The organism is Nocardiopsis sp. LDBS1602, assembly GCF_035818715.1.
Taxonomy (GTDB): Bacteria; Actinomycetota; Actinomycetes; order Streptosporangiales; family Streptosporangiaceae; genus Nocardiopsis; species Nocardiopsis alba.
Genome location: NZ_JAYLVW010000001.1, coordinates 677,518 through 1,138,890, shown reverse-complemented (window position 1 = coordinate 1,138,890; position 461,373 = coordinate 677,518). Strand labels below are relative to the sequence as shown.

At 69.4% G+C, this 461,373-nt stretch carries 411 protein-coding genes, 3 pseudogenes, 4 CRISPR repeat arrays and 1 other annotated feature (2 of these 419 cut by a window edge); of the genes and pseudogenes, 221 read left to right on the top strand and 193 right to left on the bottom strand.

Going from position 1 to position 461,373, the window contains the following annotated elements; translation table 11 throughout:
* The 3 genes from lnt to U9J66_RS05235 form a co-directional block, all read left to right on the top strand.
* On the top strand, nt 1-1,522 hold the 3' portion of the coding sequence (lnt, locus tag U9J66_RS05245) for an apolipoprotein N-acyltransferase (protein ID WP_326337199.1). It extends 134 nt beyond the left edge of the window; only the last 1,522 of its 1,656 coding nucleotides appear in the window; its start codon lies off the left edge, out of view; the stop codon is at nt 1,520-1,522.
* A 96-nt stretch (nt 1,523-1,618) separates the two neighbouring features.
* Nucleotides 1,619-2,206 (top strand): FxsA family protein, encoded by a 588-nt coding sequence (locus U9J66_RS05240; protein WP_014912352.1) that lies wholly within the window; start codon nt 1,619-1,621, stop codon nt 2,204-2,206.
* Between the two features lie 201 nt (nt 2,207-2,407).
* Nucleotides 2,408-2,734, top strand: coding sequence for a nuclear transport factor 2 family protein (locus U9J66_RS05235; RefSeq protein ID WP_014912763.1), 327 nt, complete (start codon nt 2,408-2,410; stop codon nt 2,732-2,734).
* Nucleotides 2,735-2,899: 165 nt separating this feature from the next.
* Here the strand turns inward: U9J66_RS05235 and U9J66_RS05230 are convergent, their stop codons facing one another.
* Both U9J66_RS05230 and U9J66_RS05225 read right to left on the bottom strand, forming a co-directional pair.
* Nucleotides 2,900-3,487, bottom strand: a complete 588-nt coding sequence (locus U9J66_RS05230) for an NUDIX domain-containing protein (RefSeq protein ID WP_326337198.1) — start codon at nt 3,485-3,487, stop codon at nt 2,900-2,902.
* A gap of 185 nt (nt 3,488-3,672) precedes the next feature.
* On the bottom strand, nt 3,673-6,192 hold the full coding sequence (locus U9J66_RS05225) for an HAD-IC family P-type ATPase (protein WP_051067456.1): 2,520 nt from the start codon (nt 6,190-6,192) through the stop codon (nt 3,673-3,675).
* A 277-nt stretch (nt 6,193-6,469) separates the two neighbouring features.
* Here U9J66_RS05225 and U9J66_RS05220 point away from each other — a divergent pair, with 277 nt between their 5' ends.
* The 4 genes from U9J66_RS05220 to mshC all read left to right on the top strand — a co-directional run bounded on the left by U9J66_RS05220 (nt 6,470) and on the right by mshC (nt 9,749).
* Nucleotides 6,470-7,264 carry an NRDE family protein gene (locus tag U9J66_RS05220; RefSeq protein ID WP_161111682.1) on the top strand — a complete coding sequence of 265 codons (795 nt, stop codon included), beginning with the start codon at nt 6,470-6,472 and terminating at the stop codon, nt 7,262-7,264.
* A gap of 471 nt (nt 7,265-7,735) precedes the next feature.
* On the top strand, nt 7,736-8,050 hold the full coding sequence (locus U9J66_RS05215) for a hypothetical protein (protein WP_014911932.1): 315 nt from the start codon (nt 7,736-7,738) through the stop codon (nt 8,048-8,050).
* A gap of 206 nt (nt 8,051-8,256) precedes the next feature.
* Nucleotides 8,257-8,418 carry a hypothetical protein gene (locus tag U9J66_RS05210; protein WP_014911312.1) on the top strand — a complete coding sequence of 54 codons (162 nt, stop codon included), beginning with the start codon at nt 8,257-8,259 and terminating at the stop codon, nt 8,416-8,418.
* Nucleotides 8,419-8,522: 104 nt separating this feature from the next.
* Nucleotides 8,523-9,749: a cysteine--1-D-myo-inosityl 2-amino-2-deoxy-alpha-D-glucopyranoside ligase gene (gene mshC / locus U9J66_RS05205; protein WP_326337197.1), complete on the top strand. Its 1,227-nt coding sequence runs from the start codon at nt 8,523-8,525 to the stop codon at nt 9,747-9,749.
* 64 nt (nt 9,750-9,813) lie between these two features.
* Here mshC and U9J66_RS05200 read toward each other — a convergent pair whose 3' ends face one another.
* The gene (locus U9J66_RS05200) at nt 9,814-10,353 is read right to left on the bottom strand and encodes a nitroreductase family deazaflavin-dependent oxidoreductase (protein WP_326337196.1); all 540 of its coding nucleotides are present in this window, start codon (nt 10,351-10,353) and stop codon (nt 9,814-9,816) included.
* Between the two features lie 228 nt (nt 10,354-10,581).
* On the opposite strand from U9J66_RS05200, the gene U9J66_RS05195 reads away from it, so the two are divergent.
* From U9J66_RS05195 to U9J66_RS05180, 4 genes are all read left to right on the top strand, one after another.
* A complete protein-coding gene (locus tag U9J66_RS05195) occupies nt 10,582-11,406 on the top strand; it encodes a helix-turn-helix domain-containing protein (protein ID WP_326337195.1) in 825 nt (274 codons plus the stop codon).
* Nucleotides 11,403-13,514 carry a HelD family protein gene (locus U9J66_RS05190; protein WP_326337194.1) on the top strand — a complete coding sequence of 704 codons (2,112 nt, stop codon included), beginning with the start codon at nt 11,403-11,405 and terminating at the stop codon, nt 13,512-13,514. The genes U9J66_RS05195 and U9J66_RS05190 overlap by 4 nt, the downstream gene beginning before the upstream one ends.
* Nucleotides 13,515-13,606: 92 nt before the next feature.
* Nucleotides 13,607-14,563 (top strand): hypothetical protein, encoded by a 957-nt coding sequence (locus U9J66_RS05185; RefSeq protein WP_326337193.1) that lies wholly within the window; start codon nt 13,607-13,609, stop codon nt 14,561-14,563.
* Between the two features lie 103 nt (nt 14,564-14,666).
* Nucleotides 14,667-15,092: an ABATE domain-containing protein gene (locus U9J66_RS05180; RefSeq protein ID WP_014909143.1), complete on the top strand. Its 426-nt coding sequence runs from the start codon at nt 14,667-14,669 to the stop codon at nt 15,090-15,092.
* A gap of 79 nt (nt 15,093-15,171) precedes the next feature.
* On the opposite strand, the gene U9J66_RS05175 is transcribed toward U9J66_RS05180, so the two are convergent.
* Both U9J66_RS05175 and U9J66_RS05170 read right to left on the bottom strand, forming a co-directional pair.
* Entirely contained in the window at nt 15,172-16,323 is a 1,152-nt protein-coding gene (locus tag U9J66_RS05175; RefSeq protein WP_014909754.1) for a glycosyltransferase family 4 protein, read from the bottom strand.
* 236 nt (nt 16,324-16,559) lie between these two features.
* Nucleotides 16,560-17,399 (bottom strand): PAC2 family protein, encoded by an 840-nt coding sequence (locus U9J66_RS05170; protein WP_014912367.1) that lies wholly within the window; start codon nt 17,397-17,399, stop codon nt 16,560-16,562.
* Nucleotides 17,400-17,683: 284 nt separating this feature from the next.
* Between U9J66_RS05170 and metH the strand changes: the two genes are divergently transcribed.
* From metH to U9J66_RS05135, 7 genes are all read left to right on the top strand, one after another.
* Nucleotides 17,684-21,157, top strand: coding sequence for a methionine synthase (gene metH, locus U9J66_RS05165; RefSeq protein WP_161111687.1), 3,474 nt, complete (start codon nt 17,684-17,686; stop codon nt 21,155-21,157).
* Nucleotides 21,158-21,260: 103 nt separating this feature from the next.
* Entirely contained in the window at nt 21,261-21,953 is a 693-nt protein-coding gene (locus U9J66_RS05160) for an HAD family hydrolase (RefSeq protein WP_014908352.1), read from the top strand.
* 103 nt (nt 21,954-22,056) lie between these two features.
* On the top strand, nt 22,057-22,554 hold the full coding sequence (locus U9J66_RS05155) for a cellulose synthase (RefSeq protein WP_237450002.1): 498 nt from the start codon (nt 22,057-22,059) through the stop codon (nt 22,552-22,554).
* Nucleotides 22,555-23,143: 589 nt separating this feature from the next.
* Entirely contained in the window at nt 23,144-24,181 is a 1,038-nt protein-coding gene (locus tag U9J66_RS05150; RefSeq protein ID WP_014912987.1) for an ABC transporter permease, read from the top strand.
* Nucleotides 24,182-24,279: 98 nt separating this feature from the next.
* Nucleotides 24,280-26,028, top strand: coding sequence for an ABC transporter substrate-binding protein (locus tag U9J66_RS05145; protein ID WP_161111688.1), 1,749 nt, complete (start codon nt 24,280-24,282; stop codon nt 26,026-26,028).
* A gap of 92 nt (nt 26,029-26,120) precedes the next feature.
* A complete protein-coding gene (locus U9J66_RS05140) occupies nt 26,121-27,134 on the top strand; it encodes an ABC transporter permease (protein WP_014911083.1) in 1,014 nt (337 codons plus the stop codon).
* 48 nt (nt 27,135-27,182) lie between these two features.
* Nucleotides 27,183-28,970, top strand: coding sequence for an ABC transporter ATP-binding protein (locus U9J66_RS05135; RefSeq protein ID WP_161111689.1), 1,788 nt, complete (start codon nt 27,183-27,185; stop codon nt 28,968-28,970).
* A gap of 137 nt (nt 28,971-29,107) precedes the next feature.
* On the opposite strand, the gene U9J66_RS05130 is transcribed toward U9J66_RS05135, so the two are convergent.
* Entirely contained in the window at nt 29,108-29,761 is a 654-nt protein-coding gene (locus tag U9J66_RS05130) for a TetR/AcrR family transcriptional regulator (RefSeq protein ID WP_326337192.1), read from the bottom strand.
* A gap of 71 nt (nt 29,762-29,832) precedes the next feature.
* Here U9J66_RS05130 and U9J66_RS05125 point away from each other — a divergent pair, with 71 nt between their 5' ends.
* The 11 genes from U9J66_RS05125 to U9J66_RS05075 all read left to right on the top strand — a co-directional run bounded on the left by U9J66_RS05125 (nt 29,833) and on the right by U9J66_RS05075 (nt 46,261).
* Entirely contained in the window at nt 29,833-30,636 is an 804-nt protein-coding gene (locus tag U9J66_RS05125; protein ID WP_326337191.1) for a YqeB family protein, read from the top strand.
* Nucleotides 30,623-30,787 (top strand): 50S ribosomal protein L33, encoded by a 165-nt coding sequence (gene rpmG, locus U9J66_RS05120; protein ID WP_014908936.1) that lies wholly within the window; start codon nt 30,623-30,625, stop codon nt 30,785-30,787. The genes U9J66_RS05125 and rpmG (U9J66_RS05120) overlap by 14 nt, the downstream gene beginning before the upstream one ends.
* Before the next feature lie 33 nt (nt 30,788-30,820).
* On the top strand, nt 30,821-31,066 hold the full coding sequence (locus U9J66_RS05115) for a type B 50S ribosomal protein L31 (RefSeq protein WP_014911327.1): 246 nt from the start codon (nt 30,821-30,823) through the stop codon (nt 31,064-31,066).
* 212 nt (nt 31,067-31,278) lie between these two features.
* Nucleotides 31,279-33,627 (top strand): lysylphosphatidylglycerol synthase transmembrane domain-containing protein, encoded by a 2,349-nt coding sequence (locus tag U9J66_RS05110; RefSeq protein ID WP_326337407.1) that lies wholly within the window; start codon nt 31,279-31,281, stop codon nt 33,625-33,627.
* Nucleotides 33,628-33,726: 99 nt separating this feature from the next.
* Nucleotides 33,727-34,488: a MerR family transcriptional regulator gene (locus U9J66_RS05105; RefSeq protein ID WP_326337190.1), complete on the top strand. Its 762-nt coding sequence runs from the start codon at nt 33,727-33,729 to the stop codon at nt 34,486-34,488.
* A 141-nt stretch (nt 34,489-34,629) separates the two neighbouring features.
* On the top strand, nt 34,630-35,085 hold the full coding sequence (gene aroQ / locus U9J66_RS05100; protein ID WP_014908156.1) for a type II 3-dehydroquinate dehydratase: 456 nt from the start codon (nt 34,630-34,632) through the stop codon (nt 35,083-35,085).
* 611 nt (nt 35,086-35,696) lie between these two features.
* Complete coding sequence (locus U9J66_RS05095; protein ID WP_326337189.1) at nt 35,697-37,361, top strand: PD-(D/E)XK nuclease family protein; 1,665 nt, start codon at nt 35,697-35,699, stop codon at nt 37,359-37,361.
* Entirely contained in the window at nt 37,358-38,455 is a 1,098-nt protein-coding gene (locus U9J66_RS05090; protein ID WP_326337188.1) for a restriction endonuclease-related protein, read from the top strand. The genes U9J66_RS05095 and U9J66_RS05090 overlap by 4 nt, the downstream gene beginning before the upstream one ends.
* Nucleotides 38,448-41,885, top strand: a complete 3,438-nt coding sequence (locus U9J66_RS05085; protein WP_326337187.1) for a signal recognition particle — start codon at nt 38,448-38,450, stop codon at nt 41,883-41,885. Before U9J66_RS05090 ends, U9J66_RS05085 begins: the two co-directional genes overlap by 8 nt.
* Nucleotides 41,886-41,921: 36 nt before the next feature.
* Nucleotides 41,922-44,741 (top strand): pPIWI_RE module domain-containing protein, encoded by a 2,820-nt coding sequence (locus tag U9J66_RS05080; protein ID WP_326337186.1) that lies wholly within the window; start codon nt 41,922-41,924, stop codon nt 44,739-44,741.
* 311 nt (nt 44,742-45,052) lie between these two features.
* Complete coding sequence (locus tag U9J66_RS05075; RefSeq protein ID WP_014911595.1) at nt 45,053-46,261, top strand: FUSC family protein; 1,209 nt, start codon at nt 45,053-45,055, stop codon at nt 46,259-46,261.
* 37 nt (nt 46,262-46,298) lie between these two features.
* Here U9J66_RS05075 and U9J66_RS05070 read toward each other — a convergent pair whose 3' ends face one another.
* Together U9J66_RS05070 and U9J66_RS05065 are read right to left on the bottom strand one after the other, a co-directional pair.
* Nucleotides 46,299-48,611, bottom strand: coding sequence for an FdhF/YdeP family oxidoreductase (locus U9J66_RS05070; protein WP_326337185.1), 2,313 nt, complete (start codon nt 48,609-48,611; stop codon nt 46,299-46,301).
* Nucleotides 48,612-48,653: 42 nt separating this feature from the next.
* Entirely contained in the window at nt 48,654-49,250 is a 597-nt protein-coding gene (locus tag U9J66_RS05065; RefSeq protein WP_014911811.1) for a hypothetical protein, read from the bottom strand.
* 167 nt (nt 49,251-49,417) lie between these two features.
* Between U9J66_RS05065 and U9J66_RS05060 the strand changes: the two genes are divergently transcribed.
* Nucleotides 49,418-49,876 carry a hypothetical protein gene (locus U9J66_RS05060; protein ID WP_161111693.1) on the top strand — a complete coding sequence of 153 codons (459 nt, stop codon included), beginning with the start codon at nt 49,418-49,420 and terminating at the stop codon, nt 49,874-49,876.
* A gap of 15 nt (nt 49,877-49,891) precedes the next feature.
* Here U9J66_RS05060 and U9J66_RS05055 read toward each other — a convergent pair whose 3' ends face one another.
* The 6 genes from U9J66_RS05055 to U9J66_RS05030 form a co-directional block, all read right to left on the bottom strand.
* A complete protein-coding gene (locus U9J66_RS05055; RefSeq protein ID WP_017536482.1) occupies nt 49,892-50,374 on the bottom strand; it encodes a YbaK/EbsC family protein in 483 nt (160 codons plus the stop codon).
* A gap of 66 nt (nt 50,375-50,440) precedes the next feature.
* A complete protein-coding gene (locus tag U9J66_RS05050) occupies nt 50,441-51,754 on the bottom strand; it encodes a YeeE/YedE family protein (RefSeq protein WP_326337184.1) in 1,314 nt (437 codons plus the stop codon).
* Between the two features lie 349 nt (nt 51,755-52,103).
* Nucleotides 52,104-53,201 (bottom strand): acyltransferase family protein, encoded by a 1,098-nt coding sequence (locus tag U9J66_RS05045; protein ID WP_326337183.1) that lies wholly within the window; start codon nt 53,199-53,201, stop codon nt 52,104-52,106.
* Nucleotides 53,202-53,273: 72 nt separating this feature from the next.
* The gene (locus U9J66_RS05040) at nt 53,274-53,999 is read right to left on the bottom strand and encodes a DUF4097 family beta strand repeat-containing protein (protein ID WP_161111695.1); all 726 of its coding nucleotides are present in this window, start codon (nt 53,997-53,999) and stop codon (nt 53,274-53,276) included.
* A 199-nt stretch (nt 54,000-54,198) separates the two neighbouring features.
* Nucleotides 54,199-54,588: a hypothetical protein gene (locus U9J66_RS05035; protein WP_326337182.1), complete on the bottom strand. Its 390-nt coding sequence runs from the start codon at nt 54,586-54,588 to the stop codon at nt 54,199-54,201.
* A gap of 98 nt (nt 54,589-54,686) precedes the next feature.
* Nucleotides 54,687-55,652, bottom strand: a complete 966-nt coding sequence (locus U9J66_RS05030) for an AraC family transcriptional regulator (protein WP_326337181.1) — start codon at nt 55,650-55,652, stop codon at nt 54,687-54,689.
* Between the two features lie 86 nt (nt 55,653-55,738).
* On the opposite strand from U9J66_RS05030, the gene U9J66_RS05025 reads away from it, so the two are divergent.
* Entirely contained in the window at nt 55,739-57,877 is a 2,139-nt protein-coding gene (locus U9J66_RS05025) for an MGH1-like glycoside hydrolase domain-containing protein (RefSeq protein WP_326337180.1), read from the top strand.
* Between the two features lie 45 nt (nt 57,878-57,922).
* On the opposite strand, the gene U9J66_RS05020 is transcribed toward U9J66_RS05025, so the two are convergent.
* Nucleotides 57,923-59,167 (bottom strand): MFS transporter, encoded by a 1,245-nt coding sequence (locus U9J66_RS05020; RefSeq protein WP_442789845.1) that lies wholly within the window; start codon nt 59,165-59,167, stop codon nt 57,923-57,925.
* Between the two features lie 296 nt (nt 59,168-59,463).
* Here U9J66_RS05020 and U9J66_RS05015 point away from each other — a divergent pair, with 296 nt between their 5' ends.
* The 5 genes from U9J66_RS05015 to U9J66_RS04995 all read left to right on the top strand — a co-directional run bounded on the left by U9J66_RS05015 (nt 59,464) and on the right by U9J66_RS04995 (nt 63,758).
* Complete coding sequence (locus tag U9J66_RS05015; RefSeq protein ID WP_326337178.1) at nt 59,464-60,186, top strand: methyltransferase; 723 nt, start codon at nt 59,464-59,466, stop codon at nt 60,184-60,186.
* On the top strand, nt 60,183-60,959 hold the full coding sequence (locus U9J66_RS05010; protein ID WP_014908359.1) for a Rossmann-like domain-containing protein: 777 nt from the start codon (nt 60,183-60,185) through the stop codon (nt 60,957-60,959). The genes U9J66_RS05015 and U9J66_RS05010 overlap by 4 nt, the downstream gene beginning before the upstream one ends.
* Nucleotides 60,960-60,970: 11 nt before the next feature.
* The gene (locus U9J66_RS05005) at nt 60,971-61,942 is read left to right on the top strand and encodes a GHMP family kinase ATP-binding protein (protein ID WP_326337177.1); all 972 of its coding nucleotides are present in this window, start codon (nt 60,971-60,973) and stop codon (nt 61,940-61,942) included.
* Complete coding sequence (locus U9J66_RS05000; RefSeq protein ID WP_326337176.1) at nt 61,900-62,916, top strand: pyridoxal-phosphate dependent enzyme; 1,017 nt, start codon at nt 61,900-61,902, stop codon at nt 62,914-62,916. The genes U9J66_RS05005 and U9J66_RS05000 overlap by 43 nt, the downstream gene beginning before the upstream one ends.
* Before the next feature lie 491 nt (nt 62,917-63,407).
* Nucleotides 63,408-63,758, top strand: coding sequence for a hypothetical protein (locus U9J66_RS04995; RefSeq protein WP_326337175.1), 351 nt, complete (start codon nt 63,408-63,410; stop codon nt 63,756-63,758).
* A gap of 229 nt (nt 63,759-63,987) precedes the next feature.
* Here U9J66_RS04995 and U9J66_RS04990 read toward each other — a convergent pair whose 3' ends face one another.
* Genes U9J66_RS04990 through U9J66_RS04980 form a run of 3 tightly spaced genes read right to left on the bottom strand, consistent with a single transcriptional unit; the run spans nt 63,988 to nt 65,564 of the window.
* On the bottom strand, nt 63,988-64,860 hold the full coding sequence (locus tag U9J66_RS04990; protein WP_326337174.1) for a helix-turn-helix domain-containing protein: 873 nt from the start codon (nt 64,858-64,860) through the stop codon (nt 63,988-63,990).
* Complete coding sequence (locus U9J66_RS04985; RefSeq protein ID WP_326337173.1) at nt 64,850-65,386, bottom strand: DUF6879 family protein; 537 nt, start codon at nt 65,384-65,386, stop codon at nt 64,850-64,852. The genes U9J66_RS04990 and U9J66_RS04985 overlap by 11 nt, the downstream gene beginning before the upstream one ends.
* Nucleotides 65,370-65,564 carry a hypothetical protein gene (locus tag U9J66_RS04980; protein WP_326337172.1) on the bottom strand — a complete coding sequence of 65 codons (195 nt, stop codon included), beginning with the start codon at nt 65,562-65,564 and terminating at the stop codon, nt 65,370-65,372. Before U9J66_RS04980 ends, U9J66_RS04985 begins: the two co-directional genes overlap by 17 nt.
* A gap of 752 nt (nt 65,565-66,316) precedes the next feature.
* Between U9J66_RS04980 and U9J66_RS04975 the strand changes: the two genes are divergently transcribed.
* Nucleotides 66,317-66,871 carry an NUDIX hydrolase gene (locus tag U9J66_RS04975; protein ID WP_326337171.1) on the top strand — a complete coding sequence of 185 codons (555 nt, stop codon included), beginning with the start codon at nt 66,317-66,319 and terminating at the stop codon, nt 66,869-66,871.
* A 105-nt stretch (nt 66,872-66,976) separates the two neighbouring features.
* Here U9J66_RS04975 and U9J66_RS04970 read toward each other — a convergent pair whose 3' ends face one another.
* The gene (locus U9J66_RS04970; RefSeq protein ID WP_326337170.1) at nt 66,977-67,738 is read right to left on the bottom strand and encodes a 5-formyltetrahydrofolate cyclo-ligase; all 762 of its coding nucleotides are present in this window, start codon (nt 67,736-67,738) and stop codon (nt 66,977-66,979) included.
* Between the two features lie 221 nt (nt 67,739-67,959).
* Between U9J66_RS04970 and U9J66_RS04965 the strand changes: the two genes are divergently transcribed.
* Nucleotides 67,960-68,439 (top strand): GNAT family N-acetyltransferase, encoded by a 480-nt coding sequence (locus U9J66_RS04965; RefSeq protein ID WP_326337169.1) that lies wholly within the window; start codon nt 67,960-67,962, stop codon nt 68,437-68,439.
* Between the two features lie 78 nt (nt 68,440-68,517).
* Nucleotides 68,518-68,790: a CRISPR direct-repeat array (repeat unit 29 nt; unit sequence CTGAGCCCCACGCACGTGGGGATGGACCG).
* A 71-nt stretch (nt 68,791-68,861) separates the two neighbouring features.
* Here U9J66_RS04965 and U9J66_RS04960 read toward each other — a convergent pair.
* Nucleotides 68,862-69,545: a maleylpyruvate isomerase N-terminal domain-containing protein gene (locus U9J66_RS04960; protein ID WP_326337168.1), complete on the bottom strand. Its 684-nt coding sequence runs from the start codon at nt 69,543-69,545 to the stop codon at nt 68,862-68,864.
* A gap of 505 nt (nt 69,546-70,050) precedes the next feature.
* Between U9J66_RS04960 and U9J66_RS04955 the strand changes: the two genes are divergently transcribed.
* The 3 genes from U9J66_RS04955 (at nt 70,051) to U9J66_RS04945 (ending at nt 73,701) form a co-directional block, all read left to right on the top strand.
* A protein-coding gene (locus tag U9J66_RS04955) for an IS3 family transposase (RefSeq protein ID WP_326337167.1) occupies nt 70,051-71,285 on the top strand; the annotation gives its coding sequence in 2 pieces (ribosomal slippage) (nt 70,051-70,330 and nt 70,330-71,285; 1,236 coding nt in all).
* Nucleotides 70,329-70,442: a sequence feature (AL1L pseudoknot), on the top strand. Its footprint overlaps the gene before it by 114 nt.
* A gap of 440 nt (nt 71,286-71,725) precedes the next feature.
* Nucleotides 71,726-71,905 (top strand): hypothetical protein, encoded by a 180-nt coding sequence (locus U9J66_RS04950; protein ID WP_326337166.1) that lies wholly within the window; start codon nt 71,726-71,728, stop codon nt 71,903-71,905.
* Between the two features lie 206 nt (nt 71,906-72,111).
* Nucleotides 72,112-73,701: an ORC-CDC6 family AAA ATPase gene (locus tag U9J66_RS04945; RefSeq protein WP_326337165.1), complete on the top strand. Its 1,590-nt coding sequence runs from the start codon at nt 72,112-72,114 to the stop codon at nt 73,699-73,701.
* A 782-nt stretch (nt 73,702-74,483) separates the two neighbouring features.
* Here U9J66_RS04945 and U9J66_RS04940 read toward each other — a convergent pair.
* The 3 genes and pseudogenes from U9J66_RS04940 to U9J66_RS04930 all read right to left on the bottom strand — a co-directional run bounded on the left by U9J66_RS04940 (nt 74,484) and on the right by U9J66_RS04930 (nt 76,024).
* Nucleotides 74,484-74,836, bottom strand: a pseudogene (locus U9J66_RS04940) (DUF397 domain-containing protein).
* A 122-nt stretch (nt 74,837-74,958) separates the two neighbouring features.
* Entirely contained in the window at nt 74,959-75,159 is a 201-nt protein-coding gene (locus U9J66_RS04935; protein WP_326337164.1) for a DUF397 domain-containing protein, read from the bottom strand.
* A 22-nt stretch (nt 75,160-75,181) separates the two neighbouring features.
* Nucleotides 75,182-76,024, bottom strand: coding sequence for a helix-turn-helix domain-containing protein (locus tag U9J66_RS04930; RefSeq protein WP_326337163.1), 843 nt, complete (start codon nt 76,022-76,024; stop codon nt 75,182-75,184).
* A gap of 253 nt (nt 76,025-76,277) precedes the next feature.
* Here U9J66_RS04930 and U9J66_RS04925 point away from each other — a divergent pair, with 253 nt between their 5' ends.
* The 7 genes from U9J66_RS04925 (at nt 76,278) to U9J66_RS04895 (ending at nt 82,427) form a co-directional block, all read left to right on the top strand.
* Nucleotides 76,278-76,685 (top strand): ATP-binding protein, encoded by a 408-nt coding sequence (locus U9J66_RS04925; RefSeq protein ID WP_326337162.1) that lies wholly within the window; start codon nt 76,278-76,280, stop codon nt 76,683-76,685.
* A gap of 70 nt (nt 76,686-76,755) precedes the next feature.
* Complete coding sequence (locus U9J66_RS04920; protein WP_326337161.1) at nt 76,756-78,024, top strand: hypothetical protein; 1,269 nt, start codon at nt 76,756-76,758, stop codon at nt 78,022-78,024.
* Nucleotides 78,021-79,235, top strand: a complete 1,215-nt coding sequence (locus tag U9J66_RS04915) for a metallophosphoesterase (protein ID WP_326337160.1) — start codon at nt 78,021-78,023, stop codon at nt 79,233-79,235. The genes U9J66_RS04920 and U9J66_RS04915 overlap by 4 nt, the downstream gene beginning before the upstream one ends.
* Nucleotides 79,232-79,771 carry a dCTP deaminase gene (gene dcd / locus U9J66_RS04910; RefSeq protein ID WP_326337158.1) on the top strand — a complete coding sequence of 180 codons (540 nt, stop codon included), beginning with the start codon at nt 79,232-79,234 and terminating at the stop codon, nt 79,769-79,771. Before U9J66_RS04915 ends, dcd begins: the two co-directional genes overlap by 4 nt.
* Complete coding sequence (locus tag U9J66_RS04905; protein WP_326337157.1) at nt 79,768-80,304, top strand: dCTP deaminase; 537 nt, start codon at nt 79,768-79,770, stop codon at nt 80,302-80,304. The genes dcd and U9J66_RS04905 overlap by 4 nt, the downstream gene beginning before the upstream one ends.
* Complete coding sequence (locus U9J66_RS04900) at nt 80,292-81,344, top strand: glycosyltransferase family 4 protein (RefSeq protein WP_326337156.1); 1,053 nt, start codon at nt 80,292-80,294, stop codon at nt 81,342-81,344. Before U9J66_RS04905 ends, U9J66_RS04900 begins: the two co-directional genes overlap by 13 nt.
* A 39-nt stretch (nt 81,345-81,383) precedes the next feature.
* A complete protein-coding gene (locus U9J66_RS04895) occupies nt 81,384-82,427 on the top strand; it encodes a serine hydrolase domain-containing protein (RefSeq protein WP_326337155.1) in 1,044 nt (347 codons plus the stop codon).
* 620 nt (nt 82,428-83,047) lie between these two features.
* On the opposite strand, the gene U9J66_RS04890 is transcribed toward U9J66_RS04895, so the two are convergent.
* The 6 genes from U9J66_RS04890 to U9J66_RS04865 form a co-directional block, all read right to left on the bottom strand.
* The gene (locus U9J66_RS04890) at nt 83,048-83,233 is read right to left on the bottom strand and encodes a DUF397 domain-containing protein (RefSeq protein WP_326337154.1); all 186 of its coding nucleotides are present in this window, start codon (nt 83,231-83,233) and stop codon (nt 83,048-83,050) included.
* A 41-nt stretch (nt 83,234-83,274) separates the two neighbouring features.
* Nucleotides 83,275-83,451, bottom strand: a complete 177-nt coding sequence (locus tag U9J66_RS04885) for a DUF397 domain-containing protein (protein ID WP_326337153.1) — start codon at nt 83,449-83,451, stop codon at nt 83,275-83,277.
* 100 nt (nt 83,452-83,551) lie between these two features.
* Complete coding sequence (locus U9J66_RS04880) at nt 83,552-83,731, bottom strand: DUF397 domain-containing protein (protein ID WP_326337152.1); 180 nt, start codon at nt 83,729-83,731, stop codon at nt 83,552-83,554.
* A gap of 44 nt (nt 83,732-83,775) precedes the next feature.
* Entirely contained in the window at nt 83,776-83,955 is a 180-nt protein-coding gene (locus U9J66_RS04875) for a DUF397 domain-containing protein (RefSeq protein WP_326337151.1), read from the bottom strand.
* A 298-nt stretch (nt 83,956-84,253) separates the two neighbouring features.
* Nucleotides 84,254-84,427, bottom strand: coding sequence for a DUF397 domain-containing protein (locus U9J66_RS04870; RefSeq protein ID WP_161110262.1), 174 nt, complete (start codon nt 84,425-84,427; stop codon nt 84,254-84,256).
* A 2-nt stretch (nt 84,428-84,429) separates the two neighbouring features.
* On the bottom strand, nt 84,430-85,239 hold the full coding sequence (locus U9J66_RS04865) for a helix-turn-helix domain-containing protein (RefSeq protein WP_326337150.1): 810 nt from the start codon (nt 85,237-85,239) through the stop codon (nt 84,430-84,432).
* A gap of 236 nt (nt 85,240-85,475) precedes the next feature.
* On the opposite strand from U9J66_RS04865, the gene U9J66_RS04860 reads away from it, so the two are divergent.
* From U9J66_RS04860 to U9J66_RS04835, 6 genes are all read left to right on the top strand, one after another.
* Complete coding sequence (locus U9J66_RS04860; protein WP_326337149.1) at nt 85,476-85,919, top strand: ATP-binding protein; 444 nt, start codon at nt 85,476-85,478, stop codon at nt 85,917-85,919.
* 362 nt (nt 85,920-86,281) lie between these two features.
* Complete coding sequence (locus U9J66_RS04855; RefSeq protein WP_326337148.1) at nt 86,282-86,542, top strand: hypothetical protein; 261 nt, start codon at nt 86,282-86,284, stop codon at nt 86,540-86,542.
* On the top strand, nt 86,527-87,564 hold the full coding sequence (locus U9J66_RS04850; RefSeq protein ID WP_326337147.1) for a helix-turn-helix domain-containing protein: 1,038 nt from the start codon (nt 86,527-86,529) through the stop codon (nt 87,562-87,564). The genes U9J66_RS04855 and U9J66_RS04850 overlap by 16 nt, the downstream gene beginning before the upstream one ends.
* Nucleotides 87,565-87,699: 135 nt before the next feature.
* On the top strand, nt 87,700-87,906 hold the full coding sequence (locus U9J66_RS04845) for a DUF397 domain-containing protein (protein WP_042283595.1): 207 nt from the start codon (nt 87,700-87,702) through the stop codon (nt 87,904-87,906).
* A gap of 183 nt (nt 87,907-88,089) precedes the next feature.
* Nucleotides 88,090-88,611, top strand: coding sequence for a helix-turn-helix domain-containing protein (locus U9J66_RS04840; RefSeq protein ID WP_326337146.1), 522 nt, complete (start codon nt 88,090-88,092; stop codon nt 88,609-88,611).
* A gap of 80 nt (nt 88,612-88,691) precedes the next feature.
* The gene (locus tag U9J66_RS04835) at nt 88,692-88,859 is read left to right on the top strand and encodes a BldC family transcriptional regulator (RefSeq protein ID WP_014910824.1); all 168 of its coding nucleotides are present in this window, start codon (nt 88,692-88,694) and stop codon (nt 88,857-88,859) included.
* Between the two features lie 546 nt (nt 88,860-89,405).
* Here U9J66_RS04835 and U9J66_RS04830 read toward each other — a convergent pair.
* From U9J66_RS04830 to U9J66_RS04815, 4 genes are all read right to left on the bottom strand, one after another.
* Complete coding sequence (locus tag U9J66_RS04830; protein WP_326337145.1) at nt 89,406-90,725, bottom strand: YjiH family protein; 1,320 nt, start codon at nt 90,723-90,725, stop codon at nt 89,406-89,408.
* A 172-nt stretch (nt 90,726-90,897) separates the two neighbouring features.
* Nucleotides 90,898-91,923, bottom strand: coding sequence for an ABC transporter substrate-binding protein (locus U9J66_RS04825; protein ID WP_326337144.1), 1,026 nt, complete (start codon nt 91,921-91,923; stop codon nt 90,898-90,900).
* Nucleotides 91,923-92,705: an ABC transporter ATP-binding protein gene (locus U9J66_RS04820; protein ID WP_161111744.1), complete on the bottom strand. Its 783-nt coding sequence runs from the start codon at nt 92,703-92,705 to the stop codon at nt 91,923-91,925. The genes U9J66_RS04825 and U9J66_RS04820 overlap by 1 nt, the downstream gene beginning before the upstream one ends.
* On the bottom strand, nt 92,705-93,835 hold the full coding sequence (locus tag U9J66_RS04815) for a FecCD family ABC transporter permease (RefSeq protein WP_161111745.1): 1,131 nt from the start codon (nt 93,833-93,835) through the stop codon (nt 92,705-92,707). The genes U9J66_RS04820 and U9J66_RS04815 overlap by 1 nt, the downstream gene beginning before the upstream one ends.
* A gap of 47 nt (nt 93,836-93,882) precedes the next feature.
* Between U9J66_RS04815 and U9J66_RS04810 the strand changes: the two genes are divergently transcribed.
* The 5 genes from U9J66_RS04810 to U9J66_RS04790 all read left to right on the top strand — a co-directional run bounded on the left by U9J66_RS04810 (nt 93,883) and on the right by U9J66_RS04790 (nt 98,981).
* Nucleotides 93,883-94,737 carry a helix-turn-helix domain-containing protein gene (locus U9J66_RS04810; protein WP_326337143.1) on the top strand — a complete coding sequence of 285 codons (855 nt, stop codon included), beginning with the start codon at nt 93,883-93,885 and terminating at the stop codon, nt 94,735-94,737.
* 317 nt (nt 94,738-95,054) lie between these two features.
* A complete protein-coding gene (locus tag U9J66_RS04805; protein ID WP_161112537.1) occupies nt 95,055-96,071 on the top strand; it encodes an iron-siderophore ABC transporter substrate-binding protein in 1,017 nt (338 codons plus the stop codon).
* Nucleotides 96,068-97,117 (top strand): FecCD family ABC transporter permease, encoded by a 1,050-nt coding sequence (locus tag U9J66_RS04800; RefSeq protein WP_326337142.1) that lies wholly within the window; start codon nt 96,068-96,070, stop codon nt 97,115-97,117. Before U9J66_RS04805 ends, U9J66_RS04800 begins: the two co-directional genes overlap by 4 nt.
* The gene (locus tag U9J66_RS04795) at nt 97,114-98,172 is read left to right on the top strand and encodes a FecCD family ABC transporter permease (protein WP_017535960.1); all 1,059 of its coding nucleotides are present in this window, start codon (nt 97,114-97,116) and stop codon (nt 98,170-98,172) included. The genes U9J66_RS04800 and U9J66_RS04795 overlap by 4 nt, the downstream gene beginning before the upstream one ends.
* The gene (locus U9J66_RS04790) at nt 98,169-98,981 is read left to right on the top strand and encodes an ABC transporter ATP-binding protein (protein ID WP_014911707.1); all 813 of its coding nucleotides are present in this window, start codon (nt 98,169-98,171) and stop codon (nt 98,979-98,981) included. Before U9J66_RS04795 ends, U9J66_RS04790 begins: the two co-directional genes overlap by 4 nt.
* 70 nt (nt 98,982-99,051) lie before the next feature.
* Here U9J66_RS04790 and U9J66_RS04785 read toward each other — a convergent pair whose 3' ends face one another.
* Nucleotides 99,052-100,047, bottom strand: a complete 996-nt coding sequence (locus U9J66_RS04785; protein WP_161111754.1) for an ABC transporter substrate-binding protein — start codon at nt 100,045-100,047, stop codon at nt 99,052-99,054.
* A gap of 107 nt (nt 100,048-100,154) precedes the next feature.
* Nucleotides 100,155-100,922, bottom strand: a complete 768-nt coding sequence (locus tag U9J66_RS04780; protein ID WP_026125264.1) for a siderophore-interacting protein — start codon at nt 100,920-100,922, stop codon at nt 100,155-100,157.
* A gap of 232 nt (nt 100,923-101,154) precedes the next feature.
* Between U9J66_RS04780 and U9J66_RS04775 the strand changes: the two genes are divergently transcribed.
* The 5 genes from U9J66_RS04775 (at nt 101,155) to U9J66_RS04755 (ending at nt 108,039) form a co-directional block, all read left to right on the top strand.
* The gene (locus tag U9J66_RS04775; RefSeq protein ID WP_014912981.1) at nt 101,155-102,909 is read left to right on the top strand and encodes an ABC transporter ATP-binding protein; all 1,755 of its coding nucleotides are present in this window, start codon (nt 101,155-101,157) and stop codon (nt 102,907-102,909) included.
* Nucleotides 102,906-104,702, top strand: coding sequence for an ABC transporter ATP-binding protein (locus U9J66_RS04770; protein ID WP_326337141.1), 1,797 nt, complete (start codon nt 102,906-102,908; stop codon nt 104,700-104,702). The genes U9J66_RS04775 and U9J66_RS04770 overlap by 4 nt, the downstream gene beginning before the upstream one ends.
* Before the next feature lie 144 nt (nt 104,703-104,846).
* A complete protein-coding gene (locus U9J66_RS04765) occupies nt 104,847-105,530 on the top strand; it encodes a GntR family transcriptional regulator (protein WP_014908931.1) in 684 nt (227 codons plus the stop codon).
* 89 nt (nt 105,531-105,619) lie between these two features.
* Nucleotides 105,620-106,891 carry an MFS transporter gene (locus U9J66_RS04760; protein WP_042285406.1) on the top strand — a complete coding sequence of 424 codons (1,272 nt, stop codon included), beginning with the start codon at nt 105,620-105,622 and terminating at the stop codon, nt 106,889-106,891.
* Nucleotides 106,892-106,959: 68 nt separating this feature from the next.
* A complete protein-coding gene (locus U9J66_RS04755; RefSeq protein ID WP_042285404.1) occupies nt 106,960-108,039 on the top strand; it encodes a TIGR04222 domain-containing membrane protein in 1,080 nt (359 codons plus the stop codon).
* An 86-nt stretch (nt 108,040-108,125) separates the two neighbouring features.
* On the opposite strand, the gene U9J66_RS04750 is transcribed toward U9J66_RS04755, so the two are convergent.
* A complete protein-coding gene (locus tag U9J66_RS04750) occupies nt 108,126-108,677 on the bottom strand; it encodes a hypothetical protein (protein ID WP_042285402.1) in 552 nt (183 codons plus the stop codon).
* Between the two features lie 332 nt (nt 108,678-109,009).
* On the opposite strand from U9J66_RS04750, the gene U9J66_RS04745 reads away from it, so the two are divergent.
* Genes U9J66_RS04745 through U9J66_RS04735 form a run of 3 tightly spaced genes read left to right on the top strand, consistent with a single transcriptional unit; the run spans nt 109,010 to nt 112,091 of the window.
* On the top strand, nt 109,010-110,263 hold the full coding sequence (locus U9J66_RS04745) for an ABC transporter substrate-binding protein (RefSeq protein WP_326337140.1): 1,254 nt from the start codon (nt 109,010-109,012) through the stop codon (nt 110,261-110,263).
* A complete protein-coding gene (locus tag U9J66_RS04740) occupies nt 110,260-111,240 on the top strand; it encodes a carbohydrate ABC transporter permease (protein ID WP_014911754.1) in 981 nt (326 codons plus the stop codon). Before U9J66_RS04745 ends, U9J66_RS04740 begins: the two co-directional genes overlap by 4 nt.
* The gene (locus tag U9J66_RS04735) at nt 111,237-112,091 is read left to right on the top strand and encodes a carbohydrate ABC transporter permease (RefSeq protein ID WP_017535971.1); all 855 of its coding nucleotides are present in this window, start codon (nt 111,237-111,239) and stop codon (nt 112,089-112,091) included. The genes U9J66_RS04740 and U9J66_RS04735 overlap by 4 nt, the downstream gene beginning before the upstream one ends.
* Here the strand turns inward: U9J66_RS04735 and U9J66_RS04730 are convergent.
* Nucleotides 112,081-113,031 carry a ketopantoate reductase family protein gene (locus U9J66_RS04730; protein ID WP_202421724.1) on the bottom strand — a complete coding sequence of 317 codons (951 nt, stop codon included), beginning with the start codon at nt 113,029-113,031 and terminating at the stop codon, nt 112,081-112,083. The genes U9J66_RS04735 and U9J66_RS04730 overlap by 11 nt on opposite strands.
* A 371-nt stretch (nt 113,032-113,402) precedes the next feature.
* On the opposite strand from U9J66_RS04730, the gene U9J66_RS04725 reads away from it, so the two are divergent.
* The 16 genes from U9J66_RS04725 to U9J66_RS04650 all read left to right on the top strand — a co-directional run bounded on the left by U9J66_RS04725 (nt 113,403) and on the right by U9J66_RS04650 (nt 130,743).
* Nucleotides 113,403-113,711 carry a hypothetical protein gene (locus tag U9J66_RS04725; protein WP_161111759.1) on the top strand — a complete coding sequence of 103 codons (309 nt, stop codon included), beginning with the start codon at nt 113,403-113,405 and terminating at the stop codon, nt 113,709-113,711.
* A gap of 235 nt (nt 113,712-113,946) precedes the next feature.
* Nucleotides 113,947-114,960 (top strand): oxidoreductase, encoded by a 1,014-nt coding sequence (locus U9J66_RS04720; RefSeq protein ID WP_326337139.1) that lies wholly within the window; start codon nt 113,947-113,949, stop codon nt 114,958-114,960.
* Complete coding sequence (locus tag U9J66_RS04715) at nt 114,953-115,822, top strand: sugar phosphate isomerase/epimerase family protein (protein WP_378758658.1); 870 nt, start codon at nt 114,953-114,955, stop codon at nt 115,820-115,822. The genes U9J66_RS04720 and U9J66_RS04715 overlap by 8 nt, the downstream gene beginning before the upstream one ends.
* Complete coding sequence (locus U9J66_RS04710) at nt 115,819-117,105, top strand: M20/M25/M40 family metallo-hydrolase (protein ID WP_326337136.1); 1,287 nt, start codon at nt 115,819-115,821, stop codon at nt 117,103-117,105. Before U9J66_RS04715 ends, U9J66_RS04710 begins: the two co-directional genes overlap by 4 nt.
* Nucleotides 117,102-118,241, top strand: coding sequence for an Ldh family oxidoreductase (locus U9J66_RS04705; protein WP_042285387.1), 1,140 nt, complete (start codon nt 117,102-117,104; stop codon nt 118,239-118,241). Before U9J66_RS04710 ends, U9J66_RS04705 begins: the two co-directional genes overlap by 4 nt.
* A complete protein-coding gene (locus U9J66_RS04700; RefSeq protein ID WP_042285384.1) occupies nt 118,238-119,167 on the top strand; it encodes a Gfo/Idh/MocA family protein in 930 nt (309 codons plus the stop codon). Before U9J66_RS04705 ends, U9J66_RS04700 begins: the two co-directional genes overlap by 4 nt.
* Complete coding sequence (locus U9J66_RS04695; protein ID WP_014911186.1) at nt 119,164-119,634, top strand: DUF6917 domain-containing protein; 471 nt, start codon at nt 119,164-119,166, stop codon at nt 119,632-119,634. The genes U9J66_RS04700 and U9J66_RS04695 overlap by 4 nt, the downstream gene beginning before the upstream one ends.
* A gap of 159 nt (nt 119,635-119,793) precedes the next feature.
* Nucleotides 119,794-120,321 (top strand): EF-hand domain-containing protein, encoded by a 528-nt coding sequence (locus U9J66_RS04690; protein WP_014908184.1) that lies wholly within the window; start codon nt 119,794-119,796, stop codon nt 120,319-120,321.
* A gap of 85 nt (nt 120,322-120,406) precedes the next feature.
* The gene (locus U9J66_RS04685) at nt 120,407-121,612 is read left to right on the top strand and encodes a DegT/DnrJ/EryC1/StrS family aminotransferase (RefSeq protein WP_042285379.1); all 1,206 of its coding nucleotides are present in this window, start codon (nt 120,407-120,409) and stop codon (nt 121,610-121,612) included.
* The gene (locus U9J66_RS04680) at nt 121,609-122,754 is read left to right on the top strand and encodes a DegT/DnrJ/EryC1/StrS family aminotransferase (RefSeq protein WP_161111763.1); all 1,146 of its coding nucleotides are present in this window, start codon (nt 121,609-121,611) and stop codon (nt 122,752-122,754) included. The genes U9J66_RS04685 and U9J66_RS04680 overlap by 4 nt, the downstream gene beginning before the upstream one ends.
* On the top strand, nt 122,751-123,737 hold the full coding sequence (locus U9J66_RS04675) for a UbiA family prenyltransferase (protein WP_017535980.1): 987 nt from the start codon (nt 122,751-122,753) through the stop codon (nt 123,735-123,737). The genes U9J66_RS04680 and U9J66_RS04675 overlap by 4 nt, the downstream gene beginning before the upstream one ends.
* Entirely contained in the window at nt 123,734-125,083 is a 1,350-nt protein-coding gene (locus U9J66_RS04670; RefSeq protein ID WP_326337135.1) for a protoporphyrinogen/coproporphyrinogen oxidase, read from the top strand. The genes U9J66_RS04675 and U9J66_RS04670 overlap by 4 nt, the downstream gene beginning before the upstream one ends.
* Nucleotides 125,080-126,687: a class I adenylate-forming enzyme family protein gene (locus U9J66_RS04665; RefSeq protein ID WP_014913453.1), complete on the top strand. Its 1,608-nt coding sequence runs from the start codon at nt 125,080-125,082 to the stop codon at nt 126,685-126,687. Before U9J66_RS04670 ends, U9J66_RS04665 begins: the two co-directional genes overlap by 4 nt.
* 2 nt (nt 126,688-126,689) lie before the next feature.
* A complete protein-coding gene (locus U9J66_RS04660; RefSeq protein WP_326337134.1) occupies nt 126,690-128,330 on the top strand; it encodes a CoA transferase in 1,641 nt (546 codons plus the stop codon).
* Nucleotides 128,327-129,946, top strand: coding sequence for a class I adenylate-forming enzyme family protein (locus U9J66_RS04655; protein ID WP_326337133.1), 1,620 nt, complete (start codon nt 128,327-128,329; stop codon nt 129,944-129,946). Before U9J66_RS04660 ends, U9J66_RS04655 begins: the two co-directional genes overlap by 4 nt.
* On the top strand, nt 129,943-130,743 hold the full coding sequence (locus U9J66_RS04650) for a class I SAM-dependent methyltransferase (protein WP_014909436.1): 801 nt from the start codon (nt 129,943-129,945) through the stop codon (nt 130,741-130,743). The genes U9J66_RS04655 and U9J66_RS04650 overlap by 4 nt, the downstream gene beginning before the upstream one ends.
* 58 nt (nt 130,744-130,801) lie before the next feature.
* Here the strand turns inward: U9J66_RS04650 and U9J66_RS04645 are convergent, their stop codons facing one another.
* Nucleotides 130,802-131,248, bottom strand: coding sequence for a carboxymuconolactone decarboxylase family protein (locus U9J66_RS04645; RefSeq protein ID WP_017535984.1), 447 nt, complete (start codon nt 131,246-131,248; stop codon nt 130,802-130,804).
* 236 nt (nt 131,249-131,484) lie between these two features.
* Here U9J66_RS04645 and U9J66_RS04640 point away from each other — a divergent pair, with 236 nt between their 5' ends.
* From U9J66_RS04640 to U9J66_RS04620, 5 genes are all read left to right on the top strand, one after another.
* Entirely contained in the window at nt 131,485-133,011 is a 1,527-nt protein-coding gene (locus tag U9J66_RS04640; RefSeq protein ID WP_161111765.1) for an acyl-CoA synthetase, read from the top strand.
* A 112-nt stretch (nt 133,012-133,123) separates the two neighbouring features.
* Nucleotides 133,124-134,050, top strand: coding sequence for a cation diffusion facilitator family transporter (locus tag U9J66_RS04635; protein WP_041561942.1), 927 nt, complete (start codon nt 133,124-133,126; stop codon nt 134,048-134,050).
* A 102-nt stretch (nt 134,051-134,152) separates the two neighbouring features.
* Nucleotides 134,153-134,830 (top strand): sulfotransferase family protein, encoded by a 678-nt coding sequence (locus tag U9J66_RS04630; RefSeq protein ID WP_202421726.1) that lies wholly within the window; start codon nt 134,153-134,155, stop codon nt 134,828-134,830.
* Nucleotides 134,831-135,050: 220 nt separating this feature from the next.
* Nucleotides 135,051-135,794 (top strand): DUF2071 domain-containing protein, encoded by a 744-nt coding sequence (locus U9J66_RS04625; RefSeq protein ID WP_326337132.1) that lies wholly within the window; start codon nt 135,051-135,053, stop codon nt 135,792-135,794.
* Between the two features lie 101 nt (nt 135,795-135,895).
* Nucleotides 135,896-136,753: a Rieske 2Fe-2S domain-containing protein gene (locus U9J66_RS04620; protein WP_041561944.1), complete on the top strand. Its 858-nt coding sequence runs from the start codon at nt 135,896-135,898 to the stop codon at nt 136,751-136,753.
* Nucleotides 136,754-136,806: 53 nt separating this feature from the next.
* On the opposite strand, the gene U9J66_RS04615 is transcribed toward U9J66_RS04620, so the two are convergent.
* The 3 genes from U9J66_RS04615 to U9J66_RS04605 form a co-directional block, all read right to left on the bottom strand.
* Nucleotides 136,807-137,814 carry a MerR family transcriptional regulator gene (locus U9J66_RS04615; RefSeq protein WP_161111766.1) on the bottom strand — a complete coding sequence of 336 codons (1,008 nt, stop codon included), beginning with the start codon at nt 137,812-137,814 and terminating at the stop codon, nt 136,807-136,809.
* 79 nt (nt 137,815-137,893) lie between these two features.
* Complete coding sequence (locus U9J66_RS04610) at nt 137,894-140,281, bottom strand: glycoside hydrolase family 65 protein (protein WP_326337131.1); 2,388 nt, start codon at nt 140,279-140,281, stop codon at nt 137,894-137,896.
* A gap of 220 nt (nt 140,282-140,501) precedes the next feature.
* Complete coding sequence (locus tag U9J66_RS04605) at nt 140,502-141,356, bottom strand: universal stress protein (RefSeq protein WP_202421728.1); 855 nt, start codon at nt 141,354-141,356, stop codon at nt 140,502-140,504.
* Between the two features lie 159 nt (nt 141,357-141,515).
* On the opposite strand from U9J66_RS04605, the gene U9J66_RS04600 reads away from it, so the two are divergent.
* Entirely contained in the window at nt 141,516-142,526 is a 1,011-nt protein-coding gene (locus tag U9J66_RS04600; protein WP_326337130.1) for a zinc-binding alcohol dehydrogenase family protein, read from the top strand.
* Between the two features lie 3 nt (nt 142,527-142,529).
* The gene (locus U9J66_RS04595; RefSeq protein ID WP_161111770.1) at nt 142,530-143,312 is read left to right on the top strand and encodes an HAD family hydrolase; all 783 of its coding nucleotides are present in this window, start codon (nt 142,530-142,532) and stop codon (nt 143,310-143,312) included.
* 15 nt (nt 143,313-143,327) lie between these two features.
* Here the strand turns inward: U9J66_RS04595 and U9J66_RS04590 are convergent, their stop codons facing one another.
* From U9J66_RS04590 to U9J66_RS04570, 5 genes are all read right to left on the bottom strand, one after another.
* Complete coding sequence (locus tag U9J66_RS04590) at nt 143,328-144,218, bottom strand: universal stress protein (RefSeq protein WP_161111771.1); 891 nt, start codon at nt 144,216-144,218, stop codon at nt 143,328-143,330.
* 52 nt (nt 144,219-144,270) lie between these two features.
* Nucleotides 144,271-144,942, bottom strand: a complete 672-nt coding sequence (locus U9J66_RS04585; RefSeq protein ID WP_017535995.1) for a response regulator transcription factor — start codon at nt 144,940-144,942, stop codon at nt 144,271-144,273.
* A 99-nt stretch (nt 144,943-145,041) separates the two neighbouring features.
* Complete coding sequence (locus U9J66_RS04580) at nt 145,042-145,746, bottom strand: helix-turn-helix domain-containing protein (protein ID WP_017535996.1); 705 nt, start codon at nt 145,744-145,746, stop codon at nt 145,042-145,044.
* Nucleotides 145,747-145,864: 118 nt separating this feature from the next.
* On the bottom strand, nt 145,865-146,533 hold the full coding sequence (locus U9J66_RS04575) for a DNA alkylation repair protein (RefSeq protein ID WP_161111772.1): 669 nt from the start codon (nt 146,531-146,533) through the stop codon (nt 145,865-145,867).
* A gap of 98 nt (nt 146,534-146,631) precedes the next feature.
* Entirely contained in the window at nt 146,632-146,997 is a 366-nt protein-coding gene (locus tag U9J66_RS04570; RefSeq protein ID WP_326337129.1) for a hypothetical protein, read from the bottom strand.
* Nucleotides 146,998-147,102: 105 nt separating this feature from the next.
* Between U9J66_RS04570 and U9J66_RS04565 the strand changes: the two genes are divergently transcribed.
* Nucleotides 147,103-147,672 (top strand): TetR/AcrR family transcriptional regulator, encoded by a 570-nt coding sequence (locus U9J66_RS04565; protein ID WP_326337128.1) that lies wholly within the window; start codon nt 147,103-147,105, stop codon nt 147,670-147,672.
* Between the two features lie 88 nt (nt 147,673-147,760).
* Nucleotides 147,761-148,795: a medium chain dehydrogenase/reductase family protein gene (locus U9J66_RS04560; RefSeq protein WP_326337127.1), complete on the top strand. Its 1,035-nt coding sequence runs from the start codon at nt 147,761-147,763 to the stop codon at nt 148,793-148,795.
* Between the two features lie 58 nt (nt 148,796-148,853).
* Here U9J66_RS04560 and U9J66_RS04555 read toward each other — a convergent pair whose 3' ends face one another.
* Nucleotides 148,854-149,249 carry a VOC family protein gene (locus U9J66_RS04555; RefSeq protein ID WP_026125270.1) on the bottom strand — a complete coding sequence of 132 codons (396 nt, stop codon included), beginning with the start codon at nt 149,247-149,249 and terminating at the stop codon, nt 148,854-148,856.
* Nucleotides 149,250-149,354: 105 nt separating this feature from the next.
* Between U9J66_RS04555 and U9J66_RS04550 the strand changes: the two genes are divergently transcribed.
* The 4 genes from U9J66_RS04550 to U9J66_RS04535 all read left to right on the top strand — a co-directional run bounded on the left by U9J66_RS04550 (nt 149,355) and on the right by U9J66_RS04535 (nt 155,902).
* Nucleotides 149,355-150,047, top strand: a complete 693-nt coding sequence (locus U9J66_RS04550) for a haloacid dehalogenase-like hydrolase (RefSeq protein WP_326337126.1) — start codon at nt 149,355-149,357, stop codon at nt 150,045-150,047.
* Between the two features lie 101 nt (nt 150,048-150,148).
* Nucleotides 150,149-152,719 carry a M14 family zinc carboxypeptidase gene (locus tag U9J66_RS04545; RefSeq protein WP_326337125.1) on the top strand — a complete coding sequence of 857 codons (2,571 nt, stop codon included), beginning with the start codon at nt 150,149-150,151 and terminating at the stop codon, nt 152,717-152,719.
* Nucleotides 152,720-152,825: 106 nt separating this feature from the next.
* Entirely contained in the window at nt 152,826-153,305 is a 480-nt protein-coding gene (locus tag U9J66_RS04540) for a GNAT family N-acetyltransferase (RefSeq protein WP_042285339.1), read from the top strand.
* A 113-nt stretch (nt 153,306-153,418) separates the two neighbouring features.
* Nucleotides 153,419-155,902, top strand: coding sequence for a sel1 repeat family protein (locus U9J66_RS04535; RefSeq protein ID WP_326337124.1), 2,484 nt, complete (start codon nt 153,419-153,421; stop codon nt 155,900-155,902).
* A 51-nt stretch (nt 155,903-155,953) separates the two neighbouring features.
* Here the strand turns inward: U9J66_RS04535 and U9J66_RS04530 are convergent, their stop codons facing one another.
* Together U9J66_RS04530 and U9J66_RS04525 are read right to left on the bottom strand one after the other, a co-directional pair.
* Nucleotides 155,954-156,586: an MBL fold metallo-hydrolase gene (locus tag U9J66_RS04530; RefSeq protein WP_017536006.1), complete on the bottom strand. Its 633-nt coding sequence runs from the start codon at nt 156,584-156,586 to the stop codon at nt 155,954-155,956.
* Nucleotides 156,583-157,668, bottom strand: a complete 1,086-nt coding sequence (locus U9J66_RS04525; protein WP_017536007.1) for an S-(hydroxymethyl)mycothiol dehydrogenase — start codon at nt 157,666-157,668, stop codon at nt 156,583-156,585. The genes U9J66_RS04530 and U9J66_RS04525 overlap by 4 nt, the downstream gene beginning before the upstream one ends.
* Before the next feature lie 205 nt (nt 157,669-157,873).
* Here U9J66_RS04525 and U9J66_RS04520 point away from each other — a divergent pair, with 205 nt between their 5' ends.
* The 3 genes from U9J66_RS04520 (at nt 157,874) to U9J66_RS04510 (ending at nt 160,031) form a co-directional block, all read left to right on the top strand.
* On the top strand, nt 157,874-158,176 hold the full coding sequence (locus U9J66_RS04520; protein WP_326337122.1) for a CYTH domain-containing protein: 303 nt from the start codon (nt 157,874-157,876) through the stop codon (nt 158,174-158,176).
* A 19-nt stretch (nt 158,177-158,195) separates the two neighbouring features.
* Nucleotides 158,196-158,465, top strand: a complete 270-nt coding sequence (locus U9J66_RS04515) for a hypothetical protein (protein WP_326337121.1) — start codon at nt 158,196-158,198, stop codon at nt 158,463-158,465.
* Between the two features lie 276 nt (nt 158,466-158,741).
* Nucleotides 158,742-160,031: an MFS transporter gene (locus U9J66_RS04510; protein ID WP_326337120.1), complete on the top strand. Its 1,290-nt coding sequence runs from the start codon at nt 158,742-158,744 to the stop codon at nt 160,029-160,031.
* An 88-nt stretch (nt 160,032-160,119) separates the two neighbouring features.
* Here U9J66_RS04510 and U9J66_RS04505 read toward each other — a convergent pair whose 3' ends face one another.
* Nucleotides 160,120-160,923: a peptidoglycan recognition protein family protein gene (locus tag U9J66_RS04505; RefSeq protein ID WP_014912403.1), complete on the bottom strand. Its 804-nt coding sequence runs from the start codon at nt 160,921-160,923 to the stop codon at nt 160,120-160,122.
* Nucleotides 160,924-161,195: 272 nt separating this feature from the next.
* A complete protein-coding gene (locus tag U9J66_RS04500; RefSeq protein ID WP_161111779.1) occupies nt 161,196-161,552 on the bottom strand; it encodes a DUF3817 domain-containing protein in 357 nt (118 codons plus the stop codon).
* Between the two features lie 450 nt (nt 161,553-162,002).
* Here U9J66_RS04500 and U9J66_RS04495 point away from each other — a divergent pair, with 450 nt between their 5' ends.
* The 14 genes from U9J66_RS04495 to U9J66_RS04425 all read left to right on the top strand — a co-directional run bounded on the left by U9J66_RS04495 (nt 162,003) and on the right by U9J66_RS04425 (nt 191,526).
* Nucleotides 162,003-162,770 carry an SDR family oxidoreductase gene (locus U9J66_RS04495; RefSeq protein ID WP_326337119.1) on the top strand — a complete coding sequence of 256 codons (768 nt, stop codon included), beginning with the start codon at nt 162,003-162,005 and terminating at the stop codon, nt 162,768-162,770.
* Nucleotides 162,771-162,840: 70 nt separating this feature from the next.
* A complete protein-coding gene (locus U9J66_RS04490; protein WP_326337118.1) occupies nt 162,841-164,004 on the top strand; it encodes an isochorismate synthase in 1,164 nt (387 codons plus the stop codon).
* A 3-nt stretch (nt 164,005-164,007) separates the two neighbouring features.
* On the top strand, nt 164,008-165,672 hold the full coding sequence (locus tag U9J66_RS04485) for a (2,3-dihydroxybenzoyl)adenylate synthase (protein ID WP_326337117.1): 1,665 nt from the start codon (nt 164,008-164,010) through the stop codon (nt 165,670-165,672).
* Nucleotides 165,673-165,675: 3 nt separating this feature from the next.
* Complete coding sequence (locus U9J66_RS04480; protein WP_017536014.1) at nt 165,676-166,341, top strand: isochorismatase family protein; 666 nt, start codon at nt 165,676-165,678, stop codon at nt 166,339-166,341.
* A 23-nt stretch (nt 166,342-166,364) separates the two neighbouring features.
* Nucleotides 166,365-167,924 (top strand): SidA/IucD/PvdA family monooxygenase, encoded by a 1,560-nt coding sequence (locus tag U9J66_RS04475; RefSeq protein WP_442789844.1) that lies wholly within the window; start codon nt 166,365-166,367, stop codon nt 167,922-167,924.
* 67 nt (nt 167,925-167,991) lie between these two features.
* A complete protein-coding gene (locus U9J66_RS04465) occupies nt 167,992-178,905 on the top strand; it encodes a non-ribosomal peptide synthetase (protein ID WP_326337116.1) in 10,914 nt (3,637 codons plus the stop codon).
* A complete protein-coding gene (locus U9J66_RS04460; protein WP_326337115.1) occupies nt 178,902-182,228 on the top strand; it encodes a non-ribosomal peptide synthetase in 3,327 nt (1,108 codons plus the stop codon). Before U9J66_RS04465 ends, U9J66_RS04460 begins: the two co-directional genes overlap by 4 nt.
* Nucleotides 182,229-182,287: 59 nt before the next feature.
* The gene (locus U9J66_RS04455) at nt 182,288-186,301 is read left to right on the top strand and encodes an amino acid adenylation domain-containing protein (RefSeq protein WP_237450013.1); all 4,014 of its coding nucleotides are present in this window, start codon (nt 182,288-182,290) and stop codon (nt 186,299-186,301) included.
* 177 nt (nt 186,302-186,478) lie between these two features.
* Entirely contained in the window at nt 186,479-187,456 is a 978-nt protein-coding gene (locus tag U9J66_RS04450) for an ABC transporter substrate-binding protein (RefSeq protein WP_326337114.1), read from the top strand.
* Nucleotides 187,457-187,483: 27 nt separating this feature from the next.
* On the top strand, nt 187,484-187,690 hold the full coding sequence (locus tag U9J66_RS04445) for an MbtH family protein (protein WP_014911161.1): 207 nt from the start codon (nt 187,484-187,486) through the stop codon (nt 187,688-187,690).
* Nucleotides 187,691-187,790: 100 nt separating this feature from the next.
* Nucleotides 187,791-189,104, top strand: coding sequence for an enterobactin transporter EntS (entS, locus tag U9J66_RS04440; protein ID WP_326337113.1), 1,314 nt, complete (start codon nt 187,791-187,793; stop codon nt 189,102-189,104).
* A complete protein-coding gene (locus U9J66_RS04435; RefSeq protein WP_161111786.1) occupies nt 189,101-189,907 on the top strand; it encodes a siderophore-interacting protein in 807 nt (268 codons plus the stop codon). Before entS ends, U9J66_RS04435 begins: the two co-directional genes overlap by 4 nt.
* A gap of 144 nt (nt 189,908-190,051) precedes the next feature.
* Entirely contained in the window at nt 190,052-190,798 is a 747-nt protein-coding gene (locus tag U9J66_RS04430; protein WP_326337112.1) for an ABC transporter ATP-binding protein, read from the top strand.
* On the top strand, nt 190,795-191,526 hold the full coding sequence (locus U9J66_RS04425) for an ABC transporter permease (RefSeq protein ID WP_017536022.1): 732 nt from the start codon (nt 190,795-190,797) through the stop codon (nt 191,524-191,526). The genes U9J66_RS04430 and U9J66_RS04425 overlap by 4 nt, the downstream gene beginning before the upstream one ends.
* A gap of 1 nt (nt 191,527) precedes the next feature.
* On the opposite strand, the gene U9J66_RS04420 is transcribed toward U9J66_RS04425, so the two are convergent.
* From U9J66_RS04420 to rpmG (U9J66_RS04405), 4 genes are all read right to left on the bottom strand, one after another.
* Nucleotides 191,528-192,109, bottom strand: a complete 582-nt coding sequence (locus U9J66_RS04420; RefSeq protein ID WP_326337111.1) for a hypothetical protein — start codon at nt 192,107-192,109, stop codon at nt 191,528-191,530.
* 413 nt (nt 192,110-192,522) lie between these two features.
* Nucleotides 192,523-192,693, bottom strand: coding sequence for a 50S ribosomal protein L32 (rpmF, locus tag U9J66_RS04415; RefSeq protein ID WP_161111789.1), 171 nt, complete (start codon nt 192,691-192,693; stop codon nt 192,523-192,525).
* Nucleotides 192,694-192,766: 73 nt separating this feature from the next.
* Nucleotides 192,767-193,012, bottom strand: a complete 246-nt coding sequence (locus U9J66_RS04410; protein WP_014908653.1) for a type B 50S ribosomal protein L31 — start codon at nt 193,010-193,012, stop codon at nt 192,767-192,769.
* A 31-nt stretch (nt 193,013-193,043) separates the two neighbouring features.
* Nucleotides 193,044-193,208, bottom strand: a complete 165-nt coding sequence (gene rpmG / locus U9J66_RS04405; RefSeq protein WP_014908751.1) for a 50S ribosomal protein L33 — start codon at nt 193,206-193,208, stop codon at nt 193,044-193,046.
* 757 nt (nt 193,209-193,965) lie between these two features.
* Between rpmG (U9J66_RS04405) and U9J66_RS04400 the strand changes: the two genes are divergently transcribed.
* Nucleotides 193,966-195,285 (top strand): outer membrane protein assembly factor BamB family protein, encoded by a 1,320-nt coding sequence (locus U9J66_RS04400; RefSeq protein WP_326337110.1) that lies wholly within the window; start codon nt 193,966-193,968, stop codon nt 195,283-195,285.
* A gap of 274 nt (nt 195,286-195,559) precedes the next feature.
* The gene (locus tag U9J66_RS04395; protein WP_326337109.1) at nt 195,560-196,480 is read left to right on the top strand and encodes a S1 family peptidase; all 921 of its coding nucleotides are present in this window, start codon (nt 195,560-195,562) and stop codon (nt 196,478-196,480) included.
* A 148-nt stretch (nt 196,481-196,628) separates the two neighbouring features.
* Here the strand turns inward: U9J66_RS04395 and U9J66_RS04390 are convergent, their stop codons facing one another.
* Genes U9J66_RS04390 through U9J66_RS04350 form a run of 9 tightly spaced genes read right to left on the bottom strand, consistent with a single transcriptional unit; the run spans nt 196,629 to nt 204,230 of the window.
* Nucleotides 196,629-197,372, bottom strand: a complete 744-nt coding sequence (locus tag U9J66_RS04390) for a hypothetical protein (RefSeq protein WP_326337108.1) — start codon at nt 197,370-197,372, stop codon at nt 196,629-196,631.
* Nucleotides 197,369-198,766, bottom strand: a complete 1,398-nt coding sequence (locus U9J66_RS04385) for an MFS transporter (protein WP_014909513.1) — start codon at nt 198,764-198,766, stop codon at nt 197,369-197,371. The genes U9J66_RS04390 and U9J66_RS04385 overlap by 4 nt, the downstream gene beginning before the upstream one ends.
* A complete protein-coding gene (locus tag U9J66_RS04380; protein ID WP_326337107.1) occupies nt 198,763-199,452 on the bottom strand; it encodes an HAD family hydrolase in 690 nt (229 codons plus the stop codon). Before U9J66_RS04380 ends, U9J66_RS04385 begins: the two co-directional genes overlap by 4 nt.
* Nucleotides 199,449-200,405, bottom strand: a complete 957-nt coding sequence (locus tag U9J66_RS04375; protein ID WP_326337106.1) for a pseudouridine-5'-phosphate glycosidase — start codon at nt 200,403-200,405, stop codon at nt 199,449-199,451. The genes U9J66_RS04380 and U9J66_RS04375 overlap by 4 nt, the downstream gene beginning before the upstream one ends.
* A gap of 11 nt (nt 200,406-200,416) precedes the next feature.
* The gene (locus U9J66_RS04370) at nt 200,417-201,097 is read right to left on the bottom strand and encodes a transglutaminase-like domain-containing protein (RefSeq protein ID WP_014908965.1); all 681 of its coding nucleotides are present in this window, start codon (nt 201,095-201,097) and stop codon (nt 200,417-200,419) included.
* 13 nt (nt 201,098-201,110) lie between these two features.
* Nucleotides 201,111-202,274: an acyl-CoA dehydrogenase family protein gene (locus U9J66_RS04365; RefSeq protein WP_326337105.1), complete on the bottom strand. Its 1,164-nt coding sequence runs from the start codon at nt 202,272-202,274 to the stop codon at nt 201,111-201,113.
* 15 nt (nt 202,275-202,289) lie between these two features.
* On the bottom strand, nt 202,290-202,667 hold the full coding sequence (locus U9J66_RS04360) for an ectoine synthase (RefSeq protein WP_014911885.1): 378 nt from the start codon (nt 202,665-202,667) through the stop codon (nt 202,290-202,292).
* A 46-nt stretch (nt 202,668-202,713) separates the two neighbouring features.
* The gene (locus U9J66_RS04355; protein ID WP_017536028.1) at nt 202,714-202,974 is read right to left on the bottom strand and encodes an acyl carrier protein; all 261 of its coding nucleotides are present in this window, start codon (nt 202,972-202,974) and stop codon (nt 202,714-202,716) included.
* Nucleotides 202,971-204,230, bottom strand: coding sequence for an AMP-binding protein (locus U9J66_RS04350; protein WP_326337104.1), 1,260 nt, complete (start codon nt 204,228-204,230; stop codon nt 202,971-202,973). The genes U9J66_RS04355 and U9J66_RS04350 overlap by 4 nt, the downstream gene beginning before the upstream one ends.
* 877 nt (nt 204,231-205,107) lie before the next feature.
* Between U9J66_RS04350 and U9J66_RS04345 the strand changes: the two genes are divergently transcribed.
* Both U9J66_RS04345 and U9J66_RS04340 read left to right on the top strand, forming a co-directional pair.
* Nucleotides 205,108-205,257, top strand: coding sequence for a hypothetical protein (locus tag U9J66_RS04345; protein WP_014911133.1), 150 nt, complete (start codon nt 205,108-205,110; stop codon nt 205,255-205,257).
* Between the two features lie 91 nt (nt 205,258-205,348).
* On the top strand, nt 205,349-206,170 hold the full coding sequence (locus U9J66_RS04340) for an AfsR/SARP family transcriptional regulator (RefSeq protein ID WP_326337103.1): 822 nt from the start codon (nt 205,349-205,351) through the stop codon (nt 206,168-206,170).
* Nucleotides 206,171-206,195: 25 nt separating this feature from the next.
* On the opposite strand, the gene U9J66_RS04335 is transcribed toward U9J66_RS04340, so the two are convergent.
* The gene (locus U9J66_RS04335) at nt 206,196-207,194 is read right to left on the bottom strand and encodes a helix-turn-helix transcriptional regulator (protein WP_326337102.1); all 999 of its coding nucleotides are present in this window, start codon (nt 207,192-207,194) and stop codon (nt 206,196-206,198) included.
* Nucleotides 207,195-207,454: 260 nt separating this feature from the next.
* Between U9J66_RS04335 and U9J66_RS04330 the strand changes: the two genes are divergently transcribed.
* Nucleotides 207,455-207,745, top strand: coding sequence for a hypothetical protein (locus U9J66_RS04330; protein WP_017536032.1), 291 nt, complete (start codon nt 207,455-207,457; stop codon nt 207,743-207,745).
* Nucleotides 207,746-207,915: 170 nt separating this feature from the next.
* Here the strand turns inward: U9J66_RS04330 and U9J66_RS04325 are convergent, their stop codons facing one another.
* Genes U9J66_RS04325 through U9J66_RS04315 form a run of 3 tightly spaced genes read right to left on the bottom strand, consistent with a single transcriptional unit; the run spans nt 207,916 to nt 210,322 of the window.
* On the bottom strand, nt 207,916-209,145 hold the full coding sequence (locus U9J66_RS04325; protein WP_326337101.1) for a Dyp-type peroxidase: 1,230 nt from the start codon (nt 209,143-209,145) through the stop codon (nt 207,916-207,918).
* Complete coding sequence (locus U9J66_RS04320; RefSeq protein WP_161111796.1) at nt 209,145-209,726, bottom strand: copper chaperone PCu(A)C; 582 nt, start codon at nt 209,724-209,726, stop codon at nt 209,145-209,147. The genes U9J66_RS04325 and U9J66_RS04320 overlap by 1 nt, the downstream gene beginning before the upstream one ends.
* The gene (locus U9J66_RS04315; protein WP_326337100.1) at nt 209,723-210,322 is read right to left on the bottom strand and encodes a copper resistance CopC family protein; all 600 of its coding nucleotides are present in this window, start codon (nt 210,320-210,322) and stop codon (nt 209,723-209,725) included. Before U9J66_RS04315 ends, U9J66_RS04320 begins: the two co-directional genes overlap by 4 nt.
* A gap of 257 nt (nt 210,323-210,579) precedes the next feature.
* On the opposite strand from U9J66_RS04315, the gene U9J66_RS04310 reads away from it, so the two are divergent.
* The gene (locus tag U9J66_RS04310; RefSeq protein ID WP_017536036.1) at nt 210,580-210,726 is read left to right on the top strand and encodes a hypothetical protein; all 147 of its coding nucleotides are present in this window, start codon (nt 210,580-210,582) and stop codon (nt 210,724-210,726) included.
* A gap of 203 nt (nt 210,727-210,929) precedes the next feature.
* On the opposite strand, the gene U9J66_RS04305 is transcribed toward U9J66_RS04310, so the two are convergent.
* Nucleotides 210,930-211,265 carry a hypothetical protein gene (locus U9J66_RS04305; RefSeq protein WP_326337099.1) on the bottom strand — a complete coding sequence of 112 codons (336 nt, stop codon included), beginning with the start codon at nt 211,263-211,265 and terminating at the stop codon, nt 210,930-210,932.
* A gap of 443 nt (nt 211,266-211,708) precedes the next feature.
* Nucleotides 211,709-212,626, bottom strand: coding sequence for an EamA family transporter (locus tag U9J66_RS04300; protein ID WP_326337098.1), 918 nt, complete (start codon nt 212,624-212,626; stop codon nt 211,709-211,711).
* A 68-nt stretch (nt 212,627-212,694) separates the two neighbouring features.
* On the opposite strand from U9J66_RS04300, the gene U9J66_RS04295 reads away from it, so the two are divergent.
* A complete protein-coding gene (locus U9J66_RS04295) occupies nt 212,695-213,606 on the top strand; it encodes a LysR family transcriptional regulator (RefSeq protein WP_326337097.1) in 912 nt (303 codons plus the stop codon).
* 48 nt (nt 213,607-213,654) lie between these two features.
* Here the strand turns inward: U9J66_RS04295 and U9J66_RS04290 are convergent, their stop codons facing one another.
* Nucleotides 213,655-214,086: a VOC family protein gene (locus U9J66_RS04290; protein WP_326337096.1), complete on the bottom strand. Its 432-nt coding sequence runs from the start codon at nt 214,084-214,086 to the stop codon at nt 213,655-213,657.
* Nucleotides 214,087-214,247: 161 nt separating this feature from the next.
* Between U9J66_RS04290 and U9J66_RS04285 the strand changes: the two genes are divergently transcribed.
* Entirely contained in the window at nt 214,248-214,763 is a 516-nt protein-coding gene (locus tag U9J66_RS04285) for a hypothetical protein (RefSeq protein ID WP_326337095.1), read from the top strand.
* A 35-nt stretch (nt 214,764-214,798) separates the two neighbouring features.
* Here U9J66_RS04285 and U9J66_RS04280 read toward each other — a convergent pair whose 3' ends face one another.
* Nucleotides 214,799-215,764, bottom strand: coding sequence for a LysR family transcriptional regulator (locus U9J66_RS04280; RefSeq protein WP_442789850.1), 966 nt, complete (start codon nt 215,762-215,764; stop codon nt 214,799-214,801).
* Between the two features lie 117 nt (nt 215,765-215,881).
* On the opposite strand from U9J66_RS04280, the gene U9J66_RS04275 reads away from it, so the two are divergent.
* Nucleotides 215,882-216,409 carry a DapH/DapD/GlmU-related protein gene (locus tag U9J66_RS04275; protein WP_161112549.1) on the top strand — a complete coding sequence of 176 codons (528 nt, stop codon included), beginning with the start codon at nt 215,882-215,884 and terminating at the stop codon, nt 216,407-216,409.
* A gap of 128 nt (nt 216,410-216,537) precedes the next feature.
* Nucleotides 216,538-216,789 carry a hypothetical protein gene (locus U9J66_RS04270; RefSeq protein ID WP_326337093.1) on the top strand — a complete coding sequence of 84 codons (252 nt, stop codon included), beginning with the start codon at nt 216,538-216,540 and terminating at the stop codon, nt 216,787-216,789.
* A gap of 119 nt (nt 216,790-216,908) precedes the next feature.
* Here the strand turns inward: U9J66_RS04270 and U9J66_RS04265 are convergent, their stop codons facing one another.
* The 6 genes from U9J66_RS04265 to U9J66_RS04240 form a co-directional block, all read right to left on the bottom strand.
* Nucleotides 216,909-217,511 carry a dihydrofolate reductase family protein gene (locus U9J66_RS04265; RefSeq protein ID WP_326337092.1) on the bottom strand — a complete coding sequence of 201 codons (603 nt, stop codon included), beginning with the start codon at nt 217,509-217,511 and terminating at the stop codon, nt 216,909-216,911.
* Nucleotides 217,512-217,695: 184 nt separating this feature from the next.
* Nucleotides 217,696-218,991: an MFS transporter gene (locus tag U9J66_RS04260; RefSeq protein ID WP_326337091.1), complete on the bottom strand. Its 1,296-nt coding sequence runs from the start codon at nt 218,989-218,991 to the stop codon at nt 217,696-217,698.
* Between the two features lie 238 nt (nt 218,992-219,229).
* Nucleotides 219,230-219,514: a putative quinol monooxygenase gene (locus tag U9J66_RS04255; RefSeq protein WP_326337090.1), complete on the bottom strand. Its 285-nt coding sequence runs from the start codon at nt 219,512-219,514 to the stop codon at nt 219,230-219,232.
* A 113-nt stretch (nt 219,515-219,627) separates the two neighbouring features.
* Nucleotides 219,628-220,053, bottom strand: a complete 426-nt coding sequence (locus U9J66_RS04250) for a (R)-mandelonitrile lyase (protein WP_017536048.1) — start codon at nt 220,051-220,053, stop codon at nt 219,628-219,630.
* Between the two features lie 338 nt (nt 220,054-220,391).
* Entirely contained in the window at nt 220,392-221,690 is a 1,299-nt protein-coding gene (locus U9J66_RS04245) for a flavin-containing monooxygenase (RefSeq protein ID WP_326337089.1), read from the bottom strand.
* A 15-nt stretch (nt 221,691-221,705) separates the two neighbouring features.
* Nucleotides 221,706-222,770, bottom strand: a complete 1,065-nt coding sequence (locus U9J66_RS04240; RefSeq protein WP_161111804.1) for an S-adenosylmethionine:tRNA ribosyltransferase-isomerase — start codon at nt 222,768-222,770, stop codon at nt 221,706-221,708.
* 784 nt (nt 222,771-223,554) lie between these two features.
* On the opposite strand from U9J66_RS04240, the gene U9J66_RS04235 reads away from it, so the two are divergent.
* Together U9J66_RS04235 and U9J66_RS04230 are read left to right on the top strand one after the other, a co-directional pair.
* Nucleotides 223,555-224,772 carry a hypothetical protein gene (locus tag U9J66_RS04235; protein ID WP_326337088.1) on the top strand — a complete coding sequence of 406 codons (1,218 nt, stop codon included), beginning with the start codon at nt 223,555-223,557 and terminating at the stop codon, nt 224,770-224,772.
* A complete protein-coding gene (locus U9J66_RS04230) occupies nt 224,769-225,704 on the top strand; it encodes a carbohydrate kinase family protein (protein WP_161111806.1) in 936 nt (311 codons plus the stop codon). Before U9J66_RS04235 ends, U9J66_RS04230 begins: the two co-directional genes overlap by 4 nt.
* Before the next feature lies 1 nt (nt 225,705).
* Here U9J66_RS04230 and U9J66_RS04225 read toward each other — a convergent pair whose 3' ends face one another.
* From U9J66_RS04225 to U9J66_RS04210, 4 genes are all read right to left on the bottom strand, one after another.
* Nucleotides 225,706-227,718, bottom strand: a complete 2,013-nt coding sequence (locus U9J66_RS04225; RefSeq protein ID WP_161111807.1) for a tetratricopeptide repeat protein — start codon at nt 227,716-227,718, stop codon at nt 225,706-225,708.
* Between the two features lie 720 nt (nt 227,719-228,438).
* Complete coding sequence (locus U9J66_RS04220; protein WP_326337087.1) at nt 228,439-231,582, bottom strand: AfsR/SARP family transcriptional regulator; 3,144 nt, start codon at nt 231,580-231,582, stop codon at nt 228,439-228,441.
* A 548-nt stretch (nt 231,583-232,130) separates the two neighbouring features.
* Nucleotides 232,131-232,733, bottom strand: a complete 603-nt coding sequence (locus U9J66_RS04215) for a histidine phosphatase family protein (protein WP_326337086.1) — start codon at nt 232,731-232,733, stop codon at nt 232,131-232,133.
* A gap of 70 nt (nt 232,734-232,803) precedes the next feature.
* Nucleotides 232,804-233,994, bottom strand: coding sequence for a PEP/pyruvate-binding domain-containing protein (locus U9J66_RS04210; RefSeq protein WP_326337085.1), 1,191 nt, complete (start codon nt 233,992-233,994; stop codon nt 232,804-232,806).
* Nucleotides 233,995-234,040: 46 nt separating this feature from the next.
* Between U9J66_RS04210 and U9J66_RS04205 the strand changes: the two genes are divergently transcribed.
* The 3 genes from U9J66_RS04205 (at nt 234,041) to U9J66_RS04195 (ending at nt 235,725) form a co-directional block, all read left to right on the top strand.
* A complete protein-coding gene (locus tag U9J66_RS04205) occupies nt 234,041-234,436 on the top strand; it encodes a hypothetical protein (protein ID WP_017536562.1) in 396 nt (131 codons plus the stop codon).
* Nucleotides 234,433-235,083 carry a transcriptional regulator gene (locus U9J66_RS04200; RefSeq protein WP_326337084.1) on the top strand — a complete coding sequence of 217 codons (651 nt, stop codon included), beginning with the start codon at nt 234,433-234,435 and terminating at the stop codon, nt 235,081-235,083. The genes U9J66_RS04205 and U9J66_RS04200 overlap by 4 nt, the downstream gene beginning before the upstream one ends.
* Nucleotides 235,084-235,158: 75 nt before the next feature.
* Nucleotides 235,159-235,725: a GNAT family N-acetyltransferase gene (locus U9J66_RS04195; protein WP_326337083.1), complete on the top strand. Its 567-nt coding sequence runs from the start codon at nt 235,159-235,161 to the stop codon at nt 235,723-235,725.
* A 227-nt stretch (nt 235,726-235,952) separates the two neighbouring features.
* Here the strand turns inward: U9J66_RS04195 and U9J66_RS04190 are convergent, their stop codons facing one another.
* Entirely contained in the window at nt 235,953-236,462 is a 510-nt protein-coding gene (locus U9J66_RS04190; RefSeq protein WP_326337082.1) for an NUDIX hydrolase, read from the bottom strand.
* A gap of 128 nt (nt 236,463-236,590) precedes the next feature.
* On the opposite strand from U9J66_RS04190, the gene U9J66_RS04185 reads away from it, so the two are divergent.
* Together U9J66_RS04185 and U9J66_RS04180 are read left to right on the top strand one after the other, a co-directional pair.
* Entirely contained in the window at nt 236,591-237,388 is a 798-nt protein-coding gene (locus U9J66_RS04185) for a MerR family transcriptional regulator (protein WP_161111812.1), read from the top strand.
* A 391-nt stretch (nt 237,389-237,779) separates the two neighbouring features.
* The gene (locus tag U9J66_RS04180; RefSeq protein WP_017536567.1) at nt 237,780-237,983 is read left to right on the top strand and encodes a hypothetical protein; all 204 of its coding nucleotides are present in this window, start codon (nt 237,780-237,782) and stop codon (nt 237,981-237,983) included.
* Between the two features lie 87 nt (nt 237,984-238,070).
* On the opposite strand, the gene U9J66_RS04175 is transcribed toward U9J66_RS04180, so the two are convergent.
* Together U9J66_RS04175 and U9J66_RS04170 are read right to left on the bottom strand one after the other, a co-directional pair.
* Complete coding sequence (locus U9J66_RS04175; RefSeq protein ID WP_161111813.1) at nt 238,071-239,642, bottom strand: TROVE domain-containing protein; 1,572 nt, start codon at nt 239,640-239,642, stop codon at nt 238,071-238,073.
* A gap of 492 nt (nt 239,643-240,134) precedes the next feature.
* Nucleotides 240,135-241,307 (bottom strand): epoxide hydrolase family protein, encoded by a 1,173-nt coding sequence (locus U9J66_RS04170; RefSeq protein ID WP_326337081.1) that lies wholly within the window; start codon nt 241,305-241,307, stop codon nt 240,135-240,137.
* Between the two features lie 138 nt (nt 241,308-241,445).
* Here U9J66_RS04170 and U9J66_RS04165 point away from each other — a divergent pair, with 138 nt between their 5' ends.
* Both U9J66_RS04165 and U9J66_RS04160 read left to right on the top strand, forming a co-directional pair.
* Nucleotides 241,446-241,985 carry a CGNR zinc finger domain-containing protein gene (locus tag U9J66_RS04165; protein ID WP_017536570.1) on the top strand — a complete coding sequence of 180 codons (540 nt, stop codon included), beginning with the start codon at nt 241,446-241,448 and terminating at the stop codon, nt 241,983-241,985.
* Nucleotides 241,986-242,841: 856 nt separating this feature from the next.
* Complete coding sequence (locus tag U9J66_RS04160; RefSeq protein ID WP_326337080.1) at nt 242,842-244,617, top strand: sel1 repeat family protein; 1,776 nt, start codon at nt 242,842-242,844, stop codon at nt 244,615-244,617.
* Between the two features lie 131 nt (nt 244,618-244,748).
* Here U9J66_RS04160 and U9J66_RS04155 read toward each other — a convergent pair whose 3' ends face one another.
* The 12 genes and pseudogenes from U9J66_RS04155 to tcuA form a co-directional block, all read right to left on the bottom strand.
* On the bottom strand, nt 244,749-245,495 hold the full coding sequence (locus U9J66_RS04155; RefSeq protein ID WP_326337079.1) for a phosphotransferase family protein: 747 nt from the start codon (nt 245,493-245,495) through the stop codon (nt 244,749-244,751).
* Between the two features lie 159 nt (nt 245,496-245,654).
* Nucleotides 245,655-245,834: pseudogene (locus tag U9J66_RS04150) on the bottom strand (Imm49 family immunity protein); the annotation flags it as partial.
* Nucleotides 245,835-245,861: 27 nt separating this feature from the next.
* A complete protein-coding gene (locus U9J66_RS04145; protein WP_326337078.1) occupies nt 245,862-246,515 on the bottom strand; it encodes an HAD family hydrolase in 654 nt (217 codons plus the stop codon).
* Nucleotides 246,516-246,723: 208 nt separating this feature from the next.
* Nucleotides 246,724-247,446: a class I SAM-dependent methyltransferase gene (locus U9J66_RS04140; RefSeq protein ID WP_161111817.1), complete on the bottom strand. Its 723-nt coding sequence runs from the start codon at nt 247,444-247,446 to the stop codon at nt 246,724-246,726.
* A gap of 54 nt (nt 247,447-247,500) precedes the next feature.
* Entirely contained in the window at nt 247,501-248,691 is a 1,191-nt protein-coding gene (locus U9J66_RS04135) for a styrene monooxygenase/indole monooxygenase family protein (protein ID WP_014913183.1), read from the bottom strand.
* On the bottom strand, nt 248,688-249,617 hold the full coding sequence (locus tag U9J66_RS04130) for a hypothetical protein (protein ID WP_326337077.1): 930 nt from the start codon (nt 249,615-249,617) through the stop codon (nt 248,688-248,690). Before U9J66_RS04130 ends, U9J66_RS04135 begins: the two co-directional genes overlap by 4 nt.
* A 1,581-nt stretch (nt 249,618-251,198) precedes the next feature.
* Nucleotides 251,199-251,420: a hypothetical protein gene (locus U9J66_RS04125; protein ID WP_014913341.1), complete on the bottom strand. Its 222-nt coding sequence runs from the start codon at nt 251,418-251,420 to the stop codon at nt 251,199-251,201.
* 364 nt (nt 251,421-251,784) lie between these two features.
* On the bottom strand, nt 251,785-253,299 hold the full coding sequence (locus U9J66_RS04120; protein ID WP_326337076.1) for a tripartite tricarboxylate transporter permease: 1,515 nt from the start codon (nt 253,297-253,299) through the stop codon (nt 251,785-251,787).
* Between the two features lie 12 nt (nt 253,300-253,311).
* Nucleotides 253,312-253,830, bottom strand: coding sequence for a tripartite tricarboxylate transporter TctB family protein (locus U9J66_RS04115; RefSeq protein ID WP_326337075.1), 519 nt, complete (start codon nt 253,828-253,830; stop codon nt 253,312-253,314).
* Nucleotides 253,830-254,852, bottom strand: a complete 1,023-nt coding sequence (locus U9J66_RS04110; RefSeq protein WP_326337074.1) for a Bug family tripartite tricarboxylate transporter substrate binding protein — start codon at nt 254,850-254,852, stop codon at nt 253,830-253,832. The genes U9J66_RS04115 and U9J66_RS04110 overlap by 1 nt, the downstream gene beginning before the upstream one ends.
* Nucleotides 254,853-255,351: 499 nt before the next feature.
* Nucleotides 255,352-255,969: a GntR family transcriptional regulator gene (locus U9J66_RS04105; protein ID WP_017536393.1), complete on the bottom strand. Its 618-nt coding sequence runs from the start codon at nt 255,967-255,969 to the stop codon at nt 255,352-255,354.
* Nucleotides 255,966-257,438 (bottom strand): FAD-dependent tricarballylate dehydrogenase TcuA, encoded by a 1,473-nt coding sequence (gene tcuA, locus U9J66_RS04100; RefSeq protein ID WP_326337073.1) that lies wholly within the window; start codon nt 257,436-257,438, stop codon nt 255,966-255,968. The genes U9J66_RS04105 and tcuA overlap by 4 nt, the downstream gene beginning before the upstream one ends.
* 114 nt (nt 257,439-257,552) lie before the next feature.
* Between tcuA and U9J66_RS04095 the strand changes: the two genes are divergently transcribed.
* The 3 genes from U9J66_RS04095 (at nt 257,553) to U9J66_RS04085 (ending at nt 259,391) form a co-directional block, all read left to right on the top strand.
* Nucleotides 257,553-258,089, top strand: a complete 537-nt coding sequence (locus U9J66_RS04095; protein WP_051067494.1) for an AbrB family transcriptional regulator — start codon at nt 257,553-257,555, stop codon at nt 258,087-258,089.
* Nucleotides 258,086-258,625, top strand: coding sequence for an AbrB family transcriptional regulator (locus tag U9J66_RS04090; RefSeq protein ID WP_161111824.1), 540 nt, complete (start codon nt 258,086-258,088; stop codon nt 258,623-258,625). The genes U9J66_RS04095 and U9J66_RS04090 overlap by 4 nt, the downstream gene beginning before the upstream one ends.
* Before the next feature lie 235 nt (nt 258,626-258,860).
* Complete coding sequence (locus U9J66_RS04085) at nt 258,861-259,391, top strand: PH domain-containing protein (RefSeq protein ID WP_017536397.1); 531 nt, start codon at nt 258,861-258,863, stop codon at nt 259,389-259,391.
* Nucleotides 259,392-259,595: 204 nt separating this feature from the next.
* Here U9J66_RS04085 and U9J66_RS04080 read toward each other — a convergent pair whose 3' ends face one another.
* Nucleotides 259,596-260,465 carry an alpha/beta hydrolase gene (locus U9J66_RS04080; RefSeq protein ID WP_326337072.1) on the bottom strand — a complete coding sequence of 290 codons (870 nt, stop codon included), beginning with the start codon at nt 260,463-260,465 and terminating at the stop codon, nt 259,596-259,598.
* Between the two features lie 210 nt (nt 260,466-260,675).
* Between U9J66_RS04080 and U9J66_RS04075 the strand changes: the two genes are divergently transcribed.
* Together U9J66_RS04075 and U9J66_RS04070 are read left to right on the top strand one after the other, a co-directional pair.
* The gene (locus U9J66_RS04075; RefSeq protein ID WP_161111826.1) at nt 260,676-261,254 is read left to right on the top strand and encodes a TetR/AcrR family transcriptional regulator; all 579 of its coding nucleotides are present in this window, start codon (nt 260,676-260,678) and stop codon (nt 261,252-261,254) included.
* Between the two features lie 79 nt (nt 261,255-261,333).
* Nucleotides 261,334-261,918 (top strand): GNAT family N-acetyltransferase, encoded by a 585-nt coding sequence (locus U9J66_RS04070; protein ID WP_326337071.1) that lies wholly within the window; start codon nt 261,334-261,336, stop codon nt 261,916-261,918.
* Nucleotides 261,919-262,071: 153 nt separating this feature from the next.
* Here the strand turns inward: U9J66_RS04070 and U9J66_RS04065 are convergent, their stop codons facing one another.
* Nucleotides 262,072-262,554, bottom strand: coding sequence for a hypothetical protein (locus U9J66_RS04065; protein WP_326337070.1), 483 nt, complete (start codon nt 262,552-262,554; stop codon nt 262,072-262,074).
* Between the two features lie 197 nt (nt 262,555-262,751).
* Between U9J66_RS04065 and U9J66_RS04060 the strand changes: the two genes are divergently transcribed.
* The 4 genes from U9J66_RS04060 to U9J66_RS04045 all read left to right on the top strand — a co-directional run bounded on the left by U9J66_RS04060 (nt 262,752) and on the right by U9J66_RS04045 (nt 265,606).
* The gene (locus U9J66_RS04060) at nt 262,752-263,198 is read left to right on the top strand and encodes an NUDIX hydrolase (RefSeq protein WP_326337069.1); all 447 of its coding nucleotides are present in this window, start codon (nt 262,752-262,754) and stop codon (nt 263,196-263,198) included.
* Nucleotides 263,199-263,368: 170 nt separating this feature from the next.
* Complete coding sequence (locus U9J66_RS04055; RefSeq protein ID WP_161111829.1) at nt 263,369-263,593, top strand: hypothetical protein; 225 nt, start codon at nt 263,369-263,371, stop codon at nt 263,591-263,593.
* A 286-nt stretch (nt 263,594-263,879) separates the two neighbouring features.
* Nucleotides 263,880-264,335, top strand: coding sequence for a GNAT family N-acetyltransferase (locus U9J66_RS04050; RefSeq protein ID WP_326337068.1), 456 nt, complete (start codon nt 263,880-263,882; stop codon nt 264,333-264,335).
* Between the two features lie 596 nt (nt 264,336-264,931).
* The gene (locus U9J66_RS04045) at nt 264,932-265,606 is read left to right on the top strand and encodes an AAA family ATPase (protein WP_326337405.1); all 675 of its coding nucleotides are present in this window, start codon (nt 264,932-264,934) and stop codon (nt 265,604-265,606) included.
* A 46-nt stretch (nt 265,607-265,652) separates the two neighbouring features.
* Here U9J66_RS04045 and U9J66_RS04040 read toward each other — a convergent pair whose 3' ends face one another.
* The gene (locus U9J66_RS04040) at nt 265,653-266,147 is read right to left on the bottom strand and encodes a PACE efflux transporter (protein WP_326337066.1); all 495 of its coding nucleotides are present in this window, start codon (nt 266,145-266,147) and stop codon (nt 265,653-265,655) included.
* 101 nt (nt 266,148-266,248) lie between these two features.
* Here U9J66_RS04040 and U9J66_RS04035 point away from each other — a divergent pair, with 101 nt between their 5' ends.
* Nucleotides 266,249-267,142, top strand: a complete 894-nt coding sequence (locus U9J66_RS04035; protein ID WP_326337065.1) for a LysR family transcriptional regulator — start codon at nt 266,249-266,251, stop codon at nt 267,140-267,142.
* A gap of 477 nt (nt 267,143-267,619) precedes the next feature.
* Here the strand turns inward: U9J66_RS04035 and U9J66_RS04030 are convergent, their stop codons facing one another.
* Together U9J66_RS04030 and U9J66_RS04025 are read right to left on the bottom strand one after the other, a co-directional pair.
* Complete coding sequence (locus U9J66_RS04030) at nt 267,620-269,686, bottom strand: tetratricopeptide repeat protein (RefSeq protein WP_326337064.1); 2,067 nt, start codon at nt 269,684-269,686, stop codon at nt 267,620-267,622.
* Nucleotides 269,683-270,051, bottom strand: coding sequence for a hypothetical protein (locus U9J66_RS04025; protein ID WP_326337063.1), 369 nt, complete (start codon nt 270,049-270,051; stop codon nt 269,683-269,685). The genes U9J66_RS04030 and U9J66_RS04025 overlap by 4 nt, the downstream gene beginning before the upstream one ends.
* Before the next feature lie 922 nt (nt 270,052-270,973).
* Between U9J66_RS04025 and U9J66_RS04020 the strand changes: the two genes are divergently transcribed.
* Nucleotides 270,974-271,975 (top strand): ArsR/SmtB family transcription factor, encoded by a 1,002-nt coding sequence (locus tag U9J66_RS04020; protein WP_326337404.1) that lies wholly within the window; start codon nt 270,974-270,976, stop codon nt 271,973-271,975.
* Between the two features lie 86 nt (nt 271,976-272,061).
* Here U9J66_RS04020 and U9J66_RS04015 read toward each other — a convergent pair whose 3' ends face one another.
* On the bottom strand, nt 272,062-272,187 hold the full coding sequence (locus U9J66_RS04015; protein ID WP_326337062.1) for a hypothetical protein: 126 nt from the start codon (nt 272,185-272,187) through the stop codon (nt 272,062-272,064).
* A 1,517-nt stretch (nt 272,188-273,704) separates the two neighbouring features.
* Between U9J66_RS04015 and U9J66_RS04010 the strand changes: the two genes are divergently transcribed.
* A complete protein-coding gene (locus U9J66_RS04010; protein WP_326337061.1) occupies nt 273,705-274,223 on the top strand; it encodes a hypothetical protein in 519 nt (172 codons plus the stop codon).
* 195 nt (nt 274,224-274,418) lie between these two features.
* Nucleotides 274,419-275,369: a CPBP family intramembrane glutamic endopeptidase gene (locus tag U9J66_RS04005; protein WP_326337060.1), complete on the top strand. Its 951-nt coding sequence runs from the start codon at nt 274,419-274,421 to the stop codon at nt 275,367-275,369.
* 93 nt (nt 275,370-275,462) lie between these two features.
* Nucleotides 275,463-275,857: direct repeats of the CRISPR family, unit length 29 nt; unit sequence CTGAGCCCCACGCACGTGGGGATGGACCG.
* Nucleotides 275,858-276,053: 196 nt separating this feature from the next.
* Here U9J66_RS04005 and U9J66_RS04000 read toward each other — a convergent pair.
* A complete protein-coding gene (locus tag U9J66_RS04000; RefSeq protein ID WP_326337059.1) occupies nt 276,054-276,611 on the bottom strand; it encodes a dihydrofolate reductase family protein in 558 nt (185 codons plus the stop codon).
* Between the two features lie 1,050 nt (nt 276,612-277,661).
* Nucleotides 277,662-278,111 (bottom strand): ArsI/CadI family heavy metal resistance metalloenzyme, encoded by a 450-nt coding sequence (locus U9J66_RS03995; protein WP_326337058.1) that lies wholly within the window; start codon nt 278,109-278,111, stop codon nt 277,662-277,664.
* A 90-nt stretch (nt 278,112-278,201) separates the two neighbouring features.
* Between U9J66_RS03995 and U9J66_RS03990 the strand changes: the two genes are divergently transcribed.
* From U9J66_RS03990 to U9J66_RS03980, 3 genes are read left to right on the top strand one after another with little or no spacing between them, the layout of a single operon-like run.
* Nucleotides 278,202-278,585 (top strand): ArsR/SmtB family transcription factor, encoded by a 384-nt coding sequence (locus U9J66_RS03990; protein WP_042286036.1) that lies wholly within the window; start codon nt 278,202-278,204, stop codon nt 278,583-278,585.
* Complete coding sequence (gene arsB, locus U9J66_RS03985; RefSeq protein WP_326337057.1) at nt 278,582-279,700, top strand: ACR3 family arsenite efflux transporter; 1,119 nt, start codon at nt 278,582-278,584, stop codon at nt 279,698-279,700. Before U9J66_RS03990 ends, arsB begins: the two co-directional genes overlap by 4 nt.
* Nucleotides 279,693-280,109, top strand: a complete 417-nt coding sequence (locus U9J66_RS03980; RefSeq protein WP_326337056.1) for an arsenate reductase ArsC — start codon at nt 279,693-279,695, stop codon at nt 280,107-280,109. The genes arsB and U9J66_RS03980 overlap by 8 nt, the downstream gene beginning before the upstream one ends.
* A 1,112-nt stretch (nt 280,110-281,221) precedes the next feature.
* Here the strand turns inward: U9J66_RS03980 and U9J66_RS03975 are convergent.
* The 5 genes from U9J66_RS03975 to U9J66_RS03955 form a co-directional block, all read right to left on the bottom strand.
* Nucleotides 281,222-281,398: a DUF397 domain-containing protein gene (locus tag U9J66_RS03975; protein ID WP_161111844.1), complete on the bottom strand. Its 177-nt coding sequence runs from the start codon at nt 281,396-281,398 to the stop codon at nt 281,222-281,224.
* A gap of 43 nt (nt 281,399-281,441) precedes the next feature.
* Entirely contained in the window at nt 281,442-281,621 is a 180-nt protein-coding gene (locus U9J66_RS03970) for a DUF397 domain-containing protein (RefSeq protein WP_042286042.1), read from the bottom strand.
* A 100-nt stretch (nt 281,622-281,721) separates the two neighbouring features.
* Entirely contained in the window at nt 281,722-281,898 is a 177-nt protein-coding gene (locus tag U9J66_RS03965; RefSeq protein WP_084570341.1) for a DUF397 domain-containing protein, read from the bottom strand.
* Nucleotides 281,899-282,198: 300 nt separating this feature from the next.
* The gene (locus U9J66_RS03960; RefSeq protein WP_084570342.1) at nt 282,199-282,378 is read right to left on the bottom strand and encodes a DUF397 domain-containing protein; all 180 of its coding nucleotides are present in this window, start codon (nt 282,376-282,378) and stop codon (nt 282,199-282,201) included.
* Complete coding sequence (locus tag U9J66_RS03955; protein WP_081616114.1) at nt 282,375-283,181, bottom strand: helix-turn-helix domain-containing protein; 807 nt, start codon at nt 283,179-283,181, stop codon at nt 282,375-282,377. Before U9J66_RS03955 ends, U9J66_RS03960 begins: the two co-directional genes overlap by 4 nt.
* Nucleotides 283,182-283,616: 435 nt before the next feature.
* Between U9J66_RS03955 and U9J66_RS03950 the strand changes: the two genes are divergently transcribed.
* The 6 genes from U9J66_RS03950 (at nt 283,617) to U9J66_RS03925 (ending at nt 287,085) form a co-directional block, all read left to right on the top strand.
* Nucleotides 283,617-284,060 carry an ATP-binding protein gene (locus tag U9J66_RS03950; protein ID WP_326337055.1) on the top strand — a complete coding sequence of 148 codons (444 nt, stop codon included), beginning with the start codon at nt 283,617-283,619 and terminating at the stop codon, nt 284,058-284,060.
* 371 nt (nt 284,061-284,431) lie between these two features.
* The gene (locus U9J66_RS03945; RefSeq protein ID WP_326337054.1) at nt 284,432-284,692 is read left to right on the top strand and encodes a hypothetical protein; all 261 of its coding nucleotides are present in this window, start codon (nt 284,432-284,434) and stop codon (nt 284,690-284,692) included.
* Nucleotides 284,689-285,609: an SAM-dependent methyltransferase gene (locus U9J66_RS03940; RefSeq protein WP_326337053.1), complete on the top strand. Its 921-nt coding sequence runs from the start codon at nt 284,689-284,691 to the stop codon at nt 285,607-285,609. Before U9J66_RS03945 ends, U9J66_RS03940 begins: the two co-directional genes overlap by 4 nt.
* Before the next feature lie 136 nt (nt 285,610-285,745).
* Nucleotides 285,746-285,952 (top strand): DUF397 domain-containing protein, encoded by a 207-nt coding sequence (locus U9J66_RS03935; protein WP_326337052.1) that lies wholly within the window; start codon nt 285,746-285,748, stop codon nt 285,950-285,952.
* 289 nt (nt 285,953-286,241) lie between these two features.
* Entirely contained in the window at nt 286,242-286,787 is a 546-nt protein-coding gene (locus U9J66_RS03930; RefSeq protein ID WP_326337051.1) for a helix-turn-helix domain-containing protein, read from the top strand.
* Between the two features lie 130 nt (nt 286,788-286,917).
* Nucleotides 286,918-287,085, top strand: coding sequence for a BldC family transcriptional regulator (locus tag U9J66_RS03925; RefSeq protein ID WP_014910824.1), 168 nt, complete (start codon nt 286,918-286,920; stop codon nt 287,083-287,085).
* Between the two features lie 768 nt (nt 287,086-287,853).
* On the opposite strand, the gene U9J66_RS03920 is transcribed toward U9J66_RS03925, so the two are convergent.
* From U9J66_RS03920 to U9J66_RS03865, 12 genes are all read right to left on the bottom strand, one after another.
* Entirely contained in the window at nt 287,854-288,867 is a 1,014-nt protein-coding gene (locus U9J66_RS03920) for an alpha/beta hydrolase (protein ID WP_326337050.1), read from the bottom strand.
* A gap of 324 nt (nt 288,868-289,191) precedes the next feature.
* Nucleotides 289,192-289,725 (bottom strand): hypothetical protein, encoded by a 534-nt coding sequence (locus tag U9J66_RS03915; protein WP_326337049.1) that lies wholly within the window; start codon nt 289,723-289,725, stop codon nt 289,192-289,194.
* Nucleotides 289,726-289,902: 177 nt separating this feature from the next.
* Nucleotides 289,903-290,487: a hypothetical protein gene (locus tag U9J66_RS03910; protein ID WP_161111848.1), complete on the bottom strand. Its 585-nt coding sequence runs from the start codon at nt 290,485-290,487 to the stop codon at nt 289,903-289,905.
* 321 nt (nt 290,488-290,808) lie between these two features.
* Nucleotides 290,809-291,318 (bottom strand): SUKH-3 domain-containing protein, encoded by a 510-nt coding sequence (locus U9J66_RS03905; RefSeq protein WP_161111849.1) that lies wholly within the window; start codon nt 291,316-291,318, stop codon nt 290,809-290,811.
* Between the two features lie 134 nt (nt 291,319-291,452).
* On the bottom strand, nt 291,453-291,896 hold the full coding sequence (locus tag U9J66_RS03900) for a hypothetical protein (protein ID WP_161111850.1): 444 nt from the start codon (nt 291,894-291,896) through the stop codon (nt 291,453-291,455).
* 369 nt (nt 291,897-292,265) lie between these two features.
* Nucleotides 292,266-292,733 carry a hypothetical protein gene (locus U9J66_RS03895; protein WP_161111851.1) on the bottom strand — a complete coding sequence of 156 codons (468 nt, stop codon included), beginning with the start codon at nt 292,731-292,733 and terminating at the stop codon, nt 292,266-292,268.
* A gap of 78 nt (nt 292,734-292,811) precedes the next feature.
* Nucleotides 292,812-293,261 (bottom strand): SMI1/KNR4 family protein, encoded by a 450-nt coding sequence (locus U9J66_RS03890; protein ID WP_161111852.1) that lies wholly within the window; start codon nt 293,259-293,261, stop codon nt 292,812-292,814.
* Between the two features lie 4 nt (nt 293,262-293,265).
* Nucleotides 293,266-293,622: a hypothetical protein gene (locus U9J66_RS03885; RefSeq protein ID WP_161111853.1), complete on the bottom strand. Its 357-nt coding sequence runs from the start codon at nt 293,620-293,622 to the stop codon at nt 293,266-293,268.
* Nucleotides 293,623-293,659: 37 nt separating this feature from the next.
* The gene (locus U9J66_RS03880; protein ID WP_161111854.1) at nt 293,660-294,379 is read right to left on the bottom strand and encodes a hypothetical protein; all 720 of its coding nucleotides are present in this window, start codon (nt 294,377-294,379) and stop codon (nt 293,660-293,662) included.
* A gap of 1,101 nt (nt 294,380-295,480) precedes the next feature.
* Nucleotides 295,481-296,365: a hypothetical protein gene (locus tag U9J66_RS03875; protein ID WP_161111855.1), complete on the bottom strand. Its 885-nt coding sequence runs from the start codon at nt 296,363-296,365 to the stop codon at nt 295,481-295,483.
* An 834-nt stretch (nt 296,366-297,199) separates the two neighbouring features.
* Entirely contained in the window at nt 297,200-304,345 is a 7,146-nt protein-coding gene (locus U9J66_RS03870) for an RHS repeat-associated core domain-containing protein (RefSeq protein ID WP_442789849.1), read from the bottom strand.
* A gap of 179 nt (nt 304,346-304,524) precedes the next feature.
* Nucleotides 304,525-308,040 carry a LamG-like jellyroll fold domain-containing protein gene (locus U9J66_RS03865; RefSeq protein WP_326337047.1) on the bottom strand — a complete coding sequence of 1,172 codons (3,516 nt, stop codon included), beginning with the start codon at nt 308,038-308,040 and terminating at the stop codon, nt 304,525-304,527.
* Nucleotides 308,041-308,410: 370 nt separating this feature from the next.
* Between U9J66_RS03865 and U9J66_RS03860 the strand changes: the two genes are divergently transcribed.
* Both U9J66_RS03860 and U9J66_RS03855 read left to right on the top strand, forming a co-directional pair.
* Nucleotides 308,411-308,779 carry an SMI1/KNR4 family protein gene (locus tag U9J66_RS03860; RefSeq protein WP_326337046.1) on the top strand — a complete coding sequence of 123 codons (369 nt, stop codon included), beginning with the start codon at nt 308,411-308,413 and terminating at the stop codon, nt 308,777-308,779.
* Complete coding sequence (locus U9J66_RS03855; RefSeq protein WP_326337424.1) at nt 308,724-309,080, top strand: hypothetical protein; 357 nt, start codon at nt 308,724-308,726, stop codon at nt 309,078-309,080. Before U9J66_RS03860 ends, U9J66_RS03855 begins: the two co-directional genes overlap by 56 nt.
* A 102-nt stretch (nt 309,081-309,182) precedes the next feature.
* On the opposite strand, the gene U9J66_RS03850 is transcribed toward U9J66_RS03855, so the two are convergent.
* A complete protein-coding gene (locus U9J66_RS03850) occupies nt 309,183-309,905 on the bottom strand; it encodes a helix-turn-helix domain-containing protein (RefSeq protein WP_202423383.1) in 723 nt (240 codons plus the stop codon).
* A 258-nt stretch (nt 309,906-310,163) separates the two neighbouring features.
* On the opposite strand from U9J66_RS03850, the gene U9J66_RS03845 reads away from it, so the two are divergent.
* Nucleotides 310,164-312,068 carry a S9 family peptidase gene (locus tag U9J66_RS03845; protein ID WP_326337045.1) on the top strand — a complete coding sequence of 635 codons (1,905 nt, stop codon included), beginning with the start codon at nt 310,164-310,166 and terminating at the stop codon, nt 312,066-312,068.
* 235 nt (nt 312,069-312,303) lie between these two features.
* Nucleotides 312,304-312,819: a CRISPR direct-repeat array (repeat unit 28 nt; unit sequence GTGAGCCCCACGCACGTGGGGATGGACC).
* 64 nt (nt 312,820-312,883) lie between these two features.
* On the opposite strand, the gene U9J66_RS03840 is transcribed toward U9J66_RS03845, so the two are convergent.
* The 4 genes from U9J66_RS03840 to U9J66_RS03825 all read right to left on the bottom strand — a co-directional run bounded on the left by U9J66_RS03840 (nt 312,884) and on the right by U9J66_RS03825 (nt 316,303).
* Nucleotides 312,884-313,396 (bottom strand): flavoprotein, encoded by a 513-nt coding sequence (locus U9J66_RS03840; protein WP_326337044.1) that lies wholly within the window; start codon nt 313,394-313,396, stop codon nt 312,884-312,886.
* Between the two features lie 620 nt (nt 313,397-314,016).
* Nucleotides 314,017-314,592, bottom strand: coding sequence for a TetR/AcrR family transcriptional regulator (locus U9J66_RS03835; protein ID WP_326337043.1), 576 nt, complete (start codon nt 314,590-314,592; stop codon nt 314,017-314,019).
* Nucleotides 314,593-314,715: 123 nt separating this feature from the next.
* Complete coding sequence (locus tag U9J66_RS03830; protein WP_326337042.1) at nt 314,716-316,107, bottom strand: amidase; 1,392 nt, start codon at nt 316,105-316,107, stop codon at nt 314,716-314,718.
* Nucleotides 316,094-316,303, bottom strand: coding sequence for a hypothetical protein (locus U9J66_RS03825; protein ID WP_326337041.1), 210 nt, complete (start codon nt 316,301-316,303; stop codon nt 316,094-316,096). The genes U9J66_RS03830 and U9J66_RS03825 overlap by 14 nt, the downstream gene beginning before the upstream one ends.
* 299 nt (nt 316,304-316,602) lie before the next feature.
* Here U9J66_RS03825 and U9J66_RS03820 point away from each other — a divergent pair, with 299 nt between their 5' ends.
* A complete protein-coding gene (locus U9J66_RS03820; RefSeq protein ID WP_326337040.1) occupies nt 316,603-317,496 on the top strand; it encodes an MBL fold metallo-hydrolase in 894 nt (297 codons plus the stop codon).
* Nucleotides 317,497-317,841: 345 nt separating this feature from the next.
* Here the strand turns inward: U9J66_RS03820 and U9J66_RS03815 are convergent, their stop codons facing one another.
* A complete protein-coding gene (locus U9J66_RS03815; RefSeq protein ID WP_326337039.1) occupies nt 317,842-318,519 on the bottom strand; it encodes a GntR family transcriptional regulator in 678 nt (225 codons plus the stop codon).
* Between the two features lie 119 nt (nt 318,520-318,638).
* Between U9J66_RS03815 and U9J66_RS03810 the strand changes: the two genes are divergently transcribed.
* From U9J66_RS03810 to U9J66_RS03775, 8 genes are all read left to right on the top strand, one after another.
* Nucleotides 318,639-319,991, top strand: a complete 1,353-nt coding sequence (locus U9J66_RS03810) for a malonyl-CoA decarboxylase domain-containing protein (protein ID WP_326337038.1) — start codon at nt 318,639-318,641, stop codon at nt 319,989-319,991.
* A 41-nt stretch (nt 319,992-320,032) separates the two neighbouring features.
* Entirely contained in the window at nt 320,033-321,553 is a 1,521-nt protein-coding gene (locus tag U9J66_RS03805; protein ID WP_326337037.1) for a malonate--CoA ligase, read from the top strand.
* A 97-nt stretch (nt 321,554-321,650) separates the two neighbouring features.
* A complete protein-coding gene (gene madL / locus U9J66_RS03800) occupies nt 321,651-322,049 on the top strand; it encodes a malonate transporter subunit MadL (RefSeq protein WP_084570208.1) in 399 nt (132 codons plus the stop codon).
* Between the two features lies 1 nt (nt 322,050).
* On the top strand, nt 322,051-322,815 hold the full coding sequence (gene madM / locus U9J66_RS03795) for a malonate transporter subunit MadM (protein ID WP_326337036.1): 765 nt from the start codon (nt 322,051-322,053) through the stop codon (nt 322,813-322,815).
* Nucleotides 322,816-323,299: 484 nt separating this feature from the next.
* Nucleotides 323,300-324,265, top strand: a complete 966-nt coding sequence (locus U9J66_RS03790) for a phosphotransferase family protein (RefSeq protein ID WP_326337035.1) — start codon at nt 323,300-323,302, stop codon at nt 324,263-324,265.
* 255 nt (nt 324,266-324,520) lie between these two features.
* Nucleotides 324,521-325,474, top strand: a complete 954-nt coding sequence (locus tag U9J66_RS03785) for a GNAT family N-acetyltransferase (RefSeq protein ID WP_326337034.1) — start codon at nt 324,521-324,523, stop codon at nt 325,472-325,474.
* A 277-nt stretch (nt 325,475-325,751) separates the two neighbouring features.
* The gene (locus tag U9J66_RS03780) at nt 325,752-327,068 is read left to right on the top strand and encodes a phytase (protein WP_326337033.1); all 1,317 of its coding nucleotides are present in this window, start codon (nt 325,752-325,754) and stop codon (nt 327,066-327,068) included.
* Between the two features lie 56 nt (nt 327,069-327,124).
* Nucleotides 327,125-327,256 carry a hypothetical protein gene (locus U9J66_RS03775; protein ID WP_326337032.1) on the top strand — a complete coding sequence of 44 codons (132 nt, stop codon included), beginning with the start codon at nt 327,125-327,127 and terminating at the stop codon, nt 327,254-327,256.
* Nucleotides 327,257-327,674: 418 nt separating this feature from the next.
* Here the strand turns inward: U9J66_RS03775 and U9J66_RS03770 are convergent, their stop codons facing one another.
* Nucleotides 327,675-328,631, bottom strand: coding sequence for an aminoglycoside phosphotransferase family protein (locus U9J66_RS03770; protein WP_326337031.1), 957 nt, complete (start codon nt 328,629-328,631; stop codon nt 327,675-327,677).
* A 195-nt stretch (nt 328,632-328,826) separates the two neighbouring features.
* Between U9J66_RS03770 and U9J66_RS03765 the strand changes: the two genes are divergently transcribed.
* The gene (locus U9J66_RS03765) at nt 328,827-329,159 is read left to right on the top strand and encodes a hypothetical protein (protein WP_326337030.1); all 333 of its coding nucleotides are present in this window, start codon (nt 328,827-328,829) and stop codon (nt 329,157-329,159) included.
* A 118-nt stretch (nt 329,160-329,277) separates the two neighbouring features.
* On the opposite strand, the gene U9J66_RS03760 is transcribed toward U9J66_RS03765, so the two are convergent.
* The gene (locus tag U9J66_RS03760) at nt 329,278-330,174 is read right to left on the bottom strand and encodes a helix-turn-helix transcriptional regulator (RefSeq protein WP_326337029.1); all 897 of its coding nucleotides are present in this window, start codon (nt 330,172-330,174) and stop codon (nt 329,278-329,280) included.
* A 137-nt stretch (nt 330,175-330,311) separates the two neighbouring features.
* Between U9J66_RS03760 and U9J66_RS03755 the strand changes: the two genes are divergently transcribed.
* Nucleotides 330,312-331,547: an MFS transporter gene (locus U9J66_RS03755; protein WP_326337028.1), complete on the top strand. Its 1,236-nt coding sequence runs from the start codon at nt 330,312-330,314 to the stop codon at nt 331,545-331,547.
* A 65-nt stretch (nt 331,548-331,612) separates the two neighbouring features.
* The gene (locus U9J66_RS03750; protein ID WP_326337027.1) at nt 331,613-332,656 is read left to right on the top strand and encodes a zinc-dependent alcohol dehydrogenase family protein; all 1,044 of its coding nucleotides are present in this window, start codon (nt 331,613-331,615) and stop codon (nt 332,654-332,656) included.
* 239 nt (nt 332,657-332,895) lie between these two features.
* Nucleotides 332,896-333,529: direct repeats of the CRISPR family, unit length 23 nt; unit sequence CCCACGCACGTGGGGATGGACCG.
* A 131-nt stretch (nt 333,530-333,660) separates the two neighbouring features.
* Here U9J66_RS03750 and U9J66_RS03745 read toward each other — a convergent pair.
* A complete protein-coding gene (locus U9J66_RS03745) occupies nt 333,661-334,467 on the bottom strand; it encodes an NAD(P)H-dependent oxidoreductase (RefSeq protein ID WP_326337025.1) in 807 nt (268 codons plus the stop codon).
* 66 nt (nt 334,468-334,533) lie between these two features.
* Here U9J66_RS03745 and U9J66_RS03740 point away from each other — a divergent pair, with 66 nt between their 5' ends.
* Complete coding sequence (locus tag U9J66_RS03740) at nt 334,534-334,869, top strand: winged helix-turn-helix transcriptional regulator (RefSeq protein ID WP_272918491.1); 336 nt, start codon at nt 334,534-334,536, stop codon at nt 334,867-334,869.
* A 580-nt stretch (nt 334,870-335,449) separates the two neighbouring features.
* A complete protein-coding gene (locus U9J66_RS03735) occupies nt 335,450-335,725 on the top strand; it encodes a hypothetical protein (protein ID WP_017534671.1) in 276 nt (91 codons plus the stop codon).
* Between the two features lie 65 nt (nt 335,726-335,790).
* On the opposite strand, the gene U9J66_RS03730 is transcribed toward U9J66_RS03735, so the two are convergent.
* From U9J66_RS03730 to U9J66_RS03705, 6 genes are all read right to left on the bottom strand, one after another.
* Complete coding sequence (locus tag U9J66_RS03730) at nt 335,791-336,753, bottom strand: phosphotransferase family protein (RefSeq protein ID WP_326337024.1); 963 nt, start codon at nt 336,751-336,753, stop codon at nt 335,791-335,793.
* An 86-nt stretch (nt 336,754-336,839) separates the two neighbouring features.
* Complete coding sequence (locus U9J66_RS03725) at nt 336,840-337,628, bottom strand: sulfite exporter TauE/SafE family protein (RefSeq protein ID WP_326337023.1); 789 nt, start codon at nt 337,626-337,628, stop codon at nt 336,840-336,842.
* Nucleotides 337,629-337,732: 104 nt separating this feature from the next.
* Nucleotides 337,733-338,281, bottom strand: a complete 549-nt coding sequence (locus U9J66_RS03720) for a TetR/AcrR family transcriptional regulator (protein ID WP_326337022.1) — start codon at nt 338,279-338,281, stop codon at nt 337,733-337,735.
* Nucleotides 338,278-339,087, bottom strand: a complete 810-nt coding sequence (locus U9J66_RS03715) for an ABC transporter permease (RefSeq protein ID WP_202421756.1) — start codon at nt 339,085-339,087, stop codon at nt 338,278-338,280. The genes U9J66_RS03720 and U9J66_RS03715 overlap by 4 nt, the downstream gene beginning before the upstream one ends.
* 32 nt (nt 339,088-339,119) lie before the next feature.
* The gene (locus U9J66_RS03710; RefSeq protein WP_326337021.1) at nt 339,120-340,055 is read right to left on the bottom strand and encodes an ABC transporter ATP-binding protein; all 936 of its coding nucleotides are present in this window, start codon (nt 340,053-340,055) and stop codon (nt 339,120-339,122) included.
* Nucleotides 340,056-340,491: 436 nt separating this feature from the next.
* Nucleotides 340,492-340,992: a MarR family winged helix-turn-helix transcriptional regulator gene (locus U9J66_RS03705; protein ID WP_026125020.1), complete on the bottom strand. Its 501-nt coding sequence runs from the start codon at nt 340,990-340,992 to the stop codon at nt 340,492-340,494.
* A 30-nt stretch (nt 340,993-341,022) separates the two neighbouring features.
* Between U9J66_RS03705 and U9J66_RS03700 the strand changes: the two genes are divergently transcribed.
* The gene (locus U9J66_RS03700; protein ID WP_161111881.1) at nt 341,023-342,120 is read left to right on the top strand and encodes a bifunctional NAD(P)H-dependent oxidoreductase/GNAT family N-acetyltransferase; all 1,098 of its coding nucleotides are present in this window, start codon (nt 341,023-341,025) and stop codon (nt 342,118-342,120) included.
* A 21-nt stretch (nt 342,121-342,141) separates the two neighbouring features.
* On the opposite strand, the gene U9J66_RS03695 is transcribed toward U9J66_RS03700, so the two are convergent.
* Nucleotides 342,142-342,876, bottom strand: coding sequence for a DUF899 domain-containing protein (locus U9J66_RS03695; RefSeq protein ID WP_326337020.1), 735 nt, complete (start codon nt 342,874-342,876; stop codon nt 342,142-342,144).
* Nucleotides 342,877-343,017: 141 nt separating this feature from the next.
* On the opposite strand from U9J66_RS03695, the gene U9J66_RS03690 reads away from it, so the two are divergent.
* The gene (locus U9J66_RS03690; RefSeq protein WP_326337019.1) at nt 343,018-343,392 is read left to right on the top strand and encodes a signal peptidase I; all 375 of its coding nucleotides are present in this window, start codon (nt 343,018-343,020) and stop codon (nt 343,390-343,392) included.
* Between the two features lie 30 nt (nt 343,393-343,422).
* Here the strand turns inward: U9J66_RS03690 and U9J66_RS03685 are convergent, their stop codons facing one another.
* Entirely contained in the window at nt 343,423-343,896 is a 474-nt protein-coding gene (locus U9J66_RS03685; RefSeq protein WP_161111884.1) for a hypothetical protein, read from the bottom strand.
* A 196-nt stretch (nt 343,897-344,092) separates the two neighbouring features.
* Here U9J66_RS03685 and U9J66_RS03680 point away from each other — a divergent pair, with 196 nt between their 5' ends.
* Both U9J66_RS03680 and U9J66_RS03675 read left to right on the top strand, forming a co-directional pair.
* A complete protein-coding gene (locus tag U9J66_RS03680) occupies nt 344,093-344,335 on the top strand; it encodes a hypothetical protein (RefSeq protein ID WP_014909727.1) in 243 nt (80 codons plus the stop codon).
* Complete coding sequence (locus U9J66_RS03675; RefSeq protein WP_326337018.1) at nt 344,335-345,291, top strand: Clp protease N-terminal domain-containing protein; 957 nt, start codon at nt 344,335-344,337, stop codon at nt 345,289-345,291. Before U9J66_RS03680 ends, U9J66_RS03675 begins: the two co-directional genes overlap by 1 nt.
* Nucleotides 345,292-345,335: 44 nt before the next feature.
* Here the strand turns inward: U9J66_RS03675 and U9J66_RS03670 are convergent, their stop codons facing one another.
* Nucleotides 345,336-345,809 carry a GNAT family N-acetyltransferase gene (locus tag U9J66_RS03670; protein WP_014909018.1) on the bottom strand — a complete coding sequence of 158 codons (474 nt, stop codon included), beginning with the start codon at nt 345,807-345,809 and terminating at the stop codon, nt 345,336-345,338.
* A gap of 178 nt (nt 345,810-345,987) precedes the next feature.
* Here U9J66_RS03670 and U9J66_RS03665 point away from each other — a divergent pair, with 178 nt between their 5' ends.
* Together U9J66_RS03665 and U9J66_RS03660 are read left to right on the top strand one after the other, a co-directional pair.
* Complete coding sequence (locus U9J66_RS03665; RefSeq protein ID WP_326337017.1) at nt 345,988-346,635, top strand: HNH endonuclease family protein; 648 nt, start codon at nt 345,988-345,990, stop codon at nt 346,633-346,635.
* A gap of 412 nt (nt 346,636-347,047) precedes the next feature.
* Complete coding sequence (locus tag U9J66_RS03660; protein WP_161111887.1) at nt 347,048-347,596, top strand: M23 family metallopeptidase; 549 nt, start codon at nt 347,048-347,050, stop codon at nt 347,594-347,596.
* 64 nt (nt 347,597-347,660) lie between these two features.
* On the opposite strand, the gene U9J66_RS03655 is transcribed toward U9J66_RS03660, so the two are convergent.
* Nucleotides 347,661-348,725 (bottom strand): methyltransferase, encoded by a 1,065-nt coding sequence (locus U9J66_RS03655; RefSeq protein WP_161111888.1) that lies wholly within the window; start codon nt 348,723-348,725, stop codon nt 347,661-347,663.
* Nucleotides 348,726-348,871: 146 nt separating this feature from the next.
* Here U9J66_RS03655 and U9J66_RS03650 point away from each other — a divergent pair, with 146 nt between their 5' ends.
* The 3 genes from U9J66_RS03650 to U9J66_RS03640 are packed head-to-tail and all read left to right on the top strand — an operon-like array spanning nt 348,872 to nt 350,391.
* A complete protein-coding gene (locus U9J66_RS03650; protein ID WP_042281961.1) occupies nt 348,872-349,378 on the top strand; it encodes a nitroreductase family protein in 507 nt (168 codons plus the stop codon).
* 10 nt (nt 349,379-349,388) lie between these two features.
* Nucleotides 349,389-349,679 carry a DUF6092 family protein gene (locus U9J66_RS03645; protein WP_017534687.1) on the top strand — a complete coding sequence of 97 codons (291 nt, stop codon included), beginning with the start codon at nt 349,389-349,391 and terminating at the stop codon, nt 349,677-349,679.
* On the top strand, nt 349,663-350,391 hold the full coding sequence (locus tag U9J66_RS03640; protein ID WP_161111889.1) for a tRNA-dependent cyclodipeptide synthase: 729 nt from the start codon (nt 349,663-349,665) through the stop codon (nt 350,389-350,391). The genes U9J66_RS03645 and U9J66_RS03640 overlap by 17 nt, the downstream gene beginning before the upstream one ends.
* Nucleotides 350,392-350,442: 51 nt before the next feature.
* Here U9J66_RS03640 and U9J66_RS03635 read toward each other — a convergent pair whose 3' ends face one another.
* A complete protein-coding gene (locus U9J66_RS03635; RefSeq protein WP_326337016.1) occupies nt 350,443-351,579 on the bottom strand; it encodes a methyltransferase in 1,137 nt (378 codons plus the stop codon).
* Nucleotides 351,580-351,902: 323 nt separating this feature from the next.
* A complete protein-coding gene (locus U9J66_RS03630) occupies nt 351,903-357,362 on the bottom strand; it encodes an ATP-binding protein (RefSeq protein WP_326337015.1) in 5,460 nt (1,819 codons plus the stop codon).
* 465 nt (nt 357,363-357,827) lie between these two features.
* On the opposite strand from U9J66_RS03630, the gene U9J66_RS03625 reads away from it, so the two are divergent.
* Together U9J66_RS03625 and U9J66_RS03620 are read left to right on the top strand one after the other, a co-directional pair.
* Nucleotides 357,828-358,502, top strand: a complete 675-nt coding sequence (locus U9J66_RS03625) for a TetR/AcrR family transcriptional regulator (protein WP_326337014.1) — start codon at nt 357,828-357,830, stop codon at nt 358,500-358,502.
* Nucleotides 358,503-358,551: 49 nt separating this feature from the next.
* On the top strand, nt 358,552-360,993 hold the full coding sequence (locus U9J66_RS03620) for an MMPL family transporter (protein ID WP_326337013.1): 2,442 nt from the start codon (nt 358,552-358,554) through the stop codon (nt 360,991-360,993).
* A gap of 82 nt (nt 360,994-361,075) precedes the next feature.
* Here U9J66_RS03620 and U9J66_RS03615 read toward each other — a convergent pair whose 3' ends face one another.
* Nucleotides 361,076-361,513: a MarR family winged helix-turn-helix transcriptional regulator gene (locus tag U9J66_RS03615; RefSeq protein WP_017534693.1), complete on the bottom strand. Its 438-nt coding sequence runs from the start codon at nt 361,511-361,513 to the stop codon at nt 361,076-361,078.
* A gap of 223 nt (nt 361,514-361,736) precedes the next feature.
* Here U9J66_RS03615 and U9J66_RS03610 point away from each other — a divergent pair, with 223 nt between their 5' ends.
* The 3 genes from U9J66_RS03610 to fmdA all read left to right on the top strand — a co-directional run bounded on the left by U9J66_RS03610 (nt 361,737) and on the right by fmdA (nt 364,436).
* Nucleotides 361,737-362,768 carry a substrate-binding domain-containing protein gene (locus tag U9J66_RS03610; protein WP_326337012.1) on the top strand — a complete coding sequence of 344 codons (1,032 nt, stop codon included), beginning with the start codon at nt 361,737-361,739 and terminating at the stop codon, nt 362,766-362,768.
* 91 nt (nt 362,769-362,859) lie between these two features.
* Nucleotides 362,860-363,135: a regulatory protein, FmdB family gene (locus tag U9J66_RS03605; protein ID WP_026125023.1), complete on the top strand. Its 276-nt coding sequence runs from the start codon at nt 362,860-362,862 to the stop codon at nt 363,133-363,135.
* 53 nt (nt 363,136-363,188) lie between these two features.
* Complete coding sequence (gene fmdA, locus U9J66_RS03600) at nt 363,189-364,436, top strand: formamidase (protein WP_017534696.1); 1,248 nt, start codon at nt 363,189-363,191, stop codon at nt 364,434-364,436.
* Between the two features lie 15 nt (nt 364,437-364,451).
* Here the strand turns inward: fmdA and U9J66_RS03595 are convergent, their stop codons facing one another.
* A complete protein-coding gene (locus U9J66_RS03595) occupies nt 364,452-365,057 on the bottom strand; it encodes a GNAT family N-acetyltransferase (RefSeq protein WP_326337011.1) in 606 nt (201 codons plus the stop codon).
* Complete coding sequence (locus U9J66_RS03590) at nt 365,054-365,680, bottom strand: TetR/AcrR family transcriptional regulator (protein ID WP_326337010.1); 627 nt, start codon at nt 365,678-365,680, stop codon at nt 365,054-365,056. Before U9J66_RS03590 ends, U9J66_RS03595 begins: the two co-directional genes overlap by 4 nt.
* A 149-nt stretch (nt 365,681-365,829) precedes the next feature.
* On the opposite strand from U9J66_RS03590, the gene U9J66_RS03585 reads away from it, so the two are divergent.
* Nucleotides 365,830-368,007, top strand: a complete 2,178-nt coding sequence (locus tag U9J66_RS03585; protein ID WP_326337009.1) for an NB-ARC domain-containing protein — start codon at nt 365,830-365,832, stop codon at nt 368,005-368,007.
* On the opposite strand, the gene U9J66_RS03580 is transcribed toward U9J66_RS03585, so the two are convergent.
* Together U9J66_RS03580 and U9J66_RS03575 are read right to left on the bottom strand one after the other, a co-directional pair.
* Nucleotides 368,004-369,686 (bottom strand): translation initiation factor IF-2, encoded by a 1,683-nt coding sequence (locus U9J66_RS03580; RefSeq protein WP_326337008.1) that lies wholly within the window; start codon nt 369,684-369,686, stop codon nt 368,004-368,006. The two genes, U9J66_RS03585 and U9J66_RS03580, sit on opposite strands and share 4 nt — an antisense overlap.
* Nucleotides 369,687-369,834: 148 nt before the next feature.
* Nucleotides 369,835-371,082 carry a metal-dependent hydrolase family protein gene (locus U9J66_RS03575; RefSeq protein WP_014909409.1) on the bottom strand — a complete coding sequence of 416 codons (1,248 nt, stop codon included), beginning with the start codon at nt 371,080-371,082 and terminating at the stop codon, nt 369,835-369,837.
* Between the two features lie 162 nt (nt 371,083-371,244).
* Here U9J66_RS03575 and U9J66_RS03570 point away from each other — a divergent pair, with 162 nt between their 5' ends.
* The 3 genes from U9J66_RS03570 (at nt 371,245) to U9J66_RS03560 (ending at nt 374,013) form a co-directional block, all read left to right on the top strand.
* Nucleotides 371,245-372,078 carry a MurR/RpiR family transcriptional regulator gene (locus U9J66_RS03570; protein WP_014911232.1) on the top strand — a complete coding sequence of 278 codons (834 nt, stop codon included), beginning with the start codon at nt 371,245-371,247 and terminating at the stop codon, nt 372,076-372,078.
* Nucleotides 372,079-372,191: 113 nt separating this feature from the next.
* Nucleotides 372,192-373,601: a sodium:solute symporter family protein gene (locus tag U9J66_RS03565; RefSeq protein WP_326337007.1), complete on the top strand. Its 1,410-nt coding sequence runs from the start codon at nt 372,192-372,194 to the stop codon at nt 373,599-373,601.
* A 211-nt stretch (nt 373,602-373,812) separates the two neighbouring features.
* A complete protein-coding gene (locus U9J66_RS03560) occupies nt 373,813-374,013 on the top strand; it encodes a hypothetical protein (protein ID WP_017534703.1) in 201 nt (66 codons plus the stop codon).
* A 19-nt stretch (nt 374,014-374,032) separates the two neighbouring features.
* On the opposite strand, the gene U9J66_RS03555 is transcribed toward U9J66_RS03560, so the two are convergent.
* Both U9J66_RS03555 and U9J66_RS03550 read right to left on the bottom strand, forming a co-directional pair.
* Entirely contained in the window at nt 374,033-374,779 is a 747-nt protein-coding gene (locus U9J66_RS03555) for a metal-dependent hydrolase (protein ID WP_014910092.1), read from the bottom strand.
* Nucleotides 374,780-374,896: 117 nt separating this feature from the next.
* Nucleotides 374,897-376,024: a hypothetical protein gene (locus tag U9J66_RS03550; protein WP_326337006.1), complete on the bottom strand. Its 1,128-nt coding sequence runs from the start codon at nt 376,022-376,024 to the stop codon at nt 374,897-374,899.
* Between the two features lie 53 nt (nt 376,025-376,077).
* Here U9J66_RS03550 and U9J66_RS03545 point away from each other — a divergent pair, with 53 nt between their 5' ends.
* The 3 genes from U9J66_RS03545 (at nt 376,078) to U9J66_RS03535 (ending at nt 380,432) form a co-directional block, all read left to right on the top strand.
* Nucleotides 376,078-376,575, top strand: coding sequence for a MarR family winged helix-turn-helix transcriptional regulator (locus U9J66_RS03545; RefSeq protein WP_326337005.1), 498 nt, complete (start codon nt 376,078-376,080; stop codon nt 376,573-376,575).
* Nucleotides 376,576-376,843: 268 nt separating this feature from the next.
* Nucleotides 376,844-378,484: an ABC-F family ATP-binding cassette domain-containing protein gene (locus U9J66_RS03540; RefSeq protein WP_326337004.1), complete on the top strand. Its 1,641-nt coding sequence runs from the start codon at nt 376,844-376,846 to the stop codon at nt 378,482-378,484.
* A 133-nt stretch (nt 378,485-378,617) separates the two neighbouring features.
* Nucleotides 378,618-380,432, top strand: a complete 1,815-nt coding sequence (locus U9J66_RS03535) for an immunity 49 family protein (RefSeq protein ID WP_326337003.1) — start codon at nt 378,618-378,620, stop codon at nt 380,430-380,432.
* Nucleotides 380,433-380,436: 4 nt separating this feature from the next.
* Here U9J66_RS03535 and U9J66_RS03530 read toward each other — a convergent pair whose 3' ends face one another.
* The 3 genes from U9J66_RS03530 to U9J66_RS03520 all read right to left on the bottom strand — a co-directional run bounded on the left by U9J66_RS03530 (nt 380,437) and on the right by U9J66_RS03520 (nt 383,699).
* Nucleotides 380,437-380,982, bottom strand: a complete 546-nt coding sequence (locus U9J66_RS03530; RefSeq protein WP_326337002.1) for a putative immunity protein — start codon at nt 380,980-380,982, stop codon at nt 380,437-380,439.
* Nucleotides 380,983-381,222: 240 nt separating this feature from the next.
* Nucleotides 381,223-382,698 carry an MDR family MFS transporter gene (locus U9J66_RS03525; RefSeq protein ID WP_042281779.1) on the bottom strand — a complete coding sequence of 492 codons (1,476 nt, stop codon included), beginning with the start codon at nt 382,696-382,698 and terminating at the stop codon, nt 381,223-381,225.
* 350 nt (nt 382,699-383,048) lie between these two features.
* The gene (locus U9J66_RS03520; protein ID WP_017534710.1) at nt 383,049-383,699 is read right to left on the bottom strand and encodes a maleylpyruvate isomerase family mycothiol-dependent enzyme; all 651 of its coding nucleotides are present in this window, start codon (nt 383,697-383,699) and stop codon (nt 383,049-383,051) included.
* 163 nt (nt 383,700-383,862) lie between these two features.
* On the opposite strand from U9J66_RS03520, the gene U9J66_RS03515 reads away from it, so the two are divergent.
* Nucleotides 383,863-385,293: a gamma-aminobutyraldehyde dehydrogenase gene (locus tag U9J66_RS03515; RefSeq protein ID WP_017534711.1), complete on the top strand. Its 1,431-nt coding sequence runs from the start codon at nt 383,863-383,865 to the stop codon at nt 385,291-385,293.
* A gap of 15 nt (nt 385,294-385,308) precedes the next feature.
* Here the strand turns inward: U9J66_RS03515 and U9J66_RS03510 are convergent, their stop codons facing one another.
* Complete coding sequence (locus U9J66_RS03510) at nt 385,309-385,965, bottom strand: TetR/AcrR family transcriptional regulator (protein ID WP_017534712.1); 657 nt, start codon at nt 385,963-385,965, stop codon at nt 385,309-385,311.
* 177 nt (nt 385,966-386,142) lie between these two features.
* Between U9J66_RS03510 and U9J66_RS03505 the strand changes: the two genes are divergently transcribed.
* Entirely contained in the window at nt 386,143-387,549 is a 1,407-nt protein-coding gene (locus tag U9J66_RS03505) for a flavin monoamine oxidase family protein (protein ID WP_326337001.1), read from the top strand.
* Between the two features lie 52 nt (nt 387,550-387,601).
* Here U9J66_RS03505 and U9J66_RS03500 read toward each other — a convergent pair whose 3' ends face one another.
* From U9J66_RS03500 to U9J66_RS03475, 6 genes are read right to left on the bottom strand one after another with little or no spacing between them, the layout of a single operon-like run.
* A complete protein-coding gene (locus U9J66_RS03500; RefSeq protein WP_326337000.1) occupies nt 387,602-388,444 on the bottom strand; it encodes an ABC transporter ATP-binding protein in 843 nt (280 codons plus the stop codon).
* Nucleotides 388,441-389,466: an ABC transporter ATP-binding protein gene (locus tag U9J66_RS03495; protein WP_084570201.1), complete on the bottom strand. Its 1,026-nt coding sequence runs from the start codon at nt 389,464-389,466 to the stop codon at nt 388,441-388,443. Before U9J66_RS03495 ends, U9J66_RS03500 begins: the two co-directional genes overlap by 4 nt.
* A 4-nt stretch (nt 389,467-389,470) precedes the next feature.
* Nucleotides 389,471-390,340, bottom strand: a complete 870-nt coding sequence (locus U9J66_RS03490) for an ABC transporter permease (protein WP_042281772.1) — start codon at nt 390,338-390,340, stop codon at nt 389,471-389,473.
* Nucleotides 390,337-391,290 carry an ABC transporter permease gene (locus U9J66_RS03485; protein ID WP_017534715.1) on the bottom strand — a complete coding sequence of 318 codons (954 nt, stop codon included), beginning with the start codon at nt 391,288-391,290 and terminating at the stop codon, nt 390,337-390,339. Before U9J66_RS03485 ends, U9J66_RS03490 begins: the two co-directional genes overlap by 4 nt.
* Entirely contained in the window at nt 391,287-392,921 is a 1,635-nt protein-coding gene (locus tag U9J66_RS03480) for an ABC transporter substrate-binding protein (RefSeq protein WP_026125027.1), read from the bottom strand. Before U9J66_RS03480 ends, U9J66_RS03485 begins: the two co-directional genes overlap by 4 nt.
* A gap of 40 nt (nt 392,922-392,961) precedes the next feature.
* A complete protein-coding gene (locus tag U9J66_RS03475; protein ID WP_014912560.1) occupies nt 392,962-394,140 on the bottom strand; it encodes a C45 family autoproteolytic acyltransferase/hydolase in 1,179 nt (392 codons plus the stop codon).
* Nucleotides 394,141-394,251: 111 nt separating this feature from the next.
* Between U9J66_RS03475 and U9J66_RS03470 the strand changes: the two genes are divergently transcribed.
* Nucleotides 394,252-395,124, top strand: coding sequence for a MurR/RpiR family transcriptional regulator (locus U9J66_RS03470; protein WP_014910646.1), 873 nt, complete (start codon nt 394,252-394,254; stop codon nt 395,122-395,124).
* Nucleotides 395,125-395,181: 57 nt separating this feature from the next.
* Here the strand turns inward: U9J66_RS03470 and U9J66_RS03465 are convergent, their stop codons facing one another.
* Nucleotides 395,182-395,526 (bottom strand): cupin domain-containing protein, encoded by a 345-nt coding sequence (locus U9J66_RS03465; RefSeq protein ID WP_326336999.1) that lies wholly within the window; start codon nt 395,524-395,526, stop codon nt 395,182-395,184.
* A gap of 128 nt (nt 395,527-395,654) precedes the next feature.
* On the opposite strand from U9J66_RS03465, the gene U9J66_RS03460 reads away from it, so the two are divergent.
* Entirely contained in the window at nt 395,655-396,368 is a 714-nt protein-coding gene (locus U9J66_RS03460) for a creatininase family protein (RefSeq protein ID WP_014910762.1), read from the top strand.
* Here the strand turns inward: U9J66_RS03460 and U9J66_RS03455 are convergent.
* The 11 genes from U9J66_RS03455 to U9J66_RS03405 form a co-directional block, all read right to left on the bottom strand.
* Entirely contained in the window at nt 396,279-397,283 is a 1,005-nt protein-coding gene (locus U9J66_RS03455; RefSeq protein WP_326336998.1) for a lysylphosphatidylglycerol synthase transmembrane domain-containing protein, read from the bottom strand. The two genes, U9J66_RS03460 and U9J66_RS03455, sit on opposite strands and share 90 nt — an antisense overlap.
* Entirely contained in the window at nt 397,280-398,134 is an 855-nt protein-coding gene (locus U9J66_RS03450) for a class I SAM-dependent methyltransferase (RefSeq protein WP_326336997.1), read from the bottom strand. Before U9J66_RS03450 ends, U9J66_RS03455 begins: the two co-directional genes overlap by 4 nt.
* 184 nt (nt 398,135-398,318) lie before the next feature.
* Complete coding sequence (locus U9J66_RS03445) at nt 398,319-399,416, bottom strand: methyltransferase domain-containing protein (RefSeq protein WP_326336995.1); 1,098 nt, start codon at nt 399,414-399,416, stop codon at nt 398,319-398,321.
* A 134-nt stretch (nt 399,417-399,550) separates the two neighbouring features.
* Complete coding sequence (locus U9J66_RS03440; RefSeq protein ID WP_014910886.1) at nt 399,551-400,354, bottom strand: SAM-dependent methyltransferase; 804 nt, start codon at nt 400,352-400,354, stop codon at nt 399,551-399,553.
* Nucleotides 400,355-400,511: 157 nt separating this feature from the next.
* A complete protein-coding gene (locus tag U9J66_RS03435) occupies nt 400,512-402,173 on the bottom strand; it encodes an MDR family MFS transporter (RefSeq protein ID WP_326336994.1) in 1,662 nt (553 codons plus the stop codon).
* 201 nt (nt 402,174-402,374) lie between these two features.
* Nucleotides 402,375-403,397: a glycosyltransferase family 4 protein gene (locus U9J66_RS03430; RefSeq protein ID WP_017534721.1), complete on the bottom strand. Its 1,023-nt coding sequence runs from the start codon at nt 403,395-403,397 to the stop codon at nt 402,375-402,377.
* Nucleotides 403,394-403,792, bottom strand: a complete 399-nt coding sequence (locus U9J66_RS03425; protein WP_326336993.1) for a 6-pyruvoyl trahydropterin synthase family protein — start codon at nt 403,790-403,792, stop codon at nt 403,394-403,396. The genes U9J66_RS03430 and U9J66_RS03425 overlap by 4 nt, the downstream gene beginning before the upstream one ends.
* A gap of 10 nt (nt 403,793-403,802) precedes the next feature.
* On the bottom strand, nt 403,803-404,801 hold the full coding sequence (locus tag U9J66_RS03420) for a zinc-dependent alcohol dehydrogenase (RefSeq protein WP_326336992.1): 999 nt from the start codon (nt 404,799-404,801) through the stop codon (nt 403,803-403,805).
* A gap of 2 nt (nt 404,802-404,803) precedes the next feature.
* Nucleotides 404,804-405,511 carry a CDP-alcohol phosphatidyltransferase family protein gene (locus U9J66_RS03415; protein ID WP_326336991.1) on the bottom strand — a complete coding sequence of 236 codons (708 nt, stop codon included), beginning with the start codon at nt 405,509-405,511 and terminating at the stop codon, nt 404,804-404,806.
* Nucleotides 405,504-406,157 carry a GTP cyclohydrolase II gene (locus U9J66_RS03410; protein WP_014911020.1) on the bottom strand — a complete coding sequence of 218 codons (654 nt, stop codon included), beginning with the start codon at nt 406,155-406,157 and terminating at the stop codon, nt 405,504-405,506. Before U9J66_RS03410 ends, U9J66_RS03415 begins: the two co-directional genes overlap by 8 nt.
* Before the next feature lie 113 nt (nt 406,158-406,270).
* Nucleotides 406,271-406,903 (bottom strand): hypothetical protein, encoded by a 633-nt coding sequence (locus tag U9J66_RS03405; RefSeq protein WP_161111916.1) that lies wholly within the window; start codon nt 406,901-406,903, stop codon nt 406,271-406,273.
* A gap of 64 nt (nt 406,904-406,967) precedes the next feature.
* Here U9J66_RS03405 and U9J66_RS03400 point away from each other — a divergent pair, with 64 nt between their 5' ends.
* On the top strand, nt 406,968-407,285 hold the full coding sequence (locus U9J66_RS03400; protein WP_161111917.1) for a hypothetical protein: 318 nt from the start codon (nt 406,968-406,970) through the stop codon (nt 407,283-407,285).
* Between the two features lie 18 nt (nt 407,286-407,303).
* Here the strand turns inward: U9J66_RS03400 and U9J66_RS03395 are convergent, their stop codons facing one another.
* A complete protein-coding gene (locus U9J66_RS03395) occupies nt 407,304-408,683 on the bottom strand; it encodes a hypothetical protein (protein ID WP_326336990.1) in 1,380 nt (459 codons plus the stop codon).
* Between the two features lie 137 nt (nt 408,684-408,820).
* Here U9J66_RS03395 and U9J66_RS03390 point away from each other — a divergent pair, with 137 nt between their 5' ends.
* The 5 genes from U9J66_RS03390 to U9J66_RS03370 all read left to right on the top strand — a co-directional run bounded on the left by U9J66_RS03390 (nt 408,821) and on the right by U9J66_RS03370 (nt 412,774).
* Nucleotides 408,821-409,393 (top strand): hypothetical protein, encoded by a 573-nt coding sequence (locus U9J66_RS03390; protein WP_326336989.1) that lies wholly within the window; start codon nt 408,821-408,823, stop codon nt 409,391-409,393.
* Nucleotides 409,394-409,618: 225 nt separating this feature from the next.
* A complete protein-coding gene (locus tag U9J66_RS03385; RefSeq protein ID WP_017534728.1) occupies nt 409,619-410,191 on the top strand; it encodes a sigma-70 family RNA polymerase sigma factor in 573 nt (190 codons plus the stop codon).
* Between the two features lie 53 nt (nt 410,192-410,244).
* Complete coding sequence (locus U9J66_RS03380) at nt 410,245-410,856, top strand: SCO family protein (RefSeq protein ID WP_017534729.1); 612 nt, start codon at nt 410,245-410,247, stop codon at nt 410,854-410,856.
* Entirely contained in the window at nt 410,853-412,091 is a 1,239-nt protein-coding gene (locus tag U9J66_RS03375) for a Dyp-type peroxidase (RefSeq protein WP_326336988.1), read from the top strand. Before U9J66_RS03380 ends, U9J66_RS03375 begins: the two co-directional genes overlap by 4 nt.
* A 122-nt stretch (nt 412,092-412,213) precedes the next feature.
* A complete protein-coding gene (locus U9J66_RS03370) occupies nt 412,214-412,774 on the top strand; it encodes a copper chaperone PCu(A)C (protein ID WP_017534731.1) in 561 nt (186 codons plus the stop codon).
* Here the strand turns inward: U9J66_RS03370 and U9J66_RS03365 are convergent.
* Complete coding sequence (locus U9J66_RS03365; protein ID WP_326336987.1) at nt 412,662-414,179, bottom strand: PepSY-associated TM helix domain-containing protein; 1,518 nt, start codon at nt 414,177-414,179, stop codon at nt 412,662-412,664. The genes U9J66_RS03370 and U9J66_RS03365 overlap by 113 nt on opposite strands.
* A 132-nt stretch (nt 414,180-414,311) precedes the next feature.
* On the opposite strand from U9J66_RS03365, the gene U9J66_RS03360 reads away from it, so the two are divergent.
* A complete protein-coding gene (locus tag U9J66_RS03360; RefSeq protein ID WP_326336986.1) occupies nt 414,312-415,157 on the top strand; it encodes an NmrA family NAD(P)-binding protein in 846 nt (281 codons plus the stop codon).
* A 19-nt stretch (nt 415,158-415,176) separates the two neighbouring features.
* On the opposite strand, the gene U9J66_RS03355 is transcribed toward U9J66_RS03360, so the two are convergent.
* Entirely contained in the window at nt 415,177-417,471 is a 2,295-nt protein-coding gene (locus tag U9J66_RS03355; RefSeq protein WP_161111923.1) for an ATP-binding cassette domain-containing protein, read from the bottom strand.
* Nucleotides 417,472-417,532: 61 nt separating this feature from the next.
* Here U9J66_RS03355 and U9J66_RS03350 point away from each other — a divergent pair, with 61 nt between their 5' ends.
* The gene (locus tag U9J66_RS03350; RefSeq protein ID WP_326336985.1) at nt 417,533-418,639 is read left to right on the top strand and encodes a helix-turn-helix transcriptional regulator; all 1,107 of its coding nucleotides are present in this window, start codon (nt 417,533-417,535) and stop codon (nt 418,637-418,639) included.
* Here U9J66_RS03350 and U9J66_RS03345 read toward each other — a convergent pair.
* A pseudogene (locus tag U9J66_RS03345) lies at nt 418,587-420,794 on the bottom strand (penicillin acylase family protein); the annotation flags it as partial. The gene U9J66_RS03350 and the pseudogene U9J66_RS03345 sit on opposite strands and share 53 nt — an antisense overlap.
* A gap of 167 nt (nt 420,795-420,961) precedes the next feature.
* Between U9J66_RS03345 and U9J66_RS03340 the strand changes: the two are divergent.
* Complete coding sequence (locus tag U9J66_RS03340; protein WP_326336984.1) at nt 420,962-421,720, top strand: thioesterase II family protein; 759 nt, start codon at nt 420,962-420,964, stop codon at nt 421,718-421,720.
* 25 nt (nt 421,721-421,745) lie between these two features.
* Here U9J66_RS03340 and U9J66_RS03335 read toward each other — a convergent pair whose 3' ends face one another.
* Nucleotides 421,746-423,575 (bottom strand): glycoside hydrolase family 13 protein, encoded by a 1,830-nt coding sequence (locus tag U9J66_RS03335; RefSeq protein ID WP_326336983.1) that lies wholly within the window; start codon nt 423,573-423,575, stop codon nt 421,746-421,748.
* A 190-nt stretch (nt 423,576-423,765) separates the two neighbouring features.
* Between U9J66_RS03335 and U9J66_RS03330 the strand changes: the two genes are divergently transcribed.
* Together U9J66_RS03330 and U9J66_RS03325 are read left to right on the top strand one after the other, a co-directional pair.
* On the top strand, nt 423,766-425,841 hold the full coding sequence (locus U9J66_RS03330; RefSeq protein ID WP_326336982.1) for a serine hydrolase domain-containing protein: 2,076 nt from the start codon (nt 423,766-423,768) through the stop codon (nt 425,839-425,841).
* Nucleotides 425,842-425,923: 82 nt separating this feature from the next.
* Entirely contained in the window at nt 425,924-426,445 is a 522-nt protein-coding gene (locus U9J66_RS03325) for a GNAT family N-acetyltransferase (protein ID WP_017534741.1), read from the top strand.
* Nucleotides 426,446-426,519: 74 nt separating this feature from the next.
* On the opposite strand, the gene U9J66_RS03320 is transcribed toward U9J66_RS03325, so the two are convergent.
* On the bottom strand, nt 426,520-427,761 hold the full coding sequence (locus U9J66_RS03320; protein ID WP_326336981.1) for a DNA cytosine methyltransferase: 1,242 nt from the start codon (nt 427,759-427,761) through the stop codon (nt 426,520-426,522).
* Between the two features lie 70 nt (nt 427,762-427,831).
* On the opposite strand from U9J66_RS03320, the gene U9J66_RS03315 reads away from it, so the two are divergent.
* The gene (locus tag U9J66_RS03315) at nt 427,832-428,278 is read left to right on the top strand and encodes a very short patch repair endonuclease (protein ID WP_085994769.1); all 447 of its coding nucleotides are present in this window, start codon (nt 427,832-427,834) and stop codon (nt 428,276-428,278) included.
* Nucleotides 428,279-428,324: 46 nt separating this feature from the next.
* Here the strand turns inward: U9J66_RS03315 and U9J66_RS03310 are convergent, their stop codons facing one another.
* Both U9J66_RS03310 and U9J66_RS03305 read right to left on the bottom strand, forming a co-directional pair.
* Nucleotides 428,325-429,203: an aldo/keto reductase gene (locus U9J66_RS03310; protein ID WP_017534743.1), complete on the bottom strand. Its 879-nt coding sequence runs from the start codon at nt 429,201-429,203 to the stop codon at nt 428,325-428,327.
* Between the two features lie 156 nt (nt 429,204-429,359).
* The gene (locus U9J66_RS03305; protein ID WP_326336980.1) at nt 429,360-430,271 is read right to left on the bottom strand and encodes an NAD(P)H-binding protein; all 912 of its coding nucleotides are present in this window, start codon (nt 430,269-430,271) and stop codon (nt 429,360-429,362) included.
* 104 nt (nt 430,272-430,375) lie between these two features.
* On the opposite strand from U9J66_RS03305, the gene U9J66_RS03300 reads away from it, so the two are divergent.
* The 4 genes from U9J66_RS03300 to U9J66_RS03285 all read left to right on the top strand — a co-directional run bounded on the left by U9J66_RS03300 (nt 430,376) and on the right by U9J66_RS03285 (nt 433,264).
* Nucleotides 430,376-430,948 (top strand): TetR/AcrR family transcriptional regulator, encoded by a 573-nt coding sequence (locus tag U9J66_RS03300; RefSeq protein ID WP_326336979.1) that lies wholly within the window; start codon nt 430,376-430,378, stop codon nt 430,946-430,948.
* 25 nt (nt 430,949-430,973) lie between these two features.
* Nucleotides 430,974-431,513 carry a CGNR zinc finger domain-containing protein gene (locus tag U9J66_RS03295; RefSeq protein ID WP_017534744.1) on the top strand — a complete coding sequence of 180 codons (540 nt, stop codon included), beginning with the start codon at nt 430,974-430,976 and terminating at the stop codon, nt 431,511-431,513.
* A gap of 112 nt (nt 431,514-431,625) precedes the next feature.
* On the top strand, nt 431,626-432,402 hold the full coding sequence (gene pcaD / locus U9J66_RS03290) for a 3-oxoadipate enol-lactonase (RefSeq protein WP_161111929.1): 777 nt from the start codon (nt 431,626-431,628) through the stop codon (nt 432,400-432,402).
* A gap of 16 nt (nt 432,403-432,418) precedes the next feature.
* On the top strand, nt 432,419-433,264 hold the full coding sequence (locus U9J66_RS03285) for an isocitrate lyase/PEP mutase family protein (RefSeq protein WP_014909840.1): 846 nt from the start codon (nt 432,419-432,421) through the stop codon (nt 433,262-433,264).
* A gap of 42 nt (nt 433,265-433,306) precedes the next feature.
* Here U9J66_RS03285 and U9J66_RS03280 read toward each other — a convergent pair whose 3' ends face one another.
* The 5 genes from U9J66_RS03280 to U9J66_RS03260 all read right to left on the bottom strand — a co-directional run bounded on the left by U9J66_RS03280 (nt 433,307) and on the right by U9J66_RS03260 (nt 440,298).
* The gene (locus U9J66_RS03280; RefSeq protein ID WP_326336978.1) at nt 433,307-434,143 is read right to left on the bottom strand and encodes an SAM-dependent methyltransferase; all 837 of its coding nucleotides are present in this window, start codon (nt 434,141-434,143) and stop codon (nt 433,307-433,309) included.
* 115 nt (nt 434,144-434,258) lie between these two features.
* Nucleotides 434,259-434,987 carry an SWIM zinc finger family protein gene (locus U9J66_RS03275; protein WP_326336977.1) on the bottom strand — a complete coding sequence of 243 codons (729 nt, stop codon included), beginning with the start codon at nt 434,985-434,987 and terminating at the stop codon, nt 434,259-434,261.
* Nucleotides 434,984-437,983, bottom strand: coding sequence for a DEAD/DEAH box helicase (locus tag U9J66_RS03270; protein WP_326336976.1), 3,000 nt, complete (start codon nt 437,981-437,983; stop codon nt 434,984-434,986). The genes U9J66_RS03275 and U9J66_RS03270 overlap by 4 nt, the downstream gene beginning before the upstream one ends.
* 93 nt (nt 437,984-438,076) lie before the next feature.
* The gene (locus U9J66_RS03265; RefSeq protein WP_042281746.1) at nt 438,077-439,474 is read right to left on the bottom strand and encodes an MFS transporter; all 1,398 of its coding nucleotides are present in this window, start codon (nt 439,472-439,474) and stop codon (nt 438,077-438,079) included.
* 8 nt (nt 439,475-439,482) lie between these two features.
* Entirely contained in the window at nt 439,483-440,298 is an 816-nt protein-coding gene (locus U9J66_RS03260; RefSeq protein ID WP_199806103.1) for a glycerophosphodiester phosphodiesterase, read from the bottom strand.
* Between the two features lie 156 nt (nt 440,299-440,454).
* Here U9J66_RS03260 and U9J66_RS03255 point away from each other — a divergent pair, with 156 nt between their 5' ends.
* The 5 genes from U9J66_RS03255 (at nt 440,455) to U9J66_RS03235 (ending at nt 446,687) form a co-directional block, all read left to right on the top strand.
* A complete protein-coding gene (locus U9J66_RS03255; protein ID WP_017534749.1) occupies nt 440,455-440,925 on the top strand; it encodes an Rv3235 family protein in 471 nt (156 codons plus the stop codon).
* 203 nt (nt 440,926-441,128) lie between these two features.
* Nucleotides 441,129-443,027: a S9 family peptidase gene (locus tag U9J66_RS03250; protein ID WP_161111932.1), complete on the top strand. Its 1,899-nt coding sequence runs from the start codon at nt 441,129-441,131 to the stop codon at nt 443,025-443,027.
* 525 nt (nt 443,028-443,552) lie between these two features.
* The gene (locus U9J66_RS03245) at nt 443,553-444,566 is read left to right on the top strand and encodes a C40 family peptidase (RefSeq protein WP_014912620.1); all 1,014 of its coding nucleotides are present in this window, start codon (nt 443,553-443,555) and stop codon (nt 444,564-444,566) included.
* Between the two features lie 81 nt (nt 444,567-444,647).
* Nucleotides 444,648-444,815: a hypothetical protein gene (locus U9J66_RS03240; RefSeq protein ID WP_014909191.1), complete on the top strand. Its 168-nt coding sequence runs from the start codon at nt 444,648-444,650 to the stop codon at nt 444,813-444,815.
* Between the two features lie 126 nt (nt 444,816-444,941).
* A complete protein-coding gene (locus tag U9J66_RS03235) occupies nt 444,942-446,687 on the top strand; it encodes a glycosyltransferase (protein ID WP_014908238.1) in 1,746 nt (581 codons plus the stop codon).
* A gap of 120 nt (nt 446,688-446,807) precedes the next feature.
* On the opposite strand, the gene pstS is transcribed toward U9J66_RS03235, so the two are convergent.
* The gene (pstS, locus tag U9J66_RS03230; RefSeq protein ID WP_017534752.1) at nt 446,808-447,998 is read right to left on the bottom strand and encodes a phosphate ABC transporter substrate-binding protein PstS; all 1,191 of its coding nucleotides are present in this window, start codon (nt 447,996-447,998) and stop codon (nt 446,808-446,810) included.
* Nucleotides 447,999-448,281: 283 nt separating this feature from the next.
* On the opposite strand from pstS, the gene treY reads away from it, so the two are divergent.
* Nucleotides 448,282-450,660, top strand: coding sequence for a malto-oligosyltrehalose synthase (gene treY / locus U9J66_RS03225; protein WP_161111933.1), 2,379 nt, complete (start codon nt 448,282-448,284; stop codon nt 450,658-450,660).
* A gap of 23 nt (nt 450,661-450,683) precedes the next feature.
* On the top strand, nt 450,684-451,610 hold the full coding sequence (locus U9J66_RS03220; RefSeq protein WP_017534754.1) for a putative RNA methyltransferase: 927 nt from the start codon (nt 450,684-450,686) through the stop codon (nt 451,608-451,610).
* Nucleotides 451,611-451,614: 4 nt separating this feature from the next.
* On the opposite strand, the gene U9J66_RS03215 is transcribed toward U9J66_RS03220, so the two are convergent.
* Complete coding sequence (locus U9J66_RS03215) at nt 451,615-452,196, bottom strand: NADPH-dependent FMN reductase (protein ID WP_326336975.1); 582 nt, start codon at nt 452,194-452,196, stop codon at nt 451,615-451,617.
* Between the two features lie 188 nt (nt 452,197-452,384).
* Between U9J66_RS03215 and treZ the strand changes: the two genes are divergently transcribed.
* Nucleotides 452,385-454,169 (top strand): malto-oligosyltrehalose trehalohydrolase, encoded by a 1,785-nt coding sequence (gene treZ / locus U9J66_RS03210; protein ID WP_326336974.1) that lies wholly within the window; start codon nt 452,385-452,387, stop codon nt 454,167-454,169.
* Nucleotides 454,170-454,198: 29 nt separating this feature from the next.
* Here the strand turns inward: treZ and U9J66_RS03205 are convergent, their stop codons facing one another.
* Together U9J66_RS03205 and erm are read right to left on the bottom strand one after the other, a co-directional pair.
* Nucleotides 454,199-454,531, bottom strand: coding sequence for a hypothetical protein (locus U9J66_RS03205; protein ID WP_326336973.1), 333 nt, complete (start codon nt 454,529-454,531; stop codon nt 454,199-454,201).
* Nucleotides 454,476-455,405: an ErmE/ErmH/ErmO/ErmR family 23S rRNA (adenine(2058)-N(6))-methyltransferase gene (erm, locus tag U9J66_RS03200; protein ID WP_326336972.1), complete on the bottom strand. Its 930-nt coding sequence runs from the start codon at nt 455,403-455,405 to the stop codon at nt 454,476-454,478. Before erm ends, U9J66_RS03205 begins: the two co-directional genes overlap by 56 nt.
* A gap of 446 nt (nt 455,406-455,851) precedes the next feature.
* Between erm and U9J66_RS03195 the strand changes: the two genes are divergently transcribed.
* On the top strand, nt 455,852-456,553 hold the full coding sequence (locus U9J66_RS03195) for a class I SAM-dependent DNA methyltransferase (protein WP_326336971.1): 702 nt from the start codon (nt 455,852-455,854) through the stop codon (nt 456,551-456,553).
* 93 nt (nt 456,554-456,646) lie between these two features.
* Here U9J66_RS03195 and U9J66_RS03190 read toward each other — a convergent pair whose 3' ends face one another.
* The 4 genes from U9J66_RS03190 to U9J66_RS03175 all read right to left on the bottom strand — a co-directional run.
* Complete coding sequence (locus U9J66_RS03190; RefSeq protein ID WP_014912326.1) at nt 456,647-457,741, bottom strand: hypothetical protein; 1,095 nt, start codon at nt 457,739-457,741, stop codon at nt 456,647-456,649.
* 36 nt (nt 457,742-457,777) lie between these two features.
* Nucleotides 457,778-458,920, bottom strand: coding sequence for an SPFH domain-containing protein (locus U9J66_RS03185; RefSeq protein ID WP_326336970.1), 1,143 nt, complete (start codon nt 458,918-458,920; stop codon nt 457,778-457,780).
* Nucleotides 458,921-459,051: 131 nt separating this feature from the next.
* Nucleotides 459,052-459,864 (bottom strand): phosphotransferase enzyme family protein, encoded by an 813-nt coding sequence (locus tag U9J66_RS03180; RefSeq protein ID WP_326336969.1) that lies wholly within the window; start codon nt 459,862-459,864, stop codon nt 459,052-459,054.
* Nucleotides 459,865-459,925: 61 nt separating this feature from the next.
* Nucleotides 459,926-461,373, bottom strand: the 3' portion of a protein-coding gene (locus tag U9J66_RS03175; RefSeq protein ID WP_326336968.1) for a DUF6351 family protein. The gene runs 799 nt beyond the window's last position; the window shows 1,448 of its 2,247 coding nt (coding positions 800-2,247); the start codon falls outside the window, past its right edge; its stop codon occupies nt 459,926-459,928.

Below are 461,373 nucleotides of genomic sequence, written 5' to 3'. Positions count from 1 at the left end.
CGACCCCCTCTGGCGCGCACTGGTCGCCATCGCCTCGGGACTGGCCCAACTCCTGGCCCTGCCGCCCTACGGGCTGTGGTGGCTGGGGCCGCTCAGCGCGGCCCTGCTCCTGCTCGCGGTCGGAGGGACACGACCCCGCCGCGCCCTCTGGCTGGGTGCCCTGTCCGGGGCCGCCCTCATGGTCCCGCTCATCCATTGGCAGAGCGTCTTCGGTGTCGACGTGTGGCTCGCCATCGCGGGCGCCGAGACCGTCTACTTCCTCCCCCTGGCCGCCGGCCTGGCCGTCGTCGCCCGCCTGCCCTACTGGCCGCTGTGGACCGCGGCCCTGTGGGTGGCCCAGGAGGCCGTACGCGCGCGCTGGCCGCTCGGAGGCTTCCCCTGGGGCAAGCTCGCCTTCGCCCAGCCGGACACGCCCTTCTCCGGCTACGCCGCCCTCGGCTCCTCTCCACTGGTGACCTTCGCCGTCGCCCTCACCGGAGCCATGCTCCTGTGGACCCTCATCCGGGCCGTGGCGACCCGGGGGCGCCCCCGGGTCCTGCTGCCCGCCATGGGCCTGGCGACCACCGCGGCGATCGTCCTGGGCGGTCTGGTCGCCCCCGCGATCGGTCGACCCGCCCCGGACGGGACCGTCACCCTCGGCATGGTCCAGGGCAACGTGCCCAACACCGGTGAGATGTCCGTCCTCGGAGAGCGCATGCAGGTCCTGCGCAACCACGCCGACGGCGTCCACGAACTCGCCGAGGCCGTCCGTGAGGGCGAGTACCCCGAGCCGGACATGGTCCTGTTGCCGGAGAACGCCAGTGACATCGACCCCTTCCACGACGAGGAGGCCGCCGCGATCATCGAGGCGGCCGCGGACGACGCGGGTGTGCCCCTGCTCTGGGGGATGAGCCGCTTCAACGACGACGGCACCCGTTACGTCCAGAGTGTGGTCTGGGACCCCGAGACCGGCCCCGGTGACACCTACGACAAGCGTTACCTCGTCCCCTTCGGCGAGTACATCCCCTACCGCGACTTCTTCACCCGGTTCGTCTCCCGGCTGGAGCAGGTGAGCTCCGACGCGATCCCCGGCACCGAACCCGGCGCGTTGGAGATCGCCGACACCACGCTGGCCGTGGGCATCTGCTTCGACGTCGCCTTCGACCCGCCGATCCGCGAGTCCGTGGCCGCCGGCGGACAGATCATCGTCGTGCCCACCAACAACGCCAACTACAACTTCACCGGCCAGTCCGACCAGCAGTTGGCCATCACCCGACTGCGTGCCGTCGAACACGGGCGGCCCGCCATCGTCGTCTCCACCAGTGGCATCAGCGCCGTGGTCGAACCGAACGGGGTGGTGACCTACCGATCGCCCGAGGCCGAGCCCGATATCCACGTCGCCGAGCTGACCGCGATGGAGGGGCCCACCGTCGCGACGCGGCTCGGGGCGGTCCCGGAGGCCCTGCTCGCGGTGGTCGGTCTGGCCGCCGCCGTCGCCTCCACCGTGATCACCCGACGTTCACGCGCGCGAATCGAACGGTGAGAGGGTTCCGAACCCGGGAACCATTGACCATGAGGGCGCGTTCTCTCCTAGAGGGAGACGAACGAGCCGGCCCACGACTCTGAGGATGGTTGAGCGATGCCGCTGCTGACGGTACTGGCGCTGATGGCACTGCCGTTCCTGGAAGTCTGGCTGATGATCGTCGTCGCCGGTCGGATCGGCGTCCCCTGGACCCTGGCGGCCCTGGTCTCGCTGATGATCCTGGGCTTCGCGGTGCTCCGCCACACGGGACACGCCTTCCGCGAGGTGGTCAAGGAGGCCGACGAGGCCATGCGCACCGGCGAACAGCCGCGCAAGGGCCTGCTGGACCCCCTGATGCTCATGGCCGGCGGCATCCTGTTGGTCGTTCCCGGGTTCATCACGGCGGCCCTGGGCCTGCTGATGGCCACCCCCTTCACCCGGCCCGTGCTGCGCTGGGTCTTCGCGGGTTGGGCCGCCCGCCGGATGCGCAGGATGCAGGAACGCGTGAACGAGGAGTTCGCGGCCCGCGGCGCCACCATCCCGGGCCAGGGCCCCTTCGGTCCCGGTGGTCCGGCCGGCGGTCCCTTCGGCCCGGAGCCCGGCGCGGGAGCCCCCGGGCGGGGCGGTCCCGGTGCCTCCACCGACCGTGGACGTGTCATCCAGGGCCACTTCGAGCCCGTCGACGACGACAACGACAAGAACTGATCGGACCGGCTTCGCGGGGCGGCGCGCCCCCGCCGAGCCGGGGCCCGTCGCGGAGACGCTCCGCGGCGGGCCCTTCTTCGTCCGCGCCTCGCGCCGGCCCCGACCCTTCCGGCCCCGTCCTGACGGGATTCGGCTCCTTCGGATGTGAGGATGGCGAAGGGGCCGGTCAGGGCCCCGAACGGTGGGACGGAGACGCGAATCGTGAGTGAGAACATCCCCGAGCCGGTGGCCTCGTTCGTCGCCGGGGTCAACGAGCACGACGAACGGGCGTTCTTGGACGCCTTCACCGAGGACGGCGTCGTCGACGACTGGGGGCGGGAGTTCCAGGGGCGTGAGGCGATCAAGCGCTGGAGCGACAAGGAGTTCATCGGAGCGCGAGGCGTGTTGACCCCGCGCTCCGTCGAGATCACCGACGACGGGGTGACCGTGATCGGCGACTGGCGTTCCGAATACGCCAACGGGCTCAGCTCGTTCGCCTTCACCGTCGACGGGGATCGGATCGCCCGCATGACCATCCGGGAGGGGTGAGTCGACCGGAACCCGGAATCGAGGGGCCGAGGACCCGGCACCGACGTGTCCGATCGATTCGATCAGGTTCGATCAGGGGCACGGTGCGCGGGTCTTCCGTCTCGACCGAGGGTGTGTCGAGGAACCCGACCGCGTCGGCTCCGGGAGGGTGCCGGAGCGACGACATCAGGCTCTGACGGCCTCGCGTGCCGTCGCCAGGACCTGCGCGATCTTCGCCGCCAGCCGGGCCGAGGGGAGGTCGGTGTGCGGGCGCCAGGCCGGGGCACCGAGGGCCCCGGAACCGGCGGGCACCGTGGCGGCGGTCGCCCGGTACAGGTACAGGAACGTGAAGTGCCGTCCTTCGGGCTCCTCCGTGTCCGACGTTCCGGGGACCGGACGTACGTCCAGGTCCAGGGGAAGGGGATCGGACGCGGATCCGTCCTGTTCGGGGGTCAGACCGGTGGCCTCCTCCAGGCGGGCCCGGGCCGCCTCGTGCAGGGCGGTGTCGGCGTCGGTGGGAGGACCGCCCGGAAGGGACCACGCCTCCCGCTCCGCGTCGCGGACCATCAGCACCCGCCAACACGGATCCAGCACCACCGCCCCGACGGTCACGTGCCCGACCCGGGGCGTCTCGGGGGAGGACGTCGCGGGCTCACCGCCCAGAGCGCGGATCAGGGGGGCGGCCGCGTCCCCCTCTTTGGGGAAACGCTCCAGATAACCGTCCAGGACGGCGCGGATATGCGTGTTCGGGATGCTCAATGTCGCTCCAGTCATTCCAGCCACGTAGCGCACCCAGAATCGCGGGGGACGAGCGCTATGCACAGTTCCCACGCTGGCCGGGGAACAGGTGATCCCCGAACTCGTTCGGAGACCGGCCCGGAACGGGGCATCGTGACGGACCGGAAAGCCGCGACGGGGTGGGCGGGGACCGACCACCCTCGGTCGGTCCCCACCCGCCGTCAGGCTCTCTCGGTCGCGTGGACCCGGTCCTCCTCGGCCGAGGAGCGCGCCGTCATCCGGTCGTCCACCACGCGGATCACCGTGATCGCGACGATCGCCACCCCCGCGACGGCGAGACCGGTCAGCAGCTTCGTCGGATCGCTCACGTCGAGGTCGAAGAACCATCGGCCCCACGGGGTCACCATCGCCAGGGTCAACAGCCCCACCATGGAGCCCACCAGGACGACCTTCCACCACACGTACGGCTTGGCCACCAGCAACAGCACCCACAGAGTGGTCGCGCACAGCGTGATCACCACGGCCGTACGGTCCGAGGGGTCGGGGACCGTACGGCCGCCCAACACCATCAGGTAGGTGGTCACCGCCGCCACACCCGCCACCAGGCCGGAGGGGATCGCCAGACGCAGGGTGCGCATGACGAACCCCGGCCGGGCGATGTCGGTGTTGGGCGCCAACGCCAGGAAGAACGACGGGATGCCGAAGGTCACCGCGTTGATCAGTGTCGCGTGGCGGGGGAAGAAGGGGTAGGAGACCGCCAACAGACCCACGACGATCGCCAGGGTCATCGTGTACACGGTCTTGGTGAGGAACAGGCTCGCCACCCGCTCGATGTTGCCGATGACCCGACGACCCTCGGCCACCACCCGGGGCAGCACCGCGAACCGGTCGTCCAACAGCACCAACTGCGCCACCGAGCGCGAGGCCGGGCTGCCCGAGCCCATCGCCACACCGATGTCGGCCTCCTTCAAGGCCAGGACGTCGTTGACACCGTCACCGGTCATCGCCACCGTGTGGCCGCGGTCGCGCAGGCCGCGCACCATGTCGCGTTTGCGCTCCGGGGTCACCCGGCCGAAGGCCGTCCCCTCCTCCACCTCGCGCGCCAGGGTGGCGGGGTCCTCGGAGAGGGTCCGCGCGTCCACGGGCCGGTCCGCCCCGCGCATCCCCAGCCCGCGGCCGACCGCGCCCACCGAGGCGGCGTGGTCGCCCGACACGATCTTGACGTCGACCCCCTGGTCGGAGAAGTAGTCCAGGGTCGGACCGGAGTCCTCGCGCACCCGTTGGTCCAGGACCACCAACGACACCGGTCGCAGAGCGCCCGGGGCCGAGGCCTCGTCCACGCGTACGTCCCCGCGGGCCAGCAGCAGGACCCGCAGGCCCTGTTCGCCCAGGCGGGCCGCCTCCAGGGCGGCGGGGGAGTCCGCGGGGACCAGGACGTCGGCGGCGCCCAGCACCCAGTGCTCCTCGCCGCCGGGCGCGAGCAGGCTCGCCCCGCTCCATTTGCGGGCGGAGGAGAACGGCGCCAGCGCGGTCGCCTTCCAACCCGGATCCTCCTGCCCCTGGGCCGCGCAGCCCTCGGCGATCGCGGCCATGCTCGGGTTGGGGTTCGGGTCGGTGGCGGCCAGCGCGGCCAGTACACGGGTCGGGGAGACCGGGACGCCGTTGGAGCCGGAGGCCCCGCCCAGGTCGCGGATCTCGGTCAGCCTCATACCGACCTCGGTCAGCGTGCCCGTCTTGTCGGTGCACACCACGTCCACACGGGCCAGGCCCTCGATCGCGGGCAGCTCCTGGACCAGGCACCGGTGCCGTCCCAGCCGGATCACCCCGACCGCGAACGCGATGCTGGTCAACAGGATCAGCCCTTCGGGGATCATCGACACCAGCGCCGCCACCATGCTGCGCAGAGCGTCGGCGAAGGGTCCGGAGATCCCACCGGAGGCCGTCTCGGGCTCCAAGGCGACGTGACCGCCCAGGAAGAGCTGGCTGTAGATCAGGAGGGCGCCGATCGGGAACAGGGCGAAGGTGATCCATCGCAGGATCCGGTCGATCCCCGAACGCAGCTCCGAACGGACCAGGGAGAACCGGCTCGCCTCCTCGGCCAGACGGGCCGCGTAGGCGTGACGCCCCACCTTGGTGGCCCGGAAACGCCCCGAGCCCGCCACCACGAAACTGCCCGACATGACGGTGTCGCCCGGCGCCTTGACCACGGGGTCGGCCTCGCCCGTCAACAGGGACTCGTCGACCTCCAGCCCGCCGGCCCAGGTCACCACGCCGTCCACGACCACCTGGTCGCCGACGCCGACGTCCAGGACCTCGTCCAGGACGATCTCCTGGGCGGACACCCGGACCACGGCCCCGTCGCGGACCACCCGGGGGCGGGCCGCGTTGACGATCGCGAGCCGGTCCAGGGTGCGCTTGGCCCGTAGTTCCTGGACGATCCCGATCAGGGTGTTGATCACGATGACCATCGCGAAGAGGCCGTCCTGCACCGGGCCGATCACCGCGATGATCGCGAACAGTACGGCGATCATCGCGTTGATCCGGGTGAAGATGTTCCCTCGGATGATCTGGGCGACGCTGCGGCTCGCACGGACCGGAACGTCGTTGGTCCTGCCCGCGGCGACCCGCTCGGCGACCTCGGGCCCGGAGAGTCCGGGCTCCGGCGGGGCCCCGGTGATCGGCCTCCGATCCGTCGTCGAGGAGGCCCGACCACGGTCGGTCCGGTCTGCTTCTTCGGGCACGCGTGACTCCTGATCGAACGGAGAGGGCGAGAGCGGGGCCGGAACGGTTCTCACGAGGTGTGTGCCGTCACACGGGCCCCTGTGTCGACGAGAACAAGAGTAGAGAGCCTTCAGCCTAGAAGAGCACCGACCGGGGCGGACTGGAGACGACACCCGAAGTTCCGTAGGGTCGTCCCCCCAGATGGCACGGGGGTGTGCACCACCCCCGGCCCGAGGGAACCACCACCACAGGGCCCCGAACGTCCGAGAGGGGACCCACGACCCCCGGAGGGGCATCATGTGCACCGTCATCGTCGGTTTCGATCCCGAGGCCGCCACACCCCTGGTCGTGGCCGCGTTACGCGACGAGATGCGTTCGCGACCCTGGGACGGTCCGGCCCGCCACTGGCCGGAGCGACCCACACTGGTGGGAGGCCGTGATCGTCTGGCCGGGGGCACCTGGCTGGCCGTGGACCCGGAGCGGCCTCGGGTGGCGGCACTGCTCAACGGCTGGCCCTGGGACGGTCGGATGCCTTGGGAGGGCGCCTATCCGGCGAGTCGGGGAGATCTGCCGTTGCACGCGCTGGGACGGGGGAACCGAGACCCGTTGGCCGGAGAGGACCCGACCCGGTACGCGCCCTTCCACCTGCTGGACGCCGACGCCCACCGGGCCACCCTGTACAGCTGGGACGGGCGGTGCCTGGACGTCCGTTCCCTGCCTCGAGGGGTGACCACCATCGTCAACACCGGTCTGGATCCGGCCGATCCTCGAGCGGTCCGGCACACCCCGGAGTTCGCACGGACCCGGCCCGACCCGGAGCCGGACGCCGGAGACGGGCCCCGAACGGTCGAGGAGATCTGGGGGGAGTGGCCGGGGCTGATCACCCGGGCCGCGCACGAGACACCGCGCTCGCCCGGTGTGGGGCTCACCGAGGGGGACCCCTCCGCCCTCATCGCCCACGCCGACCTGGGGGACGGTCAGGTGTGGTCGACGGGATCGGTCACGTTGCTGGCGCTGGGGCGGGACTTCCTGAGCTACGCCTTCACCGCCGACCCCGCGGATCCGAAGGCCTGGCGGACGATCGAGGTCTGAACCCGCCCCATGGGAGGGGAGGGCCGTCGCGGCCCTCCCCGGGGGCGATCAGAACAGGAGGAGGAAGGCCAGGGCTCCCAAGAGGGTCACGCCGACGAAGGCGACGATCGAGATGAGGGCGTTGGATCGGAAACGCGTGTCGTCTCCGGGGGCGAAGGTGTCGTTCATCCCCCCATCATGGCCTCCGAAGCGCACGCGAGGGGTCGGCGGGCCGATGTCGGACGGCCAACGGGGGACCGGATCCCGGGTTACGGAGAAGCCGTACGGGTACGGTCACCGGTCACGACCCATCGACGGCCGAACGTCCGGAACGCCCTGAGGAGCGCGGATGTCGCGAGGTTCGGCCGGGTTCACGGCGACTCGGAGATTTTTCGACGGAAGTTTTTCGAAAGCGCGTCATAGGCGCCGTGCGGGAGCGTCTCATCTGAGACAACAGTCCGAAGACCACGAGACCCTTCCGAGGAACACGCCATGATGAGCGCCCGCTCCGCCGCCACCCCCGCCCTGCGTCCGATGGGCGACCCCGCCCACCTGGTGGGGCAGTGGGTCCGGGTGTACGACGACGGCACCGTCGGCCTGCTTCTGGAGGCCGACGACACCTCTTGGAGCATGCGCACCCCCACCGGGATCCGCTCCGGCCGAGGGCGTCTGGCCGCCGAGCCCGTCACCCGCAGGGAGCAGAGCGGCCCCACGCGTCGGCGTCTGCGCGCGGTGATGGACGACCCCGGTCTCCCCGGTGCGGAGGACCTCGACCTCCTCGACCTCCAGCTCGCCGCCCACCCCTAGGGGGTGTCCCGGTTCCGGGGTGTCGTCCCTGTTCATCCAGGGTGCGACGGCCCCGGGACTGTTGATCGGGTCACGCCGGCCGTGACGCGTAAACCCTCTGAGTGAACGCGACGTCTCCCAGAGAGACGACTCTTCCGTCGTCGAAGACGCGTGAGACCCGCGCGTACACGGCAGGGGGCACCATGACGGGCCGAGGGACCGATCGTATGGAGACCGGAGCGTACTGGCTGCTCTACGTCGTCTCCTTCAGCGGGGCACTCCTGCACTGGCGTCTGGGGAACGAGCTCCTCGCGGCGCTCTGCGGGATCACGGCGTTGCTGAGCGCCCTCCTCATCGGAGGGATCAGGATCACGCCGGTGCCCAGGTGACCGGGAGGATCCTGGTATTCCCACTCCACCTGCGTTGATCATCACCCGGGACCACACCCGATATCGGTGCGTTCCGCACGGGCACGTGCGGATAGTCTTCCCTCATGCGTTCATGGTCTGCGCCTGACATCGTCCCCCTGCCGGGTACCGGCGGCCCCCTGCGTATCCACGACACCGCCACGGGTCGGATAAGGACGACGACGCCGGGTCCCACCGCCGGAATGTACGCCTGCGGGATCACCCCCTACGACGCCGCGCATCTGGGCCACGCCTTCACCTATCTCACCTTCGACCTGGTCAACCGGGTGTGGCGCGACGCCGGTCACGACGTCGACTACGTCCAGAACACCACCGACATCGACGACCCCCTCCTGGAGCGGGCCGAGGCGACCGGGGTCGACTGGCGGGACCTGGCCCACCGGGAGATCGACGTCTTCCGTGAGGACATGGCGGCCCTGTCGATCATCCCGCCGACCTCCTTCGTCGGTGTGGTGGAGTCGGTCGACCTCATCAGCGAGCTGGCCCTGCGGATCAAGGAGAGCGGTGCCGCCTACGACGTCGACGGCGACCTGTACTTCTCCGTGGCCGAGGCGTCCCGCTTCGGCGAGATCGGGCACCTCGACCGCGAGGAGATGCTGACGCTGTTCGGTCAGCGCGGCGGCGACCCCGACCGTCCCGGCAAGAAGGACCCCCTCGACTGGCTGCTCTGGCGCGCCGAACGCCCCGGCGAGCCCGCCTGGGACAGCCCCCTCGGCCGAGGCCGGCCCGGCTGGCACATCGAGTGCAGCGCCATCGCCCTGGACCGTCTCGGCCCGGAGTTCGACCTCAACGGCGGCGGCAACGACCTGATCTTCCCGCACCACGAGATGGGCGCCGCCGAGGCCCGCTGCGTCACCGGTCGACCCAACGCCCACAACCACCTGCACGTGGGCATGGTCGGTCTGAACGGCGAGAAGATGTCCAAGTCCCTGGGCAACCTCGTGTTCGTCTCCAAGCTGCGGGCCGAGGGGGTGGAGCCGGGCGTGATCCGCCTGGCCATGCTCACCCACCACTACCGCGCCGCCTGGGAGTGGACCGACGCCGAGCTGTCCACCGCCGTCGAGCGGGCCGGACGCTGGCGTGCCGCCTTCGCCCTGGGGTCCGCGCCCGACGCGGCGCCCCTGCTGGCCGAGGTGCGCGCCTCCCTCGCCGAGGACCTGGACTCTCCGGCCGCCCTGGCCGCCGTGGACCGCTGGGTCGACCTCGCCCTGACCGAGGGCGGTGGCGACACCGGGGCCCCGGCCCTGGCGCGCACGACCGTCGCCACTCTGCTCGGCGTCGAACTCCCCTGATCGTCGGACACGCTTCCGCGCCCGCCCCGACCGGTTCTTCTGGGGCGGGCGCGGATCCTCTCCGTCACCGCGGTACGACGTCGGCCGGGGCCTCGCCCAGAAGATCGTTCGGCCGGGGCGGTACGGACGGTGACAGACGTACGATCGGGATCCCGTTCTCAGGGTCGGCCCCCAGTTCTTCGAGGACTCGCGAGGACGGATCGTCCCCGTGCCCCAGCGCCCGAAGCAGCCCCCGCGCGGATCCGGGGTGGCGCCGCGCGTAGTGCGCCAACGCCGCGCTCGACTCCTCAGGCGGTAGCAACTCGGCCGTCCCCCTATGCCGGTGGCGGCCCGTCTGGAAGAGCACCTTCGGCTCTCGACGGATGTTACGGAACCACTGGGAGCGTCCTCCGTACCCGGAGGCGACCAGGATCGCCCCGGTCGCGTCGTTGCGCCCCACCACCTCCAGCACCGCCTGGCGGGCCTCGCCGCTGTTGCGTCCCCTATGGGTGAGCAGCACGAACCGGCGTCCCAACAGCGAGCCCAGCCCCAGCCGGTAGATCCAGATCGGCGCGCGGTACAGGGCGCGTTCGAGGGGGGTGTCCGGTGGCCTGGAGAACGTCATGGGATGGTCCCTTCGCTGGTGGGAGCGGTCCGGGCGGCATGAGTGTAAGCACGGACCGTCCCGAAGGGGCGCACGCCACGCCATCCCGGAACGTCCTTCCGAGCGGGCCGTCGACCGCAAGGGACGGGGAAGGGCGCAAGATCGCGCAAACGGGTCGGATCGGCCCGCGAGTAGCCTCGGACGCGCCGAGAACACCGAGGTCGGTCGGCCTATCACCAGGGGGAGAGCATGCAGTCGATCGATTTCGCCGCGACGGTCGACTTCGTCGAACGCCTCCTCCATACCGATCTGCGGCTGGAGCGTATCGCAGAGCACACCGGGTACTCGCCCTACCACCTGCACCGCTCCTTTCGCGTCGCCTTCGGCCTGACCCCGCACGCCTACGTCCATCGGAGACGGCTGACCGAGGCGGCACGGGAGCTGTCCCTGACCTCGGAACCGGTCATCGACATCGCGACGAGCCATGGGTTCCGCAACCAGCAGTCCTTCACCAACGCCTTCACGGCGGGTTACGGACTGTCCCCGGCCGTCTGGCGGCGCACACGACCGTTCTTCCCGCTTCTGTCGCCCTACCACTTCGCCGAGTCCGAATGGGAGATCGGTCGGGCCGCGGACGGTTTCGAGATCACCGATCGGGCCGACGTCGGCCGACTCCTTCCGCTGTCCCACGCCTCGGTGGACATGCTTCCGGTGCTCGTGCCCGAGCAGCACACGGAGGCCTTGAACCGGCTTCTCGACTCGTGTCGGGTCCTTCTCGCCCACGTCGACGGACATCCGGCGGCGGCGATGATCGTCGATCCCGGGAACGGTCACATCGAGTACCTCGCCGTCCACCCGCTGGCCCGAGGTTCCTCGGTGGTGCGAGCGCTGGTGGACAGGGCAGGACGGCATCACCGGCGCCTGTCCGTCACCACCTTCCGGGAGGGGGACAAGGCCGATCTCGGCCACCGTCGGGCCCTGCTCTCCCTCGGGTTCGGCCCCGCTTCGCTGCGAACGGAGTTCGGCCACCCCACGCAACTACTCGAACTCGATCCCTCTGGAGGGCCGCTGTGACTTCCGTCTTCCCCGACGTCCACGAAGAGGAGGCCGCGCACCTCGCCCGGACCCTGGAGCTCCTGGAGAGCAGGATCGAGGCGCTGACCGGGGCGCTCGACGGCCACGACACCGACTACAACGACGTGAAGTCCTACATGTCGGACAACAGGGGTGAGATCGACCCCGCCGAGATGTACCAGAACGAGCTCATCCTGCGTGATATCGATGCCAGGGGCGCGCACGCCATGCGTCTGCGCGAGCGCCTCGAGACGATGCGCGGCTCCCCCTACTTCGCCCGCCTCGACTTCGCCCCGGACGGTGCGTCCGCCGCCGAGGCCCACTACATCGGACGCCAAGGGCTCCAGAGCGCCGAGGGGACGGCGGTGGTGGACTGGCGCACCTCGCTCGGCGGAATGTTCTACGAACGCGAACCCGGACGGGCCTCCTACGAAGCGCCCTCGGGGACGATCGGCGGGACGATCGAGCGAAAGCGTCAGTTCAAGGTCGAGAACGGGAGACTGCGGTTCGTCTTGGACACCGCCGAGGCCATCCGTGACGAGATCCTTCTGGAGGAGATCGGGCGCACGAGCAGCGCCCACATGCGTTCGATCATCGCCACCATCCAGCGCGAGCAGAACGCCATCATCCGTAACGAGTCGGACGGCACGCTCATCATCCAAGGGGTCGCCGGTTCCGGGAAGACCTCCATCGCCCTGCACCGTATCGCCTACCTGCTGTTCCGTCGGCGCGGGCGGCTCAAGGCGGAGAACATCGCCATCATCTCGCCCAACGGGCTCTTCGCCGAGTACGTCTCCGACGTGCTGCCCGAACTGGGCGAGGAGGCGGTGGTCGCGCTCGACCTGGCCGCCGTGGCCCGGGGCAGGCTGGAACGGCACCGTCTGGGGTTCACCGATCCGATCGATCCGGTGGAGCCGCTCGGTCCCGGCGGAGCGGCGGCGCGTGAGCGCGCACGGGCCAAATCGACCCTGGCCTTCCACCACTGGCTGGAACGGGCCTTGGACGAAGCGATCCAGGACTGTTTCGTCCCCCGGGAACTACGGCTCGGGAACCTGCGTATCGACGCCGAGGAACTGCGCGCCCACTTCGACCGGCTGTCCGCCCTGGGGGTCGCGGAACGTCTGCGGGTGATGGCCGAGCACCTCTGCCAGAGGGCCCGGTCGGAGAGCCCGCTCTTCTCCTCCACTCCGAAGGTCGGCGAGGTCGGGAAGCGGCTCACCGCCATGCTGACGGTGAAGAGCGCGCGTGCGCTGTACCGAGGACTGTTCCGAAGAGAGGACGCCCCGACGGTGTTCCGGGCGCCGGGGCCGGGCCTCCTGGAATGGGAGGACGTCTACCCGTTCCTCTTCGTGGCCGGAAGGTTCGGTGGGTGGGAGGCGGACCAGGACGTCCTGCACCTCGTGATCGACGAGATGCAGGACCACTCACCGACCCAGTACGCGGTGCTGAGACGGATCTTCCGCCATGACATGACGATCCTCGGCGACGTGGCGCAGGCGCTGGGCAACACCGAGGACTACACCCTGGAACGGCTCGGCGGGCTGTTCGAGGGCGCGCGGGTGATGGAGCTGACCCGCGGCTACCGGTCCACGGTCGAGATAGCACGGTTCGCCTCGGCGATCCGCGGCACCGCCGTCACGACCATCGATCGCCACGGCGACCGGCCGAGGGTCCTCGGCTTCGACACCCCCGTCGAGGAGATCGACCGGATCGCCGCCGAGATCGACCGCTTCCGCTCCACCGGAGCCCCCGACGGTTCCGGTGACGAGGGCGACCCCGGTCGGCTCGCGATCGTGACCAGGTCGCGGGCGGGCGCGAGGGAACTGCACGGGGAACTCTCGGAGAGGCTGGAGGGGGTCGTCCTGGCGACGGCGGACTCGCGGGGGGTCCTCGGAAACGACGTCACGGTCCTGCCGGTCGGTCTCGCCAAGGGGCTGGAGTTCGACGAGGTGATCGTGGCCCGGGCGTCGGCGCGGGAGTACGGAGCCGAGGCCGACCGCTCGTTGCTGTACATCGCCTGCACCCGTGCGTTGCATCGACTCACCCTGACCCACAGCGGACGGCCGAGCCCGCACCTGCCCGGGGACGAGACGACCGTGGAGCCCTGAGGGGCCGAACGGCGTGGGCGCGGGCATGGGCGGCTCCGAGGGGTGGACACCGCATCCGTGGACCGTCGGTGGAGGGTGCCATGATCCGGCGTATGGACACAGGACCGGACACACTCCGGAACAGCGACTGGGACCGTACCTTCCACGCATACGGGTGCGCGGCCGACCTGCCGGGGGCGCTGGCCGCCGTGCTCTCGGGCCACGCGGGAGCCTTCGGCGGGGCCTTGGACCACCTCTACGGCGCCGTCCTCCATCAGGGGACCGTGTATCCGGCGACGGCCCCGGCGGCGCTGTTCCTCGCCGGAGGGCTGGGCCTCTCCGCCCTGGACACGGTGGTGGAGGAGCGGGTGTCGGGGCCGATCACCGGAAGGGTGGTGCTCCTGGAGTTCCTCGCCGGAGTCGCGCTCGCCTCCCTGATCGACCACGACACGGGCACCCCCGCGCCCGCCCCGGTCCCCGAGACGGAACGCGACCGTGTGATCGCCATGATGCGCTCGGAGGACGAGGAGGAGGCGATCGCCGCCTGGGACGAGCCCGTGGTGGAGCGGCTCATGCTCGACGGGCTCGCCGACATGCGCGCCGCCGCGCCGGCCCTCGCCGACGCGGTCCGTCCGTTCCTGACCCACCCCGACCGGTCGACGCGGATCCGCGCGGTGGAGGCGGCGGCCGCGCTCTGCCGTCTGGGCGCCGGGACGCCGGACCTGTCCGGCGCCGCCGACCTGGCCGAGTGCCGTGACGAGGGAGCGGTGATCGTCCTGGCGCTGGGGGACATCGGCGAGGACACCACCGAGTTCCTCGCCCACGCCGATCCGGTCGTCCGGGTCTGTGCCGCCCTGGCACCGGCCCTGCGGAACGACCCGGCGGCCCTCGCCGAACTGCGCTCCGCCCTGACCGATCCCGACGCCGTGGAGGCCTGGTTCACGACACCGCCGAGCCTCTTCGCGCTCGGGGGACGCGACGTCCTGGTCGAGGCCCTGGCCGCGTCCTCGAACGCGACACGGGCCCTTCCGGACCCGTCGGTCGGGGCCGGAACGGGGGTCCCGGGGTGAAGATCCACGGATGTCCGATTCCCCGATGCCTTTGTGACCACCTTTGGCCACGGTCTCGTGGAAACGCCACCGATGGTCGGTTCTTCGTGATGGGATGGCGCGCATGACCACGACCACGACCAGTACCCCCACCCGGCCCAGCGCCGCGGCAGAGCTCATCGCGGACTTCGTCTCCACCGGCGGACGCCTCACCGACCGGGCCGACCTGGCCCGGTTCCTGCGCGACCACCGCCTGGTCACCGAAGGGGCCATCCCGATCACCCTCGCCGACCTGGACGAGGCCATCACCCTGCGTGACGGCATCCGGGCGTTCCTCGACGCCTCCGACACCCCCGACCCCGAGGTCCTGGGGCGTGCCCAGAAGGTGCTGGACGGCCTGCGCGTCACCGTCCGCCTGGAACCGACCGAGCAGGCCGAATCGCCGCTGGCCCCCGCCGTCGTCGACGAGGTCCGTCGCGGCCTGGCGCGTATCGCCGGAGCCTGGGCCGCCGTCCTGGCCACCGGCGAGTGGTGCCGTATGCGTCGGTGACCTCCTCGCCCCACGGTGGGTCCCGGTTCCCGGGGGCCCGGGACCACGCCGTGGGACGACGAGGGCCCGGGCGGCCGGTTCAGCGGCGGCGGTCCTCCAGGAAACGCTCCCAACGGGCGACGCTGTCCTCCAGGCCGTAACGCTCCGCGGACTTCAGGGCGTGCGCTCCCATCCGGTGCCGCTCCTCGTCGTTCTCGACCAGACGCAGCAGGGCCCGGCCCAGCCCCTCGACGTCCTGGGGCGGTACGAGCAGCCCGTCGTGGCCGTCCTCGATGATCTCCCCGGGGCCGTGCGGGCAGTCGAAGCTCACCACGGGCAGCCCCACGGAGAAGGCCTCCACGATGGTCATCCCGAACCCCTCCACCTTGGAGCTCACCGCGAGGATCGACGCCTTGGACAGTTCCGAGGTGAGGTCCTTGGTCTTGCCCATGAGGTGGACGTTGTCCTGGACGCCCAGCCGTTCGGCGGTCTCCCGGATCTTGGCGGCCTTGTCACCGTCGCCGTAGATGCGCAGGGTCCAGTCGGGGTGTTCGGCGACCACGTGCGCGAACGCCTTGACCAGGGTCGGGTACTGCTTGACCGGCGACAGGCGGCCCGCGGCGGCGATCACCGGCTCGTCCAGGGTCGCCTGTGGCGGGGTGCCCGGCTCCAGCGCGTTGGGCATGACCGTGAGGAAGTCGTCCCCACGCCCCAGTAGTTCGCGGTAGGCGTTCCGGTCGGCCTCGGTGAGGACGCTCAACCCGTCCATCCTCCGGTAGCGGCGGTCGATCGCCTTGACCAGGTCGGGCTTGTGCTCGGCCAGGTTGAGGTGCTCCTGCCCGATCACGCGCAGGCGTTTGGGCGACCACGCGGCCAACATCAGGTTGATGCCGGGGCGGGTTCCGATGACCACGTCCGCGTCGGTGGTCTTCAGGTAGCGGTGCAGGGCGGAGACGGCCTCGGGCGTGAAGTTCTGGTTGCGGGCCAGCTCCGACGGGGGGATCACGGCGGCGGCGCGCCGCTCCCACCACGTACGGGAGAACCGGCTCATGACGCGTTTCTCCCCGGTCCGGTCCTCCATCGGCACGAGGGGGACCCGGTCGGTCAGTGGGAAGAAGGGCTTGACGCGCCTACGGACCAGACTGACGATCTCGACCTCGTGCCGCTCGGACAACCCGCGGGCGAGATTGTGCACGGTCCGTACCGTGCCGCCCATGGTGTAGCCGTTGGCGATGACGAAGGCGATTTTCACAGCGCTGTCCCCCGATCCCTCCTCTCGCGGGCCGAAGGGACGATCGGTCCGGGTCCACCGGAGGGCGTGCCCTCGGAACGTGGGCGGGAACGGGCGCTCAACGCGCCTCCACGCCGGGGCAAGTGCTCCCGTACCCCTCCGGTCCGCGAGCCGTGTCCTCGGAACGTACCGCCCCGGAGCTAAAGACCGTGTAATAAAGGGGATATCCGCAGTCGGCGACGGCGCGTCGGATCGGGTCAGCCGTCCTCGCGGCCGCGCAGGTAGCGCTCGAACTCTTGGGCGATCGCGTCCCCGGAGGCCTCGGGCAGGTCGACCGTGTCCTTGGCCTCCTCCAGACCGCGGACGTAGGCGGCGATGTCCTCGTCCTCGGCGGTCAGGTCGTCGACCCCGGCCTGCCAGGACACCGACTCCTCGGGCAGATCGCCCAACGGGACCTCGGTCTCGATGAGGTCCTGTACCCAGCCCAGCAACGCCAGGGTCGCCTTCGGGCAGGGAGGTTGCGCGACGTAGTGCGGGATGGCCGCCCACAGCGACACCGTCTCGATCCCGGCGGAACCGAAGCGCTCGTGCACGACCCCGATGATGCCGGTCGGCCCCGTGTAGGTGGCGGTGTCCAGCCCGTGCCGGTCGCCCAGCCCCGGGGGAACGGCCATACCGGTCACCGGGATGGGACGGGTGTGCGGGGAGTCGGCCAACAGGGAACCCAGCAGTACCGCGCGGCGCACACCGAGCTCACGGGCGATCGCCAGCAGGTCGGAGGCGTAGGAACGCCAACGCATGTTGGGCTCGGGGCCGCTGACCAGGACCACGTCGCGGCGTGAGCCCGGAGGCCGGACCACGCGCACACGGGTGGTGGGCCACTGGGTCTCGGTCAGGCGTCCGTCGACCACGGACATGCGCGGCCGGGCCACCTGGAAGTCGTAGTAGTCATCGGGCTCGAGGGAGCACAGCTCCTCGGCCTCCCACTTGCGGGCCAGGTGGTCCACGGCCAGGCTCGCGGCCTCACCGGCGTCGTTCCACCCTTCGAACGCCGCGACCATGACAGGCTCGACGAGCTCGCGGTCGAGCTGGATCATGGCGGCCCCTTTCCGGACGTGGACGCCCACCACCCTACGGGGTGGCGCCGCGACCGGGAAACCGTCCGAGGCGGGCCCGCTTCCGGGACGATGGCGTCCACCACTTCGGGACGCCCGTCTCACGTGCCGAAACAGCCGATGGGGTAGCCTCGCGATCAGCGACCGAACCGGACGACGACGTCCCAGGCGCTTTCACACAGCCGTGTGTCGTGGTCCGCTCGACGAGTTCCTCACGGGACGCTCGGTGTGGGGCCGCGGCGCACCAGAGAACTAGAGTTGCCGATATGAGAGATCGACGGACATTCCGTGAAGCACTGTCCCAGCGCGTGGTCGTTGCGGACGGGGCGATGGGCACCATGTTGCAGGCGCACGATCTCGACCTCGACCAGTTCGAGGGGCACGAGGGTTGTAACGACATCCTGAACCTCACCCGGCCGGATATCGTCCGGGACACCCACGCAGCCTTCTTCGAGGTCGGGTCCGACTGCGTCGAGACCAACACCTTCTCCGCCAACTACGGCGGCCTGATCGAATACGGGATCCAGGACCGTACCTACGAGATCGCGGAGGCGGGCGCCCGTATCGCCCGCGAGGCGGCGGACGAGTACTCCACGCCGGACCATCCCCGCTACGTGCTGGGGTCGGTCGGTCCCGGTACCCGACTGCCGAGCCTGGGGCATTCCCCCTTCGCCCTGCTGCGCGACTACTACGAGCAGGCCGGACGAGGGCTCATCGACGGCGGCGCCGACGCCATCCTGATCGAGACCTGTCAGGACCTGCTCCAGGTCAAGGCCGCCGTGATCGGCGCCAAGCGGGCGCGTCACGCCCTGGGCCGGGACATCCCGATCATCGCCCAGGTCGCCGTGGAGACCAGCGGCACCATGCTCATGGGATCGGAGATCGGCGCGGCGCTGACCTCTCTGGAGCCGCTGGGCATCGACGTGATCGGGATCAACTGCTCGACCGGCCCGGCCGAGATGAGCGAGCACCTGCGTTACCTGTCGCACCACTCGCCGATCCCCATCTCCTGCATGCCCAACGCGGGCCTGCCGGAGCTGGGACCCGACGGGGCGGTCTACAACCTCTCCCCGGAGGACCTGACCGACGCCCACGACACCTTCACCTCCGAGTTCGGGCTCAGCCTGGTGGGCGGCTGCTGCGGCACCACCCCGGAACACCTGCGCCAGGTCGTCGAGCGGGTACAGGGCCGCGGCATCAAGAACCGTCGGCCGCTGGTCGAACCGTCGACCTCCTCGCTCTACCAGAGCGTTCCCTTCCGGCAGGACGCCAGCTATCTGGCGGTGGGCGAGCGGACCAACGCCAACGGCTCCAAGAAGTTCCGCAAGGCCATGCTGGCCGAGGACTGGGACGCCTGCGTGGAGATGGCCCGCGACCAGATCCGCGACGGCGCCCACGTGCTGGACCTGAACATCGACTACGTGGGTCGCGACGGTGTGGCCGACATGCGCGAGCTCGCCTTCCGGTTCGCCACGGCGTCCACTCTGCCGCTCATGCTCGACTCCACCGAGCCCCCCGTCCTGGAGGCGGGACTGGAGGCGCTCGGCGGGCGCGCGGTGATCAACTCCGTCAACTACGAGGACGGCGACGGTCCGGACTCGCGCTTCACCCGCATCATGCGCCTGGTCTCCGAGCACGGCGCCGCCGTGGTCGGTCTGTGCATCGACGAGGAGGGGCAGGCCCGTACCGCCGAGTGGAAGGTCCGGGTGGCCACCCGCCTGATCGAGCAGCTCACCGGCGAGTGGGGGATGCGTACCGGCGACATCGTCATCGACTGCCTCACCTTCCCCATCACCACCGGGCAGGAGGAGACCCGCCGGGACGGCATCGAGACCCTCGAGGCCATCCGCGAGCTCAAGCGCCGTTACCCGGAGGTGCAGACCACCCTGGGTCTGTCCAACCTGTCCTTCGGCGTCAACCCCGCCGCCCGCATCGTGCTGAACTCGGTCTTCCTGCACGAGGCGACCCAGGCGGGGCTGGACTCGGCGATCGTGCACGCCTCCAAGATCGTGCCGATCAACCAGATCCCCGAGGACCAGCTCAAGGTCGCCCTGGACCTGGTCTACGACCGTCGCGCGGACGACTACGATCCGCTGTCCACCTTCATCGACATGTTCGAGGGCGTGGACGCCAAGTCGATGAAGGCCTCGCGCGCCGAGGAACTGGCCTCGCTGCCGCTCTGGGAGCGGTTGGAGCGTCGGATCATCGACGGTGAGCTCACCGGGATCGAGGCCGACCTCGACGAGGCGCTGACCGAGCGCCCCGCGCTGGCGATCGTCAACGACACCCTGCTGGAGGGCATGAAGACCGTCGGCGAGCTGTTCGGCTCCGGCCGGATGCAGCTGCCGTTCGTCCTCAAGTCCGCCGAGGTGATGAAGGCGGCCGTCGCCTACCTCGAACCGCACATGGAGAAGACCGACGACGACGGCAAGGGCCGGATCGTGCTCGCCACCGTCAAGGGCGACGTCCACGACATCGGCAAGAACCTCGTGGACATCATCCTGTCCAACAACGGCTACGAGGTCGTCAACCTCGGCATCAAGCAGCCGGTGTCGGCGATCCTGGAGGCGGCCGAGGAGAAGCGGGCCGACGTCATCGGGATGTCGGGTCTGCTGGTCAAGTCCACGGTGATCATGAAGGAGAACCTGGAGGAGATGAACTCCAGGGGGATGTCCGAGCGCTTCCCGGTCCTGCTGGGCGGTGCCGCGCTCACCCGCTCCTACGTGGAACAGGATCTGGCCGAGATGTTCTCCGGCGAGGTCCGCTACGCCAAGGACGCCTTCGAGGGTCTGCGCCTGATGGACACCTTCATGGCGGTCAAGCGCGGCGAGGAGGGCGCCAAGCTGCCCGAGCTGCGTCAGCGGCGGGTCAAGCGGGGCGCCACGCTCAAGGTCACCGAGCCGGAGGAGATGCCGGCCCGCAGCGACGTGTCCACCACCAACGCGATCCCCACGCCGCCGTTCTGGGGCGACCGGATCAGCAAGGGCATCCCGCTGGCCGACTACGCGGCCTTCCTCGACGAGCGGGCCACCTTCATGGGCCAGTGGGGGCTGAAGGCCTCCCGGGGCGGTGACGGTCCCACCTACGAGGAGCTCGTGGAGACCGAGGGGCGTCCGCGCATGCGGATGTGGCTGGACCGGATCCAGACCGACGGTCTGCTGGAGGCCGCGGTCGTGCACGGCCACTACCCCTGCTACAGCGAGGGTGACGACCTGGTCGTGCTCGACGAGGACGGGGTCACCGAGCGGACCCGGTTCACCTTCCCGCGTCAGCGCCGTGACCGGCACCTGTGCCTGTCGGACTTCTTCCGGCCCAAGGAGTCGGGGGAGTTGGACGTGGTCACCTTCCAGGTGGTGACGGTGGGCGCGGCGATCAGCCGGGCCACCGCGGAGCTGTTCGAGAAGAACGCCTACCGCGACTACCTGGAGCTGCACGGTCTGTCGGTCCAGCTGACCGAGGCCCTGGCCGAGTACTGGCACACGCGGGTCCGCGCGGAGCTGGGCTTCGCCGGGGAGGACCCGGCCGAGCTGGACGCCTTCTTCAAGCTCGGTTACCGCGGCGCCCGTTTCTCCCTGGGTTACGGGGCCTGCCCCGAGCTGGAGGACCGGGCCAAGATCATGCGGTTGCTGGAACCCGAGCGGGTGGGGGTGACGTTGTCCGAGGAGTACCAGCTTGTTCCCGAGCAGGCCACCGACGCGATCGTCATTCATCATCCCGAGGCGACATACTTCAACGTCTGACCGGCCCTGACCAGGGGAGAGGCCCTACCGGAGTCCGACCCGGTGGGGCCTCTCCCCGTGCGGGGGCGGTCGGTCATGAGCCGATATGAGCGAATTGAGCACTATGAGTACCGAACCGACCGAGACCGCCCGGACCCCGGAGCGCCGCCTCCAGGCGGTGCTGATGGACATGGACGGCACCCTCATCGACAGCGAGCATCTGTGGGACGAGGCCGAGGCCGAGCTCGTCGCCGACCTCGGCGGTGTGTGGACCGAGGAGGATCACCTCCGCAACGTCGGCAACGCCGCCGAGCCGGTGGGCCGTTACATCATCGGTCTGACCGGGTCCGACCTCACGCCCCGACAGATCGCGGACCGTCTGTACGAGCGCTTCCTCGCCAAGCTGGAGGAGGGCGCCGAGCTGCGCCCCGGCGCCAAGGAACTGGTGGCGACGCTGACGGCGGCCGGTGTGCCGATCTCCCTGGTGACCTCGACCGAGCGTTCCCTGATCTCCACCGCCATCGGCGGGATCGGCCTGGAGAGCTTCGACGACTCGGTGGCCGGGGACGAGGTGAGCGCGAACAAGCCCGACCCGGACCCCTACCTCCGCGCGGCCCGCAGGTTGGGCGTGGACCCGAGGCGTTGTGTGGCCCTGGAGGACTCCGTGGTCGGTGTGGCCTCGGCGTCGGGGGCCGGATGCGTCACGGTGGCGGTGCCCCACCACGTGGAGATCGAACCGCGTGAGGGCGTGGTCATCAGGGACAGCCTGGTCGGGATCGACCTGGAATGGCTGGAGTCGCTGGTCGCCGACCGCTGAGGGGCGGTCGACGCCCCTTGGGCCTCGAGAGGATCACCTGTGAGGACACTCCCTAGGGGATGAGCCGGATGTGTGTTCGGGCGCGAGATGGGAGACTGGGGTCATGCCTGAGACTCTGACTATGACGTCCGGACTCACCCTGGGGGCCGCGCTGGCCGCGGTCGGCCTGATCATCACGTTCTTCGTGTGGCGGCGCAAGGGCCTGGCCTACGGTCTGCGCGGGCTGGCCTGGTCGATGCTCCCCCTGGTGGTGGGGTTGCTCGGCCTGATGACCGTGGTGATGCAGTTCTTCACCGGGCTGTTGGGGGTCCTGGCCGGTCTGGTCTTCAACCCGATCGTGTGGGCCGGTGTGGCCCTGGCGCCGATCATGGTGGTCCTCTACGTGGTCTCGGGCCTCATGAAGGCCAGGGGGATCGGGGTGCGCGGGGCCAAGGCGGGTTCCTCCGAGGGCGCGAAGCCCAAGGCCGAGCCGCAGGGCCCCGAGGCCGCCGGTCCGGCGCCGTCCGCGGCGGGTCAGGTCAAGGCGCCGAAGCAGAAGAAGTCCGGTGACGACGACCTCGACGACATCGAGGCCCTGCTGCGCAAGCACGGCATCGAGTAGCGACGACGAGGCGGGGCGATGAGTAGCCCCGCTTGACACACGACGGTGGCCCCGCTTCGGCGGGGCCACCGTCGTGTGCGACCCCCCTTCGGGGGAACTTGTGACGAGACATCCGGATTCATAGCACTTGCCATAGCTCGGGGGAATGGGTTCCCCTTGTGGGCCCGATGATCGTAAGGTGCATGAGGCCGAGAGTGTCCGCTGTCCCCCCAGCTCACCCCCGTCATCCGATGAATGAGAACTTTGTACACGTTAGTTCTCATGTGGGTTGTTTATTAGTGTTTGTTACGATTTAGCCACATGGACAGACTTTGGACAGCGGGGGCCCAAAGGGCGAGTAAATTGGTCGCTGTGTAACATCCCGGGCTGAACGTGCACATGGGTGTCCACCGCTCAAAGGGGACAGACCGTGTGCGTCAGAGCCGACGTGGTGGGCGATCCCCCCTCCCCGTCGGACGCGAAGCCCACGCCAGCCAGTGTCGAGAACCGACCGGCCCCACAGTGAGGCCCGGCAGGGTCACCCCCAGGTGCCTCACGAGTGGGCTCTGTCCTCTCGGTCAGAAGCGTAAGAGTGGAGAGTGGTCGCCCGATGAGTGCGCCCTCACAGGTCCCCGGGTCGGTCGAGGAGGCCGACGCCGCGGACACCGCCGTGACGGCCACCGAAGGCCGCGGCGACGCCGCCAACCGATCACTGCGTCAGATCGCGTGGCAGCGTCTGCGTCGCGACAAGGTCGCCATGGTCTCGGGCGTGGTCGTGGTGCTGCTCATCCTCGCCGCGCTCCTCGCGCCCCTCCTGACCAAGTGGTTCGGTCACCCGCCCACCCAGTTCAACCAGGACCTGATCGACCCCAGTCGACGGATCCCCTATCTCGATCCCGAGAACCCCGAACTGGGCGTGGACCGTTGGGGCGGCATCAGCTCCGACCACCTGCTCGGCGTCGAGCCGACCACCGGTCGCGACCTGTTCAGCCGGATCCTCTACGGGGCCCAGATCTCCCTGTTGGTCGCCTTCCTGGCCACCCTGGTCTGTGTCGCCATCGGCACCGCGCTGGGCATCATCGCCGGTTACATGGGCGGCTGGGTCGACACCATCATCAGCCGTGCGATGGACATCTTCCTCGCCTTCCCGCTGGTGCTCTTCGCCATCGCCCTGGTCGGGGTCATCCCCGAGGGGGTCATGGGGCTGACCGGCAACGGGTTGAGGATCGGCGTCATCGTCTTCATCATCGGGTTCTTCAACTGGCCCTACATCGCCCGTATCGTCCGCGGTCAGACCCTGGCCCTGCGCGAGCGGGAGTTCGTGGAGGCCGCCAAGAGCCTGGGCGCGGGCAACGGGCACATCCTGGTCAAGGAGATCCTGCCCAACCTGGTCACCCCGATCATCGTCTACTCCACACTCCTGATCCCCACGAACATCCTGTTCGAGGCGGCTCTGAGCTTCCTCGGTGTCGGTATCAACCCGCCCACTCCGAGTTGGGGAAAGATGCTCTCCGAGGCGGTGCCCTTCTACCAGCAGGCGCCCTACTTCATCATCTTCCCCGGTATGGCCATCTTCATCACCGTGCTCGCCTTCAACCTGTTCGGCGACGGTCTTCGAGATGCCTTCGACCCCAGAACCTCGGACTGACCCCCGCTCGTACGGGGCTGTCTCGGCAACCCCGTGCGGGCGTGGATCAACCCGCGGGTCCAACCCATCCCCACACCAGGTCTCAGAGAGGTAGATCCTTGAGGAAAAGAGCCCTCGGCTTCGTCGCGCTCGGCGCGGCCGCATCCCTCTTCCTGTCCGCCTGCGGCGGCGCCGCCACCGGCGGTGGCGGTTCCGACTCGGACGGCAGCTTCGACCTCGGTTCCACCGAGGTCGTCAACCCGTCGGACAAGACCGGTGGCACCCTGAAGTACGCCATCGCCGGCGACTTCGACTCCACCGACCCCGCCAACACCTACTACGCGTTCAACTGGAACTTCTCCCGTTACTACGCGCGTACGCTGCTGGCCTTCAACCCGGCTCCGGGTGAGGGCGCCACCGAGCTGATCCCGGACATGGCCGTGGACCTGCCGGAGCCCAACGACGACTTCACCGAGTGGACCGTCAAGATCCAGGAAGGCCTCAAGTACGAGGACGGCACCGAGATCACGGCCGAGGACATCAAGTACGGCATCGCCCGTGCCAACTTCAACGGCGGCGTGTTCACCGAGGGCCCGCAGTACTTCAAGGCCCACCTGGACCAGGACGACCACAACGTCTACGAGGGCGACGACCCGCTCGCGGGCTTCGACTCCATCGAGACCCCGGACGACTACACCCTGGTCTTCCACCTCAAGGACTCCTTCTCCGAGTTCCCGAACGTGCTGACCCAGCCGCAGACCGCCCCGGTGCCGATCGAGGCCGACCGCGGTGAGCTGTACCAGGAGCACGTCCTGTCCTCGGGCCCGTACAAGTTCGACGGCGACTACGAGCCCGGCGTCAAGCTCAACCTGGAGCGCAACGAGCACTGGGACGCCGACACCGACGCCGTGCGTCCGGCCCTGCCGGACCGCATCGAGGTCGAGATCGGCGTCAACCAGGACGAGATCGACGAGCGTCTGGTCAGCGGCGAGCTCGACGTCGACCTCGCCGGCACCGGCGTCGGCCCGGCGATGCACTCGCGTCTGCTCGACGACGAGGCCATCCAGGGCAACCTGGACAACCCGTACACGGGCGCCCTGCGTTACGTGAACATCCACCTCCCCGTCATCGAGGACGTGGCCTGCCGTCAGGCGATCATGTACGCCGCCGACCGTGACAGCATGTGGCGCGCCTGGGGCGGCGCCGAGGGCGGCGACATCGCCACCAACCTGCTGCCCCCGGCGATCCCGGGCTCCGACACCGAGTCGGACCTGTACCCGTCCGCGGACAACAAGGGCGACCTCGACAAGGCTCGGGAGAAGCTCGAGGAGTGCGGCGAGGACGACGGTTTCAAGACCAACATCGCCGTCCGCGTCGAGCGCGAGAAGGACGTCCAGACCGCCGAGGCCCTTCAGCAGGCCCTGGGCGAGGTCGGCATCGAGGCTGAGATCAAGAGCTTCCCGTCCGCCGACTTCTTCGGTCAGTACGCCGGTTCGCAGGACTACGTCCGTGAGAACAACATCGGCATGAGCGTCTCCGGCTGGGGTCCGGACTGGCCCACCGGTTACGGCTTCGCCTCCAAGATCACGCACGGCGACGCGATCATGGAGACCGGTAACTTCAACACCTCCGAGCTGGACGACCCCGAGGTCAACGGTCTCTGGGACGAGGCCCTCAAGACGGAGGACCCGGACGAGCGCGCCGAGATCTACGGCCGCATCGACACCCTCGTCATGGAGAACGCCGCCATCCTGCCGGTGGTCTTCGACAAGGCCCTGATGTACCGCTCCGACGACCTGACCAACGTCTACTACACGCCCGCCTACATGATGTACGACTTCATGGCGATCGGCGTGGACCGGGACTAGAGCCCGATACCAGCCTGAACTAGTACGAGAAGGCAGGTGAAAGCGGCGGGACGCCCCGGGTGATCCCCGGGGCGCCCCCGCCGCCGACCGCGATGCTGAACTATATTCTTCGCCGCCTTGGTGCGGGTCTCTTGCTTCTCACCGTCGTCACGGCGGTGACCTTCTGGATCTTCTACGTCCTGCCCAGGTGGGCCGGCGTCACCCCGCAGGGCATGGCGGCGATGTACGTGGGCAAGGCGCCCACCCCCGAGGCCCTCGAGGCCACGGTGGAACGCCTCGGTCTCGACCAGCCGGTCGCGGTCCAGTTCGTCGAGTTCATCCGCAGCATCCTCTTCGGCCAGGAGTTCACCTTCGGCCGTGAGACCGTCGAGTGCGCGGCGCCCTGCCTGGGCTACTCCTTCACCACCAACTCGCCGGTGCTGCCGCAGATCCTCGATCGCCTCCCCGTCACCATGTCCCTGGGGCTGGGCGCGGCCGTGATCTGGGTCGTCGGCGGCGTCTCGGTCGGTGTGCTCTCCGCGGTCAAGAAGGGCAGCATCTTCGACCGCCTGGCGATGGGAACCGCCCTCATCGGCGTCTCCCTCCCCATCTACTTCACGGGTCTTCTGGCCCTGTCCTTCCTGGTCCACCAGTGGGGCCTGTTCCCCGTGTCGCGCTACGTGCCGCTGACCGAGGACCCGGTCGGCTGGTACCAGGTCATGCTCCTGCCCTGGATCACGCTGGCGTTCCTGCACGCCGCGCAGTACGCCCGGCAGACCCGCGCGGGCATGCTGGAGACCCTCAACGAGGACTACATCCGCACCGCCCGGGCCAAGGGTCTGAGCGAGCGGAAGGTGATCTTCAAGCACGCCCTCCGCCCCACCCTGACGCCCATCGTCACCATCCTGGGCCTGGACATCGGCATGGTCCTGGGCGGCGCGATCCTCACCGAGAAGGTGTTCTCCCTCAACGGCGTGGGTGCCTACGCGATCGACTCGATCGTCTCCAAGGACCTGCCCGTCGTCCTGGGCGTCACGCTCCTGGGCGCCGTCTTCATCGTGGTCTGCAACCTCATCGTCGACCTCCTCTACCCGGTGGTCGACCCGCGAGTGCGGCTCGCCAAGTGACGCGCGTCAGTGTGAACCCCGGACCGGCTCTACCGAAGGAAAAGTGACATGGCCTCGAACGGAACGGCTGCCTCCGACGCAGTCGTACGGGTGGACGATCTGCGGGTGACCTTCCCGACGATGGACGGTGACGTCCACGCGGTGAAGGGTCTCTCCTTCGAGGTGCCCGCCGGAGGCGCCCTGGGGATCGTGGGCGAGTCGGGTTCGGGTAAGAGCGTGACCTCGCTGGCCCTGATGGGTCTGCACCGTGGCAGTCGGGCGCAGATCACCGGCTCCATCGAGGTGGCCGGGCAGGACGTGGTCACCGCCACCGACAAGCAGCTGCGTCGGATGCGCGGTAACGACATCGCGATGGTCTTCCAGGACCCGATGCAGTCGCTGCACCCGCAGTACACCATCGGCAACCAGCTCATCGAGGCCTACCGGGTGCACCACCCCAAGGCCCCCAAGGCGGAGGCCCGCAAGCGCGCCGTCGAGGCCCTGGAGCGGGTGGGGATCCACGAGCCGGAGAAGCGGATCAATTCGTATCCGCACGAGTTCTCCGGTGGTATGCGTCAGCGTGTGGTCATCGCGATGGGGTTGATGTGCGATCCCAAGGTGTTGTTGGCCGACGAGCCGACCACCGCCTTGGACGTGACGGTGCAGGCGAGGATCCTGGATCTGCTCGACGAGCTCCGTCGTGATCTGGGGATGGCGTTGATCCTGGTCTCCCACGACCTGGCCGTGGTGGCCGGTTCCGTGGACGAGGTCGTCGTCATGCGCCACGGCCAGGCCGTCGAACGCGGCGACGTGCGCAAGGTGCTGTCCGAGCCCGAGCACCCCTACACGCAGGCGCTGCTGGACGCGGTCCCGCGCGTGGAGGTCTCCCGGGCCCAGCGCCGCGCCCAGGACCGCGCCGACCGCCTCGAGCGCGACAAGCGGCAGGGCAAGGTCACCGAGGCCGGTGACTTCAAGGCCTTCACCCCGGCCGAGGACGAGGACCGGGGCGAGCCGCTGCTGCGCGTCCGGGACGTGGCCCAGCGCTTCAAGGTCCGTGGCGGTATGTGGGGTCGTTCGACGGACTTCTGGGCGGTCAAGGGGGTCGGTTTCGACCTCTACAAGGGTGAGACCCTGGGCGTGGTCGGTGAGTCCGGGTCGGGCAAGAGCACGCTCTCGCGCATGATCATGCGGCTGCTGGAGCCCACCGAGGGCACCGTGGAGTTCGAGGGCCAGGACATCACCCACCTGTCGGAGCACCGGCTGCGGCCGCTCCGCCGGGACATCCAGATGGTGTTCCAGAACCCCTACTCCTCGCTCAACCCGCGTCTGACCATCGGTGAGAGCATCGGCACCGCCCTGAAGGTCCAGGGGGAGCGGGACGGAAAGAAGATCCGCGCGCAGGTGCAGGAGCTCCTGGCGCGCGTGGGCCTGGAGCCCGATCACTACAACCGGTTCCCGCACGCGTTCTCGGGTGGTCAGCGGCAGCGGATCGCGATCGCCCGGGCGTTGATCCTCAAGCCGAAGCTGATCATCTGCGACGAGCCGGTCTCGGCGTTGGACGTGTCCACGCAGGACCAGGTGCTGCGGTTGCTGTCGGAGTTGCAGGACGACTTCGGTCTGACCTACATCTTCGTGGCCCACGACCTGGCGGTGGTGCGCCAGGTCAGCGACCGGGTCGCGGTGATGTGCAAGGGCGAGGTCGTCGAGATGGGCGACAGCGACTCGGTGTACGAGAACCCGCAGAGCGACTACACCCGTCGTCTGCTCACGGCCGCGCCGATCCTGGACCCGGACGAGGCCCGGCGTCTTCGCTCCGAGCGTCACGCCGAACGTGAGGGCAAGGGGACGGCCGCCTGATCGAAGGGCGCCGTTCTCCGAAGGGGGCGGTCATGGGGGAGACCCCGTGACCGCCCCCTCTCTTTTCGCATGTCACCGGTCGACGGCCGTGGCGGCCTCCCCTCGTACGAGTGCTGTGTCCCCGTTCGGAGGGAGGTTCACCCCGTCTCCTCGGGTGGGGCGCCTTCGGGTGGGGAGGGCGCGACCGCCGCGTGTACGAAGAGCTCGGCGAGCTCGCGGGCGTAGTCCTCGTGGCGCTCTCTCGGTAGTTCGGCCAACCGGTGGGGGACCGAGCTCAGGGCGGCGAAGAGGGTGTCGACGAACACCTCGGGGTCGAAGACGCGGAACTCCCCGTAACGGGCCCCCTCGGCGAGGAACCCGGCCAGCTCGGCGCGGCCGGAGTCGCGGGTCCCGGCCACGGAGGCGCGCAGCCCCTCGGGCAGGTCGGCGTTCAGGATGTTCTGCCGGGCGGACATCTCCTCGGGGTGCTCGGAGCAGTAGCGGACGTGCCCGCCGACGATGCGTCCCAGGCCGTCGGAGAACCCCTCCAGGGGCTCGGGGCCGCCCTCCATCGCGCGGTCCAGGCGCGAGTCGATGTGGTGCAGGATCGCGGCCAGGAGACGTTCCCGTGTCTTGAAGTGATAGGTGATGAGCCCCGGACTGATGGAGGCGCGTCGCGCGATGCGGGCGAACGAGGCCTTCGAGTACCCCTCCTCCGCGATGGTCTCGATCGCGGCGGTGACGATCTGGCGGCGGCGGGCCTCTTCCACGAACGAGGGCTTCCGGTCGTCCTCGGAGTTGTCTGGTTGCATGTACAGCATCCTATATGTTCAACTAGGAATCAGTCGAACATCGTTGAGGGCGAGGGGTGAGGGTCGTGTCGGTGTCCACAACCGGAACGAGGGCCGTGGTGAGGGCCGGGGTCGGGACGCGCCTGTTCGTCTGGGGCCTGTTCCCCGTGCTGGGCGCCGGAGCGGGGGTGCTCCTGTCCCTGGCGCCCGGATGGGCGACGCGGCTTCCGGGCTGGGTCCACGCCCTGCCCATGATGCCCGGGGCCGAACAGATCGCACTGCTCGCCGGTCTCCAAGGGGTCGTGCTCACCTCGATCCTGGCCGTGGTGGGGCTGGCGGCCGGCCTCCTGCTCGCCCTGACGGCCCATGGGGAGATGGTCGCCGTCGAGGTCTCGCCTCGAGGCGCCGTGCTGACCTCCTCCGAGAGGCGTGAGGAGTACGCGCGAGAGGACATCGGGGCGATCTTCGTCGACGGTCACGACCTGGTCCTGCTCGACACCCGCACCGCCGAGCTGGGGCGATGGCGCACCGATCACCCCGAGCGGCGACTGCGGGAGGCCTTCGTCGCCCACGGCCACCCCTGGAACGAGGGCGACCCGTACGCGGACGAGTTCCGACGTTGGGCCGACGGCATGCCCGAGCTCGACGGGCACGCCCAGTCCCTGCTCCGTTCCCGGCGCACGGCGCTCAAGGAGAAGGACGCCGAGGATGCGGCGGAACTGCGCGAGGAACTCGCCGCCGTGGGGATCCTGGTCCGTGAGGAGGGGCATCGGCAGTACTGGCGCCGGGCCCGGCCGTGTGTGGAAGGGACGAAGGGCGAGCACGGGAATGAAAACGGTTTTCTCTCGGTTGACGGGGGCGACACCGATCAGGGAGGCGCACATGGCACGCGATGACGTTCGACCCGTCACCAGGCTCAAGTCCACCGGGGGCACCGGCACCACCTACGTCACCCGTAAGAACCGGCGTAACACCCCCGACCGTCTGGTCCTGAACAAGTACGACCCGGCGCTCCGCCGTCACGTCGAGTTCCGCGAGGAACGCTGAACCACGGCCGAGCCCACCCGAGGAGGGACCCACATGAGAACCGGAATCCACCCCGAGCTGCGTCCCGTCGTCTTCCGTGACCGGGCCGCGGGCTTCTCCTTCCTGACCCGGTCCACCATGACCGGCGACAAGACCGTCACCTGGGAGGACGGACGTACCTACCCGCTGGTCGACGTCGAGATCTCCAGCGCCGGCCACCCCTTCTACACCGGTGACACCCGTGTGGTGGACACCGCGGGCCGGGTGGAGCGCTTCCGCCGCCGCTACCGGGACCGGTGACCGTCACGGGACGGCGGGACGTCCCGAGCCGCACCCGAACCGCGTCGACGCCGCCGGCACCGCCCGGCGGCGTCGTCATGCCGGGATCCCACCGCGGTGAAGGGACGAAACACCACCACCCCTGACGTCCGTAACCCGAAGGGTCGGGCAGGCTTGTCCCTGTGACAACAACCCCGACCGACGTTCCCGCCCCCGCCCCGGGGCGCACGGCAGTGAGCTCCCCGCGCAGACCCGTCGACCTGCTGACGGCGATCGCCGGCCTGATCCTGGTCGTGCTGTTCCTGATCCTGGTCAGCGACGCGATCTCCGACGGCGCCCCCACGGACGACGCCTCCCAGCTCCGAGCGGTACTGCCGAGGGGGTCGCTCTTCGTCGTCTCCCTGAGCGCCAACCTCCTGCTCATCGTCCTGATCTCCTACGTCGTCCTGCGCACCCTGATCGTCGCCGGGCCGCGCGACGTGCTGCGCCCGCTGTTCGGCGCGGTCACGGCCTACGCCATGACGTCCTACGTCAACGCGCAGTTGGAGATCGCGACCATGGGGGCGGCCCCGTTGCCGGGGCTGCCCGACGACGTCCTCACCGCCGCCACCCTGGGCTACGTCGCGGCCGGGATCGCGTTCACCCGGACCATGCCCACCGGGCAACCGCGGGTGCGCTCCCTGTTGTGGGGCACCAACGCCCTGATCGCCGTCATCGCGATCATGGCCGGGGTCAGCAGCATCCTCGCCGTCCTCTTCACCGTCCTCGTCGGGTTCACCTGCGCCGCTCTGGCCGACTACGTCGTCGGTACCCGGGTGACCCCGCCGGACATCGAACGAATCCGGGACGAACTTCGCCGTTTCGGTCTGATCGCCGACCACATCACCCCCTCGGGCACGGATCGCGAGGGGGACCCCCTCTACCTCGCCGATCTGGACGACGGAGGTCGTGCCGAGCTCACCGTCCTCAGCACGGAGAACGGCGACGGGTTCTGGCGACGCCTGCGAGACCTGCTGCTCCTGCGAGGACCCGTCGCGCCGCGCATCCTCTACGGCTCCCGCAGACGCGCCGAGCACGCCGCCCTGATGAGCGCCTCGGCCCGTGACGCCGGGGTGCGCGCGCCCCGGGTGCTGGCCCTGGGGGAGCTCTCACCCGGAACGGTCCTCCTGGCCCGCGAACGCGCCCGGATCCGTTCCCTGGACACGCTGGAGGCCTCCGAGGTCACCGACGCCCTCCTCGCCGACCTGTGGCGGACGCTCATCATGCTCCACCGGCGCCGCGTCGCCCATGGAGACCTGAACGGGACCACGGTCGGGGTACGTGACGACCTCCCCGACGGCGTCCTGGAGGCCGCCCTGACCGGCTTCGACCACGGCTCCGTGGCCGCCCCTCCTCTGCGCACATCTCTGGACACCGCCGCGATGCTCACCCTGCTGGCCTCCCACGTGGGCGTCGAACGCGCCGTGGACTCGGCGGTCCGGGCCCTGGGGGTGGACACCACCGCCGCCGTCCTGCCCCTGCTCCAACCCCCGGGTCTGCCGAACGGTCTGCGCTCCGATCTGCGCCGCCGCGACCGGGGGCTGCTCGCCCGCCTGAGACGCCACCTCGCGACGATCGCCCCCCAGGCCCCCGCCGAGCCGGCGCGGCTGGAGCGGATGCGTCCGCGCACCATCGTCAGCGTGGTCGTGGCCACCGCCGTCGGCCTGATCCTCGTCTACCAGCTCGCCGGGGTCGACCTGGCCACGATCCGCCACGCCGATCCGTGGTGGGCCCTGGCCGCGTTCGCCATGGCCACCACCTGCATGATCGCCGCGGCCATGGTGCTGGTCGGTTTCGTGCCGGCCCCGCTGCCCTGGTGGCGGACGGTCCTGGTGCAGTACGCCGCCTCCTTCGTGCGGATCGCCGCCCCCGCGGGCCTCGGATCGATCGCGATCAACGGCAGGTACGTCATCAAGGCGGGGGTGCCCACGCCCCTGGCCCTGTCCGCGGTGGGGCTCACCCAGCTGGTGGGTTTCCTCGTGCACGTCCCCCTCCTGCTGATCTGCGCCTACCTCACCGGAACCTCCTACTGGAGCGGGTTCACCCCTTCGCCGACCGTCGCCGTCATCAGCATCCTGGGCACCGCCGCCGTGGCCGCAGTGCTGCTGCATCCCCGGATGAGGCGGGCCGTCACCAAGAGGCTGCGCCCCTATCTGAGCGGGGTCCTGCCCCGGCTGCTGGACATGTTCCAACGCCCGCTGAGCCTGCTGCTCGGCGTGGGCGGCACCGTCCTGCTGACCGTGGCCTTCGTCCTGTGCCTGCACTTCTCGGTCCTGGCCTTCGCCGACCCCGGACTCCAGGTGGACCTGGTCGCCGTCGCCGTGGTCTTCCTGGCCGGCAACGCGATCGGTTCGGCCGCGCCCACCCCGGGCGGGCTGGGGGCGGTGGAGGCCGCGCTGATCGGCGGGCTCACCGCCGTGGCCGGGATCCCCGCGGCGGTGGCCCTGCCCGCCGTCCTGCTGTTCCGGGTGCTCACCTTCTGGTTCCCGGTGCTCCCCGGCTGGGCCGCCTTCCTCCACCTCCAGCGCCGCGAGGCCATCTGACCGCACCCGGGGGCGGGGAGTTCCACGCTTGCGGTTGACGCGACGTCAAGATCTAACGTCGTTCCCGGGTCGGAGGTACCGGCCCGAGAAGGGGGACGGATGTCCTGGTCGGTGAGCGAGGTCCGCCGCATGAGCGGGGTGACCTCTCGGACCCTGCGGCACTATCACCACATCGGACTCCTGGAGCCCGAGGACGTCGACCCCGGCGGGCGGCGCCGTTACGGACGGCGTGAACTGCGCCGACTCCAACGGATCCTGCTCCTGCGCGAACTGGGACTGGGCCTGGCCGAGATCCGTCGGGTCCTGGACGACGAACGGGACGAGGTGACCGCCCTGCGCGGGCACCTGAGCACCCTGGAGGCCGAACGCGGACGTCTGGACACCCTCATCGAGACCGTGCGTCGCACCGTCGACGCGCTGGAAGGAGACGACGTGAACGCCATCCGACCCGAGGAGCTCTTCGAGGGCTTCGACGCCGACCGTTACGAGGAGCGGGCCCGGGGCACATGGCCCGAGCAGTGGGAGCGGGCCCGCGCCGCGACCGAGGAGATGTCCCCGGAGGAGGCCGACCGGATGCGGGCCGAGGCCGTGGAGAGGATGGAGCGCATGGCCGTCCACCTGAGGGCGGGCACCCCGGTCGACGACCCCGCCGTGCGCGCGGAGGTGGCCGACCTCCACCGGGGGCTCACCCGCATGTGGACCCCCGACGCGGCGGCCTTCGCCCACCTGGGCCGGGTCTACGCCGAGGAGGGACCCTGGCGCGAGGTGCACGAGAAGGTGGCCCCGGGGCTCGCCGACTACCAGCGCGCGGCGATGGAGGACTACGCCCGCCACGTCCTGGCGGAGGAAGGGGAGCGATGACCTCGGTCGATCGCTTCCGGTGACCTCGCCACCCCCGGGAGCGTCGGGCGCGGTTCCGGCGCACCCGGGGCGGGACGGGGGAATCCCGCCCGGGGCTACCCTGGTGCCCTTCGACCACCACGACGACAGAAGGCACGACCGATGACCGACCTCTCCCGTACCGTCCTGCTGCTCAACGGACCCAACCTCAACCTCTTGGGCACCCGGGACCCCGAGCAGTACGGAACCACCACGCTGGCCGAGATCGAGGAACGGGTGCGCGTCCTCGGCCGGGAACTGGGGGTCGAGGTGGTCTGCGCCCAGAGCAACAGCGAGGGCACCATGGTCGACCACATCCACGAGTCGCGCCACCGGCTGGGGGTGGTGATGAACCCCGGAGCCTACGCGCACTACAGCATCGCCCTGCGCGACGCGATCGACGCCATCGAGGCCCCCGTGGTCGAGGTGCACATCTCCAACGTGTACGCCCGCGAGGCGTTCCGGCACACCTCGGTGACCGCCCCCGTGGTCGCCGGCTACGTGGCCGGCTGCGGGATCACCGGTTACGAACTCGGACTGCGCGCGCTCCTGGCCCGCGACGCCGAACGCCGGGCCTGAACCCCCGGGCCGGGGCGGACGGCGACCCGCCCCGGTCCGAGAGGAGAATGCTGGTGGGGGAATGGTGTGACCTGTGGTGATGCGAGAATCCTCAGGTAGTGGGGGAGGTGGGTGCTCGGTTGTGTCGCGTTGCCCCGCGTGGTGTGCACCCTCCGGGTGCACCACGGCGAGTGAGTGCCAATACAGCGGAATAGAGCAAGCGTTCGAAGAGGTCTTATGTTCACGCTTGTTCGTTTTGTGTGCTTCGGGACCTTTGGAAGACAGATGTTCTAGCGGCAATCGCCCGAGGGCAGGTTGGTCGGTGTTGATGTTGCGAAGCAACTGTAGATGGGGCTGTCCATTGGCCTGTGCGGTGGGCATGTTTCTCTTCGGCGTATCGGCGAAGCGCCCAGGTCGTCGCCTTGGTGGCCAGAATGTCAGTGGCATCGTGCACCCTCGTGTGTGTGACCTCTGATCAAGCTCCCGATCTCGGGACCCCCGCCGCGCTCGAATGTGGACACTTGCCTAGATTGCGAAAAAGGAACGTAAGTGATCTTCATGTGTGGTAATTCAAGGTAAACCGGCGCGGATCCGCCCTTGGGTGGCATAAACACGTGGTTCTAGTGTTGCGCTTGGATCTCCTGTTGCACATGAGTCCAATGTTCCTGGAGTCCCTCTTGTCTGAATCATCTATCCTTTCAGGCCTGCGTGGAGATCCCACGCACATCCGGGTTAGCCCCTCCTACCTGGCGAAGACACCTGGTTCCTGCTCCGCTGCTCGCGCTGTGAAAGCCAGGCCTGCCCTCGTCCCGGACATCGACTTCCCTCGGGGCAGCAACCGCGGCGAAGACTTCGCTCTGGGGCCCGTCCAGGACGGCATCGACCTGATCGAGTTCAGCCCCCACGACCAAGGGCGCAACCGGGGTTACCTCACCACGCAAGCGGAACGGCACACAGGGCTTGCCCGATTCACCGTTCACGCCGTCGCTTCGTATCGTCCCCACACACGGACACTTCAGGACCGGCACCTGCGCCCGGTCCGCGGCCACTGGGTGCTCAATAAGCAAGGGGGGAACGAGAGCGGCGGGACGCTGTGGGAGGCCTTCCACTGGGGGCGTCTGTACGAGAGCCCCGACGGGACCGTGCGTGAATTCCGCTTCCTGCGCATGGGTAAGGCTGATGCGGCACGGCGCAGCAAGGCTGAGACGGCACTGGCCGCGCTCGTCACCGCATACGGCTCGCTTGCTCCCAAACCTCGTGGAAGGGGGTGGCGTGAGCCGTTCCACGTAACACGCCCCAACGCACCAGTGGCCAGAGTGCGCATAGCCGAGATCGGTCTGCTCGACGGCTCTCGCGACGACCTCTTCGATGGAACGTCAGAGGAGGCACACACCCTCTATCAGCGCCACGCGAAAGAACGGGTCCGTGAGGTCGTCAACACGATCACGCCCACGCCGGGGGCGGACTGCGCTTCGTGTAAGCGGCTCCACGTGTGCACGGACCTCCGAAGAACTACCGGTGTCCTGCACGTCCCGCCGCTCGAGGGCCGCCCTCGCCACGTATCGGCATCCGCTCTGCGCTACATCTCCCGATGCCCGGCTCAGGCACACCTCAGGGACTTGCGGCTTCCCAAGGAGCACGAGTACACACCAGCCAACCGTCGTGGCCACGCGGTCCACGCCTGGTTGGAGACCCGGCACGCCGCCGTGGACAGCTCGCCCTGCACTGTCGAGGACATCCCCGAGGACTGGTGGAAGCGGACCGGTCACGACTTGGACGAGGAACAAGCTCGGCTGGGCAGGCACATGATCGGCCACCACACCCAGATCTGCCCCCTGCTCGCCGATGTCACCCACGCTGAACCTGAACCCCCTCTGGCTTTTCTCGACACCGAGGCGAACACGGTCATCCAAGCAAAACCTGACCTTCTCTACAGAGTGGACGGGGTCCTGATCTGGCGTGAGACCAAGACCCTGCACAGTGCACGACTTCGCCACGACAAGCTGTTCCGTAGCTTCCCCCAGCTCGCGCTCGCCGTTGTCCTACTCGCTCAGAGGGCCTTGAACAACACCCCCGAAGACAGCCTGGTGGAGCTGGAAGTCCTCACCAGCGACGGCTGCGACGTGTTTTCTCTCGACCCGGGGGACTCCGCCGAGGTCGAACGTGCCCGAGAGGTCCTCGACGACCTTGCTATGGCTTGGCACCGCGAGCAGGCCTTTCCCACGCGCCCCGGCATTGCGTGCGCCACATGCCCCGTGGCCCGCTGGTGCCCCGATCAGATGAAGGACATCGCTTGACTGACCACTTCTTCACGGGCGAGCGTCTGCTCAGGCTGGTCGCGACCGCACTCATCCGGATGTCACGTGTACGCGAACCCCGAGACCCCGTCTACGACGCCACGGTCCAAAGGGCCTACGACCATGTAGTTCTCGAATGCATGCGTTCCGGGACACCGCCACCGATCAGCGTCCCCGACCTCGTCCGGTGGGCGGCGAGCACCCCTCTGGGGCATTGGCCAATCCAGATCGACGCATCCGTCCCGCCCGAGACGATCCTGCTCGACCCCCATACCCGGACACCCACTCAGCAGTGCTTGGAATGGGCGGTCTCGGCCAAAGACGCAGCGGGAGAACTGTTCGAGAACGAGATCATGTACAACGTTCTCGACCTCGCCCGCGCTAGGGAGGCGCCGGAATCCTATGAGCTCTTCCGTCGCTCGGTCATCAGCGACCCGGTGCTTACAGGACAACGTCGAAGTGAGCTGATTGCGGATCCCGTCCTCAACTTCCTGGACGACGAGATCCGTAAGTCCTGGCAACCGGTCAACCCCCGACACCTGCACAAGGGCACCTACGTGCCCTGCGCGCGCTGCGGACTGCTCCTGGTCCCGAAAGAGGACGGCGGTTGGTTCTGCGAACTCGATCGATGTTCACGAAGTGGGCCGGTGCGTCCGGCAGAACCGATTGACGCAGCGGAACGCACGGGTGTGTACCAGGTGGAGCGCCCCCTGCGCACGTTCATCACAGGACCAGGACTGGCCGAGGTAGACCTGGAGCAGGCTCTGCACGATCTCGATCTGGGCGTACAGATGTGGCCCGACTTCGACGCCTACGACCTGCGCGTCACCTTTCCCCACGGGCCAGTGTGGGCCATCGACGTCAAGGACAGGGCCAACCCCGCCCTCCTCGGTCGGGGAACACGCGCCTTTCCGATACGACCGCCGCACGACCGCGCCTTCCTGGTGGTTCCCGCCTACCGGTTCAAGGACCGGGAGGACTACGCGAGAGTCTTCGACCACCACCTGGACGATGCCATGAAGGGTCGCGTCGAGCTGCTCAGTGACACCGCACTTCTGACTTTGGCCAAAGAGGAGATCAACGCCCATGCGTGACCGTACACAGTGGCGCCAGAACCTGTCCTCTCAGCTCCGATCCAAGTGGCCGGAACAGGCACCGCTCAGCCGTGCTGAAGCGCTCGATGTCGAACTCGGCCTGTACCTGATCACGACCACAGTGCCGGGCTATGCCGCCGCCGACACCTGGACGCTCCTGGGCGGCTACCCCTACAGTGACGTCTTCGCCCCCTTGCTGACCGACGCCAAGCGGATGAGGATTCGCCGGGCCCGCTACTACCTGACCGAGCACACCCGTCCCCACGAGTGGATTCGCGCCCTCGAGGACTACCAGCGTCTCCCCGTCGAGCTGCGCGGATTCGAGGTCGAGGAAACGGGTGGCCCACCCCAACGCAAGGAGGTGTCATGGGCACCGAAGAGGTTCACCGAATTCGAACGGGTCCTGACCACGCCTGTCCCCTTCAGCCGTCGCAAGCTTCCTGTGGCGGGTGCCGGATCCTACCGGTTCAGTACCGGTGAAACCCGCCACGCGGTCACCTTCGATGAGAACCTCCTGCAGCAGATCAACTCGGGTGAAGAGATCCCGGTCCATGACCTGGACGCTCTTCCCCCGGGCAAAGGCGAGCCCATCCGGGTGACACTCGCCCAGCTCAGGGATGCTGCTCATCGCATGGATGAGCTGGAAGCCCTCGATTCCTCCACCAAACCCGGACAGTGGGTCGCACGCCTGAAAAGGGTGGAACTGCTCCTGCGCGACGAAACCGAGGGCCGCTTCCGAGAACAGGGGGAGCAGGACATCTTCACCATCGAAGGTCTGTGCCACCTGGTGGGCATGGTTGGCGCAGGCAAGTCCACCCTCCGCGACATTCTCACCTTCTGGGCCGTCACAGAGTGCGGACTGCGCGTCACCATCGTCGTCCCCGACGTCGCCGAGACACTGCACACTGTTGACCGCTTCACCCGACTGGGCGTGGCCACCGCGCCCGTGCTCGGCGCGACCACCCGAGGCAAGCACCTGCACCGGCAGCACCGCCGGATCGCCAGCGCCGGGGCAGGGTCACTATTGGACCATGACGACCCCTCCTTCGCTCACCTGAGCAGCGCCTGTCCGGTGGACGCCTTGCGCGGTCTCGACGCCACTTCCCCGTTGGAGATCGGTCAAGCACCTTGCCAAGGCTTGTTCCCCGTCGGGACCAGCCAGGCGGTAGTGGACATGGATCCGCTCACCCTGACGGAAGCCGTGGACGAGGACGAGGACGAGGACGAGAAAACCCCGAAACCGCACACCTGCCCACTGTGGAAAGCCTGCCCCCGCCACCACTCCTCACGTGCACTCGTCACCGCTTCGGTGTGGGTCACCACCGCCGCCGGGCTGGTACACAGCGGAGTCCCCGTACAGACCGGCAGCGAACGCCTACGCTATGCCGAGCTCACCTGCCGCCGCAGCGACCTGATGATCGTGGACGAGGCCGACCAAGTCCAGCTGCGCCTGGACGACGCGTTCGCGCCTTCAGCCACTCTGATCGGCAGTCCAACGAACTCCTGGCTGGACGAGGTCGATTATCGGCGCGTATCCGAGCTCGCTGGCCAGAACGGTCGCCTGCACCTGACCAAACGCGATGTGGACGACTGGACGAGCGCTTCAGAGACCGCCAGTAAAGCCACGAACCGGTGCTACTCACTCCTGGTCCGCAACCCCGAACTGCGCGAGTGGATCGCCCAGGACTACTTCAGCGCCCTCACGCTTCACGAATTGCTCATCGGGAGTTGGTTCCCAGATGTCGCCCGCACCCAGGCGGAGACACCACCCGATTCGTCCCGCGCCGCCGCGATGGAGCACGTCGAGAAAATCCTCAATCGTTTCCGGGACGTTCCGCTCGAGGAGCACGAGTCCACGGGAGACGACGACACCATCACACCTTGGGTCAACAGGCTCGTCTACCTGGCTCTGGAGCTGTTGACCTCCGAGCGGTCCACTACCGCCCGCCCACGCCTTAAACAGCTGCTCACCGAGCTGCTGGGAGAAGACGGCGAGGTCACCGCGGAAATCGACACCTACACCGTTCTGTTCGAGTTCACCCTCATGCTCGCCGTCCTGCACCACCGGCTCAACACGATGACCACCCTGTGGCCCCGGGTCGAAGCGGCACTAAACCTTCAGGGCACCTCCAACGTCCTCTCTCGCAGGCCCTCGCGTGACTACGATCCGGTCATCCCCGAGTCCCCGATGGGCAACGTCCTCGGCTTCCAGTTCAAACAGGACGAACGCGTCCAGGAAGGCGGCAGCCGCAGTGGAGAACTGCGCTTCTTCCGCTGCGGCGGTGTCGGACGTGAACTCCTCACAGCCCTACCGCATCTGCCCGAGGTAGACGACCGGCCAGGGCCCAACGTCCTCTTGATGTCGGGTACGAGCTGGGCAGGGCAGTCCACCCGGTACCACCTCCACGTCCCTGTCCACGCCGTGCTGCGCCCCCACAGGGACGAAGTCGCCGCCATCGAGCAAACCGAGTTCGAAAAGCTCATCCTGACCTGGCCGGGCACAGCAGAGCCGCTCCGGTTGTCCGGCAACCCCTCCCAACAGCAACGGGACAAGACCCTCGAGCAGATGCTCAACCGGCTTGCCGTCGGAGACCCCGAGCTCCCAGAGATCCCGAGTCTCTTGGAGCAGGAACTGGAGAACCTACCCAAGGGGCGTAAACGCGTCCTCCTGCTGGTCGGTAGCTACGACCAGGCCACGAAGGCATGGGAACACCTCAACCGGAAACCCGAATGGCGCGGCCGCGTAGTACGGCTCGTCTCCGACGACGCCGACCTGGACGACACCACCATGACGTTGCGCCGAGGCGATGTCGCCGACTTCCCCCGGCAAGACGGACAGATTCTCATCGCACCACTGCTGTCCGTCGAACGCGGCCATAACATCGTCCAGCCCGACGGCCGAGCCGCCATCGGCACGGTGTACTTCCTGGTCCGCCCCCACCCTCGCCCCGACGACATCTCCCTCGCCGTCCAGACCATCCATGACTGGGCGGTCCGCCAGATCCGCGGCCTGGATCCTGAGTTCCGCCAGAGGGCTGAAGAGGCCGGAACCCCCGATCTGGCGGGACGACACTTCCGAGCCAGGGCCCGCAGGGAATGGACCAGGTTGCTCACCCGGCGGATGTCCTGGACCAGCCTCAACAGTACGGAGAAGGTCGCTTTCACCTGGGACCAGCTCGTGGTCATCTGGCAGGTCATCGGCCGTCTCGTGCGTGGCGGCGTCCCCGCTCGCGCGGTGTTCGTCGACTCGGCGTTCTACCCACAGGAGGCCCGCAACCTGATCGACACCCCCAAGACCGGACTTCTCGTGGCCATGCGTGAAGTTCTGCGCCCCTACATCGCCGACGATCCGTCGACGGCGCCCATCGACCGCTCACTGGTCGAAGCACTCTACGGCCCTCTCTACCGGGCCCTCGAAGACTTGGACTGACGAGCCCGCCACCACGAGAAGGAGACCCCCAGGCTCATGGCTTACCAGGAGATCCACACCGCCGCGTTCGTTCCCGCTGACGGGCTCGACACCCTGTCCACCGAGCTGAACACCCTCACCTTCCCCGAGCATTGGCGTCAAGCCGTATTGGACTTTTACGCACAGACACGTTCCGAAAAGGGACGCAGTGAGGTCCTCGAACACCAGAGCGTGCCCATCAAGCGCCTCAACCATCTGCTGCGCGCCGTCGCCCCAGGCCTGGTCTCCATCGGGCGGTGGGCGCCGACCAACACCGATCAGCCGTGGTTGTACTCGGAAAAGGAATTCTCCCCCCAGGCTCTGATGAATTACGTCAGCGCTTGGCTGAAGGACATGGCCCCCAAGGAGAAGGGGACGCAACAGACCGTTGCGGCGTCGTTCCGCCCCATGCTCACCACCCTGCGGACGATGGACCCAGCCACGCTGACCTGGGACCGAACGCCCGTTGAACTGCTCCGCGGCACGGTGTCGGAGGGTGGAACTCTGCTCCCCGACTCGTCCTTGTACCGGCTCCTGCCCGAGTACGCTGCATCTCGGGTCGTCGCCTTGGGGCCTTACCGGTTCGCCGGGGAGGAGGTGCACTGGCATCGTGCCGCGGGCTACCAAGAAGCCGAACTCATCTCCGATGTCCTCAGCTACACACCCAAAAGCCGCAACCACACGGGCAACCCCTGGTACTACTCCGGCTACATGCGCTTCTACCTGCGCACCGAACCCTTCTCTACGGTGCCCCGCCTGCACGTGGAGACCGGGATCCGACGCTGGACCAGTGGCAAAGCCAACCTCCAAGGCACCACGGGTGCCAGCGCCTACTTGAGGGCCGACGCCACGCTGCTGCCCCAGGCGCCCACCCCCGACCGGCTCGCCGTCGCCTACCTTCAGTGGGACCCGCGCACCAAACGCCCGGAGTGGCGCACTGGCGGACCGATGAACATGCTGGAGAACCTCGCGATCACCGACGAGTTCCCGGACCCTGAGAGTCTGGTCAAGGACGGGACGCAGTGGCTGACGGTGGGGGAGGGGCCACAGTTCGCTTTGACCTACCACACGACCATGGGCAGGCACTCGGTCGGATCCGGCATCATGCCCGAAGAACGCCGTCGCCTCATGGAATGGGTGGCCGCTGCTCTAGAGCCGGAGTTCGTGCCCATACCTGCTCTGGTCAGGGCGGAGCCGCCAAAGGGGACGGTCGTCATCGATCGAGCCCTGGAGAAGACCAAGAAGGTGACCGGCGATGAGGCGAAGAAGATGGCGCTGGCGGAGGAGAACCGCCGGATCGAGAGCCGCAACGCCCGGCGGCGCAGGGCCCATCTGGCCGAGGTTCTCAAGGGCGCGGACCTGTCGGCCATGGTTTTGTACCAGAATTCCGGGATCCGCAATCAGATGATCCAGGCCGCAGAGGAGTCGCTGGATCTCGCCGGCCACCGGGACGGTCAGGGGCCCGACACCTGGGTCTGGCGGGCGCCCGACCTAACGGTCCGAATCACCGCTCGCCTGGCCGGCGAGATTACAGGACCCCTGGGTGAGGCCACCGCACCGAAGCGAGGGGGCGAGCTTAAGGAGGAAGCCGCCAAACGTCGTGACCTGGTGAAGGAGACTGTGCAGGGGATCCTCTCCGACAGCGGTGGGGGCGTTCAAGTCGCCTACGTGGAGCTGGACGGGGTAAAGACCTTCACAGGTAAGCGGATCTTCGCCCCCACCCAAGACCCAAAGGGCGCCATCCGGGCAGGTGCTGCTCAAGCGCGGATCGTGAGCCAGTTCGCCAAGCCCTACGACCCACAAGACGCGCCAGAAGAGCGGGAAGAAAAGGCACGGCACCGTATCGAGTCGGCATGGAGCGACGGATTGCGTCAGCTCGGGGCCACGTTCGTCCCGCGTGCCGGAGAGGGCGGGGCCATCCCGGCGAACCTCACGCAAATCGCGTTCTGGATGGTACGCCGCAACGTCGCGAGTAAGAGCAGCTTCTCCCAGTTCACCCCCATCGCCCTACTCAACCGGGGAAAGGGGCAGATCATGGGGTGCAGCCCCGACACCCAGGGCTGGGTGTCTTACCGAGACCTGCTGTGTGACCTGACCGGACAGGTCGAGTCGCCACGTAATGAGCAGGATCAGGCCGCCGCCGTCGCCTCCTTTGTCCGGACGACACTCCAACCGTACAAGTTCACGGACACGCTGGTCCTTCTGCACGCGCAGAACTCCCGGAACCGGTGGCCGTGGTTGGGTAACGCCGGGCTTCTCCAGGATCGGGTCAAGCTGGGGCACGGGCCGGACCAGCGTCTGGCTGTGCTCGGAAAGCGGATGCGCGTGATCCGGGTCGCTTCTTCTGATCGGGCTGAGGTACCGCAGTGGTGGGCACCCGTTGAAGGCAAGGACGCGGGCTTCACCGAAGGACTGTGGCGAGCCGGGGACGATGCCAGCGGCCGGGTTTTCTACAGCACGGGCCGAAAGCCCAGCACCGCTCAGACGCACAAGGGAGTCGCCAAGCTGACATCTCGCACCGTCGAAACGGGCAAGTTCGCTGAGGACGGGACTCCGAAGACACGCGATCTGCTCGTTCCTTCGGCCGAGGCTCGTACTCCGCAGTTGGTGCAGTTCACCCTTACTGGGCTTCTTCCCGGCGATGATCCAGCGGCGTGGGCACGCTTCCTGCATGAGCAGCGGGACGGTGATGACTACCGGGAGCACCTGAAACTTCCCGTCCTCCTCCACTTGGCGAGCAAGGCCAACGAGTACGCCATCCCGTACGAGGACGCGGGGGACGATGCAGCCGTCGACCTCAGTGACGATGAGGAGTCACAGCAGATGGCTCTCTTCTGACGGGTGACGTGGGGGTTCCCTCTTACTGGGAGGCGAGAGGAAACCCCCACGAGGCTGCCGGGTGGTGGCGAGCTCAGAGGGGCGGGGTGCGTCCTACGGCAAGGTCTTCGCCGTGGGGATGCCGGTGCACCCCAAGCCTAAATGGATCCTCAAAGTGCCATGTTTCCACAGGCCAAAGCTCTGGACTCTGGGATGGGTGACGATCGCCTACACGACACCCGGCATGGCGAATCCGCCCTTGTCCGCCTTCGACCGGTAACAATGAGACCCCCACCCCCCGAAGGCCTTATCCCTTCGTCGGTGAGGAGAACATGGGAGAGCCGCTCATCGGGGGGCCCGTCCACAGGCAGCGGTTGCGGCACCTGGTGGTGGAGACGAGCGAACGTCTCTCCGCCCACGCCTCCACGATCATCCTCGCCGTCATCGCCGCGGTGCTGTCCTGGACCATCGCCGGTGGTCTGATCAACGACCACTACCCCTTCTTCGCGCCGATCGCCGCGGTCATCGCGCTCAACGCCTCGGGAGGGGAGCGCGGGGCCAGGGCCCTCCAACTCCTGGCCGGGGTGTTCATCGGCATCCTCTGCGGTGAGGCGGCCGTCTTCTTCACGGCCTTCGACACGATGGCCATGGCGGTGGCGATGAGCCTGGCGATGATGGTCGCCGTGGCCGTCGGCGCCGAACGGATCGTGATCGGTCAGGCCGCCTCCAGCGCCATCCTCACCACGATCTTCGTCACCGGGAGCAACCCCGGTCCGGGGCGACTCGTCGACGCGCTCATCGGAGCCGGGGTGGCCCTGCTCTTCAGCCAACTCCTCTTTCCGGCCCGCCTGGTCGCCCTCCTCAGACGGATCGAGGAGGACGCCCTGAACGAGATGGCGCGCATGCTCGACGCCGTGGGCCACTCCCTGGAGCAGGACGGCGACGACGCCAACGAACAGATGGTCAATCGTCTGGGCGATCTGAGCCGACCCATGGCCGAACTCAGCCGGGCACGGGAGAGCAGCATGTCCACGGTCCGTCTGTCCACCCTCAGATGGGGGGACACCGAGCCGGTCATGGACGAGGACGAGATCATCGAACGCCTCATCCTGTTGGGGGAGAGCTGTCTGTTCCTGGCCCGGACCACCACCTCCATGGGGGACGAGGAACGCCGGGAACTCGCGCCCATCGTGTGCGACATGGCCGCCGTGCTCGCCATCCTCGCCGACGACCTCAGCAGCAGACAGGCGCGTGAACAGGCGGTCGAACAGGCCCTGACCGCGGCGCGCGGCTACGGCGCGGCCTCCCCCGACGACGACCCCGTCACCCAGGCCACCCATCTGGCGGTGGAGATGGTCGCCAGCGACATCATGGTGTTCGCTGGCATCCGTTTCGAGGACGTCGAGGACGTGCTCCAAGGGGAGATGGAGGACCCCACGATCCCCAGCCCCCAGGGGGAGCCGTGGCTGCCATGGCTGAGCTGGCGGCCCCATTGGCGGCTGAGGTGGGGACGTCCCGGGCGTTCCTTCAAACGCCGTTGAGGGGGCGGGGCGCCATCGGGTACGGGCCCCGCCCGACTCAGCCCTCGGCGGACGGCTCGAAGCGCACCACCACCGACTTGGAGGTGGGGGTGTTGCTCACCTCGGCGGTGGAGTCCAACGGCACCAGCACGTTGGTCTCCGGATAGTAGGCGGCGGCGCTGCCCCGCGCCGTCGGGTAGTGCACCACCCGGAACCTCGGGGCGCGCCGTTCGCGGCCGTCCGACCACTCGCCGACCAGGTCGGTGTAGGCGCCGTCGACCAGCCCCAGTTCGGCGGCGTCCTCGGGGTTGACGAGCACGACCCGGCGGCCGTCCTTGATCCCCCGATAGCGGTCGTCCAGCCCGTAGATCGTGGTGTTGTACTGGTCGTGCGAGCGCAGGGTCTGCAACAGCAGCCTCCCCTCGGGCACCCGGGGCGCGTAGGTGCCGTTGACCGTGAAGTTGGCCAGCCCCGTCGCGGTCGGGAACCGCCGGTCGTCCCGGGGCGCGTGCGGCAGGGTGAACCCTCCGGGGCGGCGCGCCTTGGCGTTGAAGTCCTCGAAGCCCGGGATCACCGCGGCCACGTGGTCGCGCACACGGTCGTAGTCGGCCATCCCGTCCCAGTCGATGGGGGAGTTCCCGAACAGGCGACGTCCCAGACCCCGGACGATGTCGACCTCGGACCACATGTGCTCCGACAGCGGAGGCAGGACCCCGTGCGAGGCGTGCACCTCGCCCATCGAGTCCTCCACCGTCACCCACCGAGGGCGGCCCTCGTGCAGATCGCGGTCGCTGCGGGCCAGCGCGGGCAGGATGAGCGCCCTGGTCCCCGTGATCACGTGCGAACGGTTCAACTTGGTGGAGACGTGCACCGTCAACCCGACCCGACGCATCGCCTCCTCGGTCACCTCGGTGTCGGGCGAGGCGGAGACGAAGTTGCCGCCCATCGCGAAGAACACGCCGACCTCGCCCCGGGACATCGCCCGGATCGCCTCGACCGTGTCGTAGCCGTGTTCACGTGGCGGTTCGAAACCGAACTCCGCGCCCAAGGCGTCCAGGAAGGCCTCGGAGGGGCGTTCGAAGATGCCCATCGTCCGATCGCCCTGCACGTTCGAGTGGCCGCGCACCGGGCACACGCCCGCGCCCGGACGGCCCACGTTGCCGCGCAGCAGCAGGAAGTTGACCACCTCGCGGATGGTCGGCACCGAATGCCGATGCTGGGTCAGCCCCATCGCCCAGCACACCACGATCCGCTCGGAGGAGGTCACCATCGCGACCAGCTCCTCCATCTGTGCCCGCGACAGGCCGGTGTCGCGCTCGGTGCGCTCCCAGAACTCCGTCTCGGGCTCGCTCAGCAGGGCCTGGGAGAACTCCTCGAAGCCGTGGGTGAAGGTCTCCACGAACTCCCGGTCCAGCACGTCCTCGCCGCGCCGGTCGGCCTCCAACAGCAGCCGGTCGACCGCGCTGAACAGGGCCAGGTCCCCGCCGACCTTGATCTGGAGGAACAGATCGGTCAGTTCGGTGCCGCGCCCGACCAGGCCTCGGGCGTGCTGCGGGTTGCGGAACGTGATCATGCCCGCCTCGGGGAGCGGGTTGACGGTGACGATCCGCGCCCCCGCCCGCTTGGCCTTCTCCAGGGCGCTGAGCATACGGGGATGGTTGGTGCCCGGGTTCTGGCCGGCGACGATGAGCAGGTCGGCCTGGTGCACGTCCTCCAGGGACACGCTGCCCTTGCCCACGCCCAGCGTCTCGGTCAGGGCCGAACCGGACGACTCGTGGCACATGTTCGAGCAGTCCGGCAGGTTGTTGGTGCCCAGCCGGCGGGCGAGCAACTGGTAGGCGAAGGCCGCCTCGTTGCCGGTCCGGCCCGAGGTGTAGAACACCGCGCCGTCGGGGGAGTCGAGGGAGCGCAGCTCCTCGGCGATCATGTCCAGGGCGGCGTCCCAGGTGATGGGCTCGTAGTGGGTGCCGCCCTCGGGCAGGTACATCGGTTCGGTGAGCCGCCCCCGCCGGCCCAGCCAGTAGCCGGAGCGTTCGGCCAGGGTCGCGACCGGGTGGCGGGCGAAGAAGTCCGCGTCCACGGTGTGCCGGGTGGCCTCCTCGGCCACCGCCTTGGCGCCGTTCTCGCAGAACTCGGCCTTGTGCCGCTTGTCGGGATCGGGCCAGGCGCAGCCGGGACAGTCGAAACCGCGCTTCTGGTTGACGGCGAGCATGGCGGGGAGACCTCGTCGGATCCCCGCCTGGTCGCCGACATGGCGCACGCTGTTGAGTACGGCGGGGACCCCCACGGCGCTCCGGGCGGGCGGTCCCACCTCCGGGTCGTCCTGAACGGGGTCGGGCGTCTCCGAGTCCTGGTGTGTCACGACCACCATTGTTCCACCGGTGGTGACGGTGTCCAGGCCCCGCCTTCCGGATCAGTCCAGGGTGCCCGCGAAGGTCACGGCCGGGTAGATCGGCATGAAGTCCTGGTCCTGGAACTCGATCGTGTACTGGATCCGGGTGTCGCCCTCCTCCACCCAGCAGTCCTCGTCCCAGTAGCCGGACTGGCCCGGCTCCAGGCTCTCGGGCGGATGCGCGCTGTCGCCCAGGGCGGGGGAGCCCGATTCGCGCAGGGGGTCGCCCACCGCGCAGGACCGGGTGACCACGCCGGTCTGGACGGTCTCGTCGCTCTCGTTGTCGAGTTCCACCCGCCACGACACGTACGGCAGGTCGCCCTCCCGGCCGGTGGTGGGGTCGACCCCGCCCTCCTCCACGCCGCGCTCGAAGCGGGTCAGCCGGACGGAGAAGCCGTCTCCGAGGTCGTGGGTCTCGTCCAGGTCGACGGTCACCGTCTCGAACCCGGTCTCGGGCCGGTCCTCGACGTCGTCGGGATGGTTCCCCTGGGGCGCCTGACCCGCCGCCGGTTCGGGAGGGCCGGAGACGGTGCCATGTGTGAGCCATCCGGCCCCGAAACCGACGATCAGGGCCAGTGCGATACCGACGGCGGTCACGAGCCGACCGTTCCTGGTCATGTGAGCGTCCCTCCCGAGCCGGGCGACCGCCCGGTGTCCTCGGTGACCGTACCGTACGGAAGGGTGACCGTGGTCCACGTCGGACGCACCCGGACTACACGTTCGGGCGTACTCGCCCGGGACCCGGGGCCGACGCGGACGCCCCCTCCTCTTCGCAGGATGGGGGCATGAGTACGACGCATCGCCTCGCTCCGGGGCTCTCCCCACCGGTCCTGATCCTGCTGGCGGCGCTCGCCGCGCCGCGGGTGATCCTGCACGACCTCGGCCTGATCGGCGAGGGCACGTTCGTCAACGCCCTGTTCGTGTTCGTCCCGCCCCTGGTGTGGATCGCCGTGGTCCTAGGGCGCCGGGCGCCGAACCCGTTCGTCACACTCCTGGTGGTGGGGGTGCTGTACGGACTGATGCTCGTGATCGGCCACCAGATCCTGTGGAACGTCGCCTGGGAGGGGGAGCCGCCCCGACTCGGCGGCTCCCTGAGCGCTCTGCCGCCCCTGGCCCACGAGGTGATCACCCGCGGCGCCGCGGTCGTGAGCGGCCTGGTCACCGGCACGGTCGTCGGGGCCCTCGCCGGTCTCGTCGCCCTGGCGGGGAGCAGGATCCTTCCCGAACGGGCGGGGACCCCGTGACCCGTACACGGTGGGTCAGTCGACCGCGGTCTCCGCGCCGCCGGTGATCCGGACCAGCTCGGCGTAGGTCAGCGGGAAGATCGTGTTCGGGGTCCCGCCCGCCGCCCACAGGGTGGGGTGGTCGGCCAGGGCGACGTCGACCACGGTCTCCACCGGCGCGGGGTGGCCGATGGGGGCGACCCCTCCGATGGCCTGGCCGGTCGCGGCCCGGACCTCCTCGGGGGTGGCCCGGCGGATCTCGTCACGCCCCAGCCGTTCGGCGAGCCGGCCCACGTGCACGCGATGTCCACCGCTGGTCATCACCAGCAGCGGTCGCCCGTCGGCCATGAACACCAGACTGTTGGCGATCGCGCCCACCTCGCAGTCCAGGGCCGCCGCGGCCTCGGCGGCGGTGCGGGTGGAGGCCGGCAGCGCGCGTACCCGGCCGGTGGCCCCGAGCCCCTCCAGGGCCCGGGCCACCGGCACGCTGCGTTCGGGCAGGTTCTCGACCTCGGTCATCCTCGGTCCCCTCGTCGTCGGTGTGGGGCGCAGACTACCGTGGCCGAGAACACGCGTGGGCCCCGATCAGCAGACGCTGTCGCTCGGCTTGGGCACGCCCAGGCCGAAGAGGGAACGCGCGCGCAGACCCACCCAGGTCCCGGCCAGGGCGAAGACCGCCCACAGCCAGCCGTGGACGCTGCCCGAGCCGATCCCCGCCAGGTAGGCGCCGATGTTGCAGCCGCCGGCCAGTCGGGCGCCGATCCCCATCAGGATGCCGCCGATCAGACCGGCGGCGACCAGCTTCCAGCTCAGACCGGTGTGCAGCTTCCAGGTGCCGGCCGCGCCCGCAGCCACGGCCGCGCCCAGGATGATGCCGATGTCGGTGAGGCTGTTCTTGTCCTGGAGGATCGGGGCGGCGAGCTGCTCGGCCTGGCCGGGACGGTCCCAGAAGGCCCAGGTCTCGGGGTGGAACCCGAGCAGCTGGAGCGCCTTGGCGCCCCACAGGTTGAAGGCCGAGGTGATGCCCCAGGCGCCTCCGGAGACCACGAGGACGGCGGCGCCCAGGACGGCGAGCATGAGCGCGCCCGCGACCAGTGGCCAGCTTCCGCGCAGGATCCGGGCGAGGCCGGCGGCCGAGGGCGGGGCGCCGACCGGCGGCGGGACGCGGCGGTTCTGGACGGCGCGGGTGACCACGACCATCGCGATCAGCGCCGCGATCGTGATCGCCCAGGAACCGCCCCAGCCGACGTGGTCGGAGAGCAGGATCGGTGGGATCTGGGGCAGGTCGGCGACCAGGGGCCAGGCGGCCGAGTAGATCACCGAACCGACGATGAAGCCGAACAGCGTGATCAGGATGGCGGACTGTCCGGAGCCGACCGCGAAGAGCGTGCCCGAGGCGCAGGCGCCGCCGAGCTGCATGCCGATGCCGAACAGGAACGCCCCCGCGAACAGGGCGATGCCGATCGGACCGGCCGAGGGCGCGGGCTCGTTGCCGAACAACCCGGTTCCGGTCCCGATGACCAGGGCGAACAGTGTGGCCGTGGTGCCGAGCAGGACCGCGTGGGCGCGGAGGCCGGTCCCGTTGCCCACGGCGAGGAACTGGCGCCAGGCCGAGGTGAACCCGAAACGCGAGTGGAAGAGGGTGAAGCCCAGGCCGACGCCGAGGAGCAGCAGGACGGCGGGCAGGGCGCCGTGTTCGGACCACACGAAGGCGGCCAGACCGAGGGCGCCGATCAGCGCGACGCCCAACGGCCACCAGCGGACCGGTTCGGCCTCGGGTGCCCGGGGCGGTGGAACGGAGAGGGTGGGACGCCAGTTCAGGGAGAGCGCGGGTGAGGCCGCGACCGGTCGATCGACGGAGCCGGCTTCTCCGACCGGATCAGTGGGTGTCGTGGTCATGGGAGAGGAGGTCCAGACGTGATGGGGCGGTGCGACCCCGCACCGAGGGCCGGGACGGCCGGGACGGGTCCATCGCCCGGTACACCGACGAGGGCGGTTCCGGTGCGAACGGAGGGGCGACGGGGTCGCGTGGGAAGGGGAGGCACACCGGTGCCGCGGGGGAGCGCGGAGACGGGACGAGTCGGGTCAGCGCACGCCGGAACGGCACCGGCGGCGACAGAGGCCGTCATCGGTGCTGGTCAGTGACATGGAGATCAGCGCCATGCACAGGAACCATGCGGGACCGGACATGGGGGAGATTCTAGGACATGAGGTCGTGCCAGGTCACACCGCCCACCACCCGAGCCGCTCACCCCGTGGGCGAGGCCTTCGAACGTCGTGGTCGGGTGCGCTCCGGTATTCCCAGGACGAATCGCGTCCACCGGGCCCGCCGGGCCAGTTCGTAACCGATCAGGCTCGCCACCAGGGAACCCGTCATGATCGCGAGAAAGGGCCACCCGCCGTGGTCGGCACGGGCGATCACGTGGTGGGCGATGATCACCAGGAAGGTCTGATGCAGCACGTACACGGGGAAGGCGGCGGGGGAGAAGTAGGAGTCGAAGGCGGTGCCCCGGTCCATGTACCGCCGTCCGTAGCCGAGAACCGCCAGTACCGCCGCCCAGCACAGCGCCGTACGCCATGAGTCGGACAGGGGGCTCTGCCCGGAGCCCACCGTGAGCGACTCGGTCAGCAGCCCGATCACCCCGACCAGGCCCAGGAACAGATGCGGTAGCCGCCGACGCACCACCGCCTCCATCGTCGCCGGGTCCCGCACCAACAGATGTCCGAGGACGAAGAACGCCGCGAACACGACGAGGTTCTTGCCCAGCACACCGGGGATCAGGGCGAGGACGGCCAACGACGCCCCGGGCAGCGCGACCATGCCGATCGGGTGGTTCAAGGGCCCGGAGGAGGGATCGCGCCGTTCGATCAGCCCGATCAACGGTAGGAGGAGCGTGGCCAGCCCGTAGAGCAACAGGATGAACCACAGGTGCCCCAGGGCGAACCCGCCCTCGTACTCGGACCAGTCCGACAGGTCGGTGAAGTACGACCGGAGGAAGGCCACCGGACCGCCGGGGTCGCCCCCGTGGTGGAGGGTCGCGTAGTAGGCCTGCGGGGGCACGATCAACGCGATACCGAACAGGAACGGGTACAGCAGCCTCCGACGCCGTTCGCGGACGTAGGCCTCTGGCGTGCGCACGCCCAGCGAGTACCGGCCGGCCATCCCCGCCAGGACGAACAGCAGGGGGAGCAGCCAGGAGAGCACCGGTATGAGCGTGGTGAGCAGGGGGTCGGGCCGCCCCTGGACATAGAAGGACTCCGAGGCGTCGAAGACGCGCGCGGTGTGGAAGGGGAAGAGGGCCAGGATGCCCAGGTTCCTCAGTCGGTCGATGTACTCCAGGCGCATGGGGGATGCCTTCGTGGGGGATCGTCATCGGCCTCCTGCCCCGCGGGACGTCGCGGTACACCGGGCCGGTGGTCAGCCGTGGGGACGCAGGGTGATCCTGCCGTTCTCGGTCCGGGCGTTGACGGTGGCGTCGGCGGAGTCGTCCACGGAGACCTCGGCGAGGATCTCCCCGTTCCCCGGGGTCTCGAACACCGCGTAGGGACCCTCGGGCAGGACGATCGTCGCCGTGCCGGAGTTGGTGCTGACCTCCACCTCCTCGGGCCTTTCGACGAGGGAGGCGTCGATGGCCCCGGTGTCGGTCGCGGCGCGGACGACACCGGAGCGGATCCGGTCGAGGCGCATCGCGCCCCCGTTCGAGGTCAGGTCGATCGGTCCGGAGACGTCGGAGACCGCGATGGCGCCGGTGTCGGTGTTGACCTGCAACGCCGAGTCCAGACCGGTGGCGGACACGGGGCCGCCGTCGGTGCGGATCGTCGTCGTGGTCCGGGCGGGCAGGGCGACCTCGTAGCGGACCCGGCACTCCGAGAGCAGGGAACAGTCGGCCCCCAGGGTGAGGGTGTCGCCCTCCAGCCCCCACTCGCCGCCGGCCTGGCCCGAGTCCTCACGGGTCACCCGGAGCCCCTCGCGCTCGGAGGGGACCAGGTCGATCGTCGCGAAGTCCCCTTCGATGACCAACGGTTCGGGCACGAGGTCGTAGACGCGCTCCTCCGGAGGGCCGAGTTCGGGGGAGGACGAACACCCCGCGGTCAGGGTCAGGCACAGGGCGGCGGTCGCGACGCGTACGGACCACGGACTCACGAGACCTCCTCCGCCACGCGTGGGACGATCCCGGGGTGGCCGCCCATGAGGGACCGGTACCCGCTTCCACGGGTAGGGCATGCCCATGACCGGGAAAACGTCCGGTCGGTTTCGCCCGCGCCCGGCCCTCGGGAGATGGCGGTGCGGGCCTCGACGAGCATGCGCGTCTTCCGCGGCGCCTCGTGAACGTCGACGCGATCTAGAGATAGGGGCGGAGCGCGTCGGCCTCGGTTCGGAGCCGGCGCGCCGCGTCGTGTCGGCCGTGGGCCTCGTAGCGGTCGGCCTCGATGGTCCGCTCCTCGATCTGCTCGTTCAGCAGGGCCCGGACCCGGTCGGCGGACAGGACGCGACGCGGGGCCTCGGTGGAGCCGACCCCGGACCGGGACCCGGCGATGTGCTCGTTCGTGGTGGCGTTCGGGGTCTCCGGCGCGGGCGCGGCCTCGGCGTTGTCCAGGGCGGCCAGGGCGGTGCGCAGCGCGGAGACGGTCTCGCGGCGACGTTCCCGCATCGCCGTGACCAGGTCGGAGCGCATCCTGGCGCGCGGGGTGTCGGCGTCGGTGGCGGGAGGGGTGCGAGGTCGGTCGTTCATCCGGGGCCTCCGGTTCTCACGTCATGGTCGGCGACCATGAAGGGTCGTATCGCTCCCTATAGTTATCTATCTTGGTCATCATGTCCACTTGTAAATCCCTATAGGGAATGATCAAGGGTGCGGTGGGGTGTCGAGCCCTCGCCCGCGCCGGGGCGTCGAAGCCTCCGGTAGCGCAGCGGCGCCTCGCCATGGGCGCGTCGGAACGCGTGGGAGAAGGCGAAGGGGGATCCGTACCCCACCCGGGAGGCGATCTCCTCCACCGACAGATCGGTGTCGCGCAGCAACCCCCGGGCGGTGTTCATCCGCCACCAGGTCACGTAGCGCATCGGGGACAGGCCGGTCAGGGTGGAGAAACGGCGGGCGAAGGTCGCGCGCGACATCCGTGCCTCCTTCGCGAGGGAGACCACCGTCCACGGGGCGGCCGGGTCCCGGTGCAGCGCGGCCAGGGCGGAGGCCACGCCCGGGTCGGCCAGGGCCCGAGCCCACCCTCCGGCGCCGTGGCCCGGGCGCGGATCCAGGCAGGCGCGCAGGACGTACAGCAGCAACGTGTCCAGGAGGAGGGGGAGGAGGGCGTCCGACCCCGGCCGGTCGGCGACGGTCTCCTCGTCCAGATCCTTCAGGACGCGCGCGATCGCCGGGCCGCCGTCCCGGACGTGGATCTGTGCGGGGAGGGCGGTGAGCAGCGGATGCGAGCGTTCACGGTCCAGCCGGTACCCGCCGGCGACGAACACCGTGGGCGGGTGGGGGCCGGGTTCGCCGTAGACGTACCGGCGGAAGCCGCCCTCGCCCGGCCTGGCCTCCTCCAGGGTCGACTCCGGCTCGAGCGGGCCGTCGCTCAACCCGTAGCCATCGCCGTGCGGGGAGAAGACGATGTCGCCGGGCCCCAAGGAGAGGGGATCCCCTTCGTCCGGGAACAGACGACAGGTGCCGCTCAGGACGGCCATGAAGCCCGCCACGCCGGGATCTCCGGGGAGATACCACCCCCAGGGGCCGTGCGCCTCGATCCGGGCCGAGCCCGGGGTCCCCGCGCGCATGGAGGTGGCCACGTCGCTCAACAGATCCATGGCGAAATCCTAGGTGAGCGTATCGCGAAGGAAAATCGGACTCTGGATCATGGATCGTCTCAGAAGAGCTACCTAGTGTCGGACCCATGAACAGAGAAGAAGAGGACCGGAAGATCGACGCCGAGGAACTCTCACGGACGCCTCTGCCCGAGGATCCCTCCTGGCGCGACCTCGTGGTCCTACCGGACACCCCGCTCATCGGTCCCGCCCACGTCACCGTCGAAGGGGACCCCGCGGGAGTCCCCGACCCCGAGCGGATTCTCGTCGAAGGGGGAGAGCCCCTGGTCCTGCGTACCGTGGAGCGCCACGGCACCTCGGTGATCGTCGACCTGGGGCTGCTCGCCATGGGACGCCTGGAAGTGGTGGTCGAACGGATCGCCGGAGCCCCGCTGAGGGTGGCCCACGCCCAGTTCCGCGATCGACTCTCCCCCGAAGGCGACGGGATCGCCGCCTTCTTCGGAACCGACGCGGCCCCCTGGTCGCGGGTGGACCTCTTCGCTCCCAGGGAAGGGCGCGCCACCCTCGTCGCCGACGGCAAGCGCGAGTCGCGCTATCTGCTCCTGACCCTGGACGGTCCGGGCGAGGCCGTGATCGACCACGTCCGGATACGCTCCACGGTCTACCCGGTCGCCCGCGACGGGCACTTCCTCTCCGACGACGCGCTGGTGAACCTGGCCTGGCACGGTGGCGCCCACACCGGCGACCTGGCCTCGGTCAGTGAGGACAGCGATCTGCCCGGAGCGCCCGAGGGGCCGAGCCCCTGGATGCTCACCACCCCCTTCGACCGGGTCATCTTCATGGGCGATCTGCACATGCAGGCGTTGGCCGGCTACCGGCAGAGCAACGACTACGGGTGGCTGGTGCGCGAGTCGCTACGCCGTTTCGGCTGGATCCAGAACCCCGACGGTTCCCTTCCCGCGGCCGCCTCCCACCTGGTCCACGGCGACCCCGAACACCCCGATGATCCGGGCCCGGCCGACGGGTGGCGGGTCCCGGAGAACGGACCCGACCCCGACCTGGCCCTGGGACGTGTGGGACCGGACGTCTCCCTGTTCCACGACGTGAGCATTCACGGCTTCACCGTCTTCTGGATCGCCTCCCTCGCCGACCACCACCTCCACACCGGCGACACCGGATTCGCGCGAGCGATGCTCCCCGTGGCCCGTCGGGCGATCGCCTTCCTGGAGAGTCGGACCGACGCCGACGGCCTGTTCCGTGAGGAGGAGGACCGGCGCACCGACCCGGAGGCGCCCTTGGCGATGGTCGCGAACTGGTCGCCCCTGGACCTGGCGTCCGGGGTCGACGCGCTCACGAACGCGGTCCTGTACGACGCGCTCCGAGGGCTGGCCGCCCTGGAACGCGACGTCGCCGACGACGTCGACGCCGCCCACCGTCTGGAGGAGCGGGCCGAACGTCTGAGGCGGTCCCTGGTGGACCGGCTCTGGGACGAGGAGGCCGGGGCCGTGATCCTCAACTCCGACGATCCGTCACGGGACCGCACCGGTGACGCCAACGCCGGAGCCCTCGTCTTCGGGATCCTGGACCCCGAACGGGCCCGGCGCGTGATGCGCCACCTGGGGACCACGCTGGCCACGCCGTACGGAACCCGCTCCAGCGAGTTCGAGGACAACCCCTATCGGGCGTCGGACATCCAGGGCTACATCCAGGCCCTGGACGCGTTGGGACGTGTCCGTAACGGGGACGTCCAGGGCGCCCTGGACCTGATCCGGCGCTGGTGGGGCCACATGGTCGAGACCGGCCCGGGGACCGGCTGGTTCTCCTGGGAGAACGACGGCACGCGCGAGCCCGGGGCCTTCGCGAGCACCCCGTGGACGACCCCCGTGCCCGCGCTGAGCGAGGGCGTGCTGGGGGTGCGCCCCACCGCTCCGGGCTACCGGCGATGGAGGGTGGCCCCGGGCCTCGCCGACCTGGGGTGGGCTCAGGGACGGGTGCCGACGCCGGACGGGGGGCTGGCGGTCCGCTGGGTACGAGACCGGGAGGCCGGGACCTTCGTCCTCACCGTGGAGTCCTCGGGCGGAGTGGGCGAAGTGCTGGTGCCCCTGGCCGGGGAACGACGACGTGTCGCGGTGGACGGGGTGCTCCGTTGGGACGGTGACCGTCCGGTGAACACGTCGGCCGAGCGGGGGAGCGAACCCCGCCTGGAGGGGGACGGTCTCCTCTTCCCCGGGGTCGAGGGCCCGCACACCTTCGCCTGGGGACCCTGACCCTCCGGCGCCCCGGGCGGCGACGTTCGCCCGGGGCACGCCGGGTCAGGGGGAGCGCGGGGTGCGGAAGTCGCGGGCGCCCGGGGCGAGGGCGGCCAACGCCGGGGCGAGCACGCACAGGAGGGCGCACGCCAGAAGGACCGCCTCGAAGCCGAAGGCCTGGGCCGCCGGGGCGATGAGGGCCAGGCCCACCGGGGCGAACCCGTAGGCGAACAGGAAGTCCAGGGCCGACACCCGCGCAAGCTTGTCGGGGGCGACCTCGCGCTGGGCGGCGGTGAACCAGGGGACGTTGAACAGCTCCACGCCCAGCCCCACCACGGCGTAGGCGGCGAACACGACCACGGCGCCGACCGGGAAGGCCAGGCTCAGCGGGGCCAGGGCGTACAGGCCCAGGCCGAACAGCGCCCAGAGGCCCTGGGCCCGGGGACGCCAGCGGGACATGAGGAGGGCGCCCACCAGGGCGCCGGCGGTGTAGGCGGTCAGCGCTCCGGCGAGGACCGCCTCGGTGCCGTAGTGGTCGCGTCCGGCCAGGGGGAGCAGCACGTTGGTGGCCGAGTAGCCGAGGGCGATCACCGTGGTCAGGGCGGCCAGCCCGGACAGGAACCAGGGGTGGCGTCGTGCCTCGGTGAGCCCTTCGAGGAACTCCACGTGGAAGGGGCGGCGCTCCGGTCGTTCCTCGGTGGCGAGGGTTCCGCCTCGGGGCAGGAGGGCGGCGGCGAGCCAGAGGACCATGGTGGCCATGAGGAGGGTGCCGGGGCCGGTGACGGTGGCGGCCAACGCGGTCAGGCCCGGGGCGAGCAGGGTCACCCCGCGTACCGAGAAGGTCAGGGCGGCGTTGGCCTGCTGACGTTCCTCGAGGGGGACCACCTCGGCGGTCAGCGCCTGGAAGGCGGGGCGGCAGGCCCCCTGGCCCACGCCGACGACGGTGGCGGCCAGGGTCATCAGGGTGGTGGAGGTGTCCAGGCCCAGGGCCAGGACGGGGGTGGCCGCGGCGGCGGTGAGCCCGGCGGTCAGGACCACGGCGCGACGGGAGTGCCGGTCGGCGAGTACCCCGCCCAGGGGGACGGCGACCAGGAACCCGGCGGTGCGTCCGGCCAGGACCAGCCCGAGGGCGACGGCGCTCAGGGAGCCGTGCAGGACGGCCAGGCCGAGGATGAACGGCATGGCCCAGGTGGCCAGCCCCGACGCGGTGGTCGCGCACCACAGACGGACGAAGTCCGGGCGCCGGAGCGGGGTGGAGCGCCGGGCGTCGGTCGTGGGCGGTGTCGTCGAGGGCACGGGAGCTCTCATCTCCGATCGTTCGAGGTGGGTCGGGGCCACTCTAGTGAAAATGATTATCACTCGCTACCAGGATCGCCGAACCCGACCTGGGGCGGATGGGAGGCCCTGGTGCGCAGGGGTTGGCGTGTCCGTGGAGGGGGGACGACACGTGGGGGTGTGCCGGAATCGTGGGGATTCGTGAGATGAATCGGGGGTGACAACGGTTTTCATTTTTACTATAGTCACCGCTCGAACACGCGTCGCCACGTTCTCCCTCCCCACACCACCCACACCCCCGAAGCCCCCATCATCGGAAAGGACCCCCTGTGACACCCCTTCTGATCGATCAACTCCCCCCGCCCCTGCCCGCGGAACGGATCATCGAACTCAACCGCCCCAAGACCGACCTCCACACCCTGCGTCACTACTCCTGGAACGGATGGGACCTCGAGGTCCCGCCGGGCGTCTTCGTCCCCGGGGAGACCAGCCGGATGATCCACCGACGCCTCCTCGACGACGAGATCGACGTGCGCGGACGTTCCTACGCCGCGATGGGCGTCGGCCTCGGCGTGGAGGCGATCGTGGCCGGCCTGCGCGGCGCGTCCCACGTGTACGCCCTCGACGTCCACCCCGCGAGCGTCGAGGCCACCGAGGCCGGCTACCGACGCATCGTCGGCGACGACGGCCCCGGGATCCTCCACCTCGGCGTCGGAAACCTCTTCGACCCCCTGCCCGACGGCACACGCCTGGACGTGATCACCTTCAACCCTCCGGCGGTCAGCCGACCGGTGAGCGAGGACCCCGACGTGGTCCGCAACGTCTGCGCGGGCGCCGCCGTCACCGACGCCTTCTTCAGTGAGATCGCCGAACGCGACCTGCTCACCCCCGGAGGCGAGATCCACCTCATCGTCTCCAACACCGCCGACCTGCGGCACATCATCGGCCACGCCGTCGACGAGGGCTTCACCGCGCACGTCCACCACCGGCACGACTGGAACGACGGCGTCCTGACCTACCTCTTCCGCCTCACGAGGGAGGACGCCCGATGAGAGACCTCGACACCCTGTTCCGCTCCGTGCTCGACACCCCGGACCTTCCCATCGCCACCAGCGTCTTCTGGGTCCAGCACGGCACGCGTCTGGCCGGCGGCGACGTCACCTACCTCAACCGCTACGTCCTCGTCCGCATCGGCAGGGCCTTCGGCGCCTGCGCCTTCGAAGAGGGCGCCCTGGACCCCGACGTGTGCGCCGCCTACTCCGGCCGCCCCCTCGCCGAACTGTTCGAAGGCCCCGCGCCCCTGCGCCTGGCCGCCCTGGACGCCTACCTCGCGCAGAAGGAGCCCCACTCCCAGGACCCCCGTGCCGAGGCCGTCCCCCTCCCGTTCGGGACCCCCGAGGAACGGGCCGTGGCCCGGGACCGGGCGGTCACCGGACTCCTTCCCGACCCCGAGGGCCGAAGGATCGCCCTCATCGGTGTCGTGAACCCGCTCGTCGCCGCCATCCGTGAACGCGGTGGCGAGTGTCTGCCCTGCGATCTCAACCTGCGTCGCACCCAGTGGGGCGACCCCGTCGAACCGGACATGGAGAAGGTCCTGTCCGAGGCCGACGCGGTCGTCGCCACCGGGATGACCCTGGGCAACGGCACCTTCGACCGGATCCTGGAAAGCTGCCGCGAGCGTGGGACACCCCTGGTGATCTACGCCCAGAGCGGCGCCGCCGTCGCCCGACGGTTCCTGGGGTCCGGTGTCACGGCGCTGTCGGCGGAACCCTTCCCGTTCTCCCAGTTCAGCGCGGAACCGACCCTGCTCTATCGATATCGCTAGGAGGCCGAGGCGTGACCCTCGGAACCGGACAGGCCACCTGCCACCACGGTGAGGTACTCCAGGGAGTCTTCCTGGACGGGCGGGGACGACCCACCCGCGGCCTGGTCACCCTGCCCATGGCCGAACCCGCCACCCGCGCGGTGTTCACCCCCTTCTCCGTCGGCGCGCCCACGGGCGTGACCGTGGATCCACCGGATCGGACCAAGGCGGCCCGCGCCGCCGAACTGGCCGTCGCCGAATGCGCGCGACGTGCCGGGGTCCGGCCGGTCGGCGGCCACCTGAGCGTACGAGGGGGTGCGACGCCGGGCCTGGGCATGGGCTCCTCGACCGGCGACGTGACCGCCGCCGTGCGCGCGGTGGCCGCGGGCCTGGGCGTTCGACTTCCCGTGGAGGTCGTGGCGAGGGTAGCGGTGGCGGCCGAGGGCGCCAGCGACCCGGTCATGTTCGGTGAACGGCCACTGCTGTTCGCCCAGCGGGAGGGGCGGGTCCTGGAGGACCTCGGGTCCGCCCTGCCCGAACTGGTCGTGGTGGGCTGCCTGACCGGTGACGGTCGTCCCGTCGACACCCTCGCCCTTCCGGGAGAGGTACGACCGAACGACGTCGCCGTCTACGAGCGGTTGCGCTTCGCCCTGCGGGTCGCGATCACCGATCGCGACGCCGCCGGGGTGGGTCACGTGTGCACGGAGAGCGCCATCCTCAACCAACGGATCCTGCCCAAGACCGAGCTCGGCTCCCTGCGCGGGATCGCCCGGGCCTGCGGCGCGGTGGGTATTCAGGTGGCGCACAGCGGCAACGTCGCCGGTGTGCTCTTCGACGCGACCGACCCCGATCTACGACCCCGCGTCGACGCGGCGGTCGACCGACTCGGGCGGGAGGGACTCACCCCGACCCGGGTCTTCTCCACCTCTTCGAGGAACACCCTGAACCCAGGGGAGCGATCTTGGACGACCACGTATCCGAAGCCATCGCCAGACCTGATCTGATCGACCTGGGCGAGGGCCTGCTGTGCCTTCGCTTCGAGTCCATGAAGGTGGCGTCCGCCCTGGCGGCGGTACGCCACCTGCTCGACACCGGGGTGGTCCGCCCCGGTGACACCCTGCTGGACAGCTCCAGCGGTATCTACGCCTACGGGCTGGCCCTGGCCGCCCACAGATACGGTTTACGCTGCCACATCGTCGGTTCCACCACTATCGACCATCCCCTGCGAATCCAACTGGCCGTCCTCGGAGCGACCCTGGAGCGGATGCCTCCCTCTGAAGATCTGTCCCTGGACCAGAATCGTCGGGTCCACCGGATCAAGGAGGTGCTCCGGGAGAACCCGCACTTCCACTGGATGCGCCAATACCACGACGCCGTCCACGGACTCGGCTATCGGGCGGTCGCCGACCGGATCCTCAAGGAGGTGGGGACCGGGCCGCTGGCCCTGGTGGGCGGGGTCGGGTCGGGCGCCTCCACGGGGGCGCTGGCGCGTTACGTTCGCGAAAGCCTCCCCGACACCCCGCTGGTGGGGGTCCAGCCCTTCGGCAGCGTCACCTTCGGCAGCGACGGCGTCGACGATCCCCAGATCATCATCGCCGGTATCGGCAGTTCGATCCCCTTCGGCAACGTCGATCACACCCTCTACGACACCCTCCACTGGACCTCCTTCGATTCCGCGCTGGCGGGGAGCGTGGACCTGCTCCGTCGCCACGCGGTCTTCGCGGGACTCTCCGCCGGGGCCGCCTACCTGGTGGCCCGCTGGGAGGCGGCGCGTACGGGCCGACGGGTGGTGTTCGTGGCGGCCGACACCGGGCACCGCTACGTGGACTCGGTCTTCGCCCACCACGAGAGCGCCCTTCCCATCGATGACCTGGCCCCGACCGCGATCGATGATCTGGCGGGGTTGGCTCCGCCCTGGTGCCGGATGGAGTGGGGGCGTCGTCCCGCCCCCGAACAGGCCGTCCATCGTGCGGACTGAGTAGTCGGTAGGGGACGGAGGAAGCCCCACGTAGGTGGGGTGGTCGGTCGCCGATCGGGTGATGAGCCCGATCGGCGACCGTGGGGATGGTCGTGGCCGGGGCCGTGGGGGAGGGGCCCGGCCGGTGTCGGGTCGTGGAGGGAGATCTCCTCCGGCACGGTTCGGTCGAGGACGGTCGTGGTAGGGATGGGTGAGAAGCGGAGATCGCTTCGCGGTGAAGGTCGCGGAAGGTAGTGGACTCTGTTCCCGCAGGTCGTTTCCCCTGAGCCCCACGCACGTGGGGATGGACCGCCGTGAAGGATCTTGCCTTTCAGGCAAGAGAGCTGAGCCCCACGCACACGGGGGTCGGTCGATCACCGAGGACCAGTTCAAGGCCCAGCGGATCAGGCTGCTCGGCGAGTGACATTGGGGTTCACCTTCTGGACGACGGTGCGGCAGGGCATGGTGCGGGCAGGGTCGAGGTGCGAACCGACCACCCTTACGCTGTGCGCATGAACACTCACACCGCACAGGTCCAAGAGGTATACGAACGTGAGCTCCGATGGCGTAGGCGGTCCGTCTCGGCCTTCTTCCTGACCGGCTTTGTCGCCTACTGTGTTCAGCGATTCACACCAGGGCTCTACGAGAGCATTGTGCTGCACGTGGGGCTCTTCATGTTCTTGTCTGCGGTCGCCGCGTTGGTGTTCATGGAGAGGGTGAAGAATGCGCGCGGGCTCTTGGAGACCCATTCCAACTGGGTTGGCTCGAACTCGGGCACGGTCATCCAGGCGGAGAATATCGGGGAAGTTCACCTGCGCGCCGCCGACGAAGAGGAGGACGACCCGGACTCACGGTCCCGCTGACTGAGACCCGCGCACGCGGGGATGGACCGCCCCAGCCGACGAAGTTCTCGTCCATACCGCCCTGAGCCCCGCGCGCGTGGGGATAGGCCGTCCGGACAGGGGTCTCCTGTCGGGTTTCCTGCGCGTCCTGCAAAGCGGGCTCCTTTGCGTTAGGGGGTGGCTGCACGGGAAACACTAAGGGTCTTGCCAGGACTAATGAAGGGCTTTCTCGGGTGCGAATAAATTCGCCCTAAGGAATGTCCGTTTGTGCTCTGAACCGGAACTCTTGGGCGAGTCCATCGAGGAAGGAACGGGCATTTTCTCCTGAAAGAGCATGCTCGTGGAAGAAGTCGAAGATCTCACGACTGTAGGAGATGTCCTTGGGATCGCGCAGTGCGAGCTCCCCGGTGAACACCTCCACCGTGACCAGGCGGTCATCGTAGATCGTGAAGCCGTTGAGCGGCCCGCTGGGCACCGGAGGGTGGGCCCGAACGATGTGGATATCGACCCCCGCGAGTTCACTGAGGGAGGCGATCCGGTCCATCTGCAGGGCCATGACCTCGGGCGGACACAGTGGCCAGCGCAACGCGGCCTCGGTTAGTACGAACACGAACCGTTTACCGGGGCGATAGAGGATCTGTTGGCGCTCCAGGCGCCGTGCCAGGGCCGTCCGCCACTCCGCGCCGCGGTTCACCAACGGGTGGGTCAGTGTCTGGCGCGCGTACTCAGGGGTCTGAAGCAGCCCGGTGATCATGCACGGAAGGAAGAAGCGCACGGTGGAAGCGGCGCTCTCGATCGCGGACAGGTCCCGCTGTAGCTCGCCCAGGCCCCGCTGCAGGGAGATACGGAACCCCTGATAGTCGGAGCTTGCGATCCTTGCCAGCTCGATCAGGCGAGAGCCGTCGTCATCGGTGGTGGATATTCCGAGTGCGGTGAGGATGCGCTCGACGTCCACCACCGAGGGACGGACACGGTTGTTCTCGATCTTGCTGACCTTGGCCTGGCTCATCCCGGTACGGGTGGCGAGGCCGGCACCGGTCAGACCGGCGGCGCGGCGCAGGCGACGCAGTGCGTCGGCCAACTCGCCGCGCTGCCGATCGGCGTGTTCGGGTTCAAGGGTCAAGCGGTGCGGCCTCGTAGTACTCGGAGAAGGGGACGGCGTGTTTCAGGGCCAGTTCCTTGTAACGGACGTAAGGCGCCGGGTCCGCGTCCTCCAGGAGCTCCCGGCCGGTCTGGGTACCGTCGGCAGCGTAATGCATCAGTACCACGTGTGTGTCGTCGAAGAGCCAGAAATCCTGTTGGGGCAGCCCGGGGTTCGGGGTGGTGGCGAAGTCGAGGATGTTGACCTCCTCGCCCGCCGCGACGCTGAAGGCGTAGCCCCATTCGAACTGGAATCTCAGGTGGTCGTTGAGCGGGCTGGTGAGGGTGTGGACCCGGTGCATCCTGCGGCCCGCCTCGACGTGCTCACGGACCCGGATCAGGTAGGTGTCGGTGTGCAGTTCCTCGACGGGGCGGGAGACCCCGGCCAGGAATTGACGTAGCTCGTCCTCTTCCTCGGGCACCGTGTAGCAGGGCAGCGTTTCGAGCCGGAACGCCTCCTGTCGGAAGGAGTGGAAGAACTCCTGCCAGGCATCACCTTCCAAGCGCACGGGCGGCCTCCTCGATCAGGTGAGCGGGGATACGCACGGCCACCTCTCCCTCGGAGAAGGTCAGTCCTTCGGTGGCGGTCAGTAGTGGGCCCTGAACGATGACGGATCCGTCTCCGTTCGTGTAGACCCCGGGGCAGTCGTTGCGGTTGCAGTCACCGGAAAGCTTCTGAAGTGCCACGAAATATCCTTTCCGTCCAGCACAATGCGAAATTAAGGTAGAGATCCCGGAGGGTCGGGGTCAAGATTCTTGGAAGTATTCACGCTCGGGAATAAACGCCGTTCCTGTGGTCGGTTCGGGTCGGTTCTCGGTCGATGTTGTCCAAGGCGATGGTCGGCCACTGTTCTTCCTGGGTGCGGGCGATGTCGAGGGGCTTGTTCACCCCTGGAAGCGTGTATGAGCATGGACGTTGGTGCTGGACGAATTGCGGATGCCTGAGAAGAGGAGTCGGGCTTGCCAGGGGAGTGGAACGGAGGCCAGCCCACACGTGTAGGGGAAGATCAGCGTGGTCGGTGGTCGGTGTTCTGATGGGAGGGGGTGAAACCGGTGGGGCGCTCTTTCTCGGGTTGCTTCGGGGTGGGTGTGGTAGGGATGAAGGAGGAGCGGAGGCTGCTTCGCGGTGAAGGTTTCGGGAAGATAACGGCCTCTGTTTCCGCAGGTCATTTTCCCTGAGCCCCACGCACGTGGGGATGGACCCTGCTCGTAGGCCATCCACTCGGTCAGCTCCGCCTGCTCCCCGCGCACGCGGGGATGGACCGAACGGTCCGACAAGATCCCGATGATGCGATGGCCGCGCCCCGAGCGCATATCCACGGTCCTCAAGGGGCCGCGCCCACGTTTGTCCATGCCTTCCGTCCTGGCTCCATCGGGCAGAGCCGCTTCGTGGAGGCGGTCCCCGTCCCATGCCGCGTCCGGTCACGTAGGTTCGGCGCATGGGACACAGGGAGAGCTCCGAAGGTGGTAGAGGTCGTTGGGTCGTTCACGGTGAACGCGCCATCTACGACAGCCCGTGGGTGCGGTTGGGGAAGGCGGATATCACCACGCCTTCGGGGAACAGGTTCGAGCACCACACGGTCACCCTGCCCTCGGCCGCGGTGATCGCCATCGTGGACCGGGCCGGTGAGCATGTCCTGATGAGCTACCGGCACCGGTTCGTGCCCGATGTCTGGGGGTGGGAGCTGCCCGGCGGGCTCTTGGACCCCGAGGAGACTCCGGAGCAGACGGCTGTGCGTGAGGCCTTGGAGGAGACCGGCCACCGGGTCGGCTCGGTGGAGCATGTGGCCACCTTCGAGCCGATGATCGGCACGGTCCGCAGCCCTCACCATGTGTTCGTTGGCCGTGACGCCGAACCGGTGGCGGATCCGACCGAGTTCGACGAGGGTGTTTACGAATGGGTGCCTCTGGCCGAAGTCCGCGGCCTGATCTCCAAGGGACGTATCCAGAGCTCGGGCACCCTCATCGCACTGCTCCACCTTCTCGCTTCCTGAAGCCGTCGACCTGGGTGGTTCGGCGCTCGGCTCACAGATACGGTTCTCCTCTGCCGAACCCGAGTTCCCACATCGGAGCAGCCACACAAAGAGCGCCCGGCCGCCTTACCGGTTGTGGGGCGGACCCTCCGGATCCGAGGCCGCGAGTTCACGCAGTTCTTGGAGGATCGGGATCGCAGCGATCTTCTGTTCCGATAGATCCTCCCAGGAGATTCCCGAGGGGCGGCGGTGAGGCGGGCAGGAGATCGCCCCGTCGGGGGTGACGATCAGGTCGACGCTTACGTCGTGTTCGGCTTCAGGGATGGGCTCGTCCAGGACTTGGAGTTCGTGGACGGTGGTGACGATGAGGGTGTCGTCGGAGACGAGTCCGGCCTGGGCGAGCAGTCCCATCTCGATGTCGGAGTATCCCGCCCCTTTGCCCAGGCGGACTCCGTCGTGGTTGACGGCGACGCTGCCGCAGACGATCACGTCCACCGCTCGCATGCGATCGGGTCGGGTACGCGAGGCGTGTTCGGCGGCTCCCGTACCGGTGACGGCGATGTCCGCGGGAGTCATGAGGGTGCTCGGGTCGAGGAGGTAGAAGGGGGCGGTGCCGGCGATTCTCGGCACCGCCATGTACAGCAATCTGCCCTCTCTCATCGCAGCCAGACGGACTTCGGTCTGGGCCTTGTCGGGGTTGGCTTTGACGACCCGGGCCTTTCGCCAACGGGGGTGGGCGGTGAGGTGTTCGGCGGCTCGGTCCGCGCCGTGGAAGTTCGGGATCTTGCCGTTCACGGGGCCGGAACGGCCCGCTTGGACAGAGTCCAGGTGCTGCCATACCTTGTGGCGCAGTCGGGTCTTGGCGTCGGTGATCCGATCAGAGCTCATGGGGTCCTAACGGGTGATGAAGTCGATGAACCGGCCCTGACCGTCGATGATGGCGGGAAGGGTTCGCCAAGGGGCGAACGACGTTAGCGATCAGGGAGGTCGCTCCACCCGCGTGCGTGGTGTGAGCGATGTCGGTCGCAGTGCCGCAGCGCTGTTGCTCCCGCCGCGATGGCACGCTGGTCGGCCATCATCGTTTACAAGATCCATATCGAGGAGCGCTCGTGATCGTCACGCCCCTTCGCCCCGAACGGATCGGCGAAGTCCTACAACTCATGGAACTCGGCGAGCCGTACATCTCCGCACGTACCCTGTCCGATTACTGGCTCTACGCCACCCTGTTCTCCTCCACCTGTCCCATCGCCATCAGCAGCGATGACACCGTCGCCGGAGCGGTGATCGCCTTCCGCAGCCAGGACGATCCCGCGGACATCTACGTGCAAGACGTCATGACCCATCCCGATCACCGCCGCCGCGGCATCACCAGAGCGCTCATACAGAACGTGCGTTCCCAGGCCGAGCAGTGGGGCTGCCGGCGTCTCTACCTCACCTCAGAACCCGACAACCAAGCGGCGCACGCCGGCTGGACCGCCCTCGGTTTCACGAACGTTCCCGGCGACCACGAGATCAACGGCGTCTCCGTCATCACCGACTTCAAGGGGCCGGGCCGTGGCCGAGCCGTCTATCAGTTGACTCTGAGCTGAGCCGGTGGGCGGCTGGAGGTTGCTTCCGGCCAAAGGTTGCGGGAAGATAACGGCCTCTGTTCTCGCAGGTCATTTTCCCTGAGCCCCACGCACGTGGGGATGGACCGTTGCTTCTACCTGCGGAAAGGCCCCTGATGCTCTGAGCCCCACGCACGTGGGGATGGACCGATCTATGCCGTAAAGGAACGCGTCAGAGATTTCTGAGCCCCACGCACGTGGGGATGGACCGAGCCCGGCAGGGTGGGGGGTTTCGTGGGGTGGCTGAGCCCCACGCACGTGGGGATGGATCGCCCCGAAACCACCTCACAGAGAGGGGGCTTCCCTGAGCCCCACGCACGTGGGGATGGGCCGGACTGGGCGGGGGAGAACACCCTTTGGCGACTGCGGGGTGAGGGCTCGGGTGAACGTTTCCAACTACAGCACTAGCCGAGCGTGAGCCACTGAACGCCGAGCCTTGTCACTTCGGCTCGCTCTTCGTCGGTGAGGTCCGCGCGTCCTGTCGCCTTGCGCAGGAACACTTCCGGACGCCAGCCCAGACCTTCGATGGCTGGAATTTGATCAGGGCCCGCGAGAAGGTCCAGCAGGACCGAGCCGGCTTCCGGGGTCAGCCAGGGGACGCGTTCCAACGCGTCCGCCAGATCCAGGCCGTGCACGGCCACCTCGACCACCCGCGTCAGCAGGAACTCGGACAGCAACATGGCATCGCCGTGCCGCGTTCTCACCACACGTCCGACAGGCTCCTGTCGGCTCATCTCCTCGACGCGCTGCCACGTGGCCGTGAAATCCTTGACCAAAGAAGCACCGGTGGCGTGCTGGTTCGCATAATCTCGTGCGAGATCGATGCGCGCGGTGTTGGTCTGTTCACTGAACCGTGCATCCGGGCGATAGTATTCGACCGCATCGATATCGGCGGTCTCCGGAGCAGGGGCGGCCAGCATTTCGGGAACCCACGCGAGTACGACACGGATGTGTCCGAGCAGTTCGCGCACCGACCACGGCTCGCATCGTGTCGGCCGGTGCCACTCGGCCTCCGATAGCCCATCGGCTTCCTGCGACAGACGATTCGCCTCATGCACGAGCGCGTCGAGCGTAATACTTGAATTCATGCCGAACAAGCTATAACACAGGAAAATGCCAGGGGCGCTTGTCTGTACTTGTGCACTCATAACTGGTCGAGTAGTCGCCGAATGAGCTGCCCTTGGAATGACGTGGCCGTCCTGGCAGTGGCCGCGGTGCTCCGGACACGGGCTTGGCCAGCTGAACCCCAAGTACGTGGGGATGGATGGATCGACGAAGCCCCCATGCCCTGCTCAGGGTATGGGGGCTTCGTCGCGTCTACAGCTTGTCGGTCAGAGCACGCGCGACGATCTGGCCGACCTCGGCGGCCATCTGAGGGTCGGGGACGCCAACACGATGGTCAGCGGCCGCGAAGGTGGGTAGAAGTCGACCACCATCCCGCCGTGGAGGCCCCCATGCTGTCGATGTTGCTGGTCGCAGGAGGACTCGCGCTCACGTGCATCTTGCTTCTTTGGAACGTTGTCAACTCCTATGACGAGGACTGTCTCGTGCCGGGTGTGATGGAGGCTCTCAATCCTGGGAAGGATGAGAGACATGCCAGCACCGAGGAAGTACCCCGATGAGCTGCGCGAACGTGCCACCCGGATGGTCGTGGAGGCTCGCCGGAACCCGGCCACGCGCCCCGGGGCGATCGCCCGGATCGGCGACCAGCTCGGCGTTAATCGCGAGACCCTGCGCAACTGGGTTAGCCAGGCCGAGGTCGATGCCGGAGACCGGCCCGGTACCACCACCGACCAGGCCCAGCGTCTGGCCGAGCTCGAGCGCGAAGTGCGCGAGCTGCGGCGGGCCAACGCGATCCTGAAGTCCGCGTCGGCTTTCTTCGCGGCGGAGCTCGAGGGCCCACACACCAGATAGTCGCCTACATTGACGTCCACCGACACCACTTCGGGGTCGAGCCGATCTGTGAGGTGTTGCAGGTCGCCCCGTCCACCTACTACGCGGCCAAGAGCCGGCCCCCGTCGCTGCGCTCGCGCACCGATGAGGCCACCACCGCCAAGATCCACCAGGTGCACGCTGACAACTACGGCGTCTACGGGGTGCGTAAGGTCCACGCCGAGCTGAACCGGCAGGGCCACCGGGTGGCCCGCTGCACGGTCCAACGGCTGATGAAACGGGCCGGGCTGCGCGGGATCTCCCGTACCGAGCAGCACCGCACCATAACGAGATCCACAGCCCCGGACACTCGGCCCGACCTGGTGGAACGAGCGTTCACCGCCGATGCGCCCAACCAGCTGTGGGTCGCCGACATCACCTACATCCGCACTTTCGCCGGGTGGGTCTACGCCGCGTTCGTCATCGACGTGCACTCGCGTCGAGTGGTGGGCCGGCAGGTCTCGCGATCGCTGCGCACCGACCTGGCTTTGGACGCGTTGGAGATGGCGGTGTGGAACAGGTCCCACGTGGGCCGGAGGATCGATGGTCTGGTCCACCACTCCGACAAAGGCGTGCAGTATCTGGCGGTGCGCTATACCCAGCGTCTGGCCGAGGCGGGGGCGGTGGCCTCGGTCGGCTCCACCGGGGATTCCTATGACAACGCCCTGGCCGAGGCGTTCCACTCGCTGTTCAAAGCGGAGCTGATCCGTAACCGCGGGCCCTGGAAGAGTCTGGACGAGGTCGAGATCGCGGTGGCCGAGTACATCGACTGGTTCAACCACCGCCGCCTGCACGGCGAGATCGGCCTGGTCCCGCCTGCGGAGTTCGAAGACGACTTCTACCAGCAGCAGGCCGGGTCAACAGAAGGCGAAGCGTTGGTTCCGAGCCTCCAATAAACCCGATACGAGACATTTGGGAGAGTTCGGTGTAGGTCGCCAAGTCCTCGGGAACAGACTCGTCCGCGTACGTCGGAGTCGAGATCAGACGGCGGAGGGGGATGATCGGCGGCACCGGACTAGCCTAAGACCCGCGGCGCAGGCGGTACCGGTCCAGGCCTGGGAACCTGCGAGCGGCCGGAATAGACCGGCTTCTTGCCCGGTTCGGCGCACATCGCGCCGGGAGTCCTCCATGCTCTGGGCCAGCCCACACCCGCGGAGATCCGACCTGGGGCAGGATCCCAGCCGCGGCACGGGTGCATGGGTCAGTAGGCAGGGTGCACCACAAAGTCGACTTCCCTGACCCGGATGACTTCGCTCCCCTCGTAAAGAACCGCCGTCTCCTCGATATCCGCTGGCCACAACCCTGGGTAGGTGTGCGAGAAGGCCGACTTGCGCAGATGCTCCAAGTACCCGAAAGGGGTCGTGGGCGGATACAGGTCCCACCCGCCCCGAGCTCGACGCGTGACGCGGAGTTCTTCAGTGGTGAACTGGCCGTACTCGCCAGCGAGGGCATCGATGACCTGGACCAGGACCTGGAGTCCTCCTCCTGGGCTGGACGCAGGACGGGTGAGCGGTGAGGGCTGCGGTCCGGGATTGCAACGTCACCCGGCAACGCGAGGTCCTCCAAGGGGTCGTGGCACAACTTATGGAGGGGCTCCAGAGCTGTTCACTGATCACGCAGCCAGGAAGAACAGAGCAGTAGCCCAGGCCGAACCAACCAGGAAAGTTGCCGATATTCACAGAAGCTCCGACATCGAGGCACGCATGGTCTAACATCTTTCTCATGTCAGCACTGTCACCCCTGAACCGGGCTTTCAATAAAATCCCGAAGCGCGCAGAAAAACAAGAAAGCCCTCAACTACACGAAACATTCGTCGACTCGGGCGTTCTAGATGTAATCAACACGGTAGATCATCAAGTAATTTACGGCCGTCGGGGAACTGGAAAGACTCACGCACTCAGCTACCTTGGCTCCGAGGCAGCCGCCAATGGCGATCTTTCTTTGTATATCGATTTGCGCACCATTGGCTCATCTGGAAGCTTGCTCAATCAGGAAACTGTTTCGATCAACGAACGAGCTTCCCGACTGCTCGTGGATCTTCTCGGGCAACTACACGAATCCATCTTCAATGCAGTACTTGAAGATAGCTCACTAATGGAAGACGCTCCATTCGTGGAAAAAGCAGACCAACTTCTCACTGCAATTACATCCATCAGAATAATCGGGCCAATCGAAAAGAAAGATGAGACAGAGAGCAAAACCGGCAGCAGCGCGAGTGCTTCAGCTGGCGTTTCCCTCTCCCCCAAAGGCCCTAATTTCTCTACACAAATGGGAGCGAACGCGTCGTCCGAGGAACGCGGCACCCAAACTGAAACCCGCACCGGAACCGAGCAAACGAGCCTGAATTTCACTGATGTTGCAAAGGCTCTTAATGAACTAGGAAGAACCCTCTCGAGCCGGCGCGTTTGGCTCCTCCTAGATGAGTGGATCAGCATACCGAGGGACCTTCAACCCTACTTGGCTCATTTCTTGACACGATGCGTCCTGCCTGTGCAAAAGTTCACCGTAAAGATTGCAGCCATCGAGCAACAGTCGAACTTTAGAGCCCAAGTGGATGGAAGTGTCATTGGCATTGAGCTCGGCGCAGACATGGCCGCTCACGTAAATCTAGATGATTTTTTGGTCTACGAGGGGAATGAAGAACGAGCTCGATCTTTCTTCCGAGGCCTCTTCAGTAAGCACGTTCAGAGCATCAAAGCTACAACTCCACAACTGGCATCATCACTCCCAGATGGGGACCTCATCTCTCCTGGCTTCACTGACAAGCGTGCATTTGACGAGCTTGTCCGAGCTGCCGAAGGAGTACCCAGGGACGCTCTATATATCGCAGCAAAAGCGGCAATGAAGGCTGGCAAAGAGAAAATATCAGTTCCCCTAATTCGAGACTCGACTCGTGACTGGTATCACGGGGACAAGATGAACAGCATCATGAGCCTCAACCGAGGGCACCAGCTTCTTGAATGGATCATCTCCGAGGTGATTCGAGGAAAGCGAGCGCGAGCTTTTCTCGTCAAGACATCCGACTCTCGAAACGAACTGCTTTTGGCCCTCTTCGACGCACGAGTTCTTCACATCATCCGCCGAGGTTATTCCGCCCAGGACAAACCCGGAGAGAGGTACGACATCTGGGGAATCGATTACGGTGCCTATGTTGATCTACTCAAAACAAACAGCGCCCCACTCGGAATGCTTCCATTTGAAGACCTCGAAGGGGAAAGCAGTTACATCAATATTGACGTTCCCCTACAAGACCACAGGGCGATTCGCCGGGCAATTCTGGATCTCGATGAATTTAATATCTCCAACGCGTAATTTCTCTGGCACACTAGTTGACTTCCAATCTTCGCACCACAGGGACCATGTTATTGTTTTTCGCTTGACGCAGGTGATGGTTTTCCAGGGCGGCCCTTTGGATGATGGCCTGAGCCGAGTCGAGTTTCTTGGCTAGGTAGGCGTAATCGCGCTCCAGCTGGGTGTGTGCTTCCTGGAGCTGTTCGTAATGGGTCGGACTACTGCGGGTCGAGGCGTCCTTAAGAGTTTCCTCCCGCAGTTCCCTGAGGATCCCGGGGAAGTGCCGTCGAAAAGTCGCGTTGTCCAGGCCGATCTTTCAGGCCAATGCGATGACAGTGGGCCGTCGACGCCGAGGACCTCACTCCCGCGCGCGCCGGGCAGCCCAGGGACTCGCGCACATCTGGCAGGAACAGGTGGAGGAGCGCCGCCAACGGTGCCGGGCGCGACTGCGCACGGAGATCGCTGAGCTGCCCATGACGCACCCGCGGTGGGAGCACGAGACTGTCCAGGAGTACCGGGAGCGCCTGGCCGGGCCCGGGTGCGCTGAGCCCGGCCCCTACTGGGATCGGGAACAGCACAGGTGGGCGGTTTGGGACTACGATCCCGCCGACGCCTCCTCGGGGCCACCATCATGCCGTCAGTGGAACTCGCTCCTGCTGATCGAGGTTGAGGCGTTCGTAGCCGACGATCGTGGAGACGAACTGTCGGGCCCCAAGCCTGGTCCAAGCGGACCTGGCCGTGGACATTGGTGTGCGACTACAGGTCAGATTCTCGCTGAGCAAGTGTCTTTCGTACGGGGGTGGCTAGGCTTTGGCGGCCTGGCGGCATTCGTATTCTTCGCGGGCCTTGGGGGACAGCAGCGGCGACGGCACCCATTCGGCGGGCTGGTTCGCGCGCTCGCGCTGGAGGGCGATCTCTTCTTCGGTGAGGTGTTCCTCGGGGATGTCGAACTCCCCCGCCCCTCCCGCCGAAGGTGAAGGCCTCCCATTCGGCAGGAGTGAAGAACAGCGTGCCCTTCTCCGGGGACTTTCCATCGCGTACGGCGCGGAAGCCGTCGTCGAACTCGGCGACCTCCACGATCGCCTCCGACTCCGGATCGGAGAGAGGAGCGCATCCATACCGCGTCGGTGGTGGCGTGCCACTTCTCGTTCCCCATGGCCTCAGGGGGAAGATCCTTCTTCAACTGCTGCACCTGGCAAACGTAGTTGGAGTCCAGTACTGTTGCCTCGGGTATTCAGGTGGCCCCCCGGTTCATGCGCCGGGGGGCTTTCTGGTGTGTCAGCCTTCGGTGGTGCCCACACGTGAGATCGCATGCAGGAAGGCCATCCACTCTTCATTGTGAAAAGCCAGATGCCCCTGGTCACGGTTCTTGGTGTCACGGACCGCTGCGGCGGTGGTTGCTAGAGCGACCTCTGCGCAGTTGTTGCTGCTGGCGGCGCTGTAGGTGGAGGTACGCCAGCCATCAAAGTTGAGATCCATGTTCTCTCAGTTCAGTGGGTATTCAGGAGTGAAGCGCATCCTCCAGGAACCGAGTCGAGTCCTCAACGCTTAGCGCACTGCCCTGGAGGCGGTCGAAGACCAGGCTATAGCGCTCCAGTTGTGCGCTTTCCTCTACGTAGAGGCCATCACGGTCGGTCTCGATGTAGGTCACGCGGTCGGTGCCTGCGAAGTAGAAGTTGAGGAAGGCGAAGCCGGTGGCAGCGTGCGCCCCAACCTCGTAGGGCAGGATCTGGATGTCGATCGTGGGGCGTTGGCCGAGTTCGAGCAAGTGCTGGATCTGCCCACGCATGACGTCCTGGCCACCGACCTGCCTTCGCAGGACGCTCTCGTCCAGGATGTACCACAGGCGCGGAGGGTGTTCGCGCTCCAAGATGCTGCGCTGACGTTCGGCCCTGACGCGGAGCCTGGCCTCCACCTCATCCCGGGGCACCGTGACGTCCAGGGAAGACGCCATGAGGGACTGCATGTAGTCGCGGGTCTGGCATAGACCGGGGACGACCAGAGCAGCGAACTCCTCACACTTCTCTGCCTCGGCCTCCAGTGCCAGGAAGGGGCCGGGGAACAGATCCGAGTAGCGGTACCACCAGTTGACCTTCTTGGAGTCCCTGGCGATCTGGACGAGCAGCTCCGCTTCCTCACCAGTGGCACCATACAGCGACGTCAGCGCCATGATGTCGGCGGTGTTCAGGCGCCGGAAGCGCCCCTGCTCAAGTCTGTTGAGCTTGCCGCGGTCCCAGCCAAGGGTCTCTGCGACCCGAGCATGGGTCAGGCCCGCAGAGGTGCGCAGTGCTTTGAGACGACTGATGAGGTACCTACGGCGGACAGGGATCTCTGGCTCGGGCATGTGGATCATCTTCCCCGCAACCCTATGAGGTCAGCAAGTACTGAGACCATCAGACACCACCGCAGAACTTCCCATCAGGTGCTATAGCGGACGTCTTATTTTGCTACCGTTGCATTTTCCAACGCGCCCGGACATGATGAGAGCACCTGACTACCCCCTGTCTTTAAGAGGCCCCATGCACCTCTCGAAACCGGCAGCCTCCACAGTCACCACCCTCCCCTCGGATCCTTCCTCCGCCCATAAAGCACACCGTGTGGTCTTTGCCCTGCTCAACACCATGGATCCGATTCCAGTGTTGGAGGATGCGCTGGTCGTGACCAGCGAACCGGTCTCCAACGCGATCCTCGAAGGAATCCGCACCCGTTCAGCACCGATCGGCCTGACCGTTCACCTGGCCGATAACGACTTGCTCAGTCTCACCGTGGAAGTCACCAACCCCCACAACGAGACAGTCGGCCCCTTCCAACAACAGAACCCGGCCCCGGACTCCGAACACGGACGCGGCCTGCTGATCGTCGACACCTGCACCGACTCCTGGGGGACCCGGCTCGACGAGGCGGGCCGCCTGGTGGTGTGGGCGACGTGGTCCTGGCGATCCCCCGCCCTGCGTGACCAGGGATGGCTGGCAGAACGGAAGCGACCCGCGACTCCGGGGCCCTGACCCCGCAGGCGCGCTATCACCTCTTATCAGAACAGGCCAAGGCCCAGATGAGCGGGCTAAAGGAGCACTGATGATCACCATCGACGGCGGAACCCCTCTTCATGGAACTGTCAACGTAGAGGGATCGAAGAACACGGCCCTTCCACTCCTCGCTGCCACGGCCTGCGTCCCGGGCCCCCTCACCCTCACTGGTCTGCCCGCTTCCTCAGACGTGATGACCATGCTCTCCCTCCTCACGACCATCGGGTTCGAACTGAACCCGGATCAACGGGGTGTCACAGTCGGTGCTCCCGCCGGCGGCCCACCCCCGTGGGAGGCTCTGGAGGCCGCAGGGGCGATTCGTGCCTCGTACTACCTGGTTCCTGGTCTTCTGAACGCGCACGGGGAGGCTCGGCTCCCGTGGCCTGGTGGCTGCGCGATCGGGGCCCGCGGGATGGAGCTGCATTTCGCGGTCTACCGGGCTTTTGGGGACCGCGTCACCGAGCATGACGGGGGGTACACCGTCTCCCGCCATAAGACCTCACCGCTACCGCTCCGTCTCGAACTGCCTATCCGCTCGAGGGGGGCGACCATCGCGGCGGTGCTCCGCGCTGTCGTGGAACGCCGCCACCTCACCCTGGGCAACCCCAACATGGCTCCAGAAACCCTGGAAGTCCTGAACGCGCTCTCCTCCTGCCAGGTCGACGTGAAGGTCAGCGAGGAGGAGCTGACCGTGCACCTCGGCACGCCGATGGAGACCGGCTCGGTGTGGCAGGTGCCCGGGGACAAGGTCGAGGCGTTCACGCTGCTATGCGCCCTGGCCGTCACCGGCGGGTCGGGCACCGTCTCCGGGATCAATCCCGACCATCTCACCGCAGGATTATCCGCTCTGCGCCAGCTCGGGTTCGAGCCGAAGGCCGGTGAGTGCGAGGTGAGTTTGGATGCTCGATCCCCGAAGCCGGCCGCCCCGTTGGAGGCGATCGCGGACCTGGCTCCCGGTGGTCTGGACGCGGATTTCGAGCCCGCCTTGATCGTCACCGCTCTTGGCCGGGAGGGCACTCACAGGTTCGGTGACGACATCAATCCGGGCCGCCACAACAACCTTCTGCCTCAACTGGCCCGCTTCGGTGCGCAGGTCACCGCCCTGACCTCCACCATGTGTGAGCTGACCGGCCCCCAGAGCCTTCGGCCGGCCGACGCCGATGCCCCGGATATCCGTAGTGGGACGGCGCTGGTGTTGGCGGCTCTGGCAGCGACCGGGGTGTCGATCATCGGCGGCACCGACCAGATCAGACGTGGCCATCCCGACCTGGTCGGAGCCCTCGGGACACTCGGCGCACGCATTCGGGAGCGGACGTGACCCGCGATCTCATCGGCGTGGTGGGAACCACCGACGTCCATTCTCACCTGAGCAATGCCCCCACCCTGGCCGCAGCGCTGACGGCGCGACGCTCCAACTACCTGGTGGTGGACTCCGGGGACATCTTCGAGGGGACCGGCTACTACCAGGCAGGCGCAGGGCAATTCGAGGCACGTCTGCTCACGCTGCTGTACGACGCGATCGTGCCGGGCAACCACGGGTACCGCCACTACCGCACCCCTGAGCTGGAGTCGTTGGTGGTGTGCGCGAACGTGATCACCACCGACAGCACCCCGGTATGGGAGCCTGTGCAGGTCCACCGGATCTCCGGGAGGACCGTGGCGGTCACCGGCATCATCTCGCCATCGGCGTGGGCGTGCGTCCCGGCCGACGAACGGGAGGGGCACCAGGTTCTCGACCCCGCCGACACACTCCGGGACTTGGCGGCGTCCACACCGGCCGATGAGTGGGTGATCCTGTCCCACTCCGGGTTCGAGGCCGACCTCGCTCTCATGAACGAACTGCCCGAGGTGGTCGGGGTGGTGTTCGCCGGGCACTGCCACAGCACCCACTCCGGCCCGACCAACGCGGGATCATCCCTCGTGGTCAAGGGACCCGAACTCGGTGAGGGATACGCCGTTGCGCGGCTGGAGGAGAACGGATGGCGGTGCCTGACCGATCGCCTGCCCTTGCCCTCTTCAGCGCCGGTTGCCGACCCTCAACCCGGAGAACTCGCTCGGCTGCTCACCGACATCGAGGCGGTCCGTGCCGAGAGCCATGTCGTCGCCGTGACGGCCTCCTGTTATCGGGGCGCTGTGCCGGACCGCGGGGAGCTCACTCACCGCATCGGCCAGGAGGCGCACCGCCGCACCGGCCACGTCGTTCTCCTGAACGAAACCGCCCTTCGGTCCGCCCGGGTGGGACCTGAACTCACAGTGTGGGACCTGGCCGAGCTCGACCCCTTCGACAACCATCTCGTTTCGGCCGAGCTCCCCCAACCACTCACCACCGACATGGTCGGCGACCTGGTGGCGAACGTCGGACCCGTCAACATCGCTCCACGGCTCCCGACACCGGCACCGAACCAGGTGGTGACCACCGGCTATCTGGCCACCACCCACTTACGCGCGCAGACCACCACCCCCACCGGTCTAAGCGTGCGTGACCTGCTCATCCACGAAATGACCGCACCCCCAGGAGGCACTCGATGATCTGCACCGGACGGGCCATCACCGAAGGAGTCAGGACGGGAGCGATCCGTATCGAACCGTTCATTCCCGACCAGGTCAACCCGAACAGCATCAACGTCCGTCTCGGACGCACCCTGCACGTCTACACCGGGTCCGTGCTGGACTCCTACAAACCCAACCCGACCCGGGAGGTACAGATCCCCGAGGAGGGCTTCGTCCTCCAGCCACACACCCTCTACCTCGGCCACACCATCGAACGGGTCGGTTCCACCCGGCACGTTCCGCTGCTCGAAGGACGGTCCAGCGTCGGCAGGCTGGGCCTGCACGTCCATATCACCGCCCCGATCGGGGACCTGGGGTTCTACGGGCAGTGGACTTTGCACCTGACTCCGGTCCAACCGCTACGCGTGTACGCGGGGATGCAGATCGCGCAGGTCATGTTCGAGGTCGCCTCTGGGGAGGTGGATCTGTACCAGGGGAAATACCAGGGTGCTTCGGGTCCGCGCCCCTCCGAGATGTGGCGGCACGCCCCCGGACACCGACAGGTCGCCTCATGATCCTCACACGCAAGGCGATCCTCGACGCGGTGGCGACAGGGCGGATCACCATCTCCCCGTTCGACCCGGCCCGCCTGTCCGCGAACGCCTACGACTGGTCGCTGTACGGCGAGCTCTGGAAGTGCCCGCCCACCCTCGACGCCGCGGTGCCCACCTCCTACACGCAAATGCTGTTCGGCCCGGAGGGGGTGACGCTCGAACCCGGGGTCCTCTACCTGGGCCGTACCCACGAGTTCACGGCCTCAGAGGTCTACGCCCAACGCCTCAACGGTTGCCAGGACATCGGGGCCCTGGGCATCTGGGTGCACATCAGCGCACCGCTGGGCCACCAGGGGCACGCGATCGCCTGGACGCTGGAGATCCGTGTGGTCCACCCGGTACGCGTCTACCCCGGGCAAACGTTCGGGAAGATCACCTTCCACACAGTGAATGGTGAGACGGTGTCCTACCAGGACTTGGGGCGCAAATACCGCTCCACCACCGGAATCGACACCTCCCGGTTGTGGGAGGAGCTGAACCCGTGCGGATCCTGACCGGCATCGACCTACCCGCTACCGCCCCCGGCGGGTCGGTGGAACTCCTCCACGACCTGTACACCATCCCCGAGGGGCCGCTCACAGACCTGTCCTGGGCGTGGATGCTCGGCCCCCAGCCGCTGTCCGGACGCAAGGTCGCCCTGTTGGATGGCGCGGGCAAATGTGTCCAGGGGCCACCGTTCCGCCACTACGTCGCGCACCTCGCCGACCAGCTACGCAACGTCGCACCGACCCCCGACGTTCTCCATCTCCATCACCTGGCGTTCGGGGCGAGCCCGGCGATGCTCCAGGCCTTCCCCACCATCCCGGCCCTGGCACTGATCCACGGCACGGATCTGCTCTACGCCCGCGTCTGTCCGACCCAGCGCACCATCCTCACCCGCGTCGCCCACCGCGCCCAGGTGGTGGTTGCCCCTACCCCGGCCATGGCCGACCAGCTGTCCAGGATGGTCCCCGACCTGCCCCCGGGGCGTATCGTCCACGTGCCGTGGGGGGTCCCGGACTCCCTCCTCGCCGCTCCTCCTCCACGCCCAACGCAACGCCGCCCTGGCCCCCTCCGGTTGTTGTTCGCCGGACGACTCACCCCTGAGAAAGGGGCCGATGAGCTGCTCGCCGCGTGCCGGGAAGCCGGGGCGCAGTTGAGCGTGGCCGCCCCCACACCACCCGACGCAGACGTTCGCTACCTGGGATGGTTCGACCGTCCCGCGCTGTGGGCCGAGTTCGCCCACCACGACCTCCTCGTTGTCCCCTCCACGTGGGAGGCATTCTGTCTGGTCGCGATCGAAGCCCAGGCGTGTGGGCTACCCGTTCTCTACCGCGATGTCCCAGTCCTGAACGAGGTCCTGGGCACCAGCGCGATTCCGATTCCGGACCTGAGCAAACGCACGCTGGCCGCCACCTTGGCCTGGCTCGTAGCCGACCACTGTGCCCTCGACCAGGCCCGAGAATTCGGATACCGCAACGCCGCCCGTTTTCCGCTGTCAGCGACCGCGAACGCGCTTCGCGACCTCTCAGAAAACCTCAGCCGAGACCAGTAGGCTCGCCTGCGAACGACCCTGACCAGGAAAGGCTCGACCATGCCCGTGGACGCTGACCGCATCGACGCCCTTCTCGATCGAGCCGTGGACGAGCGGGTGACACCCGGGGCGGTCTGGCTCGCCGGTGGCCCCTCGGGTCCTGATACCGGCGGGCAGGTCGGGCTTCTCGACCCGGATTCCCCCACGACACCGATGCGGTCGGACACCCTGTTCGACATCGCCTCGCTCACGAAGGTCACAGCGGTCTGGTCGGTGATCGGAACCCTGTGGGACGACGGCGTCCTACGTCTGGACGACCCTCTCGCCCACCTCTTGCCGGACCTGGCCACCGCCCCTCTGGGGCAGGTGACCGTGCGCCAACTGCTCACCCACACCGCCGGGGTACCCCCTCGCGCGCGGTTGAAGGCCCTCTACGGCACCGACTCCACCGAGATTCGTCGCGGGGTCCTCCACGAGCAACTGCACCGGACACCCGGGGAAGAAGTGCGGTACACCGACCGGGCCGCGCTCATCCTCGGCTTCCTCGCCGAAGAGCTCACCGGGCAGGCTTTGGACGTGCCCGCCCGCGACCGGGTATGGGCTCCCTTGGGTATGGAGCAGACCCGCTTCGGCCCGCTGCCTTCGGAACTGGTGGAACGGGCCGCGCCGACCGAGTTGGACGAGGAGACCGGTCGGCATCTGCGCGGCGTCCCGCACGACTTCTCCGCCCGTCTGCTGGGCGGGGTGTGCGGTATCGCCGGGGCGTTCTCCACGGCTCCGGATGTGGGTCGGTTCCTGGCGCACATGCTCGCCCCCGAGGAAGGTATGGGGTTCGGGGAGAAGTGGGTGGCGGAATCCTTGCGGGTGCAGACCGGCGAGCTCGAACCTCGACGCGGCCTGTTCTGGCACCCGGCCCCCGGAACCGATCCGGAGGAGGACGTGTGGGTGCACTACGGGTTCACGGGGACCGGGGCCTGGATCTGCCCACGCCAGGAGAGGTGGGCCGTCCTGATGACGAACAAGCTCTACTACACCCGCGACCGTGAGCCGATCACCGAACTTCGCGGAGCCTTCCGCCAAGCCGCGTTCCCGGCCAACGGCTGATCACAATCGAAGAGGGGGTCGTCGGAGACGGGTTCCGATGCGGAACTGCTTCCCGCGCACGCGGGGATGGACCGCGCTCGAGATCCAGGACGAAGCGCGGAAGCAAGTGAACCCCGCGCACGCGGGGATGGACCGTAAGGACAAGCGGCTTCGACGATCGCCATTGCGTGAACCCTGCGCACGCGGGGATGGACCGATGTCGTCGGTGGTCTCGTTCGGGAGGAACTGCTGAGCCCCACGCACGTGGGGATGGACCGTCACGTACGTCCCGCCCTCGACCTCGATGCGCCTGAACCCCACGCACGTGGGGATGGACCGTTCACGGAACGCGCGGAGCATCCCGCCCGGCGGTGAACCCCACGCACGTGGGGATGGACCGAGTCCCGTCCCGAACCTCAGGGGCAGGACGCGCTGAGCCCCACGCACGTGGGGATGGACCGGGTTGCCTCTCCAAGGGGGCCACATAGAGGCCCTGAGCCCCACGCACGTGGGGATGGTCGGGAGCTGGGGATCACGATCAGCGCGCTGTCCCACTGAGCCCCGCGTATGCGGGGATGGGGTTTGGGCGTGGGGAGGCCCCGGGAGCTTTTGTGCTTCCGGGGCCTCGGTGGTTCTGGGGGTTATCGGGTGAGGGTGGTGAGGAAGGCCGACCATTCGTGGGCGGGCAGGTTCAGCTCCGCCAGGGCGCGGTTCTGGGTGTCGCGGAGGTGGGTGGTGGGGCCTTCGGCTACTTCGACGCAGTTGGCGCTGTTGGCGCTGTTGGCGCTGTAGCTGGACTTGTGCCACGTGGGCTGTTCGTTGAGCATGTGCTTTCTTCCCTTCGAAGCGGGGGAGCTCCGGTTCGGGGTCAGCGGGTGCGGAGGGTGTGGAGCAGGGCGGACCATTCGGTGCTCGGGAGGCTGAGTTCAGCGAGCTCGCGGTTCTGGGTGTCGCGGATGGCGGCGCCCTGGGCGATGACGCGGGCCTCGACGCAGTTTCCGCTGGCTGCGCTGTAGGTGGATTTCTTCCAGTACTCGTTCATCATGCGTTGCTGCCTCGATCTCTCAGATGGGGGCGGAGAGTTCTCACCGGCGAAGAGCCTGCTGGGGGAGGGCTCTGCCGTTCCGCGGTGGGCCTGTCGGGAGTCAGTTCGTGCGGAGGGTGCTGAGCAGGGCGGTCCACTCTGAGGTGGGAACGCTGAGCTCGGCGAGGCCGCGGTGCCGGGTATCGCGAATGCCGGTGGTCGGGCCTTCGGAGGCCTCGACGCAGTTCCCGCTGCCACTGCTGTAGGACGACTTGTGCCAGGTGCGCTGTTCGTGGGTCATGGTTCGCCTGTTCCTTCGGAGTGGGGGGTGACTCATGGTGAGGGTCAGCGCGAGCAGAGTGCGGTGAGCAGGGCGTTCCATTCGGAGCCGGAGACGCTGAGCTGGGCCTGGGCGCGGTGTTGGGTGTCGCGGATGTGGGTGGTAGCGCCTTCGGAGACTTCGACGCAGTCGCCTCCGTTGCCGCCGCTGTAGGTGGACTTGTGCCACGTGATTTCGCTGGTCATTCGCTGTCCGTTCTCTTCGGAGGTCGGAGGCTGACTGCTGCGGGGCGGAGCTTCTTCAGGGGGAGTCGAGAGAGGCCGTGCGCTCGGGGAGCGGGGGTGTTCTCAGATCATGACTTCGGCTGAGACGATGCGGAGGCACGCAACTTCTTCTTCCCCGCCGAGCTGGGGAGTAGTCCTTGTTTCTTCTCGCTCAGACATATCTCCCCTTGCGTCGTTACGTGTCGGAGTTACTCTAGGAGTGCACGAACACGACCGACCCCCGCCACTAACCCTGGCGGGGGTCGGTTTTCTCTAGGGGTCAGCGTGTCTGGAGCGCGTTGAGCAGGGCATTCCATTCGGAAGCGGGTACGTCCAGGTGGCCTAGCTCTCGATTCTGGGTGTCCCGAATACCAGTGATCCTGCCCTCAGCCACCTCCACGCAAGCACCCTGGTTGCCGCTGTAGCTGGACTTGTGCCAGTCCTGTGCGCGCATGACTACTCCTTCAGCGATGCGATGAACTCGATGCTCTCGGCGGGGGAGAGCGCCAAACCGCGAAGCGCCCCGAACCGCTCCAGACATAGTGCCACGACATCGAGATCCGCAATGATGTGGCCATTCTCTGGAACCTCTGCGTATACGAGGCACTCCAGCAAGGTCATCCTCAAAGTGATGAACGCACCGTTGAGGGCGCCGTGCGACCCGCGGTTGAAGGGCATCACTTGGATCTGGATGTGACGTTGATGGGCTCGCTCGATGAGGTGTTCGAGTTGGCCATTCATCACAGTCCGGCTGCCCACCGACCTGCGCAAGGCTCCTTCCTCGATGACGAAGTGTACGAGCGGTGGGTTGTCTCGGTCGAGGATTTCTTGTCGCTCCATCCTCGACGCTAGGAGGCGTTCTTGCTCCTCAAGGCTCACCGGGGGAAACGAGGCCCCCAGAACGTCAGCTGCGTAGTCCTGGGTCTGAAGTAGTCCAGGCACAGCTTGGGGCTGAAACTCTTGAATGACCTGGGCTTTCGCTTCGATGTCGACGTACTTCTGGAACCACCAAGGCTGGGCACGTTTCGCCCCCGGCCACAGATCCAGCAGCCGTCCGTGGCCGTTGAGGGCCCTGTCGGCCTCTTGCGCGAAGAACTTTGAAGGGCGCCGTTCGCCTCGCTCGATTGATCCGACCTGCTGTTTTGAGGTCTTCGTCAGTTCGCCGAGCTCACGCTGGCTGACATCGGCAAATTCGCGCAGACGTCGAACTTCTGCACCAAACTGGTTGATAGCGGCTTGTTCTGCGGGTGTGGCTTTAGGGGGCATGGCCACAGAGTGCCACAGATGGCCTCTGATGACTACCGAAAGTCAAAGAGCGAACGCACTTTGTGCTCATCACTGGCGCACGTCTTGGCTGCTCATGCATGGTGACTGCACGAGATCACACAGAAAACCCCGGGGGCCGAAGTCGAAGGCGGCCGCCCGGGGTTGTGACCCACCCCGATATGCCCGAGGTGAGACGAATGAAGTGTACTGCTCTGAGGCCGCGCCACGACAGGCCTTTGTCCTCTGCCTACCAAGTCCTCCACTACCCCGACCCCGACAGGCTGGGGCTTCGCGTTCGGCACACGGTGGCCGCTCGTGCCGCTGCGCAGAACTGGGTGCGTCGCCACGCTGCTCGGGGGATCGCCAACCCGATGGCCGCCGTCGAGATCGCGAACCGGGCTTCGTTGATCGCGTGGGAGTTGATGGACAACGCCCACCGTCATTCTCACTCGGGCGCTCCGGATCAGACGCTCACGCTGATGCTGGAACGTTCTCGCTACCTATTGTCGATCACGGTCACCGACGCCGGCCCCACCCCCGGATGCAAGAGGCTCTCTTTCCCGGAGCAGAAGAGCCACGGTGGCGGTCTGGGGCGGGTGGCTTCACTCTCCTTCTATTGGGACTGGGACGGATGCGCAGGCCTACCGGTCACGGTCAAGGCCCGGATCGAACTTCCCTGACCAGCCCCAAGGAGAACACCGTGAGCATGATCCCGACACAGGTCCGACGCACCCTCCCACCCACCACATTCACCCCGCCCAAGGCCACCGCTCCCACGCCCGCCTCATCGGTACAGCGGGGCAGGCACGCCCTGCCGTCCCGGACGGCAACCTCCACCCGCCCCAAGGCCGCTGATACCTCAACTACCTCGGTCATCCCGAAGGTGCGGAAGAGCTGGTTCGGTCTTCGGCGCCGGTTCGCGCACTGGGCCGGGTTCCTTTCGGCCCCCGAACCCGAGCGTCCTGTCCCGCCGAAGCCTCCGGTACCGCTGCCTCGGCGCACCCCGCGATCTCCGTCCGGTCCTCCGACCCCCGCTTCAGGGGTGACGGAGCAGAACGCGGCCGCGGAGTTGAGCGCGTTGCGGTTGTTGGGTCGGTTGAGCGTGCAGCAGAGGTTGGCGCGGGTCGACCACAGGTTGAGTCTGGCCCGGTTGTTGGTCGACGGGATCTTGGACGAACGATCTCGGGTGGAACGGCAGTTGCGCGAGGCCGAACAGGCCGAGCAGGACGCCGGCACTCAAGAGCTGGGGGTCGCGGTCAGGCGCTACCTCGCCATGGGAGGTCGGACATGGACGACCTCTTGACCCCCGCCCAGGCCGCTTCTCAGTGGGGGGTGTCGTATGCGACCGCCGCCCGCTGGGCCCGCGAAGGGACCATCCCGGCTCTGCATGTGGGGCGTCGTTACTACTACCTCCAGGGCACCGTCGACCAGGTCAGGCGAGCCCGCACCACAGGTGTCGCCCCCTATCCGAACCACGACGCGAATGCGGGGGTAGCGATGACGATGACCTGGGGCGCGGCCCGCAGCGGAACCCTGCTGGATCGTGAGGAATGGGCGTTGACCAACGCGGCCCGCACCTTCGACTACCTGGACTACGGCAAGGATTCCTGGACCCAGGACCGCCACACCGCCGTCAAGATGGCCCAGGCCTCACCCGGTCTGGCGGGGCAGATGTTGGTGCACCGCAAGGCACGCGAGTGTGTGGTGGACGTGGTCTGCCGATCGTTCTCGCAGATCGTGGATCTGGGGTGTGGGTTGCCGGCGATGCGCCGCGCCCCGCACGAACGGGGCCGAGTGCTGTGGGGAAGTCGCGCGAGGACGGTCTATGTCGACCACGACCTCGCCGCCTTGGCTGCCGTTAGGGCGTGGTGGGAACACCCGGCTCAGGTTCGGGGGTACAACGTGCGGGTCTTGGACCTGGATCTGCGCTACCCGGAAACCCTGGTCAACGCGTTGGGCGAGCATCTGGACCTGTCGATGCCGGTGGGGGTGATCTCCACCCTGACCCTCGACCATCTGGAAAACGAAGAGCTGTCGAGGTTGGTCGAGGCGTTGGCCTCCCGGCTGGCACCGGGAAGCGGATGGGGGATCACCCACCTGTCCGAGATGACCGGCGCGGCCAAGGTCTACACCGACCAGGCCCGGGAGCAGGGTGCGGATACCCGGTTAGTGGCACGCGAGGCGGACGGGTTGCGGAAGGTGTTCGAGTCCGCAGGTTGGGGGCGTTGGCGGGGCTTGTCGCCGCGTGAGCCGGGTGGGGGAGGACCGCCGATCGCCGCTCTGACCACCCTCGCCCGGCCTGACGGCTGCGCCGAGACCGGCTGATCGGGTCGTGAAAAGACTCGGTGCCCTCACCGGACAAGTGAGGGCACCGTAGAGCCCGCGTGGGCTCGTTCCCGGGGGCGGTGGCCGCCGCCCCCGGGGTTTCAACCGCAAGAACAAGCAGGTAGAGGATATTTCATGAAGATCGTGCAGACCCAGGGTCGTAGGTCCTTGACCGCCGGGGTGTGGCACAAGGCCGAGGCCTCTCAGGGCGCCTCCAACTGCGCCGCCGCCAAGCTCATCGCGGGCGGGAACGTGTTGATGGGCGACACCCAGAACCCCGACCAGGTGCGCCTGACCCTGCCGGGCAGCGCTTGGGACGCGCTGGTGCGCACCCTCGCCTGACCGACCTCACTAAGACGACGGGGCACTTGCGGCCTGGCAGCAGCAACGCGTGGCCCGTCCGGTGCCCCAGGAGGCGCGCCCTCCTGGGGCCCACCCCCCGAGTCACAGCTCGCCCGGAAGCACAGAGAAGCTCTCGCACCTCTCGTTCACCGGGCCCCAAGCAGCCCGAACGATGACCGGCCCGTGTCGGCGAAGAGCAAGGAGGCTCAGGTGGATCAGGACGCGGACTCTCTGTGCGTCGACAGCAAGAAGGAGCTCGGCGTTCACTTGAAGCGGTTGCGCAAGGCGGCCGGGTTGAGCGGTTACCGGTTGTCGGGGGTGGATCAGTCGACGGTTTCGCGGATCGAGACCGGACGCATCCGCCCCTCCCATGAGCTGATGATCCGCTTGCTGGATGCCTATGAGGCCGATCAGGAGGGGCGCGAGCAGGCCTATCTGCTGTGGGATCAGGCCCAGCTCCCCCTCCAGACCCGCCGCCGCCAGGTCGAGGGCACCCGCGCCGCGTGGGACCAGGCCGCCCGCCCGGCCTGCGGCCCCACCCTGCTGGCCGGGGCCAGTGCGGCCGAGGACGCGGCCCGCTACCTGACCCGCGCCCAATGGGCCGGCAACAGCCCCGCCCGCAGGAACGCCCTATTGGACGACGCCGAAGGACGCCTGGTCCAAGTGCTGGCCGCGCTGCATGCCGCCCGGACACGGACCCGCTGAACGACCACGTTTTTCCACGACCCCCGACAACGACCGACCCCCTTTGAGAGAAGAACATGACGCAGCCGGATGTCGACCCCATGGACCTGCTCACCCCCCAGGAGGTGGCGCAGGCCTTTCGGGTGGATCCCAAGACCGTCCGTCTGTGGGCCCAGGAAGGCAGACTGCGCTGGGTCCGCACCCTCGGTGGCCATCGCCGGTACTTCAAGTCCGACGTCCAACGCCTGCTCACCGAGCCCGGACGATGATCCGTCTGCGGACCGCGCCAGCGGTGTGAAAGCCGGTGTGGCGGTGCGGTCGACCTCGGACAACGCGGACCACCTCTTCGCGAGGTCCGGCAGGTCCCGTACCGCCGCGCCCGCCAAGCCCCGCCGCCTTCGGGTGGCGAGGCCCCGTCCGGACCTGGTTTCGGGTGGGGTCGTGGGGGAGTGGGCCGGGGGTGTCACCACCACCTCCGGCCCCTCCAGAACACACATCACCGCACGTCGATGCGGAGAAGAGCGCTCCGCACTCGACGAGCCGGAACAGCCATAGAACGTGAGGGCCGGCTGGATATCGGAGCCCAGGGACTGGAGACCCGACGGGCACCGATCGGGACCCTCCGCGGGGGCCGCACCCGAGCACTTCGGGCACGGCCCCCGACCAACGACCACCCCACTACCGGAACACCCCGCACGCACCCTCTTCCGCGAACACCCGGCGTGTGGGAAGGGCCCCTCGAACAGGGGCCGGTCTCCGGTCGGAGCAGGCCCCGCTTCTCCGGTGAAGCCCCACCCACTAACGCGTACCGACCCTCAGGAGCCGACCAGCAGGTAGGCCAGAGGGGTGGTGATGAGGACGCTCAGGGCCACCCGCTGGAACCAGATCACCACCAGGTTCCACACCGTCAACGGGATGCTCGTGGCCAGGACGCAGGGGACCAGGGCGGAGAAGAAGACGATGGCCGACACCGACACCACCCCCACGACCAGGCGCAGGACCGCGTCCTCCGCGCCCGCGGTCATGGTCGCGGGCAGGAACACCTCGGCGATGCCGGCGGAGAGCGCCTTGGCGGTCTCGGCCGGTTCGGGGAGACGGACCAGCCAGGTGAAGGGTAGGAGGAGGTAGCCCATCAGGTCGAAGACGGGGGTGTACCGGGCCAGGATCAGGCCGAACGTTCCGACCGACATGATCGACGGCAGGATGGACATCGACATCCGTACGCCCTCGACGAGGTTGGTCCGCACGCCTCGGGCCAGGGGAGGCGCCGCGCGCAGTGCCCTGCGGGCCTCCGCCCAGGCGGCCTGGAGCCGTCGTTCGTCGATCCTCTCCTCGGGGTGGGCCGTAGCCCCGGGGAACGGGGTGTCGGGGATCCGGCTCAGCGGCGGGACGCGGACGAGGATCGCCGTGACCGCGTAGGTGACGAACAGCGACAGCAGGAAGTAGGTCGTCCACATCCCCATCAGGTCGAGGGCGTTGGCGATGACCACCATGAACGTCACCGAGACGGTGGAGAAGCCGACGGCGATGATGGCCGCCTCCCGGCCGGTGTACCGGCCGGAGCGGTACACGCGGTCGGTGATCAGTAGTCCGAGCGAGTAGCTTCCGACGAACGAGGCGGCGGCGTCCACGGCGGACCGTCCGGGGACGCGCCACAGGGGCCGCATGACGCGTTGCATGAGCACGCCGACGAACTCCAGCAGGCCGTAGCCGACCAGGAGGGCGAGGAAGACCGCCCCGACGGGGACGAGCAGGCCGACGTTGACCGCGACGGAGTCGAACAGGAACGGGGCCAGATCCTCCTCCAGGAACCAGGCCGGGCCGACCTCCAGGACCACCATGGTGGCGGCGACCAGGCCGACGACGTTCAGGAGGGCGAACACCGTCCGGACCCGGTCGCGCCGCCACGCGCCGGTGGCGAAGGGGACCACCGTGCCCGCCGCGATGATCAGCCAGATGACGTAGGGCAGGGTCGGCCCGAGACCCTTCTGGACGAGGCCGACCAGGTGGTCCAGGGGGATGGCGTTACGGTCGCCGATGGTCAGGGGCACGAAGAACATGAAGATCCCGATGCCGCTGTAGACCACCAGACGCCAGACCCCGGGCGTCCTCTCGACGGTGGTTCCCTCGCTCACCCGCGCTCCTCTCGTCGTTCCGAAACGCACGATCCCGGCAGTGAACCAGGAGGTGACCCAGGTCACCCAGGGGGTGTGGGAGGGAAGGGTCTGATATCTCGGACGTTTCCCTTCGGAACGTGTCGATTCGGACGCGGAGGGTGGTGGGAGGGGCGGTCGCCCGCCCCTCGGGTCAGGCCGGGTCCTCCTCCAGCGCGCGCAGGTAGTCGGCGAACCTCTCCAGCCCGTCGATGTTCCGCGGCCCGGAGATGCCCTCGTTGTAGTCCAGGACGAAGAAGTTCTCCTCCACCACCGCCGGTACCTCGGCCAGCGCGGGGAAGGAGGTGAGGAAGTCGATCTTGTCCTCGGCCGACTGCTCGCCGTAGTCCAGCACGATGATCACCTCGGGGTCGGCGTCGACCACGGCCTCCCAACCGACCCGGGTCCAGCGTTCGTCCAGGTCACCGAAGACGTTCTCGCCCCCGGCGTGGGAGATGATGTCCTGCGGCGGCACCTGGGACCCGGCGGTGAACGCCTGGTCGGTGCCGGAGTCGTAGAGGAAGACCGACACGGGGTCGCCCTCGGGGGCCTGTTCGACCACCCGTTCCACCCGTTCGCGGTACCCCTCGACCAGCTCCTCGGCGCGTTCGGGCACCCCGAAGATCGCGCCGAGCCGTTCCAGGTCGGTGTAGAGCCCCTCGAAGGGCGTCTCCCGTTCGGGGAAGCCCGGATAGTTGTAGCAGGACTCGGTGTGCATGAAGCTCTGGATGCCGAGCCCGTCCAGGATCCGCGGGGTGATCCCGCGCTCGTCGCTGAAACCGGACCGCCAGCCGGCCACCACCAGGTCGGCCTCGGCCTCCACGACCAGCTCGCGGTTGAGCAGGTCGTCGCCGAGGAACTCCACCCGCGCGTAGTCCTCGGCCCAGGGCGACTCCTCCACCGGAGGGTTGGCCGGGGGCATCACGTAACCGTGCACGTGGTCGGCCAGGCCGAGGGCGAACAGCTTGTCGGCGCTGCCGCCCTCGTAGGCGACCGCCCGCCGGGGCGTGGTGTACTCCACCTCCTCTCCACAACGAAGGACGGTGGTGGTGGAGGCGGCCGTCCCGTCCTCCTCGATCCGGGCCCCGCAGGCGGTGGACAGGACGGTGAGCGCGAGCGCCGCGCAGGCGAAGGGGACGGTGGGGCGGGGGGTCCTCGTGGTGGGGGAGGGGAGGGACATCAGGCTTCCTTTCGTGCGGTGGGCAGGTGGTAGAGCAGCTGGGTGCGGCCGGTCCGGGGGTGGGCGACGACGGTGGCCTCGACCCCGAAGACCGTGTGGAGGAGCTCCTCGGTCAGGACCTCCTCGGGCGTTCCGACGGCCACGAGCGCGCCCTCGGAGAGCACACCGATGACGTCGCAGGCCGCGGCGGCCAGGTTGAGGTCGTGCAGGACCACGAGCGCGGTCACGCCCGACTCGCGGACCAGGGCGAGCAGTTCGAGGCGGTGGTGCACGTCGAGGTGGTTGGTGGGCTCGTCCAGGACCAGCACCCGGGGTTCCTGGACCAGTGCGCGGGCCACGAGGACGCGTTGACGTTCGCCGCCGGAGAGCTCGAGCACCCCACGTCCGGCCAGGTGAGCCACGCCCATCCGGGCCATCGCCCACCGGCACAGCTCGCGTTCGCGGGCGTCGAGCCGCCGGCCGCCGGGCAGGTGCGGGGTGCGCCCCAGGGCGACCAGCTCCTCGACGGTGAAGTCGAGGTCGACGCCGCCCTCCTGGGTGAGCGCGGCGATCCGTCGCGCCGAGTCGCGCGGGCTCATCGCGGCGAGATCGTCCCCGTCGACCAGGATCCGTCCCTCGTCGGGGGACAGGGCCCGGTAGACGCAGCGCAGGGCGGTCGACTTCCCCGATCCGTTGGGGCCGACGAGGCCGAAGACCCGGCCGTCGGGCACGTCGAGGGTGAGCCGCCGTACGATCCGCCGACCGTCCAGGTCGACGGAGAGGCCGTCCAGACGCAGTTCCATCAGCGACCTCCGAACAGGTAGCCACGCCGGCGCATCAGGGTGATGAAGACCGGGACGCCGACCAGGGCGGTGATCACGCCCAAGGGCAGTTCGCGCGGGGCGGCGACGACCCGGGCCACCAGGTCGACCCAGACCATGAGGACGGCCCCGGCCAAGGGGGCGACGGTCAGGACGCGGCGATGGTCGGCGCCCACGAGGATGCGGACGATGTGGGGGACGACCAGGCCGACGAAGCCGATCGCCCCGCTGACCGCGACCATCGCGCCGGTCATGACGGCGGTGAGCAGGAACAGGCGTCGGCGCAGGCGAGGGGCGTCCACGCCCAGACCGGCGGCGGCCTCGTCGCCCAGGGCCATGACGTCCAGGGGGCGGGACATACGGCGCAGGAGGAGGACACCGATCAGGATCGTGGCGGCGGCCGGGGGCAGGGCGCCCCAGGTGGCGCCGCCGAAGCCGCCCATGGTCCAGTACAGGACGGTGCCGGTGGCCTCGTTGCCGGGGGCCAGGTAGACGATCACGCTCATGATCGCCTGGAAGCCGAAGGACAGGGCGACCCCGGTCAGGACCAGACGCAAGGGGGTGACCCCTCGACGATCGTGGGCGATGGCGTAGACGAGCAGGGTGGCGGCCAGGGCGCCGAGGAAGGCCCCGACGGAGACGGCGTAGACGCCCAGGGCGGCCAGACCGCCGACCACGCCGACCAGGACCGCGCCCACCGAGGCCCCGGAGGAGACGCCGAGGATGTAGGGGTCGGCCAGGGGGTTGCGGACCATCGCCTGGACGGCGACGCCCACCGCGCCCAGGCCCGCGCCGACCACGGCGGCCAGGAGGACCCTCGGGGTGCGGATCTCCCAGACGACCTGGTGACGGGTGACCTCGTCGGCCGAGATGACACCGCCGGTCAGCGCCGCCCAGAGGTGGCGGAGGGTCTCCAGGGGCGGGATCACGGCCGAGCCGAGGCCGATCGCCAGGACCGCGGACAGGAGGAGGAACAGGGCCAGGAGTGTCGCCGCGACGGCGGTTCCGGCGGGGGTGGCCAGACGGCGCGGTCGGTGTTCGGGGGCCGGCGCGGGGTCGGGCGGGCTCTGGAGGGGGGCTTCGGGGTCGGGGGGAGCGGTGGTGTTCCGCATCCGACCTCCCTTCCGATTTAGGAATGAAAACGGTTTTCATTCTAGACATGGTGGGGGAGCACGCGGGCCCTCGGGCGGGGTGCGGCCCGGGCGACGTGCGTGTCTCGGGGATCGAAGGGCCTTGTCGGGAGGGGGTCGACAGCCGGCGGCTGCCGTCCTACGCCGCCGGTGAGATCGACGTGCCCTTCGTCGCCCTGGGCAGCGACGAGGTGATCGACCGCGACACCTATTGGGAGGAGCACTCCCACCCCACGCACGAGCTGCTCTGGAATCTGCGGGGCGCCTCCTCGGCGACGGTCGGCTCCCGCGTGTGGTCCATCACCCCGTCGATCGGCCTGTGGATCCCTGCCGGGGTGCCGCATTCGGGGTGGACGCCCGCGGGCACCTGGCACCACGCGGTCCAGTTCAGCGTCCGCGAGGTCGCCCCGCTGTCCGAGCGTCCGGTCTCCGTCGAGATCACGCCCCTGTTGAGGCTGCTGCTCGGAAGGCTGGCGGAGGGGGAGCTCTCCGCCGAATCGCGGGCCAGGACCGAGGCGATGGTGCTCGACCTCCTCGCCCCGGCCCAGGGCGAACTCCTGCTGGACTACCCCGAGTCGCCCCTGCTGCGGCCCATCGTCGAGACGTTGCGCGAGGACCCGGGCGACACCACCACCCTGGCCGTGTGGGCGGCGCGGCTCGGGGTGAGCGCGAGGACCATCACGCGCGCCTTCCACGAGGCGACCGGGCTCGGTTTCAGCCGTTGGACGGCGGCCGCCCGTGTGCAGCACGCGATCACGATGCTCGCGCGGGGCGACGGTATCGACGAGGTCGCCGAGCGGGTCGGCTATCGCTCGGCCAGTTCGTTCAGTACGGCCTTCCGGCGGGTGACGGGGATGAGTCCGGGGCGTTTTCGCGCGGGCTGACGCCGGTGCCCCCACGGCCCCGACGAGGGGGCACTCGTGCGCTGAATGTCCGTTTCGCGAATAACCGTGTCCCATCTGAGTGATTGCACGGTCGGGTGTGGCGCTCTAGGTTTGGTTAGGCAATCCTTACTTCGATGTGCGGCCCGGTCCGGCGTCGTGCCATCCCCCTGTGTCGTCGTCGAAGGGTCCCGCTCCGCTCTCATGTGGTCACCCACGGTGTGCATCTCCTCGCCCCGGGTGCCCGAGCGCGGCCGGGCGGGACGGGAACGCGCCGGACGGGGCCGACGCCCCACGAACGAAAGGAAGACATGCGCCGAATGACGAGGTCGGTCGTCCCCCTCACCGCCGTACTGATGACCGCCGGACTCGTGGCCTGCTCCCCGGGCGGGACCGAAGAGGCCTCCGAGGCCTCCGGGGACTGGGAGCCCATCACCATCGAGCACGCCCTGGGCACCACCACCATCGAGAACCGTCCCGAACGGGTGGCCACCGTCAACTGGGCCAACCACGAGGTCCCCCTCGCTCTGGGGGTCGTCCCCGTGGGCATGGCCTCCGCCGACTTCGGCGACGACGATGGCGACGGCGTCCTCCCCTGGGTCGACGAACGACTGGAGGAACTGGACGCCGAGACCCCGGTGCTGTTCGACGAGACCGACGGCATCGACTTCGAGGCGGTCGCCGACACCGCCCCCGACGTCATCCTGGCCGCCTACTCCGGCCTCACCCAGGAGGACTACGACACCCTGAGCGAGATCGCCCCCGTCGTCGCCTACCCCGAGACCGCCTGGGGCACCCCCTGGCGGGAGATGATCGAGATCAACAGCCGGGCCCTGGGCCTGGAGGAGGAAGGGCGGGAACTCGTCACCGAACTGGAGGGCGAGATCGAGGAGGCGGTCGCCGACCACCCGGAGATCGAGGGCCGCTCCACCATGTTCCTGACCCACGTGGACACCACCGACCTCAGCGAGGTCGGCTTCTACACCACCCACGACACCCGGGCCCTGTTCTTCGAGGACCTGGGGATGAGCACCCCCGCGAGCGTCGCCGAGGTCTCGGCCGAGACCGACCTCTTCGCGCTCACCCGCGCCGCCGAGCAGGCCGACGTCTTCGACGACGTCGACATCATCGTCACCTATGGCGGCGAAGAGACCGTCGAGGCCCTCGAAGGCGACCCGCTCCTGTCCCAGATGCCCGCCGTGGAGAAGGGCGCCGTGGTGAGCCTGCCGGGCGACGCGCCGCTGGGCACCGCCGCCAACCCCACACCCCTGTCGATCTCCTGGGTCCTGGACGACTACCTGTCGCTCCTGGCCGAGGCCGCGGAAGGGGACCGGTGACCACGACGGACACCCGTCCCGCCGAACCCGCCGGGATCGGCGCCGTGCGACGCCCACGACGCCTGCGCGTCCTGGGGCTCGCGGCGCTGGTCCTGGTGGTCCTCGGCCTGATGTGCGTCTCCGTGGCCGTCGGCACGCGCGACGTCGGCTGGGACGCCATCGTGGCGGCGCTGGGCGGCTCGGTGGAGGGGTTCGACGAGGCGGCCGTGGCCAAACGCGTCCCCCGCACCCTGCTCGCGGTCCTGGCCGGCGCGGCCTTGGGCGTGGCCGGGGCGGTCATGCAGGGCGTCACCCGCAACCCCATCGCCGACCCCGGCATCCTCGGCGTGAACATGGGAGCCTCGCTCGCCGTGGTCGTGGGGATGGCCTTCTTTGGCCTGGCCTCGGCCACCCACTTCGTCTGGGCGGCCGTCGTCGGAGGCGGGATCACCGCCGTCTTCGTCTACGTCGTCGGCTCCCTGGGGCGGGGCGGCGCCACCCCGCTCAAACTCGCGCTGGCGGGCACGGCCGTCTCGGCCGCCCTGTCCTCGTTCATCAGCGCCATCGTCCTGCCGCGCAACGACATCGCCGGCGGGGTCCGCTCCTGGCAGATCGGCGGGGTGGGCGGCGCGACCTACGACTCGCTGACGCAGGTCCTGCCCTTCCTGCTCGCGGGCTTCGCGCTGTGCCTGGCGTGCGCGCGCGGACTCGACATGCTGGCCCTGGGCGACGACCTGGCCGCCGGCCTGGGGGAGAGGGTGGCCCTGGCCCGAGGCGGGGCCTCGCTGGGCGCGGTGACCCTGTGCGGCGCCGCCACCGCCGTCACCGGGCCGATCGCCTTCGTCGGGCTGGTCGTACCGCACGTGTGCCGGCTCCTGACCGGCCCCGGTCACCGATGGCTGATCCCCTTCTCCGCCCTGGGCGGGGCCGCCCTGCTCACCGCGGCGGACGTGGTCGGCCGGATCGTGGCCCGCCCGGCCCAGATCGACGTCGGGATCGTGACCGCCCTCATCGGCGCCCCCTTCTTCATCCACATCGTCCGCCGTCAGAAGGTCCGCTCGCTGTGAACCCGTCCCTGTCCACCGCCCCGTCCACGGCCACCCTCCGGGCCGTGACCCGGGGGCGCGTCCGCCGGACACGGCGTAGACGCACCGTCATCGTGGCCCTGGCCGTCCTCATCGTCGTCGTGTTCGCCCTCACCCTGATGGTGGGCCGGACCTTCTACCCGCCCGGGGACGTGCTGCGGGTCGTCCTGGGTCACGACGTACCGGGCGCCTCCTTCACCGTGGGCCGGCTGCGCCTGCCGCGCGCCGCCCTCGCGGTCGCGGCCGGACTGTGCTTCGGGCTCGCCGGATCCACCTTCCAGACCATGCTGCGCAACCCCCTGGCCAGCCCGGACATCATCGGGATCAGCTCGGGGGCGAGCGCCGCGGCGACCTTCGCGATCGTCGTCCTGGGGCTGAGCGGCCCCACGGTCTCGGTGGTGGCGATCGTCTCCGGTCTGGCGATCTCCACCCTCGTGTACGCGCTCGCTTACAAGGGAGGCGTGGCCGGGACCCGGCTCATCCTCATCGGCATCGGGGTCGCGGCGATGTTGGACAGCGTCACCTCCTACGTCCTCGACCGCGCCCCCGAATGGGACCTCCAGGAGGCGCTGCGGTGGCTGACCGGCAGCCTCAACGGCACCGACTGGAACAGGGTCGTCCCCGTCGTGATCGCCCTGGCCCTCATCGCCCCCGTACTGCTGTCCCGGGCGAACGACCTCTCGCTGTTCCAGCTGGGGGACGACACCGCCTCGGCCCTGGGCGTGCGCGCGAACCTCACCCGGCTGATCGCGGTCACCGCGGCGGTCGCGCTCATCGCCTTCGCCACCGCCGCGGCCGGACCGATCGCCTTCGTGGCCTTCCTGTGCGGGCCGATCGCGGCCCGGCTGGTGGGGCCGGACGGCTCCCTCCTGCTCCCCTCGGCCCTGGTCGGCGCGCTCCTGGTGCTCGTCGCCGACCTGGTCGGCCAGTTCCTCCTGGGCACCCGCTACCCGGTCGGCGTGGTCACCGGCGTGCTCGGCGCCCCCTACCTCGTGTATCTCATCGTTCGCACCCACCGCGCGGGAGGCTCCCTGTGACCACGGACCGCACACTGCTCGTCGAGGACCTCACCCTCGGATACCGGGACCGGACCGTCATCGACTCCCTGGACCTGGGCGTCCCGCCGGGGCGGATCACCGCGATCGTGGGCGCCAACGCCTGCGGCAAGTCCACCCTGCTGCGTTCGATGTCCCGGCTCCTGTCGCCCAAGGAGGGTCGGGTGCTCCTGGACGGCCGCGAGGTCCACCGGATGCCGTCCAAGGAGCTCGCCCGCACGCTCGGCCTGCTCCCGCAGTCGCCGATCGCCCCCGAGGGCATCACCGTCGGTGACCTGGTCGGCCGCGGACGCCACCCCCACCAGCGGGTCCTGTCCCGCTGGAGCCGGGAGGACGACGAGGCGGTCGCCGCCGCCCTCGACTCCACCGGGACGGCCGATCTCGTGGACCGGGCCGTCGACGAGCTCTCCGGCGGGCAGCGTCAACGGGTGTGGATCGCGATGGCCCTGGCCCAGCGCACCGACCTGCTCCTGCTCGACGAACCCACCACGTTCCTCGACGTCAGCCACCAGGTGGAGGTCCTGGACCTGCTCACCGACCTCAACCGCACGCTGGGCACCACCATCGTGCTGGTCCTGCACGACCTGAACCTGGCCGCCCGCTACGCCGACCACCTCGTCGCCCTCGCCGACGGGCGTCTGTACGCCGAGGGGGAGCCGGAACGGGTGCTCACCCCGGAGACGGTCGAGGCCGTGTTCGGTCTGCGCAGCCGGATCATCACCGACCCCACCTCGGGGCGGCCCATGATGCTGCCGATCGGCCGGTACCACGCCTCCGTCGAGAGCGTCTGAGGACCCGACGCGAGAGAAAGGGGACGCCCCGCCGTACGGCGGAGCGCCCCCTTTCGGAGTCGCCGGGGCCTCAGCCCTCCAGGGTCCCCTCGATGAGGGGGATGATCTCGTCCAGGGCGTGGTGGATGCCCAGAGTGGAACCGCTGGAGAACGCGTTGACCGTCTCCGGGTCGTCCAGGATGAGCAGACGACCGTCCTCGGCGGAGGGGATGTTCTGTAGCACCGGGTCCTCGTGCAGGAGGTCGGCGGTGTCCCCGATCGGGAAGATCACCGTCAGGTCGGCGTCCAGCGTCTCCACGAGCTCGGGGCTCAGGTCGAGGTAGAAGGCGCCGTCGGCCTTCTCCACCAGATCGGGGTCGTACTCGAAACCGAGCTCGGTGAGCACGTCCACCCGGGTGTCACCGGGGACGTAGGCCCCGTACTGGCCGTCGAAGTAGGCGCCCACCGCGATGGTCGTGTCGGCGAACTCCGGGTTCTCCTCCCGCAGGCTCTCGAACCGCTCCTCCAGCTCGGTGACGAGCTCCTCGCCGCGAGCCTCCTCGCCCAGGGCCGCCGCGACCTGGCGGGTCTGCTGCCGCCAGGTGGTGCCGTAGGTGACCTCGACCTCGGGCGGAGGTCCGACCACCGGGCCGACCGGCTCGAGCAGATCGTTGCGCTCCGCGGAGTTGTCGGAGCGGGTGTCCAGGACCACGTCCGGGTCCAGGGAGGCGATCGCCTCCAGGTTCGGCTCCATCGTGCCCAGCTCGACCGGTTCGGAGTCGAGCAGATCGGCCGCCCACGGGCCGACGTAGGGGGCGCCGTAGCCCTGCCAGTCGGCCACGCCCACCGGCTGGACCCCGAGGGCCAGAGCGGTCTCGGCGTCCGACCAGCCCAGGGCGACGACGTTCTCGGGACGATCCTCGACGGTCACGTCGCCGAACAGGGTCTCGACGGTGACGGGGAAGCCCTCGGCGCTCGCACCGGAGTCCTCGGAATCGGAGGTGCCGCCACCACAGGCGGAGAGCAGGACGGTGGACAGGGCGCCGACGGCGAGCAGGCCGAGACGGCGGGAAGGGCCGGTGTTCATGGGACCTCGGTGAAGGGACGGCGCGCCCGGAGCGGACGCGGTCATGGGAACGGAGAACAGGGGGCGGCCGGGCCCGAAGGACCCGGCGTGGGGGATCGCGGCCGGATTCAGGCGATCGCGGCCACACCCTGGCGCCAGTAGCCCAGGAAGGTGATGTCGGACTTGGGCACGCCGTGTTCACGGACCAGGGCCCGTCGCAGCCCGGTGGGCAGACCGTTCTCCCCGGCCACCCAGCAGTAGGGGCGGCCCTTGGGGAGCGTCGCCGAACGCACGGTCTCCAGGGCCAGACGCCCCGGGGTCGCGTGCGGGTCCTGACGCGGCAGCCAGTGCACCCGCACCCCCGGAGGGGCGTTCACGGTGCGCACGTCCTGCTGGGAGGGGACCTCCAGGTAGACCTGCGCGCGCAGGTCCTCGGACGCACCCTCGACGATGGAGAGCAGGGCGGGGACCGCGCTCTCGTCGCCGACCAGGAGCTGCCAGTCGGTGTCGGCCGGGGGCAGGTAGTAGATCCCCTCGGGGAACAGTCCGACCTCGTCCCCGGGCCGAGCGGAGAGCGCCCAGCCGGAGGCGGGGCTCTCGTCGCCGTGGGCGACGAACTCGATGTCCAGTTCCAGGGCGTCGGGGTCGAAACGGCGCATCGTGTAGTTGCGCACGTAGGGGCGGACCTCGTCCGGCATCTCGCGGTACTCGGGGTACCAGCGCTCGTCGGCGGACTCGGGCATGGTGAGCCGGTCCTGTCCGGGGCGGGCGAGGAAGACCCGCACGCACTGGTCCAGTCCGAGGAACTCGAAACGGGCCAGGTCGGGGCCGCCGACGGTCACGGTGATGAAGTTGGCGGTGGTCCGCTCGGTACGCACGACCCGGGCACGGAGCATCTGACGGTGACTCGGGAACTGGATGCGCAACGCGAGACCCTTCGACCGACGGTGGATAGTGAGGTTAGGCTAACCAATATCATGCCGAAGGGGAACAGGGCATCCCCGGATGAGACGGTCATCCCAGCGCGAGAGTGTGCGATCCCCCCGGATACCCTTGCGCGGGGCCCGCTCCGGAACAGGCCCTCCCACAGGTGAAAGTCCAGGACAGCGACGGAGGACGAGCGACCACATGACCGCAGCCGAGGGTCGGACCGCCCCCGACGAACCACCCCCGACCGACGCGGCGGCCCTGCGCTCGCGCACTCTGCGTCGCCACCGCGGCCCCATCGCCCTCGGGGCCTTCTTCCTCTCCCTCCACCAACTCTGCGAGGTGCTCGTCCCGGTCGCGATCGGGCTCACCATCGACCTGGCCGTGGCCACCGGCGACGTCGTCGCCCTGGCGTGGTGCGTGGGAGGGCTGGCCCTTCTCTTCACCGTCCTGGCGCTGGCCTATCGCACCGGCGCCCGTCTCACCCTCGGCGTCGCCGAACGCGAGGCCCACCTGCTGCGACTGGAATCGGCCCACCGGGTCCTGCACCCGCACGGTGAACGCAGCGGCCTGCGCTCCGGGGAGATCCTGGCCGTGGCCACCTCCGACGCCGACCAGGCCGCCTCCTACGCGCGGGCCTGGGCGATCGGCATCGGCCAGGTCACCGCGATCGTCGCCACCACCGTCGTCCTGCTGAGCATCGACGTGCCCCTGGGGCTCGGGGTGCTCGTGGGACTGCCCCTGATGCTCCTGGCCCTGCGCTTTCCCGCCGCCCGGATCACCCGGCGCACCGAGGACAAGCAGGCCACCGCGGCCCGCGCCACCGCCGTGGCCACCGACCTGGTCGGTGGGCTGCGCGTCCTCATGGGCATCGGCGCGCGACGCGACGCCGCCCTGCGCTACCGCGAGGTCAGCGACCGCGCCCTGACGGCCTCCGTCGGCGCCGCCGCCAGCAACGGCGTCTACACCGGTCTGGTCACCGCCGCCGGAGCCGTCTTCCTGGCCTGCGTGGCCGGGGCCGCCGGCTGGATGGCGCTCCAGGGACGCCTCACCGTCGGCGAGCTCGTCATCGTGGTGGGCCTGGCCCAGTTCCTCGCCGAACCCATCAAGGGACTGGGACTGGTCGGCCAACTGTTCGCCATCGCCAAGGCCTCCGCCCGACGCATGGTCCGACTGCTCGGCGCCCCCGACGCCGTCACCCCCGGTGACCGGGAACTCCCCACCCCGCTCACGGGAGAGGAGGACCCGGAGGAGGAGCCGATCCTCGCGCTGCGCGGGGCCGGCCACCGCACCCTGGACGACGTCGACCTGACACTGCGCCGCGGCGAACTCGTCGGGGTGCTCACCACCGACCCGCGCGACGCCGAGGCCCTGGTCGACCTGCTCTCCGGGCGGGCGAACGAAGCCCGAGGGGCCACCACGGTCGGAGGGATCCCCATCGAGGAGCTCGATCTGGCCTCCCTGCGCCGTACCGTCCTGGTGGAGGAGCACGGCGTCTCCCTGTTCGAGGGCACCCTGCGCTCCAACCTGGTCACCGGCCCCGACCACGACGAGACCCGCCTGATGACCGCCCTGGAGGCGGCGGCCGCCACCGAACTGGTCGACGGCCACCCCGACGGCCTCGACCGGCCCGTGCGCGACCGCGCCACCGACCTCTCCGGAGGCCAACGTCAACGGGTCGCCCTGGCCCGGGCGCTGGCCGCCGACCCACCGGTCCTGGTCCTGCACGACCCCACCACCGCCGTCGACGCCGTCACCGAGGAGGCCATCGCCCAGGGCGTGGCCACCCTGAGGGCGGCCCGAGGCGGGGCCACGCTCGTCATCGCGAGCAGCCCGGCCCTGCTGGCCAGGGCCGACCGGGTCCTGGTCCTGCGCGAAGGCCGGATCCACGCCGAGGGGACCCACACCCGGCTGGTCGAGGACGACCCCCACTACCGCGAGGCGGTTCTACGTTGAGCACCGACACCACCCGGCCCGCCGACAGCCGCGCGGAAGGGGCACCCGCCGGGCCCGACCTGCTGCCCACCGCCGGGGCCCGACGCACCTGGGGGGTGCTCGGCGAAGGCCTGCGCTCCATCCCCGGGAGCACCGCCCTGGCCCTCCTCACGGTCCTGGCCGGCAGCGCCGCCGGTCTCGTGGCGCCCTGGGCGCTGGGCACGATGGTCGACGACATCTCCTCGGGCGCCGGACCGGAGGCCATCCTCCGCTCCGCCCTGCTCATCGCCGGGGCCGCCCTCGTCGGCGGGATCCTCGTCGGCCTGGGGGCCTGGCAGGTCAGCCGAGTGGGCGAGACCGTCCTGGCCCGGCTGCGCGAACGGGTCATGGAGCGGATCCTGCACATGCCCGCCGCCCGGCTGGAACGGGTGCGCATCGGCGACCTGCTCTCCCGCGTGGGCGACGACGTCGCCGTGGTCACCACCGCCATCGCCCGCAACGGCCCCGAGGTCGTCACGGCACTGGCCACCGTCGTGCTCACCACGGCGGGCATGACCGCCCTCGACTGGCGCCTGGGGCTGGCCGGTCTGGCCGCCCTGCCCTTCTACACCTGGGCCGTGCGCTGGTACATGCCGCGTTCGGCCCCCTACTACGCACGCGAACGCGTCGCCATGGGCGAGCGTTCCCACGCCCTGATGGGCGCCCTCCGAGGCCGCGACACCGTGCGCGCCTACCGGTTGGAGGACGTGCACGAGGAGCGCATCGCCGAACGCTCCCTGACCGCCATGAACCTGACCCTGGACGTGTTCCGCCTGTTCACCAGGCTCGGCGCCAGGATGAACGGTTCCGAACTGGTCGGCCTGGGCGCGGTCCTGGTGGTGGGCTTCTGGCTGGTGCGCGACGACCTGGTCACCGTGGGCATGGTCACCGCCGCGGCCCTGTACTTCCACCGGCTCTTCGGGCCGATCGGCTTCCTGGTCATGAACTTCAACGACGTCCAGCAGGCCGGGGCGAGCCTGGCCCGGCTCGCCGGGGTGGTCGACCTGCCGGAGGCGGAGGACCCCGGGGCGCAGGAGGGGCCGGCCGGATCCTCCCTGCGGGTGGAGGAGGTCGCCCACGCCTACGCGCCCGGAGCGCCCAAGGCCCTGGACGGGGTCTCCCTGGAGGTCGCCCCGGGCGAACGGGTGGCGCTGGTCGGGGCCAGCGGGGCCGGCAAGACCACGCTGGCCGCCGTGGTCGCGGGCCTGATCACCCCGACCTCCGGCACGGTCTACCTGGGCGGGATCCCCTTGGACGAGCTCGGTGAACGCCGGGTGCGCGAACACGTCTTCCTGGTCAGCCAGGAGACGCACGTCTTCTCGGGCACCCTCCTGGAGGACCTGCGTCTGGCCCGCTCCGACGCCGACCGGGGCGAGGTGGAGGCCGCGCTGGAGACCGTCGGCGCCCTCGACCTGGTCCGGTCCCTGCCCGAGGGGCTCGACACCGTCGTGGGCGAGGGCGGGCACGAACTCACCGCCGAACAGGCCCAGCACCTGGCGCTGGCCCGACTGGCGCTGGCCGACCCCGACCTGGCGGTGCTCGACGAGGCCACGGCCGAGGCCGGGAGCTCGGGCGCCCGGCTGTTGGAGGAGGCCGCGTCGGCCGCCACCAAGGGGCGCACCACCCTGGTGGTCGCCCATCGTCTGACCCAGGCCCGTACCGCCGACCGGATCGTGGTCATGGACCAGGGGCGCGTCGTGGAGGAGGGGCCCCACGACGAACTGGTCGCTCTCGACGGTCGTTACGCCCGCCTGTGGCGGAGCTGGCGGCGCTGAGACGTCCCCTCGCCGGCCCGGTCGTCCCCTCGGACGGCCGGGCCGACGCGTGCCACCCCCAAGGGGCCCGATGTGCTCCGTCTCTCGTCCGGACCGGCCTGGTGTACAACTAGTATCTATGTTGTATCCAAGCTTGGAGGCACGATGAACGGCATCGGTACGGACGGCCCGGGCGTCGAGGTCGCGGCCGCCACGACACCGGAGTCCTCGGCGGGTCGGGCCTACACGGTGGTGCGGGACCGCATTCTCGACGGCGAGTACGAGGGCGGGACCATGCTCAGCGAAGGGCGGATCGCCACCGAGCTGGGGATGAGCCGCACCCCCGTGCGCGAGGCCTTCCTCCAGCTCCAGGCCGAAGGATGGATGCGCCTGTACCCCAAGCGCGGAGCCCTGGTCCGGCCGGTGCCGCCGCACGAGTCGCGCGAGGTGCTCGAAGCGCGTCGGATGATCGAGACGACGGCGGTCGAGACCGTGTGCGCCTCCGCGGGCGGATCGGAACGGCTGGTCCGGCGTCTGCGCGAGGTGATCGACGAACAGCGTCGGGCCTGGGAGGAGAACGACCTGGCCGCCTTCAGCCGGGCCGACGTCGAGTTCCACCGCGAGGTGGTCGCCGCCGGCGGGAACTCGATCCTCCAGGGGTTCCACCGCCTGCTCCAGGACCGTCACCGCCGTATGACCACCCAGTCGATCAGCGACGACGCCACCCGGGCCGAGCGGGTCCTGGCCCAGCACACCGAACTCGCCCGGCTCATCGCCGAGGGCGACGCCGAGGGCTTCGCCCGGGCCACCGTCGAACACCTCGACGACATCCACGGCTCCAACGTGTGACCCCGGGCGGCGCGACCGCCCCCATAAGGACACACCCCCCGTACCCCCCTCTTTTTTTCGTACGTCACGCAGAGAAGGAAGCGATATCCATGGCCACCCTCGTGGCGCGCGGTCCTCGCAGAGGGGGGACCCCGGAGTCCGGACACCGCCGAAGATCCCTCCCCGGATGGCTCGCGGTGTGCGGCATGCTCTTCGCCGTCGCCTGGGGCGGGAACGAGTTCACGCCCCTGCTCGTCATGTACCGCCTGGAGAGCGGCATGAGCGCCCAGGTCGTCAACCTCCTGCTCGGCGCCTACGTGCTGGGCATCGTGCCCGCGCTGCTCGTCGGCGGTCCGCTGTCGGACCGCTACGGACGCCGTCCCCTCATGTTCCCGGCGCCGTTCCTGTGCGTGGCCGGAAGCGTCCTGCTGGCCCTGGGCTCCGAGACCGCGGCCCTGTTGTTCGCCGGGCGCGTCCTGTCGGGGCTGGCGCTCGGCCTGGTGATGGCGGTGGGCACCAGCTGGGTCAAGGAGCTGTCCCAGGCGCCGTTCGACCCGAAGGCCTCAGCGGGCGCCGGCGCCTCCCGGGCCTCGCTGGCCCTGACCCTGGGGTTCCTGCTGGGGGCGGTGGTGGCGGCCTCGCTGGCCCAGTTCGCCCCGATGGCGGCGATCCTGCCCTACACGGTCAACGTCGTGATCACCCTTCTGCTCGCGGTGGCGATGTTCGGCGCCCCCGAGACCCTGGAGCGCGGGGGAGGGGCGCGACGTCTGGTGGACGACCTGAAGGTCCCGAGCGCGCTGCACCGCCGCTTCCTCCAGGTGGTCGTGCCGATGGCCCCCTGGGTCTTCGGTGCCTCCGCCAGCGCCTACGCCGTCCTGCCCAACCTGTTGGCCGATCGGGTGCCCGGTCAGGAGATCGGTTTCTCCGGACTGATGTGTCTGATCGCCCTGGCCTGCGGCGTGGTCGCGCAGCGGCTGATCGGGCGTCTGGCCGTCACGGACTCCGTGCGTCCGGTGATCGTCGCCCTGGCCGTCACCGCCGTCGGTATGGCCCTGGCGGCCTGGGCGACGGCCACGTCGAGCGTCCCGGCCGCGATGGTGGCCGCCGCCGTGTTGGGCGCCGGGTACGGGACGTTGTTGGTCACCGGGCTCCGGGAGGTCCAACGGGTGGCCGGCCCCGACGGTCTGGCGGGGCTGACCGCCGTCTTCTACTCGATCAGCTACCTGGGCTTCTTCGTTCCGGCGGTGTTGGAGGCCCTCACTCCCTGGTTCGACCACCAGGTCATGTTCGGGGCCGGTGCGCTGCTCGCCCTCGTCTGCGTCGTGGTGGTGGCCCTGTGCCCGAAGACCCTTTCGAAGGGTTCGGCGCGAAGGTCCGGTTGAGGGCCACCGGCGCATACCTTCGGTGCCTTCGGGTACACGCCGTTCCAGCGGAGTGAGAGGGTGGTCTCGTGGCCCAGGTGATGGTCTCCCTGGTCGTGGTGGTGTCGGTGGTGTACGCGGCCCTGTTCGCGGCCGGGGCCCACGCGGTGCGAAGACTGGAACGGGCCCGGGACGGTTCGGTCGGAAGGGTGGACGCCGCGTTCACCGAGCCGGTTCCTCCGTCGGTGGAGGAACTGGCCCTCTTGGCCGGGGGACCCGCGCGGCTGCTCCAGGTGTGCGCCCTCGATCTGCATCTGGGCGGTCTTCTCTACCATGGGAGCAGCTCTTCGGGTGCGTGGGCGGAACCGACGGACCGGGCCCGCCGCGACGTCGATCTCGACGCTCTGGAACCCGTCCGTCGTTCCCTGATACGCGAGCTCGTGGACGGGAGACGCTCCCCGAGCGAACTTCTGGGGAAGGTGGTCTCTCACTCCGAGGTGCGTGGGGCGTTGGAGAGGTTGCGCGAGCGTGGACTGTGCACCGATGCCGAGGGGATCCACCGCCTCTGGCGACGGGCCGATCTCTTGAGCCGGATCACAGGGGCGGGGTTCTCGTTGCCCGCCGTGGTGGCGTGTATGTGCCTGTTCCTGGTGGTGCTCTACGGTGAACCCCCTCTCCTTCTCCTTCTCGCGCCGCCCATGGTGGTGGCGACCTGGGCCTGCGTGGCGCTCTCGCGAAGGTGGGAACAGGAGATCGGCCCCAGGACCCCGGAGGGGGAGCGGCTTCTGAGACGGATTCGAGATCATCTCAGGAGGCCGGTGGAGGGGGAGGATCTCCGCCTCCACCGGGAGACGGTGCTGCGCAGGGTCGCGGCCTTCGGCAGGTTGGGCCTGCGTCTGTCCTCGGAGGAGTACCGGCGGACCGGGCACATGCCGCCGGCCGACGCGCGCGGCCCCCTGATCGAGCATGACGAGGTACGCTCCCCGGCTCTGCTTTGGGACTTCGTCAACGCCTTTCAGCCTGATCCGAGATCGCCTTTGTGGGTGGTGGTGGACGGTGGGGGAGTGGAGCGGGCTCCTCGGGAGTGGTCGCCTCGGATGTGGCAGGGGGAAGCCGAGATGAGCGGATGGTCGTACGCCCGCCACCGTCCACCGGTCGATCACGGTTGAAAGAGCATGACCGAAGAGTCACTGATCGGACATGTCGCCCTTATATGGATCTACCACGTAAAGGTGGTGGCTCTTCTTCCTCCGGATCAACACTCCGGAGGGAAGGCGGCCCGATCGACGAGGGAACCCTGGTCATCCTGGTGGGTTCCCACGTACACCCCGTCGTCGCCGGCCAGGGTCTCGGTGTCGAAGCGCAACGAGGCGATGTCGTTCTCGTTCTCGCCCTCCACCCCGGCCTCCGAGGTCACGCCCAACAGGTACTCCAGATCGGGGGAGCCCGGCGCGATCCGATAGGCGGGCGCCCCCGAACCGTCCGTGATGGTCCAGTCCTCGCCGGGCGCGGCCAGGTTCACCTCCAACGGCTGCTCGGAGAACTCCCTGGTGGCGGTCAACCGCCACTCGTGCTCCTCGGAGGACAGATCGATCCGGGCCGGAGGGCTGTCGCCGCACCAGGAGACCATGATCACGGGGAAGTGGTGGCGCGCCGAGAAGTGCCCGGTGGCGATGGCCCCCACGGCGCCGCCTTCGGGGGCGCACGCGGACAGCAGGAGGCAGGCCAAGGGCAGGGCGACCAGGGGCGAGGCCGCCGACGGTCGGGAGATCGACCTTCGGTCGGTGGAGCGTTGGAGGATGGACATGCCGTGATTGTGCCAAGCCCCGTGCCCGTCCATGGGCGGTCCCGCGCGCCGTCGGGGTCTCGGAGAACCGGAGAACACAGGTCAGGGTGGGCCTGGGTGCCGATCCTCCTCGAGGGGCGGCTCCGGCGTGTCATGTGCCGTGCGGAGGACCGGCGTCTCTCCGGACCCGGAACGCCCATGGGCCACGGGAATCCCGTCCGGAAACAACGGACATCCCCCCTTGACGGGGGACACGTGTGAGCGAAGGATGGCACGGCAGTCGAATGGGTGATCTGGGACACGCGAGGTGATGTGCCGTCTCGGAAGGGGCGGCCATCCGAGAAGGGACGCGCATGCGTGTACGGCGGCGGTCGGTCGCGGCGGGGACGTTGGGGCTGGTGCTCCTGGCCTCCGGGTGCGGAGGTGGGGGAGCCGACCAGGTCGAGGTCTTCTCCTGGTGGACCGGTGGCGGTGAGGAGGCCGGGCTGGAGGCGCTCATCGAGCGCTTCGAGGAGGACAACCCCGGGGTCGAGTTCGTCAACGCGGCCGTGGCCGGAGGGTCGGGGACCAACGCCCAGGCCGTCCTGGAGGGGCGGTTGCAGAGTCAGGATCCGCCCGACTCCTTCCAGGGGCACGCCGGGGCCGAACTCCAGGACTACATCGAGGCGGGCTACCTCCAACCGCTGGACGACTTCTACGACGAGCAGGGGTTGCGCGAGGCCCTGCCGGACCAGTTGATCGAGCAGATCTCCTACGAGGGCGAGGTCTACTCGGTCCCGGTCAACATCCACCGTTCCAACGTGCTGTGGTTCAACCCCTCGCTGTTGGAGGAGGCCGGGGTGGAGGCCCCGCCCGAGACCCTCGACGAGTTGGTGGAGGCCCTGGAGGCGGTCGCGGAGGAGACCGACGCCATCCCCATGGCGGTCGGCGCGCAGTGGACCGTCTCGCACCTGTTGGAGTCGGTGCTGTTGGGTTCCCTGGGTCCCGACGCCTACAACGGTCTGTGGGAGCCGGGGGCCGATTGGGGCACCCCGGAGGTGGCCGAGGCGCTGGAGACCTTCGAGGTGATCCTGGACCACACCCAGGAGGAGTCCGCGGCCGAGGACTGGCAGGAGGCGTCGCGTCGGGTCGCCGACGGCGAGGCGGCCTTCAACATCATGGGCGACTGGGCGGCCGGGTACTTCGACGAAGTGGGAGCGCTCCCCGGAGAGGATTACGACTGGGTGGCCTCGCCCGGGACCGACGGCACCTACATGTGGTTGTCGGACAGTTTCACCCTGCCGGTGGGGGCTCCCAACGAGGAGGCGGCGCTGAGCTGGCTCGAACTGGTCGCCGGTCGTGAGGGGCAGGACGTCTTCAACCCGCTCAAGGGGTCCATCCCCGCGCGTGAGGACGCCGATCCGGCCCACTACGCCGACAGTCCCTATCTGGAGTCGGCCCTGGCCGAGTGGCAGGCGGGTCCCGAGCTGGCGGGGTCGTTCTGGCACGGGGTGACCGTGGGCAACCGGTGGAAGAACGACGTCGACACCGCCGTCGGGCTGTATCTGGGCGACGGTGACCTGGAGGCGTTCAACGACGCGTTGCACGAGGCCGCGCGGTCCGAATGAGCGTCTCCGAGAAAAGGGCGGGCGGCGCGGTCGGGTCCGGTCCGGGCCGCGCCCCCGCCCAGATGTCACCGTGGCGCCGTGCGCTGGTCCGTTCCCGCTCGTGGCTGCCCGGGCTCCTGTTGGTCTCCCCGTCGATCCTGCTCATCGGGGTGTTCGTCTACGGCATGATCGGCTGGAACACCCGGCTGGCGTTGAGCGACCGGCATCGGCCGGTGCAGGAGGGGGAGTTCGTCGGTCTGACGAACTTCGTGTCCTTGTGGCAGGAGGCCCGTTGGCCGGCGGCGGTGGGCAACGCGGTCGTGTTCACGGTGGTCTTCGTCGGTGGAGCGCTGCTGCTGGGGTGGTTCCTGGGGCTGTTGTTGGACAAGGGGATACGGGGAGAGGCGGTCTTCCGCACCCTGTTCCTGGCGCCGATGGCGGTCTCCTTCATCGCGACCGGTGTGGTGTGGCGGTGGTTGATGAACCCCGCCCCGGCGGAGCGGGCGACCGGGCTCAACGCCCTGTTCGTCCATCTGAACCTGGACTTCCTGGTCAACGATTGGTGGACCGCTCCGGATCTGGGGATGGCGGCGATGGCCCTGCCCGCGATCTGGCAGTTGGCCGGGTACGTCATGGCGCTGTTCCTGGCGGGCTTTCGCGGGGTTCCGGAGGAGTTGCGCGAGGCGGCCCGGGTGGACGGTTGTTCGGAGTGGGGCGTGTACCGGCATGTGGTGATGCCGCAGTTGAGGCCGGTGTTGTTGAGCTCGGTGATCATTCTGGGGCACATGTCGCTGAAGGTGTTCGATCTGATCATCGCGATCGCGGGGCAGCAGATCGTGGCGGACGTGCCCGCCGTGTACATGTGGGCGATGGTCTTCGAGGTCCGTGATCCGGCCAAGGGCGCCACGATCGCCTCCTATCTGTTGATCGCGGTGGCGTTGTTCGTCGTCCCCTATCTGGTGTGGAGTGTGCGCAAGGAACGGAGCGAGGGCCGATGAGCACGCGAGCGACCGCGGTCGGCGAGAGGACGGGCCGGGCGCGGAGCGGGCGTATGGTCCGGTTCGTCCTGTTGTTCGCCCTGGCGGTGTTGTTCATGCTGCCGATGTACGTGCTGTTGGTGACGGGGTTCAAGCCCTTCGACGAGGCCACCGCGGCCCGGGCCTGGCTGCCGCCGCAGACCTGGAGCGTGGAGGGGTGGGCGGCCGCCTGGCAGGCCCTGGCCCCGGGGTTGCGCAACAGTGTGATGGTGGCGGTGCCCAGCGCGGTGCTCTCCGCGGTGTTGGGGTCGATGAACGGGTACGTGATGGCGCGTTGGCGCTTTCCGGGCGCGGACACGGTGTTCACGCTGTTCCTGTTCGGGATGTTCATCCCCTACCAGGCGGTGATGATCCCGCTCCAGCAGATGTTGGTGGGCGCGAACCTGATGGGCGGGTTGTTCCCGTTGATCCTGGCGCACACCGTGTACGGGATCCCGATCTGCACGTTGATCTTCCGGAACTACTACGCGAGTATTCCGCCGGCGTTGGTGGAGGCGGCCCGGGTGGACGGCGCGGGCATGCTGCGCACCTACGCCTCGGTGGTGTTGCCGGTGTCGGCGCCGGCGTTCGCGGTCACGTTGATCTGGCAGTTCACCTCGGCCTGGAACGATTTCCTGTTCGCGGTGTTCCTGACCGGGCCGAACAGTTGGCCGGTGACGGTGCAGTTGAACAACGTGGCCGGGTCGATGGTGGTGCCCTACAACCAGCAGATGGCGGCGGCGGTGTTGGCGTCGTTGCCGACGTTGGTCGTCTATCTGGTGTTGGGGCGGTTCTTCATGAGGGGGTTGATGGCGGGCGCGCTCAAGGGGTGACGGGGGCGGTCGCGGGCGGGTTCTCGCGGCCGGCCGTGTAGACGCTCAGGTGGGTGTGGGCCAGGGAGAGCAGGGGTGTGGGCACTCCGAGTTCCCGGCCTCGGGCGACCAGGTCGCCGACGATGTGGTCGCCCTCCACCGGGTTGTCGTGGGTCAGGTCCCAGTACATGGAGGTGGAGGTCTCGCGTTCGGTGTCGCCGATGATCCGGTCGGCGAGGGCGCGGATGCGTTCGCCCGGGGGGTATCCGGCGGCGGTGGCCACGGCCATGGCCTCGGCGAACATCGCCGCGCTGAACTCGGAGCCGCCGGGGGCCCGGTTGACGCGGCCGATGGGGGCGCGCATCAGGCAGGTGGCGGCTCCCAGGCTCGCGAGGAAGACCCACTTGTCCCACATCTCCTGGCGGATGTCCTCGGCGGTGCGGGCGGTGAAGGCGGCGCCGTGCAGAGCCTTGTGCACTTGTTCGGGTGCGAGGACCGGGGTGCGGCTCAAGGGTCCGTAGACGAGTTCGCCCATCTTGCCGACCTCGATGATCTCTCCGGAGTCGCCGAGGCGGGTCATCACCATGCTCACGCCGCCGTAGACGCGGTCGAGGCCGAAGCGGTCGACGAGTACGTCCAGGTGGCGCATGCCGTTGAGGAAGGGGACGACCACGGTGTTCGGGCCCATGGCGGGGGTCAGGTCGGCGACGGCGCCCTCCAGTCCGTAGGACTTCACGGCGAGGACGACGAGGTCGTATTCGGGGCGCAGGAGGTCGGCGGTGACGGGGCGTACGGGGATCCGTTCGGTCGCGCCGTCGACGGTGCGCAGGTTCAGGCCTCGTTCGCGCAGGAGTTCGGCGCGTGGGGGGCGGACCAGGAAGTCGACGTCACGTCCGGCCTGGACGAGTCGGGCGCCGAAGTATCCGCCGACCGCTCCGGCTCCCACGACAAGGATTCTCATGCTGCTCCCACCCGATGGTTCGTGATCACCGCAAAACGTACGGCTCCGGGAGGGAGGTCGGCAAGGCCCGGTGGTGTTCGGGGGCCGGTCGTCGGGGTGTGATCGGGTCGGGGAGCGGATGGGGCGGGTGGGGACGACTCGCCCTTAGCGGTCGCGTGTGTTCGGTGGCCGAAGAATGAGATGTCGGATTATTGGTGTTATGTTCCTGCGGTTTTATGGGTCCGGAAATCGAGGTCCGAAAAGGTTTTCCGGGATATCGGGGTTGCGCTCCCCCTCGGGTTCGGAGAGGATCCTTCCGGAACCCTCCGTGTTATCGGTTAAAAAGAGGGTTGTTTTCATGAAACGTACATGAGATGAGAAAGGATGGTGGAATGAAGGCGTTGTCCACCGTGGCCGCCCTTGTCCTCGGCGGTGTGCTTTTGGGGGCCTCCCCGGCGCACGCGGCGACCGGCGAGGTCGTGGTCTTCAAGACCGAGCTCGAAGACCTGGAGCGCTACACCGATCCGGCCTCGGGAAGCTGCCACCGGCTCCCCGCGACCGCGCACGTGCTGTTCAACATGACCGACACGGAGGTGCGCATCCACCCGGGCACCACCTGCTTCGCCCCCGGCGTCCCGGTCGCCCCCGACCGCGGATGGCACGCTCCGCCCAGCGGTCTCTTCAGCTTCTCGGTGGCCTGACCCCTCCGGAGTGCAAAAGGGATGAACTCCGCTAATCGTTGATCTCTCCCTTTCTTGCCTCTTTCTTCCTGATTGAGGAATGCCCTCCGTCGGGTTTTGGGGTGTGAGAACCGGTTCTATTCTTTGACTCCGTTCCGCGGTCGCAAGAGGATGAGTGCCCGTTCATGGCTCCGCGTGTCCGACAGGAACGCCGAGCGGTACGGGTACCAGAGAACCGGAAAGGTGTCGGCCCTTCATGCTGCACACCCTCATCGTCGGCTTGGGCAGATCCGGACAAGGGCTGCACGCGCCGTCGCTCGCCAAGGCGCGGGCGGCGGCACCCGACCTCTTCGCCCCGGGGCCGATCCTGGGCTACGATCCGCTGCACGAGAGGGCCGACGGGATACACGTGGTCGACTCTCCGGAGGAGGCGGCGCGGCTGTGCCCGCCGGAGCGGACCGTCGTCCACCTGTGCACCCCGCCGCGGCTGCGCGTGGAGATGCTGGGACACCTGGCCGATCTGGGCTACCGCCGGATCATCGTGGAGAAGCCCCTGGCCCTGGACCTGGTGGAGCTCGCCGGCATAGCGCGTCTGCGCCGCTCCCGGGGGCTGGACCTGAACGTGGCGACGCCGTGGTCGGCCAGCTCCCTGACCCGGCGGCTGGTCGCGGTCCGACGTTCCGGGGTCTTCGGCGGGCTGCGCGCCATCACGGTGGTCCAGAACAAACCCCGGTTCACCCGGAGCCTGGAGTCCACCTCCCACCCCACGGCCTTCGACGTCGAGGTCCCGCACGCCCTGGCCGCGGCCGTCTCCCTGGCGGGCGACGCCGACGTGGTCTCGGCCGATCTGTCGGACATGACCGTCGAGGGGCTGCGGATGCCCGGTCTGGGCGGGGCCCGGGTGGAGCTGGCGCACCGGAGCGGAACCCTCACCCGGATCGAGTCCGACCTGACCTGTCCGACCCGGGAACGCCGGATCGTGCTGGAGTTCGACACGGCCGTCCTGACCGGCCACTACCCGTGCAGCGAGGCGGACCACACCGCGCAGCTCTCGGTGACCGTCGCGGGGCGCGAGCCCGCCCGTTCGGTCTTTCCCGACGACGCCCTGACCGCGCTCCTGCGCTCCTGTTACGGCCGCTACTCCCGCCCTTGGGGCGGTGGCGGCGACCTTCCCGCGCAGATCGAGGCGGTCCGTCTGCTGGCCGAGGCCAAGCGTCTGTGCGCGCCCACGATCGTGGAGAGGGAGGTCGACAGTGCCGTCGGTGCCTGAGTCCTCACCTCTGGCCGGGATCGGTGACGAGGCCGCCCCCGACCTGGCGGGCCAACTCGACGCGGTGCGCGAGCTGGGCTGGAACCTTCTGGAGCTGCGCACCCTGGACGGGGTGCCCGTCGCCGAGCTGGGGGAGGAGGAGTTCGCGCGGGCGGCGGACCGGATCGGGGAGGCCGGGGTCGAGGTGGTCGCCGTGGCCGCCAAGATCGGTGACTGGTCCCGCCCGGTGACCGGGGACTTCGCCGTCGATCTGGCCGAACTCGACGTTCTGGCCCGACGGTGCGCCCGTCTGGGGACGCGCATGGTGCGGATCATGTCCTTCCCCTCCGGGGGGACGACCGAGCCGGAGTGGGGACGGATCGCGCGGGCCCGGGTGCGCGAACTGGCGCGCAGGGCCGAGGACGCCGGTCTGCTGTTGGTCCACGAGAACTGCGCCGGTTGGGCCGGGGACGACGCCGACCGGGCGCTGGCGTTGGTGGCCGAGGCCGACAGTCCGGCGCTGCGGCTGCTGTTCGACACCGGTAACGGGATCGCCCACGGCTACGACGCTCCGGCGCTGCTCGCGCCCTTGGTGGAGTACGTGGCCCACGTCCACGTCAAGGACGCGGTCGCCGTACCCGGGGGCGAGACGGCCTACGTGTCGCCGGGCGAGGGCGAGGCCGGCGTCGAGGAGTGTCTGCGGATCCTGGAGGACCACGGCTATCGGGGGGCGCTGTCCATCGAACCCCACCTGCACCTGCGCCCCCACCTGCGGGCGTCCGGGACCGACCCGGGCCGGGGGGACCGGGCCGCGTTCGTCGAGTACGGGCGGACCACGGAGGCGCTCGTCCGTCGGGTCCGGAACGAGGGGGCGTTTCGATGAGGGCCGCCCTGAACCCCTCCGACCAGGCCCTGCTGCTCCGGTCGATGGAGATCCCCACCGCCGGCCCCCTGGAGGTCGGCACGGACGGGCCCGCGCCCCGGCTGTGGGAGGCCCAACGGGAGTACGCGAAGGCCGCCGGGGAGCTCGGCTTCCGGGTGGTGCGCCACGCCCCGGCCGACCCGGCCGACCTGGACCGTCCCGGGGTCCCCGAGACGGTGCGCGCGGCGGCGGCAGACCCCCGGTTCCTGGCGGAACAGCCGAGCCTGGTCCTGCGTCTGGGACCGGACGAGGTGCCGCGCGAGCGCACCGTGATGTTCAACGTGCACCTGGACACCGTGGCCGGGAACCCTCCGGTCTCCTTCGACGGGAAGGTCTTTCGCGGACGCGGCGCCATCGACGCCAAGGGGCCCGCGGTGGCCCTGCTGGCCGGGGTGCGCGCCGCCCTGGAGCGGTCCGAGCGGGTCGGTCGCGACAGCGCGGTGATCGTCCAGGCCGTGGCGGGCGAGGAGGGCGGCGCCATGGGCGTCCTGGGCACCCGGCCCCTGGTGGAGCGCGGGTACGTGGGGCGTCTCAACGTGTTCTGCGAACCCACCTCCGGACGCTTCTCGCCCCGGAGCACGGCGTCGATGACCGCCCGGGTGTCGGTGTGCGGCGACGACGCGATCGACGACCGTCCCCACACCGGCCACAACGCCTCCGTCCTGTCGGGGTTCCTGGCCCAACGGATGGGTCGGCTCCTGGACTCCTACGCCGGAAGCGGAGCGGTGTGCGTGGCCGGGCTGTGGACCGGCACCCTGCACAACCGGGTCTACGGCGGCGGAGATCTGCTGTTCAACCTCTCCTACGGCGACGCGGAGACCGGCCGTGTCCTGGAGGCGGCGGTGACCGAGGCCTTCGAGACCGCTTTGACGGAGTTCGTCGCCGAGTTCTCCGACACGACCCTGTTCGCCCGTACCGCGCGGGACGCACGCCGGATCACCCGACTGGACTGGCCCAAGCGCGGACTGCCGGTGCTGGACGATCGCGATGCCCGGGGCCACGACCTGCTGCGGCGGGCCGGGGTGCCCGAGTGGCCCGCGGACGAGCCGGCCTTCACCTGCGACGCCATCTGGGCGGCGGGGATCCCCGACACGTGCTCGGTCGTCCTGGGCCCCGGCGACCTGGCCGCCGACGGGGCGCACGGCGACGACGAGTCCGCCCGCCTGTCCGACCTCGACGGGTTCGCCGAGACGGTGGCCCGTCTACTGACCGCCTTCACCCAAGAGACGAACGGAGGATCGTGACCACCCTCTCCTCGGAGTCACCGAGAACCGCCCCGTCGGGGTCGACCGTCCTGGTCGACCCCGACGAACTGAACCTCTTCGTCACGGAGATGTTCGTCCACCGCGGAATGCCCCGGGACCGTGCCGTCGAGTCGGCGCGCGCCCTGTGCCACGGCGACCTGACCGGGATGGACTCGCACGGCGTGGCCAACCTGGCGGGCCTGTACCTGCCCCTGCTCGACGAGGGCCGGGCCGACCCCCGGGCCGAGCCGTCGATCGTGACCGACCTGGGCGCCGCCCTGCTGGTCGACGCGCGGCGCTCCCTGGGATTGTGGTCGGCCTCCTGGGCGATGGATCTGGCCGTGGAGCGGGCCGAACGGCACGGGGTGGGGATGGTGTCGGTCCGTGACGCCACCCACCTGGGCTGCGCCGGGTTCCACGCGCTGCGCGCGGCCGAGCGGGGCATGATCGGCGTGGTCTCCAGCAACTGCGGCGGGCAGCGGATCGCCCGCCCGCCGGGCGGCGCGGTGGCGATGTTGGGGACCAACCCGCTGGCCGTCTCGGCCCCGGCGGGAGGGCATCCGCCCTTCCTGTTGGACATGAGCACCACCGCGGCCCCGACCGGGAGGGTCCGGCAGGCGGCCCGGGAGGGGCGCGTGCTGCCGGAGGGGTTGCTGTGCGACGACCGGGGTGCTCCGGTCACCGATCCGGCCGCCTTCGACGCCGGGGACGCGCATCTGATGTGGCTGGGCGGTCATGTGGGCCGGTTCAAGGGCTTCGGGCTGGGGCTGGTGGTCGAGGTGCTCTCGGCTCTGGTCTCGGGTTCGGGGCGCGGTCCGCACGAGGACGCGTTGGAGGGGGACGGCGGTCCGAGCGGGCGCGACGACGACATCGGTCTGCTGTTGCTGGCCATCGCCCCCGATGCCCTGAGGCAGGGGGCGGAGGCCGACGCCGAGGGCCTGTTCGGCGCGCTGCTGGACTGTCCGCCCACCGACCCGGATCTGCCGGTGCGCTACCCCGGATGGCACGAACACCACTACGCCCGTGAGCGGGCCGAGCACGGAGTGCCGCTGCCCGCCGCCCTGTACGCGGTTCTGGTGGAGCAGGGAGAACGGGCCGGGGTCCGGGCGCCCGAGGTACGAGGAGGGGCACGATGACCGAGGGACCGTTGCGCGTGGGGGTCGTGGGGCTGGGCTTCATCTCCCGCTTCTACCTGGCGGCGTTGGAGGCCTCCCCGGCCTGGCGGACGGTGGCGGTGTGCGACCTGGACCCCGCCAAGGTCGCCGACCCGCCCGAGGGGGCGGTGGGCCACACCGACCACACCACGATGTTGGACGAGGTGGAGCTGGACGCGGTCGTGGTCACCGCGCCCAACGACGCCCACGCCCGGATCTGCGCGGACGCCCTCGAACGGGGGGTCGCGGTCTGCGTGGAGAAGCCCCTGGCCCTGACCCCGGCCGAGGGAGAGCCCCTGGCCGCTCTGGCCCGGGAGCGCGGGGCGGCGCTGTTCACCGCCTTCCACCGCAGGTACAACTCCGAGTTCCTGGCCCTGCGGGAACGGTTGGAGGGGAGCGTTCCGGCGGAGGTGACCGTGCGCTACCTGGAACGGATCGAGGAGCACACGGGGGACGACACCTGGTACCTGGACCCGGCACGGTGCGGCGGCGGATGCGTGGCCGACAACGGACCCAACGCCTTCGATCTGGTGGAGGCGCTGGTGGGGCGGGTCGAGGTGGACACCGCGAGGGTGGACTACGACTCCTCGGGTGTGGACCGTCGAGCGGACATCGGCCTGGTCGCCACGGGGGCCCGGGCCAGGGTCCTGCTCGATTGGTCCCACCCGGGGGAACGCAAGGACGTCGAGGTGCGCACGGTCGACGGTCGGGTCCTGAGCGCCGACATGTTGGCCGGCCGCCCGGCGTTCAAGGAGTCGCTGTGGCACGAGTACGAGGGCATCGTGGCCGACTTCGAACGTCGGGTGCGCGAGGGCGCGCAGGACGGCGCGGGGACGTCGGCGCTGCGCCTGGTCGAGGACGTCTACCGCGAGGCGCGGGAGAACGAGGGGGAGAGGGTGGGTTCGTGAACCCGTGTGAGGACGGGCCCAAGCGGAACGTCACCGGGAGCCTGGTCAAGGTGCTGGTGCACCGCAGGACCGAGCGCGGGATGCGGTTGGAGCCGTTCGCGAGCCGGTGCGTGCGCGCGGGCGAGGTCCATGAGCTGGTCGCCACCGATCACACCGAGACCGAGGAGGGCGCCCGGATCGACCGGGTGGGCTTCCTCGGCTTCGCCGAGATCACCTCGGCGGGGGTCGTGGACCGGGGCGATCGGGTGTGGATCGGGGGGCGCCTGGTGGGCGTGGTCCTGGGCTTCGACGCCTGCCACACGCCCAACCACTACAACGTGTTGATCCACGCCGCCCCCATCCCCACCGGAGCCTCTCTGGGGCTGGCTCCCGAGGAGGGTCTGGTCTTCGAACAGGGGAGCGCGGACACGCCCGGGGACGACCCTTTCGCGAGGGTCGAAGAAAATGTCGAAGAATGTCCGATATAAAAGTCGCATTCATCTCTCCGTTTTTCTCTGTTCTGGTTTTAGCGGGTGTCTTGAGGCTGTAATCTTTTCGTGGGTTGAGGGAGATCGACCGATCACCCGAGCGACTCATTCTATTTATTGTATTCGCTTTTTCCATACGGTGATCCGAGGGAGAAACATATGACGACCGCTACCAAGGCCGAGAACCGTCTCGAAGAGCGTTTCCGTCTGTGGGACCACGACGGCAACGGCACCATCGAGCGCTCGGACTTCGTGGCCGAGGCCGAGGGCATCCTGGAGCGTCTGGGCGCCGCGGGCACGCCCAAGGGCGACGCCCTGCGCGACAGCTACCTGGCCATGTTCGACCTCCTCGCGGAGGCCGCCGGCACCGACCGGATGAGCCAGGACAAGTTCGTCGAGGTCGCCGAGCAGGAGATCGTCAGCAAGGGCGACGCCGGCTTCAAGCGGGTCGTCGAGCCGACCATCCAGGCCATCGTCGACGTGCTCGACACCGACGGTGACGGCGAGGTCAGCCCGTCCGAGATGGAGAAGTGGTTCGCCGCCATCGGTCTCAGCGGCGCGCAGGCCGACGACGCCTTCAGGCAGATCGACGTCGACGGCAGTGGCGACCTGTCCACCGCCGAGCTGGTCGCCGCCGTGCGCGACTACCACCTCGGCAAGAACGACATCCCCCTCCTGGGCGCCTGACGACTTCTCGACGTCCCCCTTCCGGCCCGGCCGCGGCTCCCCCCGCGGCCGGGCCCCGCCCCCTTTTCCTCGGGAAACGGAACACGTGAATCCAGTACTCTCCTCCTCTGCTCGAGAAAAGCAGAGTGAAAATAATTCCGAAATACCTTTCTTCGATCAGTCGGAGACTTTTCGAAGACTGTGGCCGGAGATCAGAGAGAACTGTGGCCGCGTCCTGGACGACGGTAAGTTCTCTCATGGCTCCATGGTCGAAGAATTCGAACGCGAACTCGAACGTTGGACCGGCGCCCGGCACGTGGTCGGCGTCAATTCCGGAACCGACGCGCTCGTTCTCCTGCTCCGCGCCGCCGGTCTGCGCCCCGGCGACGAGGTGATCGTCCCCGCCTACACCTTCGTGGCCACCGCGACCGCCGTCGTACACGCCGGCGGGGTCCCGGTCTTCGCCGACATCGAGCCGCACGGTCACGGCATCGACCCGCGTTCGGTGGAGCGGGCGATCACCGAACGCACCCGCGCGGTCATGCCCGTCCACCTCTTCGACCGGCTCGCCGACATGGAGGGCGTGGGGGAGGTCGCCCGCGCCCACGGGCTCACGGTCCTGGAGGACAGCGCCGAGGCGATCGGCATGCGATCGGACGGCAGGCACGCGGGCCTGCTCGGAGCGGGCGGTGTGCTCTCCTTCTTCCCCGCCAAGACCCTGGGCGCCGTCGGTGACGCCGGAGCGCTGCTCACCGACGACGACGCCATCGCCGAGACCGCGCGGATGATCCGCCACCACGGCAGGTCGGGCCGCACCCTGGCCGACTTCCCCGGCATCTCCAACCCGACGGTGGTCACCGGCTGCAACAGCAAGATGGACGACCTCCAGGCCGCCGTCCTGCTCGCCAAGCTCGCCCACCTGGACGCCGACATCGAACGCCGCGCCGAACTGTCGCGACGTTACGACGAGCGTCTGCGCGGCCTTCCCGGTGTCCGCGCCGTCCCCGGGGACGCCCCGCGGGTCCCGCGCCAGGAACGGGTGATCTACGTCCACCTCATCGAGGTCGACGGCCGCGACGCCCTCGCCGCGCACCTGGCCGCCGCCGGGATCGGGACCGAGGTCTACTACCCGCGTCCCCTGCACCTTCAGCCCTGCTTCTCCCACCTGGGTCACCGGCCCGGCGACCTCCCCCGCGCGGAGGAGGTCTGCCGTTCGGCGCTCGCGCTGCCCCTGCACGCCGACCTCACCGACGCCCAGGTCGATCGCGTCTGCGACGAGATCGAACGCTTCCTCACCGGGGGGATCCGATGACCGTGACCGTCGAGCACGCCGTCCCGTTCTTCGCGCCCGATCTGTTCGAGGCCGACAGGGACGTCCTCCTGGACCTGCTGTACGAGGTCGGCACCTGTCCCGAGCAGAGGTTCATCCTCGGCCGCCGCACCGCCCGCTTCGAAGAGGCCCTGCGCGCCGAGACCAACGCCGCCGAGGCCGTGGCCTGCTCCAGCGGAACCTCCGCGCTCACCCTGATCCTGGCCGCCATGGGCATCGGGCCCGGCGACGAGGTGATCGTGCCCGCCTTCGGTTGCGCGCCCCTGGCGAGCACCGTCCTGTCGAGCGGGGCCCGACCGGTCTTCGCCGACATCGACCCCGTGACGCTGACGATGGACCCCGGCCACGCCGAGGCGCTGATCACCGACCGGACGCGGGCCCTGATGCCGGCGCACATGTTCTCGGTGATGGCGGACATGCCGCGCCTGCGGGACCTGGCCGACGAGCGGGGTCTGCGGCTGATCGAGGACTCCGCGCTGGCCCAGGGCGGGTCCCTGGAAGGTCGCCCGGCCGGTCTGTGGGGAGACGCCGGGGTCCACTCCTTCGTGCAGGTCAAGATCTTCGGCATGCCCGGCGAGGGCGGCGTGGTGCTCACCGACGACACGGCCCTGGGCGAGAGGGTGCGCATGCTGCGCAACCACGGCCAGGACGGACGCAACCGGTTCCTGCACCACCACATCGGCCACAACAGCCGTTTCGACGAGGTGATGGCCGCCTTCCAGCTCCACCGGATGGAGGGTCTGGCCGCGCGGACGGCCCGCCGTACCGAGATCTGCTCGTACTACTCCGCGCGCCTGTCCGACCTGGGCGAGGCCGGGATCACCACGCCCCCGGTCGGCGGTGACGGCCGCTTCCCCTACGTCTACACGCTGCTGTGCGAGGACCGCGACGGCCTGCGCGCGCACCTGGCGAAGGCGGGGATCGACGCTCACGTGTACTACCCCCGGATCCTGCCCGAGCAGCCGGCCTTCGCACCGCACGCCCGTCCCGACGGTCACTGGCCCCGGGCACGGGAGGCGGCGCGCCTCAACATCTCCCTGCCCCTGTATCCGCACCTGACCGACGCTCAGGTGGAACGTGTGGTCGACGACGTACGCGCGTTCGCGCTCCGGAGGACCCGATGACCGATCAGATGACCGCGCCCGTCGCGGCGCCCGCGCCGGGCCCCCGTACCCGGCGCGCCACCCTGGCGGCCTACGCCCGCCTGGCCAAGCTCGACATCGTCGACTACTACATCGGCCTGCCGCTGGTGTTCGTCATGACGCTGCCCCTGTTGGGCTGGCGCGCGGACACCCTCGGCCTGCTCCTGCTGATCCTGGTGGCGGAGATCGCCGTGGTGGCCGCCATGGTCGCCTTCGACGACGTCACCGGCTACCGGGACGGCAGCGACGCCGCCAACTACGGTTCGGACGCGGCCCGACGACGACTGGCCCGCAAACCGCTCGTGGCAGGGACCCTGACCGAACCCCAGGCGCTGTCCTTCGGTCGGGCGGCGACCGTGGCGAGCGTCGCCCTGTGGACCCTGGTCATCGCGCTGGCCCCGCACCGTCCGATGTGGGCGATCGTGGGCGCGGCCCTGTGCCTGGTCGCCTCCGTCCAGTACTCCTGGGGGCTGAAGATCAGCTACCGGGGTTTCCAGGAGCTCTTCCTCGTCGGTCTCGGCGTGGGCTGGGTCCTGGTGCCCTATGGTCTGCTCACCGGCGGGATCGACGGGTTCGTCATCGTCCAGGCGCTGGTGTTCGGCGGCGGTCCGATGCTGTTCGGGCTCTACTCCAACACCAACGACGCCGACGGCGATCGGGCCGCGGGGCGGATCACCGTCGCGGCCAAGGTCTCTCCGAGGACCAACGCCGGCTTCATCATCGTGCTCACCGCCGCGGAGACCCTGCTGGTCACCGGCTCCTATCTGGCCGGGATCTCGCCGTGGTGGTTCCCCGTGGCGCTCCTGCCGGTGGCGCTCATGCGCCTGGCCCAGCTCTTCATCGGTTTCGTGCGCGGCGACATCCTGCGTGCGCGTCGTCTGGCGATCCACACCCACCGCGTCACGGTGGTCCTGTTGATCGGCGCCAACCTGGTCGCCGCCCTGCTCTGGGGGAGCGCGGCGTGACCGGACCGATCGACGTGGCGGTGGTGGGGGCGGGCCCGGCCGGACTGGCGACGGCGCACGCCCTGACCGCCGCCGGACGTTCGGTGCGGGTCCTGGAGGCGGCCGAGGCCGTGGGCGGGCGGATGCGCACGCTGCGCGTCGACGGCCACCTGGTGGACACCGGGGCGGAGATGATCCCGTCCGCGAACGCCTACCCGGCGACCTGGCGGCTGATCCGAGAGCTCGGACTGGACGCCGACCCCTCGGCGATCCCCCGGGTACGCGGCGCTCTGTCGGTGTGGTGGGCGGGGCGCGCGCGTCGGAACGCGGGGCGCCCTCTGGGCCTGCTCACCGGTATGGGGCTCGCTCCGGCGGCCCGACTGGACCTGGCGCGACTGCTGGGCAGGTTGGGCGGAGCCGACCTGGACCCCGAACATCCGGAGCGGGGCGATCTGACGGACGTGAGCGTCGCCGACCTGCTGGAGTCGGCGCACCCCCAGGTACGCGAACGCCTTCTGGGGCCGCTGGCCTCGGGCTTCTTCGGGTGGCCGCTGGAGCGGGCGGCGGCCGCGCCCTTCGCGGCCCATCTGGTCGCCTCGGGCAGCACCGCCCACTGGCGCACCTATCGGGACGGGATGGACACCCTGCCCCGTGCCCTGGCCGACCGGCTCGACGTGCGCACCGACCATCCGGTGACCCGGGTGGTCGAGGAGGCGGACGGCGTGCGTCTGGAGTCGCCCCGAGGCGATCTCACCGCTGGGGCGGTGGTCCTGGCGGTGCCGGCACCCATCGCGATGGAGCTGTACCCCGGGATCGGGGGCGTGGAGCGGTCCTACCTGGAGGCCTGCGAGTACGCGCCGATGCTCCGACTGTCCCTGTTCCTGGACACGCCGATGGCCCCGCGCGGCAGGGGGCGCGGGTTCGCCGTCCTGGTCTCCGACGACCCCCTGCTGAGCGTGGTCACCGTCGACCACGACAAACATCCCGGCCGGGCGCCCCGAGGGCGTGGGCTGCTCTCCCTGGTCGCCTCTCCCCGAGGGGCCCGGGAGCTGGCCGAGGCCCCCGACCACGAGGTGGCGCGTCGGCTGACCGAGAGCGCCGAACGTCTCCTGCCCGGCCTGGGCGGGCACGTCCGTGGAGCGGTCGCGCACCGCTTCCGGCACGGACTGCCCCTGCCCGGCCCGAAGGCGTTGGCGGCGCGCTCCGCCTTCGTCGCCCGCCCGCCCGCCGCCGTCGACTACGCCGGCGACTGGATCTCGCTGCGCCCGTGCAGCGAAGGCGCGGTGGCGTCGGCGACCACGGCCACCGAACGGGTCACGGCCTTCCTGGCCGCCGCCCGTGAACCGATCCGCATCGAGGAGACATGAAGCCACTGAGTCGTCCCCTGGACCTGGGGACCCTCTTCGACGACATGGCCGCACGCGGTACCAGTACCGTCGTTCACCTGAGCAGGCCTTTGGACGTCGCCCCCGAGGCGGGGTGGGAACTGGAGATCCCGGAGGCGGCCGCCCTGGTCCGCGGGCTCTCGGGCCGGATGGCCCGGGCCGGCGTGGGGCCGGGCGACCGGGTCGCGATCGCCAAGCGCAACCACTGGGACTACGTCCTGCTGTCCTGCGCGGCGGCGCGTCTGGGCGCCGTTCCGGCCTCCCTGTCCGCCCACCTGGAGCCGCGGGTCCTGGAGGAGCTCCTCAAACGGCTGGAACCGGCCCTGCTGGTCACCGACACCGCGCTGTTGGCCGCGGCCGCCGAGGAGGCCTGCGACCCCCGGGTCCACGCCCGTCGGACCCTGGTGGTCGACGGTCGGGCCGAGGGCGCCCTGACCATGGACGACCTCGCCGGGGCCGAGGTGCCGCCGCCCTGCCGTCCCCATCTGGACGCGCCCCTGGCGATCATGCACACCTCCGGGACCACCGGGACGCCGAAGCTGGTCGTGCACTCCACCCGCACCATCATGCGCCGTCTGGCCGGTTTCGAGGCCCACCGGTGGCCGGTCCTGGGCAGCCGACCGGACGACACGGTCGTCTCCTCCTACTCCTACGCGCACGGCCGCGCCCTGGCCTGGACGGCGAGCGTCCTGCGTCTGGCCCCGAAGACGATGTCGGTGATCACCTCCCCGGACTGGGCGGAGGCCGGGCCCGCGCTGGAGGCCCACCGACCCACGATCCTGGAGGCCCAGCCCTCCACGCTGGGCCGATGGCAGCGGCACACCGAAGGGGAGGACACCCCCTTCGACCGGGTGCGGCTGTTCGTCAGCACCTTCGACGCGATGCACCCGTCCACGGTCCGCTCCTTCCTGAACGCCACCGCGCACCGGCGACCGGTGTGGATGCAGGGCTGGGGGCAGAGTGAGACCGGGCCGCTGACCTTCCGCTTCTTCACCCGCCGCTCCCTGGAACGTGACCAGGGGACCACGCCCACCACCCGTGATCTGGGTCGACCGATCCCCGGCCGGACCCGGCTGCGCGCGGTGGACCCCGAGACCCTGCGGCCCGTGCCCACGGGGACGCCGGGGCTCCTGTTCTGCCGCACCGACGCCCTGTGCCTGGGATACGTGGGGGAGGAGGGCCGGTGGCGCTCCAAGTTGGTGGGCCAGTGGTGGAGCACCGGCGACATCGGCTCCATCGGGCGCACCGGCTCGGTCCGTCTGGTGGACCGGGAGGTGGACGCCCTCGCCGAGGGCGGCTGTCTGGAGATCGAGGACGTCGTCGACGAGCGGCTGCCCGAGGTCCTGGAGTGCGTCGTGCTCGGTGTCCCCGACGGGGACCCGGTGCCGGTCGTGGCGACCGGGTCCGGGGAGTTGGACCACCAGGGGTGGCGGGCCGCGGTCGCCGACCTGCCCGCGATGGCCGACCCCGTGGTGCTCACCTGGGACGAGCTTCCGCGTACGGGCACCGGCAAGGTCCGCCGCGGGGAACTGCGCGACCTGCTGGGCCTGCACCCCGGGACCCGGGGCACGGGGCGGTGGACGTGATCATGGACGGAACCCCGATGGCCCCCTTGGCGGGGGTCGTCGTACGCGCGATCGGCGACACGACACCGGTGCGGGTCGCCCTCGATCGGCTGAGGGCGGCCGGATGCGACGTCGTCCGCGGCGAGGGTCCTCCCCCCGTCGCGGCGCCGGCCGGTCGGATCGAACTGCTCGCCACACCCGAGGGGGGACCCGCCGAGGGCGGCTGCGACCTGACGTGGGCCCCGCCGGGGAGCACGGTGGCGCCGGAGGACGAACAGGACGTCCAGGCCCTGTGCGGCCTGGCCCACCTGCACGGCCGCTCTCTGGGCGGGGCGCGTCCGCTCCCGATCGACTACGCGTCGGTGTGCGCGGGGGTGCTGGCCTCCCAGGCGGTGATGGCCGCGGTGTCGGCGGGTCCGGCGGGGACACGGTCGACGGTCTCGGTGGCCGGCGCCGCGCTATCGGCGGCCGCGCCCTACATCGCCGAGGCCGCCGCCTCGGAGGGAGGCCCGTCGACGGTCGTCGACGGGACCCGTCCGCCCTTCCGCTCCCTCGACGGGGTCGTCTTCGAGATCGAGACCCTGGACCCCGAGGCGTGGCTGCGGTTCTGGACCGCCCTGGGGGCGCCCACGGCCGCGATCGCCTCGGGGTGGCCGCTCTTCCAGCGGCGTTTCGCCACGGCGGTGTGCCCGCTGCCGGACGAACTCTCCGGGATCCTCGCCTCGACACGGTTCGACCGCACGCGCGCGGTGGGTCTGGACACCGGGGTGGGGGTCGTGGCGCTGCGTCCGCCGGAGTCGGTCCCCGACGCCCGGCCGGTCTCGCCGTGGCGGCTGCGAGGGGTCGGCGGCCCCGCCGACCTCCGGTCACGATGGGCCCCTCGGGAGGGGGCGCCCCTGGCCGGGCTGCGGGTCGTGGAGGCCACCAACCGGATCCAGGGGCCGCTCGCCGGGCTGCTGCTGTCGTTCCTGGGGGCCGACGTGGTGCGGATGGAGCCGCCCGGCGGGGACCCCATGCGCGGTGTACCGCCCCTGGCCGGCGGTGTCTCGGCCCGCTTCACCGCCCTGAACCGGGGCAAGGACGCGGTGGAGATCGACCTGGCCTCGTGGGAGGGGCGAGAGAGCGCGACCGCGCTGGTGGCCGAGGCCGACGTCCTGCTCTACAACTGGCCTCCGGGGCGCGCCGAACGTTTCGGCCTGGGCATGGAGGATCTGGCCGAGAGGGCCCCCGGCCTGGTGCACGCGCACGTCGACGGGTGGGTGGACGAGGGTCCCGAGGACCCGGTGCCGGCCACCGACTTCCCCGTCCAGGCCCATGGAGGGATCGCCCACCTGCTCGCGGAGGGCGGGCGACCCGCCCCGTCCCTGCTCACCCTCACCGACGTCCTCGGCGGGATCATCGCGGCCGAGGCGGTGACGGCGGCCCTGGCGCTGCGCCCCCGCCTGGGCACCGGGGTCGGCGCCCGGACCGGTCTGGTCGACGCGGCCCGGCTCCTGCGCGAGGTCGGCCGCGCCACCGGCCGCGAGGAGTCCTCCGTGCTCGTCCCGGTCGAGGATCCGCGCTGCGTGGTCGACCTCTTCCCGGACTCCTTCACGACGATCGACGGGGTGCCCCACCCCCGATCGCCCTGGACGTCCACCCCGATGGAGGTGGGGCGACGATGACCTCCTGGACCTCCGCGGCGGGGCTCGTCCTGACCGACCTCGTACCGGCCGCCCTGCGCGCCCGGTGGGTGGAGCGGGGATGGTGCCCCGACCAGGACCTGTACACGCTCTTCCTGGAGAGGGTCCGCTCCCATCCCTCGCGGGACGCGGTCGTCGACGACCAGGGCACCCTCGACTACGCCGCCCTGGACGAGCGGGCGCGCCGGACCGCCGCGCTCCTGGCCGGACACGGTGTGCGCGAACGCGACGTGGTCGCGGTCCTGCTCCCCGACGGGCGGGACACCGTCGCCCTCGACCTGGCCATCGCCGCTCTGGGCGCCGTCGCGCTGCCCGTCCCGCCCGGCCGCTCCGACGCCGACGTGCTCGGCCTGGTGGAGCGGGCGCGTGCCGCGCTCCTGGTCACCGAGGCCTCCCGTGTCGAGAGGATCGAAAGGTCGGGGGCGCCCGCGCCGGTCCTGGCGATCGACGGTCCGGGCGCCCGGCGGCCGAGGCCGTACGTACCCGAGCGGCGTCGACCCGATCCGGAGTCGCCGGCCCGTGTCCTCCTCTCCTCGGGGTCGGAGGGGGAGCCGACCATGGTCGCCTACTCCCACAACGCGATGGCCGGAGGCCGCGGCAACTACGTGGGCGCCCTGCACGAGGGCGGGGGACCCCCGCGCGTGCTGCTCCTGGTCTCCTCGGCCTCCTCCTTCGGATCCCTGGGCATCGTCGCCCTGATCCGGCACGGGGCCACCCTGGTGACCACGCGCCGCTTCGACCCGGGCGCGGCGTTGGAGGCGATCGAACGGCACCGTCCCACCCTGCTGGTGGGGGTGCCCACCATGCTGCGGCGGATGGCGTTGCACGACCGCGAGGTCGACACCTCGTCGCTGACGACCGTCGTCGCCAGCGGGGCGCCGCTGCACCGTGAGGTGTACGACCTGTGCGTCCGTCGTTTCCGGCGGCCGGTCGTCAACGTCTACGGCTCCACCGACGGGGTCAACTGCCACACCGCGCGGGACACCGGGGAGTGGGGGCCCGGCCGCGCCGGCCGCCCCGACCCGGCGGTGGCCGAGATCAGCGTGCGCGACCCCGAGGGGCGGCCCCTGCCCCCGGGCGAGACCGGCGAGATCTGGGCACTGGGCCCGATGACACCGCTGTGTCACGTGGCCGCGCCCGAACTGGATCGGGAACGCCGACCGGCGGGCGGCTGGGTGCGCACCGGAGACCTCGGACGCCTGGGCGGCGACGGCGTCCTGTGGGTGATCGACCGGCTGCGTCGGACGGTGATCCGGGGCGGGGTCACCCTCTACCCCGCGCGGGTCGAGCACGCCCTGTCCGCGCATCCGGGCGTGGACGAGGTGCACTGCGTCCCGGTGCCCGACCCCGACCTGGGAGAACGCATGTGCGCCTGTGTCCGGCCCACGCCGGGGAGGACCACCCCCTCGGGGGAGGAACTGCTCACCCACCTGCGCGATCGGCACGGCATGGACACCCGGGCCCTGCCCGAACACGTCCTGTTCCTCCCCTCCCTGCCGCTCGGCCCGACCGGGAAGGTGTGCGCCGGCACCCTGACCCGGATGGCGACCGAAGCGGTCCGAGCCCGAACGACCGTCCTGTCAGGAGATCCACGATGACCGACACCGCCACCGAACCCGGCTACCTCTTCGACAACCACAGCGAGCACGCCCACGACCAGCACAGCTTCCTGGCCGCGGCCTACGACCCGCTGACCACCCGCAGGTTGGAGGAGACCGGCGTCGGCCCGGGGTGGAACTGCCTGGAGGTGGGGGCCGGGGGCGGCTCCGTGGCCCACTGGCTGGCGCGGCGGGTGGCGCCCGGCGGGCGGGTGCTCGCCACCGACATCAAGCCCGAGCGGATCGACCCCGTCGAAGGGCTGGAGGTGATCCGGCACGACGTCACCCGCGACCCGCTGCCGGAGGCCTCCTTCGACCTGATCCACTCCCGGCTGGTCCTGCTGCACCTGCCCGAACGCGAGCGGGTACTGGAGCGTCTGGTGCGCGCCCTCAAGCCGGGCGGGGTGCTCCAGTTGGACGAGTTCGACATCACCTACGGGCCGTCCCTGCTCATGCCGGACGCCGAGGCTCGCGAGGTGTACGAGGGGTTCCTGGACGCCAAGATCAGGATGATGGAACGGGCCGGCGCGGATCCGGCCTGGGGGAGTCGTGCGCCCGAGGCGATGCGCCGGGCCGGTCTGGTGGACATCGACCCGCGACCGCACGTGGAGCGGTGGAGTTCGGAGTCTCCGGGCGTCCACCTGATCTCCCACCACACGCGCCACCTGCGGGAGGCGTTCCTGCGTGAGGGGATGACGGACGAGGGCCTGGCGCGGGTGCGCGAGCTGCTCGCCGACCCCTCGTTCCGGTCCTGCTCCTGCCTGATCTACTCGATCCAGGGCCGTCGACCCGAGTGAGGGCCGTGAGGGATCGTGGTCGCGCCCCGGGGTCCGCTCGGGGCGCGGCCGTCGCCGTTCAGCGCAGGGGCGGGGTCATGCCGGTGGCGATCCCGAGCCGGTTGTAGAGGTTGATCAGCCCGATGGCGGTGATGAGGGCGACCACCTCCCGGTCGGGGAAGTGGGCGGCCACCGCGGCGTAGACGTGGTCGGGGACCCCGCGTTCACCGATCGCGGTCACGGTGTCCACCAGCTCCAGGACGGCGCGCTCGGCCTCGGTGAAGTGGTCGCCGGCCTCGCGCCAGGTCGCCACGAGGGCGAGCCGTCGCGTGTCGACCCCGGCGGCGAGGGCCTCGTGCGAGTGCATGTCGAGGCAGAAGGCACAGCCGTTCAGGACCGAGGCGCGGAGCTTGACCAGCAGGTGGGTCCTCGCGTCGAGGACCCCGTCCAGGATCCCGCTCAGGTCGGCCAGTTCGGCGTAGGCCTCGGGAAGGTGTTCTCCCACCTGTGCGCGAGCGCTGCCCATGGGTCGGTCCTCTCTCGACTCGTCCTTGAGGGTCCGTCGACGGTGTGACGGCCTCCGAGAGCACGAAAGCTACCAGGGGTGAGTCGCCCATAACGTTGAGTTTTCGGTTTTCCTGCTTTTGCGCCTGGATCGCCTTATATAGGCCGAATGCCTTGTCAGTGGAGGGCGGTCACAGCAGGATGGGCGTGTTCGACGCCCCGTGGTCGGGGCGTACCGGCGAGTAGGGGGAGCGACCTTTGAGTCCCATCACGTCCAGCACCGTCGACGGCGTCCTGCACCGCAGCGCGACGCGCACTCCGGAGCGCACCGCGCTGATCTTCGAGGGGCGCTCCTGGACCTACGCCGAACTGGACGACGCGGTCACCCGGGCCGCCGCACGCCTGCTCTCCCTGGGCGCGACCAAGGGCGACCGGATCGCCGCCTACGGCCGCAACTCCGACGCCTACCTCATCGGCTACCTGGCCTGCGCCCGCGCCGGACTGGTGCACGTGCCCGTCAACTTCGCCCTCCAGGGCGAGGAACTGGCCTACCTGCTCGAACAGTCCGGAAGCACCATGGTGCTGGTCGACCCCGCCCTGAGGTCGGCGGTCGACGCCCTGCGCTCGCGCACCGGCGTGGAGCAGGTGCTGGAACTGCGCGAGGGCCCCGGGTCGCTCCTGGCCCAGGTGCTGGAGGGGCCCGTCCCCGAACTGGACGTGGAGGTCGCCGACACCGACCTGGTCCAGTTGCTCTACACCTCCGGGACCACCTCCCGGCCCAAGGGCGCCATGATGACGCACCGCGCCCTGGTCCACGAGTATCTGTCGTGCCTGGCCGCCCTGGACCTGAAGGCCGACGACCACCCGCTCCACGCGATGCCGCTCTACCACTCGGCCCAGATGCACGTCTTCCTCATGCCGTGGCTGGCGGTGGGCGCCACCAACACCCTGGTGGAGACCCCCGACCCCGCCGACGTACTGCGCCGGATCGAGGCCGACCGGCACGGGGCGTTCTTCGCCGCCCCCACCCTGTGGGTCGCCATGGCCGGCCGACCCGAGTTCGACGACCGCGACCTGACCAGCCTGCGCAAGGCCTACTACGGGGCCTCGATCATGCCCGGCCCGGTCCTGGAGCGCCTCCGGACCGCCCTGCCCGAACTGGGGTTCTACAACTGCTTCGGCCAGAGCGAGATCGGACCGCTGGCCACCGTGCTGCGCCCCGAGGAGCACGCCGACCGGCCCTCCTCGGCCGGACGCTCCGTCCTGTTCGTGGAGATGCGCGTGGTGGACGACCAGGGACGCGAGGTCGCCCCCGGCGAGTCGGGCGAGGTGGTCTACCGCTCCCCGCAGCTGTGCGAGGGCTACTGGGACAAGCCCGAGGAGACCGCCGAGGCCTTCAGGGACGGCTGGTTCCACTCCGGTGACCTGGTGCGCGCCGACGCCGAGGGCTACATCGAGGTGGTCGACCGGATCAAGGACGCCATCAACACCGGCGGCGTGCTGGTGGCCTCCCGCGAGATCGAGGACGTGCTCTTCGCCCACCCCGACGTGGCCGAGGCCGCCGTGGTCGGGATGCCCGACGCCAAGTGGATCGAGGCGGTGACGGCGTTCGTGATCCCCACCGCCGAGGCCGACGCCGACACGCTCCCCGACCGGCTGGTCGCGCACGTCAAGGAGCGTCTGGCCCCGTTCAAGGTGCCCAAGGAGGTGCGCCTGGTGACGGAGCTGCCCCGCAACGCCTCGGGCAAGATCCTCAAGCGCGAACTCCGCGAACGGGACGCCTGAGCCGCTCCGCCGGTGCCCTCCCGCGAGGGCGCCGGCCGTCCCGCCGTCGATAGCACCCCGACACGGTGGCGGGGTGCTTGCGCGGGCGCGGGGCGCCCCGCAACCTGGGGCGATGAGCAGCGAGGACAGTACGAAGGCCGTGGTCATGGCGTTGGCGGCCAACCTCGGGATCGCCGTGACCAAGTTCGTCGCCTACCTCCTGACCGCCTCGTCGGCCATGCTCGCCGAGGCGGTGCACTCGGTGGCCGACTCCGGCAACCAGCTCCTGCTCCTGTTCGGTGGGCGCCGGTCGCGACGCACGGCCACCCCGGAGCACCCCTTCGGCTACGGCCACGAACGCTACTTCTACGCCTTCCTGGTGGCGATCGTGCTGTTCACCCTCGGCGGACTGTTCGCCCTGTACGAGGCGTGGGAGAAGATCCGCGACCCCCACCCGATCACCTCCTGGCAGTGGGTCCCCGTCGCGGTGCTGCTGGTGGCCGTCGTCATGGAGGCGACGGCGCTGCGCACCGCGCTGCGCCAGTCCAGGACGGCGCGCTCCCGCGTGGGCTGGTTCGGGTTCATCCGTCGGAGCAAGGCCCCGGAACTGCCGGTGATCCTGCTGGAGGACACCGGCGCCCTCATCGGCCTGGCCTTCGCCCTGATCGGCGTGAGCATGACCCTGATCACCGGAAACGGCGTCTGGGACGGCCTGGGCTCGGGGGCCATCGGCCTGCTGCTCGTGGTGTTCGCGGTGGTCCTGGCCGTGGAGATGAAGAGCCTGCTCATCGGGGAGTCGGCCACCGAGGAGAACATCCGTCTCATCCGCGCGGCCATCCTGGACTGCGCGGACATCGACGCGATCATCCACATGCGCACGATGCACCTGGGCCCCGACGAGCTGCTGGTCGCGGTCAAGGTGGCCGTGGACGCCGAGGACGACGCCCGCCGGGTCACCGCCGCCATCGACGAGGCGGAACGACGTATCCGCGCGGCGGTGCCCATCGCCGAGGTCATCTACATCGAGCCCGACCTGCTCCGCCCCCGGCCCGCGAACTGAGTCGTTCACGATTCGCCCCGAACGCCCATCGTGACCGTGTTACAACGGAGGGTGCGCGGGGCGCGCGTCCGCGTGCGGGCCCCGAGAACATGAAGGAGGACGATGGTGGACGTGATCGGGGCGGGTTTCCCGCGTACGGGGACGACGTCGATGAAGGCGGCGCTGGAACGGCTCGGCCTCGGCCCCTGCCACCACATGTCCGAGGTGCTCGAATCCTCCTCCCTCGCCGACCGCTGGGCCGCGATCGCGGGTACGCCCGCCGGCGAGGTGGACTGGGTCCGTCTGATGGAGGGATGGCGCTCGGGGGTGGACTGGCCCCTGTCGTTCTTCTGGCGGGAGCTGGCCGACGCCTTCCCCGACGCGAGGATCCTGCTCACCGTCCGTGATCCGTACCGGTGGTACGCGAGCATGCACGCGACCATCTTCGAGGCGATCCGGGAGAGCGTGCGCGCCCCCGACGATCAGCTGCTCCCCGAGGAACTGACCACGATCCTGCCCCTGCTGGACCGCATGTGGAACGCGCACTTCGGGGTGGGCCCCGGCGAGGTGCCGGACGAGGCGACCGCGGTGGCGGCCTTCGAACGGCACACGGCCCGGGTGAGGGCCGAGGTTCCCGCCGACCGGCTGCTGGTGTACCGGGTGGGGCAGGGGTGGGAGCCCCTGTGCGCGTTCCTGGGCGTGGACGTCCCGGACGAGCCCTTCCCCCGCCTCAACGACACCGAGGCGATGCTCGCCAAGCAGGAGGAGTGGCGGCGCGACGCCTCCATCGGCCGACCGTAGCCGCCCGACGAACGCGGAACGGCCCAGGACCCCCAGGACCGTGTACCCACGGTCCTCCCGCCGAACGCGCCTCCGGTCCTCCACTGGACGCCTGTCCTGCGGGGCCTTCGTCGGCGGGTGGGCGCATGTGGGCCGGGCCCACGGGTAGTCGTGATGAAGAGGGACGATCCTGGACGGAGCCCGAAGGGCGGGGCCCGTTCTCCGTCGGAAGGGGGCCGACGTGGACGAAGAGGAGGAACGCGGGTCGCGGGCGCCTCCCGTGGTCGCGCCTCCGCTGCCCGGCCCCGCTCTGGTGCGGCAAGGGTGGTCGGGGGTGGTGTTCCTGCACTGGCCGGTCGAGCCCGAGCGGGTGGCGCACCTGTTCCCCGCGGGGACTCGCCCCGACCTGTTCGACGGCACGACCTACGTGGGGCTCGTGGCCTTCCACATCCCCTTCACCCGAGTCCTGGGGCCGAGCCCGATCGGCGCGTTCGACGAGGTGAACGTGCGCCTGTACTCCGTCGACGGGCGGGGACGTCGCGGCGTGGTCTTCCTGAGCATGGACGCCGACTCCCTCCCCGCCGTACTGGCCACCAGAGCCGTGCCGGGGTCGCCCTATATGTGGTCCGACATCGCCCTGCGACAACGCGGCTTCGGGCGGTGCGCGGGGACCGTCGTGCGTCGTCGGCCTCAACGGGGGGCGTGGGGGCGCTGGAGTCTGCGGGTGGAGGAGCCTCGGGCCGATCCGACCCCGCTGGAGCACTTCCTCACCGCGCGCTGGGGACTGCACACTCCGTGGGCGGGGGCCACCCGGTGGGTCCGTGTCTCCCACGAGCCCTGGGGGCTCCACCGCGCGACGGACGTCTCCTATGAGGGCGACCTTCTGACCAGGGCCGGGGTCGTAGCGCAGCCCGGGGCTCCGATCTCGGTGCTGTGGTCGCCCGGCGTGGTGGCGGAGGTGACACCGACGCTTCCGCCCGCGTAGCGGAACGGGACGGTGATGGGCCGGTCAAGGACGGGCCAGGTTCCCGGCGTGAGCGCCGTCGGGACGACTGCCGCGCGCGGTTCGGGGGTAGCCGAGCAGACATGAGACTCGGTGAACGGATCCGCGCGATCGAAGACGACGAAAGGCTCGACCCGGCGGTCTCCCGACTGAAGGCGATCGCCGAACGGCTCCCCGAGGGCCCGGTGCGGGACTTCCTGTACGGGGTCTGGACGGGGCATCCGTTGCACCCGATCATGGTGCACCTGCCCTTGGGCTCGTGGGTCGGCGCGGTCGTGCTCGACACCCTGCCCGGAGACCATCGGCGCAGCGCCGCGGCGCTGGTCGACCTCGGACTGCTCGGTGTCCTGCCCACGGCGGTCAGCGGCCTGGCGGACTGGTCCCGTCAGCACGAACGACAGCAGCGGGTCGGGGTGGTGCACGCGTCGATCAACGGGGTGGGCACCGTGCTGTTCGGCGCCTCCTGCGCGGCCAGACGAACGGGACGTCACGGCTGGGGGAGGGCCTTCGCCCTGGCGGGGCTGGGCGCGGTCGGTCTGGGCGGCGCGCTCGGCGGTCACATCGCCTACTACCGGGCGGGCGGGGCCAACAGCGCCGACGCGCTGATCGACCTGACGCCCGACGGGTGGCACGACCTCGGCGCTCTGGAGGACTTCCCCGAGGAGGGGCTCGGTCAGGGCGACATCGAAGGGGTGCCCGTCGTGGTGACGCGTACGGGCGGCTCGGTGTTCGCGGCGTTGGGCGCCTGCCCGCACATGGGCGCCCCCCTGGCCGAGGGGGAGCTGGTGGACGGGTGCGTGCGCTGTCCCTGGCACGGGAGCGAGTTCCGCGTGGACGGCGGGACCGTCGTCCACGGTCCGGCGACCGCCGCCCTGGAGACGTTCGAGACCTCCGTCGTGGACGGACGGTTGATGGTGCGTCTGCTCCGCCCGGGAGGCTGACCCGGTACCGGCGGCCGGCCCGGGGCGCGCCCCGGGCCGGCCGATCGCGTCCTTCACTCGTGGTCGGCCGGGGCGCGCATGGCCTCGGAGATCCACTCGTAGGGCATCGTGTCCTCCTCCGGCCCGGTCCCGTTGATGATCGCGACCAGGGACAGGTACCGGCCGTGGGTGTCGTCGTGGACGGGGTCCTCGGAGGCGGCGTCCTCCTCGGCCATCTCGCGTTCGAGTTCGGGGATCAGCCGGTATCCCTCGGACATCCGGTCGCGGAGTTCGTCGGTGAGCGGGGTGTCGGACAGGCCCACGGCCGCCTCCATGAAGCGGACCACGACCTCCTGCGCGCGAGGGGACCGCGGAGACTCACCGGCGCGGTGCACCGCGAGGAGCTCCTTGATGAGCGCGGTGCCGCTCCCGTAGATGAACTCCTGGAACGGCGCGCTCGCGATGCTCCGACCCGGATCCGTCGAGTAGGTGTCGCGCAGGTAGACCCGGACCGCGTCGCGAAAGGCCGGATCCCGCACCAGGTCGGCCAGTTCGATCCACGCCTCCAGCTGGGCGGCGGTGGGGTCGGCGGGAAGGACCGGGCGCATCTCGCGCAGCCGGTCGACGAAGCCGTCGGGAACGTCGAGATCCGCGCCGACGTCGTTCCAGAACTCGTCGACGACCCGTTCGCGTTCCTCGTCGGTCATCGACACGAGTCGGTGCATCAGGGCGACCCGCTCGGCCGTGGCGCCCTGCCTGATCAGGGTCCGCAGCACCGCCCTCCGGGCCCGAAGGGTGCGCTCCCGGCGTTCCACGACCTCCAGGTGGGTGGTGAGCAGGTCGTGCAGGGTCGTACCGCCTTCCAGCAGGCGGCGGATCTCGCCCAGGTCGGTGTCCAGTTCGCGCAGGGTGCGGACCAGTTCCAGGCGGGCGATGGCGTCGATGTCGTACAGGCGGTGGCCGGCCTCGGACAGACACGTGGGCTCGACGATTCCGGCGTCGGCGTAGAAGCGGACGGCGCTGACGCTCAGTCCGCTGCGGCGCGCGGCGTCTCCGATGGGGTAGGGCTCGTGGTGATCCATGGGGACACTGTGGCGCCTCAAGCCACTTGAGACGCAAGCCCTCCGTGTCCTTCCCGCCGTCCCCGTCTTCGAGACCCGCTCAGGTCCGGTCGGGAGGGGGATCGTGGAGCGGCAGGGTACGGGACGAACCCGGGGGGACCTCGATCTCGCTCCCCTGGATCCGGACCCGGAGCGCGGCCCCCTCCGCGTGCGGCAGGGTGACGCGCACGTGGTCGTGCGTCACCTCCACGCACACCTTCCAGTGGCCGGGAAGACGCAGGTCGTAGGAGAAGGCGCTCTGCTCCTCCGGTACCACCGGGTCCAGGTTCAGGACGTCGTCGTAGGTGGACAGGCCGCCGTAGCACCGGGTGAGGAGGTCGAGGGCGCCCGCCATGGCGCCCAGGTGGATCCCCTCGGCGGTGGTACCGCCCTGGACGTCCTCGGCGTCCGCCTTCAGGGCCTCGCGGAAGAACTCCCACGACGCCTTCCGGTCGATCCGCGCCAGGACCCGGGCGTGCACCACCGCGCTGAGGGTGGACCCGTGCGCGGTGCGCGCCAGATAGTACTCCACGGTGCGGGGGACGAGATCGGGATCGACGGTGAGGCCGAGCCTTCGGAGGACGTCGGCGACCTCTTCGGGCGAGAGGAGGAAGAACAGCATGAGGACGTCGGCCTGCTTGGCGGCCTTGTACCGGTTGACGCTGTCGCCCTCGGCCTGGAGGATCCGGTCCAGACGGCGGGCCCCGCGGCGGGTCTCCCAGTCGAGTTCCGCGAGTCTCTCGTAGCCGGCGAACTGGGAGATCACCCCCTCGTGGAAGGGGACGCGCAGCTTACGGGAGACGGTCTCGAACCGTTCGATCTCGTCCGAGCCCAGTCCGATGGCCTCCTGGAGCCCTCTACGCCGTGGTCCGGGCAGCGCGCGCAGGACGTCCAGGGCGCGCGCGAGCACCCACGCGGTCATGACGTTGGTGTAGGCGTTGTCGTCCAGCCCGGGGGAGTCCTCTCCCGGGTAGGCGTCGTGGTACTCGTCGGGCCCCATGACGCCGTGGATCCCGTAGCGGTCCGAGGCCCGGTCGTGCACGGCCATGTCGGAGAAGGCCCGGGCGATCTCGAGGAGGAGCTCGGCCCCGAAATCGCACAGGAACGCGAGGTCACGGGTGGTCCGATAGTGCCGCCAGACGTTGTGGGCGATCGCCAGACCCACGTGACGTTGGAGGTGGGAGTGGTCGGGGAGCCACTCCCCGGATCGAGGGTTCAGGTGTGTGCTCTGGGACTCCTCACGGCCGTCGCTCGCGCTCTGCCAGGGGAAGAGCGCGCCTCGGAGCCCGGCGGCGCGAGCGGCCGAACGGGCCCGGGGCAGCCGCCGCCACCGGTAGCGCAGGAGGCCGCGGGAGACCTCGGGCAGACGGGCGTCGAGGAACGGCAGGACGAACAACTCGTCCCAGAACACGTGCCCTCGGTAGGCCTCACCGTGCAGTCCCCGGGCGGGGACCCCCACGTCGAGGTCGGCGGTGTGCGGGGACAACGTCTGTAGGAGATGGAAGAGGCACAGGTCGAGGAGGCGCTGCTCCTCCTCGTCCGCCACCCTCACGGCGCAGGCGTCCCACAGACGACGCCAGGCCCGGGTGTGCCGGGACAGGAGTTCGTCGAGACCACCGCAGGCGTCCAGGGCGTCGCGGGCGGCCCCGAGGGCGTCGCCGATGGCCCGGTCGCGTGAGGTGTACAGGGCCACGGTCTTCTCCACGACGCTCCGCTCACCGCGCCCCAGCTCCAGGGTGAGGTCGGTGGCCACGTGGTCCTCCCCCATGGGGGACCTGACCGACGAGGGTCCGGGGCCCGAGGCGACCCGGGTCCGGGAGGCCAGGACGATCTCGACGCCCGAGGTGAGGGTACGAGAGCGCAGCCAGGTGACACCGGAGATGTCGGCGCCGACCCCGGCCGGGCGCAGGTGACGTCCGTTCAGATCGCGGTAGCGGGGCACACCGGCGTTGGCGACCCCGCCGTCCAGCGCCGAGCGGACGATCACGGTCCCGCTCCAGTTCTCGGGGGTCAGGGCGGTCTCCAGGACGGCCAGATGGGGGTCGTCCATCGACACCAGGCGACGTTGGGTCACCCGGGTCCTCCTGCCCTCGTCCACCACGTGGAAGGTCCGGGTCAGCACGCCGTCGCCCATGTCCAGCTCCACGCGCTCGGGTGGATCGGGGGCGGGGGCCTCGAACCAGTGCCCGTCCTCGTGGCGGAAGGTCAAGGGCGTCCAGTCGGGGACGTTGACCAGGTCCTCGTTCTCCACCCGGTGTCCCTCCACCAGGGAGGCGAGGCGGTCGTAGCAGCCGGCGACGTAGGTCCCCGGATAGTGGATCCCGTCGGCGCGGGCCTCGGGAGGGGCGCCGCGGGTGGCGAAGTAGCCGTTGCCCAGGGTGCACAGGGTCTCGCGAACGCCGATGGGGGTCGGGTCCGTCGTCTCGTACACCAGCGTCCGGCGACTCATACGATCGCCTCTCCGAGCACCGGAGCTCCGTCTCCCATGGAAGCCTCCACCAGACCCTTCCGTCCTCCTCCGGGCCTGCCCGGGACGGGTCCGTTCCGTACCGGGACTCCGGGCCCTCCGGCGGGGACCTTCGGTCCGGGCGCGCGGTCCGGGACGGCCCTCGGATGGAGCGTGCCGCTCCCCGACGACACCGCCTGAGGGAACCGGGACGCCGTGTCCCTCAGACGTCGGGGTGGTGGACCACCATGACGGGGATGTCGGAGTGGTACAGGACCCCGCGGGCCACCCCGCCCAAGGGCAAGGGGGAGAACCCCTGCGCGCCTCGTGCCCCGACCACGATCAGACGGACACGGGGCACCCCCGTGAGCAGGGCGCGCGCCGGCGGATCGCGGACGACCTCGTGGACGATGTCGGCGTTCGGGTGCCGCTTCAGTACCGGCCTCAGCGCCTTGTCCAGATCCGCCCGCCGCCACCTTCGCAGCTGCTCCTCCTCCGGGGAGCCGATCGGCACCATCGCCTCCGGAGCGGACCAGGCCCAGAGGGCGTGGACACGACCGCCGCTCGCCGCGGTGAACTCCAGGGCCGCCTCCACCGAGACCTCGGCCCCGGGCGAGCCGTCCACGCCCACCACGACGTCGCGCGCGTCCGTCTCCGTCGGCACGTTCGGCACCACGACCACCGGGACCCGGGAGTGGGCCGCCACCTGGTCGGCCACGGTGCCCAACCGGGTCCCGTGGAGGAGACCGGTACCGTACGAACCGATCACGACCAACGTCGCGGACTCGGAGCGGAGTATCAGCTCCCGCGCGGGCGAGGGCCCCTCGACCACCTCTCCGACGGCGTCGACCACCGGCGCGACCTCCGCCATGCGCGCGATCGTGGTGGTCACGGCCCGCTCCGCCTCGCGTTCGGCGAGGTCCTTGGGACGCACCAGCCGGCGGTGGAACGCGTTCGCGTCGTAGACGCCGACGACGGTGACCCCGACACCCCGATCCTCCGCTTCCAGAGCGGCCCACTCGGCCGCGGTCAAGGCCACCTTCGACCCGTCGGTCCCGACGAGGATGTGCTCGCTCATGGGAACCCCCTCGATCCACGCTCCCTTCACCTTCGAGTGTCGTCCCGAGGGAGGCGAGGCCGCCACGGCCCAACGTCCGGGAGGGGCGGGGACAAGGCCCCGACCGGCCGGGACGGTGGGGCCCTGGGAGGAGGACGCCCGAGGTGGTGGGATCGGTGTATGGAACCGACGATGGACGCCTGGGCGGTCACCCGCCCCGGGCCGATCGAGACCGGACCCCTGGAGCGGGTGGTCCGGCCGGTTCCCCGGCCGCGGGGACACGAAGTGGAGATCGAGGTCCTGGCCTGCGCGGTGTGCCGCACCGACCTGCACCTGGCCGAGGGGGACCTGGCGCCCCGCAGTCCGGGCACCGTGCCCGGCCATGAGGTGGTGGGCCGGGTCGTCTCCCAAGGCCCGGACGCGGAGCTGTACGCGCCGGGGGACCGGGTGGGCGTGGCCTGGCTCGCCTCCACCTGCGGGGTCTGCGCCTACTGTCGGCGCGGCGACGAGAACCTGTGCTCGTACTCCACCTACACCGGCTGGGACCGCGACGGCGGGTTCGCCCGCCGGCTGACCGCCGACGAACGCTACGTGCACCCGCTCCCCGAGACCCTGCCGGTGACGACGACGGCGCCGCTGCTGTGCGCCGGCGTCATCGGATACCGGGCCCTCCAACGCGCCGAACCACCGGAGCGGGGCGTGCTCGGCCTCTACAGGTTCGGCGCCTCGGCCCACCTGACCGCCCAGGTCGCACTCGCCCGAGGCGCGACCGTCCACGTGATGACACGTTCCCGCGAGGCGCGGGAACCGGCCCTGGAACTGGGCTGCCACTCGGCGACCGGGGCCTACGATCCGCCACCGGAGCCGCTCTCCTCCGCCATCCTCTTCGCGCCCGTCGGGGATCTGGTCCCCACGGCGCTCAGGGCCCTGGACCGCGGCGGGACGCTCGCGGTGGCGGGCATCCACCTGACCGACATCCCCTCCCTGGACTACCGGAGGGACCTCTTCCAGGAACGTTCTCTGCGCGGCGTGACGGCCAATACCCGAAAGAACGCGCGCGCGTTCCTCGACTTCGTCGCCGAACACCCGTTGACCGTGACGGTGACCCCGTATCCGTTCGACGCCGCGGACCGCGCCCTGGCCGATCTGGCGGCCGACAGGGTACGGGGCGCGGCCGTCCTGCTCCCCTGACCGATGGCGTCCGAGACGACCGGGGGAGTGGCCCGCGACCGGGTACGGGCGGCGGTCCTCGACACCGACGGGGTCGTCACCGACACGGCCTCCGTGCACGCGGCCGCCTGGAAGTACGCGTTCGACGACCTTTCGCGCCGGCTCTCCCGCACCGAGGGCGCCCGTTTCCGCCCCTTCGACCCGCGTGAGGACTACCTGCGCCATGTGGACGGACGGCCGCGTGAGGACGGCGTACGCGCGTTCCTCGCCTCACGAGGGATCCGCCTGCCGGAGGGACCGGTGCCGGGAGATCCGGAGGCGATGACGGTGGCGTGGATCGCCGACCGCAAGGACCGCCGTTTCCTGGACCTCGTGCGCCGAGACGGGGTGCGGGCCTTTCCCGGAACCGTGTCGTTCGTGCGCGCGCTGCGTTCGGCCGGGGCGCCGGTGGCCGTGGTCTCGGCGAGCCGGCACTGCGCCATGGTGCTGCGCGCCGCCGGTGTGGACGACCTCTTCGACGTCCGGGTGGACGGTCGGGACGCGGCCCGTCTCGGACTCCCCGGGAAACCCGACCCGGCGCTGTTCCTGGAGGCGGCCCGGCGCCTGGACAAGAACCCGACCGAGACCGCCGTGGTCGAGGACGCCCTGGTCGGGGTGGAGGCGGGAGGACGCGGAGGCTTCGGTCTGGTGATCGGGGTGGACCGCGTCGGTACCGGCGCGCGGATGCGCGAACGCGGGGCCCACGTCGTGGTGTCCGACCTGTCAGAACTCCTCCCCTGGCCGGGGGCGGCGGGCGCGGTCCCCTGACGTGGGCCCCGCGCCTCAACGTCGCTCGGCGCGTACCACCGCGACCGGACGAGGGGAGTGGGACAGGACGCTTCGGCTCACCGAGCCCAGCAGGGTACCGACCAGGCCCCCTCTGCCGCGGGAGCCCACCACCGTCAGATCGCACCCTTCGGCCAGGGAGCGCAGCACCCCGGCCGCGTCCCCCACCTCGACGATCTCCTCGACCCGTACGTCCGGCCGGAGCTCGCGTTCACCCGCGATCGACTCCGACAGCAGGCGGTGCGATTCGGCCACCGAGGCCGCCACCAGAGCGTCGTCGCCGGGAAGCTCGAACCCCTCGGAGACGGGGACGTCCCCCTCCGGCGTACCGAGGTCCTCTCGTGGGACCCCTCCGCTCGCCGACACCACGAGCAGATCGGCTCCCCGGGCCTCGGCCTCGGCGAACGCCCACTCGGCGGCGCTCCGGGCGCTCTCCGACCCGTCGACCCCGACCATGACGCGGCCGGTGCGAGGGGCCGGCCCGGCCTCGGGGACCACCACGACGGGGCAGGACGAGGAGGCCGTCAACGCCAGGGTGGTGGCCCCCGGCGCCATCTCGCCCGTCGCCGACATGCGACGTGCCCCCAGGACCAGCGCGCGGGCCGAACGACTCTCCCGAGAGAGGACCGGTTCGCGGTCCCCGGTGAGGCTCACCGCCTCCACCGGGAGATCCGGGGCGCGCTCCGACGCCCGACGACGGGCCTCCTCCACGACGCGGGGCCCGACCCCGTCCGGGGCCGGCCGGTGGGTCGGTGGGCCCGAGGCGTGGACGAGGCGCAGGTCGAGGCCTCGGCGCCGTGCCTCGTCGGCGGCCCAATCGAGGGCCCGATCGCTCGCGGGTGATCCGTCGACCGCGGCCACGACGGGTCCGCGGGTGTTTCCGATCATGGTCTCCCCCTCCCCGGGAGCGTGTCCGTCGTCCCTCCTTCGAGAGGCCGCCTCAGTCGGACCCTCCCCGTTCGGAACGGGCTCTGAGCCGGGCGGCGTGCGCCGCCGCCTGGGAGCGGCGCCGCATACCCAGCTTGGACAACACGCTGGAGACGTGGTTCTTCACCGTTTTCTCCGCGAGGAAGATCCGCTCGCCGATCTGCCGGTTGGTCAGCCCCTCTCCGATCAGCTCGAAGACGAGCCGCTCCTTGTCGGAGAACCCCGGCAGCGGGTCCTCGGTCTCGGAACCCTCGCGCAGCCGCCGCAGGATGCGCGCGGTGCTGTGCGGATCCAGTAACGACTCCCCGGACGCCACCGTGCGGATCGCGCCGACCAGGTCGGAGCCGTGGATCTGTTTGAGCACGTAGCCCGCCGCGCCCGCCATGACCGAGGCGTAGAGGGCCTCGTCGTCGGAGTAGGACGTCAACATCAGACAGACGGGTGCGTCGGGGTGGCTCTGTAACTCCCTACAGACCTCCACCCCGTTACCATCGGGGAGGCGGACGTCGAGCACCGCCACGTCGGGGCGTGCGGCCGGTATACGGCCGAGGGCCTCGGACGCGGTGGCCGCCTCGCCGACCACCTCGATGTCCTCCTCGTCCTGGAGCAGGGCCATGATCCCCTGTCGCACCACGTCGTGGTCGTCGAGCAGGAAGACACGGGTCGCCCCGTTCTCCTTCGACATCGGCCGTCATCCCCTCCCAGGACGAGAGCGCTCCGCGACGACCTCCGCCCCCGGAACGTCGCACGGTGTTCATACCCGGCGGGGCGCCGTCGGTATCCGTCACCGTTCGGGCGGACCGACCTCGCGCGCGTGGGGTACACGGCCGCTCACCTCACGGCCGCCGATCTCCTCGGGAACGACACGGACGAAGAGGTCGCGCTCCCCTCCGGCCCAGGGCCGGACCGGGGCATGGGCGCGGAGCTCCTCCTCCAGGGCCCGGTCGGTGACGGCCTCGGCCCTGCCCCGGACCAGGACGCTCCACCCCTGGCTCATCGCGTCATCGACCCGGTCGACCTCGAAGGCGATGTCCTGGGGGAGCCGCTCGCCGATCACCCCGTCATCCTTGGTCCGGAACACGATGGCCCCCTCGTGGAAGAGGTAGTTCACCGGAAGGATGACGGGCGCGGACTCCCCGGTCACCAGGCCGACCCGTCCCACACCACCCGGTTCGATCAGTTCCAGGCACCTGCGGGACGAGAGCACCGTCGTTCGGGGGAGGGGGACCTCCGTGGCCATCGCGCCCGGAGGCAGATCGGTGTCCGTCCCCAGCAGGTGGTCCTGGGTGGTGTTCAGCGCCTCGGCCAGACGGTACAGCGCCGGTCTGGTCATCCTGGGGGTGTGCTCCTCCAGGTAGGCCACGTAGCCGGGGTCCATGTCGGCCCGCTCCGCGACCTGCTCCCTCGTCAGGCCGAGTTCCCTTCGACGAGCGGCGGCCCGGTGCCCGAGGTCGCCCCCATCGGGGATCGCGGCTCCTTGATGTCCCATCGAGCGGCTCCTCGGTGACGGCGAGTGCTCACGGAATCCCTCCACCCTCACCCTTGCCGCTCCCCGTGACCGAGGATCGGACCTTCGGTCCCGGGTACAGGACCGAAGGTCCCGGCGCTCAGGCCTTCTCGCGGCGGCGGACGATCTCGGAGATCCAGATCGGCGCGAACGGGGAGGTGCAGTTCGGGGGTGTCGGATAGTCCTTGAGCACCTCCAGCCGCTCGCCGATCTCCATCGCCCGGGCGCGGTGCTCGGGGTGGTGGATCCCGATCCGGGCCAGGCAGTGGTTCATCTCCCACTGGAGACGGTCCGGAGCGTCCTTCATCCGCGCCTCGATCACGTCCAACAGCCCCGGAAGGTCGAGGCCCTCGGGCGAACGGTCCACCCGTTCGGCGGTCAACGCCCATCCGGCGCTCGCCACCACCGGGTCAGGGTCGGCGAGCCAGGCCCGGCGCAGCTCCTCGGCGTGCGGTCCCTTCGCGACCACGTAGCCGACGAGCCAGGCGTGCGTCTTGGGCGCCCGCGCCTCGCGCAGCATGGCGTCCAGTTCCGCGGCCTCGAACCCCCGGGGGCGACAGATCAGGAGCGACAGGAGCCGCGCCGCCGTATCGCCGCCGGCCCAGAGTTCGCGCGCCAGGTCCTGCCGTTTCCCGACCCTCTTGGCGATCTCCCGCAGCCGGGACAGCTTCACCCCGTGGTCGTCGCCGTGCCTCTCGTTCACCCGACGCGTCTTCGGGTCCTCCAGCGCGGCCAGTTCGGCCCTGAGCCCCTCGACCGTCTCGGTCATCTCCGCCCCCGTGCCTCGTCCACCGATCCGGCCGCTCACTGTACGCGTGACCTCCGACGATTCACGTCACCGTCCGGGGCCGTGACGGCTCTCGGTCCTCAGTGGTCGGGGGAGGGGTCCGGCGTCGATCCGTTCGGCTCTCCCCGGCCGTTCCGGGCGAGGGTGGCCAGGCTGCCGCCCCAGAGCAGGAAGAGGGCGACCATGCCCCAGCGGGAGGCGGGCGGGTTCTCGGTGATGGTGTAGGTCTCGCCCCGGGATTCGATCACCCAGACGCAGGTGCGGCCGGGCGGACTCCAGTTCCAGGTGCCGGTGCCCTGGACGGAGGAGTCACCGGTCAGGGGACAGCCCGAGGCGTCGCTCGCGTACCACTCGACCGCGAGAAGGGCGCTCCACAGGAGAACGGAGAGTATCCAGATCCCGGCCCAGACGTGGAGCGGGGAGACCCTCTTCGAAGCGTTCGTCATACACGCTTCCTACCTGCGAGGACATCGATCGAAACGGGGTCGTGGGCCGGTGTGGGAGGGATGCTCGGCTTGACTTCTCCGGTTTGTGAGTGTGTACTCACAAACATGAGTAGGGAAGAGAGCACGCGGTCCACCGCCGAAGCCCGTCGCGCCGTCATCCTGAACGAGGCGCTGCACGTCTTCGCCCGTTCCGGCTACCACGCGACCCCCGTGACGGAGGTCGCCGAGGCGGCGGGCATCTCGCAGGCCTACGTCCTGCGCCTGTTCGGCACCAAGCTGGGCCTGTTCACGGCGACCCTGGAGCGGTGCTTCGAACGCGTGGAGGAGGCCCTTCGCGAGGGTGCGCTCGGTGCGGACGGGGCCCCGGCGCCCCAGGTGCTGGAGGCGATGGGCGACGCCTACGCCGAACTCATCGCCGACCGCGACCTGCTCATGATCCAGGTCCACGCCCAGAGCGCCTCCGCCGTCCCCGAGGTCCGCGAGACCCTGCGGCGCGGCTACGCCGACGTGGTCACCCTCGCCCACGCGCTCTCGGGGGGCGATCGCGACCAGGTTCAGCGCTTCATGGCGATGGGGCTGCTCTGCCACCTGGTCACCGCGTTGGACCTGGAGGAGGTCGACGCCCCCTGGACGCGCACGCTCACCAAGGGGATGACCCACGCCCCTCGGGGGTAGTCGATCCCGGAGTTCGACCCGCGCCGTTCGCGGCGCTTTTCTCGGCCCATTTTTGTAAGTGACCACTCACAAACATAGGAGTCTCGACATGACCGAGCGGCACACCCTGGAGATCGTCCTGCCCGACGAGGTGGAACCGGAGGGCCTGCTGACCCGTCGCCGCCCCATCGGCCCGCCCGGCCCGGGGGAGGTCCTGGTCCGGACCGAGGCCACGGGCGTCTCCTTCGCCGAACAGCAGATGCGTCGGGGCAAGTACTTCGACCAGCCGCCCTTCCCCTTCGTACCGGGATACGACCTGGTGGGAACGGTGGAGGAGGTCGGCCCCGACACGGACGCGGCACTGATTGGGCGGCGCGTGGCCGCGATCACCAAGATCGGGGCCTGGGCCGAGCGGGTCGTCCTGCCGGCGGCCGACCTGGTCCCGGTGCCCGCCGGGCTCGACCCGGCCGAGGCGGAGGCCGTCGTGGTCAACGGGGTCACCGCCCTGCGCATGCTGCGCGGTGCGGGCCCGGTCGGCGCGGGGGACACGGTCCTGGTACTGGGCGCCAACGGCGGCGTCGGTACCCTGCTCGTCCAGATGGCACGACGGGCCGGGGCCGAGGTCGTCGGCACCGCGTCGGCCCGCCACCTGGAGGCCGTCCGTGAGATGGGCGCGATCCCCGTCGACCGCCGTTCCCCCGATCTACGCGCCGCGATCCGCGCGGCGGCCCCGAACGGGGTTCGCGCGGCCTTCGATCACGTGGGCGGGCCGGGCATCGTCGACACCTTCTCCCACGTGGTGCGCGGGGGCGCCCTGGTCTCCTACGGCACGGCGGCCACGCGCGACGTTCCGGGGAACCCGATGCTCCCCGTGCTGCTCCTGTTCGCCCGACTGGGCTGGTGGAACGCCCTGCCCGACGGGCGGCGCGCGTACTTCTTCAACCTCTGGAAGGGGCACCGGAACCGGGAACGTCACCGGCGCGAACTCGCCCGCGACCTGGGCGAGGTGTTCGATCTGCTGGGCCACGGGGACATCAGCCCCACGATCGCGGCCCGGATGCCCCTGGGCGAGGCCGGGGCGGCGATGGCCCTGGCCGAGTCGGGGACCGTCGTCGGCAAGGTCGTGCTCGTACCCGAAGGGTGAGCGTCCAGAGACCGTGGGGGCGGCACGGGTGCGGTCGTGAACCGCACCCGGGCGACGGTCAGAACTCGCGCTGGTCCTTGCGCAGCGGATGGTCGGCGGGGACCTCCACCAGGACGATGCGCACCCCGTCCGGATCGGCGATCCAGGCCTCCACCAGGCCCCAGAACTCCTTCTGCGGCGGCCGGATACCGCGTCCACCCAGCGCGGTGACGCGGGCGTATTCGGCGCGGGCGTCGCGCACCTGCAACCACAGGGCGGTCGAGGGCGTCCCGGAGGGCTCCTCGGAGTGGCCGGAGACCTCCAAAAGCCCGTTGCCGAGGAAGAACACGGTGCCGGGGGCGTCCGGCGGACCGAACTCACGGTGGACGGCGAGCCCGAGGACGTCACGGTAGAAGGAACGGCTGCGCACCGGATCGCGCGGGTGTATCAGGACACGGCTACTGAGAACATCCATGTCCGACATCCTGCACTCTCTCGGGCCCGACGGCACACTCGGCGCCCCGTTCGACCCTTCCCCGGAAGACGCCGACTACGCTCTCGGGGACCGAAGGGATCCTACGTGAACCGAGCGCTGTTCGACCTCGACGACACCCTGATCGACCACGACTCGTTCACGAGATTCACGTTCTCCCTGCTCAAGCGCTCGCCTCTGCGCATGATCGGCGCCGTCCTGACCGTGCCGGCGCTCCTCGTCCTGCTCTCCCGGGGCTCGTGGCGGGTCCACGCCGGCTCGATCCTGCTGTGGCTGGGAACGGTCGGTGTGGCCGACTCCGGCCTGGATCGGCTCGTCCGAGAGCACGTGGCCGCCCTTCGAGTGGGGGAGCGGATCAGACCGGACGCGGGGCGGGCCGTGGCCGCGCATCTGGACGCGGGCGAGGAGGTCGTGGTCGTGACCGGCTGCGCCGAACGCCTGGCCGTCCCCCTCTGCCGGGAGATCGACCCCCGGATCCGCGTGATCGGCTCCACCCTTCGGCGTCGAGCCGGAGGGTGGGTCGCCCTGCGGCACTGTCGTGGGCGGGGCAAGGTCGAGATGCTCGTCGAGGTCGGACTCGCCGAGGACGTCGTGGCGACCTACGGGGACGGTCTCTCCGACGTTCCCATGCTGGACCTGGCCCGTACCGCCGTCCTGGTCGGTCTTTCCGAGAGCGTCGAGAGGAAGGCGCGGGCACGGCTCGTGGGCCCCGAACGGGTGCTGTCGGTCCGTTGGCCCGCTCGCGGGGAACCGTCGCGGGGCCGAGGCGACCCCGTCTGAGCGGGCCCTTCGAGCGACGGAAGAAGGGTGTGTCGCGCGGCCGTCTTGTCCGAATCGGCCCGGGAGGGTAGGAACGACGGAGACCACAGGAGGAGACCCCCGTGCCACCATCCCCCGCCTCCGGGCCGGCCGCCGGTCGCGCCCGCCGCTCCATCGCCCTGGTCGGAACCCTCACGGCGCTGGTCATGGCCGGGGCGACGGCCCTGCCCTCGCCCGCCCTCGCCGAGCCGAGGGAGGAGGCCAACGGCCCCGAACGCAACGAGACGGCGGCCGGACCCGAGGCCCTGTCCATGACGGCCGCCACGGCCGCGGCCTCCGCGACGGGCGTCGATCCGTCCGCCGCCTACCCGCGCCGGACCGAGCTGCCGGTTCCCCCCGAGAACCCCGACGACCGTTCGATCAGGCTGGGTCTGACCGCCTACCACGACATCGCGCCCGCCCTCAACGATCTTCAGGAGACCTCCGACCGGGTCAGTGTGGAGATCGTCGGCGAGTCCGTCGAGGGACGCGACCTCTACCTGGTCACCCTCACCGAGCCGGAGACGCGCGCCGAGGCCGGACACCAGAGGCGCATGCGCGAGCTCATCGAGGAGGACCCCGAACGGGCCGCGCGGGACAGCACGCTGCCCGAGCGCTACAAGACCCCCGTGCACGTCAACGCCAACATCCACGGCGACGAGTGGGAGGGCACTGACGCCTCGCTGCGGATCATCGAGGAGCTGGCGACCGCCGAGGACGAGTGGACCGAGGAACTGCTGGGCTCCTCGCGGCTGTACTTCACCGTGACCGCCAACCCCGACGGGCGGGTGGCGGGCACCCGGGTCAACAGCGCCGGGTTCGACCTCAACCGCGACTTCGTCACGGTCTCCCAGCCGGAGACGGCGGCGATCCGTCAGGTCATGATCGATACCCAGCCGCTGGTCATGGTCGACCAGCACGGCTACGTCAACGGCACCCTGATCGAGCCGACCACGCCCCCGCACGGCCAGAACTACGAGTACGACCTGTTCATCGCCAACACCTACGCCAACGGGCTCGCGATGGAACAGGCCGTCCTCGACCTGGGGTACACGGCCGAGGACGACGGGGTTCTGCCCCCGCAGATCCCCTTCCGCGACTGGCAGGACGGCTGGGACGACTGGCCGCCGATCTTCACCCCGATGTACGCCCCCTACCAGGGCGCGGTCGCCTCGGCCACCGTCGAGTTCCCGCTGCGGGTGAACCGGGCCGACTACGACCTGCCCGTGGAGGAGCTGCACCGCCGCACCGCCATCAACACCGACATCTCCGCCGCCACCATCGAGGCCACCCTGGAGTTCGCCTCGGAGCATCGGGAGAAGCTCATCGGCGACCAGATCGAGGTGTTCCGGCGCGGCTCGGCCGGTGAGGAACAGGTCGTGCCCCCGGAGGGGTGGGTGCCCGGCTTCGGTCCCGAGGACGTGTACACGACCGACTTCCCCCGCGCCTACGTGATCCCCGCCGGAGAGGAACAGAGGTCGGCCCCGGCCGCCGCGCGCCTGGTGGACACGCTGGTCGCCCACGACGTGCGGGTGAACAGAGCGGAGGAGGCCTTCGAACTCGACGGCACCTCCTACCCCGCGGGCTCCTACCTGGTCGACATGCACCAGTCCAAACGCGGTATGGCCAACGTCCTGTTGGAGGACGGACGGGACATCAGCGACGACGTCGAGGCCATGTACGACATCTCCGGGTGGAGCCACGGACGCCTGTGGGGCGCCACCGTGACGGCCACCGAGTCCACGCCCCCGGACGGAGCGCCGGTCGACATCGCCGCCCCCACCGGTGCGGTCGAGGGGGAGGGGGACTGGGTCCTGCGCCTGGACGACGCCGCCGACGTGGCGGCGCTCCACGACCTCATCGAGGCCGGGGCCGAACCCGCGTGGGCGGACCGGGGCTCGGTGCTGATCTCCGCCGACCACGCCGACGCGGTCGCCGAGGCGGCCGACCGGCGCGGAGCGGTCTTCACCACCGTCGACCGCGAGGCCGAGGGCCCGGTCGTGGGCGGGGTCCGGCTGGCCGCGGCCGCCGCCGCGGACGAGGTCCTCACCCTGGGCGAACTCGGATTCGACGTGGAGACGGTCTCCACCGCGGTACTCGACGACGGCTTCGACTGGTCCGGGATCGAGGTGCTGTACGTGTCCAGCGGCCTGGTCTACGACGACCTGGGAGAACGGGCGCGTGCGGACCTGGACGCCTTCCTCGAACGGGGCGGGGTCGTGGCGCGTGGGTCGGCCGGGGCCCGGTTCAACGCCCAGGCCGGTCTGTTGGACGCCACCCGCCGCGAGGGGCGGTCCGACGCCAACGGCGTGGTCCGGGTCGAGGACGGCGACGGCGCGCTCGCCGGGACCGGCGGGTACGGGTTCGTGTACTCGCCCGGCTGGTTCACCGACCTGGGACCGGAGGTGACCGTGGAACAGACCTACGCCGACGGGGATCCGCTGGTGGCCGGGCACTGGCGCCCCGACGCCGATGGCGCCGGCGGCCGGGACGAGGCCGCCGGACGGCCCTCCGTGGTCGGCGGGGTCTCCGAACGCGGAGCCGCGGTGGTGCTCTTCGGCACCGAACCGCTCTTCCGCAACCACCCCAAGGGGTCGTTCGGCCAGGTGGCCCAGGCCGTCCACTGGAGCGCGATCTCCGGCGGGAACGCCTGACCCGTCGTCTCCGCGTGTGACCGCCCCGGACCCTTCGGGGCGGTCACACGCGGGCGCCCGAAAAACGCCTGGCCATCGCCGAAGACGGCGGTCTAGGCTCTGCCGGATGAACCATCCCTCTCTCCACGCCGTGGAGATCTCCCCCGACAACATCGACGCCGCCCTCAAGGTGAAGGTCCGCGAGGACCAGAACACCTTCGTCGCCCCCGTCGACCGCTCGCTCGCCGAGGCCTACGCCTCCCGGAACACCGCCTGGCCCCGCCTGATCATGGACGGCGACCGACCGGTCGGCTTCGTGATGGCCTCCTTCGACCCCGATGAGAAGGACGTCGACTTCCGCTGCGCGATCTGGCGCCTCAACGTCGCCGAGGGGGAGCAGGGCAAGGGGTACGGCCGCTTCGCCGTCGAGACGGTCCTGGCCGAGGCCCGCCGTCGGGGCGACAAGCGGATCACGGTCTCCTGGGTCCCCGGCGAGGGCTCCCCCGAGGGCTTCTACCTGGGGCTGGGCTTTCGCACGACGGGCCGTGTGGACGACGGCGAGATCATCGCCGAACTGTTCCTGGACCAGGAGGCGGCCGAGGCCTGAGCGACCCCGCGACAGCCCGGGACGCTCGGGAGGTATGACTCCGGCCGGGCGGGGAAGGGGGATCGCGGAACGATCGTGGCCCCTCCTCCTCCCCCGAAAGGAGCCACATCCACATGACGAGAAGACGTCGGCACTTCACCGGCATCGTCCTGGGCATCGTGATCCTCGGAACCCTCATGTCGGGGATCTCCCTCATCCCGGACCCCTCGGGGATCTGGCCCTACGTGATCGCCGGGGCGGCGTTCCTCGTCGCCCTGCTGACCCAACCCCTGAGCGGCCTGTTCCAAGGGTGGGTGGAACGCCGGCGCAAGGCGATCGAGGTCGAACGTAAATCCGAACGGGCCCCCGAACGCGACCGTGTCCGCGACTGGACGGACGGCCGGGAACTCGGGGTGCGCAAGGCGAAACGGTCCGAGGACGGAGAGGACGCGCCGATCCCCGTCTACGTTCCGCGTGCCTTCGACGACGCGCTCGACCGCGCGATCCTGGCGGGCGGACTGGTCGTCCTCGAAGGCGAGTCCGTGTCGGGGAAGACGAGGTCGGCCTATGAGGCGATCCGGCGGACCGTCCCCGGCCGCCGGTTGATCGTCCCCAGCGACGAACGGTCTTTGACGGCCATAGCGGACCTTCCCACCACCCCGAGGAACGCGGTGGTGTGGCTCGACGGGATCGACCGGTACCTCGCCGCCGGGACCCTGAACGAGGGCGTCCTGGACCGACTGTGCCCACCCGACCGCACGGACGTCTGTCTCATCGGGACCCTGGACTCCCGAGTACGGGGCGACCTGCCGAAACAGTCGGAGCCCACCGTCAGCAGGATCCTGGAGGATCGGGCGGAGCACTTCTTCGTCGAGCGCCGCCTGAAGGAGACGGAACTGAGGACGGCGCTCGAACTCGAGGACGATTGGCGGATCTCCCAGGCTCTGGCCGACCGGAACAAGGGCGGATTCGCCGCGGACATCGCGGACTCCCACACGACCCTGCGACGCTGGCGTTCCGCGGTCCACGGGCACAACCCCCGAGCGGGGGCGATCATCTCGGCGGCGGTGGACGCGCGCAGGCTCGGTTACCGTGCCCCTCTGCCTCGGGGGCTGCTGGAGGATCTGCATCGGCACTACCTCGGACCGAGCGTCCACCACGACCCGGGGGCGTCGACCTTCGACGAGGCGCTCCGTTGGGCCACCGACCCGGCACGCGGGGCCAGCGGCTGTCTGTCCCCGGTGGGGAAGGAGACCTATGAGCCCTTCCACCACCTGGTCTCCCACGCGCTCCAAGAGGAGGAAGGGTCCGAGGTCCCCGACGCGGTGTGGAACCTGATCTCGCATCGGATCCCGGTGGAGTACCTGCCGACCTTCGGCTTCGCCGCCTACGAGACCGACCGATTCACCGTCGCGGGTCACGCCTGGACCCGCTTCCTCGAACGTTTCCCGGAGCACCCGGGGGCCAACCTGGGTACGGCGCTCCTCCTTCTGCGGGCCGAGGACCGCTCGGGGGCCCTGCCCTTCCTCCGGCGCGCGGTCGAGGACGAGGACCCCCGCGCCATGGAACGCCTGGGATCGGTGCTGGCCCTGTCCGCGTTGACGGGGGAGGACCCGTCCGGGGCGGACGAGGCCGGCCGCTGGCTCCGTAGGGCCTACGACGGTGGTGAGAGGGGAGGGGCCCACCTCGCCGGGCTCCTGCGCTACCGGGCGGGGGACGAGGACGGCGCGCTGTTCTGGCTCTCCGTGGCGGCCGACGACGGCGATGAGGCGGCGATGTTCCTGCACGCCTGCCTGGAGACCTGGGGGATCGGTGAGGCCCGGCTCCGGCGTCTGTTCGACGAGGTGGCGGTTCCGGAGAAGGAGGTCGACCCGGAGAGGGTCTCCCGGGCCGTCGAGGACCTGCCCCACTACAGGGCCGACCGGACACGGGGACGCCCCGCCTTCAGGGAGAGCCTGTGGGGCCGGAAGGCCGCCGCCGGGGAGAACGTGCACGCCAAGTATCTGCTGGGGCGCTCCCTGGAGGCCGGAGGCCGATGGCGGGACGCGCTCACCCAGCACCAGGAGGCGACGGCACGGGGCTCCCTGGCCTCGGCCGGGCGCGTGCCCTCCGTCTACAGGGCGCTGAACCAACGTCGGCGCGCCCATGCCTGGAAACAGGCCGTCGGGCGTATCTCCACCACGAGCGCGGCGATCGCCGGTGTGGGGGCGATGGCCGAGCGTCTCCTCCGTGAGCAGCAGAAGGACGAATCCAAGGACGAAGGGAAGGGGAACGAGGCCGCCGGCACGACGAGGACGGCCTCGGAGGAACGGTCGTCCGAGACCACGAGCCGTGAAAGCGGGTTCCCGCCGGAGCGGACCTCCTGGACCCCGAAGAGTTCCTCGTACTCCGATGATCGGCCCGGCCGACACAGGGCGTCCTCGTACGGATCCTCATCGTCCTCCGGTGGTTCCTCCTCCGGCTCCTCCTCGTACAGTTCGTCCTACTCCTCCTACTCCTCGTCCTCCGACGACGATGACGACTCCTCCTCGTACGGTTCTTCCTCCTACGGAGGCTCTTCGTCCTCCTCGTCCTCCTACGGAGGCTCTTCGTCCTACGACGACGATGACGATCGCTGACACGAAGGTGCCCCGCGCCGACCTCGACGCGGGGCACCTCCACGACCGACCTCAGTGGCCCCGGTCGATCCACTCCTGGAGATGGGGCGCCTCGGCGCCGATCGTGGTGGGATCTCCGTGCCCGGTGCGAACCACGGTGTCCCCGGGAAGGGTGAGCAACCGGTCCCTGATGGAGGCGATGATGGTCGGGAAGTCCGAGTAGGACCTTCCGGTCGCCCCCGGACCGCCCTGGAACAGGGTGTCCCCGCTGAACAGGGCGCCGAGTTCGGGCGAGTACAGGCACACCGCCCCGGGCGCGTGGCCCGGGGTGTGGATCACCCGCAGTTCGATCCCGGCCACCGTGATGACCTGCCCGTCGGCCAGCGCGCCGTCGGGCACCCGCTCGGGATTGGTCATGTTCCACAGCACCCGGTCGTCGGGGTGGAGCAGGACCGGACCGTGGACCGCGTCGGACACCTCCAAGGCCGCGTTGACGTGGTCGTTGTGCCCGTGGGTGCACACGATCGCCACGACCCGTCGACCGTTCACCGCGTCGATGATCGCCTGCGCCTCATGAGGGGCGTCGATGACGACGACCTCCTCGTCGTCGCCCACCAGCCAGACGTTGTTGTCCACCTTCCAGGAACCTCCGTCCAGGGAGAAGACCCCGGAGGTGGTCAGGTGTTCCACACGCGCGTTACTCACAGCAGCACCACCGATCGCAGAACCTCGCCTCGTTCCATCCGGCCGAAGGCCTCCTCGACGTCGCCGATCCCGATCGTCTCGGTGACGAACCCGTCCAGGTCCAGCCGGCCCTGGGTGTACAGGTCGATGAGCATCGGGAAGTCGCGTGAGGGCAGACAGTCGCCGTACCAAGAGGATTTCAGGGCGCCGCCCCGGCCGAACACGTCCAGTAGGGGCAGCTCCAGCCGCATCTCCGGGGTGGGAACCCCCACCAGCACCACGGTGCCCGCCAGATCACGGGCGTAGAACGCCTGCTCATAGGTCTTCGGTAGGCCGACGGCGTCGATGACCACGTCCGCGCCGAAGCCGTCGGTCAGGTCGCGGATCGCCTCGACCGGGTCGGAGACGCGGGCGTCGACGGTGTGGGTGGCGCCGAAGCCGCGCGCCCACTCCAGCTTGCGCTCCTCCAGGTCCACGGCGATGATCCGGTTCGCCCCGGCCAGGCGGGCCCCGGCCACCGCCGCGTTGCCCACGCCGCCACAGCCGATGACGGCCACCGAGTCGCCGCGGGTGACCCCTCCGGTGTTGATGGCGGCGCCGATCCCGGCCATGATCCCGCAGCCGAGCAGGCCCGCCGCCGCGGGCGAGGCGGTCGGGTCGACCTTGGTGCACTGTCCGGCGGCCACGAGGGTCTTCTCGGCGAAGGCGCCGATGCCCAGGGCCGGGGTCAGTTCGGTGCCGTCCTCCAGGGTCATGCTCTGTTCGGCGTTGTGGGTGTCGAAACAGTACTGGGGGCGGCCGCGCCTACAGGCCCGACAGTGGCCGCACACCGCACGCCAGTTGAGGACGACGTGGTCGCCGGGGACGATCTCGGTGACGTTCGGGCCCACGGATTCGACGATGCCCGCCGCCTCGTGGCCGAGCAGGAACGGGTACTCGTCGTTGATGCCGCCCTCGCGATAGTGCAGGTCGGTGTGGCAGACCCCGCACGCCAGGACCCGGACCACCGCCTCGCCCGGGCCGGGGTCGGGGACGACGATGGTGGTGAGTTCGACCGGCGCGCCCTTGGCGCGTGAGATCACACCCTGGACCTGTTGGGACATGCGAAGTCCTCCCTGACGATCGTGGACGCCGTTCGAGGAGGAACATGCCCCACCCGCCCCCTCCGTACCCCGAACTCTCCCCCCGAGCCCGTCCCGCCCATCACGCCCCGATGTCGGATCCCCGAAGACCGCCCCGGTCCCCTCGCCGGTGCCCGAGAGTCGTTCGAAGGACACACCCGACCCACGAAGGGGGATGAACGTCTCGATGGCACCGATCGAGGTCGAACGCAAGCGTGCGCTGGAGGATCGCGCGGCCTTGGAGCGGCGGCTCGAAACGGCGGGTCTCGTCGCCGCGGGGTCGATCGTGGAGGTCGACACCTACTACAGCAGGCCCGACGTCGATTTCATGGAGACGGTCGAGTGCCTGCGGGTCCGTGAGCGGGAGGGCGGGTGCGAGATCACCTACAAGCCCGCCTCCGACGCCACTACCCGCAGCGCGGCGGGGGTCATCGCCAAGAAGGAGACCGACGTGGCGCTGGCGGACGCCGACCAGGCCGCGCGCCCATGATCTTCTGGAGGCGCTGGGCATGGTCCGTCTGGCCAGGGTGGAGAAGAGGCGCGTCTGCTATCGCGATTCCGGCCGACCGGGGTTGTCGGTGGTGGTGGACACGGTCGTGGGCGCGGGCTCGTTCATCGAGACCGAGATCCTCTCCGAGGGTCCCTCCCAGGAGGCCGTGCGACGGTTGGAGGAGGCCGAGCGACTCTTGGGGGTGGACACCCTCCCCGTGGTGACCTCGCCCTACCGGGATCTGGTGATGGGGGGCGGGGCCTCCGTTCCTCTCGACGCCTCGGGGTGAGGGATTTCCCGAAAAGGCTCCGGGCTGTTGTCGAGAGAGCGCTCATCCGGTTTCGATAACGGTATTCCGTGAATTCTCTGCTATGTCTTTCATGTCCACCATGGTGAGAATGTCCTTGTGGTGGTGAAGGGTTCCCACTTCCTCGTGGGCGCTCTCCTCTGGCCGGTCACGGTCGTCCCTTTCCCTGGAAAGGGACGGGGAAGGCCACTACGGTGGATCGGGGTTCGCCCGGTCCCGGTACCGATGGCGACCCGGTCCCCCTTCCCCGATGTGAATATGAGCGCGGTGTCCTCCACTTCCTCACCCCCGTCCGACTTCGGGCGGCGGGCCGCCCCTCTGGGCCGTGACTTCTCCCTGCTGTGGGGTGCCTCGGCGAGCGCGAACCTGGCGGACGGGCTGGCCCGGGTGGCGCTCCCGCTGGTGGCGGTCGAGCTGACCCGGTCCCCGATCCTGGTCTCGGGGGTCGCGGTCACCGGCACCCTGGCCTGGCTCCTGGTGGGGCTGCCCGCCGGAGCGCTCGGAGATCGTCTGAACCGGCGCGTGCTCGCTCTGGGCGCGGCCCTGACACGAACGGTCCTCCTGGGAGGTGTCGGCCTTCTCCTGCTCACCGACCACCTCACCGTGGGAGCGCTGTTCGCCGCGGCCTTCCTCCTCGGGGTCGGCGAGGCCTTCTTCGACACCTCCACCCCGGCCATGGTCCCCGGGCTGGTGCCTCGGCGAGAGCTCTCCCGGGCGCACGGCCGTCGGCACGCCGCCTCGATGGCGGGAGACGATCTGGTGGGGCCTGCGGCGGGCGGAACCCTGTTCGCGTTCTCCAAGGCCGCGCCGTTGCTGGTATCGACCGTCTGCCACGCGTTGTCGGCGATCCTGCTCTGGCGTGTGCGCTACGAACCGGGACCGGCCCCCTCGGAGGCGGCGGAGCGGCGTGCCTCGCTGTGGGGTGAGATCCTGCGGGGCCCGGCCCTGCTGTTCCGCGAGCGCCGTATCGCCGTCCTCGCCCTCTGGGGCGCGGGGGCGAACTTCGCCGGGAGCCTCACCTTCTCCGTCCTGGCCCTGTATCTGGTCGCCCCCGGACCGGTGGGGCTGGACACCTGGGGGTTCGGTCTCCTCATGGCCTCGTTGGGCGTCGGCGGTATCGTCGGGGCCTCGTACGCGGGCCGACTCGCCGCGAGGATGGGGGAGTTGCGGCTCCTCACGCTCTCGTGCCTGCTCATGTCGGTGGACAGCGTCGTCCTGGCCCTGACCACCCGGGTCTGGGCGATCTCCGCCGGTCTGGTGGTGGGCGCGGCCGCCGCCGCGGTCTTCGGGGTCATGACGATCACCGCCCTGCAACGCCGCACACCGGACGGTCACCTGTCCAGGGTCTCGGCGGGCAATCGGTTGATCATGATGGGCGGTACCGCGCTGGGCGGTCTGACGGCGGGTGTCCTGGGCGAGTCCACCGGCGATCTGCGGGTCGGGTTCGCGGTGGCGGCGGTGCTCTTCGTGTCGTTGTGCGCGATGCGTCTGGCGGTGCCCGATGCGGATGACGAGGTCGGGCCACCACCTTCGGAGCGAACTCCGTAGGGGGAGGCGGTGTCCCTTTCGGTGAAAGGGGCACCGCCTCGATGGTCACCGGTAGGAGGACGATGAGCGGGGAACCGTCCTCAACGGGTCAGCGGCTGAAATCGTCGGGGCCGCGCGCCGGGCCGTGCAGGAACTCGCCCTCGGGCTCGTTCTCGGGGACCTCGGGGTAGGTGGGCCGGTCCTCGGCCGACACCGTGCGCGTGCCGATCTCCATCCCCTGGGCGAGCATCAGGGAGCTCACCGCGTTACGCAGATCCGGCAGCATCGCGTACAGCACGTCGCCCGGGCAGGCGGTGGCGTTGAAGTCGCGGTGCCCCAGGATGGCGGTCTGGGGGTCGAGTCCGTAGGAGCCGCACAGCCAGGCGAGGGTCTCGACCAGGCGGTCGACCAACTCCTGGGTGGGCCCCTCCTCCATGTAGGTGCCCTCGTTCTCGATGCCCACGCACGTGTTGTTGTTGTTCGCCACGTGCGTGCCGACGCAGTGGACACCCTCGCGTACGGCGGGAACGGCGCGGTCGCGGCCCTCGACGAGGTGACCGCCCCGGCTGATGGTGAACTGCTGGCCGACGTCGATCCACCCGTTGGTGTCCATGTGGAAGTTCTGGATGGAGCGTGACAGCGCCAGCGCGTGGTCGAGCGAGTGGTCGGTGCTGTTGGCGGTCGCGGTGTGGTGGACCACGACGTGGGTCGGCGGGGTCTGAAGGATCTGGACGGGGCTCGACGGGGGTCGGGCGTTCCAGTCGGCGCGGAAGGACATCGGGGGTTCGGCGGCCGAGGTCGTGGGGGAGGCGCCGGCGGGGGAGGCGGCGGAGGCGCCGATCACGGCCGCGCCGGAGGCGACGGCCGCTCCTCTCAGGAGGGTGCGACGGTCGGGGCCCTGGTTCTGCTCCATGTGGGGTGTCCCTTTCGGGTTGTTCGGGCGGTTTACGGTTCCCCACTGAACATGGCTCGGTCCGCGTACGCAAAGGGTCGAGCGAAAGTTTTCTTTGTTCGTTACCGGTCAGGACGAAAACGATTTACCCCCCTTTCAGGGCGCCCTCGAATCAGGTACTCTCCGCCCTTTTCGTTGCCCTTGGGATTCATGTGGCGGATGGGTTCTCGGGCATAAGGAAACGGGTCGCACAAAGGAGTGCGACCCGTTCGAAAGAGAGTTTCCGAAGGTACTCAGGACACCGGTTCGGGGCTGCGGTCCCGGTCGTTCTTCGTGTTCGCTCCGGGGGAGAGACGGCCGGTCCGGTGCAGCCACCAGTCGGCCGGAAGGGTGCCCAGGGGCGGGATCGACGCGGCCAGGGCGACCAGGGTCGGCCACACGCCCCAGCGCAGGCGGACGGCGGCGAACAGGGTGACCGCGACGTAGACCATGAACGCGCCGCCGTGCAGCGGGCCGAAGATCTGCACGCCCAGTTCGCTGCCGTTGCCGAGGTACTTGAAGTACATGCCGACCAGGAGTCCGGCCCAGGTGAAGGCCTCGAAGACGGCCACCACACGGAAGGCCGGGGCGGTCAGGGAGTTCAGGCTCAACGCGGTTCCTCGGGTCGTCGCTGCAAGGGGTGCCCTCGAAAGATCCTCTCGGGGCTCCAACAGGTTAGGTCACCCTTTCGGTCGTCCCTTTTCGGGGTGGGCGCGATCGACGTTCCGGGCGTGAAGGTGACCGGACGTGACAACCGCCTCACCTTTGGTGGGTTTGGAAAGTGCGCCTCGGTGGCGGAGGCCTGTTCCGGTGGGGCCTCCGGGGCTCCTCGTGTGCCCGCTTCGACCTGCGCGAACGCGGTCGTTTCGCGGCTTTCGGCCGGGTCGCTCCCCGGGGGTGCGGGTGAAATCGAGTGACCCAGGTCTCACTCGCTCTCCGGTTGACACGGTGTCGGCTTCCGGCCGAGACTTGCCGCGAACTTCTTAGGTAAGGATTACCTAATTGAGGCTAGCTTTACCTAACTTCTTGCAGGTCAGCGGGTCCGGAAGGGGACAACGAACGTGAACGGGATCGACGGTGCCGTCGCCATGGTCACCGGAGCGGCCGGTGGTGTGGGCCGGGCCGTGGCCCTCGACCTCGCCGGGCACGGGGCCCGGGTCGCGGCCGTCGACGTCGACGCCGACGGGCTCGACCGGACCCTGCGCCTCCTGCGGGAACGGGGACACCGGGCGGACGCGTTCATCGCCGACGTCACCGACACGACCCGCGTCGAGGGACTCTTCGATGAGATCGAGGCCGACCTCGGCCCGGTGACCCTCGCCGTCAACGCCGCCGGAACCCTGGTCACCGGCCCCGTCGCCGACTGCGACGAACGCGACTGGCACCGCGTCATGGCGGTCAACGCCACCGGGGTCTTCGCCGTCGGCCGGGCCGTCGCCCGACGCATGGGGCCGCGCGGACACGGCGCCCTGGTCACCGTCGCCTCCAACGCGGCCGGGATCCCCCGCTCCGGCATGGCCGCCTACGCCGCCTCCAAGGCCGCCGCCGTGGCCCTGACCAAATCCCTCGGCCTGGAACTGGCACCGCTGGGCGTGCGCTGCAACGTCGTCTCGCCCGGATCGACCGATACCCCCATGCTCCGGGCCATGACCCCCGACCCCGCCGCCCTGGTCCACGGCGACCCCGGACGGTTCAAGGTCGGCATCCCCCTGGGCCGGATCGGCGACCCCGAGGACGTGGCCGAGGCGGTGCGCTTCCTGCTCTCCGACGCCGCGCGCCACATCACCATACACGAGCTCTACGTGGACGGCGGCGCCACGCTCCGCTGAACCCCGCCCCTCCCTCGCACGGCCCCACCCCGGCCGTTCCGCGCGCCTGATCACGAGAAAGGCCACATCCATGCCCGAACAGCGCACCGCCGCCCCCGCGGCCTCGGCGGGCGAGCTCCTGACGGCCTACCGGCCGGGGGACGCGTTCTTCTCCACCGGCTCCCACGCCCTGCACGGGACCGGGACCTTGACCACCCTGGACCGGGCCGAGGACCTGACCTCGGTCCTGGCCGAGGCGGGCGAGGGCGCCGTCGCCATAGGTGCGATCCCCTTCGACGTCGCCCGCCCCGCCCATCTGGTGGTCCCCGAGACCGTGCGCTGGGCGCCGCCGGCCGCGAACACCGCCCCGGCCGAGCGGCGCTGGAGCCCTCTGGCCGGGGAGTGGCGGATCACCCCGGTCCCGGCACCGGAGGCGCACGTGGCCGCGGTCGAACGCGCCGTCAAGCTCATGGCCGAGGACGCCGGCCTGCTCAAGGTGGTCCTGGCCCGCACCCTGCGCGTCCACGGCGATCGGGAGGTCGACGTCGCCACCGTTCTGGCCAACCTGTTGTGGCGCGACCCTTCCGCCTTCGTGTTCGCCACCGACCTGCCCGCACGCGGCCCCGGCCCCCGGACCCTGATCGGGGCCAGCCCCGAGCTCCTGGTCTCCAAGCGCGGACGCCGGGTCCTGTCCAACCCGCTGGCCGGGTCCGCCCCGCGCAGCGCCGACCCCACCAAGGACCAAAAGCGCGCGGTCGACCTGCTCACCTCGACCAAGGACCGGCACGAGCACGCCGTGGTGGTGGAGGCGGTCGCCGAGGGCCTGCGCCCCTACTGCCGTAAGCTCACCGTCCCGGCCGAGCCGGAGTTGGTCAAGACCGCCACCATGTGGCATCTGTCCACCCGGGTGACCGGCGAGGCCATCGACCCCGACCTGCCCGCCCACGTGCCGGCGATGGCCCTGCACCCCACCCCCGCGGTCTGTGGCACCCCTCGGGGCCGGGCGTTCGACACCATCGTCGACCTGGAGCCCTTCGACCGCGGTTTCTACACCGGCGCGGTCGGCCACACCGATGCCTCCGGCGACGGCGAGTGGGTGGTCACCATCCGCTGCGCCGACGTGGAGGGCGACACCCTCGACCTGTACGCGGGCGGCGGCGTCATGCCCGAGTCCGATCCCGACGCGGAGCTGGCCGAGACCTCGGCCAAGCTGCGCACCCTCCTGCTGGCCCTCGGTGTGGACGGAGCCGCCTGAACCATGAACGACCGCCCCGGTCCCCGCGCCGTCGACCCCGCCGACTGGACCCCCTGGCCCCGCGAGTACGCCGACGCCTATCGGGCCGCCGGTCTCTGGACCGGCGAGACCTTCCCCGCCTTCCTGAGGGACCGCGCCGCCCGTTTCGGCGAGCGGACCGCCGTCGTGGACGGCGACCTGCGCTGGACCTACGCCGAACTGGACCGGCGCGCCGACGCCCTGGCCGCCGGTCTGTTCCGCCTGGGCGTGCGCGCGGGGGAGCGGGTCGTGGTGCACCTGCCCAACGTCGCGTCCCTGTTCGAGGTGGTGTTCGCGCTGTTCAGGCTGGGCGCGCTGCCCGTCTACGCGCTGCCCGCCCATCGCCGCAGCGAACTGCTGCACCTGGCGGGCACCGCCGAGGCCGTCGCCCTGATCACCACCGACCTCCAGGGCGCCTTCGACTGCCGGCCCATGGCGGCGCGGGTCCGCGCGGAGGTCCCCTCGCTGGAACACGTCGTCGTGGCGGGCGAGGCCGGTGACGAGGAGGGGTTCACCGCCCTGGAGGCGCTGCGAGCCGAACCCGACACCGCGATCCTCGCCGAACCCGACCCCGGATCGGTCGCCTTCTTCCAGCTCTCCGGCGGTACCACCGGGCTGCCCAAGCTCATCCCCCGGACCCACGACGACTACCTGTACTCGGTACGGGCCAGCGCCGATATCTGCGGCCTGGACACCGACACCGTCTACCTGACCGCGTTGCCGGCCGTCCACAACTTCCCGATGAGCTCACCCGGGTTCCTCGGCGTGCTGCACGCGGGCGGCACCGTGGTCACCGCGCCCGACCCCTCCCCGGCGACCTGTCTGCCCCTGATCGAACGCGAGCACGTCACGCACACGGCGGTCGTCCCGCCCGTGGCCATGCTGTGGATGGACGCGGTCGAACACGGCTCCCAGGGCGAACGCGACCTGTCCGACCTGCGCGTCCTCCAGGTCGGCGGCGCCACCTTCCCACCGGAGGCGGCCCGCCGGGTCGCCCCGGTGCTGGGCTGCGCCCTCCAACAGGTCTTCGGGATGGCCGAGGGGCTGGTCAACTACACCAGGGACGGCGACCCCGACGAGGTCGTCACCGGTACCCAGGGCCGCCCGATCAGCGACCACGACGAGATCCTCATCGTCGACGACCGGGACCACCCGGTCCCCGACGGCGAACCCGGCCACCTGCTGACCCGGGGGCCCTACACGATCCGGGGCTACTACCGGGCGCCCGAGCACAACGCCGTCGCCTTCACCGACGACGGCTTCTACCGCACCGGCGACATCGTGCGCCGCCACCCTTCCGGCGCCCTCGTCGTCGCCGGACGCGCCAAGGACCAGATCAACCGGGGCGGGGAGAAGATCGGCGCCGAGGAGATCGAGAACCACCTCCTGGCCCACCCGGCGGTCCACGACGCCTCCCTCGTCGCCCTCCCCGACCCCTACCTGGGCGAACGCACCCACGCCTACGTCATCGCCCGGGGCGAGGCGCCCACACGGAGCGAACTGCTCGCCTTCCTGCGCGAGCGGGGCCTGGCCGCCTACAAGATCCCCGACCGCGTCAGCTTCGTGGACGCATTCCCGGCCACGGCCGTCGGCAAGACCTCCAAGCGCGACCTGCGCGCGGCACGCACCACCTCCGGAACGGACCACTGATCGATGTCCCTGCCCACGATCGCCCCCTACCCACTGCCCACCTCCGAGGAGCTGCCCGAGAACCGGGCGCACTGGCCCCTGGAACCGGAACGCGCGCTCCTGCTCGTCCACGACATGCAGCGCTACTTCGTCCGCCCCTACGCCGAGGGCAGCCAGCCCATCGCCGGGGCCGTGGCCAATATCGCGGCCCTGCGTTCGGCCTGCCGGGCCGCCGGGGTCCCGGTCGTCTACACGGCCAAGCCCGGCGACATGACCTCCGAACAGCGGGGTCTGGAACGCGACTTCTGGGGCGCGGGCATGAAGGCCGTCGCCGAGCACACCGACATCGTCCCCGAACTGGCCCCCGACGGTGAGGACCTCCTGCTCACCAAATGGCGTTACAGCGCCTTCGCCCAGACCGACCTGGCCGAACGCATGGCCGCCCAGGGACGCGACCAGATCGTGGTGACCGGCGTCTACGCCCACATCGGCTGCCAGCTCACCGCCGCCGACGCGTTCATGCGCGACATCCGCCCGTTCCTGATCGCCGACGCCCTGGCCGACTTCAGCGCCGACCACCACCGCTCCGCCCTGAGCTACGCCGCCGGACGCTGCGCGACCGTGCTGTCCACCCGGGACGCCCTGGACTTCCTGGACCAGGGCGCGGACTCGACCGGAGCCCGCCCGTGACCGACCTCCACGAAGGGACCACCGTGGCACCCGACGCAGACCCGACCACCGTCCACGACCTGGTCGGGGTGGGTTTCGGCCCCTCCAACCTGGGCCTGGCCATCGCCTTGGCCGAACGCCGTGATCAGGGCGTCGAGCCCGCCCTGAGCGGGGTGTTCCTGGAACGCCAGGAGTCCTTCGGCTGGCATCGCGGCATGCTCATCGACGGCGCCACCATGCAGGTGTCCTTCCTCAAGGACCTGGTCACCACCCGCAACCCCGCCAGCGACTTCGGCTTCCTGTCGTTCCTGCACCAGGCGGGCCGGCTGCACGACTTCATCAACCACAAGACGCTCTTCCCCCTGCGGCGGGAGTTCCACGACTACCTGTCCTGGTGCGCCGACCGTGTCGCCGACCAGGTCCGTTACGGCCACGAGGTCACCGAGGTCCGCCCCGTGTACTCGGGTGAGCGCGTCACCCACCTGGACGTGGTCGCCCGCGATCAGGACGGCGCCACCACCGTGCTTCGCGCCCGCAACGTCGTCTTCGGTCCCGGTCTGCGTCCGCGTATGCCCGAGGGGGTGGAGGAGTCCGCCCGCGTGTGGCACAACGAGTACCTGCTCACCCGGTTGGAGGCGCTGGGTCCGCAGGCCGACCCGCGGTCCTTCGTGGTCGTGGGGGCCGGTCAGAGCGCCGCCGAGGTCACCGACCACCTCCACCGGCGGTTCCCCGAGGCGCGGATCCACGCGGTCCTGTCCCGCTACGGCTACAGCCCCTCCGACGACAGCCCCTTCGCCAACCGGATCTTCGACCCCGAGGCCGTGGACGCCTTCCACGCGGCCCCCGCCGACGTCAAACGTCGCCTCACCGGCTATCACGGCAACACCAACTACTCGGTGGTCGACCCGGACCTGATCGGCGAGCTCTACCGCCGTCACTACGAGGAGAAGGTGCACGGAGAAGAGCGCCTGCACCTGCACAACACCTCGCGCGTCGCCGGGCTGACCGAGAGCCCGCGGGGCGTCGCGGTGGTCGTCGAGGACCTGGTCACCGGTAAGCAGACCCCGGTCCCGGCCCACTACGTCGTCTTCGCCACCGGCTACCACCCGGCCGACCCGCGACCGCTGCTGGGCGACCTGGTCGACTCCGTGCTCACCGACTCCGAGGGGCTGCCCGTGGTGGAACGCGACTACCGCGTGGCCACCGACGACACCCTCACCTGCGGCCTCTACCTCCAGGGCGGCACCGAGCACACCCACGGGGTGTCGGCGTCGCTGCTGTCCAACATCGCGACCCGGGTCGCGGAGATCATCGACTCCGTCGCCGCGCGCGCCGGAGCCCCCACCGAAGAGAGGGCACGACCCATGTCCCACGACACCGATCCCGTATTCACCGTCGAACGGGTCCGCGCCGACGCCGCCCGTGCCCTCGCCGAGCCCGTCGAGAGCGTCGACCCGGCCGAGAACCTGTTCGACCGGGGCATGGACTCGGTCCGCGTGATGAGCCTGATGGAGCGGTGGCGCGTGGACGGGGCCGAGGTCGACTTCGCGGACCTGTCGGAGAACCCCACCGTCCACGCCTGGGTCGACCTGCTCAACGGCTGACCCGGCCGCCCCCTCTCACCCCGCCCCACCGGCCCCGACCCCCGTACCCTTCCGAGGAGCCCGACCCATGGCCGACCTTCACGATGCCCCCGTGGGCCTGACCGGCGCCCAAGCCGGTGTCTGGTACGCACAGCGGACGGCACCGGACAGCCCGGTGTTCAACGTCGGCCAGTACACCGACATCCCCACCGACCTGGACGTGGACCGCTTCGTCGAGGCGCTGCGGACGCTGGTCGAGGAGAGCGACGCCCTGCGCGCGCGGGTGGTGGTCGATGGGGACCGGCCCGCGCAGGTGATCGGGTCCGGGCCCCCTCGTGACCCGGACGTCCTCGACCTGCGCGAGGACGACGGGGAGGAGGCGGCGCGCGAGCGGGCCCTGGAGTGGATGCGCGCCGACCGGGAACGGCCGGTCGACCCCGAGGTCGGGCCGCTCCACCGGTTCGCGCTGCTGCGAGTGGGGGACGCGCGCTGGTTCTGGGTCCAGCGCTACCACCACCTGGCGGTGGACGCCTACGCCATCACGATGATGGCCCGACGCGTCGCCGACCTCTACACCCGGCTGGGGCGGGGGGAGGAGGTCCCGGCCTCCCGTTTCGGAAGGCTCGCCGACCTCGTGGCCGACGAGGAGCGGTACGAGGCCTCCGAGCGTCACGAGCGGGACCGGGCCCACTGGGTCGATCTGATGGCCGACCGGCCCGAACCGGCCCTGTGGTCCTCGGCTCCGCCCGCGCCGCACGCCTCGTTCCTGAGGGCGCGCCTCTCCGTGGGAGCCGACGTCGCCGAGGCGCTGGACTCGCTGTCCGCCGCCCACGGCGCGACCTGGGCCGACGCCCTCGTGGGGGCCTTCGCCGCCTACACCCATCGTCTCACCGGGGCCGACGACCTACTGCTCGGCTCCCCGACGATGGGTCGGGTGGGAACGGTGGGGCTGCGCACCCCCGCCATGGTCGTCAACGTGCTGCCGCTGCGCCTGCGCGTGGACTCGACGCTCACCGTCGCCGAGGTCGTCGAGCGCACCGCCGCCGCCCAGCGCGACCTGCGCGCCCACGGGCGCTACCGGTCCGAACGGCTCCGCCGCGACCTGGCCGCCGTCGGCGACCGCTTCGGCCTGTACGGACCCGAGATCAACGTCAAGCTCTTCGACTACACGCTCACCTTCGACGGGGCGGCCGCCGCCACCACCAACCTGTCCGAGGGGCCGGTCGACGACATCGCCGTGTCCGTCTACCGTCCGGCCGCGGGCGGTCTGGTCCTGGAGGCCAACGCCAACGACGCCCGCTACGACGAGGCCGGGGCCCGCGCCCTCCTGGCCGGGTTCGCCGACTTCCTCGCGGGGTTCGCCGGCGCGAACGGCGCCACCCTCCTGGCCGCGCTGGACACCGTCGCCCCGACCGACCTCCTTCCGGCCACGCCGCCGGCCCCGGGCGAGCGGGCCCCGGTCACCGAGACCCTGTTCCGCTCCGCCGACCTCGCCCCCGACGCCACCGCCCTGGTCCATGGGGATCTCCGACTCACCCGGGCCGACCTCGTCGACCGGATCGACCGCCTGGCCCACCTGCTGCGCGACTCCGGGATCGGCCCCGGCGACACCGTCGCCCTGGCGCTGCCCCGCTCCGTCGACCTGGTGATCGCCCTCTTCGCGGTTCTGCGCGCCGGAGCCGCCTACGCACCCGTGGACCCCGACCACCCCGTCGACCGGATCGCCCGGGTACTGGACAGTGCCCGGCCCGCCCTGGTCCTGGCGGACTCCACCACCTCGCACCGGCTCCCCGAGGACGCCGAGGCGCGGCTCCTCGAACTCGACACCGACGAGGTCCGCGAGGCGCTCGCCGAACAGCGCACCGGCCGGCTTCCGGCGCCCGACCCCCGATCGGCCGCCTACGTCATCCACACCTCGGGCTCCACCGGGCTGCCCAAGGGCGTGGTGGTCGAACACCGCTCCCTGTCAGCCCTGGCCGATACCCAGCGGGACCACCTGTACCGTCATCTGCCCGAGGGCGCGAGGGTCGGCCACACCGGCTCCTTCACCTTCGACGCCTCCTGGGACAGCCTCCTCGGCCTGGTCCACGGCCACGAACTCCACCTGATCGACACCGAGGTCCTTCTGGACCACGCCCGGCTCGGCGCCTACGTCGACGAACACCGGATCGAGCACCTGGACCTGACCCCGAGCTACCTGCGGGGGCTGCTGGACTCCGGCGAACTCCACCGGGCCCCCGCCCTGCTCACCTTCGGCGGCGAGGCCTGCCCGCAGGGACTGTGGGACCGGCTGCGCGCCCTGCCCGGTACGCGGGCCCTCAACTTCTACGGCCCCACCGAGAACACCGTCGACGCCCTGGTCTGCGACGTCGCCGACACCCCCGACACCGCGATCGGCCGACCGGTCGCCGGGGTACGCGCCCACCTGCTGGACGCGGCCCTGCGGCCCGTACCGCGCGGGGTCCCCGGAGACCTGTACCTGGCGGGCGAGCTGCTCGCCCGCGGCTACGTCGGCCGTCCCGACCTGACCGCCGAACGCTTCCTCGCCGACCCCTACGGCCCTCCCGGCACCCGCATGTACCGCACCGGCGACCGCGCCCTCGTCCGCGAGGACGGCACCGTCGCCTACCTGGGGCGGGTCGACGGCCAGGTCCAGGTGCGCGGATACCGGGTCGAACCCGCCGAGGTGGACGCGGTCGCCGCCGCCCACCCCTGGGTCGCGCAGTGCGCCACGGTGGTCCGCGAGAGCGCGAACGGCACCGCGCGTCTGATCGCCTACGTGGTGGCGACCGAGGGGGAGCGAACCGGCCGCGACCTCGAAGAGGAACTACTCGCCCACCTGGCCGAACGCCTGCCCGACCACATGGTCCCCTCCCGGGCGATGGCCCTGGACCGGCTGCCCCTCAACTCCAGTGGCAAGGTCGACCGCACCGCCCTGCCCGAACCCTCCGCCCCGACCGGCGACCCCGCCGAACCCGCCACCCCCGCCGAACACACCCTGCTCGGCGTGCTGCGCGAGACCCTGGGCACCGACACCGGCCCCCACGACGACTTCTTCCGCCTGGGCGGCGACAGCATCCTCGCCATCCAGGTCGTCAACCGCGCCCGCGCGGCCGGACTGGGCCTGACCGTGCGCGACGTGTTCGAGGCGCCGACCGCCGCGGGCCTGGCCGCCCGCGCCACGACCTCGCCCCTCGCGCCTCGGATCGCCGACGACCCGGTCGGTCCGGTGGAGCCCACCGCCGTGACCATCGAACATCTCGCCCAGTGCGGCCCCGGCACCCGCTTCACCCAGTCCCAGGTGCTGTGGACCCCGGCCGGGCTGACCGAGGAGATCCTCGCCGAGGCCTTGCGCGCCGTCATCGCCCATCACGGCGCCCTGCGCCTGAGGGTCCGCGACGAGGCGATGGAGGTCCTGCCCGCCAAGGACACCCGCGAGCACCGTCCGCTCACCCGGGTGGACGTCGCCGACCGGTCCGAGGACCAGGTGACCGAGGAGATCGTCACCCAGGCCGCCGAGGCCCACACCCGGATCGACCTCTCCGAGGGGCACCCGTTGACCGCCGTCTGGTTCGACGCCGGACCCGACCGGATGGGACGACTGCTCGTCCAGGTCCACCACCTGGCCGTCGACGGGGTGTCCTGGCGGGTGATCGGCCCCGACCTGGCCGAGGCCGTCGCCGCTCTCAGCGCCGGCCGTCCCGTCCGGCTCGCCGGGGCGGGCACCTCGCTGCGCCGTTGGACCCGACTGCTCCACGAGGAGGCCCGCCGGCCCGAACGGCTCGCCGAACTCGACCACTGGCTCGACCAGACCGACCCCGCCCGGCACCGCCGACTGGGGGCCCGCGACCTGGACCCCGACGTCGACCGGGTCGCCACCCGGCGCTCCCTCGACGTGGAACTCGACCCCGACCTCACCCATCGGGTGCTCACCGGCATCGGCCCGGTCTATCGGGTCGGGCCCGAGGAGGTCCTGCTCGCCGGTCTGACCCTCGCGGTCGGCCGCCGACTGCTGGTCGAACTGGAAGGGCATGGACGGCGCGACCTGCTCACCGCGCCCACCGACCTGTCCCGCACCGTCGGCTGGCTCACCACCTCCCACCCGGTGGCCCTGACCCCCGACGGCGATCCGGCCGGCACCCTCAAGAGGGTCAAGGAGACCCTGCGCGCCACCCCGGGGCACGGCCTCGGCCACGGCCTGCTGCGGCACCTGAACCCCGAGACCGCGCCCCGCCTGGCCGACCGGGCCCGACCCGACGTCCTCTTCAACTACCTGGGCCGCTTCGGTGCCCCCGCCGCACAGCCCTGGGAGTCCGCTCCCGTCTCCACCCGGGTCATGCTCGGCGAGGACCCCGACCGTCCGCTCACCCACGGCCTGGAGATCGGCGCCGTCGCCCAGGAGGGTCCCGAGGGCGCCCGCCTGCACCTGACCCTGCGCTGGGCGCCCGGAGTCCACACCTTCGAGGACGTACGCGGCCTCGCCGACGACCTCACCGCCGCCCTGACCGCCCTCGCCGAGGCCGCAGCCGACCCCGGGCCGCACACGCTCACCCCCTCCGACGTGCCGCTCCTATCGATCGACCGGACCCGCATCGAACAGGTCGAACGCGCCTGGGTCGACACCCACGGCGATCCCCGGGCACGGCTGTCCGACCTGTGGCCCGCCACCGAACTCCAGGCCGGTCTGGTCTTCCACAGCCTCCACGGTCAGGGACACGACGCCTACACGGCGCAGTCCACCACCCGTATCGACGGCGACCTGGAGCCCGGACGCCTGCGCCGCGCCGCCGCCCTGCTCATGGAACGGCACCCGAACCTGCGCGCCGGCTTCCACCTCCAGGACGGCGAACTCGTCCAGTTCGTCCCGGCCGAACTCGACCCCCTCTGGCGGGAGGTCGACCTGACCGAGGCCACCGACCCCGAGAGCGCGCTGGAACGGCTGCGCTCCGAGGAGCTCGCCACCCCCTTCGATCCGTCCCGGCCGCCGCTGATGCGCTTCACCCTGGTCAAGGCGGGTTCCGACCGGCACCACCTGGTGGTCACCGACCACCACACCCTCCTCGACGGCTGGTCGACCCCGCTGTTCCTGCGGGAGCTGTTCGCCCACTACGCCGACCCGGAGACCCCGGCGCCCCGCGTCGGCTTCCGCGACCACCTCGCCCACCTGGCCGAACGCGACTACGAGGCCGCCGACCGCGCCTGGGCCGAGGAGCTCGCCGACCTGGACGGACCCACCCTCGTCGCCCCCGACGCCTCGGCCCACGGCGGTGAGGAACAGCGGGTCCTGTACGCCTCGCTCACCCCGGCCGAGACCGAACGGCTCACCGGCCTGACCCGCGCGCTGGGCGTCACCGCCAACACCGTCGTCCAGGCCGCCTGGGCGCTGGTCCTGGGCTCGGAGACCGGCCGCGACGACGTCGTCTTCGGCACCACCGTCTCCGGTCGCCCGACCGACCTGCCCGGAGCCGAGAACGCCCTGGGCCTGTTCATCAACACGATCCCCGTCCGGGTACGCCCGCGCGCCGACCTGTCCCTGACCGACCTGCTCACCGGACTCCAGAGCCGGCAGGCGGCCCTGGCCGAACACCACCACACCGGACTGACCCGGACCCAGGAGCTGTCCGGTCATCGGACGCTCTTCGACACGCTCCTGGTCTTCGAGAACTTCCCCGATCGCGACGCGCTGGCCGACCGCGACTACGCGGGCGTCCGCCTCACCGACGTTCGCGTCGAGGACGCCACCCACTATCCGATCTCGATCAACGTCCTGCCCGGCCGCACCCTCGACCTCAGGCTGTGCCACCGCCCCGACGCCGTGGACGCCCGCCGGGCCGGCGCTCTCCTGGAACGGCTGCGCACCGTCCTCGGCCGGATCGTCGAGCGGCCCGGCCTCGGTGTCGCCGAGGTCGACACCCTCACCCCGGCCGAACGCGCCCGGGTGCTGGACGGCTTCAACCGGACCTCGACCGCGATCACCGCGCCGCGCCCCTGTGACGCGGTGGCCGACCAGGCGGGCTGGACCCCCGACGCGATCGCCGTGATCGACGCCGAGGGCGAGCACGACTACGCCGAACTCGACTCCTGGACCTCCGACCTCGCCGCTCTCTTGTACGCCCGCGGTGTGCGCGCCGGACAGGTGGTGGCGGTGGCGTTGCCGAGGTCGGTGGATCTGGTGGCCGCCCTGCTCGCGGTGCAGCGGGTGGGCGCCGTCTACCTGCCGTTGGATCCGGGGTTCCCGGCCGACCGGATCGTCTACATGCTGGACGACTCCGAGGCGGTGCTGTTGCTCACCGGTGGGGGAGTGGAGGCCCCCGCCGGTGTCACCACCCCGGTCCTGGACCTGGACGAGATCGCCTCCCAGGGCGGGACGTTCGAGGGCGCCTACGTCCCTGCCGAGACTCCGCGCCCCGACGCGCCCGCCTACGTGCTGTACACGTCGGGGTCGACCGGGCGGCCCAAGGGGGTGCTGATCGACCATCGCAACCTGGCCAACTTCCTCACCGACATGGGACGGCGCTTCCCCTTGGAGACCGGCGACCGTTGGCTCGCCGTGACCACGGTCGGCTTCGACATCTCCGCTCTGGAGCTGTACCTGCCGCTGCTGTCCGGGGCCACGGTGGTCCTGGCCGACCGGGACACCGTCCGCGACCCCCGGCCGCTCGCCGAACTGATCACCCGCTCGGGATCCACGATCATGCAGGCCACCCCGTCGCTGTGGCGCTCCCTGATCGAGCACGACCCGTCCGCTCTCACCGGGCTGCGGGTCCTGGTCGGCGGCGAGGCGGTCCCCGAATCCCTGGCCGCCCGGCTCGCCGAACTCTCGATCGAAGCCCACAACGTCTACGGGCCCACCGAGACCACCATCTGGTCCACCACCACACCTTTGGACACCGACGGCCCCGTCACCATCGGCCGACCCATGGCCAACACCCGGGTGTACGTGCTCGACGCCGCGCTGCGCCCCGCCCCCGTGGGCGTGGTCGGCGACCTGTACATCGCCGGCTCCGGTGTGGGCCTGGGCTACCTCGGACGCTTCGACCTGACGGCGGAGCGGTTCGTGGCCGATCCCTTCTCGGGCGGGCCCGGGTCGCGGATGTACCGCACCGGCGACCTGGCCCGGTGGCGTACGGACGGCACGTTGGACTTCCTGGGCCGGGCCGACTTCCAGGTGAAGGTACGCGGTTTCCGGATCGAGCCCGGAGAGATCGAGAACGCCCTGGAGGCGTCACCCGACGTCGCCCGAGCGGTGGTCACCGCACACGAGGACGCCTCCGGCTCCTCCCACCTGGTCGCCCACGTCGTCCCCACGGGCCCGGCCGGGCCCACCGACCCGAGCCTCGACACGGTGGCCCTGCGCGCCCACCTCGCCGAACGCCTGCCCGATTACATGGTCCCCGGCGCGATCGTCGTCCTCTCCTCCCTCCCGCTCACCGCCAACGGCAAGGTCGATCGCAAGGCCCTGCCCGACCCCGCCGCCTCCGGCCACGTCTTCGATCGCGGACGCGCACCGGCCGGCGCCGCCGAGGAGATCCTCTGCGGGGTCCTCGCCGAGGTGCTCGGCCGCGACCGGGTCGGCCCCGACGAGGACTTCTTCGCCCTGGGCGGGCACTCCCTCCTGGCCGCCCGAGTGGTCGCCCGCGTCCGCTCGCTGCTCGGCGCCGACGTGGGGGTGCGCGACCTGTTCGAGGCGCCCACCGCCGCGGCCCTGGCCCGAAGGGTCACCGACACGGCCTCCGGGGCCGGGACCCCGATCGTCCGACTTCCGGAGGGCGAGCCCCGACGCCTGTCCCACGCCCAGCACCGGCTCTGGCTCATCGACCGCGTCCACGAGTCCGGCGGCGCCTACAACGTGCCCCTGGCGGTGCGCGTCGACGACCCGCTGGACCTCGACACGCTGCGCGCGGCCGTCGTCGACCTGGCCGATCGTCACGAGGTCCTGCGCACGGTGATCGACGTCGATCCGGAGGATCCCGGCACGCCCGTGCCGCGCCTCCTGCCCGCCGACACCGTCGGCGTGGCCGCCGAGCACGTCGACCGCCCCTTCGAGGAGGAGCTGGCCCGGATCACCGCCCTCCCCTTCGACCTGGCCGCACGACCCCCTCTGCGGGTCCGGCTGCTCACCGGCCCCGGGGTGGGAGAGGGCTGTGTCCTGCTGCTCGTCCTGCACCACATCGCCGCCGACGAATGGTCCTTCGGTCCGCTGCTGTCCGACCTGGACCTGGCCTACCGGGCCAGGGCACGAGGGGTCGCGCCCGATCAGGCACCCCTCCCCTTCCGTTACACCGACTACGCGGCGGCCCGGGCCGAACGCCTGGGCGACGCCGCCGACCCCGACAGCCGGCTCTCCCGCGCCCTCGACCACTGGCGGCGGCACCTGGAGGGGATCCCGGACGAACTCGCCCTGCCCACCGATCGGCCCCGGCCGGCGACCCCCTCGCACAGCGGCGGACTCTCTCAGGTGGAGGTCGCCCCCGAACTGCACGAGTCCCTGCGCGCGCTCGCCACCGAGCACGGCGTCACGGTCTTCATGGTCGTCCAGGCGGCCGTGGCCACCCTGCTGCACCGGATGGGCGCGGGGGAGGACATCCCGTTGGGCAGCCCGGTCGCCGATCGCGCGGACGAGGGGCTCCAGGACGCGGTCGGCTTCTTCCTCGACACCCTGGTGCTGCGGCTGGACCTGTCCGGCCGGCCCACCTTCGCCGAACTCCTCGCCCGGACGCGTGAGGTGGACCTGGCCGGCTTCGCCCACGCCGACGCCCCCTTCGACACGGTGGTCGAGGCGCTGCGTCCGGAACGCTCGGTCAGCCGACACCCGCTGTTCCAGACGATGGTGTCCTACCAGCGCAGGCCCGAGGGCGCCGACGCCCTGTTCGGTTCGACCACCCACCTGGTCGAGACACCGCTGGACACCGCCCGCTTCGACCTGGAGTTCGCCTACATCGAGGATCCGAGGCGCGGGACGCGGGTGGCGCTCAACCACTCCGCCGACCTGTTCGAGACGGCCACGGCCGATCGGTTGGCGGCCCGACTCGTCGCCCTGTTGGAGCAGGTCGCGGCCGATCCGCACCGAGCCCTGGGGGCCTTCGACGTGCTCGGCGCCGAGGAGCGCGCCCGGGTGCTGGACGGCTTCAACCGGACCTCGACCGCGATCACCGCGCCGCGCCCCTGCGACGCGGTGGCCGATCGGGCCGCCGCCGAGCCCGACGCGGTGGCGGTCGAGGACGGCGAGGGCGCCCACACCTACGCGGACCTCCACGCGCGGGTCGATCGGATCGCCGCTCTGTTGTACGCCCGTGGGGTGCGCGCCGGGCATGTGGTGGCGGTGGCGTTGCCGAGGTCGGTGGATCTGGTCGCGGCCCTGCTCGCGGTGCAGCGGGTGGGCGGTGTGTACCTGCCGTTGGATCCGGAGTTCCCGGCCGACCGGATCGTCTACATGCTGGACGACTCCGGAGCGGTCCTTCTGCTCACCGGTGGGGGAGTGGAGGCCCCCGCCGGTGTCACCACCCCCGTCCTCGACCTGGACGCCGCCCCGGCCGAGACGGCGGCCGTACCCCACGACGGCGCGGACGACACCGGGACGGCCGTCCACCCGGCGGCCCCGGCCTACGTGCTGTACACGTCGGGGTCGACCGGACGGCCCAAGGGGGTGCTGATCGACCACCGCAACCTGGCCAACTTCCTCACCGACATGGCCCACCGGGTGCCCCTCGCGTCGGGAGACCGTTGGCTCGCGGTGACCACGGTCGGTTTCGACATCTCCGCTCTGGAGCTGTACCTGCCGTTGCTGTCCGGGGCCACGGTGGTCCTGGCCGACCGGGACACCGTCCGCGACGGGGCGGCCCTGGCCGAACTCCTCCGGAACGGCCGGATCGACGTCATGCAGGCCACCCCCACCCTGTGGCGGATGCTGACGGAGACCGACCCCGAAGCCCTGACCGGCCTGCGGGTCCTGGTCGGTGGCGAGGCCCTGCCGCCGGCGCTCGCCGACGCCCTGACCGAGGCGGCCCGGGAGGTCGTCAACGTCTACGGGCCCACCGAGACCACCATCTGGTCCACCGCCGCCCCGGTCCACGCGGACCGTCCGGTCACCATCGGCCGTCCGATGGCCAACACCCGGGTGTACGTGCTCGACGCCGACCTCGGCCCGGTCCCGCCCGGGGTCCCCGGCGACCTGTACATCGCCGGCGCCGGTGTGGGCCTGGGCTACCTCGGCCGCTTCGACCTGACGGCGGAGCGGTTCGTGGCCGATCCGTTCGCCGCCGAACCCGGAGCGCGGATGTACCGCACCGGAGACCTGGCCCGATGGAACCATGACGGAACCCTGGACTTCCTGGGCCGGGCCGACTTCCAGGTGAAGGTACGCGGTTTCCGGATCGAGCTCGGCGAGATCGAGACCGCGCTCGTCGCCGTCGACGGGGTCGGCCAGGCCGTGGTCACCGCCCGCGAGGACGCCGACGGTCACTCACGCCTGGTCGCCCACCTGACCGCCGGCGGAGAGGCGGACGTCTCCTCGCTCCGGGCCGAGCTCTCGACCCGTCTGCCCGGCTACATGGTGCCGAGCGCCTTCGTGATCATGGACGCCCTGCCGCTCACCGCCAACGGCAAGATCGACCGCAACGCCCTGCCCGACCCGGCCACCGTCGAGACCGCCACGGTCCGCGACACCGGACGCGACCCCGCCACCGAAGCCGAACGCGCGCTCTGCGAGGTCTACGCCGAGGTCCTGGGCCTGGACAAGGTCGGCGCCGACGAGGACTTCTTCGCCCTGGGCGGTGACAGCGTTCTCACCCTGCGCCTGGTCGGCGGCGCCCGCCGGGCCGGCTGGGTGGTCACCGGACGGCAGGTCTTCCGCAACCCGGTGGTCGCCGATCTGGCCGCCGTCGCCGACCCCGTGGCACCCGCCGCGCCCACGCCCCTCTCCGAGACGGCCGAGGAACCGCTGATCTCCCTCGCCCCCGGACAGCTCGACCAGATCGAATCGATGTGGAGGAAGCGGCGATGACCCGCCCCACCGACCCCGACACCACCACGCCCTCCCCGGGGGCGATCGCCGACGTCCTGCCGCTCGGCCCCCTCCAAGAGGGGCTGCTGTTCCACCACGCCCTGAGCGGGGGAGCGGGGGACGCCTACGGGATCCAGCTCAGGATGGAACTCCTGGGCCGGGTCGACCCGGAACGGCTGCGCACGGCGGCGTCCGCGCTCCTGACCCGTCACCCCAACCTGCGGGCCGGGTTCCTGTACGAGGAACTCGACCGGCCGGTCCAGTTCGTCCCGGCCGTCACCGAACTCGACTGGACGCACACCGACCTGAGCACGGAGGAGGCCCCCGCACGGGCCGAGGACGGGGTGGCGGAGGAGGAGTTCGGGCGCGGTTTCGACCTGGCCGCCCCGCCACTGGTGCGCTTCCACGCCCTCACCACCGGCCCGGGACGCCTCGTGCTGGTGATCACCGCCCACCACGTCCTGCTCGACGGCTGGTCGTTGCCGATCCTGGCCCGCGACCTGCTCGGACTGTACGCGGCCGACGGCGACGGTAACGCTCTTCCATCAGCACCCCGTTACCGGGACCATCTGGCCTGGATCGGCTCACGCGACCACGAGGCCGGACGTCGGGCCTGGTCCACCGCCCTGGAGGGGCTGACCGAACCCACGCTGATCGCCCCCGCCCACGGCCGCCCGGCCGAGGAACCGGGATCTGCCGCCGTCCCCCCGCGCCCGACCCGGATCCGGGCACCGTTGGGGGCGGACCTCGATCGGGGGCTGCGCTCCCTGGCCGCCGAGAAGGGCGTCACCGTCAACACCGTCCTCCAGACGGTGTGGGCGCTGGCCCTGTCCACCCACACCGGCCGTCACGACGTCGTCTTCGGCCAACCGGTCTCCGGCCGCGGCTCCGAACTCCCCGGAGCCCAGGACACCGTCGGCCTGTTCACCAACACCCTCCCGGTCCGGATCGCCCTCGACCCGGCCGAGTCGCTCTCCGACCTGCTCACCCGGGTCCACCTCGACCGGGCCGACCTGCTCGACCACCAGTGGACCGGCCTGGCCGAGATCCAACGCGCCACCGGACACGGCACCCTCTTCGACACCCTCCTGGTCGTCGAGAACTACCCATTGGACGAGGCCGTCACCGGACGCGACCACGCGGGTGTGCGCGCCGGACGGATCCGGGTCCGCGACGCCACCCACTATCCGGTCACGCTCACGGTGACGCCGGGAGAGGAGGGGGGAGACGACGCCCTCCTGTACCTGGACCACCGGGACGAGGCGGTGCCGACCACGATCGCCCGCGGACTCCTCGACCTCGTCCTCCACCTGCTCGATCAGGTCCTCGCCGACCCGGACCGCCCCGTACGCGCCCTCGACCTGATCGCCCCGAGCGCCCGGGCCGCGCTCCCCGGCCCCGACACCTCCCGGCACACCACCGAGCACACCGACGCCCTCGCCCCGCTCACCGAGGCCGAACGCGCCCACCCCGACCGGACGGCGGTCGTCTCCGCCGAACGCTCGCTCACCTACCGAGAACTGCACACCGAGGCGGCACGACTGGCCCGACTGCTCACCGAACACGGCGCCGGCGCCGAGACGGTGGTCGCCGTCGCGCTGCCCCGAGGCGCCGACCTGATCGTCGCCATCGTGGCGGCGCTGCGCTGCGGCGGCACCTATCTGCCGCTGGACCTGGACCATCCGCCCGCCCGCCTGGCCGACATGGCCGAGCGCGCCGGGGCGACCCTGGTCCTGACCACCTCCGAACGGCGTGGGGCGCTCGCCGACCTGCCCGACACCGTGGTCCGGATCGAACTGGACGACCCCGACACCCGGGCCCGCGCGGCCGCGCTCGACCCTCTGCCCTGGGCCGCCCCCCACCCCGAACACCTGGCCTACGTCCTGTTCACCTCCGGTTCCACCGGCCGCCCCAAGGGGGTCGGGGTCTCGCACCGGGCCATCGCCAACCGGATCGAGTGGACCCAGGGCGCCTACCGGCTCACCCCCGAGGACCGGATCGCCCACAAGACCCCGGTCGGCTTCGACGTGTCGGTCTGGGAGTTCCTGTGGCCGCTGAGCACCGGGTCGTCGATCGTCGTCGCCCGCCCCGACGACCACCGCGACCCCGCCCGACTGATCGACCTGTTCGCCCGCGAACGGGTGACGGTCTGCCACTTCGTACCGGCCGTGCTGCGCCTGTTCGTCGACGAACTCGCCACCGCGCCGACCGGTCTGCCCGATCTACGGCTGCTCATCGCCAGTGGGGAGGCCCTCACCCTGGATCTGGCGCGGGACCTCGGCGCGGCCCTGCCCTCCGTTCGCCTGGAGAACCTCTACGGCCCCACCGAGGCCGCCATCGACGTCACCGCCCACGGCGCCACCGGTCCGGGCGCGCCGGACCTCGACCTCGGCGACCCGTCGGGGACGGTGCCCATCGGCCGGCCGGTCTGGAACACCACCGCGCACGTCCTGGACGACTCCCTGCGCCCGGTGCCCCCCGAAGCGCCGGGGGAGCTCTACCTCGGCGGCGTCCAGGTGGCGCGCGGCTACGTCGGACGTCCCGACCTGACCGCCTCCCGCTTCGTCGCCGACCCCTACGGCCCGCCCGGCTCCCGGCTCTATCGCACCGGCGACCTGGTGCGACGGCTGGACGACGGCTCCCTCGTCCACCTCGGCCGCTCGGACGACCAGGTCAAGATCAACGGGGTACGGATCGAACCGGCCGAGACCGAGGCGGTACTGCGGGCCCTGACCGGGGTGGCCGAGGCCGCCGTCACCGTCCGTACCGACGCCGCCGGCGCGGCGACGCTCGCCGGCTACCTGGTCCCGGTCCCGGGAACGCGCCCGGACACCGACGACCTGAGGGGCCGACTCGCCTCGGCGCTCCCGCCGGCCGCCGTGCCCGCCACCCTCACCGTCCTGGACCGGATGCCGTTGAGCGTCAACGGCAAGGTCGACCGCGGGGCCCTCCCCGAACCCGAACCCCTCCCGGTCGGGGGCAGAGGCGCGGCCACCGACGCCGAACGTCTCCTGTGCGCGGCCATCGCCGACCTGCTGGGAAGGGAACCCGAGAGCGTCGGAGCCGACGCCGACTTCTTCGCCCTGGGCGGCGACAGCGTCACCTCCATCCGGCTCGTCGGCCGGGCCAGGGCCGGCGGTCTGGAGTTCACCGTCCGCGACGTGTTCACCCATCGCACCGCCGAACGGCTCGCCGCGCACGCCGCCGGCACCGTCTCCGAACCGGCCGAGCCCGAACCGGGCCCCGAACCCGGCGACGAGTTCGTCGGGCTCTTGGACGCCGGGGAGATGGACGACCTCCAGCGGCTCTGGGAGCAGGGATGACCCCGCCCCAGGGGCGTCCGACCCACCACCCACCACCGTCATCGACCGAGGAGAACCCCATGAACACCGGCGCCGAGGGTCCGGGGCGGATCCAGGACGTGCTCCCGCTGGCCACCCTCCAGGAGGGGCTGCTGTTCCACTCCGTCAAGGACGAGGTGGACCTGGACGTCTACACCGTCCAGAACGTCTTCGAGTTCACCCGCCGTGTCGACGCCACCGCCCTGCGGGCCGCCGCCGACGCCCTCCTGCGACGCCACCCGGCCCTGCGCGCCGGGTTCATGCACGAGGGGGTCGAACGTCCGGTCCAGTTCGTCCCCGAGCGGGTTCCGGCGGCCTGGAACGAGACCGATCTGTCCGACCTGCCCGTGGTCGAGGCGCGCCGCCGTCTGGACCACCTACGGGTCGCCCAGCGCGAACGCCGCTTCGACCTGGCACGCCCGCCTCTGATCCGGCACGTGCTGGTCCACCTGCCCGAGGGGCGGGACGTCCTCCTGCTGACCTTCCACCACATCGTCATGGACGGCTGGTCGGGCGAGCTCTACAACGCCGAGCTGATGGACCTGTACCTGCGCGGCGGGGACGACGGCGGTCTGCCCGAACCCCGCCCCTACCGCGACTACCTGGTGTGGCTCTCCCGTCAGGACCGCCGGAGCTCGGTGGAGGCCTGGCGCTCCGCCCTCGACGGAGTGGACGAGGGCACCCTGATCTCGGCGGGGGAGGGCGGCGACACCACGATCATGCCGCGCACCGTCGACGGGATCGTCGATCCCGCCCTGGCCGACCGGCTCACCACTCTGGCCCGGGAACTCGGCGTCACCCCCAACACCCTCTTCCTCACGGCCTGGGGGCTGGCCCTGCGCTCCCACACCGGCGGCGACGACATCGTCTTCGGCAGCACCGTCTCGGGACGCCCGCCCGAGATCGACGGGGTCGACTCCATCGTCGGCGTCTTCTTCAACACCGTGCCGGTCCGGGTCCGGGTCCGACCCGCCGAGACCGTCCGCGACCTGTTGGTCCGGATCCAGGGGGAACAGGCCGACCTGCTGGCCCACCACCACGTGGGGCTGGCCGACATCCAGGGCGCCGTCGGCGGCCGGCGTCTCTTCGACACCCTCTACGTCCAGCGCAACATCCCGCGCGACGACGAACGCTACCGGGACGTGCGCGAACGCACCGGACTGGAGTCGGTCACCGGCAACGACGCCACCCACTATCCGCTGACCTTCGTCGTCCAGCCCGGCGACGAGCTCCGGCTCAGCCTCGCCCACCGCACCGACGTGGTCTCCGCCGAGACCGCCCGCGAACTGTACGACCGGGTGACGCGGCTGCTCGAAGGGATCGCCGACCGCCCCGACGCCCCGGTCTCCGCCCTCGACCCGCTCGACGTCCGGACCCGAGAGGCCTGCCTCGCCCTGGGCGAGGGGCGACGGCTCGCCCTGCCCGACACCACCCCGGCCGCGCTCTTCGAGGCCTCCGCGGCCCGCGCACCCGAACGCGTCGCCCTGGTGACCAGGGAGGAGCGCCTCACCTTCGCGGAACTGGACGAGCGTGCCGAACGCCTGGCCCGCCTGCTCGCCGACCTGGGCGTGGGGCCCGAGGCGCGGGTCGCGATCGCCCTGCACCGCTCCGCCGACTGGGTGGTGACGCTGTTCGCCGTCCTCAAGCTCGGCGCCGCCTACGTCCCCCTGGACCTGGAGCACCCGGCCGCGCGGCTCGGCCACATGATCGCCGACTCCGCGCCCCTGGTCACCGTCACCACCGCCCGCGCCGCCGAACACCTGCCCGACGAGGCCGAGGGCGACGGCCGACGGTTGTACCTGGACGACCCGGCCACCCGCGCGGATCTGAGGTGGGTGGATCTCACGGTGCCCCGCCCGCCCGTCGAGCACCGGCCCGACCACCTGGCCTACGTCATCTTCACCTCCGGCTCCACCGGCCGCCCCAAGGGGGTGGAGACCCCCTACCAGGGGCTGGTGAACATGCTGGTCAACCACCGCGCCGAGATCTTCGACCCGGTGGTGGCCGAACAGGGCGGCCGCGTCATGCGGGTCGCGCACACCGTCTCGTTCTCCTTCGACATGTCGTGGGAGGAGCTCCTGTGGCTGATCGACGGCCACGAGGTGCACCTGATGGACGAGGAACTGCGTCGCGACTCCGCCGCCCTGGTCTCCTACTGCGCCGAGCACGACATCGACGTCGTCAACGTGACCCCCTCCTACTGCGGTCAGCTCCTCGACGACGGTCTGCTCGGCGACACGACCGGGCGGGAGGAACGGCACCGCCCGCCACTCGTCCTGTTGGGCGGCGAGGCGGTCACCCCCACCGTCTGGGATCGGCTCCGCGACACCGACGGCGTGCTCGGATACAACCTGTACGGGCCCACCGAGTACACGATCAACACCCTCGGCGGCGGCACCGGCGACAGCGCGACCCCCACGGTGGGACGCCCCATCGCCAACACCGACGTGCGTGTCCTCGACACCTCTCTGCGGCCGGTCGCCCCGGGCGTCCCCGGAGAGCTGTACGTGACCGGGGTCGGCCTGGCCCGCGGCTACACCGCGCGCCCCGACCTGACCGCCGAGCGGTTCGTCGCCGACCCCTACGGAGCGCCCGGTGCCCGGATGTACCGCACCGGCGACCTGGTGCGGTGGGACGAGGACGGGCTCATCGACTACCTGGGCCGGATCGACGACCAGGTGAAGATCCGCGGGGTGCGCATCGAACCCGGCGAGGTCGTCTCCGCCTTGGAGGAGCACCCCGACGTCGTTCAGGCGGCCGTGACCGTGCGGGAGGACACCCCCGGCCTCAAGCGGCTGATCGGCTACCTGGTCCCCGGAACCGGGAAGGGGATCGACACCGACGCCCTGCGCCGGGAGCTGCGCGACTCCCTGCCCGACGCCATGGTCCCCGCCGTCCTGGTCACCCTGGACCGGCTGCCCCTGACCGTCAACGGCAAACTCGACCACGCCGCCCTGCCCGCGCCCGCCCACCAGGGGGCGGCGGGACGTCCGCCCCGGGACGACGTCGACCGCGCCCTGGCCGACGACTTCGCCGCCGTCCTCGGCCTGCCGGAGGGGGCGGACAACCCCGTCACCCTCGACGACGACTTCTTCGACCTGGGCGGCCACTCCCTCCTGGCGATGCGCCTGGTGGGGAGGGTCCGCAAGCGCACCGGGCAGCGGCTGCGCGCGGGCGACCTCATCGCGGCGCCCACGGTGGCCCGCCTGCGCGACTACCTGGAGTCCCCGCGTCGTGAGGACCTACTCGCGCCGATCCTGCGCCTGCGCGAGGGCGGACGCCGCCGGCCCCTGTTCTGCCTCCACCCGGCGGCCGGACTGAGCTGGTCCTACGCGGGACTGGCCCCCTACGTCGACAGGGAACGCCCCCTGGTCGGCGTGCAGTTCCCGGGCCTGCGCGAGGACGATCTTCCGCCCACCATGGACGCGCTGGTGGAGCGGTACGCGCGGCTGATCCGCACCGTCCAGCCGAGCGGCCCCTACCACCTGGTGGGCTGGTCCTTCGGCGGTCAGATCGCGCACGGCCTGGCCACCCTCCTCCAGTCCGAGGGGGAGCGGGTCGACTTCCTGGGGATGCTCGACACCTACCCCACCGACTCCGAACCGGTCCGCCGGGCGGGCGGGGCCATGACCGACGACGAGGCCGAACAGGAGGCGCTCGACTTCCTGCTCTCCGGCGCCCGACGCGACCTCCCCTCGTGGCTCACACCGCCCTACCGGCGCGCGGACGTCGTGGAGTTCCTGCGCGACGGCGACGGGGTGTGGTCGGACTTCGACGCCGAGACCATCGAACGCGTGGTGCGCGCCCGCGTGTACACCAACGAGGTCATGTACCGGGCCGACTACCGCGTCTTCCGCGGTGACCTGCACTTCTTCTCCGCCGTCGCGCGACGGGACCCGGGCTCGGGGATCACCGCCGAGCTGTGGAAGGAGTACGTCGACGGGCGGGTGATCGACACCCCGGTCGACCACCACCACGACGACCTCACCGGCCCCGCGGCGCTGGCCGTCATCGGTCCGGTCCTGGACCGCGCGCTGCGAGGAGAGCACGGCTGACCCTCTCCTCGGGACGGGGGCGCCCCACCGACCTTCAGGTGTTAAGGTTAGGCTTACCTAATGGAAGTCGGGGGGATTCGGCGGGCCATCGGCCTCCCCCGTCCCACACCGCCCCCTGCCCCGGGCGGCCCACCCCCACCCCACGCACCCCTCCCCGACGACCCCGAAAGCGAACCCGTGACAGTGTCGACCACCCGCCCCCGAAGCACCGGCATGGCCGCCGGCGCCCTGGCCCTGACCCTCGCCCTCACCTCCTGCGGCGCCGACGACCCCTCCGACGCCGCCGACGCCTCCACCGAGACCACCACCGTCGAGACCGACTACGGACCCGTCGAGATCCCCACCGACCCCCAGAGGATCGTCGCCCTCGAATTCGGCAACGAGATCCTCGTCGAGGCCGGCATCGACCCCGTCGGCGTCATCGACCCCAACCCCGGCCTCTACACCCCCGAGGAACTGGAGATCCTCCAAGGGGCCGACGTGGTCCAGGAGTCCAGCCTGGAGATCAACATCGAGGCCGTCGCCGCCGCCGAACCCGACCTCATCATCGGCGGCGTCCGCGAGGTCAGCCACGACGACTACGAGGAGCACTTCGAGAACCTGTCGCGGATCGCGCCCACCGTCCTGTTCGACTTCGACGGCGCCGGGCCCGAACTGCGCGACATGAGTCTCGACCTCGCCGAGGTCGTCGGCGACGCCGAACGCGCCGAGGCCGAACGCGAACGCTACGAGGAACGCGTCACCGAGCTCCGCGACACCTACGCCGAACAGCTCCAGGACCACACCTTCGCCGTGGTCTTCGGCGTCGACGACCAGTTCGCCGTCGTCAACACCAACGCCTGGGGCGCCTACATCCTCGACGAACTCGGCGCCGAGACCACCTCCGTCATCGAGGAGGCCGGCGGCGACTTCGCCACCTTCCAGTCGTACGAGAACATCGACAAACTCGACGACGCCGACGTCGTCCTCTACGAGACCGACGTCTCCCTCGAACCGGACGCCTTCACCGCCGACCTCCTCGACCAGAACCTCTGGGCGAGCCTGCCCGCCGCGGAGAACGACCGCGTCCACCCCCTGCGCTACAGCTTCTCGCGCACCTGGGGCCAGGCCAACGACGTCCTGGACCAGCTGGAGGAAGTCCTCCAGGACCTGTAGGACCCGCACCCGACGGAAGGAGTCACCATGACCAACCCCTTCGACGACGCCGAGGGCACCTTCCTCGTCCTGGTCAACGAGGAGGAGCAGCACTCGCTCTGGCCCGTCTTCGCCCACGTCCCCGACGGCTGGACCCCCGTCCACGGGCCCTCCTCCCGGGACGAGGCCCTGGACTACGTCAACACCCACTGGACCGACCTGCGCCCGCGCGGCCTGCGCGAGTCCCTCGCCTGACCCCACCGGAACGGCTCGGTGGAGCCCCTCGTGCGGCTCCACCGACCGTGCCCCCGGGCCCGACACCCACGCGCCCGTACCAGTCTTCGTGAAGGACCCCGTGAAACTCTCCACGCTGATGGTCGACATCGGCCCCCTGCGCACGAGCCGCGAGTTCAGGATCGTCTTCGTCGCCCGACTCGTGTCCATCTTCGGGCTGGGCTTCGCCGCCGTGGCGCTGCCGATGCAGGTCTACCAGCTCACCGGGTCCTCCCTCGCCGTGGCGACCGTGCACACCACCTCCGCCGTCAGCGTCCTCACCGGCACCATCGTCGCCGGCATGCTCGCCGACCGGGGTGACCGCCGCCGCCTCATCGTCATCGGCCGCGCCTCCGCCGTCATCGGTTTCGGAGCGCTGGCCGTCAACACCCTCACCCCCGGCGAACCCTGGCTGTGGGTGATCTACGCGGCCGCCGCCTTCAACGGCTTCTTCGGCTCCTTCAGCGCCGTCGCCCTCCAGGCCGCCGCCCCCGGCTTCGTCCCCCGCGACAAACTCCCCGCCGCCGGCGCCCTGCTCGCCCTCAACGGCGAACTCGGCTCCGTACTGGCCCCCGCCCTGGGCGGCGGCATCATCGCACTGTGGGGGATGGGCACCAACTTCGTCATCACCGCCCTGCTCTCCCTGTTCACCACCCTCCTGGTGTGGCGTCTGCCCCGACTCGACGCCCCCGAGGACGGCCGACGGCAGTCGATCGCCACCGCCCTGCGCGAAGGCGGACGCTTCGCCGTCGGCCACCGCGTCGTCGGACCGCTCCTGCTGCTGGGCCTGGTCCAGATGCTCTTCGCCGCGCCCCAGGTGCTCATCAACGAGTTCACCGACAAGGTCCTCGGCGGCGGCCCCGGCCTGGTCGGACTGCTCTACACCGCCCCCGCCGTCGGCGCGCTCCTCGGCTCGCTCACCAGCGGCTGGGCCGGACGCGCCCACCGGACCGGAGCGCTCCTGCTCACCGCCGTCGCCCTGTGCGGCCTGGCCGTCCTCGGACTGGGCGCGAGCACCTGGGCACCGTTCGCCTTCGTGTTCCTGGCCTTCCTCGGCTTCGGTCAGGTCGTGGAGGAGATCCTGCGCTACGCCCTCCTCCAGTCGCACACCCCCGACCGGCTCCGCGGCCGCGTCAACGCGGTGTGGACCGCCCAGTCCACCGTGGGCGGCTCGGCCGGCGCCCTCACCCTCGGCGGTCTGGCCCCCCTCATCGGCGCGGCCGGAGCCCTCATGGCCGGCGGCGCCCTCACCATCGTGAGCGTCGGTGCCCTGGCCGTCGCCTTCGCCGGCCTGCGCACCGCACGGGTCCTCCGGGACCCCGAGACCCTCGCGTCCGACGGCCCGACCGTCGCCGGCGCGAACCGTACGACCCGAACCGACAAGGAGAAGAAGTGACCCACGAACGCCTCCTCGAGATGTACCCGCTCAAGCGACGGGTCCTGGAGGTCGCCGAGGTCGAGCGCGTCACCCCGAGGATGATCCGCGTCCACCTGGAGGGCCCCGACCTCGAAGGCCTGCGCAGCGACCACTTCGCCGACCACGTCAAGCTCTGGTTCCCCAACGAGGACGGCGACCACGTCCTGCCCATCGTCGAGGACGACCGCTGCCTCAACTTCCGCGCCGAGGGCGTGGTCTTTCGCGACTACACCGTCCGCGCCCTGGACACCGAGGCCGGGCGGTTGAGCATCGACTTCGTCGCCCACGACCACGGGCCCGCCGGCCGCTGGGCGATCGACGCCGAGCCCGGACAGCGGCTCGGGGTGCTCGGCCCGCGCGGCACCGCCTGGATCACCGGCGAGTTCGACCACCACGTGCTCCTGGTCGACGAGACCGCCCTGCCGGCCGCCGCCCGCTACATCGAGGAGCTTCCCGAGGACGCCGAGGTCCACGCGTTCTTCGAGGTCGCCGACGCCGCCGAGGAACAGGAGCTCAAGGCCCCGAAGAACGCCCGGATCACCTGGCTGCACCGGAACGGGGCCGAGCCCGGCTCCACCGACCTGCTGTTGGAGGCCTTCCGTTCCCTGGAGCTTCCCGAAGGCGACGGCTTCGTGTACGCGGCGGGGGAGGCCGGCACCCTCAAGCCCATCCGCCGCCTGCTCAAGGAACGCGGCTTCGTGCGCAACGAGACCTGCGAGGTCGACGGCTACTGGCGCCGCGGCACCAGCAACCTCGACCACCACGAGGAGGACGAGGACTAGTCTCCTCGATCCTCCCGGAGAACGGGCCCCGCGATCGAAGTCCGATCGCGGGGCCCGCCGTCGTCCGCGCGACCGGTAAGCGAACCGTGAACCCCGCGAGTGGCGCCTTGACCGGGCCGGATCCGCCACCGATGATGCTGCGCCATGAACCAAGGTGCCCACCACGCCCAAGATCCGCCCACACCCGCCGTCACCGTCCGCGACCTGCGGGTACGACGCGGCGGCACCACGGTCTTCGACGGTATCGACCTGGAGATCGCCCGAGGCGGGATCACCGGCCTGATGGGGCCCTCCGGCTGCGGTAAGACCACCCTGATGCGCGCCATCGTCGGGGCCCAACGGATCCGTTCGGGCACCGTCACCGTGCTCGACCGGGAGGCCGGAAGCGCGACACTGCGCCGCCGTGTCGCCTACGACACCCAGGCCGCGTCGGTCTACACCGACCTCACCGTCGAACAGAACCTGCGCTACTTCGCCCGCCTGATCGGCGCCTCCCGACACGACATCGAACGCGTCCTCGACCAGGTGAACCTGCGCGACCAGGCCGGGCGCCGGGTCGACACGCTCAGCGGGGGCCAGGCCAGCCGGGTCTCGCTCGCCGTCGCCATCCTCGGCCGCCCCGAACTCATCGTCCTCGACGAACCCACCGTCGGCCTCGACCCCCTGCTGCGCGAGGAACTGTGGGAGGTCTTCCACACCCTGGTCGCCGAAGGGGCGACCCTCATCGTCTCCAGCCACGTCATGGACGAGGCCCTGCGCTGCGACCGGCTGCTCCTGATGCGCGACGGCCGCGTCATCGCCGACACCACACCCGCGCGGCTGCTCTCCGAGACCGGCGCCGCCGACCCCGACCGCGCCTTCCTGACCCTGATCGAGAGGAAGGCCGGATGAACGTCACCCGCACCTTCGCCACCAGCGGCCGCGTCCTGCGCCAACTCGGCCACGACCCCAGGTCGATCGTCCTGCTGCTCGTTGCGCCGAGCCTGCTCGTCGGCCTCTTCGCCTGGCTCTTCACCGACACCGACGTGTTCGACGGCATCGGCCCGGCGATCCTCGCCCTCTTCCCGTTCGTGGTGATGTTCCTGATCACCAGCGTCACCACCCTGCGCGAACGCCGCTCCGGAACCCTCGAACGCCTGCTGTCCACCCCGATCGGTAGATTCGACCTGATCTTCGGCTACGCGTTCGCCTTCGGTCTCGCCGCCGTCGTCCAGGCCTTCGTCACCGTGCTCTTCGCCGTATACGTGTGCGGCCTCGACGTCCAGGGCCCGCTCTGGCAGCTGGGCGTGGTCGCGGTCGTCGACGCCCTGCTGGGCACCGCGCTCGGGCTGCTGGCCAGCGCGTTCGCGCGCACCGAGTTCCAGGCGGTGCAGTTCATGCCGGTGCTGGTGTTCCCGCAGATCATCCTCGGCGGCCTCTTCATGCCCCGCGACCGGATGCCCGACGTGCTCTACGCGATCTCGGACTGGCTGCCCCTGAGCCACGCCATCGACGCGGTCAACGCCGTCGCCGCCGGCGACGAGGCCTGGGAGGTGTACCGCCCCCTGCTGATCGTCGCCGCCTTCACCGTGGGCGCCGTCCTTCTCGCCTCCCTCACCCTCCGCCGCCGCACCCCGTGACCTAGAGGTTCTCGGAGCGGGTTCCCGCGCTACGCCAGGCCTGCCAGGCGAGGTAGGAGAACGGCAGGACCAGAAGCAGGTCGGCGAGGTAGGCGACCCAATCCACGCGTAGGACCCTGCCCGCGGGGAAGGCGATGGCCGCGACGCAGATGAAGACGGCCGCCCAGCGGGGCGAGGTCCGGGTCCATCCGATCATCAGACCGAAAACGAACAGGGCGAGAGGGAAGATCGGCCCGGGAAGCCAGAGCACGAGGAGGCTCTGAGGGGGGTATTCGGAGAAGCTGGACAATGCTATTCGATTCACCACCCCCAAGGCCTCCTCGAAGAATCCCTGGAGGCCGAAGGAGATGGTTCCGAACATTCCTGCGAGAAGAACGATCAGCCAGATTCCCGAAATATTGGGGATATGAACACGAAGTCGATCGTATTCCCCGAGAAAACCGTAGACCCAGGGCACCATGGACAGTGCGATCAGCATTCCTCCGGTCACTCCGTAGTGTCCATCGTTCCAGAAGAACGGGGAGGCGGCGAAGGTGACCGGGCCGAGAAAAAGTGCCACGGCCTGTAGTCTCTTGATGAGCATGGCAGTACCCTACGGTCCCTGGTCGGTTCTTCGAAGAGGTGACCGGAAATTCCGGAGCGTCGTGTTCGTTCGTGTCGGGAAAAGGAGGATACCCTTCTCTTCGGCATTTCAGATGTTTTTTCCTGAGGTCTCCCCGGGTCTTCCGGAGAAGGAGCATGCAGGCCGAGGCCTGCTGAATCTTCGGAGCGAGAACCAGAGGAGTTCGTACCGAACCGATCGTCGGTGGCCCGATCGGAACTCCGCGGACGCCGCCGGTCGGCCGCGGTCCTGGTCGGTGTCGGTCGAACACCGACCAGGACCCCTCACCCGCTGATGATTCGGGCGGTGCCGCGTGGATCGTTCCTCTCACCGGCGTCCGCGCGACCGTTGAGGGGACGGGTGACGGTACGGGAGGAAGGCCCGAAGAACGGTGCCTAGTCCGGCAGGGGGAGAAGACCACGCCGGTAGGCGCGCACGAGGTTGCGGGGGACGCGGTACTCACGACCTCGGATGTGGACGGTGATCAGTTCCGGTGTCGCGGCCTTCCACTGGGAACGGCGCGTACGCGTGTTGGATCGGGACATCTTGCGTTTGGGTACTGCCATGCCGGTGATTCCTTTCGATTCGGGGTGGTCTCGTGGACGCCTTCTCCGGTGTCGGCGGGGTCGGGCGCCGCGGTCATCCGCGTCGGTATCGGCGCTGGAAGCGCTCCACCCGGCCGGCGGTGTCCACCACACGGGAGGTGCCCGTGTAGAAGGGGTGGCTCGCGCTGGAGATCTCGACGTCGATCACCGGGTAGGTGCGGCCGTCCTCCCACTCGATGGTCTTGTCACTGCTTCGGGTGGAGCGGGTGAGGAAAGCGAAGTCGGCCGCCTTGTCACGGAAGACGACGTGCTCGTACCTGGGGTGGATGTTCTTCTGCATGGTGTTCTCCGTGGGGTGTGGGCGCGTTCGCTCAGCGTTCCTCGCGGAACTCGACGTGGCGGCGGATCTTGGGGTCGTACTTGCGCAGGACCAGGCGATCAGGGGTGTTGCGACGGTTCTTCCGGGTCACGTAGGTGGTGCCGGTGCCCGCAGTGGAGCGGAGTTTGATGATGGGGCGAACGTCGTTGCGAGCCATGGGGTCCCTCCTCGTGGTGGAGCTTGTCAGAAAATGATAACCGTTTTCAATAGTAGGGTGTTCGTGACCCGGAGAGCGCCACCCGTCGAGGCCACCGGGCCGTGTACGTACGCCGGTACGCGCGTGGTCCCCGCCGGAGTGGCTTGAGGACACCCGGCGGCGGGTTCCGGACGCCGGTCGATCCGACCGATTCAGGTGACGGATCGGCGTCTCGGGAACCCGAGTGCCCCAAGAGGCCGTACAGACGTCTTGGGGCGCCGGCGGCTCGGGCCTTCCACCGTGGAGGTCCGAGTGGCCGTGGTCCGGACGTGAGCCCGATGGTGAAGACCCGTTCCACGTGCTCGGAGGGTCGAGGAGTTCCCCGTCCGTTCGATCGGCCGGTACAAGGGTCGATGCGCGCGGACCTCTTCGGGTCCTCGGGTCGCGAGGGGAGCCCTTATGTTCTCTCTACTCGCCATCGCCCTCGGCGTCTAAGGGTTTCTCTATTGATCTCTTTCTCGAATTGGATTTCACATGACCTGATCGACCCAGTGGAGATCGGCGGGTTCAGGTCTCTGAGGCGCGGTCCCGGACGGAGGCTTCTGAACAGGGGTGGAGCAGGAGGCGTATGCGTCCGGTGGACCCCGAGAAGATTCTCCCTTTGAAATGGGTGTTGCTCTGAGTCTGGAGCGCTGTGTTATGGGTGGGGATTTTCCTGTATGCTCTTTTTCTTCCTCGGCGCTGTAGGAGGGTTGAGAACGGAGCCCGGGGAAGGCCGATGTCAGGTTCGATCGCATCCTCACCGAGGTGCCTGGATATTTTTGTTGGGACCGCTTTGAAGTTCGGAATATGCCTGATTGCTCCCGTCCTGCTTGTATCCGGATGTTCGTTCGTGGGATTCGGGGATTCGATCCCACCGCCTATATATGATCTGGGCGTTCCGGCTTCGGTGGGTGAAGTGACATGGGAATGGGAAACCGATGCGGAGTCATTGAACGTACTGCCGGTGGTCGGTGGTGTCGCGGTCTTCGACGGTTCCGGCGTGACGGTCCTTTCTGGTGACACGGGACAGGTGAGGTGGGAGTACCACCAGGGGAAGGGGAGGGTGATCGGAGCGGTGACCTCGAATGGTGAGCATGTGGTGGTCCAGGAGCCTGTTCCCGGAGCCCCCCAGGATTTTCGGATGCATGTGCTGGATGTGGCCACTGGAGAGAGCCTCCGTGAGGAAGCCCTTGATGTGACGGAAAGGAAGGTGGGGGATGGGGGAAGATTTCATGCGTGGATCGCTCCGTCATTGGCCGATGTGAGCGTTGATCATGAACTCTGGTTCTCCCGTGAGGGCTCTGAGGTCATTGCCCGCAGGTTCGATGATGGAGGTCGGGCCTGGGCGACATCAGAGGTCCGGGCCTGCGAAGGTGTCGGAGACGTAGGGCCGATCGCTCTGGTGGACGAGGTGCTATTGGGCTCGGTCACGTGTTATGCGTTCGACGAAGACGATCCGGACGATGATGCGCTGCATGATTCCAATGCCGATTTCACTTCCGAGGTGGTGGCCTGGAACGCGGCGGACGGCCGAGAGCTGTGGCGGCTGGAGACCCCCGAAGTCACCAGCCCCTACCACTCGAGAAATAGAAGCCTGACCGATCACTCCGGGGGAATCGTTTCCGCGGACGCCTCTCCGACGCTCATGAGTCATTGGGTCGACCCGACCACAGAGGAATACGGGTGGGTCGAAGACGCGAATGTCGTGGGTTCCTTCGAGGGAGGAGAACGGCTCGGTGTTTGGAGGATCGGTGAGTACCGGGTCGAGGATCGTTCAGGTGAGGTGCTCTACAGGGTGAGCGAGCCCTCGGAGCAAGGTCGGGTCGCTCCGTTGGCCTTGGCCGACGGGATGGTCCGTGTGCTCGAGAGCTCGGAGGGCGGCTCGGAGGGTGTCGTGTTCGCCCGCTTCCGCGGCGCGGACCGGGAAGTCGATCTTTCTCTGGAGGTCGAGAGTGGAGTGAATCTCGAATTCGGCGTCGGTGCGGTGGTTCCCGGAGCGGTCGTGGTCCCTTTCACGGACAACGAGGGGAGAAGCGGTGTCGTGGGAATGAGCTGATGCGCTTTTTCCTGCGGGTGCGCTTCACGCCCCTGTGTCGCTCTCCCCGCCCCACGGGGTCGGACCCCACCGCCCCTTCCCACCTGGAACGATGTCGGGCGCATCCACCATAAGTACGTCCTCCACCCCCTCTTTCGATCTCCCGAATTTCCCAGGGGGAGTTCCATTGGTCGAGGGTCGTCTGGTCCTCGCGGCCGATGTCCCGTGCCGCTCCGATCCCTAGTTTCGAAGGCGTAGGAGAAAGAAGGAACATTCCACCAGGGAAGAGGAGCGCATGTTCGAAGGCGGCGGGAAGAGGGCCGGGTCGTCCCGGAGTCGTGGACCGGCCTTCGCGGTGGTGGTGGGGGCGGGCGCCCTCTTGGGGGCGATCGTGGCGGCCGCCCCGGCGAGCGCGATCATCGGTGGTGTCGACGCCACCGAGGAGTACGAGTTCATGGCGGCCCTGTTCGACGACAAGGGCGCCCACATGTGCGGGGGCGCTCTGGTCGACGAGGAGTGGGTGCTCACCGCGGGGCATTGCACCTTCCCCGAGGAGATCACCGTGCGTGTGGGCAGCACCGACCACACCCAGGGGGGAAGCGAGCGCGAGGTCGTGGAGGTGGTCGAGCATCCCGACTACGAGGTGGAGGACGTGAGCGACGATCCCGACTACGAGCTCTCGGAGTATCTGCTGTGGAACGATCTCGCGCTGGTGAGGCTGGACTCCCCGGTCGAGCAGACCCCGATCGACCTCGGTGAGGTGTCGTCCGTCCCCGACTCGGCGGTGCGCGTCCTCGGTTGGGGGATGGTCGACGAGTTCGGTGAGAAGGACAAGCCGGACATGCTCCAGCAGTTGGACACCGAGGTCGTCGACCCGGAACGGTGCGCGGAGATGGATCCCGAGAGCGATCTGTGTTCGGAGCACCCGACCGACGAGGCCCAGGCCTGCATCACCGACTCCGGCGGTCCTCTGATCCGTGGTGAGGAGGGCGATCGGGAGCTGGTCGGCGTGGTCAGCCGTGACGGCGACTTCGATGAGAGTCCGCTCTGCGTGGGGCCGATGGTCTTCACTGACCCCGTGGCGCACGCGGACTGGATCACCTCCACCATCGGTGACGAGACCTCGGCGAAGACCCCCGAGCCGGTGCCGGCGAAGGGGGTCGGTCACGTCCGCGGCGCCGACGACCACCGGCCCTCCGACTTCGAACGGGGTTGATCTCCGGGGCGCCGGTACGGCCGGCGGCGTGAACCCCGAACGGACGGCCCCCGGTGACGCATCCCTGCGCCACCGGGGGCCGTCCTCGTGCCCGGTCACAGCGGGCCCGCCGCCCCGGGCCTTCCGAACCTCCACGGGCCTCGGTCCATCAGGGGACCGGGGTCGCCCGGGCGACGGAGGCGGCGCGTCTCTCCATGGCGCGCAGGAGGGCCGAGTTCGAGGAGATGACGTTCAGTCTCCGTGACCGGCGCAACCGTTCGGCGGCGGTGAGGCTGGCGAAACCACCACCGGGAACGAGCAGGGTGTCGATGCCCGGTTCCAGCCTCTGGAGGATCTGGCGTTCGAGTTCGTCCTGGTCCACGGCGAAGCGCGCCCCCCGGTCGAAGAGGTCGGGGCGTTCGATGCCGTCCCACTCCACAGGCAGCTCGTATCGGATGATCTGGCGTACCCGCACCGGCAGGTAGGAGCGGATGGCCTCCAACGTGCCGTCGCTGAACCAGGGCGGGGCCACCACGGCGATCCCGTCGGCCCGGTTCCGGGCCAGTTCCTCCCGGATCGCCTGGCCGGCGGTGACGGTCGGAACACCACCGGACAGCCGCTCGACGTGTGCGCCGAAGGCGGTGTCGAACGCCGTCCCGCCGAACACGCTGCTGCTGGCGAAGCAGTAGCCCAGCGCGTGGACGTCGAGGTCGCCCAGTTGGCGTACGGCGACGTCCATGCCGGTGCCGGAGAGGAGCTCCTCCACGTCCAGGCCGGTGAATTCGGTTCCGAAGGGACGCGGGGTCCAAAAGCGCGCGGTGTGCACGCTCGTGTCGGGCCCGACCGAACGCCAGATCTCCATCTCGGGGACGGGGTCGTTGTGGATGACCAGGAGGCCGAGTCTCGTCCTCATACCCGGACCTCCTCCACGGGCCTCTTCTCCGGACGGCGCAGGATCAGCGGGGAGATGAGCATGCCCGCGGCGGCGAAGGCGGCCGTGAGCCCGAACGCCCAGCGGAACTCCACGCCCGTCGGGTCGGTGCCCAGGATGATGGTCAGCAGGGCGACCGTGACCGCCGCCGACAGGTACTGGGAGGTGGTCATGAGCGCTCCGGCCGTGCCCTGGTGCCGGTCCGGTACGTCCCTGGTGCCGATGACGAACATGGAGGTGTAGATGACCCCGTGTCCGAAGCCGCTCAGCAGCAGGCCGGGCAGCAGGTGGGTGGTGTAGGTGCCCGACCCGAGCATGGCGGCGAGCAACGCCAGGCCGACGACGCTGATCAGGAAGCCCACGGTCATGGTCGTTCCCGCGCCGATGCGTTCCACCGCGCGGCCCGCGGCCATGTTCCCGAAGGTCACCATGACGGCCAGGGGGAGGAAGCCCAGTCCCGCCTGGAGCGGTGTGAAGCCCTCCAGTTTCTGGAGCAGGAGTGTGACCAGGTAGAACTCCGAGCCCACGCTGGCCATGTACAGGTAGGTGGCCACCACGCCGGCTCCGAGAGAGCGGGTGCGCCGCAGGGACCGGTCCACCATCACGTTGTCGGACCACGCCTCGTTGGTGAGGAAGGCCAGACCCAGGACCACGGCGACCAGGCAGGCGACTCCGGCGTACATGCCCGGGGTACCCGGGTCCGCCACCAGGGTCAGACCGATGACCAGGGCGAGGAGCGCGCCGGTGCCCATCATCGCGGCGGGCAGGGGCACGCGTCCCGCCCGGTCCTGCCGGGAGGCGGCGGTCAGCCACAGCAGACCGCCCAGGGCGGCCAGCAGGGTCAGCGGGATGTTGATGAGGAAGGTCCATCGCCAGGAGAACTCGGTGAGGACGCCACCGAGGATGGCGCCCACGGCGAGACCGGAGGCGCCGATGGCGCCCCAGATGGACAGGGCGCGTGAGCGGGCCGGACCGGCCGCGAAGGTCGCGCTGATGAGGCCGATGGTCGCCGGCTGGAGGAAGGCCGCCGACAGCCCCTGCGCGCCTCGGCTGATCAGGAGCGCCATGCCCTCTTGGGCGAAGCCTCCCAGGGCGCTGGCCGCGCCGAAGGCGATGACCGAGACGAGGAAGACCCGCTTGGCGCCGACACGGTCGCAGACGCGTCCTCCCACCAGCAGGAGGCCGGCGAACAGGAGGGCGTAGGCGCTGACGATCCATTGGAGGACGGAGGAGGAGAGACCGAGGTCGTGCCCGACGCTGGGCATGGCGACGTAGATGATGGAGTAGTCCAGCGCGATGAGGAACTGCGCCAGACAGAGAACGGTGAGGGCACCGATCGCCTGGGGACTTGCCGTGGATCTGAGGACCGTGTTCATCGAGTCGCTTTCGTGGCGGTTTGCAGGGCCGGATCGTGCAGATGACCGGCGAGTTCGAGGACGGAGCCGGCGACGAGGAGGGCGCCCGCCGAGAACAGGGCCTCGGCGTCGGCGACACCCCAGTCGACCCCGATCGCCGTCATGCCGGCGTCGACGGCCATGGTGACGTCGTCGGGGGAGTCGCCCACGACCACGCACTCCTCGGGGCGGAGCCCGAGGGAGTCCGCGGCCAGGAGGGCCGGGTCCGGGGCGGGTTTTCCCCGGGCGGCCAGGTCGTGTCCGATGACCAGGTCGGGGTGGCGGTCCAGCCCCGTGGACTCCAGGAGTTCGTGGGCGCTGCGCGTGATCTTGCTGGTGACCACCGCGATCCGGGCGCCCTCCTCGGACAGGTCCGTCAACAGCTCCCGGACACCGGGGAAGACCAGGGTCGAGGCGGCGGCCCGGCTGCGGCGGGCGAAGGACTCGCGGAAGAGCGCCTTGGCCGCCTCCCACACCGTCTCGTCGCCTCGGGGGATGAGGAGGGGCAGGATCGTGTCGAGGGGCTTGCCGATGAGGCCTCGGGCGTCGGCCGGCAGCGGTACCGCGCCGTAAGGGGCGCAGGCGTCGTGGAAGGCGGCCAGGATCACCGAGGGCGAGTCCACCAGCGTGCCGTCCAGGTCGAAGAGGACACCGCGTGCGCGCTTCACGACCCCACCGTCGCCTTCGTGGACGCTTCGGCGCGGACGGCGGTCTCCGCGACCGCGAGCCGGGCGGCCAGCCGGGTCGTGGACTCCAGGACCGCGCGGTTGACCCGCGCGCTGCGCCCGTCCGTGGCCTTGGCGATGGCCGACAGGACGAACGGGGTGAGCGCGGCCCCGGTCGCCCCGGCCTCGTGCGCCTCCCGCAGCGCCTCCTCCACCAGCGTGTCGAGCAGGTCGGCGTCGATGCTCCATTCCTCCTCGATGGGGTGGGTGACCACCACGGAGGAGGGGGAGACCGCCGCCCAGTGCCGGTGCGCGACCCCCGCCAGCTCCGCCAGGTCGTCGAGGCGATGGGGGACGGGCCGTCCCGTGCTGCGCGTGTAGTAGCCGGGGAAGTCGTCGGACCGGTATCCGATGACGGGCACGCCCACGGTCTCCAGGTACTCCAGGGTCAGGGCGGGGTCGAGCATGGACTTGGCACCGGCGCAGACCACCGCCACGGGCGAGCGGGTGAACTCGGTGAGGTCCGTGGAGACGTCGAAGGAGACCTCGGCCCCTCGGTGCACGCCCCCGATGCCCGCGACCGCGAACACCCTGATCCCCGCGGCGACCGTGCCGATGAGAGCGGAGGAGACCGTGGTTCCGCCGGTGCGTCCGCCGTGCAGGGCCATCGCCAGGTCCCGGGTACTGATCTTCTGGTCGTCGGAGGCCTTGGCCAGCCGTTCCAGTTCCTCGTCCGAGACCCCGACACGCAGGGCGCCGTCGATCACCGCGACCCGGGCGGGGACCGCCCCCTCCTCCCGAGCGCATCGGTCGACCGCCAGCGCGGTCTCCAGGTTGTTCGGGTAGGTGCCTCCGGCGACCACGGAGGTCTCCATGGCGACGACGGCCTCGCGGTTCTCCACGGCGGCACGGACCTCGTCGGAGACGATGACGGCCGACCGGTCGGGACTGCTCATGTCCACTCCTCTCACTCTCCACGCTCACGGCGGGCGTCATCGGCCAGCGACCCTTGGGCGGTCACCAGTTCCGGGCCGACGAGTTTCGGATGGTTGGCGGCGATACCGCCGACCACGGTGTCGTAGGGGAAGTCGTCGTACTCGCCGCGCCACCGGACGAACTCCATGTGGCGACGCCCCTGTTCGTCGAAGGGGTGGTAGTAGCTGTCGTCGCGACCGTCGAACTCCAACGGCCGGATCCCGTAGAGACGGCACAGCAGGGTGTTGAAGACGGGGGTCGCGCGGATCCAGGCGCCGTCGATCCGCACCGACACCAGGGCGTGGAAGGTGAAGAGGTCGCCGCCCATGAGCTCGAGGAGACGCTCGGAGGCCAGGTGGTTGCGCACGTCCCCGTAGACCAGCCGGGTGGGGATGCCCACCGAGCGGGCGGCCGCGGCGTAGACGATGGACTTGTGGACGCAGAACCCCTGCCCGCGCTTGAGGACGCCGGAGGCGCGGACGCCCTCACGGGTGAGATCGGCGTCGTAGACCTCGTAGCGGATACCGTCGCGCACGGCGTCGTGCAGCCGTACGGCCATCTCACGGGGCGAGGCGTTCCGATCCGGGAGGGCCCGGTCGACGAACTCCCGCACTTCGGGGCTCTGGTGGTCGAGGAAGTAGGTCGGTTCCGTCGGTGTTCGGGTCTCGGTCACGTCTGTCCTTCGGTCACAGGCCCAGAGCCTTGGCGATCTTCTGCCGTTGCACGGCGTTGGATCCGGAATAGATGGGGCCGCCGAGGGCGTCACGGACCCCGATCTCCATGCCGGTGTCGGTGAGCACGCCCTCGCCGCCGAACAGCTCGACGGCGGCCTGAGCGGTACGGATATTGGCCTCGCTCGTGAGGATCTTGGCCATCGCCGTCTCCGCGGTGGCCCTGTGCCCGGCGGCGACCGCCTCCCCGGCGGCGTGCAGGGCCCGCCGGGCGTTCTGGGTCGCCATGTGCATCTCCACGACGGTGTCGCGCACGCTCTGGAACTCGGCGAGCGGTCGGCCGAACTGGCGCCGGGTCTCGACCCGCTTCACGACCCGGTCCAGACGATGGCGCATCTCGCCCACGTTGATGACGAAGGCGATCAGGATCTCCCAGGTCATCACTCGGTCGAGGATCAGGAATCCGGTCCCCGCCGCGCCGATGACGTTGGCCCGGGGGACACGGCATCCCGTCAGACGCAGCCGCCCGAAGGGGGAGGTGCGCAGGGTCGACTTGTCCAGCGCCGGACCGAAGTCCGCGCCGGGCGTGCCTCGGGGGACGAGTACCGCGCTCAGACCGAGCGGGCCGGGGGTGTCGGAGGTGCGAACGTAGACGACCGCCAGGTCCGCGACCGGGCCGTTGGTGACGTAGGTCTTCAGCCCGTTCAGTTCGATGTGGTCGCCGTCCGTCCGGCCGGTGGTCGCCATGGCCAGCACGTCCGACCCCGCTTCGGGCTCGGTGATGGCGTGGCAGCCGATGGCCGCTCCGGTGGCGATCGTCGGCAGGTGGCGACGGCGGAGTTCGGAGCTCGCGAACCCGTTGAGCGCGAACCCGGTACTGGCCAGGTGCGTGGCGGCGCTGAAGTTCAGCCCCGCGTCACGGACCGTGTAGCCGAGGTGCTCGACCACGTGCATGAGGTCGGTCAGGGAACAGGCCTGACCTCCGACCTCCTCGGGGAGGAAGGAACCGAACAGGCCCGTGCCCGCAAGCTCCTCCCAGACCTCTCGGGAGAAGACCGCCCGCCGGTCCCGTTCGAGATGACCTCGGTTGATGGTGGGGGCGACCCGTTCGATGCGCTCGCGTAGGCGGGTGAGAGCGATGCCCTCGTCTCGCGGCGGTGCCGCTGTGGTGATCACCATGTCGGGCACGTCCGGTCAGTAGGAGGAGAAGTCGGGTGACGTGAGGTCGTGCCGCTCGTCGCCGCGGAGCGGCGGGTTGAACACGCTGACGAGCTCCAGATCCTCGTGGGCGCCGGCGATCAGCAGGTGCGGGTCGTGCTGATCCAGGGCGTAGAGGACGCCGGGGGAGAGGTCGATGCGGGTACCGCCGTCCTTGCTCTCGACGAACCCGCTCCCCCCGATGCAGTAACACGCTTCCAGGTGGTTCGCGTACCGGAGTCGGGAGACGGTCCCCGCGCGCACCACGGTGTGGGCGACGGTGAACCCCAGGCCGTCCTCCTCCACCAACAGCCGTTCGCTGGTGCCGTTGCCCCAGTCGATGGTCTCGGTCTTCTCTCTGGAACGCTTGAACATGTCTTCTTCTCTTTCTCGATCTGTCGAACTGAATTCTCGGGACGGGTCAGATCCGCTGTCCGGTATTGGTTTCGATGAAATCCGCGATCGCGTCGATGGTGCGGAAATTCGAGGGGGAGATCTCCACGTCGGTGACGGGCACGTCGAAGGAGGACTGGATCCACTCCACGAGTGCCAGAAGGGAGAGGCTGTCGATGACGCCGCTGGTGAGAAGGTCGTAGTCGCGAGGGATGTTCTCCCCGGCCAGGTCCGGCGCGTGGACGGTCACGATGCGTTCCCGAATACGGTCTCGGATATCGTCGGTCATGGCGTTCGCCTTTCGAGGAATCTGTTGATGGTGCCGTTCCGGTCGGTCTTTCCCGTCCCGGTCACCGGAAAGGGTTCCGTGGTCAGGAAGGTCCGTCCGGGTACGGCCGTGGGGGTCAGGGCCGAGGAGACGGCCGAACGCAGGGCGAGGTTGGACACGGAGGCGCCCGGGTCGACGAGCACGGCCGCGATGAGCTCCCGGTCGCCGGACCCCTTGGCGTGGGCCGTCACCACGGCGTCGACCACGCCGTCCTGTCGACGCAGCACCGTTTCGATCGCGTCGAGGGACAGGCGGACACCGCGTACCTTGACCTGACGGTCGCTCCGTCCGGTCAGGCGCAGAGTGCCGTCGGTGTCGACGGTGACCAGGTCGCCCGTACGGAACTCGCGTCGACCTTCGAAGGTCCGCCACACGTCGTTCGGAGCGTTGACGTATCCCAACGCCTGGAAGGGGGTGGACACGAGCAGTTCGCCGCCATCGGAACCGTCGACGCGGTGGCGGACCCCGTCGATGGGGCGGCCCAGTTCTCCGGGCGTGGCCCGACGCAGGTCGAGGAGGAAACCGTCGTTGATCTCGGTGCTGCCGTAGACGCTCCACAGCGCGGCCCGGGGAAAGGTCGAGTCCAGGGCGGGCAGCGTCTCCAGGGGATAGAAGTCGCCGGTGGAGATCACGTGGCGGACTCGGGGCACGGGGGCGCCCGCACGGGCGATGAGGGTGAGGACGACCGGTACGGCCTGAAGGAGGCCGACGTCGTACGTGCGGGCCATCGCGGCCAGAGCCGGACCGTTGGTGAGGTCCTCCTGAGGGGCGAAGACGACCTGGCCGCCGGCGGCCAGGACCGCCCACACGTCCAGGGTGGCGATGTCGAAGTTGATCGGGGAGAGGCTCAGGGAGACCGTGTCGGGTCCCAGGTCGAAGTGATCGCGGGCCCAACGGACGAAGCGGTCGACGCCCTCGGGATCGTGGGCGACGATCTTGGGGCTGCCGGTCGAACCGGAGGTGGTGGTCCACAGGCCGTACACGTTCCGCCACGCGCCGGGGGCGTCGGCGAAGGCGGCCAGGTCCCGGTCGATCCGGGAGACGTATTCGGCGCCCGCGTCGTGCGGAACGAGGAGGGCGGGACGGCGGAACCTCTGAGCGATGAGGGTCTCGATCACGGCCCGTCCGTCACGGCCGGCCCGTACGACCTGGACGCCGTGGGGAGGGACCTCGGGGGCGGCGGTGTTCACCGCCGTGACCAGTCGCCGGTAGGTCATCTCTCCTTCGGCGAACCTCAGCGCCACTGCCTCCGGTCGTCGGCGGGCATGTTCTCGAATCGATTCCCAAAGGGTGGGAGTGGCCATGGTCATCGCCTCCTCGGTCATGAGAACGGTGGATGTTCCTGTATGGGCTCATACGTCGAACGGGAGGTTTTCCAGGCCGATGCGGGAGAGATGTCTCCCCCTGGGCGGAGCGGAGATGCCGAAGAACGTTCGACTGCCAGAGCAGAACATAGGTAACGTCGTCACGGCTTGGCAATACCGTTTCTGAAAATTCCCTCGGTGTGGAACGGGAAAAAGGGGAGGTGCGAACCTCGGACAAGGGGATTCTCGTTTTCCAAGGTCGTTCTTCGACCGATTCTGGACGAGGGCTCCAGTGATTCTCGAGCGCGGCGCGGGCGGGGTCGGCGTGTGCCCGCGTGGGCCCGGGCGCCGCCGTCCCCGGGGTGTCGGAGGGGATCTCCATCACCGAGGAGACGGATGGTGAGAGAGGGGAGAAAGTGGATCCTCAGGGGGAGAGGACCCTTCTGAACTGGGAGGACGTGGACGGTGTCCCTCTCCGTCCCCGGTGTCCCGAAGGTGTTCGCCCGGGTGTCCCCTGGAGCGGGGCGGCCTCCTCCGAGACGGGCCCTCTCGTGCCCTCGGGCCTTCGGGCAGGTGGGGCATGGTCCTCACATGGCAGCTTGGTGCCATTGCAGGAGTAGGCCAGTCGATCGTGCTGACAGTCGACTCGTGAACGTCGATGATGGAAATCAGATCGGCGGTTCGGAGAGCGCCCTCACCGACTCCGAAGCCGCGCGATGAACCCCAGAAGTCGCAGAATCATCTTCGATGCCGTGGACTCCTCGGCTCACGAAAAAGGGAAGAGACCTTCATGGGCAAGATCACGAACTTCTTCTGTGTCGTCGGTATCACCGCCGCCTGTGTTCTCGTGGACGGTGGACCGATCGTCGAGCGGAATTCCACCGGGGTCCTGGCCGGAGAGGGTTATTCCTGCGAGGAGTGCGGCGCCGGTTGGCAGTGACCTGAAAGGGTCGATGGAGAGGGGAGGGCGTCCCTATGGGGCTCCCGTCCCCTTTTTTCCCGGAGCGTTCGTCCGAAAGAGAGAAGAGTCGGTGAACTTTACGATTCTGGGCGCGTTGGAGATTCTGAAGGACGATCGGGAGTGCACCCCCAAGGCTCCGAAGGTCCTCCAGGTCCTGGCCCTGTTGCTTCTGAGAGCCAACCATCCCTTACCCATGAGTGTCCTGGTCAGGGAGCTCTGGGGGGATCACCCGCCGAAGAGCGCGGTGACGACCGTGCAGACCTACGTGTGTCAGCTGCGCAAGGCCATCGAAGAGGTGGACACGGCCACGGAGGAACCCGAGTACCTGCTCACCCGCTCCTCCGGATATCTGCTGCGGGTCTCTCCCGAACAGGTGGACGCGCTGGTCTTCCAACGGCTGCTCGGCGAGGGGAGACGCCTCCTCGAGGAGGGGCGCACCGACGCGGCCTCGAAGCGCCTCGGTGAGGCGCTGGATCTGTGGTCCGGCCCCTGCCTGGCCCACGTCTCCCGCGGACCGCTGATCGAACCCCACGCCGTCCGTCTGGAGGAACAACGGCTGCACGCGCAGGAACTGCGCATCCGCGCCGAGCTCCTCCTGGGGCGTGAACGGGAGTCGATCGGAGAGCTGCGCTCTCTGGCGATGGAGTATCCGCTGAACGAGTGGTTCCATGGCCGGCTCATCCACGCGTTGCATCGGGCCGGGCGCCGGGACGAGGCGTCGACGGCCTACCGGCGGCTGCGACTGGCCCTCTCGGAGGAACTCGGCCTGGAGCCTTCGCTTGAACTACAGACCCTTCATCAGGAGGTGCTCGGCGCGAGCCCGGCGCCCCCCGAGCCTCGACGGCGGCCGCGAGGTCGACCGGAGGGTTCCGTCCCCCTGGTGACGGGATGACCTCCACGGCCGGGCCGGTCGGCGTTCATCGCACCTTCCGCCCTTCCGTGACCCCGCCGAGGGAACGTGTGTCGATCCACCCCAGCGCGGTCGCGAGGACGCCGGCCTGGAAGCGGCTTCGAGCGCCCAGACGGCGGCTGAGGTCCGCGGTGATCCGACGCGCGGTGCGCACGGACACCCCGAGTTTGCGGGCGATGGTCTCGTCGGTGTTGCCCTCCGCCAGCAGGTTCACCACCGCCTGCTCCTGCGTACTGAGGCCATGAGGGTCACGTGGAGTGACCGAGGAGCCCAGGGGTCGGGCCTCCTCCCACACGTACTCGTACAGGGCCATCAGGGCGGTGACGGCGCCGGAACCGCGCAGGACCAGGGCGCTCGCGGAGGTGTCGTCGGGATCGGTGGGGATCAGCGCGATGGCGCGGTCGAAGAGGACCATCCTGGTCGGCAGGGTCGGCACGGTGCGGATCCGGGCTCCGAGCTCGGTCAGCCGGGAGATGTACTGGACCGTCTTGGGGTCGTTCATCACGCTGTCGAGGTAGACGTCCCGCAGTTCGACGCCTCGTTCGAGCAACAGCCGGTCCAGCGGGAGGCTCGCCTCGAGGTTGTCCTGGGTCTGGGCGCCTCCGTCCGCGAAGGTCCAGAGCGAGTGACGACAGTCGTGCACGAGCTCCTCGATCCGCAGGCGGATGGCGTCGATGCCGTGGAGCTGTTCGATGTCCATCACCGCGCGGGTGCCGGGGCTCTCCTCGAACTCGGAGATCAGTTGGGTGATGGCCGTGCGCGCGGTGGCCAGCTCTCGCTGCCGTTCCAACAACTCGGCCTCCTGCTGCCACAGCAGCGTCTGGAGGCCGAACTCGGGTCTCACCAGGACCAGCTTCTCGGACTGCTCCCACGAACGTCGGATCAACGACAGTCGGGCCAGTTCGTCGAGCGCCGACCGTACCCGTTCCGTCGGCCAGTCCAGGATGCGTCCGAGGTCGCTCACACCGGCATGGGGCTCGGCGAACATCGCTCGATAAACGCTCACCGCGTCTTGACCGATTCCGATCGATCCGAACACGACTCTCCTCCGGTCGCCTCTTCCGCATCGACCCACCGCGCCGCGTGGTACGGCGAGCCTGTCGACTTATGGGTACGGCGACACGATCTCTGTGAAACTTGCGTGCCAATTGTGGAGTCTTCGGGGGGTGCTCGCAAGAGTGGTTCGTGGCCTCTTCAGGACAGAAATCGCTTGCTCGTATCTTTCCGTCGGGTTAACGATGTCCTGGCGAACGGGCGGAGAATAGCATGAGAATCGTACGCTTGAGGTTGTCCGTTCGCGGTCCGTTTCCCTGTGGGGAGATCAAGGAGGAGGTCTACGCACGCTCCGACCCCGAGGACATGCTGGAACACCTTTATGTCGAAACGTGTGCGGGGCGGGCGGAACTCGTTTTCTTCCTCCACGAGGACATCAGGGGGAGCGCGGAGGTGACCGTCCTGCGGCTGTGGAGAAGAGTGACGAGTCGTGACCCTTCGTGGCGTACGTGGTCCGTTCTGGAAGTCGGTTCCATTCGAGACATCGACCCCGGGAAGGCCTGAGCCGCTTTTTTCGGGGGAGCTTTTATTCGCTCTGGAATTCCATCCTCGGAGAACACCGTCCCCCGAGACGAGAACGGCCCGCGGTGAAGATCTCGACGGATCCACCCCGTTCCACCCGCGCCGGGGGAGCGGCGGGGCCGGGAGGAGACCCGGCCCCGCGAGACGCGCCCTCAGCCCTCGAACAGGGTCTGTCCGACGAAACCGCCCTCGGAGCAACCCGGCGGAAGGGCGAAGACCGCCGAACCGATGTGGGTGATCCACTCGTTGAGCAGGTCGAGCTCGTCCAGGCGGCGTTGGATCGGGACGAACTGGCGGTCCGGATCCCGCTGGTAGCAGGCGAACAGCAGTCCGGCGTCCTCTCCGGTGGCCGATTCGTAGTTGTAGGCCCGGCGAAGGATCCGTTCGTCCGGATCCTCCGAGCGGGCGCGGCGGATGTGCGCGTACTCGGCGATCACCGGGAACCCGAGCGGCGTCGTCGCCTCCAGATCGGGTTCGTCGTGCTCGCTCCCCCCGGTGAGGGGCGCGCCATCGTCCAGCCGACGCCCCACCGAGTCCTCCCGGCCGGGCCGGTCGAGCCGGTCCCACTCGTCCAGGTCCATGGAGATCCGCCGCAGGACCAGGGCGGTCCCACCTCGCAGCCATCCGGGGGACTCGGCTCCGCACCAGACGAGGGGGTCGAAATCCTCGTCCTCCGGCCCGGGGTTGACCGTGCCGTCGACCTGGCCGAAGAGGTTGCGCATGGTGGTCCCGTCGGGCTCGGCTCCGTACGCGCGGCGAAAGCCCTCTTGAGACCACCGGACCTCACCGAAGGCACGGGTGTCCTTCAAAAGCATGCGCACGGCGTGCGAGAGCGTCAACGGGTCGTCGGAGCACACCTGGAGGAGGAGGTCGCCATGGGACCAGCGTTCCTCCAGACGGTCGGTCTCGAACTCCGGCAACGGGCCGAGCCAGTCCGGGACCGCCTTCGGGTCGACGCGTTCCACCAGCCCCGGCCCGAAACCGAAGGTCACGGTCAGCCCGGACGGGGCCGTCGCCAGTTCGGGTTCGGTGTCGGCCAACGCGGACTCGCCCCGGGTGAGCCGGGAGGCGTCGTCGGAGAGCAGGGTGAGCAGGCGCCGCACCCCGTCGGCGTCCACGTTCTTCTTCAGGTCGACCCCGATGAATCGGGCGTGGGCCTGGGGCGGGGTCGCCACCCCCGCCTGGTGGGCGCCGTGGAAGGGGTACGTGCGTCCGCCGTGCACCCGCTCCGCGTTCGCGACCGTCTCCGCCGGCGCGCGCAGCGAGCGGATCAGGGCGTCACCACCGCCGAGGGTCATCGCGCCCACCCCGGCGGCGGCCGCGCCGCCCAGCAGGACCCTTCTGCGCGAGGGCCGGGGGCCGTTCTCGGCCGGACGTTCCATCAGTGACCCCCGTGGTCCTCATCGGAGTCCCCGTGCCCCTCGTGGTCGCCGTCGTAGTTCTCATTGGCGCCCTCGAAGTCCTTGACCGGGGCGGTGAACTCCTGAGTGGAACCGTCCTCGAATTCGAGCGTGACGGCGACCTCGGCCCCGGGCTCCAGGTCCCGGGTCAGGTCCATGATCATGATGTGGTCGGCGCCGGGGGAGAGTTCGTGCTCGGATCCGGCGGACACGGAGAAACCGCCGTCCTTCTCCCGCATGAGCGTGTTGCCGTCGTCCCCGTCGACGACCTCGTGGAGTTCGACCATGGCGGAGATCTCCTCGGCGGTGGCGGCGACGATGACGGCGTCCTCCTCGCCCTCGTTGATCAGGACACCGAAGGCCGCGGTCATGCCGTCGTCGGCGGAGGCCGCCTTGATCCACGGGTCGGTGATCGAGACCGATTCGGCCTGGAGGGCGGAACCCTCCTGAACGGCGGCCTCCTCTTCGGTCGGGGCGGGAGAGGCGCAGGCGCCCAGGAGCAGGGCCGCGCTCAGGGCGGTCGGCGCCAGGAGGGAACGCGTGGTGAGGGCGGTCATGGTCATCGGGTCTCCGTTTCGTTCGGGGTGATCTGGCCGGCCGGTCGAGGGACACGACCGGCGGCGTTGCGAAAGCGCAGGTAGGCGGTGTAGAAGAGGAGCCCGATCAGGGCTCCGACCAGGGACAGGACGGCCTCGCGGGGGAGCCCGGCGGTGGCGGGGGCCGCGGCGGCGTCGGTGTCGTCCTCGCCGTCGGGTTCCGCGGGCGGAGCGGCCTCCAGATCGGGAGGCGGAGGCCCGCCCTCACCCACCTGGAAGGTGAAGGAGCCGCTGATCGGGTGTCCGTCGCTGGAGACCACACGCCAGCGGACCGCGTACCCTCCATCGGCCATCTCGGGGGGAAGTTCGACGCTGACGTCGTGCTCCTCGACGAGCGGCTCCGTCGTGGCCACGGCCTCGGACTCGGAGTCCAGGACCAGCACGGCGGTGGAGACGTCCATCGGACGGCCGCTGAAGGTGAGCCGGACCTCCTCCGGAGCGGAGTCGAGCGTCTGCTCGTCCTCCGGGGACGAGGCGATCAGAGCGTCATGGGCCAGCGCCGGCGCCGGTGAGAGCAACAGGGTGGTGATGGTGGCGCAGAGCACGGTCGCGGGGACCCGCATGAATCCTCCTCGTCGGGGCGACAACTCGGTCGGCACAAGGAGAGTCGTCCACCACCCGTCCCCGGTTCCCGCGGTATTCGAGGATTTCCCGAAGCGGGCCCCGAGGCCCCGGTCGAAGGGGCCGTCTTCACCCGCTTCTTCAGGGAGCGCTACGACGACGGAACATCGGAGACGACCCTCTTCTGCGCCCTCCAGCCCCTGTACACCGAGGCACCGGTCGACCCGGAGACGAGGCCTGGACGCTGGAGCGTCGGATCATGTTCGACCCCGACACCGGTACGCCCCTGGTGGTCACGGTCGAGACGGAGTCGGGAGAGGTGGAGGGCGGGGAACTCCCCATGACGAACCACTACGCGGTGATCTCGGAGACCGCCTGGGTCGCGGAGACCGAGGAACCGCCCTGAGTCGTGAGACCGGCGGGCCCTCCACAGAGGTGCGTGGCCCGCCCGGTGCGGTATCGAGAGCGCCCACCCGGTGGGTTCGAGCGGCTCGGGAAGGATGTTCACCGGGCTCGTGTCCAGGGTGACGCTTCCGTGGGACTTGCACAGGGGGATCGACTGTCGCTAATGTCCGTTTTTATTCGTGGGAATCTTCTTCTCGCGGATACTCACATCCCCCTCATATCGAACGGCACCCTCATGCGTCGTTTCTCGAACCGCGCGACGGCGGCTTCGGCCGTCGCGTTCCCGGATCGCGCCGGCCCCCGGAGCGCGGTCGGGCCCTCGCCGGATCCACGGTCGAACGGCGACAGCGTCTTCGCCTCCCTTCCGATGGCGGCCCCGTGATGAGGGACAAGAAGAGATGGCTGCTGATCGCCTGTCTTCAGGCCGCCGTCCTGGGGTTTCTGTGGTGTATAGCGAAGTTCGAGGCCTGGAGCGAGGGCGAGGTCTCCATCTTCACGAAGTACGCCGCCGTGGTATGGGTGATCGCCATGGTCTGTCATGGGATTTCGTTCTTTCTCGAACCCGACACCGAAGATGACCGAGATAGCGCTCCGTAGTTTTCTTTTCGGTGTGTTCTTTACAGGGGGCTCATGCTGCGGTCCGCGCTCGCTTCAAGTATTGTCGGAATCATCCTCTATGGAATAGGTCTCCTGGTGGATGTGCTGCTCTTCGGTAATGACGGATCCTATTTCAAATTCTTATTATCCGCCTGGTCCGTCGTGGGTGTGATCTCTTTCGTCTGGCTGACGATCCGATCCAAGAACGAGCGTTCCGATGCACGGGACCCCGAGGACGAGTGATGGCGCGTGATCACGATGAGGGCGGTGTGAGGGGTTCGGTGCGTAACGGCCGGCAGGCGGTCCTGGCGGCGGTGGCCGGAGCACTCACCGTGACCGAGGCATGGGGTCCGTCTTCGGAAGGCCCCTGAACCGACCGGTGTCCCTCAGCCCCGACCCCGTCCACCGGAGGAGGCGGCGACGGTATTGGCCGTGACGATCACCGCGATCGCCCCCCACGCCCAGGCGTCGAGGTGCTGGCCCAGCACCACCATGCCGATCAGCGCCGCGAACACCGGATTCACGCTCATGAACACCCCGAAGAAGTGCGCGGGCACCCGACGCAGCACCAGCAGGTCGGACAGGAACGGCAGCACCGAGCACAGCACCCCCGCCACCATCGCGCACGCCACCGCGAGGACGGTGGGGGAGTGGTGCCAGAACACCCACAGCCCCACCGGAAGGTAGAGCGCGCCGGAGACCATCGCCGCGGCGGCCGAGCCCTGGACGCCGGGCACGCGTTTTCCGACCGACCGGTTGAGCAGGATGTAGCTGCCCCAGAACACCGCCGCGAGCAGGGCCAGACCGATGCCCACGTAGTCGGTCGAGGGCGTGGGGCGCATCAGGACCGCCACGGCCCCGGCGGCCGCCGCCGCGCACAGCCAGTCGACGCGACGTCGGGATCCGGCCAGTGCCACCACCAGCGGACCCAGGAACTCCAACGTGACCGCGAGGCCGAGTCCGAGCCGGTCGACCGCCGCGTACAGGGACAGGTTGATCCCCGCGAACACCACCGCCAGCCCCAGCACCGACCGCCACTGCGCCGCGGTGAAGCTCCGGAACCGGGGCCGTCCCACCGCGCCCAGGACGATGGCGGCCACCCACTGGCGCACCGCCACCACCCCGGCCGGGCCCAGGACCGGGAACGCCAGGGCGGCGATCGACGCCCCGGTCTGGTTGGACAGGCCACTGCCCAACAACATCGCCACCCCGATCCGGCGGTCGCGCGCAGAGGAGGCGGGGGTGGAGGTCTGTGGTTCGAAGGCGTCGACGGCGGGGGCCGGGCCGGTGGAGGAGTCGGGCATGCCCTCACGATGGGGCCGACCTCGGGATTCGCAAAATGCATTCGATGGGGGATCCATACGATGGGCGTATGGATGAGATCCGCGACGACTCACCGACCGTGAAGGCCCTGGAGCTCAAGCAGCTGCGCTACCTGGTCGCCATCGTCGACACCGGGAGCTTCACCGAGGCCGCCCACCGGCTCGGCACCTCACAGGCGGCCGTCTCCCGCACCCTCTCCGCGCTCGAACGGCTCCTCGGCGTGCGGCTGCTGCACCGCACCAGCCGCAGCGTCGCCCCCACCACGGCGGGCGTGCGGGTCCTGACACGGGCGCGGATCCTGTTGGCCGGGGCCGACGAACTGGTACGGGAGGCGACCAGCGGCCACGTCCGTCTGCACATCGGCCACGCCTGGTCGGCCTTCGGGCGCCGGACCACCGAGTTCCAGCGACGGTGGCACGCCGAGCACCCCGAGACCGAGCTGCGTCTCATCCGCCACGATTCCCCCACGGGAGGGCTCGCCGAAGGACTGTGCGACATCGCCGTGGTCCGCTCGCCCAAGGAGCTCGCTCCCTGGTCGCACGCGTTGATCGGGCACGAACGCCGCTACGTCGCCGTCGCCTCCGACGACCCCTGGGCCCGCAGGCGTCACGTCCGTCTCGGTGAGATCCCCGCGCGCACCCTGCTCATCTACCGCCGCACCGGCACGACCGGGCCGGACCTGTGGCCCGAACACGAGCGGCCCGCCGTGGAGTACACCCACGACATCGACGACTGGCTCGCCGACATCGCCACGGGACGCTTCGTCGGCATCACGCCCGAGGCGACCGTCTCCCAGTACCGGCGCCCCGGCGTCGCCTACCGTCCGGTGCGCGACGCCGACCCGGTGTCCGTGCACCTCATCTGGCGCCCCCACGACCCGCACCCCGCCACCCACACGGTGATCGCGCTGGCCGCCGCCCTCTACCGGGAGGGCGGCGACGAGACGAAGGGGCGTCCCTGAGAGGACGGATCGGGTGCGCGGCCGCCGCCGGGTTCCAGGTGTGAACGCTCAGCCGAAGACGACCGTGCCGTCGTCCTCCACCCGCCATCCGGGGTTGTGGGCGATCTCCCAGATGACGCCGTTGGGGTCCTGGACCAGACCGTGGAAGACCCCGCCGAAATCACCCTGCCGCGGAGCCTTGAGGATCCGGGCGCCGGCCTCGGCCATCTCCCCGACGGTGCGCTCCACCTCGGAGGGGCTGTCGACGTTGTGCGCGAGGGTCAGCCCGGAGACCCCACCGACCTCGATGGTGCCGCCCAGGTCCTGGGAGAACTTCTCGGTGTCGAACAGCCCCAGCATCTGGCCCGGGGCGATCTGGAAGAAGAGGATCTCTCCGGGGACGTCCATGAGCGGTTCCCAACCGAGCCCGTCCCGATAGAACGCCCTGGCGGCGTCGAGGTCGTCGGTGGCCAGGGTGATGAAGTGGACCCGCTGTTCCATGTCGCCTCCGTCCTCGGTGCCCCCGTGCGTCGAGAGCGTTCGTGGTGCCCGTGTTACACGAGTGCCCTGACAGAACGGTGAAGGAACACACGAAGTGGCGCGGCCGAGCTCCGTTCACCTCCCACCGCGGGGATGTCCGACCCTGTGACTAGGCTGCCCGCATGCCCGAACCCGAACGCGTGACCCGGTCCATGTTCTTCGACCTCCACCCGATATCCATGCCTCGAACACTGCCGCGCGTGCCCGAACGCCTCTGGTCGGAGGACGACTGGGAGCGCATCCGCCTCGGATGCAGGTCGGCGAACATGGACGAGAAGTGGAACGTCTTCACGGAGGAGGAGACCGTCTTCCTGCACCGAAGCTGGACCGGTATCGGAGTCTTCGCCGCCACCTTCGCCCCGGTGGAGGGCGGTGGGCGGCGGATCGTTCACGCCGTGGCCGAACGCGACCCCGAGTGGTACGGGGGCACGGACGACGATCACGACAGCCTCATGATCGAAACGGTGCTCCGCTTCGTCGTACTCGGTGAACCGGTCGACGATCTCCGCTCGAAGCTGGTGGACTCGAAGCATCGACAGGTGGGTTCCGACGACGCTCCCGCCGGGCTCCTCTTGCACAGCGCTCTGGGACTACGTTCGGACGCGGGTCGCGGCAAGAGAACCGAAGAGACCGGCTGACCCCCGCGCACGTGGGGGCGACGCACTCGCCGGCCTCACCCACCGGGGCGTGCCCGTCGATCCGGAGCGTCGGGGCGGCGATCGGCCCAGGACGGGACCCACGTCTCGCCCTCCGGGCGCGGTCGGGAGGCACGCAGGTGGTCGCGCAGCGCGGCCAGTACGGGATGCCGATCTCCGGCCCGGGACAACAGCAGGTGCGGGTAGACCGGGGTCGGATCGCGCAGCGGGATACGGCGCAGGTCGTGGCTCTGGGGCCACAGGTAACGGTCGCCTGCGGTGATGAGGGTGGCCAGTGCGGAGGACGCCGCCAGCGAGTCCATCAGCGCCTCATCACCGAAGTGGGGGCCGAGCGCGTCGATGCTCAGCCCGAACGTCTCGGACAGCGCCCGATAGAACGCCTCCCACTCCGTGCCCGGCCGGATCCCTGGGATCCAGACGCGGTGCCCGGCCAGATCCGCGGGCCTGACCCGGGGTGCGTCCGCCAGCGGATGGCCGGGACCGACCAGCAGCTCCAACGGCGCGTCCAGGAGCCGTTCGGCGTCGAGCCCGGCCGGTATCCGATCGGCGGGCAGGGCGCGGAAGGAGGCGTCGACGGTTCCGTTCAGCACCTCCTGGGCGACCTGGTCGGCGTTCCTGTCGTCGAGGGTGACCGTGTCCAGGGCCGTCTCGGGATGGGCGCGGTAGAACCCGTAGACGGCCTGGGCCGGCGCGATGCGCTGGTTGAGGACGTCCACGCGCAACGGACGGTGGCCCGGACGCATGGCCTGCTCCGCCTGCTCGACGGCGGCCAGGACCTTCCGGGCGTGGGGCAGGAAGAACCGTCCGTTCAGGCTCAACCGTGAACCTCGCGGGGCGCGCACCAGGAGGGAGACCCCCAGGTGCTTCTCCAGGCTCGCGATCCGCTTGGACACCGCCTGCTGGCTGATCCCGAGGTCGCCCGCGGCCGCCTGGAAATGGCCCGTCTCGGCCACGGCCACGAAAGTGCGCAGCGCTTCGATCATCACACCGGCATCCTATGGACACAACGAACGGTTGTGCGTCGATGGTCTCCGAGTGGTTTGAGCGCACCCTCGTCGGGGTGCTGGAATCAGCGCATGTCCACTCGAACGAAGCAGATCATGTACGTCCGAAGCCCCGATTTCGAGCAGCACGCGGAGCGGATCATGGAGGTGACCGACGCGACCTCCCGTCTGAACGTGCTGCCGTTCAGCGATACTGAAGGCCGTGCCGAACTACTTTCGGTTGTGTTCGGCGGCCCGTTGCCGGAATCGGTGACGATCTACCCGCCCTTCTACACCGAGCACGGCCTGAACACCACGTTCGGCGAGAACGTCTTCGTCAACCAGGGATGCACGTTCATGGACAAGGGCGGTATCGACATCGGCGACGGCGTCATGATCGCCCCGAAGGTCAACCTCATCACCGGAGGTCACCCCCTCCCCCTCGCCGAGCGCCGCGAACACCTCTCCTTCGCCCCGATCGTCATCGAGGACCACGTCTGGATCGGGACGGCCGCCGTGATCACCCAGGGCGTGACCGTCGGCACCGGCGCGGTCGTCGCCGCGGGCGCGGTGGTCACCCATGACGTTCCGCCCCACACCATGGTCGCCGGGGTCCCCGCCCGGGTGATCAAGAAGATCGACTGACCCGGATCCGTTCGGAGGGGTGTACGCGAAGGTGTCCGAGGTGCTCCGGTATCACCTGAGGGCCAGGGGGCTCAAGGGAACCCTCATGGGGGGGTGTCCATCGGCGTGTGGACCTCTAGCATCGAGCCATGGACGCCCCCACCATTCGCCCTCCGGAAAAGGACGAGCTTCCCGCTCTGGCGGAGCTTCGATGGCGGTGGGTCCTCGACCAAGGGGGCACCCCCGCCGTCGAACGGGAGAGGTTCGTCCGCGACTTCGTGGATTGGGCTTCGCGTAACGAGTCGACGCATCGACCGGTGATCATGCTGCACGGAGGGAAGCCCACCGGTATGCCGGTGGTGCGGGAGGAGACGGGCTCGGTCGACGTCGGAGGGCTCTGAACAGGCCGAAGGGCGCCGTCCGCTCGTCTGTTCCTCCAGCTCGCGAGAGGCGGGGCCTCCCGCTTCCCGTGACTCGGGCTGATGCGAGGCGCCCCCTTCTGAACGGAGGTTCGACGCGTCTAGGAGACCTCGGTGTCGTCCGTCGCGCGGCGGTAGGTGGTGATCAGCACCCCGGACGGGGTCGCCCGTGTGGAGGCCAGGGTCAGGTGACGAGGGACCGTGCCCTCGGCGAAGAGCCGCTTGCCGCCGCCGAGGAGGAGCGGAAGGACCAGGATCCGGTACTCGTCGACCAGGTCGTGCTCGATGAGTGTCCACAGGAGATCGCCGCTGCCCGGCACCACGATCTCCCCCTCCACCTTGGTCTTGATCCGATCGACCTCCGTCGCCAGGTCGGCGCCGAGGAGGACGGATCCGGCCCACCGGAGCTCCCGGAGAGTACGAGAGGCCACGTATTTGGGCATCGTGTTCATCGCGGCGATCGCGGGGTCGTCCATGTCGCCGTACGGCCAGGTGCTCGCGAAGATCTCGTACGTCTTGCGGCCGAGGAGAAGAGCTCCGGCGCCGGCCGTGGTCTCGCTCATGAACCGTCCCACGACATCGTCGACGTAGGGCGGGACCCAGCCGCCCTCGTCGAACCCGCCCTCTCGATCCTCGTCCGCGGACAGGACCGACTGCACGACCCCGTCCAATGACATGAAGTCGACCGCTACCAGACGTCCCATGACCCGATCCCTTCGATGTGTCCTTTTCTGTGGATATGGACGGTGTGTCGGGAGGGGAATCATCGGTGTTCGGAGAAAGGTATCGACAGACCCTCGCCCGGAAGAGGGGGACCAGAGCCCCGGTGGTGCGCTCCGGCCGGCCTGTTCACCGCTCCGACCAGGATCTTTCCCTCTCGGCCACGGCTCAGACATCGTGTTCGCGCACCAGCCCGATGAGCCGGCGACCGAAGAACAGCACCACCACCAGACTCACGGCGCTCACCAGTACGTAGGGGACGCGGAGGGCGTTGGCCTGCCCCAGCACGGGGGTCAGTGATGAGACCAGGACCCCACCGAGCGCCATACCGACGGCGCTCATGCCCCAGCCGACGGTGCGCATGGCGGCGTTCACCCTGCCCAACAGATGGTTCGGGGTGACGCGCTGCCGGATCGAGGTCATCGCGACCGCGTAGCCGAGCACCAGGCCGCCGGAGAGGAGGTACACCCCGGCCACCACCGGGGTGATCGGGAACAGTGACACCAGCAGGTACAGCAGGCCGCTTCCGGCCAGGCAGAACGTCGGTAGGGTCCCGTGCGGCAGGACGGAACGCGTCCAGGAGACCATCTGGCCGCCGACGATCCCACCGATGGCGGCGAAGGCCATGAGCAGGCCGAACCCCGTCGAGCCCAACCCCAGGGTGTCGCGGACGAACAGGACCTGGGTGGAGAGCAGGGTCGCGTAGGTGGTGTTGACGAAGATCGCGATGATCGCCACGCCGCGCAGCAGAGGCTGATTCCACACGGCACGGACACCCTCGACCACGTCCTCGCCCACACCGCGGAGCCCGCGTGGCGCTTTCGATGAAGAGCCGAGGGCGGGCTCGGATCCACCGTCCCCGGCCGGTGCGGTCGCCCGGACGCGTACGAGGGCCGCCACCGATACCAGTAGAGCGGCGATGTTGAACAGGAACGGTACGAACAGGCCCAGCGTCAGGACGAAACCGCCCAACGGTCGTCCGGTGAACTCCTGCGCCACGATCGCTCCGGAACGGAGGTGTCCGTTGGCGCGTTCCAGTTCGCCTCCGGGGACCAGCGAGGTCACCGTCGTCTCGGCGGCGGTGTCGTAACAGACCTCCAGGACACCGAAACAGAACGCGAAGGCCGCGAGCAGCGGGATCGACGCCTGGCCGGAGAACACCGCCAGCGCCAGCGACGCCCACAGGAGTACCCGCAGGGAATCGGCGGAGATCATCAACGTGAAACGGGGGACCCGATCCACCAGTACCCCGACCGGCAGCGCCAGAAGAAGCCAGGGCAGCCGCCCCGCGGTGGCCACGGCGGCCACCAGGGCGGCGTCGTCGGGAGCCAGCGAGGAGGCCAGCCAGGGCATGGCGATCATCGCCACGCCGTCACTCAGATTCGAGGCCAGTGACGCCGACCAGAGCGCCCAGAACCGTCCGCCGAGTGGCGTTCTCGACGCTCGGATCGTGGGGTCGGACATGGGGCACCGACCTTTCGCGCACCGGTGCTCCGGGAGGTTCCCGAGCGGGGGGCCGGGACACGGCGTCAGGTTAACAAGGCGGGAAGGACCCGGGACACACCTGCGAACGAGACGAACTCGAGTATGTCCGTGCTCGGCGTGAAGGCGTTCGTCTCTGAACCGAATCGATGGTTTCGACCTGCGGGAACGGGTTTGAGCGTTGTCGTTCGACCGTGCTCTCGAGGGCGAGACGCTCCCACTATGGAGCCTCCACCCCGGAGATCAGGTAGCGGCTCACCTCGGCGTCGAGAATCCGGGGCATCCGTTCCGGCTCCGGTCCCGAGCCCCGGAAGCGCAGAAGGTCCTCGACGGTCTCCCAACGCTCGTACACGTTGATCCGGCCCGGTTCGACGAGGTCGGCCGTGAGGGAGAAGTCGAGGCAGCCCTCGGCGGTTCGGGCCTGTTCCACGACGCTCACGCACCCGGCCAGGTACGCGTCACGCGTGGCGGCGTCCACCAACAGTTTCCCGGCGATGATGATCATGCTTCTCCTCGTGCTTCGCTCGTTCATCCGATGTCGAGGTGGGGGACCATCGACTCGTGTACCGAGGAGGTAGACCGGTCGGGGCCACGAAACTCATCGCCGTCGTGGTCCGCTCATCCTCTGGTCTTCGGGGCGGCGGCGACCAGGGCCGCGGCGTACTGTCGGTCGGTCACGGGCTCCGACCAGGTGGTGCCGTCTCCGTGCCCGTCACCGACCACCATCGCGAGGTGGGACATGAACCGCTCGTCGGTGGCGCCGTGCCAGTGCTCCTCGCCGGGCGGGCACTTGATGGTCTGACCGGCGGTGGCGCGCACGACGCTCCCGTCCCGGGTGCCGACCAGAGCGACACCGTCGACGACGTGCAGGACCTGGCCCAGGGCATGGGAATGCCAGTTGGTGCGGGCGCCGGGAGCGAAGCGCACCAACGCCACCGCCAGACGCGCCGGCTCGGCGGGGGTCTCGATCATGTCGAGGTGGACCTCCCCGGTGAAACGTTCGGCCGGGCCCTCGAGGGTCACGGTCCCGGTGATGAGCTCCATGGCGATCCTCCCGCGCGGTGATACGGCTCCGTGATGGTCGGTTCCATGATCGTCACCGCGTCGCCGGCGAACCGTCGTTCGACGGCGGGTCGGTCGCCTTTTGCCGCGTTTTTGTCCCGGAGCCGGACGGACCCCGGGGAACATCGGCCGACCGGAGGAAAGCCGCTTCGGCGCTGTGGGAATGCGTGACGCCTACGAGTTCCTTGTCGCCTCGGGTTTCGACGGTCGTCTGATCAGCGGCTGAGCGGTAGGGGCGTGGAGGTCGCCCCGAAGGGGCGACACCGCCCACCGTGTGCACGGTTCACCCCACCGAGGAACCCTTCGTGGACGTACGGATCTCATCGGCGCGGGTCGTGGCCGGCGTCGGAACGCAGCCTCGTCGCGATGTACTCGGCGTCCGGAGGGAATCCGGCCACGGTTCCCGAAGCGCAGGTCCGGAGCCCGTCGAAGCCCAGCCAGTAGAAACCGTCGACGTCCGTTTCACAGCCGTTCGGGGTGCCGTGGGCGCCCAGGGGGCGGCGGATCTCGTCGACGCGCAGCCAGCTCAGATCCGTACGCCAACCCGTCGCCCAGAGGACGGCGCGAATGCCGTGCTCCCGGAACGACAGGTCGAGGGGCGGCTTCGATGATGCCAGCGGCGGGTGGGGGATCCACTCCGGTTCGACCGTCGGCGACGGATAACGTGATCGCTCCGCGGGGTCCAGGTCCTCGATCCAGGCCTCGATCCTGTCGATCAGCCTCTCGTACCCCCGTTGGGCGAAGGCGATGTTGGCGTGGAGGTCGTCTCGGAACGTCGCGACCGCCCCGTCCTCGGAGATGCCGTCCAACCTTCCCAGCAGGCGTACCCCCATACGGGCCAGGGAGTGATGGGAGATCGGATGGTCGTGACCGACGATGGGCATGGGGTCGGCGTGCTCCCGGGGGTGGCCGCACTCCTCCCTCGGGGCCGTCAGGGATCCGAGCCGGTCGAGCCAGAACATGATGTCCTCGCCACGGTGGTCGCGTGGACTGCCGGCCACTCTCGACGTCGCCAGATGGACCTCTCGGCCCGCGCGCGCCAACTCCTCGCCGAGTTGCATGCCGGTCTGTCCTCCGCCGACGACCAGGACCGCGCCGTCCCTCACACTCGACGGATCGGTGTAGGTACCGACACGGAGCTGCTGGATCTCGGGTCCGAGGCGGGCCGCGAACCCGGGGATCCGCGGCGACTGGTGCTCGCCCGGGGCGGCCACGACGTTGAGCGCGTCGTAACGGCGTGGGCCGTCGCCTCCCCGGACGGTGACGATGAAGCGTCCCCCCTCGGTCCGTTCCACCGACCGGACCCGTGTCCGTTCCCGCAGGGGGAAGCCTCTCCGTGCGATATGCGCGTCCCACATGCGGAGCATCTCTTCCAGCGGGACGCTCCGCGTGCCGTCGGGGACACCATCGCTCTGTCCCATCATTCGCGAGTACGCGATGGGCGAATTGATCCTGAACGAATTCCAGCGCGCGGAGCGCCACTGCTCGAGGGCGCGGGCCTTTTCCAGAACCACGTGCTCCCGGCCCTCGCGTTGCAGAACGTGGCTCATGCAAAGGCCCGCGTGGCCACCACCGATCACCACCGTGTCGATGCGCTCCGTGGGTTCCGTGGTGGTCATTCCGATATCCCTTGTCTAGAGGATCAGCATGCTGTCGCCGAACATGTCGAACTCGTATTCGCCGTCGTCGACGATCTCGCTATAGGATCGCATGACGAGGTCCTTTCCACCGAACGCGGCGGTGAGGACGATATGGCTGGATCGTGGGCGGTGGAGATTGGTCAGTAGGACGTCGATGATCTTGAATCGGTACCCCGGGTGGATATAGAGGTCCGTCCAGTCCTTTCGTGGTTCGATCGTTCCCCCGGACTCCTTGTCGATCGGGAGCGATTCGAGAGCGCGCATGACCGTCGTGCCGACCGCGACGACGCGTCTTCCCTCGGATACGGCACGGGTGAGTCGCGTGGCGGCCTCCGAACCGATCTCGAAGTATTCGGGGCGCACTTCGTGGTCCTCGACGTTCTCCGCGCTGATGTGGCGGACCGCGAGGATCTCGGTGGCTCCGACGTGCAGCGTGATGTACGCCAATTCGACGCCCTTGTCGACGACGCGGTCCAGCAGTTCCTTCGAGAAGTGCAGACCGGCCGACGGGATCTCCAGTGATCCGGGGGTCTTCGCGTAGACCGAACGGTAGGCGTCCGGCCGCTCCCGCCACGAGGTCGGATCGAGGTGGATGTTCTCGTCCACGCGCCGTCCGTGCCGGTCGAGGGTCTCGATCAGCAGCTCGGCGGGTTCGAACGCGACCTTCCACAGGTCGTCGGGTTGTGATTCGAGGAGCGTACACGTGAGCCGTTCGTCGTCGACGGACGTGAGGGCCTCTCCCCGGCGCAGCCGCTCTCCGGAGGAGATCTTCACGATGTTCGTGCCACCGGGCTCATGGCCGTAGACGTTCAGATCCAGTGTCCGATCGCCGTGCCGGAAGGTCAGCGTGTTCGACAGCATGTAGCTGTCGTTCAACACCAGAAGGTCGCCCGGTCGGAGATGGTCCACGATGTCGGAGAACACCGTGTGCTCGACCGTGTCCGCGGAGCGGTCCAGGACGACCATCCTGCCGTTCTCCCGCTTCTTGCCGCGCAGTTCGACGGGGTCTGCGGGCATGACGCGCTTCTCGGTGTCGAAGTCGAATTCCTCGGTGCGCATGATCCGTGTTCTCCTGTTTCTGGCAGCACGATAGATCACGACCACGGGTTATTCGGTGGCCGCTTCTTTGTGGCTCTTCTCGGGGCAGGGGAGAGGATTCGCTGTGGTATGCGGAGGTGGTCGGAGAGCGGTGCCCGGGGGGCTCCGTCACTTCCCTCGTGAAGGCGACGACATCATCGTCATGCAGGCAGGAGGGGGTCCGGGAAGAAGCCCGGAGTGAAGTGATCGACGCTCGGAGGGGTGGAAAGATATTCCTCGGTCGATATCTCCGTCGGATCGATCGTATGTTTCCCCGCGGACCCGATGAAGACCGTTGTCACCGAGGATGCCTCCGAATCGATTCGTGTCCGGCCACCGACGCACGGCTTAACATTCCCACTTGTGTTACGTTCACACAACCCTCCTGTGGAAGGGATATACCCACTGGTCTTCCTCCTGTTCGATTCGGCTTGTCCGACCAGGAATGTTTCATGGTCTTCGAATATTCGTCACGGTGGTCGAGGAGGGGACCCGTTCGCCCCGACCCCGCGTGGGGCGAGAACGAGACCCGATCACCTGAGTCGGCGCTCCCGCCGACGGTCCCCCCTCGTCACCACCCTTGAACCCACGGAGGCGCCCCATGCCCGGAACCACTTTCTCGATCCCCTGACCGGCCCGGTCCGTCGGATGTCCAGTGACCGTCCGGCCGGCTGTCCAGAGACCTGTCCAGAACCGGCTCGCACTCTCGGGGTGGCCGCTCACGACCGGTGGGCGACACTCAGGGAGGTACGAAGTGCGGGAATGGATGCACACCCCGATCGGGGTGGAACCGGAACGCTGGACGACCTGGTCGGATTGTCGGAGGGTGCTGGCCGTCGCCCACACCGTCGCGGACGCGCAGCGGCTCATGGACCCTCTCGCGGTCCTGGCCGCCGACCACAGGGTGCAGGTGGTGTTCACCATCGCCCCGCACTCCGTGTTCGGTGCCGGGGTGGAGGAGTGGCTCAACTCCATGGGGGCGGTGGTGGCGCCTTGGGAACAGGCCGTCCGCTCACGATTCGATCTGGCGTTGGCCACCAGCGTCAGTCGAGAACTGGATCGGGTGCTCGCCCCCGTCGTGCTGTTCGCGCACGGGGTGGGGTTCAACAAGCTCGTCCCGGCCCCAGGCCCCGGACAGGACGGGCCGGAACGACAGCCCTACGGGTTGGCCCGCGACGGCCTGGTCCGCGATGGGCGGCTGATCGCGACCCGTCTGGTGCTGGCCCATACGCGTGAGAGGACGCGCCTGGAACGGGTGTGCCCCGAAGCGGTGCCCGGCGCGCGGGTGGTCGGAGACGCCGCCGTCGATCGGATCCTGGAGTCCCTGAACCGGCGTGAGGAGCACCGGCGTCGACTCGGTGTCGGTTCCGAGGAGAGGCTCGTGGTCGCGACCTCCACCTGGGGCACCTCCTCCCTTCTGGGGGCCGGACGTGAACACCTGGACCGGCTCGTGCGGGAGGCCCGCACGCGGCGATGCCGCGTGGCGCTGCTGATCCACCCCAACGTGTGGGCCGCGCACGGCACCTGGCAGGTCCTCTCCTGGCTGCGCCCCTGGAGTGAGGCCGGTCTGATCGTGGTGCCCGTGACCGCCGAGTGGACCGGTGTTCTGGCCGCCGCGGACGCGGTGCTCGGGGACCACGGATCGACCTCCCTGTACGCGACCCTCCTGGGGCGTCCCATGCTCCTGGCCCCGCACGGGGAGGGCGACATCGACCCCGCCTCGCCCATGGGACGCGCCCTCCGGACCCTTCCCAGGGCCACCACGGACGGTTCCATCCTCGACCGGCTTCTGCGCGAGCTCTCGCTGTGGGAACGGTCCACGCTGAGGTCTCTCGCGACCGAGGTCTGCTCTCACCCCGGCCGCTTCGCCTCGCGGATCAGGGCGGTGCTCTACGAACTGCTGGACATGCCCGAACCCCAGGGGCCCGCGGCCGCACGGCCTTCGTCTTCGCTCTCCTTCGACCTCCCCGGGAGGAACCCGTGAACACCGAACGTCGCGTCGTCGTGGCCGGGGTCGCCAACCTGTGCACGGCCACCGAAGTGGACTCCATCGACCTGACCGAACCGCGCCGCCGCGCCGAGACCCACAGGATGGTCACCGGCGTCAGCGGGGTCGGCGCCAACCTCGCCGTCACCCTGCGCCGCCTGGGCACGCACGTGGACCTGTGCACGCTCGTGGGCCGGGACGTCCCCGGCCAGGCGGTCCGGGCCGGTCTGGAACGGGAGGGCCTCTACGGGCCCGGATGCGTGGACACGCCCTCCTCGCCCCTGTCCGTCTGCCTGATCGACGAGGAGGGACACCAGCTCACCTCGACCTACCTGGACCGACTCAACGACGCCCTCTACCCGACCGAGGTGTTCCGGGAGATGGTCCAGGGCGCGGACCTGGCGGTGCTGACCAACGTCGGTTTCTCCCGGCCGCTCATCGCCCACGCTCGGAGCGCGGGTGTGCCGATCGCGGTCGACGTGCATCGCATCGCCGACATCCACCAGCCGGGGCAGCGGGCCTGGTTGAACAGCGCCGACGTCCTCTTCTGTTCCCATGAACGGCTGCCGTGCCCGCCTCGGCGATGGATCGAGGAGGTGTTCGAGGCCTACCCCGGCTGCCTGATCGCCGGGGTCGGGCTCGGTGCCGAAGGCGCCATGGTGGGGACCCGCGACGGGATGTTGGTCAGCGCCCGGACCCGCCCTCCCCGACCGCCGGCCAACACCGTCGGCGCGGGGGACACCCTCTTCGCCTCCTTCCTGCACGGGTGGTTGGCGGCCGGCAACCCGGCACAGGCCCTGCACGACGCGGTGCTCCACGCCTCCTGGTTCGTCGGGGAACTCTTCCCCAACACCGGCAGGCTGGACACCGGAGAGCTGGGAGAGTTGGCGCGCACGCACCCGGTCCACCTCGTCGTGGACCGCTGGTGACTCAGCCCGACCCGTCCAGTCGTTCCTGAACCCTGCGCCGGGCCGGATCCTTCTCGTCCAACGACTCCAGGGCGTTCTCGTAGGCGGTCCTCGCCGCGCCGAGATCGCCCTGGTGCTCGTGGATCTCGCCCAGCGTCTCCCAGGCCTCGCTCTGTCCGGGTCCCGATCCGTGCTCGACCATCTCACGCAGAGCGGCTTCGACCTCGCGGCGGGCTTCCTCGGGCCGGGACAGGGCCAAGAGGGTGGAGCCGAGGGCGATGCGCGCCCGGGCCCGGTTGTAGAGGCTGTTCTCCAGGGGCGGCAGGGCCCGTTCGAGGAACCCCAGCGCCTTCTCGGGGGAACCCGTGGCCAGATGGGCGCGCCCGAGCAGGAACAGGGTGACGGCCCGGTGGTGTTCGGCGCCGGTGTGCTCGTCGGCGGCCAAGGCGTCCTCCAGGAAACCTACGGCCTCTTGGAGATCGCCGTGGTCCAAGGCGAGGGTGCCCCGTCGCTGTCGGGTCTGCGCCACCCTCTTCCACTCCTCTCTACGGGACCAGATCTCCTCCGCGGCGGCCAGATCCGCCATCGCCTCCTCGACCCGCCCCAGATGGCTGTGGACCAGGGCACGCTTGTTGAGCAACCGTCCCAGCGTTCGTTCGTCCTCCGATCGACGTGCCGCGAGAACGGCCGCCTCCCCGGCCCGCAGCCACAGGTGGGCCTGGCCGTGGTGGAGGAAGAGCGACCAGAGCCCCTCGGTCAACCACAGGGTCTCCTGGAAGAGATCGTGCCTCCCGGCCAGGTCGATCAGATCGACCAGGTTCCCCTTCTCCGCGTCCAGCCACCGGGCCGCCTGAGCGGCATCGGCGAACGCGGGGTCGACCTTCACGATCCTGGAGGTGACGTAGGGACGCAGCGCGATGTCGGCGGCGATGGAGAGTTCGGCGAAGGTCCGGGCGAGCCTGGCGATGCCCTCTTCCTTCGCCTCGTCGTTCTCGTATTCGGCGGCCTTCTCCTCGGCGTGGAGGCGGAGAAGGTCGTGGAAGCGGTAGCGACCCGGGGTCTGCTCGATCAACAGATGCTGCCGTGCCAGATCTCGTAGTGCCTTCTCGCTCTTCGGGGGAGCGTCACCGGTGAGGCGAGAGGCGATCAGCGGCGTGATCTCGACGCCGGGATGCCAGGCGAGCCGACGATAGGTACGAGCCTGTTCAGGGGCCAGGGATTCGTAGGACAGGTCGAACGCTCCTCGAAGTGACACCTCTACACCGATCCGTTCTCCGATCGAGTTCAACCGGGCAAGACGTTCCTGGGCCGTGCGCAGCTCATCTTCGAGCCGGACCCAGGAACCCCCCTTTTCGTCGCTCTCGGCGAGGGCGACGGTGCACAGAGCGACGGGAAAGCCGCCGCATAGACTCGCGATCTTTCGCATCGCGTCCCGTTCCATGCCGTCCGTGGTCTCTTCCCCACTCGACCTGCGTAAGAGCTCGACCGCCTCCTCGGTCTCCAAGGGAGGGACCTGGACGATCACGGCTCCGTCCAGGCGTAGAGCGGTCAGGCGCACTCTGGAGGTCACCACGATGGTGTGGCCGGCGCCGCCCGGAAGGAGGACACGGACCTGGGCGGCCGAGAGGGCGTCGTCCAAGAGGAGGGCGACGCGCAACCTCGTCGTCGCCGACCTCCACCAGGCCGCCCGTTCCTGGAGCTCGGTCGGCACGAACTTCGGTTCCGTGCCCAGGGAATGGAGCAGACCCTCCAGCGCCCGGTGAGGGTCGGTCGGAGGACCGGGGGTGAACCCCTGGAGGTCGACGAAGAAGTGTCCGCCGCCGGCGAGGCGGGGGTGGTCATGGAGGAAACGTGCGGCCAGCGCGGATTTGCCCACCCCGGCCGGTCCGGTGATCACGACCAGAGCGTTGCGGCCTTCGAGGTGCGCCCGCTCCACCGCGGTCTCGATCCGCCTCTCCAAGGAGGAGCGGCGGACATAGAACGGCGAGGGGGGCGGTAGCTGACGCGGTTCCGCCGGAGAGGTCGAGGCGGTCACGTGGATGCCTCCATGGATCGCTCCGGCCACTATCGCGGTTCCGTCGATATCGCCATGGATCCGATTGCTCACGTGAGGTGGGGGGTCGGTGTGAGGGGAGGGTTCCACGTTGCTCCGTTGGCAGGTGGGCTGGTTCTGCTCTCAGGGTTCCGTTCTCCTTATGAACGAGTGTCCTTCCGATGAGAATACGGAGCAACGTTCGGTGGGTCACAGTGTTGTTTCATGGGAAATTGAGCATAGGAAAATGCACGTGCAAGTGCAAGTGATCTCTGGCTGTGACCTGCGCATTCTTGTATATGGAGAGAAAAAAGCCCACTGCATGGAGCAGTGGGCCTTGTAGAGAAATCTCCTGTCTTCGCCTCTGGTGTTAGGTGACGATCCCTCTCGTGAGCTCGGAAAGCTCCCACGCATAAGCCCAACTGAAGGTGGCCAGCATGAGGATCTGTACAATAAGAGACTTCATTGTTTTCCTTGCGGGGCCCTGTGCGTCTTGGTGGTTGCCCGGGCCCTGTCGGCGGGTACAATGAGAAGCGGGATGCCATGAGATTTCATGGCATCCCGTATTCCGCAGATGTTGGGAAAATTCAGACATCTCCGCAATAGGCAGAAATTACCACTCTCAAGGGGAAATGGCCGGAATTTGCCATCCCTGAGAGGTATCGTACAGCCTGCCGAGGGTGGTGTGTGCGCTCCGGTTATGGCTCAGTGCCGAGTTATGGATCAGCGTCGCGGCAGAGTGTCCAAAAGAGCCCGCACGATGGCGGCCTCGGAAGGGGCCGGAAGAAGTTCATAGAGCAAGGCGGCCTCTTCGAGCCGAGTCCGTGCTTCTTCCTTATCGCCGAGCGCCAGGTACCGCCGTCCGAACTCGTGCAGGGCTTGAGCTCGTTCTTTGCGTAGTCCGTGCTCAGTGGCGGTCTCGAGTGCCCGTTCGAGGTGTTCGATGCCTCTTCGGGGGTGGTCTTGGTCCTGCTCGATGTCGGCCAGGCCCATATGTACATCGAACATCACGTTAGGGGGCGCGAAGTCCCGCATCTGTAGACATCGCTGGAAGTACTCCCGAGCTTTGTTCGATTTGTCCTGCATTGCGTGGGCCGAGCCCAAAGTGGAGAGAACGGCCGGTTTGGTCCATGGGTCATGAAATCGATCCAGGCAGACGAGAGCCTGCCTGGCGCAGGCGATGGCCTGTTCCGGATCATTTCGAAGCAGGGACAGATCTCCCATATTCGCCCAGGCGAGGGCTTCCCTGCGTCCATCTCCACTGTTCTGAGCGATATAAAGTACAGATTCGCACAGAGACCATGCCTCACGGTGGAACTCCAACTGCTTCAGGGCTCCGGCGAGATTGATCCGGGCGTTGGCCAGCATGTGCGGATCGCCTGTCCCTTCGAGAAGGCGTGCGACGTCGCTGAAGTCCGCCACCGCTTGGTGGGAGGCTCCGGTGTAAACGTGGCACAGACCCCGGTTGTGGAGAGAGAAGACGATGCCGGGCCGATGCGTAAGGGTCTCGAACCTCTCCAAGGCCTGTTCCAGGAGCTCCAGGCTCAGGTCGTAGCGCCCTTGCCGCCAGCGGATCTGCCCTCGGTGCGCGATGGCCCAGGCCTCGCCCAGGCCGTCTCCGGCCTTTCTCCATTGTTCCCGGGCGATCCGATTGCAGTGCAGTGCTCGCTTGAAATCACCCGTGCGCAAGAGGGCACGGGCCAGGTCGAAATGCCCGCGCGCCGACCTCCTGGCCGGATCGCTCTCCCTGTGTTCACGGCAGGCCCGCTCGTGTAGAGAGGGGGCGATGTGCCAGGGGCCGTGAACGTCCAGGTACTCGGCGATGGCGTGCGCCAGGTCGGCCATCACGGCACCGTGGTCGCTCACCTGAGCAACACCGATCAGGGTGACCAGGTTGGGCAGCTCGCCCCGGAACCAGGCCTCGGCGCGCGCTCGGTCCCAACGAGGGACCTGGTGTTCGAGCTCCACCTCGTCCCGTCCCGGGCGGTGGGGGTGCAAGGCCCGGTCGGCGGCCAGGGAACGATTCAGGTAGACCTCGTACATGCGCCCACGCGAGGCGCTGATCCCGTCGTAGGGGAGTTCTCGCGCGGCGATGTCGGAGGCGTGGTCCTTCAGGAGCGTGTGCAGCCGGAATCGGTCCGGTCGATGCTCCTCGATGAGGCAGGCGCTCACGAGCTCGGCCAGCGCGTCCCGAGCGGCCGATTCGTCGGAGGAGATGAGCGCGGCGGCGATGGGGCCGCTCATGATGCGCGTGGGGTGCAGCCCCAGGTAGAGGAAGGCTTGACGGGCCTCGTCGCTCACCGATCGCAGGGCGAGGTCGAACACACGGGCGAGGTCCGTTTCACCGCTGCGGAACGCGTCCAGACCTCCTCTTCCCACGGACAGGCGGTCCAGAAGTGATCGAAGGCTCCATGAGGGGCTGCTGAGTCGGAGGATTGTCGCCACCAGGCGCATCGCGAGCGGCAGACGCCCACACCGGGTGATGACCTCTTCGAGGAGCGGATCCGCCTCCATCTGTCGCTGGGGTCGGCCGCTCGCCGCGATGAATATCTCGGTCGACTCGTCCGGAGAAGGGAGGCCGAGGGGGAGGTGGTCGACCTCGTTGATCTCGGTGAGCTGGAAGCGGCTGGTGATCAGAACCGCGCTCTCCGCCCCGACCGGCAACAGCGGGGCGACCTGGGCCGAACTCGCGGCGTCGTCCAGGACGAGGAGAAGGCGCATCGATCGAGTGTGCGCTCGCCAGAGGGCTACCTGTTCGGACAGGGAGTCGGGGATGTGGGTCGCGGGGATGCGCAGGAGCCGGAGGAGTTCGGTCATCGCCTCCGTAGGGGTGAGCGGAGCCAGACGCCCGTGGCTCCCACGGAGGTCCAGGGTCAGCCGGGCATGCGGGAAGTCGCTCTTGACCTGATGGGCCGCGCGCATGGCCAGGGAACTCTTCCCGACCCCGGCCATGCCGCTGATGGCCCAGACACGTGGCGAGGAGGAGGGTCGATCGCGCAACCGTGAGGTGAGAAGGAGCAGCTCGGACTCGCGGCCGCGGAAGAGTTTCTGCTCCCTGTCCAGGTTGTCCAGGGTGTGGACCGTGGTGGGTCCCCGCTCTTCCTCCGGTCTTCGGGGCCCAGAGTTCGACTTCGTCGTCTGAAGGATCTCTTCGAACTCTCGCCGGGTCTCCCTCGACGGGTCGACCCCCAGGTCCTCGGCGAGCCGATTCTTGAGCCGCTGGTACACCACCAGGGCGTCCGCGGAACGACCCACCGATCTGAGCGTGCGCAGGACGAGTCGGTGCAGGACCTCGTTGGTCGGGTAGAGCATGAGCGCCTTGTCGAGGACGTCCAACACCTCGGAGGTCTCACCGGAGGCGAGCGCCAGCTCCGCCCACTCGGACAGGACGTCCTGATAGACCTGCTCCATCGTGTGGCGCATCCGCGCCGCCCATTGTCCCGAGAGACCGGCCAGCGGGGTGTCCTTGCGCAGCCGGAGCGCCTCCCGCAGCAGGGTGCGAGCGGTGGCGTGCTGATCGACCCGTCGTAGGGCGTGCGCGTGTTCCCGGAGTCTTTCCAACCGGGACCAGTCGATGTCCTCCGGTTCGAGCCCGAGCCGGTAGCCGCTGTCCTCGTGGGACAACAACGTCCGTTCGATGCCCGCGGTCTCCAGCCGTCGTCGCAGCCGGGTGACGTAGGTGTGCAGGGTGCTTCGATAGGTCGAGGGAGGCGAGGCCCAGAGTCGGTTCGCCAACTCCGCCGCCGGTAGCGGGGTGCGGCCCGCGAGCGCCAGGTAGGTCAGAAGCTCTCTTTCGCGGCCGGAACCCAGGTCGACCGGCTTGTCGTCGAAGTACAGACGGACGCTGCCCAGAACGTGTAGCTGCACCGCTGAGTCCTCACCACGAGAAAACACCTCCCTTAGAGTCGCATATTCGGGTGGCCCGGAAAAGGATCTGATAGATTTCTTACATATGCATGGATCTCTGGAGATGATTGGCCGGTGCGATGCATGTGCATGTTCCCGGTCGAATTCTCGTGAATGTGCACTGCCGGTATTTTATTTTCTCACCTTTTTGTTTTTCGGTGTCTCCGAGTGTATCCGGTGCTGAAGCGGGATCCCGAGGTCACGGAGGGGCTGGGGGGAGGAGGCATGTGAGGTCATGGTCCGAGTTCAGGGGAGAGTGATCCGCTGTTATTCGGGTGGTTCCGGACTCTTGCATGGATGACAGTGATGCGTTCGACTGAATGTCCTCGTGAAGCCGAACGTGGCCCTTGAGGTCCGATGGTCGGGTTTGAGGACGATCCGTGTAAGGCCGCCTATTCGACCGCTTCCTCCGACCCTCGATACTCCATCCGAACGACCGATCCACCTCGAGGGGTGGGGCGACGGCGGGCACCGGGGCCATGCCCTCGCCCCATCACCACGGCCGTCCCTCAGGGGCGCGCGACCTCGGGGAAACCGGTCCACCGGTGTTCGGGCCGCAGGTGGCTCATGTCGTTGTACATGGTGATGGCGGGCGGCAGCCCGGGTCGATACTCGATGACGGTCAGCGCGGCGTTGGCGGCGTTGAGGCCGATCCACCGCATGGGCGGCGCTCCGAGGGCGTCGCGGATGAGCCAAGCGAGGGGGTAGGCGTGCGTGATCAGTACTTCGTGCAGGTCGTCGTCGCCTTCGGGCGCGGTGGCGAAACGGTCGGTGAGGTTCTGGGCGATCCGACGCCCCTCCTCGGCGTCCTTGGGGGCGAAGCCGTCGAAGAACGGTACCCAGGCCCGCGGGGTCTCCTCGACCGGTGGAACGTAGGGCACGTGGTCGATGAGCTCCGGGGCCTCGCCCACCGGCGCGTTCCCGTTGAGGAACGTGTCCAGCTCCCGGGCGCTCTCGGCGGCGCGGGGCAGCGGTGAGTACCAGAGGGCGGTGATGGGCAGGTGCGCCAGACGCTCGCCGAGGAGCCGGGCCTGTTCGCGTCCGGTCTCGGTGAGCGCGCCGAACGCGTCGGCGGCGCCGTGCCGGGCGATGTAGAGGTATCTGGTGGCCATAGGGGGTGTCGGAAGGTCACCGCGGGGGCGTCTCCCGGTCTCCTTTCTCTCGGTGGGCCTGGTCGGGTCGTCAGTGCGGGGTGAGAGTTCCGGCGGCGCCGTCGAGGGTGACGGTCGCTCCGTCGCGAACGAGGGTCGTGGCGTGTGGGACGCCGATCACGGCGGGGAGGTTGTACTCCCGGGCGACGATCGCCGCGTGGGAGAGCACCCCACCGGTCTCGGTGACCATGCCGCCGGCCACGGTGAACAGGGGTGTCCACGCCGGGTCGGTGTACGGGCAGACGAGGATGTCGCCGGCCCGGACCCTCCCGAAGTCGGAGGGGCCTCGGACGACGCGTGCGTTCCCGGTGACGGCCCCGGGGGATCCGGGCGTTCCGCTCATCGAGGAGCTGTCGGGGGCCGGTCCCGAGATCGGAGCCTCCGGGAGTGGGGCGGTGATCGGCCTGGCCTGGAGCAGCCACGTCGTTCCGTCGGCGATCGCCCACTCGATATCCTGCGGGCCGCCGAGGAGCCCGGCCACCCGGTGGCCGAGAGCGGCGAGCCGCGCCGCGGTGTCCTCGTCCAGGGTGGGAGCAGAACGCTGACGCTCGGGCACCGGGCGGGTGACGACACCGCCGCGGTTCTCGTCCCGGTCCAGCCGGGTCTCCTTGCGGCCGAGGGCGCTCCGGACGGTTCCGTCCGCCGCGACCTCATAGGTGTCGGGGGAGACGATCCCGCCCACCACCGTGAGCCCAAGGCCCGGGCTCGCCTCGATCCGAGTGGGGCCGTCGGGGCGGGTGGGGGTGAACATCACCCCTGAGACGTCGGCGTCGACGAGGCGCTGTACGAGCACCCCCATCTCCGGTCCGGTCCGGGAGCGGTCCTCCTCGGTGCGGCTCCGGTAGGCCGTGACCCGGGCGGAGGAGGCGGATCCCCAGCAGTCGCGGATCGCGTCGACGACGGCCGCCACGCCCTGGACGGCGAGGAGGCTCTCGTACTGGCCGGCCGCGGAGGCCCCGGTTCCGTCCTCGTTCGAGGCAGAGGAGCGCACGGCGACCGGAGGATCGCCCAGGAGGGTGAGTGCTTCGGCCACCTCGTGTTCGAGTTCGGCCGGTGCTCGAAGACCGGGATCGACACGGGCGGCCCGGTGGGCGGAGAACGGCACCACGAATCCTTCGGGCACCGGCAGCCCCTCTCGCAGGAGTCGGCCGAGTGTCGCGGCCTTGCCCCCACAGGTGTCGAGGGTCGCGTTCGGAAGCGGCGTCACACTGGTCTCGTTCATCAATTTTATGTTGACAACGTTTTGTTGATTGCGCAAGATGGGTGCCATGGAACGCGAGCACGAGCCCCACCGCACCGGCGGCGACGATCACGCGCAGGCGCGGCGCGAACGAGAGGCCCAGGATCGACTCCTCGACCTCGGCGCCGACCGGCTGGAGGAACGTCCCTGGCGACCGGCCCCCGCCCCGCCCACGGCGATCGACCTGGCGCAGTTCGCGCTCTGGCGCTCCGCCGACCTCGACTCCGACGACCTGCTGGCCGCGCTCTCGCTGATGCCCGCGGCGCGGGCCGAGGTCGAGGGCGTCGAGATCGGTCTGCTGTTCACGGCGCGGAACGCGGGGCTGACCTGGGCCCAGATCGCCGAGGCGACCGGCTTCCGCTCGCCCCAGGCCTGCCAGCAGCACTACATGCGGATGAGCGCCCGTCAGGAGGACCGGTCATGACCCGTCGATCGCCCTCCGACCTGAGGATCCTTCACGCCGTCCGGCTGCTCGGCTACGCGGACGACACCGCGATCGCCGATCGCGCCACGGTGGCGGAAGAGGAGGCCGCCTCCTGGCTTCGTGACGCCGAACTCCGAGGCTGGACACAGCACACCGCCTTCGCCGACCTGGGCGGTTGGTCGCTCACCGAGGAGGGGCGGGCCGAGAACGAACGCCGGTTGGCGGAGGAGCGCGCCGAGGCCGACCCCGAGCGGAGGATCGAGGCGGCCCACCGCGACTTCCTGCCGCTCAACGCCCGACTGTTGAAGGCCTGCACCGACTGGCAGATGAAGCCCACCGCGCAGGACCGGTTCGCCTTCAACGACCACACCGACGACGAGTGGGACGAGCGCGTCCTGACGGAGCTCACAGCCCTCGGCGAGGAGCTCGGGCCCCTGATCGGGCGCCTCACCGAGGTACTGACGCGGTTCGACGGCTACGACACCCGCTTCGAGACGGCACTTCGAAGAGCCCGGCTCGGTCAGCACGACTGGGTCGACAAGACGCACGTCGACTCCTGCCACCGGGTCTGGTTCCAGCTCCACGAGGACCTCATCGCCACCCTCGGCATCGACCGGGGCGCCGAGAACCCCACCGGTTCCGGCTGAGGAGAGAAGGTGGAGCCCGCCCGGGTGCTCTTGTCGGGCTTCGCAGGGCGGGTCGTGCTCGGCTACGGTTCTTCGATGACCCGATCTACCCCCTGGATCTCCGCGCTCCCCCTGACGACGCCCCGCCTCCACCTCGAACCCCTTCGCGTCGAACACGCGACCGAGGCGGTCGAGACCTTCGGTGACGCCCGGCTGCACACCTGGATCGGTGGGGCGCCCAAGACCCTCACGGAGCTCGAGGTCCAGTACGGTCGCCAGGTCGAGGGGCGCTCACCCGACGGCGCCCAAGGGTGGCTGAACTGGATGTCGCGCCGGACCTCGGACGGACGGCTGGTCGGCACGGTGCAGGCCACACTGGAACGTCCCACGGACGACCACATCGAGGCATCGCTCGCGTGGGTGGTCGGGGTCGAGTACCAGGGCCGGGGCTATGGGCGTGAGGGGGCGCTCACCATGGCGCGTTGGCTGCGCGAGCAGGGGGTGGACGAGCTGACCGCCTACATCCACCCCGGCCACGAGGCGTCCATCGGCATCGCGCGGGCTCTGGGGCTGTCCGCCACCTCCGTCCTGGTGGACGGTGAGGTCCGCTGGACCGACGCGAACACGCCTCCGGGCACACCGTTCGGAGCAGGGGCCGCCTGAAGCCCGGGCCCCGCGCGCGCGGGGATGGACCGACCGGCGGGGAACTCGACGTTCGCGGGGTCTACTCGAGCCTCAGGTAGGTGGGATGGGCCGAGGTCCGCCGCGCGCCGTCCGTCGGTACGGGTCGCCGAGCCCCGCGCACGCGAGGATGGATCCCGGACCCGCTCCGATGAACGAGCGGGTCGCGCGGGACCCGCTCGTTCATCGGGACGTCGCCTCCCACAGGTTCAGTCGGTGTACGTCTCGGCCGGAGCGCCGACCGGCAGTCCCCACCGCTCGACGGCGGTCATGGCGGCGCACTTCACCTGCCCGTCCACCGAAGGCCCCCACCCCAGCAGCTCCACCGCCTCCGGGAACGGGCAGAGGCGACGCACGTGGATCCGCCCGCTGTCGGGGTCGGGCTCGCGTTCCCCCAGCACGTTCAGCCGGGCCGCCATCCGGAGCTGGGCGTAGGGCTCCCGGTCCGGGCGGTGCACCGCCTGATAGCCGAGGTGGACCGGGTCGGTGATCGTCACCTGCACTTCCTCCCACACCTCACGCACCAGCGTGGCCACACGATCACCCCCGTCCTCGGGTTCGGGTGTGCCGCCGGGCAGGTTCCAGACCCCGTTGTCGCGCAGGACGATCACCCGGCCCCGGGCGTCGAAGACGTAGGCGTAGACCTGCCTGATCGGCCGGCTCTCGGGAGGGTGGGACGCTTCGTGCCACACGTAGGACACCCGGTTCGTCTCGCTCATGGCAGCAGACGCTGGTGGAGGGCACCGGCCGAAGACGCGCGAACGCGTCAAAGAGCGGTCGCTTCCTGAACACCGCGCTCCGAACTTCGGTTTGCCTCTCCCCTTGGGGGAGGGCCCACAGTGGAACCATGCTTCCCATCAGTTCCTTCAGCGAACTCACCGGCCTCTCCCGCAAGGCGCTGCACCACTACCACTCGCTCGGCCTCCTGGTCCCGGACCACGTGGACGAGGACACCCAGTTCCGCTGGTACACCGTCGACCAACTCGAACGCGCCGGAAGGATCGTCACCCTGCGCCGCGCGGGGATGACCCTGGAGACCGTCCGTCAGGTGGTGGACGCCCCCGACCTGGCTCAGGAGGCGCTTCGGGATCACGCCGAGCGGTTGCGGCGCGAGCGCGAGGAACAGGACCGGGCGCTGGCGGAGGCCTCGGCGGCTCTGGCGTGGGAGCCGCGCGTGGAGGTGCGGACCCGGCCGGCGTGCGCCGTTCTCACCGGGCTGACCGGGGGGCGAGGGGAGGACTTCGACCTGGAGGAGTCCAGGGAGGAGGTACGGGCCTTGGTCGAGCGGCTCACCGGTCTGGCCCGGGAGCTCGGGTGGGCCGTCGGTGATCGTTGGTGGAAGTCGCTGGAATCGGGGACGGGCGAGGTGGCGGCCTATCGGGTGTGCGTACCGGTCGAGGCGGTGGAGGCCTCACCGACGCTGCCGACGGATGTGGAGCTCGTGGAGCACGAAGAGGGGGCCGAGGTCCGGTTGGTGATGCCCGGGCCCGAGACCCTGGGAGGGATCACGACGGCACTGACCCACCTGTTCGGGCACGAGGTGGAGGGCATGTTCGCCGACGTGGGCGGTCTCCGGCAGTCGGAGTACGACGGGATGGTGGAGCTCGCCATGAGGCTGCGCCCCCTGGCGGAGGCGCCGGAGTAGGGGAGCGATGTCCCGGCGCCCTCGGCATGGCACGGGTACATCCGTGCGCGGCCTACCAGGGAGGAGACGACCTTGCTCACGGGGCTCTTTTCTCCGGTGGTCTCTTCAGAGACATGGCCGTCCTGGTCGTCTCCCTGTTCCGCCTGGTGCTCACACCAGGGTGAATCCTTTCCGGAGTCCAGATCTCGATCCCGGCCGAGGTGGCGCCGGAACTCCGACAGGGTCGAGAGTGGGCCCACGCATCGAGGCACCACCACTGTGGGAACAGCGGGACATGTACCCTTCCTCCCGGTGCGTCGGCCCCCTGGCCCAGGGCGGGCGTACGAGCCATGTGTCACCCGCGCGGGGAGAGGTGGCCGGGCCTCCTTTCCCCTCACCCCGAAAGATGAGCATGACCGAGGAAACCCGCTCCGAGAAAAGCGCCGGCCTGCCCTATCTCCATATGGTGCTGGTCGGTGTCCTGTTCCTGCTTCTCATGCTGATCAAGTTCGAGGACCCCCTACCCGAGTGGCGGACGCCTCTGACGATCGTCCTCAGCGTCGCGCTGGTCGTGAGCGCCCTTCTTCTGGGTGGTAGGAGCTTGAAGAAGGACTGACCGTCGCGGGCCGAGCCCCGCACACGTGGGGATGGGTCGGATACGCGGAAGGGCCCGGGACATGGACCCCGGGCCCTTCGTTCGCGGCTAGTCCTCCCACGGCCAACGGGCGTCCCGGCCCCTTTCGAGGAGCGGGATCATCCGGAACGCCGCGTCGCCGAGCCCTCCGAAGGTGTATCGACCGCCCGCTCCGGACGGCCCGTGTCCGTACCGGTAGCCGGCCAGGTTCCACGTGTACACGGAGACCGACGCGGGCACCTGCTCGGTCGGACCGCCGCCTCGCGAGTGGTGGGCCTGCTCGTCGGTGACGATCACGACCCGGTCGTGCCCGCGGAAGTGCTCGCGTACCGCCCGCGCGGTGTTCGTTCCACCCATCCACTGGAACCGCTCGATGACCCGCAGCAGCGAGTCCCCTCGCTCCAGAGCCACCGGGGCCGAACCGGTGCCGAACTCCACCAGATCCGTGTCCTCGCAGCGCATCGCCAACGCCGACCCGAAGATCGCCGCCGCGTCCGCGCGGTTCAGGTCCGAGCGAGCCGACAGCGGGGCCTGCATCGACCCCGAGCGGTCCACCAGCACCAGCGTTCGCCCACCGAGTTCGGGCACGTTGCCCAGTGACGCCTTGAGCGCCTTCTCCAACGCGTGCCCCCAGCGCAGGGACGGTGCCGCCCGGTAGGCGGACAGGAACCGCATCGGCAGCTGTCGCGACCTCGCCACCTGCTCGGGGTCGGACAACCGGGCCGCCACCCGCTCGGCGACCTCGTCGGACACTCCGGCCTGGTCGAAGTTCCTGAGGTTGCGCACCAGGGCCATGTACCCCATCGAGGGGATCAAGGCCTCCCACAGGCGTGCCTTGTCCACCCGGCCGCCGGCCAGGGACAGCGCCGACTCCCAGGTGAGACCCGCGGCCTTCAACTCATCGGGGGCGAGGAGAAGGCTCGGGTCGGTCTCCACACGTTCGGCGAACACCGTGTTGCGGGCCAGCGTGGGCAGCATGTCCGGGTCGGGGCTCGTGCCGCGGTTATGACGACGCTCGTGCGCGTAGGAGAACAGAGTTCCCTGCCACGGCTTGTCCGCGGCGGGGGAGGCGTGCACGAGGTTGAGCACGTCGGAGAACCGGAAGCCCTTGGTCGCGGTGTCGTACTTGAGCATCGACCGCTCGTCGTACAGCCGTGCCGCGGCGTCGGCGATACCGCGCTTGACCGGCTTGGGGAGACGCCGCCCGTAGCGGGAGGTCCAGTAGGCCAGGGCCTCGCCGGGCTCGTCCGCGCGTCGCAACGCGGCGTCCACCATCTGCCGGGAGTGGCCGTGGGCCTTGGCGTCCACACGGGCCTTCGCGCCTTCCAAGGCCGCGACGACCGAGGCGGTGCGCATGTTCGCCTCGTTCCGCAGCCACCCGATCATGCCGGTCAGCCACACGGGGTCGGTGACGGCGACCTGGTGCACGAGGTTCCGGAAACGGTCATCGCGCTCACCCGCGGACTCGTAGAAGGTGTTCTCCCCGACCATGTTCGCGACGGCGAGGAGGAACAGTTCGCCCTTGGTGTCACGCGCGAATCCGGGGGCGCCCTCGTGGGTCCGCCCGGAGGGGGTGCGCTCACCGGTGATGGGGCTCTGTCCAGAGGGCCGGGTGTCGGCCCGGTTGAACTTGGCGCACATGGAAAAGGCTCCTTCCGCACCGGGAGGAGCCACCCTTCGGAAGGCGCGCCCGAGATCGAAGCGGTGAGGGTGACATTAGGTGCTCTACCGACTGAGCTACACCGGCCGTGGCCGATGACGGGACTCGAACCCGCGACATCCTCATTAACAGTGAAGTAACCCTGACCTGTGCACCGGGCGCGCCTTCCGAAGTTCGTGACCTCCCGAGATCGAGTTCGGCTCCGGTGAGGTTCTTTGAGAGAGAAGTAACCGGGGCCTTCGCACCGGGAGGTGCTGCCGCAAAACTAGCATTCCGCCCGAAAGACGGTCATGTTCTTTTTTCAGAGATGCGTTCTCCCGGTTGAGAGCGCTTTCACGGATCGCCTTTCCTGCTCCCCGCGCCTGTGGGGATGGGCCGGCCCCTTCGATGCGCGGCCGCAGGCCTACCGGCTGCTCCCCGCGCCCACGGGGACGCCCCCACCCCAGCCGGTCCACGAGGTGCCCCCGCCCACCTCACCGACGGGCGGCGAGCACCGCCGCGAGGCCTTCCCGCAGGTCCTCGACGAAGTACTCGGGAACCTCCAGCGACGGGAAGTGCCCTCCCCGCTCGGGCTCCCTCCAACGGACGATCTGCCGGTATCGCTCCCGCGCCCAGGGCCTCGGGTACCTCTCGGTGTCGCGGGGGTACATGGTGATCGCCGAGGGGACGTCGACGCGGAGTTCGGGGTCGAGCGAGTCGTGGCTCTCGTAGTAGATGCGCGCCGCCGACGCCCCGGTCCGCGTCAGCCAGTACAGGGTGACGTCGTCGAGGATCCTGTCGCGGGAGATCGTCTCGAAAGGGCTGTCCTCGGTGTCCGACCATTCGGCGTACTTGTCGAGGATCCAGGCGAGAAGTCCGACCGGTGAGTCGACGAGCGAGTAGCCGATGGTCTGCGGTCGGGTCGCCTGCTGTTTCGCGTACGCCGCGCGGTGGCGCCAGAAGTGGTGTGTCCCCTCCGCCCATTCGCGTTCGACCGTGGTCAGCCCGTCCATCGTGGTTCCGGGCGGTCCCTGCGCGAACGTCGTGTGGATGCCGAGAACGTGCTCGGGGAACCTGCCGCCGAGGATCGTGGTGATGTTCCCTCCCCAGTCTCCGCCGTGGGCCAGGAACCCGTCGTAGCCGAGCCTTCCCATCAGTTCGACCCACGCGGCCGCGATCTTCTCGGTGCCCCATCCGGTGGTGGTCGGCTTGTCGCTGTAGCCGAAGCCCGGCAGTGAGGGGATCACGACGTGGAACGCCGGAGCGTTCGGATCTTCGGGCTCCGTCAGCTCGTCCACCACGTCGATGAACTCGGCGATGCTGCCCGGCCATCCGTGTGTGAGGACCAGGGGAGCGGCGTCCGCGCGGGTGGACCTGCGGTGCAGGAAGTGGATCCCCAGACCGTCGATGGTCGTGCGGAACTGGCCGATCCGGTCGAGGTGCTCTTCGAACGCCCGCCAGTCGTATCCGGTGCGCCAGTGGTCCACGAGTTCGATGAGATCGGCGAGAGGGACGCCCTGTTCCCAACGGTGAGGACCGGGGCCCGCGTTAGCGACCGTCTCGGCCTCCGGGAAGCGTGCCGAGGCGAGTCGTGCGCGCAGGTCTTCGAGATCGGATTCGGACGTGTGGGCTTCGAACACTTCCACGTCGTCGGTCGGACGGGACATGAGACCTCCTGGCCGTCGTGGAGCCGGTCATGGTCTTGGTGAACCGGCTAAGCCGGTTCTAACACGCCTCCGTGGCGGTACACAACCGGCTAAGGTGGTTCCATGCCTGTCGGATTCCCTGACTTTCGCCTCGGTAGCGTGCTGGCGACCAGCTTCACGGCGACGCTGACGGAGCGCCGTGGTGACGCCGTAGAGCGCATCCCCACGCCGCGAAGACTCCTCGACTGGCTGGAGGTGAGCGGCCTCGCCGTGGACTCCTGCACCGCCGAACAGCTCGAGCTCGCGCGGGAACTGAGAGAGGCGATCCACGCCGCCGCCACGGCGACCGCGCTTCAGGAGGCTCTGCCGGAGGCCGCCGTCGAGGTCATCAACGAGCGCAGCGTCCAGGGTCGGGTCGCGGCCGTTCTGACACCCGAGGGCGAACGGCGATGGCGGCTGGGAGTGGACTCCCGGGTGGAGGACGCGCTCAGTGTGATCGCCGCCGACGCGATCGACATCATCTCCGGCGAGCGCGATGGAAAGATGGCCCTGTGCGCGTCACCGACCTGCCAGGCAGCCTTCTTCGATGCCAGCCAGAGCCGCACCCGAAAATGGTGCGATATGAACACGTGCGGGAACCGTCAGAAGAAGGCGCGTTTCAACGCCGCCCGGAGCAGGAGATCCGGATCGTCCGAGTGAATCCGCGTGGGTGCGGCAGGGGCGTTCGGTGAGCGGGGCGCGCTTCGTGACTCAGGTCGCGAAGAGGGATGCTTGCTTTCGCGCAGGTCGTCTTCCTGAGGTTCACACGTGCGGGGGTGGACCGTTCGGGGGAGGAATGGCGCTCGATACGAGCCGGGCCCCGCGATCGCGGGGCCCGCGGGCCACCTCGAAACGATCTCTTTATCGCCTACATCGGTGAATCCCTCACCTGTGGTCGCGCTACTTGGACCGCTGGTAGGCCTTCCATTCCCGGTGGAGGGCACGTCGACGGTCGTATTCCCTCTTCGCGCGGACCTGCGGGTCGGTGTCGATGGTCTGAGACGCAGGTCCCATGACGTGCAGGAGCACGTAAGTGATACGGAACCCCGCCCTGTACAGCAATGAGAACGAGTCTTTCCCCTGCGGCTTGTCCATGGCCGCCCACCTCACTAGTCGCCGGGATCTCGGGCGCGGGCCGCGAGAGCGCAATCGAGCAGAGAATCCATCGCCGTGAAATCCGCGGCCTTCCCTGACCAGCAGCAGCGTACCGGCCCGTTCTCCGCCCTCTCGTTCGGCCCGCCCTCTACGAGCACGAACCCGAACGGGGACGCCTCCGGCAGGGTCCCGCGCACACGGAGACGGGCCACCGAAGGCCCGCTCCCTCGACCTGCCCACGAGCCTTCCCGCCCTGCCCGGTATGGCCCCGACGCTCGTGCGGAAGGCAGAATCGTCGCATGCGACGAACACAGGCGTGGACCCTCACCGTCTCTTCGGCGATCTCGAGGGGAGAGCCGCCGGTGTCCCCGGCAAGGCCCGGCCACGCCGTGCCCCTTCGCCCCCGGGGTCGGTGACCGCGATGGTCGACAACCGTATGCGCGACAACCACGGGGTCTCGATCCAGGCCCGTGACATCCACGGATCGGTCACCGTGTACTCCGATCCCGACGCTTCGGCGCCGGGGTGGGTGGACACGGCGCTGCCCGTCCACCGATCCGACGTCCGTGAGTTGGGCACGCACAACGCTCTCCCCGGGCCTGGCGGCGAGGGTCTCCCGCCCTACGTGGCCCGCGACGTGGACGGCGAACTCGACCGGCGCCTGGTCGCGGTCGCGGAGGCGCCGCGTGGCGGGCTGGTGTTGGTGACCGGTCCCTCGGCCGCCGGTAAGACCCGGGCCCTGGCCCAGGCGTTGCGTCGCACCATGCCCGACCGGATGCTGGTGGCCCCGCCCGAGGAGGCCGACCTGAGATCCCTGCCCACCTGGTTGCGGGAAAGGGCCGAGCGCGCCCCTCAGGGGTGGGTGGTGTGGTTGGACGACCTGGAGCGCCACCTGAGCGCCTCGGGTCCGACTCCGGCCCTGATCGCCGAACTCGGCCGGGTGGGCGCGGTGGTGGCGGCCACCATCCGATGGAACCGGCTGGAGGCCCTGCGCCCGACCAGCGTCGATCACACCTCCGCGGCGGAGGGTGTGGGGTACGCGGTGCTCAAGACCCCACCGATCGTCGTCGAACGTCGATGGAACCCCCAAGAGCGCGAGCGGGCACGGGCCGGCGGCGATGAGCGCCTGGTCCGGGCCGCCGACGATGAGCGGTTCGGGGTGGCCGAACAATTGGCGGTGGCCCCTCTGCTGAAGATGACCTGGCTCGGCGGCCCCGACAACGGCCACCCCCGTGGTCACGCGCTGGTGGCCGCCGCCGTGGGTCTGGCCGAGGCCGGTGTGACGGGCTCACTGACCCGAGAGCAGATCCAGGACCTCCACACCGTCTATCTGTCAGACCCTCCTCCTCTGCCGGAGGAGATCGACCGGGCCTGGGAGTGGGCCACCCGCCCGCGCGGTGGTCTGGCCGGATTGCTGGTGCCCGCGGATCACCACGGTCGGTGGCGGGCCTTCGACTACCTCGCCACCGAGGACGCCTTGCCCGAGGCAGTGTGGCGCGCGGCCCTGAAGGTGGCCACCGAACAGGACCTCTTCACGGTCGGCCTCACCGCCTATAGGGCCGGGCTGGACGACATCGCCGAAGCGGCCTGGACATCTCCGGCCGAACAGGGCGACACCGATTCCATGTTCCACCTCGCGTTCCTGCTGAAGGAGACAGGACGGGCACGGAAGGCGAAGAGTTGGTATCGAAAGGCCGCGGACCTCGGCCATATCGACGCGATGCTCGCCCTCGGGCTGTTGCTGAAGAGGGAGGGCCGGGTGCGGAAGGCCGAAGCCTGGTACCGGCGAGCCGCGGCGCAGGACGATGCTCGGGCGATGGCCCTCTTCGGGATGCTCTTGGGAGAGACGGGGCGGGCAGAGGAGTCCGAGGTCTGGTTCCGGCGTGCCGCCGACCGGGGCGACACCGGATCGATGGTCGTCCTCGGGATCCTGGCTTCGAAGAGAGGGAGGAAGGGCGACGCCGAGGGTTGGTTCCGGCGGGCCGTGGACCAGGGCGACCCCGCCGGGATGTTCGACCTCGGGAACCTGTTGAAGGAGACGGGCCGGACGAGGGAGGGCGAGGCCTGGCTGCGGCGGGCCGCCGAGCTGGGGAACGAGGAAGCGATGTACGAGGCCGGGTTTTCCTCGGAACGGGCGGGACGAGGGAGGCCGACGTCTGGAGCCGGCGGGTCTTCGACGAGAACGCCGGGCGAGTGAGATCCATGCTGGAGGAGAGGAGGGCGGAAGGGGAGGGCGAAGGCCGGCACCGACGGTGGTGAGGTCGTCGGGGACGCCCTCGTCCAACGGCTCACCTGCGCGGGCTCCCGATGGATCGAGCCCACCCGGTCTCACATCCGGGCCTTCAACACGTCGACCTCGCAGCCCGGGGCGAAGGGGTCGAAGCCGTGCTCGGCCAGCCAGCGGGTCACCAGCAGGCTTCGTACCGACCACCACGCGCGGATCACGTCGCGGTCGACATCGGTGCCGTATCCGGCGAGGAGGTCGTCGAGGCGGTCCTCGTGTCCGAGGGTGAAGGTGGCGAGGTCGTACAGGGCGTCGCCCCGGCCGGCCTCGGACCAGTCGATGACGCCGGTGACCTCGTCGTCTTCGAGGAAGATGTGCGCGATCTGTAGGTCGCCGTGCGTGAAGGCCGGGTTCCAGGGCCGGAACGCGGCCTCGGCGACCTCGCGGTTGCGGTCTACCAGATCGGCGGGCAGGAGCCCGTTGGACACGAGCAGCTCGCACTCGTGGTCGAGCTCCGCCTTCAGCGCGACGATGTCCTGGCCGGCCCGGCCCTGTCGGGACGGCAGGGGCGCTTCATGCAGCTCGCGGATGGTGGCTCCGGTCGCGGCCCACGCCGCAGGCGACCCGGTCGTGGGCCCGCCCAGGCGTCCGAGTGTCGCTCCTGGAAGCGCGGCGATCGCGAGCGCGGGCGGCTCGCGCCACAGGATCTCCGGGGTCGGGACCGGCGCCAGGGACATCACCTCGACCTCGGCGTCCATGCGCGCCCGATCGGCGTCCACCTTCAGGAACACGTCGCCGACGCGCAGGGTCGCGCGCTCGGAATGGGCGACGACGACTTCGACCTCATCCATGGAGGCAGTATCCCGGGGGAGATCGTCGATGTCGCGGGGTTTTCTCCCGGGGCGACGTGGAAGATCGGTCGGCTTGGCCGGGCGCTGTTCGGCTCGGGCCTGGGAGAGGAATACGCGGCATGGCCCTGCTCTGGCAAGGCCACGCGGCCTGGGCGAGGGTCAGAGGGCCGGGACCTCGGGGGCGTGCAGGAGCACCTGGGGGAGGTAGTCCGAGTCGACGTTCGGTTCCCATTCGTGTACCTGGACGGCCAGGGCGGCCAAGGCGATCACCCCGATGGGCAACAGGCTCGCGGGGATGGCCCGAACGGAGCCTCGAGGGGCAGGGGTTTCGTGGCCTGCCCTATGCCCCTCGCTCCGTTCCCGAGGTCACCTGTTCTCGGCCGGCCCGGGAACTCCCAGCAGGTCCCCGACACGCGAGGCCAACCCCGGCCGGCCATCGGCCAGCACCGTGGTCATGCCCAACGCCTGTGCCGGGAGGAGATTGTCCGGGTTGTCGTCGACGAAGACGCACTTCTCTCCTGGTAGCCCCAGGCGCTTCAGCGTGCGCAGGTAGATCTCCGTATCCGGCTTGGCGACCCCCTCGATCTCGGAGAGCACCGTGACCTCGCACAGCTCTCGTACCCCCAGCGTCCTGTAGGGGTCGTAGGGATCCAGCCCGAAGCTGTTGGACAACAACGCGGTCTTCAGGCCGGCCCGTCGTGCGGCGAGTGCGAGCTCGACCATGTCCTGGGCGGGACGGACCTCGGCCCAGGCACGTCCCATCAGGTTCTCGTGCTCCTCCACCCCCAAAAGTGAGGCCGTGGACTCGTTCCACTCCTGTTGCGTCAGCCGTCCGGCCTCCAGCTCCAGGTAGAGGCGGCGTCCCTCGGGGTGATGGTTCAAGGTGGTGCCCCAGGCCCGGTGATGGAGCCCCTGCTTCACGCACCATCCTTGGAGGGACTCACGGACACCTTCGGTGAGGACACCGACGAAGTCGAGGATGAGGGCCTGATAGCCGTTGGGGAGGGAGGGGAGAGTCATCGGAGTCCTCTTCGACAGGGGGTGGGGCTCACCATCGTTTTCTTCCAATGTCTGCGTGTCTTCAATCAGGCCGACCTCGCCCGGTGCCCTTACCTGGCGCGGGACCGATTCCCCACCTCTGAAAGCCCGGAAGGCCCCCGCACTCGACCGGTACGGGGGCTCCCCTTTCACTCGTTCTCACCCACGTGGGGAGGAACGGACGGTCCTTCTACCGCTTGGGCTTCTTGACGATGAACAGCGCGGCGCTGCCCATCGACCACACCGTCACGTCGTCGAAGTGCTGCCTCAGCTGCGGCTCCAGGTCGGCGAGACGGTCGCCGGCGTTCTGGAAGAACTTCCGGTCGGGCTTGTTGTAGGCCCGGATCAGGGTGCGGGCCAGGAAGTTGTGCTCGACGTCGGGGTCCTCCAGACCGAGCACGGTGTAGCCCCACGCGACGCCGTCGTCGGTGAGGGCGTCGGCGATGCCCGCGAAGGCACCGTCCTTACCGGGGAAACCGTTGCCGGGCAGGCAGTGCAGGACGTTGCCCATCGCGATGGAGTCGAACGCGCGGGACAGGTTCGGCCACGGGGCGACGAGGACGTCGTGCTGCACGGCCTCCACGATCGCCCGGTCGTTCAGTACCTCCTTGGCGAAGACGAGCGGGTTGTGGTTGATGTCCATGAGGTGGACGCGCCACTCGTCGGGGGAGGCGGGGGGAGTGGTGTTCGACAGCATCTCGGCGTTGGCGGGGCCCACCTCGAGGTGCCGGCTCGACACGTTCTCGTTGTAGAGGGCCTTGAGCTTCTCGTTGTCCAGAAGCCAGGCCTTGCGGTGGGAGAGGTTGCCGATCAGCTGTGAGTAGCGGCCCATGTTCTTGAGGCTGTACAGCTTCGAGTCTGTGGAGGACACCCACTGCGTCTTGTCGGTGTGGGGGATGGTGTTCTCAGACATGAGAGTGCCTTACTTCGGATTCGTCGTCTTTGTTCTGGATGGGGATGGCTTGTGTCAGTTCATGGGGAGCATCTGGGCGAGGGCGGCCGGGTCGTCGAAGCCGCGGACCCAGGTGTTGGCGAAGGCCGGATCGGCGGCGGCCTGGTCCATCGCCTGGAGGAGCTCCGGAGGCGTGTTGTCGCTGTGGACGGCGTTGATGAGCTGTGAGAAGGCCGCCGTGGGGCGGATCCGGCTCTCCCACAGGTCGGAGAACATGCCGCTGAAGAACGCCTCGTCGAACGCTCCGCCGTTCTTGTGGTGGACGACCATGCGGTCCGCCGTCTCGAAGCCGAGCTTGGTGGACAGCGACCAGCCCTGCCCGGTGCGGGGTTCGGTGGTGACCACGGTGTCGCCGGCTCCGACGACGATGCCTCCGCCCAGGTGGGCGACGGGCGTGCGCACGACGGGGGAGACCGTGGTGATCAGGGCGTCGCGAGGGTCGGCCATCTCGGCGTCGCGGAACCGTTCGCCCAGTTCGGGCAGTAGGTGGGGCAGGCGCGTGGAGAGCAGTCCGTGGACGTCGCGGGCGCGTTCACCGCTCAGGTCCAGGGGGTTCTCTCGGCCGGGGCGGGCGGCGACCATCACCGAGTGCGCGATCCCGTAGGAGGTCAGGATCGGCACCACGTAGATCTCGGCGCCCTCGATCGAGTACACCTCGACGTCCGCGCCGCTCTCGGGGACGGGGAGGTGGTGGAGGTAGACCTGGGAGACCACCTGCTGTTCGGCCGCCAACGGCCGTGAGGGGTCGGTGTGGAAGAGCTGGCCGAGTTCGCCGGCGCCGACGGTGACGATCGTGGCGTCGAACATGCGGGTGAAGTAGCTCAGGTCGCTCACGGTGATGCCGTGGATGCTGACCTTGCCGCCCCGGTCCTCGAAGTACTCCAGCAGGTCGGGGAGCTTCACCCGGGGCTCGACCGCGGCTCCGGCGGCGCCGAGGTTCCCGGTGAACCCGAAGCTCTGCCCGGCGCGGGTCACGTTCATGGACACGGTCTGGAACAGGTGGGGTTCCTGCTCCCACATGTCCAGCTTGAGGGTGCGCTCCATGCCCAGCGCGGTGGGCAGCGTCAGTTGTGTCATCTGAGCGGAGCCCCGACGTAGCTCATCGGAGGTTCGAGCCGTGGCGACAGTGACGTCCGCTCCCTGTGAGAGCAGGCGGTGGGCGAGTACGAGCCCGGTCAGGCCGGCGCCGACGATCAGAACCTTCATGCTGTTTCTCCGGTTTCGGGGTAGATGGGGTGAGCGTCATACACGGTGAGCGTCCTTTGGTCGATCACGTCGCCCAGGGCGGCTCGTGTGGCGGGTCTGGAGCGCACGTCGCATAGGACCGTCCGCTCTTCGGCGAGCCCCAGTCGGGTTCTGACGGCCTCGAGGTCGGGGGTCTCGTGGTCGTGGTGCAGAACCAGCAGGGCCGGTACGCGGTGCTTCGCCAGGAACCCCAAGGCGACCGCGGCCTCTTCGAGGTCGTCGGCGTGGGTGACGACCAGGGCGGCGCAGGCGTCGCGGACCAGGGTGGACCACAGGGTGGAGAACACGTCGACGGCGACATCGACCCCGCCGAGCAGGTGCAGGGACATGCCCTTCAGCGGGATCCGGCCCATCGACACCCGGGTCGTGACCGGCGGGGAGTAGGCGTCCGGAGAGCTGCTGGGGATCCCCACGTTCCTGACGTAGATGACCTCACCGTGGCTGATGGGGCCGACCTCCGAGCAGGAACCGATGAACGTGCGGCTCAGTTCCGGGTCGCCCATGACCAGGACCTTGGCCGAGCGCAGTTCGGGGTCGCAGTGGGAGAGGTCGCTCCAGGCGTCGCGCACCTCGGTGCGGGGGTCCGACGGGGTGGAGATCTGGCGGCTGACGCGGACGAGGTTCCGGCGTAGTAGTTCGGCGACCACCAGGATCACCACTCCGCGGCTGAGCCCCATGCGAACGGCGATGTCCAGGATGGTCATCGGCGTCCGGCCCTCCTGTTCCAGGTCGTGGAGGAGTAGCCGGATCGAGCGGCAGAGCTCGTCGATCCCGTCCTGGGCACTGAACCCGTCGGTGCCGTGGGGCCGCACGAGGGTGTGTTCGCCGATGGGCGGCAGGAGCACGTTCTTCGGCGCGTACGGGGCAAGGGGGGTGGGAGAGAGCATGAGAGGCTCCCTTTCAATGCAGGTGAGGGCTGGATGCTCCACGCTGAACAGCGGGCGGGGCGTATTCCGGACGAATCATGTATCGATGACATGACCTCTTATGGGGAGGTCATGGCGTCTTCGACGACGGGCTCCCGGAGAAGTCGCTGCTCGGAACCCATACGGTCGTCGGTGTGCCCGGTGTACATATCGGGGGATGGCTCACGTCCATGAGCTCATAATGGACGTTCTGTGCGCGGAAGGCATAATCGGGAACGAAGCTTCTCACGTATCGCGGAAACACGATCTGCGGGCCGAATGCGGTTCGGCTGATCGGATTTCTCTGGACCCGCTGCTTTGACCTTGGATAATGCCGACGAATGGTCCGACGTCGGTTCCGGTGGGTGCCTCTGGTCGGTTGTCGGTGGGGCTCATGAGGAGGATGTGGTGTCCCCCACAGGGGGAGTGGGATGGCGTGCATCCTTTGTGTGGTAGGGCTTGTCGTCTCCGAAGGGGTGCCGGAGGGGGCTCTGTCGCCGGGGGTGGAGGAGGGGCGGACTTCTGTCTTTAGCGAGGGGAAGAAGGCCGCTGAGCTCTGCTTTTATCGGCCTGCGGTGTCGGGTTTCGGTGTTCGCTCTCCGGATTTTTCGGGGGCCGGTTAGCGACGAATGGTGATGGGGTCGAGGGGTCCTCGGGTCCGGTTTTTCTGTGGCGCGTGGCCCCCACCAGTACGGATGCCCTCTTTTTCTCATCCTCGGGATGGTCGGGTAACTCGACATCGACCTTGGGGGGGAACCCCGGTGGTTTTGTTCACTGAGAGAGGAAAGTCGAGGAGTTCGCGCCGGGGGTCGACCTGGCGAGCATGGAGTGTCTGATTTGCCGGTTTTCTGAGAAGTTGGGGAAAGGGCTGTTCAACGCCGGTGGTTCGTTCGGTCGGAGAGGTCGCGGAACCCGTGTGCGGAGGTGGTCCCCTCACCGACGTCCGCGGTCATGTCCGGTGCGGACTGCTCCCTGTGCGCGGGCGCGGTGAAGACGAGGGCGGTCCGTCGGTGTTCCAGGAGAGGGGAGCCGGGGCCGGTGAGGTGCTCTCTCGGAGCGGCCCAAGGCGGGCGTGGTGGGTGTTGAGGGAGAGCGTGTGACGCTTCGTGGCGGAGGTCGTGGGGAGATCGCGGCTTCTGTTCCCGTAGGTCGTTCTCTCCGAACCCCACGCGGGTGGGGATGACCGATCGCGCGGGCAACGGCGCGGGCGTGGTCGACCCGAACCCCACGCACGTAGGAGTGGCGTCCCCTGAACCCGCACTACTGAAGGACGATGGCGGGGAGCACCCCCAGGGGAGCGGGAGCGGTAGCAGTAGCAGGGGGCCGTTCCTCCTGCCTGAATGGATAAAGCTCCGGGTATCTGTCCCTAGGGGTATGACCAGGGCGGAAAGCGATTCGCGGGGATCACTTCATGGGCAGGGGAACGGTTCTGGAAACCATGTGAAGGCGAGCGCTTCGTGGACGCTCGAATTCCGCGTTCGGCCTTCGAATCCGAAAACGCGGCACGGGGTGCTCCGGCCGGACCCCGGCCGGCCTCGAGCGGGGGAGGGGAACCGTCGAACCTCAGCGGCGGGCGCGGGCGATGGGCCCGAAGTGCGCGGCGACCGCGCCGAGCATGAAGTGCCGTACCTGCTTCTCGTTCATGGGTACGACCCCGGCGGGCACCTGGATCCGGAACGGGAAGTCGTCCCCGGCACGGACCTGGAAGTCGTCGATGATCCCCTGCGAGAGCAGGAAGATCAGCCCCTCGCGGATTTTCCCGTCGGTGTCGGTGGATGACCACATGAAAAGAGGGTAACCGGCCCTCGGACTCGGAGAAAACGCCTCCGCCCTTACACAAGGGAAGGTGGGGGATCGGTGGCGCTGTGACCGGTGATTTCTCCGCATAGGTATCGTCCTGGTCGGTTTTCTTCTTTGAGAGAAGGCCCGCGGTCGGTGAGATGTTCTCTCCGGGACGGTCCGAGGCCGTGGTGGTGGGGACGCGGGATGCGCGTTCTCTCCCTGCCACGGCTTCATCCGGTGGCGGATCACCTCGAACGACTCCGCCCGCCCCGGGCATGGGGAGAACCCCTGGCGGAGATCGTCCGCCAGGGGTCCTGTGGCTGTGCCGCCGTCCTGCCCGTTCCGGATGGACGGGGCGGACGCGGAGCTAGGAGACGTGCTCGCGCTTCTTGCGTGTGACGGCGGTCCAGACGGGCTTGAGGAAGCCCGCGAACAGAACGATCGCCACCAGGGCCCAGATGGTGATCGAGATGCCGGAGGCGCCGACCATCGCCCAGAGGTCGCCGCGGTAGGTGACCATCCCCTGGACGAAGTAGCGCTCGATCATCGAACCGAGGACCAGACCCACCAGGAGTGAGGCCGGGGAGAAGTCGAGCAGCCGCAGGAAGTATCCGAAGACCCCCGCGATCAGCACGATGTGCAGGTCGATGAAGTTGCTGTTGATGCTGTAGGCGCCGATCGAGGCGATGATGACGATGAACGGGACCATGTAGCGCATCGGGGTCATGATGAGCTTGATCCACACCCCGATCAGGGGCAGGTTCAGCAGCAACAACATGACGTTGGCGATCAGGATGGACGCGATGACCGACCAGAACAGGTCGGGTCGCTGGGTCGCCAGCAGGGGGCCGGGCTGGACTCCCTGAACCGTCATGGCCGAGATCATCAGGGCCAGGGTGGCGGAGAACGGGATGCCCAGCATCAGCACCGGGACGATACTGCCGATGGTGGCCGAGGAGTTGGCCGCCTCCGGGCCGGCCACACCCTCCACCGCTCCGGTGCCCAGTTTCTTCCGATGCTTGGAGACCGACTGTTCGACCTTGTACGAACCGAAGGTGGACAGCGCGGCCGCCGGCCCCGGAATCAGCCCGAACCCGAACCCGATCAGTGAACCGCGCCCCCACGGGGTGATCGAGCGGCCGAGTTCCTCCTTGGTCGGGATGAGCTCGCGTATCCGGAAGCGTTTGGGCTTGGGCCGCTTGGCGTCCCCGGTGAGCATGAACATCAGCTCGGAGAGCCCGTAGAGGCCGACCGCGACACTCGCCAGGGCGACCCCCAGGGTCAGATCCACCTGACCGAACGTGAAGCGGTTCGTCGAGGTGTTGACGTCCAGACCGACCGTCGCCAGCGCCACACCGATGATCATCGGCAACAGCCCCGACCCCAGTGAGCCCCCGGAGATCCGGGCGAGGACGAGCAGGCCGCCGGCGGTCAGCGCGAAGAACTCCGCGGGACCGAACCGCATGGCCACGCCGGTGACGGCCGGCAGGACCAGTAGCACGATGCCCAGCCCGATCAGTCCGGAGATGAACGACCCGAGGGTCATGATGGTCAGGGCGGCTCCACCGCGACCGTTCTTCATCATCGGATGACCGTCGAAGGTGGCGACGACGGACTGGGCGTCACCGGGCATGTTCAGCAGGATCGACGTCATCGACCCCGCGAACTGGGTGCCGATGTAGATACCGGCGATCATGATCATGCCGACCGCGGGCTCGTAGGCGAAGGTCAGCGGCAGCAGCAGCGCGGCGCCGGCCACCGGCCCGAGACCGGGCAGGATGCCGATCAGCGTGCCGGCCAGCGCTCCGACGAACGCCGCCAAGAGCAGTTCGGGTGAAACCGCGAGTTCGAGGCCGTAGAGAAAGCCTTCAATTGTTCCCATGGTTTATGCCTCTTACGGAAGGATCATGCCGCTGGGCAAACGAATTCCCAGGGCCTCAGCGAAGAAGAGGGTCAAGACGATTCCCATGACAACACCGATGATGATGGATTTCACCCATGAAGCACGGCCGACCACGCGGATGAACGCTACGGCGAAGAGCGCCGACGCGATGTACTGCCCCAGGGTCGGGATCAGCACGGCGTAGTAGACGATCACCATGGACGTGAATATGAGAACGTCTTTCAGATCGCGTCCGCGGGGGAAGTCGATCCGACCGGACTCTGAGCGTCCCAGGAGCGATTCGACGATCACCAGCAGGGAGATGGTCGCTCCGGCGATACCGATCCATCCGGGGATCATCCCCGGGCCCGGCTGCGCCAGTGTTCCCTTGTCGAGATCCATTCCCGCTATGTAGTACCCGACGAAGATGGCCAGGAAGAGGGCTCCGAAGAGGATGCGCCCCAAGCGTTTGGGGTCGTTCTTCAGCCCCTGTGTCGAGCTTTCCGATACGTGGCCTGTGTTCTCGGACATCAGTTCTCGCGGTCGTTTCCGAGCTCGATGCCGTGCTCGATGCCGGCCTGGATGTCCTCGAGGTAGGTGTCCAGTTCCTCACCGGTGGCCACGTGGGGAAGGGTGCCCTGGCCGCGGGCCCACTCCTCCCACTCCTCGCTGGTGACGATGGCGTCGGAGGCCTCGCGCAGGGCGGAGGCGACGTCCTCGTCCAGACCGGCCGGGGCCATGGTCATGTAGTCCGAGGTGAAGGGGATCTCGTACCCGGCCTCGTCGAATCGGACGGCGTCGGGGAGGAAGTCGCTGTAGTCCTCCGGGCCGCTGTACGCCAGGGCCCGCAGGTCGCCCGACTCGACCAGTCCCAGCTGTCCCGACGCGTTTCCGACCACCGCGTCCAGGCGGCCGCTCATGACCTCCAGGGCCGCCTCCCCGGTGCCGCCGGCCGTGGTGACCAGCGATACCTCGATGTCGGCCTGCTCTTCGAGGAAGTAGATCACGAAGGCCGGGTTGCCCATGCGGGCGGGCGTGCTGATCTGGATGTCCCCCGGGTTCTGTTTCGCCGCCTCGATCAGGTCGTCCAGGGTCTCGTACTCGGAGTCCGGGGAGACGAACAGGCCGTAGGGGGTGCCGGACATCTTGGCCAGGGGCGTGAAGTCCGTGGGGGTCTCGTACTGGGCCTCGCCGGTGACCAGGGGCTGGGCCACGAAGCCTCCGGAGGTGCCCAGGCCCAGGGTGTAGCCGTCGGCGTCGGCGTTGGCCAGCTGGGTGATGCCGACCGCCTCGTCGCCGCCGGGCACGTTGATGACGTTTCCGTTGGCGTCCAGTTCCGTTTCCAGCATCTGGACGAATTGGCGTCCGACGGGGTCGGCGCCGCCGCCCGGGTTGTAGGGGACGATGTATTCGATGGAGTCCGAGGGATATTCGCCGTCATTGGCTCCGCAGCCGGCCAGAATAAGGGGGGCGACCGCCATGGAGGCCATGAGTGCACGTCGGTTCCGCTTGCCGGTTCGGCTGTCGGCGGGGCGCGATGTGGGGGAGTGCATGGGGGCTCTCTTTCGGTATTTCCGGTTATGTGGGAACGGTGATGGACGAGGGTGGGGTGGTCGGTGGCTCACGGTATTACAGGTTAAATCAACGTGAGATTTGCGTTACAGTACCACGTTTTGCCCGGATTCAAAGCCGCTCGCCTGGTAAAATTAATCCGTCCGGGCTGTGTCCTGTGTGGATTTTATGATCGGCATTCCTCAGGGCCCCCGGGCGGATGCCGGTGGCTCTACCGATATTTCTTCCCGGTCGGAAGCGGATGTGTTATCGAGGTTCGTTTCAGGTGAACCGGTGCCCGGGTCGGCTCAGCCGATCGAAGAGGCGTCGTCGCGTCTTTCTCTGACGTGAGAACGGAATTCGGCTGAACCTCCCGGGCGCGCGCATCGGCCGCTGAGGCATTCTCAAGCCGGTGGCTCGCCCGACGCGGATCGTGTCGGGCGGGGGCGAGCGGCTCGAAGGCCTCCGAGGGCCTTCAGCGAGGGGCGATGGCCGACACGATCACCTCTGCCTGTACGCGGATTCGATGTGGTGGCGCATGGCCTCGGCGGCCTCATCGGCCCGGTGGGCCCTGATGTGGTCGACCATCCGCGTGTGCTCCTCCAGCGAATCGCTCCAGCGCTGGTCCGTACGCAGCGTGGTGGGGGAGATGGACATCGACTGCACGCCGTGCTTCTGGTTCGCTTCGATGAGGAACGGGTTGCCGCTGGCACGCCAGATGATCAGGTGGAACCGGTAGTTCAGTTCCCGGCGCACGGCGGCGGAGGGGTCCTCGAGTCTGGACTGCTCGGCCAGGGAGGCCTCGAGTTGGACCACCTCGTTCTCGCTTCTGCGCATCGCCGCGAACCGGCAGGCCTCCGATTCCAGGATCTTGCGCATCTCGTAGAGCTGGCCGGTCTTCTCGCCGTCCCACACGGTCACCCGGGTCCTGCGGCCCTGACGTTCGGCCAGCCCGTCCACGAGCAGCCGGGCCACGGCCTCGCGGACCGGAGTCCGGGAGGTGCCGACCAGGTCGGCCACCGCGCGTTCGTTGAGGTCGTATCCCTGCTCGAGGGACCCGTCGAGGATGCGGGTGCGCAGCTGCTGATAGACGCTTTCGACCTGTGTGCCGCCCGTCATGACGCCGCAGACCGTCCGGCGATCCGGCCGAAGACGATGCCCGCCGCCAGACCGGAGCCTCCGGGGTAGTTGCCGCTGAACAGACCGCCCAGCGCCTCGCCGCACGCGTAGAGTCCCGGGATGACCGCACCGTCCCGGTCGAGCACCCGGGCCTGGGAGTCGCCCTTGAGCCCACCGAAGGTGAACGTGATGCCGCAGGTGACCGGGTAGGCGTAGAAGGGGCCCTCGGCGATGGGGTTGGCCCAGTTGGACTTGGGCGGGACGGTGTCGGCCGAACGGCCGTCCTTGACGTTGGGATCGAACTCCACCGAGGTGCGGATGGAGTCGTTGAAGGACCGGACGGTCTCGAGGAGCCCGTCCACGTCGATCCCCGCGTCCCGGGCGAGTTCCTCCAACGAGTCGGCGACGTGTTCGCCGACGCCGGGGACCTCGTACTCCTGAGGGCGGAGCATGGGCCGTAGCGGGGCGTCGAAGATCTGCCAGGCGACGGCGCCCGGCTGCATCAGGACCTCCTTGCCGTACTTGGCGTAGGTGAGGTTGCGGAAGTCGGCGCCCTCGTCCAGGAAACGCCGGCCGTCGCGGTTGACGATGATGCCCAGCGGGTAGCTCTGGCGGGTCAACCGGTTGGTGACCTCGTAGTTGGACTCGTTGTCCGCGAACCCCGCGTCCCACTGCGTGGCGTGGCAGGAGGTCCAGTCCCCACCCTTGGCTGCGCCGATCCTCAGCGCCTCGTTGAGCATGGTTCCGGTGTTGAACGGGGTTCCGCGGGTGACGGCGTGGTGCCACTGCGGGCCCATGTGTTCGGCCCGCATCTCCTTGCTCGCCTCGAAGCCGCCGCTTCCCAGGATCGTGGCCTCGGCCCGGACGGTGTGCTCCTCGCCGTCGCGTTCGTAGACCACCCCGGTGACCACGCCGTCGGCCTGGACCAGGCGCAGGGCGCGGGCGCCGAACAGGATCTCGATGCCCGACTCCTCGGCCGCGCGGTAGTGGTCGCGGACCAGCCCTTCGCCGCCGTCGACGTTTCCTACGTGCAGCCCGCCCCAGAACAGGTAACCGCCGTCGGGGCGCCGGTAGGCCTGGCGCTCGTACATCAGGCGGTACCGCAGACCCTTGGACTTCAGCCACCGCATGTCGTCGGCGATGTTGGAGATCAGGATCGAGGTCATCTCCGGGTCGTTGCGCCCGTCGGTCACCCGCTTCAGGTCCGCGGCGTACTCCTCCTTGGAGTAGGGCGGCACCTCCGTGGTGCCGTGGCGCTCATCGGCCTCGATGAGGTCCGCCAGGCTCTCCAGGCCGTCGTGGGTGATGCGGGTCGCGCCCGCGGTGAAGTAGCTGTTGCCACCGGCCCGGTCCTTGGGGGCGGCTTCCAGGACCAGGACCCGCTTGCCCTGTTCCCGGGCCGCGTGAGCGGCGCACATGGCGGCGTTGCCGGCGCCCACGACGAGAACATCAGTCGTATTGGTGGACATTCACTCCCCTTTGGTATACCAAGTGAAGGAAAGGTATTCCAATGGTCAAACGCCTGTCAAGGGGCTTCGTGCCTGGTCCGCCGATGTCCCGCAACGACGAACGATTGAGGTCACGTGACGGCGCGAGCGGATAGATCCGGCTGGGGCCGGGCCCTGGACGTCCTGCGACTGCTGGCCGGCGCGGCGGTGGTGGGGTCGCTCCTCGAACTGCTGGGGGTCCCGGCGGGCATGCTCTTGGGCAGTGCCATCGGCGCCGCCCTCGCCAATCAGAAGTGGACGCCGCGGCTTCGACCCACCGCCTTCCCCCGGCCTCTGCGGTACGTCGGGCTGCTCTTGGTCGGCCTGGTCAGCGGTGTGCTGTTGACCATGGAATCCCTGGGGAGCACGGCATCGGTCGCCCTCCCCGTCATCGCCGCCTACCTCGGGCTCGCCATGGTGAACCTGCTGGTCATCGCCCTGCTGATGGCCCGCTACGACGTGGACCCGGCCACCGCCGTGCTGGCCGTCACCCCCGGCGGACTGGCCGAGGTCACCTCATTGGCCATCGACAAAGGAGCCCGCATGGGTGTGGTGATGACCGTGCACTCGGTCCGGCTGCTGACCATCGTGTTCGTCTTCCTGCCGATCGTGCTGGCGGTGGTGGGCTCATGAACCCGCTGCCCCTGCTCGCGGTGATGGCGGGCGCCCTGGGCGCCGCACTCGTCTTCCGATGGGTCCGCGTGCCGCTGTGGCCCCTCACCGGCGGCCTCGTCGGAGCCGCCGCGGTGAACCTCGGCTTCGGCCTCGCCGCCGAGGTGCCCACCGCGATCGCGCTGACCGGACAGCTGCTGATCGGCACTGCCATCGGTGCCACCATCGGCTCCGAGGTCTTTCGGCAGTTCCTGCGCATCATCGGCCCCGGAACGCTCGCGGTGACGGTCGTGCTGGGCGCCGGACTGCTCTTCGGATGGCTGTTCGCCACCGCGGGGCTCATGGACCCGGCCGAGGCGATGCTGTCGCTGGTGCCCGGCGGGGTGGGGGAGATGGTGGCCGCCGCCATCGCCCTCGATCTCGACAGCGCCCAGGTGGTGGGTGTGCAGGTGGTGCGGATCCTGACCGTGCTGCTGAGCCTGCCGCTGGTCTTCCGGGTGAGCGAGTGGATCCACCGCCGCTGGATCGCGGGCCCGGGCGACACCCCCGGCACCTGAGCCCGGTACCCTCCCGGACCGCCTCCCCGCACGCGGGGATGGATCCGGGATCGGGCGCTGGTAGAGGAAAGGGCTCGAATCGGAGAACAATGGTCGAGCTCTGGACGCCTCTCGACGTTCATGATGGGGCGTTGGTGCACACGGTGGCCTGTGCCGGTCATGTGGTCCGACGGTGCTCGAACCCGTGCCACGATGGCGCCAGATCCCCACATCCCTCCCAGGAAGAGGCTCCCTCATGGCCGACGTCCAGCTTCGTCCCGACATCCAGGCCGCGCGTGACCGTATGTCACACCGGCTCGGGTCGAACCGGGAGATTCGCAAGCTCGTCGAGTACCTGCGGGAGGGCGAGACCGTCACCCATCTCCTGGGAGGCGTCTACGGGCCCGGCACGGGCCTGGTGGTGCTCACCGACCGTCGGTTGATGTTCCTCAAGGACGGATGGACCAGTCAGGTCACCGAGGACTTCCCGTTCGAGAAGATCTCGTCGGTCCAGTGGTCGGCGGGGATGCTGCTCGGGAAGATCACGATCTTCGCCAGTGGCAACAAGGCCGTGATCGACCAGGTCCAGAAGCCCGATGGCAAGGCGATGGTCGACGCGATCAACGGCATCATCTCGCGGGGACCGGCACACGCTCCGGCTCCGGCCGCGCCGGTACGACAGGTCCCGGAGCCCGCGCCCATGTCGTCCTTCGAGATGGTGAAAGAGCTGCGGAACAGAGGCGTTCTCACTCCGGAGGAGTTCGGCGTGATCGTGAACCGCCTGTAGCGTTCCATCCCGGGTTCGACCGTCCCTCGTCCCTGTGGGAGCAGGAGTCCCGGGCGGGGATGTGGGGGCGTCCGGCTTCGGGCAGCGGAGTACGCCCGGCAGGGCGGGGCCGAACACGACGAAGGCCCGGGAGCCATGCTCGCCGGGCCCTGGTGAGCGAGGTCCGCAGAGGTGGGCGCCGCGGCCCTGCGCGACCGCGACCGGTCAGCGCTTGTGGCAGGTCTTCAAGTAGCCGAGGAACGACGCTTGCAGACCGGTGACGTGCGTTTCTCGCAACAAGGCCTTCGAAACGTGCTCCGCCCATCCCTTGGCGTGCAGTCGTTCCACCGCCGTAAGAACGTTGCGGGACATGCCGCGGTAGAACGGAACGTCTCCGAGCAGCTCGGCCTCGTTCAGCGTGATGTGCAGCCGTGAGCCGGCCGAGCCCTCGCCGGGTTCCGGTAGGGCGTCGATGAGGGTGAAGATCCGGCTGTCCGCACCGGCGACGCCGGGGCTGCCCGCGCCGAAGCTCGCGAAGGGCGCCGCCTCGCGCAGCCACGCGTAGAGGGCGAAGAGTCCCCCGTAGGAGTAGCCGAAGAGGCCGTGCCCGGACTCGCCGACCCGCAGCCTCGACCGCAGGTGCGGGTGGAGTTCGTCGGTCAGGAAGTCGAGGAAGACGTCGGCCCGGGTCTCGGCCGGCTCCGCGAGGTAGGCGTCCACCTGCTCCTGGGTCATCCTCCCCGTCTCGCGAGCCGCCGTGAGGGTCGCCATCATCTCCTCACCGATGGGTTCTCCCGGCGGAACGAGGTCGCGATTGCGGAGCGACGACCAGGAGGCGGCCTCCTCACCGGCGTACCCGACGCTGACCTGGATGTACGGGGCGATCGTCAGATACGGGTCCGCCTGGGTGACGATGAGGGGCGCTGTGAGTCCGACGGACCAGTTGCCGTCCAGCACGTAGATCAGCGGCAGGGGATCCGTGGAGTCCGCGTAACCGGGGGGTGTGGTCACCCAGACGCCGTAGCGGCGCCCCGATCGCGCGGTCACCTCCAGGTACTCCGTGTCCGGCAGACAGCCGTGCAGTATCTCGCTCATCGCGTTTCTCTCTTCATGAAGCGGCCCCTTGACAATGGGGACGGCCGTGCCCGGATCGGCGGACATCTTCGGGTCGGGGAGTGGATCTCGACGCCAGCTGACCAGGGGTTTCGCGCCCTGAGGCGGTCCGCCCCGACGGCGTCCTCAACAGTGGTGAATTGGATGTGCGGTAACGTACTCAACAGTGGTGAAACTGTCAACGGAGGCAACGTGAGATCGCCCGTGGGGGAAGGGAAGAAGCGTCTCCTGGAGGCGCTGTTCGATGAGTTCGGCGAGAACGGCCCCGGCCCGAACCTGTCGATGCGCCAGGTTGCGGAACGGCTCGGTGTGCACCACACGTTGCTGACGTACCACTTCGGATCGCGGCCGGGGCTGCTGCGCGCGGTGCTGTTGGAGGCGCGCCGCCGCGACAACGTCGTCATCGCCGCGACCGGCGACGAACTCGGCTTCGTCGCTCTGTGCAGAGCCATCTGGGACTTCTACTCGGACCCCACGCACGAAGACCGCGTCCACGCCTTCTTCCACCTGGTCGGGCTCGCGGTCTATGAACGCGACGCGTTCCAGGAGCTCGTCGTCGACATCGACGACCTGGCGCGTCTTCTCGAAGCCGCGGCCCTTCGCGATGGGGCCACGGAGGCCGACGCCCGGGAGCGGAGCATCATCGCGACCGCGGGTCTGCGAGGACTCCTTCTACAAAGGATGCTGACCCCGACCGCCGAGGTCGATGCGGCGGCGGAGCGCTTCATCGCCTCGTTGGCGGCGTTCGAGGGCGAAGGCCGCGCTGTGTAGACCACCGTGGCCTATGGGCCGGACGGTCGACTCTTCGGTACGAGGGCGGGCGCTCGTGCCGGACCGCTACGGTGAGGACATGACGCCACCCGGCAGCAGATCAGCGCAGAGCGAGACGGCGGGAGCGATCACCTATCGCGTGGCCGAGAGCGAGAGCGACAGGTCCGCCGTCATCAGGGGCGAGTTCACCTCGGACACCGTCTTCGAAGTGGTCGTCTCCGAGGACGGGTTCGGTATTCGCCCCACTCGGCTGGACGCGACGATTCACAAGGTCTTCCCCGACGACGAGCCCGAGGACGATGAGACGTCGGAGAACGGACGTCGGTTCGTCGCCCTGGACGGCGATGACGTGTGCGGCTACGTCGACACCGAGTACGAGCCCTGGAACCGGCGGCTGGTCATCGCCGATATCGAGGTGGCCGGGGCGTACCAGGGGCGAGGGATCGGCCGCGCGTTGATGGACCACGCGATCGATCGGGCTCGGGAACGCGGTGCCGGACACGTCTGGCTGGAGGTGACTAACGTCAACGCTCCGGCCATCCGTGCCTACCAGCGCATGGGGTTCACCTTCTGCGGCCTCGACACCTCCCTGTACAGCGGGACCGAGTCCGAGGGGGAGACGGCACTGTACATGAGCCTTTTCCTCGACCCGGCCGGCGAATAGCGGTTTCGGTTTCCAGGTCGTCTTCCCTGGCCCCGCGCTCAAAGTGCGTTCGAAGAAGCCCCTCCCCGGCCGTGACGAGGTCACCCCACAGGGGGCCGGGCTCGAAGTGGGGACGGGGCCATGCCTTCAGCAATCCGCCCGGGTGAACCGGGCTTATTCTCGGCGGGCGCCGTCGGGCCATACGACCTCGACCGGAACGCCCCGGCCGCGTGCTGCCTCGACCGCGTCGCCGGTGCCGCCCTTGCCGCCGGAGGGTCGTCCGTCCCAGACGGCGACCAGCCGGTCGATCCCGCCCAGGACGGCTTCGTTGGCGTCCTCGTAGGCTTGGCGCCCGGCGGTCCTGTGCGGCATGTAGCGGACCAGGGTGGAGCGCATCAGGAGGTCGTCGAACTGTTCGAGGTTGTAGGGCTTGACCTTGGCCTCGCGGTAGTCGACCGAGGGGAGCACGACCTCGAGCCTCCCGTCGGCTTCCAGGACGACCTCGGCGAAGATCTGGTCGGCTCCACGGGCCAGGCACGAGACCCCGACCAGATCACCGTCCTTGTACGGAGCGAGCACCTCGGCCAAGGCCCGGCGCACGAGAGGGACGCTGTCGGCCGTCAGGTTGGAGTGACCGGTGATCCCGATCCGGGTCATGCTTGCTCCTTGGAGGTCGAGGGTTCCGCCGGCAGGGTGTTCGACAGTCTCTCGCGGATCTCGGCCACCGTGGGCTCATCGAACTCGGGGGCTCGGTGAAGGTCCAGAGGTGATCGGATCTCTGCTTTCCGGGCTCACCGGCGCCATCGGAGCCCTAGGGTCGCAACGACACCGAGAGACCGCCCAATGGGGGACCCTTGCCGGAGCGCTACCGCAGCATCATCGACGTCCACGTGATCCTGCCGAGGGGAGACGAGATCCTCCTGCTGGAACGCCGGAACACCGGCTACTGCGACGGGATGCTGCCCCTGCCCTCCGGCCACCTCGACGAGGGCGAGCCGATCCCGCACGGTGCGGCCAGGGAAGCCCGGGAAGAGGTCGGTGTGGACATCGACCCGGCCGACCTGACCCTGGTCGCCGTCGTGCACCACCGGCAACGCGAGGACCTCGCCCGCGTCGGCATGTTCTTCCTCGCCGAGAAGTGGGCCGGTGAACCGGTCGTCGCCGAGCCGGACAAGGCCGGAGGGCTCGCCTGGGCCGACCCGCGCGCGCTGCCGTCGAACACGATCCCCTACCCGGCCGAGGGCATCCGGGCATGGGTCTCCGGAGCCCGGTTCGCGCTGCATGGATGGCCGGCCGCCTGAAACCGCCGGCGTTCGTGACCACGCCGTATGCGCGCTTTGCAGGTCCCTCGCTCCGACCGAAGACGAAGGTGCGACCGCACGATCCGATCCGGGTGTTGTTGCTGCTCAGAGCACTGGCCCGAAGTTAATCTCTGCATTACTAGTCAGATTCGTAGAGTGAGGAACAACGGATGTTCGCTCGGATCGCCGTAGTCACCACGGCCGCCACCGCCGCCCTGCTCGCGGGCGTGGGGGCCGCCTCCGCCGACGAGGGGTGGACGCCCCAGTCGCAGATCACCTTCAGCCAGGACGACGGCGCCACGTTCGACTACACCGCAGGAGACCACAGCGGTGGTGGGTCGTGGGGTCCCGGAGGAGTCGACATCTCCCACAACTGGGGGGTCGTCAACAGCTAGGACGGGCTCGCGCGGATGCTTCCGCCGGTGGCGGTGTCGCCATCGAGGCGAGCGGTGGTCAGACCATCCCTCGCAAGCCCTGGAGGGATGGTCGGCCGAGTTCCAGCGGCGAGGAGAGAGGTGACCCGGCGCCGCGATCGCGGAATGACCCGAGGAACACGCCCTCGCGCCGGGGCGGTGTACCCCGACTCGACGGTGTTCGGCGCGGTCGCCATGAAGTTTCCTCGGAGCCAGGGCGGCTCTGAAATCGGATGCGGATCGTCCGCTCGTCTGTGATGCTCCTGCCGTGAACACCGGTGATGTCCTCCTCCGTCGGGCGGAGCGAAGCGATGCCCTCGCCGCGGCCGACGTGTGGCTGCGCTCCTTCGCGGAGACTCTTCCCTCGGTACGTCGGGCGCACGATGACGTCGAGGTGCGCTCCTGGTTCTCGCATGTGGTCGTGCCGAGGTACGAGACCTGGGTGGCGACCTCCGGGGGCTCGGTGGTCGGGCTCCTGGCGCTCGACGGTGAGGAGCTGGACCAGCTCTACCTCGACCCGGAGTGGCGAGGGCGAGGGATCGGTGACCGGTTCATCGCCCTGGCGAAACGGCGACGTCCGGACGGGCTGGTCCTGTGGACCTTCCAGGTCAACGAGCCGGCGCGGCGTTTCTACGAGCGGCACGGCTTCGTCGCGGTCGAACGGACGGACGGGTCGCGGAACGAGGAACGAGAGCCCGACATCCGTTACCTCTGGAGGCCCTGAGCGTCTTCTGTGCCTCGTGTCCGTGGTGAGGAGTGAGGGTGGTGCTTATCGGTGGGGGAGGGGGTGGTGGAGCCTGAGCCCCACGCATGTGGGGATGGACCGGTAGCCCTGACCTTGGTCTGTTCCTTGGTGGCCTGAGCTCCACGCATGTGGGGATGGCTCCTGGGACCGCTACGCCCCACACGGCCCCCGACCAACGACACGCGGTCCGGGAACGCGCCGCTTTACCGTGGCTATACCTGCCCAAGTTGTACGGTCCGTGAAAGATGGTGCACGGACTATCCCGCCTTCGGGTGGAGTGAGAGCGCCGGGCATCGCGTTTTCGAGCAGCTCCATACCCCCGAGCCGACGAGAAGGAAATGATCACCTGGGATCTCCCGGTGGGCTTCACCATCGCCCGCACCACCCACCGACACCCGTCCGACGCGTCCGTTCAGATCGTGATTCAGGCACCGGCCGTCGCCCAGGCCGCGCGGCGACGCGCGGTGCACCCAGGAGCCGTCGGTGTCCGGTAGAGCCGGGACGTCGGTGACGTCGTGGCCGTTGTAGAACCGCGCCCCACCGGCGCGAAGGTCGGCTTTGAGGAGCTACCGAAGATGGTCCAGGGGCGGGCCCGGGATGTCCCCATGGTGAACGACGCGATGGCGCGCGGGGCGGTCTACCCTCGGCGGTCTCTGGTTCTGGTCACCGGGGTGCCCGGGGCCGGGAAGAGCACTCTGCTGAAGCGGCTGTTCGGCCTGCGCGGTGACGAGGATCGGACCGTGCTCACCGCGGACGGCGTGCGGGTGATCGATTCTCTCCAGTCGCGGTATCGGCTGAGATCGATGCTCGCCCGGGTCCCCTATCTGCTGTGGCGGTGGGTGGTGCACGTGCTGCACCTGGTCCGGGTGGTCGCGGCGTTGCGCGGTGGCCCGGTTGTGGTGCACGAGTGCGGGACCCGGCGCTCGGTTCGCGTGCTCCTGGCCCTGCTGTGTCGTCTTCGCCGGTACGAGCTGCACGTGTTGATGATCGACGCCACCCCGCAGGAGGCCTGGAGGGGGCAGAACTCCCGGGGGCGGCGGGTGACCGAGCGCAGCCACCGGACGCATTCGCGGCGCTGGCGGCGGCTGCGCGCGGCCGCCCTGCACGGGCCGGCGGCGTTCGCGCGGGGAGCGCGCAGCCTGCTGGCGCTCGATCGGCGTCGGGCACGGGAGCTGGCCTGGATCCGCTTCGGTCCCGACGCGGACGCCCGTGGTCCTCTGCGCACCGTCATGGAGTCGCCCTCTCCGTAACGAGAGCCCCACCGCTCCCTGTCCGGTGCGGGAGGGTCCGCCCGCCTCAGGAACGTTCGGCCGCGGTCGCGGGCTCCTCGACGGAAGCGGTGGCTTCGTCCTCGACCTCCGGAACGGGGTCGGCGATGGCCGAGGACGGCAGCCCGAAGATCTTGTCGAAGGCCCAGTTGTAGCCGAACGTGTAGAACGGGATGTAGACGATGAACACCAGGTCCAGCAGGAACGCCTGGAGCAGGCTCATGTCCAGCCACCAGGCGATGAGCGGGATCAGGTAGCACACCAGCGTCAGCTGGAACGCGACCGCGTGCAGGATCCTGCGCTTCACCGTGCGCTCGCGGCTGACCTGTCGGCGCTCCCACGCCTCGAACAGATAGTTGAAGGCCATGTTCCACAGCGCCGCCACGGTGGCGATCATGATCGCGAGCGGGGCGGTCGTCCCGGGGCCGCTTCCCGTCAGGGCCGTCATCACGGCGGTGCCCACGACGAAGCCGATGACCTCGTAGCCGCCCACGTACACCAGCTTGCGCTTCAGACCTTGCACTTCGCACTCTCTTCGGGTTCCTGCGGATGTGACAGGGGCCGACGTTAGCGTCAGCTAGCCTGATGAAAAAAGTCAGCTTCTTTCAGATCTGGTGACAGGACTTGGGTCTCTCCAGCGACAACATCGATCTCTTCCTCGCCGTGGTCGACCACGGCTCCTTCTCCGCCGCCGCACGCGCGCTGAACCGGGTTCCCTCGGCGGTGAGCATGGGCATCGCCAACATCGAGGCCGAACTCGGTTACCCGCTGTTCGACCGCTCCCGGCGCGAACCCGTCCCCACGGCGCGGGCGCAGGCCCTCGTGCCGCACGCACGGCTGGTCGCGAGCAGGTTGCGCCTGCTCCAGGCCCACGCGGTCGAGCTCTCCGACGACCTGGAGAGCACGCTCACGATCGGGGTGTCGGCGGGGGTCGACCACCGGCCCCTGCTGGACGCGGTGGCGGAGATCGCGGCGCGCCACCCCCTGCTCTCCGTCGAGATCGCCGACGCCCCACAGGACGACGTCCGGGAGCAACTGCACTCGGGGGCCGTGGACCTGGCTCTGATGTTCGCCCGCACCCGCAACGACCGGGAGGAGGTGTTCCTCAACGTGGCGGAGGAGACGTTCTTGGCGGTGGCGTCCGCCTCCGTGGCGACCTTCGGGATCCCAGCCGACCTGCGCCGTCTGGAGGATCTCGCCGGAGCCCGCCAGATCGTGGTGTCCAGCCTGGAACGACAGTTGACGGAGCGGCGGCTCGTCGTCTCGGACGCCTACTGGCGGGTGAACTCGGCGGAGACCGCGCTCGGCCTGGTGGAGCGCGGGATCGGTTGGGCCAACCTGCCCTTGCCGCTCGTGCGGAGAAGGGTCGCGGCCGGGGCGGTGCGCGTGATGGAGTTCGAGAACCTCGAGAACGGCCTGGCTATGCCGGTGCAGCTCGTGTGGTTGCGAGGTAGCCCGCTCCGGAAGGCGGCGGGGGAGTTGGTCGACCGGATGGGCCGGGACCGGCGCCGGGGATGATCCTGGATGGGTTTCTGGTGAGGCTGTTCCGTGTGGGGCGTGGCCCGGTTCGTCTTGAGCGGTCTCGTTGATCTTTGGGAGAGCCGGAGCGGGCTTCTGTGGCGGTAGACCTACGCGACACAGGCCTGAGGGGAAGGTGTATTTCTGTGCCCTATGCGCAGGGTGAGCCCATTCCCAGGCTCACGCACGAGCAGCTCGGCTGCCCCTCGCGGGAGTGGAGCATCTACGCTGAACGGTGAGGGGCGCTCGAAAAAAGGTCGAGAGATGACGGTTTTGTCTGTTTCTCGACAACGCGTAGAAATGACGGGTCGGTCGGGATAGCGTCGCAGGTCAGGAAGACTGCTCCCCGCGCACATGGGGATGGGCCGACGCGAAGGTGGGACGTCGATCTACCAAGGTGGATGTGCCCGAAAGCTTCGGTGCAGACCGACGAGGAGAGCTTTGTAGAGATTCTGGGCGCCCTCGGCTTATCCACGGTCAACGGCGCCAGAAGCGCCACCACGGGCGTCGTCGAGTCCGGGCCAAGAGTTGTTCTACCGCAATGAGTGAATGGGGATCCCCGGCCTGGCGAAATCCCTGTGAAGCGCGCTCCCAGGCATGGCGGGCCTCCTCTGGCCGTCGTGCCCTGGATAGGGCCGCGCCGAGGTTGTTCCATGCCGTCGCCTCGCCGTGGGTGTTCCCCGTCTGTTGGCAGTAGGCCAGGTCATATTGGTGGGCGTTGATGGCTTCGTCGAATCGCCGTACCTGGCGTAGTGCGATGCCGAGGTTGTTCCACGTGTCCGCTTCGCTCTGGTTGTCTCCTGCTTGTTGGTGGAGGTCGCGGGCGTGGGTCAGGGCGTCGATGGCTTCGTCGAATCGCCGCGCCTTGCCTAGGGCCAGGCCGAGGTTGTTCCACACTGCTGCCTCGCCATGGGTGTCCCCCAGTTCTTGGTGGAGGTCGCGGGCGTGGGTCAGGGCGTCGATGGCTTCGTCGAATCGCCGCACCTCGGCCAGGGATAAACCGAGGTTGTTCCACGCCGTCGCTTCACTGGGGACATTCCTCTGTTGGTGGGCGGTGTCACGGGCAAGGGTGTGTACCACAATGGCTTCGTCGAACCGCCTCTGGCGTCCCAGATACCGGCACAGGGCTGCCGGTAGCTCGATGGCGATACGGGGGTGGCCGTGCTGGTGCGCGGCCTGCACAGCAGCGATGAGGTTGTCGTGCTCGGCCTCCAACCACGTCAACGCTTCCTGGCGACCATTGAACAGCTTCGGTGGGGTGTCGCCTGGCAACGCTCTCAAATGGTCGTCGGCTATGTCGGCGATGACGGTGTAAAAGTCCAACAACCGTTCCAAGGCCTGCTCTCGAGCTTCGTACTGGTCGCCTTGTTCGGTAGCGGGAAGGGGGAGGCGACGGGCGTGGTCGGCCAGTAGGTCGTGCATGCTCCACCGGTCGTTGGGGTGGGCGGTGAGCAGGTGCGCGGTGGCCAACTCCTCCAACACCACCTCCACCTTCTCCGGGGGCAGATCTGTCAGTGAGGAGACGGCCGCGGTGGAGATGTCGGGACCCGGGGAGGAGCCCAGCAACGCGAACACCCGCACCCGGTCGGCGTCCAAGTGCTCCAGGGAAGCGGTGAACACCGCGGTCAGGTCGTCGCGACCGTCGGTGAACCGCTCCGGGTCGGCCAGCCGCCGAGCGAGCCGGCCCGGGGCCAGGTGAGGGGTACGGGCCAACAACGCGGCGGCGATCTTCAGCGCCAACGGCAGATACCCGCACCGCCGGGCCAATACGGCCAGCCCTTCGGTGTCGGACCTGCGGGAGTCGGTGTCGCCCAGGCGGGTCGTGATCAGCTCGATGGCCTCCTCACTCGGGAGGGTGTCCAGAGCCAGGGGCTGGTGACCGCCGACGGTCAGGCGGGCGCGGGAGGTGACCAGTAGACGGTGCCCGCCTGGCCCGGGGATGAGCGGTTCGACCTGGTCCAGGCTGTGGGCGTTGTCGGCCACCACCAACACCGGACGGTGATGTTCGTCGGACCGGGATATGTGCTGCAGGGCGGCTCGGTAGAACCCGGCACGCTCATCCAACTCGGAAGGAATGTTGTCGGGGTCCATCCCGGCCTGGCGCAGGAGCGCCTCCAGGGCGGTCGCGGCTTGCGCCGGTGGGGTGTGGGGGGTGTAGCCGTGCAGGTCCACGAACAGGTACGCGTGGAACCATCCCTGCCGCATGGCTACCTGCGCGGCTTTCAGTGCCAGGGCGGTCTTGCCGATTCCTCCCATCCCGGACAAGGCCGAGACCACCACGGTCCCCGACCCTTGTTCACCGGTGGTGGGGTCGAGTCGCGCCAGTAGCTCATGGAGTTGAGGGCCGCGTCCGGTGAACCCGTCAGGTGGGCTCGGGACGGCGTGCAACGCCATCGGTGTCACGGGGCCTTCGTGGACGATGGTGGTGTTGCCGACTCCGCCCTGGACGGTGTGCGCCTGCACGGTGAGGCCCGAGGGGCTGCCGATCAGGGTGTTGTCCGCACCCTCGGACGGGGGCTGTGGGGTGGGGGAGGGGTGGTTCATGGGTGTTCGTTCTCGGAGGCGGTCTCTTGGTCGGGGCGGGTGCGCTTCCCGGAGCGGGGGGTGGTGTTACCGATTCCTCCGTGGATGGTGTGCGCCTGCACGATGGTCCCCGAGGCGTCGCCGATGATCGTGTTCGTTACACCCCCGCGCGGGGAGGGGCTCTGGTCGGCGGGGGAGGAACGGGTCGGCAACAGGCTCACCACGAGGGTCGCCACGGCGACGGCCAAAGAAGCGATGCCGGCGATCTGGTTGAGCTCGTTGAGCCCCCATCCCAGATCGGGGAACAGCCGGGGAGCCGTCCAGAAGCCGAACAGCACCAGCGCGATCATTCCCAGGGTCCAGGCCCAGGTCTTCTTCCGTCCCATGCAGACGATTGTCCCCGTCCCATATGCGCGGGGACAGGGGTTCGCCGGAAACGTTCAGGCGCCGAGATTCTGTGAGGTCCGGTTCTTCCGAAGCTCCGTTGAGGGGGGAGCGATCCGCCAGGAACCCATCCGGTGTCCACCGCGGTCGCCGGGCTCCTGGGGTGAACTTCACCGGTGTGGGGGGACCCGCCGCAGAACGTCCAGGTTCTGCCTTCATTGCCTGCTCCCCGGTCAAGCGGGGTGTCCTCCAAGCTCTGCCTGGAATTCCTCGTCCATCGTCCAACGGCTCTTTCCCACAATCGAACTCTCAGGAAGGAAGAGCCCGGATGGTGATGGACGAGAGATAGCAGGGGACGGGCAACGGTTCCTCACGCGTGGGTTTCCTCGAACAAGGTCGAACCCCATGCCGAGCCCGGGCGTCCCAACAGTGACCTGTGCCTCCTTGAAAGTAGGCCCTATGCAGCCGCTACGTTCCGACGGTCCTGAGAGCATCGGCCCGTACCGACTGCGAGGCGGCCTTGGAACAGGCGGCATCGGTACCGTCTACCCGGCTCTGTCCTCGGGAGGAAGAGTGCTCGCGGTGAAGATGATACGGCCGGAATTCGCTTCCGCTCTCGAGTTCCGACGTCGCTTCACCGGAGAGATCGAGGCCGTCCGGCGCGGGAGAGGTTTCTTCGCCGCGCACGTCGTCGACGCCGACGCGGAGACGGAGTGCCCTTGGCTCGCCTCCTCCTACGTTGAAGGTCGGAGGCATCGCAGGCACCCTCACCCACACCGGCTCGGAACAGTGAACTCCAGTGGGAGGGACAGCAGGAGACAACACACCCTGAGTTCTCGAGGAGTCGTCTCCAGTTTCGGGTCCTCAGTGGAGAAGAATCATTAATCGGCGCCGTATTTCACGAGTAAGATCTATGGTGTGAGCATGAAACTGCGCATACATTTCACTTCGGATGATCTGATGCGAATAAGGGTGGCAGAGCCCCCGGACCATCTATGGGAGTTGGTGAACAGTGTTCACTTGCTTCAGAACAGTGAAGGGCAACTGCTCTTCAGGAATCTTAGGGAAAGCGCCCTCGGGTGCACGCGTGGTGATCGTGAGTCATCACGCCTCCTTCGCGTACTCATGACCCTGTCGCCATATTCCGATTACTTCCCGGATTTCCTCACCCCCACCGCCGGTCACAAGGATCTGGAATCGGGGATCGACGCGGTGTTGTCGACCCCCACCCCACGGTTGCGGGAGGAGTTGGCCCTGCTGGGAAGTGGACGCCGAATGCCCTCGTGGGTCGATGCGATGGCGCGGGGGGACACCGAGGTACTTCGGCTGCTCGGCACCGCGATGCGCTGGTACCACGACGATATGCTCGGCCCACTCTGGCCGACGATCCGTGCCGCGCTGCGCGCGGATCGGGAGCACCGGACACGGACCTTGTTACGGGGCGGGGGCGAGGCCCTGCTCACGACCTTGGGAGCGGGTACACGGTGGAGGTCTCCGGTTCTGGAGGCGGATTATCCGGTGGAGCACGACGTGCACCTCGAAGGGCGTGGTGTCGTCCTGGTCCCCTCGTTCTTCTGTTGGAAGTCACCGGTGACGCTCGCCGACCCCGCCATGACGCCCGTCATCGTTCATCCGATCGATCGCGATCTACTGTGGTCATCCACCCTTGGCGTTCGTTCTGGTGATGCCTCCGGTCTGGTCTCGCTCATGGGAGCCACACGGGCTCGTGTCCTGGAGACCGTCGTGGAACTCGAGATGGCGACCACGGGGACCGTAGCCACCACAGCCGGGCTGTCGGCGCCTACGGCCAGCAAACATCTCACCGTCCTGCGCGACGCCGGACTGATCCAGAGCCGTCCCGAGGGGCGCCGGGTACTCCACTGGCCGACGCGCCTCGGGGTGGACCTTCTGCGGAAGGGAGGTTGAGACCTCATGGCCGGGTGTACCCCGCCCCAAAACCGGTGTCCGGTCACAGCTCTTCGAGAGAGCCGGCGCATTCGCCTTGAGGAGGGTCAGCTCTTCGGCTTGCGTTCACTGCCCGGCTCTCGCGGCTTGGGCGCCGGTTCGGGTGGAGTCTCCAATGGCTCCACGGGATGTCCCACCCCGGTCGACGGGCCGCCTCCCTTGGACTTGTGCATGGTCGTCTCCTTCCTGCGGGCATCCTTTACACCCGCCCCCGGTGGAAGCCACCCGCGGCGTGCGCGGGTCGACTCACCATCCAGATCATCTTCGATCACCTCGACAAGGTCGCTATCGAGGACGGACACACCGCGGCCACGAACCGCCATCAAGGACAGGTGGCCGCTCGCCGGCCATGAGAAGTGATCGACCTCGGTTTCCCCGTGGCCGAAGCGCTTCAAGAATGCTCAGGCCAGATTGCAGGCCGTTCGAGCGTGTTCGCTGGAGACCTTTACGGACATCAGTTGCGATCGGCACCGTTCCTTGTGGTCCGCGCCGACTCCGCCGCCGATGGCGCTACCGGTGAGGCAGGCCCCGCGAACGACGGGGCCGATCGTATAGCCGGCCGCGTCGAGGAAACGAACACAGTCTTGAGCAGCGGCGGACGCGGGCGAGGAAGTGATCACCCCTGACAGAATGAGCAGTAAAACAGCGAGGGAGGATACGGTGATCCGATTCAGTGATCGCACGAAATGGACTTCCTCTTGGGTTTCATGTGGAATTCTGGAAATGAATTCCCTGTATTCGTTTTGATTTGACGCTTTCGGGTGTGCTCTCGAATGTGGGAGAAGGGGGTGTTGTGGAGGTGGAGTTGGGCGGGGTCTTAGTCCTGGGGCTTCTTCTTTTCCTCCTTGGGATCGTCCGCCTTCGGGGTGGGCGTCGATGTCGGGTCGATGGGATCCCAGCCACCGCGACGCACGCCACCTGATGGGCCTCCTTTGGATCTGATCATGGATCTTTCTCCTGTTCTTCGGGTGCATGTTGGATCAATCCGACTTGCTTCGATCCATGGCATCGTCCAGAAGGGCAGAGTTGCCCTTTCCTGGCACCTGGCCGAGCCTTGGACATGAACGAGTCAAGCATGAGCGTCAGGCGATCACCCATGTTTTCCGTAGATGGAAATGGTGGAAAGAAAGGGAGGGGATCTTGAGCTTGCTCGAGTGCTTCCGGATCCCCCCGTACTAGAGCTCGTGTTGCTGGAACTCGAGAGTTGCCCCTGCGAGTGCCGTCCTCAGCGTCGTGCCACGAGTGCGTAGTGATCGCGCGTGTCCCTGTCTCTGCTGCCTCTGGAACGCACATGCTGTCCGCAAGTGGACAACCATGTCGTCCAGGGGAAAATGTCGCTTTCCGCAGGGCGGCAACGGCCACGATACGTATCGTAGGACGGTTTCGAAATTGGTGAATGTGTATTTTTCTGCCATGGAAGGAAAGGGGTCGTTCGAGTTTGGCCTATTGTTGTTGAGTGACTGTAGGGGCTGTGTGTTCGGAAGCCCTGATTCGATTCTTCATGGCATGAAGGGAATATCGACCTGAGCTGTTGGATGGGCGTGGCCTGTTCTGTTCTGGTTGGAATTGAACGTGGGTCCTTGAGTTTTCTGTAGTTGATGTATTCGGCTGGGTAATGTTCCTCAAAATTCCCGAAGTGATCTATGGAAAGTAGAGTAGGATGATTCGAAAATTTCGGAGCATGGCGCCGGTGGCTTTGGCGATGGTGTTCCTGTGGCTCGTGCCGTTCTCCGGGGCTGCCATGGCTGAGGAGGAGTCCCTCTCGAGGGAGGCCCCCACCGAGAAGGTGCCTCCCGCTGAAGCCGCCCCTGAGGGATATGTGCCTTTTGTTGAGGTGGACTTCACAGAAGACACGCAGACCATGGGAAACTGCACCGCAGGTATCATCTGCGGAAAGATCAGTAACGAGTCCAGTCGTTCGGTGCGGATCGGAAACAACTGGTGCGGTGATGAAAGTGTTTCCGTTGGGGGACCCAGTTGCGGTGGGAGTGGAACCGGGAGCGGATACAAGTGGCTCAAGGCCGGTGAGACGTCTTCCAAGTATTTCAAGGACACCGACACCTTTGGAGTGATCAAGGGGTGCACGATCACCGGATATTGGGACTCCTGGGTGCCTGGCTCGGCCTTCGCCTACACCGTGGACAAGACCACGTGGTTCAGGGTGCGTGATCCCCAGCACGTGATCATCACCGGTTACGCCTGTCCCTAGCCTCGTCGATGCGCCTGCGGAGCCATCGGCCTTGAGGAAGGCTGATCGTGACCGTGGGCGCATTGCGTTGTTGGTCGTTGCCAAGGGCAATCGGCGGCCCTGGGGCTGTCCGCAGGGCCGATGGCGGGTCTGCCTCAGAGGGGACGGAGGGGCGACCGCATACCAACAGGCGGCCCGGGTTTCTAGCGTCGAACCATGAACTTCCCCTCCGTTGACACCGGTCCCGTGCGTGGCCGGACTCCGATCCGTGAGCTCTCGGTCTTCGTGCTGGTCGTCTACGTGCTGGCCTGGCTCGTTTTCACCCCGGTGCTCTTGAACGGTGCTTCACCGAGCGACCCGGCGTTCGCTCTCGCATCCCAGCTCTTCATGTTCACTCCGGCGGTCGCGGCGCTGGTGGTGACCTTCTTCCTGTGGCGTCCGGGGAACGTCCGGCGGGCCCTGGGCCTGACTCCGTTGCGCCCGGTCCGTCGGGTCGGCGGGTACACGCTGCTCGCCTTCGCCGTGTTCGTTCTTCTCCCTGCGGCGAGCCTGCTGACCGCGGTCGTGTTCGGTGTCGTCCGGCTCGACCTGGAGGACTTCTCCGGGCTCCGTGAGGAGCTGACGGCGCTGGCTCCGGAGGTCGCGGCGACCATGCCGCGGGACGGGTTCCCTCTGGAGGCCTATCTCGTGGTCCTGGGCATGGTCGCGGTCTCGTTCGTGCCGACGCTGCTGATGTGCTTCGGAGAGGAGCTCGGTTGGCGGGGGTATCTCCTCCCACGGCTGATGCCGTTGGGGGTGTGGCCGGCGTTGTTGGTGAGCGGGGTGGTCCATGGCCTGTGGCATGGTCCCCAGCTGCTGATCCACGGTCTTTCCGGAAGCTTCGGTCTCGGGGACGTCCTGACCTTCCTCGCTTCCGTTGTTCTCCTAGGGGTCGTCCTCGGCCGGCTGCGGTTGGCCTCCCGTTCGGTGTGGCCCGCTGTCATCGGTCACGCGGCCAACAATGCTTTTTTGATGGTCATCCCCATCACCCTGATGCACGCGGACGGTTCGAGCGACCCCGGACTCTACCCCGGTGGCAACGGCGGCCTGATCGGTCTGGCGGTCACGGCCCTGGCAGCCCTCGTCATCACGCTGCTTCTGCGCAAGCGCATTTCCGGAGCCACTTAAAGCGGGTGTGGTAGGGATGTGTGGTGAGCGGAGGCCGCTTCGCGGCGGAGGTTGCGGGAAGATAACGGCATCTGTTTATGCAGGTCATTTTCCCTGAGCCCCACGCACGTGGGGATGGACCGGCTCCGGAAGGGCGGAGATCCCCACCCAGTCCCTGAGCCCCACGCACGTGGGGATGGACCGGCACCCGCCAGATGAGCGCTGGCGGGTGCCTTCTGAGCCCCACGCACGTGGGGATGGACCTATGCATTCCTCGCATTCGTCGATGGTGGCGCTCTGAGCCCCACGCACGTGGGGATGGACCGCAGTACACCGGAACCCGAAAGGTCGGGTTCCGCTGAGCCCCACGCACGTGGGGATGGACCGACCGCCTCCGCGAGATCACGCTGGACACGGCCCTGAGCCCCACGCACGTGGGGATGGACCGGTCGCTGGCCGTGAGGAGGAGTTGGCGCGGGTCTGAGCCCCACGCACGTGGGGATGGACCGGCGGGGGTTCGGAGAGAGCCGGGACACGAAGAAACCCGGCTCCTCATGGGCTCCGGGCCACATATGGATACACGCTCTCTACGGCGTTTCGGGTGTGACGCGCGGGACGCTCAAGAGGCAGGCACTTGCCGTGTCGGACGACGTTCGTGGTGGCTCTGAGTCGGTGTTCCGAGAGCTCGGGAGCCTTCCTGTGTCGCTATCGAACGTGGTAGCGGAGGTGGACGACGCCGCTGCCGAACCGGTGTTCCTCGATGAGTTCGAGGTCGGCGCGTGTGTCCGTCGGCAGTGCGGGATTGCGTCCGCCGAGGATGATCGGCCAGACGAACAGGGCCAGTTCGTCGACCAGCCCGGCGGCGAGAGCCTGTGCGGCGAGGTTCGGGCCACCGACCAGGAGATCCTTGTCGGCGGTGGCCTTCAGATCGTGCACCGTGGCGGGGTCGAAGTGGCGTTCGAGCCGAGTGTTCACGGTGGTCGGCGAGGTCAGGGTCGAGGAGTAGACGACCTTGTCCGCCGCCTGCCATGCGCCGGCATAGTCGGCCGTGAGGTCGGACTGTGCAGCCAGGGAGGGGTCGGTCTCCCACACGGCCAGGGTCTCGTACATGCGCCGCCCGTAGAGATACGTGCCCGCGGACCGCATGAGCTCGGTGATGAAGGTGAAGACGTCATCGTCCGGTGGAGCCCAGTCGAAGGCACCGTGCTCATCCTCGGTGTAGCCGTCGAGCGACATGTTCGACGCGTAGATCAGCTTCGGCATAACCACCCCTGCGTCGACCGTCTCGACGTTCTCGCTGCCGACCCTAGTGGTGGGGGCGGTCCCGTTCAACGATCGTCTCCGACGTGCTGATCGGGGACAGGGCGAGCATCGCGCACGGCGCCGGCGACCCGGTGTCGGGGCCATCAGTACGGCCGCTACGAAGAAGCTCTCTCAGTAAGCAGGCGGCATGACCTACACCTACCCGCACGGGGCGAGGGTGATCGGGACTTGTGTTCGGTGGCCGAGGGAGCGCTCGTCGAATTGCACGATGGCCGGGCGGTTGGTGAAACGTGATGAGCGGGTGAGGCCTGAGCCCTGCTCGTGCGGGTGTGGTCTGTTCGGATGTAGACGATCCGCTCGGGGTGAGAACTGAGTCCTTCGGAGACTGGGGGAGGTGCGAAGCCGGTGGGGTGTTCGTTCTCGGTCTGGTACGGGGCGGGTGTGGTAGGGATGTGTGGTGAGCGGAGGCCGCTTCGCGGCGGAGGTTGCGGGAAGATAACGGCCTCTGTTTTCGCAGGTCATTTTCCCTGAGACCCACGCACGTGGGGATGGACCGTGCAGGTCGCTGTTCTCCACCGTCCTGGGCGACTGAGCCCCACGCACGTGGGGATGGACCGGGCCGCAAGTTGGACTGGATCGCGACCTGGCGCTGAGACCCACGCACATGGGGATGGACCGACGTGAGTACGCACGATGTCGACGACATTCCCCTGAGACCCACGCATGTGGGGATGGACCGTCCCGGGGCGGGCCCCATTCGTCCGGCCCCGGCTGAGACCCACGCACGTGGGGATGGACCGGCTCGGTCCGTGGCCAGAACGGTCCAGCCGTTCTGAGACCCACGCACGTGGGGATGGACCTCGCACCGGCTGCCGCGCCTGCTCACCCCAGTACTGAGCCCCACGTACGTGGGGATGGGTTGTAGCTCGCCCCTTGGTCCGGGCTGCGGGCCTTGGGGCACACGGTGTGGTGCCGGATCTGAGCGTAAAGGTCGGACCGGACGCCCCTGATCGTCGCCCCACCCCACCCGGTCCTACGGCTCGTCGGCGACTACACCTGCGCGGTGGCGCAGCAGGCGGACGCCTCTCCGGTGGCTCCGGCGTTGACCTCCTTGGGTGCCGCCCCTCTCTGGTCGCTGTCGCCCTTGACCACGTAGACCTCCCAGGGCTCCTTGCCGGGGCCGTGGACCCACACCTTGTCCTGCACGGCGTAGCAGCACGAGGTGTCGTTCTCCTCGAACGTGGCCAGGCCGGAGTCCTTGAAGCGCTCGGTGGCGGCGTTCACCTGTTCGGTCTCCTCGACCTCCACGCCGAGGTGGTCCAGGCGGGTCTCCTGGCCGGGCTCGCCTTCGATGAGGACGAGCTTGAGCGGGGGCTCGGAGATGGCGAAGTTGGCGTAGCCGGGGCGGCGTTTGGCGGGTTCGACGCCGAAGAGGGTCGAGTAGAAGACCACGGACGCTTCGAGGTCGGCGACGTTGAGGGCGAGCTGGACACGGGACATGAGGTCCTCCGGAAGCTGTATCGAAGTTCATCTATGCAGCGTTGCGTCTCCAGTTTTGCCATCTGTTTCGAACTTTGTCAATATAGACGCATGTCGAATCAAGAGGTGGGTGCCACCGATCTCCAAGGTGCGGTCACCGACTGCTGCCCCAGACTCCTGAAGGAGCCACTGGAGGACGGCGAGTCGGTCGAACTCGCCCGGGTCTTCAAGGCCTTGGGCGATCCGGTGCGGCTGCGGCTGTTGTCCATGATCGCCACGTGCGACGGCGACGAGGTGTGCGTGTGCGACCTGACGCCCGCCTTCGACCTGTCCCAGCCCACCATCTCCCACCACCTGAAACTGTTGAGGGAGGCCGGGCTCATCTCCTCCGTGCGGCGCGGCACGTGGGTGTACTACCGGCTGATCCCGGAGACGACGGACCGCCTGGCCGCGATCCTGACCCGCTCGTTGAAGCCCGAGGAGGCCGGTTCATGAGCGCCCCCGCACCCACCGATCCCAATGCCGGGGTGGTCGGACGCCTGTCGGCTCTGGATCGGTTCCTGACCGTGTGGATCCTGGCGGCGATGGTCGCGGGTCTGGCCCTGGGCCGTCTGGTCCCCGGACTGGGCGAGGCGCTGTCCGGGGTCGGCGTGGCCGGGGTGTCCCTGCCGATCGCGGTGGGGCTGCTGGTGATGATGTTCCCGCCCCTGGCCAAGGTCCGCTACGACCGCCTCGGCACCGTCACCGGCGACCGCCGGATGCTGGTCACCTCGTTGGCGGTCAACTGGCTGGCCGGCCCGGCGCTGATGTTCGCGCTGGCGTGGGCGTTCCTTCCCGACCTGCCCGAGTACCGGACCGGGCTGATCATCGTCGGCCTCGCGCGGTGCATCGCGATGGTGATCATCTGGAACGACCTCGCCTGCGGTGATCGCGAGGCCGCCGCCGTGCTGGTGGCCCTCAACTCCCTGTTCCAGGTGGTGGCGTTCGGCGCCCTGGGATGGTTCTATCTGTCGGCACTGCCCGGGTGGCTGGGCCTGGAGCAGGCGGCCTTGGATGTCTCTTTCGTCGACATCTCGGTGTCAGTGGTGATCTTCCTCGGGGTGCCCCTGCTCGCCGGATACCTGACCCGCCGCCTGGGCGAGCGGGCCCGGGGCCGCGAATGGTACGAGACCCGCCTGCTGCCCAAGCTGGGGCCGTGGGGCCTGTACGGACTGCTGTTCACCATCGTCATGCTGTTCGCGCTCCAGGGCGAGGCGATCACATCGCAGCCGTGGGACGTGGCCCGGATCGCGCTGCCCCTGCTGCTCTACTTCGTGATCATGTGGGCCGGGACGCTGGCGCTGGGGCGGGCCCTCGGGATGGGCTACCCCCGATCGGTGACGCTGGCCTTCACCGCGGCGGGCAACAACTTCGAGCTGGCGATCGCCGTCGCCATCGCCTCCTTCGGTGCCGCCTCCGGACAGGCGCTCGCCGGTGTGGTGGGGCCGCTGATCGAGGTGCCGGTGTTGATCGCGCTGGTGTACGTGGCGCTGGCGGCACGGCGATGGTTCCCCGGTGAAGGGGGCGTAGAGGTGGGCTCTTCCACGACGAAGGAGACGACCGGTGACTGACCGTTCGGAGGCCGTGGTCCCGCGGGTGCTGTTCGTGTGCGTGCACAACGCCGGACGCTCCCAGATGGCCGCCGCCTTCCTGGAATACCTGGGTGGCGAACGGGTCGAGGTGCGCTCGGCCGGCTCTGCCCCGGCCGACGAGGTCAACCCGGCGGTGGTGGAGGCGATGGGTGAGGTCGGGATCGACATCACGGCCAGTGTCCCGAAGATCCTCACCCCGGACGCGGTCCGCGCCTCGGACGTGGTCGTCACGATGGGCTGTGGCGACGCGTGCCCGTTCTTTCCCGGAAAGCGTTACCTCGACTGGGAGCTACCCGATCCAGCTGGGCAGGGTGTCGAGGCGGTTCGGCCCATCCGTGACCGGATCAAGCGGCACGTCGAGGACCTCTTGCGGGAGCTTGTTCCGTAGGTGGTCGGCGTCGCCTCGGGCCACCGCTGAGTCCCATGCACATGGGGTGGCTGAAGTCGTGGGGTGTTCGTGGGTTCCGGTGAGCCCTGTGGGGGTGTGGTAGGGATGTGTGAGGAGCGGAGGCTGCTTCGTGGTGGAGGTTGCGGGAAGATAACGGCCTCTGTTTTCGCAGGTCATTTTCCCTGAGCCCCACGCACGTGGGGATGGACCGCCGCTCCCGAGCTGGGAGGAGATCGCGGAGGTCTGAGCCCCACGCACGTGGGGATGGACCGTTCAACATCTTCGCCGGGTTCCTGGCGCCCACCTGAGCCCCACGCACGTGGGGATGGACCGGGCGGGGTCGAACGCGGCGTATGCGTTCAACTCTGAGCCCCACGCACGTGGGGATGGACCCGCGACCAGGTGGGTTTCCTCCAGCGGCTCGAACTGCTCCCTGCGCACGCGGGGGCTTGGATGCACCAGTCCTACTACGACGTTCAACGTAGTGCCTGAGCCTTTGGGTGGCCGACTCCGGACATTCTCTGCCATCGGATCAACACGTTAGGTAATCTCCCCTCGACCCCCAGGGATGACGAGGAGCCTTGCCGTGTGCCCCTTTTGCCAACGCCGTGTACGCAAGCGCAAAGACAATCCCGACCTGCGTCTTCTTCACTACGTCAACGTCTCTCACGTCTTCAGCTTCAAGTTGAAAAAGTGCCAGGGATGCGATCCGAACGGCTGCAACCCTGGATGGTCGACCATCCAGGACGGAAAGAAAAGCGGGATCCGCTGCCAGGCCTGTGGGAAACGTGTGAAGGAGACTAAGACCTTCCTGCCGGTCAAGCACACGGACCAGCGCGGTGCTGTCTGCCCTGGGTGGCGCGACAACCAGCGATGAGCACCCGCGCGAGACAGAAGACCTCTCTCATGTTCCCCGCGAACGCGGGGATGGACCGGCCGGACTGCCCACCACCAACAGGATCGACGGCTGCTCCCCACGCACGCGGGGATGGACCCTACCAGGAGACGGTGATGATGCTCATCCGCATCTGCTCCCCGCGTAGCGGGGATGGGGGTTGGGAACAGGGAGACCCCGGGAGCTTTGGCTTCCGGGGCCTCGTCGGTTCTGGGGGTTACCGGGTGAGAATGCTGAGCAGGGCGTTCCATTCGTGGGCGGGCAGGTTCAGCTCGGCCTGGGCGCGGTGTTGGGTGTCGCGGATGTGGGTGGTGGGGCCTTCGGCCACCTCCACGCAGCTTCCACTGCCACCGCTGTAGCTGGACTTGTGCCAGGGGCACTGTTCGTTGGGCATGCGCTGCCCTTCCCTTCAGGGATGGGGGAGTTCCGGTTCGGGGTCAGCGGGTGCGGAGCGCGTGGAGCAGGGCGGACCATTCCGCGTTCGGGAGGCTGAGCTCGGCGAGGCCGCGGTTCTGGGTGTCGCGGACGGCGGCGCCTTGGGTGGTGGCGCGGGCCTCGACGCAGTTCCCACCGGTGCCGTTGCTGTAGGTGGACTTCTTCCAGTGCTCGTTCATCATGTCGCGCTGCCTCGATCTCTCAGATGGGGGTGGAGGAGTGCTCATCGGCGAAGGTCCCGCCAGGGAGGGTTCCGCCGCTCCGCGGTGGGTCTGCCGGGAGTCAGTTCGTGCGGAGGGTGCTGAGCAGAGCGGTCCATTCGAAGCCGGGAACGTTGAGCTGAGCCAGGGCGCGATTCTGGGTGTCGCAGATGTGGGTGGTGGGGCCTTCAGCCACCTCCACGCAGTTGGTTCCACCGTTGCTGTAGGACGACTTGTGCCACGTGATTTCGCTGGTCATGAGCTGTCCGTTCTCTTCGGAGGTCGGAGGCTGACTGCTGCGGAGCGGGACTTCTTCAAGGGATTGAGAGAGGTTGTGCGCTCGGGGAACGGGGGTGTTCTCAGGTCATGACTTCGGCTGAGATGATGCGGAGGTACGAAACTTCTTCTTCCCCGCCGAGCTGGGGAGTAGTCCTCGTTTCTTCTCGAACAGATATATCTCCCCTTGCGTCGTTACGTAGGGGAGTTACCCTGGTGATGCACGAACACGACCGACCCCCGCCAACGAGCCTGGCGGGGGTCGGTCTATGAGCAGCCTCGGTTACTTAGATGATGTCGCCCGAAGGAGCGCGCTCCACTCCACTGCGGGGAAGGAAAGATGGCCGCTCTCCCGGTTCTTGGTGTCGCGGACGTGAGTCTCACATCCCTCCGCGACCTCCACGCAGTCACCACCGCGACCGTCACTGTGGGATGACGTGTGCCAGGCCCACTGTTCGTTCATTTCAAGCCCTTCATGATGTCCTGGATTAGCTCAACGGAACGGATGGGGGACAGGGCCTCTGCTTGCAGTGCCCCGAACAACTCCGCCATCTCCTCAATCTCACCATCCTTGTCGAAGGCAGTGCCTCCCAGGGTGTGTTCCATACGGACGATCTTGCGGTTGTCGTTCATCGTCATCAGGCGAAACGGTCCGCAGAGACCACAGTGCCTTCGCACTTCGCCCGGGATCACCTGGAACCGGATCTTATCGTCCTTGGCCAGCTTGACGATGTGGTGAAGCTGCTTGTACATGATCTCCTCATCGCCGACGATCCTGTCAACGACGATTTGGTCCACTACGAACCACAGCAGGGGGCGCTGGGTAAGGTTCGGCAGCCTGTTCACACGGAGTTCAACAACCTCCTCGATCTCCTCCTGAGTCTTCCGCACCTGCCGAGCTGTGACGAGTACACGGGTGTACTCGGGGGTCTGGAGTAGCCCTGGGATCAGGATGGGGTGGTACTCGCAGATCTTCCTGGAGCGGAGTTCGGATTCCAGCGCATCCTTGAACCATGGCAGGACGTCTTTCCCCTCAACGACATCCAGCCATTGTTGTAACAGCTCGCCATCGGTAGCGAACATCTCGTCCAGTTTGCGAACATGAGCCTTGATTGGGGCCCTTGTCGCCCTCTCTAGATGGCCAACCATCCCACCGCTCAGGGACAGTCCTTTGCCGACCTCGGCAAGTGAAAAACCAGCTCTCTTGCGGTGTCGCCGAAGTAGTTCACCAAACCCACGCCATTCGGGTAGCACCTTGTCGCCCATGGAACTAGCTAACTACGGATGGTTACTTTTTACAACCCCTATGCAACATTGAATCCCTGATTGGTTGTATCACTAGCCCTCTGACCTGCGGCTTGGCATAGTAATCATCAGGTGCCTGCGGCACCCCCTTGGGTTCAAGAGAAACCAAGGGGAGGTTTCAGGTCGGATGTTCCCTTGCTAAGGGATTTGAGAGCTTCTGGGGCAAAGGTTCTCGTGAGCACCATGGATCACGGGGCGACCTCCCTGGCTCTCTCACCCTTGGCTAGGGAGGACGATATTGGTTCGTTTCGAACAGAAGGTGCGAATCGAACTCTGAACAACAAGAACCCCGGGGGCCGAAGTAGAAGGCGGCCGCCCGGGGTTGTGACCCACCCCGATAGCTCCGAGGTGAGACGAATGAAGTGTACTGCTCTGAGGCCGCGTGGGGACAGGCCTTTGTCCTCTGCCTACCAAGTGCTCCACTACCCCGATCCCGACAGGGTCGGCTTGCGTGTCCGCCACACGGTCGCGGCCCGTGCCGCTGCGCAGAACTGGGTACGTCGCCACGCTGCTCGGGGGATCTCCAACCCGGTGGCGGCTGCGGAGATCGCGAACCGGGCCTCGTTGATCGCGTGGGAGTTGATGGACAACGCCCACCGTCATTCTCACTCGGGTGCTCCGGATCAGACGCTCACGCTGATGCTGGAACGTTCGCGTTACCTGTTGTCGATCATGGTCACCGACGCCGGCCCCACCCCCGGCTGCAAGAAGCTCTCCTTTCCCGAGCAGAAGAGCCACGGCGGAGGGCTCGGCAGGGTGGCTTCGCTCTCCTTCTATTGGGACTGGGACGGATGCGCCGGCCTACCGGTCACGGTCAAGGCCCGAATCGAACTTCCCTGACCAGCGCCAAGGAGCACACCGTGAGCATGATCCCGACACAGGTCCGACGCACCCTCCCAACCACCACCAGGCTCACCCCACCGGTACAGCAGGCCACGTACGCCTCGCCGGTACAGCGGGGCAGGCACGCATCGCCGGCTCGGACGGGAACCCTCACCCGCCCCAAGGCCACCGACACCACCGCCCCCGCTACCTCGGTCATCCCGAAGGTTCGGAAACGCTGGTTCGGTCTTCGGCGCCGGTTCGCCCACTGGGCCGGGCTCTTCTCGACCTCCGGCGAGCCTGAGCGTCCCGTTCCGCCGAAGCCTCCGGTACCGCTGCCCCGTCGCACCCCGCGTCCCCCGTCCAGTCCTCCGGCCCCTGCTTCAGGGGTGACGGAGCAGAACGCGGCCGCGGAGTTGAGCGCGTTGCGGTTGTTGGGCCGCTTGAGCGTGCAGCAGAGGTTGGCTCGGGTCGATCACCGGTTGAGTCTGGCCCGGCTGTTGGTCGACGGGATCTTGGATGAACGTTCCCGGGTGGAACGGCAGTTGCGCGAAGCGGAGCAGGCCGAGCAGGACGCCGGTACCCAAGAGCTCGGCGTGGCCATACGCCGCTACCTCGACCAGGGCGGACGGACGTGGACGACCTCATGAGCACGCCCGGTACCGGAAAGACCATGACGTGGGGTGCGGCCCGTAGCGGCACTTTGTTGGATCGTGAGGAATGGGCGTTGACCAACGCAGCCCGGACGTTCGACTACCTGGACTACGGCAAGGATTCCTGGAGTCAGGATCGCCATGTCGCGGTCAAGATGGCCGAGGCCTCGCCGGGGTTGGCGGGGCAGATGTTGGTGCACCGCAAGGCCCGCGAAGGTGTGGTGGACGCGGTCTGTCGCTCCTTCTCCCAGGTGATCGATCTGGGTTGTGGGTTGCCGGCGATGCGCCGGGCTCCGCATGAACGTGGCCGGGTGTTGTGGGGGTCTCAGGCGAGGACGGTCTATGTCGACCACGACCTGGCCGCTCTGGCAGCGGTGCGGGCGTGGTGGGAGCACCCGGCTCAGGTCCGGGGGTACAACGTGCGGGTCTTGGATCTGGATCTGCGGTTCCCGGAAACCCTTGTCAATGCGTTGGGTGAGCATCTGGATCTGTCGGTTCCGGTGGGGGTGATCTCCACCCTGACCCTGGACCACCTCCAAGACGAAGAGGTCACAGGCCTGGTCGAGGCGCTCGCCGCGAGGCTGGCACCGGGGAGCGGCTGGGGGATCACCCACCTGTCCGAGATGACCGGCGCCGTCGACGTCTACACCGGCCAGGCCCAGGAGCAGGGCGCGGACACTCGGCTGGTGGCACGTGAGCCGGAGGGGCTGCGGAAGGTGTTCGAGGCCGCCGGTTGGGGGCGTTGGCGGGGCTTGTCGCCGCGCGATCCGGGCGGGGGAGAGCCGCCGATCGCCGCCCTGACCACCCTGGACGCCTCCACACACCCCGACCATCCTGCCCGAGTCGCTCGGTCCGAGCGCTCCGACCTCTCCGCTTCTCCCGTGCGGCCTGCCCGCTCTACCGAGGTCGACTGATCGGGTCGTGAAAAGACTCGGTGCCCTCACCCGAGAGATGAGGGCACCGTAGAGCCCGTGAGGGCTCGTCCCCGCGGGGCGGTGGCCGCCGCCCCCGGGGTTTCAACCGCAAGAACAAGCAGGTAGAGGATATTTCATGAAGATCGTGGAGACCCAGGGTCGTAGGTCCTTGACCGCTGGTGTTTGGCACAAGGCCGAGGCCTCGCAGGGTGCCTCCAACTGCGCCGCCGCCAAGCTCGTGGATGGCGGGAACGTGTTGATGGGCGACACCCAGAACCCCGACCAGGTCCGACTGACCCTGCCGGGCAGCGCCTGGGACGCGCTGGTGCGCACCCTCGCCTAGCCGATCCCCCCAAGACGACGGGGCACTTGCGGCCTGGCAGCAGCAACGCGTGGCCCGTCCGGTGTCCCAGGAGGCGCGCTCTCACCGGCGCCCTCCTGGGGCCCCACCCCTGAACCAAGGCACTTCCGGAAGAACAGAGATGACGTACCCCGATCCGGATTCGCTCTTGACCTCGGAGAGGTGCCGAGTCCGTAGAGCGGACAGAGAAGCTCGTGCCTTCCTCGTCCACTGGGCCGGGTCGACCGTTCCCGGAGCGCGCTTGATCGGCCCTGAACAGTCCGAACACCGTATGAACGATGACCGGCCCGTGTCGGCCAAGACCCAGGAGGCCCAGGTGGATCAGGACGCGGATTCTCTGTGCTCCGAGTCCAAGAAGGCGCTCGGTGTCCACTTGAAGCGGCTGCGCAAGGTGGCCGGGTTGAGCGGATATCGGCTCTCGGGTGTGGACCAGTCGACGGTCTCGCGGATCGAGACCGGACGCATCCGCCCCTCCCACGAGCTCCTGACCAGGCTTCTCGATGCTTACGAGGCCGACCAGGAAGGGCGGGAGCAGGCCTACCTGCTCTGGGACCAGGCCCAGCTTCCGCTTCAAACCCGGCGTCGGCAGGTCGAGGGCACCCGCGCCGCGTGGGACCAGGCCGCCCGCCCGGCCTGCGGCCCGACCCTGTTGGCCGGGGCGAGTGCGGCCGAGGACGCGGCCCGCTACCTCACCCGAGCCCAATGGGCCGGCAACAGCCCCGCCCGACGTAACGCCCTGTTGGACGATGCCGAAGGACGACTGGTCCAGGTACTGGCCGCGCTGCATGCCGCCCGGACACGGACATCGGCGCGATGAACCTCCCCCTGTTACGACTTCCATGCCTCTGATACGGGCCCGGCGCACACGAACGAACCCCTGAACTTCCTTGACCTTTAATAACGACCCCCTTTGAGAGAAGAACATGACGCAGCCGGATGTGGACCCCATGGACCTGTTGACACCCCAGGAGGTGGCGCAGGCGTTTCGGGTGGATCCCAAGACCGTGCGCCTGTGGGCTCAGGAAGGAAGATTGCGCTGGGTCCGCACGCTGGGCGGCCATCGCAGGTACTTCAAGTCCGATGTCCAACGCCTGCTCACCGAGCCCGGACGGTGACCACGTGGGCCCGAATGGAGGCGACACCGATGTCTGCTCTCTCTGAGACGGGGGAGTAGACCGTCCCGGCCGTGATCGGGACACGAAGACCTTCCGCCTCCACGCGCCGGTGACGTGCGAGGGGGAGTGAAAGCCGGCGTGGCGGTGCGGTCGATCTCGGACAGCGCGGATCAGCTCTCCGCGGGGTCAGGGTCCCGTATCGCCGCGCTCACCAAGCCCCGCCGCCTTCGGGTGGCGAAGGCCTCGCCCGGATCTGGATCCGGGCGGGGGCGTGGGGGAGTGGGCCGGGGGTGTCACCACCACCTCCGGCCCCTCCACACCACACATCACCGCACGTCGACGCGAAGAAGAGCGCTCCGCACCCGGTGAGCCGGAGCAGCCATAGAACGTGAGGGCCGGCTGGATGTCGGAGCCCAGGGACTGGAGACCCGACGGGCACCGATCGGGACCCTCCGCGGGGGTCGCACCCGAAGCGCACTTCGGGCGCGGCCCCCGACCATCGAGTATCCCGTCATGGCCCGGGACGGTCTTCGATTCCTTCACCGAGAGGCCCTGGTCGATGAACCGGGTGGTGCGGAGGCGTCGAGCCGGCGGTTCGCGGTGACACCGATCGACCCGCCTGGGTGCGCGCCGGCCCGTTTCCAAAGGTCGAGCTCGCGCGCACCATGACACGGCGAGGCCGGCAGAGCCTCGACCACGTGCGGAGTGAGGCGACCGCTTCGCCGATTCCGTGTGCCAGAGCCGCCAGAGCCTCTGCGCGAAGCGGGGCTATCCGGCCGAACGCAACCGCCCGATCATGCCGTCCAGGTCGGCGCGCACCAACTCCGGCCGGACGAAGTGACCGCCACCGACCTCGTGCGACTCGTGGGGGATACCGGCGCCGTCCAACAGGGCGCGGAACTCACGCTGCCCGGCCAGGACCTGCTCCTCGTTCATCCGGTCGAACAGATCGAACGGGTCGGGGCTGTCCCCGGCGACCATGAACACGCGCTTACCGCGATAGCGTTCGACGTTCTCCACCGGGTTGTCCGCGCTCACCCGGCCCTCGTCCCAGGGCACCCCGTAGACCGTGCCGCCACCGAGCTCGAAGGCCCCCGAGGTGAAGTTCGCCCAGTGGGTGACCAGCCCGAAGTCACGGCGCGTGCTCGCCGGACCCGAGTAGGAACTGACCGAAGCGAAGTGACCGTAGTACTTGGCCGCGTACTTGAGCGCGCCGAAGCCGCCCATCGAGAAGCCCGCCACGGCCCGACCATCGAACTCGGCGAACGTGCGGAAGTTCGCGTCTACCCAGGGCAGGACCTGGCTCATGTGGAACGTCTCCCAGTTGCGGGGGCCGACGTTGGTGGTGACGGGGTTGCTGTACCACCCGCAGGGCCCGCCGTCGGGCATCACGATGATGATCTGCTTGTCCTCGGACAGCTCACGGATGCCGGTCTTGTCCCAGCTGATGAAGTCCTGGCCCGGCCCGCCACCGTGCAGCAGGTACAGGACGGGGTAGGTGCGCCCGTCATCGCGGTAGCCGCGGGGCACCAGGACGTTGATGGCGGGATCCCACGCGACCTCGTCCGTCTCGAAGCGGTAGTACCACATGCGGGGGTCGTCCTCGTTGTGCGCGACGAGGCGCAGACCGGCGTGGTCGGGGGAGGGGAGAGGCCGTGCGGCTGTCTCGGCGCGGGCGGGGGACGTCGCCGCCAGAAGGCCGCCGGAGGCCACGGCCATGCCGAGCGAGAGACCGCCGACGTTCTTGAGGAGGGTTCGGCGGTTCGGGGGGTTCGGGCTCAAGTCGACTCCAGAGGGGTACGGGGGAGACCCGCGCGGGCCGCCGCCGACCGGTCGAGAGGGTATGGACGGTCGGGCCGCGGCCTGCGTGGGGCGGCCACCTCGTCGTGACCGCCACCCCAGTGGAACAGGGAGCCACGGTGGGCGCACGGGGGGTTGCGATAACAGGTTCGTTAACCTTCTTCGCCTGTGGGTGATATGCGCGTTCGTTTCCTACATCGTGGCTCCAAGCCCGAGCAAAGGAAGCGCCCCGTTGAGCCCTCAGGCCCTGCCTGGAGGTGATCACGACGGTGACCGGCGAGGCCTGGCGACCCGTATGGAGTCATCTCACCGCAACCGCTTCCCCGCCTCCCAATCATCAGAAGTGGTCAGAACAGGCCCGGAGACAGACCTGGCGCCAGTGGCATAGAGCATCCACCAAAGCTCCTCGAACGGCACCACCGGCTCTCCGCGGGTATCTACGAACACACTCACGCCACCCCCGTCCGAGCCGACGACGTCCCACCAGGACCATCGTCTGTCCTCGGGGTCGAAGAGCGATATCCATTCATGCACCCCCCAGATATCACCCTGGCGATGCCGGTAGTAATTCTCGCAACCTTGCAGCACGAGATCATCGGCCGATCCCTCAACGGGTTCAGTGTCGCAAAAGGAGGCGAGAAACCATCCGGGAAGCGATGAGTGGTCAAAGTGCTCACGCTCAAAACCTTGAAGGGAGCCGATGGCGATCACCGAGGTCAGAACCCTCCTGAGTCGGCAAGCGTACTCACCCGCGTCCGACAGGGGGTTCACATCCATGCGGACCATCACGGAAGGAGCCTCTCCTTTCGGGCCGAAGCGAACCCGATCCAGCTCATCCATGAAGGTCCTTTCGGCGTTGCAAGATTCTCTCGCTGTCAAGGGTAATGCTCGCCATGAAATCGCTGGTCATTCTTGGCGGAAAACCAAGTCAGCGCCGCCGGATCGGCATCGTCGTCCTCGAGTGTCCGCACCGCTTACACGCCAAATCTCATCGAATCATATTTCATGGCCGGGCGATCAGGAAAAATCACCGGATAGCCAGGAAGAAATCTCCCTTCCATCGCTTTCGGCATCCCTCAAGTGAGAACCAATGTCACCGCCCTCCTTCAGGGAAGAGCGAACCCTATCGACCAACCTGGACACTTGATACCTGTTCCAGGCGACCCTGGGGTCGCTTTCAGCGTCTACCGCATCCGCAATTTCATCCAACTCCCCTTCCGCCCACCAGAAAACCCAATCGTTAGAGCCGGCGGCGATCGCCTCCAGGGAGCCGGCGCCTCGAGGCATCTCGACAACTTCATCGACCAGGATCAGCATGTCGGCCAGGGCCTGCTCCATATAATGGGCATCATCGCTGTCAAACCGCGACATGAAGGAATCGAAAATGCTTTTAAAGCATTCTTGATCGACCTCTCGCGGTTCGCCACGACCGGCGATTTCGACACACAACCTGCCGATGTATCCACTGGAGTAGTCGTCCTCCGGTGTCAATTCTCCTAGAAGGCGCTCAATGGGATCGGCGAACCTCAAGGCGATCACTGCGGAGATCCGCTTTTCTGTATTCATATCACCAGCCAGGGAAGGATCATTCGATTTTTTCACCGATCATCACCTGAAGTAAGCGGAGATCGCTCTGCTTGCGATGCTCCAGGTCTACTATCTCTTGTCAGCATGGAGAATAAAAGGAGTGAGATTTTGCTAGGGGAGTCTGAGAGCCCGTGTGGCAACTCGAAGCACCGAGTGCCACAACCTCTTTATGAACATTCCTGGGTCCAGTTCCTTCCCTCAAGCCAGAAGCGGTAGATTTCTGTGGCACCTTCATATGATCCGTACCGCCTGCGGAATGAACGCCGTGGACAGAGTCACCCTCATTCTCCCCTGGATCCGGCAGCTGCCCTTCTGCTTCGGGGTAGGCTCTGGGTTCTATCTGGTGGCTGGAGGCCATGGCTCAAGTCCAGGGTCCGAATGGAGGCACTTCAACGGACGGTTCGCAAAAATCGCCAACTCCAGCGAATCGGCCAGGTTCTCTCCCAGCCCCCAGATCCAGCCCATCCCGGTGGAGACGATCTTCCCGTCTTCGCTGATAAATGTATTCGCATAACTCAGCCATTCGCCTATCGGATAGAAGGATCCGCCCAGCACGTTCTCCAGCTCAGTGGCCATGTGGCGGTGTCCGGACCCGCAGGCCATGGGATCGATGGTGAGTGGCTCGCCGTTCTTGAAGTTCGGACCCTCTCTGTTGAGGGGGGAGAGGGAAAGGCCCCCGAAGGACTCCAGAAAAACTCTCGCGGTGGGATTGATGTGGTAGCCTTCGAGCTTAAGGTATTCTACCCAGCGAGTCACATCGACTTCTCGGCCTGGGCTCCACCCCTCGTTTCGCAGAGCCATAACCATCTCACCGCTGAAATTTTCCATGGATTCATAGATGTCCAATTAACGTCCGACTCTCCAAGGATTGATAGCGATTAGAGTGCGGATGCGCATAATTTCTGTGTTTTGAGGGTCGGGGTCCGGTGTCGAGTTGCTTGTGGAAGCCATTGCGCTTATGGGTATGCCTCTGGCCGCGATCACTCCCTCTGTGCATCGCGAGCAATGATCTTTTCGGCCTCCGTCTTGATGATCTCCATCATTTCATCGTCCACTGTGAGCGGCGCCGCAATCGTTTCCACATGTTGACGCATCTCGTCCACGCCCAACTCGCGCCAACGCGGATGTGATGAAGCTCTTCGCGCGACACCCTCCCAGAGCTGCTCGAACCGAGATAGCCGATACAGTTCGACATACCCCTGGGTCCTGCCCGGTGTCGAGCTGGAACGCAGGCCCGAGATCAAGGACTCACGAACATGATTCAACGCCGAAGCGTAGACCGGACTCTCGTGGAATATCTCCGCGTCGCCGGATATACCAAATTTGAACTCCATGCTCGCGCGCAGTAGGACCTCCATCTGGAGAAGGTCATCGAAGTTCACGGACTCTGGCATCGGAAAGTTCCCTTCTGTGGTGTAGCGCATCCCTACTGGGATATTTGGAGAAGCCCAGTTTCCTTGATTCGTTTCAACTGGCGACCCCCACTTCATGGTGCCGGTCGTATGGAGAACATAGGGCTCCCCATGTTCGGTTTCTTATCGATCCTGCGTGCGTGGCGTAGGTTCTGTTCGAGAGTGGGTGTCTGTTGGGAGAGTAGGCCGGTGGTCTGGGGCACGTAGCGCCAGGCGGTCGTGGTGCTGTCCCGTGCTCGGCGCGAGATGCGCGAACAGACCGCCCCTGGCGTGGCGGGTTTTCGTGGCTCCCAACCCACCTATCAGGGGCTTCTTTCTGTTCAGAAGAGGCACGGGGGGCCGGTGCGGGGCTGTGACCTGCACCTTCAGAATGAAAAGTGGTCATTGAAAGTATCCACTTTCTGAAACAATCATGGATTCAAAATGCACCCCTTCGCCATCAAACGCCTCCCATGGCACAACAGATCGATCGAAGGCGATGCCCAGGCCAGGGAAAACATAGCGAATGCCCTCGTCTTCAACTACTGGATTCTCGCTGGATGACAGTGCCCTGATCGTCGACTCTGCGGATTCCTCGAAGACCGGAATCCCCTTGCACAGAACACGAATATCAGCCTCCGGGCGATATATCTCGATCGCCTGAACCTTCTCCTCATTTGACTCGATAAGTTGCACAGAAAGTTCCGAAGGTTCGTAGTGGAAAAACCCCCGGTTTCTCCTTTCGTCGACCCTTGGGGCCTTCCAGCCAGGGAACCCCTCCAGTGCTGACTCGGCAACAGAGAAATCCATGCCGATCTCTACTCCCAGGGTGGGGATGCCCAGCCCGGGAAGGACTGTCAGGTCGACCACTGATGACTCCAAAATAGGTACCACAGAGGATACCATTTATCATTGTTTCATCGATTCTCCCAGGAGGAACCGGCTCCCCTAGGGGTGATCAATTTGTGGAGCTCTCGCTGCTGTCGAATGACTCCAGATGAAATCTGAGAAACTATCCCACCGAGATAGAACATGCGACTCTCCCTCCTGGTGCATTAGAACTGTCGGGTCAAATTCATTTCTGGAGTTCATCCAGTAGACTTGATACCCTTGATGTGAAGCGAATGCAACAGACTCATCTGCGATGTACTCTTCCACGCCCTCCTCGATCAGAAAATCCTTCATGCCCTGCTGAAAATCAATTACTTGCGGGAAAAATATGTCCGTCCCAACGAAAAGATTCCCTGCTCCTCTGCCCAGGTGCCTCATGAAATTTTCATAAGCCCCCGGCAAGGGGGATCCCAGCTTCGCACGAAGCTCAGTGAGCTCGCTTTCGGAAATGCCACAGACCAACCCCTTCTCCAGGCGAAGCGATGCGCCAAGGTTAGCAAAGGTCAATATCTCAACCCCATGAATTATTAACTCGCGCGTCGGGAAATTTCTCCGAAAAATGGGGGATCAACCCTTGGTAGGAATCACAAGTGGGTTGCTCTGGATGAAGATTGATCGTGCCAGTCGAGTCATGGCGCCCTGCTTTCTCGCTAACAGTAATCGAGGGTCGGTCGGCGCAGGCCTCCCCATCCGTGGCGTCGGGAGTCCATACCCCGGTCATGCGTCGCATGTGGTCGTAGGTGAAGCACTGCACGTCCGCCTGGAGGTGTTCGGCGGTGGGTTCGTCTCGCAGGTTGAGGACGTTGCCCGCGTCGTCGTAGGTGTAGTACTGGTGCACCAACGACCCGGTGAGTCCGCGTTCGGGCACCAGCGTGGTTTCGCTGGTCTACCCGATGGCCGGTGGATCACAGGCACGTATCCGGCAAGCGGGGAGTTCTTTCGGGGAACGAGGGCTCCGGGGTCCTCCAGCCGCCCTCTTCGATGCCAAAATATTCCGAGAATGAAGTGATGAAAAGTCGGGCTTGATCGGCGACCAAGGGGGGTTCTTTTTTGACCATCTCAAAATACTCGCCCAACGTCATGAGGGCTGCTTCCTCCCTTCCGGTCAAGGCCTGTCCAACGGCTAGCTGCCTCAACTGGAACTGGTCGCACCGAGTGCGCTCCAGATATTCAACAACATCATTGATTCCTCGAAATTTGTTGAAGAAATTCTCTTCAGCGAAGAGTACGTCAGAAGACAACACCCGAACGGCTTCCTGGGTATTGTCGCTCCTGAGGATCGACCACTCGTTCTCAAAATTTACGAAACCGAGCTCTGTACGCTTGAGGTCGGAAAGAGAGACTCCCACCGAAGCCAATCCCGAGTATGAATTCCCCGAGTGGGGAAGTCCGATAAACCTGGATACAAGATCTCCAATCGTCGGACAGCGCACCCCCAGGGAAGGATTCAACCGTATCCCGTAGCCCTTCTCTATGAGATCCAGTCTTAGCTGATAAATGACCGAGGGGGAGTCAAATTTAACAAATCCTCCTCCCTCAAAATCACACCGCCCCCAACCTCGCAAGGACAAGCATCGATCAATTTTCTCTAAAGCCTCACTCGTTAGCAATCTGGACACATCCAAGCATCGACCTTCGTGGTCAACGTCAAAGACGGCGACACGCTCAAGCTCCTATTTCGAGACATTCCGGCAGTGCACTCGCGGCGAGACCCTCGGTGACCGGCGAAGCTCCACGGTGTCAAGGCTTTCCACTCCCATGACCGACACCGTTGACTGCGCAAATGCAGCATCAGGGTGCGCTGGTGTCGGCTCGAGATGGAATTCCCCCAACTCCTAGGTCGACACAGGTACAAAATCGAGCACTCGATCGCCTCACTGGAATCGGAATCGCCTGCATGCTCCTCTGCTACAAGCATCTGGCTGGGCACAGTAACTTCTGAGGTGAGTTCAAAAGAAAGCGATCACACCAAAACAAGACCAACTGGTAGATTTTGTGGTAATCCTAGATATACTCATCCAGCCACCCCCACTCTCCGGGAGAAGACTTCAGCTTGCCGAGAACAAAAAGCATGCAGTCTTCCAAGCTCGATGAATCCGTTCTAATGAATTCACCCCCAGTCACGCCGGGTCCCGAAAGAACTGCCGTCCACGGGCGCCCCCCAGGAATGGATCTCTCATGATCAACCTTCAGAATAACCGTAACGCCCAATTCCCCAAGGCGAGCCATAATGCTAGAAATGTCCATAAGTAATACTAACACCCACTCAACGTAGACGCGATGCTGTCCACATTCATCGCATGACCAGGCTTCCTCGAGTCGCTTATGTGCGAGGGAAACCTCCCTCCCTCATCTGGTGGGTGAACACCAATCCCGAATCCACCTACTCCGGACCGTTTTCAGGCGGTCCTGATTTTCGGCGCGAAACAGTTGTTGGCGTAGGCGTGCATCTTCTGGTGGTCGGTCACATCCAGGATCGGGTCGACCGAGATGAACCGACTCGGCGCCGAGGCGTAGGTGTGTGCTCCGATCTGGGGCAGTCAACGGGTCAGGATCTGGAGCAGGGGCCGGTGGATCACAGGCACGCATCCGGCAGGCGGGGAGTCCTTTCGGGGAACGAGATCTCCGGGGCCATCCATACGCTATGACAGGGCAGGTGCTCGCCTTCGTCGAGACCGACCTTAGAGATCAGCAGGTCTTACCGATTTGGACTCCCATGCCAATATTCACTCAAGGCGTATCACATATAGATCATCTCTATCGCCGAAGTGCATAAAAATTGAATTTTCGAAAGAAATCACTTCTCTGGGGGTTCCGGGGATGTTGGGGTCGCGAATCTTTAGAGGCTGGACATCCTTGAGGTCAACAGAATTTCCATTTATCTCGAAAATAAAAACCTCGCGATCTCGATACCCCCTTCTTTTGCCCAGTTCGTATCTCCCAAGGAATGCAAATTCATCCCCTTGTGCAGCAATGCCCAGTGGTGCGAGGACTGGAGTTTCAATGTTGCTAATATCGCCGTTCATGTCGATCAAAATCATTGAGTTGCCTTGATCGGCCAGGGCAATAATTTGATCTTTATGGAAGCCCATTGCGTGACAATGGAGAAACTTATCCGAATAGATGCCAAAGTCTTTCATTCTCCACGACACCACGCCGGACTCTTGCCAGCAAGCCACCCCCGGAAAATCATAGCCAATGTCCGAAGATTCAAATCCAGACAAAGGGCTTCCGAGTTCCGGGATCGCTAGCGATCCACTGTCGGAATATCCGACCCAGATCCTTGAATGTGGATCCACGAGGATCTTTGAACACGGCCCACTTATTTCTATCCGGCCGTCTACCCGCCCTGAATCGTCAACGATGTAGACCGGGGTCGCTTTCCAGGTGGACGCAAGGGACCTTTTCGACAGGAAGAACCTCCCTTGGGAACGAGAGATGTAATTTACGCCATCAAAGGCCCCTTCAAGCCTTATAAGGTCCCCTGAAAAGTAGATGTAGTAGGTGCTGTCGCCGACCAGCAGGCGAACAACTTCGCCATCGGATGTCAAGCCGTACGCTTGCGTACGGAGGCCACTGATGCCATGCCGCCCCACTTCAGTGAGGGACACTCTCGATTTTCCCAAATTCCAGACCCAGATGAGTTTTTCTATACAGTCAAATAAATCCGAGAACAAACCGAACTCAGTGAGCCGCCTGGCTTCAAAGAGAAACAAAGATCGGCGACTTGGTCGGGGTCGCATGTGCTCTCACACGATTCGAGTGCAGGCGGCCGGTATCGAACTCGCTGAGGTCACCTTCGTGGAGCATACGAAGTCAGGACTGGCGTATCCCAATGATAAGCACATCAGCACTGCCGACAACGATAATTTCGAAATGCTCTTCAACTTCACATGCCCCAATATAATAATCTCCTGGACCACTTGTACGCCTAGGAAGTCCGGGGTGGGGCAGGCAGTGGATCACCAAGCGCGCCCAGTCACTTCATTCGACAATTTTTAATTCAAATATCAGAACACAAATTAAAGATCAGATGCCCCTGTTGGCCAAGTGAAAAATTTGGGCGGACCAACTACTACAGCCTCAATTTTCTCAACTCGACCATCAGTGAGAATCATCATTCTCCATTCGGTGGATCCGATGGAAAAAAGTCCACACTCGTCATTTTTTTCAAGAGCTCCGAAGAGCCCGATCCACCCAAACTTCTCACGGGCAAGCTCAGGATAACTTGAATACCTGGACCTATGGATATCCAAGAGTTTGGAGCTGGGTGACACAAACACCCTGAAGGACGCGCCAGGATCCCAACATGCGTTGTCCAAGACTTCCCTCGGTACAACCTCCAGGGATCGGCAGGGGCTTTCCTTTAGCATGCAGATCACTCTGTTGCGAGAAATGCTAAAAATATAAAACCTCCACCAAGAATGGGTGCTGGCACCTGGCGGCTAGCGAAAATTGATATCTCCCGGGGACATGCCAGACCAGGCTGGACCGACTTCGCCGAACATCGGCCCCTTGATCATAATCTCGCGCTCTCCAGGATACTCCACCCATGATTGATCATTTGAATGAACGTGATCTCTTCCTGTGGGAATTCTCGACCTGAGGACGGCGCCGGAACCGCCATCCTTAGTGGCAGCAGTCAAAGCAACCATCGGGCTGGTCGTCCAGCTTGTGTATTCACTATCAGTGTGACCCAGATGATGCGCCTGGGGGTCTGAGTGTCCGCCCCTAGGATTCGCAACTCCGTTGACGGCGTCTTCAAAAGCCGGATTTGCGCCGCCTGTTTGTCCGCTTATTTCCGAAACTCCACGATATACAGTTGTCCCGCCACCGCAGTTGTGGTTGAGGACATCCAGGTCCCCGGCCGCCACGTGGTAGGTGTGGACGCCCTGGACGGTCAGGTTATGGACCGTGGCCGTCTGGGTCCAGGCCTGAACCGCGGAGACCTGCACCCAGGTGCCGGACGAGGTCTGCAGCCACATACCCGGGGCCAGGTCGATCGCGTCCACCCACAGGCCCGGGTCCGGGACCCAGAACGGGTGACCGTCGGTCGCCACGATCACATCGCCCGCGGCCACCGGCCCCGGAACACCCGCGGATTCCTCATCCGCACCGGCCTCGTCCCCTGCGGGGGCATCGCGTTCGGTGGTCGGGTCGATGGTGATCTGCACCAGGGCCTTACCACCCGAGCCCACGATCGTTGCCATGACCGTCCGAGCCGATTGCTCTCCTGTCTCGGGATCGGTCGCCAGAACCTTCTCGCCGACATCGACGTCCTCGATGGGTTTGGTGGACCCATCGGCCATCACCACACCCGTCCCCGGAGTGAAGCTGTTCCCGATCGGACAGCTCACGTTCTGCATCTTCTTGTTGGCCCGGTTCAGGCCCTTGATCCCATCGATCAGCTCACCGCCCAGGGCGGAGATCCGTCGACCCAACTCGGCTGCCTTACCCCACCGAAGCCCGTACTTCGCGGCGAGCTTGGCGGGCAGCCCGCCTACGAACATCAAAGCCACGTTCAGCGCGGTCTCGCCGCACGCGCCCAGGTCGCCGGAAGTGAAGCACTCCAGGCCTGCGGTGATACCGAGCTCATCGGCCACCAGTTGGGCCAGGCCGGTCGCCGCGGAGATCAGCTTCTGCCTGGCCTCGATCCGCTCCATCCTGGCTTCGCGCTGCTGCCGCAACGCCGCCTGCTGGGCCTGGTGATCGCGCATGTACTGCCGCTGCTTGGCCGTGGTCCGCATCGGCGTCACGTTGTACCACTGCTGCACCACCGCACCGCTCGCGGTGGCACGCATCGCCTTGCCGTCGGAGTGGGAGTACAGCCAGTTCTTGCCGTTGCGTTGCACCGGGGAGTAGATCAGCGGGCGCCCCGTCTTGGAGTTCACCCCGTCCACGATGATGTAGTACAGCCCATCGGGGTCTGAGTAGGTGACCGGGCTGTTGTTGGCGTAGGCGTAGCCGTGCATCTGCTGGTGGTCGGTCACGTCCAGGATCGGATCGACCGAGATGAAACGACCCAGTGTGGAGTCGTAGGCGCGTGCCCCGATCTGGGTCAGCCCCGTGGAGGCGTCGATGGTGCCGTTGGCGAACCCGCGTTCCGCCGGCCAGGCGTCGCCCGCACCGCGCTCGGTACCGAACGCGGTCATGTACCGGTGGGTCGCCTCACCGGTGCGGGCGTTGACCGCGACCTGCCCGGTCCCGTGCAGGTCGGCGTACATCCACGACAAGGTGCCGTCGTTCTGACGGACCGCGACCGTCTGCCCGGCGTGGGAGTAGAAGCGGGTGGCCTCTTTGATCAGGTCCTGTTTGTCCAGACGCAGCTCCATACCCGGCAGATACAGGGTGGTGGAGGTCGGGTCATCGCGGAGCAGACGCTGACCGTCGGCGTCGTAGGTGTAGGAGGTTCGGGATCCGTCCTCTTCGGTGACCTGGACCAGATTGCCTTCGGCGTCCCACTCCAGTTCTTGATCACGCGAAGCGGTGGTGCGACCGGTCATGTTCCCGGTCTCGTCGTAGGAGTACTCCTCAAGACGCTCACCCGCGGGACCGGACTCCTCCACGCTGGTCAGAGCCTGGGGCGCTACACCGGTGGCTCCACCGTGGGTGTAGGTGCGGGTGATGTCACCGCCGGGAAGTCCGCGCTGGACCTCGGTCTCGCGGTTGCCGAGTTTGTCGTAGGTGTATTCGTGCCAGTAGGGGGCGGCTCCTCCCAGGGCGTCCGCCGAGGGTCGGTCGGCGCAGGCCTCCTCACCCGTGGCGTCGGGGGTCCATACCCCGGTCATGCGACGCATGTGGTCGTAGGTGAAGCACTGCACGTCCGTCTGGAGGTGCTCGGCGGTGGGTTCGTCTCGCAGGTTGAGGACGTTGCCCGCGTCGTCGTAGGTGTAGTACTGGTGCACCAACGACCCGGTGAGCCCGCGTTCGGGCACCAGCGTGGTTTCGCTCGTCCGTCCGGTGGCCGGGTCGTAGTCGCGGGTCATCCACGTGGTGTGGGTGTTCGAAACTCCGAGGTCCAGGGCGAGCTGACGCAGTTCACCGGTCTTGCTGTAGACGGTGCCGGTGACGTAGTCGGTGAACCCCGACATCTGGGTGGGCATGCCCAGCTCGTTATAGCCGTAGGCCACCGTTTCCTGGCCCAGGCCGCCGGCGGCGGGCAGGGTCAGCGCTCGGACCGAACCGTCGAGGTTGTACTGGGTGGAGAACCGGTAACGTCCTCCCAACATCGGTTCACTGCCGGTGGGAATACGGATCTCGGTGGTGGTGGGCCGGTAGAACTGGTCGTAGCGCACCACCCGGGTGGTGTAGGGCTCTCCGTCGGTGTAGCGGGTGGACGAGGTCAGGTGTCCCTTGGCCAGGGTGTCGTAGACCCATTCGGCCCGCTTCTCGCCCTCAAGTGAGTCCTCGTACAGCCCGGTCTGACGGCCGACCTCGTCATAGGCATAGGCCAGGGTCTTGCCGCGGGCGTCGGTGGCGGACACCAATTGGTCGAGGTCGTTGTAGCTCATCGTGGACACACCGCTGAGCGGGTCGTCGCTGCTTACCAGGCGTCCACGCAGGTCGTAGGTGTGTTCCCAGACGTTGCCCTCGGGGTCGGTGACCGTGGCCAGGGCGTCGTTCTTCGCGTAGGTGTAGGTGATGGCGTCGTAGTCGCCCTCGGGTACCCCACCGTGGTGGGTGCGCACTTCGCTCAGACGGCCCCGGGCGTCGACGATGGAGGTCGTGGCCACCGCGCCTTCAGGCGGGGTGACCAGGGTTCGGTCACCGTGGTGTTCGGTGCTGGTGCGCCAGCGTTCCTCGCCGAAGGCGACGTGGAGGTTGTCCGTGACCCGTCCGGCCCCGTCGTAAAGGGTGACGGCTTGGCGGGGGATGTCGGCGTCGTTGTCGACGACGAACAGGGTGTCGGTCGGATCCTCTTCGTTGAAGTAGGCGGCCCTGGACTTGACCTCGCGCCCGTGGGTGTCGTGGAAGGTGTCGGTGACCAGGCGACCGCCGCCGGGTGCGGGTCCCTGGGTCTGGCGTGGGCGCAGGAAGGCGTCGAAGATCTCGTGGGCGGTCGTGTACTCGGTCTGGGTCTGCAGCGTGTGTGTGGTGATCGAGGTGGGTGCGTCCTGGCGGACGTGGTACTCGAACTTCGCGGTGGGAGTGTCCGTGGCCTGGTCACGGTCGGGCAGCCATACCGAGGTGACACGGCCGAGGGGGTCGTAGGCCATGGTCATGGTGCGACCGTTGGCGTCGGTCTCCGAAATCGGAAGACCACGGGCGGGGTCCACGGTCGTGGTGGTGGTGTGGCCCAGAGGGTTGGTCTCGGTGACCGACTCGGGCAGTCCGGAGGCGGTGAAGGTGTACTCGGTGGTGGTCACCCCGCCGGAGGCGTCGGTCTCTTTGACCGTGTTGCCGAAGGAGTCGAACTCGGTCCGCTCGACCGTCTGGTAGACGGGCTCTCCATCCGAGTAGGAGTCGAGCTTGCGGGTGCTGGTGGGAAGGCCCTGGGTCGGAGCGTCGCCGTGGTCGCCGCCGTCATAGAGGACGAGTTCGTCGGTGATGACGTCGTCGGGGCGGTTCGGGGTCTGCTCACAGTCGATGGCGAGGGTCTCGGCTCGGGATACCAGGTTGAGGATTCGGGCGCCGGTATTGCTGACGTAGGTGGTGTTGACGCACGTCTCGTCACCCTCGACCTCCACGTCACCGTGGTCGCGGACCCGGGTGATGACGCCGTCGTCGTTGACCGTGTTGTCGACCCTGGTCCGGCGCCAGGATCCGTCGGCGAGACGGGTGAAGCCGATGACCTGTTCGGTCTGGGTCCTGGTGGCGGTCTGCTCACCCCAGTCGTGGGTGACCTTGGCGGTCTCCTTCCACCAGGGGGTACTGATCTCCCGAGAGATGTCCTGTCCGCCTTCGCCGTCGCGGACGATCACCTCACGGACCATGCCGTGGAGTTCCTTGTGGTCGGTGTGCTTCTCTCCTCGCGAGTCGGTGATGGAGACCGAGCGCTTGCCCGAGGGGAGCTTGTCCTCGTGCATGCCCTGGAAGTACAGATATTCGGTCTCGGTGCGCTCGTCCCCCTCATGGCCTGTGCGCACGATGACCCGCTCGTAGCCGCGCCAGTCGGCCCAGGTGCGGTACTTGTCCTTGACCATGCCGTCGGCCTCGGTGTACCGCCAGGCCGGGGACCCCACGTAGTCGTAGCTTGTGGTCATCGTGGGCTGGTCCGAGACCAGGTCCACCTCGTTGACCTCGGTGACCACGTACTTGTGGAACCAGTCGGTCAGCTCCACCCCGCCCTCGGGGGTCCACAACACCGGGTAGCAGCGTCGGGTGTTCTCGTGCGGCTCGGGTGTCTTGCCGGGTTCGCACTCGGGCTGGGAGTAGGTGATGTCGAACTGGCCGCCGGACTCGGTGTAGATCGAGGTGATGCGCCAGCGCAGCATGGGGGCGATGTCGTCGGTGGGCGAGTCGACCCGGTTGGGCATCTGGGTGCCCGCGAAGCTGATCTTGGGCATCGCTTCGGTGCCGCCGACCTTGCCGACGTGTTCGATCGAGTCCAGCCACAGGGTCGGGCCGGTGCCGTCGCCGGCCTCGGGGAAGGAATGCTCCAGCTTCCAGGTGTCCACGTCGGTGTAGGAGCCACCGACACGGATCTGGGTGGTGATGGCGTCGAGCTTCTTGGTGGACCAGAAGGTCGGCGAGTGGCGACCGGCACAGGACTGCCCCGATTTGCAGTCCTGGTCGAGGGGGACGTCGGGCCAGTGCTTGGCGTTACCCGATGTGCGCTTGTCGGCGGCGCAGTCGAAGGAGGAGGTGACTAGGCACCGCTCGGAGGAGGAGAAGACCACCCGGGCCGGGGCGGTGGCGTAGACGTCGTCGCTGCGCAGCCCGTACTCGATGCGGGCGATGTTGGCGGCGCGCACGTAGGGGGTGGCGGTGTTGGTGAGGTTGCGGCCGTAATGGTTGGTCTCGGCGTCGTAGTAGAACGTCATGACGTTGCCGTGTACGTCCACGACGTAGTCGAGGTTCCACTTGTTGGCCTGCTGACACCAGGACTGGGAGAAAGTGGCGTTGTAGCAGGGCTGGCCGGACTTGGTGGCGTAGATCGGAAGGGTCTGCGCCGAGTTGGTCTCGGGGTCGCCACTGGACCAGCCGGGCAGGCGGTTGCGGCCGAAGAAGTACCGGGTGCCGTCGGGGGTGGTGACCTTCCAGTACTCGCCGTCGTGGGCGCCGTTGTCGGCTCCGGTGAGGCGTTCGACCTTGGTGCCGTCGTCGTTGGACAGGCGGTAGGTGCCGTCGTCGTCCTTGATCAGGGCACCGGAGTGGCCGGTCATCGACAGGGTGACGTTGTCGGTGTTCCAGCACAGGTCACCGGTCTTGTGCCCGGAGTCCACACACGCGGCGTAGCGGCGTTCGATCGCGCCGGGGGCGTAGGCGAACCCGTCACCGATCCAGGAGGTCTGGTTGTTGGAGGTGGCGATGCGCCCGTCCACGCCTCCGGAGGAGTAGCCCAACCCGATGGCGGGGTTGAGGCTGCTGGGGGCCGGTGGGGTGGGGAAGGAGTAGGACCAGGAGAAGTCACCGGACTGGTTATTGACGTTCCAGCTGGAGGCCGCCGAGAGCTGGGTGGCACCGTAGTCGCCGTTACCTCCCCCCGGGGCGGCGGCCAGCGCTATCAGCGCGCCCTGAGGGGCCGCGCCGACCCTGGCGGTGAGATGGTGATCGTGGGCATCGTTGGCCAGTAGCTCGGCCGAGTCATAGCTGACGGTGTTCTCGGCCGCGCAAGAGTCGTCCAGGACGCACTCGTCCAGCTCGACCACGCTCAGCCGGGAGGCGTAGTCACCACCGAAGGCCTCGGCGAAGTCGGAGTAGTCGATGCCGAGTTCGACCGGCGCGACGCCGGGTGAGCCGTCGGTACGGGTCACACGCAGCAACAGACCGTTGACCCCGATCTGTTCGGCCTCTCCTTGACCCAGGACCTCGATCCGGGCCGAGGTGACCGGTTCCGGTTCGGGGACCTCGATTGACGCGACCTGCTCGGGAGCCGTGAGGGTCTGTGCTTCTTCGTCGGGGGCGGTCTCCTCGGCTCCGGAGGACTCGGAGCCCTGTTCACCCTCGGCCGGCCCGTTCTCGCCGTCAGCGGCCTCTTCGCCCGCCTCCGCGGTGTCGGGTCCTTCTTCGAGGGTGGCTTCCCCCGTCGTTTCGTCGCCCGTCTCGTCGATTTTCTCGGCCCGGCGCTCGGCCGCCCGCTCCTCCAGCTCCCTGGCGGCCTCCTCTTCGAGCAGCTCCTGCCAGCGCTCGGGCACCTCCCAGTCCTCGAACTCCTCACCGGTCACGGCCTCCACCGTGACCAGTGCGTTCTCCGGTTCGTTGAGCGTGCGAGCCGTGCTCTGATCCAGGTCGACATCGATGCTGGTGGCCTCGGGCCAGGTCACCGTCGCCGGAGCGGTCACCGCGGCCTCGGCGACCGCGTTGTCCTCGGCCAGGGCCGAGGCGACCGCGTCACGGCCTTGGACGGAAGCCTGTTCGTCCACCTCGGGGCGAGGGTTATAGGCGGTGGCCGAGGCCGGGAGCGTGTTCAGCAGCCCGGCGACCATCATCGTGGCCACCACGTAGGTGATGCCACGGCGGAACGGGCCGGGCCCGGTCGAAGCGGCAGAGGTGGGAGCAGGGGAAGGGGTGTCACTGCGCGGGGTCACAGCAAGCCTCCTGTCACCCCGCCTTCATGGGCGGGGTGACGATCACAAGGGGAATGTGGGGTTAGGGGTGGAGCTCGGGATCAGAGCCGCGGAACGGGGATCTGTCCCGCGTAGACCTGGGAGAGCTCGCGTTCGTTGAGCACCCCTTGGTAGGTGTGGGCGTCGTCGAGGTCGCCGGTCCAGAAGTAGGTGTTGTTCCCGCGGTGCTGTCCGCTGCCGATCCGCACCGGGCCGTCGGCGTGCCAGGCGTGGTCGACGCGCACGCGGGATTCCTCGAACCCGTTCACGTAAAGGACCAGTTCACCGTTGGTGTGGTCGTAGACTCCGGCCAGGTGTACCCATTCCCCCAACCTGGCGGGGGTGGTGGAGTAGGCGTAGGTCCATCCGGCCGAGCCGTCGGTGGGGGCGTCGTCGTGCGGGGCCATCTTGAAGGTCCAGTTGCCGTTGGAGCCCTGGTAGCCGAGGTGGAATCCGCTCTGGAATCGACCGGACTGGCTCAGAGCCGAGGTGTTGATGCTCTGACCGGTCTCGTCCAGGCGTACCCAGGCGGCGGTGGTGAAGCTGCGGTCGGTGCGGATCGCGGGCCCGGTGGCCTGGATGTACTCGTCGTCGCCGTTGAGCCGGACCCCGGGGGAGAAGGTGATGTCGTTCTCGGCCTGGTCCCAGGCGGTTTCGGGGTCGGCGTGCAGGGTGGCGGTCAGACCGTGGTCGGTGGAGTCGGCCACCGTGGTGCCCTGGTATTCGTCCAGGGACCAGTGCCCCTCGGGAGCCAGGGGGCGGTTGGCCAGCCTCCAGATCTCGGAGTGCTGTTCGGTGTCGGTGACGGTCTGGTCCAGGACGAGGCGGTCCCAGACCTTGACGTCGTCGACGGCTCCGGGCCAGTAGTAGTTCCCGATCCCCTGGAAGAGGGCGCGTCCCACGGTCAGGGGGCCGGTGGCCTCCCAAGGGCCGGTGTGGGTGGCGCTGCCTTGGCGGACGCCGTCCACGTACAGGACGAGCTCTCCGGTCTGGGAGTCGTGTGTGCCCACCAGGTGTGTCCACACCTCTGTTTCAGCGGGGGCGGAGGAGGTGACGACGGCCCATTCGCGTGAGCCGTCCCAGTACTGGTCCTCTGGGGACATCTTGAACACCCACTCGCCGGTGTTGCCCTGGTAGCCCAGGTGGAAGGCGCTCTGTTCCTCGCCTTCCTGCGCCACGGCGGTGTGGTGGGCGTGGGCGCGGTCCAGCTTGACCCAGGCCGAGACCGAGAAGGTGCCGCTGGTGTCCACGGCCGGGTAGTCGGCGTTGATCTGGTCGTAGGGACCCGGGTCGCCGTCGGTGTAGCCGCTGGTGTGGACGGCGGTGCCGTTCAAGCGGGGGGTGGGGTCGGTGTCGGGGTTGTCGACGGTGCCCACTCGGCCGCGGACCCAGTCGACTCCCTCGGAGAGGGTGGCTCCGCGTTCGGGGTCGATGGCGTCGGCGGCGCGATCGCCCTGACCCTCGTCGAAGGCCAGGTGGGCGACGGGGTCGCTGGGGGGTGCGACCAGGAAGGTGTAGGCCAGGACGCAGTCGGAGGAGTTACCGAAGGCGTCCACGGTGCGGGCGTAGATGCGGTTGGGGCCTTCTTGACGGGGGGTGAGGGTGATGGTGACCGAGCCGCCGGGGCTGCTCGGTTCGATGTCGTGGACGCAGGAATCGTCGTTGAGGGCGTACTTGTAGCCGGTGGCGTCCTCGACCCCGTTGTTGGAGAAGGTGAATTCGCCCGGCAGCCCCGGGGAGCCGTGGAAGACGTCGCCGGCCGGGTAATCGGTGGAGGTGACCTCGGGCCCCTGTTCGGGGCGGTCGGTGCTGACCATCAGGTAGCAGCGGGTGGACCACCCCGACCAGGAGATGCCGTCGTTGGCGTTGGCCCGGTAGGTGATCAACACGTTCTCCGGCAGGGTGCCCGAGCGCACCGATTGGAAGGACCCGGAGGACCACACGGCGACGTCGGTCATCGCGGTGTCCACGTCTCCCACGCGTTCGCCATCGACCCACCAGGCGAAACGGGTCTTGACCTTCTGTCGACCGGCGGAGGTGGAGTCGCGGTCGCGCACGTAAGCGGTGAAGGTGGGGCGGGTCTGGTTGATCAGCCTCGGGGCGTCGGGGTCGGTGGCGCATTCGCCGCCGTGGGAGTCCGAGAGTCGAGTGGGGGTCTCGGGCGGGTTGTTGTAGTCCACCTGCAGGGTGGGGTTGGAGGCGAAGCGACGCCAGTCCCAGTTACTGCTCGAGCGGGTCTCGTTGCCGCGCAAACCCAGAGTGGTGGTGGCGTTGCCCGCGTCCCGACTCCACACGTATCCGGCGGTGGCGTTGAACTCCACCGTCGGTGAGGCCCCGCCGGGGCAGTTGGAACGTCCGGCGTTGATGGTGCGGGTGTCCAACCTCGTACGCCATGCCGAAGTCTGGGAGTTCCAAGTGGTGGAGGAGGTGATGGCGTCGGTGCGCCACAGTTGCACCTGGGCGTTGGAGCATCCGTAGGCGTGGGTGACCTTGGCCCGGAAGGTGGCACGGGTGATGTCGGCGTTGCGAGTACGCGAGTCGATACTGAACCGCCAGAACGCCCGCTTGGTGTTGCCTTGGGCCGGTTCGTAACCCACCCCCGGGGCGTGGGAGGTGGCGTAGTTCCAGTACGACTGAGTGGGATAGTTGCGGTTGACGTAGGCGCGGCCCACCCGGCTCACCGCCACCGACGGATCGATGTAGACCGGGTACAGGGTGGCCTCATCAGTGAGCATCGCCGTGTCCGGGACCAGGCGGATCCTGTCCGGAGCCAGATCCACGTCCAGTAGTGCGGTGCGGGCACCGGTCGGCGCCATCATGGTGGCGTCCTCGGCCATCTCCTCCTCACCCGAGGAGTCCCACATGGCGGGAGCCACGGCGCTGAACACGCTCTCCTGGCCCTTGTCGCCGATGGCGTCCAGGTTGCCGTGCTCACCCAGACGCATGGTCACGCCCTCGGTGGACAGCCCCAACTCCAGGTCGTTCAGCAGCTTGTGCCGGGCGGCTTCGGGGGTGTGCACCACCAGCACCTGTCCGAACCCGTCGACCCCGGCGGTCAACACCAGGTCCACATCCGGAAGGACATCGGGGTAGGTGGCCTGATCACCTTCGAGTACCGGTTCGGGGAGATCCTCATGCCAACTCAGCTCGACCGAATTGGAGCCCAGGCCGATCTTCGCCAGCACAGAGTCCCCGCCACCGGAGAAGAGGATGTCGGCCACCACGGCCTTGGGGCGCACCCGGCCACGGGAGTCGACCACCAGGTCGGTGTCGACGGGGGTCCACCCGTCGTCCTCACGCACGCGCACAGGGTGCGCGTTCTGCTCCATGGTGAAGCTGCCGTCAGGGTTGGCCAGATGACGAGTGGTCTCGGTGGTGGCGCCGGCGATCTCTACCGGCTCCCCGCTCTCCCTGGCCCGGATGATGGCCGCCTGCTCCGACGGGTCGGCGGTAGCGGCCGCGTTCTCCGCCGCGGGTGGAACAGGGGTTTCGTCCGAGTGCGCGGTCGAGTGCAGGAAGGGCGTGAGCAAGGTCGCGGCCAGGAGGGCAGCGGTCGATGCGCGCACGGCGCGGGGCATGGCGAAGTGCTCTCTAGACCCAGGTATGGGGGATGACCGAGCTGCGGGATGTGTCCCGGTCGACGGGACTCACTCGGGCGGACCCTGGGAACGCGATGGAAGTTATCAGGGCAAAACGAACAAAGTTATAGTGACGTATGTCACTCTCCGGTTCAGAAGGCCCAGAACCGCGCAACACAAGCATGGATCGGCCCCAGGGCACACCAGAGTCCGCATCCGGCCAAAGGTTTGAGGTTTAGAACGTTTTCGAGGCAAAGCTCCTGAACAGAGCCCGTCACGGAACGCCTGACTCCCGGTTCCCGACACGCCTCCGGTCCCGGTCTACGGCCACCGTGTTTCGGTGCCCTTTCCTTGATCTACGCTTCGGTCCGTGAGGACGACGACATGGAGCCGGGTTCGTGAGCGGGTCCAGGCCCTGGCTTCCACGGGTCGGGAGCACGACGCGTTCGAAGCGCGGAATCGGTACGGAGCCAAGGGGCACAGCCTGCCACTCGCCGCCCCGCTCTCAGCGGCGGAGATCGCCGAGGTGGAGACACAGTGGGGCGTCTCGCTACCCGAGGACTACCGCGGGTTCCTCCTAGAGGTCGGTGCCGGCGGAGCGGGCCCCGGGGCTCAACGTACTGGGCAGAACAGCGACCGGATGGGCATGGGACGGGGGCGAGGGTCGGCCCCGGCACGCCATCTTGTCGGCCTCCTTCGTCACGGCCCGGGAACGAGTACGACTCCTGGCCGAGCATGAGGACCAAGAACCGGAACGGGCCGATTTCGCGACGCGGGAGGCGTTCGACGCCGCGTACAACGAGTGGCGCGACGCCGACGACCGCCTTTTCGACAGGTTCGCGGACGGGGCCGTGTGCCTGAGTCACGAGGGATGCGGCCACTTCCACTGGCTCGTCGTGACAGGCCCCGAGCGCGGCAGCATGTGGGTCGACGGCTTCCCGGCCGAAGGGGGTTTCCGCCCCCTCGGTACTTCAGGCGAGAGGGGCGGGTTCGCCGACTGGTACCTCGGCTGGGTCGCCACCTCTGAGGCCCTCCAGTGATCACGACCAGAGGAAGACCTGGGAACGGCGACTGCGAGGGCGGCCGATCCGCATGGGCGGGCCGGAGCGGCGTGGAACATGAAGGTCGGCTGGAACGGGGCCTCAGCCCTCCCGCTCCTCCGCCAAGAGACGGTGGACCTCCCGTAACGCCGCGAGCTGCGCGGGGTTGTAGAGGTCGACCAGGGCCTGGGCCACGGTGATCATGGCGTCGCGCTTCCTGCCGCGAACGAAGAGCCCCGGGTTCTCCACGGAGGGGTACTCCTCGCGGATGGAACGGACAGAAGGGGCCATGCGCTCCGCCAGATCGCGGACCGTCTCCTCGTCGGCGTCCGCGGGGAGAGCGTTGAACTCGGCGTCGACCTTCTCGTGGGTGGCCGACATATCCCGGATGTCCTGGATGAACTCTTCGGTGAAGAGTCGCGCGGAGACCATGATCATCGCCCGATCCGCGTCCGACAGATGCGAGGCCACCTCCTCGAACCCCGCCGGGACGTCCGCCGACGTGCGATGCCGCAACAGCGGCGCGAGCTCGGCGCGGATCGCCTGTTGCCGCTCGATCGAGGCGGCCAGCTCATCGTCCAGGGCCCGCACCGTATCGACGAAGCCCTCCTCCGGCCCGTCCAACAGAGCGATCTGCGACAACGACATCCCCAGATCGCGCAACCGCCTGATCTGCAACAACCGCACCAGATGGTTCGTGTCGTAGCGCTTGTAGCCGTTCAGAGCCCGCTCCGGCTCCTCCATCAGCCCGATGGAGTGATAGTGCCGGATGGTCTTGATGGTCGTGCCCGCCAACGCGGCGAGCTCACGGGTGCTCCAGGCCATCAGAGGAAGACATGCGTGCTCGACATGCACCCATTCTCCGGGTTTCGCCGACGGAACGGAACCACCGCCGAACCACCGGGAACACCACGCCCACCGAGGGATCCGGCCGACACCGGAACGGCCGGATCCGAGAAGCGGGATTTGACCATGCCCCTAGGGCATCGTTTGTGATGTGGGTGTCCGGGACGAACCCGGATGCGCCGACCCCGTCGAGGCATCCGCCGTCCCCTCCGACGACCGACCCGAAAGGGCACAGCCATGAGCAGCGCGGACCACGGAACCCGACCCCGACGCATCGAGATCGAAGAACTCTTCGCCGACCCCTCCTTCGCCAACCCGAAGATCTCGCCCGACGGGACCCGGATGGCCTACCTCGCACCCGAACACGGACGACGCAACGTCTGGGTGCGAGGCATCGACCAGGACCACGACCAGGCCCGCTGCGTCACCCACGACGACCGACGGGGCATCACCACCTACCTGTGGTCCGACGACCCCCGCTGGCTCCTCTACCTCCAGGACACCGACGGCAACGAGGACTGGCACCTGTACCGGGTCGACCTCGACGACCCGGACACGCCCGCCGTCGACCTCACCCCGCTTCCCGAAGGATCCCGGGTCTTCGGAGCCGAAGAGCTCCCCTCCCACCCCGGTCATGTGCTCGTGACCATGAACCGGCGGCCGATGTCCCTCGACCTGTTCCGCGTCGAGGTCGCCACTGGCGAGATCACGCTCCACCACGAACAGGCCGGCCCCACGGAGAACGTGCTCCTGGACCACGACGGCCGCCCCGCGTTCACCTCCCACCTCGAAGAGGACGGCACGCTGGAGTTCTCCGCCATCGATCCCGACACGGGAGACCACAAGAGCCTCATCCGCATGGGAGGCGCCGAATATCCGCTGGGAGTCCACCCGCAGCTGGTGACCCCAGACGGCACCGGCCTCGTCATCGGTGCCTACCACGAATCGGACCACCTCAGCCTCGTCCGCGTCGACCGCGAGACCGGCGAGATCACCGTCCTGGCCGCCCTCGAAGACCAGAGCCTCGACATCATGGGCACCATGCTCCCCGGCGTCCTGCCGCCCACCGTTTACACCCACCGCCGTACCGGAGAGATCCTCGCCGCCCGCTTCGTCGGACCGCGCCCCCACATCGAGGTGCTCGACGACGACTTCGCCGAGGTCTACGCCAAGCTCTCCACCCTCTCCGACGGCGTCCTCGGCACCCTGTCCTCCGACGACACCGGACGCCACTGGATCGCCACCTTCGTCCACGACCGTGACCCCGCCGTCGCCTGGTACTACGACCACGAGACCGGGCAGAGCCGCCGACTCTTCCGGCCCTACCCGCACCTGGACCCGGCCGACCTCGCGCCCATGGAGGCGGTCGAGTTCCCCGCACGCGACGGACTGCCGCTGCACGGCCTGCTCACCCTCCCCATCGGAGTCGCCCCCGAGAGGCTGCCGCTCGTACTGCTCGTGCACGGCGGACCCTGGATGCACGACACCTGGGGCTACAACCCCCAAGCGCAGCTCCTCGCCAACCGAGGCCACGCCGTACTCCAGGTCAACTTCCGCGGCTCCACCGGCTACGGCCGCCGCCACACCACCGCCGCCATCGGCCAATTCGCCGGAGCCATGCACGACGACCTGCTCGACGCCGTCGACTGGGCCGTCGACCAGGGCTACGCCGACCCCGAGCGGATCGGCATCATGGGCGGCTCCTACGGCGGCTACGCGGCCCTCGTCGGAGTCACCTTCACCCCCGACCGCTTCGCCGCAGCCGTCGACATCGTCGGCATCGCCGACCTGGCCAGCTTCATGCGCAATCTGCCGCCGTTCAGCCGCCCCTACCTGATGACCAGCTGGTACGCCTACGTCGGTGACCCTGACATTCCCGAGCAGGAGGTCGACATGCTCGAACGGTCGCCGATCAGCCGCGTCGACAAGATCACCACACCGTTGTTGGTGGCCCACGGGGCCAACGACGTACGGGTCATGCAGGGGGAGTCGGACAAGATCGTCGCCTCGCTGGAGGAACGAGGGGTGCCGGTGGAGTACCTGCTGGCGGAGGACGAGGGGCACGGGTTCGCCAATCCGGAGAACGAGATCCGGTTGCAGGAGGCGATCTTGAGGCACTTCGAGGAGCACCTGGGGGAGTAGGGGTGTAGGGGGTTTCGAGGGTTCGGGTTGTGAGGGCGGGGAGCGGGGTGTGGGGGTTGTGGGAGGGGTGCGGGGCGACTGTGGTTGTGAGGGGCTCGGGTGTTCGTGAGAGCATGCCAGGGGAGTGGAGACGGCGCTGGGCGTTGCCGGTGAAGGATGGTCGAGGTCGGCTGTTTCTTAACCGGCGAGTAGGTCTCGCGAAGATAACGCCTCGCGTTGTTGCAGGTCATTAAGCGTGAGCCCCACGCACGTGGGGATGGACCGACGAATGGCCCATGTACGCGCTACGCGCGGAGGTGAGCCCCACGCACGTGGGGATGGACCGCCACCACGCGCCCTTGGTGCTCGACGCGCAGCGTGAGCCCCACGCACGTGGGGATGGACCGGAGGCGACGCGGCCTCAGCCCCTCACCGTGGGGTGAGCCCCACGCACGTGGGGATGGACCGATGACATACGCATATCCGAGCCTCCTTACCTTCTGAGCCCCACGCACGTGGGGATGGACCGGCCAACTCTCCCTGGTTACGGTTCTGGGTGTCGTGAGCCCCACGCACGTGGGGATGGACCGATGCGGGAGAAGCAGGCCCGTGAGCGGCGTCGGTGAGCCCCACGCACGTGGGGATGGACCTACTGAGCTAGATCTCTGAGGTTGTCAACTCCCGTGAGCCCCACGCACGTGGGGATGGACCAGCAGCACCATTGGCCGGACAGGTGGCGGGAACGTGAGCCCCATGCACGTGGGGCTGGGCCGACCAAGAAGGGCCTGATGGTTCCAAGATTCGGAACCATCAGGCCCACCATGCTCGACGACCGGTCAGGCTGTAGTCTTCGCCACCGCTTCCGCGACCTCTTCCCACGATGGCAGGCTCTTCTCCTCGCTCCTGAGCACCGACACCGAGGGCATGGCCTCAAGCTCCTGGAGACTTCGCCTGAACGCGGGGTGCCCCGCGAGCGCGTCACCAGCCTTCGGCACGATGATCGTCGGGACACCGCGACCGATCATCTCGCAGGCCAAGGCGACGGCGAACGTGTCGGTCAACCCGAGGGCGGTCTTGTTCGTGCTGTTGAACGACCAGGGGCAGGCCACTACCGCTGCACCGGGAGGCATGCTGCGTCCCGTTCCCGGAAGCCGGAACTCGGTCCTCACGGGTTCCCCGGTGAGGTCGGCGAGGGCGTCCAAGTCGTGGAAGCGCGCTCCCATGGGAGTGGACAGGACCGTGACGTGCCGGCCCTGGTTCTGGAGGAGTTCCACGAGGCCGTTCACCGGTTCGTGGCCGCTGGTGGGCGCTCCGGACAGGAGCAGGTACAGGGGGCGCTGATCAGTCATGGGACCAGTTTCGGGGGTCCCGGTCGCATCCTCGACATCAGCCCCCGCAACGGTTCAGGGCCCGACTGTAGGAGGCGATCTTGAAGCACTTCGAGGAGCACCTGGGGGTGGGTGGGTCTTGGGGCTCGGTTCGTAAGGAGAGGAACGGGAGTGTAGGCGGGGCGGTCGTGGCTGCGAGGGGTGCAGGTATTCGTGAGACCATGTCGGGAAGTGGAAGCGGTGCTGGGCGCTGCCGGTGAAGAATGGTCGAGGTCTGCTGGTTCTTAGCCGGCGAGTAGGTCTCGTAAAGGTAACGCTCCACGTTGTTGTAGGTCATTAAGCGTGAGCCCCACGCACGTGGGGATGGACCGTAGGGGTCACCGCCTCTGCCCAGAACCGGTGAGTGAGCCCCACGCACGTGGGGATGGACCTTCAGCGCAATTCATGGCGAGAATTAACCGTTCGTGAGCCCCACGCACGTGGGGATGGACCGGGCCCCCTTTTTTGTCCGGCCGATTGACGACCGTGAGCCCCACGCACGTGGGGATGGACCGGCACGCGACAAGGGGATGCTGCCCCCCGCCAACTGAGCCCCACGTACGTGGGGATGCCGGGGCTGTCCTCAACAGGAGGTCCCCCGGTCAGCGGGCGCTCTCTTCATGGGCGTCGAGAAGGTCGGCCACGAGTCGGCGGGCGTACGCGGTCTCGAGACCGGCGGGGCGAAAGAGGATGCGGTACATGATGGGGGCGACGATGCCGTCCATGGTCTCTTCGACGGCGGGGGTGTTCTCCCCACGGCCGCTCGCGCGGATGAGGATGGTGTCGATCTGTTCGGCCGCGTAGGCGGAGCACCGCCCGGCGTTACCGCCGTCCGGGTCGCCGAGTAGAGCGTCCCGAATGTAGGCCCGGCCCGAACCGGATCCCATCTCATCGAGGAACTGTTCGGCCCAGGCGGTGAGGTCGGCTCGCAGGTCGCCGTGGTCTTCCGGTTCACCCTCGGGGCGCAGACGTTCCACCGCGACGTCCGACAACAGCTCGGTCAGGTCACCCCAACGACGGTAGATCGTCGACGGGGTGACCTCGGCGCGTTGGGCGACCATGGGCACGGTGAGGGCGTCGCGCCCCACCTCGGCCAGGAGTTCACGTACTGCGGAGTGCACCGAGGCCTGGACCCGGGCGCTACGCCCTCCGGGGCGCACCATCTGCTTGCGACTCATGGAGTCAGTCTAAAGCTCGCCCTTTGCGTTTAGCGGTTCTCTGAAGCGGAACGGAGACCGCCCGACGGTGGGTATCGACGGTCCTCGTGGCCTCGAGACGGACAGTCGGTCCGCGGGCCGGGTTCAGCCGACCGGAGAGAGTGCTCGAGCGGGCCGCGCCCGTTCGTAGGCGTGCCCCGCTCGCAGAAGCGTTCGCTCATCGAGGGGCCGGCCGATCAGCTGCATGCCGATGGGCATGCCCGCCGTGTCGTGGCCGACCGGGACGGACAGGGCCGGCAGCCCGGTGATGTTCGCCGGGGCGGAGAGTCGGACGTAGGCGTCGGAGACGCTCTCGGTCGTACCGTCCGGCCAGGTGACGCTCTCCTGCGTGGCCGGAACCGCGGTCATCGGAACGGTGGGGGCGGCGACCATGTCGACCTCCTCCAGAAGGCGGTTCCACGCATCGCGCATCAGCGTGCGGGCGCGTTGGGCCCTCAGGTGGTCGCCCGCGCTCATCAGTTCGCCGGCCTCCAGGAGGATCCGCACGTCCGCCTGGTACAGCTCGGGCACGGTGCGCAGGGTGCGTTCGTGGTAGGCGGTGGCCTCCGGCACCATCAGACCCCACTGAGTGGCCTGGACGTAACGGGTCATGGGGATCTCGACTTCGACGAGTCGGGCACCGAGCTCCTCCATTCCGGCGATGGCGTGGTGGACGGCGGCGGCCACCTCCGGATCGACGTGCTCGAAGTAGTAGTGGCTCGGCACTCCGACGCGCACACCGCTCAAGTCCGGGTCCGTCTCCGGCCGGTGGTCGACGGGGAGGGTGTCCAGTGAGGCCGGGTCGCGTGGATCGTGCCCGGTGAGGGCGTTCAGAACCAGGGCCGCGTCCTCGGCGGTGCGGGTGATCGGCCCGACGTGGTCTAGGGACCAGGACAGCGCGGTGATCCCGTGGCGGGGGACCAGCCCGTAGGTGGGCTTGAGGCCGACCACTCCGTTCAGGGCGGAAGGCACTCGGATCGAGCCTCCGGTGTCGGTGCCGAGGGAGAACGTCGCTTCCCCGGCGGCCACCGCGACGGCGGATCCGCCGCTGGAGCCTCCGGCGACCCGGTCCCGGTCCCAGGCATTGCCGGTCTGTGGGGTGGTCAGGCCATAGGCGAACTCGTGGGTGTGGGTCTTGCCGACCAGGACGGCGCCGGCGGACCGTAGTCGGGCGGCGACCGTACTGTCGGCGGTCGCGCGATGGTCGGTCCGGACCCGGGAACTGGCGGTGGTGGGCATGCCGGCGACGTCGATCAGGTCCTTGAGGCCGACCGGGACACCGTGCAATGGCCCCCGGTATTCACCTTGGGAGATCTCCCGCTCGGCCTCGCGCGCCGCGTGGCGGGCCTGTTCGGCGGCGACCATGACGTAGGCCTCGAGGTGCGGCTCGATTCGTTCGATGCGTTCGAGGACGGAGTCGACCAGTTCGACGGGGGACAGTCGCCGTTCCCGGATCAGGGACGCGGTGGCGGCGAGGGGCAGTTCATACGGTCGCATCGGGCTTCTCCTGTCCTACGCGATAGGTGCTCGCGGGCGGGGTGTCTCCGAAGTCCAGCTCGCGCAGAACCGAGGCGACGGTGTGGATGTGGTCGGCGGTGGCCGCGACCGCCGCGTGCCGGTCATGGGGGAGCGGCAGTCCGGCCCGGGCGGCCCAACGGGCGGCCTCGGGCGGGGTGAGCTCGGTGGAGGACATGGTTCTCCCATCCGGTCGGGGCGGGGTGCCGGAGCACCTCACGCCAAAAGCTAACTGTTTGCTTTAGGTGACGGTAGGTCCTATCGTCGCTTAAGGCAAATGTGTTGCTTTTGTGGGAAGAAGGGCATGGTCAGCGGACGCGCGCCCTTCGTTCTCGACGCGTCGTGCCCCATGACCGCCTCCACCGGCCCTGTCCGCGGGAGCGGCTAGGGCGGCCCTCGCCGTGTCACGGCGCGCGGCGGCCGACCCCTGTCAGGCCATCGATCGCCTCCAACGAAGAAGAAAGGAAACGAGAGACCATGCGGACCCCTTCCACCACCCCCTCCTGGTCCGTGGGCGACGTCATCGTCCACCGCGTCGACGAGGTCCCGCTGCCACCGGCGACCGGACCGTGGTTGCTACCCGACGCCACCCCCGATCTGGTGCTGGGCCAGGACTGGCTGCGCCCCCACTTCGCCGACCACGATGGCGTCCTCCACATCGACAGCCACAGCTTCGCGTTCGTCGTGGACGGATCGCGCGTGCTCGTCGACACCGGCATCGGTAACGGCAAGCAGCGGGCCAACCCCGCCTGGCACGACCTGCGCACCGACTACCTGGAGCGGCTCACCGAGGCCGGCTTCCCGCCGGAGACCATCGACCTGGTGATCCTCACGCACCTGCACGCCGACCACGTCGGCTGGAACACCCGACAAGTGGACGGCGCGTGGGTGCCCACCTTCCCCAACGCCCGCTACCTCACCAGCCGAACCGAACGAGAGTTCTGGGCCGGCCAGGACATGGACGAGACGCGCCGCCAGATGTTCCGCGACTCGGTGATCCCGATCGAAGAGACCGGCCTGCTCGATCTGGTCGACGTCCCGGCCGAAGGCGCGCGGATCTCACCCGGTCTACGCCTGATCCCGACCCCCGGCCACACCCCAGGCCATGTCGCCGTCGAACTGGCCGTCCAGGGAGAAACGGCACTGATCACCGGCGACTGCGTCCACCACCCGATCCAGCTCGCCCATCCCGGCATCGGGGCCTGCGTCGACATCGATCCTCGGCGCTCCGAGGCCACCCGCCGTGCGCTGCTCACATCTCTGGCCGCTACCGACACCCTGTTGCTCGGAACCCACTTCGCCCCGCCCACCGCCGGTCGGGTCATCACTGACGGGGACGCCTACCGGTTGCTACCGGTGTCAGCAGACTGAACGGGGGCTTCAGGACTCTGGAAGAGTGGGGAGAGGGGGCTTGGTGTGGCCTGAAAGCTCGGAAGGGCCGTTGTTCCGGGTCGGTCCGGCTTTCGTGAGAGCATGCGGTGAGATGGAAGCGGCGCCGGGGTGTCGGTGGGTAGGACGGTCGAGGTCGGCTGTTCCTTAACCGGCCAGTAGGTCTCATAGAGATAACGCCTCGCGTTGTCGCAGGTCATTAAGCGTGAGCCCCACGCACGTGGGGATGGACCGCCCAGTAAGAAGCTCGCGGAGGCCCTGGAGGGGTGAGCCCCACGCACGTGGGGATGGACCAAACCCGCACCGATCGCGTCCGACCCGGGGCCCTTACCCGGCGTCGCGTGCCGAATCGGTGAGGTGGCGCCAGGTCCGTACGAGCTGGCTGAACTCCTTGACCTGCACGAGAACGTGGTCGCGGGCGGCGTTCTCCGCGGCCTCGGCGTCCCCGGCGACGATGGCGTCGGCGATCGCGCGGTGCTCGGCCAGGGAGCGTCGCATGCGGTCCGGCACCCGGAGCTGGAGCCTCCGGTACGGCTGGAGTGCCCGTTTGAGGGCGTGGGCCTGCTGTCGCAGGTATTCGTTGCCGCACGCCTCGGAGACAACACCGTGGAAATCGGCGTTGGCGTAGTAGTACCCGTCGGCGTCGCCCGCCGTGGCGTACCGCTCGCACGCGCGCAGGGTGTCCTCGAGCCGCTCTATCGACTCCCGCTCGATGCGGCGTGCGCAGAGCCGTGCCGCCATTCCCTCGAGCTCGGCCATGACCTCGAAGCGTTCGGCCAGCTCTGAGACGCCGAGCTCGGTGACGTACGTGCCCTGCTTGGGGCGGATCTGCACCAGCCCGGAGCGTTCCAGGGCCTGGAGCGCCTCCCGGATCGGTGTGCGCGAGCATCCGAACTCGAGCTCGAGTCGCGCCGGATCCAGGCGTTCACCCGGCCGGTACCGGCCCTCGACAACGGCGTTCTCCAGCGCGTCCCGGACGCGTTGGGATTCCGGAACCCGAGCCATCGACACCTCCGTGCCCAGATTAGCCGACCGACTGAGGGGGTTGCGCTCCACTGTTCCATACCTTACGTTCTCTGTTATATATATCACCCCAAGTGATGTATGTTACTTAAGGAGCGGAGATGCGGCCCGACGGAGCGCGCGAGACCGGTCCGGTCCGACCGGCGAAAGAGGGGCACGACGGTGGCCCCCAGGCGGCCGATACGTCGGGGCCGTCCGCCCTGGACCGCCTGCTCACCGACTGCGAGATCCTCATGGGCGACGTGGGCGAGGCCTCCGTCCGCGCGGTCGCGGCGCGGGCCCTGACCGCCTACGGCGAGCTCGACGACCCCGGCAGAACGGCCTTCTTCACCCACGTCATCAAGGACCACGGCGTCGACCCCGACCGGGTCCGCGCCGCCTTCCACCGCTGGGACGAGGCCGGGAACAGCGGATCCGGAGGCGAGGAGGAGCTGGTCGAGCTCTTCGACGCGGTCGAGCCGGCACGCCAGCGACTGCTCCGCCGGATGAACCACGCGCCCGACGCCACGCTCGCCCTGGTCGGGATGCGCGCGGACCTGCGCCGGCTGATGCGTCGCCACCCGGAACTACGCCCCCTGGACCACGACCTCCACCACCTGCTCGCCTCCTGGTTCAACCGCGGATTCCTCCGCCTGGCGGAGGTCACCCCGGACTCGCCCCGGCGGCTGCACGACCACCTGCTGCGCTACGAGAAGGTCCACCCGATGGCGGACCGCGCCGAACTCCGCCGCCGCCTGGAGCCCGCGGACCGCCGCATCTACGCCTTCTTCCACCCGGCCACCGGCGACGTGCCGCTGATCTTCGTGGAGGTCGCCCTGGTGCGGGGGACCCCGGGCGACATCGCCCCCCTGCTGGAGCCCGGCCCCGCCCTGGACCCCCGGGATGCCGACACGGCGGCGCTCTACTCGATCAACAACGCGCTGGACGGCCTGACCGGGATCTCCTTCGGCAACCTCCTCATCAAGCAGGTCATCGAGCAGGTGCGCGACCGGCTGCCGCATCTGGAGCACTTCGTCACGCTCTCACCGATCCCGGGGTTCCGGCGCTGGCTCGACGAGCGGGCCGAGAACGAGACCGAACTGCGAGAACTCGTCCGGGACCTGGACGCCGCGGACGGCCCGGCCGACCTCGACCCCACGGAGACCGCGCGGATCCGCCCCGGGCTCCTGCCCGTCCTGGCCCGGTACATCGCGGCCGAGAAACGCGACGACGGACGGCCCCTCGACCCGGTCGCCCGCTTCCACCTGGGCAACGGGGCCGCCGCGTGGAGGCTCGACTGGCCCGCGAACACCTCGGAGCAGGCCTGGCGGCAGTCCTACGGCGCGATGGTCAACTACCGCTACGAGCCGGACAAGCTCGAACGCCGCCACGAGGACTTCGTCCGCCGCCGCACCGTGGCGCTCGACGGCCCCCTGCGGGACGCGCTGCCGGACGCCCCGGGCTCCGACACGTGAGCCACCTCCACCGCATAGAACGAGAAAGAGGAACACCACCGATGGCGCCATTCACGGCCATTCACCGATCCTTCGCCGAGCAGGCGCGACGGCGACCGGACCGGACCCTGTTCGAGCTGCCCGGCGGCGAGAGCATCACCTACGGGCAGACCGAGGAGACCGTGCGACGGATCGCCGCCCGCCTCCTCGCCGACGGCGTCACCCCCGGCGACCGGGTCGCGATGCAGGTGGAGAAGTCCCCCGAGGCCGTCGCGCTGTACCTGGCGACCCTGCGCGTGGGCGGGGTCTTCCTCCCGCTCAACACCGCCTATACCGACGCGGAGATGACGTACTTCCTCGGCGACGCCCGGCCCCGCGTACTCGTCTGCTCACCCGACCGCCGGGCCGAGCACACCGGTCGCGAAGCCGAAGGCCTTGTCGTCGAGACCCTGGGAACCTCCGGCGACGGCACCCTCCTGGAAGGGGACGGTCGCCACGACGGGGACCACGACGCCTCGGCCGAGGACCCGGCGGCCATCCTGTACACCTCCGGCACCACCGGGCGGTCCAAGGGCGCCGTGCTCACCCACGGCAACCTCGCCTCCAACTGCGAGGCGCTGCTCCAGGCCTGGCGGTACACCTCCGAGGACCGGCTGATTCACGCCCTGCCGATCTTCCACGTCCACGGGCTCTTCGTCGCGGTCAACATGACGCTGGCGGCGGGCGCCTCCATGCACTACCTGTCCGGGTTCGACACCGACGCGGTCATCGACCTGCTGCCCCGCGCCACCGTGCTCATGGGCGTCCCCACCTTCTACACCCGCCTGCTGAAGAGCGACCGGCTGACCTCGGAGTCCTGCGCCTCGATGCGGCTGTTCGTCTCCGGCTCGGCCCCGCTGCTCGCGAGTGACGCCGAGGCCTTCCAAGACCGCACCGGCCACGCCATCCTCGAGCGCTACGGGATGACCGAGACCGGGATGAACACCACCAACCCCTACGAGGGGCCGCGCAAGCCCGGCACGGTCGGCCGGCCACTCCCCGGCGTCGAGATCCGGGTGGCGGACCGGGAGACGGGAGGGAAGCTCCCCGACGGAGAGGTCGGCATCGTCGAGGTCCGCGGATCCAACGTCTTCTCCGGCTACTGGCGGATGCCGGAGAAGACCGCCGCCGAGTTCCGCGAGGACGGCTTCTTCATCACCGGCGACCTGGGCCGCGTCGACGAGGACGGCCACCTGTGCATCGTCGGCCGGGACAAGGACCTCGTGATCTCCGGGGGCTACAACGTCTACCCCAAGGAGGTCGAGGAGCTCCTCGACGCGCATCCGGGGGTGCTGGAGTCCGCCGTGATCGGCGTCCCCCACCCGGACCTGGGCGAGGCCGTGGCGGCCGTCGTCGTCCCCCGGCCGGGGCGGGAACTCCAGACCGAGGAGCTGCTGGAGTCCATCTCCGGAGACCTCGCCCGATTCAAGCGGCCGCGCGCGGTGCGCGTCGTCGAGGCACTGCCCCGCAACGTCATGGGGAAGGTGCAGAAGGCCGAACTGCGCGAACGCTACACGGACCTGTTCACCGGCGCGGACGCCTGACCGCCGCTCGCTCCCACCCCCCGACGGCCGTCCCCCGGCGTCTCGCCGGTCACCCCCGGCGCTCCCGCAGGCCACCCCCCGAAGCAAGGAGAAAACGATGGTCCTCTACGGAGTGGCAGCCCTGGCGGTGTGCCTGCTCTCGGGCGCGCTCGTGGGCGAACTCCTCGGTGCCGCGGTCGGCGTCGACGCCAACGTCGGCGGCGTCGGCTTCGCCATGATCATGCTGGTGGTCGTCTCCGACCGCCTGCGCAGGAACGGGAAACTCCCCGAGGCCACCGAGCAGGGCGTGCTCTTCTGGAGCGCGATGTACATCCCCGTCGTCATCGCCATGGCCTCCACACAGAACGTGGTCAAGGCGATCGCGGGCGGCCCGATGGCGATCACCGCGGGCCTGGCGGCGCTCGCGGTGGGGGCCGCCCTGGTGCCCGTCCTGTCGCGGATCGGCGAACCGGCGGAACCGCTGCCGCCGCTGGTCGAGGAAGAGCGGGAGGCCTGAGATGGACCGGATCATCGGCGTCTTCGAGAGCAACGACCTGCTCGTGGCCTTCGTGGTGGTCGGCGGGCTGATGGCGATCTCCGTATGGCTGTCCAAGAAGCTCACCCGCGGCTGGCTGCACGGCTCGGCCATCGCCATCATCCTCGGCCTGGCGCTGGCGTACTGGGGCGGATGGGTCACCGGCGGTGAGCACGGGCTGGCCGACATCGCGGTCTTCTCCGGCCTGGGCCTCCTGGGCGGCGCGATGCTGAGGGACTTCGCGATCGTCTCCACCGCCTACGGCGTGGACCTGCGCGAGATCAAACGCGCCGGACTGGTCGGAGTGCTGTCGCTCGTGCTGGGCGTACTGGTCTCGTTCGCCGTCGGGGCGGCGATCGCCGCCGCCTTCGGCTACACGGACGCCGCGTCGATGGCGACCATCGGCGCCGGCGCGGCCACCTACATTGTCGGTCCGGTGACCGGGACCGCGGTGGGAGCGAGCTCGGAGGTGATCGCGCTGTCCGTGGCAGCCGGGCTCGTCAAGTCCGTGGTGGTGATGGTGGGAACGCCGCTGATCGCCCCGCTGATCGGACTGAACAACCCCAAGTCCGCGATGGTCTACGGCGGCCTGATGGGCACCACCTCCGGTGTGGCGGGCGGGCTGGCGGCCACCGACAAGCGCCTGGTGCCCTACGGTGCCATGACCGCCACCTTCTACACGGGCGTGGGATGCCTGCTCGGACCGTCGCTGCTGTACGTGGTGCTCAGGGCCCTCGTCGGGGGGTGAGGTGGGGCGGGTGCGCGGCCCCGGGAAGGCCGGATCGGCCGCGCATCCGCTTCAGCGTGCGTGAGAGTATGCCGGGGAGCGGAAGTGGCGCTGGGCGCTGCCGGTGAAGGATGGTCGAGGTCGGCTGTTTCTTGACCGGCGAGTAGGTCTCGCGAAGATAACACGCTGCGTTGTCGCAGGTCATTAAGCGTGAGCCCCACGCACGTGGGGATGGACCGGCGCTTCAGGGCCTGTGGATAACTGAAGAACAGTGAGCCCCACGCACGTGGGGATGGACCGACACCGACCTACACCGACATGCCTGTCCTGCCGTGAGCCCCACGGACGTGGGGATGGACCGAGCGAGAACGCTACGCCCCGGATGGCCTCGCAGGTGCGGCACATCCGGCTCACCGACAGGATCGACGGCCGACCACGGAGTGGCCGAGCGGGTCGTGCTCTCACCACCGGATCAGCGCCCGAGCGACCGTGGGAGGATGCTCGCATGATGCCAGAGCCCAGCGCGACCTCCCATCCGCTCGACCAGCATCGCGACCCCTCCGAGGCCGCCTTCGTCCGGGGCCTGGCCGCCGAGGTGGCGGCCCGCTACGGCGGTGAACTCACGCGGATGCGGCGAGCGAACGGGTACTCGAACGCGACGTGGGTCGGCGACGGCATCGCCGTGCGGATCGCGCATACACCCGTCGGCATGGCTCGCGAGGCCGCGCTCGTGCGTGCCCTGCCACGAGAGGTCGCACATCCGGAGATCCTCGGGGAGGGCGTTACCGAGGGCCACGGCTGGATCGTGACCGCGGAGGTGCACGGCCGGAACCTGTACGAGGCATGGCCGACGCTGACACCTGTGGAGCAACGACAGGCGATCCATCAGCTATGGGCTCGGGCTCAGATCGTGCATGACGCGAGCCCGTCCCTCAAGACACATGTCGCGACGCACGGGGGTTTCGTACCGGCGACACTCGGCGACGCCACGGCATCGGCCGGACGAGCCGGAGCCGTGCTCGGACTGTCCAGCGCCCAGCGGTCACGGTTCCACGAGATCATCGAGGGCTACTTTCGGGCCGCGCCCATGGTCGAGCAGGTCGTCGACCACGGCGACCTGGCCCTGATGAACGCACTTTGGGATGGTGAGGTCGTCGCCCTGCTGGACTTCGAGTTCGCCGTGCTCGGTCCGGTCGAGATCGACCTCTGCCGACTGGTGTACGAGGCCTGCGTGTCCGAGGAAGGCACGTACGTCGATTCGGAGGCGGGCGCCGCCGCGGTGGAGATCGCCGCTCGTCATATGGATCCGGTGCATGGCCCGGTACTCATCCGTGGCGCCGCGGTTCTCGACCAGCTCCGCGACTTTGACATCTGGCTCGCCCAAGGCGGAGGCGAGGACTGGAATCCAGGGCGGCTGCTCACCGCCCTGATCGACGACGATGGCGGTTATCTCGCTCCCCTGCTCAGGTGACCGGTTCCTGCGCGATGCGAGGGCGCGATCGTGTCTTATCGACGGGCGCCCGACACCGACCGCTTCATCACCTCCTTTCCCGAAGACAGGTGCGCATTCCGCAGATACGTATCAGATGAGCCCCACGCACGTGGGGTGGATCGCGTGTGCTTCGCCGCCTTCGACGACCACACCGAACACCTCGAGGTACTGGGGCGGGGGAGTGGTCGGAAAACCCGTGGATAAGCCTGCGGTTTCCTGACACTGTGAGGCGCCATGACGACTTCGGAGTTTCTGACCGCCGCCGACGTGGAACTCATGCAGGGCCTGGCCCAGCGCATCACCGCCACTCACCCGGAGTTGGTGAACAGCGACGCCTCGTTCGGCGAGCTGGCCTGGAACTGGGGTCGTGCGCACGCCGCTCAGGGCTCCTCATGGCGCCGCCGCCTCTGGTTCTCCGGTGGGGAACTCGTGGCGTGGGGCTGGGTCAAGCTGCCGTGCAGCGTCCGCCTCAGCGATGGGTCGGTCGCGAACGCCACCGGCGCCTATCTGGCCTATCAGGTCCATCCCGACCACGCCGAGCTGGTCGATGAGGTGATCGACTGGTACGAGGCCACCGCTGCGGGCCTGGAACGGACCGTGCTTCCGGGCGACCCCGACAGGTTCGCCCTGGAACGGTGGGCGGCGCACGGGTACGTGCCCGACCCGGACGGGCTCGGGGACACCGGCTCCTGGACCCAGCTCAACCAGCGCGACCTCACCGACGTGGAATCTCCGAAGCTCCCGGACGGGTACCGGTTCCGCACCGCCGACGAGGCCGGGGGAGAGGCCGCGGTCCGGGCCCACCTGAACGCCTGGGGTCCCCGGGCGTACACGGTCGAGGCCTACCGGGACCTTCGGGAGACGACGGGGTACCGCGGCGACCTGCACGTGCTGGTGGAGGCGCCGGACGGGGAGATGGCGGCCTCGACCATCATGTGGCTGGACGAGGTGAACCGGACCGTCGAGTTCGAGCCGATGGGGACCCATCCCGACCACCGGCGCCTGGGCCTGGCGCGGGCGCTGCTCCTGCACGGGATGCTGCTGGCGCGGGAGGCGGGGGCCGTGCACGCGACGGTGGCCTGCCTGGGGGCACCAGGCCGCCCGGCGGCCCGCGAGCTGTACTACGGCGCCGGGTTCCGCGAGCTGTGCCGGGACGTTCCCCTCATCAAGGACGCCTCGGCCGGCTGACGGAAGGAACCGAGGGCACGGGCGGGGGAGGCTGCCGGGCATTGGCCCCGGGCTGCCGGGCCCATCCTCGACAAGGTCGGTACGGGCCCGGAGAGATGGTGCAGGTCCGGGGGCCCAGCGTCTGCGCTCCAGCGGGCGAGCACAGGGGGCTGGGTCCGCCCGACAGTCGTGACCAGGGGGAACCGACTGGTCGCACACTGTTCATGAGAGCGTCCCGTCGCCTTCGTCGGCCGCCCCGTACCATCTCGGCGTCCAACTCCCCCTACCGAGGAGTACCGTGAACGCCTCCGTCCCGACCACACTGGCCGCCCTCCTCGTGGCGACCGGCTCCTTCGCCCAGCCCCCGGTACCCGTCACCGCGAGCGTCGAGACACCTCCGGTGTACGACGACGAGGCGGGAGGCAACGCCGACGCCGACGACCCGGCCGTCTGGATCGACCCCGACGACCCCGAGCGCAGCATCGTCATCGGAACCCTGAAGAAGGCCGGACTCGACGTCTACGGGCTCGACGGCGAGCGCATCCAGCACATCCCGGCGCCCGAGGCCCCCGACGAGGAGGCGGCCCCCGGCCGGTTCAACAACGTCGACGTCCTCTACGGGTTCGAGCTGGACGGCGAGAAGACGGATCTGGCGATCGTCAGCGACCGAGGGCGCGACCGGATCCGCGCCTTCGCCATCGACCCCGACGCCGTCGCGGAGGGCAGACCGCCGCTCAGTGACGTGACCGCGCCCGACGTCCGGCCGGTCTTCGCCGCGGACGAGGCCGAGGTGGACGACCAGCGAACCTCCTACGGGCTGACCACCTACAAGCACGACGACGATGCCTTCGTGGTGGTGTCCCAGCGCGAAGAGACCCGACTGCGGCTCCTAGAGCTGAAGGACGAGGGCGGGCTGGTCGGATACAAGACCGAGGACACGCTCGAACTCCCCGACACCTTCACCCTGCCCGACGGCACCGAGTGGACGCCATGCGCCGACCCCGGCGAGCGTCCCCAGGTCGAGGGCATGGCCGTCGACGAGGAGGAGCACGTCCTCTACGCCGGTCAGGAGACCGTGGGGCTGTGGCGCATCGAGCTCGACAAGGACGAGTTCGCCGACGCGGAGCTGATCGACCGTGTTCGTGAATACGGCACGCCGTGGACGTACGACGAGACCGCTGACGAGGAGTGCGTCCTCGACACGGAGAACGACCCCGGGTTCGGCGGTGAGAACATCTCCGCCGACGCCGAGGGCGTGACCCTCTACCACGCAGGTGATGGCGCCGGATACGTGCTCGTCTCCAGCCAGGGAGACGACACCTTCGCCGTGTACGAGCGCGGCGGTGACAACGACTACGTCGGCTCCTTCGCCATCGTCGACGGCCCCGCCACTGATGGGACCCAGCACTCCGACGGCGCCACCGTGGTCAACGTCCCCTTGGGCGACGCCTTCCCCCAGGGACTGCTGGTCACCCACGACGGTGAGGAGACGCCGGCGGATGGGGAGCGGGAGAGCACCAACTTCAAGCTGACGCGATGGGACGCGGTGGCCAACGCGTTCCCCGAGCCCTTGGTGATCGACACCGAGTTCTTCGACCCGCGTGGCGTGAACTGATTTCGTAGGGGTGCGGAACGGTGCGAGGGGAGGTCGCGGTCGGCCGGTGGTGGTTGGTGAACGGGTCTTGCGAGGGCGAGACCTGGCGCTGTCGCATGCTGTTGGACCGCGGTCTCTCCTCGGCCGGTGCCGTGTTCGGGATGGTGTTGGAGTGGGCGCGGGTTCTCATGGCCGGTTGTCAGTGGTGAGGTCGGAGGGGCGGGGGGCTGTGGTTCTAGAGGGCTTCGGTGTTCGTGAGAACATGCTGGGGAGTGGAACGGCGCTGGGTGTTGTCGAAGAGGGATGGTCGAGGCCGGCTGTTCCTTAACCGGCGAGTAGGTCTCGCGAAGATAACGCCTCGCGTTGTCGCAGGTCATTAAGCGTGAGCCCCACACACGTGGGGATGGACCGGTCATCGAAAAGGGCAGCCTGGTCCCGGTGGGTGAGCCCCACACACGTGGGGATGGACCGCGGGACGCGATCCGGTCTCCCAGAAGTTCGGGGTGAGCCCCACGTACGTGGGATGGACCGGCGCCGCCCCACGGGGAGGCTGAGGTCATGGAGTGAGCCCCACGCATGTGGGGACGGGTGGCTCAGCGGTTCGTGCTCATGCGCTGTCCGGCGGATTCAACCGCGCCAGGGGTTGTCGAGACGCTGCAAGAGCCGTACGCGGGCGTGCTGGGCGGCGAACCTGGCGGCGCGGTTACGCCGCTGTTTCCACAGAACGGCGAGCCAGCGCAGGGCGCAGGTGCGTTGTGCGGCGAGGAACCGGTGCCTGCCGGCAGCGGTGACGCCGAGGTCGGGCAGGAGCGCGATCCAGGTGCTGTCGGGGATCTCGCGAGCGCTGATGTGCTCGATCAGGTCGGCGGCGTCGAATGAGACACCGCTGTGCCCGCTGTACTCGAAGTCGACGCACGGACTTCTGTCGCCGTCGCGGAGCCAGTTGAGCAGGTTGGAGTCTCCCCGGGAGAACACGGCGGGGTCCGCCTTCTCCCCCACGAGTTCGGCGTCGCCGCTGTCGTACCAGGTCATGAGCAGGGCGCGCATGTCGCGGGTCAGAGGGTCGTTCTCGTGTTCCGCCAGGAGTCTGGGCCAACCTTCCGTGAGACGCAGCAGGTAGTGGGAGCCGGAGTCGACGCGCTCGACGTCGGCGAGCAGACCGGACAAGGGCACGTTCTGCATGCGTCGCGTGGCGTGGGCCAAGCCTCTGAGGGCGGCTTCGCGGTCGGCGCTCTCCAGGAGCGGCGTTCCCGCGACCAGGCTCATGCCGATCGCGGGGAGGTCGCCGGCATCGTCGAGCCACAGCGGGCGGGGGACGTCGCCGACCCCGTGTTCGGCGAGCAGGGTCAGGGCCGCCCATTCGCGCTCGACGCGTCGACGATGATTCCCCTTGGTGTAGAGCTTGATGCAGACGGGCTCGCCATCGGGACCCTCCCAGGCGTAGACGCTGTTCTGGAGACCTCCGGTCAGCGTGCGTAGGCCATGGTTCTCCAGCACGTCCTTGAGCCGGGTTTCGCCGCCGGTGCGGGCATCGCGCAGCTCGTTGAGGAGTTCGGTGGGCGGGGCGAGGCGGGTGTGTCGCACGCGGGGCACTCCGTGAATTCCGATGGTCGGGAGCAGACGTGGACGGGGCCACGTCGACCGCCGAGTCCGACAGAATAGGGGGTGAGCCTCACGCACGTGGGGATGGGCTACGTTCTCAAGAACCCGGGGGAGGGGCGGACGCGGAGACTCCCTGCCCTTCACCACAGCATCCCCTGCTCCTGAACGGAGAAGCCCGTGCACGACGACCGCTCCGAAGCCACCCTCACCGGCGGACCCGGCGAGCAGTCTTCTCCCTCGCCCTACGCGGAGCAGATACGTGAACTGGACGACGCGGCGCTGCACGAGATCTGGTTGAACGGCCCCGACGAGCCCCTCGACGAAGAGGACGAGTTCATGGAGGCGGCCTTCCAGGAGATCGAGCGTCGCGACCACCTCGACGAGTGGGCGTCCTACGGCATCGAGAACGGCCTGAGCGACACCGAGGCCGACAGGTTCGCGGAGTTCGTGGAAGCCTGGGATGGCGCGGACCTCGCCGTCGCCCTGACCGAGTTCCGGTCCCAGGCCTGAGCGGCCGGCCACCCGAACACGCCCGAACCCTGCTGCCTCCGCCTCTCGCCCTTGGTCCCGGCGGCCCCACACTTCCACCGGCCTCCGACCCCGGAATCGGCGGGAACCCGGGCCCGGGTCAGGGCGCTTCGGAATCCTTCCGAGTCCCCTCTTCCGCCGTCGACGCGCCCCAACTGGCGAGGAGCTTGAGCCGTTCCTCGTGCGGGGTCCCCGGCTCGGCGGTGTAGAGCGACAGGTCGTGCACGGCCCGCGGTGCGGTCGGCAGGTCCAGGGAACGAAAGGTCAACTCCAGATCGCCCACCTGCGGATGGTGCATGCGCTTGACGCCGCTGTGGTCGATCCGCACGTCGTGCGAGGCCCACAGGGCGCGGAAGTCCTCGCTGAGGGTGGACAACTCCCCGATGAGCTCCCGCAACGCCTGGTCGTAGGGTTCGCGTCCGGCCTCGGCTCGCAGCAGCGCCACGGTCATCGCGGCCCCGTCCTCCCAGTCCACGAAGAAGTCCCGGGATGCCGGGTCGAGGAAGTGGTAGCGGGCGAAGTTGGCCCGACCGTGGGCGGACGTCGTCGGGCCGGCGAACATCGGCGCGTGCAGGGTTCGGGCCAGGGCGTTGGTGGCGACCACGTCCAGGCGGCCGTTGCGCACGAACGCCGCCGACATCGTGATGGAGTCCAGCATCCACTGCACGGGCGGGGCGAGGGCCACCTCGCGCCGTCGGGTCGCCTTGCGGTGGGCCGGACGCGCGGCGCGGGCCAGGTCGAACAGGTGGGTGCGCTCCTCGTCGTCCAGGCGGAGCGCCCGGGCGACCGCGTCGAGTACCTCTTCGGACACGCCCGCGATGTGGCCCTTCTCCAGCCGGGTGTACCACTCGATGCTCACACCGGCCAGGACCGCGACCTCCTCGCGGCGCAGACCGGGGACCCGGCGGCGGGTGCCGGGCGGAAGCCCGACCTGTTCCGGTGACAACTTGGCACGCCGGCTGGCGAGAAAGCCCTTGATGTCCGCGCGATTGTCCATGTCGTCCACGATAGGCACAGGTGGGCGCCTTAAGGGGGTCGAGATCGTACCCCCCATTAACTCGGCCTTCTCCGTGACGGCCGTGGCCGGTGGAGTGGAGGTGACAGCGAAGGCATCACCACGACACGAGGTCCACCATGCACGACGAAGCCACTCGGGTTCCCCTGAAGGGCCGCTCGTCCCGACTCCCCTTCGTCATCTACGTCCTGGCACTGGGGACGTTCCTGATGCTCACGACGGAGTTCGTCGTGGCCGGGATCCTGCCCGACATCGCCGCCGATCTCCAGGTGAGCGTCGCCCGTGCGGGAACGCTCATCACGGTCTTCGCGATCGGCATGATCGTGGGCGCGCCGCTCATGGCGATGCTGACCCTGCGCGTGCCCCGGCGGGTGACGCTCATGCTCGCCCTGGGCGTGTTCGCGGTCGGACACGTGATCGTCGCAGTCGGCTCCGACTTCGGGGTGCTGCTCGCCGCGCGTTTCCTCACCGCTCTGGCCACCGGCGCGTTCTGGGCCGTGGCCGCGGTGGTCGCCACCCGCGTCGCGGGTCCCGGGATGGCCTCGCGCGCCGTCGGCGTCGTCAACGCCGGTGGGATGCTCGCGACCGTCCTGGGCGTTCCTCTCGGCGCGCTCCTCGGCCAGTTCGTCGGCTGGCGCGGCACCTTCTGGGCGCTGGCGATCCTCGCGGTCGTCGCGATCCCCATGATCGCCCGGCACGTTCCCCGCGGTGGCGCCGACCACGGGTCGGTGTCGATCCGCTCGGAACTGGCCGCCCTGAACTCCGGCAGGCTGTGGCTGGCCTTGGCGACCTGCGCCGCCACCACCGGCGGTGTCCTGGCCGCCTACTCCTACATCACCCCGCTGCTCACCGAGCGCACGGGTATCCCCGCGAACCTCGTTCCCTTGGTGCTCGCCGGCTTCGGCGTCGGCTCATTGGTCGGCTCCCTTCTGGGCGGCCGTATCGGTGACAGTCGCCCGCACACGGCCACGATCGTCGCTCCACTGGCGACCGCCCTGATCCTGACGGCGCTCGCCCTTGTCGCCGGCGTGTCGATCCCGACGACGATCCTCCTCGTCCTGCTCGGCCTGTTCGGTCTGGGCGCGAACCCGGTGCTGATCTCGCTGGCGGTCCGCTACGCCTCGCATGCGCCCACGCTCGGCTCCTCGCTCAGCGTCGCCGCCTTCAACCTCGGCACCGCGATCGCCTCCTGGATCGGCGGCATCGCCCTCGGAACCGGGTTGGGCACCACGGGCCCCGTCCTCGTCGGGGCGGTCATCGCCGCCCTGACGCTGATCCCCGCGACCGCGCTGGCCCTGATCCAACGCAGCCGTGCCGCGGAGATGAGCCCCGAGTCGGTCAACGCCCTGAGCTGACCCGACACACGTCCGCCGGAGACGGCGGTCCACGACGACGAACGACCCCGAAAGAGAAAGTCACCATGCGCGCAACACTCATGTACCGAGCCGGAGACGTCCGCGTCGAGAACGTTCCCGACTCTCGGATCGAGAACCCCACCGACGCCCTGGTCCGCATCACCGCGTCCTGTATCTGCGGGAGCGACCTGCACCCCTACCACTCCATGACCGCCGACGAAGGCCCCGCCCGGATGGGGCACGAACTGATCGGCGTCGTCGAGGAGGTCGGAACGGAGGTGGCCACGCTCAAGAGAGGCGACCTGGTCGTCTCGCCGTTCGCCATCTCCGACAACGCGTGCGAATACTGCCGAGAGAACCTCCAGACCTCCTGCTCTCACCACGAGGCCGGTTTCTGGGACGGTCTTCAGAACGAGGGCGGCCAGGCCGAGGCGGTTCGAGTGCCGCTGGCCGACGGCACCCTGGTCAAGCTGCCGGTCGCGCCCGACTCGGCGCTCATCCCCTCGTTGCTGACGTTGGCCGACGTGCTGGGCACCGGCTACCACGCGGCCAAGGCCGCGGGCGTGCTCCCCGGCCAGGACGTCACCGTGATCGGGGACGGGGCGGTGGGCCTGATGGCCGTGCTCTCGGCCAAGCGACTGGGGGCCGAACGGATCGTCCTCATGGGCCGGCACACCGACCGGACCGATCTGGGACGCGAGTTCGGAGCGACCGACGTCGTCGCCGAACGCGGCGAGGAGGGCATCGCCCGCGTCCGCGAACTCACCGGAGGGCAGGGGACGTACGCCGTCCTCGAAGCCGTCGGACACATGCCCGCCTACGAGCAGGCCGTGGGCGTCGTCCGCCCCGGCGGTGTGATCAGCCGGGTGGGTGTTCCGCAGTACGAGGAGGCCCCGATCGGCTTCGCGAGCCTGTTCCGGCACAACATCCGCCTGGCGGGTGGGCCCGCTCCAGTGCGCGCCTACATCGAGGAGCTCCTGCCCGACATCCTCGACGGGACCATCGAGCCGGGGAGGGTCTTCGACGCTACCACCGACCTGGACGGAGTGCCCGCCGGTTACCGGGACATGGACGAGCGCAAGAGCCTGAAGGTCCTCATCAAGCCCTGAGGTGTGTTCGCCCGGTCTGCTCGCCGTGCCGGTGGGTGGGCCGGGTGGGGAGCGGCCCTTGCGCCGCCGGTGTGCTCGGATTCTCCTGTGTGCTCTGGCGTTCGTGAGAACATGGAGAGAGGTGGAATCGGCGCCACGCAGGGTTCCGCGATGGGTCGCGGAGACCGGTGTTTTCTTAACCGGCCGGTAGGTCTCGTGGAGATAACGCCCTGCGTTGTCACAGGTCATTAAGCGTGAGCCCCACGCACGTGGGGATGGACCGACGTGGCTGCCCGAGGTGGAGGTAACACTCCCGTGAGCCCCACGCACGTGGGGATGGACCGCCGAGGAGGAGGGCTATTACGGGGATCGTTTCGTGAGCCCCACGCACGTGGGGATGGACCGGCGCCGACCGGGGACGGCGCTCGAGGAACCCTGTGAGTCCCACGCACGTGGGGATGGACCGGCACGGCAGGAACACCTCGCCGGGCCTTTTCAGTGAGCCCCACGCACGTGGGGATGGACCGCGCCGTCGACCCAAGGTCTATGGTGCTACCAAGTGATCCCCACGTACGTGGGGATGGACCGCACCACCCACCCCTGTTTCCGGAGCCGGTTCAGTGATCCCCACGCACGTGGGGATGGACCGGTCAGGGTGATCGCGATGGGAGCCGTCCGGCTGTGAGCCCCACGTACGTGGGGATGGACCTCCATTAACGATTGTGTTTTTTATGGTGCCCCAGGTGAGCCCCGCGCACGTGGGGGTGGGCCGCCGTCGGGAATGACGCAGTGCGCTTCGACCCAGTGAACCCCACGTACGTGGGGATGGACCGACCGGCGCCGACCAGACCTGGCTGGCCGCCCGGTGGGCCCCACGTACGTGGGGATGGGGCGGGTCTAAGAGCGGGCTCGGGGCGTGGTTCTCGGACCATTCCTTCACCCGTCACAGCCCTCAACGGTCGCGTTGAGGCGCGTGGTGTTCTGCGCGGTGCCGGACCGCCTCGAACCACGTCGGTGGCTCGAGGCTAGGCGTCCGCTTCGCGATCGACATGCACCCTCAGGCCCGATTCGCCGGGGTCCACGTGCGGAGCGAGCTCCCATTCCTCGGTGTAGTCACCGGTGAACTGCGGTCGATACGGGATCGGTTCATCGATGAACAGTCGGTCGAGGCGCTCCCGCAGGCCGTCTCGCGCCTGTTCGTAGTCGGAGAGGCGGTCGGCGCTCGGTAGTGCCCACGGCGGTAGAACGCTCATCCCCGTGTAGGCGAACGTGCCGTGGAGCAGTCCGAAGAGCAGTTCTCGCAGTTCACCGGATTTTCCACGGGGACCGATCGAACGCGGACGATCGCCGAGGGTGGTGACGACCAGAGCGCGCTTTCCGACGAACGGACCCTGTTCGAAGCGGAGTCGGCGTCGGCTCACCGAATCGATGCCGAAGGCGAAACCGTTGACGAATACACGATCGAACCATCCTTTGAGAATCGCGGGCATGCCGTACCACCACAGTGGGAATTGGACGACGACCGCGTCGGCCCTGCGGATCTTCTCCTGTTCTCTCGCGACCTCGGGAGGCTGGGCATTGGCGAGATAGGCATTCCGGGTGTCCGCGCTCACGCGGAACATAGGCGCTGTCTCCTCAGGGGAGTGCCCGCCGTCCGGGGCCCGGAGAACGGGGTCCCAATCCATGGCGTACAGGTCGGATTCGAGGACCGTATGCCCCGATTCGCGCAGATACGCGATGGCGTCGCGTCGCAGGCCGCCGTTCAAGGAGAGGGGCTCGGGGTGGGCGCTGACCCAGAGGATCGTCGCGGGCTTCGTCGTGGTCTGCCTCATGGGGCCATGGTCTCGATTCAGGGTACATTTTTCCAGTACGGACATTTATGTCCCCTAGGAGGCGCGATGCGATTGCCGGTGGAACGAGCCATGGAGGTGTGCCCTGTCGAGGTCGCCGTTTCGGTGCTCGGAGGGACGTGGAAACTGACCCTGGTCAAGCATCTCCTCGCGGGTACCCGGCGGTTCAACGAGCTCGGGCGTCTGGTGCCTCTGGCGAACACCAAGACCCTGACCCGTCAGTTGCGTGAACTCGAAGAGGACGGGATCGTTCGACGCACGTCCTACCCCGAGGTGCCACCACGGGTCGAGTACTCCCTTACCGAATCGGGTCGGAGCCTCGAACCGATCGTGAAGGTCATGGATTCCTGGGGCGCGGAATTCGCCGAACGTTACAAGGGCTAGATCATCGATGGGAGCTCTCCGAACCCGCTGCGAGCACGGCGAAGGGCGTCGAGGAACAGTGTGCGGCGACTGCCCTTGACCCCTTTCCATCGCTCTCGCCATGGAACCGAGAAGGTGGGGACTTTCGCTCTGGGAACGACGCCCCCACGAGGGTTCCTGATATTCCGCTTATGGCACGTCCCTCTATACCGAAACCCCTCTGGCGTTCCAGGTGGAATTTCACCGCCGCGGTGACCGGCTCACCATGAGTGGCGATGGGGGTATGAAGGGTCTCCTCGATATTCAGGGCTCGAGCTTCTTCGACGACCGACCACCGTCGACCAGGGACACGGCGTCCGACAGGCCCCGAGCACCTCACCGGTCACGCTGGCAGTCGAAGACCCCGTCATCCCCATGAGGCTCACCGGCGGGGTCGTCCGCCTTCGGAGAGTGACTCTCGGAACCCCGCGTACCCGGGACGCCACCGATTTCTCCGTGAATATCACCGAACGTGATCGGGCGACAAACTCCACTCGCGTCGCGTGTACTCCTCATGCCAGACTGACGGCACTCTCGAACTCGAGAAATGTGAGGATATGTTGTGGCGAAGAAAATCGCGACATTGCTCGCCGTATGTTTTCTCTCCATGGGGCTCACGGCCACTCCGGCCTCCGCGTCCGAGCATTCCCTCGAAACCGAGGCCATGGATACCGGCCGCTGCATGCTCTATCTCGAAAACCTGGGCAGGTACGTCATCGGCACGAAGGTCCGGCAGGCCTGCCGACTCAGCGCCACGAACCCCGGGCAATGCGCCTCGAGCCTCCAGGCCATCGGGGTGCAGCGCGCTCACGCGCGCAGGGCCTGCGGCCTGCTCTGAACCGGTCATCGATCCCCGTGTACCGACACCACGCGCGGGGCCGGGGAGGTTCTCGTGCCGTTCCTCTACCCGAGGGCCTTCACCAGGTCGGGCAGCCGGTCCGCCCAGGCGAGCAGACGTTCGTGCCACGCCCGCAGACGGGCCCGCGCGGGTCCGGGCAGATCCGGGGTCTCGTCCCATTCCCGCCAGTCGTCACTGGACAACCAGCCCAGACAGCCGACGACGCGGTACGCGAGCAGCAGGTCCGCGGGCACGGCACGGCCATAGCCCTCGAAGAAGGCGTGGGGGAGACCCTCCAAGCCATGGAGGTAGGCGTGTTCGTCGAAGGCGGCGAGCTCGGCCAGGGGGTACCGCACCGTCGGGAAGTCCCAGTCGATCAACCGCACCGCTTCGTCGTCGGTGACGACGATGTTGAGCAGGTTGATGTCCCCATGGGTGACCGTGGGCCGTTCGGCCCGGATCTCGGCCGCGTGCTCGGCGACGAAGCTCTCCACCCGACGCAGAGCCTCCAACAGGTGGGGGCGTTTTCGCTCGACCCACACGGCGCTCTCGTGAAGGGACGTGTGCAGCTCCTCGACCGGATCGACCGGTCGTAAGGTCAGGGCGTCCACATTGATGGGCCCTTGGAGGGGAGCCGGGAAGACGACGCCGTGGACCTCGGCCAAGGCCTCGCCGGTGCGGCGCCAGACCGCGTCGGTGGCGGTGCCCGTCTCGACCGCCTCCGCCAGGGTGCGTCCCGGCACGAACTCCCAGAGCGAGGCGCCCTCGCCGTCGGCCGCGTACAGCTCGGGCGTGGTGACGCCGTTGGCCCGTAGGAACCCGATTCGGCTCTCGGGGGAGGCGGACTCGACGCGGCTCCGGCGCAGCACGACCGCGCGGCCGTCCGTCAGCTCCGCTTTGACGAGGTGGTTGTCCAGCCCGTCCCCGTCGCCGTTGATCGGCCGGACCGAGGTCACGGAGGGCAGGCCCGCGGCCGCGACCAGACGGTTCAGTGCTTCCCGGGATCGCCGGGGCGGATCGTCGTTCATCGGCGAAGAATCTATCGGTGATCCCGGTGAGAGAGGAGAGGTTTTTCTGTCCGAGGGCCGTCTCGATGTCGGGTGGACCGACGGGGTCAGCGGACCAGGCCCACCAGATAGGAGACCCCGGTGAGGAGGATGAGCCCGCCCAACAGGAACCGGAGCGGTTGCTCTCCCAGGCGCCGGCTCAGACCGATCCCCACCAGGGACCCCGCCATGCCGCCCACCCCCAACGCCAGTCCCACACCCCAGTCCGGGGCGGCCGGGGCGGCGCCGAAGCCGACCAGGTCGAAGACCGCGTAGGCGGTCAGGCCCACCACCGAGGTGGTCAGGGTGGTGGACAGCGCCACCACCGCGGCCCGTGAGGTGAGCCATCCGCCCACCCCGACCAGCAGCGGGGCCAGGAGGGATCCGCCGCCGATGCCCACGGCGGCGCCGAAGAGAGCGGCGCCGCCGGCGGCCAGGGCGAGCACTCCACGTCCACGGGCCGGGGCGTTCGGTGCGGGTTCGGGTCGTTTTCGGGAGCGCACGATGAGCAGGCGCAGCCCCATCCCGAACATGAGCACCGCCAGTAGGGCGCGGAACAGGTCGGGGTCGGACAGCCACGTCACCCGCACGGCCGCGCCGACGATCGAACACGGCACGGCGGCCGCCACCGCCACCGCCATCTCGGCGCCGTGCCCACGGGCCGAGCGGACCAGGCGGCGCAGCCCCAACGGGGTGGCGACCACGTTGTAGAGCAGATTGGTGGCGCTGACCGCGGGGCCGTGCATGCCCAGCGCGCTCAACTGCACGGGCAGGAGCAGCACGGCCCCGGAGATCCCGACCGGGGTGGTGACCGCGGCGACGGTGAAGCCGGCCAGGACGGCGAGGAGAAGGTCCACCCGGTAAAACCTATCGGGAAAGTAAGGTTTTTTCGGGCGGAAGGACACGGGAAACGGGCGGGGGCGATGTGGTTCTCAGAGCACACCGCCCGGCGATCCCGGCCCTACCTCGCGCGGGCCCCGTTGAGGAACAGGTCGACGGTCGCCCCCGCGTTCTCCAGGCTCGCGCCGCGCGCCAGGTGCAGGAACGCGTTGGTGAGGAAGTGCGGATCCCCCTCGATGTGCCCGTCCTCCACCGCCTCGGTGAAGAGGGTGACCACCGGGTCGAGGACCTGGCCGACATAGAGCCCGGAGACCCGCTCCCTGGTCTCGTCGCTCACCAGGTCGAGGGCGTCGTAGACGCGCTGCTCGAACGAGACCGTCGCCCCCGTGTGCTCCACACTGACCCGCACCAGCGCCTTCAGCCGATCCTCGAAGGTCTCGCCCTCGGCCAGCGCCTCGGTGATCCGCTCGTGCGTCGTCTCGATGAACCGGATCGCCACGGCCGCGTAGAGATCCTCCTTGCCCCCGGGGAAGTGGTGGTAGATCGAGGGCTTGCGGATGCCGACCGTGCGCGCCACGCCCAGCAGGGAGATGCCCGGGTAGCCGGTGGCGGAGAACTGCTCGCCGAAGGCGTCCATGATCTGCGCGCGGGTGTCGGTATCGGTGCTCATCGGTTCCTCCGTGCGTGGGCCAGCGCCAGGACACAGGAGATGAACCCGGCGACGATAAGCGTAATCAGCAGCGCGGCCGCCAGGGGACCGGAGGTGAGGTCGCCTCCGCTCTCCACCTGTCGGGCGGTGTCGATGATGGAGGTCAGCGGGTTGACGGTGGCGATCGCCCGCATCCATCCGGAGAGCTCCTCCACCGGGGCGAAGACACCGGTGAAGAACGAGAGCCCGAAGAAGGTCAGCGTGACCAGACCGGTGCTCGACGACGACCCGGTGCGGATCGCCAGGGCGACGCTGAACAGGGCGACCGCGACACCGAGGACCAGCATGATCGCGACCATCCCGAGGGTCGCGCCCCAGTCGGCGGGCCGATAGCCGACGAGCATCGCCCCACCGGTCGTGAACAGGGCCTGCACGGCGACGGCGGCCAGGACGGCGATCACCGTTCCGGTGAGGAAGGGAGTGACCGTCCCGTGGGCCATGCGGAGCCGGTCCAGGTAGCCGCTGGTGATGTCGGCCAGGACCAGGGTTCCGGCGGCACCGGCCCCGGTGGCGACGCCGGTGAGCAGGATCAGTGGGAGCAGGAACGCGATGAAGGTCTGGCCACCGAGGTAGGCGCTTCCGACGTTGCTCAGCTGCCCGGAGTAGACCAGCAGGAAGAAGAGCGACTGGGCGAGCGGGCTGATCAGCAGGGCGGGGGAGCGGAAGACGGCGCGCAGGGAGCGGCGGGTGGCCGCCGCGGTCACGGAGAACGCGGCGCCGCGGCGTACGGCTCCGATGGTCGGGGCGGGGTCGATGGTCAGGGTCATGACGGATCCTTTCGGAAGGAGGGCGTTCGCGGTCAGCCGGTGGCCAGGGCCGCGAACACGTCGTCGAGCGAGGGGTCGGCCAGTCGGATCCCCTCGACCGAGGCGGCGACGGCGCCGATGTCGTCGAGGGCCGCGCGGAGCACGGCGGGGTCGCGGGGCAGGGCCAGGCGCACCGTGGTCGGGTGCTCGGCCTCGGTCCGGAACCCGGCGCGGCCGGTCGCGACCAGACCTTCGGTCGTCTCCGGGGAGTCCAGGGTCAGCGTCAGGGTGCGTTCGCCCACGAGGTTCTTGAGCGCGTCGGGCGTATCGTGCGCGACCACCGTCCCCTCGCGCAGGACGACGATGTCGCTCGCCAGCACCTCCGCCTCGTGCAGGTCCTGGGTGGAGATCAGCAGCGTGCCGACCTCGCCTTCGGAGGTCAGCCGTTCGAGCTCCCTCCATAGGTCCATGCGGGCGAGCGGGTCGAGGCCGGTCGTGGGCTCGTCGAGCACGACCAGCGAGGGCGAGTCCACCAGGGCGACGGCGAGGTCGACCTTGCGGCGTGTGCCGCCGGACAGCTTCGAGATCCGGCTGTCCCGGTGTTCCCCGAGTCCGAAGAGTTCCAGCAACTCGTGTGAGCGGCGCCTGGTGGTCCGGGTACCCAGGCCCAGGACCGTTCCCTGGAAGTCGAGTACCTCCCGAGGCGTGGCCAACGGGTCCAGGGCGTTGGCCTGGGGCACCAGACCGATCAGACGCCGGGCCTCGCGAGTGTGCGCCACGACGTCGTGGCCCTCCACCACGACCGTTCCCGAGGTCGGTGCGCGCAGCGTCGAGACGATCTCCAGCAGGGTGGACTTGCCGGCGCCATTGGGTCCGAGGACGACGGTGCGGCTCCCGCGTCGGACCTGGAGGGAGAGGCCGTCGAGGACCGTGCGCTTTCCGTAGGACTTGCGGAGGTCGGTCACGGAGACCGAGGTGTGTTCAGGCATGGACGTTAACCTACCTACCGATAGGTAGGCAGGCAAATCGATGGAGGTGAGGGGTGGGGGTGATGGGCGCGAGTGAGGGGTTCTGGTTGAAGGGCGGAAGTGGTGGGAAGGTGGGGCGAGGCGTTCGGTCCGAGTTCGCCGGTCCGATATGGGCGTTTATGATCTACATTGTCAAGGTTCGGACTCTGGTTGACGCACCTTCGCGCGAGGGAAACCCTTCGAAAGACGATCGGGTCCCGCCTGAGGAGACCCGATCAGGACCCCGCGCCGTGGAGCGGTGACGGCACTGGGCACGATGGGGGGGCGAACGTCGGGGAGCGCCCGAGGTCGGCTGGTCCCGGTGGCGTAACCGGCACCACCCGGCTCGGGTTCGCCTCCACCGGCGTACGGGTCGGTCGACGGTCCGTCTCGATGAGACGCGCAAGGACGGGTGGGGTCAGCCCTGCGCGCCGTCCGCTCCGTTCTCCGGTGGCCTTCCGGCCGACATGATCTTGTCGCCGATGCGGATCAGGTCGGTGAGGTCGTCGGTATCGAGCGGGTCGGCGAAGTGTCGTCGTACGGATTCCAGGTGGACGGGGGTGGCCGAGCGCAAGGTGTCCCGGCCGAGCTCGGTGAGGATCAGGAGGCAGCCGCGTCCGTCGGCGGGGTCCGGTGCTCGACGGATCAGCCCTCGCGTCTCCATGCGGCCGGCGTGGCGGGACAGTCGGCTTCGGGACCAGCCCATCTTCGTGGCCTGTTCGTGAAGCGTGCTCGTGACCTCGGGGCATTCGGCCAGGGTGCTGAGGACCTCGTAGTCCGGTTCGGAGAGGTCTGTCTCGGCGAGGTCGCGAACGGTGGCGGTCCGTACGGCGATCATCATCCGGCGGAAGGCGCGCCACGCCCTTTCCTCGTGCTCGTCGAGCCATGGTGCGGCGGAACCGGGCTTTTTCGTTGACATGTAAACATTCTATCCCCTAGGTTCGTTTACATGTTTACGACTTCGCCGACCCGGGTCATGGTCCTCACCTGCAGTACCCGCCCCGGCTCGCTCGGTCCCGCGATCGCCGACTGGTTCACCACCACCGTTTCGCCGTTGGCGGCGCGGCTCGGAGCGCGGTTGCAGCCGCTCTCCCTGGCCGAACTCGCTCTGCCGTTCCTCGATGAGGAGGAGCACCCCTCCAGCGGGATCTACCGCCGGCCGCATACGAAACGCTGGAGTGAACTGGTCGACGCGGTCGACGGCTTCATCGTCGTGACACCCGAGTACAACTACGGGATGCCCGCCCCCTTGAAGAACGCCCTCGACTATCTCGGTAAGGAGTGGGCCTGGAAGCCGATGGGATTCATCAGTTACGGCAACACCTCGGCGGGAACCCGGTCGGTGCAGCACACCAAGGAGGTCGCGACCACCCTGCGCCTCGTTCCGCTCGGTGCGACGGTCGCCCTTCGTATCCACGACGCGATCGTGGACGGGCGGGTCCGGCGGAGCCCGCGCCACGACGCGGCGGCCGAGGGGGTGCTCCGTGAGGCCGTCCGCGTCTCGCGGGCGCTGCGCCCCCTGCGTGAGGCGTTGGGGCAGGACGACGCCGAAGGTCCGGTGCCCGGAAGTCACACCCGTGTCATGACCCCGGACGACGCGGGCGAGGTGACCGTGCTGCAACGTTGCTGCTGGGTGGATGAGGCCCTAGACAACGACTCGCTCGCCCTCGCGCCGCTGCGAGAGAGCGTGGACGATGTCGCTCGCTGGCTGTCACAGTGGAGGACCACGGGGCTGTGGCGGGACGGGCGCCTGATCGCCATGGTCCGTGTCCGTCATGAGGGCCGAACCGGGCGGATCGGTCGCCTCGCCGTGGCCCCGGACATGCGCGGAGTCGGTATCGGACGCCGACTCCTGCGCCGCGCGGAGGCGGATCTGGCCGCCGAATGCGACCGGGTCGAGTTGAGCACGGGCGCCAAGAGCACCCGCAACATCGCCCTCTATCGGAGTGAAGGGTTCGTGATCGACGCCGAGGAGGACGGGGTGGTCCACCTCGGCAAGGCGCTCACCCGCGACCTTCCCACGGAACCGGCTCCGCCGGTCGGGTGACGTATGTGGATCCGGGACACCTCACCGGTCGGCGTGGTGAGCACATCCGGATGTCGCGGCACCGTAGTCGTCGTGGAGCCTCATCCATTCATAGGGCCGGTCCTGCGGCCAACCGGCCGGTGAGTTCTCCCAGGTCTCCTGCCGTCCGTACGGGGTCAGATCCAGGAGGCCGAAGACCTGCATGAACGGTTCTTCCCCACGCGCGAACGTCGACCAGGTGTGGAGGACGCGGTCCCCTCGGCGCAGGAACACGCTGATGGCCTGGCGTTCCTCGCCGTCGACCGTCGCTTCGAAGTCCTCGTTGAACGTCGTTCCGGCGCTGGAGACCCAGGGCAGGTCCCACCCCATTCGAGATCGGAACGCCATCAGCCGCTCGATCGGTGCGCGGGACACCAGGGCGAAGGAGGTGCGGCGCGCGTTCAGGTGCGACAACGGGCCGATGGAGTCGGCCATCATGGAGCATCCGTCGCATCCGGCGTCCCGGTCGGGGGAGAACATGAAGTGCTGGACGATCAGTTGGGGTCGACCGTCGAACAGATCTCGTAGGGTCACCGTTGCGTCGGGTCCGGTGAATTCGTAGTCGCCGGGGACCTCGACGGCGGGCATGCGTCGGCGTTGTGCCGCGATGGCGTCGCTCATCCGTGTCAGGGCCTTCTCCTGGTCCAACAGCGTCCGCCGGGCGTCCTCCCATTCCGCGCGGTCGACGATTCGAGGAATCGGGAACTCTCCGTCGCCATGCCCGACCGTGTTCTCCATCAGACCTCCTCGTGGGTGGACGGGAAAGGTTAGTCGGGGCCGGTGACAGAACGTGGAGTCCACGTGCGCCGAGATCGTGGTCGCCCCGCTCGATGGGACCTCGGGTTCACCCTGGTTCGGACACTGTTAGCGTCCGATCACGTGAACGATGGTGTTTATGTGGGGAACGCGGGCAAGGACGCCGCGCTGGACCGGGGCTGGATCCTCGGCCATTTCAAGGATGCCGACGACCCCCGGCACAGCGAGGACGTCGAGATCAAGTGGGGTGTCCATCCTGCCGGTGACACGAGAGCGCAGTGGGTGAGGGGCGAGCGGCGGACCGCTCTTCTGGTGCTCATCAGCGGACGCTTTCGTGTGGAGCTGCCCGGCCGTAGCGTCCTGCTGGAAGAGCAGGGTGACTATGTCGTGTGGGGTCGGGGTGTCGACCATTCCTGGGTCGCCGAGGAAGAGTCGGTGGTGTTGACGGTGCGGTGGCCCTCCGTTCCGGGGTACGCGGTGCCGTGGGCGGGGGAGTGAGTCGTGGCCGGGGCGTAGGGGCCCGGGGTGTCAGTGGGTCGATGTGGTGGGGGCGGCGATGGGGTCCGGTGCGTGGGTGAAGCAGCGGCGGCCCCTCTGGTAGAGCCGGCTGGGTGTGGAGCCGCAGGGTTCGGCCGGTTCTCCCAGGTGGTGGCGGCAGGGTTCCGGGGTGGCCGATTCCGACCACAGCAGTTCCTTCTGCTCCGGGGTGAGCAGGTGGGGGTGGAGCGATCTCAGTTCGGCGAGGGGGTCGTCGGTGTGCCGCTCGGTGGTGTGGTCGAGGGTGAGGCCCGGGGTTTCGTTCAGGGGTCGGTCGTCGACTCGGGGGTGTGAGGGGGGCTCCGTCGTGTATTCCGGGGTGGTTCTTGGGAGGGGTTCCGGGTGTTCTCCGGGGGCTTCTGATAAGGCGTGGTCGACTTCGTGGGGAATGTCGAGGTCGTCCTGGTCCGGGGTGGAGGCGGTGTTCTTCTCGGTCCAGCGAATGAGAGCGATTTCGGGTGGCACGGATTCTCCCGTGGCTCGAAAGGGAGGGAATGGCTCGTCGCTTCGTGGAGGGTCGGTGGAGGGCATTCCCCGGGTGGGGTGGGATCAGACGTGGTGGGGGTCTTCGGCCGTATGTGGTCATGGGAACGGGGGATGTTTCCCCCGCTTGTAGCAACCTGGGTTGACATGAAGGTGGTGCGCAACCTAGGTTGACGGCATGGATGCTGTTCAACTCGCGGCGGCCGCGTCGGACACCTCGACGCCCATGGACGGCCTGCGCGCCGTGGCCTCGCTGCGCGCGTTGGTCGACGCTCTGGAGTTGCGCCAGGTGGAGGAGGCGCTGCGTTCGGGTGAGTCCTGGTCCTCCATCGCCGCCGCGCTCGGGGTGACCCGGCAGGCCGTCCACAAGAAGTACGCGAAACGACTGAGTCACATCGCCCCTACTGGAAGAGGTCAGTGATGACGAACGTGTCCGCCGAGCCCGCCGCCCGTGGCAGGGGATACGACCGCACGGTGATCGAGGGGGCGGGAGGCAACGAGGCCGTGCGCACGGGCCATCCCGATGTCGGCTTCGAGCATCTGTTCCTGGGGTTGCTGGTCAACGGTGGTCCGGCGGCCCGGCTGCTCATGGACGCCGGTGTGGGGCTGGTCGAGGCGCGTGCGGCGATCGCCGGGCTTCTGGGAGAGGATCTGGCGCTGTTGGGGGTCGAGGTGCCTTCGGCCGCGGCGGAGGGGAGGCCGGAGGTGATCACGGCGGGGCTGTTGCCGTTGGCGCCGCGGCTGCGTGAGCTGGTGGACGAGTGCCCGGTGGCCGGTGGTGATCAGGCGTTGCTCGCCGCGTTGATCGACGATGAGGGCGGGCGGATCCGGCGGCTGTTGGACCGCCTGGGCGTGGACACCGATCGGGTTCGTGGGGCGCTGGATGAGCCGATCGCCGATCGGGAGGGCTCGCTTTCGCCTTGGGGCGAGGGTGACCTCGCGGCGGGGTCGCGGGGTAAGGGGTGGAAGTACGACGTCTATGAGTCGGAGGTGCCGGTGTCGGCCGAGCGGCTCTGGGCGCTGGTGGGGTCGGTGGAGCGTCGGGGCGAGTGGGATCGGGGCGCGGTGTCCTCGCGGCTTCTCGGCGATGGTTCGGTGGAGTTGACCCGTGATGACGGCAGGAGGGAGCGGGAGTGGATCACGCACTCCGTTCCGGGGCGTGCGGTCACCTGGAGTCATGCCTTTGAGGGGAACGAGGATCCTCACCGCGTGTTCGAGATCGTGATCGAGCCGGTCGGGGGTCACGCGAGGCTGTATCTGCGCAAGGGTGTCCACAGTGCCTGGCGGGGTCGTATCGCCGATCGTTTCGTGCGGTGGATCGTCCGTAACGATCTGCGGATCCAGGCTCAGCTCATCGCCCAGGTGGCCGCGGGCTAGGGGTTTTCCGGGGCGGGCCGCGGGTGCCCGCCCTCTGTCGCCCTCTAGTGGTGGGCCATGGCCTCGACGTCGGTCCAGCGGCCCATGGGCGGTAGCGGGTCGTCGGTGGGTGGGAGTTCGGTGAAGCCGGCGGCGTGGAAGAACGCCAGTCGTCCGGCGGTCCCTTCGCCTCCTTCGGGGATCAGGTAGACCCAGCGGACGTCGGCCTCGCGGGCCTCGGCGACGAACAGGTCCAGTAGGGCGCGTCCGATGCCTCGTCTGCGTGATTCGGGGTCGACGACGACCGCGAGGATGTATCCGTGGGGTGGGGGAGTGGGTGCTCCGGGTTCGGTGTAGTCCCAGTCGAGCACGCCTTCGAGCCAGCCGACCACGCGTCCGTTCTCCATCGCGACGAGGACGGTCATTCCGGGTGGTAGTAGCTGGTCCGGGTAGCACTTGGTGTCGAAGTGCGGGGCCGCGCGGACCATGAGATCGCTGATGGCGGGTCCGTCGAGGCCGGTGGCGTTCCGGACGATCATCCACTCAGGGTAACGGACGGGGCCGGAACGGCGCTTGATCTTTGTTGCGCTGAATGTCCTTTTCCGCTTCTGGGCTCGGCTTTCAGGCCGGTCTCGGTCGTCGGGGTGTCGGGTTGCTCCGTGTACTGCGGGGCCTGGATCATCACTTTCAGTGATGTCCATGGAAAGGTCACCCCGCATGAGCCGACGTTCGGCCGCCCTCGCCGTTCTCCCGTTCGCCGCCGCACTTCTGTCGGCCCCGTCCCCCGCCTATGCCGCGCCCGTCCCTCTGGCCGACGCGATCGAGGCCTTGGAGGTGGCCGAGGAGTCCCGTGATGGCTATGACCGAAGCCTCTTCCCGCACTGGATCGACGCCGATCGCAACGGCTGCAACACCCGGGCGGAGGTGCTTTTGGAGGAGGCGGTCGTGGCCCCCGAGCAGGGTGAGCGTTGCCGTCTGACCGGCGGTGAGTGGTACTCCTACTACGACGATCGCACCTTCGACAATGCTCGCGGGTTGGACATCGACCACATGGTCCCGTTGGCCGAGGCCTGGGATTCGGGTGCTTCGGAGTGGAGCACGCAGCGTCGTCAGGCCTATGCCAACGATCTGGACGAGCCGGTCGCGTTGGTGGCGGTCAGTGCCGCCTCCAATCGGTCCAAGGCCGACAAGGATCCGTCGGAGTGGATGCCGCCTTCGGCCGACGCGCACTGCCGCTATGTGACCGAGTGGACCACGGTGAAGACCCGTTGGGGTCTGTCGGTGGACGAGGTCGAGCGTGAGGCGCTCAACGCGGTGGCGGCGGAGTGTCCGGATGAGGTCGTGGAGACCACGCCGGCTCCCTGACGTTCTCGTCTTCGAGGCGGGCTCCGGTCTTCGGGTCGGGGCCCGCTTCGTGTGTCCGGGGTGTTCCGGTCGTTCGTGCGGGCGCGTTCGTGTTCTCTGTCGGGGGAAGTCCTGAGGGTGGAGTTCTCTGTTCCGGAAATGGTCGGATGGTGGTGGGTAAGGGGGTTGTTCGGGTGATTCGTTCTTGATAATGGAGAAGGGGGCTTCGATGTCGGGAGGGTGGTTCCTCGCAGGTGGTCCGGTGTTTCCCGGGGTACCGTGTTCGCCTGCGCGGTCGGGGATCTCGTCCGATTATCGGCGGGAAGGCGAAGGAGAAAAGAAAAGTGGGCGTCTTTCGTGATCGTGGTCGTTCATGTGGGTATCGAGCCTGCGTAGTTCTCGCACCCCCGTTTCCGCGAGGAAAGGACCCCCTATGAAGATCCCCCGTTCCGGAGGCCTGTTCAGGCGTCTGGGCATCCTCCTGGCCGCGGCCCTGTTCACGGCCGTGCTGGTCCCGGTGAACGCCGTGGCGAGCGAGCAGGCGGTCGCCGCGATCAACCTGCGTACACCCTTCGACTGTGGTCAGACCTGGAACGCCAACACCCGTACCAACCACAACCCGCAGTTGTCGGTGGACTTCCAGCGCTCCAACGCGTTGAACCAGAACGTGCGCTCCAGTGCGGCCGGTACCGTGACCACGGTCGCCGATCGGGGTAACACCAGCTATGGCAAGTACATCATCGTCGACCACGGCAGTGGCGTCACCACCCTCTACGCGCACCTGAACTCGCAGTCGGTGTCGGTGGGCACCCGGGTGAGCACCGGGACCGTGATCGGCAAGGTGGGCAGCACCGGTGGTTCGACCGGTCCGCACCTGCACTACGAGCAGCGTGTCAACGGCACCGTGGTCCGCGCGGTGCTCAACGGGGTGGCGATCCGTTACTACGGCAACACCACCATCACCAGCAGCACCGGCTGCTGATCCCTCCCGGTTCACGTGCGGCGCGGGTCCCCGGTGGGGCCCGCGCCGTGCGTTCTTCGGGGTCTCAGGCGGCCACGGCCTCGACGACGCTCACTCCGCTACAGGGCACGATCCGGTTCAGGCGCAGGCCGGAGCGGTCGAGGAGTGCGGTGAACTCGGCGCGGGTGCGCTGCCTGCCGTCGCAGTGGACGAGCATGCTCAGGTCCATGAACTTGGCGGTCCGGGCCGCTGCGGGTTCCTCGGGCATGAGGACCTCGGCGAGCAGGACGCGGCCTTGGGGGGCCATGGCGTGGCGGCAGTGGGTGAGGATCCGGGTGGAGTCCTCGTCGTTCCAGTTGTGGATGACGCTGGCGAGCAGGTAGGTGTCGCCTCCGGTGGGGACGGAGGTGAGGAAGTCACCGCCCTCGACGTGGCAGCGCTCGGCGAGTGCGCCGGTGGTGAGGGCGGGGTCGACGTCGTCGACGACCTCGGGGCGGTCGTAGAGCACGCCGTGCAGGTGGGGGTGGTTCTGAAGGATGAGGGAGATGAGGCGGCCCTTGCCGCCGCCGATGTCGATGAGGAGTCGGCTGTCGCCGAAGTCGTACTCCTCGGCCAGGGAACGGGTGATCTGGGAGGAGATGTCGGTCATGCCCTGGTCGAAGAGGGCGGCGCTCTCGGGGTGTGCGCGCATATAGGTCCAGGCGGGGACGCCGTGGACGGCTTCGAAGACGGGTCCGCCGGTGCGGACGGCCTCGGCGAGGTGGCCCATGGTGGAGCGTTCGGCGGGGGAGTTCAGCCAGCGGGCGTAGCCGCGCATGGAGTGGGGGGAATCGGTGCGCAGGGCGGCGCCGAGTTCGGTGAGGGTGAAGACGCCGGTGGAGGTCTCGGCGACCAGGTCCAGGTCGGCGCAGGCGCGTAGGAGGCGGTCCAGGGCGTCGGTGTCGGCGCCGACGCGTTTGGCGATCTGGTCCACGGGGGTGGGGGTCTCGGACATGGCGTCGGCGATGCCGAGTTCGGCGGCGGCGCCGACGGCGGCCGAGACCCAGCTGGTGGTGATGAGTTCGAAGAGACGCAGCGCGGAATCGTTGACGGGCGTGGGGGAGAGAGGGCTCGACACGGGTGTTGACGACCTTTCGGTGAAGTCCTTCATCCGATGGCCACCGGAAGCTGTGAATGTCGGTCCGGTGGTACGCCGTCCACGCTATATTGCACTCGGTATTTTACTCGACACGGAGAGTGGGTGTCGCTGTGGAGGTCGCGGAACCGGGACACCGGGACGACGGCCCGAACCCGCACATGTTGCGGGTCTTGACCTCGAGAAGGGTCGTACGGTCCTTCAGCGACAGACCGGTGGACGACGAGACCCTGGAGCATCTGGCGGATGCGATGGTGGCGGCCCCCTCGGCCTCCAATAAGCAGGCGTGGGGTTTCGTGATGGTCCGTCGGACGCGGACGTTGCGGATGGTGCACGCCTTCTCTCCGGGCATCATCGAACGTCCTCCCCTGGTGGTGGCGGCCTGTTTCGACCGTTCTCGCGCGGTGGGCGGTGGCGGGGCCTGGGACGAGGGCATGTTGTGCGTGGCGATGGCGGTGGAGAACCTGCTGCTCGCGGCGCACGCCCTGGGGTTGGGGGGCTGTCCCTCGGCCAGTTTCCGTAAGGCGCCGGTGCGCAGGTTCCTGGGGTTGCCCGAACATCTGGAGCCGCTGCTGTTGGTGTCGATCGGCCATCCGGCCCGTCCGCTCGAAGCCGCTCCCCGACGTGATCGTAACGAGGTGATCAGCCATGAGTGCTGGGGCAACTGACGACCGCCACATGCGCGAGGAGCTCTTGTTGCTCGCCGCCTACCTGCTCAGTAGTGGCCGCGGGCTGCTTCAGGAGCCGCCCTCGTACGGTCCGTTGCGCTGTCTGGACGCGGCGCGTCGGGTACTGGCCTTGCGGGACGGGCTCGGGGGCGAGGAGAGTCCGGCGTTGGCCGATCTGCGGGCGAGCATGGACGACGTCATGTGCGGTGCGATGACCGATCGGGAGCTCGATGTCCTGTTGGACGATCTGTGCGATCGTCTGGCGGCCGTTGTGGAGGAGCCCGGTGCCATCTCAGCCTGATTTCGAGGTCGGCGGGGAGGGCGCGGTGTTCGAGGCGCGGCCCTTCACCACCAACTGTGAGCGTCTGGTGGAGAAGGGCGAGCACGCCCTGGTCGGGGTGAGCGTCGGTAACGGCTACTTCAGCCAGTATCGGATCGCTCAACTGTTGGACTGGACGGGGCGGCGTTTCGCCTCGGTGGACGTCCTCTACGCCGATCTGCACGTGGAGTCGGCGTTCCGCGCCTCGGGGATGGATGCCGAGCACGCGGCCCGGCGGACCCATCGTGCGTTGCGGGACGTGCGGCGTCGTATCCGTCGGGCGGTGGAGTCGGCCGGGGACGTGCCGGCCCGGGTCCGTACGGTGGCGTTGTCGGAGATCGCCGAGTTGCCCGGCTACCGTACGGCCTCGCGGCGGATCGATCGGGAGATCGAGGAGAATCCGCTGTTGCGGGCCGCCTGTGAGGATCACGTCCGGCATGTGCTGGGTCCGGTCGAGGATCCGGAGGGGGCCCGGTTCCGGGCGGGGATGGACTATCTGCGCGCCGAGCTGCCCTTTCTGCTCAGTAGCCCGGAGGTGTTGGACGTGGCCTCCTCGGTCTGCTGCTATCACGTGCTGATGCCGGTGCTGCCTCGGCTGCGCGGGGAGGCGTCCTGTTTCCATCCGCGTCAGGGGCATCTGGTCCTGAGGCCGTTGCGGCCGGACGGGACCTATGAGGACGCCGAGGTGTCCTGACCGAGTGGGGCGCCGGCCGGGTCGGCGCCCCACTTCGTCGTCTCACGGGGGTCAGGGCGCGCGGCGTACGTCCATGATCGATTCCCCTTCGGGGACGCGGTGTACGGCTCGCAGGGCGAGGCCGGCCCGGTGAAAGAGTTCCTCGTAGCGTTCGGAGGTGCGCAGGGGCGCCCCGTACAGGACGAACATGCTCAGGCTCATGGCCTCCAGGTAGCGGCTGGGGCGTTCGCGTTCGGGGAGGTGGCCGGTGATGAGCAGCCGTGAGGTGTCGTGCATGGCCTCGCGGACGTTGCGCAGGATCCGGAGCGCGTCGGCGTCGGACCAGTTCTGCATCACGCGGGTCATGAGGTAGACGTCCGCGCCCGGGGGGACCCGGTCGAAGAAGCTGCCGCCCACGATGGTGCAGCGTCGGTCGACGCCTTCGGTGCGCAGGAGTGGGGCGGCGCCCTCCACGACCTCGGGCAGGTCGAAGAGGATCCCTTCGAGGTGGGGGCGTGCGCGCAGGATGGTGGCCAGGGCGGCGCCCTCGCCGCCGCCGAGGTCGGCCACGGTCCCTTGGCGGGGCAGGTCGGCGCGTTCCAGGAGGGCGGGGACGGGGGCGGAGGCGTTCATGGCCCGGTGGAAGATGGTCGCCTCCTCGCGGTTGTCGCCGAGGTAGCCGAAGAGTTCTCGGCCGGTGTGGAGTTCGAAGGCGGTGCGGCCGGTGCGTATCGCCTCTTCCAGGTGGGTCCAGGCCTGGAGGAAGTCGCCGTAGGTGCACATGTGGAACAGGTCGCGCAGCCCGGAGGGGTCGTCGGCGCGCAACCGTTCTCCCGAGGGGCTCAGGGTGAACAGATCGGGTCCGTTCTCGCGGAGTAGTCCGGCGACGGTGGCGGGGCGCACGACGATGAGCAGACGGTCCTCCTCCACTTGGAGTCGGCGGGCCAGGTCGGTGAGGGTGAGGGGGCCGTCGGCGAGGGCGTCGATCACGCCCAGGCCGACCAGCGCCGAGACCGCGTGCATGAGCATCGCCGAGGAGACGATGCCGGTCAGCGCGGTGTCGTCCTCTTCCGGTGGGACCTCGGTCCCTCGCAACTCCACCACCACGTCGCCTCTTTCCAGGTCGGTTCCCGGTCCCGTTCGGGGTCGGGGGTCGGTCGGTGGCGCGGACCGTCCGCGCGTGGACACCTTCGGTCCGGTGTCGGTCACCTGGGGTAACAGTGCCAGGTCCGGGCGGGCCGTGTGGGGGTTTCGGGAGGGGATTCGGGGGCGGTCTCCTCAGGTGGGCGAAAGAGCGCGAAGAAAAATCGGATGGGCCCGGAATAGCCCCGGGGGGAGGGTCGTTACACGGTGCGGGTCGGCGCGGTAGAAAGTGTCCCCCGGGCTCTACACAAAGCCTTCAGGGAATACCGCACCGCAAGGTGGCAGGAGCCCTGTTGTGCCATCCGCCGTGAGGCGACCGCCGTGCCGGCCCGCTCAAAGCGTGAGAAGGCCCGCCGAGCATCGCTCGGCGGGCCTTCGTCGTGTTCGGGCTACTTGTCGCCGTGGTCCTCGATGGCCTGGATGATGCGCGGACGCATCTGGGCGGCTTCGATGACCGCGTCCACCGAGCCGACCTCGACGGCGCGGCGGATGCTGTGGACGGCGTCGAACTCGGCGGCGACCTCGCCCAGCTTCTCGGCGCGCACCGAGGAGCGTACGTCGTCGAGTTCGGCCGAGGCGGCGGCGCGTTCGGCGCCCGAGGCGGCCGAGACGCGGCCCTCGAGTTCCTTGACGCGCGGGTCGGCGGCGGTGCGGGCGTTCACCTCGCCGGAGAAGACCACCGCGGCGGCCGGGGCGCCGCCCAGCACGGAGGCGAAGGAGCCCTCCAGGGCCAGGACGGTCATGTTCGGGTTCAGGGCCTTGGAGAAGACCACGAACGCGCCGCCGTGGTAGCGCGAGATCACGCAGAACACGATCGGGCCCTGGAAGTTGACGATCGCGCGGCCGATCTCGGCGCCGTACTCCAGCTGGAGCTTGCGCAGGGATTCGGGTGATCCGTCGAAGCCGGACAGGTTGGCCAGGACCACGAGCGGGCGGTTGCCGCTGGCGGTGTTGATGGCGCGGGCGACCTTCTTCGACGACTGCGGGAACAGGGTTCCGGCGGTGTAGGTGTCGGGGCCGTCGGCCGGCGGGAAGCCGCGCCGGGGCACCGAACGCGATTCGATACCGACCAGGCAGACGGGGATGCCGCCCAGGTGCACGTCCTGGACCGCGGCGGTGTCGGCGTCGGCCATGCCGGCCCAGCGTTCCAGGGCCGGGTGGTCCTGGTCGGCCAGGGCCTTCATCACGGTGCGGATGTCGAAGGGCTTCTTGCGGTCGGGGTTGGCCTCGACGGAGAAGATCTCGCCGACGGTGGTGAAGTCGCTGCCCTCGACCACGTGCGGGTGGTCGGAGATGTCGCGGTCGATCGGGTCGGAGGTGGCGGCCCGTCGGGGCGCGCTCTCGCCCGGGGCGATGTAGGTGTGGTCGTAGTGCGACATGAGGATGTCGCGGGCGGTGAGCAGGTCGGGGGCCCAGTACTGGGCCTGGCCGTTGGGGCCCATGACCCGGTCGTGGCCGCCGATGCCGTGGTTGTCCTCGGCCGAGACGCCGCCGGAGAAGTCCAGGGACTGCTTGCCGGTGAGCACCATCGCCGAGTCGGGGGTCATCACCAGGATGCCCTTGGTGTGCATGAGCATCGTCGCCTCGGCGTTCCAGTACGGCTGGGCGCCGACGTTGATACCGGCGACGACGATGTTGATCTCGCCGCCGTCCTGGGTGAACTCCACGATGCGCTTGAGGGCGGCGGCCACCCAGTCCATGTTCTCGGTGCCCGATTCCATGGAGATGCGGGCGCCGGCGGACAGGGCGTACCACTCCAGTGGCACCTCCATCCGTTCGGCCAGGTCCAGGGCGGCGATGACGCGGCGGCATTCGCCTTCGGAGAGCGCGCCCAGCGACTTGGTGGGGTCGCCCAGCAGCACCACGCGGGACAGGCCCTCGGGGTGGAGTTCGGTGGTGGTGGTGACCACGCCGGCGACGATGGCGGCGCCGTTGCGGCCCTTGGGGCGGCGGACCGGGACCAGGGCGTGGTTCTCGTCCAGGTCGTATTCGGCGAAGTCGCCGAGCAGGTCGACGAGCTCGTAGGGGTAGACGGTGTTGCGGGCACTGGCGCGCAGCACCTTCTGCCGGTAGTCGTCGATGGGCTCGACCGGCTCGGTGGAGGGGGCCTCGATGGTCAGGCCCGGGGCGCCGGTGGCGTCGAAGGTGACGCGTACGGCGGTCTTGGTCAGCTCGCCCGTCTCAGCGTCGCGCTGTCGGCCGATGAAGAGGAGCTCCTCCAGGCCGGTGCCGGCGACGGTGGGCAGGACGCGTCGCCCGATCGCCTTGAGTTCCTCGCGGGTGATGTCGATGGGCGGCCAGACGTAGAGCACGATCCGGTTGGTGTTGAAGCGCTTGCGCGCGGGCCGTCCGGACAGGGCTCGACGGATGGAGTCCAGGCAGGTGGCGATGGTGTTCTCGGCGGTGGGCAGGGAGATGAGCCTGCCCTCCTGGTCGCGCAGTTCGGTGAGGTCGCGGATCTGGGCGAAGGCCACCAGACGGTCGTCGGAGGGGTTGTCCTGGGCCACGGCCCGGAACAGGTTGACCTCTTCGTCCAGGGACGGCAGGCGGGTCAGGTCGAAGCGGTTCCACCGCTGCATCTGCATGCGCTCGGCGATGTAGGGGTGCAGGCCGCGGATGAGACGGTCCTCGACCATCCCCTCGGCGGTGGGGTGGAAGGTGAAGTGGTGGTGCATGACCGCGCCATCGCGGCCGGCGACGGTGGTGGTCAGGCGGCGGACCCGTTCGGGGGTGGGCAGCAGGGCGAGCGCCTGGTGCAGCGCGTCGGCCATGGCGTCGAAGTCCTCGGGCTGCTTCTCCCAGGACAGGTAGATGTCGGCGTCGACGTCGGCGGAGCCCTCGGTCAGGTCGGCCAGGCCGCGCAGGGCCTCGCCCAGGCGTTCGAAGGCCACGGCGGTGGAGATCAGGCGCGAGCCGCGACGTTCGGCGACCACGTAGGAGCAGCCGGCGGAGTCGACGGTGCGTACGTCGGTCAGGCCCTTGTTGCCGTAGTAGCGGCGGGTCAGGACCTCGAGCATCACCGAGTTGTCCAGGTCGGAGCGGACCAGGCGCTGGCCCAGGACGCGGACGAGCGGTTCGGTGGTGCGCACCATCGAGGCGATGCGCTCGGCGCGGTCGGGTGCGTCGGGGTGCTCGTCCAGGTGGCGCAGGTGGCGGCGTACCTCGGCGTAGACGCGGGCGCGGTTGCGGCGCAGCAGGGGCTGGCCGAACCAGGCGAAGACCACGCCGCGTGCCAGGTCGGCGACGGCGGGGAAGCGGACCTGGGTGGCGGCCACGAGGCGTTCCAGGGCCAGGCCGGCGGGTTCGCGCAGTTCGGCGGAGGGCGGGGCCTCCTCCAGCCAGGAGCGCAGCAGGGTGGTGACGATGGTGACGTCGGTGGCGGCGCGCTGCTGGGCCAGGAAGATGCGGAAGAGCGCGGACTCCAGGGCGGGGGTGCGCTCCAGGTCGGTGACGCCGTAGTGGGCCAGGGCCTGGGAGAGCTTGTTCTGGAAGGAGGCGGGCAGTCCGGCGCGCTCCACGTCCAGGCTCTGGAGGTAGGTGTGCAGGTATTCGCGGGGGCTGTGCACGGTGCCGTCGACGTCGTCGGCTCCGGCGGGCCGGTTGCGGCTGAGTTCGGCCAGGTCGGCGAAGACCTCGATGAGCGGGAGCTCGTGGGCCAGTGGGCTGTGGCCGGACCGGATGACGTCGGCGCGGGCGGCCAGGTGGTCCTGGAGGAGGCGGCGTTCGTCGTTCGGGTCGGTGTCGAAGCCCAGCAGGAGGCTGCGCAGGTCCTCGCCGCCGCGTTCGACGCGGGTGGGCAGGGGTACGTCGGAAGGCTGTTCGGGCAGGTCGAGTTCGACCGGCTCGGTGCTCTGGGCGGTCTCCTCGTCGCCGTCGGCGATGGGCTCCAGGCGCAGCAGGGGGGCGCCGGTCTCGACCTGGGCTCCCACGGTGACGGCGCATTCCTTCAGGCGTGCCTTGAAGGGTGCGCGCAGCACCGTCTCCATTTTCATGCTCTCCAGCACCAGGACGGGGGCTCCGGCCTCGACCTCGGCGCCGACCTCCAGCGGGGTGGCCACGACCAGGGCGGGCGTGGGCGAGCGCAGTACGCCGCCCTCGTCCAGGCTGACCCGGTGGGCGACGCCGTCGATCTCGACCAGGTGGACGGGGCCGTGGGTGCCGATGAGCAGGTGGTAGCGGGTGCCGTTGACGGTGATCCGGCCGCTGTGGTCGTCGAAGCGTTCGAGTTCGACGTCGGCGGTGCGGGTGGTCTCTCCGGCTTCGAGGCCGACGCGGAAGCGGTGGGCGCCCACGCGGGCCACGCGTACGCGGTAGCCGACGCCGCGGAGTTTGAGGTCCAGGGGGCGGCCGCTCTCGTGCTGGACCTGGGGGCGGCCGCCGAAGGCGGTGGAGAGGAGACGGTCGAGTTCGACGCGTTCCTCCTCTTCGTAGGCCTCGATGGCGGCGGCGGTCAGGGCCACGGCGGAGTGGCGGTGGGAGACCAGGCCGCCTTCGGCGCGGACCCGGTCGATCCAGCCGGTGTCGGCGGTGGCGTCGATGACCTCGGGCCGGTCCAGCAGGTCCAGGACGAAGCTCTTGTTGGTGGCGCCGCCCTCGATGATGACGGTGGTCTCGCGCATGGCGCGGCGCAGGCGGGCCATGGCCTGGTCGCGGTCGCGGCCGTAGGCGATGATCTTGGCGATCATCGAGTCGAAGTCGGCGGGGATGGTGTCGCCTTCGGCGACGCCGGTGTCGACGCGGATGCCGGGGCCGGCGGGCAGGTCCAGGCGGGCGATGCGGCCGGGGGAGGGGGCGAAGTCGCGGTCGGGGTCCTCGGCGTTGAGGCGGGCCTCGACGGCGTGTCCGCGTTCGGCGGGGGGTTCGCCCTCCAGGCGGCCGCCGGCGGCCACGTGCAGTTGGGCGCGGACCAGGTCGAATCCGGTGGTGGATTCGGTGATGGGGTGTTCGACCTGGAGTCGGGTGTTGACCTCCAGGAAGGCGAAGAGTCGCTCGCCGGGGTGGTAGAGGAATTCGACGGTGGCGGCGCCGCGGTAGCCCACGGCGATGGCCAGGCGTTCGGCGGAGGTCTTGAGCTCGTCGGTCTGTTCGGCGTCCAGGAGGGGGGAGGCGGACTCCTCGATGACCTTCTGGTTGCGTCGTTGGACCGAGCAGTCGCGTACGCCCAGGGCCCAGGCGGTGCCCTGGCCGTCGGCGATGACCTGGACCTCGACGTGGCGGGCGCCGGTGACCAGGCGCTCGAGGAAGACGACGCCGCTGCCGAAGGCGCGCTGGGCCTCCTGGCTGGTGCGTTCGTAGGCGTCGGCGAGTTCTTCGCCGTTGTTGATGACGCGGATGCCGCGTCCGCCGCCGCCGGCGGTGGCCTTGAGCATCAGCGGGTAGCCGATCTTCTCACCGGCCTCGAGGGCGGCGTCCAGGTTCTCGACGGCGCCGCGGCTCCAGGGGGCGACGGGGACGCCGACCTCCTCGGCGATGAGTTTGGCGCCGATCTTGTCGCCGAGTTTGCGCATGGCCTCGCCGCTGGGGCCGACGAAGGTGACCCCGATGCGTTCGCACATGTCGGCGAAGGCGGGGTCCTCGGCGACGAAGCCCCAACCGACCCAGGCGGCGTCGGCCCCGGTCTCGACCAGGGCGCGCTCGAGCGTCTCCAGGTTCAGGTAGGGGCGGGCGGAGGCGGGACCGAGATCGTAGGCCAGGTCGGCCTCGCGCACGAACGCGGCCGTGCGGTCGACGTCGGTGTGCAGTGCGACGGTCTCGATCGGTGTTCCGCTCTCGGCGGCGATGTCCCGGACTGCGTGGATGAGCCGCATGGCGGCCTCACCACGGTTCACGATGGCGACACGACTGAACACCCGAATGAGCCCTTCTCGTAAGACCAATGATGTGCACGCGGCGACACGACGGCCCCGGCAGTATCCACCTTCTCGCCTGTGGACCCCGTGCGCCATGCCGCACCCAACGCATCTTGAGGGGGTTGGCTTGTGGGAAATGACCAAAAAGGGTCCCGCCTCGGACGCGGTGGAGCGCTCGGACCCCGATGGAGACGGTTCCGTTCGGGCCTGGAGGTCGGGGTGGTCTGTGGTGTTCCCACAACCCGCCCTTCCGGGGCCTTGGAGGAGGGGCCGTTCTCGTGGTGCGGGGCGGCGGTGCCTCCCCGTCGGGGTCCTGGGACACACTACCCGCCCAGGTGGAAGCGGTCGGGGTGTCTCGGGGGAGGGGTCGGTGACGTTCGGGTGAGAGGGGGAGCACGATCGTTGTGATCGGGTGCACTCAGTGCGTCGTTGCACTCAGTGCACCAACCTCTCTAGTCTGGACATATGGCATCTCGGTACCGTTCCTCCGCGCCCGATCGGCGTGAGGCCCTCAAGGCACGGCATCGGCGCGCCATCATCGACGCGGCCTGGGAGCTGATCCTGGAGATCGGCGGCACCGACTTCACCGTGGACCGTCTCGCCGAACGCGCCGACGTCTCCCGTCGGACGGTGTTCAACCACTTCAAGACGGTCGACGACATCATCGTCGAGGTGTTCGGGCGCATGCTCGGAGTGGTCCTGGACAACGTCGACGCCAACCTGGCCGCCTCGGCCGGCGAAGGGGACACCGAGACCGCGATGTTCGACCGGGTGGCGGCCGCTCTGCGCGCCACCGACCTGGTCACCCCGATCCGAGAGCTCACGAGGCTCTTCGACTCGGGCGGGGGAAGGACCGACCCGCGTCGGGCGGTGCTGTTGGAACGCACCATCACCGACCTGGGCACCCGGATCGCGATCACCACCCTGCGCCACCATCCCCGGGCCGACCCCTTGGAGGTCGACCTGATGTGCGGCGCGCTGGTGGGCGGGGCCCTGGCCGTGGTCCGTCATTGGGAGGAGGCCACCGGCGGTGTGGACACCGCCGAGTCGCGCCTTCTCTGGGATCGGCTGTTGAGCCGCATGATCCACACCTACCGTGACGGGTTCGGCGCCCTGGCCGTCGGCTCCGACACCCCTTGAGTCACCCGAATCCTCGACCTGCCCACCTCCTCTTCCTCTGCGGGAAACCATGGCTGAACTCCTCTACAGACTCGGGCGTGCCTCGGCACGCCGCGCCGGAACCGTCATCGCGCTCTGGTTGGCGCTCATGTTGGCCGCCGGCGCCGCCTTCGCCCTCTTCTCGGGAGAGTTGGAGGACAGCTTCTCCATCCCCGGGACCCCCACCGACCAGGTGAACCAACGTCTCAAGGACGAGTTCTCCGGTATGGGCGGCGGTATGGGCACCGTCGTCTACCAGAGCGAGGACGGAGAGGCCCTCACCCAGACCCAGCGTGAGGAGATCGCCGACCGCGTCGAACGCGCCGCCGAGGTCGAGGGCGTCCAGGACGTCGTCGACCCCTTCGCGACCGAGGAGGAACGCGACGAACAGCGTGAACTCCTCGCCGACGGGCGCGCGCAATTCGAGGAGGGCAAGGCCGAGGCCGAGGCCGCCGGGGTACTCGACCAGGTGGCCGAGACCCTCGACTCCGAGGAGGAGCGTCTCGAACGCGGTGAGGCCCTGTTGGAGATGTCCTCGGGCATCGTCATGGTCTCCGAGGACGAGTCCACCGCCCTGGTGACCGTCGCCTTCACCGACAGCCAGGAGGAGGTCTCCCAGCAGACCCGCGACGCCGTCATCTCGGTGTTCGCCGACGACCCGGTCCCCGGCACCAGCGTCGACTTCGCCGACGACATCTCCATGGAGCTGCCCGGCCTGGTCAGCAAGGCCGAGGTGATCGGTGTGGTCGTCGCCGGGATCGTGCTGGTGGTCATGCTCGGCACCCTCATCGGCGCCGGGCTGCCCATCCTGACCGCGCTGATCGGTGTCGGTATCGCCACCCTGATCGCGATGTCGCTGTCGGGGGTCCTGGAGATCGCCACCGTCACCCCGATCCTGGGTCTGATGCTGGGCCTGGCGGTCGGTATCGACTACGCGCTGTTCATCATCAACCGGCACCGTCGCCAGCTCAAGGAGGGCGTCGACCCGGCCGAGTCCATCGGGCTGGCCAACGGTACGGCCGGTAACGCCGTGGTCTTCGCCGGCGCCACCGTCCTCATCGCCCTGCTGGGACTGAACCTGACCGGGATCGGTTTCCTGGGGCTGATGGGCAGCATCGGCGCGATCGCCATCACCGTGGCCGTGCTGATCGCGGTCACCCTGGTGCCCGCGCTGCTCTCCCTGGTGGGGGTCAAGATCCTGTCGCGGCGCGAGCGCGGCCGCCTGTCGGGCGAGAACGGCGACGGTAAGGCCGCCGCCGGAGCCAGGCACGGTGGCGGGGCCGCGCCGATGTCGAACCTCGGCGCGCTGGGTCGGGCGGCCGTGGCGATCGTCCTGTTGGGCGTCATCGCCCTGCCCGCCCTGGACCTGCGCACGGGGATGCCCGACGGTTCCTCGCAGCCGGTCGACTCCACCCAGTACCGGGCCTATGCCGCCATCGCCGAGAACTTCGGCGACGGACAGAACGGGCCCCTGCTGGTCACCGCCGATCTGCCGGGCGGCCCGGACGAGGAGTCGGCCGAGGCCAACGCCGAGCGTTACCAGTACGAGGTGGCGCACGCGATCTCGATCCTGGGCGACGTGGCCGCGGTGGCGCCGATCGGGGTGTCGGAGAACGGGACGCTGGCCATCTTCCAGGTGATCCCGGTCGATGGGCCCTCCAGCGAGTCCACCGAGGAGCTGGTGCACACCCTGCGCGGCATGGAGCCGATCCACGGCACCGCGCCCTTGGGCGTGGCGGGTATGGCCAGCGGCAACATCGACATCTCCGAGACGCTCTCGGACGCGCTGCCGACCTATCTGTCGGTGGTGGTGGGCCTGTCCCTGGTGATCCTGCTGCTGGTGTTCCGGTCGATCTTCGTGCCGGTGGTGGCCACGCTCGGGTTCATCCTGTCCTACTTCGCCGCGTTGGGCGGTGTGGTCGCCGTCTACCAGTGGGGTTGGCTCGGCGGGCTCATCGGTCTGGAGAACCCGGGGCCGGTGCTGAACTTCCTGCCCACGCTGTTGGTGGGCATCCTGTTCGGTCTGGCCATGGACTACATGCTCTTCATCGGTACGGGTATGCGCGAGGCCTACGTGCACGGCACCCCGGCCCGGCTCGCGGTGGTGCGGGGCTTCCGTGCCGGTCGCGCGGTGGTCACCGCCGCCGCGATCATCATGATCTCGGTGTTCGGCGGGTTCGTCTTCTCCGAGATGATGATGATCAGCTCGGTGGGCTTCGCGCTGGCCTTCGGTGTCCTCATCGACGCGTTCGTGGTGCGGATGCTGCTGATCCCGGCCGTGATGCACCTGGCCGGGGACGCCGCCTGGTGGCTGCCCCGATGGCTGGAGCGGATCCTGCCCGACATCGACGTCGAGGGGTCGGCGCTGGAGCGCGGCCACGCCTCGGTCTCGGAGCCCGAGGCCGAGGTGGGCGGCTCCTGGGTGGAGGTTCCCGAGGAGGGCGCCGAGGCGGCCTCCGGAGGACGCGGCTGACCCCGCCGTAGTGGTCGAGGGCCCGATCGTGGCCGGTCATGGACCGGCCCGGTCGGGCCCTTCGCCGTGGTGGGGGAGGGGTTCAGGTGAGGGGCGGGGCGCCGGCCAGGGCGTGCGCCAGCCGGGCCAGGCCCGCGCGTTCGGCCTCGCCCAGTCCGGCCAGGACGTGCTCCTGGGCTCGGGTGACCTCGGGGGAGAGTTCGGCGTGCAGGGCGCGTCCGCGTTCGGCGGCGCGCAGGACCACGCGGCGCCGGTCGTCGGGGTCGACGTCGCGGTAGGCGAGGGCGTCGCCCACCAGGCGGTCCGCGACCCGGGTGGCGGTGGCGCCGGCCAGGCTCAGTTCCTCGGACAGGCGGGCCATGGACATCGGCCCGGCCAGGACCAGGACCTCCAGCATCCGCCAGCGGTCGGCGGTCAGGTCGTGCGCGCCGACCAGGTCGGCGGCGGCGGTGTCCAGCGCGGCGACGACCTTGCGCAGCAGGAGGGGGTGCAGGGCGTTCCCGACGTTCGTTTCGCTCATCGATCCCACATCTCGGGTCCGGTCGAGAGCGCCACTCCGGGGCTCGCGCCGAGCCTTGCCCAGAACATGTTCGTTCGAGAACATTCTTACTCGGTGGTGAATCTAGCACGCCCGAAACCGGTGGTGACGCTCGGTGACGTGGACCGGTGGCGTGAGCCGAGGGGGCGCCATGCCGTGTCATTGTCCCGAACACGACCCGAGACCCCGCGGTGAGGACTTTCCGGTGGGGGTCGTGATCCCGTTGCGGGGTTCGGCGGGGATCTTCGGGCCCTCTTGTGAGGCGGTCACCGAGACCGCGCTGGCCCGGATCAACGCCGAGGGGGGTCTGTTGGGGCGTCGGGTGCGGCCGGTGGTGATCGACGGGGGCCGTCCGGAGTCGGAGGTGGCCGCCGACGTGGGGGCGTTGGTCGGGGCCGGGCGGATCCACGCGGTGACCGGTTGGCACATCTCGCGGGTGCGACAGCATCTGGTGCCGGTGGTGGGCGGGCACGTGCCCTACGTCTACACCTCGCTCTACGAGGGAGGGGAGAGCGCGACGGGGGTGTTCTGTTCGGGGGAGACTCCGCCCGATCAGGTCGCTCCGGCCATGCGTTGGATGCGTGATGAGCAGGGGGCGCGGGATCTGTTCGTGGTCGGTGACGACTACGTGTGGCCGCGCAGTACGGCCCGTTCCTGTCGTGGCTACGCCCACGATTTGGGGATGCGGGTGGTGGGGGAGGCCTTCGTCGAGCTGGGCACGGAGGACTTCGACGGGGTGTTGGAGCGCGTGCGCGCCAGTGGCGCCGACACCGTCCTGATGCTGTTGGTGGGTCAGGACGCGGTGGCCTTCAATCGGGCCTTCGCCGAGGCAGACCTGCAGTCCCGGGTCCGGCGGCTGACCCCGTTGATGGAGGAGAACATGCTGTTGGGCAGCGGGGCGGACAGTACCGAGGATCTGTTCGTGGCCGCCGCCTACTTCCGGTCGTTGCCGACCGAGTCGGCGTTGGAGCTGTCGGGCGCCTACGCCGCCATGCACGGCCCGGAGGCGCCTCCGCTGAACAACATGGCCGAGTCCTGTTACGAGGGGCTGATGGCGTTGGAGGCGCTGGTGCGGCGCGCGGGCACGGCCCGGCCCGAGCGGTTGTCGAGGGTGGCCGATTCGGTGGGCTACGACGGTCCGCGCGGGCCGATGCGGTTGAGGTCGGGCCATATCCATCAGCGTGTGTACATGGCCAGGGCCGACGGGTTGGGTTTCGAGATCCTCGCCCGGCTGTGACGGTGTTCGGTCACATCCGTCTCCGGTGTCGCCGGGGGTGACCCTTGCCACTTACTTCCAACTGGCTTATTTTCATTTGGAAGGAGTGATCATGGTCACCTACCTCTACCGCTGTCCGGACCGCCACGAGACCGACCTGGACGCCCCCATGGGGCGAGCGCCGCGAGAGACGGACTGCTCCTGCGGCCGGAGCGCCCGCCGCGCCTTCACCGCACCGATGGTGCGCGCCGTCCCCGCGGCCCGAGGCCGGGTGATGGAGGCCGCCGAACAGAGCACGGACCGGCCCGCCGTCGTCACCCGCCCGGCGCCCGATCCCGCCCCCACGTCCTTCACCGACCCCCGTCACGCCCTACTGCCCCGGGCATGAGCTCGACGTTCATCACCGGCCACGCTCGAACGGACACCACCAGGAGCCACACCATGCCCGAGGTCATCTTCAGCCACGATCCGTCCAAGACCATGGCCCAGCAGGCGGTCCCCGGACACAACCGCTTCCACCCCGAGGTCCCGGCGGCGGCCACCGTACGCCCGGGACAGGAGTTCCGCGTCGAGAGCCGCGAATGGACCGACGGCCAGATCGGCGACAACGACTCCGCCGACGACGTCCGCGACGTCGACCTGGACCGCTGCCACATGCTCAGCGGCCCCTTCCGCGTCGAAGGGGCCGAGCCCGGCGACCTGCTGATCGTCGACATCCTCGACCTGGGCCCCATCCCCGGAGAACGCGGACCCGTCTGCGGCCAGGGCTGGGGCTACAGCGGCATCTTCGCCAAGGTCAACGGCGGCGGCTTCCTGACCGACTACTACCCCGACGCCTACAAGGCCATCTGGGACTTCCACGGCCAGGCCGCCACCTCCCGCCACGTACCCGGGGTCGAGTACACCGGCATCACCCACCCCGGCCTGATGGGCGTGGCGCCCTCGCACGAGTTGCTCGACAGCTGGAACCGGCGCGAGCGGGCCCTCATCGCCACCGACCCCGAACGGGTGCCGCCGCTGGCCCTACCGCCCCTGGCCCGGGGCGCCCTGGCCGGCAACGCCGACGGCGACCTGCTGGCGCGCATCGCCGAATCCGGGGCCCGCACCGTCCCGCCCCGGGAGAACGGCGGCAACCACGACATCAAGAACTTCACCCGGGGCTCCCGGATCTTCTACCCCGTGCACGTCCCCGGAGCGCTGCTGTCCGTGGGCGACCTGCACTTCAGTCAGGGCGACGGCGAGATCAACTTCTGCGGCGCCATCGAGATGGGCGGCTTCATCGACCTGCGCGTCGACCTCATCAAGGGCGGGATGGACACCTACGGTGTCCATCGCAACCCCGTCTTCCAGCCGGGCCGGGTCGCCCCGCTGTACTCGGAGTTCCTCACCTTCATCGGCATCTCGGTGGACCACCGCGACGACACCAACCTGTACCTGGACGCCACCGAGGCCTACCGCAACGCCTGCCTCAACGCCATCTCCTACCTCAAGAAGTGGGGGTACACCGACGAGCAGGCCTACCTGATCCTGGGCACCTCGCCGGTCGAGGGGCGGATCGGCGGCGTGGTCGACGTGCCCAACGCCTGCTGCGCCCTGTACCTGCCCACCGAGATCTTCCACGACGACATCCGCCCCGGAGGCGCGGGGCCGGTCGCCACCGACCGGGGCCAGGTCGCCGTCACCTCCTGACCCGAGGGCGGGTCCTCACTCTCGGACGAGCCGCATCGACACGTAGGCGTTGATACCGCTCCACCGGGTGTGCCGGACCCGCCTTCGGTGGTACTCGTGAAAACCCACCCGCTCGTAGAGGCCCAGAGCGGACTCGTTGACGTCGGAGATGTCCTCCAACCGGAACTCGCGATAGCCGGGCAGGGTCAGGATGTGCTCCAGCACGGCCTTGGCCGCGCCGCGTCCCCGGAAGCGTCGGGCCGAGGCCACGAAGGCGATCTCGCCGATGCCCGGCCCGGCGTCGGGCATCACCTTCTGGAACTGGGAGCGGAACACCAGGTCGGCGATGGTGCCCTTGTACCACCCCAGATGGCGGCGCAGCTCGGCGGCGTCGTGCTCGAAGCAGAGTCGCTCCCCCTGGACCAGGAAGGCCAGGGCCGCCGGTTCACCGTCGATCAGCGCCACGTGGGCGTGGCGCGCCACCAGGGCGTGCTCGAGGGCGGCCGTCAACCGTTCGGGGTCCTTGGAGAAGAAGGCCAGGTCGTCGCCGAAGCCCTCCACGTACAGGCGGGCGATCCACGCGCTCCCCTCCTCGCCCAGTTCGTCGCCGCGTACGACCCGGATCCTCGTCGTCTCGCTCATACCGTCGTCTCCTCGACCAGCAGGGTCCCCGTCACGGTGGCGACGGAAGGGGCGACGAAGGCCTCGCCCAGGGCCGAGCGGGTCATGGCCAGCCCGCCGAGGACGGCGAAGAAGCAGGTGGCCAGCTCCGCGGCGGGCGCGGGTCGGGTCAGACCCCGGCCCCGGCCGCGTTCGATCAACGTCACGACCGCACCGGTCACCTCGCGGTGGGCCCGCAGCAGATCCTCCACGGCCGCGCCCCGCTCAGGCCCGGCCTCGACGCCGGAGGCGAAGACCTGGTTCATCAGCAGGTAGAACTCCACGGCTCCGGTGTCCCGGGACAGGTCGGCCAGGAACACCTCGACGAACCCGCGCAGGGGTTCCACGACCAGGTCGGTGTCGGTGAAGCTCCGGGCCAGGGCCCGCAGGCCGGTGGCGGCCTCGGCGACCAGGTCGTCGTAGAGCTCGTCCTTGGTGGCGAAGTGGCGGTAGATCGAGCCGGTGCTGATCCCGGCCTCGGCGGCGATGGCGCGCATGTCCACCCCGGCGTATCCGCGGCGGCAGAAGAGTCGGATCGCGGCCGTGCGCACCCGCTCCCGGGTGGCGGCCCTCATGGCCCGATGCTGTTCGGGGGTTCTCGGCATCCGTCCTCCTATGAATGAACGTTTGTTCATTCTATGGGGGCGGCGAAGGAGAGGGAACCGTCGTCGGGACCGGGAGAGGGCGCGAGGGCTAGGATCGTCGGTGGCCGTGACCACGAGGCGCGCTCGCGAGAACACCCAGGAGGCCAACGGTGTCGGACCCCCAACACCACAACCGGATGCGGGACAACCAGGGCAACGCGATCCAGGCCCGCGACATCGCACACCTCCACCTCGCCCCGCCCGAACCGCCACCGCCCCCGCGCCGGGTCCCCGAGGCCGACCTCAAACACGTCAACCGGTTCGAGGAACTCACCTTCGTGGAGACCCTCGCCGGACAGGTCCTCCAACACCGCAAGGGCGCCCTGGCCCTGCTCAGCGGACGCGAGGGCATCGGCAAGAGCGCCACCCTGGCCGAGGCCGCCCACCGTGTCCTGGACCGGTTCGAAGAGGGCAGCCTCTACGTCGACCTGCGTCGATGGCGCGACCAGGAGGGCATCCTCGACCTGGCCGGGGTGCTGCGCTCCCTCCTACGGGACCTGCACGTCCACGACCTGCGGGAGGAGACCGACGTGGCGCTCCTGCGCGACCGGCTGCGCGGCGTCACCGGCAGCAAACGCCTCCTTCTGCTCCTGGACGGGGTCGCCGACGACAGCGAACTCGACGCCCTCACGCTCGGGGCCGGCCCGCACCTGGTCGTGGCCGCCTGCGAGCCCGGACTCGACTCCCTGGGCGCGTGGGTGAGCCGGGGCGCCGAACACCTGCCCCTGGACGTCTTCCACCCCCGGGACTCCCTCGCGCTCCTGCGCTCCTTCCGCCGGGTGGGACGGCGGATGACCGACCCCGACGAGTACGCCGCCGCCGAACGCCTCGTGGAACTGTGCGGCCACCTGCCCGGGGTCGTGCGGATGGCCGCCGCGCAACTGGAGGTCCAGGAGGTCGGCGTCGCCGAACTGGTCGAGGCCATCGACGAACGCCGCCGCGCCGCCGTCCGTCCGCTCTCGGGCGCGGAGATCGTCGTCGACATCGTCCTGTCCGGAGTGGGACCCGACGAACGCCGTCTGCTGGAGCTGCTCTCGACCCACCCGGGACGGGACTTCTCCGAGGAACTGGCCCGGACCCTACTGGGAGAACAGGCCCCCCGGACACTCGAGCGGCTGTCCGACGCCAGCCTGCTGCACACCGGGACCCGGGGCGACCGCAGGCTCGTGGAACTGGTCCGGGAACGGGTCCGCGACGGCGACAACGAGCACCGGAGTCTGGACGCGGCCGCGATCCTGCGCTTCTACACCGTCACCCACCACCTGGCCGACCGCGCCATGCTCGGAGAGCGCTACCGGCTCGCCGGGGAACTCGCCACGGCCGAACTCACCCTTCCCCAGCGGGACTATCGGGCGCCCTTCTCCACCCGCGGCGAGGCCATGGAGTGGCAGGACGCCCAGCTCTTCCACGTTCCGGACCTGATGACCATGGCCCTGGAACTGGGCGAGCCCACGGCGGTGCCGCTCCTGGCCGACGCGGTCTGGCCCACCTGCTACGGACGGCGCCGCCTGACCCTGGGGCTGTGGATCTACCACCGAGCCCTGGAGGTGTCCCGCCACCTGCGTCACGACGGCGCGATCGTGCGCTGCGCCAACTACCTGGCCCGGATGTACGTCGCACACGGGATGGCAGAGCGGGCCCTGCCCCTGGTGGCCGAGGCCGAACGGGCGGCCGAACGCTCCGACGACGAACGCCACCGGGCGGTCCTGCTGGAGACCCTGGGCCTGCTCAAGGGGCGCTTCCCCCACCTGGAGGGCCTGCCCGAGGAGGAGTCGACGGAACTGTTCGCCCGAGCCCGCGACATCCACCGCGACGCCGGACTGCCCCGAGGCGAGGCCGTGCAGACCTACCAGCTCGGCGACCAGGCCCGCCGGAGCGGCGACCTGACGAAGGCCTCCCGAGAACTGGGCCGGGCCGAGCGGATCGCCGACCGCCGTCTGGGGGAGCTGGAGAGCGCCGAACCCACGCGTGAGAGCCGCTGGATCGCCGAGGACTGGAGGCTCCTGCGCGCCCGGATCAGGCTGTCCCTGGCCCGGGTCCTGGCGCGGAGCGGACAGGGCGAGGAGGCCGAGGTCAAGGCCGAGAGCGCCCTGGAGGTCTTCATCGTCATGGCCGAACCGGTCAAACAGGTGGAGACCGCACGCTTCCTCGCCGAACTGGAACACGAGCGCGGCGCGGTCGGCCGGGCCCTGGAGCGGCTGCGCTGGGCCGGCACCGTCGCCGGACACCACCACCTGGAGGAGGAGGCGGGGCGGATCGAGCGCGACTTCGCCCGCTACACGACCTAGGGCTCTTCGAGAAGGTCGAACTCGGGGGAGGGGCGCGAGCCCCTCAACCGGAGGACGCGGTCGCCCACATGGACCGTGACCCCTCGGTGCCAGGCCCGCCACGTCTCCTCCCGGCGCGCCCAGACCACCGCGGCGGCGGCCACCAACGAGGCGTCCAAGGGACGTTCGTCCTCTTGGGCCCGCTCGTCGTGGACGCGCATCGCCGCTCCGCGACGGTGCACCAGCAGGGCCGAACGCGGACCGGTCGAGGCGACGGCCACACGGGCGCGCGGGTGGGCGTTCACCCGCTCCTTGGCCCAGGCGCCGGCGTCGCGTTCGGTGCGCGCCCGCCGTCGGGACCAGGCGTCGGCCGCGTCCCAGCGGGGCACCACCGTGTCCTCGGCGTCCACGACCAGAGGGCGGGTGGCCGCCCGTGCGGGCGCGCGCCCGGGGGCCGCCGAGGGGTGGCGGCGCAGGTGGAGTTCGGCCTCGGGGCCGACGGTCGTGATCTCGGCGGCCACACGCCAGGCGGTGACGTCGTCGGGGCACGGTTCGAGGTCGGGCAGGGGCGGATAGTAGGCCGCGCGTCCGGGTTCGGGCAGAGAGAGCAGGGAGTACAGCACCGATCGGAGCCGGGCGGCCGAACCCCCGTGGTGTTCGATGAGCAGATCCGCCACCGGGGCGATGGGGGAGCGCACCACCCGGTCCACCTGGTCGGCGACCCCGCCCGATGTCAGTCGGGGCAGCGCCGCCCCGAACTCCAGCAGTGGGGAGCCCGGGTCGATGTCGTCGGTGTCGAAGGCGGCGAGCAGCACCGGACGCCCCAGGGCGGCGGCGTAGTAGGTCACCGAGCCCACGTCGCCCACGACCACGTCCGAGGCGGTCAACGCCGCGCGCCACCCCTCGGACGGAGGGATCAGCACCAGCCCCGCCTCGATCTCCTCCGAGAGCCACAGCTCCAGTTGGGAGCGGCCCCGGGACTGCCAGACGTTGGGGTGGGCCACCAGCGCCACCCGGTACTCGTCGTAGGGGAGTTCGGCCAACAGGTCGCGGATCAGATCGCGGCGGGCGCCCAACAGCGAGCCCCGGTTCCAGGTGGAGGAGACCACCACCAGCCGACGTCCGCCCACGTCGAGCGCCTCCCGGTAACGGTCGCGGCGACCCGCGGCGGCGAGCATGCGGTCGAAGGCGGGGTCGCCCACCACCACCCCGCGTCCGTGCGCGGCGGGAAAGGAGCGATGGAGGCGTTCGAGCTGTTCCCGGTGGGAGAACAGGAAGCGCGCGGCGATGGGCTCGCCCTCGTGGGAGAGTTCGGCCGGGTCCAGCCCCGAGGCGGCCTCCAGCGAGCCGGGTCTTTCGCCCACCCGCCGGTTGTGGCCGGCCCCGTGCGGCATGAGCACCAGCGGAGTGTCGAGACGGTGCAGGTCGCCCTTGCCGCTGGCGGCCAGGGCCAGGTGACGGGGCTCCTCGACCGCCTCCTCCCAGGGGACGATGTCCTCGACCCCGGCGGCGCGCAGCAGGGGCTCGACACCGGACTCGGAGGCCGAACCCGGGGTGACGGTGAAGGTGACGCCGATCCGATCGTCGGCCAGCAGGGAGGTCACGTCCAGCAGTCGGCCGGCGGCGGGGACACTGCGCACGACGGCGAGGACCTCCCGATCAGGGAAGATGGTCGCCCACTCGGGTCCTCGACGCTTCACGGTGCGATTCTCGGAACTCTCTGTATCTCGCTTCGTCCGGAGTATCCCGGTTCAGCAAGATCACACTACGGGAAGCGGGGGCGGGGCCCACAACCGTCGGCCGGCCCTCATCGGACAGGGCCGGCCGAAGAGCGGGAGGTCTTCGAGGTCAGAGACGTCCGCGTCGCAGAGAACCGCCCTGGAGGACCGCGCGGACACCGCGCTCGGGCTCGGCCAGCAGGGACAGGTCGGCGATCGGGTCGCCGTCGACGATGAGCAGGTCGGCGCGGGCCCCGGCGCGCAGCGTTCCGATCTCCCCCTCCAGGCCGAGCAGCGCCGCGGCCTCGGTGGTGGCCGAGCGGATCACGTCCGCGGCGGGCTGGACCTGACCGCGGATGGCGAACTCGCCGCTCTGGTGTTCCTGCATACCGCCCAGAAGGTCGGTTCCGAAGGCCAGGCGCACACCCCCCTCATGGGCCATGCGCAGCGCCTCCAGACCCCGGTGCAGCACCGTGTCGACCTTGGCCTGGCTCTCGGCGGGCAGCCCGTTCTCCGCCCCCTGTCGGGACAGTTCGCGGTAGGTGACCAGGGTCGGGACCAGGAACGCCCCGTGCTCCACGAACAGCTCGACGCTGCTCTGGTCGATGAGGTTGCCGTGCTCGATGCAGCGGACCCCCAGACGCAGGCCCCGGTTGACGGCGCGTGCGGTGTAGGCGTGGCCGGTGACGTAGCGGTTGGCGGCCTCGGCCTCCTCCACGACGGCGCGGAGCTCGTCCTCGGAGGACTGGGTGGAGTCGATCCGGTCGGTGGGCGAGGCCACCCCGCCCGACAGCATCACCTTGACGTGGTGGGCGCCGGTCCGCAGCTGTTCGCGCGCGGCGCGGCGGAACTCGATCGGGCCGTCGCAGACCAGGCCGGCCCCGGGGCAGCAGCCGTCCCCGTCCTTGCCGTGGCGTCCACGCGGTCGGAAGTCGCCGTGGCCGCCGGTCTGGGACAGGGCCTTGCCGCCGAAGATCAGTCGGGGGCCCTCCAGGAGCCCTTCCTCCACGGCCAGGGCCAGGCCCCAGTCGGCGCCGCCGACGTCGCGCACGGTGGTGAAGCCGCGTCCGAGCATGGCCGACAGGGAACCGGCCGCGTAGGCGGCGACGTAGAAGGGCGAGTGGTCGGAGACCGAGCCCAGGTCGGCACTGAGGGCGGTGACGTGCACGTGGGCGTCGATGAGTCCGGGCATGAGGGTGGCGCCGGCCAGGTCGACGGTCTCGGCCCGGTCGGTGATCCCGGCGGGGACGTCGCCGGTGTCGCGGGCGGCGATGACGCCGTCCTCGATCAGGAGCCAGGAGCCGGGGGCGAGGGCGCCGTCCTCGGGGTCGAGCAGGGTGGTGTTGGTGAGGACGGTGGGCCGGGGGTGGTCGGACACGGGGAGCCTCCTGGTTCGGACGAGCGTGCGGTGTCGGGGGACGGGGAACAACAGGATGCAATATACGTTGCATCGGCTTCGTGTTCTCGCACGGGGGTGGTATCGCTGAGAACGGCGTGGCCCGGAGGAACCGGACCGCCGGAACGGGAGGATCGGGGATCGATGGCGGACTGGATCGAGGAGACGTCGGCGCGAGGGCGGCCGGGTAGGGCCACCGAGCGGGTGTTGGGCGTCCTGCGCGACGAGCCGCGCTTCGCCTCCTACGCGACCGCCGCCGAGGTGGCCGAACGCGCCGAGGTCAACGTCGCGACCGTGGTGCGCGCCGCCCAGCACCTGGGCTTCTCCGGTTGGCCGGCGCTCCGGGTGGAGCTGCGCTCGCGCTACCTGTCCTCGCTCAGCGCGGGGGAGGTGCTGGCCGAGCATTCGGAGTCCGGGGCCGATCCGGTGCGGGCCGCCGTGCGCGCGGACCGGGAGAACCTCAGGTTGTTGGAGAGGACGCTCGAACCCGAACGGATCGAGGCGATCGCGGCGGCGATCCACCGGTCCCGGCGCACGCTGGTCCTGGGGTCGGGGACCTTCGCCGCTCCGGGCGTGCAGCTCTCCCACGCCGCCGTGATCATGGGCTATGACGTGCGTATCCACGATTCGGCCGGGACCGTGTTGACCAACGCCCTGGCCCGGATGGGCGAGGGCGACCTCGTCGTGGTCTGCGATCTGTGGATGCTCCCGTTGGCGCTGCGCAGGGCGGTGGAGATCGCGGCCGAACGTTCGGTGCGCGTCGCCCTGATCACCGACCGGCGCGAGTCGCCGTTGGTGTCCTCGGCCGACGAGGTGGTGGTCGTGCCCAGCGAGGGCGCCGGGATGTTCCCGTCGCTGACGGCGGCGATGACGGTCGTCCACGCGATCCTGGCGGAGTTGGCCCGGGTCGGGGGCGAGAACGCCCTGGAATCGGTGCGTACGGCGGAACGGCTCTGGCGGGACGCCGAACTCTTCTGAGTGATTCAAGTCACACAAGATGCAATAAGTATTGCATCACAGTCGTCGTTGCTGGTTACATCTGGCCTCACCCGCTGTTCACCCCTTCGTGCGCGTATCTCCCGAGGCAGCCCATGCAAACGACCCACCTGGTCATCCTCGCCCTCTACCTCCTGGTGATGGTCGGGATCGGCCTGTACTTCTCCCGACCCTCCAAGGTCCGCGGCGGCGAGGACTTCCTCTTCGCCGGCCGGAGCCTGTCCACCCCCGTGATGATCGCGACCCTCCTGGTCACCTGGGTCGGATCGGGCACCATCATCGGTGGCGCCAACTTCGCGTACACCCACGGGCCCATCGCCGGGATGGTCTTCTTCGCGGGCACCCCGCTGGGGATCCTCGTCCTGCTGTTCGCCGCCCGCCGGATCCGCCGGGCGGCCCGCCACACCATCCCCGAACTGCTCGAAGCCCGCTTCGGCACCGGCGTGCGCACGGTCGCCGCGATCGTCACCACCGTCGCCTACATCGGTCTGGTCGCCTCGCAGTTCGTCGGCGGCGGCTACGTGATCGCGCTCATCACACCGCTCACCCCGACCCAGGGCGCCCTGCTCACCGCCCTCGTCGTCACCGTCCTGACCGTCACCGGCGGACTGTTCTCCGTCGCCTACACCGACTTCGTCTCGGCCATCCTCGTCCTGGGCGCGCTGGTGGCGTCGGTGCCCCTGGTCCTGATGGTGATCGGCGGCCCGGCCGCCTACTGGGAGGGGCTGCCCGAGGTCGCCACCACCCCGAGCGGAGGCCTGAGCCCGCTCCAGCTCCTCGGCTACTTCCTGCCCCTGTTCCTGCTCCTGCTCGCCGACCAGAACCTCTACCAGCGCCTGGCCGCCGCCAAGGACGAGCGCTCCGCGCGCACCTCCACCCTGGGCATGCTCGGCGCGAGCTTCTTCGTCTTCATCCCCGTGATCCTGCTGGCCACCTCGGCCGCCGTGCTCATGCCCGGGATCAACGGCGACGAGTCCGTGCTGCGCCTGGCCTCCGAAGGCCACGTGCCCACTCTGATCGGCGGACTGCTGCTGGCCGGCGCGGTCGCCTTCGTCATCACGACCGGCTCCTCGTTCATGCTCTCGGCCGCCTCCAACGTCGCCTTCGACCTGTTCGCCAGGTTCGGCGGGGACAAGGTGGGCGACCGGGGCACCCTGGTCGTGCAGCGCCTGTCCATCGTGGCCATCGCCCTCATCGCGATCGCCCTGGGCCTGTACTTCCCGACCGTCCTGGACCTACAGATGTACTCGTACACGGTCTACGGAGCGGCGATCACCCCCGCGGTGCTGGCCGTCCTGTTCTGGAAGCGGGCCACGACCGCCGGGGCGGTGGCCGCCCTGATCGTCGGATCGGCGGTCACCATCGGCTGGGAGCTGGTCGGGGCGCCCGGCGGCTTCAACGGGGTGATCGTGGCGCTGCCCGCCGCCGTGATCGCGCTGGTGGCCGCCAGCCTCCTCACCAAGGCTCCGGACCCGCGCACCCTGGAGGCGGCCGGGGTGGACTGACCCGGACCGTTCCTCCTCGGGCGGGCGTCCTCTTCCATATGAGGGGACGCCCGCCCTCGCGCGTTCCGGTTCACGCGGCCGAGACCGGAACCGGCCACCGCCCCCGCTCCACGAGGGCCCGCGGGTACGAGGACGAGGAAGGGGCGACAGGGCACCGCCGGCGGTGCCGCTTCCCCGAACACGACCCCGTTCACGATGACGAGGAGGCGGCGTGGAAGCCGAGGACAGGGCCCGCAAGGCGGTCGAGTGGACCGTCATCACCAACGTCATGTTCCTTCTCGCCACGGCGAGCGCGACGTTGATCATCGGCCTCACCCCCCTCATCTGGGCGCTGTGGGTCGCCTGGGCGGCCCTGTGCGGCGTCGCCGTGTGGTCCCTGGTCCGGTTCGCCCGCTTCGACAGGAGTCCCTGAGGCCCCGAGCGGAAGGGGCTCAGCCCACGGGGACGGTGGGGACCGCCAGGAACGCCACCACCGGGGTCCCCGCCAGGGAGACCCATCGGATCGCCACCTCCACCGGGCTCTTGCCGGTGTGGAAGGCCACCGGAGAGCGGAACATCCACCACCGCTTGCCCCGGTGCACGAACGGCCAGGCCAGGGGGACGCCGCTCCGGGTCAACCAGTCCCCGAGCACGTGCGTGAGCGCGCCCACCGCCACGGTCAGACCGATCATCCACGCCGCGCCTCCGGGGGCGAACGCCGCCACCACGGCCAGGACGATCGCCACGACCAGGGCCGCCCGCCGCCGTGTGCGCAGCGGCCCCCACCCCTTCAACGAACGGGCGACCGTACCGGCCCCCAACGCCGCCATGGCCAGCACCACCAGCGCCGTCCCGACCGGCTGGAAGAGCGCCACCAGCCAGCCCAGGGCCCCGAACACCAGCACGGCGGGAAGGGTGTGCGTCAGATGCCGATGCCCGCCGTCGCCTCTGCCCTCCCGTTCGGTCGAGGTCGCCGCGTACACCCGCCGGGACAGGGCCCGCAGACCCTCGGAGGTCTTCTCCGAGACGAAGCCGAGGCTGCGCCCGACGGTCGACCCGGGCTCGTCCAGATCGGGGAGGAGAGCGGCGCCCGCGCCGACGGCGGCGCACACCAGGACGTCGGTCCATTCCGTTCCGGCCAGCGCGCCGACGACCGCTCCGGTGAGCAGACCGGTGGCGGCGTGCGAGCTTCCCATCATCGTGGCCTCCGTAGGGGGAAGGGGGACGGTCCGGACCATCATCCGACGCGCCGGGAGGCCCTGTGAACACGGGGGTGCGGGCTCTGGGCGGTAGGAGTGTCCTTTCCGACGGAAGCGTCATGGAGAGGACGGAGGGTCCTCCCCGGTCCGAGGCCGGAAGCCGGGCAGGGAGATCCGGCCGGTGGCCAGGTGAAAGGGGGTGGGCATGGGAAGACCGCGCCGAAGCGACAGTCGATGGAGGGCGGCCTTCCACCATGGAGTCCGTGCTCGTGTGCCGGTGAAGAAGACGTACATCGTGTTCCGGTCCGCGTCGGTGTCGCCGTAGTGGAACGAGGGGCCGCAGCCGCCGTCGCCGAACCACGGGGAGGGGTCGACGTCGGTGTCCAACAGCCGTACCGGTGTCCTCGTCCACTCCTCCCGAGAGCCCGAGGGGCGGGGTGAGCGCAGCCACCACAGCCCTTGGGCGGGGAAGTCGGGGGTGCCATGGAGGTTCGTGCCCCGGGCCACGACCATCTCGTAGTGGTCGTCCACCTTGAGGACGGCGTTGTCGAAGTATCCGTCCTCGGTGGAGAACAGCACACGTGGGGTGCTCCACGTGACGCCGTCCGTCCCCTCCACGTACTCCAGTCGGTAGTCGGGCATCTCACCGCGACCGACCTCGTGAGGGGTGGACAGGTACCACATGCGCCAGAGGCCGTCGTCGTAACGGACCAAGGGTTCCATCACGCTGGGACGCTCGTGCGTGCCCACGTGCACCGGCGCCCCGTGCCGTCTCCAACCGTCGGGTGTCCTGGTCAGGAAACCGATGGAGTATCTGCTCTTCCTTCCGGTGACCGAGCGGGAGGACTGTCCCGCGTAGTAGATCCGCTCCTCCTCCGGCCCGCCCTGGACACGGCCGCGCACGTAGGAGGGGGTGTGCATCCCCCGTGAGTCCCACAGACCCTTGGGCGGTGCGGGGGCCACGGGGGCCGCTCGGCGTGGGTTCCCGGGAACGGTGACCAGTGACCACTCGTCGCAGGAGAGCGGGGCTCCCGCGGGGAGGGCCGCGGTGAACAACAGGACCCGAAGACGGGGGGTGACCCCGCCCAGGAACATCGTCCAGCGGCCGTCGATCCAGTGCACGTCCGGGTCGCTGAGACCCCAGACGTTCCGTATCGGGTGGAGGCCGTCGAACATGTCGAACAGGACGGTCTCTCCCGCCGATCCGGTGGAGCGCCACCGATCCGGCGCGTGGTCTCTCACCATCAGACTCTCTCCAAAACGAGATGTCTCCGATTCGGAGATAATATGATGGGTGTATGGAACGACACAACCCCGGACGGCGGCGGACGGCCGACCACCTCTACGCCTCGGCGCTCTCCCTGGCCAGGACGGGCGAGACCTTCGACCGCCTACGTGGACTCCAAGGCGTGGAGGGGGAGGCGCTCCTCCTGGTCTTGGAGGCGTCCAGGGCCGACGGGCGGAGCGGGGTCACGGAACCGGAACCGATCACCCCGGGACGGCTGGGACGGGAGCTGCGGCTGCCCTCGGCCTCGGTGACGGCCGTCGTCGACCGGCTGGAGCGGGGCGGTCACCTCCGTCGGGTGCGGGACACCGGAGACCGTAGAAAGGTGCTCCTGCTCCCGACCGAGGAGGCCGAACACGCTCATACGACCTACTGGGGCGGCCTCGACGAGCGGATCGTCGAGGTCATGGAGCGGTTCTCCCCGGAGGAGTTGTCCATCGTCGACCGTTTCCTGCGAGGGGCGACCGCCGTGACGGAGGGGTACCGGGCCGAGCGCGAGGGACACCCTTGAGGAAGAGGTCTTCCGGGTAGGGTCCGGGGTGGTGGAGCACACGTGAGGGGTGCGGAAAAACCCCTTGGGCGGGATGACGGTCCCGCGTTAACCTGTGGGCATGCATTTCCAGCTCTATCTGTAACGGCACCGCCGGCCCACCGCGCTCGTCGAGTCATCCGAGCCCGGTGACGGCCCAGGCGAGCCCGCCCCATCGAGGGCGCCGTTACCGGCACGCCCACCACCCCGCCACGCGGGTGTCCTCGGCGTGCCCTCAGAGAGGGAACACATGCCCACCGCTCTTCCCGCGCGTTCGCGCGCCCAACTCGTCCTGTCCGGAGTCTCCGTCACCCGGGGCTCCCGACGGGTCCTCTTCGACACCGACCTGACCGTCACCCCCACCTCCCGTATCGCGATCGTGGGGGAGAACGGTCGGGGCAAGTCCACGCTCCTGCACGTCATGGCCGGAACGCTCGTGCCCGACGAGGGCACCGTCACCCTGGTCGGCACGCTCGGCCTGGCCGAACAGGAGATGTCCACCGAGGACGAGCGCACCGTCGGCCGGGTCGTCGCGGACGCCGTCGCCGACTCCCTGGCGGCGCTCGCCGAACTCGACGCCGCCGGCCTCGCCCTGGGAGCGGGCGAACCCGGGGCCGACGAACGCTACGCCCGCGCACTGGAACGGGCCGAGGCCCTGGAGGCCTGGGACGCCGAACGCAGGGTCCAGGTCGCCCTGGAGGCGCTCGGGGCCGAACCCGACCACTCGCGACGGCTGACGGAACTGTCCGTCGGGCAGCGCTACCGGGTCGGGCTGGCCTGCCTGCTGGGGTCGGAGGACGACTTCCTGCTGTTGGACGAGCCCACCAACCACCTGGACCGCGCGGGTCTGGACTTCCTCACCGAACGGCTGCGCGGACGCTCCGGAGGGGTGGTCGTGGTCAGCCACGACCGCGCCCTGCTCTCGGACGTGGCCCGCACCGTGGTGGACCTGGACCCGACCGACGACGACCGTCCCCGGGTCCACGGCGGCGGTTACGCCGGCTACCGTCGGGGCCACCGGGCCGAAAGGGAACGCTGGGAACAGGAGTACCTGCGTCAAGAGGCCGAACGGGCCCGGCTCCAAGACCTGCTCAGCGCCGCCCAGAACCGTCTGGTCTCCGGGTGGCGTCCGGAGAAGGGGACGAGCAAGCATCAGCGCGCCACCCGTGCCGGGGGAGTGGTGGCCAACGTCCACCGCCGCCGGGCCGACCTGGAGGCCCACGCCGTCACGATGCCCGAACCACCGCGGCCGTTCCGCTTCCCGGACCTGCCCACCCGGTCGGGCACCACGCTGCTGGTCGCCGAGGAGGTGACCGTGGCCGGTCGTCTGGACGCACCGACCTCGCTCACCCTGCGCGGCGGATCGAGGCTGGTGGTCACCGGACCCAACGGCGCGGGCAAGTCGACGCTGCTGTCGGTGCTCGCGGGCGACCTGCAACCCTCGAGCGGCAGGGTGTACGGATCGTCCGAGGCCCGGGTCGTGGCGCTGCGTCAGGAATCGGCGCCCTCGTCCGAACAGCGGGCCGGAGACCTCTATCGGGCCCACGTGGACCGGCTCGTGTCCCGGGGGAGGCTGCGCCCGGACGAGGTCGTGGGCCTGGCCTCGCTGGGGCTGCTGCGTCCCCGGGAGATCGGCAAGAGGGTCGAGGAGCTCTCCACCGGACAGCGGCGCCGCCTGGACCTGGCGCTGGTGCTGGCCTCGCGCCCGCACGTGCTGCTGTTGGACGAGCCCACCAACCACCTGTCGATCGCGCTGGTCGACGAGATGACCGAGGCCCTGGAGGCGACCGAGGCGGCGGTCGTGGTCTCCACCCACGATCGGGGGCTGTTGCGGGACGTCGAGTCCTGGTCGTGCCTGTCCCTGGAGGCCGCGCGGAAGGTCACGGTGTGAGGGCGGGGCGCCCCGTCGTTCGAGGTCGACGGGGCGCCCCGGCACGATCGGTCCACGGACGGATCCGGTCTGTCGTCGCCCCCTGCCAGACTCTGTCGCGAACACGGAGACGACGCGATGGGGAGAGGGCCCGGTGACCCTGCGGATCGAACGGCACGAGGTCGACGACAAGGCGATCGCGAAGGCCACGGAGGACTTCACGGATCGGATCGGCGGTGACGTCCGTGCGCAACAGCACAGCGGCCGGGACGGGTTCGGCTGGGAGATGATCTCCCGCGACCTGCGGGACTACGCGGCGGCGCGTTCGGTCCGGGCTCCTTCCGCCACGGCCGACATCCGGGCCGCCCTGTACTCGGCGGCCGAGGCGCGCGCGGGCTCGATCACCCTGGACGGGGCGCCCGGCTCGGCGGAGTTCTCGGTGGACCTGACCTACACCCGCACCGGTGTCTTCTACCAGGACTTCGACGGGGACCATGGCTCCGAGCCCCGAGGAGCGCGGCCGGTCCGGGCCGGCGACTGGACCGAGGCGCTCTACCTGTGCGTCCTCGCCGGCCTGCACGAGGACTACGAGAACCCCTTCGTCGGCTTCGCCTCGGACTTCGGAGAGGACGAGGTCCTACAGCGGGCGCTGACCTTCTACCTCTACCCGCACCTGGGCGCCGAGCGGGATCAGTTGGAGAAGTACGTGTGGTCCGCACTGGGACCGCTCCTGGACTCCCTCTCCCTGGACTCCGACGACGACCGTGTCGAGCCGGGGTCGATCGACCATGACCTGCTCTACCTGCGGGCCCTGCTCGCCCGTGACGAACTCGCGTTCTGGTCGACCATGTCCGTGCGTCTGACCTGGCTGCGTGACCACTCCGACGAACGGGACCTCAGGGGGCTGCTCCCGCTGACCGAACTCGCCTTCGCCGCCCTGGCGGTGCGGGTCGAGGGCTGGGACATGCCGTTCGAATCCGACTACCTGCCCCGCCACCTGGTCGAAGGGTTCGGGAGCCGGCGTCGTCGGGTGGGCCCCTACGGAAAGGACAAGGACCCCGAGGCCCTGGACGCGCTCTCCCGGGGGACTCTGACGGTCGAGCGTCCCATGGAGGGGTTCTCGGAGGGACGGTCTCCCGAGGAGACGTTCAAGTACCAGGGGCAGGATCAATGGAGGGTCTGGGACACATCCACCGGCCGGGGGTGGATCTCCGACACGTTGGGGCGGGCGGCCTGGTTCGAGATCCTCGGGTTCCGCGATTCCTCGGTCGCGGCGCCCGAGGCAGGGCATCCGCTACAGCTCGCCGCTCTCGAGTACGCCGCCCAGTACATGGTCGCGCTGTTCGAGTGCGCCGCGGCGGAGGGGGACACCGTCGAGGTGACCATCGGGGAGAAGACCGCGCCGATGCGCACCTTCGAGCCGAACTCCGACGTCTCGGAGGCGAAACTGCAGGAGGCCCTCCAGTACGCCCTGATGGCCGGTTCCCGAGAGCTCGTGGAGAAGCTGCTCGTCCACGCCGGGGCCGGATACCTGCGCGGGGACGGACGCTCCTCCATCTACTCCCATTACAGGACGGCGTTCCTGGCCTACCTGGGATTTGAGATGGAGCGGCTCCGTCGACCCGAGGAGAACGTGCCCGAGGATCCGAGGGTGGAGGAGGCTCTGGGTCGGGCCATCGAAGCGCTCGCCGGTCACAGCGCCCCCGACTCCGCCCCGCCCCCGGTCCTACCGCTCTCCCGGTTGGTGGCGCAGGACCGGGACGGGTTCGACCTGGCCCTGGCCGACATCCTGGAGGAGCACCGGGACTCGTACGGTTTCGGAGAGCGGATCGGCGACTCCGACGGCCTGATCGACCTCGACACCCTGGCCCTGGCCTGTCTGGCCCGGGCCAAGGGGTGGCCGGTACGGGTGCGGAGCGACTACCTGCCCCAGGGGGTCCTCGACCGGGCCGCGACCATGTTCGCCTGAGGCCCTAAGCGGCCCGCCGCAGCTCGACGTCGAGCCGGTACATCAGCGCGCTCATCCATCCCCGGCCCTCGGCCCGGGCGGGGAAGCGCCGCAGCACTCGTCGGACGGTCGGTGAGGCGTGCGCGGTCGCCCAGTGGATCTCCTCGTCGGCGACCGCGTCCGTCCCACCGGTGGTCAGGAGGGATCGGGCGCGGATCCGGTAGGCGGTCGGCGCCAGCAGGTGCTTGGACTGGTGCGGGGTGGCCAGGGCGTGCACGAAGGGGGTGCCCGCCGCCACCCCGATCGAGCGTGCCGCGGCCTCGGCCACCGGATCGTCGGTCTCCTTGGCGCAGGACAGGGCCGCCCAGATGGCCGAACGCAGGCGGGCGGTCCTGGGGCCCCCGGCGTTGTAGGCGCGCAGTTCCTCGAAGGCCTTCCGAGGCCGGGCCTCGTCCGGTGCCCGGGACTCGAAGAGTGCCAGTGCCCGCGTGGCCCCCTCGGCCGCCCAGCGGCCGAGCTCGCGACGTTCGTCGTCGCCCAAGGCGAACTCTCGGGGGTCGTGGTCGTTCATGGGTCCTCCTCCCATAGGGGGAGGACACCCTGTCGTTCCTCCCCTGGTCGAAGGCCGATCGCGCGCCCGGCCCCGTAGACCTCAACGTTATCGTTGAACCACTCGTAGACACTTTTCTCGACCGCTCCTCGATATCTGCTGGAAAAGTCTCAAATCGGGGTCAGGGTGGGGGCTCTCCGAACGCGAAGAGGGGGCGGCGGCCGCGTGTGCGGCCACCGCCCCCTCGGGGTCGGATCCGGGTCAGTGCACGGCCGGGGCCGCCGGGGTGCCCTCCTCGGCGGGCGCGGTCGACCTGCGGACCAGGAAGGTCGCGAAGAAGGCCAGGGTCGTGATCACCGCGCCCAGGATGAAGGCGACGTGGATGCCTCCGGCCTCGGCGACGACGGTGTCGGCGCCCTCGGCCGCCCGGCTCGCGGCCACGGCGGACATGACCGCGATGAAGGTCGCGGTGCCCGCGGCGCCCGCCACCTGCTGGACGGTGCCCACCACGGCGCTGCCGTAGGAGTAGAGCCGCTGGGGCAGGGAGCCGAGCGCTCCGGTGAGCAGCGGTGTGAACATCAGGCCCAGGCCCACGCTCAGGACCATGTGCGCGGCGACGATGGCCCCGATCGGGGTCTCGGTGCCGAACTGCGTCATGCTCCACATCACCAGGGTCACCAGGGCGGCGCCCGGGGTGACGAGGGGACGCGGGCCGAACCGGTCGTAGAGGCGGCCGACGAACGGTGCCAGCAGACCCATGACCAGACCGCCGGGCAGCAGGGCGAGCCCGGTCGCGAGCGTGTCGTGGCCCAGGACGTTCTGCATGTAGATCGGCAGCAGGATGATCGTGCCGAACAGCGCCATGAAGCTGACCAGCACCAGGCTGATCGAGATCGAGAACTGGCGGGAGCGGAACACCCGCAGGTCCAGCAGGGCCCGGTCCTCGCGCTGGAGCAGGATCTGACGCCACACGAACAGCACCAGGGCCACGACGCCCACGACGATCGCGACCCACGGCGGGATCGGCGCGCTGGAGTCGGCCGCCTTGCCCAGGCTGGAGAAGCCGTAGACCAGGCCGCCGAAGGCGAAGGCGGACAGGATCACCGAGAGCACGTCGATGCGCACCGAGCGCGGCTCGGTGATGTTGCGGATGAAGGCGGCGCCCAGTGCCAGGCCCAGCAGGGCGATCGGCAGGATCAGGCCGAAGAGCCAGCGCCAGTCCAGCATGCTCAGGATGAGCCCGGACAGGGTCGGACCGACGGCGGGCGCCACCGCCATGACGATGGAGATGTTGCCCATGGTCCGGCCGCGGCGGTCGGCGGGGATCAGGTTCAGCACGGTGGTCATGAGCAACGGCATCATGATCGCCGTACCGGAGGCCTGCACGATCCGGCCCATCAGCAGAACGGTGAAGTTCGGTGCGAGGAAACAGATCAGGGTTCCGAGGCTGAACAGGGTCATCGCGGTGATGAACACCTGTCTGAGGTGGAACCTCTGGAGCAGGAAACCGGTCACGGGGATGACCACGGCCATCACGAGCATGAAGGCGGAGGTCAGCCACTGTCCGGTGGAGACCGAGATGCCCAGGTCGCGGTTGAGGGCGGGCAGGGCCACACCCATGATCGTCTCGTTCAGGATAACGACGAACGCCGAGACCAGGAGAAGCGGAATGACGAGCCGAGTGGCGCGCGCGTCGGCGCCCTCGTCAGTGGTGTTCGGGGTGTTGTTCCTGGTCACGTACTTCCTTGTGCGCTCGTGGGTGGATGAGGATCGACGGATCGGGGGGTGTGCGGCGGCGGGGCCGGCTCGTACCCGACAGGAGAGCCAACTGCGCCGGTCAGAGCAGTATTCCGAGGTCGGTGTGGGAAAGAAAAGTGGTTTTTCCTAGGGAAGAAGGGGAAGTCTCGCACGGTGAGAGGACATGGCGGGGTTTCCTAGGCCGCCATGTCCGTCCGATATGGCCGGGTTGTCCGTCGGGAAGCGGTCTCTACCTGGGGTCCCGTACCGTTCCGGCGAGGGAAGGGGCCTCTCACCCTCCGGTCGGGGAAGACTCACGGCTCGCGTCGGTCCGATGGAGAGGGTGGTGCTCATCTCTCCAGTCGGTGACGCAGTTCGGGCACCCCCGAACCGCTCACCCGGTCCAGGTGGGCGGGGCGTCCGGCCATGAGCATGACGAGCGCGAGCAGCGGCCCCTCCACGGTGGGCAGGTCGGGGTCGTTCGTGGTGAAGCCGGCGTCGGTGGCCCGCAGGAACAGCCCCTTCACCTGGGAGCGGCTGTTCACCGCGAAGTCGCGGGAGGCGAAGAAGCGCGCCACCTCGGCCAGTGCCTCGGGCGCGGGTTCGTACTCCAGCCCCAGGGGGCGCCGGATGTCCTCGCCGTGCACGATGAGCTCCCCGAGCCAGGCGGCGGAGTCCCCCGAGGGCAGGCGCACGGGGTCGCCCCCTTCGGTGCCCAGGGCGGCGAACCGCTCCAGGGTCTCGGTCGGGGTCGAGCGGGCGAAGCGCGCGATCTGTCGGCGATTGTGCACGTCGGGCCGCAGGCCCGCGCGCAGGATGGACACGATCCACCCCAACGCGCCGATGGTCAGGCCCGCGCCCAGGTGGGCGGTCACGTCGTGCACGGTCCAGCCCTCGCAGAGCGATTCCCGTGTCCACTGCTCGTCGGTCAGGTCCCGCAGGTCGGCGACGAGGGCCGCGTGCTCGACGGCGATGGCCCGTCGCGGGTCGGAGGTCTCCATGCGCGCACTCTACGGACCGGTTCGGACAGTTCCGGGAAGGCTCCACGGTCGTCCGCGCCCGGAGCCTCGGATGCGGCGCTCCGAGGGAGGGGGATGTGTTGCCCCTCACTCTCCCGGCCTTTAAAATGAATGACAATCATTAACTCGGTGGTCAGGAGCCCTCATGAGCAGTCGCCTCCAGAACTTCGTCGACGGCGCCTTCGTCGACGCCCACGGGCAGGGGACGATCGACATCGTCGACCCCACGAACGGAACCACCGTCGCGGTGTCGCCGATCTCCGACGACGTCGACGTCGACGCCGCCTTCACCGCCGCGCGGGCCGCCTTCGCCTCCTGGCGCGACGTCACCCCGGGGGAGCGCCAGCGTCTGCTTCTCAAGATCGCGGACGCGGTGGAGGCCCACACCGACGAGATCGTCGAGGCGCAGCACCGCGACACCGGCCAGCCCCGATGGATGATCTCCCAGGAGGAGGTCGGCATGGGCGTGGATCACCTGCGCTTCTTCGCCGGCGCCGCCCGCACCCTGGAGGGGCGCGCCGCCGCCGAGTACATGGAGGGCCACACCTCCTACGTTCGTCGCGAGCCCGTCGGGGTCGTCGCCCAGGTCACGCCGTGGAACTATCCGCTGCTCATGGCCGTGTGGAAGATCGGACCGGCGCTGGCGGCGGGCAACTGCATCGTGCTCAAGCCCTCGGACACCACCCCCGAGTCCACCCTGGTCCTGGCCCGCCTGATCGGCGAGATCCTGCCGGCGGGCGTCTTCAACGTCGTCCTGGGCGACGCCGAGACCGGCCGGCTCATGGTGGAGCACCCCGAACCCGCCATGGTCGCCATCACCGGCTCGGTCCGGGCCGGCCGACAGGTCGCGGCCTCGGCCGCCCAGGGGCTCAAGCGCGGCCACCTGGAACTGGGCGGCAAGGCCCCCGCGGTGGTCTTCGCCGACGCCGACCTGGCCGCCACGGCCAAGGCCCTGGTGGAGTTCGGCACGTTCAACGCGGGCCAGGACTGCACCGCCGTCACCCGGGTGCTCGTCGAGGAGAGCGCCCACGACCGGCTGGTGGAGCTGCTGGCCGAGGCGGCGCGCGGCACCCGCACCGGGGACGCCGACGAATCCCGCAACGACTACGGTCCGCTGAACAACGCCCGGCACTTCGCCTCGGTCACCGACAAGCTGAACCGTCTCCCCGAGCACGCCACCGTGGTCACCGGCGGCAAGGCGGTCGAGGGCGACGGCTTCTTCGTGGAGCCCACCGTCATCACCGGCGTCCGCCAGGACGACGAGCTGGTCCAGGAGGAGACCTTCGGGCCGATCCTGACCGTGCAGACCTTCACCTCCGAGAAGGAGGCGGTGGAGCTGGCCAACGGTGTGGACTACGCCTTGGCCGCCAGTGTCTGGACCTCGGATCACGGCGCCGCGATGCGCCTGACCCGCGACCTGGACTTCGGCTGCGTCTGGGTGAACACGCACGTGCTGCTCACGGCCGAGATGCCGCACGGCGGCTTCAAGCACTCGGGCTACGGCAAGGACCTGTCGCTGTACTCGGTGGAGGAGTACACCCGGGTCAAGCACGTCATGCACGCGCTGGAGATCTGACCCGAGGGACGAGGCTCAGGCGGCGTACTTCCGGCGCAGGCCGTCGATCAGGGCGTCGAGCGCGAGCTCGAAGGCCCGGTCGGCGGCGGCCCGGGGGTCGGCCGACCTTTGGGCCGCGAAGCGGGTGAAGGTGGGGGCCAGGTCCTCCAGGTCGCCCGGATCGAAGATGCCGGCCGGGGCGGAGGCGTCGTAGGCGGCACCGAAGACCAGCGCCTCGACGCCGACGATGATGTCCACCGCGTCCGCGCCGACGATCCCGGCGTCGTTCAGCGCGCGGGTGACGCGTTCGTACATGCGCAGGGTGCGGGGGGAGTCGGCGACCGGCAGGACCGCCATCACCGGGATGAGCGCCGTGTGCTCCATGAAGCACCGCCGGTAGGAATGCGCCCACTGTCGCAGCGCCCGGTCCCAGGGTTCGGTGCCGAACGCGGAGTCGTCGATCCGCTCGTTGACGCGTTCCTGCAACAGGATGAGCACGTCGCGCTTGGAGGAGACGTGGTTGTACAGCGCCGAGGCGGCGACCCCGAGCTCGCGCGCCAGCGCGGCCATGGTCAGGTGTCGGTAGCCCTGTTCGGTCACGATCCTGATCGCGGCCAGGGTGACGCGTTCGCGTGACAGGACCGGCGAGGAGGGTCTGCCCCGGCCTCGTCCGCTGTGCGTTCCCTGGCTCACTGACGCCTGCTTCCTGTGGGGGTGTCGACACGGTTCCCCGACCAGTCTAGAAGCGGCGCGTGCGGGATCGACGACCCGCGCGGCCGACCGACCCGTTCTCGACGTTCGTACTTGACAGGGGCGACGTCGTACCTATTAATGAATGTTGTTCATTTAATTTGTCGAAGGAGCGCACCCATGAGCGGCACACACGTCATCGGCAGCGACGAGGTCCTCGAACGCGATGTCGTGATCGTGGGCGCCGGCCCCGCCGGGCTGATGGCCGCACGCACCCTCCAGGCCGCCGGCCGGACCGTCGCCGTCCTGGAGGCCCGCGACCGGGTGGGCGGACGGACCTGGTCCCGCGAGGTCGACGGGGCCTTCCTGGAACTGGGCGGACAGTGGGTCTCGCCCGACCAGACCGCACTGCTCGGCCTGTTGGACGAGCTCGGGATGAGCACCTATCCGCGCCACCGCGAGGGCGCCAACGTCTACCTGGCCCCCGACGGCTCCCGCCACGAGTACACCGGCGACATGTTCCCGGCGGGGGAGCGGACCGAGAAGGAGATGGCCCGGATCATCGCGACCCTGGACGGCCTGGTCGAGGAGATCGGCGCCGAACGCCCCTGGGACCACCCGCTCGCCCGCGAACTGGACACCGTCACCTTCACCGAGTGGCTGCGCCGCCAGACCGACGACGAGGCCGCTCGGGAGAACATCGGCATCTTCATGGCCGGCGGCATGCTCACCAAACCCGCCCACGCCTTCTCCGCGCTCCAGGCCGTGCTCATGGCCGCCTCGGCCGGATCCTTCTCCCACCTCGTGGACGAGGACTTCATCCTGGACCGCCGTGTGGTCGGAGGCATGCAGTCGGTCTCCCAGACCATGGCGGGCGCCCTGGAGGAGGGCACCGTCCACCTGGAGACCCCGGTCCGGACCATCCGGTGGGGTGGGGAGGACGTCTCGTCCGGGGAACGCGTCACGGTCGTCTCCGAACGCGTCACCGTTCGGGCCCGCCGGGTGATCGTGGCCGTGCCGCCCACCCTCTACTCGCGGATCTCCTTCGAACCCGCGCTGCCCTGGTTCCAGCAGCAGATGCACCAGCACACCTCGATGGGCCTGGTCATCAAGGTCCACGCGGTCTACGAGCGCCCCTTCTGGCGCGACAAGGGCCTGTCCGGCACCGGTTTCGGCGCCGAGGAGCCCTGCCAGGAGGTCTACGACAACACCAACCACGGGGACACGCGCGGCACCCTGGTCGCCTTCGTCTCCGATGAGGTCGCCGACGACCTGCTGCGTCGTCCCGCCGAGGAACGTCGGGACACGATCCTGCGCTCCCTCGCGAACTACCTGGGGGAGGAGGCGCTGGAGCCCGACGTCTACTTCGAGTCGGACTTCGCCTCCGAGGAATGGACCCGGGGCGCCTACGCCGCCAGCTACGACCTCGGCGGCCTGCACCGCTACGGGGCCGAGCAGCGCTCGCCCGTGGGCCCCATCGGCTGGGCCTGCTCCGACCTGGCGGCCGAGGGCTACCAGCACGTGGACGGCGCGCTGCGTCAGGGCCGTCGGGCGGCCGAGGAGGCCTTGACGGCCCTCACCGACTGACCCGCGCCCTCATGGACCCGGACCGGCCCCGCCCGCACGCGGGGCCGGTCCGTCACGCCTGTGCGGTCGCGGCGAACTCGGCGCGCAGACGCACCACCTCGGCCGGGTCCCAGCCCGGCCCCGGCACGCTGGAGGCCAGCATGCGCGTGTAGGGGTGCTCCGGCTCGCGCAGGACCCGCCGGGTCGGACCGTGCTCGACCGCCCGCCCCCGGTACATGACCAGGACCTCGTCGGTGACCTGCCCGACCACGGCCAGGTCGTGCGAGACGAAGACCAGGGACACCCCGGACTCCTCACGGATCCGGGCCAGCAGGCGCAGGATCTGCGCCTGTACCGACACGTCCAGCGCGGAGACCGCCTCGTCCAGGACGAGCACGGAGGGGCCCGCCGCCAACGCGCGGGCGATCGCCAACCGCTGACGTTGACCGCCGCTGAGCCGGTGCGGCCGTGCCTCCGCCTCCCGGGCGCCCAACCCCACCTGTTCGAGGAGCTCCAGGGCGCGCCGGTCGGCCTCGGCACGCTCCGCCCCGTGCAGCCGCAACACGTGGTGCAGGCACTGGGCCGCGGTGAGCCGTCGGTCCAGGGATTCCAGGGGGTTCTGGAAGACCAGCTGGATCTCCCGGGCCCGCCGCAGGCGCGCGGCGCGGCCGCGTTCACGGACCCCTCGGGTCCGACCCGCCACCCGGATCTCCCCGGAGTCGGGCCGTTCCAGGCCCACCAGCATCCGGGCCACGGTGCTCTTGCCGGAGCCGGACTCGCCGACCACGCCCAGGGAGCCGCCGGGCGCGAGTTCGAACGAGACGTCGTCCACCGCCACCAGGTCCGGCACGCCTCGGCCCATGGGGAAGGCCCTGCGCAGTCCGCTCACCGACAGAGCCGCTTCGTTCGGGATCATCGTGTCTCCTCGTCCCGGCGGAGGGTGTCCGCCCCTTCGGTTCCGGCGTCGACGGTCTCGGTCCCGCCGTCCTCCCTCTCCGCCCGCAGACAGGCCACACCGCCGTCGGGCAGCGCGTGCGTGCGCGGTCGCCAGGTCGTACAGGCGTCGATCGCCTCGGGGCAGCGCGGGGCGAACGGACAGCCGTCGAAGGCGGTGGACAACGAGGGCGGCGAGCCGGGGATCGGCTCGGGGGCCAGGTCGGAGTCCAGACCCGGGTTGCAGGCGATCAACCCTCGCGTATAGGGGTGGCGCGGGTCGGCGAACAGCGCCGACGCCTCACGGGACTCCACCACCCGGCCCGCGTACATCACGTGCACACGGTGACAGTAGGCGGCGGCCAGATGCAGGTCGTGGGTGATGAACAGGACGCCCATGCCCCGGCTCTCGCGCAGATCGCGCAGGACCGAGAGCACCTCGGCCTGGGTGGTGGCGTCCAGGGCGCTGGTGGCCTCGTCGGCGAGCAGGAGCTCGGGTTCGGTGGCCAGGGCCGCGGCGAGCACGACCCGTTGCAGCATGCCCCCCGACATCTCGTGCGGGTACTGACGGAAACGTTCCTCGGGCCGGTTCAGCCCCACCTCCGTCATGAGGTCCAACGCCTTGGCGCGGGCCTCGGCCTTGGGCGTGCCCAGGGCCAGGATCAGGCGTTCGGTGAGGAAGTCGCCCACGCGCCGGACCGGGTTGAGCACCGAACGCGGGTCCTGGAAGACCATGGACACCCGACGGGAGCGGAGTTCGGTCAGTTCGGCGGGGGAGGCGGCGAGCACGTCGGTCCCGCCGACGCTCGCGCGTCCCCGGACCGAGGCGCCCTCGGGCAGGAGCCGCAGGACGGCGCGGGCCGTCGTGGACTTCCCCGAACCGGACTCCCCGACCAGGCCGACGACCTCCCCGGGTTCCACGGTCAGAGCGACCTCGTCCAGGACGGGCCGGCGCGTCTCGGCGCCGGGCAACGCGACGGTGAGGTTCTCGATATCGAGCAGCACGCGTCTACCTCCGTGAGTTCAGTCGGTCGGCGACACGCACCCCGACGATGTTGAACGCGACCACGACCAGGGCGATGGCCGCGCCGGGGACCAGGGCGGGCCACAGGACCCCCTGGATGAGCGCGGACTGCCCCTCCTGGACCATCAGGCCCCACTCGGAGCTGGGCGGCTGCGCGCCGAAGCCGAGGAAGCTGAGCGTGGCCAGGCTCATCAGCCCCTCGCCGAAGAGCACGACCAGATATCCGAGCAACGCGGGGGCCATGTTCGGGATGAGGTAGCGCAGGCAGATGACGAGGCCGCTCACCCCCTGCACCCGGTAGGCGTCGATATAGGGCTTGGAGCATTCGGCCAGCGCGACGCTGCGGGTGAACTTGGCGATGATCGGGGTGAACGCCAGGCCCAGGGCGACGACCGCGGTGGTCATGCCGCTGCCGAACACCGCGATCACGAGCACCACGAACAGGAGCCCGGGGAAGGCGTACATGACGTCGGTGACCCGGGCCAGGAGGACGTCCACCCAGCCGCGCCGCCAGGCGGCCAGGGTCCCCATCGCCACGCCCAGGACGGAGGCGAGCACGAGCAGGGCCAACGGGCCCAGCAGGCTCTCGCGCGCTCCATGGACGACCCGCGAGAGCAGGTCGCGCCCCATCTGGTCGGTGCCCAGCCAGTGGTCGGCGCCGGGCGGCGCCCAGATGTTCCCGAAGTCGATGGCGTTGGGATCGGCCGGGGCGACCACCGGGGCGAACAGGGCGGCCAGGACCACGGCGACGAGGAAGCCCGAGCTCACCCAGAGCGCGCCGCGCCCTCCGTTCCTTCGGACGTCGCGGATCCCGGCGCCCATGGTGACGGCGCCGGTGGGAGACTGCGCGGTCATACCCTGTTCCTTTCGAGACGGACCCGCGGGTCCAGCAACGGGTGCACGAGGTCGATCAGGGTCGTGACCCCCATGTAGGCGACCACCATGCACAGCAGGACGGCCTGCACCACGGGGAAGTCGAGGTTGTTGATGGCGTCGACGAGCAGGGCCCCGATACCGCTGAGACCGAACGCCGACTCGATGACCACGGTCCCGCTGAGCATGCTCGCGGTGACCAGGCCGCACATGGTCACCACGGGGCCCAGGGCGTTGCGCAGGACGTGCCGGCGGACCACGTGCCTCTCGGCGACCCCCGAGGCCCGCGACGCCGAGACGTGCTCCAGGTCGAACTGCTCCACCATCGTCTGTCGGGTGACCCGGGAGACGATGGCCAGGGCGCCGGTGGCCAGGGCGATCGCGGGCAGGGTGAGGTGGTGGATCCGGCCGATGAACCCCTCGCCGAGCCCGGTCACCGGGAACCAGCCCAGCCGGACGCCGAACAGGGAGATCAACGCGATGGCCATGACGAACGACGGGATCGACGCGGCCAGCGTGGTGCCCGCGGTGACGGCGGAGTCGGTACGACGGCCCCGTCGTACCGCCGACAGGGCGCCCAACGCGATACCCAGGACGGTGAAGAGCACCGCCGCGTAGGCGACCAGGGACACCGTGGTGGGAAGGCGGGTGAGGATGAGGTCGCCCACCGCCGCGTTGTACTGGAACGAGGTCCCCAGGTCGCCGGTGACGGCTCCGGTCAGCCACAGCCAGTACTGCACGAGCAACGGCTGGTCGAGGTTGTACTCGGCGCGGACCGCGGCGATCCGTTCCGGGGTGACGTTCTCGGGGTCTCCCACCAGGAACGACACCGGGTCGCCGGGGGCGGCGTACATGGCGCCGAAGATCAGCGCCGAGGCCACCGCCAGGGTCAGGAGCATGCCGCCGAGGCGGCGCAGTACGTGCGCGATCATCGTCCTTCGTCCTCTCGGGCGCCCAGGTCGGCGGCCCACGGATAGAAGAGGAACGCGGAGGAGGCGGGCGCGCCCGTGACCTCGGGTCCCATGGCCAGGGTCGTGGGCACCTGGACGACGGGGATCCACGGCATGGCCTCGGTCCAGCGTTCCTGGAGCTCCACGGCCAGTTCGGCCCTCTCGGCGTCGTCGGTGGCGGCCTGGGCCTCCTTGACGAGGCGGTCGTAGTCCTCGTCGGCGAAACCGGAGTAGTTCACCCCGGCGTCGGAGGCGCCGTTCTTGTAGAAGCCCACGGGGTCGTTCTTGGAGATCCAGTACTCGTCGGAGAACAGGTCCACCTGGGCGCGCAGCTCGGGGTCGACGTAGTAGCTGCCGAACTGCTGTCGGGGCACGGTGAGGATCCGCATCTCCAACCCGATCTTGGCCGCCGCGTCGACGGTGGCGTTGGCGATGATGGTGCGCGCCGGTTCGCCGTCGTTGGCGATGACGAGCGGCTCCTCGGGGGCGCCGGCCTCCTCGACCAGGGCGCGGGCCTCCTCCAGTTCACGTTCGCCGGGGTCGGAGGGGGCCGCGTCGAGGGCCTCGTAGGCCTCCTCGAAACGTTCCCGCTCGTAGCCCCAGCCGCCGGGGCCCAGGGGAGTGGACCACGGTTCGGCCAGCCCTCCGAAGGCTGAGCGCGAGATGCCGTCGCGCTCCAGGGCCAGGGACAGGGCGCGGCGCAGACGCGGGTCGGCCAGGCCGCCGCGTTCGGTGGTGATCAGGGACCACACATTGGTGGAGGGCCCCTGGTACACCTGGACGGTCTCGTCGCGCAGCAGCGGGACGGCCGCCGAGGCGGTGTCGAGGTAGGCGCCGTCGGACTCCCCGGTGTTCAGGGTGTTGACGACGGCGTTCTCGACGGCCCAGCGGAACTCGACCCGGGCCACGTTCGCGGCCTTCTCGGGGTTCCAGTAGGCGTCGTCCCGTTCCAGTACGACCCGGCTGCCCGAGCTCCACTCGGCGAGCCGGTAGGGGCCGGTACAGGCGTCCGAGCCCTGGGGCGTGCCGTAGGCGTCGCCGTCGGCCTCCAGGGCGCGACGGTCGTAGACGATGCCGCCGTTCCCGGCCATGGCGGGCACGAACACGGCGTCGCGCTGGGTCATGGTCACGGTGACCTCGCGCTCCCCGGTCGCCTCGATCCGTTCGACGTTGGTGTACTCGTCGGACTCCTCCGCGCCCTCCGCGGAGTGGCGCTCCATGCTCCACACCACGTCGTCCGCGGTGATCGGGGCGCCGTCGCGGAAGGCGGCGTCGGGGTTCAGCCGGAAGACGACGGTGTCGTCGTCCTCCCATTCGGCGTACTCGGCCAGGCCGGGGCCGATCGAGAGGTCGGGCGCCACCCGCATGAGCCGCTCGCAGACGTTGGCGAGGACGGTGTTCTGCGCGGTGCCGCCGTTGGCGTCCAGGTCCAGTGACGTGGGCTCGGAGGGGAGCATCCAGGTCACCGAGTCCAGTTCTCCGGCGGGCGCGGCGGTGGTGGTGGTCAGGTCGATCTCCGTGCCCGCGGGCGGGGCCGTACAGGCGGTCACGGCGAGCGCGAGGACGGCGGCGGGGATCACCGCTCGGGAGCGGCGTGGTGCTCTGTCCTTCACAACGGTCTTCTCCAGGGAAAGGGGGATACGAATGATGGGGTCAGCTCCGTGGGCCCGGGCCGTCGTAGAGGTTCCAGGGCATGAGCTCGTAGGCGTTCTCGCAGGGGTTTCCGGCGGTGACGCGGTATTCGCCGCTGGTGAGGTCGACGAGGCTGGAGAGCAGGGTGGACCAGCGGCGTACCTCGGGGGCGGCGGGGTCGGGGTGGGTGCACAGGGACTCGGGGTGGCCGAGGTGGTCGGACATGGCCGCGTGGACGGCGGCCCGCACCTGTTCGGGGCTTCGGGCGTCGCGGACGGCGTCCAGCCCGCGTCGGGCCCGGGGCACACGGATGAGCGAGTCGGTGGCCAGCGGGCGGTAGGCCTCGGCGAGCTGGGGCGGGATACCGGCCTGGTAGTGGTTGCCGTGCACGAGCAGACCCTCGCCGTCGGGGTACATCCACTGGCAGGGGCCAGGGGTGGTCTCGACGTCGATCGCGAAACCGGATTCGTGGGTCAGCAGCGCGTTGCTGGCGATGTGGGCGCGCGTCTTGACCAGCACGTTCAGGGCGTCGGAGAGTCGGGCGGAGTCCAGGACACGGCGGCGGATGAGGGTCTGGGGCACGCCGACGGCCGAGCCGAAGCGTCCCCCGAGGCCGTTGGCGTTGAGCGCGATACCGGCGGAGTTGGCCCCGTGCCGGCCGACCTGTCCGGCCTCGACCTGCATGATGAGCGTGGGCTTGGGCGGCTGGACCACGCGGAGCATCAGGATGGTGTCGGTGGTGCCGTGCCGCCAGTCCCAGTTCTGTCCGGCGTAGACGTGGCCGTCGCCCGAGGCGCCCTCGGCCAGGGCGAACGAGGTGCAGCCGTCCGAGGCGTCCCGGTCGTCGGTCTCGGTGGCCGCGGGCATGGTGCGGAAGGAGGAGTCGTAGATGATCTCTCCGCGCACGTTGAGCGCCATGATGTCGAGGAGGTCGACCCCGGCGCCCTCGGCGATGCCCTCCATCTCGGTGACCATGTCGGCGTCGAAGGCGCGGCAGGGGTCGAGCCAGCCGCGGGCGCGGTCGAGGACGCCGCCCCAGCTCAGCCCGGTCTGCTGGGTGAAGGCGCGCTCGTAGAAGCCCATGGCGGCGACGATCTGCTCCCGCGCGGCCTCTCCGTAGGCGATGCCGCGTTCGCGCGGACCGCCGGAGATCTCGACGAGCGGCAGGCCCGATGCCGTTCGCGGCGTGGGTTCGGTCATGGTGGTGCTCCCCCGAACACGTCCTGTAACATTCATTACGAGGACATGAATAGTTGAAACGAACGTTTCTTCAGGAGTGTAATGAGTGATACGCCACAGTCAAGAGCTGTAATGAATAGTTCTTCGAACCCGGGCCTGGAACGGCTCCACACCCTGGTGCGCACCCACTGGGACGACCTCTCCCCGGCCGAACGATCCGTGTGTCGCCTGCTCACGGCCTCGCCGGTCGAACAGATCCTCTACTCCAACGCCCAAGAGCTCGGTTCCGCCAGCGGCACCAGCAACGCCAGCGTCATCCGGACCCTGCGCCGACTCGGGTACACCGGACTGCCCGCCCTCAAACAGGAGATCGCCGCCCCCTTCACCTCCGAGGTCGCCCCGGAGGTACGGCTGCGCGAACGGATCGACCGCATGGGCCGGGACTTCACCTCCCTGTGGGGGCGGGTCGTCGACGAGGCGCGCGACCGCGTCGAACACGTCCGCACGGCCACCTCCTCCGAAGAACTCACCCGGGCCGTGGAGGTCCTGGCCGAGGCCGAACAGACCCTCGCCTACGGAGTCGGCTCCTCCAACATCGCCGCCGAACACCTGGCCCTCAAACTCAACCGGATCGGCGCCCGCGCCCGCCCCATCGACACGGACGGCTTCCGCCTGGCCGACGACCTGCTGGGCGTCCACAGGGGCGACGCCGTCGTCGTCTTCGCGCCCGGACGCGTCCTGCCCGAGGTCGAGGTGCTCTTCGAACGGGCCCGCGCGGTGGGCGCCCGATCGATCCTGGTGACCGACGAACTCGCCGATGAGCTCCGGGACGGAGTCGACATCGTCCTGTCCGCCCCGCACACCCCCACCGGCATGACCGCCGAGGCGCTGACCGGCATCATCGTCGCCGACGCCCTCGTCCAGGCGGTGACCACCGTCCACCCGGACCGGGCCGTGCGCACCTCCCACGAACTCACCGCCTGGCGCGGGCGCCTGGGCCACTGACGACGCGGACCCCCACCGCCGGTCGGCGAGGGGGTCGCGCTCGTACGGATTCCTCGTTCAGTGGGCGGGGACCGACACGCAGGCGAGCTCGGTGTCCTCCTCCGCGCGCAGCTCGCCCGGGGAGTGCTCCGGGACGTGCAGGAGGTCGCCGGGGCCCGCCGTCACGACGCGGTCGGGGGTGCGCAGTGTCATGGCTCCGGAGACGACGACCCACACCTCCTCGTAGGGTGCGGGCAACGTCGCGACCTCTCCACGATCGAACCGGGCGTAGTAGGCGCTCAGCGGGCCGCCCTCCTCCTTCGTGACCACGGGGCCGATCCGGATTCCGTGATCGCCCAGGTCCTGCCAACCCTCGACCTCCTTCGCGGAGAACCGACGGGCCCCTTCTCCCGAGTGGGACATCCTGCTCCTTCATCCGAACGGACACGGCCGACGTTCAGTCGAACACCTCAAGTCGAGTCGAGGTCAAGGGCTTCGCCACGGTCGGGGGTCGTTGTCTCCTCCTGGGGGAGATGGGGAGAATGTCCCCCATGGACTTCTCCGATCCCCTACCGTCGACCACCAGTGAGGACGAGGGCCGCGCCTCCTCCCGGGTGGCGCTGCTGCCCGTCGGAAGCCTCGAACAGCACGGCCCCCACCTGCCGTTGACCACGGACACCATCGTGGCCTCCGCGCTGGCGCAGTCCCTGGCCGACGCCAACCCGGGGCTGCGCCTCCTGCCCCCCATCACCTTCGGCTGCTCGCACGAGCACGCCTCCTGGCCCGGCACGGTCAGCGTCTCGGCGCCCACCCTGCACGCCATGGTCTCCGACGTGGCCGACTCCCTCCGGGCCGCCGGGACGCCCAAACTGGTCGTGGTCAACGGCCACGGGGGCAACCACGTCCTGGCCAACCTGGTGCAGGCCTCCGGAGGGGACATGGCGCTCTTCCCCGGCCCGAACGACTGGGAGGCCGCGCGCAAGAGCGCCGGCATGCGCACCACCAACGACCGCGACATGCACGCGGGGGAGCTGGAGACCTCGGTCCTGCTGCACGCGCGCCCCGACCTGGTCCGCACCGGCTACCAGGAGGCCGACCACCTCGCCGACCGGCGCGACCTGATGCTCACCACCGGCCTGGCCCGCTACACCCGTTCCGGGGTCGTCGGACAGCCCTCACGCGCCACGGCCGTCAAGGGGCGGGACCTGCTCTCGGCCCTGGTCAAGGGGTTCTCCGCCTACCTGGCGGTCCTCGACCCGAAGTAGGCGCCACAGGAACACCACCCCGCCGGGCAGTGAGGCCACCAGCGCGAGCAGCCCGTAGACCACGGACACCGTCAACCCGACGGACGCCCCCAGCCCCACGGCGCCGAAGACCAACGCGGTCACCGCCTCACGCGGACCCCAACCGCCCACCCCGGCGGGGACGCTCATCGCGATCAGGGCGGCCACGGCCGGAGGCAGCAGCATCCCCACGGGCTCGGTGACCCCGGCAGCCCGGGCGGCCAGCACGAACAGGGTCACGTGACCGGCCAGGGCCGCCACCGACAGCACCAGGACCGCCGGACCGGTGGTCCTGGTGCACAGCCCGTTCCGCACGTCCCGGGCCGTCTCCGTCAGGACCCGCCACCAGAGCGCGTCGCGCCTCCGCCCGAGCCGGGGCGCGCATACGGCCACCGCCGCCACCAGCCCCGCCACCCCGGCCCAGACCGCCACCGTGACCACGCCCGGGCCCGTCGACGCGGCGGGCAGGACGAACAACGCGACCGTCCCGGCCGCCGCCAACACCACCTGACCGGCCATCCGCTCCAGGACCACCGCGCGCACCCCTCGGGGCACGTCGCCCGCGTCACGACCATGATCGATCGCCCGGTGCACGTCGCCGAGCACCCCGGAGGGCAGCACCGCGTTCAGGAAGACGGCCCGGTAGTAGTCGCCCACCGCCCGCGACCAGGGAAGACACAGCCCCGTTCCACGCGCCACCGTCCACCACCGGGCCGCGCACAGGACGGTGGTGGCCAGGCCGATCCCCAACGCCGAGAGCGCGAGGCCGACGTCGATCGCCTCGAAGGCGTCGGTGAGGGCGTCCAACGGAGACCACCACACCACCCCGGCCAGGAGCAGCAGCCCGATCAAGGGGCGCGGCCACCACGCCCCCGGAACGGTCGGCCGGGGTCTCACCGGCCCTCCGGCCCCCTCGGTGGAAGGGCCAACAGGTCGGTATGGTGCACGACCGCGCCCAGCTCGCCGCGTTCGCACTGGGCCAGCCGACGGTGCAGGTAGTCCCCTGGCACCCGCTCCGGCCTCATCTCGACGGCCGCCTCCACACGACCGGACAACCAGGCCAGGGTCAGCGGGACGCGTTCGGGACACAACCGCCACGGCGAGGGGGAGGCCGACACCCGGTACCCGGACCTCTCGAAGAGCTCGGTCATCACCACGACCGCGTCCGGCCCCAACGCCCCACGGCGACGCTGGTGGTCGTTGAAGGCGGAGTTCACCGCCGCGTCGGCCGGATCGCTCGGGAACAGCTCCACCCGCCCGGTGACGGACAGGGTGAACAGCGCCGCGCCCCCGGCCCCCGTCACGGCCCGCACCAGCGCCGCCACCTCGTCGAAGGACAACAGGTCCAGCAACGCCGAGCCGGTCACCAGGTCGACCTCGGCCAGATCCCGCGCGGTGAGGGAACGCAGATCCCGTCGGTACATGCGGGCACCGACCTCGGACCCGTCCGCGCCGGCCACCGGCATGGACGCCCCGGCCAGGTCCAACAGGTTCGAGTCCAGGTCGTAGAGGCTCCAGCTCTGCGGGCCGTGCAGCCGAGGGGCCAGCCAGCGCCCCTGAGAGCCGGTCCCGCACCCCAGGTCGGCGATCCTCAACGGAGGACGGTCGGCCCGCGACCCCCGCCCGGTGAGATGGACCCGGAGCGGGTCCAACGGGGCGGTGGAACGGGCCTCGGCGTCGGCCTCCTCGCGCAGGGACAACCACTCCGGGGCGAAGGTCGAGGAGAGGTGGTCGGATGGTGGGTTCAACGGGGCTCCTCCGAGCGGGACGCGGCCGCGGACGGGCGTCTTTCCCCCAGCCTGCCGGCTCGGGTCGGCCCGGATGGGCCGAACGCCCGAGCGCGCTCCCCTTCGGGGCGGACACGATCGGGTGTGTCCTCGGGGTCCTACCCGAGAAAGGCCGGCTTCAACGGAGCACCGAGTCCTGGGCGGCTCAGCGGTGTTCCCATACGCCCAGGTCCGGGGCGCGGACCCGCCGGACCCCGTTCTTCGGGTCCACCTCCAGGGAGAACGCCTCCAGGGGCGGCCGGCCCGCCTCGGTCAGGGCATCGTAGGCGGCGGCCAGTTCCCCGAACAGGTCGCGTTCTCCGCCGCCGGTGACGGTACCGTCGGGCCACACGTAGGCCCAGGAGGCGTCCGCGGTGCCGAGATGGACGATCCGTCCGATGTCCCCCTCGAAGGGGCGTGCGCCCACGCCCGGACGCACGCCGGGGAGCATGAGCATGAGCCGGGTGAGCAGACGGTCGTCGATCAGCGCGTCCGAGGTCGCCGAGAGCCGCCGTTCGTACTCGGGCTCCGCCCCGATTCCGGGGAAGGGGGACTCGGAGACGCGCTGGGTCCGGTCGTGCATGAACACGGCGTCGCGGACGAAGGGCCCGTAGGCGCTCCCGTCGTCCCGCACCCGCAGGGCCGCCACGGGTGTGGATTCGTGTTCGGAGGAGGGCGCCCAGGGGACGACGATCGGCGCGCCGACCGGTACGCTCTCGATCCACTCCTCGGGCACCCGGCTCACCGCGCAGGTGGCGATGATCGCGTCGTATCCGCCCTCGGGGATCTCGGCGTCGTGGACGACCCGGACCCCGGTCGCGTCGAGTCGCCCCCGCGCGTGGGCGGCGACGTCCGGATCGATCTCCACCGAGGTGACCGAGCCGGTGGGGCCGACCAGCGAGGACAGGATCGCCGCGTTCCAGCCGGTGCCCGTACCGATCTCCAGCACACGGTCGCCGGGGCCCACCCGGGCCGCGCGGATCATGTCCGCCATCACCTGGGGATGGGACGAGGACGAGGAAGGGGTGTTCACCGGCCCGGAGCCCCCGTCGTCGGCCTGCGTGGTGACCGGCGCGAAGGCGTAGACACAGGAGACCCACCGCTCGGGGTCGGCGGTGCGCCGCAGCGGCAGCCCGTTCGCGTCGGGCCAGATCAGGTCGGGGACGTACCGGTGGCGTGGGTGGTCGGCGAACGCGGCCCGGATCGCCTCGGTCGTGTCGAGCCGGGCCACGAGCCGCGCGTGAAGGTCGTACAGGTCCGCCACTCGACATCTCCCCCTGATGATCCCGGTACCGCCGGTACTCGTTCCCCGTGAGGCCCCGTCGCTCACCTGCGGATCGTGGAACGGGGGAGGGGCCGGGCCCGCACGGGCCCGGCCCCTCCCGGGGGTCTCGAGGGTCAGGGCTTCTTGGCCAGACCGGCGTACTGGGGCAGGTCGCGGATGGAACCCAGCTCGGAGGGCTCGGGGCGCCAGCGGAACACCGACACCACGCCGGGGTCCACCAGGTCGAGGCCGTCGAAGTAGGCGCTGAACTCCGGAAGCGTGCGCATGATGTAGGGCTGGGCGACGTGCTCCTGCCACAGGCTCATGCCCGCGCGGGCGTTCTCGTCCGGGGCGTCGCCCTCCTCGCCGGAGTAGACGCCGTCGCACACGGCCAGCAGGCTGCCCGCCGGAAGGGCGTCCACGTAGGTCTTGACGAGTTCGATCGCCGCCTCGGGCTCGAAGTGGCCCATGGTGCCCATGAGGGTGAGCAGGATCGGCTTGTCGAAGTCCAGGGTCTCGCGCGCGGCCTTTAGGACGGCCTCGGTGTCGCGCAGGTCCTCGCCGACGAACTGGGTCCGGCCCTCCTCGTGGCCCACCAGCAGGGCGCGCGCGTGGGTCAGGACCAGGGGGTCGTTGTCGACGTAGACCACGTGCGACTCGGGGGCCAAGGCCTGGGCCACCTCGTGGGTGTTGTTCGCGGTGGGAAGACCCGTGCCGACGTCCAGGAACTGGCGGATGCCCTCCTCCTGGATCGCGTACGTCACCGCGCGCCGCAGGAACAGCCGGTCGCCGACGGCGATCTCGGTGATCTCGGGGAAGAGCTCCTTGACCCGGTCGCCGATCTCTCGGTCGACGGGGTAGTTGTCCTTGCCCCCGAGCCAGTAGTTCCACACGCGGGCGGTGTGGGCGACGGTGGTGTCGATGGGGGTGTCCGTCATGGGGGCCTTTCGAATCGGGGGCCGGTTCGTGCGAAACCGGGCGGCATCCGAAGTCTGATGGCCCCCGGGCCTCCCGCGCAACCCGGAAAGCCCGGCGCCGCCGGGCTTTCCGTCTCTCGAAGGGACCCGGTCCCCCTTCGAGAGACGGGCTACCAGGTCAGGAGGGCAGAGGGTCCGTCTCGTCGCGCACCGGACCCTTCTCGTCACGGTGCGTCGCACGCCGCATGTTCCGCTTTTCCGGACCTGGAGGAACATCGGTATCGGTCGTGCTCGAAACCGGCTCCTCTTCCTCACCGGGGAGGTCGATGGTGTCGCGGAGTCGCACGTCGGGCAGGAAGAACGCCACGATCAGCCCGAAGACGGCGATCCCGGCGGCGACGAGGAAGAGGTCGCCGGTGGCCGAACCATAGGCGTTCTCCACGATCTGCCTCAGGAACGGAGGCATGCCCGCCAGATCGAGGGTTCCGGCGTCGGCCCCGCCCCCGTCGGTGGGGACGCCCATCTCGTCCAGCCGCGAGGTGATGTTCGAGCTCACCCGTGAGGCGAGGATCGCGCCGAGCACCGACACCCCGATGGTGCCGCCCAGGGAGCGGAAGAACGTGATCGCGCCGCTGGCCGCGCCGAGCTCGCTCAGCGGGACCGAGTTCTGGACGACCAGGACCAGGTTCTGCATCGACATGCCCACGCCCAGGCCGACGGCGAGCATCCCGAGGGAGACCACGAGCAGCGAGGTGGAGGCGTCGATGGTGGACAGCAGCAGGAAGCCGAGCGTCAGCGTGGTCAGACCGGTGAGCACGTAGGGCTTGACCCGGCCCGAACGGGAGACCATCCATCCGGCGACGGTGGAGGCGCCCATGGTGCCGAGCATGAGCGGGGTGGTGAGCAGGCCGGCCGCGGTGGGGGAGTAGCCGCGGGAGAGCTGGAAGTACTGGCCGAGGAAGACCGCTCCGCCGAACATCGCCATGCCCACGGCGACGCTGGCGAGGATGGCGATGGCGGTCTCGCGGCGCACCACCAGGTGCAGTGGGATGACCGGCTGGGAGACCCGGTTCTCCACCCACACGGCCAGGGCCAGCAGGACGAGGCCGCCCGCGACCATCGCGCCGCTCTGCCAGGAGATCCAGTCGAAGGAGCCGCCCACGAAGGTGACCCACAGCAGCAGGGTGCTGACACCGGCGGCGATGAGGGTGGCGCCCACGTAGTCGACGCGGGTGTCGTGGCGGCGCACGTCGGCCAGGTGCAGGGTGCGGGTGATCACGACCATCGCGACCAGCATGAAGGGAACGCCGATGAAGAAGCACCAGCGCCAGCCCAGCCACGAGGCGTCGGTGAGGGCGCCGCCGATGAGAGGGCCGCCGACGGTGGCCACGGCCATGACCGAGCCGATGAGGCCGTTGAGGCGACCGCGTTCCTTGGGGCTGACCAGCGCGCCGATGATCACCTGGACCAGGACCTGGGAGGCGCCCATGCCCAGTCCCTGGATCGCGCGGAAGGCGATGAGCTGTCCGGTGGTCTGCGCGAAGCCGCACAGCAGGGAGGCCACGATGAACAGCACGATGGAGATCTGGAGCAGGCGCTTCTTGTCGAACAGGTCGGCGAGCTTGCCCCAGATCGGGGTGGAGGAGGTGGACGCCAGGAGGGTCGCGGTGACCACCCAGGTGTACTGGGACTGGGTTCCTTGGAGGGAACCCACGATCTGGGGGAGGGCGACCGAGACGATCGTTCCGCTGAGCATCGTCACGCCCAGCACGATCAGGAGCCCGGTGAGGCTGCGCTTGACCGTCGAACGTTCGGTGCCCTGTGACTGAGGAGTACTCAAGGGCTGACCTCTGGAGAGAGAAGAACGTGCAGAAGGAGAAAACCTGCTGGTGGGGCAAAAATACAGAGTAGGCATTTTTGCAGCCCCTGCACGATATCACCCCGGGTGACGGCATAGGCGAGCGAGCCCGGAGAACTGGGACACATCACTCCTGGGCGTGGAGAAGGGGGTGAACAAAGGGAAAGCGGGGGCGTGAGGGGCTCAGATCCGCTCCAGAACGCCCTCCAGCGCCCGGGCCGCGTGCGCCCAACCGGTGAGCGTCGAACGACGTGATCGGGCCGAGGCGCGCAGCTCTCGCCGCAGCCCTGGATCGGTGAGCCAGGCGCGCAGGGCGCTCGCCAACGCGGCCGGATCCCCGGGCGGTACCGTCAGGCCGGGAACGCTCCCGTCAGGGGAACGGCCCAAGGCCTCGGGGATCCCGCCCACCCCACTGGCCACCACCGGCAGCCCCCGGGCCAGCGCCTCGGTGACGACCATCCCGTAGGTCTCCATCAGCGAGGGCAGCACGACCAGGTCGGCGCCGTCGTAGGCCGCCTCCAAGGCGGCCCCGGCCAGAGGTCCGACGAAACGCACCCGCTCCCCGGCGTTCGGGAGAGGGGTCCCCGGGCCGGCGCAGACGCACTCCCAGCCCAGGTCCGACAGCCCCCGAAGGGCCTCGAACAGCACCGCGTGCCCCTTGCGCGGGGTCAGAGAGGCCACGCACAGCAGACGCGGCACGGCCCCCTCCACGACGCGGCCCTCCTCGAAACCGCGGCCCCGCGCGAGCGGCGCCGGATCGACCCCCGGCGGCACCACCTCGACCCGAGGCAGCCCATGGTGCTCGCGCAGCCGCCGCGCCGCGTACCCGCCGGTGGCCACCACCGCCGCGCCGGAGCGCAGCACCGCGCGCTCACGCAGGTCCAGTTCCCGGGCGGTCTCCGGGGACAGGCCGGTCTCGTCGGCCAACGGCAGGTGCACCAGTACCACCGGACGCAGCCGTTCGGCGCGCGGAACGACGATCTCGGGCACCCCGCAGGCCACCAGCCCGTCGACCACCACCCGGGCTCCGTCGGGGAGCCCGTCCAGGACGGCGGCGAGCGCCCGGGCCCCCTCCGGCCCCGGAGAGGGCCAGGGGCCCGGGACCGCCACCGTCTCCAACACGGACGAGGCCCGCGAGAGACGCAGATCGTAGAGGGTGCCCCCACTGGGCACCCCTGTCTCCGGCACCACGAACGGGACCGTCACAGCTCCCGTTCGTAGGAGGCCCAGGCCACGTGCGACTCGTGCAGGGTGATCGAGAGCGAGGTCAGCCCCCGGGCGTTCCGGCCCAGCCCGCCCGCGTGGATCCGTTCCGCCAACCGATCGGCGATCACCTTGGCCAGGAACTCGGTGGAGGTGTTCACCCCGGCGAACTCGGGGACCTCGTCGAGGTTGCGATAGTTCAGTTCGCCCACGATCTCGCCCAGCACACGGGTGGCCGCGCCGATGTCGACCACGATCCCGTCGGGGTCCAGATCGGGGCGGCGCAGGGTCGCGTCCACCACGAAGGTGGCTCCGTGCAGGGCCTGGGCGGGACCGAAGACCTCGCCCCTGAAGCTGTGCGCGACCATCAGGTGGTCGCGGACGGTGACGCCGAACAAAAGATCCTCCTCACACGAGAGAACCGTCGCTCTCCGGTTCGTAGACGACGCGATGGCACAACGCGGACAGACGGCCCTCGGCCAACGCCGGCAGCACCTCGGGCAGCTCCTCGAAGCCGCTCCGGCCGCTGAGCAGGGCGTCGAAGGCCGGATCGGCGAGCAGCCGCAGGGCCAGCGCCAGCCGTTCGGAGTGGTCGTAACGCGACCGTCGGGCCGGCGAGATCATCCCGACCTGGCTGGCGCGCACGGCCAGCCGGTGCGAGTGGAAGTCCTCGCCCAACGGCAGGATCACCTGGCGGTCCCCGTACCAGCTCAGCTCCACCACCTCGCCCTCAGGGTGGAGCAGCTCCAGGGAACGGATCAGGCCGGCCTCGCTCGCGCTGGTGTGGAAGACCAGGTCCCGGCCGCCCTCGGCCGCCTCGGGCAGGGCGAAGTCCACCCCCAGCCGTTCGGCGACCTCCGCGCGTTCGGGGTCCACGTCGATCAACTGGACCCGGGCGCCGGGCGTCCGTGACACCAGCCGCGCCACGCAGCACCCCACCATGCCCGCGCCGACCACCGTCACCCGGTCCCCGACCAGCGGGGCCGCGTCCCAGAGCGCGTTCACCGCGGTCTCCACGACACCCGCCAACACCGCGCGGCCGGCCGGTACGTCCTCGGGCACGACCGACACCGCCGAGGCGGGCACCACGAAACGGGTCTGGTGCGGGTAGAGGGTGAACACCGTCCGCCCCACCAGGGTGTCGGGTCCCTCCTCCACCACGCCCACGTTCAGATAGCCGTACTTGAGCGGGCCGGGGAAGTCGCCCTCCTGGAAGGGGGCCCGCATCACCTCGTACTGGTTGGGCGGCACCCCGCCGCCGAACACCAGGGTCTCGGTGCCCCGGCTGATCCCCGAGTACACGCTGCGCACCAGCACCTCGTCGGGGCCGGGCGCAGGAAGATCCACCTCCCGGACCTCGCCCACACCGGGGGAACGCACCCAGAAGGCACGCGCGGTCCGTCTCATCCTCAGCTCCTTCCGACCGGGACCGTTCGATGTGAACGCTCCCGCCACAGTCCCACCACGTCGCGGCCGAACGACCACGACAGCGCGGCCGCCGCCATTGCCACCACGACCACCGACACCGGCCCCGGGAGTGCCCCGGAGGCCACCGCGGTCAACACGATCCCCTGCGCCGCGGCCACCGCCTTACGGGCCCGGCTCGGCGGCAAGGGGCCTCGCAGCCACGGGGCCGCCCACGAGGCGACCCCGAACAGGTAGCGCATCGCTCCGATCACCAGTACCCACGGGCCCAGGAACGACGCCACCCGCACGCTCAGCACCAGGATCAGGAAGGCGTCCGCCTCCATGTCGAACCGGGCTCCGAACGCGGAGGCCGTCCCCGTCCTTCGTGCGACCAGGCCGTCCACCAGGTCCAGGGCCAGGGCGGGTACGGCCAACGTCACCAGGGCCCAGGCCGGTCCTCCGTCGACGACGAGGGCCGTCACCCCGCCGATGAGCACGATCCTGGTCAACGTCACCAGGTCGGCCGGGCCCAGGGGCCACCGCCGGTGTCGGCGCATCGCGGCCATGAGCAGTCCCACCGCGCTGAGAGCGTACAGTGCCCCGACCGTCCATCCCCATGGACCCAGGCCCGGCGCGGCGGTGAGCACGGCGAGCAGGGCCGCCTGCCCGCACAGGGCCGCGACCACCTGCCGTAGGGCCGGATCAGACACGGCCGTTCCCGGGCCCGTGGTGAGGGGACCCGTTCAGGTGGGGCAGGACGTGACCCAACCGGTCCCGCTTGGCGGTCAGGTAGCCGAGGTTCTCCTCGCGGACGGGGGCCGGCAGCGGGACCCGCTCGGCCACCTTCACCCCATAGCCCTCCAGAGCGCGCACCTTGTCCGGGTTGTTGGACAACAACCGGACCGAACGCACCCCTCGATGACGCAGCACCCGGGCCGCGGGGCCGTAGTCGCGGACGTCCACGGGCAGCCCCAGGGCCGTGGCCGAGTCCACCGTGTCCAGACCCCGTTCGTCCTGGAGCACCTGGGTACGGACCTTGTCCACCAGGCCGATCCCGCGTCCCTCCTGGCCGCGCAGGTACACGAGGACGCCCCGGCCCTCGGCCACGATCGCGTCCAGGGCGGCCTGGAGCTGGTCTCCGCACTCGCACCGCAACGCGCCGAAGACGTCCCCCGTCACGCACTCGGAGTGCACCCGCACGAGCACCCGGGCCCCGTCGCCGATCTCGCCCAGCACCAGGGCCATGTGTTCGCACCGGTCGATCGGATCCCGAAAGGCGACACAGCGGAACCGTGCGCTGCGCAGGACCAGATCGGACTCCGCGGTCCCCTCCGCGTCCAGAGACTGTTCTGACATCTGCCCCCCTCACACCGCCGGAGGCGGCACACACGGCGCCTGCCCGTTCCCTCACGGGATGAAACGTCCCGACCCCTCCCACGAGGGGGAACGCGGGAGAGGGAGGGGAACGACTAGGAGGGGGCGTCGGGAAGCTCCACGGGGATCTCCCCACCGAGCCGGGCGCCGTCCTCCAGCTCCAGGGAGTCACCGCTCCAGAACCGGCCCGGATCGTAGTAGCCCGGCCGGTTCCCCTTGGGGAGCAGCCCCATCTCCTCATAGGTCAGGGCCACCACCTCGGCGCAGTAGGCGGTCTCCAACCGCCGCTCTCGGGCCCGCCCGCGGAAGGGGAGCCGACCCAGGGCCCAGCGTCCGGCCAACCGGGCCGTGGACGGGAACGGGGTCCCGTCCAGGCGGGCCACCGTGCGCAGCGCGGCGTCCTCCATCGCGCGATCGGCCACCGGGTCGAGTTGGCGCAGCCACCCCCGCTGCCCGTAGCGGCGCCCCCACACCAGGACGGCGTCGCGCAGATCGTGCAGCTGGACCCCGCGTCGATGGACGCCGGACCACATGTCGACGAGGGAGCGGCCCAGCTCCGCGTGCCACATCAAGGGCGGCAGGTCGTCGATGACCACGGACATACCGACATGGTTGACCGGGCTGTTCGTGGTGATCTGGATGGCCCGGTCGGGTACGGCGGTACCCCGGAACACCCACAGATCACCGGTCCGCGTCAGCTCGACCGCCTCATCCAGGGACAGGCTCATAGCGCCCACCGTACCCCCGCGCCCTCCGAGGGCGAAGAGCGCTCGCGCCGGTTAGCGTGGGGGCATGAGGAAGTGGTGGAAGACCCTGGGGCTGGCCGCGTTCGTGGGTGTGGCGGCCACCGGAGCGGCGATCGCCCGGGCCGAGCGCCGACGCCGCGCCTACACCCCCGACCAGGTCAGGGAACGTCTGCACGAACGCGCGGCCCTGGCCCGCGCGGCCGGAGCGGGCACGGACGGTGCCGGACCCGCCTCCGTCGCGCGCGACGGCGCCCGACCCCTGCGAGAGCGCCGGGAGACGCTTCGGGGACGGGTCACGAGGACGCCCCCGGTGGCCGCTATCGGCCGTCTTCTCCGGCGGGCCGACCCTCGACGGCGCGGGTGAACCGCGACACCGGTCCGGTCAGAGCGTCTTTCCCAGGAACCCGACCTTCTCCAACAGGGTGATGTGATCGGTGCCCAGGGTGTCCAGGAAGGCGATGACGTCCCGGTGCGGGGCCCGGTGCAGCGGTGCGCTGGTGCGCACCAGCCCCACCTGGGACAGGCCCTCGCCGCCCAGCCGGGAGGAGGGGGTGGCGGGCGGACGGACGCTGTACAGGCGCCACGCGCTGCCTCGAGGGGCCGAGGCGAGCAGCATCGTCGGTCTGCTCCACACCAACAGCGCCCACGCCTTGGGGCCCTGGGCGTGGACCATGACCGGCGCGTCGCCCTCCGCCACGAGTTCGGCGATCCGGGCGGCCACCGGAACCGGGTTGGTGAAGTTCCCGCGCACGTGGTGGATCCCGGAATCGACCTCCAGGGTCCAGCCCGACGCCTCCACCTCCGCGGCGACCTCGGATTCCCGGCCCTCCTCCGCTACCGGGGAGACGGGGGCCCGAGGCGGATCGGCGGCGACGATCGCCCCGAGGACGAGCCCGGCCCCGGCCGGACGGACCAGGGAACGCGGGTGGGAGCCGATGGTCAGAGCCGAACGCCTTCCGTCCACCGCCCACTCGACGAGACCGCCGTGCCGGGGGACCCCGTCGGGGACCCGACGCGGCTCGGCCCGGATCCCGATCTCCTCCAGGCTTCGCAGGGCCGCCTCGACGTCCTCCACAGGCCAGTCGTCGGGCGCCCCGAGCACCACCGAGACCGGGGACAGACGTCCGACCAGGGCGCGCAGGGCCTCGGGATCGGCGCCGCGCAGCGGCGCGTACAGGCACAGCTCGTCCACCGGCCCCTCGGGCAACCGGTCGATCAAGGGGCCGTCGATGTTGTGCGCCACCCGGGTCGGGTCCTCCAACGGGCAGGACAGCACCAGGTCCTCCAGCCGGTCGGCGAACCCGTTCAAGTGGGCGGCCATCGGGGCGGGGACCGGGCCGGTGGCGGCGCGCTCGCGCAGCCAGGAGCCCAGGTCGGCGAAGGCCCACGGCACCCCTTCGGGCCCGCCGCGCAGCACCGACCACGGTCGACGGTCCAGGTCCAGGCCCGGGGCGCCGCCGCCGAAGGCGGCCACGACGTGTTCGTCGCCCACCAGCAGCACGAGCTCGGGCAGCGGGTCGGGGCCGGAGCGTTCGATCAGGGCGAGGGAGCGTTCGGGGCGGAAGACGGCCGCGGGTTCGGTCCCGGGGGCGGCGGCGCCGAGCACGGCCACCGAGGCCTCCATCTCCCGCGCGGCCGGAACGACGTTCCGCTCCACTTCGGGAAGGTCGGGTTCGGAGCCGATCAGCAGGAACCCGCGCAGGGCGGCCCCGTCGGTACGGGAGGACCACTCGCGCAGAAGGGCGAGCGGAGAGACGGACACGAGAACCTCATCTCACTACCGGAAAGGGTCCCGAGTCTAGTGGAGGCGCGGTCGCGAGAAGGAGCGGACCCCGTAGGAGGGCGTGAATCCCACCCCCGTGCGCCGGACCCGTCGGGAAGTGCGACGATGTGAGGACGATGTCCGAGAACCGACCGTGCCGACCGCTGCGCTCCGGGGTGTTCACCCTGGTGTGCGCGAGCCTGTCCGCGATCGGACACGCGGTCGGGTCGGGGCACGACGTCCCCCTCCTCGGTCTTCTGCTCGGCGGCGCCGTCGTCCTGGCCACCGCCTGGGCGGCCTCCGCGCGCCGACTGGGTCTGTGGGAGTTGACCGCCTGGATGCTGTGGGGCCAGTTCGCCCTGCACGTGACCTTCAGCGCCGCCCAGGGCTGGGGCGTCGGTCACCAGGACCATCTCGGCGCCTCCCTCCAACAGGAACCGATGTCGGCCTGGGCGATGATCACGATGCACGTGGTCATGGCCCTGGTCAGCTCCTGGTGGCTGCGTCTGGGCGAGAACGCCCTCTTCTCCTTTCTCCACTTCATGGCGCTGTCCCTGGTGCCGCTGCTCCTGGTGGTGGGGGCCGTCCCCGCGCCGAGGACACCGTCCTCCACGGCGCCGGCCCCGGTCGACGAGCCCCGTCGTCCCGACACCTTCTGTCTGCGTCACACCCGTGTTCTGAGAGGACCGCCTCCGGTGCTCGCGGCCTGACCAGGGGCGGTCCGAGACCGCTCCCGCACCCGTGCGCCCTCTTCGGCGCCCTCGTGCGGTCGCCGGGTGTCTCCGCACCCGGGCGGATCCGCCCCCTCGGTCGGTCGCCTCCCGCGTCCCCGCGGTGCGTCGCGCACCGCAGCCCACAGAACCGCGATCCCGGAGCGAGGACCATCGGCGTCCCTCCTCCGGACGGTCGCGCGCGGTGACAGAAGGACCGTGAAGATGATCGACGGCATCGACGTCGGTCGTGCCCCGAACGAGGAGCACACCGATCTGAGCCGGCTCGCGCTCAACGCCGGCAGGGGAGCCCCGGGTGCGATGGACACCCTGTTCACGCTCACCCGCGACGACGTGACCCGCTATATCGCCCGACGGGTGGACCCCGGCTGGGTGGAGGACCTGACCCAGGAGACCTTCTCCCGGGCCGTGCGCTCCCTGCCCCGCTACGCGGGCCGTTCCCCCGTCCGCGCCTGGCTGCTCTCGGTGGCCCGGCACACCGTGGTCGACCGCTACCGGGCCGTGGGGCGCACGCCCCGCACCGACCCGGTCGACGACTGGGAGCGGTCGCTCGGCACGACGGCGGCAGCCCCGGACCGTTTCGACGAGTACATCGCCCTGCTCGACCTGGTGGACGAACTGCCCGAGGACCGGCGCACCGCCTTCGTCCTCACCCAGGTGCGTCGCCTGTCCTACGCCGAGACCGCGGCGCTCACCGGGGTCCCGGTCGGCACCGTCCGCTCCCGTGTGGCGCGTGGACGCCGGGACCTGATCCGTCTGCTCCGGGAGGCCGCGTGACCTCCCGAACCGCCCACGGCCGAACGTCGGCCGCGAACCCGAGGAGAACCTCCGTGACCGCACTCACGACCCGAGCGGCCCTGGCCGCCACCGCCGTCCTGCTGGCCGCCACCGCCTGCTCGTCGGGCACCGACCTCGCCGACGTCGACTACTACCTCGACCTGTCCGACGACCCGATGCCCGCCTCGGACATGGAGCTGTCCACGCTGGAGGGCGACCCCTGGCGGTTCACCGACGTCGCCGACGACCGGCTCACCCTGCTCTTCTTCGGCTACACGAGCTGCCCGGACGTGTGCCCCATGACCATGGCCGAGATCTCCCTGGCCCTGGAGAACGCGGAGGCCGACGCCGACGACTTCGACGTGGTGATGGTCACCAGCGACCCCGCGCGCGACACCGGCGAGCAGCTCCGCTCCTGGCTGGACCGGTTCGACCCCGACTTCCAGGGGGTGCGCGGCGACATCGACGTCACCGTAGAGGCGGCCCTGGACTACGGCGTGCCCATCGAGGCGCCTCAGGAGACCGACGGCGAGTACCTGGTCTCCCACGGCGGCCGGATCGTGGTGCTGACCCCCGACGGTGAGGCCGCGGGGCTGTTCGAGGAGGGCGTCGAGGCCGACGACATCGCCGAACTGCTGCCGGTCCTGAGCGGGGAACTGCTGTGACCGAGGGGCCCTCCCGACGCGGACTGTTCGCCGGCGCGGGGGCGGCCGGGGCGGTGGGTCTGGTCGCCGGAGGGCTGTTCGGCGCGGGCGCGACCAGGGGTTCCTCCGAGCCCGACCCCGCCCGGGAACTGATGCTCGCCGCGGGCGGGCCCGCCGAGGGCCTCGTGCCCGCGCTGCGGACCCCGACCCCCGCACACGTGCACGTGGTCGCCGTCGACCTGACAGCCGACACCCCCTCCGCCGTGGCAGAACAGGCCCGGACGGTTCTGGAGGAATGGCACGATCGGGCCCGGGAACTGCACGAGAGCGGTCTCGCGTCGGTCGTCGAGGGAGCGCCCACCCAGGGGCTGCGTCCGGCCTCCCTGGGCGTCACCCTCGGTCTGGGGCCGAGTCTGTTGGAACGCGCGGGGCTGGAGGATCGTCGGCCCGAGGCCCTGGCCGATCCACCCGCCTTCGACACCGACCGGCTCGACCCGGCCCTGTGCGGCGGCGACCTGATGCTGCACGTGGGCGCCGAGGATTCGGTGGTGGTCGGCTCCGCCGTGCGCCACCTGCTCGGTCGGGTACGAGAGCACACCCGTGTCCGCTGGTCGCTGCCGGGCTTCCAACGTTCGGCGGCGGCCGCCGAGGACCCCTCCGCGACGCCGCGCAACCTCATGGGGCAGATCGATGGAACGGTCAACCCGTCCCCGGGGGAGGCGGTGTTCTCCCCACAGGTGCTGGCCTCCCACACCGACCCCGCCGAGGAGTGGATGGACGGCGGTACCTACGTGGTGGTGCGCCGCATCCGCATGCTCCTGGACGACTGGTTCGACCTGTCGAAGGGGGAACGCGAACGCGTGGTGGGGCGGCGCCTCGACGACGGGGCTCCGCTGGGCGGGGAACGGGAGGAGGACCTGCCCGATCTGTCCGCCCGTGACGAGGACGGTGAGCCGGTGATCCCCGCCGACGCCCACATCCGGCTGGCCGGCTCCGAGAGCACCATGGGCGCGCGCATGCTCCGCCGCGGCTTCAACTACGACCTGGGCCTGGACGCGGACGGTGAGCCCGATACGGGGCTGCTGTTCACCGCCTGGCAGGGCGATCCGAACACCGGCTTCACGGCGGTGCAGCGGCGGCTGGACGAGGGTGGCGACGCGCTCAACAGGTACGTCCGCCACGAGGGGAGCGCCGTGTTCGCGGTGCCCCCGCTCCGGGACGACGAACCGTTCGTCTCCCACGGGCTGTGGACGTGAACGGGCGGCACCGCCCCGCCGTGAGGGGCCTCACGCGAGGAGACGGCGGGCGGTGGGAACCCGGGAGGGTCGGACGGCGACTCCCGAAGACGACGGACGAACACGAAAGACGGAGGAACGACATGCGTCACGAGCGGGTACGCGGACTCGGCGGGGTCATTCCGGCCGCCCTGGCCCTGGTGCTCCTGGGGAGCGCCTGCGGGACCGACGGGGAGCCCGAACCGGAGCGGGCGGCCGTCGAGGAGGAACCGGGGGCCGGGGCCGAGGCCGGCGACCTGCTCATCACGGGCGCCTGGATGCCGGAGCCCGCCAACCCGGCCGTGGGCGTGGTCTACCTGGAGGTCTCCAACGACGCCGCGGAGGACGACGCCGTGGTCTCGGTGAGCACCGACGCCTCCGAGGACGCCGAACTGTGCCGTACCGAGACCACCGAGTCGGGCGCCTCCACGATGCGCACCGTCGAGGAGATCCCGGTCCCCGCGGGCGGCACCACCACGTTCGTGGACGGCGGCTACCACATCATGGTCAACGACATCCCCGACCCGTTGGAGGTCGGGGACACCGTCGCCGTCACCCTCGGTTTCGCGAGTCGGACCGAGGTCGAGCTGGACGTTCCGGTGCTGGAGATGACCGGAGGTCCGAGCGGGGGCGAGGACGCCGGGGAGCACGACGGCCACCACTGAGGTCGCCCGCCCGCAGGCCGATCACCGTGTCCACCAGCAGGAACACCGCCAAGGACACGCCCAGGACCGGCATCGCCCATCCCAGGGCGGCCAGGAACACCACCACGGCCGTCTTGAGCGGTGGCGACAGGGCGAGGAAGGATCCGCGGGGGTGGGGCCGTCCCACCCCCGCCATCCGCTCCCGGTCCGGACGGCGCAGCCACCACGACCGGTAGCCCATCGCGATCACGTACATCAGGCCGAGGCACAGCGCCGTCAACGCGATCTGGTTGGGGATCCCGAACAGCACGCCCATGTGCGCGTCCACACCCCACCGGCTGAGTTTGGCCATGAACGGATGGTCGGCGAAGCGCACCACGTCGACCACCTCGCCGGTGTCCTGGGCCAGGGCGGCGGAGTCGGCCTTGGTGGGCCAGGACCGTTCGATCTGCGTGACCACGTAGGGGGAGACGTGGTCGCGGGGGAGGTCGACCGCGACGGGGCCGTCCAGCCCCGCGTCGCGCGCCCGGTCCATCACCCGGTCGATCCCCGCGTCCACGCCGGGGCTGTCCGACGAGGGTCCGGTCGCCACGGTCGGTGTGGTCCACGACAACGCCGCGCGCAGATCGGTGACGTTGGCGCCCGCGTACTTCGACCAGGTCAGCCCGGTCGCCGACAGGAACAGCAGGCCCACCAGCAGCCACACTCCCACGGTCGCGTGCGCCGACACCGTGCGGGAACGCGCGGAACCCTCCCCGCGTCCGCTCCAGGGCAGCAGCGTCCGCCGCGCTCCCCGACGTCGGGCCCGCGCCAGCCACAGCAGACAGCCGCCCAGGGCCACCGGGGCCAGCCAGCTCGCCGCCAACTCGCTGTACAGGCGGCCCACCTCGCCCAGGTGCAGCTCACGGTGGAGCAGATCGATCCAGGTCCGTGCCGGTAGGGCGCCGCTGGTGCCGTAGCTCTCGGAGATCCCCAGGATCTCGCCCCGATGGGGGTCGACGAACACGGCGGTCTGCGGCCCCTCCCGGTAGGGGACGCCCTCGACCGAGCGGTCGAGCAGCACGCGGGTGGAGTCCTCGGGGCCGGTGGCCGGACGCACCGAGGTGGCCCGGGCCCCGGGGACCTCGTCCTCTGCCAGCCGTACCTGCTCGCTCAGGCTCAGGGAGTGCTCGGAGGCCGGCACCCGCAACAGGTCGTCGTAGAGCGCCCGCTCCACCTGCGGGGTCCACACGTACAGCAGCCCCGAGACCGCCGCCACCAGGACGAAGGGGGCGATCAGCACCCCCGCGTAGAAGTGCGCCCGCAGGATCAGCGGCCGCAGCGCCGCCCACACCCCGGGGCGTCGTTCCCGGTCCGGGCTCGGCGGCCCTCCGGCCCGTTCGTCGGTCGTCTCCACACGGTCCTCCTCTTCCTCGATCTCGACCACTCACGTCGTCCTGGGGAGGCGAAGAGTTCCCGGCGGGTCGGGCGGTTCGAAAACCGGTTGCCGGGGCCGGAGACGGAACGCGAGTCTGATCCGGGCCTCTCGCGAGGAGGGGCCCGTGACGAAGGAGGAACCGTGAAGGACACGACCCTGGTGGTGGGCGCCACCGGCAACGTGGGCGCGCAGGTGAGACGTCTTCTCGTCGAGGCGGGCCGGCCGGTCCGGGCGTTGAGCCGCGACGTCCACCCCGAGGAGGCCGGGGTGGAGTGGGTCCGCGGGGACCTCACCGCCCCCGAGACCCTGATCCCGACCCTGGACGGGGTGGGCGCCGTCTTCCTGGTGTGGCCCGGCCTGGACACCGAACACGCGCGGGAGGTCGCCGGGATCCTCGCCGAACGGGACGCGCACGTGGCCTACCTGTCCTCGGCCGGGATCGACGACGGACGGGACGAGCAGGCCGACCCCATCAACGCCATGCACGCCGAGGTGGAGCGGGCCCTGGACGAGAGCGGGGCGAAGGCGACCCACCTGCGCTGCACGAGCTTCGCCGCCTCCCTGCTCGAATGGGCCGACCAGATCCGCGAGGGGCTGGTCCGCGACGTCTTCGGCGAGGCCCGCCGCACCCTGCTGCACGAACGCGACATCGCCGAGGTCGTGGTCCGGGTCCTGGGCGAGGGCGCCCATCGGGGAGAGCGCCTCCTGCTCAGCGGACCGACCCCGCTCACCCAGGTGGAGCAGGTGCGGATCATCGCCGACACCCTCGGCACGCGGGTGCACTTCGAAGAGGTCCCCCTCGACGAACTGCGCTCGCACATGCGGTCCGAGGGTTGGGAGGACGCCGACATCGAGGGGATGATCACCGCCTACGCCGCGATGGTCGAGGCCGAACAGCCCGTGTGGGACACCGTGGAACGGATCACCGGACACCCGCCCCTGGGCCTGGACCGGTGGGTCCTGGACCACGAGGCCGACCTGCGTTAGGAGAGACCGGGGAGAACGGTCACCCCTGCGGTCCCGTCATGGACAGATGGGCGCGCAGGGCGTGCGCGGTCGCGCTTCCGCCCTCACGGGCCAGACGCTCCGGCGTCCCCTCGAACACCACCCGACCTCCCTCATGGCCGGCCCCGGGCCCCAGGTCCACGACGTGATCGGCGGCGGCCACCACGTCCATGCGGTGTTCGACCACCACCACGGTCGCCCCCTCGTCCACCATGCGATGGAACAGCGCCACCAGCCCGGCGACGTCCCCGCCGTGCAGACCGCTCGTGGGTTCGTCCAGCACGTACAGGCGTGCCGGAGCGGCGAGCTCCCGGGCCAAGGCGAGCCGTTGACGTTCTCCGCCGGAGAGCGTGTCCAGGGAACGGCCCAGCGGCAGATACCCCAGCCCGACCCGATCCAGCCGTTCCAACGCTCCCGTGACCTCGACCCCGGCCACACCATCGAAGAACGCCCGCGCCCGGGCGGCCGACATCGCCGACACGTCGGCGACGCTGTGCCCCGCCAGGGTGTAGGACAGGGCGCGCCGGTTGAAACGCAACCCGTCGCAGTCCTCGCAGACGGTCTCCACCTCCTCCAGGAAGGCGAGGTCGGTGATGATCACGCCGCGCCCACGGCAGGTCGGGCAGGCCCCGGTGGAGTTGGCGCTGAACCATCCCGGTGCCACCCCGTGCGCGCGGGCGAACGCCCCCCGCACCGCGTTCTGGATCCCCAACGCCGTGATCAGGGTGGATCGCGGGCCTCCGCGCAGTGGCCCCTGGTCGAGCACCACCGCGTCCGGGCGGACCCGGGGCAGCTCTCCGTGCACCAGCGAACTCTTGCCCGACCCCGCCACACCGGTGACCACGGTCAGCACTCCGGTGGGCAGGGACACGTCGATCCCGCGCAGGTTGTGCAGCCGCGCGTCGCGGATCTCCACGTGGCCGTCGGGCGTCCGCGGCTCTTCACGCAGCCGTCGTTCCGCGCGCAGGAGGCGTCCCGTGGGGGTGTCGGCCTCGCGCAACCCCTTCACCGACCCCTGGTACACGATCCGTCCGCCCGCGCTCCCCGCGCCCGGCCCCAGGTCCACGACGTGGTCGGCGGCGGCGATCATGGTCGGATCGTGCTCCACCACCAGCACCGTGTTGCCCTCGTCCCGTAGCCGGGTGAGCAGCGAGATGAGCCGACGCACGTCCGAGGGGTGCAGCCCCGCGCCGGGCTCGTCGAGCACGTAGGTCAGCCCGGTGAGCGATCCGCCCAGATGCCGGACGAGACGGACCCGCTGGGCCTCGCCACCGGACAGGGTCGAGGAGACCCGGTCCAGGGAGAGGTAGCCCAGCCCCACCTCCTCCAGACCGCGCAGCCGCTCCGCCAGCGCGGCCGTCACCGGGGCCACCCTGGGGTCCTCGATCCCGGCCACCACCCCGGCGAGCTCGACGATCGGCATCGCGCATAGGTCGGCGATGTTGTACCGGCCGATCCGGCACTCCAACGCCGCCCGGTTCAACCGGGCGCCCCCGCACAGGTCGCAGATGCCCCGTCGCACCACCCGCTCCAGGTCGGCCCGGTCGCGTTCGTTCGGCCGTTCGGTGTCCAGCAGGCTCCGGGTGATCCGGGGTACGACCCCCTCGAACACCCCGGTGACGGGGAACTCCGGGTCCGGGTCGGGCGGGCGCAGGTTCTCGGCGTGCAACAGCAGATCCCTCTGCTCGGGGGTGTAGGAGCCCACGGGCGCGGAGCGGTCGAACAGTCCCGAGTGCACGTAGCGCTTCCAACGCCAGGTGCCGGGGGCGAAGGCGCGCAGGCGGATCGCGCCCTCGTCCAGGGACAGCGCCGGGTCCAACAGCTCGTCGGTGTCGATGCGCCGGGTGGTGCCCAGGCCCTCGCACCCCGGGCACATCCCGCTCGGGTCGTTGAACGAGAACGCCGGCGAGTACCCGGCCGCGGGGGTCCCGATCCGGGAGAACAGCAAGCGCATCGGCGCGGCCAGGTCGGTGGCGGTCCCCACCGTCGAACGCGCGTTGCCGCCGAATCGGCGCTGATCCACGGCCAGGGTCACCGTCAGTCGGGAGATCCGGTCGACGTCGGGGGTGCGCGGCCGGGCCAGCCTGCTCCGGGCGAAGCTGTCGTGGGTCTCGTCGAGCCGGCGTCGCGACTCGGCCGCGATCGTGTCGTACACCAGGGAGGACTTGCCCGAGCCGGACACCCCGGTGAACACGATGAGCCGTTCGCGGGGCAGGGTCACGTCGACGTCCCGCAGATTGTTCTCGCGAGCGCCGACCACGGTGATCCCCGGGCGGTCGAGGTCTGGAGTGTTCATGTCGCCACGCTAGGAAAGGTTGTGGTCGGAATCCGGCCACAATTCGAGGAGAATGTCGACCATGGCCGACACCGGACGGCGGATGCTCCGCCTGCTCTCGCTCCTCCAGAACGGCCGTTCCTGGTCGGGGGCGGCCCTGGCCGAGGCCCTGGACACCAGCCCGCGCTCCCTGCGCCGTGACATCGACCGCCTGCGCGAGCTCGGCTATCCGGTGGAGAGTCTGCGCGGCCCCGGCGGCCACTACCGTCTGGTGGCGGGCAACGCCGTTCCGCCACTGATGTTCGAGGACGACGAGGTCGTCACCGTCGCCCTGGGGCTGCGTATGGTGGCCGGCGGGCTCAGCGGGGTCGAGGACGTGGAGGAGGGGGCCGAGCGTGCCCTGGGCAAGATCGAACGGGTCCTGCCCTCACGGCTGTCCCGACGCGCCGCCTCCCTGTCGGCGGCGGTGGACCCGGGGCGGAGGGTCTGGCCCGGGCCCTCGGCCGACCTGGTCACGACCCTGGGCGAGGCGGTGGCCGCCGGGCATCGGGTGCGGCTGCTCCACCGGGGTCGCGACGGGGCCGAACGACGACGTCGGGTCGACCCCTACCGGCTGATCCTGCTCCGGCGGCGCTGGTACCTGTTCGGCTGGGACCACGAACGCGAGGACTGGCGGTCCTTCCGGCTGGATCGGATCGTCGAGGCGATCCCCACCCACGCCCCCTACACCCGCAGGGAGCCGCCGGCCCGGGACCTGGCCGACCACCTGGAGCGCCGGTTCGGTCGCGCGGAGGAGCGGCACACCGTGACCGTGCTCTTCCACGCCTCGGCCGGCGAGGTGGCCGCGCGGCTGGTGCGGGTGGACGGGACCCTGGAGCCGGTCGGGGCGGACCGGGCCCGCTACACGGCCCGGGTCGACTCCCACGAGTGGATGGCGATGGTGCTGGCCCTGACCGGTCTGGACTTCACGGTGGAGGGGCCCGAGGGGTTCGTCGACCGTATCGCGGAGCTCTCCGCCCGTCTGGCCCGCGCGGTCACCCCGGAGGAAGCAGATGGAGGGTCTCCGTCCGATGGCGGTCCACCGCCTCCCGGGAGTACAGCAGCGGAAAGTACGCGTCCCGGGCCCACCGGTCGGTCAGGTCGTCGTAGTGCGGGCTCCGAAGGTCCCCGCTCTGCCCCGGGGCGTTGATCGCCACCGAATGATCCCAGCCGCCCACGTCGATCACGATCCGGAAGGAGGCGCCGTGGTACTGGCGCCCCGAGGAATCGTAGGCGGTCAGGTTCACGGTGTCGGCGCCGCCCGGGCGGGGGACCCGGCGTCCGAACGCCCAGGCCGGCGGGTCCTCGGCCCGGGCGAGAGGATGATCGAGCCGGGCGAAGTGGTGCTCTCCCCAGTTCCACGCCGGCCCGAGAGGCCCCGAGCGGTCGACCAGGTCCCGGTGGGCCAGGGCCAGGGAACGCGCCACCGGGCCGATCTCGCCGCTCTCGACCGCCTCCTCCAACAGGTTCAGGCCGATCCGGGGGTCGAGCGCCGTGTCCCGACCGGGGGAGACGCCGCGGACGGCCTCCTCGACCCGGTCGGCTCCGACCAGGGGGAGGAGTCGTTCCCTCAGCAGGGCGGGCAGGAGGCGGTGGCGGAACCAGTGCTCGAACAAGGTCGGCTGGGGGAGGTCGACGGCCATGGAGCCGTCCCAGCCGCGCAGGAGCCGCCAGGCCCGCTCGGTGTCCGGCCCGGCCGAGGCGAGGGCGTCGGAGCGGCGGCCCAGCGAGGCCAGGGCCGCGCGCGCGACCGGGCTCACCACGTCGGACTGGAGCCGGCAGGCGTCCTCGACCGTCCATCCGGTCCGTGAGGACAGCTCCTCGGCGATGCGCTCGTAGCGGGTGGGCGGGGCCCAGTCGCGGGTGACGGTGAACGGCGTCCACTCCCGGGCCCGTCCGAGGTTGTTCTCGTTGGCCGAGGCGAACCACCCCGAGGCGGGACGGCGCGCGGTCGGCAGGTCCGATCCGGAGCGCGATCCCGCCCACTCGTGGCCGCCGTCGCCGGGGACCGGCATGGAGCCGTCGCCTCGGGTACGGACCGGCACCCGCCCGGCGGCGATCCAGCCGAAGTCGCCCTCGGTGTCGGCGTAGACCTGGTTCTCCCCGGGCGTGCCCCACACCCGCAGGGCCTCGCGGAACCCCCGGCCGTCGCGGGCCCGCATGTACCGGACCGAGCCCAGGTAGGGGGCCATGCCGTGGTCGAGCCAGGCAGCCCGTACGACCACGGCGGCGCGGCGTTCGAGATCGGTGTACACCACGGGTCCGTAGAGGCTGAAGACCAGCTCGGCCTCGTGGGCGGGGCCGCCCCGGACCGGGATCCGTTCGGTCGTCCTCTCGAAGGGGCGCCAAGAGCCGTGGTGGCGGTAGAGCCCGGGATCGTCGGGGTGGAGCTCGTGGACGTACAGGTCCTCCTGATCGATCGGGAAGATGGTCAGCCCGAAGGCCACGTGACCGTTGTGGCCGATGGACACCCCCGGCAGCGCCGGTTCGCCCGCGCCGATCACGTCGAACTCCGGGCAGCTCAGATGGGTGATGTGGCGCAGGGCCGGGGCGCCGACGGTCCGGTGCGGGTCGTTGGCCAGGAGAGGGCGCCCGGTGGCGGTGCGTTCGCCCGAGATCACCCAGTTGTTGCTGCCGTCGGGTTCGAGCGGCGCGGTGCGGGGCCGGGCGCCGGACAGGTCGACGGGAGCGCAGGCCAGGCGGTACACGTCCAGGACCTCGGGCCGTAGTACGTCCGGGTCGAACCCCTCGGGGAGACGGAGGGGGAGGCGCGGCTCGCGGACCGCGCGCAGGTCCTCGGCCTCGGGGCCGAGATCGCGCAGGGTGAGGGCACGGGCCAGTTCCTTCTCGGCGTTGGCGTACAGCCCGTGGGAGCGGATCCGGCACAGGTCCTCGGGCGACCAGTGGGACGGGGTCGTGCCCAGGGCGGCGAAGTCGGGGCCCGAAAGATCGGGTTCGAGTTCGGTGAGGCGGATGTAGGCGTTGATCCCGGCGGTGAAGCGTTCGGCGGCCTCGCGTACCCCTTCACCGTAGGAGGACCACTCGGTGGCCATGTCGCCCCGGTACAGGAAGAGTCGGGCGGCCCGGTCCCGTTCCACGTGGGAGGGGCCCAGCGCCTGGGAGAGCAGTCCCAGGCCGCGACGGCGCCACAGGTCCAACTGGAACAGACGGTCGCGGGCGGCGGTGAAGCCCTGGGCGACGAAGGCGTCGCCGGCGCTCCGGGCCCTGATGTGGGGAACGCCCCAGGGGTCGACGACGACCTCGACCGGGGCGTCGAGTGCTTCGACGACGTGTGTGCGCTCCATGGCGGGCCTTTCCGTGGGGGCGGGGCTCGCGATGTACCTACCCTCGAGCGCCGGTGGAGGCACCGGAGGCGGGAAGCCGGAGACCAGGGAGGTGATCGGTTTCGCCAGGTTTATTACCCACTGGTAGGTTCGCGTTGTTACCCACAAGTAGGAAGGTGGTCGGAACCGTGCCCGAGGGTGCCCTGACCCGGATCAGACCCGTCCCCCACAGCACGCTCCGGATCTTCGTCCTGCACCACGCGGGCGGATCCCACCTGGGATATCGCGGATGGGTACGGCACTTCCCCGCCGACTGGGAGGTCTGCCTCCTGGACGCCCCGGGGCGGGCCCGCCGTATCGACGCCGAACCCCTCCGGGAGGCCGGCGCCCTGGCCGATCACCTGTGCGAGGTCGTACGCCCCGAACTCGACCGGCCCTACGCCCTCTTCGGCCACAGTATGGGCGCTCTGGTCGCCTACGAGATGACCCGGCGCCTCACCGACACGCCGCCGATCTGGCTGGGCGCCTCCGCCTGGAGTCCGACCCCCGGGGCCGAACGGCGCCGGCCCCGACACCTGTTCTCCGCGGAGGGCCTCCGCGAGGTGATCGTCCGTATGGGCGGTACCCCCAGGAGTGCCCTGGAGGACCCCGACCTGTGGTCCTACGTCGAGCCCCTGATGCGCGCCGACCTCGAACTGGTCGACACCTGGAACCCCGACCCCCGGGCCGCGCCGTTGACCGTCCCCGTGTCGGTGTTCGGCGGCGCCGACGACCAGGGGATGCCGCCCGAACGCCTCTCCGGGTGGGCCGACCACGTCGAGGGCGACATCCGCCACCACACCCTGCCCGGCGGGCACTTCTACTTCACCGGCCGCACCGGAGCGCTGGTCGAACGGATCACCGAGGACATCCGGAGCGTCCTGCGGAGGGCCCCGGGGAGGGTGTGACGCCCCCGCCGGGGCGGGGCCCGGGTCAGAGGCCGTCGCGTGAACCCACCGCGATCACCAGACCCGGCCCCCGGGCGGACAGCTCCACCCCGTCGTCGAAGGAGACCTCGACCTCCCCGACGCTCTCCATCACCGTCGCCTCCCGCAGACCCAGGTCGGTCGCCGTGGCGCTCGTGGGCCCGTGCGCGCCGTCGGTCAGATGCGCCAGGACCACCTGCTCGCCCAGGGTGCGCAGGAAGGTCATGTGGTGCTCGCCCGCGTCCAGCCAGCGCAGGCCGCCCTCGCTCAGGGCGGGCAGCTCACGGCGCAGGGCCAGCAGGCGCCGGTGGGCCTCGAACACCTCGCGGTCCCACGTCTCGGGCCGGTGCCAGGGCATCGGGGTCCGCGAGTTCTCCCCGTCCCTGCCGGTCAGTCCGATCTCGTCGCCCGCGAAGACGAACGGGACGCCGGGCAGGGTCGCCTGGGCGGCCACGCCCAGGATCTGGAGCAGGGGATCGCCGACCGCGGTCCGGAACCGCGCCGAGTCATGGGTGCTCAACGCGTTCACGCTGTGCGTGCGCACCCGCCAGGGCATTCCGGCGTTGGTCGCCCGCAGCGCCCGCACCGTCTCCACGGCCCCCTGGGAGGGCAGCGGCGCCGAGGTGTGCGTGGCCGCGTAGCGCACCCCTTCGGGGCCGGTGTTCAGCCAGGCCCACACCGGCCGGGTGAACCCCGCGTAGTTCATCACCCCGTGCCATCCGTCGTGCCGGGTATCGGGGCCCGCGTCGTAGAAGTGCTCGCCCAGCAGCCAGGCCTGCGGCGCGACCTCGCGCACGCGCTCCGCGATCCGGCCCGACACCTCGTGGTTGATGTCCAGGGCGCCCAGCCGGCCGGTCATGTTGGCCACGTCGATCCGCCAGCCGTCCAACGCGTCCTCGCCGACCAACCGCGCCAGCAGCACCGAGTCGTCGGCCTCGTACATCCGCTCGCGCAGCCCCGGGTCGGTGTGGTCGAGCTTGGGCAGGGAACGCACGCCCAGCCAGCTCACGTAGTCGTCCGGGTGGTCGACGAAGTGGTAGAAGCCGGCTTCGGGGGAGTCCGCGTCGGCCCGCGCGGCGAGGAACCACTCGTGCCGGTCGCCGGTGTGGTTGGTGGTGAGGTCCCCCATCACCCGCAGACCCAGCTCGCGGGCCCGCTCGATCAGCCTGGACAGGGCCGCGTCGCCGCCCAACCACGGGTCGACCTCGTCGAAGGAGGAGGCGTCGTAGCGGTGGGTGGACCCGGCGGGGAAGAAGGGCGTCATGTACAGGACCTCGACGCCCAACTCGACCAGGTGCTCCAGGCGCCGACGTACCCCCTCCAACGTTCCGCCGAAGTACTCGCGGGGCGCCAGAGGCCCGAACCCGGCGGGCTCGTCGTCCCAGGAGCGGGGCAGGGCCCACTCGGGGTGTTCGGTCGGCGGCTCCACCCCGTCGTCGTCCCGGGCGAAGCGGTCGGGGAAGACCTGGTAGACGGAGGTTCCGGTGACCCAGGAGGGCGGGTTCGGAGCCTCGAGGATCCGGAAGTCGCCGTCGTCGGTCACCTCGTGATCGTGCGGGCCCTCCTGGTTCAACCAGGTGTAGCGCCGATCCCGGATGATCGCGAACCGGTAGGGGGTGACCACCGGCAGCAGGGGCAGGTCGACGCCGTAGACGACCACGCCGTCGCGCTCCGCCTCGACCTCGGTCTCCACCAGACGCGCCTCGCCGTCCTCCACCACGCGCAGATAGACCCCGTCCGCGCCGCCGGGGACCCGCACCCGGAGACGGGCGTGGTGTTCGTGGAGGGTCACGTGGTCGGGGGAGCCGTCGTGGTGGGGGTCGTGGCGGAAACGCATACGGGTCGCTCCAGGGTCCTAGAGGGTAAGGGGATACGCATTGTCGCAAGAAAACGTCGCTGTGGCGAAAGTTTTTACGTAAGCCCTTTGCGAACAGGGGGCTCCCCACAGGAACACGAACCGAGAACGGACTTTCGACATCAGAGACGGGCGCACATCCCCCACGACCGTTCGTGAACAGGAGTGATCAGTGAACCCCGCCACCGCCCCCGACACCGGAGATCCCGGCTCGCCGAGATCGAGCCGGGTCGCCCTCGGGGCCCGAGGCCGGATACATCGAACGGTCCTGGCCGTCACCGCGACGGCCCTGCTGGCCATGGGATGCGCCCCGCACATGCCCTCCACCTCGCCCGCGCCTCCGGTGCCCCGTCCGGCCGGGCCCGAAGAGCCCACCCGGGACGACGTCGAGGCCTGGCTCGACGGAACCCTGCCCGCCGCCCTGGAGGCCGAGGGGATCGCCGGCGCCACCGTGAGCGTGGTCGCCGACGGCGAGATCCTCACCTCGCGCGGCTACGGCTACTCCGAGACGGGCACCGGCTACGAGTACGGCGAGACCGCCGCCGGAGACGTCGTCGCCACACCGGTGGACCCGGAGGAGAACCTCTTCCAGGTGGGCGAGCTGTCCGAACCGGTGACCGCCACCGCGGCGATGCTCCTCGTCGAGTCCGGCGAACTGGACCTGGACACCGACGTCACCGAATACCTCGACTTCGCGCCGCCGAGCTCCTTCGACACCCCGGTCACCCTGCGCCACCTGCTGACCCACACCGGCGGTTACGAGGAGCGGTACCGGGGGCGGACCCTGCTCGACGACGGCGAGGTCGACCTGCGCGCCCGCCTGACGACCGACCCTCCCGAGCAGGTCCACGAACCCGGGACCGTCCCCTCCCGCTCCGAGTACGGCTACGCCCTGGTCGGCCACATCATCGAACGCGTCACCGGCGACACCTTCGAGGACCACGTTCGCGAGAACGTCCTCGACCCGATCGGCATGGCCGACTCCGACTTCCACCAGGACACCCTCTACGACGGTGACACCCGGCCCTCCGACGGCTACGAGACCGACGACTCACGCCCGACGTGGTTCGAGGGCAGCGCCTCGGCGCCCTCCGGGGCCCTGTCCACCACGGCCGTGGACATGGCCCGCTTCATGCTCGCCCTCCTGGAGGACGGCGAGGGGCCGGGACCGCTGTCCTCCGAGACCCTCGACCTGATGCGCGGACCCGGCCTGGACGCCGACACCCTCGGCACCCTGGCCGAAGGACCCCGCGCGACCCTCGGCCTCCTGGAGGAGGATCGCGGCGGTCGACGGATCCTCGGCTACGACGGGGACAGCGCGTTCTTCCACTCCCGTATCCGCCTCCACCCCGACGAGGGCACCGGGATCTTCGTCTCCCTCAACAGCAACGGCCACGACGAGTACTCGGCCGCCCGGGTCCTCGACGCCGTGTCCGAGGGGTTCACCGACCGCTACCTCCCGGCCGGGGAGGAGGACGGAGAGGACGCGGAGGACATCTCCATCAGTCCGACCCGGGAGGAGCACGCGGCGATGGCCGAGGGCCGCTACGTCTCCTCGCGTTCGTCGCACAGCACCTTCCTCGCCGTCCGGGACCTGTTCGAACAGACCCGGGTCACGGCCCGCCCGGACGGCACCATCGTCGTCTCCCCGGACCCCGCGACCGGCGCCCCCGCCGCCTATGAGGAGATCGAGCCGTGGGTGTGGCGCGAGATGGAGGGGGACCGGACCCTCGTCATGCGCGCCGACGACCGGGAGGTCCGGGACCTCGGGTTCGGCGCGGCGTTCACGATGACCAGGGTCGACACCGTACGTGAGGCCCCCACGGCCCTGACCGTCCTCGGCGTCTCCCTCGCGATCCTGCTCCTGGCCGCGCTGTCCTGGCCGATCTCGGCCCTCGTCCGCAGGAGCCTGAAAGGGGAGCCTCGTGCCCGCGACGGCCGGACCGCCCGTGTCCTGACCAGGGGCGCGGTGGTCTGCGCCCTGGCGGCGACGGCGCTGTGGGCCTGGATCGTTCCCGAGGCGACCGGGACCTGGGACGTGGCCTGGAGCCTCATCCGCTCGGCCCAAGGGTTCACGCTCCTGGGGGCCCTCGGGGTCCTGCCCGCGGCCGTCTCGCTCGTCCGTGCTCCGCGGGCCCGGGAGCGGTGGTTCCGGGTCCTCGCCGGGGCCGTCGTCCTGGCGGCCCTGGTCGGGTTCGCCTGGTCCGCCGCCGTCTCCGGCGTGATGGCCTGGGACATCACCTACTGACGAGGCCCATGGCCGAAGGAAGACCGGAAACAGGACGTGAACCCCCTGTTCGGGGCCTTTTGTCCGGGTTAACGTGGTGAGTATGAGCCTTCAGCTGCCGACCGACCGACTCCTCATCAGGGAGTGGGAGCTGGGCGACGCCGACGCGGCCCTGAGCGTCTACGGGGCCGAAGAGGTCACGCACTGGCTGACACCGGAATGGCACCCGGTGACCGACATCCGCGCCATGCGCTCGGTGCTCCACGCCTGGATCGAGGCGGGGCCCAACCTGATCCCGCCCGCCGGGCGCTGGGCGATCGTTCGGAAGGAGGACGGTGAACTGGTGGGAGGGCTCGCCTTGAGGCTGCTCCCGCCCTTCGAGGAGGACTTCGAACTGAGCTGGGCCGTCCGCCCCGATCTCTGGGGCCAGGGCTATGCCACCGAGGCGAGCCAGGCCATCATCTCCTGGGCCTTCAGCCAGGGGATCGAGGAGGTCTTCGCGGTCGCCCGCCCCAACAACGAACGGGCCATCTCCGTCGCGCGCAGACTCGGCATGGAATGGGTCGGCGAGACCGAGAAGTACTACGACATGCGTCTCCAGGTGTTCCGCCAGCGTCCGGGCTGACCGTACCCGGCAGATCCCCACGCCCGCGGGCCCGCCGCTCTACGGCGGGCCTGCGGGCGTTCACGCCCCGGTGTTCAGCCGGCCGCCCGGCGCGGGGGTACGGACACCGCGCCCACCTCGGCCAGATAGCGGTACACCTCGCCCGCCAACACCGCCGCCAACCCCACCGGAACCGCGTTGCCGATCTGCCGGGCGATCTGCGACTTGCCGCCGCACCAGCGGAAGTCGTCGGGGAACCCCTGGATCCGCGCCGCCTCCAGATGGGTGATGGGACGGTGCGCCGTGGGATGCAGGTAGCGCCCCTTCTCCGGCTTGAAGAACTCGGTACGGATGGTGACCGAGGGACGGTCGATGTACAACCGCCCCATCACGTCCCCGGAGCCGTTCTTGTGCCGCAACCACGCCTTCGTGGACAGCTCCGCGGGCAGGTCGTTACGGTTACCCCCCGGCGGGATCGCCTTGTAACGCTCCAACGACAACGGTTCGGGGTTGCGACCCACGTGCAGTTCGGAGGTCAGGTAGCTTCCCGGAAGCCGTACCCCCAAAGGGGCGCAGAAGCGGGCCGGCAGTTCGGTCGTCCGCGTGGTGGGCGGAGAGCCGGCGAAGATCGACCGGACGCTCTCCCAGGGCGGCAGCGCGGGGGCGGGGTTCACCGGGCGACGCGCCCGCCTGCGGTCCACGACCACCTTGGCGTGGGTGGGGTCTGGATAGCCGAGCCCGAGCCCCGACGGATGGGCGGCGCGGACATCACGGCGCGTGGCCAGGACGAACGCCCGACGACGGGTCTGCGGAACCCCGTAGTCGGCCGCGTTCAGCACCCTCGCCTCGGCCAGCTCGTACTCGCGCAGCAGCCCGTCCGGCCTCTCGGTCTCGCCCCGCAGGAGCGAGAACTCGTCGGAGTCCAGGAAACGGCCGACGTTCTCGATCACGAACACCTTCGGCCGCAGCGCCCGCACCACCCGCACGTATTCGCGCCAGAGCACGTTGCGTTCGTCGTTCAGGTCCTTGATCAGATTCCTCTTGTTGAGGAGGGAGAACCCCTGGCACGGAGGGCCGCCGAGGATCACGTCCACCGGATCCTCGATCACGGCCGGATCCCACTCCTCGATGTCGCCCGCGTGGATCCGCTCGATCCCCGTGTGCGCCCCGAAATTGGCGGCGTAGGTCGAGGCCGCCGCGATGTCGTGCTCGACCGCGCCCACGGTACGGAAGGGGGAGTCGTCGCGACCCGGGGCGCGGAAGGAGTGGAAGCCCGTGGTGAGCCCGCCGCACCCCGCGAACAGGTCGACGATGTTGATCGAGTCGTCCGTGAGCATGGGTTTCAAGATAGATCAGGTGTATCGGAGCGGCGAACCGAACGGGGAACGTCGGGCCTAGGATCGACCCGTGGACGTACGGAGACCGACGCGGGCGGCGAACGAGGGCACGCGTAAGAGCATGCGGTCGAACAAGGGCCGCGACACCCGACCCGAGCTGGCGATCCGCCGCCGTGTCCACGCGGCGGGGCTGCGCTACCGGGTCTCGGCCCGGCCGTTGCCGGGCTTCCGACGCACCGCCGATCTGGTGTTCACCCGGCTCAGGGTCGCCGTGTTCGTCGACGGCTGCTTCTGGCACGGATGTCCCGAACACCACACGGTGGCGGCGACCAACGCCGCCTACTGGGCGGAGAAGGTCCGGGCCAACCGCGCCCGTGACAAGGAGACCACCGAACGGCTCCTCGACGAGGGGTGGCGGGTCGTCCGGATCTGGGAGCACGAGGACCCGGACGCGGCGGCGGCGCGGGTCATCGCCGAGGTCCGCTCCGCCCGGGAGAAGGACGAGAAGGACACCTGAGGCGCGGCCGGGCCGGGGCGCGCGAGGACGCCCCGGCCCGAGGGCGTCAGGACAGGAAACGGCCGATGCGCTCGACCTCGTCCTCGGACAGGCGCACCGCCGCGGCCGCGGTGTTCTCCTCCAGGTGCGCCACCCGGGAGGTCCCCGGGATCGGCAGCATCACGGGGGAGCGGTGCAGCAGCCAGGCCAGCGCGAGCTGTACGGGGCTGATCCCGTGTTCGGCGGCGATCGAGGCCAACGGGGAGGTGGGCGCGGCCATCTCCCCGCGATCCACCGGTGCCCAGGGCAGGAAGGCGATCCCGTCCTTCTCGCACTGTTCCAGCACGTCCTCCGACTGGCGGAACGAGGGGGCGTACCGGTTCTGTACCGAGGCGATCGGGGCGATGGCGCGGGCCGCGGACAGCTCGTCCACGCTCACCTCGCTCAACCCGATGTGTCGGATCTTGCCCTCGCGCCGGAGCTCCACCAGGGCGCCGAGCTGGTCGGCCAGTGGCACCTCGGGGTCGATCCGGTGCAGCTGCATCAGGTCGATGCGCTCCACGCCCAGATTGCGCAGGCTCAGCTCCACCTGCTGCTTGAGGTACTCCGGACGCCCCAGCTTGTGCCACTGGGCGGGGCCGGTCCGGGCGAAACCGGCCTTGGTGCCGATGACCAGACCCTCCGGATAGGGGTAGAGGGCCTCCTTGATGAGCTGCTCGCTGATCTGCGGACCGTAGGAGTCGGCGGTGTCGATGAAGTCGATGCCCAGCTCGACCGTCCGGCGCAGCACCGCGAGGGCCTCGTCCCGGTCGCGGGGCGGGCCCCACACCCCTTCGCCGACGATCCGCATCGCGCCGAAGCCCAGTCGGTGTACGCGCAGATCACCTCCCAGGAGGAGTGTGCCCGCCTGCTCGGCGATGTGCGGTGTGGTGTGTGCGTCGGTCACGTTGTCCCTTCCAGTACGGCTCGGAGCCGGGTGCGTGCCATCGTTCCGGGTGCCCGGCGGGGAGCCCCTGTTCGGGGCGTCGTGTCGCGGATCACGTTCCGGCCGGGGTCGGAGCAGGATCGCAGGTGGTGAGGCGGGGGCGCAAGGCCGACGCCCTCACCGGTGCGGAGCCGTGGGGGAGCCGGTTCCGTCGGAGTCGGGCCGCCGGAAGGAGTCCGCGTGGTCGAGGACCCAGCGGGCGTAGTCGCGCCCCGGGTGTCCCATCACGCGCTCGTAGTCGCCGGAGACGATCTCGCCCGCCGCCCACTCTCGGCCCTCGTCCGCCGGGTCGGGCTCCCACAACAGCCAGTCGCACATCTGGGGCGGCACGCCCTCGGCGAGCCACAGCTCCCGGGCCTCCTCCAGGGAGAGAGGCACGAAGGAGACCTCCCGCTCCAGTACCCGCGCGATGGTCTCGGCGCGCTGTTCGGGGGTGATCGGCTCGGGTCCGGTGATCTCGTAGGCCCGCCCTCGGTGTCCGTCCCGGAGCAGCGCGGCCACCGCCATATCGGCCATGTCCGCCTCGTGCACGGGGGCGCCGGGCTGTCCGGCGTGGGCCGAACGGAACACGCCCTCGTCGCGCACGGTCCCGGCATGGGAGTCCAGGTCGTTGATCATGAACTCGCCTCCACGCAGGTGGGTCCACTCCAGGCCCGAGCGCTCCACGGCCTCCTCTACCGGGCGGTGGTGGAGATGTCCGAGGTTCCCGTCGACGTCGGCGTCGGGGTCGGTGTCCACCGAGGCCGAGGAGAAGAGCACGATACGCCTCACCCCGGACCGCGCGGCCCGATCCACGACCTCCTCCGCACCCTCGGGGTGGGGGTAGAGCAGGAGGGCGTCCACGTCGTCGAAGACACCGTCGAGGGTGTGGGGGAGTTCCAGGTCTCCCTTCGCGGTCTCCACGCCGATGGGGAAGGCGCGGGCGTCGGGGGCTCGGCTGAGCGCGCGGACGGTCGCTCCTCGTTCGAGGAGCGCCGGTACCACCAGGGAACCGACGGTGCCGCTCGCTCCGGTCACCAGAACACGCATGGGGGGTCCTCTCGCAATGGGATTTCTTTGCTCCTTAATGGAACATGAGTGTCCCACATTAGGGCATGGAAGTACCTTTATGGGAAGGGGGATAGGTTGTCGCCATGACGAGCACCGAGAACCCGCGGCGCGGAGCGCGCGGACGAACCCGACGCGCGATCCTGCGAGCGGCCGCCTCCGTCCTGGCGCACGACCGCAACGCCCCGCTGTCGGCCGTGGCGGAAAGGGCCGAAGTGGGGCGCAGCACCCTGCACCGCTACTTCCCCGACCGAGGGGCGCTGCTCGCGGCCACCTTCGAGGAGTCGCTCTCCGAGATGGGGCGTGCGCTGGAGGAGGCCCGCCCGGAGGAGGGGCCCGCGCTGGAGGCCATGCGGCGTGTGGTCTCCGCCCACGTGGAGGTGATCGAATGGGTGGTCTTCGCCTTCGGGGATCCCGCCAACGAGGTGTACATGCCCGACGACGCCGACCCCGAGCCCGACTTCCTCTTGGATCTGGTCCGTCGTGGCCAGGACGAGGGCGTCCTCGACCCCGGGTCCGACCCGTCCTGGGTGGTCCACGTTCTCTGGGCCCTGCTGTTCACCGGGATGGAACAGGTCGAGGCCGGGCGGATGCCACGCCACTCTCTCGCGCCCACCCTGATCCGGACCCTGGAAGGGGGGATCCTCGCGCGGGGGTGAGAACGCCCTCTGATGTCATGGGTCCATGCACTTGAACCCTTACGGTCAGGATCCGCTCACCCTCGCCGTGGACCTGGTCAACCATCCCCCGGAACACCCCGAGGACCTGGAACGACGCTGTTCGGAGCACCGTCTCCTCCTGGAGCGCGCCGTCACGGGCGAGGACCTGGAGGCGGTCCGAGGGTTCCTGCGCCGCTGGGAGGGGGTGATCGAGGCGCCCGACCTCCCGAGCCGCGCCGAACGGCTCAACCTCCTGCTGGAGGAGTTCTCCGGCCCGCCCCGGCTGACCGACCACGCGGGCACCGGATGGCATCTGCACTACCGCCCGGACCTGCTGCCCGCCCACCGGCAGGTCGCCTCCCTGATCGCCGTGGGCACCGCCCTGCACCTGACCGGCCGGGGCATGGAGCGTCTGGGACGTTGCGCCGCCCGCGGCTGCGCGAACGTCTACGCCGACTTCTCGCGCAACGGCCGTCGACGCTACTGCTCGCCCGTCTGCGGGAACCGGGACGCCGTCCGCCGCCACAGGGCCCGCGCCACCGAGATCGAGGAGGAGGTCGGCTGACCCGGCCGCGCCGTCCCGTTCGAACGTCTCCGCCCCGGCGTACGGTGTTCACCGAACGGGGCACGGGTAGGACCGGCCGGGGACCGTAACGAGAGTCGAAAGAGGCGGACGGATGAGCGTCGAACTCCACCACACCGTGCACGGACCGGCGGACGCACCGCCCCTGGTGCTGGGAGGGTCGCTCGGCTCCACCCTCGACATGTGGGAACCCCAGATCGAGGCGTTGTCCGCGCGTTTCCGCCTGATCCGGATCGACCACCGGGGCCACGGCGGCTCACCCGACCCCGAGGGCCCCTACACCATGGCCGACCTGGGCGGAGACGTCCTCGCCCTGCTGGATCGGCTGGGCATCGAACGCGCCCACTACGCGGGGCTCTCCCTCGGCGGCATGATCGGCCAGTGGTTGGCGATCGAGGCCCCCGAGCGGATCGACCGTCTCGTCCTGATGTCCACCTCCCCGTACATGGGGCCCGCGCGGAACTGGCGCGACCGCGCCGCCGTGGCCCTGGATCAGGGGACCGGTGCCCTGGCCCCCGGGGTGGTGGAGCGATGGTTCACGCCTGACTACGCGAAGGAACACCCCGAGGACGTCGCCCGGCTGCGCTCCCAGATCACGGACACCTCCGATCGGGGCTACGCCGGATGCTGCGGGGCCATCGAGGGCCACGACACCCGTGCCGACCTGGGGCGGATCGTCGCGCCCACCCTGGTGGTCTCAGGGACCGAGGACCCCTCGACCCCGTTCGAGGAACACGGTTCGGTGCTCGCCGAGGAGATCCCCGGCGCCCGGAACGCGCTGGTGGAGAACGCCGCCCACCTGCTGTCCTGGGAGCGTTCGAACCGGACGAACGCCCTCCTCGTCGAGCACCTGACCGCCACCGCCCCCTGACCGCGAGAAGAGGAACATGGACACCTTGGAGGAGACCCTGCGCGAGCGGGGCGAACGCTTCCACGCACTGCACGGGGGGCCGGGCGCCTTCGTCCTGGCCAATGCCTGGGACGCCGGTTCGGCCCGCCTGCTGGCCGAGGCGGGCTTCGTCGCGCTGGGCACCACCAGCGCCGGGTTGGCGCACTCCCTGGGCCGCGCCGACGGGGCGGGGCTGGTGGACCGGGGCGAGACCCTGGGCAACGCCAAGGCGATCGCCGTCGCCACCGACCTTCCGGTCTCGGTGGACCTGGAGAGCGGTTTCGGCGAGGAACCGGCGGAGGTGGCGCGCACGATCACCCTGACCGGGGCGACGGGGGCGGTCGGCGGGTCGGTGGAGGACGCCACCGGTGACCCGGCAGCGCCGATCCGACCCCTCGCGGAGGCGGTGGAGCGGGTCGAGGCCGCCGTCGAGGCGGCACGACGTCTGCCGTTCCGGTTCACGCTGACGGCGCGGGCGGAGAACTTCCTGTACGGGCGGCCGGATCTGGAGGACACCATCGCCCGGCTTCGGGAGTTCGAGCGAGCCGGAGCGGACGTGCTGTACGCTCCCGGCCTGCCGGACACGGAGGCGATCCGGCGCGTGTGCGCCTCGGTGGAGGCCCCGGTGAACGTCCTGGCGGCCGGTGCCGCGGCCCGGTCGACGGTGGCGGAACTGGGTGCCCTGGGGGCCCGCAGGGTGAGCCTGGGGTCGGGGCTGTCGAAGATCGCGCTGACCCACGCGTTGCGTTCGGCCCGGGAGATCGCCGAGCACGGGCGTCTGGACGGGCTGACGGAGTCCCTGTCCGGATCGGAGCTCGACCGGCTGATGGGACACGGAGCCTAGGGACACGGGACGGGCCCGGCGAGACGCGCCGGGCCCGCTCGGTCACGGCTTGAAGGCGACCCCGGCCAGTTCCCAACGCTTGACGGAGGGGTCCTCGGGGCGGAAGACCGGCGGCCGGTCCTCATGACGCCAGGTCGAGCAGTCCACGGTCCGGGGGCCCTCGTCACGGTCGTCGAGCCAGGGGCTGACCAACTCCAGGCCCTCGAAGGCCCGGGAGGCCTCCTCGGGGCTGCGGACGCGGCCCCAGGGGGTGCCGAAGCCCAGGATCTTCTCGGTCATCCAGGCGGCGGCCTCGTGATCGTCGGAGACGATGTGCGAGTAGATGACGGCGGAGCCGGGGGCCAGCCGCTTCATGAGCGAGCGCACCATGCCGAAGGGGTCGCTGTCGTCGGGCAGGCAGTGCAGCAGGGAGACCAGCATGACGCAGACCGGCCGGTCGAAGTCGAGCAGGTCGATGGCCTCGGGGGAGCTCAGGATGGGGCCGGGGTCGCGGATGTCGGCCAGCAGGAAGGCGGTCGTGCCGTTCTCGCCCAGGAGGGCGCGGCCGTGGGCGAGCACGATGGGGTCGTGGTCGACGTAGAGCACCCGTGCCCCGGGATCGGCCCGCTGGGCCACCTGGTGGGTGTTGTCGGTGGTGGGCAGCCCCGCGCCCAGGTCGAGGAACTGGTCCACCCCGCGCGAGCACACGTACTCGACGGCTCGACCGAGGAAGGCCCGGTTGTCGTTGGCGAAGGAGACGAGTTCGGGGATACCCGCGGCGAGCTCTTCGCAGGCCTTCCGGTCCGACTCGAAGTTGTCCTTCCCACCGAGTAGGTAGTCGTACATCCTCGCGATGCTGGGAGTTTCCATGTCGATGCGAGGGGGGAAGAGATCGGCCATAGGAGAGGTACCAATCAGGGCTCGTGGTGCGGGTCGCCGTCAGGCGAATCGTAACCGTGTTCCGCCCGTCCCGGTGCCGTTTCACGAAAGAAAGTCGATCGGGTTCTCCCGCCTCTCACTTCGACCGGGAAAGGGGCCTGGAAGAAGAGGTGAAACCTGGCAGCTCGTCGGCGACATGCCCTGGGGCTGCGGCCTTGACGCGATCTCCCGCACCCTCGGGAAGTGCCGGGGGAGGGGGTGGGTCGAGAGTGTCCCAAAAGGCGTGCGGTGAAAGCGGGGACGACGTTCGTGCTCGCGAGGCGAAAACATCCGGGGAAACATCTTCCCCTTCGTGGGAAAGCGGGGAATCGTCTTCGTCCCCGCTCTTACGGTCGGGGACCTCGGGGGATTTCGTTCCGGCCGCGATCCCCTCGACCAGTTCGATCACCGACCGTTTCTCCAGGCCGGCCCACCGCGTCAATACGAAGGGGTCCCGGTCGGCCTCCTCGCCCAGGGCGCGGACCACCGCCGAGAGATGGTGACAGCGGCCGCTCCACCGGTCGCACGAACACGTGGCGACCAGGCCGCCCCACCCCTCGGGCACCAGGTCCAGACCCAGCAGGGCGAACACCCGCTCCGTCTCCTCGGGCAGCTCCCCGGCCAGCACCCGGGCCCGGAACATCGGCTGGGAGGCCAGCGCCGCGCAGACCCGCGACCACTCCGTATCCGGCCACACGGTCCGGATGAGGCTCACCTCGTGTTCACCGACCCGGGCCAGCGCCTCGCCCGGCCGGACGCGCAGCCGCTCCACCGGTGGCCCACCGGAGGCGCCGAGGGCCTCGGCGACCAGTTCCGACCAGCTCATCCCGCCACCGCCTCGGGCGCCAACCGCACGACCTCGCGCAGGTCCTCCACCGACAGCCCGCTCAGCCACTGTTCGCCGGTGGTCACCGCGCCGTCGGCCAGCGCGCTCTTGCGTTCGATCATCTCGTCCACCCGTTCCTCCACGGTGCCCACGCACACCATCTTGCGCACCTGCACGTCCCGGCGTTGGCCGATCCGGAAGGCCCGGTCGGTGGCCTGGTTCTCCACGGCCGGGTTCCACCAGCGGTCCACGTGCACCACGTGGTTGGCCGCCGTCAGGTTCAGTCCGGTCCCGGCCGCCTTGAGCGAGAGCAGGAAGACCGCGGGGCCGGCCATGGTCTGGAAACGCTCGGTCATGCGTTCCCGGTCGGCCCTGGAGGTGCCGCCGTGCAACCACAGCACCGGTACCCCGAGTCGGGAGCGCAGGTAGGGCGTCAGACGTTCGCCCCAACGCGCGTACTGGGTGAAGCACAGGGCCTTGTCGCCCTCGGCCACCGCCTCGCCGAGGATCGCCTCCAGTCGCTCCAGCTTGCCGGACCGCCCGGCCAACGCCGAACCGTCGCCCAGGAACTGTGCCGGATGGTTGCAGATCTGCTTGAGACGGGACATGGTCGCCAGCACCAGCCCCTTGCGCTCCTTCTCGTCGGCCTCGGCCATGCGTTCGCCCATCTCGTCCACCACGGCCTTGTACAGCGAGGCCTGTTCGGGGGTGAGCGTGCACCAGGTGCGCATCTGGTGCTTGTCCGGCAGGTCGGCGATGATCGACCGGTCGGTCTTCAAACGGCGCAGCACGAACGGCCCGGTCAACCGGCGCACCAGGTCGGTGCCCTCCCCTTCGCCGCCCTCGGCCTCGGCGCGGTCGGCCACCGTTCGCTGGAAGTCGGCGGAGGTGCCGAGGAGCCCGGGGTTGGCGAACTCCATCACCGACCACAACTCGCCCAGGTTGTTCTCGACCGGGGTGCCGGTGAGCGCGATCCGGGTCGCGGCGGGCAGGGAACGCACCGCCCGCGCCTGGCGGGTGTCGTGGTTCTTCAACGCCTGCGCCTCGTCGCACACCACCCGGTGCCAGGGCATCCCCGACAGTTCCTCGGCGTCACGCGCCACCACGCCGTAGGTGGTCACCACCAGATCGCAGTGGCCCACGATCCGCGCCAACGCGTTCCCCGAAGGCCGATCGGGCCCGTGTTGGACGTGCACGCGAAGCCCGGGGGCGAACCTCTCGGCCTCGCGCCGCCAGTTGCCGACGAGGGAGACCGGGCACACCAGCAGGGTCGGCCCCGGCGCGGGGCCGTCGGCGCGTTCGTCGGTGAGCAGGGCCAGAAGCTGAATGGTCTTGCCCAACCCCATGTCGTCGGCGAGCACCGCGCCCAGGCCCAGCTCCCCCAGGAACCGGAGCCAGGAGGCGCCGCGGTCCTGGTAGGGGCGCAGACTCCCCTCGAAGCCGGCCGGGGTGCCCATCGGTCGGGGTTCGGCCTTGGCCCCGCCGTCGAGCAGGGCCCCCAGCGGTCCGTCGGCCACCACGTCGGTCACCGGGAGCGGGGCGGTCTCGGCGACGCCGATCGCCGTGCGGAGCGCCTCATCGCGGCGCATCCGCCCTCGCCCGGAACGGCGCATCAGTTCCAGGGCGGAGGCGACACTCTCGGGGTCCACCTCCATCCACCGTCCGCGCACCCGCACCAGGGAACGTTTGAGCCGGGCCAGTTCCGCCAGTTCGGCGAGCTCCTCCCCGGTCAGCGGGGCCTCGTTCTCGGGACCGTTCAACAACGCCTCGAAGGAGACGTCCACCAGGTCCGAGGGGCTCACCCCGCCACGCCCCCGCCGCTTCGGCGGTTCGTCGACGGTCATGCGCAGCCCGAGACCGTCGCGTCCGCTCCACTCGGGCAGTACCACGGAGAAACCCGCGGCGGCCAACCGGGCGGCGTGGGTCCCGACGAAGTCCTGCGCTCCGAGGGTGTCCATGGTGAGCCGGTCCGGGGCCAGGGCGCCGAGCACCCGGCCCAGGGCGGGGTAGTGGCGCGCGGCCCGACGCAGGTCGGCCAGGGTGGTGGAGGCCACGTCCTCGGGCAGCCAGGCGCCGCCCTCGCCCGACCACACCTGTTCCAGGGGCAGTCGCAGACCGGGGTCGGTGGTCGAACGCACCCAGAACTCCAGGGTCCAGGGGCGGGGGCCGTGACGGGGACCCTCGGGTTCGGGCTCGCGCAGGACGAACAGCAGTCGCGCCCGACCGGCGCCCCGGACCCGGGAGCGCCATTCCCGCAACGGGCCGCGCAGGGCGGCGGCGGTCTCCTCGTCCACGCGGGTACGCGACCCGGTGAGCGCGGCGGCGAGGCGGGCCTCCGGTGAGGGAGGGACGTCCTCGGTCTCGGAAGGTCGGCCTCGTCCGGTGGACAGCCGGCGCGCGACCGCGTCGGTGAGCAGTTCCAGCGGCGCCAGAACACAGAGCCGGTCGGCGTCGGCCCGATCCCGCGCCGTCAGGTGGGCGGTGGCGGCGGGGGGAAGCGTCGCGGACAGCGCGGCCAGGTGCTCCTCGGCGGTGTCCGAGGGGGCGGGTCGCCATCGGGCCCGGGGCGGGGCGCCGACCAGGTCGGGGAGGACGCAGCCGGCCCCGACCAGTCGTTCGGCGAAGGCGTGGACGGCGCCCAGGTGGGCGAGCGCGGGGCCGAGGGCGACGGACGACGGGTTCGCGAGCGCGTATAGGAGGAGGTCGGCGTCGGCCGGGGACAGTTCCAGGGCCGGGACACGCCAGGGGCGGGGTTCCGAGGGCGTGGTGTCGGTCGAGTCGGAGCGCGCGGGGGCCTCCGCGCCGCCGGGCAGGAACAGGGTCGGCTCGGTGGCGGCCGGAGAAGAGGGATCGATGCCGAGGCGGTCGACCAGGTCGCGCAGGTCCGGAAGGCCGGCGGCGAAGGGATGGACACCCGGGGGACGGTCGGCGTGGGCCTCGCCCTCGGCCCAGATCGTCAACGTGCCCCCGGACCACACGCCGTGCAGTACCCGCACCGAACTCCCCCCGCGTCTGTCGTGTCCTCGGAACGCCGTCGGCCCCGCGATACCACGTCAGTATCGCCGGGGCCGAGGACGTTCCGGACCGTTTCAGAGGTTGTCGGGCACCTTGTTCCCGGCCGCCTCGATCCCCGCCTTCAGGTCGGCGCGCCACAGCAGGAGACCGCCGATGATGAAGAAGATCACCAGGGAGAAGATGGCCGTGCGGAAACCGCCGGTCAGGTTGACGACCAGGGTGATCGAGGCCGCGCCCAGCAGCACCGATCCGCGGTCGGCGAGCTGGAAGAGGCTGAAGTACTCCGCTTCGCGGCCGCGCGGGATGAGCAGGGAGTACAGGGCCCGCGCGAGCGACTGGGTCCCGCCCAGGACCATGCCGATGCCCGCGCCCAGCAGGAGGAACAGCACCGGGTCCCCGGGCGGCAGGTAGTAGCCGCAGGTGACCAGCCCGCACCAGACGACCAGGCTGCCGAGCACGGTGTTCTTCGTGCCGAAGCGCCGGCCGATCCAGCCCATGATCAGGGCTCCGGCGAAGGCCACGAACTGGATGAGCAGGATGGTGGCGCTCAGGATCGCCAGCGACAGGCCCAGGTCCTGGCTCGCGAAGCTGCCCGCGAAGTAGATCACGGCCTGGATGCCGTTGTTGAACAGCACGAACGCGATCAGGAACAGCAGCGTGTTCGGGAAGCTCCGCATCTCGCGCAGCGTCCGCCAGTACTGCTTCAGCGAGGCGCCGAGGCGGGGCGCTCCGCTCTCGGCGGCCAGGGCGCCGTACCTGTTACGCAGCAGTCGGATGCCGACGATGGAGAACAGCAGCCACCACACGCCCACCGAGGCGAAGGCGATGCGCACCGCGTGTCCCTCCGACACCCCGAGGCTCTCGGCGGAGGCCAGCAGGCCCATGTGGGCCGCGAGGAGGAGCCCGCCGCCCAGATAGGCCAGAGCCCATCCGGTGACGGAGACGCGGTTGCGTTCGTCGGAGGTGGAGATCTCGGGCAGGAAGGCGTTGAACACCACCAGGGACATGCCGTAGAAGGTGTTGCCCAGGATGAACATCAGCGCCGCTGTGCGGTAGTCGTCGGTGAAGTACAGCGAGCTCACGCACAGCGACCCCGCAGCGGCCAGCCAGAGCAACCACCGCTTCTTGTGCCGGGTGTGGTCGGCCAGGGCGCCCACGATGGGCAGCATCACCAGGAGGATCAGCCCGGCGACCGTGGTCACCAGGGGGTGGAACGAGTTCGGGTGCAGGCCGAACCATTCGAACCCGAGCGGGTGGATCGTCAGCCCCGGTGTCGAGCAGTCGCCGCCGGCCCCCGCCTCGGAGCAGGCCAGCCCGGACAGGTAGGGGCCGATGAGCACCGTCACCACCGAGGTGATGAACACCTGGTTGGCCCAGTCGTAGGTGTACCAGCCGCGCTGTTCGCGTCTGCGCTGTCGGGGATCGGTCGACGGCGAGTTGTCCGCCGCCGGGGGAGAGGGTGGGGTGGGCATGGAGGGGACTATCCGTTCTTCGAGGTCTCGGGGAGCTCCCGGTTCCATCGGCCGCGTCGGACGAGCAGGTCGCGCAGGCCCACGGTGTTGTCCGTGATGATGCCGTCCACCCCGGCGTCGAGCAGACGCTCCATCACCGCGGGTTCGTTGACGGTCCACACGTGCACCTGGATACCGAGCCGGTGCGCGGTGCGGATCATGTCCCGGCTCAGGACGGGGAAGCCTCCCTGGGAGAGCGGGATCTGCGCGCAGACGGGGGTCCGGCCGGCGATCGGGCGCAGGACCGGGGACAGGGAGGAGAGCCGGAGCCGGGCCACCTCGATCGGGCCGCAGGAGGTGGCCACACGCGGACCATAGAGTCGGCGGGCCCGGTTCAGCCGGTTCTGGTCGAAGGAGCCCACGCACACCCGGTCCCAGGCGTCGGTGCGTCGCAGGACCCTCAACAGGGGCAGGACGGCCCGGTCCGTCTTCAGGTCGATGTTGAAACGGACCTCGGGCCAGCTTCCGAGGAGATCCTCCAGGAGGGGGATCGGCTCCTTGCCCGCGACCCGGGCACGGGAGACCTCGGAGTAGGGGAGCGAGGCGATGGCGCCGGTGCGGTCGGTGGTGCGGTCCAGGGTCTTGTCGTGGAAGGCCGTCAGCACACCGTCGGCCGTGGCGTGCACGTCCGTCTCCAGATAGGTGTAGCCGAGGTCGACGGCGTGCTGGAAGGCGACGGCCGTGTTCTCCAGATCGGTGCTGCGCACGCCCTGGTCGTCGATGAGCCACCCGCCCCGGTGCGCGAGGGCCACGGGCGCGGGGGAGGAAAGGTACGCGTGTGTCACGTCAGCCAGTATGACGGCTGCGCGGCCCGGGGGCTTCGTGGTGGACGGGCGGGTCGACGGCCGGAGAAACCTGGAATGCCGGGTGTCACGGGAAGGCGCGAGCGCCCTCTTTGTAGATGGAGGGAGAACCGTTTATCGAAAGGAAGTGGTCCGTTCATGTCACACGCCTACGAACCCCGTCGCTGCCGTCGCGCCGCCTGTGATCGCGTGGCCCCGGCCCGTACCCCTCGACGTCCGGTGCGCACCCCGGCCCGGACCCCGATGCGAAGGATGTCGGTGGGGCGGTGCGGGGCTCCGCTGTTGGCCGGCCATCGGACCCCGGCGGAGGTGCATCGTCTCGCCCAGCACATGGCGGAGGTCCTGGTGGGCCGTAGGGCCCCCGAGGTGCTGCGCGGCCACGTGACCGTGCCGGTGCGCGAGGAGCTGCGTCGGCTGCGCGGCAGCATGGTCTGCGCGATGGCGCCTCGTCTGACCCGGGTCTTCCACCAGCCCTTGGGCGAAGGGGGCATGGAGGCCAGCGCGGTGATCGACTGCGGGGGTCGTGCCCGGGTGTTCGCCTTCCGGTTGCGGAGGGAGGAGGGCGGCTGGGTCTGTACCCGTCTGGAGACCGACCGAGGTCGTCGCTGAGCGGAGCCCGTCGGTCGGTGCAGTGCGGGTCCATAGGTCATCGAAGCGCTGATGAAAAAGGTGGAATAGTCATGGATTTTCCGTATTGAGCGTCGATAAGGTCCCGAAAGGACGTCCCTCGACCGGCACCCATCCGGGAGACGGGACCCCCGTGACCTAGGGAAGGAGACGGCGGGCGGCCCCCACTCCGCCCGCCACCATGTATGAAACCCGCTGACATCGCTCACCTGCACGGCATCGGCGCACCGTCCCTGTCACCCGACGGCTCCCGTGCCGTCTTCTCCGTCGTCCGACCGGACCTGGAGGAGGACGCCTACCTCGGCTCCCTGTGGACCGTGGCCACCGACGGCTCCGAGGAACCCCGAAGGCTCACCCGGGGCGACCGCGACCGTGCCCCGCTCCACTCCCCGGACGGGCGCTGGATCGCCTTCCTGCGCCCCGACGAGAACGAGCGGCCTCAGCTCCACGTCCTGCCCACCGAGGGCGGCGATCCGTGGCGGATCACCGATCACCCCCTCGGAGTGAGCGGACACGCCTGGAGCCCCGACTCCACCCGGCTCGCCTACAACGCCCGGATCCCCGAGGACGGCCGTTACGTGGACGTCGTCCCGGGCAAGGAGCCGCCGCGCCGGATCAGCACCCTCAAGTACCAGTTCGACGGCCTGGGGTATTACACCGACCGGTGGCAGCACATCTTCGTCGGTGCCCCCATCGACCCCTCGGGTGAGGCGGGGGAACCGACACGGGTCACCACGGCCGAGGCCGACCACGGGAACCCGATCTGGACCCCCGACGGTACGACCCTGGTCTTCGGCGCCTCCCTCCACGAGGACCGCGACCTCGACCTGTACCAGGACGTGTGGGCCTGTGCCCCCGAGGCCGGGGCCGAGCTTCGCAGGGTCACCCGGGGCGACCTCAACGCCCGGTCGATCGGCTTCTCCGAGGACGGCGCCACCGTCTACTTCGTCGGTGACGAGATCGGTTCGACCGGACGGGACTTCGTCGGCCGGCAGAGCGGTCTGTGGTCGGTGCCGCTCGACGGTTCCGAGGCGCCCGCGCGTCTGACCGGTACCGAGGACCCGAGGATGACCGGGGAGAGGGCCCAGGGCATCGACCGGGGCGCCCTGGTCCTGGGCGAGAACCGCGGCGCGGTCGAGCTGTACCTGGTCTCCTCCGATGGGGAGCGCACCACTCTGCTGGGCGGAAAACGGCAGGTGCAGTCGTTCGACCACGCCGGGGGCGTCACCGTCGCGGTGGCCGCGGGCGAGCGCGACAGCGGTGAGCTGTACCTCGTCTCCGAGGACGGACCCCGGGCCCTGACCTCCTTCTTCGAGGGCGTCGACCCGTTGCCGGTCGCCGAGGTCACGGCCCAGGCGCCGGACGGATATCCGGTCCACGGTTGGCTGGCGGTGCCCGAGGGGGAGGGGCCGCACCCGGTGCTGCTGATGATCCACGGCGGCCCCTTCGCCCAGTACGGGCACTGGCTCTTCGACGAGACCCAGGTGTACGCGGCCGCGGGCTACGCGGTGGCCTTCTGCAACCCGCGCGGTTCCTCCGGCTACGGACAGGAACACGGACGGGCGATCATCGGTTCGGTGGGGGCCTCCTCCTCCACCGACCTGCTGGCCTTCCTGGACGAGGTGCTCCAGGACGAGCGTCTGGACTCCTCCAGGGTCGGCGTGCTGGGCGGTTCGCACGGCGGGTTCATGACGACCTGGCTGGCGGGGAACCACGGCGAGCGTTTCCGGGCGGCGATCAGCGAGCGGGCGGTCAACGCCATCGACAGCTTCCGCGGCTCCTCCGACATCGGGGCGCACTTCGTCGAACCGCTGTACGGGCCGAGGGAGAACTGGGTCGAGCAGAGTCCGATCACCTACGCGGACCGGATCGACGTGCCGTTCCTGATCATCCACTCCGAGCAGGACTGGCGTTGCCCGCTGGAACAGGCGCAGCGTCTGTTCGTGGAGCTCAAGAAGCGCGGGCACGAGACCGAGATGCTGGTGTTCCCGGGCGAGGGCCACGAGTTGTCGCGTTCGGGGCTGCCGAGCCACCGGGTGGCCCGTTTCGAGGCGATCCTCGATTGGTGGGACCGTCACCTGTGATCCGGTTCCGACCGGTGACCGTAGTGGGGTCGGACACGCTCGTGTCCGGCCCCGCCGGCGTTCGGGGGACCCCCTTCCCGAGATTATTGTGATACGTGTCACGGTCAACTCGGGGCTTGGTACGGTTTTGACCCGCTCTCCTCGGGAAGAATGCGCCCTCATCCGCGCACTCGTGGGCCTTCCCGGGGAAGAAGACTCCCTTCGCAGGTCATCGTGGTCGACCAAGGGAAGGTCACGAAAGGGTCGCGTCGAGTGCGCCGGATGAATTAGTGTTCCCCCAGGTCGGTACGCCCCGGTTCGTCACCACCAGGTGACAGCGTTCCGTCCGCCCGTCGCACTCTGCTCGTCTCGTGCTACAGCCGTCCTTTCCCAGGAGCAGAGGCCGTCGCGACACCCGGCGACCCCTCGCGGAACCTTCACCCCCGCCCGCCGGATCCCCTCTCGCGCATCCCGACGCCGTCCATCGGCGTGTCCTCGGGGTGCCCTGTGACGGTAAACGGGCATGGGAGAAAGGCGGTCGGTGCTTTGACCCGCAACCCCGAATCCACCCGTCGCCTCACGACGGTCGGCTTCGTCGCCCTGGGCGCCGTGGTGCTCTCCTCCGGTGTGGCGTTGGCCGACCCCTCCGAGTCCGAGGCCCGGCAGCGTTACGAGGAGCTCCAGCAGGAGCTGTCCGAACTGAACGAGGCCTACAACACGGCCAAGGAGGACCACGCCGCGGCCGAGGCCCGCAGGGACGACCTCAAGGAGCAGTGGGAGGAGGCCCGGGACGAGCTCGACGAGCGCTCGGGCCGGATCTCCACCATCGTGCAGAGCGCCTACACCGGCACCTCCGGCGACAGTTTCGAGATCTTCTTCGGCGGCGACGCGGACAACGCGTTGCAGAACATCGCCGACCTGGACCACATCTCCCAGGGACAGCAGGACATGCTCGCCGACTACATCGTCGACGCCGAGCACGCCGAGAACCTGTACAACGAGGCCCAGGAGGCCGAGGAGAGCGCGGCGGAGGCCCTGAGCGAGGCCGAGGACGCCCAGGCCCAGGGCGAGAGCGCGCTGGACGAGCAGGCCGAGGTCCTGGAGAGCCTGGGCGGGGTCGACCCGACCGTGGACGAGGGCGCCGCGGCCGACAGCGCGACGGGCGGCTCCGCCGACGGTGGCTCGGCCGCCGTGTCCGGCGACGTCCAGGCCGTCCTCGACTTCGCCCGCGCCCAGATCGGCAAGCCCTACGTCTGGGGCGGTACCGGCCCGGACGGCTACGACTGCTCCGGTCTGACCCAGGCCGCCTGGGCCCAGGCGGGCGTGAGCCTGCCCCGGACCACCTATGACCAGGTCAACGTGGGTACCCCGGTCTCCCGCGACCAGGTCCAGCCGGGTGACCTGCTGTTCTTCTACAGTGCCTCGGCGCCGAGCCACGTGGGCATCTACTCCGGCAACGGCAAGATGATCCACGGCTCCAACCCCTCCAAGCCCCTGGAGGAGGTCTCCCTGGCCGCCTACTGGGACGGCGTCTTCACCGGTGCCGTCCGCGTGGGCTGACCCCTCCCGTCCGGTCCGCCCCGATCCGTTCGGGGCGGACCGACGTGTCCCCGGCGGAGGCCGACGCGTATCCTTCCCCGCATGGGTCGTCTTCTTCTCAAGGTCGTCGCGGGTATCGCCGCCGTTATCGCGGTGTTCTGGATCCTGTCGATGCTGGTGGGCCTGTTGGTGTGGTTGGTGATGATCGCTCTGGTGATCGGCGTGGTCTTCCTGGGCATCAGGATGCTGCGGACCGAGGCCCGTCGTTGAGGCCCCGTCGGAAGATTCGGTGGGAATCCGACACTTCGCGAGGGTCGGCACTCACGCTCTGTAGGGGAACACGGATATAGTGACTCTGTGTCACTGAATAAGCACGTAGGGTCCCATGTAGACGGTGTGTCACACCGTGGTCGGGTGGAACGGGTCGAGGCCCGGGTCTTCCGCAACGACTGGAGCGCGCTGACGCCCCCCGTGACCGGCCACTGGACGCCGGAGCTCGGGGTCAGTGTCGTCATCCCCGCCCGAGGTGGTCAGGACGGTCTCGACCTCGCCCTGGCCTCCCTGTCCGTCCAGACCTATCCCGACCACCTTCTGGAGGTCGTGGTCGTCGACGACCACTCCTCACCGCCCCTGCGCCTGCCCGAACATCGTCCACGCCGCTGCCGGATCGTCTCACCGCCCGACGGCGGCTGGGGCGCCGGCTACGCCCGCGCCTACGGAGCCCACGCCAGCACCGGCGACATCCTGCTGTGGATGGACGCCGACATGATCGCCTGCCCCGAGTTCGTCGAGGCCCAGGCCCGCTGGCACCACGCGCACGCCGAATGCGTCACCCTCGGCCGGATCCGCTTCAGTGACACCGAACCGCGGAGCCCCGAGGACCTTCTGGACGCGATCCGCTCCGACGATCTCACCCGTGTCCTGACCGGGGACCGACGGCACGAGTGGGTGGAACACCTCATCGAGAGCAGCGACCTGCTGCGCGACGCCGACCACCTGGGCTTCCACGCCCACGTCGGTGCCGCCTCCGCCGTCCGGCGCAGCCTCTACGAGGCCGCGGGCGGCGTCGACCCCGACCTCGACCTGGGGCAGGACACCGAGTTCGGCTACCGGCTCTGGCAGGCCGGAGCGGTCATGGTGCCCGAACGCTCCGCCACCGCCTGGCACGTCGGCGTCGCCTCCACCGCGCGCACCCGGCTGCCCTCCGAGCGCTTCCGCACGGAGATCCTGGCCGAACTCATGCCGCACCCGCACGCCTACCGAGAACGCGTCCCCGACCCGCGCCGCCGCATCCCGCTCGTGCACGCCGTCGTCGACGTCACCGGGGCCTCCTACGACCTGGTGCGGGGGTGCGTGGACCGTCTCCTCCGCGGAACCGAGACGGACCTGGCGATCACCCTGGTCGCCGACTGGGAGGGGGTCCGGACCCAGCCCATCGACCTGGACCTGCGCCTGATCCAGGCCAACTACCTGAGAGAACCCAGGATCTCCTTCGCCTCGACCGCGCCGAGGACCGGCTTCCCCTCGCCCTTCCTCCTCCAGGTGCCCGTGGCCTGGGGGTTGGGCGAGCTGGCGCTGTCCCGACTGCTGGCCGGCGCCGAGCGCTCCCGATCGGGGCTCACCGAACTCCTGCCCGCGGCGCCGCCCTCCCGGGAGGACACCGGTGTGCGCCTGTGGCGGACCCGCGCCCTGGCCCGCGCCATGCGGGTCCACGGCCCCGGCGAGGAACTGTCCGAGGTGGTCGACGAACTGCACGGCCGCTACCGGATCCACGGGGGCCAGGGCACGCTCACCGACCTGACCCTGCACCGTTCGGTCCCTCCGATCCCCAGGCCGGTGCCCGAGGCGGAACGGGTCCCCGAACCGGTGGAGCCCCGCGAGGTCGTCGAGACCCCGGCGAAGCCCGCACCGGTCGAGGAGGAGCCGGTGGAGGAGCGGAGACCGCGCCGCACGCTTCGCGCGCGGATCCGCTCACTCTGGTACCGGGCCTGCCGCGCGTCGGGGCGGGAGATGCCCGATGACGACGAGGACCTCGGGGCGGGGGCCGGAGGCCCGACCTCGGCCGGGTCGATGGGGGAAGACACCGACCCGGACGGGGACGGACCCCGTCGCCCACCGCACGGCCGTCCGTCACACGAGTGACCGAGAACGCTACGGTCCGCACTCAAGGTACCGGATCCCTATACGACAACGGGCGCGCGGTGGGCCCACGCGCCCGGAAGCCCCGTGTCCCGGCCCGGCCGGGACACGGAACGTGCGAGGTCAGGAACCGATCGCCTCGATGGACCTCAGGAGCTCGGCCCGCAGATCGTCGTTGACCGGGGTGGAATCGGTCTCGGCGGAGGCCTCCTCCTGACCCTCGGGGCTCACCACGTACCGCAGGAACGCCTTGACCCGGTCGGCCTCGCCCTCGTCCGGGTAGTCCCGGCAGACCGTCTCGTAGCTGACCAGGACCAACGGGTAGCTTCCCGCCTCGGTGGTCCCGTAGTCCAGGTCCAGGGCCAGGTCGAACTCGCTGGTGTTGTCCTCGCGGCGCGGGGAGTCGGCCACGACCTTGGCCGCCGCCTCGGGCGAGATCGGCACGAACTCGTCGCCCACGCCGATGTTCGCCGCCGGCAGTCCGTGCAGGTGCGACATCTCCACGTAGCCGATGGCGCCGTCGGCCCGGGAGACCGTGTCGGCGATACCACTGTTGCCCTGGGCGGACTCGCGCGGCGTGATGGGCCACTGGCCGCCCGGCTCGTGCGGCCAGGAATCCGGCGCGGCCTGCGACAGGTAGTTCGTGAAGTTCTCCGTGGTACCGGAGTCGTCGGCCCTCGTCACCTGGGTGATCGCCAGGTCGGGCAGGTCCAGGTCCGGGTTGTCCGCCGCGATGGCCGGGTCGTTCCAGCGGGTGATGTCCTGGTCGAAGATCCGGGCGACCGTGTCCGGCGACAGGTCGAGCGAGTCGACGCCCTCCAGGTTGAACACCACGGCGATGGCCACCACGTAGGTGGGCAGGTTGATGGTGTCGGAACCGCCGCACCGTTCCATGGCGTCGGCGTTCTCCTCCGGGTCCAGGGCCGCGTCGGTCCCGGCGAAGGACACCGCGCCGTCGATGAACTGGTTACGGCCGCCGCCGGAGCCGATCGAGTCGTAGTAGATGCGCGCGTCCTCGCAGGCCGACTGGAAGCCCGCGATCCACGTCGTCATCGCGTTCTCCTGGGCGCTGGAGCCCGAACCGTGCAGGCTGCCCGAGAAGCACTCCAGATCGTCGGGGACGGCGGGAGCCGCGCCCTGGACGGCGTCGTCGCTGCCGCAGGCGGTCGTCGCCAGCATCAGCCCGGCCAGCGCGGCCGAAGCGACGCCCCTGGAGGCGTGGGCCCGGCGCCGGGGGTCGTCCTGGGTACGGGTGCGCTTGTTGGACGGGAGCACGCTGCCTCTATCCCCTTCGTCGGTGTCGGTGGTCCTCATTGTCTTCACCGTTCGCAGCCGGTCACCGGCGCGTTGTCGCTGGTAATGGAACACCGCCGAAGAATTTAACCATTGTCCGACCACCTTCCCCAACGCGGGTGTGTGCCGAACCGGACGTATCCGTGGCGCCTTGGGGGACTGTGGATGGACAAAAGGTGAACAAGGGGTTTTCGGGCGGTGAAAGTTGGCGGGATCGGAACGTTTCATGCCGTTCCGTCACCCTTGTGACCAGCGTCGATCCCGGGCGCATGACACGCCCGGGGCAGGGGCAGTGAACTCTGTGATGAGCGAGCACAGAACGTCCCCGAACGGTCCGGCGACCCCGACGTCGACCTACCGCGTGCAGTTGAACCAGGGCCTGACCCTGGCCGACGCGACCGCCCTCCTGGAACACCTGGAACGGCTCGGCGTGGGAGCCGTCTACCTCTCGCCGGTGCTCACCGCGACCCCCGGATCCGACCACGGCTACGACGTGGTCGATCCCACACGGGTCTCCTCCGTCCTGGGCGGTCGAAAGGCCCTCGTCGAACTCTCCGAACGAGCCCACGCCCTCGGCCTCTCCGTGGTCGTCGACATCGTCCCCAACCACATGTCGGTGGCCCGACCCGACGCCGACCCCTGGTGGTGGGACGTCCTGGAGCACGGACGCGACTCCGTCCACGCGCGCTGCTTCGACATCGACTTCGACGCGGGCCCGATCCCCATCCCGGTCCTGGCAGACGACGGGGACGGCGGGCGCGCCGCGCTCGAGGGGCTCACCATCGCGGACGGTCACCTCGTCCACTTCGACCTGCGCCTTCCCCTGGCCCCGGGCACCCACTCCCCGGGCGACGACGTCCTCGACGTGCACGAGCGCCAACACTACCGGCTGGTGTCCTGGCGGCGCGGCGACGCCGAACTCACCTACCGCCGCTTCTTCGACGTCGACCACCTCGCCGCCGTCAGGGTCGAGGACCCGGCCGTCTTCGACGCCTCCCACGCCGAGATCCTGAGCTGGGGGCGGGAGGGGGTCGTCGACGGACTGCGCGTGGACCACGTCGACGGACTCAGCGACCCCGGAGGCTACCTGCGCCGCCTCTCCGAACGCTTCGACGGGTGGATCGTCGTGGAGAAGATCCTCGCCCCCGACGAGACCCTCCCCTCCTCCTGGCCGGTCGCCGGCACCACCGGTTACGACGCCCTGCGCGAGATCTGCGGGGTGTTCGTCGACCCCGAGGCCGAGCCCGCGCTCACCGCCCTGGCCCGCGAACACGGGGTGGCCACCGACGTCGCCGAGATCGACCTGAGGGCTCGGGGCCACGCCGCCGCCGACCTCCTGCGCGCCGAGGTACGCAGGATCGCCGCGCTCGTCCCGCCCCACGACGACGGGGCGAACGACCCCTGGACCACCGAGGAGGCCGTGGCCGAGCTCCTGTGCTCCTTCGACGTGTACCGCTCCTACCTGCCCGAGGCCGAACCCGCCTGGACCAGGGCCGTGGGGGTCGCCGCCGAACGCCGCCCCGACCTGCAACCCGTCCTCAAGACCATCGACCTCTCCGTCCGCGAGGAACCCCACGGCGAACTCGCCCGCCGGATCCAACAGACCAGCGGCATGGTCGTGGCCATGGGCACCGAGAACACCGCCTTCTACCGGGGCACCCGTTTCATCGCCCTCAACGAGGTCGGCGGGGACCCCGCCTCGTTCGGGAGCACCGTCGCCGAACTCCACACCGCGCAACTGCGCAGGGAGGCCTCCGAACCGCACACCATGACCACCCTGTCCACCCACGACACCAAACGCTCCGAGGACGTGCGCGCCCGCCTGGCCGTCCTGTCCGAGATCCCCGACGACCTCGCCGACGCGGTACGCCGCTGGAGCGCCCGCGAACCCCTGCCCGAACCCGCCCTCGACCTGCTCGGCTGGCAGACCCTCCTGGGCGCCTGGCCCATCGAGGACGAACGCCTGGTCTCCTACCTGATCAAGGCGGCCCGCGAGGCCCGTCTGGGCACCTCCTGGACCGGACCCGACCCCGAGTTCGAGGACCGGATCCGCTCCTGGCCCGCACGACTGCGCGCCGACGCCGAGCTGTACACCGAGGTCGAGGCCATGGCCGACACCCTCAAGGCGCCCGGCTGGAGCAACTCCCTGGGGCAGAAGGCCGTGCAGCTCCTGGGCCCCGGCGTCCCCGACCTCTACCAGGGCACCGAACTGTGGGACCTGTCCCTGGTGGACCCCGACAACCGACGGCCCGTCGACCACGAGGAACGGGCGCGATGGCTCGCCCGGATCGAGGCCGGGCTGCGCCCGCCGGTGGACGAGACCGGCGCCGCCAAACTCCACCTGGTCCGCACCTGCCTGCGCGCCCGCCGCGATCTGGAACCCACCGGCTACCTGCCATTGATCGCCGAGGGCCACGGGGCCGAACACGCCCTCGCCTTCGCCCGCACCGTGCGAGGCGACCGCCACCACGCCCTGGCGGTGGTCGCCACACGACTGCCCCTGACCCTCGCCGACGCCGGAGGCTGGGGGGACACCGTGCTGCCGCTGCCCTCGGGACCGGGCACCTGGACCGACCTGATGACCGGCCGCTCCATCGCCCCCGAACGCATGGACGGTCTCACCACCGCCCACCTGGCCGAGGTCCTCGACCGCTATCCGGTGGCCGTCCTGCTCAGGGACTGAACCCCGGTAGGCTTGCCGCGATCATGGCGAACACCCACACCGGACCCCGACCGCGCATGCCCGCGTCCGTGGCCGCGGTCCTGACCTGCCCCGTCTGCGGACTCCCCTTGGAAACGGGGGAGCGCGGCCCGTCCTGCGCGAACGGCCACGGCTTCGACGTGGCCCGCGAGGGGTACGTCGGGCTGCTCACCGGCCGCACGCCGCCCGGCTCCGGAGACGACAAGGCGATGGTCGCCGACCGGCTGAGCTTCCAGTCCGGCGGTCACTACGACCCCATCGGTCACGCGCTCGCCCGCGCCCTCGACGAGGAGCTCACCGTCGACGAACCCCTGGTCGTCGACGTGGGAGGCGGTACCGGCCACTACCTGACCCTGATCCTCGACGCGTCGCCGCGCATGGTCGGCCTCACCACCGACGTGTCCAAGTTCGCCGCGCGCAAGGCCGCCAAGGCGCACGAGCGCTCCGGTGCGATCACCGCCGACTCCTGGCGTCCCCTGCCCCTGGCCACCGGCTCCGCCGACGCCCTGATCAACGTGTTCGCGCCCCGTAACGCCGCCGAGTTCCACCGGATCCTGGACCCGGCCGGGGTGCTCCTGGTCGTCACCCCCGAGGCCGACCACCTCACCGAGCTGCGCTCCGCGCTGGGCCTGTTGGATGTGGACCCCCGCAAGGACGAACGGCTGGCCGAGGGGCTGCACGGCCACTTCTCCCCGGAGCGCGCCGAGACCCTGCGCTTCACCATGGACCTGTCCCGCCAGGACGCGCTCACCGTCGTCGGGATGGGCCCCAGCGCCCGTCACATCACCTCCGAACGGCTGGCCGGACTGGTCTCGGGGCTCCCCGAACCCGTACGGGTCACCGCCTCCGTCCGCATCGGCCGCTACCGCCCCCTCCCCGGCACCGAGATCGCCACCGTCGCCGATCGGGGACGCGCCCGGCACGACGGGTGATGGCTCAGAGGGGGTCTTCGAGGGGAGAGACGGCCCGGCGGGTCTCGGAGTAGGCCAGGGCGTCCTCCAACTCGGCCACCGCGAGCCGCACCCGCTCCACCACCGCCGGGTCGACGTACTCGCCCCCCGCGTCCACGCGCGAGCCGGCGCGGGAGACCACCACGCAGTCCACCAGGACGGCGCCCAACAGCGTCAACGTCGGCATGAGCGGAGCGTGGGCGCGCATACCCCCGGCCTGTCCCGGGGAGGCGCTCATCAACAGGGTCGGCCGGCCCATCAGACCGGCGGAACCCACCAGCCAGTCGATGGCGTTCTTGGTGACCCCGGCCGGCCCGTGCGCGTACTCGGGCGTCGCGATCACCACCCCGTCGGCCCGCGCCGCCGCCGCGCGGAACCCCCGCACGGAATCGGGCCAGGACGACTCGTCGTTCTCGACGTCCGGATCGAACAGGGGCAGCCGTCCGGCCAGGTCGGTGCCGATCACCGTGACGTCGGATCCCACCCGGGGCACCAGACGCAGCAGCGCCGCGTTGAACGACCCGCGCCGCAGACTCCCACAGATCCCCAACAGCGTCCGCTCCGCCATACGCCCGTGTCCCCTCGCGCTCGCCGTGTCCGCCGAGACCCTACCCGCGCGGAACCCCCGACACGCCCGGAGCCGACCCTGCTCACCGAGGCGCCGATGCGGCCCCACCCGGGGCGATGTGAGCGCAGCACCCTTCCCACCTGCGACGTTCGGTTCACCCGTCCCTCACGCGGGGTAGACCCACCTGCGTGAACGGACTGGCCACGCAAGCGAACCCGCCCGCCACACCCGGACGCGGAGTCCACGGGGACTTCACCGTCTGGGCCCCCGAGGCCCGACGCGTACGCGTCAGAGTGGGCGGCGTCGACCACCCCATGGAACGCGACGCTCGAGGACGGTGGCACGCCACGGTCGACGGGGCCGGGCCGGGCTCCGACTACGCCTACCTCCTCGACGAGGGGGAGCGGCCCCTGCCCGACCCCCGGTCGCTGAGACAACCCCGCGGGGTGCACTCCGCGAGTCGCGTCTACGACCACGACGAGTTCGTCTGGGCGGACGGCCACTGGACCGGACGGCCGCTGGCCGGGGGCGTCGTCTACGAACTCCACGTGGGCACCTTCACCCCGGAGGGCACCCTCACCGCCGCCGTCGACCGGATCGACCACCTGGTCGAGCTCGGGGTCACCCATGTCGAACTCATGCCGCTCAACGCCTTCGACGGCACCCACGGCTGGGGGTACGACGGCGTCCTGTGGTCCGCGGTGCACGAACCCTACGGCGGCCCCGACGCGCTCAAGGGGTTCGTGGACACCTGCCACCGCCACGGGATCGCCGTCCTGCTCGACGTGGTCTACAACCATCTCGGCCCCTCGGGCGCCTATCTGCCGCGCTTCGGCCCCTACTTCTCCGGCGAGAACGCCTGGGGGCCCTCGCTCAACCTGGACGGACCCCATTCCGACCCGGTCCGCGCCCTGGTGATCGAGGGCGCTCTGGACTGGCTGCGCCACTACCACCTGGACGGTCTGCGGCTGGACGCCGTGCACGCCCTGCGCGACGACCGGGCCGTCCCGATCCTGGCCGAACTCTCCGCCGAGGTCGACGCCCTGGCCACGGGGCTCGGCCGCCCGCTGTCGCTGATCGCCGAGTCCGATCGCAACGATCCGCGCACCGTCCTGCCCCGGGAGGCGGGTGGGATGGGTATGACCGCCCAGTGGTCCGACGACCTGCACCACGCTCTGCACGTCGCCCTGACCGGGGAGAAGCACGGCTACTACGCCGACTTCGCCGGACCCCGGGTGCTCGCAGACGTCCTGCGCAGGGTGTTCCTGCACGACGGCGGGCACTCCTCGTTCCGGGGACGTCGGCACGGGGCTCCGGTCGACACCCACCTGATCCCCGGCCACCGTTTTCTCGGCTACCTCTCCACCCACGACCAGATCGGTAATCGGGCCCGGGGAGACCGTATGGGCGAACACCTCTCGCCCGGCCTCCTGACCTGCGGCGCGGCCATCGTGTTCTGTTCCCCCTACACCCCGATGATCTTCATGGGGGAGGAGTGGGGCGCCACCACACCCTGGCCGTTCTTCGCCTCCTTCACCGACCCGGACCTGGTCGAAGGGGTGCGCACGGGTCGCCGCCGCGAGTTCGCCGCCCTGGGGTGGGACGAGGAGGAGATCCCCGACCCGATGGACCCGGCCACCCGTGACGCGGCGGTCCTGGACTGGTCCGAGGCCGACCGGGAGGCGGGCCGACTGATCCTGGACACCTACCGTTCCCTGATCGCCCTGCGGCGGGCCGAACCCGAGCTGAGCGACCCCCGCCTGGACCGCTTCCGAGTCGACGCGGACCGGGAGGGCCGGCGACTGGTCCTGACCCGTGGTTCGCTCCGGGTGGTCTGCAACCTCTCCGAGGAACAGACCGTGGTGGAGCTGGACGCCGCCCCTCGGGAACTGCTGCTGGCCAACGGGTACCCGAGGATCGACGGGGCCGCCCTGGACGTGCCGGGCGAGTTCTTCGCGATCGTGCGCGTCTGATCCGGGTGGGCGGGGGCCGCTCACCCGGATCAGCAGCCCCCGCCCCCACCGTCTCCGCCTCCGCCTCCGCCTCCACCGTCACCGGCGCCTCCGTCGGAGCAGTCGGCGGAGTAATCGTCTCCGCCGATGGACCAGCCTCCTCCACCACCGGCTTCGCCCCCGCTCGAGGCGAAGACCCCGTCGCCACGGCGCGGATCCCTCCGATAACCCTCGGGGTTCTCACGAGAGGAGCCGATACCGATGATGATGAGGACGAGGACGCTGGGAACGATGATGAGGAAGAAGATGAGGGAGGCTGTCGTAGCGTCAGAATCGCTCGCGGCGAGGGCGGTCCGGGCGAGCTCGGGGGTGTCGATCGTCATACCGGTGTGATCCCGCCGTGCCCACGACGGTTCGCGGCCCGCCCCGGCCCGTTCCGGTCAGGGACCGGACCAGGGCCACCCACCGGTCGGGGGCGACCAGACCCACCGGGGCGGACGGATCCACCCCCGCCTCCCGAAGGGCCGACGCGACCCGCCGCGCGGGATAGGCGCGACGCAACGACGCCGACAGGGAACCGCCCACCCCTCCGAAACCGATCTCGACCAGACGGCGGTACTCCCGCAGGTCCTCCCTGGGCAGCAGCGGCTCCTCCCTGCGGCGCAGCACGAGCACACCGGCGTCCACGCGTGGCACCGGCCGGAACCTCTCCCGGCCGATCCTGCCTACCAGGGACCACGACCACTCGGGCCAGGTCAGCACGGTCAGAAGGGTCCACCGGCCGTACGCCCCGGTGCGTTTGCGCGCGTACTCCCACTGGGTGATGAACGTGGCCGAGGTCAGACCGGGCGCGTTCAGGCACCAGCGGACGATGTCGGCGGTACGGGAGTAGGGGATGTTGCCGACCACCGAGAAGGGGGAGCGGGGCGGGCGCGCCCGGGTGAAGTCCCCGCGTACGATCCGGACGTCGGGGGCGCGCTCCCGGTAGCGCTCGGTCAGCCGGGCGGCCAGGGTCGGGTCGATCTCGTAGGCGATCACCCGACCCGCCTCACGCACGAGGAAACGGGTCAGCGCGCCGTCTCCGGGGCCCACCTCCACGACGGTGGAGTCGGGGGCCGGCCGGGCGATGCGCACCACCCGGCGGGCGGTGGCCGGATCGGTGAGGAAGTTCTGGGACAGTCGCCGCCGATCGTCGTTCGAGCGACGCGGACGACGAGGATCGTGGGAGTGGTGGGCTCGACGAGGGGAGCGTGCCATGTGCGGTCCGTTCCGCCACCGTGGTCGGTGGCCGACGAGGACGACGGCACGACGGAACCCACGCCCGGCACGGGCGTGTCACAGGATCTGTACGGGGTCCACCGGCCGTACGTCCGAAGAGAAGAGGGACGTCGGCTGGGCCTGGACCGGCGCATGGTCGTATCGAGACAGGGGACCCCCTTGGCACCGCCGACGTCGCGCACGATGAGAACGCGGAAACGGCGGTGCCCTCAGAGGGGTCCGATCACCGGTCCGGCAGAGCGGACCGGAGCCGTGCGTGGGCGACCGCGGGCCAGGCCTGCGCGCCCCTGAAGATCGCTTGGAATGCTCCCATGGACATCACCCTAGAGGCGGCGGCGAAGAGAGGGCAACGGGTTTTCCGGCGGCCCCGGGGCGAGGGGAAAAGGGGTGGCGTCGACCGTCGTGACCCGGGGATACTCGCCCCCATGGCCGATTTCTCGCTCTTCGATACCCGCAACTACCGGACCGTCGACGTGGCCACCGGATACGACGGTTGGTCGGCGACCTACGAGGACTCCGTCCCCGACGCCATGGACCTGGCGCTGCTCGACGGGCTCGCCGTTCCCGACTGGGGCGGGGTGGAGCGCGCCGCCGACCTGGGCTGCGGGACCGGCAGGACCGGGACCTGGCTGCGCGAACACGGTGTGGGACACGTGGACGGGGTGGACCTGAGCACCGGGATGCTCGCCCTGGCCGAGAAACGTGGAGCCCACGACTCCCTCACCCGAGGGGACGTGCGCTCCACCGGGCTGCCGGAGGAGGGGTACGACCTGGTGATCTCCTCGCTCATCGACGAGCACCTGCCCGACCTCGACCCGTACTACGCCGAGGCCCGCAGACTCACCGCGCCCGGCGGACACTGCGTCCTGGTCGCCTACCACCCGCAGTTCATGATGGTCTCCGGCATGCCCACCCACTTCACCGACGACTCCGGCGAGGACGTCGCCATCGCCACCCACGTCCACCTGATCGGCGACCACGTACGCGCGGCCCTGGCCCACGGGTGGCGTCTGGAGGAGATGTCGGAGGCGGTCGTGGACGACGCGTGGGTGAGCGTCAAACCCAAGTGGGAGAGGTTTCGCGGCCATCCCGTCTCCATGGCCCTGGTCTGGTCCCGGGCCGACTGAACCCCGACCGCTCCGAGCCGGAACGCGGCCGCCCGACCGCCGGGATCGACGGTCGGGCGGCCGGGCCGATCGAGCGGGGGCGCCTCCGCCCCCTCAGCCCTGAAGGTAGATGTAGACGAGCAGCGCCACCACGGCCAGCATCGCCAGGACGGCGAAGGCGATCTTGACCGCGGAGTAGGGGCGTTCGCCCTGGACCTCGCCGGTCTGCCCGTTGATGACCATCTGGTAGCTCTTACCGCCGTGCAGATAGGCCCCGGCCCACACCGGCAACAGCATGAGCTTGCCGGTGACGTCGGAGTAGCGGGTGGAGACCGAGTGCACCCGCTGCTCGTCCCCTCCGATGTCGCGACGGCAGTCCTTGTCGATCTGCTTCGCCATGATGCCCTTGGCCCGGTCCAGCCCCTCCTCGGGCTCCATGTCGTAGCGCAGGGCCTCGTGCCCGGCCAGGTAGGCGTGGGTGAAGGGACGCGCCTGTTTCAGGTCCCACGGCTCCAAGGCGGTCACGCGTTCGGGGGAGAGCCTGGTGGTGGCGTTCACCAGCACGTCGTCGAAGTCCCGGGAGACCCGGCCACTCGCCGGATACCACCGGGTCTTGCGCACCTGCCGGGTCTTGGTGACCGTCTTGCCGTTCTCCTGGGTCGTGTAGGTCTCGGTGACGTAGTAGTACTCCCCGCGTTGGCCCTTGTAGTCCGACGCGGTCGCCGCGTCGAAGGTCCAGTGCGGCAGATAGGTGCTCTTGAGCCGCTCGGCCTCGCCCACCTTCTTGAGACTGTTGGGGGCGAACCATCGTGTCCTCGTCCACGAGGCCAGCGCACCTCGGGCACCGGAGCGGTCCACCGCGAAGGGCAGCACCGCCTCGGGGGGTACGACGTCCTCGGAAGCCGGGTCGATGACCAGAGGAGAGGCGCAGAACTGGCAGTTGTGGGCGAGCTGGTCGCTCTGTAGATGCGCCCCACAGCCCTGGCAGACGAGCTCGTGCGGCACCAGGTCGGCCATCGGGGTACGCCGGAAGAGGTCCTGGACCTTGTGCTCCCGGATCCGCCGCTCGGGGGCGGCCACCTCGTCGGTGTGCCCGCAGTAGGGGCAGAGCATCCTCTCGGTGCCGGGGGCGAACTCCAGCCTCGCCCCGCATCCTCCACAGGGGAAGACACGAGGGCCCTCCGGTGGCGTGGTCGTGTTCTCGGTCATGGTGGTCCTCGGGGGGATCGTTCGAAGCGGCGAGGGTCAGGCGGGGGGCATGGGCGGAGGGGTGTGCGCGAAGAGATCCGCCAGCTCGGGCACCTCTCCCGCCGGGGCCCACTGGGGCATGCCGTTCCGCCAGACCAGGCTCTGTCGGGTCAGGGTGCCTTCGGAGGCCAGCCGGACCAGGCCGCCTCGGTCGAGGGGGCCCTGCTGCTGTCCGTTCACACCGACGTGCCACTGCTCCTGCGGGGGCAGGGGAGGCGGCGCGGCCGCGGCCGGCGGCTGCTGCTGTGCGGGGGCGGGCTGCTGCGGAGCAGCTCCGGGGACCTGGTTCTGCTGCGCCATCTGCTGGGCCATGCCCAGGCCCATCCCCATGCCCATGGCCTCGCCCATGCCGCCGCCCTCGGTCCCGGCGGCCTTCTCCATGGCGTTGGCGGCCTGGAACCTGCCGTAGCGGTCCATGTCGCCGATGATGCCCATCTGGGTGCGCTTGTCCAGCGCCTTCTCCACCTCGGGGGGAAGGGAGATGTTCTCGATGTTGAAGTTCGGGATCTCCAGGCCGACCGAGGCCATGTCCCGGCTGAGCCGGCCCGCGAGGTCACGGCCGAGATCGTCCTGGTGGCTCGCCAGGTCGAGCACCGGGATGTCCTTGGCAGCCGTGGCCAGGGCGTTCCCCAGCCGGCTGACGACCATCTGCCGGAGGTAGTTCTCCACCTCCTCGGTGCGGAACTGCGGGTCGGTGCCCACCAGTTCGGTGAGGAACAGCGGCGGGTCCACCACCCGGGCGCTGAAACCACCGAAGGCGCGCACCCGCACGGCGCCGAACTCGGGGTCGCGCAGCATCACCGGGTTCTTGGTGCCCCACTTGAAGTCGGTGAACTGCCGAACGTTGACGAAGTACACCTCGGCCTTGAAGGGCGAGGAGAAACCGTGCTTCCACCCCTTGAGGGTGCTCAGGATGGGGATGTTCTTGGTCTCCAGGGTGTACGTGCCCGGAGCGAAGACGTCGGCGATGCGCCCCTCGTTGACGAAGACGGAGATCTGCGACTCGCGCACGACCAGCTTCGCGCCCATCTTGATCTCGTTGTCGTAGCGGGGGAAACGCCAGACGATGGTGTCCCGACTATCGTCGGTCCACTCGATGATGTCGATGAGCTCGCCTTTGAGCGCGTCGAAGAAACTCAAGTTCTACTCCCAATGTGTCGATGCCGCCTTGTCATTCGACGTGGCGGAGCCGGGACCTGTTGCCCTTCGCGGATAACGAAGCGGATAACGAATGGGCCGACGGGTGTGGCGTGCGTCTCGCCCCGCGGCGGTCAGGGAGCGTCGGTGAGCGTCCGGATCCACGCCTTGCGGTGGCGGGCGATGTGGTCGGCGGCGGCGCCCCAATGGTCGGCGTGCCCCTCGGCGTGCAGTCGTGCCCAGGGCATACGTCCGGTCCGGGCACCCTCCTCCAGTACGTCGAACATGGCGCGCACCCGGCGCAGGGCGGCGTCGGGCAGCTCCCGCCGTTGCCGAACGTCGCAGCCGTACCCCTCGGCCAGGGCGCGGAGCCGCCGCCCGTCGATCCCGGGGTCGCCGCCCGCGTGCAGGGGGACGAACCCATGGGCGGCGTACCCCAGGTCCCCCATCCGGCTTCCGGGCGCGGCGCCGTCCCAGTCGATGAGGCACCAGGGCTCCTCGTCGCCGTCTCGGGGTGTCTCGGAACGGACCAGGTTCCACGGGGCGAGGTCGTTGTGGCAGACGACCTCGGGCTTCTCCGGCGGGAAGAGCGGATCCCACACCGGTTCTCGCGGGGGCCGGAAGTCGAGGGTGAGGTCGTGCAGCCGCCGGATCATCGCGCCCAGACGGTGGAGCTCCTCCTCGGTCATCGGGGCGGCCCGATCGGCCATGACGCCGGGCACGAACTCCAGGCTCTGCCGCCCCAGGGAGTCGCGCCCGTAGGCCTCGGGCACCTCGGCGCGGCCGTGTCGGCGCAGGTGACGCAGGAGTTCGGCCACGGTGGAGGAGGAGCGCAGCCAGGGCTTGCGCACGGTGCGCCCCACACGGAGCACGGTCTCGGAGACGTTGCCGCCCTCCAGGAGCTCGACGTCGTTCTCAGGGGAGGGGAGACCCTCGGATGGACTCATAGGCCCCATCCTCGGTGGCGGACCGGCCCCGGGCCATCGGATTTCCCCGGATCGGGGGCCCTCAGAAGAACTGCCAGGGCCCCTTGGGCGGGCGCTGTCCGACACCCGGCTCCGACCAGTCGCACACCCCTTCGGAGAAGATCTCCCGAGCGCGTTCGGTCTGCCCCTCGTTGAACTCCACGGGCTGTTCCGCCTCGTCGAACGGGGTCAGCCGGCACTTGAGCACGTCCGAGGCGAGCGGACCGCCCGCCGCGGTCCTCGGCGAACCGTACACGGGGAAGGCGTCCGCGCAGCGGTCGCCCTCGCCCGGCCCGGCCGTCGTCTGTGGGGCGACCACGCGTTCCCCTTCGATCCAGCACGCGTCGGTGAGCCATTCCGGCCGGGTCCGTTCCAGGTGTTCGATCGGCTCGCCGCCGGGGCGGGCGCGGGAGCTCTGCGCGGCGGCGGTCACCCAGGCGTCCAGCTCGGTCAGGGCCCGTCCGGCCACCGGCTGGTCGGCCCCGAACACGCCGGGGCGGTGGCGTTCCACCAGCATCACCTGGTTGGCGTCGGTGCCGTTGGCCGCCCGCAGCCGTTCCCGTGTGGAGAAGGAGTGGTAGCGCATGTGGATGTCCCCGCCGGAGGCGTCGTCCTGGTAGGGACGGTGGTCCACGATCGGGATGTCGGCCAGCCCGCCGCCCCCGTGCAGCAGGCGACCGCTGTCGTAGGCGGCCTCGACGGCCTCCGTGTCGCCCTCGGTACGTTCGGCCACGATCCGACCGTCCGTGTCGAAACCGCCGATGTGCTCGTTCAGGTCCAGGAACTCGTCCACGTCGATGACACCCTCGGCCAAGGCGGACAGCCCGTAGCGGACCCCCACGTTGTCCAACGGACGGCGGGGGAGACCGGTGTCGGGGTCGACCCCGTAGACGTTGACGGTGTGCGAGTACAGATCGCAGCGGGCCCCGTCCGGACGATCCCGCGGATGGTAGCGCTCCGATTCGGGCAGCGCGTCCGGACACACCCCCTGAGGATCGATCCGGGCGGCGGCGTCGGCCATCGCGTCGATCCCCTCCCAATGGCCGAATCCGGAGACGGCGCGCTGCTGTTCACGGGTGAGCGCGTCGGGACGGGCCTCGGAGTAGGCGCGCAGGAGGGCCGCGTCGGTCGCGGCGGGCACGGTCGCCGACGCCACGTCCGGATAGCTCTGCGAGACGACGATCCCGTCCAACAGCCCCGGCTGGTTGTCGGTGATCTGGTGGGCCTGATAGGCCCCGCCGGAGTGCCCCCAGCCCAGGGTGTGGTCCGGAACCCCCAGGGTGAGCGAGAACCGTTCCTTGACGGCGTTCGCGGTCTCGGCGGCGAGCAGGTCGTTGCAGTTGTTGCCGAACACGTTGAGCGAGGCCGACGCGACCGCGTATCCCCGGGAGAGCATGCCGTGGTCCACCACCCCGGCCGTCCGGTCGCCCTGGACGTACCAGCCACCGGGGCAGCCACCGCCGAACTTGTACACCAGGCGCCGGTTCCACC

Coding starts and splice junctions, on each gene's coding strand:
- U9J66_RS05240 (WP_014912352.1), top strand. CDS start 1,619: ATGCCGCTGCTGACGGTACTGGCGCTGATGGCACTGCCGTTCCTGGAA.
- U9J66_RS05230 (WP_326337198.1), bottom strand. CDS start 3,487: ATGACTGGAGCGACATTGAGCATCCCGAACACGCATATCCGCGCCGTC.
- U9J66_RS05220 (WP_161111682.1), top strand. CDS start 6,470: ATGTGCACCGTCATCGTCGGTTTCGATCCCGAGGCCGCCACACCCCTG.
- U9J66_RS05215 (WP_014911932.1), top strand. CDS start 7,736: ATGATGAGCGCCCGCTCCGCCGCCACCCCCGCCCTGCGTCCGATGGGC.
- U9J66_RS05210 (WP_014911312.1), top strand. CDS start 8,257: ATGGAGACCGGAGCGTACTGGCTGCTCTACGTCGTCTCCTTCAGCGGG.
- mshC (WP_326337197.1), top strand. CDS start 8,523: ATGCGTTCATGGTCTGCGCCTGACATCGTCCCCCTGCCGGGTACCGGC.
- U9J66_RS05200 (WP_326337196.1), bottom strand. CDS start 10,353: ATGACGTTCTCCAGGCCACCGGACACCCCCCTCGAACGCGCCCTGTAC.
- U9J66_RS05195 (WP_326337195.1), top strand. CDS start 10,582: ATGCAGTCGATCGATTTCGCCGCGACGGTCGACTTCGTCGAACGCCTC.
- U9J66_RS05185 (WP_326337193.1), top strand. CDS start 13,607: ATGGACACAGGACCGGACACACTCCGGAACAGCGACTGGGACCGTACC.
- U9J66_RS05180 (WP_014909143.1), top strand. CDS start 14,667: ATGACCACGACCACGACCAGTACCCCCACCCGGCCCAGCGCCGCGGCA.
- U9J66_RS05170 (WP_014912367.1), bottom strand. CDS start 17,399: ATGATCCAGCTCGACCGCGAGCTCGTCGAGCCTGTCATGGTCGCGGCG.
- metH (WP_161111687.1), top strand. CDS start 17,684: ATGAGAGATCGACGGACATTCCGTGAAGCACTGTCCCAGCGCGTGGTC.
- U9J66_RS05160 (WP_014908352.1), top strand. CDS start 21,261: ATGAGTACCGAACCGACCGAGACCGCCCGGACCCCGGAGCGCCGCCTC.
- U9J66_RS05155 (WP_237450002.1), top strand. CDS start 22,057: ATGCCTGAGACTCTGACTATGACGTCCGGACTCACCCTGGGGGCCGCG.
- U9J66_RS05150 (WP_014912987.1), top strand. CDS start 23,144: ATGAGTGCGCCCTCACAGGTCCCCGGGTCGGTCGAGGAGGCCGACGCC.
- U9J66_RS05140 (WP_014911083.1), top strand. CDS start 26,121: ATGCTGAACTATATTCTTCGCCGCCTTGGTGCGGGTCTCTTGCTTCTC.
- U9J66_RS05135 (WP_161111689.1), top strand. CDS start 27,183: ATGGCCTCGAACGGAACGGCTGCCTCCGACGCAGTCGTACGGGTGGAC.
- U9J66_RS05130 (WP_326337192.1), bottom strand. CDS start 29,761: ATGCAACCAGACAACTCCGAGGACGACCGGAAGCCCTCGTTCGTGGAA.
- rpmG (WP_014908936.1), top strand. CDS start 30,623: ATGGCACGCGATGACGTTCGACCCGTCACCAGGCTCAAGTCCACCGGG.
- U9J66_RS05115 (WP_014911327.1), top strand. CDS start 30,821: ATGAGAACCGGAATCCACCCCGAGCTGCGTCCCGTCGTCTTCCGTGAC.
- U9J66_RS05105 (WP_326337190.1), top strand. CDS start 33,727: ATGTCCTGGTCGGTGAGCGAGGTCCGCCGCATGAGCGGGGTGACCTCT.
- aroQ (WP_014908156.1), top strand. CDS start 34,630: ATGACCGACCTCTCCCGTACCGTCCTGCTGCTCAACGGACCCAACCTC.
- U9J66_RS05085 (WP_326337187.1), top strand. CDS start 38,448: ATGCGTGACCGTACACAGTGGCGCCAGAACCTGTCCTCTCAGCTCCGA.
- U9J66_RS05080 (WP_326337186.1), top strand. CDS start 41,922: ATGGCTTACCAGGAGATCCACACCGCCGCGTTCGTTCCCGCTGACGGG.
- U9J66_RS05075 (WP_014911595.1), top strand. CDS start 45,053: ATGGGAGAGCCGCTCATCGGGGGGCCCGTCCACAGGCAGCGGTTGCGG.
- U9J66_RS05070 (WP_326337185.1), bottom strand. CDS start 48,611: ATGGTGGTCGTGACACACCAGGACTCGGAGACGCCCGACCCCGTTCAG.
- U9J66_RS05065 (WP_014911811.1), bottom strand. CDS start 49,250: ATGACCAGGAACGGTCGGCTCGTGACCGCCGTCGGTATCGCACTGGCC.
- U9J66_RS05060 (WP_161111693.1), top strand. CDS start 49,418: ATGAGTACGACGCATCGCCTCGCTCCGGGGCTCTCCCCACCGGTCCTG.
- U9J66_RS05055 (WP_017536482.1), bottom strand. CDS start 50,374: ATGACCGAGGTCGAGAACCTGCCCGAACGCAGCGTGCCGGTGGCCCGG.
- U9J66_RS05050 (WP_326337184.1), bottom strand. CDS start 51,754: ATGACCACGACACCCACTGATCCGGTCGGAGAAGCCGGCTCCGTCGAT.
- U9J66_RS05045 (WP_326337183.1), bottom strand. CDS start 53,201: ATGCGCCTGGAGTACATCGACCGACTGAGGAACCTGGGCATCCTGGCC.
- U9J66_RS05035 (WP_326337182.1), bottom strand. CDS start 54,588: ATGAACGACCGACCTCGCACCCCTCCCGCCACCGACGCCGACACCCCG.
- U9J66_RS05030 (WP_326337181.1), bottom strand. CDS start 55,652: ATGGATCTGTTGAGCGACGTGGCCACCTCCATGCGCGCGGGGACCCCG.
- U9J66_RS05025 (WP_326337180.1), top strand. CDS start 55,739: ATGAACAGAGAAGAAGAGGACCGGAAGATCGACGCCGAGGAACTCTCA.
- U9J66_RS05020 (WP_442789845.1), bottom strand. CDS start 59,167: ATGAGAGCTCCCGTGCCCTCGACGACACCGCCCACGACCGACGCCCGG.
- U9J66_RS05010 (WP_014908359.1), top strand. CDS start 60,183: ATGAGAGACCTCGACACCCTGTTCCGCTCCGTGCTCGACACCCCGGAC.
- U9J66_RS04995 (WP_326337175.1), top strand. CDS start 63,408: ATGAACACTCACACCGCACAGGTCCAAGAGGTATACGAACGTGAGCTC.
- U9J66_RS04975 (WP_326337171.1), top strand. CDS start 66,317: ATGGGACACAGGGAGAGCTCCGAAGGTGGTAGAGGTCGTTGGGTCGTT.
- U9J66_RS04970 (WP_326337170.1), bottom strand. CDS start 67,738: ATGAGCTCTGATCGGATCACCGACGCCAAGACCCGACTGCGCCACAAG.
- U9J66_RS04960 (WP_326337168.1), bottom strand. CDS start 69,545: ATGAATTCAAGTATTACGCTCGACGCGCTCGTGCATGAGGCGAATCGT.
- U9J66_RS04950 (WP_326337166.1), top strand. CDS start 71,726: ATGCTCCAAGTACCCGAAAGGGGTCGTGGGCGGATACAGGTCCCACCC.
- U9J66_RS04945 (WP_326337165.1), top strand. CDS start 72,112: ATGTCAGCACTGTCACCCCTGAACCGGGCTTTCAATAAAATCCCGAAG.
- U9J66_RS04935 (WP_326337164.1), bottom strand. CDS start 75,159: ATGGATCTCAACTTTGATGGCTGGCGTACCTCCACCTACAGCGCCGCC.
- U9J66_RS04930 (WP_326337163.1), bottom strand. CDS start 76,024: ATGCCCGAGCCAGAGATCCCTGTCCGCCGTAGGTACCTCATCAGTCGT.
- U9J66_RS04920 (WP_326337161.1), top strand. CDS start 76,756: ATGATCACCATCGACGGCGGAACCCCTCTTCATGGAACTGTCAACGTA.
- dcd (WP_326337158.1), top strand. CDS start 79,232: ATGATCTGCACCGGACGGGCCATCACCGAAGGAGTCAGGACGGGAGCG.
- U9J66_RS04905 (WP_326337157.1), top strand. CDS start 79,768: ATGATCCTCACACGCAAGGCGATCCTCGACGCGGTGGCGACAGGGCGG.
- U9J66_RS04895 (WP_326337155.1), top strand. CDS start 81,384: ATGCCCGTGGACGCTGACCGCATCGACGCCCTTCTCGATCGAGCCGTG.
- U9J66_RS04890 (WP_326337154.1), bottom strand. CDS start 83,233: ATGCTCAACGAACAGCCCACGTGGCACAAGTCCAGCTACAGCGCCAAC.
- U9J66_RS04885 (WP_326337153.1), bottom strand. CDS start 83,451: ATGATGAACGAGTACTGGAAGAAATCCACCTACAGCGCAGCCAGCGGA.
- U9J66_RS04880 (WP_326337152.1), bottom strand. CDS start 83,731: ATGACCCACGAACAGCGCACCTGGCACAAGTCGTCCTACAGCAGTGGC.
- U9J66_RS04875 (WP_326337151.1), bottom strand. CDS start 83,955: ATGACCAGCGAAATCACGTGGCACAAGTCCACCTACAGCGGCGGCAAC.
- U9J66_RS04870 (WP_161110262.1), bottom strand. CDS start 84,427: ATGCGCGCACAGGACTGGCACAAGTCCAGCTACAGCGGCAACCAGGGT.
- U9J66_RS04865 (WP_326337150.1), bottom strand. CDS start 85,239: ATGCCCCCTAAAGCCACACCCGCAGAACAAGCCGCTATCAACCAGTTT.
- U9J66_RS04850 (WP_326337147.1), top strand. CDS start 86,527: ATGGACGACCTCTTGACCCCCGCCCAGGCCGCTTCTCAGTGGGGGGTG.
- U9J66_RS04845 (WP_042283595.1), top strand. CDS start 87,700: ATGAAGATCGTGCAGACCCAGGGTCGTAGGTCCTTGACCGCCGGGGTG.
- U9J66_RS04835 (WP_014910824.1), top strand. CDS start 88,692: ATGGACCTGCTCACCCCCCAGGAGGTGGCGCAGGCCTTTCGGGTGGAT.
- U9J66_RS04825 (WP_326337144.1), bottom strand. CDS start 91,923: ATGTCCCTCCCCTCCCCCACCACGAGGACCCCCCGCCCCACCGTCCCC.
- U9J66_RS04820 (WP_161111744.1), bottom strand. CDS start 92,705: ATGGAACTGCGTCTGGACGGCCTCTCCGTCGACCTGGACGGTCGGCGG.
- U9J66_RS04815 (WP_161111745.1), bottom strand. CDS start 93,835: ATGCGGAACACCACCGCTCCCCCCGACCCCGAAGCCCCCCTCCAGAGC.
- U9J66_RS04810 (WP_326337143.1), top strand. CDS start 93,883: ATGGTGGGGGAGCACGCGGGCCCTCGGGCGGGGTGCGGCCCGGGCGAC.
- U9J66_RS04805 (WP_161112537.1), top strand. CDS start 95,055: ATGACGAGGTCGGTCGTCCCCCTCACCGCCGTACTGATGACCGCCGGA.
- U9J66_RS04785 (WP_161111754.1), bottom strand. CDS start 100,047: ATGAACACCGGCCCTTCCCGCCGTCTCGGCCTGCTCGCCGTCGGCGCC.
- U9J66_RS04780 (WP_026125264.1), bottom strand. CDS start 100,922: ATGCTCCGTGCCCGGGTCGTGCGTACCGAGCGGACCACCGCCAACTTC.
- U9J66_RS04775 (WP_014912981.1), top strand. CDS start 101,155: ATGACCGCAGCCGAGGGTCGGACCGCCCCCGACGAACCACCCCCGACC.
- U9J66_RS04765 (WP_014908931.1), top strand. CDS start 104,847: ATGAACGGCATCGGTACGGACGGCCCGGGCGTCGAGGTCGCGGCCGCC.
- U9J66_RS04760 (WP_042285406.1), top strand. CDS start 105,620: ATGGCCACCCTCGTGGCGCGCGGTCCTCGCAGAGGGGGGACCCCGGAG.
- U9J66_RS04750 (WP_042285402.1), bottom strand. CDS start 108,677: ATGTCCATCCTCCAACGCTCCACCGACCGAAGGTCGATCTCCCGACCG.
- U9J66_RS04745 (WP_326337140.1), top strand. CDS start 109,010: ATGCGTGTACGGCGGCGGTCGGTCGCGGCGGGGACGTTGGGGCTGGTG.
- U9J66_RS04740 (WP_014911754.1), top strand. CDS start 110,260: ATGAGCGTCTCCGAGAAAAGGGCGGGCGGCGCGGTCGGGTCCGGTCCG.
- U9J66_RS04735 (WP_017535971.1), top strand. CDS start 111,237: ATGAGCACGCGAGCGACCGCGGTCGGCGAGAGGACGGGCCGGGCGCGG.
- U9J66_RS04730 (WP_202421724.1), bottom strand. CDS start 113,031: ATGAGAATCCTTGTCGTGGGAGCCGGAGCGGTCGGCGGATACTTCGGC.
- U9J66_RS04725 (WP_161111759.1), top strand. CDS start 113,403: ATGAAGGCGTTGTCCACCGTGGCCGCCCTTGTCCTCGGCGGTGTGCTT.
- U9J66_RS04720 (WP_326337139.1), top strand. CDS start 113,947: ATGCTGCACACCCTCATCGTCGGCTTGGGCAGATCCGGACAAGGGCTG.
- U9J66_RS04710 (WP_326337136.1), top strand. CDS start 115,819: ATGAGGGCCGCCCTGAACCCCTCCGACCAGGCCCTGCTGCTCCGGTCG.
- U9J66_RS04700 (WP_042285384.1), top strand. CDS start 118,238: ATGACCGAGGGACCGTTGCGCGTGGGGGTCGTGGGGCTGGGCTTCATC.
- U9J66_RS04690 (WP_014908184.1), top strand. CDS start 119,794: ATGACGACCGCTACCAAGGCCGAGAACCGTCTCGAAGAGCGTTTCCGT.
- U9J66_RS04680 (WP_161111763.1), top strand. CDS start 121,609: ATGACCGTGACCGTCGAGCACGCCGTCCCGTTCTTCGCGCCCGATCTG.
- U9J66_RS04675 (WP_017535980.1), top strand. CDS start 122,751: ATGACCGATCAGATGACCGCGCCCGTCGCGGCGCCCGCGCCGGGCCCC.
- U9J66_RS04665 (WP_014913453.1), top strand. CDS start 125,080: ATGAAGCCACTGAGTCGTCCCCTGGACCTGGGGACCCTCTTCGACGAC.
- U9J66_RS04660 (WP_326337134.1), top strand. CDS start 126,690: ATGGACGGAACCCCGATGGCCCCCTTGGCGGGGGTCGTCGTACGCGCG.
- U9J66_RS04655 (WP_326337133.1), top strand. CDS start 128,327: ATGACCTCCTGGACCTCCGCGGCGGGGCTCGTCCTGACCGACCTCGTA.
- U9J66_RS04650 (WP_014909436.1), top strand. CDS start 129,943: ATGACCGACACCGCCACCGAACCCGGCTACCTCTTCGACAACCACAGC.
- U9J66_RS04645 (WP_017535984.1), bottom strand. CDS start 131,248: ATGGGCAGCGCTCGCGCACAGGTGGGAGAACACCTTCCCGAGGCCTAC.
- U9J66_RS04635 (WP_041561942.1), top strand. CDS start 133,124: ATGAGCAGCGAGGACAGTACGAAGGCCGTGGTCATGGCGTTGGCGGCC.
- U9J66_RS04630 (WP_202421726.1), top strand. CDS start 134,153: ATGGTGGACGTGATCGGGGCGGGTTTCCCGCGTACGGGGACGACGTCG.
- U9J66_RS04620 (WP_041561944.1), top strand. CDS start 135,896: ATGAGACTCGGTGAACGGATCCGCGCGATCGAAGACGACGAAAGGCTC.
- U9J66_RS04615 (WP_161111766.1), bottom strand. CDS start 137,814: ATGGATCACCACGAGCCCTACCCCATCGGAGACGCCGCGCGCCGCAGC.
- U9J66_RS04610 (WP_326337131.1), bottom strand. CDS start 140,281: ATGAGTCGCCGGACGCTGGTGTACGAGACGACGGACCCGACCCCCATC.
- U9J66_RS04605 (WP_202421728.1), bottom strand. CDS start 141,356: ATGAGCGAGCACATCCTCGTCGGGACCGACGGGTCGAAGGTGGCCTTG.
- U9J66_RS04600 (WP_326337130.1), top strand. CDS start 141,516: ATGGAACCGACGATGGACGCCTGGGCGGTCACCCGCCCCGGGCCGATC.
- U9J66_RS04595 (WP_161111770.1), top strand. CDS start 142,530: ATGGCGTCCGAGACGACCGGGGGAGTGGCCCGCGACCGGGTACGGGCG.
- U9J66_RS04590 (WP_161111771.1), bottom strand. CDS start 144,218: ATGATCGGAAACACCCGCGGACCCGTCGTGGCCGCGGTCGACGGATCA.
- U9J66_RS04585 (WP_017535995.1), bottom strand. CDS start 144,942: ATGTCGAAGGAGAACGGGGCGACCCGTGTCTTCCTGCTCGACGACCAC.
- U9J66_RS04580 (WP_017535996.1), bottom strand. CDS start 145,746: ATGGGACATCAAGGAGCCGCGATCCCCGATGGGGGCGACCTCGGGCAC.
- U9J66_RS04575 (WP_161111772.1), bottom strand. CDS start 146,533: ATGACCGAGACGGTCGAGGGGCTCAGGGCCGAACTGGCCGCGCTGGAG.
- U9J66_RS04570 (WP_326337129.1), bottom strand. CDS start 146,997: ATGACGAACGCTTCGAAGAGGGTCTCCCCGCTCCACGTCTGGGCCGGG.
- U9J66_RS04565 (WP_326337128.1), top strand. CDS start 147,103: ATGAGTAGGGAAGAGAGCACGCGGTCCACCGCCGAAGCCCGTCGCGCC.
- U9J66_RS04560 (WP_326337127.1), top strand. CDS start 147,761: ATGACCGAGCGGCACACCCTGGAGATCGTCCTGCCCGACGAGGTGGAA.
- U9J66_RS04555 (WP_026125270.1), bottom strand. CDS start 149,249: ATGGATGTTCTCAGTAGCCGTGTCCTGATACACCCGCGCGATCCGGTG.
- U9J66_RS04540 (WP_042285339.1), top strand. CDS start 152,826: ATGAACCATCCCTCTCTCCACGCCGTGGAGATCTCCCCCGACAACATC.
- U9J66_RS04535 (WP_326337124.1), top strand. CDS start 153,419: ATGACGAGAAGACGTCGGCACTTCACCGGCATCGTCCTGGGCATCGTG.
- U9J66_RS04525 (WP_017536007.1), bottom strand. CDS start 157,668: ATGTCCCAACAGGTCCAGGGTGTGATCTCACGCGCCAAGGGCGCGCCG.
- U9J66_RS04520 (WP_326337122.1), top strand. CDS start 157,874: ATGGCACCGATCGAGGTCGAACGCAAGCGTGCGCTGGAGGATCGCGCG.
- U9J66_RS04515 (WP_326337121.1), top strand. CDS start 158,196: ATGGTCCGTCTGGCCAGGGTGGAGAAGAGGCGCGTCTGCTATCGCGAT.
- U9J66_RS04510 (WP_326337120.1), top strand. CDS start 158,742: ATGAGCGCGGTGTCCTCCACTTCCTCACCCCCGTCCGACTTCGGGCGG.
- U9J66_RS04505 (WP_014912403.1), bottom strand. CDS start 160,923: ATGGAGCAGAACCAGGGCCCCGACCGTCGCACCCTCCTGAGAGGAGCG.
- U9J66_RS04490 (WP_326337118.1), top strand. CDS start 162,841: ATGCCCGAACAGCGCACCGCCGCCCCCGCGGCCTCGGCGGGCGAGCTC.
- U9J66_RS04485 (WP_326337117.1), top strand. CDS start 164,008: ATGAACGACCGCCCCGGTCCCCGCGCCGTCGACCCCGCCGACTGGACC.
- U9J66_RS04480 (WP_017536014.1), top strand. CDS start 165,676: ATGTCCCTGCCCACGATCGCCCCCTACCCACTGCCCACCTCCGAGGAG.
- U9J66_RS04465 (WP_326337116.1), top strand. CDS start 167,992: ATGGCCGACCTTCACGATGCCCCCGTGGGCCTGACCGGCGCCCAAGCC.
- U9J66_RS04460 (WP_326337115.1), top strand. CDS start 178,902: ATGACCCGCCCCACCGACCCCGACACCACCACGCCCTCCCCGGGGGCG.
- U9J66_RS04455 (WP_237450013.1), top strand. CDS start 182,288: ATGAACACCGGCGCCGAGGGTCCGGGGCGGATCCAGGACGTGCTCCCG.
- U9J66_RS04445 (WP_014911161.1), top strand. CDS start 187,484: ATGACCAACCCCTTCGACGACGCCGAGGGCACCTTCCTCGTCCTGGTC.
- U9J66_RS04430 (WP_326337112.1), top strand. CDS start 190,052: ATGAACCAAGGTGCCCACCACGCCCAAGATCCGCCCACACCCGCCGTC.
- U9J66_RS04425 (WP_017536022.1), top strand. CDS start 190,795: ATGAACGTCACCCGCACCTTCGCCACCAGCGGCCGCGTCCTGCGCCAA.
- U9J66_RS04420 (WP_326337111.1), bottom strand. CDS start 192,109: ATGCTCATCAAGAGACTACAGGCCGTGGCACTTTTTCTCGGCCCGGTC.
- rpmF (WP_161111789.1), bottom strand. CDS start 192,693: ATGGCAGTACCCAAACGCAAGATGTCCCGATCCAACACGCGTACGCGC.
- U9J66_RS04410 (WP_014908653.1), bottom strand. CDS start 193,012: ATGCAGAAGAACATCCACCCCAGGTACGAGCACGTCGTCTTCCGTGAC.
- rpmG (WP_014908751.1), bottom strand. CDS start 193,208: ATGGCTCGCAACGACGTTCGCCCCATCATCAAACTCCGCTCCACTGCG.
- U9J66_RS04400 (WP_326337110.1), top strand. CDS start 193,966: ATGTCAGGTTCGATCGCATCCTCACCGAGGTGCCTGGATATTTTTGTT.
- U9J66_RS04395 (WP_326337109.1), top strand. CDS start 195,560: ATGTTCGAAGGCGGCGGGAAGAGGGCCGGGTCGTCCCGGAGTCGTGGA.
- U9J66_RS04390 (WP_326337108.1), bottom strand. CDS start 197,372: ATGAGGACGAGACTCGGCCTCCTGGTCATCCACAACGACCCCGTCCCC.
- U9J66_RS04385 (WP_014909513.1), bottom strand. CDS start 198,766: ATGAACACGGTCCTCAGATCCACGGCAAGTCCCCAGGCGATCGGTGCC.
- U9J66_RS04375 (WP_326337106.1), bottom strand. CDS start 200,405: ATGAGCAGTCCCGACCGGTCGGCCGTCATCGTCTCCGACGAGGTCCGT.
- U9J66_RS04365 (WP_326337105.1), bottom strand. CDS start 202,274: ATGGTGATCACCACAGCGGCACCGCCGCGAGACGAGGGCATCGCTCTC.
- U9J66_RS04360 (WP_014911885.1), bottom strand. CDS start 202,667: ATGTTCAAGCGTTCCAGAGAGAAGACCGAGACCATCGACTGGGGCAAC.
- U9J66_RS04355 (WP_017536028.1), bottom strand. CDS start 202,974: ATGACCGACGATATCCGAGACCGTATTCGGGAACGCATCGTGACCGTC.
- U9J66_RS04350 (WP_326337104.1), bottom strand. CDS start 204,230: ATGACCTACCGGCGACTGGTCACGGCGGTGAACACCGCCGCCCCCGAG.
- U9J66_RS04345 (WP_014911133.1), top strand. CDS start 205,108: ATGGGCAAGATCACGAACTTCTTCTGTGTCGTCGGTATCACCGCCGCC.
- U9J66_RS04330 (WP_017536032.1), top strand. CDS start 207,455: ATGAGAATCGTACGCTTGAGGTTGTCCGTTCGCGGTCCGTTTCCCTGT.
- U9J66_RS04325 (WP_326337101.1), bottom strand. CDS start 209,145: ATGGAACGTCCGGCCGAGAACGGCCCCCGGCCCTCGCGCAGAAGGGTC.
- U9J66_RS04320 (WP_161111796.1), bottom strand. CDS start 209,726: ATGACCATGACCGCCCTCACCACGCGTTCCCTCCTGGCGCCGACCGCC.
- U9J66_RS04315 (WP_326337100.1), bottom strand. CDS start 210,322: ATGCGGGTCCCCGCGACCGTGCTCTGCGCCACCATCACCACCCTGTTG.
- U9J66_RS04310 (WP_017536036.1), top strand. CDS start 210,580: ATGTTCGACCCCGACACCGGTACGCCCCTGGTGGTCACGGTCGAGACG.
- U9J66_RS04305 (WP_326337099.1), bottom strand. CDS start 211,265: ATGACAGACCATGGCGATCACCCATACCACGGCGGCGTACTTCGTGAA.
- U9J66_RS04300 (WP_326337098.1), bottom strand. CDS start 212,626: ATGCCCGACTCCTCCACCGGCCCGGCCCCCGCCGTCGACGCCTTCGAA.
- U9J66_RS04295 (WP_326337097.1), top strand. CDS start 212,695: ATGGATGAGATCCGCGACGACTCACCGACCGTGAAGGCCCTGGAGCTC.
- U9J66_RS04290 (WP_326337096.1), bottom strand. CDS start 214,086: ATGGAACAGCGGGTCCACTTCATCACCCTGGCCACCGACGACCTCGAC.
- U9J66_RS04285 (WP_326337095.1), top strand. CDS start 214,248: ATGCCCGAACCCGAACGCGTGACCCGGTCCATGTTCTTCGACCTCCAC.
- U9J66_RS04280 (WP_442789850.1), bottom strand. CDS start 215,764: ATGATCGAAGCGCTGCGCACTTTCGTGGCCGTGGCCGAGACGGGCCAT.
- U9J66_RS04275 (WP_161112549.1), top strand. CDS start 215,882: ATGTACGTCCGAAGCCCCGATTTCGAGCAGCACGCGGAGCGGATCATG.
- U9J66_RS04270 (WP_326337093.1), top strand. CDS start 216,538: ATGGACGCCCCCACCATTCGCCCTCCGGAAAAGGACGAGCTTCCCGCT.
- U9J66_RS04265 (WP_326337092.1), bottom strand. CDS start 217,511: ATGGGACGTCTGGTAGCGGTCGACTTCATGTCATTGGACGGGGTCGTG.
- U9J66_RS04260 (WP_326337091.1), bottom strand. CDS start 218,991: ATGTCCGACCCCACGATCCGAGCGTCGAGAACGCCACTCGGCGGACGG.
- U9J66_RS04255 (WP_326337090.1), bottom strand. CDS start 219,514: ATGATCATCATCGCCGGGAAACTGTTGGTGGACGCCGCCACGCGTGAC.
- U9J66_RS04250 (WP_017536048.1), bottom strand. CDS start 220,053: ATGGAGCTCATCACCGGGACCGTGACCCTCGAGGGCCCGGCCGAACGT.
- U9J66_RS04245 (WP_326337089.1), bottom strand. CDS start 221,690: ATGACCACCACGGAACCCACGGAGCGCATCGACACGGTGGTGATCGGT.
- U9J66_RS04240 (WP_161111804.1), bottom strand. CDS start 222,770: ATGCGCACCGAGGAATTCGACTTCGACACCGAGAAGCGCGTCATGCCC.
- U9J66_RS04235 (WP_326337088.1), top strand. CDS start 223,555: ATGCACACCCCGATCGGGGTGGAACCGGAACGCTGGACGACCTGGTCG.
- U9J66_RS04215 (WP_326337086.1), bottom strand. CDS start 232,733: ATGGCCACCAGATACCTCTACATCGCCCGGCACGGCGCCGCCGACGCG.
- U9J66_RS04210 (WP_326337085.1), bottom strand. CDS start 233,994: ATGAACGAGACCAGTGTGACGCCGCTTCCGAACGCGACCCTCGACACC.
- U9J66_RS04205 (WP_017536562.1), top strand. CDS start 234,041: ATGGAACGCGAGCACGAGCCCCACCGCACCGGCGGCGACGATCACGCG.
- U9J66_RS04200 (WP_326337084.1), top strand. CDS start 234,433: ATGACCCGTCGATCGCCCTCCGACCTGAGGATCCTTCACGCCGTCCGG.
- U9J66_RS04195 (WP_326337083.1), top strand. CDS start 235,159: ATGACCCGATCTACCCCCTGGATCTCCGCGCTCCCCCTGACGACGCCC.
- U9J66_RS04190 (WP_326337082.1), bottom strand. CDS start 236,462: ATGAGCGAGACGAACCGGGTGTCCTACGTGTGGCACGAAGCGTCCCAC.
- U9J66_RS04185 (WP_161111812.1), top strand. CDS start 236,591: ATGCTTCCCATCAGTTCCTTCAGCGAACTCACCGGCCTCTCCCGCAAG.
- U9J66_RS04180 (WP_017536567.1), top strand. CDS start 237,780: ATGACCGAGGAAACCCGCTCCGAGAAAAGCGCCGGCCTGCCCTATCTC.
- U9J66_RS04175 (WP_161111813.1), bottom strand. CDS start 239,642: ATGTGCGCCAAGTTCAACCGGGCCGACACCCGGCCCTCTGGACAGAGC.
- U9J66_RS04170 (WP_326337081.1), bottom strand. CDS start 241,307: ATGTCCCGTCCGACCGACGACGTGGAAGTGTTCGAAGCCCACACGTCC.
- U9J66_RS04160 (WP_326337080.1), top strand. CDS start 242,842: ATGGTCGACAACCGTATGCGCGACAACCACGGGGTCTCGATCCAGGCC.
- U9J66_RS04155 (WP_326337079.1), bottom strand. CDS start 245,495: ATGGATGAGGTCGAAGTCGTCGTCGCCCATTCCGAGCGCGCGACCCTG.
- U9J66_RS04145 (WP_326337078.1), bottom strand. CDS start 246,515: ATGACTCTCCCCTCCCTCCCCAACGGCTATCAGGCCCTCATCCTCGAC.
- U9J66_RS04140 (WP_161111817.1), bottom strand. CDS start 247,446: ATGTCTGAGAACACCATCCCCCACACCGACAAGACGCAGTGGGTGTCC.
- U9J66_RS04135 (WP_014913183.1), bottom strand. CDS start 248,691: ATGAAGGTTCTGATCGTCGGCGCCGGCCTGACCGGGCTCGTACTCGCC.
- U9J66_RS04130 (WP_326337077.1), bottom strand. CDS start 249,617: ATGCTCTCTCCCACCCCCCTTGCCCCGTACGCGCCGAAGAACGTGCTC.
- U9J66_RS04125 (WP_014913341.1), bottom strand. CDS start 251,420: ATGTGGTCATCCACCGACACCGACGGGAAAATCCGCGAGGGGCTGATC.
- U9J66_RS04120 (WP_326337076.1), bottom strand. CDS start 253,299: ATGGGAACAATTGAAGGCTTTCTCTACGGCCTCGAACTCGCGGTTTCA.
- U9J66_RS04115 (WP_326337075.1), bottom strand. CDS start 253,830: ATGTCCGAGAACACAGGCCACGTATCGGAAAGCTCGACACAGGGGCTG.
- U9J66_RS04110 (WP_326337074.1), bottom strand. CDS start 254,852: ATGCACTCCCCCACATCGCGCCCCGCCGACAGCCGAACCGGCAAGCGG.
- U9J66_RS04105 (WP_017536393.1), bottom strand. CDS start 255,969: ATGACGGGCGGCACACAGGTCGAAAGCGTCTATCAGCAGCTGCGCACC.
- tcuA (WP_326337073.1), bottom strand. CDS start 257,438: ATGTCCACCAATACGACTGATGTTCTCGTCGTGGGCGCCGGCAACGCC.
- U9J66_RS04090 (WP_161111824.1), top strand. CDS start 258,086: ATGAACCCGCTGCCCCTGCTCGCGGTGATGGCGGGCGCCCTGGGCGCC.
- U9J66_RS04085 (WP_017536397.1), top strand. CDS start 258,861: ATGGCCGACGTCCAGCTTCGTCCCGACATCCAGGCCGCGCGTGACCGT.
- U9J66_RS04080 (WP_326337072.1), bottom strand. CDS start 260,465: ATGAGCGAGATACTGCACGGCTGTCTGCCGGACACGGAGTACCTGGAG.
- U9J66_RS04070 (WP_326337071.1), top strand. CDS start 261,334: ATGACGCCACCCGGCAGCAGATCAGCGCAGAGCGAGACGGCGGGAGCG.
- U9J66_RS04065 (WP_326337070.1), bottom strand. CDS start 262,554: ATGACCCGGATCGGGATCACCGGTCACTCCAACCTGACGGCCGACAGC.
- U9J66_RS04055 (WP_161111829.1), top strand. CDS start 263,369: ATGTTCGCTCGGATCGCCGTAGTCACCACGGCCGCCACCGCCGCCCTG.
- U9J66_RS04045 (WP_326337405.1), top strand. CDS start 264,932: ATGGTCCAGGGGCGGGCCCGGGATGTCCCCATGGTGAACGACGCGATG.
- U9J66_RS04030 (WP_326337064.1), bottom strand. CDS start 269,686: ATGAACCACCCCTCCCCCACCCCACAGCCCCCGTCCGAGGGTGCGGAC.
- U9J66_RS04025 (WP_326337063.1), bottom strand. CDS start 270,051: ATGGGACGGAAGAAGACCTGGGCCTGGACCCTGGGAATGATCGCGCTG.
- U9J66_RS04020 (WP_326337404.1), top strand. CDS start 270,974: ATGAAACTGCGCATACATTTCACTTCGGATGATCTGATGCGAATAAGG.
- U9J66_RS04015 (WP_326337062.1), bottom strand. CDS start 272,187: ATGCACAAGTCCAAGGGAGGCGGCCCGTCGACCGGGGTGGGACATCCC.
- U9J66_RS04005 (WP_326337060.1), top strand. CDS start 274,419: ATGAACTTCCCCTCCGTTGACACCGGTCCCGTGCGTGGCCGGACTCCG.
- U9J66_RS04000 (WP_326337059.1), bottom strand. CDS start 276,611: ATGCCGAAGCTGATCTACGCGTCGAACATGTCGCTCGACGGCTACACC.
- U9J66_RS03995 (WP_326337058.1), bottom strand. CDS start 278,111: ATGTCCCGTGTCCAGCTCGCCCTCAACGTCGCCGACCTCGAAGCGTCC.
- U9J66_RS03990 (WP_042286036.1), top strand. CDS start 278,202: ATGTCGAATCAAGAGGTGGGTGCCACCGATCTCCAAGGTGCGGTCACC.
- arsB (WP_326337057.1), top strand. CDS start 278,582: ATGAGCGCCCCCGCACCCACCGATCCCAATGCCGGGGTGGTCGGACGC.
- U9J66_RS03975 (WP_161111844.1), bottom strand. CDS start 281,398: ATGCCCAACGAACAGTGCCCCTGGCACAAGTCCAGCTACAGCGGTGGC.
- U9J66_RS03970 (WP_042286042.1), bottom strand. CDS start 281,621: ATGATGAACGAGCACTGGAAGAAGTCCACCTACAGCAACGGCACCGGT.
- U9J66_RS03965 (WP_084570341.1), bottom strand. CDS start 281,898: ATGACCAGCGAAATCACGTGGCACAAGTCGTCCTACAGCAACGGTGGA.
- U9J66_RS03960 (WP_084570342.1), bottom strand. CDS start 282,378: ATGAACGAACAGTGGGCCTGGCACACGTCATCCCACAGTGACGGTCGC.
- U9J66_RS03955 (WP_081616114.1), bottom strand. CDS start 283,181: ATGGGCGACAAGGTGCTACCCGAATGGCGTGGGTTTGGTGAACTACTT.
- U9J66_RS03940 (WP_326337053.1), top strand. CDS start 284,689: ATGAGCACGCCCGGTACCGGAAAGACCATGACGTGGGGTGCGGCCCGT.
- U9J66_RS03935 (WP_326337052.1), top strand. CDS start 285,746: ATGAAGATCGTGGAGACCCAGGGTCGTAGGTCCTTGACCGCTGGTGTT.
- U9J66_RS03930 (WP_326337051.1), top strand. CDS start 286,242: ATGAACGATGACCGGCCCGTGTCGGCCAAGACCCAGGAGGCCCAGGTG.
- U9J66_RS03925 (WP_014910824.1), top strand. CDS start 286,918: ATGGACCTGTTGACACCCCAGGAGGTGGCGCAGGCGTTTCGGGTGGAT.
- U9J66_RS03915 (WP_326337049.1), bottom strand. CDS start 289,725: ATGGATGAGCTGGATCGGGTTCGCTTCGGCCCGAAAGGAGAGGCTCCT.
- U9J66_RS03900 (WP_161111850.1), bottom strand. CDS start 291,896: ATGCGCTACACCACAGAAGGGAACTTTCCGATGCCAGAGTCCGTGAAC.
- U9J66_RS03870 (WP_442789849.1), bottom strand. CDS start 304,345: ATGATGGTCGCCGGGCTGCTGAACACGCTCCCGGCCTCGGCCACCGCC.
- U9J66_RS03865 (WP_326337047.1), bottom strand. CDS start 308,040: ATGCCCCGCGCCGTGCGCGCATCGACCGCTGCCCTCCTGGCCGCGACC.
- U9J66_RS03850 (WP_202423383.1), bottom strand. CDS start 309,905: ATGGCCTGGAGCACCCGTGAGCTCGCCGCGTTGGCGGGCACGACCATC.
- U9J66_RS03845 (WP_326337045.1), top strand. CDS start 310,164: ATGAGCAGCGCGGACCACGGAACCCGACCCCGACGCATCGAGATCGAA.
- U9J66_RS03840 (WP_326337044.1), bottom strand. CDS start 313,396: ATGACTGATCAGCGCCCCCTGTACCTGCTCCTGTCCGGAGCGCCCACC.
- U9J66_RS03835 (WP_326337043.1), bottom strand. CDS start 314,592: ATGAGTCGCAAGCAGATGGTGCGCCCCGGAGGGCGTAGCGCCCGGGTC.
- U9J66_RS03830 (WP_326337042.1), bottom strand. CDS start 316,107: ATGCGACCGTATGAACTGCCCCTCGCCGCCACCGCGTCCCTGATCCGG.
- U9J66_RS03825 (WP_326337041.1), bottom strand. CDS start 316,303: ATGTCCTCCACCGAGCTCACCCCGCCCGAGGCCGCCCGTTGGGCCGCC.
- U9J66_RS03820 (WP_326337040.1), top strand. CDS start 316,603: ATGCGGACCCCTTCCACCACCCCCTCCTGGTCCGTGGGCGACGTCATC.
- U9J66_RS03815 (WP_326337039.1), bottom strand. CDS start 318,519: ATGGCTCGGGTTCCGGAATCCCAACGCGTCCGGGACGCGCTGGAGAAC.
- U9J66_RS03810 (WP_326337038.1), top strand. CDS start 318,639: ATGCGGCCCGACGGAGCGCGCGAGACCGGTCCGGTCCGACCGGCGAAA.
- U9J66_RS03805 (WP_326337037.1), top strand. CDS start 320,033: ATGGCGCCATTCACGGCCATTCACCGATCCTTCGCCGAGCAGGCGCGA.
- madL (WP_084570208.1), top strand. CDS start 321,651: ATGGTCCTCTACGGAGTGGCAGCCCTGGCGGTGTGCCTGCTCTCGGGC.
- madM (WP_326337036.1), top strand. CDS start 322,051: ATGGACCGGATCATCGGCGTCTTCGAGAGCAACGACCTGCTCGTGGCC.
- U9J66_RS03790 (WP_326337035.1), top strand. CDS start 323,300: ATGATGCCAGAGCCCAGCGCGACCTCCCATCCGCTCGACCAGCATCGC.
- U9J66_RS03785 (WP_326337034.1), top strand. CDS start 324,521: ATGACGACTTCGGAGTTTCTGACCGCCGCCGACGTGGAACTCATGCAG.
- U9J66_RS03760 (WP_326337029.1), bottom strand. CDS start 330,174: ATGGACAATCGCGCGGACATCAAGGGCTTTCTCGCCAGCCGGCGTGCC.
- U9J66_RS03755 (WP_326337028.1), top strand. CDS start 330,312: ATGCACGACGAAGCCACTCGGGTTCCCCTGAAGGGCCGCTCGTCCCGA.
- U9J66_RS03750 (WP_326337027.1), top strand. CDS start 331,613: ATGCGCGCAACACTCATGTACCGAGCCGGAGACGTCCGCGTCGAGAAC.
- U9J66_RS03745 (WP_326337025.1), bottom strand. CDS start 334,467: ATGAGGCAGACCACGACGAAGCCCGCGACGATCCTCTGGGTCAGCGCC.
- U9J66_RS03740 (WP_272918491.1), top strand. CDS start 334,534: ATGCGATTGCCGGTGGAACGAGCCATGGAGGTGTGCCCTGTCGAGGTC.
- U9J66_RS03730 (WP_326337024.1), bottom strand. CDS start 336,753: ATGAACGACGATCCGCCCCGGCGATCCCGGGAAGCACTGAACCGTCTG.
- U9J66_RS03720 (WP_326337022.1), bottom strand. CDS start 338,281: ATGAGCACCGATACCGACACCCGCGCGCAGATCATGGACGCCTTCGGC.
- U9J66_RS03715 (WP_202421756.1), bottom strand. CDS start 339,087: ATGACCCTGACCATCGACCCCGCCCCGACCATCGGAGCCGTACGCCGC.
- U9J66_RS03710 (WP_326337021.1), bottom strand. CDS start 340,055: ATGCCTGAACACACCTCGGTCTCCGTGACCGACCTCCGCAAGTCCTAC.
- U9J66_RS03705 (WP_026125020.1), bottom strand. CDS start 340,992: ATGTCAACGAAAAAGCCCGGTTCCGCCGCACCATGGCTCGACGAGCAC.
- U9J66_RS03700 (WP_161111881.1), top strand. CDS start 341,023: ATGTTTACGACTTCGCCGACCCGGGTCATGGTCCTCACCTGCAGTACC.
- U9J66_RS03695 (WP_326337020.1), bottom strand. CDS start 342,876: ATGGAGAACACGGTCGGGCATGGCGACGGAGAGTTCCCGATTCCTCGA.
- U9J66_RS03680 (WP_014909727.1), top strand. CDS start 344,093: ATGGATGCTGTTCAACTCGCGGCGGCCGCGTCGGACACCTCGACGCCC.
- U9J66_RS03675 (WP_326337018.1), top strand. CDS start 344,335: ATGACGAACGTGTCCGCCGAGCCCGCCGCCCGTGGCAGGGGATACGAC.
- U9J66_RS03670 (WP_014909018.1), bottom strand. CDS start 345,809: ATGATCGTCCGGAACGCCACCGGCCTCGACGGACCCGCCATCAGCGAT.
- U9J66_RS03665 (WP_326337017.1), top strand. CDS start 345,988: ATGAGCCGACGTTCGGCCGCCCTCGCCGTTCTCCCGTTCGCCGCCGCA.
- U9J66_RS03660 (WP_161111887.1), top strand. CDS start 347,048: ATGAAGATCCCCCGTTCCGGAGGCCTGTTCAGGCGTCTGGGCATCCTC.
- U9J66_RS03655 (WP_161111888.1), bottom strand. CDS start 348,725: ATGAAGGACTTCACCGAAAGGTCGTCAACACCCGTGTCGAGCCCTCTC.
- U9J66_RS03650 (WP_042281961.1), top strand. CDS start 348,872: ATGTTGCGGGTCTTGACCTCGAGAAGGGTCGTACGGTCCTTCAGCGAC.
- U9J66_RS03645 (WP_017534687.1), top strand. CDS start 349,389: ATGCGCGAGGAGCTCTTGTTGCTCGCCGCCTACCTGCTCAGTAGTGGC.
- U9J66_RS03625 (WP_326337014.1), top strand. CDS start 357,828: ATGGCATCTCGGTACCGTTCCTCCGCGCCCGATCGGCGTGAGGCCCTC.
- U9J66_RS03620 (WP_326337013.1), top strand. CDS start 358,552: ATGGCTGAACTCCTCTACAGACTCGGGCGTGCCTCGGCACGCCGCGCC.
- U9J66_RS03615 (WP_017534693.1), bottom strand. CDS start 361,513: ATGAGCGAAACGAACGTCGGGAACGCCCTGCACCCCCTCCTGCTGCGC.
- U9J66_RS03605 (WP_026125023.1), top strand. CDS start 362,860: ATGGTCACCTACCTCTACCGCTGTCCGGACCGCCACGAGACCGACCTG.
- fmdA (WP_017534696.1), top strand. CDS start 363,189: ATGCCCGAGGTCATCTTCAGCCACGATCCGTCCAAGACCATGGCCCAG.
- U9J66_RS03595 (WP_326337011.1), bottom strand. CDS start 365,057: ATGAGCGAGACGACGAGGATCCGGGTCGTACGCGGCGACGAACTGGGC.
- U9J66_RS03590 (WP_326337010.1), bottom strand. CDS start 365,680: ATGCCGAGAACCCCCGAACAGCATCGGGCCATGAGGGCCGCCACCCGG.
- U9J66_RS03570 (WP_014911232.1), top strand. CDS start 371,245: ATGGCGGACTGGATCGAGGAGACGTCGGCGCGAGGGCGGCCGGGTAGG.
- U9J66_RS03565 (WP_326337007.1), top strand. CDS start 372,192: ATGCAAACGACCCACCTGGTCATCCTCGCCCTCTACCTCCTGGTGATG.
- U9J66_RS03555 (WP_014910092.1), bottom strand. CDS start 374,779: ATGATGGGAAGCTCGCACGCCGCCACCGGTCTGCTCACCGGAGCGGTC.
- U9J66_RS03550 (WP_326337006.1), bottom strand. CDS start 376,024: ATGGTGAGAGACCACGCGCCGGATCGGTGGCGCTCCACCGGATCGGCG.
- U9J66_RS03545 (WP_326337005.1), top strand. CDS start 376,078: ATGGAACGACACAACCCCGGACGGCGGCGGACGGCCGACCACCTCTAC.
- U9J66_RS03540 (WP_326337004.1), top strand. CDS start 376,844: ATGCCCACCGCTCTTCCCGCGCGTTCGCGCGCCCAACTCGTCCTGTCC.
- U9J66_RS03530 (WP_326337002.1), bottom strand. CDS start 380,982: ATGAACGACCACGACCCCCGAGAGTTCGCCTTGGGCGACGACGAACGT.
- U9J66_RS03520 (WP_017534710.1), bottom strand. CDS start 383,699: ATGGAGACCTCCGACCCGCGACGGGCCATCGCCGTCGAGCACGCGGCC.
- U9J66_RS03515 (WP_017534711.1), top strand. CDS start 383,863: ATGAGCAGTCGCCTCCAGAACTTCGTCGACGGCGCCTTCGTCGACGCC.
- U9J66_RS03505 (WP_326337001.1), top strand. CDS start 386,143: ATGAGCGGCACACACGTCATCGGCAGCGACGAGGTCCTCGAACGCGAT.
- U9J66_RS03500 (WP_326337000.1), bottom strand. CDS start 388,444: ATGATCCCGAACGAAGCGGCTCTGTCGGTGAGCGGACTGCGCAGGGCC.
- U9J66_RS03490 (WP_042281772.1), bottom strand. CDS start 390,340: ATGACCGCGCAGTCTCCCACCGGCGCCGTCACCATGGGCGCCGGGATC.
- U9J66_RS03485 (WP_017534715.1), bottom strand. CDS start 391,290: ATGATCGCGCACGTACTGCGCCGCCTCGGCGGCATGCTCCTGACCCTG.
- U9J66_RS03475 (WP_014912560.1), bottom strand. CDS start 394,140: ATGACCGAACCCACGCCGCGAACGGCATCGGGCCTGCCGCTCGTCGAG.
- U9J66_RS03470 (WP_014910646.1), top strand. CDS start 394,252: ATGAATAGTTCTTCGAACCCGGGCCTGGAACGGCTCCACACCCTGGTG.
- U9J66_RS03465 (WP_326336999.1), bottom strand. CDS start 395,526: ATGTCCCACTCGGGAGAAGGGGCCCGTCGGTTCTCCGCGAAGGAGGTC.
- U9J66_RS03460 (WP_014910762.1), top strand. CDS start 395,655: ATGGACTTCTCCGATCCCCTACCGTCGACCACCAGTGAGGACGAGGGC.
- U9J66_RS03440 (WP_014910886.1), bottom strand. CDS start 400,354: ATGACGGACACCCCCATCGACACCACCGTCGCCCACACCGCCCGCGTG.
- U9J66_RS03420 (WP_326336992.1), bottom strand. CDS start 404,801: ATGAGACGGACCGCGCGTGCCTTCTGGGTGCGTTCCCCCGGTGTGGGC.
- U9J66_RS03410 (WP_014911020.1), bottom strand. CDS start 406,157: ATGTCAGAACAGTCTCTGGACGCGGAGGGGACCGCGGAGTCCGATCTG.
- U9J66_RS03405 (WP_161111916.1), bottom strand. CDS start 406,903: ATGAGCCTGTCCCTGGATGAGGCGGTCGAGCTGACGCGGACCGGTGAT.
- U9J66_RS03400 (WP_161111917.1), top strand. CDS start 406,968: ATGAGGAAGTGGTGGAAGACCCTGGGGCTGGCCGCGTTCGTGGGTGTG.
- U9J66_RS03390 (WP_326336989.1), top strand. CDS start 408,821: ATGTCCGAGAACCGACCGTGCCGACCGCTGCGCTCCGGGGTGTTCACC.
- U9J66_RS03385 (WP_017534728.1), top strand. CDS start 409,619: ATGATCGACGGCATCGACGTCGGTCGTGCCCCGAACGAGGAGCACACC.
- U9J66_RS03370 (WP_017534731.1), top strand. CDS start 412,214: ATGCGTCACGAGCGGGTACGCGGACTCGGCGGGGTCATTCCGGCCGCC.
- U9J66_RS03355 (WP_161111923.1), bottom strand. CDS start 417,471: ATGAACACTCCAGACCTCGACCGCCCGGGGATCACCGTGGTCGGCGCT.
- U9J66_RS03350 (WP_326336985.1), top strand. CDS start 417,533: ATGGCCGACACCGGACGGCGGATGCTCCGCCTGCTCTCGCTCCTCCAG.
- U9J66_RS03335 (WP_326336983.1), bottom strand. CDS start 423,575: ATGCGTTTCCGCCACGACCCCCACCACGACGGCTCCCCCGACCACGTG.
- U9J66_RS03325 (WP_017534741.1), top strand. CDS start 425,924: ATGAGCCTTCAGCTGCCGACCGACCGACTCCTCATCAGGGAGTGGGAG.
- U9J66_RS03320 (WP_326336981.1), bottom strand. CDS start 427,761: ATGCTCACGGACGACTCGATCAACATCGTCGACCTGTTCGCGGGGTGC.
- U9J66_RS03305 (WP_326336980.1), bottom strand. CDS start 430,271: ATGCGTGTTCTGGTGACCGGAGCGAGCGGCACCGTCGGTTCCCTGGTG.
- U9J66_RS03300 (WP_326336979.1), top strand. CDS start 430,376: ATGACGAGCACCGAGAACCCGCGGCGCGGAGCGCGCGGACGAACCCGA.
- U9J66_RS03295 (WP_017534744.1), top strand. CDS start 430,974: ATGCACTTGAACCCTTACGGTCAGGATCCGCTCACCCTCGCCGTGGAC.
- pcaD (WP_161111929.1), top strand. CDS start 431,626: ATGAGCGTCGAACTCCACCACACCGTGCACGGACCGGCGGACGCACCG.
- U9J66_RS03285 (WP_014909840.1), top strand. CDS start 432,419: ATGGACACCTTGGAGGAGACCCTGCGCGAGCGGGGCGAACGCTTCCAC.
- U9J66_RS03280 (WP_326336978.1), bottom strand. CDS start 434,143: ATGGCCGATCTCTTCCCCCCTCGCATCGACATGGAAACTCCCAGCATC.
- U9J66_RS03275 (WP_326336977.1), bottom strand. CDS start 434,987: ATGAGCTGGTCGGAACTGGTCGCCGAGGCCCTCGGCGCCTCCGGTGGG.
- U9J66_RS03265 (WP_042281746.1), bottom strand. CDS start 439,474: ATGCCCACCCCACCCTCTCCCCCGGCGGCGGACAACTCGCCGTCGACC.
- U9J66_RS03255 (WP_017534749.1), top strand. CDS start 440,455: ATGTCACACGCCTACGAACCCCGTCGCTGCCGTCGCGCCGCCTGTGAT.
- U9J66_RS03250 (WP_161111932.1), top strand. CDS start 441,129: ATGAAACCCGCTGACATCGCTCACCTGCACGGCATCGGCGCACCGTCC.
- U9J66_RS03240 (WP_014909191.1), top strand. CDS start 444,648: ATGGGTCGTCTTCTTCTCAAGGTCGTCGCGGGTATCGCCGCCGTTATC.
- pstS (WP_017534752.1), bottom strand. CDS start 447,998: ATGAGGACCACCGACACCGACGAAGGGGATAGAGGCAGCGTGCTCCCG.
- treY (WP_161111933.1), top strand. CDS start 448,282: ATGAGCGAGCACAGAACGTCCCCGAACGGTCCGGCGACCCCGACGTCG.
- U9J66_RS03220 (WP_017534754.1), top strand. CDS start 450,684: ATGGCGAACACCCACACCGGACCCCGACCGCGCATGCCCGCGTCCGTG.
- U9J66_RS03215 (WP_326336975.1), bottom strand. CDS start 452,196: ATGGCGGAGCGGACGCTGTTGGGGATCTGTGGGAGTCTGCGGCGCGGG.
- U9J66_RS03205 (WP_326336973.1), bottom strand. CDS start 454,531: ATGACGATCGACACCCCCGAGCTCGCCCGGACCGCCCTCGCCGCGAGC.
- erm (WP_326336972.1), bottom strand. CDS start 455,405: ATGGCACGCTCCCCTCGTCGAGCCCACCACTCCCACGATCCTCGTCGT.
- U9J66_RS03195 (WP_326336971.1), top strand. CDS start 455,852: ATGGCCGATTTCTCGCTCTTCGATACCCGCAACTACCGGACCGTCGAC.
- U9J66_RS03190 (WP_014912326.1), bottom strand. CDS start 457,741: ATGACCGAGAACACGACCACGCCACCGGAGGGCCCTCGTGTCTTCCCC.
- U9J66_RS03180 (WP_326336969.1), bottom strand. CDS start 459,864: ATGAGTCCATCCGAGGGTCTCCCCTCCCCTGAGAACGACGTCGAGCTC.